Below are 335,308 nucleotides of genomic sequence, written 5' to 3' on the forward strand. Positions count from 1 at the left end.
TTAAAGAGCATCGCGCTAACTTGACAAACCAGCTATACTTAATCTGGCTTGCTTCGTTTGCTGCGTCGCTGCATCAGCAGCAGAGAAACGAGATTATGAAGCAGTCTTCTTCGTTCGTCAACAGGTTTTTTTCGCTTACCGTTTCGTTCAACCACCCAACGAAACGCGCACTACAAAACCCGCTCACTCACCGGAAGCTCGTCACTCACTCTCCCGTCCCTGCCGCTTGCACTCGTTGAAGTCCGTGCAGCAGAGGAACGAGATATTAGGACGAGAACCGCGTCTTGGCAAGTCCTTTCGACGAATTAATTCATCCCCCCTCGTTAATCGGACTCAGGCATTCCGTTCAAGCCCACGGACTTTCAATGGCGGCGTTTACGAGTCGCCGCACTGCTCGGGCCGACAGGCGACGCCCAGGCGGCGGGCACCGCGGCGGCCATCGCCGCGTAGCCGGCGTCGCTGGGGTGGATGTGGTCGCCGCTGTCATAGCGCGGTAGCAGACGCGCGACCTGCGTGGGATCGGCCAGCGCGTGATCGAAGTCCGCGATTCCGTCAAATCCGATGCCTGCTCGCAGCGCCGTGTTCACAGCGGTTCGAATTGCCTCGCGCGCCGGCGGCAGTGAGGCTGGCGTGAGCGTAGCGCCATAGATCTTCAAGCCCTTCGCGTGCGCTGCCGCAATCAGACGGCGATAGCCGTCCAGCAATGCATTGGCGTCAACTTGCGTGTGAGGCTCGTCGCAGTCCACGCCGGCACGCTTTGGCATCGCGGCAAAGTTGATGTCGTTAATGCCGATCAACACCAGCACCGCCTTCACGTTCGGTAGATCCAATGCGTCGTGCCCGAACCGATTGAGCAGCGGCTCGCCATAGCACGCCGAATCGCTGAGCAGACGATTGCCGCTGATGCCGGTGTTGATGACCGCCACCCGCCCGTCCATAGCCCCGCCGATGCGCTCGGCGAATACGTCCGGCCAGCGTCGATTTGCATCCTGCGTGGAACGCATGCCGTCCGTGATCGAATCGCCGATTGCCACCCACGCGGTCCGGCCCGACGGTCCGGCGACATCCAGGCCGCTCAACCAGAAGTAGGAGCTCGCCAGTGGACGATACGGCGTTGCCGAGCTATCCGCGCTGTGGTCGCCTACCGCCGAGACATAAGCGGTTTGGCTGGCGAGCTTATGCCACGTGGTCGGATGCACCGCATGCTTGATATAGAAGCTGACTGCCAGGCGTTCGCCCGCGCTGACTGGCATCTCGACCGCATCCGTCACGACCTCCCGTCCGGCCGGCACCACGATCTGTGCCGCGCCGGCCAGCCGCAGCGGACGGTCGGTCCCCGCTTGCAGCCCCGCGCCTTGCGGCGCGACGCCGATGCGAACGGCATCAAGTACTAGCGGTTCGCGACCGTACCGGTTCGAGATGGAGATCCGCACTGCTCGACCCGCGAGCCGCGAGTAGACGATCTGCCGCACGGTACGGCCGGCAATGGTCGGCGTCTTCAGATATGACGGGGCGGCCGAGGCGAGCACCACTGCCTGCGGCGCGGCGCGCCAGCTGGCGGTCCAGTCGCCGGCAGCCGGCTCCGTCGCCGCAATGCCGACGCCCGGCAATAGCACCGCGCTCGCCAGCATCGTCCGGAGCGTCCGTTTTCGGCCAATCGCACTGCCGATCAGGCGGACAGCGAGACCGCCAACGCCTTTGAAACGCCAGTCGAATCGTGCGCCGTCACCAAGCGCGGCGGGGCGCCGTTGGCTCCGCCACGTCCGTCCAGCGGCCAACGAGACGGAAGGGAAGCAAGGCCGCAATAGCGCGCTTGACGTGGCTGGAGCGACTGACGTGGAGGGCGCGGCCGACGACCATGCCGCTAGTGCGCGGCCCAGCCGCAAAACTGAGACAGAGGACACGGGAAATCCAGCGAAGTAAATGGCTGATTATCGCTCCACTGCGCCGTGCGTGCGGGCGCGGTCCAACACGCCGCATAACTGCGAGGCCCCCTCGGCGATACGCGGTCCTGGCCGGCTGAGCAGGTCCGCATCGATCGTGAACAACTGCCTGCTGGCCACCGCGCGCAATTGCGGCCAACGCTGCCAGACGGCTAGCGGGTCGGCCTGGGTCTTTCCGCGCGTCGCGACAATCACGGCTGGGTCGGCGCCGATCACCGCTTCGGTGGCAACAGCTGGCGCGACACCAGGCAAGCGACCGAAGACGTTGCGCCCACCGCAAAGCGTCAACAGTTCAGCGTAGAGCGGCGCCTGCGCGCCGAAGGTGATCAACGGATCGTCCCAGACCTGCATAAATACACTGACTGGCGGTGCGCCGGCGTGCGAACGCCGTAAGGCGGCGATCCGCTGGCGAAACGCATCGGCAGCCTGAGACGCTTGCTTGTCGCTGCCCGTCAAGCGGCCAAGGAGGACCAGCGTGTCAGCAATCCTCGCGGTGTCGGGCGGATCACTGTAGAAGACTGGAATGCCGAGGTCGGCCAGCCGTTCGAGCTGCCGACGCGCACTGCCGTGCAGCCATGCGACTACCAGATCGGGCCGCAGCGCGGCGATGCGTTCGAGATCCAGGGCGCTGCTGTTCCCGACCTGTGGCAGAAGCCGCGCCTCGGCCGGAAAGTCGCTGTATGCGACGACGCCAACGACCCGGCTGCCGGCTCCTGCGGCGAACAACATTTCAGTTGTATGGGGAGACAGGCTGACGATACGCTGGGCCGGCCGCTCCAGCGTCACCGCGTGTCCGAGATCGTCGGTGACCGTCAGAGCAGCCGCCTTCGCCTGCCCCGCAAAAGAAAGCGCAGAGAGCGCGACGGCCACGAGCCAGTACGCGATCGGATACACAGTGCGGCGTTCGAACAGGGCGGGCATTGAATCGTTGGACGGATGGTTGGTCGGGTGGGCGGGAGGTCATTCGCAACGTGTCGGGGCCAGGCCAGGCGCCGATCTCGGAGGACGGCAAACGACCGCGCGAGCCTATCCGCGACGACGACCTGCTGCGCGGCGTACGGCGCAGCGTCAGTGCTACGTCAGGGCTACATGTGCCACCGTCAGTCGGTACCGCACAGTCTGACGCCTGCCGGGTGCCGCGCGCCAGCCGACCAACCGGCCAGGCGACGCACCCTTCGCCCATCCCGCGCGGTCGGCGCACCAGCGTCTCGCTTGCTTGCTGCCCCGGCCCCACGCGCGGCGCGCCGGTCTCTGCCGTGCCGGCGCACGTCGCTGACACGCGCCGGATAGAAGCGCCACTCTAACCGACGGCCGACTGGTGGCCGACGCTGCGGCGGCGCAACATTGGGGTTGCCGACTCACTCTCGCCACTGAATTCCACGCACAATGACGAGCCAAGACTAATTACAAGGTTCGCGAACGGGAAGGCCAACGTGCATGGCCGAAGCCGTTACCTGCCTGGATCGCGCGTTCAATTTCTGTCGGAGATGCAGAATGGATTTTCTGATTGTATTGGCGGCACTGCTATTCCTGATGTTCGCCGCCTACCGGGGCTACAGCGTAATCCTGTTCGCGCCCATCGCTGCGCTGGGCGCCGTCCTGCTGACCAACCCGGCTGCGGTCGCGCCCATCTTCAACACGGTGTTCATGCCGAAGATGGTGTCGTTCGTCGAACTCTACCTGCCGGTCTTCCTGTTGGGCGCAGTGTTCGGCAAGCTGATCGAACTGTCGGGCTACTCGAAGGCTATCGTCCGCTCGGTCATCAACCTGATCGGGCCCGGCAAGGCGATCGCGACAATCGTGATCGTCTGTGCGCTGCTGACCTATGGCGGCGTATCGCTGTTCGTCGTCGTGTTCACGGTCTATCCGTTCGCCGCGGAGCTGTTCCGGCAAAGCGGCATCCCAAAGCGCCTGATGGGGGGCACGATCGCACTCGGTGCGTTCTCGTTCACGATGGATTCGGTGCCCGGCACGCCGCAGATCCAAAACATCATTCCGTCGGCCTTTTTCAAGACCACCACCTGGGCAGCGCCGTGGCTCGGTCTTGCCGGCTCCGCGTTCATCATCGTGCTTGGCCTGACCTATCTTAACTGGCGGCGCCGTCAGGCGATGGCGGCCGGCGAAGGCTACGGCACCGCGCTGGTCAACGAGCCAGCGCCGTTTGAGGCCGAACGCCTGCCCAACCCGGTGCTCGCGTTTGCGCCGCTGGTGCTGGTGGGCGCGCTGAACTTCGCCTTCACCCGTCTGATCCCGCTTTGGTATGGTGCGACCTATTCGGCTGAACTGCCGGGCCTGCCGAAACCTCTCGTCGTCGACATCAAGAAGATGACGGCGATCTGGTCGGTAGAGGCAGCACTGCTGGTCGGCATCATCTTCGTGCTGATCTTCGCATTCCGCACCATCGCCCGGCGCTTCGCCGAGGGCAGCCGCCAGGCCGTCTCGGGGGCCTTGCTGGCATCGATCAACACGGCATCGGAGTACGGCTTCGGGGGCGTCATCGCCGCGCTGCCCGGCTTTGCAGTCGTCAGCGGCGCCCTGCAAGGCATCCCTAACCCGCTCGTCAAGGAAGCCGTGTCTGTCACCGCGCTCGCCGGCATCACCGGCTCGGCGTCCGGCGGACTGAGCATCGCGCTTGCCGCCATGTCGCAAACCTTCATCGACGGTGCGCAGGCCGCCGGGATTCCGATGGAAGTGCTGCACCGGGTGGCGGCGATGGCCAGCGGCGGCATGGACACCTTGCCGCACAACGGTGCAGTGATCACGCTGCTGGCCGTCACTGGACTGACGCACCGGCAGGCCTACAAGGACATCTTTGCGATCACGCTGCTCAAGACGCTGGCGGTGTTCTTCGTGATCGGCCTTTACTACACGACCGGCATCGTGTGAGCCGCCGCCGGCGAACCGTCATTCGAACCGGCGTCGGTGACGGCGGCCGGGGTGGTGACCGGGGTGGTGACCGGGGTGGTGACCGGGGTGGTGACCGGGGTGGTGACCGGGGTGGTGACCGGGGTGGTGACTGAGGTGGCGGTGGCGGTAATGGCTGGGGTGGCGACCGCGGTAGTGGCCGGGGTAGCAGTTCAGGGAGCGGCCAGAGTGGTCACGGTCGCCGCAATGGACGCTGCGCCCGCATGCGGCGCCTCCCACAGGCGACCCGGCCTGCCGAGCGGCGCCCCAGGCCGCGCGGCGCGGGCCTGCTGCAGGCGCTCCACCGTGATGCGGCTCGCGGTGGCATGACTGTCGTCGATGTGCTCGTCAAGCAGCGTCAGCGCCGCCTCGCAATCGCAGTCCTGCAACGCGTCGAGCAGCCGGATGTGCTCGTCGTAGGTCAGCGCGATCCGCTCTGGAAAATCAAAATCGATGCGCCGGATCAGTCGTATCCGGTCGGTCACCTGTTCCAGCACGGCGGCACTTTCGCGATTGCCTGCGGCACGCGCCAAGGCGATATGGAATGCCTCGTCGAGCGCGGCGACTTGCGCGCCGTCGGCTGCGCGCAGCGCCGGCTCGACGCGCCAGATCCCGCCGAGCCGCGTCAACACCGTTCGGTCGACGCGCGGCGCGCCGGGCACGCACAGCGCAGTGACAACCTGCCGCTCTATCAGTAGACGCAGCTCGTAGAGTTCGGCGAAACGCGTGAAGTCGAGCGGCACGACCTCCCACCCATTGCGGAAATGGACCTGCACCAGCCCGTCGGCCTGTAGACGCAACAGCGCTTCACGAACGGGCGTGCGAGAGGTACCCAGCCGCGCGGCCACTTCGTTTTCGGTGAAGCGATCGCCCGGCATCAAGCGGAATTCGAAAATCGCCTCGCGCAGGCGCGTATAGACGGTTTCGGCCCGCGAGGCCTGGCGCTTCCGGGGTCGCCCTGAATCCAGTTCTTCCATCGTCATGAGTGTTGCGACGGTGCGCCGACGGTCGGCCCAGGAGCCGTCCTGCGTGCCCGCCGTTCTGTTGCGTGGCGCAGCGTCAGGACGGCCGGGCACGGTCTTTCCGTCTTTCCGTCTTTCCGTCTTTCCGTCTTTCCGTCTTTCCGTCTTTCCGTCTTTCCGACTATAGGTCTTTCGGTCTTTCAGACCTGCGGTCTCGCGGTCAGGACCGCGCCGCCATGAAACGCTTGCGCCACGGCTTGAGCACCGCGATGGCCAGCAAGGCGGTGGCAAGGTCGAGCGCGATCGCGGTTGCGAAGACCGGGTGCCAACTGCCGGTGTGCTGGTGCATCAGTGCCGCCAGCGGGCCGCCGAAGATCGAGCCGATGCCTTGCGAGATGTACAGCCAACCGTAGTTGGCCGTGGCGTGACGGCTGCCGAAGGTATCGGTCAACGTGGATGGGAACAGCGAGAAGATCTCGCCCCAGCCGAAGAACACGACGCCCGAAAGCAACACGAACAACACGGCGTTGTCACGGGTCGCCAGCCAGAGAGCCATCGCCACCCCTTCGAGGGCGAAGGCGAAACACATGGTGTGCTCCCGTCCGAAACGATCGGAGACCCATCCGAACAGGGGCCGCGTAAGGCCGTTGGTGAAGCGATCGATCGTCAACGCCAGCGGCAATGCCGCCAGGCCGAACACGACGACTTCGGTGATGCCGAAATCGCGCGCGAAGGTGGCCATCTGCGACGTCACCATCAGCCCGGACGTCGACATCATCGTCATCATCGCGAACATCAGCCAGAACAGCGGTTCCTTGAGCATTTGCGACGGGCGGTACTGCGCCCGCGAGGCCCCTTCCCCACTGGCCGAGGCGCCCGCCGGACGATCCTCCGCCAGCGGCGGCGTGCGCAGACCCTGGCTGGCCAGGAAGCCGATCACCGCAAAGCCGATGCCGAACATCCACAGCGTGCTGTCCAGACCACGGCTGGCCAACGAGGCAGAGATCGGAAAAGTCGTCAGGATTGCACCCATGCCGTAGCCGGCCGCCACCATGCCGGCAGCAAAGCCGCGGCGGTCCGGGAACCAGCGCACCATCAGGCCGACCACGCCGACATAGACGATCCCGGTGCCGAGGCCGCCGACGCAGCCGTAGGTCAGATATAGCATCGCGGCGCTGCCGGCCTGCGCCGCCAGCACCCAACTGAGACCGGACAGTAACGTGCCGATCGCAATCAGACGACGTGGGCCGAAGCGATCGATCAGGCTGCCCTGGAATGGCGAGAAGAATGTCTGCAGGATGATCAGCAAGGAAAAGGTGACTTGCAGTTCCGGCAGCGGCACGCCCAGCTTGGCTGCGAGCGGCCGGGTCAACAGCGTCCAGACATACTGCGGGCTGGAGATGGCTGCCATGCACACCAGCCCGAGCGACAGTTGCAACCAGCGGGTGCGCGAGGACGCGGGCGCGAGCGGGGACGCGCCGGTGGTCAAACCGGTACTGGCCATGAGATTCTCCAAGGTGAATGCGGGTTACGAGCTGCGGTTAGAGCTGCGGTTACGAGCTGCGGTTACGAGCTGCAGTCAACAAGCTGCAGTCGACAAGCTGCAGTCGACAAACTGAAGTCGACAAGCACACCTGCGCTGCTTCAATCAGTACTGCATATCTTTTTCACGTCTGGCCTGGCGGCGGATCGCTGCCTGTAGCGGATGCGCGGCGCCATCCCGCGCCATCCGCGCCGTCTTGCGAACGCACGGTCCGTCGGCACCGTTCGTCGACGCGCCCGGCCGGACGCGTCGTGTCAGCGGCCGGGCCGCATCGTTAGTTGGACAGGCAGGGGGCTGTACGGCAGCCCGGCCAAGCCGCGCCTACCACCCTGCCGCCGCGCCGTCGCTGCGAGGATCAAAGCCGGCTTCGAGGCTGCCGTCGGCGTGGCGCACGATGGCGCCCGCATGGCCCATCGCCTCATCGTACGCAGCGACGTACTCGACCTCATGGCCACGCGCGGCAAGTGCGTCGCCGACCGCCTGGCCGAACCGGCGTTCCAGCTTCAGACTGTCGCTCGTCTGTCCCCAGGTCCGCCCGAGCAGCCAGCGCGGCGCATCGATCGCGGCCTGCGGATTCATGCCGAAGCGGACGATGCGCGAGAACACGGCTGCCTGCGATTGCGGCTGGCCGTCGCCGCCCATGTTGCCGTAGCTCAGGGTCCGTCCGTCCTTGAGGCGTGCCAGCGCCGGATTGAGCGTGTGGAACGGGCGTCGGTACGGCATGAGCGGGTTGCGGGACGCAGGATCGAGTGAGAAGCTGCAACCGCGGTTTTGCCAATTGATGCCGGTGTCGGCCAGCACGATACCGCTGCCGAACTCGTGATAGATGCTCTGGATGAAACTGACCGCCACGCCTTGCGCGTCGACCACGCCCATCCAGACCGTATCGCCCGGACCGCGTCCCGTGCCCCACGGCGCGGCGACGTCCATCGCGATGCGAGCGGCGGCGGCGTCCAGGGCGGAGGGCGACAACAGGTCGGCGGGCGCGACATCCATGTGGTCGGGATCGGTGATGTGCGCGTCGCGCACTGCGAAGGCCTGCTTGGTGGCCTCCACGCACGCATGCACGAAATCGGCGCTGTCGCTGCCCGCGGCGTCGAGCGGCAACCGGTCCATCAGTCCCAGAATCATCAACGACACCAGTCCCTGGGTCGGCGGTGGCATGTTGTACAGCGTGCCCTGTGAATGCTCGATCGCCAGCGGCGTCACCTCGCGCGCCCGATGCCGCGCCAGGTCCGACAGCGCCAGCGGACTGCCGACGCTCGCCAGATCGGCCGCAATGCGTTGTGCCAGTTCGCCACGATAGAAGTCGTCAAGGCCGGCCTCGGCGAGTCTCGCGAGCGTGGCCGCCAGACGGGGTTGACGCATCACGGTGCCGGTTTGCGGCACCTCGCCGTCTGGCAGGAAGGCCGCCGCGAAGCCGGGTATCGACGTCAGTTCGGCGCGCTTGGCGGCAGTGCCGCGCATCTGGCTGGCCGTGACGGGCATGCCGTCGCGGGCATAGCCGATCGCATCGCCGAGCAGGCGGTCGAGCGGCAAGCGTCCGCGAAGGTGGGCCTGCGACCATTCGAGCGCCGCCTGCCATCCCGATACCGTCCCGGCAACGGTGTTCGCTGCCAGTGGCCCCCGGGTCGGGATCGCGGACAAGCCGTGCTCACGATACAGCGCGCCGGTCGCCAGCCCGGCGGCCGCGCCGCAGGCTTCGATCCCGACCGGTGCCTTGCCAGGCGCGGCGATCAGCCAGAAGCCGTCACCGCCGATGCTGTTCATGTGCGGGTAGACCACTGCAATGGTGGCAGCAGCCGCGACCATGGCTTCCACGGCATTGCCGCCATCGCGCAGCACCGCGAGCGCACTTTGCGAAGCGAGCGCGTGCGGCGCGACCGCCATGCCATGCATTGCCCTGACTGGATTGAGATGAGACTGCACGATTCGGTTCCTTGCGCACACGCTTGCATACATGACGGTGGACATAATGCAGCCCTCATGCCAACGCAAATATTTGTAGCAAAATCATCGGCCTGGAAGATTTTCGCAGCCACTCACGCCATGCCGGCGGAACAACACAGTGCTGCCGCGCACCATCTTGGGCGGCGGCTACGCTCGGGTGCCCCGAAGCAGTGCGGGAAAACCCTGAGTCCTCGTCCGCCAATTAATTTACCGACCGGTCGGTTGGGATATATAATGGACAACATTGTCCATGCGTCCCGGAGACGTTGCCATGTACACCCAATCGCTTGATGTTCCCGGCCAGAGCATTGCCCCGGTCCTCGACATGTCCGAGGAACAGCGCCAATTCGACGAGAAGATCAGCGCCGACCAGAAGGTCGAGCCGCAGGACTGGATGCCGGAGGCATACCGCAAGACGCTGGTGCGCCAGATTTCCCAGCATGCGCACTCCGAGATCATCGGCATGTTGCCAGAGGGCAATTGGATCACGCGCGCGCCGAGCCTGAAGCGCAAGTCGATCCTGCTGGCCAAGGTGCAGGACGAGGGCGGTCATGGCCTCTATCTGTATAGCGCGGCGGAGACGCTCGGGGTCTCGCGCGATCAGTTGGTCGATGCGTTGCATGCCGGCAAGGCGAAGTACTCCAGCATCTTCAATTATCCGACCCCGACCTGGGCAGACATCGGCGTGATCGGCTGGCTCGTCGACGGCGCGGCGATCATGAACCAGATCCCGCTGTGCCGTTGCACTTACGGGCCGTACGCACGGGCGATGATCCGTATCTGCAAGGAGGAAAGCTTCCACCAGCGGCAGGGGTTCGATGCGCTGCTCGCGATGATGGCAGGCAGCGACGAACAACGCCGGATGGTGCAGGAAGCGGTGAATCGTTGGTGGTGGCCGGTGTTGATGATGTTCGGCCCGAGCGACGCGGACTCGGTGAACAGCGCGCAGACCATGAAGTGGGGCATCAAGCGGATCTCGAACGACGATCTGCGCCAGCGCTTCGTGGACGCAGCCGTCGAGCAGGGCAAGGTGCTGGGCGTCACGTTCCCGGACCCGGACCTGAAGTGGAACGAGGCACGCGGCCACCACGACTACGGCACCATCAACTGGGACGAGTTCTGGAGCGTGCTGGCCGGCGACGGCCCGTGCAACGCGGAGCGTCTCGGCACGCGCGTGAAGGCGCACGAAGACGGCGCGTGGGTACGCGATGCCGCGCTGGCCTACGCGAACAAGGACCGGACGCGCCGCGCAGCGGCCTGACTGCCCCGGCGCCCTACCTCACATACGAAAGCAAGACCGGGACGGAGAACGAAATGAACAAGGAATGGCCGCTGTGGGAAGTTTTCATCCGCAGCAAGCAGGGTCTGGATCACAAGCATTGCGGCAGCCTGCACGCGAGTGACGCGCAGATGGCGCTGAAGATGGCGCGTGACGTCTACACGCGCCGCCTGGAAGGCGTGAGCATCTGGGTGGTGCCGTCGGCGTCGATCACTGCCTCCGTGCCGGACGAGAAGGAAGCGATGTTCGAACCGGCGGCCGACAAGATCTATCGCCACCCGACGTTCTATCAGCTGCCTGACGAAGTCAACCACATGTAAGGCTGACGCGATGACGACCCAGTCCCACCTGACCTACGTCCTGCGCCTCGCCGACACGGCGCTGATCCTCGGACAGCGCAACAGCGAGTGGTGCGGCCATGGCCCCGCGCTGGAAGAGGACATTGCGCTTGCCAACGTCAGTCTCGATCTGATCGGACAGGCACGCATGCTGTACGGCCACGCCGCGAAGCTCGAACACGCCCTCACCGGTGTCGCGAAGTCGGAGGACGACTACGCATACTGGCGCGACGAGATGGCCTTCCTCAACTACACGATGGTTGAGTTGCCGCATCACGCCTCGCTGTCGGGCACCGCCGCGGCGAACCGCGATTATGCCGTGACGATCGTGCGCAACTTCCTCTATGCGGCACTGATGGCCGAAATCTGGCCGGCGCTCGAAACCTCCACCGATACCGAGTTGGCGGGCATCGCGGCCAAGGCGAGCAAGGAAACGCGTTACCACTTTGCGCACTCGCGCGACTGGCTGGTCCGTCTCGGCGATGGCACCGAAGAATCGCACCGCCGTACGCAGGCAGCGCTCGACCAGCTGATGCCGTACACCAACGAGTTCTTCGCGGGCGACGCGGTGGACGACGAAATGGCCGCCGAAGGCATCGCACCGGCGCTGGCGCCCATCAAGGAAGCCTGGCAGCGCGTCGTCGCGCTGGCCGCCGAGGAAGCCACGCTGACGCTGCCGGCGGCGGGCGCGCGCCTGACGACCGGCAAGCGCGGCCTGCATTCCGAGCACATGGGCTTCCTGCTTGCCGAAATGCAATCGCTGGCGCGCCAGCACCCCGGCGCGAGCTGGTAAGCGCGCCGATTCGCCAGGAGAAACGCGATGACGACGAGCATGCCCGCTGTGCTCGAGCGTGCCCGTGCCGCGCTCGATGCCGTGCCCGATCCCGAGATTCCCGTGGTCTCGATCGCCGAGCTCGGCATTTTGCGCGACGTCACGCTGGCCGATGACGGCGTGGTGGAAGTCGTCATCACGCCGACCTACTCCGGTTGTCCGGCGATGAGCCAGATTGCCGAGGACATCGATGCCGCCCTGGACGCGGCGCAGATCCAACCGCACCGCATCCGGACAGTGCTGTCGCCGGCGTGGAGCACCGACTGGATCGACGAGGCGGCCCGCGCGAAATTGCGCGCCTATGGCATCGCGCCGCCAAGCGGCGCGTGCGCCGCGCGCGAGACGCCGATTCATCTCACGCGCCGCACCGTCGAGACGGTGCCCTGCCCGCGTTGCGGCTCGACGCATACCGCCGTGCTGGCCCAGTTCGGCTCGACCGCTTGCAAGGCGCTGTATCGGTGCCTGGATTGCAAAGAGCCTTTCGATTACTTCAAACCGTACTGAACCGTCTATGGCCACGCCGCAATTCCATCCCCTACGTATCCGTCAGGTACGGCCGGAGACGGCCGATGCGTTGACCCTCTCGTTCGATGTGCCGCCCGAACTGCGCGACACGTTCCGTTTCACGCAAGGTCAGTTCGTGACCCTGCGCGCGGAAATCGACGGCGAGGAGGCGCGCCGCTCCTACTCGATCTGCGCCGGCGTGGACGACTACGCAAACCGTGGCGAACTGCGCGTGGGCATCAAGCGCGTGCCGGGCGGGCGTTTCTCGAACTTCGTGCACGATGCGCTGCAGCCGGGGCATACGATAGACGTGATGCCGCCGGATGGACGCTTCTACACGCCGCTCGATCCGTCGAACGACAAGCACTACGTCGGTTTCTGCGCCGGCTCCGGCATCACGCCGATGATCGCGCTGATCAAGTCGGCGCTTGCCGTCGAACCGTACAGCCGCTTCACGCTGGTGTACGGCAACCGCAGCGTCGATACGATCATGTTCGCCGAAGAGCTCGAGGACCTGAAGAACCGCTATCTCGAACGCTTCACGCTGTACAACGTGCTGTCCGGCGAGACGCAGGACGTCGGCCTGTTCAACGGCCGCATCGATGCGGACAAGTGCCGTGAATTCCTCGCCACGCTGTTGCCGGCGCAAAGCATCGACGAAGCATTCATCTGTGGACCGGGCTCGATGATGGATGCGGTCGAGGCAACCTTGCGCGAAGCGGGCGTGCCGGCCGGCCAGGTGCACGCGGAACGTTTCGGCGTGCCCGGCGAGGGCGCGGCGCGGCGTCAGATCGTCATCGACGACTCGGCGCCGACCGCGGAGCTGGTCGTGATCCTGGACGGCAGTTCGCGCACGCTGCGCACGCCGTATGAGGGCCAGAGCGTACTGGATACCGGGTTGAAGGCCGGCCTCGCCCTGCCCTACGCCTGCAAGGGCGGCGTCTGCTGCACCTGTCGGGCGAAGGTGGTCGAGGGCAAGGTCGCGATGGACAAGAACTACACGCTCGAGGAACAGGAAGTGGCCGATGGCTTCGTGCTGACCTGCCAGGCGCGGCCGCTCACCGAGCGTGTCGTCGTCAGCTACGACGAGCGCTAGCAGAACCCGGTCGCGCGCGCGCCGGTGCCGCCGCCGCTCTGCCCGGAGCGTGCGGTACGCACAACGGTGGCGCTCGGCGCAGGGTGGCGTCAGGCGAAACACGTATAGACTACGCGCTGTTGCCGACCTTCAGTCGCCGTCCGACTGGCGAGTCCCCAACGGCTCAATGCGCGTTTGTCTATGAACATGATTCACATCGTCAACGGCGACGCCGCCGCCGGTGCGTTGCACGCCGCGCTCGACGTGGCTGCACGCAACGACCGGATCGTCGTCTCACGCGACGATCTGGCGGTAGGTCCCCTGCGCACGATCGACGACTCGGTCGCGCCACGCGCTGCGTTCTGGCAACGCGTGCGCGGCGAGCGCTTCGACACTGTCGCGCAGGACCTCAGCGCCGCGACCGACTCGCTACGGCAGCTGGTGGGCGAGGAAGGCGAGATCGTCGTGTGGCACGGCCCGAACGTCAGCGACCAACTGCTGCTACGCCGCGTGGCCTTTCATCTTCGCGGGGTACCGCATCGCCTGAACGAGGTGGTCGTGCCAGCCGCCGAACCCGGCGCCGACGCCTGCCTCGCCACTTGCTCGCTGGCCACCATCGCGGCGCTGTTCGCCAGCGTGTCGCCCGTGTCGCTGCTGCGCGGCGGCAGGCTGGCCCTGGAGTGGCAGGCACTCAAGCAAGTGGACTGCGACGTGCGACGTCTGCGCGACAACCACTTCGAGGCCGAAAACTTTGGCGAACTCGATTCGTTGATCGTGCAGAAGCTGACCGACGACTGGCGCAGTTGCACCGACATCGCCGGCGCGGTCGATGGCGCGCACGCGGATTTGCCGGCGTGGGATCTGCTCGTTGCGTGGCGCTGCCGCGCGCTGGCGCAGAACGGCCAGGCCAGCGTTGCGCCGGACGGCAGCGCCGTGCGGCTGCCACCGGGCTGATCCGCCGCGCGTGCCGCGCACGTCGGCGCTGCGCTCTACCCCGACCCTGACCGAATGGCACGCAAGAAAGCACCCGATCACGACCTCCAGCGCGAGCAGATTCTCGACCTCGCGGCGGCGAAGTTCGCCGAACGCAGCTATGCGAGCACGTCGATGTCCGACCTCGCGGCCGCCAGCGGCACCTCGAAGGCCCGGCTCTACCATTACTACGCAAGCAAGGACGCGATCCTGTTCGACCTGCTCGACCGCTACACGCTGCGACTGATGCTGATCATCGCGGAAGTGGAAGCCCTCGGTCAGCGGCGCAACCTGGGCGAGCGCGAGGTGTTCGCGGAACTGGTCCGCGCCTTCCTGCGAGAATATGAGACGTCGCAGTCGCGCCACGTGTCATTGCTGAACGACGTCAAGTACCTGCTCGACGAACAGCGCGACAAGATCCTGAACCGCCAGCGCGATGTCGTTGCGGCGTTTTCGCGGCAACTGGCGCGGGCCTACCCGAACCACGTTACCGCGGCCAACCGCACGCCGCTGACCATGATGGTGTTCGGCATGATCAACTGGACGTTCACCTGGCTGAAGCCGGACGGCCCGTTGGGGTACGGCGACTTCGCGGATCATGTGGTGGCGCTGCTCGACCACGGCCTGGTGTCGCAAGCACGCGACAGTCTGGACGCCAGTACACCGACGACCCCGGCGCAGCCCTAGGGTTTTCCCTAGCGGCGAAAACCGTTTTCCGTTAAAATTCAACGGTGTTGCCGATCCTTGCGTCAAGCGGGACCGGCATTCCCCTGGAGACGGACCATGACGCTCGACGACCGCAAACTGATGACGGCACACGGCCATGCCGATGGCCAGGTATTGGTGCGCGAGCTGTCGTCGGCGGACCGCGATGCACTGCGGACCCATTTCCTGGCGCTCGCCAACGACGACCGCCTGTTGCGCTTCGGTCAGACGGCATCGGATGCGGTGATCGAAGCCTACGTGGCAGGTATCGACTTCGAACGCGACACCGTCTTTGGCGTGTACGGCGACGCACTACAGCTGATCGGGGTCGGCCACCTTGGCTACCTGAACACGGACGGCGAAAAGCGCACCGCTGAATTTGGCGTGTCGGTGCTGGCCGAAGGCCGTGGCAAGGGGATCGGTTCGGCGCTGTTCGAACGCGCCGCGATGCGCGGGCGCAATACCGGCGTGACCACGCTGTACATGCACTGCCTGTCGCGCAACGCGACGATGATGCATATCGCGACCAAGGCCGGCATGAAGATCCATCGCGAATACGGCGAGGCCGATGCCTACCTGACGCTGCCGCCGGCCGATTCGGTCAGCTTCCTGACCGAAATGCGGCAGGAGCAGGCCGCACTGTTCGACTATTTCATCAAGCGCCATGCGCGCCAGGCCGGCAATCTGCTCGGCTCGATCCTGCCGCGTCCGGCCGCTGCCTGAGCGGTCAGCGGCAATCACGCACAATCCGCGCAGCGGGCGGCGTTGCGGCACGCGACGACGGCGCAGTTTGTCCCCGGGAAGCCTTGCCCCAGGCCCGACGGCGTTAATGCTCGGCGCCGATCCTCAGCGCAAGTAACTGACGGCGCAGCGCGCACGTTCGCCGGCCCGATCGCGTCACCTCGCGTCAAACGAAGCTAGTGTCCGCCGTCGTCGTGATAGACGAAGCGCGGCACCTTCCAATCGAAACGAATCGCCGCCGCCCGCAGCAGAAAGCCGCCGATCAGGCAGATGACGACCTGCGCGCCGTGCGCGAGCGGACTGGCCTGCAAGGCGACGTAGGCAACGCCGACCAGCGCCGAAACGCTGGCGTACAGCTCGCGGCGGAAGACCAGCGGGATGTCCCCGCAGAAAATGTCCCGCAGGATGCCGCCGCACACACCGGTGATCACGCCGGCCACGACGACGATGGTCGGCGCGTGTCCCAACCGCAACGCCACATCGCAGCCGATCAAGGTGAAGGCGACCAGGCCCAGCGCATCGACCATCAGAAAGACAAGCCGCAAGTAGCGCAGCGCGCGGGCAATCAGCGTGGTGACCAGCGCGGCCGCGGCCGTGTACCAAAGGTATTCAGGATGGGCCACCCAGGACAGCGGATAGTGGCCGAGCAGGACGTCCCGCACCGAGCCGCCCCCGAGCGCCGTCACGGTCGCGACGAAGCACACCCCGAAGAGATCCATCTGGCGCCGCCCGGCCGACATTGCACCGGTCATCGCCTCGGCGGTAATCGCGACAAGGTAGACGATGTGCAGCAGATCGGGCATCGAGCGTGGATCCGATTAGGGCAAGGTCGAATAAGCGGCGCGCCGCGCCGCACAAGCGCGTTGAACGCTGTGGCAGGTCACGCTGCGGCGCGATGCCGCGCCGAGGCGGGCCGTGGCCGACGCTGGCGCGCCATCTTTCGCGGTCGTTCGCGGACGTTGAATGTCGGCGCAATGCGCGACCAAGCCGGGGAGACGCGCGGGCGCACCGAAGGCAAGTGCCCGCGGGCTGCGGGCATGGGCGATCCTAACCGCGTCCGCGGCGTCATCGGCACCGCCGTGTCATCGGCACCAGGCGCGCCAATGACGGTCGGTGCCGATGACACCGCGCGTCTTAGACGATGCCCGCGCCGTGCGCCTGCAGATCGGCGTGATAGCTGGAACGCACCATCGGGCCGACCGCCGCATGCGTGAAGCCCATTTCGTAGGCGGCCTTCTCGTACCGCGCATACGTTTCCGGCGTCACGTACTCGCGCACCGGCAAGTGATGCTCCGACGGCTGCAGGTACTGGCCGATGGTCAGCATGTCGACATCATGGTCGCGCAGGTCCTGCATCACCTGCAGGATCTCCTCGGGCGTCTCGCCGAGCCCCACCATCAACCCCGATTTGGTCGCGACGTCCGGGTGGAGGGCCTTGAAGTCCTTCAACAAGCGCAGCGAATGCGCGTAGTCCGAACCCGGGCGCGCTTCGCGATACAAGCGCGGCACCGTTTCCAGATTGTGATTCATCACGTCCGGTGGCGCGGCGGTCAGGATGCCGATCGCACGATCCAGCCGGCCGCGGAAGTCCGGCGTCAGGATCTCGATGCGCGTCTGCGGCGACAGCGCGCGCACGCGCTCGATGCAGGCGACAAAGTGCGCGGCGCCGCCATCCTTCAGATCGTCGCGGTCGACGCTGGTGATCACCACGTACTTCAGTTTCAGCGCGGCAATCGTACGGGCCAGATTCTCGGGCTCGTTGACGTCGAGCGGGTCCGGACGGCCGTGTCCGACATCGCAGAACGGGCAGCGGCGGGTGCACTTGTCACCCATGATCATGAACGTCGCGGTGCCCTTGCCGAAGCACTCGCCGATGTTCGGGCAGCTGGCTTCCTCGCACACCGTATGCAACTGGTGCTCGCGCAGGATCTGCTTGATCTCGGTGAAGCGCGAGCTGTTGCTCGCCGCCTTGACGCGGATCCAGTCCGGCTTCTTCAGGCGTTCGATCGGTACGATCTTGATCGGAATCCGGGCAGTCTTGGCCTGTGCCTTCTGCTTCAGCGTCGGATCGTAGGTCGCGGCGTCGGACTTGACGCCGGTTTCGACAATGCTCATTGGCTTGTATCCAGTGGCGCGGCAGCGTCGGTCGAAGCCGGCGCCGGAGAGGGAGTCACGGTGGCGCGCTGGCGGACATGCGCGTCGAGCGCGCCGCGCAGCCGGGCGATCAGCGTGTCGGCCACCGCCTGCCAGTCGGCCCGCACGCCCAGCGTCGCCATGTCGATCGTCTGCAAGCCCTGATAACCGCAGGGATTGATGTCGTCGAACGGCCGGAGGTCCATGTCCACGTTCAGGCTCACGCCGTGATAGCTGCAACCGTTGCGGATTTTCAGGCCCAGGGCGGCAATCTTGGCGCCCGCGCCTGCATGGCCATCCGCGATGTAAATGCCGGGCGCGCCGGCCTTTCTCACACCCGGCAGATTATACGCCGCGAGCGTCTCGATCGCCGCCGCCTCGATCAGCGTCACGAGTTCGCGCACCATCAATCCGCGCCGCCGCAGGTCCAGCAGCAGATAGCAGACGATCTGGCCCGGGCCGTGGTAGGTGATCTGCCCGCCGCGATCGACGCGCACCAGTTCGATGCCGCGGCCCGCGGAAAGCAGGTGCGCCGGATTGCCGGCTTGGCCCAGCGTGAACACCGGCGGATGCTCGACCAGCCACAGCGCGTCCGGCGTGTCATGGTTGCGCGCATCGGTGAACGCACGCATCGCGTCGAACGTTTCGAGATACGGTCGGCGGCCGAGCGTCTTCACCGTGAGCGGCGGCGCCTTGTCGGCATGCGGCGGGGCCGCCACGCTGGCGGGCAGCGGAACGGGAGAGGGAGAGGCGGGAAGCGCAGGCATGCGCGGCAGTGTAGCAAATGCGCGCGCGGGCTGGTCCGCCTCATCGGCGCCGCGTCATCGCTCGAAGTCACCGGCCGATTGTTCAGCGCGCCTCACCCGGTAGCGGGCGGGCCGCCCGGACGCTCAGCAATTGCCGCGCTGCGCGCCCCCCAGCGCAGGCATCCAGCGGGCGAGCAGGCGTGCGCCCTCCCTGTGCCAGGCTGGACGCGCATCGGCCCAGGGCAAGGCCGCCGTGTGGCTGGTCCGGACCGCCACTGCAAGCGCCCTGGTCGACTCGTTGCCGAGCCACACCCGTTCGCCGCGCCGTAGCGTAACGGTTTCGCCGGCACCCAGCCAATAGTCGCGGGGGTCGCCGTCTCGCGTCAACCAGAGCCTGGCGTCAGCTGGGCCGTCGAGCCGCAGCGAGCCGCCCCAACGCAACCGCCAGCCACACTGCTCGCCTGCTTCCAACGTCAGATCCGTTCTTGTAACCTGTGCTCTCATGATGCCTTCCCCTGTCAGCCATGGCTCCATGATAGGTACGGCATCGACGCCTGAAAAACGATACTTTTTCACGGTTCTTGATAGACCGGCTAACAATGAAAATTCGCGACCTGCCGCCGATGGCAACACTGCGCGCGTTCGAGGCGGCCAGCCGCCTGCAGAGCTTCACCGGCGCGGCGGAGGAACTGTTCGTCACGCATGGGGCGGTCAGCCAACAGGTTCGGGCACTCGAGGCGCAACTCGGCGTCAGCCTTTTCGTGCGCAAAGGCAAGCGCGTGACCAATACGGAGGCGGGCCAGCGTTACGCGCGGAAAATCGCAGCCGCGCTGCAACAGTTGGCCGACGCGAGCGATGAAGTCGCCGAGCAAGGACGCGAACGACGGCTGGTGATCAGTACCCTGCCCTCCTTCGCGGCACGCTGGTTGATGCCGCGCATCGGCAGCTTCATCGAGGCACATCCGGACATCGATCTCGAACTGCGCGCGTCGACGGAACTGGTCGACCTGCAGCGCGAAGGCGTCGACGTCGCGATTCGGCATGGCTCGGGGCACTACCCCGGCTTGCACGTCGAGAAGCTGATGGACGAGTACTACTTCGCTGCGTGCAGCCCTAACTTCAACGACGGCATCCTGCCCGCCACCCCACGTGAATTGATCGAATCGCCATTGCTGCATTCGTCGCGCGACGAGAGCTGGCGCGCATGGCTGGACCGCGCCGGACTGCACGAGGTCGCCGAGCCGACGCGTGGCTCGCGCTACTTCGATTCGACCTATCTGCTCGATGCCGCGATTGCCGGCCACGGCGTCGCGCTGGTGCGGCACACCATTGCGCTGGCCGACATTGCCGAGGGCCGGTTGGTCAAGCTGTTCGACATCGAAGTACCGGCTTCCTTTGCGCTGTTCTTCGTCTGCACGCCTTCGCGGCTCGCACTGCCGCGTGTGCAGTTGTTCCGCGCGTGGTTGCTCGAGACCATGGCGGCCTTCCAGGCGGAACAGCAGAGGATTCGCTTGTCGGCGGCGCAAGCGGGCGGGGACCGACGGGCCGCGCCTTAGGCCGCAACACCGACGGCGGCGTTGCGTATCGGCGTGGAGCGAACCGGTCCGCCCGGGTTCAGCCCGGTCCGACGGCGGCACCGCCAGCGACTCGCGAGGCGCGACGCGGCCACGGGTCGCGCGACGATGCGGGCGTCGGGGCTGCCAGGACAGTCAAGGCCCCGGGCGGCCGCGGCAGCCGCCCTGTCGAAGGCGGTGCCCTTCGGTCAGATAAACGGCCCTGGACCGGTCATGTCGCCGGCCAAGTCCAGCGCTTGTTTTCGGACGCCGGCAAGCGAATCGCCTGCGTCATTGGCCCGACACCGCATGCTGTCGCAGCCGCCCTGGAATCCGCTACGGGGCCGGCTGCGACGGCGTATCGGGCCGCCGCTCAGAGCACGTATTTCGCGTCCGGATGCGCGGTCAGCGCGCGGTAGATGTCGTCGAGGTGGGCACGGCTTTGCGCGTGCACGACGACGGTCAGGCCCGTGTAGTTGCCGCTGCTCGAGGCACGCACCTCGATGGTTTCCGGCTTGAAGGCCGGATCGCGTTCGGCGACGAGCGCGCCGATTTCCCGGGTGAATTCGGGCGTGCTGCGGCCCATCACCTTGATCGGGAAGTCGCAGGGAAACGCGAAGATTTCGTCTTTGTCGTTGGCAGTCGTCATCACAGTCTCCAGCGAGGGCCGGCGCGGACGCCGGCCAGGCATCTCCAGATGCTTACTTCTTCTTCTGGAACATCAGCATCAGCGAATCCCACAGCCGGCCGACGATGCCGGCTTCCGGCACCTCTTCCAGCGCGACCACCGGGAACTGCGCCAACTCCTTGTCGTCGCCCATCACCTTCACGACGCCGACCTGCTGGCCCTTCTTCAGCGGCGCGATCAACGGGTCGGTGCGCACCAGGACCGGCTTGACCTTCTCGCCCATGCCCTTCGGCACGGTCAGGTACTGGTCGCTCAGCACACCGATCTTGACCGTATCTGCCTTGCCCTTGTAGACCTTCGGCGTCTCGATCGCCTGATTCGCCTGATACAGACGCAGCGAATCGAAGGCCTGATAGCCGTAATTCAACATCTTCAGGCTGTCCTGCACGCGAGCCGACTCCTTCGGCTCGCCCATCATGACCACCACCAGGCGCCGGCTTGCGCCGGGCACGTTGAGCAACGGCCGCTTCGCAGTCGCGATCAGGCAATAGCCGGCCGCGCGCGTGTGGCCGGTCTTCAGGCCATCGACGGTCGGATCCAGCCACAGCAGCCGGTTGCGGTTTGGCTGGCGGATGTTGTTGTACTTGAACTCCCGCTCCGAGAAGATCGGGTAGTAGTCCGGGAAGTCACGGATCAGGTGCGTCGACAGCGTCGCGAGATCGCCCGCCGTCGTGTAGTGATTCGGGTCGGGCATGCCGTTGACGTCGGCGAACTGGGTACGCGTCATGCCCAGTTGCTTGGCCTTGGCATTCATCATCGTCACGAAGCCGGATTCGCTGCCGCCCAGCAGCTCGGCCAGCGCGATCGCCGCGTCGTTGCCGGACTGGGTGACCATGCCGTGCAACAGATCATGCACCGAGACCGGCTTGTTGGGTTCGATGAACATGCGCGACTCGTCGCGCCCCACCCGCCGGACCGATTCCGTCGGCGTGATGATCTGGTCGAGCGTGATCTTCTTGGCCCGCAGCGCGTCGAAGACCAGATAGGTCGTCATCAGCTTCGTCAGCGAAGCCGGTTCGACCCGCTGGTCAGCGTTGTAGGAGGCGAGCACCTGGTTCGCGGAAGCATCGACCAGGAGCCAGGCCTGCGCGGTGACCGGAGGCGGCGGCACCTGGGCGCGCGCGGCGGGCACGACGAACAAAGACGAGGCCAGCGTCGCTGCGGCGGCGACGCGCTGAACGGAGACGGGAAAAGGCATAGATGGAATCGGCTGAACAGCGGAAAGAGCGACGAAGCGGGCGGCGGTCCGAACGGCGGGCCAGAGCCGGGTGACAGCGGCGAACAACGATCACGCCAAACGATCACGACACGCGATCACAGCGCAACCGCAGCACTGCCGCGGCATGAGCACGAACGAACACGGCGCAGCGCAACGTCATTGCAAAGCGTCGAGCGGCGCCGGATCAGCGCACGCCCTGGCAACGCGGTAGCCCGCCCAGGGGTACACGGACCCTGGACCGGCCTGGCAGAACGGACGCGCAACGCACGCCGGCGTTCTCCCGACCGCACGATCGAGACGATTATACGCGCCAGTCCTCGACGATCACCTGTTTCAGTATGTGTAGCTTGCCATGGAAGAAATGCTCGCCGCCCGGGATCACCACGACCGGGAGTTCCTGCGGGCGCGCCCAGTCGAACACATCGGTGAGCGGAATCGTCTCGTCTTGCTCGCCGTGGATCACAAGCGTGTCGGCGGGCACGTCAGGCACCTGCCAGCGTCCGGCCGGCGTGCCGACCAGCACCATGCGCTGCGCCGCGTCGTCGCGTGCGCGGAGCGTCGCACCGACGCTGCTCGCCACGAACGCCCCGAACGAGAAGCCGGCCAGTGCGAACGGCAGGTCACGATGGCCGGGCATCGCGCGCACATGCTCGATCAGGGCAAGCAGATCGTCCTGCTCGCCATGTCCCCGGTCGTGCTCGCCCTCGCTTTCGCCGACGCCGCGAAAATTGAGCCGCGCGGCGACATAACCCAGTTGCGCGAAGGTGCGCGCCAGCGTCTGCGCGACCTTGTTGTCCATCGTGCCGTGGAACAACGGGTGCGGATGGGCGACGAAAGCCAGGCCGACCGGCCCTGCCGGCGACGCTTCGGCCGACTCGCCCGCGCCGCGGCGACTCGGGTCCGGCATTTCGAGGGCAATCTCGAGCTTGCCGGCCGGGCCGTCGATCGTATAACGCTGCGCGCGGGCATTCATCAGACCGGCGCTCCCGGGCGATCCACCAGCAGGCGCTCGACGATGCGGCCGTGTTGCAGATGGGAGTCGACAATCTCGTCGATGTCGGTCTCGTCGAGGTAGGTGTACCAGGTGCCTTCCGGATAGACCACCAGCACTGGCCCCTGTTCGCAGCGGTCGAGGCAGCCGGCCTGGTTGATCCGGACCTTGCCCTCGCCGGCCAGACCCAGCGCCTTGACGCGCTTCTTCGCATGCTTCTGCATGCGCTGCGCATCGCAATTGCCGCAGCTCGGGCGGGAGGCGTCCGGATCGCGCTGATTCAGGCAGAAGAAGACGTGGTGCTTGTAGAAGGAGGCCATGACGGTCCCGGTGGCGGTCGAACGGAAATTATAGCGAGCGCCTCGAAACGACGCGGCGGCCGGCGCCGCGCGACGTCGGTCGGCAAAACCACCGGGGTGCGGTCGCCCGGCGGCCTAGGAGTAGGTGCCGGCACGGCGGCGCGCGCGACGCGCCAGCCAGCCCTGCTCCGCCGAGACGAGCAGCCAGGCCAGCGCGCAGAACGGCCAGACACGCGCCAGGCACTGCGCCAGAAAATTCAGGTGCCGATATTGTCCGGCGCGCCAGCCGGCGAGGATCACGTCGAAGTAAGGGTTGAGCGGCAGCACATTGACCAGGACCACCGCGACGAGCAGCAGCACGAACGCGAGCATCGCGCGGCCGCCGAACGGCAGGCGCAGTGCCAATGGCAGCAACAGCACGGCGGCCAGCAGGCCGAGCCGGGCGCCCGGCGTCAGCCAGTCCAGTGCGCCGCCCAGCGAGTGCACGTCGTCCAGCGCCGCCTTGACCACCAGCGTCAGCAGCAGGAGCCCATAGATCAGGCGCAGCCGCGGCGCGCCCGGGCGCAGTGTCAGCGATGCGAACAGGCCGAACGCCAGCACGTTGCTGGCCGCGATCACGGCCTCCCAAGTCGGCGAATCGAGCAGGCCGGCCAGCCGCGCCGGCGCTTCGGCCAGCCAGGGCGACAGACCCAGCACGCGATCCGTGATGGCCGCGTCGGCGCTGCGCCACAGCGCGCGCGGCCAGTCCCCGGTGCCGAACAGGAACGGCTGCGGGAACGTCTGCGCAATCGGCCACAGGCCGAGCAGCGTCAGCGCCGAGCTGGTATGCCGTTCGAACCAGTGAAAGCGCAGGCGGCGCAGGTAGCCGCGGTCCAGCAAGGGCCCGCACAGCGGCACCCCGACGGCGCCGCCGAGCAGCGCCCCGAGCGCATTGCTGGCGAGGTCGAGGTTCGATGCGACCCGGGTCGGCAAATAGGTCTGCACCGCCTCGATGCAGAACGACAGGGCCCCGCCGGCGAGCGCGGCCAGCAGCACGGCCCGGACGTTGCGCAGGCGCGGATAGAACGACCAGACCAGCAGTGCGCCGAGCGGCATGTAGCCGAGGACGTTGATGACGACGTCGAAGGTCGTCCAGTAATGGGGCAGCGGCGCGGCGAGGTAGTCAAACGGGCCGAAACCGACCGAGCGCCAGCCCCGGAACGGATACAGGCTGCCGTACAGCACGAGCGCCGCATAGACGGCGAGCGCCTGCCGCGCCAGCGGCGAAGCACGCCGCTGCCAGTCCGGCAACGCGGACCGGAGCCTCACGATGCCGGCCGCACTTGGCCAAGCCAGGCCGCGATGTCCTGGCAGGAGGCGTCGGTGGCGCGCGCAAGCGCGTCAACGCCGCCTGCCGCGTCGGCGCTGCGCGACGGTTCGCTACGCTGGAACGTGCGCTGTGCCCTCACCTGACCATCGCTGATCAGCGACACGCGCAGCACGACGACGCCACGGCTTTCGCGGGGTGCGTCGAACCATTGCGCGAATTCCACCAGTTGCACCGCGAGCAGGGGCGCCTTCACCGGTTCGCCGCCGCCCAGCACCGTGTAGCGAGTCGCCAGCGAATCGCGCAGCCGCTGCGTCAGCATCTGGGCCGGCGTCATGGTCCAGCGGCTGGTGGTGTACAGGTTGGCCTCGCGCTCGCCTGCGTAGCGGAGCCGATAGCGGATCTGGTCCGAGGACAGGTCCGCCGGCGCATCGACCGTCGCGATCTTGAGCACCGGCAGCGGGGCGGCCGACGGCGTACCGGCGGCCGGGGCGAGCGCCGCCGACGGCAACGGGCCGAGGTCGAACCGCTGCGCCCGAATCACCGCTTTCTGTGCCGGCGCCGCGCAGGCGCCCAACAGCGTACAGGCGCCCAATACGGTCGCCAGCGCGGCGGCGAAGCGGCGCGTTACGGATGGGGTCATGCGTTTTTCTCCTGCACTGCGGGCGATCGGGGCGGCACGGACGGGACGCGTGCCGCGGCCGCCCCGGCAGCGTCCGCGCGATTGCCGGGACCGAATGAATGGAAGCGTCCGAAGCTACGGCGCTCGACCGCTAGCCCCGAACGCGCGTTCGAACCGACATGAGGGCCGGCAGAGGCGGCAGAGGCGGCAGAGGCGGCAAAGGCGGCAAAGGCGGCGAAGGCGGCAGAGGCGGCATGGGCGGCGACACGCGACACCGCGCTGAGTCTGCTTGCCTGCCATGTTGCCCGCCATGTCGCCTGCTTCGTCATCAGCCTCGTCACCTGCCGCGCTGTCATTGGCCCGCCTCGGCCGGCCAATGGAAACCAGGCTCGCCCGGTCCCGGCGACGCCGGCGGCGCGCCGAACAACAAGGTGCGCGGGTTGCCGCCGACCAGGTCAGCCGCGCGCGTGACACTGCGGGTGGCGGCGCGCACGTCGTCGGACAGGCTGTTCAATCTCGGCAGCGTGTCATAACCGACGCGCCCGGACAACTCGGCCACCGTCCGATCGAGATTCTGCAACGAAACGCTTGCGCGTTCAGCGGCCAGCCCCGCACGGTTCAGGTTGGTGAACAGGGGGCCGTCCGAGCGGTTCAGCGTCGCGGTCAGCGCGCGGGTCGAGGCGAGCGTCTGGTTCAATTGCGACACCGTTTCCGGCAACTGGCCCACGACCGGACGCAACTGTTCGGCGAGCGCGCCGAAACGGTCGGCCGCATGCTGGATGCTGGCCGCGGTATCGAGCATGCGCTGACGCGTTTCCTGGTCGGACAGCGCCTGCAGGTTGGTCAGCAGCTTTTCCGACTGCGCCAGCAATGCCTCGCCACGCTTCTGCAGATCGCCGAGCAGGCTCGGCCGCATCGGCAGCCGCGCGATCTGCCCGGGCGGCGCAACCAGCGGCCGGCTGTCATGTCCGTTGTCGTCGAGTTGCATGTAGGCGAGGCCGGTCACGCCCTGATAGCCGAGACTCGCCACGGTCGATGCCGTCACCGGCGCACGGCGATCGACGGCGATGCGAATCACGATCTGCCCCGGCACCCGCGGGTCGAAGTCGATCTTCTCGACCCGGCCGACCGGCAGGCCGCGCAGCCGCACCAGCGCGTTCGGCGACAAACCGGTGACGCTGCCCCGGGTGACGACTTCGTACGGCACCCGCTCCACCGTGTCGCGCTTCAGCCAGACGATGGTGAGAATGATCGCTGCGCCGAGCAGCAAGGTGAACAATCCGGCGACGAAAGCATGCGACTTGTTTTCCATGTGTTTCAGTTCTCGCTCCGGAAAGCCCCGGCGTGGCTGCCAGCCAGCGCGGCACGCACGCGCTCCGGCGCCGCGGCAAGCCGCTCTGGCGGCAGGCCGCCGAGCGCACGCAGGCCGCGCTCGCCGAGGAAGTATTCGTTGACGAAGGGGTCGTCGAGCGCGGCGACCGTTTCGACGCTGCCGACGCCCAGCACGCGCTTGTTGGCCAGCACCGCGACGCGGTTCGCCAACGCGACAAGCGTGTCGAGATCGTGGGTCACCATCACCACCGTCAGGCCGAGCGCGCGATGCAGCGTGCCGATCAGGTCGACGAACGCCTCGGAGGCGGCCGGGTCCAGCCCCGCCGTGGGCTCGTCGAGGAACAGCAGTTCAGGTTCGAGCACGATGGCGCGCGCAATACCGACGCGCTTCACCATCCCGCCCGACAGGTCGGCGGGCATCTTCGCCGCGTCGGCCATCGTCAGACCGACCATCTCCAGCTTGAGCCGCACGATGTCGGTCATCAGGTCGTCCGGCACCCGGCCGAACTCGCGCACCGGCTGCGCGATGTTGTCGTACACCGACAGCGACGAAAACAGCGCGCCGTGCTGGAACAGCATGCCGATGCGGTTGCGCAGGCGGCGCTCCAGGCGGGCCGAGCGATGACCAAGGGCCTCGCCGAACACGCGGATCGTGCCAGCGGTGGGCGCCTCCAGCGCAAGGATCTGGCGCACCAGCGTGGTCTTGCCCGATCCGGAGCCACCGACCAGGCCCAATACCTCGCCGCGCCGCACGGTCAGATCGAGATTGTCGTGGATCACCGTGTCGCCGTACTGCTTGCGCAGGCCCTGGATTTCGATCACCGGCGCGCCCACCACTGGCGCAGCGTGCCGCCGCACCGCCGCGGTGAAATCGCCGTACTCGCCGCTGTACGCTTTCATCGCAAGCCCACCTTGGAGAACAGGATCGCGAACACCGCATCGGCAATGATCACCGTGGTGATCGACGTCACCACCGATACCGTCGTGCCGTCGCCGAGGCTTTGCGAATTCGGCTTGATGCGCAGACCGAAGTGGCAGCCGACCAGCGCGATCAACACGCCGAACACCAGCCCCTTGCCCAGGCCGATGTAGAGATTGGCGATTGGCACCGCCCGCTGCAACGCGGACACGAAGAAATGGAAATCGATGCCGAGCACCAGTTGCGATGCGACCATGCCACCGATCAGCGCAACGATGTCGGTCCACATCACCAGCAGCGGCATCGCGATGGCAAGTGCCAGCACGCGCGGCAGGATCAGCCGACGTCCGGTCGAGATGCCCATCACGCGCATTGCGTCCAGCTCCTCGGTGAGCCGCATCACGCCGAGTTGCGCGGTAATTGCCGACCCGGAGCGGCCCGCGACCAGGATCGCCGCGATCACCGGGCCGAGCTCGCGCACGATCGACAGACCCAGGATGTTGACGATGAAGGCACTCGCGCCGAAGGTCTGCAACTGCTGCGCGGACAGGTAGCCGAGCACGATGCCGAGCAGGAAGCCGACCAGCGCGGTGATGCCGAGCGCGCGCGCGCCGGCCGCATAGACATAGGCGGACAGCTCGCGCCAGGGCATCTGCCGGGGACGCCGGATCACCGCGGCGACATCGATCACGAAACCGCCAAGCAGCACGATGCCGTCGCGCAGATTGGCGACGAACACGAACAACGCCAGCCCGAGCGCGGTGATCGGATCCGGGCGGCGCGGCGGCGTCCAGGGCGCCGACTGGTGATCGAGCGCCGCGATTCGTTCGAAAATCTCCCGCTGCGTGTCGCTCATCACGATCGCCGTCGGCAGGCTGCGCCCCCATGCACGCCACAGTGCCTGCGCGCCGACATGGTCCAGGCCGGTCAGCGAATCGAGCCGCCAGTCGGCGATGCCGCTGGCGCGGATCTGGCGCAGCAGCCGGCGCGCGTCGCGTGGATCGCGCGCCAGGCCCAGCGCGGTCCACGAACCAAGCAGGCGTGCCACGCCTTGCGCCTCGCCCTCGAGCACCACATCGGGAAAATCCGCCTGCTGGTCTGCGCTAGCTGTCACTCCTCAACCCATCCGGCCGCTGTCGAATGGTCATTGTAGCGATCCCCAGCCCGCCGCACCTAGCCGCGACGCCGGCTTGGGCGCACGGCTTGCCGCTACAATGCCGCCATGCTGCCCTCCGCCCCCACTGCCAGCGCCGCACCGGACGACGTGCCGGGCGATGCGCACTTCGATCTGGCGCGCGCGCGCGCCCGTCTGGCCGCCGACGCGCTGACCGCCGACTGGCAGTTGTCGTTCGTGTCGGAAACCGGTTCGACCAACGCCGACCTGCTGGCGCGGCTCGGCGCCCTCACCCGCGTGGCGGCGGACGCCGACCCGCTGAGCCGGCCGGCGCAGGCGCCGCGGCCGGAATGCCTCGTCGCCGGCACGCAGCGCGCGGGCCGTGGCCGCCAGGGACGCCCTTGGCAAAGTCCTCCGGGCAATGGCCTGCTTTGTTCCACCGCGATGGTCGTCGAGGCACCGGTCGGCAGCCTCAGCAGTCTCAGCCTGGTGGCGGGCGCCGCGCTGGTGACCGCACTGCGCTCGCTGCCGCTGACGGCACCGGAGCGCATTGCGCTGAAGTGGCCCAACGACGTCCTGCTGGACGGCCGCAAGCTGGCCGGCATCCTGATCGAACTGGCAGCGGCGCGCCACGGCCGGGCGGCGTTGGTGATCGGCGTGGGCATCAACCTGCGCGCGACGCCCGTCGCTACCCCGCCCGCCGTGGCGGACCGCGCGGCGGGCGCGGCCACCGATGCGCAGCACGCGACCGCGCCGACTGCCCCGTCGGCCCTATCGGCCCTAACGGCCCGGTCGGCCCTGTCGCGCGCCAGCCTGGATGAATTGATCGCGGCCACGCCGGACTTTGCCGGCGACGTGCTGGTGGCCTGGCTCGTCGAACTGGCAAGATCGATCGCGCTGTTCGAACGCGCCGGTTTCGCACCGTTCCGGGACGTGTGGTGGCGCAATCACGCCTACGCGGGTCAGGCGGTGACGCTGTTCGACCAAGGGCAGCCCACGCTCGGCGGCATCGCGGCCGGCATCGACGAGACTGGACGCCTGTTGATCGACGATGGCACCAGCGTGCGGCCGGTGAGCAGCGGCGACCTCTCGCTGCGCCTGAGTACGCAGCCATGAACGCGCGCGAGGCAAGTCCACGCTCACCGCACTCGCCGCAATCTGGTTTTCCTGCGCTCCTGATCGACGCCGGCAACAGCCGCATCAAGTGGCTGCTGGCCGCGGCGGACGGTACACGGCTGGCAGCCGGCCACCTGTCCCATGCGTGCGCGCCGGCGGAAACGGCGGCGTTCGATGCGCTGCCGCCACCCGCGACGGCCTGGCTGTCGAATGTGGCCGGCGACGCCGTTGGTGCGCGGCTACAGGCCGTGATCGCCGCCCGCTGGCTTGCTGTGCCGGTCCAGCGCGTACGCGCGTGCGCGCAGCAAGGCGGCGTGCGGAACGGCTATCGCGAACCTGGCCGTCTGGGCAGCGATCGCTGGGCCTCGCTGCTGGGCGCGCGCGCCGCCTTCCCGGGCGAAACGCTGCTGATCGCCACCTTCGGCACCGCCACCACGCTGGAGTTGCTGGAAGCCGACGGCCGCTTCACTGGCGGGCTGATCGCGCCGGGCTGGTCGCTGATGCTGCGCTCGCTCGGCGAACACACCGCGCAGTTGCCGGCACTGACGCCTGCCGCGGCCGAAGCGCTGGGCGCCGACCCCAGCCAGGCGTTCGCAAACGAGACCGCCCGTGCGATGGTGGAAGGATGTCGGGCCGCGCAGGCCGGTTTGATCGAACGCGCATGGCGGGCGCGCCGCGAAGCCGATCCGGCGACGACGCTGCGCTGCGTGCTGGCCGGTGGCGCCGCCGACGAGATTGCACCCGTGCTGACCATTCCGCACACCCGGCATGACGATCTGGTGCTGGCTGGCCTGTACGAGATCGCGCGCGAAGCGATCGGTGCTTCGCCCGACTGAGGGGCGCAGCCGGAGCGGCCGGATACCGGCCGCGCAGATCGTAAGGCTGAATGGGCGGCTGTAGGGACCGCTGTTGGGGCGGCTGTGGGCGGCGTGCGGCAGGGCCGTGCCTGAGCGCTTAGTTCAAAAGTGAGCAGGAACGATGGCTGGCTGACGCCGGCGCTCAGCCCTGACGGACGCGCGTCAGCAGCGCGGTGGTCGAGCGCTGATGCTCGAACGGGATGGCCAGCGCGGTGCCGCCGGTCGCCCGCACCAGCGCGGACTCGGGCAGGCTGTCCATGTCGTAGTCGCCGCCCTTGACCAGGATGTCCGGCCGCAGCGCGCGGATCATCTCGATCGGCGTCGCCTCGTCGAACATCACCACGGCGTCGACCGATTGCAGCGCGGCGAGCAACGCCATGCGGTCGGATTCGGTATTGATCGGGCGGTCGTCGCCCTTGCCAAGCTGCCGTACCGAGGCGTCGCTGTTGACGCCGACGATCAGGCAGCCGCCCAAGGCCCGCGCGCGCGCCAGATAGGTGACATGGCCACGGTGCAGGATGTCGAACACGCCGTTGGTGAAGACCACCGGGCCGGGCAACGAGTCGCGGCCGTGGACCAGATGTTCGAGCGACAGAAGCTTGCGCTCGAACTCCGGTGGCGTGGTCGGCGTGGAAGACGTCGGCTGACTCATGGCAATGCCTCGGTTGATGACGCGACGTGGCGACGTGGCGCGAAGTGTCGCGGCGTGGCCAAGCCTGGCCTGGCTCAGGCGTTCGCCGCAGCGTCCTGCTCGCTGGCCAGACGCGCCGTCACGGTCTTGCGGTAGCGGTTCAGTTCCTGTGCGGTGGCGAACTTCTGCTCGAACAGGATGGACATATTGTGGAGGATGCGATCGACCACCTTGTTTTCCCAGCTCCCATCGAAGCGGATCTGCTCGTCGAGCCAGCGCTCCAGCCATTCCGGATCGGGCAGGCGCGACTGCACGGTGTCGTTCGGGAACAGGTCCTTGTTGACGTGCAGATTGGTCGGGTGCAGCGGCTTTTCGGTACGGCGCGCCGACGCCATCAACACGCCGATCTTCGCGAACGCGGCCCGCGCGGCATCGCCGTGCCGGCTCAGCGCGCGCTTCATGTAGCGCAGGTAGGCGCCGCCATGGCGCGCCTCGTCACGCGAGATCGTGTCGTAGATGTGCTTGATGACCGGTTCGGTGTGCCAGTCGCCGGCGCAGCGATACCAATGGTTCAGCCGGATCTCGCCACAGAAGTGCAGCATCAGCGTTTCCAGCGGCGGCGCCGGGTCGAACGGGAAGCGCACCGCGTGCAGTTCTTCCTCGGTCGGCACGTGCTGCGGGGCGAAACGGCGCAGGTACTCCATCAGCACCAGCGCGTGTTTCTGTTCCTCGAAGAACCACACGCTCATGAACGCCGAGAAATCGCTGTCGTCGCGGTTGTCGCGCAGGAACATCTCCGTGGCGGGCAGTGCGGCCCACTCGGTGATCGCGTTCATCTTGACGGTGATCGCCTGCTCATCGGACAGCTTGGACGCGTCGAACTTGTCCCAGGGGATGTCGCGCTCCATATCCCAACGAACCGATTCGAGCGACTTGTAGAGCTCGGGAAAAAGCATGCCGTTCATGTTTCAAATCCGAAATATCGTGCCCCACGGGAGCCGTGCAAGGGCGCTGCTTGTCGTCCTACCCGTTTTGTCCTTGGCCAGGGCTGGCAGGAACGGCAGGGCTGATGCGGGACGGGGCATCCCGGCCGTCGGCGCAGATGCCGCGCCGACTACCGCCCAGCGCTCGACATGGCGCGTGGTACGGCTTTTTATGGCAAAGCGTTGCATATTAGCATGAGGGTCGTCCACCATGACCCGGGGCCCGGCGTCAAGTAAGCCGAACGTCAGGTAAACCCAACGCTTGCACGCGCCGATGCGGCTAGGGTTAGCGCCGATGCCGGTTCGCGCACGCGCCGCTATGCTGCGGCGACGACCTTTCGAGCGGAAACCCTGCCCATGCACAGCGACGCGCCAGACTATTCCTCCTACCGCAGCCTAGCCTTCGAACGCCCGGCCGAAGGCGTGATCGAGATCGTGATGCAGCCGGGGCGCAACCGCAGCGGCCTGCCGACCACCGATCGCGACGGACACCGCGAACTCGCGCACGTGTGGCGCGACATCGATGCCGATCCGAGCGTGCGCGCCGCAGTGCTGCGCGGCACGGGTCCGGGCTTTTCCGGCGGTGGCGACCTCGCGCTGGTGGAGGAGATGATCGACACCTTCGAGGCGCGCGCCCGCGTCTGGCGCGAGGCGAGCGAACTGGTCTACAACCTGATCAATTGCTCGAAGCCCGTCGTGTCCGCGATCCACGGCCCAGCCGTCGGCGCGGGCCTGGTCGCCGGTTTGCTCGCCGACATCTCGGTGGCTGGACGCGGCGCGAAGATCGTCGACGGACACACCCGCCTGGGCGTCGCGGCCGGCGATCACGCCGCCATCGTCTGGCCGCTGCTGTGTGGCATGGCGAAGGCCAAATACCATCTGCTGTTGTGCGAGCCGATCGACGGCGCGGAGGCGGAACGCATCGGCCTCGTATCCGTCGCGGTCGAAGACGGCACCGAGCGCGAACGCGCGCTGGCGATCGCCGAGCGGCTGGCGGAAGGCTCGCAGACTGCGTTACGCTGGACCAAACACACGCTGAACAACTGGCTGAGGCTGGCCGGTCCCAGCTTCGACGCGTCGCTGGCGCTGGAAATGCTTGGCTTCACGGGCCCGGACGCGCGTGAAGGCGTCGCATCGCTGCGAGAACGGCGCGAGCCGCGCTTCACGCGCGACGAGCCGTTCGGGGCGGCACCCGCCTCGGCGCGGCCGGCCGCGCGCGATGGCGAGACTTGAGACGAGACGCGCACGCGCGTCGGATGCCCGGTGGTAAGAGGCTACGACGCTAATCGGCCAGGAGGCGCGCGGCAGCGAGGCAGTGCAGCGGCCGTAGCGCGGCCCCCGCACCGGCCATCAAGGCTTGAGAACACCGGCTTCAGAACACCTATAGGGAGGACAGACCATGAGCGCCAATGACACGAGCGGTATCCCGGGCTGGGATTTCTTCACCCGCGCCGCGGAGACGATGCGACAGACGCCGTTCGGCGCGGCCATGGGCACCGGCATGGGGACGGGCATGGGCATGCCGGGCGCCGGGGCACCCTGGTCGATGATGACCGACATGCTCGCGCCGCTGACCAACATCGACGATCTGGACCGGCGGATCAACGAGGTCCGTGCCGTCGAGCAGTGGCTGAAACTGAACCTCGGCATGGTGCAGTCGACCGCCCAGGCCCTGGAGGTGCAACGCGCCACGCTTGCCACCTTGAAGGCCTTCGGCTCGATGGCCGGCAGCGGCGCCGGCTTCGCGCAGGCCGGCTTCCCATTCGGGGCAGCGGCGACCGGCGCCGCTGGCGAGGCCAAGGCGCCACCGTCCGGACAGGCCAGTTCGGCGGGACAGGCCGGCGCGGGCACGACCAATCCGTTCACCGGTGCCGCGAGCGCCCATGGCATGCCGGACATGAGCGCGGCCACCGAAGGCGCGGCAACTTGGTGGCGCATGCTGAACGACCAGTTCTCGCAGATCGCCAGCATGGCCAGCGCCGGGCTGACGCCGGCCGGAGGTGGCGGGGGCAGTGGCGCGGGACCGGATGCGGCTGCCGCGCCGGCTGGTGGAAGCGGCGGGGCCGGGGCGGGCGGGCCAGCCACCGAAGGCGTGCCGCCGGAGGCCGCGGAGCGCGACGATCCCGCCGCGGCGGCGCGCCGTCGCCGCAAGCCCTGACGCGCAGACCGGGCGGTAGCGGCAGTGCCTGGCGATCACCGTGCCAGGGGTGCCAGGGGTGCTCAAGGGACGATCGCGCGAAGCGGCCGTTCAGGCCGTTCGCTCAGTCGATCGACTCGGCCTCGACGATCGTATGCTCGATGAGGCCGCAGACGTGCTGGCGGGCGGTCGCGGCATCCGGCTCGCCGCGCGCCGCGCGGGCATCGGCACCAACCGCGTCCGACATGCTCCGTTCGGGCGGGGCGAACGCAAGGGCCACGCGATCGCCCGGCACCAGGAACGGCGTCGTCGCCGCGCCGGCCGTGATGGTTTCGACCGCGCGCCGGCCTGCGATCGAACCGAGCGCATGGCTGCGCCCGATGGCGGCGACCGGCCCCATCGCGTACACCGTGCCGGGCGTGAGCGGTCGCTGGCGGGCCTGCGCCGCAAGCAGCGTCCCGGCGCCGACCGTCAGTCCGGCGGCACAGTCCGGCGAGCCCAGCGCGCGGCCATTGATCGACATCGACAGCGTGCGATGCAGCCGTCCGTCAAGCCAGGCCGCGCCGAACTCGTCCGGCGACACAAAGACCGGCGAGAAGCCGATCTTCACGTCCCGTTGCCCGGCCGGGCCTTCGCGATAGGCGTAGCGGCAGGCCAAGCCGAGCAAGCGAACGGCGGCCAGCGCGCGGGCAGCGGACGCGCCGCGCGGCACGGCGTCGCACACTGCCGTCAGGTAGGCGCTGCAGTCGAGCGACGCGTCCGGACGATCGCAGACGATTTCGGCACGGGCGCCGGCTAGCCAATCGCCACTCAACGTCTCGTCATGGCCGGGCAGATCGTCGCTCGTGCCTGGCACCGTCGCGGCGCGCCGCCGGCCGGCCGGCGCGCGCGCTTCGGCGCCCCCGCTCGGTTCGCCGGCTTCCGCCAGGACCCGCGCGTGATCGGCATAGCAGTCGGCGGCAAGCACGCGATACGCGCGCGGCAGCGGCGCGTGGCAGTCGCGCGCATCGAATTCAAACGCGCGCCGGACCCGCCCCTGGTTCAACGCTTCGTACAATGTCTGGAGCTGCGGACCGAAGAAATGCCAGTCTTCGAGCGCGCGCTGCAGCGTTGGCGCGACGGCATCCGCGAACGCAGCCGTGTGAAGGTCGTCTGAGACGACGACCAGCTGGCCGTCGAGCGAACCGTCTTTCAGGGAGGCAAGTTTCATGTCGTGCAGCGGGGTACGGCGACGCATGCGTGGCGTCGGGAAGGCGGATTCTATCGCGGCGCCACTGCGCGCGACCGCGCGCCAGCGCGTGACACGAATTGCCTGAGGAATTGCCCGAGGCATTGCCTGGGCGTGCGCGGTCCAAGCCACGGCCGCCGCGCGAGGCGGCCGACGTCAGCGCCCGTTTCGGGAGCCGCGCTACGGGCCGGCTGATCCTGCTGGCGGTGCTGGTGGCTGCGCTGCTCGCGCTACATCTGCTGCTTGCCTGGCGGATGTCCTGGACCCGCGTCCCGCCGGTGCGCACGCCGCCGCCGTTGATCGTGCACGTGCTGCCCCCGCCCCGGCAGGTCGCAGCCGCGCCGACCGTGGCGGCCCCGTCGGCGCCGCGGCCGCCGGGCCACGGCAGGCAGGCCGCGCCCGGCCCCCGCGCAAGACCGCCCACGCCGCCCACGCCATCGCGCGAACACCGGTCGGCGTCGCCAGCGCGTCCAGACATCGCGCCGTCGCCGACGACTGCGGCACCTTCGTTGCCGCCGGCCGCCGACGCGTCCGCCAACGCGCCGGCGGCCAGCGTGTCCGGCAGTCCCGCCGTCGACGGCAACAACAGCAACGACGGGTACAAGCGGGGCAATGGCAGCGATGCAAACGGCGGCGACGGACAGGCCGGTGCCTCGGCGCCGGCGGCCGAAGCCGACCCGTTCCGCCCCCCGGCGTCGGCGACACTGCACTACGACACGTTCTACAACGGCATGCCGAACCAGACCGGCACCATCGTCTGGTCCAACCTCGACGGCCAACGCTACCGCCTGAGCGTGGCCTTCGCATTGCCGTTCGTCGGCCGCTTCGCCTACGCCAGCGAGGGGCGCATCGGTACCGACGGCTTGGCGCCCGACCGCTATACCGAGGAACGCTCGCGGCGCGACCCGGTCCTGACGCAGTTCGACCGTCTGGCGACACCGCCACAAGCGCGCTTCAGCCGAGGCGCGGCGCCGCTTGCGTTACCCGCTGGCGCGCAGGATCGCTTCAGCGTGCTGATCCAACTTGCCGCGCTGATCAACGGCGCGCCGGCCCGCTACCGGCCGGGTGTGGCACACCGCTTCTTCGTGCTGGACAGCAACAGCGGCGAACCGTGGACCATGGTGGTGGCCGGCGAAGAGACCGTGATGTCGCATGGCCAGGCCATTCCGGCGCTGCATCTGGTCCGTGCGCCGCGGCGGGAGGGCGACACGCGCCGGATCGACGTCTGGCTGGCCGGATCGATGCAATGGCTGCCAGTGCGGCTGGTGCAAACGGAGCCGGACGGCACGCAGATCGAGCTGCGTTGGCGCCCGCCCAATGCGGTTTTGGCGCCGGCTGGCGACGACGAACCGATGCGGGGCAGCTGAACGGGCGCGTATCTTGCGTGTTTTCCCGTACAGCGGGGCTCGACGGCACGGCATGAGGCCGCCGACGGGCCGGGCACGCGCGGCGGGGTACCGCCAGGCCCTTGAATCTTCAACGAGCCGCCCAACATACTGTCCATCCGCACCCGACGCTTGAGCGGGACAGTCCGAAAGGAGCATCGAGATGCAAATGATCTATAACAGCCCGAACTACTGCGTCGTCGAATTCCCGGCTCAGGACGATCATGCTGCCTTGAAGGCAGGCGGTTATGAGATTGTGGACAAGCACTACCAGCGCGAAATCTACATCGACGGCGCGCTGGCCGAGCAATTTCGCGAACACGTGCAGCGCCTGATCGAACAGGAGCCGTCGGTCGACGAAATCGACGATTTTCTCGGGCAATTCGACAGCCTGATGGTGCACCCGGTGATCCTCCACTGACGCGATCGAAAGCGGCGGCCGGCGCGTGCCGGCTGCCTTGAAGGCCGACGGGCGCGAGTCCGTCGGCCTTTTTTCTGCGCGGTGTCCGGCCGTCGGCGGCGCAGCGCCGGTAAACTGCCGCCTCGCGCATGGGCCGGCTCGACGACGGCCGCGCCTCGCGCGTTACACTTTCGTCTCCGCCGCCGTCGCCCGTCCGAATCCGTCATGACTGCAACGCTCGCCGTTCCGAGTGCCCCGTCCCGTCCCCGCCCCGGTCTGCGTCCATACACGCGCGCCGCGGCCCTGCCCGACCTGATGCGGGAGCGCATCCTGATCCTCGACGGCGCGATGGGCACCATGATTCAGCGCTACAAGCTGGACGAGGCCGCCTACCGGGGCGAGCGTTTCGCCACGTTTGCGCACGACGTGAAGGGCAACAACGAACTGCTGTCGCTGACGCAACCGCAAATCATCCGCGAGATCCACGACCAGTATCTCGCGGCCGGCGCCGACCTGATCGAGACCAACACCTTCGGTGCGACGACGGTGGCCCAGGCGGACTACCACATGGAAGACCTGGTCGACGACATGAACCGCGCGTCGGCCCGCCTGGCGCGCGAGGCGTGCGACGCCGCCAGCACCCCCGACAAACCGCGCTTCGTCGCGGGCGCCATCGGCCCGACGCCGAAGACGGCGAGCATTTCGCCGGACGTCAACGACCCGGCGGCGCGCAACGTCGATTTCGACACGCTGCGCGACGCCTACTACGACCAGGCCAAGGCCCTGCTCGACGGCGGCGTGGACGTGTTCCTGGTCGAGACGATCTTCGACACGCTGAATGCGAAGGCGGCGCTGTTCGCGCTCGACGCGCTGTTCGAGGACACCGGCGAGCGCCTGCCGATCATGATCTCGGGCACGGTCACCGATGCCTCGGGCCGCATCCTGTCGGGCCAGACGGTCGAGGCTTTCTGGAATTCGCTGCGGCACGCCCGCCCGTTCACCTTCGGGCTGAACTGCGCGCTTGGCGCGGCGCTGATGCGCCCCTACATTGCCGAACTCGCCAAGCTGTGCGATTGCGGCGTGTCCTGCTATCCGAACGCGGGTCTGCCGAATCCGATGAGCGAGACCGGCTTCGACGAGACGCCGGACGTCACGTCCGGACTCGTCGGGGAGTTCGCCGACTCCGGGCTGGTCAACCTCGCCGGCGGTTGCTGCGGAACGACGCCCGAGCACATCGCGGCGATCGCCGCGCGGCTTGCGCAGGCCCGACCGCGCGCGTGGCCGGGTCAGTACCGCGAAGAATGAACGGCGGCCGGCCCGATGCGCCGGCCGCGTCCCCGTGCACCCCTGCCTCACCCTGACAAGCGACATGAGCGACCACCTGCTGCGGCTCTCCGGGCTCGAACCCTTCAACGTCGGCGAAGACACGCTGTTCATCAACGTCGGCGAGCGCACCAACGTGACGGGCTCGCGGGCGTTCGCGCGCATGATCCTGAACAACCAGTTCGACGAAGCGCTGGCGGTCGCCCGCCAGCAGGTCGAGAACGGCGCGCAGGTGATCGACATCAACATGGACGAGGCGATGCTCGATTCAAAGGCGGCGATGGTCCGCTTCCTGAATCTGATCGCCTCTGAGCCCGACATCTCGCGCGTGCCGTTGATGATCGACTCGTCGAAGTGGGAGGTGATCGAGGCGGGGCTGAAGTGCGTGCAGGGCAAGCCGATCGTCAACTCGATCTCGCTGAAGGAAGGCGAGGACGCCTTCCTGCATCATGCGCGGCTGATCCAGCGCTACGGCGCGGCGACGGTCGTGATGGCCTTCGACGAACAGGGCCAGGCCGACACCTTCGAGCGCAAGACGCAGATCTGCAAGCGCAGCTACGACCTGCTGGTCGCCAAGCTCGGCTTTCCGCCCGAGGACATCATCTTCGACCCGAACATCTTCGCGGTGGCAACCGGCATCGAGGAACACAACAACTACGCCGTCGACTTCATCGAGGCGACCCGCTGGATCAAGACGAACCTGCCGTACGCGAAGGTCAGCGGCGGGGTCTCCAACGTGTCGTTTTCGTTCCGCGGCAACGACGTGGTGCGCGAGGCCATCCACACCGTGTTCCTGTATCACGCGATCCAGGCCGGCATGGACATGGGCATCGTGAATGCCGGCCAGCTCGGGGTCTATGCCGACCTGGACGCGGCGCTGCGCGAGCGCGTCGAGGACGTCGTGCTGAATCGCCGCAGCGACGGCACCGAGCGCCTGCTGGAGATCGCCGACCGCTTCAAGGGCGGCGCGGCGAAAAAGGAGGACAACCTGGCGTGGCGCGAACAGGCGGTGGCGGCGCGCCTGGCGCATGCGCTGGTCAATGGCATCACGCAGTTCATCGTCGAAGACACGGAGGAAGCTCGCGCGGAGATCGCCGCGGCGGGCGGCCGGCCGATCCAGGTCATCGAGGGACCGTTGATGGACGGGATGAACGTGGTCGGCGACCTGTTCGGCGCGGGCAAGATGTTCCTGCCGCAGGTGGTGAAATCGGCACGCGTGATGAAGCAGGCGGTCGCGCACCTGATCCCGTTCATCGAGGAAGAGAAAGCGCGCATGGCGGCCGCCGGCAGCGACGTGCGGGCCAAGGGCAAGATCGTGATCGCGACCGTGAAGGGCGACGTGCACGACATCGGCAAGAACATCGTCACCGTGGTCCTCCAGTGCAACAACTTCGAGGTGGTCAACATGGGGGTGATGGTGCCGGCCGCCGAAATCCTCGCCAAGGCGAAGGAGGAAGGTGCCGACATCATCGGCCTGTCCGGACTGATTACGCCCAGCCTCGAGGAGATGGCGTATGTGGCTTCGGAGATGCAACGCGACCCGTACTTCCGCGAGCGCCAGACGCCGCTGCTGATCGGCGGCGCCACCACCTCGCGCGTGCACACGGCAGTGAAGATCGCCCCGCACTACGAAGGCCCGGTGGTGTACGTGCCGGACGCGTCGCGTTCGGTATCGGTGGCATCGAGCCTGCTGTCGGACGAGGGCGCGTCGCGCTTCCTGGACGAGCTGAAGCGCGACTACGCACGCGTGCGCGAGCAGCACGCGAACAAGAAGAGCCAGCCGATGGTGACGCTGGCGGCGGCGCGCGAGAACCGGCACCGGATCGACTGGGCGCGCGTGACGCCGCCCAAGCCGCGCTTCATCGGCCGCCGCGTGTTCAAGAATTACGATCTCGCGGAACTGGCGCGCTACATCGACTGGGGCCCGTTCTTCCAGACCTGGGACCTCGCCGGCCCCTACCCGAAGATCCTCGACGACGAGATCGTTGGCGAGTCGGCGCGCCGTGTGTTCGAGGACGGGCAGGAGATGCTGCGGAAGCTGATACGCGGCCGCTGGCTGCAGGCGAACGGCGTGATCGCGCTGCTGCCGGCCAACACCGTGAACGACGACGACATCGAGATCTATAGCGACGAGACGCGCGAAACGGTCTTGCTGACCTGGCGCGGCCTGCGCCAGCAGAGCGAGCGTCCGGTGGTCGACGGCGTGCGCCGGCCGAACCGTTCGCTGGCGGACTTCATCGCGCCGAAGGCGTCGGGCGTGGCCGATTACATTGGCTTGTTCGCGGTGACGGCTGGCCTCGGCGTCGAAACGCGCGAGCGGCAATTCGAGCGCGAACACGACGACTACGGCTCGATCATGTTCAAGGCGCTGGCCGATCGGCTGGCCGAAGCCTTCGCGGAATGCCTGCATGCGCGCGTGCGGCGCGAACTGTGGGGCTATGCGTCCGACGAAACGCTGGGCAACGCCGATCTGATCGCTGAACGCTATCAGGGCATTCGGCCCGCGCCCGGCTACCCGGCCTGTCCGGACCACCTGGTCAAGGCACCGATGTTCGAAGTGCTGGACTGTCAGGAGATCGGCATGTCGGTCACCGAGTCGCTGGCCATGTTGCCGGCGGCGAGCGTCTCCGGCTTCTACCTCGCGCACCCGGACAGTACGTACTTCTCCGTCGGCAAGATCGGCGAAGATCAGTTGCGCGACTATGCGGCGCGCAGCGGACTGAGTCCCGACGACGCGCGCCGCGCGCTGGCGCCGCTGCTGTAGCCGCGCGCCAGCCCGTAGCTTGCCAAGCGCGGCGGTGTCTGCCACCGGCGCCCCGCCATTCTGAGCCGATGCGCCCGGTGCGTCGGCTCAGGGACAGTTCAGGGGCGGCTCAGGATCGGTCAAGTGGCAGCGCGTCAGACGCCCCAGAGAATGTCGGCATCCTGGGCCTTCGCCGCACGCATCATGTCGAGCAGCGGATAGGCGCGCTGCGCGAGTCCGATTTCGATATCGTGCGTGGCCGGGTCCTCCGGCGCATGACCGTGCGGGTGGAGTGCGTCGTGATCGTCATGCGCGGCCTTGTCCACGCTGATCGCGGCTTCCAGTTTCTGGAGCGCCGCGGCCATTTCAGTGCGATGAATGGTGCCGCGCTCGTCGAGATGCTTGCCGAGGATGCCCAGCAGGTATTTCGCCAGATCGTCGAGCATCCGGATTTCGGCCGCAGCCGTCGACTTGAAGGTAATCCACATTCCGGGTTTCTCCTGTTTCCACTGTTCTTATGCGCACGCGCTGGCGTCGACGAGGATCGTCCACCCCGGCCAGCACGCGCGCGACGCCGCTTTCATGCAGACGCCGTGCCAGACGCCCTTACCGATACCGGCTCGCGGCCAGCCGAAGATTCCTCGGCAACATTCCTCGACAAGTTTCCCGGTTTGCAGCGTGGCGGGACCACGGGCGTCGAACCATCATACACGCCAGCCGGCGCGCCTCCACGCGCGCCCTGGCACGGCTGGCCGCGTGCGGCAAGGCCCGCGCCGCCCGGCACGACGGTGCGGCCGGCGACGATTTGCCGGCCGGCGCACCTGATAGAATCTCGCATTCGCCACACGTGGCGCGGCAGCCGTCCGCGGCGGCCGCTCGCTGCCACATTCGCCGGCGCGCCGTCCCCTGTCGGGGGCTCCGCTGATGCCCTGCTGGTGCCCCGCTGGTGCCTTAACCCATCGCCATGCTGTTCGAAGACAAGAAAACCATCGAGGCGATCTTCGCCGATTCGCTCGCGCACGTCGTCACCTCGCTCGAAGGCGTTGATCCCGCCGCCTTCGTCGCGCCGACCATCGTCCTGGAACGCCCGAAGTCGGCGGCCCACGGCGATTTCGCCTGTAACGTCGCGATGCAGGCCGGCAAGGCATTGCGCCAGAACCCGCGCGCGCTCGCCGAACGGCTGGTCGCGGCGGTGCTGGCGCATCCGTCCGCAGCCGGCCTGATCGATTCGGCCGAAGTGGCCGGGCCCGGCTTCATCAACCTCCGCCTGTCGCCGCTCGTACTGCGATCGGTGGTGCGCGGCGTGCTGGAGGCGGGTGCCGCGTTCGGCCGCGCGCCCGTGCCGAATGGCCGGCAGGTGCTGATCGAATTCGTGTCGGCCAACCCGACCGGCCCGCTGCACGTCGGCCACGGCCGGCAGGCCGCGCTCGGCGATGCGTTCGCCAGCCTGTTCGAAAGCCAGGGCTGGAAGGTGTGGCGCGAGTTCTACTACAACGACGCGGGCGTGCAGATCGCCAACCTCGCCCACTCGGTGCAGGCGCGCGCGCGCGGCCTGAAGCCGGGCGACGCGGACTGGCCCGAGGCGGCATACAACGGCGAATACATCGCCGACATCGCGCGCGACTTCATCGCGCGCGCCACGGTTGCCGCGAAGGACGGCCAGCCGGTCACCGCGACCGGCGAGGTCGACGACCTCGATGCCATCCGCCGCTTCGCGGTCGCCTACCTGCGGCACGAGCAGGACATCGACCTGCAGGCGTTCGGCGTGCGCTTCGACCACTACTTCCTCGAGTCCTCGCTGTACGCCGACGGCCGCGTCGCGAACACCGTGCAGGCGCTGATCGAAGCCGGCCATACCTACGAAAGCGAAGGCGCACTCTGGCTCAAGTCGACCGACTACGGTGACGACAAGGACCGCGTGATGCGCAAATCGGACGGCACCTATACGTACTTCGTGCCTGACGTGGCCTACCATGTGAGCAAGTGGGACCGGGGCTACGCGAAGGTCGTCAACGTGCAGGGCACCGATCACCACGGCACGATCGCGCGGGTCCGCGCCGGCTTGCAGGCGCTTGGCGTCGGCATCCCGGTCGGTTATCCCGACTATGTGCTGCACAGCATGGTGCGGGTGCAGCGCGACGGGCGCGAAGTGAAGATCTCGAAGCGAGCGGGCAGCTACGTGACGGTGCGCGACCTGATCGAGTGGAGCGGCGGCGCCTTCGAAGGCAACCCGACCCCCGACCAGGTGCAGCGCGGCCGGGACGCGGTCCGCTTCTTCCTGATCTCGCGCAAGGCCGATACCGAGTTCACGTTCGACGTCGACCTCGCGATCAAGCGCAACGACGAAAACCCGGTCTATTACGTGCAGTACGCCCATGCGCGGATCTGCTCGGTGCTCAGTGCCTGGGGTGGCGACGTCGCGGCGCTGCCGGGCGTCGATCTCGCCGCGCTGGACGGCAGCGCGCCGGCCACGCAACTGATCAAGCGGCTCGCCGAGTTCCCGGAGATGCTCGCCCGTGCCGCCGACGAGCTGGCGCCGCATGCGGTGGCGTTCTACCTGCGCGACCTCGCTGGCGACTTTCACTCGTTCTACAATGCCGAGCGAGTGCTGGTCGACGAGGAAGCCGTCCGGCTCGCGCGACTTGCACTGCTCGCGGCCACCCGCCAGGTACTGGCGAACGGTCTGGCGGTGCTCGGTGTGTCCGCTCCACAACGGATGTAACGCCGGCAGTCGCGTCTGCAACAACCCCGCAACAACCCGGCAACAATCCGTTACACGCTAGGGACTTTCTGATGGCAACGAAGCAAAGACGAAACGCGAAGCAAGCCGGCGGCACCATCCTCGGCGTGATCCTGGGCCTGATCGTGGGCCTGGCCATCGCGGTGGTGGTGGCGCTGTACATCACGCGCTCGCCGACGCCTTTCGTCTCGCACACCACGCCGGCAGGCGGCGACGGAGCGTCGCAGCCTGCCACCACCACCGACCCGAATCGCGCGCTCGCCGGCCAGACGCCGGGCCGGCCGGTCGAGAGCCAGCCGACGCCGCCGAACACTGCGCCGGGCCAGCCCTCCAATCCGTCGACCGGCCTGCTCGATGAGCCGGAAATCGTCGAGGTGCCGGGCGCAAACAACCGTCCGCGCACGGATAATACGGCGCCGGTCGTGGTGCCGCCGTCGGCCGCACCGGACACCGCGACGCCGTCGCGCCCTGCCTCGCAGCCGCGCCCGACCCGTCCGGCCACGCCGCCGGCGGCCTCGGCAACGCCCGCGACCCCGACGACGCCAGCGCATCAGCAGACGTCTCCGGCAACGACCCCGGCCAAGCCGGGTGACAGCAATACCGGCTACTATCTGCAGGCAGGTGCGTACCGGACCGAAGCGGATGCGCAGCAGCAGCGGGCTAATCTCGCACTGCAAGGTTTCTCGGCGCGAGTGACGAAGGGCGAAAGCGGCTCGGTGACGTATTACCGCGTGCGGCTCGGACCGTTCTCGAATCTCGACGATCTGAACAAGGTGCGCCGTCCGCTGACCAACGCCGGCGTCGACACCGCGGTGATCCGGTTTACCAAGCAGTGACGCGTCCAGCGGTCCGGGCGCGCCGATGATCCGGAGCGTCCGGTTCCGCACCGACGGACGCGCCCTTCTTACTCTTATCCCGACCGTCCTATGATCAAGAAATTCCTCGGCGTCCTGGCCCTGTCCGCCGGCCTCGCTTTGACCGTGCCGGCCCATGCCGCCGGCGTGAAAGGCAAGGACTACTCGGTACTGAGCACGCCGCAGCCGGTGTCCGTGCCCGCCGACAAAGTCGAGATCACCGAGTTTTTCTGGTACGGCTGCCCGCACTGTTTCGAGTTCGAGCCGAAGCTCGAGGCATGGCTGAAGAAGCAGGGTGGCAACGTCGTGTTCAAGCGCATCCCGGTCGCCTTCCGTCCGGACTTCGTGCCGCACAGCAAGATGTATCACGCGCTCGTCGCGATGGGCATCGAGCCGACGCTGACGCTGAAGATCTTTAACGAGATTCACGTCAAGAAGAACTACCTGCTGACGCCGGAAGCACAGGCCGACTTCCTGTCGCGCAACGGCGTGGACCGCAAGAAGTATCTCGAAGCGTACAACTCGTTCAGCGTGCAGTCGGACGTGCAGCGCGACGCCAAGCAGATGCAGGACTACCACGTTGACGGCGTGCCGACCCTGTTCGTACAGGGCAAGTACGAGACGTCGCCGGCGATGACCAACAGCCTCGACGGCACGCTGCAGACCCTCGATTTCCTGATCGAGCAGGTACGCGCGAAGAAGATGTAAGACGCCGCGGCCCCGGCCTCGCCACATGAAAGTCTTCCTGACCGGTGCGTCGAGCGGCCTGGGGCTCGCGCTGGCAACACGCTACGCCCGCGCCGGCGCCACCCTCGGCCTGGTCGCGCGGCGCGGCGACCTGCTCGATGCATTCGCCGCCGCCCACCCCGACTGCACGGTGGCGCGCTACACGCTCGACGTGTGCGACCACGCGGCGTTGGCGCGGGCCGCGGACGATTTCGTGGCCCGCTTCGGGCTGCCAGACGTCGTCATCGCCAATGCCGGCATCAGCGCCGGTTCGGTCACTGGCGAGGCCGACCTGACCGTGTTCGAGCGAGTCATGGCGGTCAATTACCTGGCCATGGTCGCCACCTTCGAACCGTTTCTGCCGCGCCTGCGGCGGGCCGGCCAGGCGTCCACGCTGGTGGGCATTGCCAGCGTCGCGGGGGTGCGCGGCCTGCCCGGCGCCGGCGCCTACAGCGCGTCGAAGGCCGCCGCAATGCGCTATCTCGAAAGCCTGCGCGTCGAACTGCACGACAGTCCGATCGCGGTGGTGACGATTGCCCCTGGCTACATCCGCACGCCGATGACCGCGCACAACCCCTATCGGATGCCGTTCCTGACCGACCCGGACGTGTTCGCAGCGCGCGCGGTGCGCGCCATCGAACGGCGGCGCCGCTTCACCGTCATTCCCTGGCCGATGCGCATCGTGGCAGCCGTACTGCACGTGCTGCCGCGCTGGCTCTACGATCGTCTGTTCGCCCGCGCACCCCGCAAGCCGCGCGAGGCCGCCACGTCGTCCGGGCGCGACGCCTGACTCACCCCTGCTGCACGTCTGCTGCACGTCTGCTGCACGTCTGCTGCACGTCTGCTGCACGTCTGCTGCACGTCTGCTGCACGCCGGCGGTCCAGCCCCGTTGGTGAAGGCTGGCGAGCGCTAGCGCGCGTTGCTGCGTGTCGCTGCGTGCCGGGGGCGCATTTGTGGCCATGCCTGGCCTGCCGCGCATGCGTCCAGCACATTTCCCGCGAAATTCGTCGAGAATGAGGTTTGTCCGCCGCTGGCGGCGCGCCGGCACGCCTTGCCGCGGCCGGCGCAATCGATAAGAAACGAATCAACAACGGGAGAATCCGATGCGCTCGACCCTTCGCGCCGCCGCACTGGTGCTGGCCATGCCGACCGCGGTATTCGCCGCACCGCTGACGGTCTGCACCGAGGCCAGTCCGGACGGCTTCGACGTGGTGCAGTACAACTCGCTGACCACGACCAACGCGTCCGCCGACGTCATCTACGACGGCCTGGTCGCGTACGATGAAGCGGCCGCCAAGGTGGTGCCGGCGCTGGCGGAGAAATGGGACGTGAGCGCCGACGGCCTGACCTACACCTTCCATTTGCGCCCGAACGTCGCGTTCCAGACGACCGACTACTTCAAGCCAAGCCGCCCGTTGAACGCCGACGACGTGATCTTCACGTTCAAGCGGATGATCGACGACGCGTCGCCGTGGCACAAGGTGGCCGGCGCAAGCGGCTTCCCGCACGCGCAGTCGATGCAACTGCCCAAGCGCATCAAGTCGATCGACCGGGTCGACGACCGCACGGTACGCTTCGTCCTGAACGAACCCGATGCGACGTTCCTGCCGGTGCTGACGATGGGTTTCGCATCGATCTATTCGGCCGAATACGCCGATCAGTTGCTCAAGGCCAACAAGGCCGGCGACTATAACAGCCAGCCGGTTGGCACCGGCCCGTTCATCCTGAAGCGCTATACCCGCGACGCGGTGATCCGCTACGACGCGAACCCGACCTACTGGGGCGGCAAGCCGAAGGCCGACCGCCTGATCTATACGATCACGCCCGACGCGTCGGTGCGGGCGCAGAAGGTCAAGGCCGGCGAATGCCAGATCGCCCTTTCGCCGAAGCCGCAGGATGTGCGCGCCGCCAAGGCCGGCGGCGCGGTGAAGGCCGTCGAGACACCCGCCTTCATGACCGCCTTCGTGGCGATCAATTCGCAGAAGAAACCGCTCGATAATCCGCTGGTGCGGCGCGCGCTGAACCTGGCCTTCGACCGGACCGCCTATCTGAAGGCCGTGTTCGAGGACACCGCCACGCCGGCAGTCAATCCCTACCCGCCCAACACCTGGAGCTACGCGAAGTCGATCGCCGCCTATCCGCACGACATCGCGCAAGCGAAGAAGCTGCTCGCGCAGGCCGGCTTGCCGAATGGCTTCTCGACGACCATCTGGACCCGGCCGACCGGCAGTACGCTGAATCCGAATCCCAAGGTTGGCGCCGAACTGCTGCAGGCGGACCTGGCCAAGATCGGCGTCAAGGCCGAGATCCGGGTGATCGAATGGGGCGAACTGATTCGCCAGGCCAAGCAGGGCCAGCACGACCTGCTGTTCATGGGCTGGGCCGGTGACAACGGCGACCCGGACAATTACCTGACGCCGCAATTCAGTTGCGCCGCGGTGAAATCCGGCACCAACTTCGCGCGCTTCTGCGACGCCAAGCTCGACCAGGCCATCACCGACGGCCGCCACACCACCGACCGCGCAAAGCGCACGCAGTCTTACCAGGCCGCTCAGCAGATCATCCACGACCAGGCACTGTGGGTCCCGCTGGCGTATCCGACCGCCAGCGCGCTGGTCACCGACAAGGTCAGCGGCTACAAGGTCAGCCCATTCGGGCGGCAGCACTTCGCCACCGTGTCGGTCCGCTGACGGCGCGCCGGTCCCTCGGGCACCGGTGCGTCGGGCGCAGCGGTCGCCTGCGGTGCGCCCGCAGGCAATGCCCGCGGTCCGGCGGGTCGGTCAGAACCAGTGTGCGACGCCCGCGTAGGCACCTTGCTGGGTGCCGCCGGGCAGCGGATTGTCGGCGGCCGTGCCGCCGGCCTCGACCGCAAAGTTGGCATTGCCTCGGTTGAACACGCTGCCGACCGAGGCATACACGATGGTGCGCTTCGACAGTGCATAGTTGGCGCCCACCATGGCCAGCGTGGCACTGCCGCCGCCATGGTCCAGCCGGGTGTGATAGACAGCGCCCAACAGTCCGAGCGTCGCGCTCGCCTGCCAGTTCATCCCTGCCCACACGGTGTCGCTGCGCCGTGCGGCGTACGCGTTGTCGGCGCTCGCGCGTGCCGCCGGCGCGCGCAGACCGGCGTACGCGAGATAGAACTTGGCGCGACGCCATGCGTACGTGGCGCCGAACATGTACTGCCGCGAGTGCCGGAACAACGCGTCGTAGGCATCGCCCGATGGCGCGTCGCTGCGCACCGTGTCGTAGAGCGCGGTCATCATCAACGGACCGCGTTGATAGCGGACATCGGCCGACCACTCGGTTCCGCGCGCGAACGTACCGGCATGCCCGCCCGGTGCGAATTGCAGACCGGCGGTCCAGCCGGCCCATTCAGGCGAGCGATAGCCGATTGCATTGGCGCGCGAACCCCACGCCCGTCCGCGCAACAGCGTCGCCGCGCCCAGGAACTGCAAGCCGCCGGGGTCCAGCGCCCATAGCGCGCCGTCCGATCGTTTCATGTCGCGACCCAGGCTCAGTTCGCCGTAGCGCGGCGACACCAGCGCGACGCGCGCAATGCGATTGAACAGCGCGTCGTCGGCGCCGTTGTTCACGTCGAAGCCGCTTTCGAGCTGGAACACCGCGTGGTTGCCGCCGCCAAGCGTCGCCTCGCCACGCATGCCCCACAGGCTGGTCCCCCATTGGCTGTTGGCGCTCCGCCAGCGCGTCGACGATGTTGCACCGAGGCGGTTGGTCCAATCCACGCCGCTGACCAGCCGGCCGTAGAAGACCGGTCCGTCGGCGGCGCACGCCGATGACGTCGCGAGGCCAGTGACGCAGAAGAGTAGTGCGGTGTATTTCATTGCGACTTCCAATCGATGACGAACAGCCGTCCATGTCGCACGCGACGCGGACGCGAGGCATCGCCGGCAGCACGCCAAGACCCGTGGACGGTGCAATCGAGACGATCGCACCGTCCATCGGCACGCCGGAAGGAACGCAGAGAGATACGTACTGCCAAGCAATTGGGCGATGCTAGCAGCCGTCGAGAAAGGCTTGAATCGGTGTTGCTACCGGTTGGGCGGCATCGCGCCGCGCCACCGCGCCTGTCGGGCCGACAGCCTGTCAGCCCGGCAGGCGCCGACGGCACCGCCGTCACGCGCGTCGTTCAGCGTGCAGGTACGAAACGGAACACGCCATCATCACCCGTCTCGCGTCGCAGGCGACCGTCCAGCCAGAGCAGATGCAAGTGGGCCAGCGCCTCGCCCAATGCAAACGTCATCTGGTGTGTATCGAGCTTGCGGCGGAACATCAGCGGGACGATGTCGCCCGCGCTGCGCGGTGCCGTGGCGCACGCTTCCATCACCTCGGCAAGCCGGGCGGCATGGTGGTCGCGCAGCTGGCGTACACGGGTGTGCAGTCCGACGAACGGTTTGCCATGCGACGGCAGCACCAGCGTATCGGCCGGCAGCGACTCGTAACGGCCGAGCGAACGCAGATAGAGGTCGAGCGGATTGCCCTCCGGCTCCATGTCGAATACGGAGACGTTGGTCGAGATGCGTGGCAGTACCATGTCGCCCGAGATCAACACCCGTTTCGCGTCGCAGTAGAGCGCGCAGTGTTCCGGCGAATGGCCGAAACCGGTGATCACACGCCAGCGCGCGTCGCCGATGACGATCTCGTCGCCCTCGCTCAGCCGCCGGAACTGCGCCGGCACGCTCGGCACCAGCGTCGGGAAGTAGGCGGTGCGATGCGCGACTTGCTCCAGCGTCGTCTCTTCGGTAACGCCGTTGCGGGCCAGATGCGCGGCAGTGGCCTGGCCGCCGGCATTCGATTCGAGACTGCCGTGCGACAGCACCGCGCCCAGCGCATATTCGCCGAGCGTCATCCAGAGCCGCGCCTGCCAGCGGGCATCGTCGCCGCCGTCGCACAGCCATCGCGCCAGCCCGAGGTGGTCCGGGTGACAGTGCGTGACCAGCACCCGCGACGCGCGCCGGTTCTCGAACGCGCTATCGAACAGCGTGCGCCAATGGCCGCGGATCGTCTCGTCGGCGATGCCGCAGTCGACGACGGTCAGCGAGGGCGCCGCGGCCTCGTCCTGATCGTCGAGCAGCCAGACGTTCACATGGTCGAGCACGAAGGGCAGCGGCATGCGGGCCCAGCGCACGCCGGGCGCGACGGTCAAAGCCTGTCCCGGCTCCGGCAATGTGTCACCGAAACGATATTCCAGTTCCTTTTCCAGCTCGTTCATGGGGAGTCGCGCGCGAATGGTCGATGCCGCATTGTCGCATCGCGTCGGCGACCGCGCTGAGGCATGCTTGCCTGGGCAGGCGCCGCATCGTGTCGAGAACGGCCACCGCGCCGTCCCAGCCGCGTGGCGCGCCGTGCAGGCCGGGCGTGCCACAGCAAGGCCAACATCGCGCCGATCCGCCCGGCCCGTCGGTCCGCGCGATCCTGGCGCCAAGCCGGACCCGCGTACCACGGCAGCGGCGGCCGCTGCGGGCCGCGCAACGCCGTCGCGTTGCTACCCCCGGCCCCGCATGCCGGCCCCACATGCCGGCCCCGCATGCCCGTCGTCCTCGCCGTCGTGCTGGCCATCTGCCCCGACCGGCCATCTGGACAGCGCCCCGCAGCGGTCGATTCCGGGTAGGCTAGACACGTTGCGACAGCCTGCCGACATCCTGCCGTGCGCGCGGCGACGCGTGAGTCGCGTCGGCTGCAACAGCGGCGCGGCGTCGGTTGCCTGCCCTCTTTGCAGGCGATGCATGCCGCCGACGCGCTTCGCCGGCTGCCCGCCGCTTTCCGAACCGAACCATGCCCTTCCCGTCCGCCACGCACCGTTTTCCGCGCGTTCTCGCCGATGCCGCCGGCTTCGAGCTGGCCATCGCGATCCGCCAGGGTTTCGATCGCCACTACGCGATCTTCCGACAGGCTGCCGTGGATGCCCGTGCGCTGTTCGAACAGGGCGACTGGCAGGCGCTGCAGCGTCTGAACCGGGACCGGATCGCGTTCTACGACGCCCGCGTGCAGGAATGCGTCGCGACGCTGGCCCGCGAACATCACGCCACAGCGGTCGACGACGCGCTCTGGCAGCAGGTGAAGCTGCATTACATCGGTCTGTTGACCGGCCATCCGCAGCCGGAATGCGCGGAAACGTTCTTCAATTCGGTGTGCTGCCGCATCCTGCACCGCGCATACTTCAACAACGATTTCATCTTCGTGCGCCCGGCGCTCGCCACCGAATACCTGGAAAACGACGAACCCGCCGAAGCACCGACCTATCGCGTCTACTATCCACGCGACGAAGGACTGGACACGACGCTCTGGCGCATCCTGAGCCACTTCCACTTCGAAGCGCCGTTCGAGGACATGTCCCGCGACGTGGCGTTGATGCGTGCGGTCATCGAGGCACGGCTGGGTCTGGTCGCCGACAATTTCCAGATCCATGTGCTCTCGTCGCCGTTCTTCCGCAATACCGCCTGCTTCGCCGTAGCGCGGATCATCAACGCCGACACGGTCCTGCCCGCCGTGCTGGCGATCCGACGCCGGCCTGCAAGCGACGTCGCGCCCGCCAGCCTGTATGTCGACGCGCTGCTGCTCGAACCGCGCGCGCTGGCCACCCTATTCAGCTTCGCGCACTCCTATTTCCTGGTGGACATGGGCGTGCCGTCCGCCTATGTCGCGTTCCTGCAATCGCTGCTGCCGGGCAAGCCGAAGGCGGAGTGGTACGCGTCGCTGGGCTTGCAGAAACATGGCAAGGCGTTGTTCTATCGCGACCTGCTCCATCACCTGCGCCATTCGAGCGACGCCTTCGTCAGCGCGCCTGGCATCAAGGGGCTGGTGATGATCGTCTTCACGTTGCCATCGTTCCCGTATGTGTTCAAGGTGATCCGCGACCGCTTCGGCTGGCCGAAGGAAACCACGCGCGAGGCGGTGATGGCTCGCTACCGTCTGGTCAAGACGCACGATCGCCTGGGGCGCATGGCCGATACGCTCGAGTTCTCGAAAGCGGCCTTTCCCCGGGCTCGCTTCGACGAGGCATTGCTTGCCGAGTTGAAGGACGGCGCACCGTCGATGATCGAGTTCGACGGCGACGACGTCGTCATCCAGCATTTGTACATCGAGCGCCGGATGACGCCGCTCAACCTTTACCTGCGCGACGGCGACGATGCTGCGGTCGATCATGGCATTGCGGAATACGGCCATGCAATCAAGGAAATGCTGGCCGCGGGCATTTTCCCGGGCGACATGCTCTACAAGAACTTCGGCATGACGCGGCATGGCCGGGTCGTCTTCTACGACTACGACGAGGTCGAATATCTGGCCGATTGCACGGTCAAGACAGTGCCGGCGCCACCGGACGAGGAAGCGGAACTGGGGGCCGAGCCGTGGTATCCGGTTGCGCCGGGCGACATCTTTCCCGAGACCTACCCGCCTTTCCTGCTCGGCGATGCCCGGGTCGCCGCCGCGTTCAAACGTCACCACCCCGACTTCTTCGACCCGGCGATGTGGCGTGCCCATCAGAACGCGGTGCGGCAGGGCCGCGTCGCCGATGTCATGCCCTATCCCGCCCACCTGCGGTTGGCGGCGACCGGGGCAGGCGCCCCGGCGGCGGGCAATGCAGGTTTGGCGCCGGATGCCGAGCGTGACCGGAGGTCTGTCTGAGGTGCCAGGACTGCTCAAGACCGCGGCCGCCCGCTTGCCTGTCCAACGCGCGCCCGACGCGACCTGTGTTGCCAGCGAAGCGAGGCAGCCGCGGTGATCCGTGCGAAGCCGCCCCGCATGCCGGCGCTGCCCGCGCCGCGACGTCCGTTGCCCGGGGTTGACGGCATTGGCTGCCTTGCCCTCCTTGGGCTCAATGGGCTCAATGGGCTCATTGGCCGCAAGGGCCGCGAGGACCGCGAGGGCCGCGAGGGCCGCATCGGTCCCATCGGTGCCGCGTTGGTCTGCGCGAGCCTGCTCGTGCAACTCGCCTGGGGCGGCGCCGGGTCGGCGCATGCCGCAACGGGCGCCGTCCCGACGCCGCTGGCGGCGCGTGCCGCTCCCGAGGCAGCCTGGCGCGTTGCGCCGCCTGCCGGCGACGCCGGTCGAACCGCGCTGCGGCGCGTCGACGCCGGCATGAACGAGGAAGTCGTGATGCTGCCGACGCCAGGCGGCGGCATGCTGGAGACCACCTTGTTCCGCCCGGACGGTCCTGGCCCCTTTCCAATCCTGATCTATAACCACGGCAAGGAGCGCGGCCTGCCGGCGCACCAGGCGCGGGCACGACCGCTGCCGGTGGCCCGCGAGTTCGTCTCGCGCGGCTATCTGGTCGCGGTGCCGATGCGGCGCGGCTTTGCGCAGTCGAGCGGCAGCTATGACGAGATGCCATGCGATGCGGCCGAAAACGGCCGACGGCAGGCCGACGACATTGCCGACGCGGTGGCGGCCCTGTCGCGCCTTCCCTATGCCGACGCAGGCCGTATCGTACTGCTCGGCGCATCGTACGGCGGTCTGGCGACGATCGCCTACGCCGACCGCCCGAATTCCGGCGTGCGCGGCGTAATCAACTTCTCGGGCGGCTTGCGCCAGACGGGTTGCGCCGACTGGGAAGCCGACCTGATCGAGGCTTTCAGCCTCTACGGCCGTGCCGCGCGCCTGCCCAGCCTCTGGCTATATGGCGCGAACGATCAACTCTGGCCGCATGGATTGGGCTTCGACATGTTCGCCGCCTATGCGGCCGGCGGCAGCCGGGCGACGCTGGTCGACTTCGGTCCGTACAAGGACGATTCGCATCGTCTGCTCGGCGATCGGGACGGCGTGTCGACCTGGTGGCCGCCGGTGGCGGCATTCCTGACGCGCGTCGGCATGCCGACCGCGCCGCGCTATGCCGTCGACACGCGCCACTCGCCCGCGCCTTCCGGCTATGCGGACGTGCACGATGTCACCGCGCCACCGTTCCTCGATCCTGCCGGACGCTCGGCCTATCTCGACTTCCTGCGCCAGTACCCGTCGCGCGCGTTCGCCTTGTCGGCGAGCGGCGCCTGGGCCTGGGCAGAGGGCGGCGACGACCCGATGTCGGTGGCCCTCGATACCTGCCAGCAACGCAGTCGCGCGCCCTGCCGGCTCTATGCGGTCGACAACGCCGTCGTATGGAACCGCTATGCGGATCCCGGCCGTTGAGTATTTCAGAAGCGGCGGTGCGCCGGGCGGGCGGAATACCATCAACCGCAGGCGCGTGAAACGCCGATGCGCGAATCCCGATGCGGGCGGCCTCTCGCGCCTGTGACCGCGTCCGCCTGGGGCATGGCCCCCGCGCCCGACTGGCGAGGCGAGACGGCGGGCCACGCCGCCTCGGGCGGCAAGCGCGTGCAAGTGTGCCCCTGGGCCGATGAGACTGCCTGGACCGGCTGAGCCGATCGAGCCGGCCCGACGGTCGCACCGCCGCGACGGAGCGCATGCGCCCACAAACCCGCCGGGCAGCCGGCAAGTCGCACTGGTCGACAACGTGCTGCTCGACTAGGCACTGGTCGACGAGGCACTGGTCGACAAGGCATTACCGGCAACATGAGTTTTTGTCCGCCAGACCAGTGTGGCGGCAAGCTGGGCCATACTGTGCCGATGTCACGTTCGTCGCTGCTGCTTTCCCGCCGCCGGTCGACCGCTGCCTGCCAGCGCGAGGCCGAGCGCGACATCGCGTGCATCGTCCCAGCGGTGCTGCCCACCTGCCGGCCATGCGCCCGGCATCCGTGCTGCCCCGCATCCCCGTGCACGCAATATGCGACGGATCACATGGCGGCCCGACAGCGTACCGCGCTGCGCCGGTTGCATCGCACCGGTAATCGAGCGATGCGCGTCCTTTCCGACTGTTCAAAGAGGCTTTCCGCGATATGTCACGCATTGTCACGATTGGCGATACCTTCTCCCATGAACTGCGTTTCACCGCCGATCAGATCCAACGTTTTGCCGAACTGACCGGTGACAGCTTGCCGCTGCACCGCGATCCGTCATATGCCCGCGATCACCGCTTCCCCGGCTTGGTGGTATCGGCTGCCCATCTGAGCGCGCATCTGCTGAGCGCGATCGGCAATCACTTCAACGCATTCGCTCATTCCCTGAATACTCAGCTCGATATCAGATTCGAGCGCGCCATCCTGGCCAACGACACGCTGGTACTGGACTGGCGCGTGACTGACGCGTTCTGGAAGGACAAGCCCGGCGGCGATGTCACCACGCTGGCCCTCGCCGTGCATAATCAGCGCGAGCTGTCCGTTGCGTCGGGAACGGCGACCCTGCTGGTGATGCCGAAGAGCGCGGACCTGAGCAGCGCGGCGGGTGCGCCCTGACGTCTGCGAGCGCGCGAACGCATTGGCGCTGGGCGCGTAGCGGCGTCGGGCCGAGCGCTTCGGTGGGCTACGACGCGCCGATCGGCGAGCCCGCGGACCGTCTACAATAGAACGATCGTTCTTTTATGCCGCGTCCTGGCCGCCTGGGCCGCGACCCGCCCGGAGTTCGCCGATGTCATTGCTAACCGTGTTCGATTCGCTGGTGCTGCCGGTCATCGCCTCGCCGATGTTCATCGTCAGCGGGCCCAAGCTGGTGCTGGCGCAGTGCCGTGCCGGCATCGTCGGCAGCATGCCCGCGCTGAATGCGCGACCGCAGGCGCAGTTGCGCGACTGGCTGGCGGAACTGATCGAATCCCTGGCAGAGGCGCAGCGTGCCCATCCCGATGCGCCGCCGGCACCATTCGCCATCAACCAGATCGTCCACGCCAGCAATGCACGGTTGGAAGCCGACATCAAGACATGTGTCGACTGCCGCGTGCCGATCTGGATCACCAGCCTGCAGGCGCCGCCGCGCGAATTGATCGATGCGGTGCATGCCTATGGCGGCGTGGTCATGCATGACGTGGTCAACCTGCGCCACGCGGAGAAAGCGTTGGCCGCCGGCGTCGACGGCCTGATCGCGGTGGCCGCCGGTGCTGGCGGTCATGCCGGCCGTCTATCGCCGTTCGCGTTGATCGGCGAAATCAGGCGGATTTTTTCTGGCCCGCTTGCCCTGTCGGGCGCCATCGCCAGCGGCGACGCGATTCTAGCGGCGCAGGCGATGGGCGCCGACCTTGCCTATATCGGCACACGTTTCATCGCCAGCGCGGAGGCCACCGCGAGCGATGCCTATCGGCATGGCTTGGTCGATGCGAGCGCGGCCGACATCGTCTATACCGACGCGATCACGGGCGTGCATGGCAACTACCTGAGGGCCAGCCTGCTGGCCAACGGCCTGGACCCGGAGGCCCTGCCTGCCGGCGCCGGCCGCCTGTTGCTGGAGGGAAAGGATGCGAAGGCGTGGCGAGACATCTGGGGCGCGGGCCAGGGGGTCGGCCTGATCGACGATGCGCCGGCCGTGGCCGATATCGTGCAACGGCTTCGCCGCGAGTACGACGCCGCGCGGCGGCGCTTGCTGGGCGCCTGACCTCGATGCCGCTCGAACGACGTGCGCTGCCCGCAGGGATTCGCTGACGGACGTGGCGGATGCGCCGAATGCACCCGACCAGCACCTAGTCAGCGCCTAGTCAGCACCTAAGCAGCACCTAAGCAGCAATTGAGGCGCACCTGTCGGGCGTCGGCTGCGGACGGACCGGTAGCTGCGCCAGGCGCGGCGGGTGAAAGGGAGGCATCGAACCGCTTTGGTGGCGTGCGTGAGCGGAAGCGTCGGCAGTCAGGCTTGCGCCGGATCGTCACGCCAGGGCTGCTAGACCGGTCGCCAGACGGCTTCAGTTGCGATAAATGCTGTCGTAAGACTGCGGATTGTTGACCCACGACGACTCGGCGCCCGCCCCGGCAGACCACCGCCGGGTCTCCGGCGCTTCACCGCGCTCGGCGTTGTAACGGGCGATGTCGGCCCGCAGCGAGCCAACGCGGCCGGTCTCCACACGGGCAGCCGGCGCTGTCGCCGGACGCGTTGCCGCGGCGCGCTGCCTGACCGCCTGCCGCACGGGGGGCTGGACGGCAGGGGCCGGCGCCGACGAGGTTGCGGCTGTATTCGCGCCGACGTCGCGCCGGCGCGCATTCGGCGCGATCGCAGCCGGTGCTGACGCATGGCCGGCACTCGCCGCAAGCGTCGCGGCGGCGCCTGACGCGACCGTCGCACCGCTTGCGGCGGGCGCGACGGCTGGGCCTGCGCGGGATACATCGCTGGCCGACACCGCGTCACGGCTCGGGCCACGCTCGGTCGAGCGAGCATGCGGGGCAATGGCCTGGCTGCGTGTGTTGGCGTCGCCAGCCTCCGGCTCCGTGCCGCTCCGGCTCGCACCATACCAAACGGCGAACGCAATGCCGCCCACTAGCGCGGCAAGGCCGAGCCAATTGACGAGACGGGATTCGCTGGGGCGCAAGGCGACTGACATGATCGACGACAGGCGGCGAGGAGGAGGCGCGGCATCCACCCATGCCGCTGGCTCGAATGTACGGGCGCAGGCAGCCAATGTCGAGCAACAATATGTTGCCATGGTCGGCGCGCTGTAACGTTATGTAACGTCATTGCGCGCCGGCTCCGGCGTTTGCCGAGCGTCTTTGCATTGGCTGGCCTGCGGACTTGAAACCGATATTTGCAAACTCCGTTCCATCCAGAACCGGTTACGAATTCAATTAAATCATCAAAAGAGGAAAATAATGAATTTGTCTTTTCAATTGCGTCGCGCTTAAATACGCTCCTTTCGACGCTCCGCCCTCCCATCATGGCCCGGCCCAAATTTCTTCCTGATAACTTCACCTTGTTGCTGGTCGCGACTGTCGTCATCGCGAGCTTCCTGCCATGTCGAGGCGAAGTGGCAGTGGGTGTGCAGTGGGTTACCAATGTCGCGATCGGGCTGCTGTTCTTTCTGCACGGCGCGAAGCTCTCGCGTGAAGCGCTGTTTGCCGCGGTAACGCACTGGCGCCTGCATTCGCTGATTCTGCTCAGCACCTTCGTGATGTTCCCGCTGCTCGGGCTGGCGCTGCGCCCGTTGCTCGAACCGGTACTGACGCCGGCCCTGTACGCCGGCATCCTGTTCACCTGCACGCTGCCGTCGACGGTCCAGTCGTCCATCGCGTTGACGTCGCTTGCAAAGGGAAACGTGCCGGCCGCCATTTGCAGCGCGTCGGCCTCGACGATGCTCGGCATTTTCATTACGCCGTTCGTTGCCGGCCTGATCCTGTCGACTGGCAACATGATGGCCGGCAGCTCACCGCTGAAAATGCTGGGCGACATCATGATGCAGTTGCTGCTGCCGTTCGTGGCCGGCCAGATTGCGCGCCGCTGGATTGGCGGTTGGGTGGCGCGTCACCGCACCCTGCTGCGCTTCGTCGACCAGGGCTCGATCATCCTGGTGGTGTACGGCGCGTTCAGCGAAGCGGTCATCGAAGGCATCTGGCAACGCGTTTCCGTCACCACGATCATCCTGTTGATCGTCGTGAATCTGGTTTTTCTCGGTATCGCACTGGTCGCGGTCAACCTGGTGACGCGCAAGCTCGGCTTTTCGCGCGCCGACCGTATCACCGCGATGTTCTGCGGCTCGAAAAAGAGTCTGGCGTCGGGCGTCCCGATTGCTCGCGTGCTGTTTTCGCCGCAAGCCGCGGGCATGATCGTGCTGCCGCTGATGCTGTTCCACCAAGTTCAGTTGATGGTCTGTTCGGTGCTCGCGCAACGCTGGGGAGAGCGCGATATGAGCCAGGAGGCCGGCGAGCCGAGCGGCGAACCGATGCCGCACCGGCACTGAAACGTCGGGCCGGCCATAATGGGTCGTGAGGCGCGCTACGCACACCGCTGCGCACACGATATGGAGACCCGGCACCATGGCAGCACCCATCGACGCGGCCAACGCCGCGCCGCAGCAGTCCTCGTCCGCCTCCTCGACTTCCTCCCCGGTTGCCACGACGCACCCGGCCGGGGACAACGTGCGCGTCGCCCCTTCGACGCCCGCGACGACGCGTGCGCCGGGCCACGCGAGAAACGAAGCGCAGACCGCGCCGCCGAGTGAATCGCCAACGGCGGCGCCGGCCGGCACGCCATCCGGCACCTCGGCGGGACGCGCGTTCGCAGTGGACCCGCACACGGTGCAGGACTCGACCGCCGAGGACCGGCACATCGCGGGAGAAGGCACCAGCGAGGCCACGTGGCAGGCATGGGGCGGTCTGGCCACGCTGCCGTCGATCGATCTGTCGTCGTTGCTCGGCGACGCCCGCCGCCTGGTCATCGCCGCCCCCCATCCCGATGACGAAATCCTCGGTGCAGGCGGGCTGATCGCGATGACCCTGGCCCACACCGCGTTACCGATCCGATTGCTTGCCGTCACCGACGGCGGCGGCAGTCATCCTGGCTCTGCGTTGTGGCCGGTGCCGAAACTGTGTGCGACCCGCGCAGGAGAGACCGCCGCCGCCCTGGAGACGATCGCGTCGCGGCTCGGGTGTGCGTCGCGTATCGAAGTCTGCCGGCTCGGCTTTGCGGATGGTAGCGTGACACCCGAAGAAGACGCGCTGACCGAACGCCTTCTCGACACGCTGCGCGAAGGCGACCTGCTGGTCGCGACCTGGGAGCACGACGGCCACCCCGATCACGAGGCACTGGGTCGTGCCGCCCGCGCGGCCGCCCAGGCGAGCAAGGTACGCATGCTCGCCATGCCGGTATGGACGTGGCACTGGGCCGCGGCAGGCGACAGACGCGTGCCGTGGCAACGCGCGATGCGTCTCGATTTGACCGGGCCGGCCGAGTCCGCAAAGCGCGCGGCGGCCCAGTGCTTCGCCTCGCAGCTCGATGAAGACATCAGCACCGGGGCTGCGCCGATCCTGCCGCCGTTCGTGCTGGCCCGGACCCTTCGCTCATTCGAGGTGTATTTCGAATAGCGGCATGCGCGTACAGTTCGACGATTGCTGCACTGCCGACAAGAATCCTTTGCGATAGACGTTATTGGTGGAAGTCGATATGACGATTAAGATTCTCTATATCGAAACGGACAGTCCGTTCCGAATATCAGGAGAACACCATGAAGTCGATCAAGTTCGCAGCCGCCCTCAGCCTGGTCCTTGGCACCCTGTTCAGCGCCTCGTATGCGCAAGCCGCGCCGAAGGCGCAATCGTGCAATGGCGCTCCGAGCCAGTGCCAAACGTTCTTCGGTCAGTAAGCCACATCGTGAGACTGGCTGGCAGCTGATGCCGGCACCGCGCCCCGCCGCAGCCCGCCCATCGCAATGATGACGGCGTCGCGCTGGCGAATGGCACGGCAGTAGTTTGCAAGTTTGCGGGTATGGCGAGCTGTCGGTAGTAGTGGCACGCGGTACTTCGCTAAGCAGTACATATCGAGCAAAGCAGCAAAGCAGCAAAGCAGCAAAGCAGCAAAGCAGCAAAGCAGCAAAGCAGCAAAGTGTAGGTCGACGATTCGCCGTCTTGTCTGTCGCACGCGATGCGACGCAGGCGGCGATCGCCCTTTTCCAGCCGACGCGTTGCCGTTGAAGATGCACGGCACGGCATCCACGCTGTGCGAGACGTGACTCGGCCTCCTCCTCCCTTGACAGTGATCGGCACCGGCTCCGCGCCGGCGTGCAGACGCATATGGCTCGACGCGCCTGCGAACATCGCACACAGGTCCAAGCGCGCCTCCCGTACGCGCGATGCAAGCTGCCCGCAGACAACGTCGCTCAGCTTGCCGTTGGTGGCGTGCGAAACGCGTCCAACACATGCTCGACAAAGCTGCGCACCTTCGGACTGACGAAGCGACGGCTCGGATACACCACAGCCATCGTCACGTCGGCGCCGACCACGGTCCACGGCACCACCAACTGCACCAGGTTGCCTGCGGCCAGATCCGCTTCCACCAACGACGAGGGCAGAATGGCGAACCCCATTCCAACCTGCGCACTTTGATGCAGCATCAGGATGCTGTTGACGGACATGCACGGCGTCAGCGTCACGCGCCTGACTTCTTCGCCATTCTCGAACGACAGCACGCGTCCCTGGACGTCGGTGGCAATGTAGGCGTGCGCGCCGAGGTCCTCGGGGCTGACCGGTGCGCCAGCTTCGCGCAGGTAGTCGCGCGACGCGACAACGATGCTGCCGGTGCGCCGCAGATGTCGGATTACGAGCGTTTCGGAACTGATCAGGTCGGTCGGCACGATGCCGACGTCGAACCCTTCCTCGACCAGGTCAAAAGGCCGGTCGATGAGGGTCAGGCTGATCTCGACATGCGGGAAGCGCTTGCGATACGAAGCGAGCACCGGGCCAAGCCGCAGCAGCGCGAAGGAATTGGACGCCGCCACGCGCAGCACACCGGCCATAGCCTGCGAGGCACGCGCGACATTGGCCTCGATCTCGTCGAGCTGTTCGAGCAGCGCCCGGCAGCCGCCGAGATACTGATCGCCGGCTTCGGTCAGCGAGACCCGGCGCGTGGTGCGATTCAGCAGCCTGACGTTCAGGTGCGACTCGAGCGCCGCGACGCTGCGCGTCACTACGGGCACCGATAGCCCAAGCTGTTCACCGGCACGGGTGAAATTGCCGGTCTCGGCCACGCGGGCGAAGATCCGCATCGCCTGTATCAAGTCCACCTTGCTTCCACCAGTCGTTTGCGAGACAGACAATCTAACAGTATCCGGCTGCGGCCGAAGGCGACCTCGTCTGCTGTCCGGCGACTCGGGACACCGGGCCGTCGCGTCCCCCTGCCCTCAGTGCCCTGTCCGGCCAGGACACCCCGGCGGCGTAACGCGCGCCACCCAATGCGCCGAGCGGCGCGGGGTCGGATCCGCTCTTGCCGATGACCCACGCCGCCAACGCACCGGAACAGAAATAGCGCTGGCAAGTGACGACGCGTCGGCGTCGCGGCTCGAGGCCTCGTGCATTCGCTTCGCGCATTCGGGTTTGCGTCTGCTGGCCGACTGCTGGCCTAACTGCCGGCGTGCGAGTCATGCCTCATGCGTCGGCGCGTCGGCGCGCCGGGGCGCCGGTCCTGATGGCGGAACGTGCTCAGACGATGCCATCAGCGACGCAGCCCCCTACCCCGCCGGTGCCCCAGTCGCGCATCGATACCGCATCAATGCTCCATCAATACCGCATCAATATGTATCCCGGGCGGTTTCGCCCTGCAGGCTGTAGGACATGCCGTTGGCCCGCTCGCCCTGCGCAACCGGATTGACCACGGCGCGGCGCTGATACGCGCCCTGGCTCGGATAGGTGTTGTAGTCGTCGGCGGGTACCCAGCCAGCCGCTTCGGCTGCGACCAGTTCCGCACGCACTTCTGCGCGCGTCTTCGGGGCGTTGCCGGCCGTCTGCGCGACACCCTGTTGCGTGGACCTGGCCGCGGCTGCGGCTACCGCGCGCTGCGTGGCGACAGGATAGGTTGCATATTCGTTGCCGGGGAGACCGGCTGCCTCCGCGCGCGCCAGGTCCGCCTGGACATCGGCACGGCTGAGACCTTGTGCAAAACCGGGCACAGCATAGGCAGCGCCGACCAGAGTGAGCAAGGCAATCGAGCGCTTGTTCATTGAAACCTCCTGAGTGTTATCGGGACGACGGAAGATGCCGCGTCCGTGTAAACCACTATAGAGGATGAACTATCAACAATTGAAACCGATTGCCTTAATTGATTATTGCCGCGTTTGAACAGAGTTGGCCGGCGCCATTCCATGGCTCTCTGCACCATATCTCATGCAAATGGCGCAAGCCCGTACGCCGCCTCACCGCTCGCTACAGTCCGGAATGACGCTCACCCCAAGCGACGCGACCGACTGCCGCGCATCATGCAAGACGTCAGGCAGGCACTGCACAGCAGCCTGCACCGCGCCGAGCGCGCGCGGCAGCATCTCACAGGCGCCCTTCAGCCTCGCTCGCAGGGCGTGATCGCTGGCGATGTCACCGCTCTGGCAGCGTGGCGTCTGAGGCGCCTCAGGCCCTCAGACGCCGCCGGACACCGCCGAACGCTCGCCAAAACGCGGGTCGATCGACGTCGCGACCACCCGGCCTTTCCGAACACCGCAATAAGTGCGAACCGTGCGCCATTCCCAACTGCCGCGCAGTCGCACCTTGCCGCGCATCGTAATGCGCTTGGTGATCGCGACAGGCCGGCCGGCACTGAAAATGTAGTCGTCGGTGCTGATTTGAGCACGCAGGATGCTGCGGTCCATGTTCACCAGGCGATCGTACCGTTTGCTGCGTGCGGCGGCCTTGTTGAGCGCCACCGCGCATTCGGCCACATCCGGCTGCACCTTCAGCGTTTTCAGCAGGTAGTGGCGGTAAGCCTGGCTGTTTTGCTCGGCGGCCGTCGACGATGCCGCTGCGGCAAGCAGCAGCGGAACAAGGACAAGGGTGGCAACGACGTGTTTCGCAGTCATCGGATACGGCAATTGGAAAGCGCCCGGGCGCCGGCAAGGGACTCGCCAGCAAGGGGGCAGTTAAACAACGTGCGGCTCATCGCATCCGCAACGCTGCGGGCACGGTGGGCACACTTGCTGCTCCAGTGTCGTGCGAGCGCCGGTCGCGGCGCCGCGACCTCGGAGACACACGATGAAACGCACGTATTCCGCCAGCCGCTCGACGCTTACGCTGCTCGTCGCCGTCCTGGCGAGTCTCGGCAGCACCTTCGCCACGTCCGCGAACGCGCAGGACAGCAAGCAGAACAAGATGGCCGAGTGCAATCATGCCTCGGCTGGCAAGACCGGCGCCGATCGGCAAGCCTTCATGAGCGCCTGCCTGTCGAAGCCCACTTCGCCGCAGGCGCGGATGAAGGTCTGCAACCAGCGCGCAACCGGCAAGAAAGGCGACGACCGTCGCGAGTTCATGAGCGCGTGCCTGCGCAACGACGGCTGACGTCAGCGAGGCGCCGGTGCGTCGCGCTCACCACGCGCCGGCGCAGGCTTGCCAAAGCCGGGACGCGAGGTCAGCGTCGGCACGCGACGTAAAGATCGCGGCCCGCGCTGTCGTCTCGCTGCAAGACGTCGTAGCCGGTGCTGCCGCATGCCACCTGGGCCTGACGGTCACAGTCCGCCCAACCGCCGCTGTTACAGCTCAGATGCGTGGTCGGACGTCCGTCCGACGTGAACAACGGCGGCGCCGAGCCACAGCCGGCCAATGCCAGCACAGGCAGCGCTGCCAGCAACAAGGTCTTCTTCAACGTCTGTTCTCCGTGTCACGGCGGTCCGCGACCGCCACGCGGGCTTCATCCTAATCGAGACCAGGCGTGACGGTCCAGCATCCTGGGCCGTGATGGCGCCGTGGGCACGCAGCGAAACCGCGCGTCGTGCCGGCCTTGCATCCGCGCAGCAGGGCGACAGCGGAATGCCAGCGCAATCATGCGGCGCAATCGGGCGTCGCAATCAGGCGTCGCGAGCCGCTACCGGCGCGGCCGCGCTTGCTGGGTCGCCGTACCCTGCGCGCGCCCTTTCCACTGCCCGCCGCGGCCGAGCCAATGCCGCCGCGCCGAATCCAGTGTCGCGCCCAGATAGAACAGCGCCACGCCCGGTAACAGCCAGGCCAGCAGACCGGCTTGCCCGTAGTAGCGCAGCGTCGGCCGATAGGCACACACCATCAGGATCCACGCGAGCGCCGCCGGCCACGTCCATATCGCGCCCGACAGCGCGCCGGTCACCGTCAATACCGGCGGCACCAGATAGGTGAGCGTCATGGCCAGCACCGTCCCGGCCAACGCCCACCGGGAATAATGCAGCTGTGTGTACGCAGTGCGGGCGATCATGTCCCAGATCGGTCGCCATCCGTCGTATGGGCGCAACGAAACCGCGGCACGGCTAAGGTCCAGCCGGATCGGGCCGTGCCGCTTGAGCGCCGCGGCCAATGCGCAGTCGTCGATCAACGCATCATGGATCGCACGCATCTGCCCGATACGATCGAGCGCCGCGCGGCGCACCAGCAGGCAGCCACCGGCCGCTCCGGCAGTCCGTTTGCGTGCGTCGGCCACCCATTGGAACGGGTAGAGCTTCGCGAAGAAAAACACGAAGGCGGGGATCAGCAGCCGTTCCGCCGGCGATGCGGTGCGCAGGCGGACCATCTCCGAAACCAGGTCGCGCCCTTCGGCGCGGGCAAGCGCAACCAGTCCTGCCAGGGCTGCCGGCGGATGACCGATATCCGCATCGGTCAGCCACACGTACTCGGCGTCTGGCAGGAGCGCGGCGACGGCCTCGACACCCTGCTGCTGCGCCCAGACCTTGCCGCTCCAGCCGGGCGGCAGCGGTTGCGCGGAGACGATGTGCAACCGATCCTCACGTCCGCACGCTGCCGCGGCGGCGCGCGCGAGCGCCGCCGTGCCGTCATCGCTGTGGTCATCGACCAGGATCACCCGAAATTCGCCCGAATACGCTTGAGTCAGAAGCGAGGTCACCGCCTCGGCCACCACTTCGGCTTCATTGCGCGCCGGCACCACCGCCACCACGGCTGGCCAGTCGGTCGGCGGCGCCGCGGCCGCCGGCAATCGGACGCGCCAGAAGCCGCCGCGCAGGCAGAGCAGGCCGAGCCAGATCGACAGGGACAGCAGGGAAACGACGAAAGGCCAGGACATGGTGGGGGCGAGCGACGGAACCGTCCGCATGCTCGCACAGATGACCGATTCGCGCAGTGCCGGACGGCTTGCGACGCAGTGCGCACCGAGGTCGACGGCAGTTGGGTATCGACGGTCGGTGGCGCGACGGTCGGTGGCGCGGCGGTCAGTGGCGCAGGGGCCGGTGAGCAGGAGCGCCGTGCGTCGCGATCTGGATGGATGCACGATGCATGGGCATCTCTGCCGCGGACGGATACCGCGCACCCGCCCTTGCGCCTCGCATGGCGCCCGCTGCCCGCTATCGGCAAATGCAAAACGGGCGCGCCAGCGGAAGTCCGCCAGCGCGCCCGTCATATGGCGCACCCTGTCAGTGCCGGCTTACCAGCGGCCGGGGCCGCCACCGCCGGGGCCGCCACCAGGACCACCACCGCCGCCGCCAGGGCCGCCGCCGTGATAGCCACCACCGCCGCCACCGCCCGGGGGCGGTCCCCACCACCAGCAGCCACCAAGACCCGCCGTGGCGGCGACCATCGCCAATACGATCAGCTTCTTCATAACGTCCTCCAACTAACGAATGTCCAACCGACGCGGCCCGTCAAGGCCGCAGGCCGGCCCGCTCATGCAGGCGCGGCACGCATACAGCACGGGTGCGACGGACGCACCGCCGGTACCCGGCTGCTGTTTACCGGCCCATCGGCGGCGGCGGCGGCGCGTAATGCACCGGGCGCGGCGCCATACGGTGGCGCGGCACCCAGCAGTGGCGCTCGGCGTGACCATGGACATGCACGATCCGGCACTGGCGACGCGGTGCCGCCTCGGCGGCAACCGGCGCCAGGGCGCCAGCAAGGGTCGTGGCCGAAGCTGCGAGCAGGATGAATTTCTTGAGTGACATGGTGTTCTCCTTCTTGTCCCGTTGTGAGATGAAGCGTAGCAAGCGCCTTGGTAAGACGACGTTTCGAAGATGTAACAAGATCGCCGTTTTGATTGCACAGGCAAGTGCCGTACCGGGCTTTGGCGAACCGCGGCATTGCCCGGAAACGGCAACCGGTCGAGACGGAGCGTCGAAGGCGGGAACAACTCGCGCGGCAGCACGGAGCGGGCGCCAGAAGCGTCCCGCGGCGACCCGCGGCGACCCCGCGACAAATTCGTCGCAGGCTGCCTCCGCCCCGCCGCGCAGAAGATTCACGGCTGTCTTGCGACCGCTCCGGCCCGAAATCCGCACTGATTGGCGGTTGGCAACGGCGGGTGCCGCGCGTGCCGCGGGAAGGGCTGCCCGCGCATGCCGCGGCGAGCCCGGCCGGGCATGGTGGAAAGCAGACATGCGCCCCGGCACCAAGGGCCACGCCGGCCAAGGGGGCGACGCTGACGGCGTCAGTGCCATGTTCGCCGGCACGACATGCGCGACGGTGTTCGATCTCCGCGTGTGCGCAAGTCGGTGGGATCGGCGCGACTCGGTCAGTCGATGGCCGGCGGGCGCGCCGCGACATAGATGGCGGCGGTGCGAACTGCGACTCGTTGGCCACCGTACCCGTCGCCTGTCGGACCAAGCAGCGCAGGTGTCAGGTGGCAGGTGGCAGGTAGCGGGGTGCCGGCAACAGCCGCTTTTCAGCCGAGCAGTTCGACCCGTCCGTCGTCCAGATGGTAGTACGCACCGACCACCCTCACCTTGCCCTCGGCCACCGGATCGCTTAGCACGTCGTCGGTCTCGCGCAGCCGTCGCGCCACCCGCCGCACATTCTCCTTCACGGCGTTGGCGACCAGGTCGCCGGGCATGCGTTGGGCGGCCAGCACGGCCGGAATGATCGGCGCCACCATCTCGCCGATGGCGCCGGGAAAATGAGCATCCTCTGTCACCACCTTCACCGCCGCCTGCACCGCGCCGCAGCGCTCGTGGCCCAGCACCATCACCAGCGGGCAACCCAATTCAGCCACGCCGTATTCGACGGAGCCAAGACCGCTGCGGTCGAGCGTGTTACCGGCCACCCGGACGATGAACAGATCGCCGAGGCCGCGGCCGAACAGCAGTTCCGGCGGCACACGGCTGTCCGAGCAGCCGATCAGGACCGCGAACGGCGCCTGGCCCTGCGCAAGCGCCAGTCGGCGCGCCCGGTCGATCAACGGCGTGCCGCGATTGCCCTCGACGAAATTGGCGTTGCCCTCCATCAACGCCGCTAGCGCATGGTCCGCGTCGAGGGTTGTATGCGGACCGCCGGCGGCACGTGCCCGCGGCGCAACGCCAAAGCCGGCGAACATCGCCGTGCAACCGCAGGCCGCGAGGAACCGGCGCCGCGGCGCGACCGCGCCGGCATCGACATTTCGTTTAGCGACTTCGCTGACCATGCCGCACTCCGTGCATCAAATTTTGTTGTCGTGGCAGCCTCCACGCCGTTACCGAAAGCGCGGCCGCGCCCAAGCATACCCGCGTTATGTGACATTTCGACCATCTTCGTCCGATCGCTTCGGGTTTGCTCTAGAATCATTTGCTTGCTGCCGCTTCGGGCCCCGATGCCGCCCGGCAAATCATTTCGTGCTCCGTGTCGTTGCCCGCTGCGATGGACCTGAATCAACACCTGTTTCTGCTGATCAATTCGTGTCACGTCAATGGATTCACCGTTGGCCTTGCACGCTTTTTCGCCGAAGTACCGATCTATCTGTCCGCAGCGCTGCTGGTGGGTAACTGGTTGCTTGCCCGGCCGCAGGAACGCGGGCCTGCGCTGGCGATTCCGTGCGCGGCGGTCATCCTGATCGTGATGCACACCCTGATACGCCATCACTGGTATCACCCGCGCCCGTTCGCGATCGGCATGGGCTGCGCGTTCCTGACCCACGACCCGAACAGCTCGTTCCCAAGCAATCACCTCGGCATCATCTTCGCGTGTGCAACGGCTGCCGTGCTCCTGCCGCGGTTCCGCCAGGTGGCCATTGCGGTGTTCGTGTTGTGTCTCCCGATTGCCTGGTCGCGCATCTTCGCTGGCGTGCATTGGCCGTACGATATGTTCGGCGCCATCGTCACCGGGGGGATTTCGGGACTGCTCGGCCACGCGGTGGTACGTGCCGTCATCGCGCGTCGCCAGCAGGCGCCACGACAGGCAGCGCGCGTCGCCGCCCGGGTTCGCCAGCGCGGTCCGCACTGACGCAATCCGTATAAGGCGGTCCGTGCGGCTCAGTCCGCTGCGGCCTGCCGAAAGGGGCGGCTTAGATAGCGCGAGCCCGCTACCCCGAAACGCCAGCGGACGTCGACCGCCTTCGACAAGCCGATCCGCGGACCGCTGACCACCGTCGGGCGGCAGCCATCGTCGAGCAACTCGAACGGTGGCGCGTCGACCGGCAGGCCATCGTGCTCACGCGTGACGCCCAGGGCCTGCGCCACTCGCCCCGGACCGGCGCACAGCAGCAACGGGCTGTCGAGCCCCCGCCGCGTCCGCATCCGGTCGATTCCGTCGGTCGGCTCCAACGCACGAATCAAGACCCCAGCGCCCTGTCCGGCCGGACGGCAGACGATGTTCAGGCACCAGTGGATGCCGTAAGAGCGATACACGTAGACGTGCCCGGACGGCCCAAACATCGACGCATTGCGCGGCGTCTGACCGCCGAAACAGTGCGACGCCGGATCGTCGCCGTCGTACGCTTCCGTCTCGACAATGCGGCCGCCGACGCCATCGACCCGCAGGATCAGACCGAGCAGCGCCTGTGCCGCCTCGACCGGCGCGCCATCCAGGTCGAGCCGCGCAGGCAATCCGGCCTCCGCTACCGGTGTCGACCGTGCCATCGCGTGCTCCGGCTTGATGTTCTCGCGCATCGTCGCGGTTCCTTTCCTCAAGATCTGTAGCGCAAACCGCCGCGCATCAGTGGCGACGGTTTGCCCATCGTTTGCAAATGGGCGCCACTGTATTGCCGTTCACTGGCTGCCAAATTTTTCACTGCCTTGTCGAAATCGCTTTCAAACAGGCGATCCTGCGCAATTCTGTACTTCTCGAATTCACTTTCCGCATGCGTCTGGGCAAGTTTTGCAGAAATCTTGCCGCTGTTCTGGAGCATTTCCCGTTCATCAAATTCGAGGAAGGCGTCCAGCCGCTTGGACCAGTCTTCCATGCTCATGGGGATTTTGCGGCGGGCACGATCCTCGGCCAGTTCCAGGTAGGCGTTGACGATACGGCCCAATGAATCCAACTCGTCCTTGGCCAAGTAAGTCTTGGCCACGGCCACGTCGGTTTTCAGGATCGTGCCTTCGGGCGCGCTCGCCCAGGGAGTCAGCCCCATACGCGGCTTGCTGCTATCAGCCCGCTTACGGATCAACTCTGCAGCAGTATGGCCGTGGATCGCAGAGTGAAGTGTGTTCTGTACTTGGGCGAAGACGGCCTTGGTTGTCGGTGCGTCCTTGTTGTAATCCACGCTGGTGGCGTAGATGTCGGTGATCTTCTGGTAGAAGCGTCGCTCGCTGAGGCGGATCTCGCGAATTTCTTCCAGCAGACGCTCGAAGTAATCCTCGCCCAGGAAGCTGCCGTTTTCCATACGCTTGCGATCCAGCACATAGCCCTTGATGGCGAACTCACGCAGCACGCCGGTCGCCCACTGGCGGAACTGCGTTGCGCGTAGGGAATTGACCCGGTAGCCGACGGAAATGATGGCGTCGAGATTGTAGAAGTCCACCGCCCGGGACACCTCCCGCTGGCCCTCCTGCTGAACTATCCGGAATTTCCGGATAGTTGCCTGGGGCGTGAGCTCATGACTGGCAAAGATGTTCTTCAAGTGCTCGCTGACGGTGCGCACATCCACCCCGAACAACTCGGCCATCAGCTTCTGCGAGAGCCACAAGGTTTCGTCCTCATAGCGAGCTTCGATGCTCTGTTCGCCGGCCTGGCCAGTGAAGATCAGAGACTCGGCTGTGCTGTTGCGGATCAATTTTTTGCTAGTCATACCAAGTCTCTCCACGTGGTCTGTACGTCGACCAAGCACGCTTCAACGCCCGTGCGATAACTCTGGCCGGTTACACCCGCCCACCCACCCCTTTGAAGTTTTCGACGAACGCGGCGATCTGCTGGAAGACGCTTTGCTTTTTTGTCGGGTACTCCGGATTGAGCGGGCTCATCTTAGGCACGAGGGCATTGCGTTCGGTGCCGTTCTCGCTGGCAAAGTTACGTCTAAGTGAGGCGCTGATGTACGTCTGGTGCGCAAATCGGAGCTGATGCTGGCGCAGTGGAAGGATGTGCATGTGGACGAAGGCGAATGGCACATCCCAATCGAGATTTCCAAGACCGGCAAGCCGGACATCGTCTACCTGTCCATCCAGGCGCCAACCCTGTTCAAGGAGCTCAAGCCGCTCGCCGGCAGCAGCGACTGGGTGTTACAGGCACATCGGCAGACTTCAGTGCACGTCCACAGACCCCATCTCACTTCCCGATACAAAACCGGCTGAAAATCACGCCGAGCAAATCGTCGCTGGTGAAGGCGCCGGTGATTTCGCCGAGCCGTTGCTGGGCGAGTCGCAGTTCCTCGGCGAACAGGTCCAGCGCTCCGGCGCGCAGGGCGGCGTGCTCGGCGGCGAGATCGAGGTGGGTGGCGGCCGCCGCGAGGGCCTGCAGGTGTCGTTCGCGGGCAATGAACACGCCTTGGGTGTCGCCGCGTGAGCCGGTCGCGTCGAGCAGCGCGGCGCGCAGCAGCGCTATGCCGTCGCCGGTACGGGCCGACAGGCTGATCTCCTCGATGGCGCCGTCGCGTGCTGGATCGAGTGGGCGACGCGCTGGCAGGCTGCCGGTCAGGTCGATCTTGTTGACAACGCGCAGTACCGGCGTGGCGTCCGGCAGGCGCGCCGCGATCTCGCGGTCCGCGGCCGATCCGGCCGCGGACCCGGGCGCAGCGGCCGGCGGCATCCGCTGGGCATCGACCGGCGCACTCAGCATGCCGCTTACCGGACTGTCTGCGGCGCGGTCGAGCAGATGCAGTACGACGTCGGCCTTCTCGATCGCCTGCCATGAACGGGCAATGCCGATCTTCTCGACCTCGTCGTTCGTCTCGCGCAGACCGGCCGTGTCGACGATGTGCAGCGGAATGCCATCGATCTGGATGGTCTGTTCGACGCGATCGCGCGTGGTGCCCGCGATCGGGGTGACGATGGCAAGCTCGGCGCCGGCCAGTGCGTTGAGCAGCGACGACTTGCCCACATTGGGCTGGCCGGCCAGCACGACGGTCAGGCCGTCGCGCAGCAATGCGCCCTGCCGGGCTTCGCCGCGCACCTCGTGCAACGCGGCGATCACGCGGGCGAGCCGGCCGCGCGCGTCCGCTGCCTCCAGGAAATCGATCTCCTCCTCGGGAAAATCCAGCGTCGCCTCGACCAGCATGCGCAGGTCGATCAATTCGTCGACCAACGCTTCGATGCGGGCCGAGAAAGCGCCGGCCAGCGAGCGGCTCGCCGAGCGCGCGGCGGCTTCGGTACTGGCCTCGATCAGGTCGGCGACCGCTTCGGCCTGCGCGAGATCCAGCTTGTCGTTCAGGAACGCGCGTCGCGTGAATTCTCCCGGGTCGGCCAGGCGCAGGCCCAGCTCGCGGCCTGCCGCAAGGCAGCTGCGCAGCAGCAACTGCATGACCACGGGTCCGCCGTGTCCCTGGAATTCCAGCACCGTCTCCCCGGTGTACGAGTGCGGCGCCGGAAAATGGAGCGCAATGCCCCGGTCGAGCACGTCGCCGCTCTCGACGTCATGGAACGGAACGTAGCTGGCCTGGCGCGGCGTCAGTTGCCGGCCGGCGATGGCCTGCATCAGTCCGGCCGCGGCGGCGCCCGCGCGCCCCAGGGAAATGCGCACGACGCCGATGCCGCCTTGGCCGGTGGCCGTGGCGATTGCAACGATCGGGTCGTACTCCAGCGAAATCTCGTTCATGTGATACGCGTCTGGCCGCGCGGCGCCGGGACGTCGCAGGCATTGCGGATGCCGCCGTCACGAATGTTTGCAAGCTATTCGTAGCGATGACTTCGGCGGCGTCGGCTTGCATCGGCTAGCGTCAGGCAATGCCGATTCCGGTGCGCCAAAAAAAAGCCGTTGCCAGGGGAAAGAGGCAACGGCGCAAATTGTAGCGCCAGCCGATCGCCCTCGTTGCCAGCACCACAGCAGGAAGTGTAGCGAGGCCACCGACTCATGTAAACCGTTTGAGATACATTTATCTTTTCAAGATAAATCCCGCGTTGGCGCCCGTGCAGAATCCGGCCCATGTCCAAGTCAGACGAAAGAGCGGCGTTCTCCAAACGGCTGGAGCACGAGCTGGCGCGCCTGCCCGAAAAGGTACGCGGCCCGACGCAGCTCGCCAACCAATTCAATCTGCGCCATCAAGGCGAGCGGCAGATCACCGCGCAGACCGCCGACAAATGGCTGAAGGCACGGGCGATCCCGAATGAGGAAAACCTGGCGACGCTCTGCACGTGGTTCGGGGTCCGCTACGAATGGATGCGGCACGGCGTCCTGCCGCGCGAGGTGCCAGTCGACCCATTGGCCTATCCGCTCTCGTATGAGAGTCTGCTGATCGCGCGCCAGTTCGAAACGCTGGACCCTGAACAGCGCTTTCTGGTCGGCGAAATGATCAAGCAGCTCTACACCAAGAAGCCGCCGACCCCGGACGGCGGCTGAGGCCCCGCCCCTCGTCCAAAAACAAAACGCCGCCCGGTTCCTCACCGGGCGGCGTTTTTCATCTCGGACGCCCGTGCACGGGCGCCGCGGACTCAGGCAGCCTTCTTCTTGCGCTCGCCGTGCATCACGCGCGTGATGTACCACTGCTGCGCAATCGACAGCACGTTGTTCACGACGTAGTACAGCACCAGGCCGGCCGGGAAGAAGAAGAACATCACCGAGAAGGCCAGCGGCATGAACAGCATCATCTTGGCCTGGACGGGGTCCGGCGGCGTCGGATTGAGCTTGGTCTGCACGAACATCGAGATCGTCATCAGGATCGGCAGGATGAAATACGGATCCTGCTGCGACAGATCATGGATCCACAGCACCCACGGCGCCGCGCGCATTTCAACCGACGACAGCAGCACCCAGTACAGCGAGATGAAGACGGGGATCTGCACGACCACGGGCAGACACCCGCCAAGCGGGTTGACCTTGTGCGTCTTGTACAGCTCCATCATTGCCGGGTTCAGCTTGGTCGGCTCGTCCTTGTAGCGCTCGCGCAGCGCCTGCAGGCGGGGCGTCAGTTCCTTCATCCGCGCCATCGACTTGTAGCTGGCGGCGGAGAGCGGGAAGAACACCGCCTTGATCAGCAGCGTCAGCACGACGATCGACCAGCCCCAGTTGCCCAGGTAGCTGTGGATCTTTTCGAGCAGCCAGAACAGCGGCTTGGCGATGATCGTCACCCAGCCGTAGTCCTTGACCAGCTCCAGGCCCGGGGCGACGCCTTCGAGCATGCGCTCTTCCTCGGGGCCCGCGAACAGCCGTGCCTTCACGTCCGCGCTGGCGCCCGGCTGGATCGCCGTGACCGGCAGCTTGTAGCCGACGCGGTACAGCGACGCATCGGTTTTGCCGACGTAGACATCGCGCGCGGCGCCCTGCGTGGGGATCCACGCCGATGCGAAGTAATGCTGCACCATCGCGATCCAGCCGTTGTCCGCCTGGCGCGCGTAGTCGGCCTTGCCCTTGTCGACGTCGCTGAACGAGATCTTCTGGAAGTGGTCCTGCGAGGTGTAGACCGCCGGTCCGATGAAGGTATGCGAGAAGCGCGGCGTTTCCACCGGCGTATCGTCGCGCACCAGTTCCATGTAGACGGTCGGCTGCACCGGCTGGGTGCCGACGTTCTCGATGCGCTGGTCGACGCCGATCACGTAGCTGCCGCGCGTGAACGTGTAGGTCTTCACCAGCTTGACGCCGCCGACGTCCGGCGATTCAAGCCTGACCTGCAGGGTCTGCTGTCCCGGTTCGAGCGTGCGCGGGCCCGGCGCCACCGAGAACAACGTCGTATGGTTCGGGAAGTTGCCGCCGATCAGGCCGGTACGCGCCAGATACGTGTGGTTGGGCGTCTGGTCGAACAGCGTGATGTACAGGTCGGGCTGCTTGCCTTCGTTCTGCTTGACCAGCGAAAGCCGCGTCACGGTGCCGCCGAGCGTGTCGATGTCGCCATCGAAGACGTCGGTCTTGATGTGGATCTTCTCGCCGCGCGAAGCGGTCTGCTCGCCGGCGGTCGGCGCGGGCACGCTGCCCGGCGCGCCGCTCGGCACGTCGCCGGCGTGCGGCGCGGCAGCGCCATTGGCCGGCTTGCCGTTCCCCGCGACGGCCTTGGTCGGCACGGCGCTCGGGAAGAACATCGAGCCATGGCCGTTGAAGCGCTGCCAGTTATCGTATAGGAGCGCGAGCGAAACGACGAAGATCACCCAAAGAAAGGTGCGTTTGATTTCCATGCGTTGCCTCGAAGCCGAGCTTATCGGGGACCGACTCGATCGGGGGGCGGAACCGGGTCGACCCCGCCTGACGAAAAGGGATGGCAGCGACAAAGTCGCTTGACGGCCAGATACGTGCCGCGCGCGGCGCCATGATACTGGATTGCCTCGCGCGCGTAATCGGAGCAGGACGGATAAAAGCGGCAGCGCTCGCCGAGCAGGGGACTGACGGTGAGCTTGTAGACGCGCAGCAGCGCGATCATCACGCCGGACATCGATGGTCCTGGACCCATGGCGTCACTCCGCACGTGGCTCGCGCCGCGGCGGCGCGGTGCCCTGGCGGCGCCGGAGCTGCGCAAGCGACTGCTCGAACAGCGTCTCGATCTCCGCCCGGCAAGCCGCGCGCAACGGCGCCGCGGCGGCACTACCGAACTGCGCCGCGTCGAAGCGCCGCTGCATTCTCAGCAGCACGTCGAAGCCGGCGAGCTCGGCGCGCCGCATCCGGAACGCCTCGCGCGTCAGGCGCCGGATCAGATTGCGCGTGGCGGCGTGTGGCGCGGCCTTCTTGCCGGCCACCAGCCCGAGACGCGCCGCCTGCCCGGTCGGGCGCAGGTACAGCACGAAGTGGTCGGAACGCCGCCAGGGCCGCAAACGAAAAACGGATGAGAACTCATCCGTTTTCAGAAGGCGTGCGCTGCGCGGAAAGGCGTGCTCACCCCGCTGCGGCACCGCCGGCGGGTTGCTCTCCGAGCGGTGCGGGGACAGGCCCATTCCCGCCTCGTGCATCGTGTCCGGCATCGATTCGCTCGCGGACCGCGCGTGCCCGGCATCCTGCGTCACCGCGGTGCCTGCCGCGTCGGCGGCGAACGCCGCGACGTTCAGACGGCCAGGCGCTTGCGGCCCTTCGCGCGACGGGCGTTGATTACCTTGCGGCCGCCGACGGTCTTCATGCGGACGCGGAAACCGTGGGTACGCTTACGGCGCGTGACGGAAGGCTGGTAAGTACGTTTCATGTTGTGCTCGCTGAGAAATTCGTGGCGCCGGCTCAAGGTCCACCGCGCCTGCCGTCGGGAGTGACGGGCAGACGCCAGGCGGTTGCGACCGTGCCGCTGGCCCGCAGGCGCGAAGCCCGGACGGCCCATCGGCATGCCCTCCGGTCCGGCACAGCCGGCCGCACCGGGCACGATCGAAAGTCGCTTACAGGAGTCGGTTTTGCGGAACCTGCTATTAGAGCCGGTTTACGCGGGGGTGTCAATTATCTGGCACCGATCCAGTCGCGGCGCGCGCGTCTGGCGCCGCTGCGGCCGAACGCAACGGTGCACCGGGCATGCACGCGTCGCCAACCGGCGCACTGCCTGCCGGGTACCGGTCGAATCGCCCGACGGGCTGTGGATAACTGTCCTCGCGGGCCGATTAGCGATAAACTTCCGGTTTGCCTTCCGCGACTTCTCCACCCCCGCGGCCGCCTGTCGGCAGCCCCGGACGTGGCCAGCCGCGCCAACCGGACGGCGCCCCAGCGGGCGCGCGTCGCGCCCGCTGCCGATCTGCTGCGCGGCCGCGTGGACGCATGCCCGTTCCGACCGTCGCCTTTCCTCGATGAATGAATTTTGGCAACACTGCAAGGCATTGCTTGAGCACGAGTTGACGCCTCAGCAGTACCAGACCTGGATCAGACCGCTGGCCCCGGTGTCCTTCGACGCCGAGAACAACCGGCTCAGCATCGCCGCACCGAACCGTTTCAAACTGGACTGGGTCAAGAACCAGTTCGCCGGCCGCATTACCGATCTGGCGCGCGAATTCTGGCAAATGCCGGTGGACGTGCTGTTCGTGCTGGACCCGGCCGGCGGCGTGCGCGCGCCGGTCAGCACGCCGCGCCCGCTCGCGCCTGCCCCGGCGGGCGGCGCCGGCACGCCCGTCGCGTCGGCTGGCCCGGTGGGCGGCGGCATGGCGGGTGCGGCCAGCGCGGCCGCCACTGAGAAGGTCGCGTTCGGCGACGAACAGAACATCGACGTGCCGAGCATCGACGCGACCGAAGCCGCAGCGGGCCGCCGCACCTGGCGCAACTCATCCGCGCAGGCCGACGCACCGGGCGCGCTGGAGCGCTCGAAGCTGAACCTGGTCCTGACCTTCGACAACTTCGTCACCGGTAAGGCCAACCAGCTCGCCCGCGCCGCGGCGATTCAGGTCGCCGCCAACCCGGGCACCTCGTACAACCCGCTGTTCCTGTACGGCGGCGTCGGTCTGGGCAAGACCCACTTGATCCATGCGATCGGCAACCAGATGCTGGTCGACAATCCGAACGCCCGGATCCGCTACATCCACGCCGAGCAATACGTGTCGGACGTGGTGAAGGCCTATCAGCGCAAGGCGTTCGATGAGTTCAAGCGCTACTACCACTCGCTCGACCTGCTGCTGATCGACGACATCCAGTTCTTCTCGGGCAAGTCGCGTACGCAGGAAGAATTCTTCTACGCGTTCGAGGCGCTGGTCGCCAACAAGGCGCAGGTGATCATCACCAGCGACACCTACCCGAAGGAAATCTCCGGCATCGACGACCGGCTGATCTCGCGCTTCGACTCTGGCCTGACCGTGGCCATCGAGCCGCCCGAGCTCGAGATGCGCGTCGCGATCCTGATGCGCAAGGCGCAGTCGGAGCAGCAGGCGCTCTCGGAAGACGTCGCGTTCTTCGTGGCCAAGCACCTGCGCTCGAACGTGCGCGAGCTGGAAGGGGCGCTGCGCAAGATCCTCGCGTACTCCCGCTTCCATGGCCGCGAGATCACCATCGAGCTGACCAAGGAAGCGTTGAAGGACCTGCTGACCGTGCAGAACCGCCAGATCTCCGTGGAGAACATCCAGAAGACGGTGGCAGACTTCTACAGCATCAAGGTCGCGGACATGTATTCGAAGAAGCGGCCGGCCAACATTGCGCGGCCGCGCCAGATCGCGATGTATCTCGCCAAGGAACTGACGCAGAAGAGCCTGCCCGAGATCGGCGATCTGTTCGGCGGCCGCGACCACACGACCGTGCTGCACGCGGTTCGCAAGATTGCCGACGAGCGCGGCAAGGATGCCCAGCTGAACCACGAACTGCACGTGCTGGAGCAGACGCTGAAGGGATGACGGGACCGGCGCGGGGTGGGGCGCCGTATGTGGCGCGCGCCGGGCGGCGGCAGCCGCGCGCAGGCGACGGCCGGGATCGGCGGGATCGGCAACAGCCGCCCGGCCGCGAGGATTGGTCCGGAAACCGCGGCGTAGCCGGGTGGAAGTGGCCGAAATCGGCGGAGAAACCGCCTGAAAGTGGCTTGCGCGCGGCGGCAGGTGCCGTTGCGTTATGCCTTTGAGGCACAATATACGTTTTTCGTCCGTCATCACGCCGACGGTCCGGAAAGCATTGAAAAAACGGCATCACACCCGGTCGGACGGGCGGCTCGTCACCGCCTGCGCCGACCACGGATCATCGAGGAATTCACATGCAACTGGCCAAGACCGAACGGGACCTCTTGCTGCGTCCGCTGCAGACGGTGGCAGGCATCGTCGAGCGTCGTCACACGCTGCCGATCCTCGCCAACCTGCTGATCCGGAAGCAGGGCGAGGAATTGTCTTTCGTGTCGACCGACCTCGAGCTGCAGATCACCACGCGCGCCCCGATCGCCTCCGGCGGCGAGGACGCGTCGACCACGGTCGCGGCGCGCAAGCTGCTCGACATCGTCCGCACGCTTCCGTTCGGCGATACCGCCCTGTCGCTCAACGACAAGAAGCTGACCGTGCAGTGCGGCCGCAGCCGCTTCGCGCTGCAGACGCTGGCTGCCGACGATTTCCCGACGCTGGCGCTGGCGCCGAACTATGGCCCGCAACTGACGATCCAGCAGCGTGAGTTCAAGCACTTGCTAGGCCTGGTGCATTTCGCGATGGCGCAGCAGGACGTGCGCTACTACCTGAACGGCATGCTGCTGGTGATCGAGGGTGCCTCGCTCACCGCGGTGGCGACGGACGGGCACCGGCTGGCGATGGCGGCGATCACGCTGGACGCCGGCGAGCACCCGCGCCAGGAAGTGATCGTGCCCCGCAAGGCCATTCTCGAACTGCAGCGCCTGCTGGAAGAAAGCGTCGACCCGCTGACGATCGAGCTGGCGCCGTCGCAGGCCCGCTTCACGTTCGGCGACACCGAGGTGATCTCCAAGCTGGTCGAGGGCAAGTTCCCGGACTACCAGCGCGTGATCCCGAAGGGCTACAAGAACACGTTCTCGGTTGGCCGCGAGGAACTGCAACGCGCATTGCAACGTGCCGCGATCCTGACCTCGGACAAGTTCAAGGGCGTACACCTGCTGGTGTCGCCGGGCCAGATCAGCATCCGCTCGAACAACAGCGAGCAGGAAGAAGCGCAGGACGAGATCGAGATCGCCTACGACGGCGACACGATCGACATCGGCTTCAACGTCAGCTATCTGCTCGACATCCTGGCCAACGTGAAGAACGACATGTTCGAGATCAGCCTGGGCGACGCGAACAGCAGCGCATTGCTGTCGCTGCCCGAGGACGACAAGCAATTCAAGTATGTCGTGATGCCAATGCGCATCTGAGCGCCGCACGGCCAGCGCCCAAGCGGCGCGGGCGCGCGGCCGGCGGACGCCGGGCCGCTTGCCTCGCGCCGGACGGTCGCCGATGCCCCGGCCCGGGCACGCGACCCCAGAAAACAAGCTTCATACGGAATCCGTCATGACCGAACAGCACAAAGCCCAGACCGACAGCTACGGCGCGTCGTCGATCCAGATCCTCGAAGGGCTGGAGGCGGTACGCAAGCGTCCCGGCATGTACATCGGCGACACGTCCGACGGAACCGGTCTGCACCATCTGGTGTTCGAGGTGCTGGACAACTCGATCGACGAAGCGCTCGCCGGCTACTGCGACACCATCGTCGTCACGATCCACGCCGACAACTCGATCTCGGTGGTCGACAACGGGCGTGGCATCCCGACGGGCTTGAAGATGGACGACAAGCACGATCCGAAGCGCAGCGCCGCCGAGATCGTGATGACCGAACTGCACGCGGGCGGCAAGTTCGACCAGAACAGCTACAAGGTGTCGGGCGGTCTGCACGGCGTGGGCGTGTCGTGCGTAAACGCGCTGTCGAGCTGGCTGCGCCTGACGGTGCGCCGCGACGGCAAGAAGCACTTCATGGAATTCAACCGTGGCGTGCCGGTGAACCGCGAGATCGAGGAAATCGACGGGGTGCGCGTCTCGCCTATCCCGGTGATCGGCGACGCCGAGCACAACGGCACCGAGGTGCACTTCCTTGCCGACGAGTCGATCTTCACGACCGTCGATTTCCACTACGACATCCTCGCCAAGCGAATCCGGGAACTGTCCTTCCTGAACAACGGCGTGCGCATCAAACTCGTCGATCAACGCAACGGCAAGGAAGACGACTTCGCGTTTGCCGGCGGCGTGCGCGGTTTCGTCGAGTACATCAACAAGGCGAAGACGGTCCTGCACCCGAACGTCTTCTACGTCAGCACCGAGAAGGACGGCATCGGCGTCGAAGTGGCGATGCAGTGGAACGACAGTTTCAACGAGAACGTGCTGTGCTTCACGAACAACATCCCGCAACGCGACGGCGGCACGCACCTGACCGGCTTGCGCGCGGCGATGACCCGCGTGATCAACAAGTACATCGCCGATCATGAGATCGCGAAGAAGGCGAAGATCGAGACCAGCGGCGACGACATGCGCGAAGGCCTGTCCTGCGTGCTGTCCGTGAAGGTGCCGGAGCCGAAGTTCAGCTCGCAGACCAAGGACAAGCTGGTGTCGTCCGAAGTGCGCGCGCCGGTCGAGGAAAGCGTCGCGAAGGCGCTGGAAGAATACCTGCTCGAGACGCCCAACGACGCGAAGATCATCTGCGGCAAGATCGTCGACGCGGCGCGCGCGCGCGATGCGGCGCGGCGCGCACGCGACATGACGCGACGCAAGGGCGTACTCGACGGCGGCGGCCTGCCCGGCAAGCTGGCCGACTGCCAGGAGAAGGATCCGAGCAAGTGCGAAATCTATCTGGTCGAGGGTGATTCGGCCGGCGGCTCGGCCAAGCAAGGACGCGACCGCAAGTTCCAGGCGATCCTGCCGCTGCGCGGCAAGGTGCTGAACGTGGAAAAGGCCCGCTTCGACAAGCTGCTGTCGTCGGAGCAGATCGTCACGCTGATCACCGCGCTGGGCTGCGGCATCGGCAAGGACGACTACAACGTCGGCAAACTCCGCTATCACCGCATCATCATCATGACCGATGCGGACGTCGACGGCGCACACATCCGTACCCTGCTGCTGACGTTCTTCTATCGGCAGTTGCCCGAGCTGGTCGAGCGCGGCTACATCTACATCGCGCAGCCGCCGCTGCTCAAGGTGAAGCACGGCAAGGACGAGCGCTACCTGAAGGACGAGAGCGAGCTGCGTCTGTACAAGCTGCGTCTGGCGCTGAACGGCGCGGCGCTGGTGCCGGCGGAAGGCGCCGAGCCGATCGTCGGCGATGCGCTCGGCGAACTCGCGCGCAGCTATCTGCTGTCCGGCGCGGTGATCGAACGGGTCCGCCGCGTGGTCGACGGCAATGCGCTGGAAGCGATCATGGACGGCGTGGTGATCGACCTCGCCTCGTCCGACGCGGCGGCGGCGAGCGCCACCGCGATGTCGGCGCGCCTGTCGTCCAATCCGCTGGAACCGCGCGTCGAAGTCGAAGTGGTCAAGGATGACCTGCGCGACGCCTGGGCACTGCACATCAAGCGCTATCACCACGGCAACCTGAAGGTCAGCGTGATCGACGACGCGTTCATGGCGACCGCCGATTACCGGCAACTGCGTGCCACCGCCGAGACCTTCGAAGGCCTGATTCGCGAAGGCGCGACCATCTCGCGCGGCGAACGCGCGCAGGCCGTGAGCGACTTCAAGGGCGCGATGAAGTGGCTGATGGACGACGCCGAGCGCAATTTCTCGACGCAGCGCTACAAGGGGCTGGGCGAGATGAATCCCGAGCAACTGTGGGAGACGACGATGGATCCGACCGTGCGCCGGCTGCTGAAGGTGCAGATCGACGATGCGATCGCCGCCGACGGCATCTTCACGACGCTGATGGGCGACGATGTCGAGCCGCGTCGCGCCTTCATCGAGGGCAACGCGCTGCAGGCCGGCAACATCGACGTTTGATGTGACGCGGGCGCGAACGCCGCCCGCTGCCTCTCACGAACGCCCAGCCTGTCCGGGCGTTTTGCTTGATGGTAGGTAACGCGGCGCGACCGTCCTATACTGCGCGCATCCCATCGCCAACGGAGCGCGCGCATGTCCTGGTCGGCCCGCTTGTACTCGACTTTCGAAACGGAACGCACCCGCCCGGTGCGCGATCTGGTCGCGGCGCTGCCCGAGCGGCCGGTGACGCACGGGACCGATCTCGGATGCGGTCCGGGCAACTCCACCGCAGTGCTGGCCGCGCGCTTTCCGGACGCCGCGTTGACCGGCCTCGACAGTTCGCCCGACATGATCGCCGCCGCCCGCGAGCGGATGCCTTCGACGCGCTTCGAATTGGCGGATATTGCGACATGGCAGGCAGCGCTGCCGCAGGACGTGATTCTCGCGAACGCCTCGCTGCAATGGCTGCCGGATCACGCAACGCTCTACCCACGCCTGCTCGCGCAGTTGTCGGCGGGCGGCAGCCTGGCGATCCAGACGCCCGACAACATCGACGAACCCGCGCATCGCGTCGCGCGCGAGGTGGCCAGCGCGGGACCGTGGGCCGCTCGGCTGGAAAATGTGCGACACCTGCCACGGCACACGGCGGATTGGTATTACGCGTTGCTTCGTCCGCACTGCGCGCGCGTCGATGTGTGGCGCACGACCTATTACCATCCGCTTGCCGACGCGGCGGCGATTGTCGAGTGGTTCAAGGCGTCGGTGCTACGGCCCTATCTGGGCGCACTGCAAGCAGCCGAACGGGATGCGTTCCTGCACCGTTATCACGCAGGCATCGCGCAGGCGTATCCGGCGTTGCCGGATGGTTCGGTACTCCTGCCTTTTCCGCGTCTGTTTATCGTGGCGTCACGGGCGCAATGAACGTCACGGGCGGCACGAGCGGTGCGCGTCCGTGCTCGACGAGCCGCAGCAGGCTGAGGGACCCGAGGAAGCCGGAAACGGCGCGTCGCCGCTGCGCCGCGATCGCCCGCGTAATAATTACCGTCACATAGTGCGGAGACGGGCGGCGAGATTGGATGAATGGGCTTTTTTGCCCGCCAATCCAGCCATCCGAGCCGTTCCCGGCGCGCCTGCCTGCCTTTCTTCGCGGCGTGATACGCTGGTTACACGATGCTGCCGGTGCGCTCTTGCTCGCGATTAGACGCGACGCGAGTGCCTGGCCGACGCGCCGTCTCCACTAATCAAGAATCGAGAAGCGCTGCCGCACGCTGGCCGGCTAAAGCCGACCGGGCGCAGGCCGGCCTTTGCTACGAGCAAGGATGACAGATGTACCCCGGCAGCTACGATAGCCTGCTTGTTCTGCTTTCATTCATGGTCGCCGTCATGGCGGCCTATACGACCCTCGACATGGCTCGCCGCCTGGCGACCATGCGCGGTCGCGCGGTGCGTTGGTGGCTCGCCGGCGGCGCGGTGGCCATGGGACTGGGCACCTGGTCGATGCATTTCGTCGGCATGCTCGCGTTCAGCCTGCCGGTGCCGCTCGGCTACGACCCGCTGGTCACCTTGTTGGCGCTTGCGATCGGCATCGGCGCGGCCGGGTTGGCGCTGTGGGTGGTCGCGCAGCCCGTGGTGCCGCCGCTGCGGCTGGCGCTTGGCGCGCTGGCAATGGGGGCCAGCATCGCCGGCACGCACTACATGGGCATGGCTGCGATGCGCATGGACCCGGCGATCGAATACGGTCGTTGGCAGGTGGTGTTGTCGGTTGCGATCGCGATCGTCGCATCGGGCATTGCGTTATGGATGACCTTCCACCTGGTGCAGCGCGTCCTCTATCCGCGCCTGGTCAAGTTCGCCGCCTCGTTGCTGATGGCGGCTGCCATCGCCGGCATGCACTACACCGGCATGAGCGCCGCGCATTTCCGCGTCGGCAGCGTGTGCGGCGCGGTCAGCAGCGTGACCAGCAACTGGCTGGCGCTGTCGATCATCGTCGTGACGGTCGCGGTGCTGGCGATCTCGCTGGTCGCCTCGATCTTCGACGTGCGCCTGGAAACACGCACCGCCGCGCTGGCGGCTTCGCTGGCCGAGGCCAACCGCGAACTGACCTACCTGGCGCTGCACGACAACCTGACCAAGCTGCCGAACCGGCGCCTGCTGGAGGACCGGCTCGACCAGGCGATCAGCAGCGCACGCCGCGGCGGGCGGCGTTTCTCGCTGATGTTCCTCGACCTGGACGGCTTCAAGGCGATCAACGACGCGTTCGGCCACCATGTCGGCGACATGCTGCTGGTCGGCGTGGCGGACCGTCTCAAGCGCATCGTGCGCGACCAGGACACGGTGGCGCGTCTCGGCGGCGACGAATTCATTCTGCTGTTCGACATCACCGAGCCGACCGACGCCGCCACGGTGGCCGAACGCATCGTCGTCGCGGTGCGGGAAGCGTTCGAGATTGCCAACCATCGCCTGCGGGTGTCGGCGAGCGTCGGCATCGTGGTCTATCCGGAAAACGGCGATCAGGCCCGCACGCTGTTGGCGAACGCGGACGCCGCGATGTATCACTCGAAGGCGCTCGGCCGCAACTGCTACTGCTTCTTCGAAGACTCGATGAACGCCAACGTGCGCGAGCAACTGGAGCTGATCCAGGACTTGCGCGAGTCGGTCGACCGGCAGGAGCTGGTGCTGCATTACCAGCCGAAGGTGGTGGCGCCGGCGGGTCCGGTGATCGGAGCCGAGGCGCTGTTGCGCTGGCAGCATCCGACCCGGGGCTTGTTGCTGCCGGACAAGTTCATCCATCTCGCCGAGAAAAGTGGTTTGATCGTGCCGATCGGCGAATGGGTCCTGAACGAGGCGTGCCGCCAGGCGCGTGTCTGGCGTGATGCGGGCTGGCGCGACTGGACGATGGCGGTGAACGTGTCGTCGCTGCAGTTCTCGAATGCCGGGCTGATTCCGTCGGTACGCACCGCGCTTGCCCGTCACGAACTGCCGCCCGATGCGCTGGTGCTCGAGATCACCGAGATGACGGCGATGCGCAACGTGGACGACAGCCGCACGGTGCTCGAGGAACTGACCGCGATGGGCGTGCGCATCTCGATCGACGACTTCGGCACCGGCTATTCGAGCCTGTTGCACCTGAAGCGGCTGCCCGCCACCGAGCTGAAGATCGACCGCGGCTTCGTGCGCGACCTGGAACACGATTCGGAGGACGCCGCGATCGTCTCCGCGATCGTCGCGCTGGGCCGCACGCTGAATCTGACGATCGTCGCCGAAGGCGTCGAGACGAACGCGCAGCAGACCTTGCTGACACGGCTCGGCTGTTCGTTCCTGCAAGGCTTCCTGCTCGGGCACCCGGTGCCGGCCGAAGACTTCGCGCACGGCACGCCGACGCAGGGCGCGTAGGCAGCCAGGCCCACGAACCGCGACCGTAGGCAGTGCGGCGGCCCACCCGCCGCTGCCTCGCCGGCGACGTCGCGCGCTTCCCCGCTTCCGGCAACGCCGTTACTGGAGTTGGCCCACCGCCTTGGAGACGGCGGCCGGACTGTCGAAGTTCTGGTCGTCGGGCAGCCTGTCTAGCAGTTCGATCACAGCGCCGTCGGCATGGTTGTGACGGGCGGTCTCGAGCAGGGTTCGCTTGCGCGTCGGATAGTCGGCGCCCTGCAGGGCTTTCTGGACATCGATCGGACTGGGTTGATCCGGATGGCGGTGGCTTTGGGCATGCGACGGATGCTGGGACATGAGCGTTCTCCTGTGGGTTGAACGAATGGCTGACGGCAGCGCCGCCCTGGCCGGCCGCGCCGCTTGAAACGGGTCGCATCGCTCGTTCCACCCCGCAAAGCGCTTGCGCTCGCGACAGTGCGCGATCGCCCTTCCTGATCGACCCGCGCCGGACAGGGCACGAGAGTCGCCCCGGTACCCGCCGGCATCACGCAGCGGCGCTGTCGGCAACGCGCCGTGCAGGCATACTGACGTGAGCTACCCAAGGAGGCATGCGATGAATCTCATCCATCCCAGCGCCAGCGCGGGCTTCTCGGCCGGCGCCGCGACCTACGCACGCGGTCGGCCGGACTACCCGCCGGAAATCGAAGCCTGGCTGCGCGGCGCCCTCGGCTTGCACAGCGGCCGCACCGTCGTCGAAGTGGGCGCCGGGACCGGTAAATTCACCGCACATTTGTCAAAGACTGGCGCACAGGTCATCGCCGTGGAACCGGTTGCCGCGATGCGCGCGCAGCTTGCCGCCACCCTGCCTGATGCCGATGTGCGGGCGGGTACGGCCGAGGCGCTTGCCCTCGACGACGGCGTGGCTGACGTGGTGGTCTGCGCGCAAGCGTTCCACTGGTTCGCGAGTGCGGCGGCGCTGCGGTCTTTTCATCGCGTGCTTCGTCCCGGCGGGGCACTGGGACTGGTCTGGAACGTACGCGACGAGTCGGTCGACTGGGTTGCCGAGCTGAGCCGGATCATCGCGCCTTACGAAGCCGGTACGCCGCGCTTCCACTCCGGCGCCTGGCGGCAGGCATTCGACGGCGCGCCGTTCGGCGAGGCGGAGATCACCACGCTGACCTATGCGCATCGCGGCCCGCCACGCCAGGTGATCGTGGATCGCACGCTGTCGATCAGCTTCATCGCCGCGCTGCCTGACGCCGAACGCGCCAGGGTCGAGCAGCGCCTGCTGGCGCTGATCGCCGGCCATCCCGCACTGCGTACCGCAGCCGAGGTCGCGTTCCCCTATGAAACGCGTGCCTACCGCTTCGCTGCGCTTGCCGGCGGTCTTCCCTAGAAGTCATTTCTAGCAGTCATTCCCAGCAGTCATCGCTCGCGGGCATCGTTGACGGCAGTCGCCAGCGCCGCCGTTCGCGCGGCAGCTCATGCGCGGCATGCGACGTGCATGAGGAAAGCGCATAGCGTTGCAAATCGAAAGAGGCACGGCATGGCGAACGACCTGCAAGACGATCTCCTGACATCGGCACCCGTCACACCGCTGGCTGCCGCGCTCGCTGGCCAAGCGAGGACCACAGCCGAGAGGGAAGCCGCGGTCGCTGCGCCCGAGAAGACGCGCTCGACAGCGCACGCAGCGCCGCGTTGCCCGCCACCGCTATCCGAGGCCCTGCTGGCCGCCTACCGCGCCAGCGATTTCCAGGTGTCGGCCGCGCCGCGCCTGCATCTGCGAATTGGAGCGCGCAGCCCGGCCGCCGCCGCGCTGCTGGCCGAATATCAGGCAGACCGTGCGATTCTGCTCACCGCCTGGAATCCATTCAGCGAGCCGCGCGAATTCGCCGAGAACGAGCAGCGCCAGCGCGCGCTGCACGCCTGCCTGCTGGACGTCGGCCTGACCATGTTGCCCGCGCTCGGCGTCGATCCAAGCGGCGAATGGCCGGCCGAGGAGAGCGTGTTCGCATTCGGCGCGAGCGCGGCATGCACCGACCGCCTGCTGGAACGCTTCGAGCAGAACGCCGCCGTGGTGGTCGAGGCGGACGGCTCCGTGCACTTGCAGCTCCATCCGCGGCTCAGGCTGACCGACGCGTCATCGCTGCTTGATCGGCGCTCGATCGAGACGCTGAATCGCTACGCCTGATTGCGACGCCCGATAACCCCGGAAGAGGCAAGCGCGCAACTTGCGACTTGCGACTTGCGACTTGCGACCGCCGCGCTGCGCCGCACACGCCTTGCGTGGCGGTGGGCGCGCGCCGGTTGCCGACGTCAGGCCAGCGGTTGCCAACGCGTGACGTCGGCCTGCGCCAGACTCGGCAGGCGCCCGACGAACGTCTTGTAGTGCGCGGTCTGGTTGTGTTGCGCCACGGCGGCCGCGTCGCGCCAGCGCTCGACGAGCAGGTAGCGCCCGGACTGCGTCGGGTCGCGGTGCGCCTCGTAGCGTTCGCAGCCGGCTTCCGCCACGGAACCGGCAACGACGGCATCCAGCGCCTCGCGGAAGGCCGCGTCGTGCTCGGGCGCGACGGTGAAGACGACGATGATGGCAACGGCTTCCGACATGGTATCTCCTTGACTCGGACTGTGAGTGGGCTGCGGCAGGGATTGCAGGACGGACTGCGACCGCGCCTGCGGTGCGGGCCAGACCGGCACCGCAGGCGCGGCACGCCTCGGGCGCGTGGCCACGCGGCCCTCAACGATCGGTGCGATCGGTGCAATCGGTGCAATCGGTGCGATCGGTGCGATCGGTGCGATCGGTGCAATCGGTGCGATCGGTGCGATCGGTGCGATCGGTGCGAGCGACCAGCATGGCCTGGATGCGGTCGGAAAACGCGGCAATCGAGAAAGGCTTGGAGATCACGTCCATGCCCTGCTCAAGCGTACCGCGCAGCAGCCCGGCGTTCTCCGCATAACCGGTCATGAACAACACGGCCAGCTGCGGCCGCCGCTGGCGTGCGAGTTCGGCCAGTTGCCGGCCGTTCATGCCGGGAAGGCCGACGTCGCTGACCAGCAGGTCGATGTCGCACGGCGAATCCAGGTAGGCCAACGCCCGGTCCGGATGGTCCGCTTCCAGCACCGTATAGCGGAGCTCGTCGAGCACCGTGCGCACCAGCAGGCGTACCGACGGGTCGTCCTCGACCAACAGCACCGTCTCGCCTTGACGGGCGTGCGCGAGCGACGGCTCGGGCAGCGCCTGCGCGTCTTCGTCGTGGCGCGCCTCGCGCGGCAGCCAGACGGAGACCGTCGTGCCTTCGCCGGGCTGGCTGTCGATTGTTGCAAGGCCGCCCGACTGGCGCGCGAAACCGTACACCATCGACAGGCCCAGACCGGTACCCTTGCCAGTCGGCTTGGTCGTGAAGAACGGGTCGAATGCGCGCTGCCGCACCGACGCCGGCATGCCGACGCCAGTATCGGTGACCGACAGCACGACATACTCGCCGGCCGGCAACGGATCGACGCCGCCCGCGTGGGCGTCGCGCACTCGCAACTCGGTACGGATCGTCAACCGTCCGCCGTCCGGCATGGCGTCGCGCGCGTTGATCGCCAGGTTGAGCAAGACGCTCTCGAGCTGCGGCAGGTCGGTCCGCGCGCAACAGGCGTGCGGCTGCAGCGCCAGTGCGATGGCAATCGTCTCGCCCATTGTGCGGCGCAGCAGTTCCTCCAGGCCGCGGACCAGATCGTTGACGTCGACGTGCTGCAGTTCCAGCGCCTGCCGCCGCGAGAACGCCAGCATCCGTTGCACCAGCGCGGCGGCGCGCTGTACCGACGTGAGCGCATTGTCGGCGAAGCGGCCGATCTCGGCGACACGCCCCAGGCCCGCCAGCCGGCTGATGAGTTCGAGGCTGCCGCTGATGCCGGCCAGAATGTTGTTGAAGTCGTGCGCGATGCCGCCGGTCAGCTGGCCGATCGCCTCCATCTTCTGCGCCTGGCGCAGGGCTTCCTCGATCTTTTCGCGCTCGGCGACCTGACGCTGCAACTCGAAGGTGCGGGCTTCGACGCGCCGCTCCAGCGACTCGTTCAGCTCATGAAGCGTCGCCGCGGCGGCCGTTTCGGCGGTAACGTCGCGCACCGTGCCGAGCAGCTGCAGACTGCCGTCGGGCTTGCGCACGGCGCGGCCGCTCTCCGCGATCCAGCGCACCCGGCGGTCGTCCGGCAGCACGATGCGGTAGCGGCTTTCGTACGCGCCCTCGGCAGCGACGTCCAGCAAGGCGTCGACGATCCGTCGATGCGAGGCCTGGTCGTCGGGATGCAGACGCGACAGGAACAGCGCCCGGTCGATCGGGGCCTGGGCGGCAACGCCGAACAGGTCGCGGCAGCGCGCGTCCCAGACCAGCCGCCCATCGCCGGAAGAGAATTCGAAGATACCCAATTGCGCGACATCGAGCGCGAGCGTCAGGCGTCGCTCGCTCTCGCGCAGCGCCGCCTCGACGCGGATCTGCTCGGTCCGGTCGTAGACCATCACGTACAGTCCGTCGACCTGCCCGTCGGCGCGTCGCCTTGGCAGATATTCCAGATGCGCGATGCGATCGCGGCCGTCGCGGTGCGGGGTGCGCGCATCCATCGAACACCGCTCGCCGGCATAGGCGCGCACAAACGCGTCGCCGCGCGCCCCATAGGCCTGCTCGCCGAGCAGTTCGCGCGCGGTCATGCCGATCACTGAGTGCGGGTCGAGGCCGAACCACTCTGCGTAGTAGGCATTGACGAATTCGTAACGCTCGTCGCGGTCCAGGATGCCGATCAGCATGGGCATCGAGTCGGCCAACTGCCGCATCTGGCGCTGGCTGCGCCGCAACGCCGCCTCGGCCGCCTTGCGCTCGGTGATGTCGATCGAGACGCCATCGAAAAACGCCGCGCGGCCGGCCTCGGCATCTGCCGTGCAATGGCCAACCGCCTGCACCCACAGCAGCCGCCCGTCGGCCTGCCGCAACCGGTACTCCTCGCGGAACTCGCCGCAGGACGCGACGCTGGCGGCGATCGCCCGCGTGACGCGGTCGCGATCCCGCGCATCGATGCCGGCCAGGAAAGCCGCCAGCGGCGGAAACGGCGGGAGATCGGACGACACCGAATACAGCCGGCCGAAGCGGCCGCTGGCGGTGACCCGGTCGTTCGCCACGTCCCAACGCCAAAAGCCCAGCAGTTGACTGCCGCGATGCGCGGCTTCGTGCTGTTCCATCCACGGCGGCAACGCACCCTCGTCGGCCGCGCCGGCCCGGCCGGACTCACCAGTCCGCACCGCGGCCGACGACCCGGGGGATGCCTCGGCCGCCACGTCAGCCGCCAGGTCAGCCGCCAGGTCAGCCGCCGCCTCGGCCGGGGTGCGCCAGAGCGCCAGCAGGCCCGCGCACCCGCCGGTCTCAAGGTCATGAACCGGCAGGAAGTCGACGCCGCTCAGCTGCGCCGGCGCGCCCGCCCAGACGGCTTTCAGGGCCTGCCGGATGGCCGGATCGTCGCACGGATGGCCGGCGGGCCAGCGCTGGTCGCCGCCCGGCGACCGGTCGCTTTGCGCGGCATGCGCCGCATTGCGGAACTGCCAGGCGGACTCGCCCCAGTACAGGACGGCCGGCATCGGCGAGCGCAGCGTCAGCAACAACGCGTGCCGCAAGCTGGTCGACCACTTGCCGGGCGCGCCCAATGGATGCGCATCCCAGTCGGTGGTGGCAATCAGTTCGCCCGCCAGATCGGCGAAAACCGTGTCGTAGGTGTCAGCAGTCACCGGGCATCAGCATGGATTCGACCGGTGCGGCGCGACAGCCGGCACCGGTCGAATCCCTATCTCGAAAGACAACTACTGTACTTGAGATTCGCCGATGCCGCGCTCGGGGTGCTCAGAAGCTTTCCCAGTCGCCGGCCGCGGCCAGCGCCGGCTGGGCCACCCGCTTCGGGGCGGGCGCCGCTGGTTTGCGCTCGGGGCGTTGTGTGACAGGCGCCGCCGCCACGCTCCGGGTGCTCGCGACGGCCGTTGCCGCGCCCACGGCCCGCGTCGTTTCGCCGACCTTGAAGACCTCGACCGCGTCGCGCAGGCTGCGGGCCTGCTCGTCGAGCGAGTGCGCGGCCGCGGCGGACTGTTCCACCAGTGCCGCGTTCTGCTGCGTCACCTGGTCGATCTGGCCGATCGCCAGGTTCACCTGTTCGATGCCGCGGCTCTGCTCTTCGCTGGCGGCCGCGATCTCGCCGATCACGTCCGTGACGCGAGCGACCGCCTGCTTCAGCTCGGCCATCGCCTGGCCGGTGTCGTTGGCATGCGCGGCGCCCGTTTCGACCGCCTGCACCGAGGTTTCGACCAGCGCCTTGATTTCCTTGGCCGCACTGGCCGAGCGCTGCGCCAGCGAGCGCACCTCGCCGGCGACCACCGAAAAGCCGCGGCCGCTGTCGCCGGCGCGCGCCGCTTCGACTGCCGCGTTCAGGGCCAGGATGTTGGTCTGGAACGCGATGCCGTCGATCAGCGTGGTGATATCGGCGATGCGGGCCGAGTGCGAGCGGATCTCCGACATCGTGCCGACCATGCTGTCCACCACGCTCGAACCCCGCACCGCCACGTCGGTCGCGTTGGAGGCAAGGCCCGCCGCCTGCCGGGCGTTGTCGGCGTTGTGACGCACGGTGGCACTGAATTCGTCGATGCTCGACGCGGTCTCCTCCAACGACGCGGCCTGCTCCTCGGTACGGCTCGACAGATCCTGATTGCCGGCGGCGATTTCGCGCGCGGCGACCTGCACCGATCCGACGGTATGTCGTACCGAGGCGACCACTTCCTCCAGTTTGCCGAGCAGGCCGTTGAATGCGACGGCCGTCTGCCCGAGTTCGTCGTTCTTGTCGGCGGGCGCGCGGCGGCGCAGGTCGAGGGTTTGGGCGAGCGATTGCATCAGGTCGCGCATGCCGTGCAGGCCCTGGCGGATGTCGCGGTACAGACGTCCGCCCAGCACGCCGGAGACGAGCAGCGTCAGGCCGATCACGATCGCCAACGCGGCCACGGCAAAGTGATACGAGGCGCGGTTCTCCGCACGCAAGCGGTCGCCAAGCGTCTTGTTGTACGCGTACTGCTCGTCCAGCGCCGCGTTCACCGCCCGCGCGGCCTTGGTGCCGTCGCCGCGCGCGATCATCTCGTTCATGCCGGCCGTGTCGTTGGCCGTGGACAGCGCGAGCACCTGGGTACGGCTACGGCGATAGGCCTCCATCGCGGCCTGCTCGGCCTCGACCAGCTGCCGATCTTGGTCGTCGGCCACCAGTTGTTGCCGGTAATGGTTCAGCGAGCGGTCGAAGTCCGCATCGCTCTCGGCGATCAATTTCTCCATCGCGCTTTTGCCGGCGGCATCGGACGCCAGCATGTGCTTGTAGACGGCGACGTTGCCGGTCGTGAGCGCCGTGCGGGCGCGGTTCAACTCCACGATGCTCGGCATGATGTTTTCCTGCACGCTCTCGAAGCGGTCCTGGCTGCGTTGCAACTGATACAGCCCGAGCCCGCCGACGAAAAGCAGGGCGACCGCGGAGCCGAGCAGCGCGGTCATCAAACGGTTGGTCAAATTCATTATGGTGGCAAGCGACTGCGGGGATCGAAGACGCCGGACGACCATTGGCCGTTCGACGTGGCGAACCGGCGCGCACGCCGGACGTACGCGTGTTAACGGCCGTCGCCGCGCTTTCTTGCCCGCACTCGCCATTGTCTTTTTCTATTTCCCACAAATCCCTTATAGCGATTGTGGGAATATCTCGTGGTCCGAAACAACGGCACTTGTTGGCGCGGCAAGCTTCCCGCGGATCCGCCGAGGCCGACGCAACGGGCAACGCGGCAGCGAACCTTGCCGCCCGCCGGGGTGCGCACGCCGAGCCGCATGAGCAGCGCCAGACGCCGCGTATCATGACTCGCATTCACAACGCCGCGCACCGTGTCCGCGCATGATGGATTGGGAGAAAACGATGAAAGCCGTTGGATATCACGACAGCCTGCCGATCAGCGACCCGCATAGCCTGCTCGACCTCGACGTGCCCGAACCGACACCGGGCGAGCACGATCTGCTGGTCGAGGTGAAGGCGGTTTCGGTCAACCCGGTGGATACCAAGGTGCGCCGGCGCGCGGCGGGAACCGCGGACCAACCGAAAATCCTGGGCTTCGACGCCAGTGGTGTCGTGCGGGCGGTGGGCGCCAAGACATCGCGCTTCCGGCCGGGCGACGAAGTCTGGTACGCCGGTTCGCTGCAAAGGCCCGGTACCAACAGTGCGCTGCACGTCGTCGACGAACGCATCGTCGGTCCCAAGCCCGCAACGCTCGGCTTCGCCGATGCCGCCGCGTTGCCGCTCACGGCAATCACCGCGTGGGAACTGCTGTTCGACCGCCTGCGCGTGCTCGATAATGCGGCGCCGTCGGGCCAGTCGCTGCTGGTGGTCGGCGCGGCCGGCGGCGTGGGCTCGATCCTGGTGCAATTGGCCCGTCAGTTGACCGGCCTGACCGTGATTGGCACGGCATCGCGTCCGGAAACGCAGGCGTGGGTACGCGAATTGGGCGCCCACCATGTGGTCGACCACAGCCGCCCGCTTGCCGCCGGCCTGCGCGAAGCCGGCCTGGGACCGGTCGACTTCGTGGCCAGCCTCACGCACACCGACAGTCATTTCGAGCAGCTCGCGGAAGCGATCGCGCCGCAAGGCCGTTTCGCGCTGATCGACGATCCGGGCCCGATCGACATCGGCAAGCTGAAGCAGAAGAGCGTCTCGGTGCATTGGGAATTCATGTTCACGCGCGCGATGTTCGGCACGCACGACATGATCCGCCAGCAAACGCTGCTCGCCGAAGTCTCTCGCCTGGTCGATACCGGCATACTCCGCACGACTGCCGGCCAGCATTTCGGCGCCATCAATGCGGCCAACCTGCGCCGTGCGCACGAACATGTCGAAAGCGGGCGGGCACAGGGCAAGGTGGTGCTGGAGGGGTTCGCACCGTGACCGTGGACCAAGCGCACTTACCCGGCCCGTCGAGCGCACCATCACCGGCACCGACGATCCGTGAGGCGCAGGACGCGGACATGCCGTCGGTCCAGGCGATCTACGCACATTACGTCGAGCGCAGTCCGTTCACGTTCGAGGAACAGGTGCCGGACCTGGTGGAGATGCGACGCCGCCGCGCCGAGGTCGGCGCGGCAGGCCTGCCGTATCTGGTCGCGGAGCGCGACGGCATGGTCGTCGGCTATGCGTACGCCACCCGCTACCGCCAACGCTCGGCGTACCGCTTCACGGCCGAACACTCGGTCTACGTGGCGCCGGAGCGGCGCGCCGGCGGCGCCGGCCGCGCGCTGCTCGTCGCGCTGTTACGCGCTTGCCGGGAACGCGGCGTGGCCCAGTTGATCGCGGTGGTGGGCGGCGGCATGCGCAATCCCGCCTCGCTGGCCGTGCACCGCGCCCTCGGTTTCGAGATGGTCGGCACGCTCAGCCGTGTCGGCTACAAGTTCGGCGAGTGGCTCGACACGACGCTGATGCAGCGCAGCCTCGACGACCTCGGCTGAGGCGAAGGTGTGGGCTGGGGGCTGGGGGCTGGGGACAACGGCTCGGCGCCGCCCCGCACGCGGCTCGGACAGTTCAGGCGGTGACGGCGGCGCGCAATGCGGCCGCGGCCCGATGCAACGCGGCCGCGATGCCCGGTTCGAAGGTCGCGTGCGCGGCATCCTCGGCGATCTCCAGCTTTGCGCCCGGCCACCGGCGCTGCAACGCGAAGGCCTGTTCGGGCAGACACACCATGTCGTAGCGGCCGTGCACGATGTGGCACGGCAAGTGGGCAATCCGCTCGATGCTGTCGAGCAGCGGCTCCGGCGGCAGCACCTCGGCCATGTAGTGCCGTTCGAGCAAGGCCATGGCGACCGCGCGTTTCTCGCTCGCGGCGATCTCGGCCTGGCTCGGCTCGGAGGACGGCTCGGATTCCTGTGCGGATTGCTGCGCGGCTTCCGGCCTCTTCGCCGCCGACGCGTCGGTGGGCGCGCGACGCACCATCGACAGCGTGGCCTCGAAGCGGTTCCACGCCACGGCGAGTGCAACGCCGGCCCGGTCGCGTGCGGCCAACGGCGCACCGGTCAGTGCGATCGCCTCTGCCGCGCTCTGCGGACGGCGACCGGCGGCTTTTTCGATCGCATCCAGAAAGGCGGCGTGTGCGTCCGGGAACACGCGGCGCACATCCCAGAGGAACCAGTCCAGATCCTCGCGCCGTGCCAGGAACACGCCGCGCAACAGGAAGCCGGTGCACCGCTCCGGATGGGCCAGGCCGTAGGCCAGCGCCAGCGTCGTGCCCCATGAGCCGCCGAACAAGGCCCAGCGGTCGATGCCAAGATGCGCGCGCAGGCGTTCGATGTCGTCGACCAGATGCGCGGTCGTGTTGTAGGCGGTGCTGCCAAACGGTTCGGAGCGACCGCAGCCGCGCTGATCGAAATAGATCTTGCGCCAGTCGGGCAGGAATTCGCCCCAGCGCAGGTTCAGCGCGCCGCCAGGACCGCCGTGCACGATCAGCACGGCCGGCGCGGCGGGGTCGCCTTCGGCGCGCCAGTAGATGGCATGACCATCACCGACGTCGAGCATGCCGTCGCTGTAGGCGACGGTTTCGGGAGAAGCGGACATAAGGGCTCAGGAAAAAGCGGCGCGGGGCGAGCGCCTCGAACCGGCATTATCGCCGAGGCCGCTTCAGCCGGCGCGCCCGGCAGGCACCGCCGGTGGGCGCAGCGCGGCCTTCGGCGCCGGAGCGGGTGCCGGCGCCGGTGTCGCCGACGCGCTCGCCGCGAGCGGCTGCACGTGGAGATCGGGAGCCACGCCCAACAGATGCAGTGCGCCCGCGGCAATGTCCGAGAACACCGGCGCGGCGACGGCTCCGCCGTAGTAGCCGCCCTTGGTCGGATCGTCGATGGTGACCGCCACGACGATGCGCGGATTGCTCAGCGGCGCGATGCCGATGAAGTTGGACAGATACCGCGCGGCGCCGTAACGGCCACCGACCAGCTTGCGGGTGGTGCCGGACTTGCCGCCGACGCGATAACCCTCGACCGCGCTGGCCTTCGCGGCGGCCAGTTCCAGCATGTCGCGCACCGCGCGCGCCGTCTCGGGACGCACGACGTGCTGAGGCACGCCGGGTTGTCCGCTCAGCAGCGAGACCGGCCGCATCGCGCCGTCCCCCGCGAACACCGTGTAGGCCTGCGCCATCTGCAGCAGCGACACCGACAGCCCGTAGCCGTAGGACATCGTCGCGTGTTCGATCGGCTTCCAGCGCGCGGCCGGACGCACCCACCCGGCGGCCGTGCCAGGGAACGCCACGCTGGGCGCATGGCCCAGCCCGAAGCGCTGGAACGACAGCCACATCTCTTGCGACGGCACGCGGTGCATGATCTGCACCATGCCGACGTTGCTCGACTTCTTCAACACGTCCGCGACGCTCAGGCTGGTGGAGCGCGACACGTCCTTGACCGTGTAGCCGCCGCCGAGCTTCATGCTGCCGCCGAGCGTGTCGACCACCGTGCCGGGCCTGACCATGCCCCGGTCCAGCGCCAGCGCGACGTTGAGCGGCTTGATCGTCGAACCCGGTTCGAACAGGTCGGTGACCACGCGGTTGCGCAGCTGCTCGCCGCGCAGCTTGCTGCGCTGGTTCGGTTCGTACGAAGGCCAGTTGGCCAGCGCAAGGATTTCGCCGGTGCGCGCGTCGAGGACCACCGCGCCGCCCGCCTTCGCGCCATGCCGTTCGACCGCCGCGCGTAACTCGCTGTATGCCAGATGCTGCAGCCGGCTGTCGATGGTCAGCTGCACCGCTGCGCCATCGCGCGGACTGCGCAGCAGCCCACGGTCCTCCACGACGCGGCCGAGACGATCGCGGATCACCAGGCGCTGGCCGTTCTGCGCCAGCAACTGCTGGTTCAGCGCTAGCTCGATGCCTTCCTGCCCCTGCCCTTCCAGCCCGGTGAAGCCGACGACATGCGCCGCCGATTCGCCCATCGGATAGACACGCTGCCACTCCGGCTGGCGGTAGATGCCCGGAATCTTCAGCGCCGCGATCTCTTCGCCACGCTCGTATGGGAGCTGCCGGGCGAGGAATACGAAGGAACGGGCCGGATCCAGCCGCGCGGCCAGATCCGCTGGCGACATGCCCAGCAACCCGGCAAGACGCGCGCGCGTCTCGGCGGGCAGATCGGACGGCACCTCGGTCGGATCGGCAAAGATGCCGGCCGCCCGCTGGCTCATCGCCAGCAAGCGGTTGTCACGGTCGACGATGCGGCCGCGTGCCGCCGGCACCTCGATCGTGCGCTGCACGCGCTTGCGGCCCTGCTCGCTGTAGAACTGGTTGTTGCCGACCTGCACCCAGAAGGCGCGCGCGCCCAGCGACGCGAACAGTACAGTCACCACGAAGACGACCACGCGGGACCGCCACGGCGGCAGGCCGCCGCGATCGATGGCGCTCGACGAGAAGGAAATGCCGCGCTGCCCGTGAAGGCCGAATTTCATGATCGAAGGAGTCCTTTTCATGGGGCCAGCGCCCGACCACTCGTGACGGTCGGCGATGCCCCGCACCATGCGCCGGATGACGGCGATGCGACGTCTGCCACGGCCGTGTCCTCGCCGGCGCTGCCTTGCCGGTCGACCGTGGTTCATCGCGATCCATTGCGAACCATCGTGATCGAGCGCAGCGGCGGCGCGGCACCTATTAGGCATCACGACGTCACTGCCGTACCGGCACGATCCGCCTTCCGAGGCGTCGCTGCCGCCGGATGGCGGCGATGACGCCGGGTGCGATGCCAAGGCAAACGTGGTTCGCGTCCGCGCAGCATCTCACATTATAACGATTACTTTCAGAAAGCTTTCACAAACATTCACATTGGCTGGGCGCCACCACCACGTGGAAACGCCCGATGGGACCGCCTCGCGCCGCTCCGATTCCCAGCGCGCTCGCAATCCAGCGACACCGCTTCGCCGCATGACGCTCGTCACCGCCCGCCGACGTCGCATGGCTCGTCCCACGCGAAGCGCCAGCCGTTCGCGGCCCGGATCGGGCCGGCAGGCGATCGTTGCATGACAGCTGTGCGACGGTTGCGTGACGGGTGCGCCACGGTTGCGCGCGCCGGTTCGGCTCCGACGGCGCACGGCACGATACCTGCTGCACCGCCAGTCTTAGGTCCGGTTGAGCGGGCCGTTACTGAAAGAGGACAGCATGGCGAAGAAACTGGACGGCCAGGTTGCGCTGGTCACCGGCGCCAGTTCGGGCATCGGCGCCGCGGTCGCCGAAGCGCTCGGCGCGGCCGGTGCCGCAGTGGCGGTCAACTATCATTCCGACGAAGCGGGCGCCGACCGCACCGTGGCGGCAATCGCCGCGGCGGGCGGACGTGCGTTCGCCTGCCAGGCGGACGTTGGCGACCCCGAGGCCGTACAGAACCTGTTTGCGAAGACGATCGAGCATTTCGAAGCGGTCGACATCGTGGTTGCCAATTCCGGCATACAGAAAGATGCCGCCTTCGTCGAGATGCGCCTCGACGACTGGCGCAAGGTGCTGGAAACCAACCTCACGGGCCAGTTCCTCACCGCACAGGCGGCGGCACGCACGTTTCTGCGGCAGGGACAGCGCGATGTGTCGCGCGCGCTGGGCAAGATCATCTGCATGAGTTCGGTGCACGAAGTGATTCCGTGGGCCGGTCATGCGAACTACGCGGCGAGCAAGGGCGGCCTCGGCATGCTGATGCGCACGCTGGCGCAGGAACTGTCCGAGCAGCGCATCCGGATCAACTCCATCGCGCCGGGCGCAATCCGCACGCCGATCAACCGCGACGCCTGGGAGACGGAGGAAGCACGCGAGCGCCTGCTGCGCTTGATCCCGTATGGCCGCATCGGCGAGCCCAGCGACATCGGCAATGCCGCGGTATGGCTGGCGTCCGACGACAGCGACTACGTGGTGGGCACGACGCTGTTCGTCGACGGCGGCATGTGCCTTTACCCGGGATTCCGAGACAATGGCTGAAGACAAACGGGGCGGCGCGGGCCGCTCGCCCGCGGCGCACGGCATCATCGGCAACCTGCGCACCTGTGCGCTGGTGACCCATGAAGCCACGCTCGACTTCCTGTGCTTTCCGCGCTTCGACTCCCCGACCGTGCTCGCCGGCCTGCTCGACGCGCAGCACGGCGGTCAATGGACGTTGGCGCCGGTTGGCTACGAAACGATGCAGGTCAAGCAGTTGTATTTGCCGGACACCAATGTGCTCGTCACCCGCTTTCTGAGCGAGGACCGGGTCGGCGAGGTGACCGACCTGATGCCGCTGACCAGCAGTGCCGAGGACGACCGCAACCGCGTGGTACGAACCGTCAAGACCGTGCGCGGCCGGATCGAGTGGCAGTGCGAATGCGCGCCACGCTTCGACTACGCGCGCCAGGCGCACGTGGCGGAACAGGTGGACGACAACGAAGTCCAGCTGCGTCCCGAAGGGGACGCGTTGCCGATGCGTCTGCGCGCCACCGTACCGTTGACTGTCAGCACCGATGGCACGGTCGGCGCGCGCTTCACGCTCGACAAGGAGCAACTCGCCAGCTTCGTGTTCGCCGCCGCCGACGAGGAGATCGAATCGCTCGATGGCGGGGTGTGCCAGGCCTGTGTCGACGACACCGTCGCCTATTGGCAGCGCTGGCTCGAGAAATCCGCTTACCGCGGCCGCTATCGCGAGATCGTCTCGCGCTCCGCGCTCGTGCTCAAACTGCTGACCTCGCGGGATCACGGTGCGATCATCGCGTCCCCGACCTTCGGTCTGCCGGAAACGCTGGAGGGTGAGCGCCGCTGGGACTATCGCTTTGTGTGGGTCCGCGATGCCGCCTTCACGCTGTACGCATTGCTGCGGCTTGGCTATACCGACGAGGCCGCCCACTTCATGCAGTGGATGGGCGACCGCACACGGCACTGCGACTACGACGGTCAGCTCAACCTGGTGTACACGCTGGACGGCGAGACGCCTCCCGGCGAAACGGAACTGGCTTCGCTGAGCGACCAGCACGCGGCGTCGCCGGTGCTGGTCGGCAACGAGGCGTCGAAGCAGTTGCAACTGGACATCTACGGCGCACTGCTCGATGCGGTGTATCTGTACAACAAGTACGGCACCGCGTCGTCCTACGACAGTTGGCAGCACATCGTGCGAACTGTCGACTATGTCGTCGCGCACTGGAACGAGCCGGACCACGGCATCTGGGAGTCGCGCGACGGCAAGGCGCACTTGCTGCATTCACGCGTGATGTGCTGGGTGACCATCGACCGCGCGCTGCGCCTGGCCGGCAAGCGCTCGCTGCCGGCGCCGATCGCCGATTGGGAAGCGGCGCGCGGCGCGATTCAGCGCGACGTGTTCGACAACTTCTGGAACGAGGAACTGGGCGCCTTCACGCAGACGCGTGGCGGCGACACACTCGATGCGTCGGCACTGCAAATGCCGCTGGTGCGCTTCGTCGCGCCGAAGGATCCGCGCTGGCTGTCGACGCTCGACGCGATCGGACGCGAGTTGTTCGACGATCCACTGGTTTACCGCTATCAGTCGAACGACGGGCTGGACGGCCATGAAGGCAGCTTCATGGCCTGCGGCTTCTGGTATGTCGAGGCGCTGGCGCGCGCCGGCCAGATCGAGAAGGCCCGCCTCACGTTCGAGAAGCTGCTCGGCTACGCGAATCACCTCCACCTGTTTTCCGAGGAGATTTCGCCGGGAGGCATTCCGCTCGGCAACTTCCCGCAAGCGCTCACTCACCTGGCGCTGATCAGCGCGGCCTACCGGCTGGACCGTATCCTGGATGGCGCGCAGCGGCCCTGGGAGGACTGAGCCGCATCGCGCGGTTCTACGCGTCAGGCAGTGTCGGCGGCTCGAGTGGCCCCGGGCGGCGCGGCGGCCCGACGGCGCTCGCCGCGTCGGTCGGTCCCCCCGTAGGTCGGCCGCCGCCGTTCAGGCCACCGGCGGAGCGCGGCGGGGCCAGCGCAGGCGGCCGCTGGTCAGGGCGGTGCCCAGCAGGATCACCGCGCAGGCGGCCAGCATGGCCACCGTGATCGGTTCGTCAAGGAACAGGCGGCCCCAGATCATGCCGAAGATCGGGACCACGAACGTCACCGACGCGGCGAACGGCGCGCCGGCCTGCGCGAGCAGTCGGAAATAGAGGATGTAGCCGAAGCCGGTGCACAGCGCGCCCAGCAGCAGCGCGGCGCCCCATGCCGGCAGCGACGGTGTGGCGGCAGGCCACGCGAACGGCAGCAGGGGCAGCAGCATCACGGTCGCGAAGAACATGCAGCCGAACGTCACCACCTTGGCGTCGACGCCGCGCAGGCGACGGGCCGCCACGTTGGCGGCCACCCCGTAGCAGAGCGTCGCGCCGAGCGGCAGTAGATAGGCCCACGGACTCGCTGCCGCCTGTCCCTCGGGGCGTCCGGCGACGAGGGCCGCGACGCCGACCAGTCCGATCGCCATCCCCGCTCCCTGCGCGCGCGTGACCGGTGCCTTCAGCCAGAGCCACGCGACCAGGGCGGTGAACATCGGCGTGGTGGCGTTCAGGATCGATTCGGTGCCGGCGCCAAGCTGCAACGCGCCGTAGGCGAACAGCAGGAACGGCAGCGCGGAGTTGGTCAGGCCGACCAGCGCGAGCGGTCCGAGATGCCGGATGAACTGCTGGCGCAGCGCGGGGCGCGCCATGACCGGCAACAACAGCGCCGCGGCAACGCCGACCCGCAGGCAAATCAGGGCGATCGGACCGAATGCGGACGCGCCGACTTTCAGAAACAGGAAGGACGCGCCCCAAATGGACGCGAGGAACAACAGTTCGAGCAGAGGCATGATGAAGGACGCCGGTCGGGCCGAACGCCCGTGTGCCGCATCCTAACAGGCCGATCCGTCAGCAGCCAGCCGCGCCGGCGCCCGCCTGCTCCGCTCAGACCGCCTCAGCAAGACGATAGCCGGCCGCTCGGGACGCCTGGCGCTGGCCAGCCTGGGCCGGCAACCAATCCCGCGGCGGCAGGAAGTCGGTGAGCAGCGCGGCTTCGGGCGTGCCCGGCTCCGGCGCCCAGTCGTAGCGCCAGGTGCACGTCGGCGGCAGCGACATCAGGATCGATTCGGTTCGTCCGCCGCTGCGCAGGCCGAACGCGGTGCCGCGGTCGATCACCAGGTTGAATTCCGCGTAGCGGCCGCGCCGATAGCTTTGGAAATCGCGTTCCCGCTCGCCATACGGCGTGTCGCGCCGGCGCTCGATGACCGGCATGTATGCCGCGAGGAAGGCGTCGCCGACCGCGCGCAGCATCGCGAAACTGCCTTCGAAGCCGAGTTCCGAGAAATCGTCGAAGAACACCCCGCCCACACCCCGTGCCTCGTTGCGGTGCGGCAGGAAGAAGTATTCGTCGCACCAGAGCTTGAACGCCGGATACAGCGTGTCGCCGAACGGCGCGAGCGCGTCGTGGCACACCTGATGGAAGTGCCGCGCATCCTCTTCGAAGCCGTAGTAGGGCGTCAGGTCCATGCCGCCGCCGAACCAGAACACCGGCGCATCGTCGGTGCCCGGCTGCGGCCAGGCCACGAACAGGCGCACGTTCATGTGCGTGGTCGGGCAATACGGATTGCGCGGGTGCAGGACCATCGACACGCCCAGCGCGTCGAACGGCCGGCCCGCCAGGTTCGCGCGTCCGGCGGTGCCGGCCAGCGGCATCGCGTCGCCGCGCACATGCGAGAAATTGCAGCCGCCGCGCTCGAAGAAGCCGCCTTCCTCGATCACGCAGCTCAGTCCCGCGCCGTTGACCGCGCCTTCCGGCTTGCGCCAGGCATCGCGCAGAAACGGCTTGCCGTCGAAAGCGCCGAGCGCGTCGACGATGCGCCGTTGCAGGTCGGTCAGATAGGTTTCGACCGCGGAGAGATCGAGCGCGTCGCGGGACATGATGGTTCCTGTGTCTTCGTGGGTGACGAGACATAGGCTAATGCCGGCCCGCTTGCGCGAGTTTGATCCAGATCAGCGGCCCGCGCGATCGCCCGCGCCGCTCACGCGTCGAACAGGCGGTTCGCGATCGCGTAGCGGATCAGCGCCGCGTCGTTCTCGACGCCGAGTTTCTCGGCCAACCGGGTCTTGTACGTGCTGACCGTCTTCGGGCTGAGGAACAGCGTGCCGGCGATGGACGACACCGTCTCGCCAGCCACCAGGCGACGGTAGACCTCCATCTCGCGGTCCGACAACGCCTCGTGCGGGGCGGCGTCGCCGGCGCGCTGCAGCGCCTCGGCCAGCGCCGAGGCGATCGTCTGACTGACGAAAGTCTGGCCGCCGGCCACGCGCCGCACCGCGTCGACCAGCTCGGCGGCCGCGCTCTCCTTGGTCAGGTAACCGGCCGCGCCGGCCTTGAACGCCCGGACCGCGTACTGCTGCTCCGCATGCATGGTCAGCACGAGAATGCGCAGCGCCGGCCGCTCGCGCCGCACCTGCTTGATCAGTTCGATGCCACTCTTGCCCGGCATCGACAGGTCGAGCAGCAGGATGTCGGCGGCCGCGCCGCTGTCGCTGCGCACCAGCCGGATCACCGCGTCGCCGTCGGCGGCCTCGCCGATCAACTCGAAATCCTGGCCGCGCCGGAGGATGTGGGCGAGCCCTTCGCGCACCAGCGCGTGATCGTCGGCAATCAGGATGCGGATCATCGCTGCACCTCCGCCTGCGGCAGGCGCGCCAGGATCTGGAAGCCACCGTCCGCCGGATGGCTGAAGGCCACCTCGCCGCCCAGCAGCCGCACCCGTTCGCGAATGCCGAGCAGCCCGAAATGCGCGATGCGGCCCTCCTGGTTCATGCCATTCTCCAGCGCGCGCAGGGCCTCGGGCGCGACGCCGTGTCCGTCGTCGCGCAGGCACAGCTGCCATTGCCCGTCCACGGCGGCCAGGGCGATCGCCACGCGGCTCGCACCGGCATGGCGGGCGATGTTGTTCAGGCCTTCCTGCACGATCCGGAACACCGCCGTCGCGGTGGCCGGCGGGCAATCCAGGTCTTCGTCGGCATCGAGCGTCACGTCGAGCGCGTAGCGGCGCTCGAAGTCGTGCACCAACCATTCGAGCGCGGCGCTCAGGCCGAGGTCGTCGAGCATGATCGGCCGCAGATCTGCGGAAATGCGCCGCAGCGACGCGACGGTGGCGTCGATCAGGCGTTGCATCGCAGCGGTCTGTTCGAGCAGCGTGGCGCGGTCCGCATTGGCCTGGATGTCGGCCTCGTGCAGCGACAGGTCCATCTTCAGCGCGGTGAGGCGCTGGCCGAGGTCGTCGTGAAGCTCGCGGGCGATCCGTTGCTTCTCTTCCTCGCGCGCGGACTGCAGGCTGCCCGAAAGCTGCTGCAGCGCGTTGCGCGAGGCGCGCAGTTCGGCCTCGCCACGCATCCGCTCGGTAATGTCGCGCAGCATCACGGTGTACAGCTTCGCGTCGCCCTCGCCCAGTTGCGAGATCGACGCCTCGATCGGGAATTCCTCGCCGTCGGCGCGCAGCGCGCGCAGCGGCAACTGCTTGCCCATCGAACGCTCGGTGACGCCGGTCTGGCCGAAGCCCGCCACCTGCCCGCGGTGCGCCGCGCGATAGCGCGCCGGGATGAAGCGGTCCAGCGGCTCGCCCACCGCCTCGGCGGCGGTGCAGCGGAACAGTTTCTCCGCCATCGGATTGAAGATCACGATGGTCTGCGTCGCGTCGATGGTGATGATCGCTTCCATCGCGGAACGGATGATGCCGGCCAGCCTGGCCTGGTCCAGATGCAGTCGTTGCGGCTCGCTGCCCGCGCCCATGTGTCGGTTCCCTTGTTGAGCCGCGGCCGAAGGCGCGGCCGCGACGAAAGCAGTAAGTGCTGAAACGGGGAAGGATACCAGCCACCGGTTTGACCGTTATCAAGATGCACAGGACAGGCAGCGACTATCTTGGCCCGACATGGAGAACGAGATGGATATCGATCGCACGCTGCTGGCCCGTGGTCAGGGCGCCGGCCCGGGCGGCGGGCGACCGGTGCAACCGGCTTACCCGCTGTATCCGCGCACCGAATGGTTCGTCGAGGCGTTCGACGCTGCCACGCTGGACGCGGTCCTGGCCGCGCGCGCCGTCACGGGCCTCGCGCACCTTGCGCTGGCCGTGACGGTTCCCGCCGAGGCCGGACGACGCGGCTGGGGCGACTGGCCGGACTGGCTGGGCCGCGAGGCGGCGCTGGTGCGTGCCCGCGTGGGCGCGGTGCGGATCGAAGCGCTGCATCTCGACATTGCCGGCGCGGTCGACGGCGCTGGCCTGGCGGCGCTGCTCCAGGCCCTGCGCGCGCAGTTCGGGCTGTCTGGACAGCAGCTGGAGCAAAGCGGGCGCGGCATTTCGGTGAGCCTGCCCGCGCGGCACGCGACGCCCCGAGCCCTGGCCGCGCTCGCCGACCAGCACGCGACGCGTCTCGACCTGGACGGCGGCGCCGGCGGCGAGCTGGCGAGCGAGCTGGCCCGCAATACGCCGGGCGCGGCCAGCGCCGAACACCAGACGCGACTGGCGCGCGTGATCGGCGGGGCGCGCCGCAACGGTATCACGTCGATCGGCGCGCGCCACCGTTTTGCGATCGCCGGCGAGACCTTCGGCGCGGCCAGTGCCCGCCTGAGCGCGCTGCTCGAGGCCCGTCCGACCCGCATCGCGCTCGACGCGTCGGTGGACGACACCCTGCCGGTCGACGGCGTGTACGCCGAGGCGCTGGCCCGCGCGGTCGAAATGCTGGCCGACGCCGGCTACGAGGCGCTGACCTGCGGCGTCTTCGCCAACGCGGACGAGCCGCTGGCGCGCGCGCGGCTGCGCGGCCGGCTCAGCCAACGTCCGTTCGGACTGACGGCGCTGCCGCCCGGCGACACGCTGGCGCTCGGGCCGGGCGCAACGGCGGCGACGGGCATCGCGTGCTGGCGCAATCACCGTTCTCCCACCCGCTACCGCACGGCGTTGGCCGCCGGCCGTCTGCCGGTCTCGCGTGGCGTGCTGTGCACGCCCGAAGATGCACTGCGCCGTACCGCCATCCAAAGCCTGTGCACGCACTTCCTGCTCGACCTCGAGGACCTGGAAACAGTGCACGGCGTCGATGCCCAGGCGGCACTGCAGGCCGAACTGGCCGAATGCGAGATTCTGGTCGCGGCGGGGCTGATGCATCGGGACGGCAAGCTGTACGAATTGACCCAGACCGGACGTTTGCTGGCCAGCGCGGTCGCAGCGGTGTTCGACGCCTACCGCCGGCGAGCGCTGGCGCGCGCGCCACGCGTCGCGCGGCTCTGACGCGGCCGGTGCCGGCCAGCCGCCGGTGCCATGTAGGAATTCCCTGACGCGAGCGGCGTCGCGCCTACACGCGTCCGTCGTAGGCGCCGATGGCGGCGGCTGGCCGGCAGGCGCAGACTTCGTTTCGTCGCATCGCACACCGGCAACGGAGCGATGCGGGACGAAACGAACCCGAACTGCCGCGGCGACCGCGGTCCGAGCCGGCCCCATGCCCAATACGACCCTGCGACTGTTCGTCGCCGAAGACTCGCCGCTGATCCGTCAGCGGTTGCGCGCCCTGCTGGGCTCGGTCGAGGGGCTGACCTTCGTCGGCGAAGCCGATACCAGCGCCGGTGCGGTGGCAGGCATTGCCGAAAGCCGCGCCGACGTCGCGATCGTCGACCTGGGCCTGCGCGAGGGCAACGGGCTGGCCGTGCTGCGCGGCATGCAGGGCGGACCGGCGGTGGCGATCGTGCTGAGCAATCACGTCAGCGCGCCGATTCGCCGCCAGTGCCTGGCCGCGGGGGCGGCCTACGTGTTCGACAAGTCCAACGAATTCACGCTGCTGCCCGCGACGCTGCGGGCACTCGCCGATGCACGCGGCACCGCCGCACACTGACCGTAACAGCGACCATGCGCCAAGCCACCTCCTCCCACGCTCCGTCCCAGATCCGTGTCATCTCGCCTGCCACGGCGACCGACACCGCCTGCCGCCCGGCACGATCGGGCGTCGGCTGCTCGAAGTGCGCCATGCGTGCGGTCTGCATGCCGGACGGCCTGAGCGCGGAGGAATTGAGCCGGCTCGACGAGATCATCTGCCTGTCGCGCCGCGTGAGCCGCGGCGAGGCGCTGTATCGCAGCGGCGACACGTTTTCGAACCTGTACGCGGTGCGCGCCGGGTCGTTCAAGACCGTGGTCACCCACGACGATGGCCGCGAACAGGTCACCGGCTTCGCGATCGCGGGCGAGCCGCTGGGCCTCGACGGGATCAGCGACGAAAGTCACGGCTGCGACGCGATCGCGTTGGAGGACAGCATCGTCTGCGTGATCCCGTTCCACCTGCTAGAGATGCTGTGCCGCGAGAGCCGTGCGGTGCAACGCCACGTGCATCGCATGATGAGCAGCGAGATCGTGCGCGAGTCCGCGCTGATGATGCTGCTCGGCAACATGCGCGCCGACGAGCGCGTCGCGACTTTCCTGCTCGGCCTGTCGAAGCGGCTGGAAGCACGTGGCTATTCGGCAAGCGAGTTCAACCTGCGCATGACGCGCGACGAACTCGGCAGCTATCTCGGCATGAAGCTCGAGACGGTCAGCCGCACGTTCTCGAAATTGCAGCGGCAGGCACTGATCAGCACCCAGGGCAAGAGCGTGCGCCTGCTCGACACCGACGGCCTGCGTCGCGTCTGAGTCGATCATGACGGCAGTGCGCGCGCGCGCCGCCGGGCTCCTGCTCCGCCGGGGCCGGCGCGAACTTGCCGCACCCATCGCGCAGCACTCGCACGGCGGCGGCGCCAAGTACACCTCAGCATTCGGCCAGCAGACGCACGCCGGCGGGTCCTCGCCCGGTCGCGCTCGGCGCCTCGGCCTTCACGCCAGCCGCTTCGACGGCCGGCCTCTCCTTCCGGACATCATTCGATGCACACCCCCTCGCCTCTTTCGTCCCCGTTCAAGCCGCTGACGATTCGCGGTCGCATGCTTCTGCCCGTCGTCCAGGGCGGCATGGGCATCGGCATCTCGGCGCACCGACTGGCCGGTACCGTGGCGCGCGAAGGCGCGATGGGCACCATCGCCAGCATCGACCTGCGGCACCATCACCCGGACCTGCTCGCGCAGAGCAAGGGGGTCCACGACCAGGCCACGCTCGATGCGCTGAACCTGGTTGCCCTCGACCGCGAGATCCGCGCGGCGCGCACGCTGGCCGAAGGCCGCGGCATGATCGCGGTCAACGTGATGAAGGCGGTGACCTCGCACGCGGCCTATGTGCGGCAGGCCTGCGAGAGCGGCGCCGACGCCATTGTGATGGGCGCCGGCCTGCCGCTCGATCTGCCGGAGCTGACCGCCGGACACGACATCGCGTTGATCCCGATCCTGTCCGACGCACGCGGCATCGCGATCGTGCTCAAACGCTGGCTGCGCAAGAACCGTCTTCCCGACGCGATCGTCATCGAGCACCCGGGCCATGCCGGCGGCCACCTCGGCGCGGCCGACACCGAAGCCTGCCATGACGCGCGCTTCGACTTTCCGCGCGTGCTGGCCGACACGCGCGCGCTGTTCGCCGACCTCGGCATCGCGGACGGCGCAATCCCGCTGATCGTCGCGGGCGGCGTGAACAGCCACGACCAGGTGCGCGCCTGCATGGTGGCGGGCGCGGACGGCGTGCAGCTCGGCACGCCCTTCGCGGTGACCGCCGAAGGCGACGCGCATCCCGAATTCAAGCGCATCCTCGCCGATGCGGCGCCGGAAGACATCACCACCTTCGTCAGCGTCACCGGTCTGCCGGCCCGCGCGGTCAAGACGCCGTGGCTGGAGAAATACCTGCGCAACGAGAATCGTCTGCGCAGCAAGCTGGCGGGCCGCACACGCGCCTGCTCGACCGGGCTGAACTGCATCAGCACCTGCGGCCTTCGCGACGGCGTCGAACGCTTCGGCCAGTTCTGCATCGATCTGCATCTTGCCGCGGCGCTGCACGGCGATCGGGCCAAGGGCCTGTTCTTCCGCGGCGCCGAAGCGCTGCCGTTCGGCAACACGATTCGTTCGGTGCGCGAACTACTCGATCTGCTGCTCAACGATCGCCGCCCGGCGGTGCTGCCCGCCGCTGGCTGAGTGCCAGCCAAGGACGGCCGGTAGCAGCGCCGTGCGCGCGCTGATGACATGTCATATTGCATGGCGGACGAGCGGTTGCGGGCGTCGCAGCGACGCGACGCCCGGTCACAAAGCGGTCAGACATTGATTCGCATCAAGACCGCGATTCGCACGATGCCTAGACTTTCCCTGTCGTCACACGAAACAAGGAAAACGTCATGAAACCGCACCGCATCGCCCTCGCCCTCTTCTCGACCTTTCTCATCGCCGCGGGGCAGCCGGCGATGGCCGCGCAGGGCGACATCCTGGTGCGGGCACGTGCGATCAGCATCCAGCCGGACGTCTCGACGAGCGGCACGCTCTCGACGCTCGGCGTCGACGTCAACCCGTCGACCGTGCCCGAGCTCGACTTCACGTACATGGTGCGCGACAACATCGGCGTCGAGCTGATCCTCGGCACCGCACGCCACAAGGTGACGTCGAACATCGGCAGCCTGGGCCGGATCAGCCACCTGCCGCCGACGCTCACGCTGCAATGGCATTTCAACCCGGCCGGCACCTTCCGTCCGTACGTCGGCGCCGGTTTCAACTACACGATGTTCTACGACAACGACCTGAGCGCCGGCGGCCAGGGCGTCTCGGTGAAGACGGGTCGTTTCGGCGGCGCCTTGCAGGCCGGCTTCGACTACAAGCTGACCGACCGTTGGTTCCTGAACGCCGACGTGAAGAAGCTTTGGATCAAGACCGACGCGAGCCTCGGTGGTCAGCCGATCGGCACGTTGAAGATCAATCCGTGGGTGGTGGGCGTCGGCGTCGGCATGCGCTTCTGAGCGGAGCGCTCTCCTGTCACGCGGCCGACGCACGATCGGCGCGTGCGAGAACGGCCGGCGCGATGCCGGCCGCGTCGTTTCTCAGATCGGTGTGCCACGTTGGTGTGCGCCCTCGCTGTTCGTCCCGCTGTTCGTCCCGCTGTTCGTCCCGCCGTTCGTCCCGCTGTTCCCTCCTTTCTCTCTACCGTGCCTGCCACCGCGCGAGCGCAACGCGCCGCCCGCGGCCGCTCGATCCGCCGCGCGCCGGCACCGCTGCCCAGACCACTGCCTGCGTTGCTGCCTGCGTTGCTGCCTGCGTTGCTGTCTGCGTTGCTGTCTGCGTTGCTAGCTGCGTTGCCTGCGCAAGGGCGGCATGAAGGGTCGCATGAAGCGCGGCGCTGAACGGCGTGGTCGCCAGCCTTCGCTTGGTAGGCGCGCGGCCTGCGGGTGACCCACCCCGCCCGGCGCGTCACGCTGTCGCCGTCTGCCCCTGTCCGTTCGGGTCCGCACCCTCGCCTGCGGTCTGTTGTCGCGTGCTGCTGCCGGCTCCGTGCCCGCTTGATTTAGGTCATCGAAAAGCGCGCGCAAACGATCGAACATGGCGACGCCGGCAGGATTCTGCCCCCGCCCGCTCAGCCACGACGCGATCATGTCCGCCTCCCCTTCCGAGCCCCTCGCCTCGCCCACCGTAGCGCCGCCGCGCCGTAGCACCGCGTGGTGGCGCAAACCGCTGGCACGCGAGATCGGGCTGCTGCTCGTCTGCAAGCTGATCCTGCTGCTGGTGATGCGCGCCTTGTTTTTCTCTCATCCCGCCGCACCGCATATGCGCTTGCCCAGCGACACCGTCGCGCGTGCATTGCTTGGCCCATCCAGCACCGCCGCCGTGCCCGGCACCCGCGCCGCTGGCCACCTCGACGCGGTGGCTGCCGGCGCCGTGACAAATGTGGCGGACGCGACCGACGCCCCCGCGACGCCGCGCATGCCGCATTGAGTTCGACCTGACGATGTCCATTCCGATCACCCGCCGTACCGAAGGAGCCTCTCATGATTAGCAGCGAGGTCGTAGACCTCTCACGGCTACAGTTTGCCGTCACGGCCCTGTACCATTTTCTGTTCGTACCCCTGACGCTCGGCATGACGTGGATGCTGGTGATCATGGAATCTGCTTACGTGCTCACCGGGCGCGTCATCTACAAGGAGATGACGCAGTTCTGGGGCAAGCTGTTCGGCATCAACTTCGTGATGGGAGTTGCCACCGGCCTCACCCTCGAGTTCCAGTTCGGCACCAACTGGTCGTATTACTCGCACTACGTCGGTGACATCTTCGGCGTGCCGCTGGCGATCGAAGGGCTGATGGCGTTCTTCCTCGAATCGACCTTCGTCGGCCTGTTCTTCTTCGGCTGGCAACGGCTGAGCCGGGTACAGCACCTGTTCGTGACCTTCCTGGTCGCGCTCGGCTCGAACCTGTCCGCGATGTGGATCCTGGTCGCCAACGGCTGGATGAACAACCCGGTCGGCGCGCACTTCAACTACGAGACGATGCGGATGGAATTGAGCAGCCTGTCGGCGCTGCTGTTCAATCCGGTCGCGCAGGTCAAGTTCGTGCACACCGTGTCCGCCGGCTATGCGACCGCGGCGATGTTCGTGCTCGGCATCTCCGCGTTCTACCTCGCGCGGCGCCGGCACGTGCCGTTCGCGGTGCGCTCGTTCGTGATTGCCGCGGGTTTCGGCCTGGCGTCGACGCTGTCGGTGATCGTGCTCGGCGACGAGTCCGGCTATACCACTGGCGAAGTACAGAAGGTCAAGCTGGCGGCGATCGAAGCGGAGTGGGAAACCGCGCAGGCGCCCGCCGCCTTTACGCTGTTCGGCCTGCCGAACCAGGCCGAGGAACGGACCGACTACGCGATTCGCATTCCCTGGGTGCTGGGGCTGATCGCGACGCGTTCGATCGACGAGCCGGTGATCGGCCTGAAGGATCTGAAGATCGAGAATGCGGCGCGCATCGAGCGCGGCATGAAGGCGTTCGCCGCGCTGCAGAAGCTGCGCGCCGGCGACACCTCGCCCGACGTGCGGCACGCGTTCGACACCTATCAGCAGGACCTGGGCTACGGCCTGCTGCTCAAGCGGTACACCGACAAGGTGGTCGACGCGACGCCCGAGCAGATCCGCATGGCGGCCAACGACACGGTGCCGAAGGTCGCGCCCGTGTTCTTCTCCTTCCGCCTGATGGTGGCCTTCGGTCTGATCCTGCTGGGCAGCTTCGGTTTCGCGTTCTACCTGTATGCCCGCCGCACGCTGCTGCTGCCGCGCCACCGCTGGTTCCTGCGGCTGTTGCCGTGGCTGATCCCGGTGCCGTGGCTCGCCGCCGAACTGGGCTGGGTGGTGGCTGAGTACGGCCGTCAGCCGTGGACCATCGCGGGCGTGCTGCCAACGCACCTGTCGGCCTCGACGCTGAGCGTCGGCGATCTGTACTTCAGTCTGGCCGGCTTCGTGTTCTTCTACACCTTCCTGTTCATCGTCGAGATGTTCCTGATGTTCAAATATGCGCGCCGCGGCCCGGTCGCGACGCCCTCGCATGCGGCGGCGGACGCCGCGCTCGAAAGGAGCCCGGCATGATCGACCTCACGACACTGCAAGTAATCTGGTGGCTGCTGATCGGCGTGCTGCTGATCGGCTTTGCCCTCACCGACGGCTTCGACATGGGCGTGGGTATCCTGCTGCCGTTCGTGGGCCGGCGCGACGGCGAGCGCCGGGTGGTCGTCAACACCGTCGGCGCCACCTGGGAAGGCAACCAGGTCTGGTTCATCACGGCCGGCGGCGCGACGTTCGCGGCCTGGCCGGTGGTCTACGCGACCGCCTTCTCGGGCTTCTATGTCGCATTGCTGCTCGTGCTGTTCTCGCTGTTCTTCCGGCCGGTCGGCTTCGACTACCGGAACAAGCTGAACGACCGCCGCTGGCGTTCATTCTGGGACTGGGGCATCTTCGCGGGCAGCTTCGTACCGGCGCTGGTGTTCGGCGTCGCTTTCGGCAACCTACTGCAGGGCGTGCCGTTCGCGATCGATATCGATCACCGGGCGAGCTACCACGGCACCTTCTGGCAGCTGCTGAACCCGTTCGCGCTGCTCGCCGGCGTCCTGTCGGTAACGATGCTGGTCGCGCATGGCGGCGCCTTTCTGGCAGTGAAGGCCGAAGGCAAGGTGGCGGAGCGCGGACGGCGCGTGCAGATCGTTGCCTCGCTGCTGACCGCCGTGCTCTTCGTCGCGGCCGGCGTATGGGTTGCGCTGGCACTGCCGGGGCTGCGCATGACCGCGAGCGGCGCGCCGGAACGCGGCGTCGGCTACTGGATGACGAACTACGGCCTCAACGCATGGGCCTGGGCGGCGCCGGCGGTCGGCACCGCTGGCGCGCTGCTCGCCGCGTGCGCGGCATGGGGCAGGCGCGAGCGCAGCGCCTTCGTGGCCTGCGGCCTGTCGATCACCGGCATCATCTTCACCGCCGGCGTCTCGATGTTTCCATTCATCATGCCGTCATCGCTCGATCTCGCGCACAGCCTGACGATCTGGAACGCGACGTCCAGCCAGCGCACGCTGCAGATCATGCTGTTCGCGGTGATCGTGTTCCTGCCGCTCATCCTGATCTATACGACATGGGTGTACCGCGTGATGCGCGGCCGGGTGTCCGAGCAGCACATCGAACAGAACAGCGCGTCGATGTACTGACGCTTACGGAAAAGGAGCACGCCATGTGGTACTTCACTTGGATCCTGGGCGTCGGCGTTGCGCTGGCGTTCGGTCTGGTCAGCGCGCTGTGGTTCGAAGCGCGCGGCGATTTCGCGGAAATCGTTGCGGAGAATCGGATCGACAAACCCTGACGGCGACCGGCTTCTTGCCGGGGCCGCGGCAGTCATGAACAAGGCCGCACGATCCGTCGTGCGGCCTTGTTCATTGGGACGCGGACAGGTTGCGGATCGATCATCCACGCCCGCCGACGCCGCCGCGCGCGCCGTCGGTGCGAACCGCGCGGGGCAGGGCGCCGACGCCTGGTCAGGTCATGCGCCGAGGCCAACCGCCGCGCGGGCGCCGGCCGCGCCTGGCCCCCTGGTACTGCGCGACATGCGGCCGAAGACGCTGGCGATCAGCGCGCTCGCCAGCCGCGCGGTACGATCGTCGACGTCCAGCGCAGGATTGTATTCAACCAGTTCGAAGCCGCGCAGGCGGACATCGCGGTAGAGACCGGCAAGCGCGTCGATCGTGGCGCGAACCGGCAGGCCCCCCGGCGCCGGCGAGCCGACGCCGGGCGCATCGAGCGGATCGAATGCGTCGAGGTCGAGGCTGATGCCATAGCCGCCCGGCGCGGCCCGGGCGATGCCGCGCGCCTCGGCCAGACAGGCGGATACGCCGCGTGCCGCGACCTCCACGGCGTCGATGACCCTAACGCCGAGGCGGGCGAGCAGGGCCGCTTCGCCGGCCTCGAAACTGCGCGCGCCCACGACCACTGCGTGCGTCGCCGACACCTTGCCGCGCCACCCGCCCAGTGCCGCAAGACGCGGATCGCCTTCGCCCAGCAGCGCGGCGAGCGGCATGCCGTGCGGCGCGCCGCTCTCGGACGTGGCCGGCGTATGACTGTCGAGATGCGCATCGATCCACACCAGGCCAAGCGGCAACCGCGCGCCATGCGCCGACGCGACGGCGTGGGCCATGCCGCTCCATGTGCCGACGGCGCACGAGTGATCGCCGCCGATCACGAGCGGAAACGCACCGGCTTCAGCGGCGGGCGCCGCAGCGCACGACGACGCGGATGACGCGGATGACGCGGCCGATGCCGGCGGGCGCGACGCAGCGCACGGCGCACCCGCGGCCTGTGCGACGACCGCTGCCAGGCGCGGCACGAAGTCCGCGACGGTCGTCAGCTTGTCGTCGGCCGGCGCCGGTCGCGAGGCGATCAGACGCATCGGCGCGAGGCCGTGTCCCGCTTCGCGCAACGCCGCAGCCAGCAACGGCAACAGGGCCCTTGGGCCCGCCTTGCAGCCGGTGCGCTGCGCGCCTTCACCGAGTTCGGCTGCGATCAGTTGCAGTTGGCGTGGAGTGCGGCTGGCGAATTCGCGTTCACTGATCATGGCGGGTCCTGGCTGCGGGATCGATGCGGCGGGCCGCGACGGCCGTGCGGAACGGGTAACGGCGCACCGGTAACGGCGCACGGCTGATGGCGCACGGCTGATGGCGCACGGATAACGGCGGCCGGCCATCGGCGGCACGCATGCAGCATGCCGGCGGCGCGCGCACCCGGCGACATGATTGTCTCGGGCCGGCGCATTCTAGGCAGCGTGGCAGTGACGGAAAAGCGAAATGTTTCGTCGCGAGCCTTCGAATTTTTCGATCGCTGGCGCAATGCCGGGGTGCGGGGCGTAAGATCCGCGCAAGGCAGCGGACGCATGGAGGCGCGGCGGCGATGCGGGTCCAGACCAAGTATCTCGATACATTCGTGGCTGCGTTCGAAACGGGCAGCTTTGCGCGCGCCGCCGAGGCGCTGCATGTGACGCCCTCGACGGTCAGCTACCAGATGCGCCAGCTCGAGGCGTGGTTCGGCGCACCGCTGTTCGAGCGCGGCGCGCGTCGGCTGTTGCCGACCGCGCTCGGCGAGCGCCTGTTCGCTCACGTTACCGGTTTCATCGGCGAACTGAATGCGCTGCGTCAGGCGGTGGACGAGCGCGGCACTGCGCGGCCGGTACTGCGCATCGCGACCGGCTCGTCATTCGGCCGCTATGTGCTGACGCCGCTGCTGGCGCAACCGGCATTCGAAGACACCGTGATCGAACTGCGCTTCGGCAGCGACACCGAAGTAGTGCAGGCCGTCGGGGACGGCCGCGCGGATGTGGGCTTTGGCTACACGGTGGCCGCGTCGAACACGCTGTCGTTTGCGCTCGTCTACCGGTATGCGTTGGTACTGATTGCGCCAGCCGGGCTGGAGGTGCCCGGGGAACGCGCGGATACGGCCGCAATCGCGCAGTGGCTGGCGCACTGCGCGTTCGTTTCCTACGACGACTGCGAGTCGACCTTCGGGCGCTGGTTCGAGAACACCCTGGGCGCCATGCCGCAGCGGCTGCGCTCGGCGGCGCGGTGCAGCGAAATCGAAGAGGCGATTGCCCTGGTCGCGGCGGGTCGCGGCCTGTCGGTCGTACCCGAATACATGTTGCGGACGGTCGGGAAGGAGGTAGTCGCGGTGCGTTTCGTCACGCGTCCTACGACGCAGGACACGGTCTATCGGATCGCACGCGTCGGCGCGCAGGACGAAGTACGCAGCGCGATGCTGCTGCGCGCGATTGCCGCGCTAGAAAGCGGCTGAGCGCCGATCGCGCGGCCCCGCGCTGGCGAGGCGCTTGCCGCATCATCGCCGCGTCGCCGCGTCGCCGCGACGGCGCGGTCGCGACGACGCAGGGACGACGCTGGAATGACGACGCGGTGGCGATCAGTCGGCCTTCACGCCCTCGACCTGGATCTGCAGCTTGGTCAGCATGTTGAAGCCGTACTTCTTGCCGTAGTCGATGCCGAAGTCGTCGCGGTTGAACTCGGCCTTCGCATCCGCGCCGCACACTTCACGCTTGAGCATCGGATTCGTGAAGCACTTGAAGCTGTCCAGCTTCAGCGTGATCGGCCGCGTCACGCCGTGCATCGTCAACGTGCCGGCAACTTCGGTCGGACGGTCGCCGTCGAACTTGAACTGGTCGCCCTTGAACACGGCTTGCGGATACTGCGCAACGTTGAAGAACTCCGCGCCCTGCAGATGCTTGTCGAGCGGCGCATTGCCCGTGTCCACCGACGCCATGTCGATCGTCACCTCGACGCTGCCGGTCTTCGCTGCGCGATCCAGTACCACCTTGCCGGCGCTCTTGCGGAACTTGCCGCGCCATACCGACACGCCGCCGAAGTGATCGGCCTCGAAGCTCGGGTAGGTGTGGCTCGGATCCAGGTTGTAGGTGACGCTCTGGGCAAAGGCGGGGCTGGCGATCAGGCCTGCCAGGGCGGCGACGATGAGTCGGTTCTTCAAGATAGATGCCTCGCTGGGTGTTGCGGAAAAAGGATCGGTGCCGGCGGCGGACGCCCACGACGCGCGCTGCGTCGGCAGCGATCGATGCCACGGTGAGCCACGCTCGCACGACGTAGCAGTCGCACGTTAGCCGCATCTCAGCATCCATGCAATCGCCTAGAATAGATTCTCACAATCGAAATATTGGATATGGACGACGTACGCGGACCTACCATCGAGCAGCTGCGCACGTTCGCCGCCGTCGCCGACGCAGGCAGTTTCACGATCGCCGCCGAGCGCCTCGGGCGGGCCCAGTCGGTGGTCAGCTACAGTGTCGCCGCCCTCGAAGCGGCGCTTGGCGTGAGCCTGTTCGAACGGGCGCGGCGCCGGCCGGTGCTGACCGAAGCCGGTCACGCGCTGCTCAGCGATGCCCGCCGTGTCGAGACCATGATGCGGGACATGCAGGCGAGGGCGGCCGGCATCCGGCAAGGACTGGAGGCCGAGGTGTCGCTGGCCGTCGACGTGATGTATCCGATCGACGCGCTCACCACGACGCTGGAGGATTTCGCCGAGGCCTTTCCCACCGTCGCCCTGAGCCTGCGCATCGAGGCACTCGGCGGCGTGCGCCAACTGGTTGGCGAAGGCTCGTGCACGTTCGGCATCAGCGGACCCAGCCTCGGTTGGGCCGACACGTTCGTGCCGCGCGGCATCGGCTCGTTCCTGATGATCGCGGTCTGCGCGCGCAAGCACCCGCTGGCCACGCTGGGCGGACCGATCCCGACCGCCGTGCTGCGCGAGCACACGCAGCTGGTCCTCACCGACCGCAGCCGGCTGACCGAGGGTCAGAACTTCGGCGTGTACGCGGCGCGCAGCTGGCGCATCGGCGACCTCGGCGCCAAGCACCGGCTGCTGCTGGCCGGCCTGGGGTGGGGCAACATGCCGCCGCACATGGTCGAGGACGACCTCGCGGCGGGACGGCTGGTGCGCCTGCTGCCCGCCGACCGGCCCGCCTTCCGATACAACTTCACGCTGATCCACCGCGCCGACTCGCCGCTCGGGCCGGCCTCGCGCTGGCTGGCCGAGCGCATCACGGCCGCTTCGGCCGCCTTGCCCGGCAGCACGGGCAGCGAGTGAGTCCGGGCAGGGTACCCGCTCAGCGGACTTTCTGTATTATCTTCAGGCTGTCCCGCTTCGGCAGACCGCGTCTTCATCCAGTCATCGACGGACCCTCATGCCGCAGACCTCTACTCACAAAAACCTGCTTGCCTTCAGCGTCCTGCTTGCGCTCGTGCTGGCGGTCTACGCCGGCGACATCCTGACGCCGCCGGGGCTTTCGGCATGGATCCTGTACATCATCCCGGCCGGCCTCTGCCTGTTCGTCGAGGCGGTCTGGATTCCGCTGGCCATCGCGCTGGCCAGCACCGTGATGATCGCCCTCGGCTTCACGTTCACGCCGGGCATCGCGCCGTGGATGCCGGTCTCGAACCGGATCATCGGCCTGGTGACATTGTGGACGGCCTCGCTGTTCGCGGTGCGCTACATCCGCGCGCGGGCCAGCACGCAGCATTTGAACTGGCTGCAGCGCGGCCAGATGCAGGTGACCGCGGCGATTCGCGGCCTGACGCAGCCGGAGGAAATCGCCAACAACGCATTGCGCTCCCTGGTCACCTTCGTCGGCGCCCGCGTCGCCACTGCCTACATGCTCGACGGCGGCGAACTGCGCCGCATCGCGGCCTGGGCGCTGCCGAACGACGGCGCGCCCACGCGCCTGTCGATCGGCGAGGGATTGGCCGGGCAGGCGATCGTCGACCGGCAGACGCTGACCAGCCGCGGGCTGGCCGCCGATTACCTGCGCGTCGGCTCGTCGCTGGGCGAGGGCGTGACCAGCCATGTCTTCGCCTCGCCGCTCAGCGCCGACGGAGACGTCGTCGGCGTCATCGAGATGGGCTTCGTCGGCGACGCGCCGCACTTCGACGACGCGATCGAGCTGCTGCAGTTGTCGGCCGAGAACATCGGCATGTCGATGCGCGCGGCGATCACCCGGGCCCGGGTCGAGAATCTGCTGGTCGAGACGCAGCATCAGGCCGAGGAGTTGCAGGTGCAGCAGGAAGAACTGCGCGTCTCGAACGAGGAACTGGAGGAGCGCGGCCGGGCACTGATGGATTCGCAGGCGCGCCTCGAAACGCAGCAGGCCGAACTCGAACAGACGAACGTGCAGCTCGAAGAGCACGCGCAACGCCTGGATCGCCAGAAGCAGGAACTGCTCACCGCGCAGCAGTCGCTGCTGGAAAATACCCGCGCGCTCGAACGGGCAAGCCAGTACAAGTCCGAGTTCCTGGCGAACATGTCGCACGAGCTGCGCACGCCGTTGAACAGCTCGCTGATCCTGGCCAAGCTGCTACAGGACAACAAGGACGGCAACCTGAGCGCCGAGCAGGTGCGTTACGCGAGCACCATCTACTCGTCGAACACCGACCTGCTGTCGCTGATCAACGACATTCTGGACCTGGCCAAGGTCGAAGCCGGCCACATGGAAGTGGAGGCGGAGCCGTTCACCGTCGAATCGCTGGTGCAGACGCTGTCGACCACCTTCGAGCCGGTCGCCAGCGAGAAGCGGCTCGGCTGGCGCGTGGAGATTGCCAGCGACGCGCCGCAGCAGTTGATCACCGACAACCAGCGCCTGCGGCAGATTCTGAAGAACCTGCTGTCCAACGCGTTCAAATTCACCTCGAACGGCGAGGTCACCCTGGCCGTCGCGGGCGCGCCCGGCGAGCGCGTGCGGCTGACCGTGCGCGACACCGGCATCGGCATCGACGCCGAGCACCAGGCCGTCATCTTCGAAGCCTTCCGCCAGGCCGACGGCACCACCAGCCGGAAGTACGGCGGCAGTGGACTGGGCCTGTCGATCTCGCGGGAACTGGCGCACCTGCTCGGCGGTGAAATCACCGTGACGAGCCAGCCGGGCCAGGGCAGCACGTTCGAGCTGACGATCCCGGTGCAGCACAGCCACAAGCCGTCCGCCGCCAGCCCGGCGCAAGTGCCGGCGCCGGCGCCGAAGCCGGCCCAGCCGCTGCCCGCGACGCCGGCGCGTACCGCCAGTTCCGTGATCGTGACGCCGACGCTGTCGCGCGCGGAGCCGGTTCGCGACACCGGCGCGTCGGCGCGCGGCGCCGCCCGGCCGACCGCCGCCGAAGCGCCGGCGCGCGCCACCCTGCCGCCCGCCGCGGGCATCCCGGACGATCGGGACAAGCTCAGCCAGGATCGTCGCGTGATTCTCGTGATCGAGGACGACCCGGCCTTCGCGCGCATCCTGTACGACCTCGCGCATGAACTCGACTTCGACTGCGTGCATGCCACCACCGGCGCGGAAGGCATGCGTCTGGCCGAGGAACTGCAGCCCAGCGGCATCCTGCTCGACGTCGGCCTGCCCGACGACTCGGGACTGACCGTGCTCGAACGCCTGAAGCGCGACCCGAAGACGCGCCACCTGCCGATCCACATGGCGTCGGTGGCGGATCACGTCGAGGCGGCGCTGCATCTGGGCGCGATCGGCTATTCGCTCAAGCCGACCGCGCGCGATGAACTCAGCCAGGCCATCCGGCGGCTGGAAGAACGTCTCGCGCAGCAGGTCCGCCGCATCCTGATCGTCGAGGACGATCCGCAGCTGCGCGAGAACATCGGCCTGCTGTTGAAGGCCAACGACGTCGAGATCGACGGCGTCGGCACGATCGCCGATGCGCTGGCCAAGCTCGACGAAAAGCGCTTCGACTGCGTGGTGATGGACCTGACGCTGCCGGACGGCTCCGGCTACGACCTGCTGCGCGACATGGCCAACGGCGCGCCGCACAGCTATCCGCCAGTGATCGTGTATACGGGCCGGTCGCTGACGCCCGACGAGGAGCGCCGACTGCGGCAGTACTCGAAGTCGATCATCATCAAGGGCGCGAAGTCGCCGGAACGCCTGCTGGACGAGGTAACGCTGTTCCTGCACAGCGTGGAATCGGACCTGCCGGCCGACCAGCAGCGCATGCTGCGGCAGGCGCGGCAGCGCGACTCCGTGTTCGAAGGGCGGCGCATCCTGCTGGCCGAGGACGACGTGCGCAACATCTTCGCGCTCTCGCATGTGATCGAACCGCTCGGCGCGAAGCTGGAAATTGCCCGCAACGGACGCGAGGCGGTCGAGTTCCTGAAGCGCGAGCCAGCAGTCGACCTGGTGCTGATGGACATCATGATGCCGGAGATGGACGGCCTCACCGCGATGCGGATGATCCGTGCCCAACCGAAGCTGGAACGGCTGCCAATCATCGCGCTGACCGCCAAGGCAATGGCCTCGGACCGCCAGCGGTGCCTGGACGCCGGCGCCAACGATTACATCTCCAAGCCGATCGAGGTAGAGAAATTGCTTTCACTCTGCCGCGTGTGGCTGTCTCACTGAGGAGCCGCTCCGGCCGGTCGGGCCGGATCGTCGTGTCGTCGCCGCCTTCGCGACAGCGCGACACCGTCCCGGCCAGCCGGTTCCCATCCCGCGCGGCGGTGCCCCGGCAGCACCGCGCGGTTGTCCGGCTCCAAGGTTGACTGTCATGGTTTCATCGCTGCAATCGTTCGATATCGAACTGAAGCTGCTGCTCGAAGGCATCTATCTCAAATACCAGTACGATTTCCGCGATTATTCGCTGGCGTCGCTGCGTCGGCGGCTGACCCAGGCCACCGCCGACTTCGGTTGCGAGACGCTGTCCGAGCTGCAGGGGCGCATCCTCCGCCGCCAGGAAGATTTCGCACGGCTGCTGCAATATCTGACGGTGCAGGTCAGCGAGATGTTTCGCGACCCGTCGTATTTCCGCATGCTGCGCGAAAAGGTCATGCCGATGCTGCAGACCTATCCGTCGGTGAAGGTCTGGGTGGCCGGTTGCAGCAGCGGCGAGGAAGTCTGGTCGCTGGCCATCCTGCTGCACGAGGAAGGGCTGCTGGACCGCACCATCCTGTACGCCACCGACGTCAATCCGCAGGCCCTGCGCGCCGCCGCCGAAGGCGTCTATCCGCTCGACCGGATCGCTTCGTTCTCGCGCAACTACCTCGCCTCGGGAGGCCGGGCCTCGCTGTCCGACTACTATCACGCGAACTACGGCGCGGCGAGCTTCAGCCGCTGGCTCAAGCGGCAGGTGGTGTTCGCCGACCACAGCCTGGCGACCGACAGCGTGTTTTCGGAGGTGCACCTGGTGTCCTGCCGCAACGTGCTGATCTACTTCAATCAGCCGCTGCAGGACCGCGCCGTCGGACTGTTCGCGGATTCACTGGTGCGGCGCGGCTTCCTTGGCCTCGGTTCGAAGGAAAGCCTGCGCTTCTCGAAGCACAACGACGCCTTCTCCGAATTCGACGCGCCGGCGCGGATCTATCAGAAGCGATGAGCACCGAGCACAAGACATGGTTGCCCACCGCGAAGCGCGTCGACGCGGTCGTGATCGGCGCGTCGGCCGGCGGCGTCGAGGCGCTGGGCGTACTGCTGCCCCGTCTGCCAGCGGTGCTGCCGGTCGCCATCATCGTGGTGGTACACGTGCCGCCGGACGGCCGCGGCGAGCTGGCGCGGCTGTTCGACGAGCGCTGCGGGGCGCGCGTGCTGGAACCGGGCGACAAGGAACCGGCACTGCCGGGCGCGATCTATTTCGCGCCGGCAGGCTATCATCTGTTGCTTGAGCAAGATAAAGTATTTTCCCTCTCGGTCGACGAGCCGGTGAACTACTCGCGCCCGTCGATCGATGTCCTGTTCGAATCGGCCAGTTGGACCTACGGCGCACGGTTGCTGGGCGTGCTGCTGACCGGCGCCAGCGCCGACGGCGCCTCGGGCCTGCGGACCATCCGCCAGGGCGGCGGCCACGCTTGGGTGCAGTCGCCCGAGACTGCGCGCGCGGCGGTGATGCCGCAGGCCGCGATCGACCAGGACGCAGCCGACGAAATACTTACCCTGCCACAGATGGCCGAACGCTTGATCGAAGCGTTCGGCCGCGGGCGCGCTTGATGGACAACAACAACATGGTTGGCTTGGAATCCGGCCTGATCCAGCGATCGGCCGACACGACGGCGGCGGTACCGCAAACCAAACTGCTGATCGTCGACGACGTCGAACAGAACATCGTTGCGCTCGAGGCGTTGCTGCAGCGTCCCGACGTGGAAATCCTGCGTGCCTCGTCGGGTTCCGAGGCGCTCGAACTGCTGCTCGGCAACGACGTGGCGCTGTCGCTGATCGACGTGCAGATGCCCGACATGGACGGCTTCGAACTGGCCGAACTGATGCGCGGCAGCCCGCGCACGCGCCACGTGCCGATCATCTTCCTGACGGCGACCGACCGCAATGCGATGCGCACGTTCCGCGGTTACGAGGCGGGCGCGGTCGACTTCCTGTACAAGCCGTTCGATCCGCACATCCTGCGCAGCAAGGTCGACGTGTTCGTGCAGTTGCAGGCGCAGAAGCTGCAGCTGGCGCAGCAGCTCGACGCCTGGCAGCAGATCGTCCGCACCAACGAAATCTTCACCGCGGTTCTCGGCCACGACCTGCGCAATCCGCTGGCCGCCGTGTTGGCCTCGGCCGAGCTGCTGTCGCATCTGGCCGGCGACGACAAGCGGCTCCTCACGGCCGCCCAGCGCATCCACGCCAGCGGCACGCGCATGGCGCGCATGATCGACCAGGTGCTCGACGTGGCGCGGGTTCGATCCGGCCAATTGACACTGGCACCGACGCCGACCGACGCACAGCTGCTGTGCCGCGGCATCATCACCGAGTTCGAGGCGGTCGGCGGCCAGGCCGCGCTACGGCTCACGGCAAGCGGCGACACGATGTTGGTGGCGGACGGCGACCGGCTCGCCCAGGTGTTGTCGAATCTGGTGGGCAATGCGATCCGCCACGGCGACCGCAACGAGCCGATCACGGTCGAGATCGACGGCACGCATCGTCACGCGGTGCAGATCGCGGTGAGCAACGGCGGCATGGTCGACCCGGCCATCCGCGACACGCTGTTCCGTCCGTTCTCCGGTCTCTCGCAAAACGAGGTGGCGCGCGGCAGCGATCGGGGCCTGGGACTGGGCCTGTACATCGCCCAGGAACTGGTCAACGCGCACGGTGGACGCATCGAGCTTTACTCGAGCATTACCGAGGGCACGACGTTCATGATCACGCTGCCGCGACGGCCGCCGCCCGCCTGACAGCGCGGCAGGCTGTCCGGCTCGATCGGCTTGCTCGGCTCGACGACTGCCGCGAGAACCGCTGCAATAACCGCCGCGCTGGCCGCTGGCAGGCCGGCGCGCGTCGGCAAGCGTCGGCGGCGCAGAAGGGGTGCCGGGAAGACGGACCCGACATCCGTATTCCCGGCAGGCGGCAGGGATGCCACCGTTGTACCGGCACGCGGCCGGCGACGGTGCGGCGCGAGCCGCCCGTTCAGTGATGCCTGCGCCCGGTCATCGCGCACCGGCGCAGCGCACATCCGATGTCCTGTCGCACAACAGGACGCCGTCATCGACTTGCTGGCGTCGCCGCGGCCTGCTGCCGCAAGGCGACCTCAGATCAAAGCCGGCAACGCCTCCAACACGATCAACGCGAGCAGGGCGCCGGCCACGGCGCCGACTGCGCGGATCGCACTGCAGCCGACTCGTGAAGCAAGCGGCACGGCGCCGAGCAGGATGGCGCCGGCCAGCGCCATCGGAATCAACAGCAGCAGATTGCCCGTGGACAGCACGTGCAGCAGCGGTGGGAATGTCATGGCTTCCTCCCGGCGGACGACGTCATGCGTCTGCCGATGCTTGCCAGTATAGGAACGCGACGGGGCCATCATGCACCGGGGAAAACACCAGTCCGGCCCCACGTCATGCCTGTCCACGAGCCCGTCCACGAGCGGAATGCCGCGTCGGCGGCGCCGCGCCGCGCGCCGTCCCGGCAGCGTCCGGACCCTGGCGCCGCGCTGCACGATCGCCTCGACCGCCGTAGAATGCGTCTCCAGCCGTCCCCGCAGCGGACGGCGTCAGGAACGGACACGATGGCGGCGCAGACACAGAAAGAACAGATCGGCACCTTGCTCAGCCAGGGTTTCGTCGTCGTCCCCGGGCTGCTGGACCGCGCTGCCGTCGGCAGGCTGCGCGAGGTCGCGGCGGCGCAGCTGGCGCGCCGCGCGGCGCCGCTCGAACTGGAAGCCGACCTTCGCTATCCGGGGGCGCCGGCGTCGCGCGATGAACTGGGCGGTGACACGGTGCGGCGGCTGCTCGATGCCTACGGACGCTCGCCCGCGTTCGCCGAGATCGCGACACTCGCCGATATTCGTGGCTGGATGCGGACCTTCTTCGGCGAGCCCGCGGTCCTGTCACGCGCCCATCACAACTGCCTGATGACGAAGCATCCGCGTCACGGCAGCCTGACCGGCTGGCATCGCGACGCGCGTTACTGGTCGTTCACTCGCGACGAACTGGTTTCGGCGTGGGTCGCGCTCGGCGACGAGACGGCAAGCAATGGCGGCCTGTGGTTCATTCCGGGCTCGCACCGCATCGACTTCCCGCGCGAACGCTTCGACGACGCCAAGTTCTTTCGCAACGACCACGCCGAAAACGCCACTTTGATCCAGCATGCGGTCTGCCCGACCCTGGCGGCCGGCGACGTGGTGTTCTTCCACTGCAACACGCTGCATTCAGCCGGGCAGAACCTGTCCGACGCGGTGAAGTATTCGCTGGTGTTTACCTACCACGGCGTGAGCAATACGCCAGTGCCCGGCACCCGCTCGGCGGCCAAACCCGAAGTGCCCCTCGACTGAGTGCGCTCAGCGGCGCGGCCCGAACAGCAGGCCGCCCAGCCCCGCGGCAAGCATCACCACGCCACCGGTGAGCAGCCAGATAGTGGTGTCGGTCGATGAGCCGGTGAAGAGCCGTGTCAGACCGTCCTCGAAGGAGTGATACGACTGCACGCCCGAGTAGCAGAGCATCGCGCCGATCAGCAGCACAACGACGGAAAAGAGGGTACTGAGGACACGTAGCATCGCTTGAGCGGGAGTGCCGCGACAGCGGCGGAGCGGGCGCCGGCCTGGCGCAAGACGGGCACAACTGCGGCGGACCCGGGCTAGATGATGCCAGCTTCGCCGGCGCCGGGTCCGTATGGTGTGCCACGCCCGTGTGGTGCGCCGGGTCCGTATGGTGTGCCACGTACGGCTGGGTGCCGGCGCGGCAGGCGGCGTCTGCGCGCCGCGCAGACGGTCACAGTCGCCAGTCGACCGGCTCGTCGGCGGCGGCCACCTGTTCCCGCAATTCGAGAATCCGCTCCTCCCAATACCGCGACGTGCCGAACCATGGGAAGGCGGCGGGGAAGGCCGGATCGTCCCAGCGTTGCGCCAGCCACGCGCTGTGATGGATCAGCCGCAGGGTGCGGAGCGCTTCGATCAGATGCAGCTCGCGCACGTCGAAATCGGCGAAATCGCGGTAACCGGCCAGGACTTCGGCCAGCGCCGGGCGCGGGTCGTCGGTGCCGCTCGGCAGCAGCATCCAGAGGTCCTGGATTGCCGGACCGGTGCGGCTGTCGTCGAAATCGACGAAGTGCGCGCCGGCATCGGTCCACATCACGTTACCGCCGTGGCAATCGCCATGCAGGCGCAGCAGGGCGACATCGCCGGCACGCTGATAGGCGCGCGCCGCACTCGCCAACGCCTGCTCGGAGACGGCCGACCATGCCGCACGAAGATCGTCCGGAATGAAGCCGCCATCCAGCAGGAAGCGGCGCGGCTGATGCCCGAACGTATCGAGATCGAGCGCTGGCCGATGCACATAGGCGGCGCGCGCGCCGTGCGCATGGATGCGGCCGATGAAGCGGCCCAGCTGCCGGCGCACGCCCGGTGCGTCGAGCTCGGGGGCGCGACCGCCACGCCGCGGGAACAGCGCGAAGCGATACCCTTCGGCGTGGTGCAGTGTGGCATCCGCGATCCGCTGCGGCGGCACGACCGGCACTTCGGCCTCGGCCAGTTCGGCCGTGAACGCATGCTCTTCGGCGATCTGCGCATCGCTCCAGCGATGTGGGCGGTAAAACTTCGCCACGCAGGCACCATCTTCGAGGCCGACCTGGTACACGCGATTTTCGAAGCTGTTCAACGCCAGCAGGCGACCGTCGGCGCGCTGCCCGACCGCCTCCACCGCATCGAGCACACGCTCGGGCGTCAGATCGGCAAAAGGTGTCACATCGTCGACGCGGGTGAATTCGGACATTGACCAACTCCGTGCAACCACACTTTGCCAAAAAAAAACCCGCCTCGAAAGGCGGGTTGAATCCATATCAGGAGGAGACATGGAGGAGACGGTTCCTACTATAGCCAAGCCGATGGTGCGACGCAACAAGTAATCGCGACGGCGCAGTGGTTTTTGGCACAACGTGGTTTGCGCGCATCACTGCACGGCCCGCCGTCGTCGATGTCGGCTTTCCAGAGAGGGACGGTGGCGGGGGCCAGGCCGGGCATGCAGATGGCGCGACGCCGACACATGCGTTGCGTGAGCACCGTCGTGCGGGGCTGGCCCGCGTCGAACGCGGTGGCGCGGCACGCACCCACCGCGATCAATTCGGGTCCGCAGCCGTAGCGCGAGCGCGCACTTTCGGCACCGACACCGTGCGCCGCGGACCACCGTCTTCGGCATCCGCACAGCCGATTCCGGCCATCCCGAAAGGTGCTGCGAGGCCCGTGCGCCGGGCGTCGTGGCGCCGAAAGCGCCGCGACAGGCAAGATGATAAAGTGCCCCATGCCCGGCGTGGGGTCGCCCGGCAGGGCGCGCGGCGCCCAAGGTCTTTACCGGATTCGCTTCAACACAATGCAAAAAACGATTTTCGATGACGCAGACGCCGGGGAATTCGCGCGTCGCCTGACGCTGCTCGACGAAGCGGCGCCGCTGCCCGCGCTCGGCCTGCGCGGCGTGGAGCGAGAGGGGCTGCGCATCGACGGCCATGGTCGGCTGGCCAACACGCCTCATCCGCCTGCGCTTGGCGCGGCCTTGACGCATCCTGAGCTGACCACCGACTACTCCGAAGCCCTGCTCGAATTCATCACGCCGCCGCTGGCGCGCCTGCCGCAGGTGTTCGACCGCCTGCGCGAATTGCACCGCTTCGTGGCCGAAAACCTCGAGCATGAACTGGTCTGGCCGTTGTCGATGCCGTCGCGTCTGCCACCCGACAATCAGATTCCGATTGCCGAATACGGCGCTTCGAACCAGGGCCGCTACAAGCACGTTTATCGCCTTGGGCTGGCGACCCGTTATGGCCGCACGATGCAGTGCATTGCGGGCATCCATTTCAACTATTCGATCGACGACGGCTTGTGGGAGCGCTTGCGCGCCGACGCGGGCGCCGCCGGTCAGGACATGCCGCTCGCAACCTTCCGCTCCAACGGCTATCTGGCGTTGATGCGCAATTTCGAGCACTTCGGCTGGCTGCTTCTGTATCTGTTCGGCGCTTCGCCGGCCCTGCATCCCAGCTTCCTGCAGGGCCGCCATCACGAGCGGTTCGACCTGATCGAGCGCGATCCCGACACCCTGGTCGCGCCTCACGCGACCAGCTTGCGGATGAGCGACCTGGGCTACCAGAACCGTGCGGTGCAGGGACGCTACCGGCCGCGGCATGACGCGCTGGATGCCTACCTGGAAGCGATCGCCGCGGCAGTGAGCGAGCCCTATCCGCCGTACCAGCAAGCTGGCGTACGCGATGCGGCCGGCGGCTGGCTGCAACTCAACGGCAACCTGCTGCAGATCGAGAATGAGCTGTATGCAACGATCCGGCCGAAGCGCACCACGCAGCCGGGCGAACGACCGCTGACCGCGCTGTCGCGGCGCGGCATCGAGTACGTCGAGGCGCGCACGCTCGATCTGGACCCGTTCGAGGCGGTGGGCATCGCGCCGGCCACCGGTCGCTTCATGGAAGCGTTCCTCACGATGTGCGCGTTGATGCCGCCGCTGCTCGGCGACAGCCGACCGGCCGACGACCGCAACTTCGCGCGCGTCGCGAAGTTGGGACGACGCCCTGGCCTGACGCTGGAACGCGACGGAGACGACGTGGCGCTGCGCGACTGGGGCCTGACCGTGCTCGACCAGGTCGCCGCGGTAGCGGACCGGTTGGACTTGCGCACCGGCGGCGACGCTTACCGGCAGGCGGTCGCCCGGCAGCGCGCCAAGCTCGACGACGTCAGCCTGACGCCTTCGGCGCAGGTGCTGGCCGCCCTCGAGGACGGACATCGCAGCTTCATCGAGTTCGGCGTGTCCCAGGCGCTCAAGTTCGCCACCACGCTGAAGAACGAAGGGTCCAGCGTCGACACGCACCGTCGCCTGAGCGAGCTCGCGGAGCAGTCGATTGCCGCGCAACGCGCACTGGAAACGGATCCGGCGGCAATGCCGTTCGACGACTACGTGGCCGCCCTGTCCGGACCCGCCGCCTGATCGAACGGGCATGCCGGTTGCGCCCCGTCACGGACAGCTACGCAAGCGGAGGCGAGATGGCATACACCTTGTACTATTGGCCGATGTTGCAGGGGCGCGGCGAGTTCGTGCGCCTCGCCCTTGAAGACGCCGGCGCGGCCTACCGGGACATCGCCCGCGAAGGCGACGACGGCATGGGCGCATTGACGGACTGGCTCGATCCGTCGCAAGACGCGCAGCATCCGCCGGCGTTGCCGTTTGCGCCGCCGTTCCTGGTGGACGGCGAGATCGTCGTTGCGCAGACCGCGAACATTCTGGCCTACCTGGGCCCGCTCCTCGGTCTCGTGCCAGAGGCCCCGGCCGAGCGCCTGTTCGTGCAGACCCTGCAGCTGACCATCGCCGACGCGGTAGCCGAAGCGCACGACACCCACCACCCGATCGCCAGCGGCCTCTACTACGAGGACCAGAAGGACGCGGCGCGCGCGCGCGCAGGCGACTTCATCGACAGCCGGATGCCGAAGTTCCTCGCTTACTTCGAACGCGTGCTGTCACGCAATCCGGCCGGCGACAAGTGGCTGGTCGGCAAGACCATCAGCTATGCCGATCTCTCGCTGTTCCAACTGGTCGAGGGCCTGAGCTATGCCTTCCCGCGCGGCATGACCGATGCGGCAAGCCGCTTCCCGCGCGTGGCGGCCTTGCGCACCCGGGTTGCGGCTCGGCAGCGGCTGCGCGACTACCTCGCTTCGCCGCGGCGGTTGGCCTTCAACGAGGAAGGCATTTTTCGCCGTTATCCCGAACTCGATCGGGAGCCTCGCGCCGACGCAGGCGCCTGAGTCGAGCCGCTGCCGACGGCTCAGCCCGCGCGACCGGCCACCGGCGCCGCGCTCGCCGCCGGAGCAGTGACCGATTCGGTGACCGATTCAGTGACCGGTTCAGCAACCGGTCCGGTGGCGGCATCGGCGGCCGGCGCGCCGGCCGCCGATGCTGACGACGCAGGCGATGCAGGCGACGTAACGTGGCTGACATCGCCGTCCCACCCGCCGCCCAGCGCCTTCACCAGACCGGCGCTGGCGACCATGCGCCGGCCCATGGTCTCGACCAGACTCTGCCGCGATGAGAACAGGGTGTTTTGCGCGGTCAGCACGTCGAGGAAGGTGACGGTGCCCGCCTTGTAGCTGTTGTTGACGATGGCCAGCGCCTGCGTTGCCGATTCGACCGCCGCACGACGGATCGTCGCCTCGCGCGCCAGCACGCGCAGTGTCGCCAACTGGTCCTCGACGTCCTGGAACGCTTCGAGCACCGCCTGCTTGTAGAGCGCGACCTGGTTGTCGTAATCGGCGCGGTTGGCCTCCACCTGCGCCCGGCGCGCGCCCGCATCGAACAGGGTCGCGGCCAGCGACGGCCCGAGCGACCAGAAACGGGCCGGCGCGGTCAGCCAGTTTGAGAACGTGCTGCTCTGGAAGCCACCTTGCGCGTCAAGCGTCAACGTCGGGAAAAAGGCGGCCTGCGCCACGCCGATCTGCTCGTTGGCGGCGGCGGCACGCCGCTCCGCCACCGCGACGTCCGGCCGGCGCTCGAGCAGCGTCGACGGCAGCACCGCGGGGATGCTCGGCGGCTCCGCATCCAACGGCGCGGCGGCCAGCGAGAAAGTCGACGGGTTGGTGCCCACCAGCACCGCGATCGCGTGTTCATAGGTGGCGCGCGTGCTCTGGTTGTCGAGCGCGGCAGCCTCCGCCGATTGCAACTGGGTCTGCGCCTGGATCACGTCGGCGCGGCCGACCACGCCCTGCGCATACCGGTTCTGCGTCAGCGTCAGGCTCTGACGATAGGCCGCGACGGTGTCGTCCAGCAGGGCCTGCAGCGCATCCGCGGCGCGCAACTGGAAATACGTCTGGGCCAGCGTGGTCTGCGCCGACAGGCGGGCATTGGCGACCTGCGCGGCGGCCGACTCCGCGCTGGCTCGCTGTGCGGCGGTGCCGCGCCGGACGCTGCCCCATACGTCCAGTTCCCAGGACGCGGCGAGATTGGCCGTGTAGGAGTTGCGCACGCTGCTCGACGATCCGCCGTAATAGCTGCTCGCGGCGGTACTGCCGCCGCCGTTGCTGCTGCGGGTCCGGCTGGCGTTTGCGCTGACAGTCGGAAACAGTCCGGCGCGCGCGTAGTCCACCAGCGCGCGGGCCTGGCGCCACGATGCTTCGGCCGCCGCCAGATTCTGATTCGACACGTCGACCCGCTCGATCAGCGCAGCGAGGGTCGGATCGTCGAACACCCGCCACCAGTCGCCGCGTGGCAGCGCGTCGGCCGGCTGTGCGACCTTCCAGCCGTTATCGGCTTCCTTGAAACTGGCCGGCACCGAAGTCTCGGGCCGCACGTAGTCAGGCCCGACCATGCAACCGGCCAGCGCGGTCAGCGCCACGCAACAGACACTCGCTGTCGCCATGCCACGCGGCATGAACCGGGAAGGCGGGACGAAGGCCTGCAACTGGGACAGTGGCGGAACGCGGAACCGAATGGACATGTTGGCAAGAAAGGCGACGGCGAGACGGGCGGGGGTTGGGCTGCTGGGCTGCCAGGTGGCTCGGTTGTGGCGGGAACGGTATCGGCTGCGCGCCGACGAGGCGTCATGGCCGCGATGGACGCAACCGCACCGCGAAGTGCCGCGCGGTCCGTGATTGCCGCGCTCCGCGCAGCACGGAGACCGCAAGCGTAGACCAAATCGCCCGCCGATGTGTGCCGTCCAGATTACGCGATTTTGCGGCGCACTGTCCCGTCGGATCGCTCGCGCCGCCTGGCGCCGGCGCGCGGCTGGATTGCCGGCCGGCGCGGCTCAGCGCCGGAAGGTCAGGCGCGCCTCACCGTCGCGTTGCAGCGGCCCGAGCAGGCCGATCAGCCCGCGCAACGCCGGCAGCCGGTCGGCCTCCGCCCGCGCGGTCCCGTCGAAGCGGAAGCCGGCGCCATCGCCGCGGCCGCTACCGTCGAGCAGCAGCGGCCCCTTCAACGTGCTCAGCGCCAGATCGAAGGTGCCGGCCGCGGCCTCGATGCGCACGCGATAGTCGCCCAGCGGCGCGACACGCGACACGGCCGAACGGGTGTCGCGCAGCGTCAACGTCGCCTGGCCCGCGCTCCGCCCTGCCGTCACGCGCCAGGGCGTCCAGTCGGCGCGCAATTCACCGTTCAATGCCAGCGTGTTGAACGGCGCCCCAAGTCCCTCGAACAGGCTGACCGGCAAACGCATGCTGCCCGCGGACAAGGTGGCGCCGGCGGGGCGTGCGTCGAGACGCACCGGCTCGCTCATGGCCTCGTCATGCGACAGGTCGATTCGCAACGTGCCCAACAGCAGGGGCAGGACGTGCGTGCGCCATTGCAGCCGCCCTGGCAGCAGCGTTGCGGTACGGGCGTCGGGACCCGCGCTGAGCTGCAAGGTGGCCGCGCCGCGCCACACCGTGCCGCTCGCGCCGACCAAAGCGATGCGTGCGCCGGTCAGCCGCGCAACCTGCGGCGTCAGCCACGCCGCAGGCAGGATGGCCAGCGTGGTGAGCCCGCAGCTGAGCAGGGCGACGACGCACCATGGCCAGGCCTGCCGTAGCCGCGTGGCGCGCGGGCGCGCCGCTGCGCGACGCTTCATGGCGCGCCCGCCGGCCGCAGCGTCGCATTCACGTCGACACGGCCAGGCCGGTCCGGGTCGTCGAACGTGGTGAACTGCGCCTCGGCCAGCCGTACCCGGTACTGCAGGCGCACGTCGTCGAGCCAGCCGACGAACTGCCCGAACGCCACGTTCTTCAGTTGAACCCGTACGCCGTCACTGCCGCTCGACACTTCTCCGCCTGCAATGGCCCGCGCCACCAGCGCGGCCTGCAGCGCGTCGCGCAGCCCGTCGCCGGACGGCACCGAGCGGCTTGCGCGCGGCCGCAAGCGTTGTGCGTCCTGGGCCTGCGCCTGCATCACCGCGAGCTGGCGCGCCTTGCCGGGCAACGCCGCCGCGGCCGCCGCGCGGCCGTTGACGGCCGGCGCCAGCAGTACCGCGTAGAAGAAGTAGGCGGCCAGACAGGAGGCCAGCACCGCCAGCAGGATGCGCTCGCGCGGCGAGCGCGCGGCGAGCCAATCGTCGAATCGATCCTTCATTGAGCGGCTCCCGGTGTCGCCTGCCGCACGTTCCAGCGCTGGCCGGCACCCGTACCGCGCAGGCCGTTGCGCGCCAGCCGCTCGCCGAAGCCGGCGTCGATCTGGCTGCCGGGCCGGAACACGACCTCCAGCGCGCGGTCGCGGTAGGTCATCGAAGCGATGGCCGTCGCCGGGATCGCGCCGAGCGAGCGGGCCAGGCCATCGGCGAGCGGCAGGAAGTCGTCGGGCGACAACTCGCCGACCGCCGTGCGCAGCGTCGCCAGTTCGCGGCTCATCTGCTGCGGTGGATCGAGCACGACGGTCAGTTTCGGAAACGCGTCGAGCAGCGTCTGCGTCATGCGTTCATCGAGCCGCTGGTTCTCGCGGCGCAGACGCCACCAGTCTAGGTTCACACCGACCGTCGCAACCAGCAGCGCGGCGGCCAGGAAGCCGATTGCCCAACGCATCCGCCGCGCCAGTGCGGCGGGGCCGCGCCCGTCGCCGACGAACTCGAACTGGCGCAGGTCGTGCGGACAGGCCAACGCGCCGGCAGCCTGCTGGGCGCTGGACAGCATCCGTGCCGCCAGTGCATTGGCGATCGGCGCATCGGGCGTATCGAGCCAGATCGCCTCGGACGGATCGACGCCAAGCGCGCCGGCGGTCGCGGCGAAGTCCTGCGGCGCCACGTGCAGCCCCTCGGCCAAGGCCGGCTCGTGCCGCACGATCAGCTCGAGGCCGGACAGGCCGTCCTCCGCGACGAATAGTTGAGCCGGACTGGCAGGCACACCGCTCGGCAGGCTGACGGGTTCGCCCGGCTCGCCGGACTCTCGGCGCGCCGGCGTGGCCAGTTGCGGCTCGCTGCGCGCCGCTGCGGATACCGGCGCGGTCGACGGCGCCAGCATCGGCTCCGCCAGCGCGGCGGTCCCGTAGCCGGGCAAGGTCAGCGCCTGGGCGACGAAACGCACCGCACCGCGCGCTGCGAAGGAATCGACCAGGAACGCGAACCAGGCCCGGTCGATCACCGCCACCACGTCCGGGTGGACGTCGTCGCGATCCGCGCGCAGGCCTCGCCACAGCGCAAAGTGGCAGCGCTGGGGATCCTGCAGCAATGCATCCTCGACCAGGTTCGGGAGCGCCAGACGCAGGCGGCTGGCCGGCAGCGGCGGCACCTTCGCCGGCAGCAGCAGGGTATCGGCGGCCGCGACCACCGCGACGGTGCGCCGCGCCGGCGGCAGCAGCTCGCGCGGTGCACGGCCCTGGTTGACCAGCGCGCCCTGGCTGTCGCACAGCACGAAGCCCAGCGCCGGCAGCCGCCAGCCGTCCGGGACGGGCAGGGGCACGGACGCGGCAGGCAGGCTGCCCGGCTCGTCACCCAGCGCGTCGAGCGGCACACAGGCCCGCGCGGGTGGGAGGAAAACGATCAAGGTGCTCAATTCAGAATCCGGTCAGGGACGGGTTCGGGCCGACGGTAGAACGGGGCGGATGCGGTCCATGCAGGCACGCGGTCGCAACAATGCCATCCTCTTTTGCTCCTGTCATGACTCGTCGACGCTGACGATGCGCGTTGCATGCGTGCGTGGATCGCGGAAGATCAACGCCACGCGCGTCAGTTCCGCCCGCTCGTGACGAATCGTGCCGCGCACGAAGAAAAAGCGCGTGGTGACGTCGAACCGGTCCGACGACAGTTGCACGTCCTTCACGAAGCGCTGCAGACGCAGTTGCGCGTCGCCGATATTCAGGAAAAACGCCTGCTCGCGATTCGCCACGAGCGCCTGCGCCGCCTCCAGTGGCAACTCGATCACCGACGCGGCGATGACTTCGGCGCTGGCGGTGTTCAGGTTGATCGGCGTGGGCATCGGCAACACGGTGACGAACGGTGACAGACGTGCGATCACCTCGGCACTCACGCCGGGTGTACCGATCAGGTTGGCCAACGACGTGATCGGCAGCGGTCGGTCGGCATCCTGTGCGCCCGCGAGGCCGACGCCGTCACCGCCCGGTCCGCCCGTGCCATCGCCGAAGCCGCGCGCGGGGCCGCCCATCGGGATCGATTCGAGCACGCGCTGGGCGATCAGCGGCGCGAGCTTGCCATCGACGCCGAGCAGTGCAAGCAGCTTGGCGAACTGTCCGAGGGACGCGTCGTTCAGCGTGCGGCCTTCCAAGGACACCGCAACAAGGTTGCGCAGGTTGAAGCGCGCCTGCGCGTCCTCGATGGCGCCGGTGAGGAAGGTCGCGTCGCCGTTGTTGCCCCGGCCACGCTCGAAGCGGCCGATGAAATCCGACAGGCGGGTTTCGGCGATCGGCACGTCCCAGACGCCTCCCAGATACGTGACTGCCGCGCTGTCGGCCTGCGCGCGCAGGATCAGACGGGTCCAGTCGAAGGCGCCGCGCGAGACCCACACCGCCTGCTGGCCGAGGCGCTGGTTTTCGACGCGGCGGATCTGCACTTGTTGCCGCCACAGCAGGCCGCTCACCAACACCGCGGCCAGCGCTACGACCACCAGCGCGGTGATGATCGCGGCGCCGCGCTGCGGGCGGCGGCGCGCGGCGCGACGATGCTGGCAATGCCGGTCGCGGCGTTGGTCGCGCCGCTGGTCACGGCGTTGTACGTCGCAGCGTTGCAGGTCGCGTCTCATTGCCCGACCATCATCAGCCGCGTCACGACGCGCGGCGTGTCGCCCACCTGCAACTGCACTTGCAGGCCATCCAGTTGGCGCGCGGCGACGACCGGAACGACGTCGGCCTGCGCCCGCGCCGGCGGCGTCGCGGGAATGCCGTCAACCAGACCGCGTCCGTCGATCCACACACGTACGCCGAAGCCCCGCACGTCGTCGACCAGCGCCACCTCGGTGCCGCCACTCACGCCCGCCAGCGCGCCGCGCATCTGGCCGACGGTCGCCAGCGCGGGCGACGTCTGCCGCAGCAAACGGCCGTCGACGACCCGGTAGCGAATCACCTGCAGGCGGCGCGCGCCGTCCGGCAGGTCGACGCGCCGCACGATCATCAGCGCACCGCCGCGCAGTGCCACCGCCGCGCCCAGAGATTCCTCGTCGGTGGCGGCATGGCGTGCATCGGTGCCGATCTGGTCCAGCGCGGCGCCAAGCGCGCGCAGCGCCGTTATCTGGGCTTCGAGCGCGCGGTTGGCGCGTGCGATCTGGTCCAGCCCGCGCCACGACAGCACGGCGACCACCGCCAGCAGCGCGATCGCGACGAGCAGTTCGAGCAGCGTGAAGCCGCGCACTGGCCGGCGCGCCGGCGCTGCACGGCGCCGCGCAGCGGCGCGTTCAGAGCGGGCGCGTGACTTCATTCGGCAGCACCATGATGAGGTCGGCCAGCAGGGTGGCGCCGGTCTGCGCGCTGGTGACGCTCACTTCGACCTTGCGAAACAGCGGATTGGCCGTCTCGCTCACCGTCTGATGGCAGACCAACTCCAGCGGCCCCTGCGGACAGTCGAACTGGGTGCGGCCGACCGGCAGCCAGGCGCGGGCCAGACGCAGCTCGGTCAAGCGATTGTCCGCGCTGTAGCTGGCCAGCAGCCGCGCGCGCAGCGCGGCCTCGTTGGCGGAAACGGCGCCGGCCGCACGCAGTGCGGCGCCGAGCGCAATCGCAATGATCGCTAACGCAACGAGCACCTCGACCAGCGTGAAGCCGCGCGCGGCCGGCCGCGCGCGCCGCCCTGCACGCGTGATCGGACTCCTGGGACTCATGGGGCTGGCGGGATTCATGGCCGCACCTCGTAACGGCCGTTGCCGGTGGTCCATACGACGACCTGGCCGGCATCCGACCCCAGCGTGACCGCGGCGGGCTGGCCGACGCTCTCGGTCCCGAACACGAGCCGCTTGGCGTCGTGCTCGCCCGCGTAATCGATGCGCGCCTGAGCGACCCCGCCGCGCCAGGTGCGCGGCCGCAAGAGATCGTCGCCGATCACCCGCCACTGGTCGGCGTCGCGGACCATGAAGCGGTAGCCGCCCGGCACCGGCTGCCAGACGACCGGCCGCGAGCGCAGTTGCGCCTCGTCCGACGCCGACTCGAACAGCAAGGCCAGCCGTCTGGCCTCGTCGACCAGCTCGGTGCGCGGATTGCGCGTGAGCGAGAGCGATGCGAGCGAGACCAGGATCGCGCCGATCACGATCACCACCAGCATCTCGATCAGCGTGAACCCGCCCTGTGCCCGGCTGGCCGCTCGCATTGCCGCGCGCACCGTGCCGCCTTACATCCAGGAGCCGATATCCGCGTCGTTGCCTTCGCCGCCCGGCTTGCCGTCGGCGCCGTAGCTGAAGATGTCGACCTCGCCGTGCACGCCCGGATTCAGGTACTGGTACGGATTGCCCCACGGATCATTGGGCAGACGTTCGATGTAGCCGCCCGCCTTCCAGTTGTTCGGCACCGGGTCGGTGCTCGGCTTTTCGACCAGCGCGCGCAGGCCCTGCTCGGTGCTCGGATAGCGGCCATTGTCGAGCCGGTACAGGCTCAGCGCCTGCTTCAAACTGGCGATGTCGGTCTTCGCCGCGGTGATGCGCGCCTGATTCGGACGATCCATGATCTTCGGCACGATCAGGGCGCCGAGGATGCCGATGATCGCGATCACCACCATCACTTCGATCAGGGTAAAACCGCGTTGCCGGCGGCGTTCGCCGATGCGTTTTGCTTGTTGCGACTTCAGCATGGTTTCTCTCTTCGTAAAAACGGTCGAAACGGCGCCGCATCGCGCGGCGCGCGCGCTGCAGGGCCTGGCGCGACGATACACCAGCGGCTCGCGCCAGCGCCGCAGATCGGGTAAAACTCGGTGCCGCAGTGGCCATTCGACGCGCGTCCCGGGGTGCATCCCGAGGTGCATTCCGAGGTGCATTCCGTCACGCGGCGGACGTAGAATGCGCGCATGAACGCCTCTTCCTTCTCCGCACGTCTGCCCCGTTTCGGCGCCAGCCGCGTCGCGCCGCCGGCTGGCTGGCCCGAACGCGTGGCCGCGCTGGGCGCCTTCGCCGTATTCTGCGCGACGCTCACGTACTGGACCATCACCCTGGCCACGCCGCTCCGCCAGCCGGATGCGGCCGTCGCCGCCACGCCGGAGCCGACGCACAGCGAAGCGGCCGGGCTGCTCGGCGGCAACCAGGCGCCGCAGCGCCCCCTCAAGCTGGTCGGCGTGCTGTCGCTGGACCGTGGACGCGCGGCGGCCATCATCGACGTCGGCGGCACCACCCGCGTCATCACCGCCGGCCGGGCAATCGACAACGACAACCGCCTGGTGGAGGTGCGCGGCACCTCGATCGTCGTCGAGGCCAACGGCGCGCGCAGCGAAATCCCGCTCAACACGCGGCCGGCCGGCGGCGCCGCTGAGACCACCGTCTACGTGCGCTGAGCGCAGCGGGCGCGCCGCGCCGGTTCGGATCGCCCGCCTGCTCATTGCACCATTTGGTTCAGCTCGATGATCGGCAGCATCACCGAGAGCACGATGACCAGCACGATGCCGCCCATCGCGACGATCAACAGCGGTTCGAGCAGGCTGGTCAGGAACATCGTGCGCCGCTCCAGTTCGCTCGACTCGCCGGCCACCGCGCGGTCGAGCATCGCGGTGACGTCGCCAGTGGCCTCGCCCGAGCGGATCAGGTGCACGAGGACCGGCGGAAACACGTGCGTGCCGCCGAGCGCGCGCGACAGCGCAACGCCTTCACGCACCCGCACGATGGCTTCGTCGACGTGCCGCTTCATCACTTCGTTGTTCAACGTGTCGCCGGCCGCCTGCAGCGCGCGCAGGATCGGTACGCCGGCCGCCGACAGGATGGCCAGCGTGCTGGCGAAACGCACCGTGTTGTAGCCACGCACCAGGCGCCCGGCGAGCGGCAGGCGCAATAGACGGGCATGCCACGCATGGCGGATCGACGGCACGCGCAGCGCACGCCGCACCAGGAATACCAGCAGTGCGGTGCCGCCGAGCAGCGCCCACCACGCCGAGCGGACGAAGCCGGACAGCGCCAGCATGATCACCGTGAGCAGCGGCAACGCCTGCTTGGTATTGACGAAGACGTTGACGACCTGCGGCACGACATAGCTCAGCAGGAAGGTCACGATGCCGAAGGCGATCACCGTGACGATGCCGGGATACAGAAAGGCGAGCTGGATCTTCTGCTTGAGCGCGTTGCGCTGTTCGAGGTAGTCGGCCAGTCGCGCGAGCACCAGGCCGAGCCGGCCGGTGTGCTCGCCAGCCGAGACGATGGCCCGGTAGATGTCCGGAAAATCGCGGGCGTGCCATTGCAGCGCGCCGGCGAGCGACTGGCCGCCGACCACTTCCGCGCGGATCGCCGCGACCAGTTCCCGCACGTAGTCGCGTTCCGATTGTTCGGCCAGCACGCTCAGCGCTTCGTCGAGCGGCAGGCCCGCCGTCAACAGGCTGGCCAGTTGGCGCGTCAGCAGCGCTTGTTCGCGCGCCGCCAGGCGTCGGCCAAAGCCGCCACGCCGCGCGGTGCCGGGCGCCTCGCTGCCGACGGCCGCCTCGACGGACAGCGGCGTCTGGCCCTGGCCGCGCAGAATGCCGCGCGCGGCGCGCGCGCTGTCGGCTTCCAGCACGCCGCGTCGCGTCTTGCCGTCGGCGCCGACCGATTCGTAGCGAAACGCCGGCATCGTCAGGTTCCGCCGGTCACGCGCAGGACTTCCTCGCGCGACGTCGCACCGCTGGCCAGCCAGCGATCGGCATCCTCCCGCAGGGTGCGCATGCCGCGCGTGCGCGCCGCGGCGAGCAGCTCGGCGTCGCTGCGCTGTTCGTGCACGAGCGTGCGCAGGGCATCGTCGAGCACCAGCAGTTCGTAGACGCCGCGCCGTCCCTGGTAGCCGGTATCGCGGCACTGCGCGCAGCCGACCGGGTGCCAACTGCCGTCGCGTTCGACCTTGCAGGCCGGACAGAGCTGGCGGACCAGACGCTGCGCGAGCACGCCGAGCAGGCTCGAGGCCAGCAGGTAGGGCTCGACGCCCATGTCGGTCAGCCGCGTCACCGCCGAGGCGGCGTCGTTGGTGTGCAGCGTCGCCAGCACCAGGTGGCCGGTCAACGACGCCTGCACGGCGATCTGCGCGGTTTCGAGGTCGCGGATTTCGCCGATCATGATGATGTCGGGATCCTGCCGCAGGATCGAACGCAGCGCGCGCGCGAAGTTCATGCCGATGCGGTCGTTCACCTGGGTCTGGCCGACGCCCGGGAGGTCGTATTCGATCGGATCCTCGACCGTCATGATGTTCGAGGCAGCGGTTTCGAGCCGCGACAGCGCCGCGTACAGCGTGGTCGTCTTGCCGGAACCGGTCGGCCCGGTGACCAGCACGATGCCGTGCGGGCGCGCGATCAACTGGTCGAAGCGCGCCAGCGTGGCCTCGCCCATGCCGAGCGCCTCGAGGTTGAGCCGCGCGGCATCCTTTTCGAGCATCCGCAGCACCGCGCGCTCGCCGTGCCCGGTCGGCAGGGTCGAGACCCGCACATCGAGCGCACGTCCGCCGACGCGCAGCGTGATGCGGCCGTCCTGCGGCAGCCGCTTCTCGGCGATGTCGAGTTGCGCCATGATCTTGATGCGCGAAATCAGCGCGCCGTGCAGCGCCTTGTTCGGCCGGACCACGTCGCGCAGCGTGCCGTCGACCCGGAAGCGCACGACCGACGCGTGCTCGAACGGTTCGACGTGAATGTCCGAGGCGCCTTCCTTCGCGGCCTGCGTGAGCAGCGCGTTGATCATCCGGATGATCGGCGCGTCGTCCTCCGATTCGAGCAGGTCCTCGACCTCCGGAATGTCCTGCATCAGGCGCGACAGATCGACTTCGCCCTCGACCTCGCCAACCACCTGTGCCGCGCTGCCGTCGAGCGCCGCATAGGCACGGTTCAACGCGGTCGCCAACGCGTCGGCCTCGTGCCGCACCAGACGCAGCTTGCCGAAGCGCCGGCCGATTTCGGCCAGCGCCGAGGGCCGCGTGCGTTCGCTGATCCACACTTCCAGCCCGTCGGCATCCTGTGCGGCGATCAGCACCTGGCCCTGGCGTGCGAACGAGTAGGGCACCAGGCGCGTGGCCAGCGGAGACGGCCCGGCGGCAGTCACGGCCGCGAACCCGTCAGGTCGGGCCCGATCACCGGTGCCGAGCCGGGCGCGAGCGGCGCCGTAGCAACCGGCGGCGCCTGCACGGGCGCGCTCTGCACCGGGGCGGTCAACGGCGACGGCACCGCGGGGTTGAACGAGCCGAACGGCACGGTCTGCGGCGATACCGAGGCGGCGGGCGACGGCACCGGCACCGTGCCATCCTTGATCAGCCGGTTGTCCGACTGGTAGTTCTCCGCGCGCATCCGCATGTAGTCATAGCGGCTCAGGGAGACCTGCTCGCTGATCTGCGCGTCGCGCAGAATGACCGGGCGCAGGAACACCATCAGGTTGCGCTTGTTGCGCGACTTCGTTTCTGAGCGGAACAGCGAGCCGATCAGCGGCAGATCGCCGAGCAGCGGCACCTTGCTGTTCGCGTTGCGGTAGTCGTCGCCGATCAGGCCGCCCAGCGCGATGATCGCGCCGTCGTCGCACAACACCGTCGACTGCAGCGCGCGCTTGTTGATCGTGTAGCCGCCAGCCTGACTGGCGGTGCTCGCGTCGACGCTCGAATCTTCCTGGTAGATCGCCAGCTTGATCGTGCCGTTCTGGCTGACCTGCGGCTTCACGTGCAGCATCACGCCCACATCGGTGCGCGAATAGGTGTTGAAGGTGGTCGGGTTGGTCGCGCTGGTCGTCGCCGTCGCATAGGAGCCGCTCGGGATCGGGATGTTCTGACCGACCAGGATCCGCGCTTCCTGATTGTCGAGCGTGATCAGGTTCGGCGTGGAGAGCACGTTGACGTCGCTGTTCGTCGACACCGCCTGGAGCAGGCCGCCGACGCCCAGGATGCTGCCGAAACGGTGCAGCAGACCGATGTTCAGGCCGTTGGCCAGGGTCGGAATCGTCGCGCCGGTCGCGCCGGTGCTGTACGCAACGCCTGCCGTAGTCAGGTCGACGATGCTGTTCAGGCTGCCGGCGGTGACGTTGCTGTTGCCATAGAGAATGTTGTTGCCGCTCGACGACGTCACGCCGCCCTGCCACTGCACGCCCAGCGCGCCGGTGCGGGTAGTGGACACCTCCATGATCAGCGACTCGATATAGATCTGAACCCGCCGCGCGTCCAACTGCTCGATGACGTTGCGCAGGTTGCGATAGACCGGCTCCGGCGCGGTGATGACCAGCGAATTGGTTGCCGCGTCGGCGGTGATCATGCCGCCGCTCTGATCGCCGCCGGACGCGTCGTTGCCCTGCGAACCATTCGTGCCGCTGCCCGTCAGCCCGCTCGACGCGTTGCTCATGCCGTTGCCGCCGAAGCCGCTGTTGCTGCCGCCGATGCCGCCGGACGGCAGCGGCGTGCTCGAACCGCCCAGGCTGCCATTGCTGCTACTGCTGCCGTTGCTGCCGGTGCCGAGTCCATTGCTGGTCGAGGACTGATTACCACCCGGCAAGGCACCGCCCTGCGTGCCCGAGGTGCCGCTGCCCTGGCCCATCATGCTGCGCAGCGTGCGGGCGAGGGTCGTCGCGTCGGCATTGCGCAGCGGTACCACATGGATGTTGCCGGGTTCCCGCGTCGGCGCGTCGAGCTTGGCGACGAGCGCCTTGGCCATTTTCAGGCGCTGCGGATTGCTGGCCCGCAGGATCACCGCGTTGATGCGGCTGTCGGCATTGACGTTGACCTTGAGCGTGGCGTCGGTGTTGCCGATCATGCCCGGATCGAGCAGCTTCGCCGCGACCGCGGCGACGTCCACCGCGTTGGCGTTGGCCAGCGGCACCACCTCCACGTCCATGCCCGCGGCGCTGTCGACGCCGGCGATGATGCTGGCGATACGCCGTACATTGTCGGCGTAGTCGGTCACGACCAGCGTGTTGTTGCCGGGATAGGCCGCGACCGAATTGTTCGGCGAGACCAGCGGCCGCAGCACGGGCAGCAGGTTGTTCGCCGATTCGTTGCGCAGTTGGAAGACCTGCGTGACGATCTGGTCGCCGCGCGCCTGCGGCGCGTTGCCGACGAAAGTCGGCACGCCCTGCAGCTTCGCGTCCGCCTCCGGCACCACCTTCAGGACGCCATGATCGTTGAGCAGCGCGAAACCCTGCATGCGCAACGACGCCTCAAGGGTCTTCAGTGCCTGCTCCGACGACACCGGCCGTTCCGAGACCAGATTCAACTGGCCCTTGACGCGGGGGTCGACGATGATCGTCTTGTTCGCCGCCGCGCCGATGGCGCGCGCAACCTGATCGATGTCCGCATTGACGAAATTGAGCACCACGTCCGCATGGGCGGTCTGGCTCAGCACGACGAAAGACAGTAGAACAGCGGCGCGCCCCAGACGCACTGCCGTCGATTTCTTGATGTCCATACCCGGTTTCAGCCTACGGCTGGCGATCACAAGCTGAAGGCTGGATAGCGCCGCTTGCAAACATATGAGTTGTCAGGTCCGCGCGCAAAGATACACCGGCTTTGTGAAATGAAACACTATTTCCGTGACGCACCGGAAAACGTTGCTTTCCGCTCGTTTCCGGATTGCCTCGTCCCCCTGCGTTGGTAAGATAGCGGCGCATGCGCCCGCCGGCGTTCCGTGACATCCATGTCCCGTCTTTCCAATTCCTTTCTTGCTCGCAGTGCCCGCCTGGGCAGTGCGTTGCGTCTGCTTTGCGCCGCGGCCGTCGCGCTCGGGGCCGCGCCGACGCACGCGCAGGACTGTTTCCAGGCCGCAGCGGAATATCAGGGCGTCAATCCGCTGATCCTGCGCGCGATTGCCTGGCAGGAATCGCGCGCCGATGCGGCGGCGATGAATCGCAATGCGAACGGTACGGTCGACTACGGGCTGATGCAGATCAACTCGGTACACCTCCGGCGGCTCCAGACCTACGGCATCTCGAAAGACAAGCTGATGGAGCCCTGCGCCAATATCTATATTGCCGCCTGGCACCTGCGCAGCAAGATGAACCGCTACGGCAACACGTGGGAAGCGGTTGGCGCCTATCACTCGGAGACACCGAGCCTGCGCGACAGCTACGCGCGGCAGATCATCGCGATCCTCCAGCGCTGGCAGGTGATGCCGCGCTAGGCGCCCATCGGGGTCCGAACCATGCGGGCATGGTCAGGCGGGGGCGCACAGCCGTCGGCATGAGCCGGCACGATTGGGCCGCGGCCCGGGAATCGCGAATCGCGGGCCGATCGAAGCATCGCGGCGGCTGGTTGTCCCGCTCGGCGCGCGTCGAGGGCAGGACGGTACGAAAGCGACGGCTGCTATCAAGCAGGCCGGGCCAAGCCGGCCGCCCTCCGAGCCGATCGCGGAGCGGGATCACGCGGTGACGCGGCCAGCGTCTGAATGCAGGAGGACGGGCAAGGGTCCGCGCGCCCCGGTCTGCGCCGCGCCGACACGGCTTGCTGGCCCGTCAGGGGCGCGCAGGCCGTCCTTGAACGAGCCACGAGCGGTGCGCCGGTGTTGCAGATGAGCGGCCGTCGGGCGGCCGCCCGGTAAAGGGGGATGGAAACGGAAACGCAAACGGAGACGGCCCCCGGGCGCAATGCGCCACGGGGGCCGTCTCGACGCTGGAAAGCGGTTACTTGCTGTTGACCGCGTCCTTGAAACTCTTGCCGGCCGTGAACTTGGCCGTCTTCGCCGCCGCGATCTTGATGGTCTCGCCGGTCTTCGGATTCCGGCCTTCCCGTTCGCTGCGTTCGCCGAGCGAGAACGTGCCGAAGCCAACCAGCTGAACGCTGTCGTTAGCGGCGACACTGGTCTTCACGACCTCGACAAAGGCGTCGATCGTCTGTCCGACCTGGCCCTTGTTCTGACCGGTCTTCTCGGCCACGGCGTCGATGAGTTCCTGTTTGTTCATAAGGCTCCTTCCGAAAGGTTATTGTTTGACTGCTTGCCGGGCGATACCGACCTTGGTCGATCGCTCCTGCCAGGCAAGGCAGACGAGTGCAAAGGCGAACCCTGTGGCCGCCGTCCGATCCGGCCGCACGGTCGTGCGATTCACCACACCGCCGTGCCACCTGGCTTGCAACGATCTCAACTCGTCTGTTAGCGGCTCACATGATACACGTGCCAACGGCGTCTCAACCGGGCGGCGCCGGAGGCCGGTTCGACAAGGCGCACCGGGCTATCTTAGCCTACTGGCGTGCGCCATTGCCGCGCGCCGGATCGAGCGCGGTGTCGCACACCGTCCGCGACGGTTCGCGACGGTTGCCGGTAGCGACTGTCTCACCGAGGTACCGCAGCTTGGCGTCTTGTTCACCCCTCCGATCGGCACCGTGACGAACAGCGAATTCTCTCCATCCCCGCCGGCGCCGCATGCGCTCGACGGCATTGCCAGCCGCGGCGCCGATTGCTTCCTGTCGGCGTTGCGGGCCTGGCGGCAGCAGGCGCGCAGGGCGATCACGATCCTCGACGTCAGCGTGGACGGGCCGCCCGGCAATGGCCTCGATGGCGCGCTCGCATGGCTTGCGGCCGAACACGCCCGGCCGGCATGGACCACTGTTGCGCCGGACGGTGGATCGGTCCCACCCCCGCCCGTGCTCCATTACGTGGTCGCGGTATCGGACGATTTACCGGCATCGGCGTGGCAAGCGCTTGATGTGCGCATCCGGACGACGTTCGCGCGGCCGGACGCAGATGCAGCCAGACGCGCGCCGCCACGCCGTGGCGATGCAAGCGCCCACCACAACCAAGCCGCGGCGCTGCGGCTGGCCTTGCCCGGGCTGCACCGCTTTGCCTCGGACAGCGGCCACCTGACGTTAACGATCGCCACCGGCAAGCAACCGGAGATGACAGGCGCACTGCGGCTGCGGGCCGACCTGATCCTGCTTACCGGTCGCGCACCCGTCAGCCCGGCGCTCGCACGCGCGCTTGCCCGTCTTGCCGATGAGGACGCTGTATTGAGCGCGGCGACGCTGGACGCCGCCAGCCACGATGCGTTGCAGGCCGCCGGCTTTGCATTTGCCCGGCAGCACGGCGCAGCCACGGTCGGCCCCGCAGGGAAATCCGCAGTCACGCCGGCGCTTACCTCCGAGGTTACCCCCGAGCTTATGCCCGTGGTTATGCCACTCCTGGCGCGTTTCGCGCCACGCTGGCGGGTGCGACGTCATCCGCCACCACGGCCAGTCGCGACGGCGCCCGCGGCGACAGACCGTGGTCCGACGGAACCGGACCGCGAGCAAGGCGTCGACGAATCCGCCTCGGCACGCGACAGGCCGGACCGTCCCTGGCGAACCGTGCGGCGCGGCCGCGCAATCGTCATTGGTGCGGGCGTGGCAGGCACGGCGCTCACTGAGCGACTGGCGGCGACCGGCTGGGACGTGCAACTGTTCGAGCGCGATCGCAGCGTCGGGCAAGGTGCGTCGGGCAATCCAGCCGGGGTTTTCCATCCCGCCCTGGCCCTGGCGGAGACGCCGCTCACGCGTCTGAGCCGTGCCGCTTTCGCGCTGGCGCTGCAACGCTGGCCAGCGCTGGTCCGCCACGGGCTCGAATGGCATCCCGACGGGCTGATACAACTGGATCCAGACGGGACCCTCCTCGCTGCCTGCCAGCGCCTCGGCTGGGATCCTGCCTTGGTCGCATCGCTCGATGCGCAAGCCGCCTCGTCGCTGCTTGGCGTGCCCGTCGCCGGCTCGAGCATCTACCTGCGCGAAGCCGGCTGGCTGGCGCCCGCGTCGCTCTGCCAGGCCAATGTGGCTGCGGCAGGACTGCGCGCGCAGTTGCAGCTGGGCGTACAGGTGGCCGCGCTGCGGCAGAGCCCGTTCGGCAGTTGGCAAGCCTTCGACCCGGCCGGCCAGTGTCTGGCAACCGCCGACGTCGCGTTGATTGCCAATGCCGGCGATGCAGCACGCCTGCTCGAACCGCCGAACGCGCCCGTGGAAGCCTTCCGCGGCCAGATCAGCCGGTTCGAAGTCGGTCCGGCACCGCGCCTGCCGCTGATTGGCGAAGGCTACGTCTCGGCATGCGAGGGCGGCTTCATCGCCGGCGCGAGTTACGCGCGCGGGGACGATACGTCGATCACGCTGGCCGATCACCTCGGCAACCTGTCACGGGCTGCCGGACTGTCGCCGGCCTTCGGCGCGCTTGCCGCGGACGACATCGCTGGCGGCCGGGCCGGCGTACGGAGCACGGTCTCCGATCACTTGCCGATGATCGGCCAGATCGCGGACCTGCATGCGGCGCGACGTGCGGCGGAACGCTTGCAGGGCGCCCGTCTTGCCGACATACCGCGCTGTCCAGGACTGTACGGCGCCTACGCCTTCGGTTCCCGCGGTCTCCTCTGGTCGGTACTGGCCGCCGAAGCGATCGTTGCACTGCTCGATGGCAGTCCGGCGCCCGTCGAGGCGCCATTGCTCGATGCAATCGACCCGGCGCGCTTTGCGGTACGTGCGCTTCGCAACCGTTCACTTTGACGCTTTGGCAGGTTGCGAAGGGTCGTCGCGCCTGTGGGTAACTATGTTCGTAACCTCGTTACCCACTGTGTGCGAAAAGTGCATAAGCAGCTTCTTCGCTGTTCCCTTTCGGATCTTGTCCACCCTTCCCAGCGCGCCCCCCACACCTTCCCCCTCTGGTTTTGAATTCTCCAAGTCGTTGAAGCAAAAGAACTAATAAGCCTTATCCACAGGAAGGCAGCGACATTGTTAACTACTATTCTGTTTACCAGTAAGAAAAGTGATAACAGCGTGCTCGACACCTGCCGAAGTGTTGACAACCCTTCAAGCCCGGTCCGTAGCTCGCCCAAACCGAAAAGACCTGGCGGTAAACACAGGTAGACAGCGTTGTCACCCCAAGCCGCTTCGCGCACCCCTCATGCTGTGGAAAACTGCCTTGTCGAGGTGGGAAAAACGGTGGAGGTAAACTGGGTAACCACGCCAGGGGAACACTTCACAAAAAGTTGTTCTTTTTCATCCCCAACGGTCACACCGTTTTTCGGCCTGTTTACCCGTCTGGTAAGTGTTTGTCCGCGATCGGCTTTTGTGTGTTATCCACAGAACCGACGGTCTCTTGTTAACTACTATTCTGTATATACAAGGTAAACAGTGAAAGACGAAACGTCGCCGTTTACCCGTCCGGGAAGTGAGGAACGCTGTGGCACAATGCGTGTCACCCAAGGCCCGGAACATGATTGATCGGTGACAGACATTGACGTCAACGGCGACTCGATGGCCGTGTACCCGGAAGATCCCACCGGGCCCCTCGAGGAGTCAGGGCATGACGTCTGCGTTTTCCTTCCTGCCAAGCTGGCCGGCGAGCTTTGGCCTGGTGTTCTGGTGTGGTTGCGCCTTCCTGGCGGCAGGCGCGCTTGGGGAAATAGGCTGGCAGCGCTGGCGTTTACCGCGTGTGACCGTCTACGGGCTGATCGGCCTGCTGGCCGGCGGCGCGGGCTTCGGCCTCGATACGCCGGGCTTGCAAGGCGGCGCGCGTCTCGCGATCGATCTGGCGCTTGGCCTCTTGCTGTTCGAACTCGGATCCCGCGTCTCGCTGCGCTGGATCCGGCACAACCCTTGGTTGATCGCCACCAGCATCGCCGAGTCGGCCCTTACGTTCGGTGCGGTGCTGGCCGCACTGCTGCTGCTCCGCTATCCATTGCTGGTGTCGCTGGTGGCCGCGGGCATTGCCATCTCGACGTCGCCGTCGCTGGTCGTGCAATTGCGCGCGGAGTTGCGTAGCGAGGGGCAGGTGACCGAGCGCGTGCTGACGCTGGCCGCGCTCAACAGCGCCTACGCCGTCGTTGTGGTGAAGCTGATCTCGGCAGGTCTTCACCAAACGTTCTATGGGAACGTTTTCGCGACGTTGCTGCAACCTGTGTATCTGCTGCTCGGCTCGTTGCTGCTGGCGTACGTGATGGCGCGCTGTTGTCACCTGTTGCTGCGCCGGCTGCCGCCGCAGGACGGTCATGCCTCGGTGGCGCTGTTGGGATTGGTGATGGTGACCATTGCCCTGGCGCAACTGCTGCAGCTATCGACCGTGCTGACGCTGCTGGCCGCCGGGATCTGCTGCAAGAATTTCGTCGAACGGCCCCAGCTGTGGCCGCAGCGCTTCGGCTCGGTTGGCTGGCTGCTGACCGTCGGCATGTTCATGCTGACGATGCTGCCTTTCACCTGGCGCGATGCGGCGCTGGGCGGCGTCGGCGCACTGGCTCTGCTGCTGGTGCGCTTCGTCGCCAAGGGGGCCGCCTGCGCCGCGTTTGCGCGTCCATCGGGCATTTCGCTGCGTCAGGGCCTGGCGCTCGGTGCTTCTCTTGCGCCGATGTCCGCGCTGGCGCTGGTGCTGGTCGACGACAGCTATCGGCTATACCCCCATCTCGATCCGTCATTGCGCGGGATCGTGATCACCGCGTTGGTGATTGCGCAGTTGCTGACGCCGTTCCTGCTGTACCGTTGCCTGTCCCTGGTCGGCGAGCGCGCCGCACCGACCGAGTACTGATCCTCGTTTCACGCCGCTCGCGCGCCACGGAAAAACGCTTATGTCCCTGGAAGCCTTCGTTCCGTCCGAACCCTTCACGCTGGGCGTGGAGCTGGAAGTGCAGGTCGTCAATACGCACGACTTCGACCTGACCCGCGCGGCGTCCGACCTGATGCGGCTGGTCAAGGACGTGCCGGTGCCGGGCGTGATCACGCCGGAGATCACCGAAAGCATGATCGAGCTGTCCACCGGCATCTGCCGCGACTACGAGCAGGTGCTGGCGGAGCTCGCCGCGACGCGCGACGTGCTGGTGGCCGCGGCCGACCGGCTCAACGTCGGGCTCTGCGGCGGGGGCACGCACCCATTCCAGCGCTGGCACGAGCGGCAAATCTACGATGCGCCGCGCTTTCAATACATCTCGGAGGTGTATGGCTATCTGGCGAAACAGTTCACGATTTTCGGTCAACACGTGCATGTCGGCTGCACCGATCCGAACAGTGCGCTTTATTTGCTTCACGCCATGTCGCGCTTTATTCCGCATTTCATCGCGCTTTCGGCTTCCTCACCGTTCGTTCAGGGTATCGATACCGGCTTCGAATCCGCACGCCTGAATTCGGTGTTTGCATTCCCTTTAAGCGGACGCGCGCCATTCGTGCTGGACTGGCACGACTTTGAGATTTATTTCGACAAAATGGTCGGCACGGGCGTGGTCCAGAGCATGAAGGATTTTTATTGGGATATTCGTCCGAAACCCGGCTTTGGCACTATCGAGGTAAGGGTAATGGATACGCCGTGTTCGATCGAACGCGCGGCCCAGACCGCCTGCTACATCCAGATGCTGGCGCGCTGGCTGTTGACGGAGCGCCCGTTCGAGCCGTGCGAGGACGATTATCTGGTGTACAGCTTCAACCGCTTCGAAGCGTGTCGCTACGGCCTGCAGGGCACGCTCGTCGATCCGGCCAATGGCCACCGCCGCACGGTCGCCGAGGCGATCGGCGCGACGCTGGAGGCGCTGCGGCCTCATGCGCAGGCGCTCGGCGCGGAAGGCGCGTGGCAGGCGATCGCCGACGCCGCAGCCAGTGGCGACAACGACGCCGGACGCTTGCGCAGCCTGCATCGGACCGAGCGCTCGCTGCCCGAAGCGGTGCGGCAGCAATGCCTGCGCTGGCGCGGCACGGCGCACTGAAGCCGGGCGATGGACGGTGCAGTGCGATGTCATGCGCAGTGTGAAGCGCCGGCCGCGCCTGAGTGCGCCAGACCGCTTTGCGACGCGCGGCAGTGCCCGTCCGTGTCGCTTATTCGAGCGCATCGACGGTTAATCGGCTCGTACGAGTCGTAAAAAAGCTGTTGTAGTCCTGAATCTTTTTCGTGACTCGCTTAAAATAGCGCCCGACGCTTGCCACAGGGCGCTGCCGCTCTTTGCCGGACCCGCGGCTCCGCACTGATGATTTTGCGATGGACAACTGTCTCGGCCCGGCGGTATCGGGCTTGTGGGCGGCGCTTGTGTTCGATAATCCACGCTGAGTAAATACGAATGAGTGAAGGGGTCTACGGCGACGAAATAACCGGTCGCATTACCCACGGCCTGCTGCGCCTGAGTACCGCAATGCGGAGCCAGGCCTGGAGCTGGGCCGAAGGTGCTGGGCTGACTCCGACTCAAGGCGAGATCCTCGTCCTGCTCATGCAGAGCAAGACGCCGCTGCGGCTGGGTGAGATCGCACGGCAGACGGCGCTGACCGCGGCCACCGCCAGCGATGCGGTGACGACGCTGGAAAGCAAGGGTCTGGTCGAGAAGCGCAGGGCCGTCGACGACGGACGCGCGCTGGCGGTTCGGCTGACTGCCCGTGGCCGCACGGCGGCCAAGAAGGCCGCGACCTGGCCAAAGTTCGTCAGTTCCGCGGCCGGCACGCTGGCAACGGAGGAGCAGGCATCGCTGTACCGCTCGCTACTGAAGCTGATTTTCGAGATGGAAGAGCGGACGCACATCCCGAAGCACCGGATGTGTCTGACCTGCGAGCATTTCGAACCGTTGGCCGAGGCGCCGAAGGGCGGACGTGCCAGCGCTCGGCGTCAGGCGCGCGCGGTGTCCGCTGTCCATCACTGCGACTATTTCGTGATCGATTACTCGGACAACGGCATCCGCCTCGATTGCCCCGGCTACGAGCCGGCCGACGTGGCCAAGGTCAAGAAGATCTGGAAGATCTTCAACCGCGCGGCCTGACCGCGCCGTTACCGGCAGCACGGGCAGGTGGAGGGGCAGGGCAGTCGGGCGGGGCCGCGCCCGGCGCGTGTCAGACGGTCCGGGTGCTGTCAGCGGCGCCCTGGCGGCCTGCCGCCGCCTTCGCCTGGGTACCCCCTGCCCATGTACCCAGCGGCCGTTCCTGGGCCTTCAGAAGCGGCCAGGGGCGGACACGCGGCAGTGACAGGAGCTAGTCGCCATGCCACGGCGGCACCGGCGCCGTCGGCAGCGGTCGCATCGGCGTGGTAACGTCCTGCGATGAATTCTGGAGTCGCACGATGAGCCTGCTGTTCCAAGCCGCCGCCTGGCGCAACCTGACCCTTCCCAATCGCATTGTCATCGCACCGATGTGCCAGTATTCGGCGCTCGATGGCTGCACCACGGATTGGCATACGATCCATCTCGGCAACCTGGCCATGTCCAGCGCCGGCCTGCTCCTCGTGGAGGCCACCGCGGTCGAGCCGATCGGGCGCATCACGCCGCAGGACGTCGGACTCTGGGACGACGTGACCGAGGCGGCCCTCAAGCGCACGCTCGACGCCATCCGGCCGTCGGCCACCACGCCGATCGGCATCCAACTGGCCCACGCGGGCCGCAAGGCGTCCACCCGCCGACCCTGGGAAGGGGGCGACGCAATTCCAGTGGCCGAGGGCGGCTGGCAGACCGTCAGCGCGTCCGACGTGGCGTTCGGCCAATGGCCGGCGCCGATGGCGCTCGACGCGGGCGGACTGGCGCGCGTGCGTGACGCCTTCGCCGCGTCGGCCCGGCGCGCCGTGCGGCTGGGCTTCGAGGCCATCGAGCTGCACATGGCGCATGGCTACCTGTTGCATCAGTTCCTGTCGCCGCTGGCCAATCGCCGCAGCGACGAATACGGCGGCTCGCTCGAGAACCGCCTGCGTTTCCCGTTGGAAGTCTTCGCAGCGGTACGCGAGGTCGTGCCGGCGGGCGTGCCGGTCGGCGTACGCGTATCTGCGACCGACTGGGTAGCCGGCGGGTGGGACATCGAAGGCACGGTCGCATTGGCCGCCCAACTGCGCGAACGAAACGTCGATTTCTTCCACGTCTCGAGCGGCGGCCTTTCCCCTGAACAGACAATCCCGGTCGGTCCCGGCTATCAGGTTGCCCTTGCGGCGGAGGTCAAGCGGCGCACCGGCGTGAACACGGTGGCGGTCGGTCTGATCACCGAGCCGCACCAAGCCGAGACCATTCTGGCGACCGGCCAGGCCGACGCAATTGCGATCGCCCGCGCCGCGCTGTACGATCCCCGGTGGCCGTGGCATGCGGCCGCGGAACTGGGCGCGCAGATCAGTGCGCCACCGCAATATCTCCGCTCGCAGCCACACCAGCTCAAGCGGCTGTTCGGCTAGTCCGGCCGCCGACGATACCCGGCCGGGCGTGGCGCAAGCGGCGTCTGCATTGGCCGCTGGCGCAGCCCGGGCCGGCCACCGCCGCTTCCACGCTGCCCGCATCGATCACACGACACCATGAGCGCTCGCCGCACCATCGTCCGCCGTTCCGGCATCCACGGTCGCGGCGTGTTCGCGCTCAAACCGATCGCCGCGGGCAGCCGTCTGTTCGAATACGAAGGCGAGCGCATCGGCTGGCCTGAAGCGCTCCGGCGCCATCCCCACGATCCCGACAATCCTCACCACACGTTCTACTTCTCGCTGGAGGACGGACGGGTCATCGACGGCAAGTACGGCGGCAACAGCTCGCGCTACATCAACCATTCGTGTGCGCCGAACTGTGCGGCCGAGGAACGCGATGGACGTGTGTTCATCCATGCGCTGCGCGACATTGCCGCCGGACAGGAGCTGTTCTACGACTACGGGCTGGTGCTCGACGGCCGGCACACCGCCAAGGTCAAGCGAGACTACGCCTGCCTGTGCGGCGCCGCGACGTGCCGCGGCACGATGCTGGCCAGCAAGCGCTGAGCGGGCGGGGCGTCGATCGCCCGGTGTGACCGCGACGGTGAGGGTGACGGGCGCCGCGCGCGCATCGCCCCCATCGCCGAGTGCGGCGTTGCAGCCGGCGCTAGTGCGGCGCCTCGCGCCGGACCAGCGGCAGGCGGATCACAAAGCGCGATCCGCCGCCCGCGGCGTTTTCGAAGTGCACGGTGCCGCCGTGCAGCACGACGATGTCACGCACGATCGCCAGGCCGAGACCCGAGCCCACGCCCGAGGTTGCATCGCCGCGGAAAAAGCGCTCGAACAGCGCTTCCGGCGGCTCGCTGCCGATGCCGGGCCCGTTGTCTTCGATATCGATCTGAGCGAATCCGAGCGCCGTGTCCGGATGGACCGGGTCACGCGCGATGCGCACCGTGATATGACCATCCCGCGGGCGGTGCGGCGGCACGTATTTGATCGCGTTGTCGATCAGATTGGCGATCGCCTCGGCCAGCAGCACCGCATCGCCGCGAACCGGCAGAGCCTCGTCGGCCTCCCGGCTGTCGTGGAAACCGAGATCCAGGCCGGCATTCAGCGCGCGCGGCACCCATTCGGCACCGGTCTCGAAGGCCAGCGCGGCGACGTCCAGCACCACGAAGCGGGCCACCTGTTCGCTCGGTTCGGCGCGCGCCAGCGACAACAGCTGATTCGATAGCCGCACCGCCCGGTCGGCCGATTCCCGCAGCTCGGTCAGCGCACGCTGCACGCGGCCGGCGTCGCCGCCGTGCACGGCCTGATCGGCGTGCAGCTTGATCGCCGTGAGGGGCGTGCGCAACTGGTGGGCGGCGTCGGCCACGAATTTGCGTTGCGCGTCGAGCGCCTGCGCCAGACGGCCGAGCAGCGCGTTCAGCGCGCCGGTCAACGGCCGGATTTCCAGCGGCACGTCCGTTTCGTCGACCGGTTCGAGCGAGCGATGGGTCTGCCGGTTGAGGGAGTCGGCCAGCCGCGTCAACGGGCTGAGCTGCTGCGTGACGACCCGCCATACGATCAGCCAGCCGGCCAGCAGCAGGACCAGCAGCGGCACCGCGATGGCGGCCAGAAACTCGGCCGCGAGCTGATAACGGCGTGCATTCCGTTGGGCGACTTCGACCACCGCCTCGCTGCCATCCGCGAGGCTCACGCGGGCGAGCGCGATGCGCATGCGGTCGTCATGCAGCAGACCGTCGAACACGGACTGGTCGCGGCATTGGCGTGCCGCGGAGTCGCACAGCGGCAGCGCGGCGTCGCCGGCCAGTTCGACCCCGTCGGCGATGACACGATAGCTGAGCGGTTCGTCCGGGTCCGAGAACATCGCCTGGGCGAGCGGCGGCACCGCGTGCTTGGCGTCCGGCCCCGCCAGCCGGATCTGCGCCGCGACGCCGTTGGCAAGGTCGAGCAGCGCACGGTCGACGACGCGACCGGTGTACTGCCAGGCCAGCCCGAAGGCCAGCAGACCGCTGGCAAGCGCGAGGAACGACAAGGGCAGCGCCAGGCGCCGCAGCATCGAACGACGCAGGCTCGGGATGTTCGTGTGCTCCGTCGCGTGGCCGCGCCGCGCCATGGTCACGAGGCTGCCGACGGCGCGTCCTGGGCGATGGCCTGCAGCAGGTAGCCGAAGCCGCGCACCGTGATGATCTCGACGCGGCAATTCTCGAGCTTCTTGCGTACCCGGTGAACATAGACCTCAATGGCCGTGTCACCGAGATCGCCACCGAAATAGGTCAGGTGATCCTGCAGTTGCGCCTTGCTGACCACGCGTCCGTGACGCAGCATCAGCAGTTCCAGCACCGCGAATTCTCGGGGCGACACTTCGAGCGCCCGTTCGCCGTTGAAGATGCGGCGGTCGACACCTGACAGGCGCAGGCCGCCGACGCTCACCTCGGGGCGTGGCAGGTCGCCGTGGGCGCCGGCGCGGCGGCTGACGGCACGGATGCGCGCCTCCAGTTCCGCCGGCTCGAACGGCTTGACGATGTAGTCGTCGGCGCCGCTGGTCAGGCCCTGCACCCGATCGTCCAACTCGTCGCGCGCGGTCAGGATGATGACCGGCGTGTGGCGGTTGGTCTGGCGGAAGCGGTTGAGCAGTGTCATGCCGTCGATGCCGGGCAGGCCCAGATCGAGGATCACCAGGTCGTGCTTGTTCTGCGCCAGCAGTTTCTCGGCCGGCTGACCGTCGTGCACCATGTCAACCACGAATCCGCTCTCTTCGAGGCGGCTCTGGATGCCGCGGGCAATGCCGCGGTCGTCTTCAATCAGGAGAAGTCGCATCTGTTCGCTCAAGTACAATGACAAGCCGTTCGGGGCTCATGCAGCCGATCACATGCCGACCATCACGATCACCGACATCGAGGCAGCAATCAATTTCTGGCGTCAACGTTCGCCTTCGGTCGGCGACGAGATGCGCCTGTGCGCACCGGCCGGTGATCTGGCCCGATGCTATGCGCTGATGATCGTTAACGGATGGGAAGCCGTTTCGGCCGACCAGCTGGAACCGGCCGCGCATCAAGCGTGGCAGGGTTATCTGTCGGCCACGCAAGGGAAAAGTAAGGACGGCCCTGCGGCCGGATGACGCAGCTGTGGGAGCGGCTCCATAGCCGCCGGGAATCAGCCTGAGCCGGTCCAACGCACTAGCCGGCCGCGGCGTCGATGAAGCGCGCCAGCGCGACATCCAGTTCGGTCACGCCGCCGGCGTCATGCGTGCTGAGTACAATCTCGACGGTATTCCAGACGTTGCGCCACTCCGGGTGGTGGTCCATCTTCTCGGCCTGTAGCGCAACGCGCGTCATGAACGCGAACGCAGCGTTGAAGTCGTCGAAACGAAACTGCCTTTCGAGCGCGTCCCGGTCGCCGCCGCTGCGCCGCCAGCCTGGCAAATCAGCCAGTGCCGCCTGTACCGCTGCATCATCCAAAGCCTTTGGTCTGGCTGTCGACATCATCGCCTCTCCACGCGTGCCACGCGCTGCTCGGTTCCCGCACGTCAGGCGGTACCGCGCAATGCGGCGCCCGCGGAACGATCGGCGCGATGGGTGCTGCTCTTGAAGGCGCTATTTTTTCACAAACGCGTGTCCGGCGTCTGCGGGTCTACGCGATCGCGCGAGGGCGCGCTTGCGGCGTGCTTACGGCATGCTTGCGGCGCGCTTTCGCTGTGCTTTCGACCTGCTCTCGGCCCGTTCCCACGCAACGTGCCGCCACGTTCAGGCGGCAAGGCGATCCACGTTGGCGGCCGGCATGCGATTCGCGCGCAGCGACTCGACCGCGTCGAACAGCGCGTTGAAGCTGTCGATGACGAAGTAGCGCATCTGCAGCGTATCCGTGCGATAGGCGGTGGAGACGATGGTCGCGGTGTCGAATCGGTCGTGCTGTACGCCCGCGCCTGTCAGGCTGTGCAAGGTCTCCGCCGGGCTCGACGCGATCCCGGCGCCGTATACGGCGAGACCGCCTTCGTGTTCGGGCGAGCGCATCAGCCCGAATTCGACCGTGAACCAGTAGAGGCGCGCCAGGCGCGTCAACTCGTCGGCGTCCCGCGCTTCCAGACCAAGCATCGCATAGCGTTGAATGAAGTCGCCGAAGGTCGGATCGGCGAGCAGCGGCACATGGCCGAACAGGTCGTGGAAAAGGTCCGGCTCTTCGAGATAATCGAGCTGGTCCTCACGCCGTAGCCACCAGGTGACCGGGAACTTGCGTTGCGCCAGCAGGCTGAAGAAAACGCTCTCGTCGATCAATCCGTCGACAGCCACCACTTGCCAGCCGCTTGCCTGGGTCAACGCACGGTTGAGCGCGGCGAAATCGGGCACCCGGTCTGCCGGAAGCTGCAGTACGTCGAGGCCCGCCAGGAAGGCCGTGCAGCCATGCTTGGCCAGCAACCGGCACTGCCGTTCATAAAGCGTCGCCCATACCCGGTGATCCGCGGCTTCGTAGCGTGCGTACGGCTGCTCGAACGTCGCCTGCAGGTTGACGGACGGGGAAACGGAAGCGCACATGTTGGTAACTCGAAGACGGGTTGGCAAGGCATTCAGATTACCGCGCGTGACGCGCGAATAATGCGCAATCGGAACCGCTTATGGCGCTTCTTATGCGGTAATATCGCGTCAAACGACAAACAGGTGCGTAATTGATGAATCTCGATCAGTATGACATCGCGCTGCTGTCATTTCTGCAGAGCCACGGCCGCGCGACGCACCATCAAATTGCCGAGCACGTCAGCCTGTCGCCTTCGCAGATCGGACGACGTCTGCAGCGTTTGGAATCGATCGGCGTGATCGCAGGCTATCGCGTCGTACTGCGGGAAGACCGGATCGGTTTGAATGTGATGGCATTTACCGGACTCAAGTTGAAGCATCACGGCGATTCGATCATCGAGCGCTTCCAGCGCGAGATTGCCGTGCTGCCCGAAGTGCTGGAGTGCCATGCGGTGGTCGGCGACACCGATTACATGCTGCGCATCGTGGCCGGCAGTCTGCAGGACCTGTCCGAATTCGTCATGAAGAAACTGATGCGTGTGCCCGGCGTAGACAGCATACAGTCCAATATCGTGCTGACGACTTTCAAACGCGATGGTGCAATGCCTCTGGATCGTGCACCGACGCGTGTCAACTGAATCGCGTGCACCGCTTTGGAACGATATTTGCACCACCTAGGGTAAATGCTAGCTTGTGGGGCAGAGGGGGCTTGTTAAACTTGCGTCACGTTCGAAGCACCGTATAAAGCAGGTGGAGGACGAGGAGACGAAAAAGCACAGCGTGGCGCACTTATTTATAAAGAAAGCGCATCACACGCCAAGTGCATAGGCCAAGCTGCCGGGAAAAACGCTGCCGGGTTACACCGGTGGCGTTTTTTTTCGCCCGTCGCTTGAGCATTCGGGGAGACTTTTCAAATGGCATGGCGCCGCGAGTGCACCGAGCCCATTCTTTCACGTTTCTCCGCTTTGGACGTTTCCTAGGTGTTTTCCCTGGAAGCGTCGCTTTTGATGCGGAAAATCCGCAAAACTGCTGCCGCGACAGTTGATTTTGTAAATTAACTCGCTAATGATTGGTCCATGCCGCAGTGCCATGGGGCCTCGGTCGATATAAAAAGCACGATAAGTCAGGAGACACGATGGACAAGCTGAAAGTCTTGCGCACGGGTGTGGCGCTGGCTCTGATCGGCGCCGCCAGCGCGGCGTTCGGTCAGATCAAGGTTGGCGTGACGCTGTCGACCACCGGCCCGGCCGCCTCGCTCGGTATCCCCGAAAAGAACTCGATCACGTTGTTGCCGAAGGAAGTGGACGGCAAGTCGATCCAGTACATCGTTCTCGACGATGGCTCCGACACGTCGCGCGCCGTACAGAACACGCGCAAGCTGATCAGCGAAGATCACGTCGACGCCATCATCGGCTCGACAGTGACGCCGAACGCGCTGGCAATGCTCGACGTGGCGGCGGAGGGTTCGACCCCGGTGATCTCGCTCGCTGCCTCCCGCTCGATCATCGAGCCGATGGATGCGAAGCGCGCGTGGAGCTTCAAGCCGCCGCAGAACGACAAGCTGATGGCCGACGCGATCGCCCAGCACATGAAGAAGCAGGGCGTGAAGTCGGTGGCCTTCATCGGCTTCGCGGACGCCTACGGCGACAGCTGGTTCAAGGAATTCTCGCAATCGGCCCAGGAAAACGGCATCAAGATCGTCGCGAACGAGCGCTATAACCGTGGCGACACGTCGGTGACGGGCCAGGTACTGAAGGCCATCGGTTCGACGCCGGATGCGGTGCTCATCGCCGGTGCCGGCACGCCGGCGGCGCTGCCGCAGCGCGCCCTCAAGGAGCGTGGCTACAAGGGCAAGATCTATCAGACGCACGGCGTCGCGAACAACGACTTCCTGCGTGTGTGCGGCAAGGACTGCGAAGGCACCTACCTGCCGGCCGGCCCGTTGCTGGTGGCCGAGCAGCTGCCGGACTCGAGCCCGGTCAAGAAGTCGGCGATGACGTACAAGAATGCGTACGAGAAGCTGATGGGCCCGGGCACGGTTGCCACGTTCGGCGGCCATGCATGGGATGCGGGCCAGATGCTCGTGCGCGCGTTGCCGGTGGCGCTGAAGAAGGCACAACCGGGCACCAAGGAGTTCCGGGATGCGCTGCGCGCCGCGCTGGAGAACATCAAGGACCTGCCGGCTTCGCACGGTATCTTCAACACCACGCCGACCAATCACAATGGCCTGGACGACCGCGCACGCGTGATGGTGCAGATCGTCAACGGCAAGTGGAAGTTGCAGGATTGATGGATGATCGCCGGGGAGCGCAGGCTCCCCGGCGACGGCCCGATGTCGCCGTCGGGTGAGGGAAGGGACGAACGGCACCCCCGGTGCCGAAAAGATCGCCAGCGTTTTTCGCAGCGATTTTTTTTTGCCCCACGCAGCGAAAATGCACCGTTATAAGATTCGTTTTTTTCGGAAATTCTGAACGATGGACCTATCCATAGCCGCGATCCTTGCCCAGGACGGGATCACGTCAGGGGCGATCTATGCGCTGCTGGCGCTGGCCCTCGTCCTGGTCTTTTCTGTCACGCGCATCATCTTTATTTCGCAGGGCGAATTCGTCTCGTACGGGGCGCTGACGCTGGCCGCATTGGAGACACAGCGGTTTCCGGCCACGTGCTGGCTGCTGGTCGCGATGGGCGTCGCCTGCTTCATTTTCGAGACTGCCAAGGTGCTGCGCGACCACGCGCGGCGACGCACGGCCGGCAAGGCCATCGCCGTCTATGCAGGCAAGTACCTGCTGTTCCCGATTGCGATCCTGCTGGTGGTGCAGCGCGTCGCGGGGCTGCCGCTGCCGATGGCTGCGCATATCGCATTGACGTTGCTGATCGTGGTACCGATGGGACCGATGCTTTATCGTCTCGCGTTCGAACCGATCGCCGAGGCCAGCACGCTGCTGCTGCTGATCGTGTCGGTCGCCGTGCACTTCGCGCTGGTTGGCATCGGCCTGCTGATGTTCGGCGCGGAAGGTTCGCGCACGACCCCGTTCACGACGGCGAGCTTCGATCTCGGCACCGTTTCCATCTCGGGCCAGAGCCTGTGGGTGGTGGTCACCTCGCTGGTGCTGATCATCGCGCTGTACGTCTTCTTCGACCGTTCGCTGACTGGCAAGGCGCTGCGCGCAACCGCCGTCAATCGCCTGGGTGCGCGCCTGGTCGGTATCGCAACCACCCGCGCGGGCCGGCTGTCGTTCGTGTTCGCGGCGGGCATGGGCGCGCTTGGCGGCGTGCTGATCGGCCCGGTGACGACCGTCTATTACGACTCGGGCTTCCTGATCGGTCTGAAGGGCTTCGTCGCCGCGATCATCGGTGCGTTGGCCAGCTATCCGGCCGCCGCGCTGGGTGCCTTGCTCGTCGGTCTTCTCGAATCCTATTCGTCGTTCTGGGCGAGTGCATACAAGGAAGTGATCGTCTTTACGCTGATCATCCCGGTGCTGGTGTGGCGTTCGCTGGCGAACCCGCACTCCGAGGAAGACGAAGCGTAAGGAACGAGGAAAGTCGCCATGAGAAACAAACTATTCTGGGTTTTCCTGCTGATCGTCGTGCTGCTGCCCGTCCTGCCGTTGCCTGTCCGGGTGCCGGAGTACTGGATCACGCTGCTGAACTACATCGGCCTGTATGCAATCGTTGCGGTCGGTCTGGTGCTGCTGACCGGCATCGGCGGGATGACGTCGTTCGGGCAGGCCGCGTTCGTCGGTCTGGGCGCCTACACGACCGGCTTCCTCAGCACGCGCTATGGCGTGTCGCCGTGGCTGGCACTGTTCGTCGGCATCGCGATCACCGCCTTGGCCGCGCTGGTGCTGGGCGCGATCACGATGCGGCTGTCGGGGCACTTCCTGCCGCTGGGGACGATCGCCTGGGGCCTGTCGCTGTTCTTTCTGTTCGGTAATCTCGAATTCCTCGGCAAGTACGACGGCATCAACTCGATCCCCGCGTTGGAGGTATTCAACTGGCGGTTCGATACCGGTCGCCAGATGTTCTATCTGATCTGGGTGGTGGTGATCGGCTCGGTGCTGTCGGTGCAGAACCTGCTCGATTCCCGTCCCGGCCGCGCGATCCGCGCGCTGCGTGGCGGCGGCGTGATGGCCGAGGCGATGGGCGTGAACACTGCCTGGATGCGGGTTGTGATCTTCGTCTACGCGGCCATCCTTGCCGCGATCTCCGGCTTCCTGTTCGCGCATCTGCAGCGTGCCGTGAATCCGACGCCGTTCGGACTGGAGCATGGCATCCAGTTCCTGTTCATGGCGGTGGTGGGCGGCGCGGGACACGTCTGGGGCGCAGTGCTGGGCGCGGGCATCGTCACCCTGCTGCAGGACTGGCTGCAATCCTTCCTGCCAAGGATCATCGGCCAGAACGGCAACTTCGAGATGGTGGTGTTCGGGATCCTGATGGTCCTGCTGCTGCAGTACGCGCGTGATGGCGTGTGGCCGTACCTGCAGAAGCTGTTCCCGAAACGTCGCGGCGTGACGGCCCCGGAGAAGGCGGAGGCGCTGGTGCAGCGCGCCAAGCCGAGCGCCGGCGAGCCGCTGCTGCAAGTCAACGCCGCACGCAAGGAATTCGGCGGTCTGGTTGCGGTAAACGACGTGAGCTTCGAGGTCAATGCAGGCGAGATCATCGGCCTGATCGGACCGAACGGCGCCGGCAAGTCGACCACCTTCAACCTGGTAACCGGCGTGCTGCATGTGACGCGCGGCGAGATCATGTTCCGCGGCGAACGGATCGAGAAGCTCGCCTCGCGGGAGATCGTCAAGCGCGGCATCGGTCGGACCTTCCAGCACGTACGGCTGATGCCGACGATGACGGTGCTCGAAAACGTCGCGATCGGCGCGCACCTGCGCGGTCACACCGGCGTCTGGCGCAGCGTCGCACGCCTGAACAAGGCCGAGGAAGAACGCCTGATGTTCGAGGCGGCTCGTCAGATCGAGCGCGTCGGCCTTGGCGCACACATGTATGACGAAGCGGGCAGCCTCGCGCTGGGTCAGCAACGCATCCTGGAGATCGCGCGAGCGCTGGCATCGGATCCGACACTGCTGCTGCTCGACGAGCCGGCGGCAGGCCTGCGGTACAAGGAGAAGCAGGCGTTGGCCGATCTGTTGCGCAAGCTCAAGGGGGAAGGACTCAGCGTTCTGCTGGTCGAGCACGACATGGATTTTGTAATGAACTTGACGGATCGCCTGGTGGTGATGGAATTCGGTACGCGCATCGCACATGGTTTGCCGCATGAGGTGCAGAACGATCCGGCGGTTCTCGAAGCCTATCTGGGCGGGGTGGAGTGATGAGCGCGCCGATTCTGGAAGTCAAGGATCTGAATGTCTCGTACGGCAAGATCGAGGCACTGCATGGGGCCCATCTGCGCGTGGAGCCGGGTCAGATCGTCACCGTCATTGGCCCCAACGGAGCAGGCAAATCGACGCTGCTGAATTCGGTGATGGGGGCGCTGCCGCTGAGCGGTCGGGCACTTGGCGGGGTGTTCTTCGAGGGCGACGAAGTGGGCGGCCTGTCGATCGAGCAACGCGTCGCGCGTGGCATGTGCCTGGTGCCGGAAAAGCGCGAATTGTTCTCAACGATGTCGGTCGAGGACAACCTGCTGTTGGGGAGCTACCGTCGAGCGCGCGCGCGTGACCGCAATTATCTGGATCAGCTGGACCATGTGTACCAGTTGTTTGGTCGTTTGAAAGAGCGGCGCAAACAGCAGGCGGGCACGCTGTCCGGTGGTGAGCGGCAGATGCTTGCACTGGGCCGTGCGTTGATGGGCAAACCGAGCCTGCTGATGCTGGACGAGCCCAGTCTCGGGCTGGCGCCGCTGATCGTGAAGGAAATATTCCATATTATCAACGACTTACGAAAAACCGGCGTTGCCACGTTGCTGATTGAGCAGAATGCTCGCGCAGCGCTCCAGGTCGCGGATTATGGTTACGTGATCGAGACTGGGGATCTTGTGCTGGAGGGTCCAGCGTCGGACTTGGCCAACAATCCGCGCGTGATCGAAACCTATCTTGGTTTGGCGAAGAAATCGGAAGTCGCGTGATCGGTTGTTTCACGTGAAACAATAGGCTAGCCCCGGCTTTGCCGGGCGACGCCGACGGAGCGACAGGTTATAATTCTGCGTTGCTCCTTCCAAAGCGCTCTCGCGCGTCTGTCATGCTTTTCCCGAAAGAGTTCGACGTCATCGTCGTCGGTGGCGGCCATGCCGGAACCGAAGCCGCGCTGGCAGCGGCGCGCTCCGGTGCGAAAACGCTGTTGCTTACGCACAACATCGAGACGCTTGGTCAGATGAGCTGTAACCCTTCCATTGGCGGAATCGGTAAAGGGCATCTGGTCAAGGAAGTCGATGCGTTAGGCGGTGCGATGGCAATCGCCACCGACGAAGCTGGCATACAGTTTCGGATTCTCAATTCCTCCAAAGGTCCGGCAGTCCGCGCGACACGGGCGCAGGCCGATCGTCTTTTGTACAAGCAGGCAATCCGGTCGCGCCTTGAGAATCAGGAGCGTCTCTGGCTTTTCCAGCAGGCGGCCGACGACTTGGTGGTCGAGGGCGAGCGCGTCGCAGGCGTCGTCACTCAGGCTGGCATTGTCTTCAAGAGCAGGGCAGTGGTTCTGACGGCCGGGACGTTCCTCGACGGCAAGATCCACGTGGGCCTGAGTAATTACGTCGGCGGCCGCGCGGGAGACCCTGCTTCAGTGTCGCTGTCAGCCAGACTGAAAGAATTGGCATTGCCGCAGGGGCGTCTGAAGACAGGCACCCCGCCGCGAATCGACGGTCGGTCCATCGACTTCAGTCGACTCGAAGTGCAGCCGGGCGATGAGAATCCGGTGCCGGTCTTCTCATTTCTCGGCCGCGCCGAGATGCATCCGCGGCAGATGCCGTGTTGGATCACGCACACCAACACACGGACGCACGACATCATTCGCAGCGGGTTGGATCGGTCGCCCATGTACACCGGCGTGATCGAAGGAGTTGGCCCGCGGTATTGCCCGTCGATCGAAGACAAGATCCATCGCTTTGCGTCGAAAGAGAGCCACCAGATTTACCTCGAACCGGAGGGGCTCACAACGAACGAGTTTTATCCGAATGGAATTTCGACCAGCTTGCCGTTCGACGTGCAAATCGCACTCGTTCAGTCGATGCCGGGCCTGGAAGACGCGCATATCCTGCGTCCCGGGTACGCGATCGAATACGACTACTTCGATCCGCGCGGCCTGAAGGCATCGCTGGAAACCAAGGCCATCGGCGGACTGTTTTTCGCCGGGCAGATCAATGGCACCACCGGTTATGAAGAGGCCGCGGCGCAGGGGTTGCTTGCGGGCCTGAACGCGTCGCGTCAGGCGAGGGAACTGCCGACCTGGTCGCCACGGCGGGACGAAGCCTATCTGGGCGTCCTGGTCGACGACTTGGTCACGCGGGGCGTGAATGAGCCGTACCGAATGTTTACCAGTCGTGCCGAGTATCGGCTCAGCCTGCGAGAAGACAATGCCGATTTTCGCCTGACTGAAATGGGTCGCGAATTGGGCTTGGTCGATGACATTCGCTGGGAACAATTCAATCGAAAGCGGGACGCTGTTTCACGTGAAACATCGCGCTTGTCCAGTACCTGGGTCAACCCTAAGAGCTTGCCGGCCGCGGAGGCGACAGATCTGCTGGGAAAAGGTATCGAGCGGGAATATAGCTTGGCAGACCTGCTTAGACGACCCAACGTCAGCTATCGACAATTGGTCGACTTCGACGGCGGTCGTTTCAAAACCGAAACGTTTTCCGACGACCCGGTGCTGGAAGCGCAAATTCACGAGCAGGTGGAAATCGCGATCAAGTACCAGGGTTATATCGACCGCCAGGCGAATGAGGTTGCGCGTAACGACGCGCACGAAACCACGCGACTGCCGGAAGATCTCGACTACGCGGATATTCGTGGTCTGTCCTTTGAGGTCAAGCAGAAGCTCAGCGTCCAGCGTCCAGAAACCATCGGTCAGGCCATGCGGATATCTGGTGTCACGCCTGCGGCCGTCTCGCTACTGATGGTGCACCTGAAAAAGCATCGAAAAGCCCGTGCTGATCTGGCGACGATAAGCAAGTGAGCATGAGAAACACCACGGTCGACGATCTGCGAGGCAGAATTGCGCCGCTTGGCCTTGATCTATCCATCGACGTTCTGTCGAAGCTGCTCGACTATCTGTCGCTGCTTGCGAAATGGAACGCTGTGTTCAATCTGACGGCAATCCGCGATGTGCAGCAAATGCTTGTGCAGCATCTGTTCGATTGCCTGTCGATTCTGCCTACTCTGGACCGTCTGGAGCCTGCCCGCGTGCTCGACGTCGGTAGCGGTGGCGGCCTGCCTGGGCTGGTCATTGCCATTGCGCGGCCGTACTGGGCCGTCACGCTCAACGATATCGTCAGCAAAAAAACCGCGTTCCTTCTGCAGGTCAAGGCGGCGCTTTCCCTGGATAACGTTGAAGTGGTCAACGCACGGGTCGAGACGATCGATGCGACTGCACCTTTTGATGTTATTACGTGCCGCGCCTTCGCGGACCTGTCGGACTTTTATCGTTTGAGCCAGCACCTGCTCGCGCAGAAAGGGCATTTTGTTGCGATGAAAGGTGTGGCGCGCGCCGATGAGTTGGCAAGGCTGACCGAGCAGGGGCTCGCCATCGAGGTCATACCACTTCGGGTACCCGAGCTGGACGCCCAGCGCCACCTCATTGTTGCTCATCGGCCGCACCCGTAACACCGAAGCCGCTTTCGTCAGTACCAGTCTTCCAGGAATCAGCATGCCCCACATCTTCTGCGTCGCGAATCAGAAAGGCGGTGTCGGCAAGACCACGACGACGGTCAATCTCGCCGCCAGCCTGGCCGCGCGTCAGCAACGCGTCCTGCTCATCGACCTCGATCCGCAGGGCAATGCCACGATGGGAAGCGGCGTCGACAAGCAGTCCGCCGAGCAGACCGTCTATGAAGTGTTGGTGGGCACGGTTCCGATCCGCGACGCTATCGTGCGCTGCGAGGCGGCAGGCTATGACGTACTGCCGGCGAACCGTGAGCTCGCCGGCGCCGAGGTCGAGCTCGTCACCTTCGACAAACGAGAGCGGAGGCTTCGCGACGCATTGGCGAAAATAGCAAACGACTACGACTTCATCCTGATCGACTGCCCTCCCGCATTGTCATTGCTGACCCTGAACGGACTGTGCGCAGCGAATGGCGTCATCATTCCGATGCAATGCGAATATTTCGCGCTGGAAGGGCTGTCCGATCTGGTCAACACGATCAAGCGGGTCAACGGTAATCTAAATCGCGACCTGAGAGAGATTGCGTTGTTGCGGGTCATGTTCGACCCGCGCATCACATTGCAGCAGCAGGTGGCCGAGCAGATCAAGCAACACTTTGGCAGCAAGGTCTTCGATGCGGTCATCCCTCGCAACGTCCGTCTGGCGGAAGCGCCCAGCTACGGCCTGCCGGGCGTCGTGTTCGACAAGAGTTCACGTGGCGCGCGGGCGTACAACGACTTCAGCGCAGAGATCCTCAAACGCTACGGTGCAAGCAAGGCGCCGGCACTCTCGGAAATGCAATGAAAACCGTCGCGAAAAAGAAAGGGCTGGGGCGTGGACTCGAAGCGCTGCTTGGCGAGGCAATCACGATCGACGCCCCGGCCCTATCGGCGAACGATCAGCCCAGCGTGCTTCCAGTGGCGGCGCTCCGCCCGGGAAAATATCAGCCGCGCACACGGATGGACGAGGGTGCGCTGCAGGAACTCGCCGCCAGCATTCGAGCGCAGGGCTTGATGCAGCCTATCCTGGTGCGCCCCGTAGACGGCGAGGGGTACGAGATCATCGCTGGCGAACGGCGGTACCGTGCGGCTCGCCTGGCGGGGCTCACGGAGCTGCCGGTTCTCGTCCGTGATGTGCCGGACAAGGCCGCCGCGGCGATGGCACTTATCGAGAACATCCAGCGCGAAGACCTGAACCCGCTGGAAGAAGCGCAGGGCATGCAACGCCTGCTCGACGACTTCAAGTTCACGCACGAACAGGCAGCCGAGGCGGTGGGACGCTCGCGCAGTGCAGTGACCAACTCGTTGCGATTGCTCAATCTTGCTCAGCCAGTCCAGACCATGCTGCTCGCCGGCGACCTCGACATGGGCCACGCCCGCGCGCTGTTGAGTCTGGACGCCGCGATGCAGATCGCGCTGGCAACCGAAGTGGTGAACCGCCGTCTGTCCGTACGCGAGACGGAAAAACTGGTTGCGCAGTCACAGAAGCCTGCCGTAGATGCACCGTCGCGAAAAGTCAAGCCGCGTGACCTCAGCGGCTTGGAAGACGAACTGTCCGATGTATTTGCCGCGGCAGTTAAAATAAAGACGACTCAGAAGGGAGGCGGGCAAATCTCTATTCAATTCGGCAGCATGGACGCCCTCGAGGGCGTGATCGAGCGGCTACGCAACGCCGCTGCGCGACGGGGCTGACGGCCCCATCGCTGGTCGGCCGGCGCTGTCCCACGCCCAGCCTGTCTGAGCCGACCGAGATCAAACGCCGCACGCGTCCTTGAAGAACGCGTAAAGGGCGCCGAAAGGGTAGCCCGGACGGCCCGACTAACCCCCGCATGGCGCAGCGGACGGTCATACCGAACAGGCATCTCACACCTGACCGCCATGTCGCCACTCAGCGAAGCCATGCCGCTACGGCGGCACGCTTGCTGACCAAGATCATTGTCTGCACAGGCCAAATGCCGTCGTCGAACAAGGTCGACTTCCGTCAGCCGCGCGGGCGGGCGCGAGAAGGCCCCGGCACACGTTATTCGCAACGCCTATGCAGAAGCGGGCCGAACAGGCATCGCTCTACCTCCCGGTGCCTTTGCTTGGCTCGACCGCTTTTGGCCAACCGTTCAAAGCCCGGACGCCTAATCTTCGCGGCGACATTCCCAGGATTCTCCAGTCGGGCCAGCGCCTCGAAACGGTCTAGCACTACGTTGCTGCGCCCAACCCGACATACCAACAGTCCGGGTGCTGATCAAGCACGCATTCCTCATGCATGCCGCGCCGCGTCGCGTCGCGCCGCGACGGCGAGCAGCGGTTCGTCGATAGGGCAATCTGTCGGGTCGTTTGCACCGCGAAACGCAACGTAACTTCGCAAGCCTAGCCGAGTTCGCCATCGAGCCCAAGCAAGCCGTGCACCGACGTTCCGCTGCCGCGCCCAAGCACCGTTATCCCAGTCGTGCAAAGCGTCGAAGGTCCATGTAGCCAAGTGCCCCGTAGTGACCTACTGACGACCCTGAGCAGGTTGTTGTCGGAAACGTCGACCAGTGAATGGTTCCGTCAGCATTCCGCTATCTCTCCGACTTGCACGTGTAGGGTTTGTCGACCTTTCGGTCGACTGGTGGGACAACAGTGCTTCGTATCTAATTCCAACACCCTCGGCGTCGTAGCCCTGCGGGGCAGCGCCGTGAGGATACGAGGCATGCAGAGGCGACACACATGAGCCCTACGATTGCGTAGAGCGAATTTCCACGGCGTTTGCAAGGAATAGGTCGGACCGATACCACCTACGAAAACCCGTGAAGTAATTTCGACTGAATCCCATGAGTTCTGAGTAATTATTACTTGTTTAGTCAACTGTGTGTTTTTTGTGAAGAGATTGACGCGGCCGTAATGTCCGTCTCTTAAATGCTTGAATGCCCTACAACTATCGCTTACAATCGCCCGGATTTGTCGGCTCGACCTGTCCGAAAGCGGGCTGAAAGCGCGTTGAGCGCGGAGAAGAGTGGGTTTCGATGGCTCAGAACGTACCGGCTCCGAAAGGCCCGAACGGACCGACGGCGGATGCGTCTGAGGCGGAAATCCGACGCGATACCGGTGATTGGCGCAGCGAGCTGGATGTCGAGCGAGAGCCAGAAATCGTCCCGCTGACGCGTGCCGAAGCCGAGTCCTTGTTCGGTCCGTCGGTCAGCCAAGCCTCGCGCGTGACGCCGTTTAAGGTTGTCGCCGCGCAAGTGGTCATCACCCTCTGCTCAATGTGCGTCGCCGGCCTGTTGTCGGCGCGGCCGGGCATTGCGGCACTGTCGGCGCTGTGTGGCGGCGCAATCGGTTTCGTTCCTGGCGCCTGGTTCGCATGGCGACTCGGACGTGCCGGGTCGCCATCGGCATTGCGCTGGGCGGTGGCGGAGGGCGTGAAAGTGGCGGCGACCGTTGCATTGTTCGCCGCGGTGGCGATCGGGTTTCGCGACGTGAGGTGGCTGCCGTTGCTGCTGACGTTCGTGCTGGTCTTGAAGACGTACTGGATAGCGCTGTTCTGGCGCTGAGCGTGAGCGGCCTGCGGGTCGCGCCTCGGCCGGAATCGCCTGAAGCATTCAATTTTGGGTTCTTGGAAATGGCAGCAGAGATCGAATCGGAAACCCCTTCACAGTACATTTCGCACCACCTCCAAAATTTCTCGACCAAGCATCAGACGTCGCTGTTCGACCTTTCGGTCCTGAACCTCGACACGCTGTTCTGGTCGGTGGCGATGGGCCTGGTGACGATTTTCGTACTGTGGCTGGCCGCGCGGCGCTCGACGCCGGGCGTACCGTCGCGCTTCCAGTGTCTCGTCGAGATGCTGGTCGAGATGGTCGAAGACCAGTCCAAGTCCATCGTGCACGGTAACCGCGCGTTCATCGCTCCGCTGGCGCTGACGGTGTTCGTCTGGGTCGCGCTGATGAACTCGCTCGACCTGCTGCCCGTCGACCTGCCGGGCCGCGTGATCGGCTGGCTGGGCCTGTCGAACGTCATCACGCACCATCGCATCGTGCCGACCGCAGACCTGAACGGTACGCTCGGCATCGCCGTGGGCGTCCTGGTCCTGATGCTGTACTACAGCGTCAAGATCAAGGGAGCCGGCGGCTTCATCCATGAATTGGTTTCCGCTCCGTTCGGTGCTCATCCGCTGCTGTGGATTCCGAACCTGGCGCTGAACATCGTTGAATTCCTTGCCAAGACCGTCTCGCTCGGCATGCGGCTGTTCGGCAATATGTACGCCGGCGAACTGCTGTTCCTGCTGATCGCGCTGCTCGGTAGCATCTGGCATTTCAGTGCGGACACCTCCGTGCTCGGCTTTGTCGGGCATGTGATTGCGGGCAGTGCGTGGGCGATCTTCCACATCCTGATCGTGCTGCTGCAAGCGTTCATCTTCATGATGCTGACGTTGGTGTATATCGGCCAGGCGCACGACAAGCACTGATCCAGCTCTCGCGTTTCAATCTCGTTTCAACAAGTTTTAAGACTTTTCAAAGAGGAGTAAACATGCAAGCCTACATCGCCAACATCCAAGGCCTGACCGCCATCTGCATCGGCATCATCATCGGCCTGGGTGCTATCGGCGCCTGTATCGGTATCGCACTGATGGGTGGCAAGTACATCGAAGCGTGCGCTCGCCAGCCTGAATTGATGAACCCGCTGCAAACGAAGATGTTCCTGCTGGCCGGTCTGATCGACGCGGCGTTCCTGATCGGTGTTGGTGTCGCGATGCTGTTCGCGTTCGCGAACCCGCTGACGGCCGCACTCGCCGGCGCCTAAGGCATGCGGCAACGCCGCGGGCTCCAACGGGCTCGCGGAACATTGCACCACGCCCGGCGCCTGAGTCCAGGTGTCGGGTGTTGTCGCATTCATGTCGCGACCGTTCTCGCTGGCGCCGTCTCCGCGGCGAACGGTCCATGAAGCTCTGACGCAAGGAAACACCGTGAATCTGAACGCAACGCTGTTTGCGCAAATGGTCGTGTTCCTGATCCTCGCGTGGTTCACGATGAAGTTCGTGTGGCCGCCGCTGATCAAGGCCCTCGACGAACGCGCGAAGAAGATCGCCGACGGCCTGGCCGCCGCCGAACAAGGCAAGGCTGAACTCGAAGCCGCCAATCGCCGCATCGACCAGTCGCTCGCCGAAGCGCGTGACCAGGGCCAGCAGCGCATTGCCGACGCCGAGAAGCGCGCCGTACTCGTCGCGGACGAACTGAAGGCCAACGCGCAAGCCGAAGCCGCACGCATCATCGCGACCGCGAAGGCGGATGCCGACCAGCAGCTGATCCAGGCGCGCGAAACGCTGCGTCGTGAAGTCGCCACGCTGGCCGTCAAGGGTGCCGAGCAGATCCTGAAGCGCGAGATCGACGCCAAGGCCCACGCCGACCTGTTGAACCAACTCCAAGCCGAGCTCTGACCATGGCCGAACTAGCTACCGTCGCGCGCCCGTATGCCGAGGCAGCGTTCAGCGTGGCCGAGAAGGGTGACCTGAACGTGTGGTCGGACGGGCTCCGGCAACTGGCGGAACTGGTGCGCCTGCCCGAGGTAGCGGAGGCGTCGTCGAACCCGCGCATCAGCCGTCGGCAGATCGCCGATCTGTTGCTGACAGCGGTGAAGCCGGCGCCCGGCGCCGAGCTGAAGAACTTTGTCGAGATGCTGGTGGACAACCATCGCCTGGCGCTGTTGCCGGAAATCTCGGTCCAGTTCGACGCGTTGAAGAACAGCAGCGAAGGCGTGGCCGACGCGGAAATCCGCAGTGCCTTCCCGCTCGAAGGCGCGGCGCTGACCAGCCTCGTCGCGGCGCTCGAGCGCAAGTTCGCGCGCAAGCTGCGTCCGACGGTGGTCGTCGATCCGTCGCTGATCGGCGGCGTCAGCGTCAAGGTCGGGGACGAATTGCTGGATACGTCGGTGCGTGCCCGTTTGGCACAAATGGAAAGTGCGCTGACCGCTTGAACACGGCCGCGAAGCCGGCCGCGCTCGGCGCGGCGCCGCGGCGCCAGGGACCGCCGGGTGACCGTCGGCTCGATGGACCACCCGCCAGCGGTCGCCCGACAGGACGGCCTGGCATAAAGAATTGACTATCAGGAGCAACCATGCAACTCAACCCTTCTGAAATCAGCGAGCTGATCAAAAGCCGGATTCAGGGGCTCGAAGCAGGCGCCGATCTTCGCACGCAGGGCACCGTCATCTCCGTGAGCGACGGCATCGTCCGCATTCACGGCCTGTCGGACGTGCAACAGGGCGAAATGCTCGACTTCGGCAACGACACCTTCGGTCTGGCGCTGAATCTGGAGCGCGACTCGGTCGGCGCCGTGATTCTGGGCGACTACGAAGGTATCAGCGAAGGCGGGATCGTCAAGTGCACCGGCCGCCAGCTGGAAGTGCCGGTCGGTCCGGAAATGCTCGGCCGTGTGGTCGACGCCCTCGGCAACCCGATCGACGGCAAGGGCCCGATCAACGCGAAGCTCACCGATGCGGTCGAAAAGATCGCCCCGGGCGTGATCTGGCGTAAGTCGGTGGACCAGCCGCTGCAGACCGGCGTGAAGTCGATCGACGCAATGGTGCCGATCGGCCGTGGCCAGCGCGAGCTGATCATCGGCGACCGCCAGACCGGCAAGAGCGCCGTGGCGCTCGACGCGATCATCAACCAGAAGGGCAAGGGCGTTAAGTGCATTTACGTCGCGATCGGCCAGAAGGCTTCGTCGATCATGAACGTGCTGCGCAAGCTCGAAGAGTTCGGCGCGCTCGAATACACGACGATCGTCGCGGCCAGCGCCGCCGATCCGGCCGCGATGCAGTACCTGGCGCCGTACGCCGGCTGCACGATGGGCGAGTACTTCCGCGATCGCGGCCAGGATGCGCTGATCGTCTATGACGACTTGACCAAGCAAGCCTGGGCCTATCGCCAGATCTCGCTGTTGCTGCGCCGTCCGCCGGGCCGCGAAGCCTACCCGGGCGACGTGTTCTATCTGCACTCGCGCCTGCTGGAGCGTGCGTCGCGCGTCTCGGAAGACTACGTCGAGAAGTTCACCAACGGCGAAGTCACGGGTCAAAGCGGTTCGCTGACCGCCCTGCCGATCATCGAGACGCAGGCGGGCGACGTCACGGCGTTCGTGCCGACCAACGTGATCTCGATCACCGACGGCCAGATCTTCCTGGAAACCGACCTGTTCAACGCTGGCGTGCGCCCCGCGATCAACGCCGGTATCTCGGTGTCGCGGGTCGGTGGCGCGGCACAGACGAAGGCGGTCAAGAAGCTCTCCGGCGGTATCCGTACCGACCTGGCGCAGTACCGCGAATTGGCGGCCTTCGCGCAGTTTGCCTCGGATCTCGACGAAGCGACCCGTCGCCAGCTCGAGCGCGGCCGCCGCGTCACGGAACTGCTCAAGCAGCCGCAGTACCAGCCGCTGCAGGTGTGGGAACTGGCCGTGTCGCTGTTCGCCGCCAACAATGGCTATCTCGACGATCTGGACGTGTCGAAGGTGCTGCCGTTCGAGCGTGGCCTGCGCGATGCGCTGAAGACGAGCCATGCCGACCTGATCGGCCGCATCGAAGACAAGAAGGAACTGACGAAGGACGACGAGCCGCTGTTGCATGCCGCGGTCGCCGACTTCAAGAAGTCGGGCGCCTACTGATCGAACCGCTGGGACCGCGCAGTCGGGCGTTCCAGCAGCGGCCCGCGCCGCCCGGAAACGGGCCGGTCCGGGCTGGACGAGGAGTTGAACAATGGCGGGAATGAAGGAAATCCGCGGCAAGATCAAGAGCGTGCAGAACACGCGCAAGATCACCAAGGCAATGGAGATGGTCGCCGCCTCGAAGATGCGCCGCGCGCAGGAACGCATGCGCGCCGCGCGCCCGTACGCGGAGAAGGTCAGGGACATCGCCGCGCACATGAGCGAGGCGAATCCCGAATACCGTCATCCGTTCATGGTGCGTACCACCGGCGCGAAGCGGGCGGGCATCATCCTGGTGACGACCGACAAGGGATTGTGCGGCGGGATGAACACCAACATCCTCCGCGCGGTGCTGGCCAAGTATCGTGAACTCGAACAGCGCGGCATCGCGCTGGAAGCAACCACGATCGGTGGCAAGGGCGCGGCGTTCCTGCACCGCTTCGGTGCGAAGATCGTCTCGCAGGTCGCCCAGCTCGGCGATACGCCGCATCTGGAAAAGCTGATCGGCGTGATCAAGACGCAACTCGACGCGTTCGCGGCGGGCGAGCTGGACGCGGTGTATCTCGCGTACACGCGTTTCGTGAACACGATGAAGCAGGAGCCGGTGATCGAGCAACTGCTGCCATTGCCGGACGCCGCGCTGCAGCGCGAAGCCGGAGCGACGGGTCACAGCTGGGACTATATCTACGAGCCGGATGCGCAGGCCGTCATCGACGATCTGCTCGTGCGCTACGTCGAGGCGCTGGTCTACCAGGGCGTTGCCGAGAACATGGCGTCGGAGCAGTCGGCCCGGATGGTGGCGATGAAGGCCGCTTCGGACAACGCGAAGACGGTCATCAGCGAGATGCAGCTCGTGTACAACAAGAGCCGGCAGGCCGCGATCACGAAGGAACTGTCCGAAATCGTGAGCGGCGCGGCAGCCGTTTGACGCCACGGACATGACGCGCGGCGAACGACGGCGCGACGGACAATTGAACAGTTAAAGGAATAAGCGATGAGTGCTGTGATGACGGAAGGCAAGATCGTACAGTGCATCGGTGCGGTGGTCGACGTCGAGTTCCCGCGCAACCAGATGCCCAACATCTTCGATGCGCTGGTTTTGGACGGCTCCGAGCTGACGCTCGAAGTGCAACAGCAGTTGGGTGACGGCGTCGTCCGTACCATCTGCCTCGGTTCGTCGGAAGGCCTGAAGCGCGGCCTGACGATCCGCAACACGGGCAACCCGATCACGGTGCCGGTCGGTACGCCGACGCTGGGCCGGATCATGGACGTGCTTGGCCGTCCGATCGACGAAGCCGGCGTGATCGAGAGCGAGAACCACCGCTCGATCCACCAGAAGGCGCCGAACTTCGACCAGCTCGCGCCGTCGACCGAACTGCTCGAAACCGGCATCAAGGTCATCGACCTGGTCTGCCCGTTCGCGAAGGGCGGCAAGGTCGGCCTGTTCGGCGGTGCCGGCGTCGGCAAGACCGTCAACATGATGGAACTGATCAACAACATCGCGAAGGAGCACGGTGGTTACTCCGTGTTCGCCGGTGTGGGCGAGCGTACCCGCGAAGGGAACGACTTCTATCATGAAATGAAGGACTCGAACGTCCTGGACAAGGTCGCGCTGGTCTACGGTCAGATGAACGAGCCGCCGGGCAACCGTCTGCGCGTGGCGCTGACCGGTCTGACGATGGCCGAGCACTTCCGCGACGAAGGCCGCGACGTGCTGTTCTTCGTCGACAACATCTATCGTTACACCCTGGCCGGTACCGAAGTCTCGGCGCTGCTGGGCCGGATGCCGTCGGCGGTGGGCTATCAGCCGACGCTGGCCGAGGAAATGGGTCGTCTGCAGGAACGGATCACGTCGACCAAGACCGGCTCGATCACCTCGGTGCAGGCCGTGTACGTGCCTGCCGACGACTTGACCGATCCGTCGCCGGCCACCACCTTCGGCCACTTGGACGCGACCGTGGTGCTGTCGCGGGACATCGCGTCGCTGGGTATCTACCCGGCCGTCGACCCGCTGGACTCGACCTCGCGCCAGATCGACCCGAACGTGATCGGCGAAGAGCACTACACGGTCACGCGCCGGGTGCAGCAGACCCTGCAGCGCTACAAGGAACTGCGCGACATCATCGCAATTCTGGGCATGGACGAGCTGTCGCCGGATGACAAGCAAGCCGTGGCCCGCGCGCGTAAGATCCAGCGCTTCCTGTCGCAGCCGTTCCACGTCGCCGAGGTCTTCACGGGCTCGCCGGGCAAGTACGTGCCGCTGAAGGAAACGATCCGTGGCTTCAAGATGATCGTCGACGGCGAGTGCGATCACCTGCCGGAGCAGGCGTTCTACATGGTCGGCACGATCGACGAAGCGTTCGAAAAGGCGAAGAAGATGCAGTAAGCCGGCTGACGCCGGTTGGCGGGACCCGGCGGCGGCAACATGTGCCGCCAGCGGTTCCCGTTCTCCGAAGTCAGCGGCCGCGGCGACCGCTCGCGGTCCGTTCGCGCCGCATTTTCACTTCCGGACCGAGCCGCCTGGCGAACCGGTCCGGTGTGCCGAACAGGAATCGATATGGCAACCATCAAAGTAGACGTCGTCAGCGCCGAAGAGCAGATCTTCTCCGGCGAGGCGAAGTTCGTCGCGCTGCCGGGTGAAGCCGGTGAGCTCGGCATCCTGCCGGGACACACGCCGCTGATCACGCGCATCCGTCCGGGTGCGGTGCGCATCGAGACGGAGTCGGGCGAAGAGTTCGTTTTCGTCGCGGGCGGCATTCTCGAAGTGCAACCGGACGCCGTCACCGTGCTGGCCGACACCGCGATCCGTGGTCAGGATCTCGACGAAGCGAAGGCCGAGCAGGCGCGCCGCGCGGCCGAAGAAGCACTGTCGAACACGAGTTCGAACATCGAATATGCGGCGGCACAGGCCGAACTGGCGTACGCTGCCGCACAGATCGCCGCAATCCAGCAACTGCGTCGCCGCCGCGGCACGCATTGAGACGGCGCGGCCGCCGGGTACTGCCCGGTCGCCTGGACCGAGCCCCTTGCGCGTGAGCGGAGGGGCTTTTTTGCGTCGCGCTCGGAAGACAGCCCAAATCGTCGGCACAGCCGTGCCGGTCGGTTCTGGGCGGGTCGTACGGCCGACGTCCGCCATCGCGCGCGGCGAGCACGGCGAGCACGGCGAGCGTCGTACGGCCAGCGGGCCGCTACGCGGCCACGGTAGTACCGCAGAGCGCAATGCACCACCGGCCGCATCGAGCCTACCGCCAGTGTCGGGTGCGTATCGCGCTCCGCTGCGGTTTTCGATGGTTTGCGGCTGCCCCGGCGGTTCCCCGCCTTTCTGACCGAGCCGAGGGTGGCGTACAGTCCCAGGTCCCTATCGTTCGCCAAGCGTGAAGGTTGAAGCCGACGCACCGCAGCGCGCATCTCGCACGTCGCCGGCTGGGCGAACGCATGCCCCGGCGCACTCCGTCCCGACCTTGCCGCCCTCGGGTTACACACCATTCTCCCGGTGCGCCTTCCGTGCAAGACTCGACGGAACGAGCCGCGCGCCCGCCTTGCGGCTCGAAGCCGACCAGGAGAATGCGATGCCCCATACCGCCGCCCAACGCGTGCCGCGTGACGGTCTGTCCTATGTCCGCGGCGAGTTCGCCCCGCCGCTCTCGAACCTGACGGTCGACGGCCTGCTGAAGGAAACCGTCGCGCGTTGGCCCGAGCGCGAGGCGGTCGTGTTCCGGGAGCAGGGCGTCCGTTGGACGTGGGCGCAATTCGATGCAGAAGTGGAAGCGTTGGCGGCGGGTCTCGCCAATCTAGGTTTGAGCAAGGGCGACCGCGTCGGCATCTGGTCGCCCAATCGCGTCGAATGGCTGCTCACGCAGTTCGCGACGGCGCGGCTTGGCGTGATTCTCGTCAACATCAATCCGGCGTACCGGCTTGCCGAGGTCGAATACGCGTTGAACAAGGTCGCTTGTCAGGCCTTGGTCACCGCGGAACGCTTCAAGTCGTCCGACTATCTCGGCATGTTGCAGGCACTGGCGCCCGAGTTGTCGGAGGCGGCGCCCGCGCGGCTGCGCAGCGGCCGCTTGCCGGCGCTGACGACCGTGATCCGGATGGGTGACGCCGAAACGCCCGGCATGCTGGGCTTCGCAGCCGTGATGGCCCTCGGCCGGCAACGCATCGCAGACGGTTGGCGCGCGGCCGCGGTCGCCGCCGAACTACGCGACGGCGAACCGATCAATATCCAGTTCACCAGCGGCACCACCGGCCAACCCAAGGGGGCTACCCTCAGTCACCGCAACATCGTCAACAACGGGCGCTACATCGCGCGTGCAATGCGTTTCTCGGAGCAGGACCGGCTTTGCATTCCGGTACCTTTCTATCACTGCTTCGGGATGGTGCTGGCGGTGCTCGCCTGCGTCTCGACCGGCGCGGCCATGATCTTCCCGGGTGAGGCTTTCGAGCCGGGCGCCACCTTGCGTGCGGTCAGCGAGGAGCGTTGCACGGCCCTGCATGGCGTGCCGACCATGTTCATCGCGGAGCTGGACCATCCCGACTTCGCCAGCTTCGATTTCAGTACCTTGCGCACCGGCATCATGGCCGGCTCGCCCTGTCCGATCGAGACGATGAAGCGCGTCGTGTCGGCGATGCACCTCGACGAGATCACGATCGCTTACGGGATGACCGAAACCAGCCCCGTTTCCTTCCAGTCGTCGACCGACGATCCGCTCGACAAGCGGGTTTCGACGGTCGGCCAGATCCAGCCGCATCTCGAAGCGAAGATAGTCGACGGCGCCGGGCAGATCGTGCCGGTGGGCGAGACGGGAGAACTGTGCGTGCGCGGCTATTCGGTGATGCATGGCTATTGGGGCGACCCCGCGCGTACCGAGGAAGCGATCGTCGACGGCTGGATGCATACCGGCGACCTTGCGACACTCGACGCGGATGGCTACTGCAATATCGTCGGACGCGCGAAGGACATGCTGATTCGTGGCGGCGAGAATGTCTACCCGCGCGAAATCGAGGAATTCCTGTTCCGTCACCCGAAGATTGCATCGGTTCAGGTGTTCGGCGTGCCGGACGAGAAATACGGCGAGGAAGTCTGCGCGTGGATCGTGTTGAAGACGGGGGCCGAGGCCGACGCGGAAGAGATCCGCGCATTCTGCGACGGACAGATCGCGCACTTCAAGATTCCCCGTCACATCAGGTTCGTCACCGAAATGCCGATGACCGTCACCGGCAAGGTGCAGAAGTTCATGATGCGCGAGGCGATGATGCGTGAGCTGGAGCGGCGCGCGGTAGCCACCGCCTGAGCAGGCGAGCGGCGATCGGCAATGATTCGCAGCCGATGGCTCGCCACGCGGCGGGCTTTGGCGCCGCCGCTTGATACGGCAGCCGACTGGCGAGCATGGATTGCATCGGGGCGGCATGTGTCACAGCGCAGAGCGACGCGCTAGCCGTGCGGGCCAAGGGCCGGCATGCACCGACGATGCAAAATGAAAAGGCAAAAAAAAGGCGGGCACGAAGCCCGCTGAAGCCACACGCTACGGGGTTAGCGCGAGGAGACCTGAGCCGCACCGGCGACGGGCAACTTTCGCTGCGCCGTCGTCTTCGCGACGATGGAATGATTCTCTTAAAAAAGAATCGAGTCGGGGGTAACAAAGTGTTGCATTCTGTAAATCAAACACTTAACGCCGGTTGTTCACCGCGAGCGTAAGAGCGTTACCGCACCGACGCGGCACGGCCGTCCTATTTCAGCCAGCTGTCAGTGATCGCGCTGAAGCCGCCCGTCTCCTTCAGCAAGTGCAGCCACTGATCGACATATTGCTGATAGATGACGTCGCCCTGCGGCAGCATGAAGGCCTTCTCGCTGAACTCGAACGGCTTTTCCGGATGGACCGAGCACAGCCGCGGGTCGAGCTTGTGCTGGTAGAGCGTTTCGGAGGCGTCGGTAACCATCACATCCGCCTTGCCTTCGGCAATTTGCCGGAAGATCGTCACGTTATCCGGGTAGACGGTCAGGTTCGATTGTCCGAAGTAGCGTCGCGCGAATCGCTCATTGGTGCCGCCCGGATTGACGATGGTTCGCACGGCGGGGCGGTTGATGTCGGCAACAGTTTGATACTTGTCCACGTCCCCGCAACGCACGACAGGCGTCTTGCCGTCGACCATGTATGCCTGGGTGAAAAACGCGCGCCGTTGCCGGTCAAGCGTCACTGACACGCCGCCCACCGCGATGTCGCACTTGGCGATGAAATCGTCGGTCAGCGCCTTCCACGACGTCTTCACGAACTCCGGTTTCACCTGGAGCGACTGCGCCAGCGATTCCGCCAGGGCGATGTCGATGCCTTCGAAGCGTCCGTCGCTGCGCAGGTAGGTGTAGGGCTTGTAATCGCCCGTGGTGCAGATGCGCAGCGTACCGCGCTGCACGATATCGTTGAGTCGCGACGCGGGAGCGCCGGGCGTCGGCCCCGCACCTTGTGCAACGGCTGGTGCAGCGATCGCCGCGCCAAGCAGGCCGACGACGACCGCCGCCGCGCCTGGCCGCGCAGCGCGCTGCAACCGTTTGCTGCCTCGTTGAAGCCATTTCAACATCGCCTTGCTCCTTTTTCTTGTCGTCTACTGGGGGTGCGTCGTACCACGGGCCGGCAGCCTCGCATCGCGTTTCCACCATCGCGCCGGCTCCTGCCGAACCGGCTGTACGGCGACAGCAAGCCTAACGGAACTTGCCCGAGTCCAGTATCGAGGCTCACCCGAGGACGGTGCGCGCAAGCGTCCGGTGCCGGGGCAAGGTGGCCCGGGGCGTTAGAATGGTGGATTCGTGCTTCGTGCACCGCGCCGTGCATGCCTCGCGCGCAGCCCAATTTCTTGCCGAGCTTCTTCCCGATGCCGTCCGACTCCGCCGTCCAGGCTCTTGCCAACGATACTTTTCTGCGCGCGCTGATGCGCGAGCCGACCGACTACACGCCGGTGTGGCTGATGCGGCAGGCGGGACGCTATCTGCCGGAATACAACGCCACGCGCGCGCGCGCCGGCAGTTTCCTGAAGCTGGCGCAGAACCCGGCGCTGGCCACGGAAGTCACCCTGCAGCCGCTGGCACGCTTCCCGTTGGATGCCGCCATCCTGTTTTCCGACATCCTCACGGTGCCGGACGCGATGGGGCTCGGCCTGGAGTTCACCGCCGGCGAAGGCCCGAGCTTCGCGCGCCCGGTTCGGACGGAAGCCGATGTTGCGCGCCTCGCGGTACCGGACATCGACGCAACCCTGGGCTACGTGACCGATGCCGTGCGTGAAATCCGCAAGGCGTTGACGGTCGGTGGCGTCCAGCGGGTGCCGCTGATCGGCTTCTCCGGTAGCCCGTTCACGCTGGCCTGCTACATGGTCGAAGGCCGGGGCTCGTCGGATTTCCGCACGATCAAGACGATGCTGTACAGCCAGCCGGAGTGGCTGCACCAGATCCTGAAGGTCAATGCCGACGCCGTGATCGCCTATCTCAATGCGCAGATCGAGGCTGGCGCGCAGGCGGTGATGATCTTCGACACCTGGGGCGGCGTGCTGGCGGATGGCGCGTACCAGGCCTTCTCGCTGGCCTATATCGAACGCATTGTCGCGGGCCTGATTCGCGAGCGGGAAGGGCGCCGCGTGCCCTGCATCGCATTCACCAAAGGGGGCGGGCTGTGGCTGGAGGCGCTCGCAGCGAGCGGCGTCGATGCGCTCGGCCTGGACTGGACGGTCGACCCGGCAGCCGCGCGTCAACGCGTCGGCGACAAGGTGGCGCTACAGGGCAGCCTTGATCCAAACGTCCTGTTCGCGCCGCCCGAAACGATCCGGGCGCAGGCGCGTGCGCTGCTCGATCGCTACGGCGCGGCGCCGGGTCACGTGTTCAATCTTGGCCATGGCATTTCGCAGTTCACGCCCCCCGAACATGCCGGTGCGCTGGTGACCGAAGTTCATGAGTACAGCCGGCAACAACGCGCGGGGCGTTGACCGCGAGAACGGAGCGCTGGCCTGCCCGCTTGACTTATGCACAATTTCGGCAAAGCTTCGCGTCGTCGCAGGACAAGCCGGAGGGGTTGCTTCGGATGTAAGAAATTCTCGGTAAGCATCTGATAAAAAAGGACTAATGCGTCGAGTCGAGCAGTTTTGAGGAAATTTTTCGCTGCCTCTTGACAAAGCTTGCAACGTGGCGAAAGCACTTTTCAACAAAGTTATCCACAGGCGCTTCCACAATGGCTGCGACGTGAGCGGTAAACCCTTTCGGCACATGTGTTTACCTCCCATTGCGTGCAAATCGCGTGAGGCTTGGCGAACAGTTGCGAGCGCGTCGCTCGAGCAGGCGCCTGTCGGCGTTGCGTTGCCGGAGCGGGTTCCAGGCGGCACCATGCGGGAAATCACCGGTCCGCATCTACGTCTAGACGTCGCATCGTGACCAAGCCAGCGATAGCGCGAGTTGCACTCGACCACTTGCATGCCGGCACCTTCGACTATCTCGTCGCCCCCGGCGTACATGCGCGCCCCGGACAACTCGTTTCGGTGCCGTTTGGCAGGCGCCAATGCATCGGCATTGTCTGCGACGTCGGCGAGGACAGCGCGCTGCCGCTCGAGCGGCTCAAACCGCTGACCACGCTCTGCGAAGCATGGCCGCCGTTGCGCCCGGAGTGGCTGGCACTGGTGGGTTTCGCGGCCGGCTACTACCAGCGTGGGATCGGCGAGGTTGCGCTGCCCGCGGTACCGGCGGGTTTGCGCGATCCAAAGCGCTGGGCACGACAGCAGCGGTCACAGCGACGTTATGTGGCGACCGCAGCGGGACGGGCCGCGCTTCCCGGGGCATTGCCAGCGCGGGCCAGCGCACAGCGACGCCTCGCCGAAGCCCTGCTGGCGGCGCCGCTGGCTGCCGATGCGCTGTCCAGCCTGCATCCGCGTGCCGCCGCGCTTCTGGACGACTGGCAGGCAGCCGGCTGGGTCGGCATGGTCACCGAAGCGGCGTCGAGCGATGCGGTGGACCAGCGCCTTGTCGCCAACTTAGTTAGCGAGCCAGTTGCCGAGCCAGTCGCCGACGCAGTCACCAGCGCAAGTGTCGCCCGTGCGTTGGCCTCGGAAGCGCCGGCCGCGTCCATAGACCGGCTGCCGACGTTGACCGACGAGCAACGCGCGGCCGTCGACGCGATCGCCGGCGCCAGCGGTTTCGACGCCTTCCTGCTGCACGGCATCACCGGCAGCGGCAAGACCGAGGTCTATCTGCGGGCCGTCGCCCATTGTCTGGCACAGGATGCCGACGCGCAGGCACTGCTGCTGGTGCCCGAGATCAACCTGACGCCGCAATTCATGGGACGGCTGCGCGCCCGCTTCGCGGCGCTGGGCGAGCACGGCGTTGTGGCATTGCACAGCGGTCTCTCCGAAGGCGAGCGCGCGGCCAACTGGCTCGCCGCGCACCAGGGCCGCGCCCGCATCGTGATCGGCACGCGCCTTGCAGCGCTTGCGTCCTTTCGCAAGCTGTCGTTGCTGATCGTCGACGAGGAGCACGAGGCCGCTTACAAGCAACAGGAAGGGCTGCGGTATTCGGCACGCGATCTCTGCGTGTGGCGCGCCAAGCACCTGGGCGTGCCAGTCGTGCTCGGCTCGGCCACGCCGTCCCTGGAGAGCTGGTGTCACGCCGAGCAAGGCCGTTATCGCCGTCTGGTGCTGAGCCGCCGGCCGGCGGCCGACACGGCGGCCCTGCCCACCGTGCGGACGGTCGACCTGGACGCGCACAAGCGCCAGGGGCGGCTGTCCGGCGACGGCCTTTCGTCGACCTTGCTGGACGCCATGCGCGAGCGCCTGGCGCGCGGCGAACAGAGCCTCCTGTTCCTGAACCGGCGCGGTTATGCCCCGGTTCTGTCCTGTGATGCCTGCGGTTGGGTCTCGGAATGTACTCATTGCAGTGCCTATCTCGTGCTGCACCGGGGCGACGGGATGCTGCGCTGCCACCACTGCAGCTGGCAGGAAGCCATACCGCACGCCTGCCCGTCCTGCGGCAACATCGACCTGCGCCCGCTCGGTCGCGGCACGCAGCGCATCGAGGCCGCGCTGGCGGAGGTCATGCCGGACGCGCGCGTGTTGCGTATCGATGCGGACAGCACTCGCCGGCGTGGCAGCGCCGAAGCGCTGTTTGCGGATGTGCATGCCGGTCGTGTCGACGTGTTGATCGGTACCAACATGGTGGCCAAGGGGCACGACTTCCAGCGTGTCACGCTCGTCGGCGTGCTGAATGCGGATTCGGCGCTGTTTTCACACGACTTCCGCGCCAGCGAGCGGCTGTTCGGCCAGCTGATGCAGGTTGCCGGCCGGGCGGGCCGCGCCGATCTGCCCGGCGAAGTGCTGATACAGACACGCTATCCGCACCACCCGCTCTACGCCGCGCTCGCGCGCCACGACTATGCGGGCTATGCGCGAATGCTGACGAACGAGCGCCGCGACGCGCATCTGCCGCCATTCATCCACCAGGCTCTGCTGAAGGCCGAGGCTCGCACGCTGGAGGGCGCGCTCGCTTTCCTTGAGGACGCCGCCGCGCGGTTCGACACGCTCGACGTCGCCGCCGACGGCCGCGTGGTGCGCTACGCCCCGGTGCCATTGGCGATGGTGAAGATCAACGACACCTATCGCGCGCAGTTGCTGCTGGAAAGTGCATCGCGCCAGGCATTGCACCTGGCGCTGAGCGCCTGGCGCGACACGCTCGGCGGCCATGGCGTGCTGCGGTGGGCCATCGAGGTCGATCCGCTCGAGATTTGATCGCCGGGCGGGACCGCCAGTCGCATGATCCGCTGCACGGCCGCGCGTCGGCCGCCAGGCGTGCGTATCGGTGTCCATACAGGCGTCCAATGGTGTTCAATGCAAGGTGCAACCCTAATGCGCGCCGGGTTGCACCTTTGTTTTCTGTCGAGTACGATCCACCCACCCCGAACCCCCGCTGCGAAAAAACATGGTAACGACGACCCTCGGCGTCAAGGTGGACGAGCCTCTGCGCGCGCGTCTGAAGAATGCTGCCCAACATATCGACCGTACGCCGCACTGGCTGATCAAGCAGGCGATCTTCGCCTACCTCGAGCGCATCGAGGGCGGTGCGCTGCCACCCGAACTCGCCGGCGGCGACGGCGGCGAAGTTGTCGAGACGCCGACCGAAAGCGGCGAACAGCCGGTCCCGTTCATGGACTTCGCGCAGGGCGTGCAGCCGCAGTCGGTGCTGCGCGCGGCGATCACCTCCGCCTATCGCCGCCCGGAAACCGAGTGCGTGCCTTTTCTGCTGGGACACGCCAAGCTGCCGGACGCGCTGGTGCAGCCCGTCGACGCGCTCGCGCGCCGTCTGGTCGAGGCGCTGCGCGGCAAGAACAAGGGCGGTGGCGTCGAAGGCCTGATCCACGAGTTTTCGCTGTCGAGTCAGGAAGGCGTGGCCCTGATGTGCCTTGCCGAGGCACTGCTGCGCATTCCGGACCGCGCCACGCGCGACGCGCTGATCCGCGACAAGATCAGCAAGGGCGACTGGCGCGCCCACCTTGGACAAGCCCCGTCGCTGTTCGTCAACGCGGCGACCTGGGGTCTGATGCTCACCGGCCGGCTGGTCGCGACGAACAGCGAAGCCGGCTTGTCGTCGGCCCTGACGCGTTTGATCGGACGCGGCGGCGAGCCGCTGATCCGCAAGGGCGTCGACATGGCGATGCGCCTGATGGGCGAGCAATTCGTCACCGGCGAAACCATTTCCGAGGCGCTCGCCAACAGCCGGAAGTTCGAGGCGAAGGGCTTCCGCTATTCGTACGACATGCTCGGCGAGGCGGCCACCACCGAGGAAGACGCGAAGCGCTACTACGCTTCCTACGAACAGGCGATCCACGCGATCGGCAAGGCCGCCAACGGGCGCGGCATCTACGAAGGTCCGGGCATCTCGATCAAGCTGTCGGCGCTGCATCCGCGCTACTCGCGGGCGCAGTACGACCGGGTGATGGCGGAACTGCTGCCGCGGGTGCGTGAACTCGCGCTGCTGGCGCGCCACTACGACATCGGCCTGAACATCGATGCCGAAGAAGCCGACCGACTCGAAATCTCGCTCGACCTGCTCGAAGCACTCTGCTTCGACGAAGCGCTGGCTGGCTGGAACGGCATCGGCTTCGTGATCCAGGCGTACCAGAAGCGTTGTCCGTACGTGATCGATTTCGTGATCGACCTGGCGCGCCGCAGCCGGCATCGGCTGATGATCCGTCTGGTCAAGGGCGCCTATTGGGACGCCGAGATCAAGCGCGCCCAGGTGGACGGTCTGGAAGGTTATCCGGTGTACACCCGCAAGGTGTACACCGACGTGTCCTACCTGGCCTGCGCGAAGCGTCTGCTGGCCGCGCCGGATGCGGTGTTCCCGCAGTTCGCGACGCACAACGCCCAGACGCTCGCGGCGATCTATCACCTGGCCGGCCGCAACTACTACCCGGGCCAGTACGAATTCCAGTGCCTGCACGGCATGGGCGAGCCGCTTTACGAGGAAGTGACCGCGCGCGACAAGCTGAACCGGCCTTGCCGCGTCTACGCGCCGGTCGGGACGCACGAAACGCTGCTGGCCTACCTGGTGCGCCGCCTGCTGGAGAACGGCGCGAACACCTCGTTCGTGAACCGCATCGCCGACACGTCGATCCCGGTCGAGGCGCTGATTGCCAGCCCGATCGACGAAGCCGCGCGCATCACGCCGCCGGGCGCGCCGCATCCGAAGATCCCGCTGCCGCGCCAGCTGTATGGCGAGGGGCGACTTAACTCGATGGGCCTGGACCTGTCCAACGAACATCGTCTCGCTTCGCTGTCGTCCGCACTGCTCGCCAGCGCCAGCACGCCATGGCGTGCCGCGCCGATGCTCGGCGAAGGCGAGGGCAGTGGCGTCGAGCAGCCGGTGCGCAATCCATCCGACTTGAGGGATGTGGTCGGTACCGTCGTCGAGGCACAGACTGCCGACGTGGAAGCCGCCCTCGGCTATGCGCTCGGCGCGTTGCCGATCTGGGCGTCGACGCCGCCGGCCGAGCGCGCCGATTGCCTGGCGCGCGCCGCCGATGCGCTGGAAGCGCAGATGCCGCAACTGCTCGGCCTGATCGTGCGCGAGGCCGGCAAGTCGTTCGCCAACGCGATCGCGGAAGTGCGCGAAGCGGTCGACTTCCTGCGCTACTACGGCGCGCAGGCCCGGCAGGAGTTCTCCAACGACACCCATCGTCCGCTTGGACCGGTGGTGTGCATCAGTCCGTGGAACTTCCCGCTCGCCATCTTTGTCGGGCAGGTCGCGGCCGCGCTGGCCGCCGGCAACACGGTGTTGGCCAAGCCGGCCGAGCAGACCCCGCTGATCGCCGCCCAGGCGGTACGCATCCTGCGCGAGGCGGGCGTGCCGGCAGGCGCCGTGCAGTTGCTGCCGGGCGACGGCGAGCAAGTCGGTGCCGTGCTGGTGGCGGACACGCGCACGCGCGGCGTGATGTTCACCGGCTCGACCGAGGTCGCTCGCCATATCGCAAAGACGCTGGCCACGCGCCTGGACCCGCAGGGTCGTCCGATTCCGTTCATCGCGGAGACCGGTGGCCAGAACGCGATGATCGTCGATTCGTCCGCGCTGGCCGAGCAGGTCGTGGCGGACGTGTTGCAGTCGGCGTTCGACTCGGCCGGACAGCGCTGTTCGGCGCTGCGCGTGCTGTGCCTGCAGGAAGACGTCGCCGACCGGACCCTGGCGATGCTGCGCGGCGCGATGGCGGAACTGCAGATCGGCAATCCGGATCGCCTGTCCACCGACGTCGGTCCGGTGATCGACGCGGACGCGAAGCGCGGCATCGATGCGCACATCGCGGCGATGCGCAACAAGGGCTGCCGCGTGACCGAAATGCCGCTGCCGGCAGCGGCGCAGAACGGCACGTTCGTGGCGCCGACGCTGATCGAGATCGACGACCTCGCCATCCTGCAGCGGGAAGTGTTCGGCCCGGTCCTGCACGTGCTGCGCTATCGCCGTGAAAACCTCGACGCGCTGCTGGCCGCGATCCGCGCGACCGGCTATGGCCTGACGCTCGGCATCCATACCCGCATCGACGAGACGATCGCGCGCGTGGTCGAGCAGGCCGAGGTCGGCAATATCTATGTGAACCGCAACGTCATCGGCGCGGTGGTCGGCGTGCAGCCGTTCGGTGGCGAAGGCCTGTCGGGCACGGGCCCGAAGGCTGGCGGCGCGCTCTATCTGTATCGCCTGCTGTCGACCCGTCCGCAGGACCTGCCGAGCACGCTGAGCGCGGTGCTCACGCCGCAGCCGACGACCGGCAGCGCATCGCCGCTCGGCCAGTTCGCCGACTTCCTGCGGCAAGCCGGCGACGACGCGGCCCGCAAGCGCTGCGAAGCCTATCTGTCCCGTGGCCTGGTCGGTGCGACCGCGACGATGCCTGGCCCGACGGGGGAGCGCAATACCTATTCGCTCCACGGCCGCGGCACGGTACTATGCGTGCCAGCGACCGAGCATGGTGCGCGTCTGCAGTTCGCGGCAGTGCTTGCGACCGGCAACCGCGCGGTATTCCAGGGCGCGATCGGCCAGCAGTTCGTGCAGACACTGCCGGCCACGCTGCGCGCCCATGCGTCGGCGACGGACGATTTCGCCGGGGCGGATTTCGCGGCCGTGCTGTTCGAGGGCGACGGCGACGCGCTTAGCGCATTGGCCCGGCAGGTGGCCGCGCGGCCGGGTCCGATCGCGACCGTGCAGGGTCTGCCAGCAACGGCGCTCGCGGATGGCGAGGACTACGTACTTGAGCGGCTGCTTACCGAGCGGTCGGTCAGCGTGAACACGGCCGCAGCGGGGGGTAATGCAAGCCTGATGACCATCGGGTAAGCATGCGCTGCGGCGCGTTGTGAAGCGGTCCGGCCAATCGGCCGGACTGGATATGAGCAGGGAACAAAGGAGATCACGATGCAGTTCAAGTTGAAGCAGTTGGCGCGCATCTCGGTGCTGGGCGCGCTTTCCTTCGCGGCCGTCGCGCACGCTGAAGACGTGCGCATCGGCGTTGCCGCGCCGATGACCGGCCCGCAGGCGCACTATGGCGCCGACTTCGCCAATGGCGTGACGCTCGCGGTCGAAGACTTCAATGCGACCAAGCCGGTCATTGGCGGCCAGCCGGTTCGCATCGTGCTCGACTCGCAGGACGATCAGGCCGATCCGCGCACCGCCACCACCGTCGCTCAGAAGCTGGTCGACAACGGCATCAAGGGCATGCTCGGCCACTTCAATTCGGGTACGACGATCCCGGCATCGCGCATCTACGCGCAGGCTGGCATCCCGGAAGTCGCGATGGCGACCGCGCCGGAGTACACGCAGCAGGGCTTCAAGACGACGTTCCGGATGATGACCTCCGACACGCAGCAAGGCGCGGTGCTCGGCCAGTACACGGCCAAGAACCTCAACCTGAAGCGCATCGCGATCATCGATGACCGCACCGCGTATGGCCAGGGGCTCGCCGACCAGTTCGAGAAGGCCGCGAAGGCCGCCGGCGGCACCGTCGTCGGGCGCGAATTCACCAACGACCGCGCGGTCGACTTCAAGGCGATCCTGACCAAGATCAAGTCGAGCACGCCGGACGCCGTCTTCTACGGCGGCGCCGACGCGCAGGCCGGCCCGCTCGCCAAGCAGATGCGCACGCTCGGCATGAAGGCGACGCTGATCGGCGGCGAGATGGTCAAGACGGACACGTTCTTGAAGATCGCCGGCAACGCCGCGGAAGGTAACATCGCCTCGCTGGCCGGTCTGCCGCTCGAAAAGATGCCGGGTGGCAACGCCTACATCGCGAAGTACAAGAAGCGTTTCGGCAGCGACGTGCAGACGTACTCGCCGTATGCCTACGACGGTGCGATGGCGCTGTTCACGGCAATGAAGAAGGCCAACTCGACCGATCCGAAGAAGTACCTGCCGGAATTGGCCAAGCTCAACCTGTCCGGCGTGACGAGCACCGATATCGCCTATGACAGCAAGGGCGACCTGAAGCACGGCGGCATCACCGTGTACAAGGTCGTCGGCGGCAAGTGGCAGCCGCTGGAAAGCCTGGGCGGCGGCTCGAACTGAGCCTGCGCCGCGGGCAGTGCACGGGGCGGCGCTGCCGCCCCGCTGCGGATTGCCCCGTTGTTGCCCCGTTGTTGCCCCATTGTTGCCCCATTGTTGCCCCGTTGTTGCAGGTCTACGCGCCGATGACCCCGCTCATCGGCCGTTCTCGTCTTGAAGGGACCGATCCGTCAGCGATCGCGCGTCCCGCCAATGCCGCTAGCCGGCCCATCGCCAGCAGCGCAATCGCAAGCACTGGTGCCTGACAGCCAGCGCAGTGTCGCGTCAATTACCGATTCATCGCCTTTTCGAGCAAGACCGCGCCGGACACGGTCATGATGCTGCCGGCGACGGCGTTGAACCACTTTCCGACGGGGCTGCCGACCAAGGAGCGGGCGGCGACAACGGCCGCGCGCGACAAGGCCTGATGGAACGTCAGGTCGATGAGGACGATGCCGCCGAGCATGACGACCGGCACAAGCAGAGGGGCGGATCGGCCCGCCACCCGGGCGAACAAGCCGAAGCAGAATGCGGCCATCTTCGGATTGCCGATGAGCTTGCATCGGGGCTGGCCGAACAATGAAGCCCTTGAGAAATGCGTCCCGAGGCAAAGGACGTGATGCGCCCGCGTCGCCCAGACGGCTTGCCATCTGGGCGCTCCAGTTGCGATTCCTCATATCGGCGCGCCTCAGGCCCAGTCCAAGGTAGATGAGATAGGCTCCGTCCGCCGCCTGGATGAACGTCAACAGCCAGGGCAGGGCGTTGCGTAGCGTGCTGAGACCCAGCAAGGTCGCAGCCGCATAGAGCGGGGTGCCAAGGGTGGTGCCGCGCAGCAGCGGCGCTCGCGCGGGCCGCTGACGATGCTGATCCGGGCGATGTTGACCATGCATGGACCAGGAATCGGCACGGCCAGCGCATAGATCGACAGGGCGAGCAGGATCGGGCTCGCGTTGGCGATTTGCATCGGTGCCATCGACCCTAAGTCATCCTGATCTACGGAAGCGGCGTATCGGTAGCGCGTCGGCTCCGTCCAGGCGGGCCGTCGTCTGTGCCGCGTCAGGCCCGGACCGATCGATCCGGTCAAAGCGCCGCAAGAGGCCGCTTTCCGAGCCGGCCTCGAATCGCTTGCGAATGCTCTCCGGTCTTCCGGCGCAACGGTGACGGCGCAATGCCGATTGGTCAGCGTTATACCGACTGCCGTTGTAAGCGGGAAGCTGGGCGCGGCAGTCTTTCACAAAGTCGCCGTGGCAGAAGCAGGCTATTTGCTCCGGTCTGGCAGAACCGACCACGCCGTCGACGTGATCCCACGGCGTGAGCCCATTGCGTGAGCCCATTGCGTGAGCCCCGGCGCAGGCACTTGGCATGAGATCTTGGCGTGAACCGTTCACGAGAGCCGTTGGCGCCGGCGTCTGCCGTCCGGCCGTCAATCCCGGGTCTTTACCGCGTCACGGCGCAATCTGTTGCCACCGGGCAGGGGACCATGCGTCGCCACCGGTCAGCACTCGATGATGTTGACCGCCAGTCCGCCGCGCGACGTTTCCTTGTATTTGGTTCGCATGTCGGCGCCGGTCTCGCGCATTGTCTTGATGACGGAGTCGAGCGAAACGTAGTGATTGCCGTTGCCGTTCAGCGCAAGCCGTGCCGCGTTCACAGCCTTCACCGCGCCCATCGCATTGCGCTCGATGCAGGGTATCTGGACGCGTCCGCCCACCGGATCGCAGGTCAGGCCGAGGTTGTGCTCCATGCCGATCTCGGCCGCGTTGGCCACCTGCTGCGGCGTCGCGCCCAACACCGCGGCCAGCCCCGCAGCGGCCATCGAACATGCCACGCCCACCTCGCCCTGGCAGCCCACCTCGGCGCCGGAAATCGATGCGTTCAGCTTGTACAGCGTGCCGATCGCGGCGGCGGTAAGCAGGAAATCCTCGACGCCCGCTTCGTTTGCGTCGCTGATGAACCGTTTGTAGTAATGCAGCACTGCGGGGATCACGCCCGCTGCGCCGTTGGTCGGCGCGGTGACGACGCGACCGCCACTGGCGTTTTCCTCGTTGACGGCCATCGCGTAGAGGTTGATCCAGTCGATCGCGGCCAGCGGATCGTTGTTATGGCCGAGCGGCCGCGCCGCCAGCGCCGCGGCCAGTTCGGGCGCACGCCGCCGAATCTGCAACGGCCCAGGCAGCGTGGCGGGCGCATCCGGGCGGCAACCGCGCACGACGCAAGCCTGCATGACCGCCCAGATGTGCGCGAGCGCGTCGCGCGTGGCCGCATCGTCTCGCCACGCGCGTTCGTTCTCGCGCATCAGCGCCGCGATGCTCAAGCCGGTCGCGTCGCAGCGCGCCAGCAGCGCTTCGCCGCTCTCGAACGGATGCGGCAGACGCAGCCCGGCCAGCGCGACCTGCTCGTTGCTGGCACCCGCCGTGATCACGAAGCCGCCGCCCACCGACAGATAACGCGTCTCGCGCAAACACTCGCCGTCTTCGCCGAACGCGCGCAGCAGCAGTCCGTTCGGATGTTCGACCAGCGCCTTGCGGTAGAACGCCACGTCCTGCCGCGGGTCGAAAGAAATCCGGTGCACGCCCAGCAACGGCAGCGTGCGCGCCTGGGCAACGGTTGCGAGCGTCGCGTCGATCGCATCCGCATCGACGCCCTCGGGCGTTTCCCCCAGCAGGCCGAGCAGCACGCCGCGGTCGCTGCCGTGTCCCTTGCCGGTCGCGCCGAGCGAGCCATACAGGCCGGCGTGAATTCGCCGCACTGCGGGCAGCAGGCCGTCCCTGTGCAAGCCGCGCACGAACAGGCCGGCCGCCCGCATCGGACCGACCGTGTGGGAACTGGACGGGCCAATGCCAATCTTGAACAAATCGAGAACGCTGACGGCCATGACGGCTCCTGGAACGTGCGGGCGTGCCGCTCAGGCGTAGCTGTCGACAGGCGGACAGCTGCACACAAGATTGCGATCGCCGTACACGTTGTCGATGCGACCGACCGGCGGCCAATACGCGCGCGCCGCGGTGCCGAGCGGCCAGCCGGCGGACCGGCGCGTATAGGCGTGCGGCCAGTCGTCGGCGGCGAGCACTTCGGCCGTATGCGGGGCATGCTTCAGAACGTTGTCCTCGCGATCCGCCGCGCCGCTTTCAATCGCGGCGATCTCGGCGCGAATCGACACCATCGCATCGACGAAGCGGTCCAGCTCCGTCAAGGATTCGGATTCCGTCGGCTCGATCATCAACGTTCCCGGCACCGGAAAACTCATTGTCGGCGCGTGGAAGCCATAGTCGATCAACCGCTTTGCGACGTCGTCGACGGTCACGCCACAACGGTCCTTGATGTCGCGAAGGTCGACGATGCATTCGTGCGCCACCAGTCCATTCGGACCCGTGTACAGGATCGGGTAGTGTTCGCCGAGCCGCTTGGCCAGATAATTGGCCGACAGGATCGCCGTCTCGCTTGCCGCGCGCAGCCCTGGCGCGCCCATCATCGCGATATACATCCACGAGATCGGCAGGATGCCGGCCGAGCCATAGGGCGCGCCGCTGACCGCGCCGATGCCTTGCGCGCCGCGCGTATAGCCGACTGCCTGCGCATTCGGCAGGAACGGCGCGAGGTGCGCGGCCACCGCCACCGGCCCAACGCCCGGTCCGCCGCCGCCATGGGGAATGCAAAAAGTCTTGTGCAGGTTCAGATGCGACACGTCCCCGCCGAAGGCACCCGGCGCGGCCAGACCGACCATCGCGTTCATGTTGGCGCCGTCGACGTACACCTGGCCGCCGTGCGCGTGGACGATCGCGCAGATCTCGCGAACCTCGGACTCGAACACCCCGTGCGTCGACGGGTAGGTGATCATGATCGCGGCCAGACGCGATGCATGCGTCTCGGCCTTCGCGCGCAGATCGGCCAAGTCGACATTGCCGCTCGCGTCGCACCTGACGACGACCACGCGCATGCCGGCCATCTGCGCTGACGCGGGATTGGTGCCGTGCGCCGATGCCGGAATCAGGCACACGTCGCGCTGCGCCTCGCCGCGCGACGCGTGATACGCCCGGATGATCAGCAGGCCGGCATATTCGCCTTGCGAGCCGGCGTTCGGTTGCAGCGAGACCGCGGCGTAACCGGTGCATGCCACCAGCATCGCTTCCAGTTCGTTGATCATGCGGCGATAGCCGGCGGTTTGGTCCACCGGCGCGAACGGGTGGAGTGCCGCGAACTCGGGCCACGTCACCGGAATCATCTCGGCGGTGGCGTTGAGCTTCATCGTGCAGGACCCGAGCGGGATCATCGTCCGGTCAAGCGCGAGATCGCGGTCGGCCAGACGGCGCAGGTAGCGCAGCATCTCGGTCTCGCTGTGATGCGTGTTGAAGACCGGATGCGTCAGGTAATCCACCTCGCGGCGCACAGCAGGCGGTACGCCGTCGGCACCCTTGCCATCGGCGAGCAACCGCGCGTCGATGGCATCGATATCGGTCGGCGCCGGCACGCCATAGGCCTCGGCGAACGCCGCGAGCAGCGCCACTACGTCGGCGCGGCCCACCGTCTCGTCGAGCGAAAGGCCGACATGCGACGCATCCACCGCACGCAGATTCAGCTGACGCGACTGTGCCGCGGCATGGACGGCGGCGGTGCGTGCGCCGGTGCGGACAGTCAGCGTGTCGAAAAAGGTCTCGTTGGTCGGCGCCGCGCCGATCGTGCGCAGCTCCGCTGCAACGACGGCGGTGAGCCGGTTCACGCGCGCCGCGATCGCGCGCAGCCCGTGTGGACCATGATAGACCGCATACATGCTGGCCATGATTGCCAACAGGGCCTGCGCGGTGCAGATGTTGGACGTCGCCTTCTCACGTCGGATGTGCTGTTCGCGGGTCTGCAGCGCAAGCCGGTACGCGATGCGACCCTGCGCATCGCGGCTGACCCCGACCAGCCGTCCGGGCAGGTGCCGTTTCAGTTCGTCGCGCACCGCGAGGAAAGCGGCGTGCGGGCCACCGAAAGCCATCGGCACGCCGAAGCGCTGCGCGCTGCCGAGAGCGATGTCGGCGCCCCACGTGCCCGGTGCCGCAAGCAGCGTCAGCGCCAACAGGTCCGCAGCGACCACCACCGTGCAGTCGGCCGCGCGCAGGCGGTCGGCCAGATCCCGGTAATCGGCAACCACGCCATCGACGCCTGGGTATTGCAGCAGTGCGGCGAATGCACCAGCCGTGGCCGCATCGTCCGGCGGTCCGACCAGCACCTCGATGCCGAGTGGCGCCGCACGGGTGCGGATCACGTCGAGCGTCTGCGGCAGCACATCGTCGGCGACGAAGAAGCGCATCGACGTACTGCGCGACGCCCGCTTCGCCAGCGTCATGGCTTCCGCGGCGGCGCTGGCTTCGTCGAGCATCGACGCATTCGCGATGGCCAACCCCGTGAGGTCGCACACCATCTGCTGGAAGTTGAGCAACGCTTCCAAGCGGCCTTGCGAGATCTCCGGCTGGTAAGGCGTGTAGGCCGTGTACCACGCCGGGTTTTCGAGCACGTTGCGCAGGATCACCGGCGGCGTCGACGTGCCGTAGTAGCCCTGCCCGATGAACGACCGGAACACGGCGTTCTCTGCCGCTCGTGCCTGCAGGGCCGCCAGCGCGTCGGCTTCCGACAGGGGCTGCGCAAAACCGCCGAGCGGCAAGTCATCGCGCCGGCGGATGTCGGCCGGCACCACCGCGTCGATCAGTGCCGCCCGGCTCGGGTAGCCGAGCACCGCCAACATCCGGGTCTCGTCCGCGCCATCGGGGCCGAGATGCCGCGCGGCGAACGGAAGGGCGCCTTCGAGCGCCGCGAGGGAGTCGCGGTTTGCGGAGCAGGCAGTGCGGGCGGCAGGGCGCGTGTCGAGCTGGGCGGACATGGTATGCGTTCGAGCGAACTCAGGTAGCAGGCGTTGAAGGGAACGACAGGCGCAGTTGCGCAACAGGCGCTATCGGGGCGTTGACGAACGGCCAGACAGCGCGACAACAAACAAAACGTTCAGTTGGCTTCACGCCGCGGCAACGCGGCCCGGCGCCATCGGACAAGCGGTGGATGCCCGACCTGCAACGCAGGTGGCGGGATCCGACGGCCGGCTTGGGCCGTGCGATCGCTGCGGCGCATTGCCGACGGCGCCAACCGCCGCCGTCTACGGCCAGCGGCGCCGATCCTCGCCAACCCTCGCCAATCGACGTACGACCCGGGCACGACCGCGCCAACGCACGGATGACTGCGCTTAGGCGTCCGGCATCCGCTGCAATAACGAAGTCGGTCAGTCGCCCGCCGCCTCGCGATAGGCGGCCGCATCGAGCAGGCTGGCCACTGCGCCGGCGTCGTCCGGCTTTATCTTGAACAACCAGGCGTTGTACGGCTCGCCGTTGACGGTTTCCGGTGCGCCCGCCAGGTCGCCATTGCTGGCCAGGATCTCGCCCGACACCGGCGCGTAGATATCCGAGGCGGCCTTCACCGACTCGACGACCGCAATGGCATCGCCTGCACTGACCTTGCGGCCCGCTTCCGGTAGATCCAGATAGACGATGTCGCCGAGCGCTTCCTGCGCATGATCGGTAATGCCAACCGTGAGGGAGCCGTCCGCCTCGGTGCGAATCCATTCATGCGAGGCGGTGTATTTCAGATCGTCCGGCAGATTCATGCGAAAACTCCTTGATGGGGGCGATGGACAACACGCATGCGCTCGCGGTGCGGTGTCCGAGGTGTGGCTGCGTGCGGCCCGACCGTGATGGTTCAGGCAGTTCCGGCCGACCCTGCGGCGGCCGGTTGCTCGACCAGTATCTTTCCGTGCCGCACGAAAGGCAGTTTAACCACCTCGGCAGCGAGTCGTTTGTCGCGCACTGCGACTTCCACCGTCTCGCCGGGAGCGATGCCGGCAGGCAGCCGCGCCAGCCCGATCGAGCGCTGCATCGTCGGCGAGAACGTACCGCTCGTCACCTCGCCGGCGCCGAGGCGAGTATGAATCTGCTGATGTGCCCGGAGAATGCCGCCGCCTTGCAGGATCAGGCCCAGGAACGCCCGTGGCGCCTCGCTGGCCAGCGCGTCACGGCCGATGAACGGGCGCTCGGCGCGCGTGTCTACGGTCCACGCAAGACCCGCGTCGAGCGGCGACGTGGTCGCGTCCATATCCTGTCCGTACAGGTTCATGCCCGCTTCCAGCCGCAGCGTGTCGCGAGCGCCGAGGCCGCACGGGCGAACGTCGGCCGCGGCAAGCGCCTGCCATAGCGCCGGCGCATGGTCTGCCGGTACGACGATCTCGAAACCATCTTCGCCGGTGTACCCGGTCCGTCCGACCATCAACTGGCCGAACCCGGTCGTCTCGACGTCAGCAGCGGAGAACGGCTTCAGCGATTCTGTGGCGGGCCGCGTCTCTGCAACCGCCTGCCACACGCGCGCGCGCGCCTGCGGGCCTTGCACGGCGATGATTGCCAGATCGCGCCGCGGCGTGATGATCACGCCGAATTCGCCCTGCGCTGCCGCGCTGCCCAGCCACGCAATGTCCTGTTCCGCCGTGGCGGCATTGACGATCAAGCGATAATGACGCGCGTCGAAGTGATAGACGATCAGGTCGTCGATCACGCCGCCGGATGGGTTGAGCATGCAGGAATAGAGCGCGCGGCCCGGTGTCGTCAGCTTCGCGACGTCGTTGGCCAGTACCTTCTGCAGGAACGTTCGCGCCGCGTCGCCTTCGACATCGACGACACGCATGTGCGAAACGTCGAACATGCCCGCCGCCGTCCGCACCGCATGGTGCTCGTCGATCTGCGAGCCGTAGTTGACCGGCATGTGCCAGCCGCCGAAATCGACCATGCGAGCGCCGCTCGCAACATGAGTGTCATGCAGGACAGTGTGCTGGAGATCGGTCATCGGCGCGTCGTCGGATCGGGAATAGGGGTGGCGACGCACGCAACCGCGCGAGCGTCGTTACCCCTCTGTCCTCGATACCTGAGAGATTGCGTCCCCAGCCGATCGTCGGAAACGATCGAGGCAAACGCGCGCCCCTTCGGTGGGCAGCGCTGGCTGTGCCGGCTGCCGCTCTCCAGAGTTGCCAGGCCATTGCCCGGCGCGACCGGTCCTTCTGCCTGAGAGTTTGCGGGTGATACCCCTTCGGCGGCGCCGTGCGGCGCGCTCTCCCGGTACGCCCGCGCAATGTAAGCCACCCAAATGTGTCTGTCAAACCGAACGTATGGACAGGCGCAGGGCGCAGAGCCGGTGTGTTAACATCGGCGCTCGCGTGTTTGCAGCGTAGGTGCGGTTCCCTGGCGTCTTCCAAGCGCGGCAACCGCATCGCCATGCCGTTCGCGGTCGTCGCCCGCTTGCCATCGTTGCTTTACTCGCCGTTTTTCGCGGTCTTTTGCACTCCGTTCACGGCTGTTTCGAGTTTCTTTCTGGCTTTTCCCGTTTTCCTTCTCCGCGTTCCTCCTGCGAGATCCCCAGCATGTCCGGAATGAACGCCGCTCAGGCAGAAGCGGTGCGCTACCTCGATGGCCCCTGCCTTGTGCTGGCGGGCGCCGGCAGCGGCAAGACGCGCGTGATTACCCAAAAGATCGCGCACTTGATCCAGGCCAAGGGCTTCGAGCCGAAGCACATCGCAGCCGTCACCTTCACGAACAAGGCGGCCACCGAAATGCGCGAGCGGGTGGGCAAGCTACTCGAAGGCAAAACGCTGACCACGCCGGGCAAGGAGGGACGCAAGGTTCCGGTGAACCAGCTGACCGTCTGTACGTTTCACTCGCTGGGCGTGCAGATCCTCCGGCAGGAAGCCGAACATGTCGGGCTGAAGCCGCAATTCTCGATCATCGACGCCGACGACTGCTTCTCGCTGATCCAGGAACAGATCGGCAGCACCGACAAGGGCCAGGTCCGCCGCATCCAGAACGAAATCTCGCTGTGGAAAAACGCGATGAAGACGCCTGAGCAGGCTGCCGCCGATGCGCTCGATGCGGACCAGCATCAGGCGGCCATCGTCTACCGCAACTACGTCGCGACGCTCAATGCCTATCAGGCAGTCGACTTCGACGATCTGATCCGGATGCCCGCGCTGCTTTTCGCGTCGAACGAGCAGGTGCGCGACAAATGGCAGAATCGTCTGCGCTACCTGCTGATCGACGAATACCAGGATACGAACGCCTGCCAGTACCAATTGGTCAAGCTGCTGGCTGGACGGCGCGCGGCCTTCACCGCGGTCGGCGACGATGACCAGGCGATCTACGGGTGGCGCGGCGCGACGCTCGAAAACCTTGCCCAGTTGCAAGTGGACTTTCCGCAACTGCACGTCATCAAGCTGGAGCAGAACTACCGTTCGACGGTACGCATCCTGACCGCCGCGAACAGCGTGATCGCCAACAACCCGAAGCTTTTCGAGAAAAAGCTGTGGAGCGAACACGGCATGGGCGACTCGATTACGGTTACCTCCTGCAACGACGAGGAACACGAGGCCGAGTCGACCATATTTCGCATGTCAGCGCACCGTTTCGAGCGCAGGGCGCAATGGCGCGACTACGCCGTGCTGTATCGCGGCAACTTCCAGGCGCGCATCTTCGAACAGATCTTGCGCCGCGAACGCATTCCGTACGTGCTGTCGGGCGGGCAGTCGTTCTTTGACAAGGCCGAAATCAAGGACCTGTGCGCCTACCTGCGCCTCATCGGCAACGCCGACGACGATCCCGCGTTCATCCGCGCCGTCACCACACCGCGCCGTGGCGTGGGCAGCGCCACGCTCGAAACCCTTGGCGCCTTTGCCGGTCAGGCCAAGGTGTCGCTGTTCGAAGCCGTCTACATGGGCGCGATCGAGGCGAAACTGTCGGATCGGCAACTGGAGCCGCTGCGCGCGTTCTGCGATTTCATCCAGCGGCTGACAGATCGGGCCCAGAAGGAAGTGGCCAGCGTCCTGCTCGACGAATTGATGGAAGGCATTCACTACGAGGCTTATCTATACGACGCCTTCGACGAACGCGCGGCACGCTCGAAGTGGGGCAACGTGCTCGAATTCTTCGACTGGCTCAAGCGTAAGGGCACCAAAGTCGCTGATGAAGGGGAGGAGGCCACTGGCTACGACACCGCCGATGGCTTGGCCGACGAAGGCAAGAACCTCCTGCAACTGGTGCAGACCGTCGCGTTGATGTCCATGCTCGAAGGCAAGGAAGAAGATCCCGACGCCGTCCGCCTGTCGACCGTTCATGCCTCGAAGGGCCTCGAATACCCGCACGTCTTCCTCGTCGGTTGCGAAGAAGGCATCATGCCGCACAAGGGCTCGAGCGACGACGAACCGCCCGACGACGCACGCATCGAGGAAGAACGTCGACTGATGTACGTGGCCATCACCCGCGCCCAGCGCAGCCTGCATCTCTCGTGGTGCAAGAAACGCAAACGCGCGCGTGAAACGGTTGTCTGCGAGCCTTCGCGCTTCATCAAGGAGATGCACCTGGATGAAGCGCCACCGCCGACCGCAGAAGAAGCGCCAATGACGCCTAAAGACCGCCTGGCGTCACTGAAGGCACTGCTGACCCCCTAGGTCACCGCGCAGACTGGACGCGCCGGCGAAAGCAGGTTATGCTTTCATGCTTCTCTGGAAGCTCGTTCGAGCATTCCAATCTGCGCCCGTAGCTCAATGGATAGAGTACTGCCCTCCGAAGGCAGGGGTTGCTGGTTCGATCCCAGCCGGGCGCACCAATAGAATCAATCGCTTAGCTCAATTTCGCGCTTCAGGACGAGCGCTGCCTTCGTTGTACAACCTTGTACAACGCTGTACTCCATTGTGTTTCGACGGGTTCGGGGTGTCGGCCTTCCTACTTTCTCACTTCCCTTGCTTGGTGTCTGCTAGGCCGAATGGCTGGTCGCTCTGTGATAGGGCGTGGTGCGGTCTGTGAGCGCAGGCGTTTCGACGTGCAAGAAGTGGCTCGCTAGAATCCCGGCGGCAACTAACCCTAGACTCCTCAGGGCGCCTTCATCTGGAGCTACGGAAAAAAGCCGGCGCGAGCCGGTTTTTTCGTTTGGGGCTGACTAGCGAGACTGGCAACGGAGAACCGACGAATGAGAAGTGGAGCTCATGACGATCCAAGGGCCGAGGTGTATGGCAACGATCCGGCGCTGGCACTCGACTTGATCAACGGCATGTTGGAAGACGGCGACCGGGCTGAACCGCTTAGCGCGTTGCGCCGACTCGCGCAGGCGTTCGGCGGCATGCAGGCAGTGGCCGAGTAGGCGCATCTGAACCGACTCAGCTCAGGCGTGGCCGTTGCCGGGCAACTGCGGCGCGCTGCCACCTAGCCCGCCCAAGGTTTTTGTCATATCCTTTGTGATATGACAAGCCAGCGATCGGATACTACTATGAACCCTGCCGCCCCAAGTCGCCACGTCCGCTTGTTCCGAAACGGGCGCAGTCAGGCGATCCGCATCCCCCGCGAATTCGAGTTTTCGGGTGCCGAAGTTGTTGTCCGGAAAGAGGGGACAGCCTTGATCATTGAACCTGTTCAAGCCGTCCCCCTGGCGGCTTTGTTGGCCGGATGGGCGCCGCTCGGCGAGGATTTTCCCGCCATCGATGATTTGCCGCCGGAACCCGTGGAACTGTAATGCCGCTTCACCTGCTCGATACCAACATCATCTCCGACGCGATCCGAAACCCGCAGGGTATATGCGCGCAACGGATCGGCGAGCTGTCTCCTGACGACCTTTGCACGTCGATCGTCGTCGCCGCAGAGCTGCGCTTCGGGGTGGAGAAACGCGGTTCTCAGGAACTCAGACGCCGGGTTGACCAAGCGCTTGCGAGTCTGCCCGTTCTGCCCTTGAGCGGCGACGCCGACCGGTGCTACGGCCGCTTGCGCACCGACTTGGAACGGCAGGGCCGTTTGATTGGCGCGAACGACATGCTGATCGCGGCGCATGCGCTTGCGCTCGAAGCGGTACTTGTCACCGACAACATCGCCGAATTCACTCGCGTATCCGGACTTCTAGTCGACAACTGGATCGACAGAAGTGGTGCGCGACGATAGCGTCCCGCCGCGCGCGCTGAGCACGAATCGACAAGCTTTTGCGCCGCGTGTATTTCGCGAAGACCGGCTCGATCGGCGTATCGATGCTCAGACGCGGTCGGGGTTGGAGAGCGCGATCGAGCGTTTCGGACGCTTCAGAAGCCGGTGTTTTCGTTGTGGTACGAAAGCGTGTTAGCGCGTAGCCCACACGCGAAGTCCTGAAATCAGGCAGGCAGGTTAGACGCCCCGTCGGTCGGCTCGGGCTGTCCGACCGAGAATTGTCCGAGGATTAAACTGCGGCGACGCCCCCATCGACGAAGAGTTCATGGCCAGCGACAAAGCTGCTCTCGCTTGATGCCAGGAAGAGGACTGCTCGTGCTACCTCGTCCGGTTTCCCCAACCGCCCAAGCGGAACGCTTTCATTCAGCGCCTCTTCGACTCCCGGTTGCGAGTCGAAGTAGTTCCGTATCAGACGTGTTTCTGTACCACCGGGCGAGACTACGTTCACGCGGATGCCTCGCTCCTTTAGGTCATTTGTCCAGCTTCGGGCGAACGAGCGCACCGCTGCCTTGCTGGCGTTATAAAGAGACTGGTTTGGCAGGCCTTTACTGCCAGCGATCGAGCCGTTGAGGACGACAGCACTTCCCGCTGTCATGAGCGGGAGTGCTTTCTGCACTGTGAAGACCATGCCTTTCACATTGACGTTGAAGGTCGAGTCGAAATGCGTATCGTCGATCGCATCAAGTGGTACGGGCTCGTAAATGCCCGCATTGGCGAACACGACATCGACCTTTTGGTGGTCACGTTGGATCCGTTCGTAAAGCCGAGCGATGTCGGCAGACTTCGTGACGTCACCTTGCACGCCGACCGCTCCGCAGCCGATCTCCTTTACGGCCTTGGCGAGCAGTTCTTGCCGGCGCCCTGTGATGTACACGTGCGCACCTTCAACGGCGAAAAGTTTCGCCGTCGCGAGGCCGATGCCGTCGCTACCACCCGTTATCACCACGACTTTGCCTTCGAAGCGTTTCATCATTTCCTAATACCTGTCACACAAATGGAGGGTTGCTCCATTTATAATATGGAGGTAACCTCCGCTTGACAAGAGGAAGGGGAAGAAACTTGAGTGATCAACCTGCCCTCCGGGCTGACGCGCAGAAAAACCGCGAACTCATCCTTTCCGCTGCAGAGGAGCTTTTCCTGGAAAAAGGAGCCGGTGTTCCGCTGGAGGAAGTTGCCAAGCGTGCTGGCGTCGGTATCGGCACACTTTATCGTCGCTTTCCCACGCGCGAGGCACTTTTGGCCGCTACCAGCGATGAGCGCTTCTTGTCGATGGCCGAAAACAGCCGTGCTCGTGACTTAAATCTCACGCCAGGCGATGCGGTACGCGCTTATCTCGAAGAGCTTGCTATGAATACGAGCACTTATCGTAGCCTCGCCGCCTCGATTGGGACTGTTATTCAATGCGGAACACCCGGATGTAATGCGATCACCGCAGAGGGGCACCGACTGCTTCAGCGTGGACACGAGACAGGCACCATTCGCCGCGATGTCACTTACGAGGATTTCATTTATGTGGTGACTGCCATTTCCATCGCAATCGAAAATGACGGCTTATCGAAATCGCGTATTGGGCATCTGGTGGACTTGTTCCTGAACGGCATAAGCGAGAAACGTTCGGACTAGCGACCAACATACTTTCGACGTCTCCGTCGGCCAGTGTGTGGGACGCCACCTAAGACACGACCGTGGCAGCCGAAAACATGACCCTACGCTCCGCGCTGATGATGGCGCTCGAGCGGCGCATCAAAGAGCAGCATTGGACCAGGCACAAGCCGAGCCGCAGCTCGGCGTCACGCAGCCCGCGTCTCAGATCTGTTGCGCGGCAAAATCGACCTGTTCGGCCTCGACACCTTGGTGAACATGGTCTCGGCCGCCGGTTTGCACCTCGAACTGCGAATCGCCGCTTGACCGTGGCCCGGCAGTGACCGGGGACAGCGTCTAAGCACAGCGCGTACGGCACTGCGTCGCCGGTTCGTCGCAAGTGGCTGTGCCCTTCCGGTAGCGTCGGTCACTTCCACCGTAGCAACGCTTGTGCAGAGTACGGCGGCCAAGACAGCTCGGCTCCATTCGTCTTCCGAGGGTAGCTTGACCGGATGCGAGGCTGGCATCGGCAATGAGATTCCAAGACGCAGCCCGTCGTAGTACCGCATCCTCTGCTCGTCAATGAGGCCGCTGCGGAAAAGGTCCCTGGCCGTTTCGTGCACTGCGGCGAGGATAGGGCTGGTAGGTTCGGCTTTGCCAGTCATGCTTTATTGCTTCTTTCTGCGGACGTCGGATTCCACGCCCGCACGCTCACGCAGCTTCTGGGCGAATGGAGTCTGCGACAGGCCGGCGACGCAATGCGCCTGCCTTGCCGCGCAAACCTTCACTTCGGTAATGCGGGCTGCTTTGCCAGCCTTCATTTGCTTCACTGCCGCTAGTAATTCCGCCCCGATATCACCGTTCGCGTCACGGACGATGAGCTTCTTTTTGGTCATAGGCATCTTCAACAGCCTTTCCGATTACCTTGAGCGTCAGGGTAGGCCGTTTCGCGGCGACCGCCCCGACGAGGTGACTCACTCGAAGGAGACGGGGGCGGTGACCGTCTTGTCGCGAAGCTGGTTGAAGCGTTCCGCTTCCGTCTCGGTCAGCGGGCCGGCGTCGCGGGCAATCGACCTCAGCAGCGAGCCAAGTTTCAAGCGTTCTTTGGACTTGGCGTGCAACGAGTCCCGGCCCGGTCGGTGCCTTCATAGACTGGCGATCCGGCACGGAGAGCGCGATCGAGCAGGTCGGCGGTGTCGGACACCGCTGGACGCGTCATTGCCTGTTCGTCAGAGCCTGCGGGTATGTCTTGGGCATTCATCAGGCCATCAGCCCGTGCGTCGTCGCCCACTCGCGCAACGCATCGTTCATTCGCGTCTGCCAGCCAGCGCCTTGCGCCTTGTAGGCATCGACGACGTCCATATCGATGCGAAGGTTCATTTGCAGCTTGTTCGAGCCCACCGGTCGGCCACGGCCGCGCTTGACCAATACGCCGGCTTGATGCTGATCGGCTTGCTCGAAGAAATCCTCGACCAGTTCAGGAATCTCGGTGTAGTCCGTGGGCTCGACGCCGCGCGCGTCAACCTTCGCCAAGTCGCTGTGCAAAGCGTCTTTTTTCGCGTTTATTTGCTTTCCTCATCGAGATGATGTGTCGAGCGCCGTTACGCTCGGTCCAGACGACGATCACCATGCGCCGAGCGAGCCATCCTACGGTGATGACCCGTTGCTCGCCGTAAGCCAAGCGGTCGTCTATCAGGTCCAGGGTGATGCCTTCGAAGCCCGGCTGTCGGTACGTGTGCCGCTGTCTTTCGAGTACTTGCAATGCGGTATCGGAGAGCGGCACGGCGATCGGGCGACGCGCTTTCGCCTTGTCGGCGTGAATCCATGCCATGCGACGCGGCAGGTCGACGTGTGTCCAGTCGAGGCCGGTCACGTTGCCGCGCCGTAAGCCGGTTTCCAGGCTGAATTAGGCCATGTCCGCCAAGTGTGGCGGCAGGACCGCGAGCAGCCGCTTCGCTTCCCCTGGTTGGAGCCAGCGAATGCGCTCGGTTGGCGTGCGCAACTTGCTGATCTTCGGCACATGGTCGAGCCACTGCCAGTCCTGCGCCGCGCGCAAGACGGCACTCAGTGCGCCGGGGACTTTGTTGACGGTTGCCGGTGCGACGGTCCGTCCGGTCGGTCTTCGTCCGTCACCGGCCTTGACGGTCATCACTTCGCGACGCTTCAGCCGGATCAGCCCATCGACGCATTGCCGGTCGATCTGCGCCAGTTCGACGCCATTGAGCTAGCGGTCGAGCCAGCGTAGATGCACCTTGGTGGTTTCGATGTCGGTACGGTCTGAGCGCCCTTCGAGGTAGCGGAGTACGGCGCCATTCCAGGTCGGCTGATCTGGCCGCACGATAGCCGATATCGGCGCGATGGAGTGTGTCAACGGCGCGCGCGGTATTTGCGACGCGTTGACCCGCGGCTGATGGCTAATGCATGACGATTTCGGCTCTGAGACAGCGCGTTGGTCGTGTGCGGCTGGCCTCTGACGGCAAGATTGCTGATTGCATTCCAGCCGAGCGCACCAATGGAGTCAATCGCTTCGCTTCAATTTCGCGCATCAGAACAAGCACTGCCTTCATTAACTGACCTTTTACAACGCTGGAGTCCATTGAGTTTCGCCGGATTCGAAGCGTCGGTCTGGACACTTTCCCACCTTCGGCGCCTTGTGTCTGCTCGGCCGTTTGGCTGGTCATTCTGCGATGACGAACGTTCTCCTGTGGAAGGAGGCGCGCGGCACTGTGAAGGTGGCTCGATATGACGGGACTGGCTTGCTGGCGCGCCATTGACCAAACTTTCCCGAAAGTGGGGGGAGTGCGGCTGTCGGGAAGGGGCGCAAAAGGGAAGGATTGAGGCCGCTTCCTCAGTTCATGGTCGGGCTACGCAGATCGCCCGGCGGATGCCGAACGCGAGGCATCAGAAGGCGAAGAAAAGTACAAGAGCGCTTCGCCTGTTTATGCCGCACCATTGCGGGAGAAAGATCAGGAAAGACCGCAATGTCACAGTATGGAACTAGTAACGGCGCTTGCGCAGTTCACAAATAAAACGTAACGGACACATATGCCGAGCACGCGGCGACTCGATGCCGCGAGTCTGGTGCCGCTGACCGGCTGCAGGACAAATCGATGCATCGGCTGCCGCCTGGCAACATTTCTGCGGTTCCAGGGCGCGCTTCGCTGGAGCGTGAATGAGCCTTCGAAGTGCTCCCCAAGTCGGCGTCGCTGATCTTTGTTTCCGTCAGCCAGGGTTCGGCACAACGATCTTCAGCACGGTATTCAGCCCCGTATCCTGCGAAAACACACCGGTGCTTTCCAACGGAAACCAGAGCTGGTTGTCCTGCGATGCGGGTTCGATGGCTGGCGGGAATTTGAGTGCGATTGCGTATTCGCCGGGCGCCAACTGCGTCGGCAATTGCGTTGTTGTCGCCAGCGTTGCGCTGGCGCCCGCCGCGATGGTCGAGAGATCGACATTGGCGAGAGGCAATTCGGTCGCTACGCCTTGCGAATCGGTGATCACGACAAAGCCGGGTCGGCTGCGCGCGATATGCGACATGCCACGGTTTTGCAGCGTGAACGCGAGATCAAGCGAGGGACCGGTGGTGTTGTGAAGCGTTGCCTTGATGGTCTGGAGCACAATGTGCGGGCCGACTTGATTGAAAATTCTGTTCTCGCAGTCTGACCACAGCGTCCAGAGGGCAGGCGCATGGTTCCGTGCCGCGTTGATCGTGCTCGTCTCTACTGCGCTGAAAAATGGCAGAACGCTGTCGCAACTCTGGGTTTTGTCGTTCGGTTTGGTCGAGCCGCCCGGTGGGCCGGCGACGGCACTGAAGGTGAACATCCGCGATGCAGATTGCACGAGCGTCAAAAGCGCATTTGGGTCGTATCCCTCTTTCCGTCCGAAAGTGCTGCCATCGCAGAAAAGCATGTTGCTGCCACTGTCGCCGTAGCTCCCGCAGCTTTGGCCGTCGACGAATGCATCGTCATGGATGCCTGCCTTGACGGTTGAGTCGCCGCTGAAGGCCGCGTAGTCGAGCAGGTTGCGGGGATAGCGGACCTCGAGGTTGACCACATTCGAATACAGCGGGAAAAACGTCGACAAGAAAAGGTTATGGGCGGCGACGGTATCGTTGCCGTTGGTGGAGTTATGCCATTCGCCCCATCTACCAATGAATCCGGCTTGCATCGAGTAGATGACGTCCCGATTCTTCTTGATGATCGGCGCCAATTGGGCCATATGTGACAGGATCGTCTCCATTGGCGCGTCGTTGCCGGGCTCTGCCGAGGAAGCGTTATAGAAGTTGTAGGTGAAGCGCACGATCGTTTGAAGGTGCGCCTTGCGCAGTGCGTCGAAGCCGGCGTCGAGTTGATCAAGGAACGCCTGTGACAGATTGATAGGGATATCCGTCGGCGCTACGTCGTTCGGACAGGATGCGTATGCCGTGCCCGGCTGACTCAAGCAAATGTACGAGTGAACGAGCCGAATCGGCGGCAGGTTGTAATTCGACGTGCCGGAAAAGAGTTTCCTGTACAGCGCAGTGTCCGGATTGACCAAGTCGACGTGAACCCATAATCCGCCCTCGGCGTTTGCGATGGCATCGGCTGTCGCTTGGAAGGTCGCGGACGCTGAAACGTCCGTGCTGGACGCCGGCGTGACAGGGGGCGTGACCGGTGTGGAACCGTTATGAGTATCCGAGTCGACACCGCCGCCGCATGCGGCAAGGACGCCGGCAAGCACGATGACCGGCACAAGTCGCGATACAAACGCCGCCGCTGCTTTGAGAGAAAAAGGTGTCATTTTGGAGGCCTGATTTACAGGATCGCAGCGGGTTGGAGAGGCGGTTCGGTTCGGGGGCTATAGTCGCACACGCCGCCGGAATACGATATGTCGCCCTATCGCTTTTTAGATACACGCGGTGCCGCCTTGCGCTGCGTTGCAAACGGGGAGCGCGAGTTTCGGGGTGTTGCTCATCCGTGTAGGCCATAGTTGATGCGCTTAAGGTGTGCAGTTGGAAGCAGTCGCAAGAAACGCGAGAGGGCCATGACGCGGATTGCCACATGCGGATGGCGCGTCTCCACGAACTGGCGCGGCAGGTGCACGAGCCGCGTAGACGCGTGAGTGACCTTTCGCTTGTTTTGGCTCAGACGCAGCGATTTGCATCCAGCAAAGCGACACCGCCTCAATCCGCGATTGGGCAGAGGCCGGTGTACCGATGACGTTGGCGCTCCATCGACTTTTGCGCAAGCGGCAACGCACGGCCCGGCCTGCTCGCCGAGCTGAGCGCACGGTTACGGAAATAACGACACGTCAGTCGTTATTCGGGCACGTGGGTACGAGCCGGCTTATGGACGCTGGACGGGGAAAGAAGACCGGCCGCACTCAGCGGATTCGGTTTCAAGATATGAAGGGGACGCCAGCGTTTCGAATGATTGATCGCCGGGCGACTGCCGGGGTAGGCGCTTGATTCGACCGGCCCATTAATGATGTCCTGTCGCAACAGGCGTAGCGCACGGCGCTTGGCGGTCCAAGCGGCGCATTGTTGAGTGCGTTCGACAAGACATAACGCCTCACCGAAAAATCAGAGGCGCCAATTATCTGGGCCCCACGTAATTGTGCGATCGGCGTCAAACGCCCGCGAGCGCGGAATCACACTGTAGGGGCGAAGAGTCAGCGCGTATGGTGTCGAAACAGAAACCATTCAGGCCGCAACGCGGGTCGCCGCATTTTCAGCCACCTCGTCCTGCTCGATGTCATTGCGCTCGTCATGACGGAAGCGACGGAAAAAGCTCGACAATTGCCGCTTGAGAGGAGAATGCTTCGTTTTCGCCGCACCACCGTCGAGGACGCGTTGGCTCGTTGGGCAGTCCAATTGCAGCGGACTGAAGTGTTGCAAACCGTAAGTGCTTCCGCCCCACGCGGGCACCCCACTGGTACCCACGCCAAAGACGAAGTGGTCGTATTGGCGGCTGTCAGTGCCGATTTGGGCGTCGTCGAAATTCGTGTGTCGCGTGCTGGCCATGATGCATCCTCGTACAAATACTTACAAATTCACACGACTTGTTGCGCAATCGCCGTGCCTGCACGAAATGGCGCGATTTGACTGTGCCTTGGCTCGCTGCGAGCGTGCAAATGAGCACGCATTGAAAAAATTACGCGTAAAAAGGTGAATAATGAAGGTTGTAAGTCCTCGCCGAAACACACCGTCGTTCCTCCTCGGTGTTGACGGCGGCGGCACGGGAACCCGGGCGAAGCTTGCGCGTGTTGAATCGGCTCATCTCGTCATCGGCACCGGCGCAGCGGGTCCTTCTGGTCTGGCACTAGGCGTCGACAGCGCATGGCAGGCGGTCATTGCGGCCTGCGAAGCCGCATTCGCCGCAACAGGCCACTCTCCGGTCTGGGAGCAATGCGCACTTGTTTGCGGGTTGGCTGGTGTCAATCACCCCGAATGGCGCGCGCAGTTTCTCGCCGCTGCGCCGGTGTTCGCACAGTTGGACGTGGTCAGCGATGCCTATTCGACGGTCGTGGGCGCGCACGATGGCGCGCCGGGTATCGCGATCGCGCTGGGAACCGGCAGCGTCGGACTACGGCTCTTATCCGATGGCGGGATGCGGATGGTAGGTGGCTGGGGCTTCCCGTCAGCTGACGAAGCCAGCGGCGCCTGGCTGGGCTTGCGCGCGATCGTTCACGCGCAGCAAGCGCTCGATGGACGAGTACCGCGCGATGATTTCGCACAAGCGCTGTTGCGAGCAACCGGGACGGGCGATCGCGATGCGCTGCAAGTCTGGCTGTCGGACGCAGACCAGACCCGCTACGCATCGCTCGCACCGTTGGTACTTACGCATGCACAGCATCCGGTGTGTGCCGGCTTGTTGGCTGAAGCTGCTCGCCAGGTAGAGCGCATGGTTGACGCACTGGATGGCGGCGAGCGGCCGGCGCTGGCATTTTGCGGCAGTCTGGCCGAGGCGTTGCTGCCTTATCTTCCAGCAACGCTGCGCGCGCGCGCGGTCGGGCCGCGCGGTGATTCGGCGAGCGGCGCATTGACGTTGGCAGCCCGGCTGATTGACCGCCACGCCACCTAGGCAGGCGGCAAGGCATGGGCTGTCAGCAACCATTGCAAGCCCGTTCGGACACCACCGTGTGATGTCGAGACCGGGTAGCTGGGTCAGCGAAGCGGCTGTGTCGCAGGCGTTCTTGGCGCAGACGGCGACGGCGGCGCGCTGATCCCTCGTGCCGGAGGACGAGGATGCGGGTGAGGACGAGGACGAGCGCGATGGCGCCCATCCTCTGGCACTACATAGATCGTTTGCGGCACGGCGGCGGGTGCGGCATTCGTCGTCGGCTGGGCGGTAAGCGGCGCAGGCCGGTATACAGGCGCGGTGACGACATCCGTTGGGACCGGGTTCTGTGTCCCCAGTGTCACGGCGCGCCTGGCTTCCTGTGCCTGCACCTCGGCATGCGACAGCATCGCGGCACTACCCACGATGGCGGCGGCGATGAAGCCGGCGGATCGACGCTGTTCCCGCGGACGAGAAGGGCTGAGGCTCACTTTGATTCCAATTGAGTAACGACGGATAAACAGTCTGTCGCGGCCCACTGCGGCATGCCGCGAGCCTATATTGCGCGGCCCGCAGCACGTTGTGACGCCTGCAACCGCCTGAGGTCAGGCATAACGCTTGCCGGGACAAGCCGTTCGAAATGAACGGATCCTCCATCATGTCTTCGATCATGCCCGCCTTTCGGCCCGCGTGCAGCAACGCCAAGCAGTTTCCGGCCTCCGCGCTCCGCCACCGGCCTGAACGGCAATCGAACTTGCAATCGGACCTGCAATCGGTTCCGACACACGCTCGCCGCCGGCGCACCGGCTTGCGAATACTGATGTCGCTGCTTGCGACCGTATTCGTCGCGACAGGCGCAGTGGCCGAGACGGTGAGCGGCAACGATGCGATCAGCGCGATGCATCGCGCGGCGCCCCGGTCACCGCAGCATGCAGGCCCGCAAGACCGACCGCAAGACGGAGCGAATGCAGCGCTGGTCAAAACCATCGACTTCGTCGGCCTGGCCGAGGGCATGACCGTCGTCACCGTTGGCCGCGGCGACAGCGACCTCACGCGCGCGCTGGCCGCCTCGCTATCCAACACCGGCACCCTGTTTCTGGCCGACGTCGCCACCGACGGCACCGGCGGCGCCATTCGCGCAAGTGACGAATTCTCGTCTCGCGCCTTGCAGCTCAGTCGGAAAATGGCTGACGAACGGTCCCTCTTCGGCAAAGTCGTTGTCGTGCCTTTCGCCCCACCAGTGTTTGCAGACGTCAGGCCGCCCGGCGGAGCCGATCTCGCTGTCGTCGACGCACCGGTCGCGAATTGGCGTCGCAGCGGAACTGCGCACGCGGCATTCAAAGCCTTGCACGCGGCGTTGAAGCCGGGCGCCAGGCTGATCTTGTTGTCGCCAAGCGATGGCGGACATCCAGGCTGGCTGGTCCAGCAAGCCGAGGCCGCCGGGCTGCGCCGTGCCGGTGAAATGGAAGCGCTGGCGGACGGCCGCATCGGACTAGGATTTGTCCGACCGGGCGCGTGAGCGGGGGCAGTGCGCACCTAAACGCGGTAGAGTGCCTGTCGATACGAATCGGCTGCTTGGCGGGCATCGGAATGACCAAACCTGTTCCAGCAGTGGCTACATCGACCGTATCGCGCGCGGTGCCAAAGAATCCGCGCTGTAATCCCGTTTCCAGACAGGCTGAGGCCTTGTCCAGTCAACCGGACGCCACCGCAGACCATGCCCGATATCTATACCAGCGAAAACTTCACGCCCCAGTCCTCCATCGGTCGGCAACTGACCCGGGCGCGACATCTGTTGCTCGAGATCGTCTCCGAGGAACTTGCGCCCTTGCAGTTGACTGCGGCGCAATGGGGCGTGGTGGTGCTGCTTGCCGAAGAAACAGCCAATACGCCGGCGGAACTGTCGCGTCTTCTCGACTATGATCCGGGCGCGATGACTCGCCTGATCGACCGTTTGGCGGAAAAAGGCATTGTCGAACGGATCGATTCGCCGGACGACCGGCGTTCAAAGATGATCGTGCTTACGGAGCAGGGGAAGCAACTGTATCCGTCGATCCGACCGCGTATCATTCGGGCGCACAACACCCTGCTGCGGGGCTTCAGCGAAGATGAAGCCCGTCAGCTCAGCACCTTGCTCGGCAAGCTGATGGAAAACGCCCGCTGAGCCGCGAGCAGGCGTTCTGAAACAAAGCCAGGGAATAGCAGGCTTTCATCCTGACAGGTGCCGCGGCGCATTGTCGCGGATGCGGCGCAACCGCGCTCCGGCAAATACCGGAACGCGGGCGTCTATGGTCGTGCGCGGGAGCTGTCGCTCCCGTGCATCGGATCAGCCGTTGACCTGACGCAGCGCCGGGCGACCAGCCGCCTTCAGCAAGGCTTGGTAATTCTCGACGTAGCGCGACGCCATCTTGTCGGCGGTAAAGCGCTTTTCGAACTGAGCGCGCACGGCGTCACGCGACAGATCACCAAGCCGCGACAATGCGGCGACAGCGCCGTAGACGTCTTCGACGACGAAACCGGTCAGGCCGTGATCGACTACTTCCGGGACGGACCCACGATTGAAGGCAATGACGGGCGTGCCGCACGCCATCGCCTCGATCATCACCAAGCCGAAGGGCTCCGGCCAGTCGATCGGCAGCAGCAGGGCCTTTGCGTTCGACAGGAATTCAGCCTTCTGGGCTTCGGTGATTTCGCCGATGAATTCGACGTTTGCATCGTTGAGCAGCGGAACGATTTCGCGGTCGTAGTATTCCTGGTCGACCTTGTCAACCTTGGCTGCGATCTTCAACGGCAGACCGCTCTGCTTGGCGATCTTGATCGCCGTGTCGACCCGCTTCTCCGGGCAGATGCGCCCCAGGAAGGCCAGATACTCAGGCTTTGCTCCCGGGTGCGGGCGCAGCAGATCTTCCGGCAGCCCGTGATACACGGTATCGCGCCACTTGGCACGCAGCGGAGCGCGCTGCGCATCCGAGATCGAAACCACTTCCGCTTGCGGGAAGATGTCGAACACCGGCTGCAATTCGGGCAGGTCCAGTCGTCCGTGCAGGGTGGTGACGAAAGGCACGTCCATCTGGCCGAAGACGCCGAACGGCATGTAGTCCAGGTGGAAGTGCAGTACATCGAATTCGCTGGCGCGCTGCCGGACCGTTTCCGTGAGAAGGGCATGCGGCGCAAGCGCATCGCGCACCGAAGGGTCGAGTCGCAAGGCGCGCGGCCAAACCGCCTCGAGGGTCGCACTGGTCACCGAGTCACCGCTCGCGAACAGGGTTACGTCGTGTCCTTGGGCGACCAGCGCCTCCGTGAGATAGGACACCACGCGTTCGGTGCCCCCGTAGAACTTCGGCGGAACCGCTTCGTAGAGCGGTGCAATCTGAGCAATGCGCATCAAGGCCTCCGAAAACGATGCGTAAGACACATCGCGCTTGGTCGCCCACCGCGGCAATTGACTGACGGCGACCGAATTTATAGAGCAGAAAGTGGCGTGAAACAGCGCCCTGGTTCCCATTATCGACAACAGCGAGGCGACTGCGAGCCCCCTTTCAAACACTTAACTGTTGTTACAGCGCGATACAAAGGCGTCAAGATACGGGAACGGCAGACCGGCTGGCGTTGTCGGGCCGACACAATCTCCGCCCTTGGGCCGGCCGAATGAAAGCATGCATTGTTCCTGGCCGGTGAACATGGCAATCTAGCAACGGAAAAACGACTTCTCGAGCGCAATATGGAAGTGCGAGACCCCGCTCCACAGATTTCCCGACCCCTGCGAGCGATGGCCCGTCTTGCGGTGCGCGCCGTCCCTCTGCTGATCCTCGGCATGACGGCGAGCGTGCGGCCGGCGCATGCGTCGCTGGGCGGCGACGCGGCATCGATCGAGCAGGACCGGGCGGCACTTGGTGCAAGTCAGACGGCCAGCACGCCGGCAACAACCGTCAAGCGTGCCGCCGCCAACGGCAGCGCGTTCGCTTACACCGTGCATAAGCTGACGACGCCGGCAGGCGTGACGGTATCCGAATATCTGGACGCCAGCGGCGCGGTCTTCGCGATTGCCTGGAGCGGTCCGGTGTTGCCTGATTTGCGTCAATTGCTTGGCGACTACTTCCCGACGTATTCGGATGCACTGGCCAATCTGGTTGCAACACGGCGCACGCGTGGGCCGGTGACCGTGGACATGGACGGGCTTGTCGTGCAGTCGAGCGGACGGATGCGCTTTTTCAGCGGCATCGCCTATTTGAAGGACAAACTGCCGGCCGGCATCAGCGCGGCCGATATCCGCTAGGGGACAGACGTGCGCTTCGCGAAATGGCTGGTGCCGGCGCTGCTGGCATTGACGCTCGCTGCCTGTGGCGGTGGCGGCTCGGACGACAATTCGGGCGGCAGTAATGGTGGGAACGGCAACAACGGCGGCAATCCGAACGGCGGCAGTGCGAACAACGTCGCAGCCGTCACCGTCGGGCAATCGATCGTCGGACAGATTCCCAATCTGCCTTATGTCAGCGTGACGGTCTGCGCGCCAGGCGGCGGCACGTGCCAGACGATCGACAACATCCTGGTCGACACGGGTTCGGTCGGGCTGCGCCTGATGGCATCGACGTTGAACGTCGCCTTGCCGAGTGCGACCGGGCAAGGCCAGACGCTGGCGGAATGCGGGCAGTTCGTCGATGGCTATACCTGGGGCACGATCCGCAGTGCCGACATCCGGATCGCGGGCGAGTCGGCCAGCGCGGCGCGTGTGCACGTCATCGGCGACACCGCATTCCCGACCGTGCCAGCCGACTGTTCGGCAAGCGGTGGCCCGGCCCTGAATACGCCAGCCGCGTTCGGTGCCAATGGCGTGTTGGGTATCGGTCTTTTCGCGCAGGACTGCGGCCCGGCTTGCGCCAACGCGGCGATTGGTCCGGTTTATTACAACTGCGTGTCGGACGGCAATTGCACCGCTGCCGCGGTACCGCTGAATCAGCAGTTGCAGCAGCCGGTCAGTCTGTTCGCCAACGACAACAACGGCACGCTCCTTTCGCTGCCGGCTGTCGCCCCGGGCGGGGCCGCCGGCGCAACCGGGCAGTTGATCTTCGGGATCGGCACGCAGTCGAACAATGCGCTCGGGGGCGCGACGGCGCTGACCACATCCGCGGCGGGCATGATCACCGCCGCCTACAACGGGATGACCTATCCGTCCGCGTTCCTGGACAGTGGCTCCAATGGCCTGTACTTCGACGACTCGAGCCTGTCGCAGTGCTCGGGCTCGCTGAGCGGCTACTACTGCCCGTCGTCGCAGCTGAATCTCAGCGCCACGTTGACCGGCACCAATAGTGCCTCGACGCAGGCTTCGTTCAGTCTCGTCTCGGCCAACACGCTGTTCAACGCGAACAACGGCAACAACTTCGCATTGCCGACCCTCGGCGCCACCTACGGCGACTCTACCGCCTTCGACTTCGGCCTGCCGTTCTTCTACGGCCGCCAGGTGTTTACCGCGATCGAAGGTCAGTCGACCCCCGTAGGCAACGGTCCGTACGTCGCGTTCTGAGCGGACGCGAAGCGCGGCGGCGCGGCGGTAACAAAAAAGGCCATCGTCAGGGACGATGGCCTTTTTGCTGACGGTGGCGGCGGCGACGCGGTCGCCTGCTTCGGCGGCTTCAGCCGACGAACGCGCGCTCGATCACGAAATGACCCGGTTCCGAGTGGTTGCCCTCGGTCAAGCCGACCTGTTCGAGCAGCACCCGCGTGTCCTTCAACATGTGCGGGCTGCCGCACAGCATCAGACGATCGTTCTCAAGCGACAGCGGGGGCAGATCCAGGTCGTCGAACAGCTTGCCCGACGAGATCAGATCGGTGATGCGGCCAGTGTTGCGGTATGGCTCGCGCGTCACCGTCGGGTGATAGATGAGCTTTTCGGCAACCAGTTCGCCCAGATGCTCGTCCTTCGGCAGGTGCTCGGTGATGTACTGCTGGTACGCGAGTTCCGATTGGAAGCGGCAGGTATGGGTGAGCACGACGCGCTCATAGCGCTCGTACACTTCCGGATCCTTGATCAAGCTCATGAATGGCGCGAGGCCCGTGCCGGTCGACAGCAGCCACAGCGTCTTGCCCGGCAGCAGGTTGTCCACGATCAGCGTACCGGTCGGCTTGCGGCCAATCAGCACGTCGTCGCCCACCTTCAGGTGCTGGAGACGCGAGGTCAGCGGGCCGTCCTGCACCTTGATCGACAGGAACTCGAGGTTTTCCTCGTAGTTGGCGCTGGCCAGGCTGTAGGCGCGCAGCAGCGGCTTGCCGTTCACCGGCAGACCGACCATCGTGAACTGCCCATTCAGGAAGCGGAACGACGCGTCACGCGTGCAGGTGAAACTGAACAGCGTGTCGGTCCAATGGTGCACGCTCAGCACCTTTTCGGTATTCAGGTTGCTCATGACTGGACGTAGGACGGAAAGGCGATAGCCGCCGTCGGCGCCGAGCGGCGTGGCAGCCGCTGCGGCACGTGCCGACGATGGGAAAGCGACGCTCGATGGCTAGATGGACGGCACGGCTGGCGCCAAGACCGCATCCTGGCGAAAAGGTCGCAAGGCGGTAAAACCCGGATTCTAGCCGATTGCCGCAGAGCGTGCGGTTTTGTCAGTCGACGCCCAGCCGGGCGATGTACGGGCGATGATCCGACAGCCAGGCGACTTTGGCGTCCGAACTGGTCCATTCGCGCGGGCTCAGGCCGCGCACGAACATCTTGTCCAGGCCGAGCGCGGGCGAAAACGCCGGAAAGGTACGGCCCGATGCGCCCAGCGCCGCCGCGACCTCGTGCATGCCGATCGCACCGAAGATCGGCAGGGAGTCGTTCTTCCAGTCGTTGAAGTCGCCCGCAAGAATCAGCGGCCCGTCAGGCGCATCGCGTTCGATCCACCGCGCGATCCATTCCATCTGTCGCACGCGAGCGGCGCGCGTCAGTGCAAGGTGGGCGCAGAGCAGGCTGATCGACCGGCCGCGCGCGGTCATGCGCGCCGCCAGCAAGCCGCGACGCTCGAAACGATGGGCTGAGATATCCCAGCGTCCACCGAGGTCGAGCGGATGGGGCGAGAGGATGGCATTACCGTGGCGCCAGGAGGGCTTGAATACGTTCTGGCCTAGCGCCAGCTGCAACTGCAGCGACGCGGCGATCTCTGTCGCCTGACAATGCCACGCGTCGCCCGGCGGCTCGGCCGACGGTTCACCGAACGTGGCGGCGGCCAGCGGCATCGGCATGCGCCGCGCCATTGCCTCCTGCAGAAAGAAAACGTCGGCCGGCATGGCGGCCAACCAACTGCGCATGGCCTTCCAGGCCTGCAGGCCGAGCGGGGAACGGCCCTTGTGGAGATTCCAGCTGACGACCAGCAACTCGTCGTCGCCGCTTTCGATCGGGTTCCTCATGCGGATAGCTTACCCCTGGTGTTACGAACGTGCTGTGCCGCGGCGTCAGTTGCGGCCCGCTGCGCGTTGCGCCTGGACACGGTACACGAGCGTCGGTGTCTTCTTGACGAGGGTCCATTGCGCGTCGCCGCCGTTCGGCACGCGCAGGCCGTCGTGCCGGGCGTTCACCGAATGCGATCGCACCACTTGGCTGTCGCTGGGCAACTGCTCCTCGGTACTGATCTGGAAATCGACGGAGCCGTCCTCGCTCTCGCTGACCGGAGAAACCGTGACGAGACGTTCGAGACCGCGGTCGTCGCCCTGCGCACAGTCCGACAGACGGCCCGCGCTCTTGCATCGCCGCACTGTCTCGGCCTGCCCGACCGCCGTGGTCGCGCCGAAGCGGTCGATCTCTACCCCGTCGCGCAGGACGCTCAACTGCCAGCGGACCGAGGTGGGCGCGCGTACGTCAACCGCCCAAGCCGGCGAGGCGAGCCCGAGCGCGCTGCACGCGAGTATGCCTAGCGCCGCGGTCCGTGCGGCGGAAGTGGTGACGCGCGCGCGCCACCCGGCAGGCCGAGCGAGACGGGTGGCGGACGGCAAACGCGCTTGTGATGACATTCCTGACTCCATGCGACTGAACAAGGCGACTAGTAAAGCCGCACGCGCGGTGACGCGCGGTGCGGCGTGCCGCGCGCCATCAACTTCCTGGCACGCGTCGGGCCCGGCAGGCCGGTTGCATGTCCGCCGGCCGCGCGCGCATCTCGATTCACTGCAGTGCCTCGTCCAGGAAAACCAGCGTGCGTCCGTGGGCGAGCGCGGCCGCGCGCTGCTGGTACGAGCTGCGCGCAGATGCATTGAACCCGTGTTCGGCATCCGGGTAGATATGGACAGCGGCGTTGCCGCGGCCGGCGAAGCGCTCCTTGATCGCGCCGACGGCCGACAAGGGGATGTGACTGTCCTGCTCGCCAAAGTGAAACAGGATCGGCTTGTCGAGTTGCGCGGCGTCCGCCAGGTGGTTCTGTATGCCGCCGCCGTAATACGCGACTGCCGCATCCGCCGACGTATGCGCGGCGGCCTTGTAGGCCAGCAGGCCACCGTAGCAGTAGCCGATCACCGCCACCTTGCCCGTCACCTCCGGGCGCCGGCGCAGCGTGTCGACGGCTTTGCCGACGTCGCCCGTGGCCTGTTGCAGGTCAGTCTTCTGCATCAGTTCGATGCCGCGCTGGCGCGCCGCATCGTCGTAACCCAGCTCGACGCGGGGTTCGGCGCGCCAGAAGACGTCGGGGGCCAGCACCGTGAAGCCGTCGGCCGCGTAGGCGCGTGCGATGGACTGGATCGACGCATTGACGCCGAAAATCTCCTGCAGCAGGACGATGCCCGGGCCCGGTCCGGCTTCGGGCAATGCCAGGAAGCCTTGAAAGCCATTGTCGATGTCAATCCATTCGGTGTGGATAGCCACTGGGGTCCTCCGGTTCGGTTTCGTGAAAACGTCGTCAGCGATCAGTGTGCCACCGTTGCGCCGACGCCGCGTCGCCCGGTCATCGCACAGCCGAGCGGGCGCGCCACGCGGTGCCGGTGCGGTCGGTCGCCGCGCGTGCGAGAACCGATTCCAATCAGCCAGTCAATGAGGAAAACAACAGGGAAAATGATGCACGCAACGGATTTTTTAAGACGTACACTTGCGTCGTGGCAAACGGCGGTCCAGAAGACGGCCGTCAAGCCATCAATCAACAACAACTGCGAGGCGCGCCGTACGAACGGACGCACCCGCTTTTTCGACCCAGTCGAACCGTGGAGATCTGTTGCATGAAAACCAGGATTTTCCAACTCCTGCCGATCAGCGCTGCAGTAGCATGCCTTGGCTTCGCCGGGCAGGCCAACGCTGACCAGACCGTTCGGATCGGTCACGTTGCGCCGCTGACGGGCGGCATCGCCCACCTCGGCAAGGACAACGAAAACGGCGCCCGGCTGGCGGTCGAGGAGATCAACAAGAAGGGTCTGACGATCAACGGCCAGAAGGTCACGCTGGTGCTCGACGCGCAGGACGACGCAGCTGACCCGCGGCAGGCGACGCAGGTTGCCCAGAAGTTGGTCGACGACAAGGTCGTCGCCGTGGTGGGTCACTTGAACTCCGGTACGACGATCCCGGCCTCGAAGATTTACAGCGACGCCGGCATCCTGCAGATCTCGCCGTCGGCGACCAACCCCGCCTACACCGAGCAGGGTTTCAAGACTGCCTACCGCGTCGTTGCAACCGACGCGCAACAAGGGCCGGCGCTGGCGCTGTACGCGGCCAACACGGTAAAGGCCAAGTCGGTGGCGATCGTCGACGACGCGACCGCCTACGGCAAGGGTCTGGCTGACGAATTCGAGAAGAAGGCGAAGAGCCTGGGCTTGAAGGTGTTATCGCACGACGCCACCAACGACAAGGCGGTCGACTTCCGCGCCATTCTGACCAAGATCAAGAACGAGCGTCCGGACGTGATCATGTACGGCGGCATGGACGCCACCGGCGGTCCGTTCGCCAAGCAGGCGCGCCAGTTGGCCCTGCGCGCGAAGATCCTGTCCGGCGACGGCGTGTGCACGGAAAAGCTGTCGGATCTGGCTGGCGATGCCACCGACAACGTGGTGTGCTCGCAAGCCGGCCAGGCGCTCGAGAAGATGCCGGGCGGCGCGGACTTCCAGAAGCGCTACACCGCGCGTTTCAACCAGCCGATCCAGATCTACTCGCCGTTCACCTATGACGCCGTGTACATCATCGTCGACGCGATGAAGCGGGCAAACTCGACCGATCCGAAGAAGGTCGTGGCTGCAATGCCGGCTACCGATTACAAGGGCGTGATCGGCGAGACGACTTTCGATTCGAAGGGCGACCTGAAGAAGCCGGTGATCTCGCTATACAACTACAAGTCGGGCAAGAAGGCGCTGCTCGACGTGGTGACGATGTAAGCGTCGCGATTGTCGTTGAACGAACGGCCGCTCGAGAGCGGCCGACAAGAAAAAACCCGCGGACAGCCGCGGGTTTTTTCATTCTGGCTGGACCACAGTCCCGCTCAGCTGCGTCCGACGATCACGCCAAGCAGGAAGGCGATGCCGGCTGCGGCCGCAACCGTCTCCCACGGACGGTCACGCACGATGCCGTCCGTCGTCGTCAGTGCCGCGCCAACCTTCTCCTTCACGGTCGACTGCGTTTCGTCAAACGTGTCCTTGACGTCGTCCAGGCGCCCCTTGATGCGGGACTTCAGATCGTCAAGATCGGTCGAGTCGCTCAGCGACGATTCGATGTCGCTCAGAACCGACTTGATGTCGTTCGCCGTATCCTTGCCGGCACGCTTGGCCTTATTGGCCAGCTTCTTGCCGCCCGAAACAGCTTCGTCGATGCCGTCATCGACCGATTCACCAGCAGCTTTGAATTCACCCATGCTCGATCCCCTTGCGTTGATTTTCGTCCGTTGTCGAGAATTGTTTGCGACGCAGCATCCGTGCCAGCAACGCCTCGCTTGGACGGCGCGTGGCTAGCGGACTGCCCAACAACGCCGAAATATACGCTGACATCGTCCGTTTCGTCGCTCGCAAGGCCGCCGCGAGCCGCGCGAAGCGTAAGTGATCAGATATCGCGTGACTGTCAGAAGATGCGTTGGATAGCCAGCAACTTAGACACGGTTTGCACTTTCCGGTCATGAACGCGTAAGGTTTGCACGGCTCGGCATAGCTTGCCACGGCGCTCCGCGTCCCGGACGTCAGGCATCGGGCCGGGCTGCCCGCACCGTACGCCTCGCGAGGGCCCACGCCAGCACGGCGCCGCACAGGGAAGCAGCAAGTCCGATCGCGAACACGATCGGATAACCCGCCCGGGCAGCGGCGAAACCGGTGATCGGACCGGTCAGGCCGTAGGAGATGTCCTGAAACGCAGCGTAGGCGCCAAGTGCCGTGCCGCGGTTTTGCGGCGGCACGCGACTCACCACCAGCGTGCCCAATGCGGGAAACACCAGCGAGCAGCCGAGTCCGGTTATGGCCGCACCGGCGACGGCCCATGCGAACGAGGGCGCGAGCCACAGCATGGCTTGGCCAACCGCCTCGACCAGCATCGATACAGTGGCGACCTGGGCGCCGCCGAACCGGTCCGGCAGCCGGCCGAACAGCAGGCGCACCGCAACGAATGCCGCACCGAAGGCGCTCAGCGTGAGTCCCGCGCCGCTCCAACCGCGCGCATGGAAATACAGCGAGACGAACGCGCCAATCGCGGCGAAGCCGACCCCTTGCAGGCATAGCGCGAAGCCGGCGGGCGCGATGCGGCCCAATACGCTGCCCAGGCCAATGCGCTTACCGCCAGGTGCGGCGACACCACGCAGGGCCGCGGCCAGGGCGAGGCCGCATACCGCGGAGGCGACGATGCACGCTGCCACCGCAACGAATCCAAGCGATTGGCCGATCCACAGGCCGAGCGGCGCGCCCACCGCCAAGGCGCCGTACAACGCCGCGCCCGTCCAGGACATCACCCGCGATGCCTGATGCGCGCCGAGGCTGCCGATCGCCCACGCGAGCATGCCGGTCACGGTGAGGCTTTCGCCGCATCCCATCGCGAGGCGTCCGACGATCAGCAGCGCAAAGCGCAGGGCGTTCGGCAACGGCAGCAGCGCTACCGCGCCGTAGATCAGACCGGACACGCCGGTCATGCTCAGCCCGGCGACCATGGCGACCTTGGGCCCACGCTGGTCGGCGATCTTCCCCGTCACACCGCGCGTTAGAACGGTCGCCAGGAACTGGATGCCGACCGCGACTCCCACCATGACATCCCCGTAGCCGAGCACTTCATGCACGAACAATGGGATGACGGGAAGCGGCAGGCAGATTGTCAGATAGCCGAGCGCCACGGCGGCGCACAGGGCGGCGAGTTTGCCAGTGCCGTCATGGTGCGGCGTGCCGCGCGAAGCGGCCGGGGTCGAATCAGTCATCGGTGTGGGTGTGGAAGGGCAGAACGGCTGGACGACGTTCGCCTTGCAAGGAAAGGTCGGTTGTCCCGTCGGGGAGGGTGGAGCGCGTAGGCTCGCTGCGGCACGGCCCTCATGTCCGCGTACCGAGCGTTGCGCCGGCATCGCGTGGCAAGCGGACATAGGCGGGCAGCGACGTCAGCGCGAGCAAGGCGACAAGCACGAAGGCGACACGGAAGTCCCCGACGGGGTGCCCGACCCCGCTGTCGGAAGCGAGGCTGCCTTCGCGCAGCCAGGCGGCCCCGTTCAGCGCCAGCGCGCCGAACGCGACCCCCAATCCCATCGACAGTTGCTGGGCGGTGCTGAACAGCGTATTGGCGCCTGCCATCTCGGACTTCGGCACGTCGGCAAAGGCGAGCGTATTGAGACAGGTGAATTGCATCGAACGCGTCAGGCCACAGGCCAGCATGACGAGCAGGATGAACGGCAGCGGCGTCGCGGGAGAGAGCAGAGCGCACGCACACGCGCTCAGCGCGACGCCCACCGTATTCACGATCAAGACACGTCGAAAGCCGAAGCGCCGCAGGATCGGCGTGACGAAAGTCTTCATGCCGAGATTGCCAGCCGTCAGCGCGAAGAACAGCAAGCCGGAGCGGAACGCGCTCATGCCAAAACCGACCTGGAACAGCAGCGGCACCAGAAACGGCGCGACGCCGATGGCAGTACGCGTCAGCGAGCCCGCGACCACGCTGACCGAGAAGGAAGGCAGACGCAGCGCCGACAGTTGAAGAATCGGCTGCGGACTGCGTCTGGCATGTCGCACCGTGGCCCAAAGCGCCGTCGCACCCACTCCGATGCACGCGCTTCCGGCCGCCAACAACGGTTTCGGCTGGCCAAGCGCTTCGACCCCGGCCATCACGCCGAACAGCCCGATACCTGAGAGGAGCAGCCCGGCAGCGTCGAGACGCGGCGGTGCGTTGGCGCGGTCGTTCGCGATGAGGCGCCACGCGAGTACGCCACCCACCGCGCCGAGCGGGAGATTGAGCAGAAACACCCAGCGCCACGATGCGTAGGTGGTAATCAGGCCACCGAGCGGCGGCGCCACGACTGGCGCGACCAGGGCGGGCCAGGTGATCAACGCGATCACCCGCATCAGGTCCGCCTTGGGCGCGGATCGAATCACCGCCAGCCTGCCCACAGGCGTCATCAACGCGCCGCCGAAGCCTTGCACGACGCGGCACGTCACGAACATCGCCAGGTCGTCGCTGAGCGCGCAGCCCAGCGACGCGACGGTGAATACCGCGATGGCGGCAACGAAAACGTCGCGCGTGCCGAAGCGGTCGGCTGCCCAGCCACTGGCCGGGATGAATACCGCGAGGGTCAGCAGGTAGGCGCTCATGCCGAGGCCTGCCGTGCTCGACGGCACGCCAAAGGTCGATGCAATTGCCGGCAGCGCCGTCGAGATGACGGTGCCGTCCAGATTTTCCATGAACAGGGCGGCAGCAACCAGGAGCGGAACGAGACGAGCCGGGGCGGGCATGGGTGTATCGGAAAGCGGGAGCGCACTCGCCGCGCATGCGACGACGGCGTGCATCAGGCGCGACATAATCGCGCACGTGTCGCATCGTACTCTCGATCGTGGCTGGCCGTCAGTGGCGGGGCGGGCCTGAGGCGCGCAGTCACCGGCGCCTTGAAACGACCGCGGTACCCCGCGCGCCGATCGCCGAGCGCCGCGCCCCGCGCCTGGTCTCGCCTGCTTCGTCGATGCAGGCCCGTCTTGTGCGTCTACGCGCCGGCCCTCGGTCGTAATTGCCAGTCTCATGGTCCGGCGCTCACCGCTTTACGATCGTGTCGCCGTCCATGCCCTATTGTCGTTGCGATATACGACACATGCGGGCTGTTTCGCCTGCCCGCTCTTCAAAGGAACCCATGCGTCGCGCCTTCCTGTACCGCATCGTGCTGATTGGCACTGTTCTTCATTTCTATGTGGGTATCCGGCTGATACCGGCGTTGTTCGATAGCGGGCCGGTGCGCACGCTGGCGTGGCTGTATCTGCTGATATCCCTGGTCACCATTCCGTTGGGCGCGCGCGGGCGCAGCTTTGCCCGCACGCCAGCGCGATTGGGCGTGGTCATCACCGGACTGGTCGCAATGGGATGTTTCTCGACGCTGCTGCTCCTCACATTCGCCCGTGATCTGTTCCTGTTGCTTGCCGCCGGTTGGGACTTCCTGACCGGAGCCGACTGGTTGTCGCGCGTTGAGACGAGTAGTGCCACCGCCGTTCTGCTGCTGACTGCCGCGCTTTCGATGTGGGCACTGTACTGCGCTCGGCGAGCGCCGCCGATACGACGCGTGCGGATACCGATCGAGGGGTTGCCGCCAGGATTCGAGGGCTTTTCAATCGCGCAGATCAGCGACCTGCACGTCGGGCCGACGATCCGCCGTCCCTACGTCGAGCGTGTCGTGAAGGCCGTCAACGCGCTGGGCGCCGACGTTGTCGCATTCACCGGTGACGCGATTGACGGCAGCGTTGCGCAATTGGCCAGTGATACGGCGCCGCTTTCCAAACTTCACGCGCGCGAAGGCGTTTTCTTCGTGACCGGCAATCACGAATACTATTCAGGCGCCGCTCCATGGATCGCGCGTTTTCGCGAATTGGGAATGCGGGTCCTGCTCAATGAACATGTGGTCCTGAGCCGTGGTACCGACGAACTGATCCTCGCGGGTATCACCGATTACTCGGCGGGCCATTTCAACCCGGTGGACGCGAGTGACCCTGTAAAGGCGCTGTCCGGCGGACCCGACACCACGGCCATTCTGCTCGCGCATCAGCCATTAAGTGCGCCAGCAGCCGCACGAGCCGGCTTTTCTCTGCAAATATCAGGACATACCCACGGCGGTCAACTTTTTCCGTGGAACTTCGTTGTTAAGGTGCAGCAGCCATTTGTCGCCGGTTTGGACCGGGTGGATGGAATGCTGGTGTACATAAGCCGAGGGACCGGCTATTGGGGACCGCCGATGCGCTTGTTTGCGCCGTCGGAGATCACCCTGCTAATCCTCTCGCGCGCGTGAGCGGGCGGGCGGACTTAAGCGAGCCTCCTAGCGCCTGGACGAGCGATGATTTCGGGCCCCATCCCGCAGATATCAACTGCTACACCTAAGTGACACAGTTATTGCCTTCTTTATCACCTACGATATAGAACTATCTTGGGGAGTTTAGCCTAGGCAATAAATGACAATCTGCAAGGAATGCGCCGCTTCAGCATTGTGAGTAATTAATTCATCCGATGAATTAGCGGTGGTAACACTTTTTTTATAAGCCACCGGCGATGGTTGTCGATTTAATGTAACATTGCCGGACATTTAATTGAGAAGTGATGATCGCGTGATCATCTTTGAAAACGAGGACCGTAAAAACCATGCCTTCTTACAAGGAGCTGCTGGCGCAGCGCGAAGAATTGGAAAAGCAGATCGAAGCCGCGCGTAGCAAGGAATTCGATACCGTCGTTGCTGACATCAAACAGAAGATCGAGTTCTACGGCATCACTGCGGCCGATCTTGGCATGGGCGCTAAATCGAAAACGGCTGAAAAGCGGCCGCGTAACAGCGTCGCCCCGAAATACCGCGATCCGAAGAGCGGAGCAACCTGGTCCGGCCGCGGCAAGCCGCCGCGTTGGATTGCCGGCAAAAATCGGGACGAGTACACGATCTAACGGCAACGCGACAGTCATCGCGGGGGGCCGCTACAACGAGCGCGTCACGGGGAGGCGCCAACGATGTGACGGATGCGAATTGACACCGGCCATGCACGGATGAGGGGCGGATGACCGCCTGGTCAGCTGGACAGTAGGGTCGAAGCCGTTGAAAGGCCGCAGGCGAGCATTCGTCTGCGGCCTTTTTGCATGGTCGCGACCTTCCGCTGGAGGCGGCGGTGCTCCCTTGTTGCGTCCGGCCGCTTGAATCGCATCAGAAATGGATGCGGACCGACTGCACGTGTCGGCGCAAAAGTTGCCAGGAGACGGTTATGGGATTCGAACGGAGCGAGGGCATGCGCGAGTGCACTGCACCCAATGGCGTCGGGCAGCGCGAGAAGCAGGCCGTCGCCGTGACCACCACCGTGGTCAGCATCGTCGTCAATGCCCTGCTGGTAGCACTGCAGATTGGCGTTGGCATGGTCGCGCAGTCGCAAGCGCTGATTGCCGACGGCATCCATTCGCTGACCGATATCGTGTCCGATGGCATCGTCCTGCTCGCCAGCCGTCACAGTGGCGCGGCACCAGACAGGGATCATCAATACGGTCACAACCGCTACGAAACGATCGCATCACTGTTTGTCGGCCTGCTGTTGCTTGCGGTGGCGGTCGGCATGCTGATTCGCGCCGCGACCCGCTTCGCGCACCCAGGCGGGATTCCCACGGTTCATTACAGCGCCTTTGCCGTCGCGTTGGCGGTCATTGCGGCCAAGGAGGGGCTGTTCCGGTACATGCTGCATCGCGCGCGGCAGGTCGGCTCGAGCCTGTTGATCGCCAACGCGTGGCACGCCCGCTCGGATGCGGCATCCTCCTTGATCGTCGCGCTTGGGGTGGGCGGCAGCCTGCTCGGCCTGCCGATCTTCGATCCGCTGGCGGCCGCCGTCGTCGGCGTCCTGGTCGGGCGGATCGGTGCGCGGTTCGCGTGGGCGGCAGCGCAAGACCTGGCCGATCGCGCGGTCGATCCCGAGGAAAGCGGGCGCATCGAGAACCTGATTGCGACGAGTCCTGGCGTGCGAGACGTCCATGCGCTGCGTACGCGTCGCATGGGCGACTTCTCGATCGTGGATGCGCACGTACTGGTCGACCCGATGATCAGCGTGTCTGAAGGCCACTACGTTGCCGAACAAGTGCGGACACGATTGCTGGCCTCGCCCGGGATCCTCGACGCACTGATCCACATCGACCCGGAAACGGACGGTGCTGGCGAGCCGAACAACACCGTGCCACGTGCCGTCCTGCGGGCCTACGCACAGGAAGCGCTGGTGCCGCTCGGTCATCGTCTGAGCGATCTGACCGTGCATTACCTGCGCTCGGGGACTGTGGTGGATTTATTCCTCGACCACCCACGGGGGCATGCCGCCGTGTCCACAGCATGCGCTGCAGCATGGGCACGAGCATGGAACGTCAAGACGGTCAGGGTGTTCGCGGTCTGGGCAACTGACGACGGCAAATAAACAACGATTTCGGAAAAAAATGCGTCAACTTCTTGTTGGTGACACCGTTAACAGCATCATGCGGTAATGTTGACTCTGCCGCATGAGGTGCGGGTAAAAAATACCGAGTTCCGTTCCGATCGGAGGGCGTCATGCCTGGGGTGATGCAAGTCGCGTTGTACTGGCTGGGGGCAAATGGTGTAGTCGTGGCAGTGGCGTGCCTGCGTGCGGGCACGCGGGCCTTCATCGCGCATAGAGCTGTACCGACCGGGGGAATGAGTCAGGCGCAGGCCTGACGCCACAGCCGAACGCAGCTGCCGTTCTCTAAAGCGGCAGCTGCGTATCGAACTTCACCTCGCGCAGCACGACGCTCGTGCGCACTTGCGCGACGGCGGGCAGATTGAATAACCGGGCGTGCAAGAACGCGTCATACGCCTTGATGTCAGCGGCAACGATCTTCAGGATGTAATCCGCTTCGCCGGTCGTGCTGTAGCACTCGGTCACCTCGGGGCAGGCGGCAATCTCGCGTTCGAATGATTCGACGCCCCCTTCGTGATGACGGGTCAAGTGGATGTGCGCCAGCGCACAGATATGGAGGCCCAGCTTTTCCCGGTCAAGCAGAGCCGTGTAGCGCTGTATGACGCCGCTTTGCTCCATTTCCTTGATTCGACGCCAACACGGCGTGCTGGATAAACCGACGCTGTCGGATATCTCCTGCACCGACTGACGCGCATCGCGCTGCAGCAGACGCAAAATCTTCTTCGAAAAGGAATCGAGGTTCATCCCGGCGTCCTGAGTCAATGTCTCTCATTGGCAGCTTATACAATGAGAAAACATCCTCAAAGCGAAACACCTCGCTTGTACGGCAAGAACCTCTTCAAAAGATCGCGTCGGACCCGCTGGCGCCGGTCGCCGGATGCTCCGGTCAGGGTAGCCAGGGGCGCCAAAGCCAACGGCTGACTCACAAAGTCATATTGCAAGACCGCAGCCGATCCGCGCGTTTGGCATCATTTCCGACCGTAGGTATCGTCGAAGCGCACGATATCGTCCTCGCCGAGATAGGAGCCGGACTGCACCTCGATGATTTCGAGCGGCGTCTTGCCTGGATTCGCCAGCCGATGCGTGACGCCCAGTGGGATGTAGGTCGACTGATTTTCCGCCAGCAGTAGTACCTTGTCGCCGCACGTTACCTCTGCTGTGCCCCTCACCACGATCCAGTGCTCCGCCCGGTGATAGTGCATCTGCAACGACAGCTTCGCCCCGGGATTGACGACGATACGTTTCACCTGGAAACGGTCGCCGAAATCCACCGAGTCGTAGAAACCCCACGGACGGTGAACCTTGCGGTGATTCTCGGCTTCCGCGCCACCTTCGGCCTTGATGCGACCGACGATCTTCTTGATATCCTGGACGTGCGATTTGTTCGCTACCAAAACGGCGTCCGGTGTTTCGATCACCACCGTATCCTGCAGGCCGACGCATGCGATCAAACGACTGCTCGAATGCGCATAGGACGAGTTGGAGCCTTCGAACATGACCCGTCCTCGCGACACATTGCCGTCCGCGTCTTTCGGCAGGATGTCCCATACGGCGTCCCAGGATCCGACGTCGGACCAGCCCGCGTCGAGTGGCACGACCACCGCGGGGATATCGGTGCCGTTGCTCAGCTTCTCCATCACTGCGTAGTCGATCGAATCGGCAGGGCACGCTTCAAAGGCCGTTTTGTCGACGCGGCAGAAATCGCCGTCCGCATGACGCGCCTCGAAAGCGGCGCGGCAGGCTGCTTCCATTTCCGGCTGGAATTGTGCGATTGCCTTCAGCCAGATGGTGGCACGCACGATGAAAATGCCGCTGTTCCACCAGTATTCGCCCGAGGCCAAATACGCTTCGGCCGTTTCGCGCTTCGGTTTTTCGACGAAATGCTCGAGGACTCGGGCTCCCGAATCGCCGATTGGCGTGCCGGCCTTGATATAGCCGTACCCGGTCTCCGGGCGGCTTGGCACAATTCCCATGGTCACGATTGCACCGGCTTCGGCCTGTTCGGCTGCACGCGACACCGCGTCGCGAAACGCAGCGAGGTCAGCGACGGCATGATCGGCCGGCATGACCACAAGAATTGCATCCTGACCGTCGGCGACGGCGGCCAATGCGGCAAGCGTAAGGGCGGGCGCGGTGTTGCGACCGACTGGTTCCAGCACGATGTGCGCACGCCTGCGCAAGCGCCGCATCTGTTCGGCTGTCATGAAACGGTGATCTTCACCGCAGACGATGATCACTTCTGCCTGGCCGGATGCGCAAGGCGCCCAGCCGTCAAGACGCAGCGCGGTGGCCTCCAGCAGCGACGCATCGCCCAATAGGCCGATCAGTTGTTTTGGATAGTGCTCCCGGGATACAGGCCAGAGGCGACTCCCCGCGCCGCCGGCCAGAATGAGGGGCTGGATCCTGTGCGTGAGCGGACGAACGACTTGGGTAGCGACGTTCGCCCATGGCACATTCGAATCGTTAGGCATGGCATGTCGGCGCAGGGATGCGCGGCAAGGCTGGAAGGGCAGTCCAGCGTGCGCCGACAGTCTCCACGCGCCTGTGCGAAGGGCCGCACAGTCATTCGCCCGTCACCGAAACTTGCGGTTTTTACAACACTGCATCGCGATGAACGGGAAAATCGTGTATTTTTAATCAGCTTCGATCAATGATGGATCGACCGGCGGATTTCGCTCGGCCATAACCGATGCGTATTTCCGTTTGTCTTTAGAATGGTCGCTCAGGTCCTGTGCGGACAAGTTCTTGAATGTAGGCGCTTGTTCGTCTGTCCTGGATCCCATCCTCCACTTCAATAGGAGTTTCTATGAAAGCAACTAAGTTCCTGGTGGCGCTCAGCGTCGCCGGCGCGCTGGCTGCGCCGAGCGTCAGCTTCGCGCAGGAAGGTGCGACGGGCGCGCCTGGCATCTCCGGCAACACGGCTGCCATCGCTGGCGGCGTGATCGTCGTCGGCGCCGCAATCGCTGGCTTCTGCAGCAGCGGCGGTAGCAACAACGTGACCGGCACGTCGGGCACGACCGGTACGACTGGCACGCTGTAAGCGCCAGGCCAAGCCGGGAAAGGGGCTCTTCATCGAGCCCCTTCTTATTTTTAATCGCTTGTCAGAGCGAGTGAACGCTTTTGCCGTCGACTATGTATCGTCTGTTCACATTGCTCGCCCTCGTGCTGTTGACTGCTTGCACGACGCCGATCCAGGCGATCCAGGACGCGTACACATTCAAGCAGCAGAGCAAGCCGGCCGTGGTCAGCCAGCGTGCGATCGATCCGCACTACCAGTATCTGTTAATGACGATCAAGGGCCGCGCTCTGCTGTTGGCCCGCGGTCATATCGATCCGGGCATGCAGGGCAGCGTGGAGGTCTTTTTCACTGCGGGCGGCGAGGTGCTGCGGCTGCTGGACGGGCGTGTTGCCGGGACAGCCGGTATGCCGGTCGAATGGTCCAGCGTGGTGTACTCGCCGTTGCCGGACTGGCGCCAGGTTGAGGAGCCGGTGACACTGGAACGCAGCCGGGATGTGATGCCCGGCTATCAGTTTGGCCTGCACGATCAGTTGCACTTGCAGCCGATTGCGCCGCCACGAAGCACCGAATTCATCGGCCAGATCCCTTCCGACACGCGCTGGTTCGAGGAGACGGCTACCGGTTCCGATGCATTGCCCACTGCCCGCTATGCGGTGGTTGTCGCGCCGGGCCGTCCCGCTGTCGCGATTTATGGCGAACAATGCCTTTCGCGCGACTTCTGTTTCACGTGGCAGCGCTGGCCGAATAAAGTGCAGGAATAAGCAAGATGGATAAGACGCGCGAGCGCGGCGTAGGCGCCGGCTATGTACTGGCCTGCCTGCTGATTTGTGGCGTGCCGATGAGCGCCTGGGGCCAGGTTTCCGCGACGATCGATCGGCGCGGCTATCTCGGCGACTGGCTTGTCGGAAGCCCGGCCGCGCTTCGCGGTGTGACGCCGACGGCGGACGGTGGAGCGCAGCCGCTTTACCGACCTGGCACGATGTGGACCACGCCGGACGAGCGTGCCGCACAGACCGCACGCCGGCAGACGCTGCTCAATTACATTCGATACCTGCCGCTTTCGAAGACGCTCGATGCAGCAGCACGTGAGCGCCTGTATCAGTTGGTCGCGTCGCGTCCCGTCACTGGTCGTGTGCCACTGCAAGGCGCGGATCCGCGGTGGTTGAAGGCCAACGATGCCTCCGATCCGATGCTCAGTCCGGGCGACACGGTTTCGATACCGGTCCGGCCCGGCCGAGTCGCGGTGATCCGGCCTGATGGCAAGTTGTGCCTGGTCCCGCATCGCCCGGGCGCGCAGGCGCTGCAGTATGTCCGCGCCTGCGACGCGGAGGCCGCCCCGGATTACGCATGGGTTGTCCAACCGGACGGCCAGGTCTCGAAGTACGCGGTTGCCGCCTGGAATCGTACAGCTCAAAACGTACCGGCACCCGGTGCCTGGATCTGGGCGCCAGATCGTCGCGGCAAGTGGTCGGAGGGCTTTTCCGAGCGCCTGGCTGCCTTCTTCGCGACACAGGGCGCGGCTGACGTGCCCGTCGATCCGCTGCTGCTGTCGGCCAAGGACGTCAACGGCGAGGCGCCGAACACTGCACTGAAGGAACAAGGAGGCACTGCCGCCGGTATCGCCGAGGTCGAGGCATCACGGATTCCTGACCAGCGCCCCGCGCGTGACCTGCAAGTGACGTCGAGCGACTGGGGCACGATGGGGGTGCTGCAAACGCCCAGCGCGCGTTTCGGCGAGGCCGGCAACGTGTCGTTTACGGCCAGCTACATTAGCCCCTATACCCGCCTGAGCGTCATGCTGCAACCGCTCGATTGGTTCGAATTCGGTTTCCGTTACACCGACGTTCGCAACCACCTCTACGGTCCGACATCGTTGAGCGGCACGCAAACCTATAAAGACAAGAGCATCGATTTCCGGGTGCGCTTGCTCAAGGAATCCGCTTATCTGCCCCAAATCGCCGCGGGTATGCGAGACGTGGGTGGAACAGGGCTGTTCTCCAGCGAGTATTTCGTCGCGAGCAAACGCACCGGTGATTTCGATTGGAGTCTCGGCTTGGCGTGGGGCAATATGGGCGCGCGCGGCGATTTCGGTAATCCGCTATCCATATTCAGCAATAAGTTCAATACTCGGCCGTCGGGAGGTAATTCGGCCGGTGAGGTGAATGGAAAATCGCTGTTCAGAGGCCGGACCGCGCTTTTCGGCGGCGTCCAGTATCAGACCCCGTGGTCGCCGCTTATTCTCAAGCTTGAATACGACGGTAATGACTACAAGCATGAACCGTTCAATACCAATCTCGATGCCAAGTCGCCGATCAACGTCGGTTTCGTCTATCGGTTGAATAAATCGGTCGACATCAGCGCGGCGTTTGAGCGCGGTAATCGCGCGATGATCGGCCTTACGGTCCACGAAAACTTTAGCGCCCTCAGCGCGACGAAGACCGCCGATCCGGCGCCCTTGCCGATCGTCGCGGCCCGGCCGCAAATCAAGGAAGCCGACTGGTCGGCTCTGACCGCGACCTTGCAGACGCAAAGCGGTTGGCACGTACAGAGTATTCGTCGCAGCGGTGCGAGACTGGACGTCGTATTCGACAATCCTGCAGCCGTCTATCGGAAGGATCGCGTCGAGCGGATCGCCACTGTATTGCACAAGGGCGCGCCGGCGGACATTGACCAGTTCCGTATTGTCCAGATGGTTCGGGGCACGCCGACCGCATCGTATGTCATTCGTCGGGACGCGTGGGCCATCGCACACACGCAAGCGGTACCGCCGCTGCGTCGGGAGCCGACCGTCGTGCCCGCTGCGCCGCCGACCGCGGCAGCGGTAGCTGCTACACCGGCCGAGCTGATACAGCCGATGAAGCGATGGGACTTCAGCGTGGGGCCGGGCCTTTCGCAGTCGTTCGGCGGGCCAAACGGGTTCTGGCTCTATCGCGTTACAGCCAACGCCGACGCTTCGTTCCAATTGACGCAAAGCAGTTGGCTTGCTGGCGGACTGAGCTATCGTCTGCTCGACAACTACAACAAGTTCACCTACGACGCGCCGAGCAAGCTGCCGCGGGTGCGGACCTATATCCGGCAATACGTGACGACATCGCGTCTGACAATCCCGTATCTGCAGGCAACCCACGTCGGACGCCTTGGGAACGACCAGTTCTACGAGGTGTACGGCGGTCTGCTCGAGGAAATGTACGCTGGCGTCGGTGGCGAGTGGCTCTATCGGCCATGGCACAGCCCACTGGCGGTGGGTGTCGACATCAACCGGGTACGCCAACGTGGCTTCCGGCAAGACTTTTCGTTGCGGGATTACCAAGCCACTACCGGTCACATCACCGCTTACTGGGATACCGGCTGGAATGGCGTGCACGTGAATTTCAGCGTCGGCCAGTATCTCGCCAAGGACAAGGGCGCCACGCTCGACGTGTCGCGTATCTTCGACAATGGCGTGACGATCGGCGCCTACGCGACCAAGACCAACGTTTCCGCCAAGCAATTCGGCGAGGGCAGCTTCGACAAGGGCATCTATTTGTCAATCCCGTTCGACGCGCTGATGGCCAGATCCAGTCCGAAACGTGCGAATCTGGTGTGGGCGCCGTTGATTCGGGACGGCGGTGCAAAGCTGTTCCGTCAGTTTCCGCTATATGATTTGACCAGCGAGCGCAATCCGCGCAGTTTCTCGTTCGGACCGCCGCCGACCTCGCCGTGAGGAATGTGCGGTAAATGGATTATTATCGTCAGCAAAGCGGTCGAAAGACCAGTGCAGGAAGGATGAAGCAAATTTTGAGACGGGTCTCGCCCGACCGCCAGGGGGGATTCCGGTAATGCAAGCAGTGGACGAATGGCCGGAAGCGGGTAGCCGGCGCTTGCAGCATCTGTACGATGCTGCCGTTTCTGCATGGCCGGTTCGGGCGGCATATGAGGCTGGCCATCGATGACTAGTTTTGTGGCCCGCGGCGCGGACGTGTTGCTTATCATCCTGGGTGGGTTGCTCGCGCAGTGGATCCGCACAGGTGGCATCGCGAGCTGGCGGGACCCGCAGGTCTTTCTGGTTGCGTTCGACTGCGTCCTCGCGCTGCTGATCTTCACAGCGGTAGGCGTGTATCAGTCCTGGCGCGGCAAGCGGATGGCGAGCCTGAATCTCCGCGTACTAAGCGCCTGGGGCCTGGTGCTCGGGATCAGCGTGGTATTTGCCTACGCGCTTCACAGCGCAGAGCGCATTCCACGCGGATGGTTCGGCAGCTGGGCGATCATTACCGCCCTCCTGTTTCTCGCTTTCAAAAGCCTCGTTCACTTCGTGCTGGGACGGCTGCGGCGCGAAGGCTTGAATCAGAAACCGGTGGTCATCGTCGGCTCAGGCAGTTATTGCAGTGCGCTAGTCGCACGAGTCCGAAACGCCCCGGAGAGCGGCTTTCATCCGGTTGCGATCTATGACGAAGCGTGTCTGAGCGGCAAGCAGATCGCCGGCATTCCGGTAATCTCGGAGTTTGAAAAACTCACCGCAGTGATCAAGGATCAGACCGTTGCGGAGCTGTGGCTGGCGCTGCCGCTGTCGGAAGAGCGGTACATCCTCCGCCTGGTGCGCGAGTTCCGGCACGACTTCATCAATATCCGTCTGGTCCCGGACGTGCGCAGCCTGTCGTTGTTCAACCACTCGATCATGGACCTGCTGGGTTTTCCGACGATCAATCTCGCGGCAACCCAGTCAGACAACCCGGAGATGGTCTCGAAGTTGGTCTTCGATCGCGTTTTCGCGTTCATGGTGCTGTTGCTGCTGTCCCCGCTGCTTCTGGCCATCGCAATCGCGGTCAAGCTCGATTCACCGGGCCCGGTCTTCTTCAAGCAGAAGCGGATGGGCGTCGACGGGAAAGAGTTTTCCATTTACAAGTTCCGGTCGATGCGCGTTCACAAGGAGCACACGGGTGCCGTGACGCAGGCAACCAAGGGCGATTCCCGCATCACCCGCACCGGCCGCTTCCTGCGGAGAACGAGCCTCGACGAGTTGCCGCAGTTCATCAATGTGCTGCTCGGCGACATGTCGGTGGTCGGACCGAGGCCTCACGCGCTCGCGCACGACGACCAGTACAAGGATCTCGTCGAAGGCTATATGTACCGGTATCGGATCAAGCCCGGCATCACCGGCTGGGCTCAGATCAATGGTTTCCGCGGTGAGACTGACAAGATTTCGAAGATGGCGAGCCGGGTGAAGTACGACCTGTATTACATCCAAAACTGGAATTTCTGGTTCGACATCAAGATCGTATTTTTGACGATTGCGAAGGGATTCATTTCGCCGAATGCCTACTAGGCTGCGGCTTGGCGACTGCTTGGGTGCCTGGTGGTCGCTTGGGTAAGGCCGCTGATATTGCACTGAACGGAAGATTATGAAAATCACTATCATCGGCACCGGTTATGTCGGTCTCGTTACTGGCGCATGTCTCGCTGAGATTGGCAATGACGTATTCTGCTTCGACGTCGACGAACGCAAGATCGCCATACTGAACGATGGCGGGGTTCCCATTCACGAACCCGGACTGGCAGAAGTCATTGCGCGAAATCGCGCCGCGGGTCGTATTCGTTTCTCGACTGACGTCGATGCCAGCGTGATGCACGGGGACGTCCAGTTCATCGCAGTTGGAACGCCGCCGGACGAGGATGGGTCAGCTGACCTTCAATATGTGCTCGCGGCAGCGCGTGCCATTGGCGCCCGGATGAATGGCTTCAAGGTCATCGTCGACAAGTCGACCGTACCCGTAGGCACGGCGAAGCGCGTTTCGGAGGCCCTCGCAGGGGAATTGGCTCGACGTAACGAAGCACACGGTTTCTCCGTGGTGTCGAATCCGGAATTCCTGAAAGAGGGTGCGGCCGTCGAGGACTTCATGCGTCCGGATCGTATCGTTCTCGGCTGCGACGACGACGAAAATGGCCAACGGGCGCGCGCGATGATGAAGCAGCTTTACTCGCCGTTCAATCGCAATCACGAACGTACGATGTACATGGATGTGCGTTCCGCCGAGTTCACCAAGTATGCTGCCAACGCCATGCTTGCGACGCGCATTTCGTTCATGAACGAACTTGCTAATCTCGCGGACGAGGTGGGAGCAGATATTGAATATGTTCGTCGAGGAATCGGCTCAGACCCGCGCATTGGATACAGCTTCCTGTATGCTGGTTGCGGCTACGGTGGCTCGTGCTTCCCGAAAGACGTTCAGGCTCTGATTCGGACCGCGTCCGAACATGGGCATGACCTCAAAGTGCTCAATGCCGTCGAGGCCGTCAACGAACGACAGAAAAATGTCTTGGTCGACAAGATTCTGAACGAATTGGGAAGCGATTTGACGGGCAAGACCTTCGCAGTGTGGGGACTTGCTTTCAAGCCCAATACCGACGATATGCGCGAGGCACCGAGTCGGCCGCTCATCGCGGCCCTTCTGAGGAAGGGCGCTTCCGTACGCGCCTACGATCCGGTAGCGCTGGACGAAGCCAAGCGCGTGTTTGGTTTGGATCTGAGCGGTACCGCCGAATTCGAGCGATTGTCCTTCCAGCATGATCCATACGAGGCGACCGAAGGAGCCGATGCGCTTTTGATCGTGACCGAATGGAAAGAATTCAAAAGCCCCGACTTTGGACGTCTGAAGGCACAATTGAGTGCGCCTTTGGTTTTCGACGGCCGGAATCTGTATGAGCCATCCGAGATGCGGAAACAAGGCATCAAGTACACAGCCATCGGGCGAGGACGCGTCCTTTGACACGCGTTGGACCAATGTGCAGGCTTCTTCGCCCCCGAGGCTGACGAAGCCAAGACTGCCGTGGCAGCTCATGTCAGGACTTCAGCCCAAGCGAGCGCGCAGCAGTCCAACGAATCAACCAATTTTGTTTCTTAACGCGATGACATTGACCCTCCACCGACGTCTTGCTCTTGGTCTTCTGAGCAGCCAGGCGTTGCTGCTTTCGGCGTGCGCCCTGGCCCCAGGGATGTATATGGGAAAACAGGTGAACGAGGCAGAGCGCGCATCGGACGGCACACCTGGACGATCTGCGCTGGCCATGCCCGACGGCACGGTCGTAAATTTCATACCGTTGGATACAGCGGTACTTGCCACGCTGCCACGTTACAGCGCACCTCCAGCGGACACGCTCGCACCGAACTCAGGCCCATATGTTTATAAAGTCGGGCGTGGCGATGTGCTACGTATCACGATCTGGGACCATCCGGAACTCAATAATCCGGGGATCGGCAGCGCGCCGAGCACGGGTACGACTGCGGCCGATATCGCGGTGGCGACCGGAAGCAACGATCCGCTCGGACGGATTGTCGCATCGGATGGCACTATATATTTCCCGTTTGTCGGCACGGTGAAAGTAGCCGGCATGTCAGCGACGCAAATACGGTCCTTGCTGACACGCAGGTTGAGTACCTATATTCGCAACCCGCAGTTGGACGTCTCGATCTCCTCGTACCGCAGCCAACGCCTGTACGCGTCAGGCGAAGTAGTACACCCGGGTGTGGCAACGCTCGGCGAAGTTCCGATTACGATTACCGATCTGATCAGCTCAGCTGGAGGCGTGACTACCAACGCCGATTTATATCGCGCAACCTTGACGCGCGACGGAAAACAGATCCCGATTGATCTTTATGCGCTGCTGCATTATGGCGACATGCGTCAGAATTACGAATTGCGCGCCGACGATCGAATTAATATTCCCGATAATCGTTACAACAAGGTTTTCGTGCTCGGCGAGGTTGCCAAGCCCACGTCGATCGTAATTCCGAAGGGCGACTATAGCCTGGCCGAAGCGCTTTCCGATTCGGGGGGGCTCAATCAGGTGACATCGAACGCTTCCCAAGTCTATGTGGTTCGACGAGCGGAAGACGGTCTTACCAATGCCTATATTCTGAACGCAAAAGCGCCGACCGCCCTAGCGCTGGCTGATCAGTTCGAATTACAACCGCGTGACGTGGTATTTGTCGACCCATCGGGTATTACGCGTTTCGCGCGTGTTATCACGCAGGTGGCACCGTTCCTCTCTGGGACTAATAGCGCTGTCAATACGGTCAATGCGACCCGGTGAACGGGCCGCTGTTGAAAAGGCCGTTCGTTCCAATTCTCCGGGCGAACGCGGTCAGTCGGTGGGCCCAAGACTTGACCAGGTGGCCCGCGGCGACAGCAGGAAAGCAAAATGTTCAAGAATGTGTTGATGGTATGTGTAGGAAACATCTGTAGGAGCCCGACGGCGGAATATCTTCTTCGACATCGGTTCCCGGATAAATCTTTAACCGTGACATCTGCCGGTCTTGGGGCACTTGTGGGACGGGGAGTGGATGAGACGGCGCATACATTGATGCATGAGCATGGTATCGACGCCAGCGCGCACCGCGCGCGTCAGATCGATGCGGACATGATTAGGGAAGCGGATCTCATTCTAACGATGGAAAAACGGCACCTCGCTTCGGTAAATGAGTTAGTGCCCTCCGCGCGCGGTAAGACCTTTTTGCTCGGGAAATGGGAAGACGAGCGAGAAATTCCGGATCCGTACCGCCAGCAGCGTCCTGCTTTCGATCACGTCTACGAGCTGATCGAAAATTCGGTGTCGCACTGGGCCAAATATCTGTGAGTGGTTACTGAGGAAACAATGGTTAAGAAGAATGCGATAGAGCCGGTGGGCGAAGACGAGTTTGATCTCGCTTCGCTCGTCGGTGTCCTGCGTGACCACAAGTGGATGATTGGGGGAGTAACTGGCGCTTTCTTGGCGCTAAGCGCGGCATACGCAATTATCGCGACCCCGATTTATCAGGCTGACGCGCTGATTCAAGTGACCAATGATGCGCCAATGGTGCCGGGCATTACCGACGTATCACAAATGCTGGCCGGCAATGGCGTGGCGCCACGGTCGGTCACCGAGATCGCTCTGATCGGTTCGCGATCGGTCATGCAGCAGACGGTAGACGATCTTGGCTTAGCCATTCGGGTCACGCCTCATTATTTTCCAGTATTTGGGCATTTCATAGCCCGGCGCTACGATGGCAAGGGATCGGCGCCGGTAGCTCGCCCTCTTTTCGGGCTACGAGGGTACGCGTGGGGCGGAGAAGCGCTGCGGATCACCTCGCTCGATGTGCCTGATCAATACCTCAATGCCGAACTTACGTTGACTGCGTCCGGTAATGGCGGGTTCACATTAGAGGATTCGTCTGGCAACGTCCTTGCTAAAGGCGTCGCTGGGCAATCGGTTTCTAATGGCGGCGTGACCGTCAACATCGCGACCCTGCGGGCCAACGCCGGGATGAAGTGGACGGTGGTCAAAACTCCGCCGCTCCGCGTGGTCGCGGACCTTCAGCGACGCGTCGACGCGGCGGAGAATGCGAAGGGTTCGGGCGTAATTAGCCTCACTTACCAATCCGAAGATCCCAATCTCGCTCGGCAGGTGCTGAGCAAGGTTTGTGACGTATATCTCAAGCAAAATGTCTCACGAAATTCGGCGGAGGCAGCAAGCAGTCTTCAATTCGTCCGCTCGCAGTTGCCGATTATTAGAAAGCAACTGGAGAAGGCTGAGTCGGCGCTGAACGCGTTCCAGATCCGCTCGCACTCAGTCAACGTAGAACTGCAAACCAAAGGCTTCCTGGATCAGTTTGTTGCGATCGATACGAATTTATCGCAGCTTCGTCTGAAACAGGCCGAGGTCGAGCGGCGGTTTACCAGCAACCACCCAGCCTACCAGGCGTTGCAACAGCAAATTGCGGAGATTCAAGCGCAAAAAGATGCACTGTCTGGTCAGCTCAATAAGCTTCCTGATACGCAAAAGGAACTGCTGAGGCTAAACCGCGATGTGCAGGTAACAAACCAGATTTATACGGGGCTGCTTAACCAAGAGCAACAGCTCGACATTGCCCGGGCTGGCAATGTGGGGAACGCTCGGCTTATCGACCCCGCCGTGGTTGACGAGACCGCGCCGGTCAGCCCTAAGCGCACCATCATCGTTGTGGTGGGCACCCTTTTAGGTCTTTTCCTGTCTGTCGCCTTCGTTTTCGTTCGCAGAGTGCTCAACCGTGGGCTGGAAGATCCCGAGCTGATCGAGCAACTGGGCTTGCCGGTCTATTCGTCGATACCTGTCAGCCCCGCGCAAAGCGCTCCGATGCCGTCGTCCGGTGGCAAGTCGGTACGCGGAAAACCGAGCTTGCTTGCGCTTGATGCGCCTGCTGATCTGGCGATCGAATCATTGCGTAGCCTCCGCACGAGTCTTCATTTTGCGTTGATGGAGGCGAGCAATAACATTCTGATGATTTCGGGCTCAAGCCCAGGAGCAGGTAAGACATTCGTTTCTAGTAATCTTGCAGTCGTCATTGCTCAAGCCGGGCAACGCGTCCTGCTGATTGACGGCGACCTGCGAAAAGGCGTTCTCCACCGCGTCATGAGCGATAGCAACAAGCTCGGTCTCGCGGATGTGCTTATGGGACAGGCGAGAACCTCCGAGGCGATCCGCAAGGGCCCGATAGAGGGACTCGACTATGTCACGCGCGGCCGTGTGCCCCCAAATCCTGCTGAATTGCTGGCGCATGCGAATCTGCGTGGCTTCCTTGATGCAGTGAAGGGTGAGTACGACCTGGTGATCGTCGACACGCCGCCGATTCTGGCGGTGACCGATGCAGGAATCGTCGGAAGTCACGCTGGTACCAGCCTGATGGTGGTGCGCTTTGGCCTGAATAGCGCGCGCGAAATCGCGCTTGCAAAGAGCCGCTTCGAGCAGAACGCAGTGCAACTCAAGGGCGCGATTTTCAATGCTGTACAGCCGCGCAGCAACGGCTACCACAGCTACGGCTACTACGAGTACGGCTCGGAGAAGGAATGACAGATCGACAAATGTGGACCGCCGCGTGATTTGATCGTATCAAGTCACCGAGGGAAACCAGAGGCACGGCCGTCGAAGCGGCACGGCCTCGTCGATTGATGTCGGAACGTCCTGCAGCAACAGTTATTGGAAGCTCAAATTGCGAATCGCCCTTGTCAGTGAGGCTGCGTCGGGCGGGGTGGCATCTCATCTCGCCGAGTTGATCCGCGGACTCGCTGATTTTCCTGACGTGCAGGTTTATCTCGTCCTTCCGGAAGCAGGGCGCTTAGACCTAGATATTTTGTCTCCCGAAGTGCTGGCACTTACGAGCGGGACATTTTACGTTCCAATGGTTAGAGCCGTGGGATTGCATGATGCTGTGCACATGTTGCACTTGCGTCGACTGCTGCGAAGGCTGAAACCGGACATCGTCCACAGCCACAGTTCTAAGGCTGGTGCTCTGACGAGGGTTTGTCGAGGGCCGTGGAAGCAGTTGTACACACCCCATGCTATATACACATTGCGGCCTGACTTAAGTCGAAAGGCACGGGCCTTCTATACAGCAGTGGAAAGGTGGCTAGGAGCGTGGTTCTCAGACGGCATCGTCGCCGTTTCTGACGAAGAGGCGGCGCACATCGTATCGAGTATCAAGCCGGGTACGACGCCTGTCGTGACAATTTATAATGGGATCAGTCAAAGTCGGCATCTCACCCGTCAGGCAGCGCGTCAGGAGCTGGGCATCGTCGGCAACGAGCGAATCGTTGGCTTTGTAGGGCGATTAGAACCGCAAAAGGGTATCGACAGACTGATCGCCGCGGCAGCCGAAATCGATCGGCGGCCAGAGCTTGCCGACGTCCGAATACTCGTTATCGGGCCGGGTTCGATCGAAGCGTATCTACCGCCAGGTATGGCCATTCCCCGATGCGTCACGATCACCGGTCCCGTCGCGAATGCGGCCCGTCTTTTTGCCGGGCTTGATCTTTTTGTACTGCCAAGCCGCTACGAAGGCTTCCCTTACGTTTATCTCGAGGCGGACGCAGCCGACGTGCCAATTGTTTCTGCGCCAGTCGCCGGCGCAGCGGCGTTCGTCGAACGCGGGAAGCGCGGCTTCATTGTCTCCTATCCCGATGATCCAGTGGTATTCGCTGACGCGATAAGCCGCGGGTTGCGCGAAGGAAAAGGACAACGTTCGACGCGTCCGCAATCGGACGCCAATCGCTTTACAGCCCGACGGATGTGCCTCGACACACTGTCGCTCTACCGGTCCCTGATGGGACACGCCGCCGGCTCGCCTACACGGGATGCTTTCCATGGCTAGACGCAAGATCCTTGCCGCCGACCTGGTCGGTTTGATGCTTTTTTTAGGCTGCGCTGCACTATTCTTTCTAGTCGTGGTGTCGCGTAACTACGTCCCTGCCAAGTTCCTGTATGACGAAAATACCCTGCGCGGCTTCTGGAACACCACGCAAACATGCGGCCTCTGGGATAAAGCCAACGGATATGTCTGTACGGCGATCGTTTACCGCACGTTCAACGTCACACTCGAAGTCGCTATCGGTATTGCCGCAGTAACCATACCGGCGGTCTTTCTTTTGATGCCATTCGGCAGAGCGGCACGACTACGTGTACCAGCTTATGCATTCTCAATGGTGCTGGCGATTGCCGTGGCGTGGGGGGGCGCAGCAGCCATCTTTAATTCAGGCCTGAACAAAGAACTCCTCGCGAATATAGCAATCGTATTTGCACTACTTTTCGTCCGACGAAAACGGTTGATCCTGGCTAGCGTTGTAATGTTGTTCTACGGCGTGTATATCAGACCTTATTGGGTCATTGTTGTCGCCTTCGCCTGGGCCGCACACATCGTCAGCCGCAAGCTAGGACCGCGCTGGGGACTGGCCGCTCTTGCGGTATCGCTGGTCTCGCTAACGTTGATCGCCGCAGTAGTACTGCACGCACCATTATCGATGATCCGGGCTGCTACTAACGATTATCGTGTAGGCAGCGAAGATGCGCGCTCGATGATCACGCCTTTCTTCAATGTTTCCAATCCGCTGTTGGAAGCGGCAAACATGTTTGTGACGTGGATCAGCCTTTTGCTGCCATGGCCGTTGGTCATGCTCGGCGGAGTACAGCAGCTCATCGTTGTGGTGTTAATGCCGGTCACAGTGTATCTGATCATAAAAAACTGGCGCAGGGCGTGGCAGAGCGCTGACGTGCGCTGCAACTTCAGCTGCAGCCTTTTCTTCGCATTCGTAACCGTGCAGGCTGTATTTGAGCCCGACTACGGCTCATTCGTTCGCCATGTCTGCGGCTTCGTCCCGTTCGGGTTACTTGCAATTGGCTTCAAACAGTTCGGTTCTGAACGAGTGCGATCCATGGCAAATCGCCAGTCGTCCCCTACACATTTGGTACGCGGAGGAAGCGAAACCGCCGATGCATAAAGGTCTTGCTGCCGTCGATGACCGACATCTTGCAACTCTCGGAGGGCTTCGCACCTGTTTAGTCTTCCATCACGATTCCGTGCAAGACCACCCTAGGCTCTTTCACTGATCCGGGACCGATGATGTTAAAGGTTGTGCATGTTGTGCCGAAGGATGTTATCGGGGGAGTCGAGACAGCCGCTCGCACCGCCGCGTCGGCGGTAGCACCGCCCGATTGCTTCTTCACGCTCCTTTTCATTGCGGGCGACGTCAGATCGCCGCGCCCTGTGAACGCGGTCCCGGGCCCGAGATGGTCACTTGTTAACCCTTTCTCGCATGCGCTCGCGCTTTGGCGTCTATTTAAGCTGTCACCCGATGTCCTGATTTGTTCTATATGGTGGACCGTGCCCCTCGGCATTACCTTTAAGCTATTTCGCCGTAAAACAGTAGTAATATCGTTTCTACATAACGAGTCATTCGTGCACCGCGTAGATCGATTTTTCACGAAAGCGATGAACGCCATCGCTGACGAGGTTTGGGCGGATTCTAGGGCGACGCTTGACGCGATTTTGGGCAAAAATTCGGACAAAGCGTGCCGTGTGATTTCGTTTCTCACCGCGCGCCTGCAGCCGGCGTCTGGACAATTGCGAGCACCCGTTCACTTCGTCTTCTGGGGCCGCCTCGCGCCGCAAAAGGCGATTGACCGTGCGATCGCGTTTTTTGCAAAAATACGAGCCCGTTACGATGACGCTAGCTTTACGATAATTGGTCCGGATGGTGGGGAGAAAGCGAAGCTGGTTGCACTTGTCGAACAGCTAGCAGTCGCTGATGCGGTGCGTTTCGCGGGACCGGCCGGACATGACGAATTACCCGAAAAGGCCGAGGGATGCGCTTTCTTCCTGCAGCTAAGTCGTCATGAGGGAATGGCTATGTCTGTGATCGAAGCCATGCAGCTTGGTTTGGTGCCGATCGTCACGCCCGTTGGCGAAATACCTTCTTACTGCAAGGACGGCTGGAACTCGCTATTAATGCGCGATGATGAAGCCCTCGGGCGGGTTTTCAGGTTGATCGACGAGCCTGCGCTTTATAACGAAATTCGTCGCAACGCTCTCTCGACGTGGACTGGTCAGCCCCTTTATACCGACGAAATTTTCCAGTCGGCCAGAGAGGCGTTTCGACGTAATTCGACGTGTCGTCCGAACACTTAAAAGCAGTCGGCAGCAGCCTTAGGTTGCCCCGTCCTTACTTCGCGCAATTCACGCGGCCGGTTGTATATCGAAACGGCTCCGAATCATCGTCATGATATGACCGAAGCAGTCACATTTGTAATACCCACATATAATAGTTCGCTGTTCATAAGGCGCACTATTGACGCCTGCATTGTTGCGGCAGACCACGCCGGGGCATCCGCTGAATTCGTCTTGGTAGATGACGTTTCGCCGGATCTTCCCCGCCTACGTTTGATTGTCGATAGATATGTCGAGCGGCAGATACGGGTCCGGCTGATCGAAAAAGCGGCGAAAACCAACGCGGCACACAGTCGAAACATGGGGATTGATGCGGCGTTAGGCAACTATATATTCATGGTCGACTCAGACGACCTTCTGCTTCCGGATTATGTCGGTAGACGCATCTCAATGATGCGGGAGAGTCGTCACGCGGCCGTGATATTTGGTGATTTTTGTAATGTTAGAGAAGGTGGCGAGCCGGAAAGGTCAAGCGTTACGGATTATTTGGAGGACATGAGTCCCGTGAATTATCTGTTCGGGAAAGGCGGTGACATAAGATCGTCAACCATTTCGTTTCCGAAATCGCTGGCCCCGCTCGCTCGATTCGATGAGAATCAGAAGAAACATCAGGACTGGGGATTTCTGATTAACAACAGGAAGCGCGGCATCAAGTTCAAATTCGATAAGGTGCCTGGAGTGCTTATCGAAATTGGCCGTCCCGGACAGATGTCCGCCCAGATGAATCTAGAGGCGAGCCAGTATTTCATGGATCACTGTCTTTCCGGGGAGTCAAGAGCCGGTCGCAGGATATTTTTCATACTCCATGTGCGAAAAGCCCTCGCGCAAGGAGATCTACCGGCCCTTCGCTTCTTTGTTAACGAGTTGAGAAACGACCGGCCCACCCTTTTTCTGAATGCCTGTGTCCGCGCTTTGTCGATCGCGCCTTCAAGGCCGCAGTGGGCGTGGAGGGCCTCAGGACAAGCGGCCAAGGGACTATATGTGATCGCCAAGCGAATCCTTCGGCGTACGCGCAATCCCTAATTCGAAGCCAAATCTGCTGGCTTGACAACTCGTGACTTAATAGCACGGGCGGAACGCGCCGCCTGTTGGAGTGGCCTGCGTGGCGGTTCGCTTGGATTGGGTCAAGCCCGTTATCAGTGTTATTCAGGAGGGCAATTGCGAATATTTGGAATTTGTCTGATAAGAAACGAAATCGACATCATCGAGAGAACCTTACTGGATGCGTTGCGTTGGATCGACTGTGTCTGGGTGCTCGACCATGAAAGCGACGATGGCACCTGGCAGTTGCTCCAGGATAGATTTGGCCGCAATCCAAAGGTCGTGCTTGTGGGACGGGCTACCGGACCATTCCGCGACGGACTGCGAGCGATTGCGTATGACGCCGCGCGTGCCTACGCGAAGAAAGGCGATTGGTGGTGCCGCCTTGATTCTGACGAATTCTACATCGATGATCCGCGGGAGTTCCTTGCCGGAGTACCATCGGCCTATGACGTCGTTAAGGCGGCCAGTTTCCAATACTACTTTACTGAGAAGGATGCGATTGAATACAGCTTAAACCCTTCTGCATATAGAGAGGGCAGGTCGGTCGAGGCACTGAAACACTACGCGTGCAATAGTTCTGAAGCTCGTTTCGTACGGCATCGCGACAAGGACTGGGGCGCGGACAATCTGTGGCCGGATAGCGCGTTTCCGAGCTGGATTTGGAGGAAGCATATTCGTCTGAAACATTTTCAGTATCGCTATCCGGAGCAGATTCAAAGTCGTCTCGACCTGCGGGCAGCGACAATTTCGGGAAATCAGTTCAAGCACGAACTGCGCTCAGATTGGGGTAGTCATATTGGCGGCAACGTAAGGATAAAGAGACAAGAGGGGGAGCAACGGCCGAATCAGACTTGGGAAGAGCGAGTGGTGCAATCGACAAATCTCGAGTTGGACCGTGGCGACGGCGATTACCGGATCAGACCGGAAATGCTAGACCGTATTCCGGGCGCCCTGGAGCAGACTGCTCGCCGAGTGGCGAAGTGGTTGTTGCGGCGGTGACATCGTAGTCCGGCAATGCTTGTGAAAACCTATGCTCAGTCGGGAATGATCCAAGGCGTTGTAATTTCAGCGCCTCGCATGAGCGCAGTCGGCTATAGAATTTATATAGACCGGCAATAACACAATCGGGATGGGTCGTTACAGTCGACGGGCGTCGATATGACGGTAGATTCCAGGTGCGCGCTTGGACCGATCCATCATGGCAAGGCGGAATCACTTTAAGCTGTTGTCGCTAGCTGGCGCCGTCCTCCGGCGACCAAGCTATGATCGCCTGCCCATCTTTTCAAGATGAGGCCTACGGCGAGACGATGCTGGCGTCACGTGTCGGAAAGAACGCAGTCCCTGCTATGCGAGGACAAGAAGTGATCCGAACGATTGCCAGGTACTGGTGGCCGACGGCGGTAGCTTCTCGCTTGCCAAGCGGTGCCACCAGCTTGGCATGCCGCGCCGCACGGTGTATGACAGGGTGGTTGAGTCCGCTCGGAAGGTTAATGCGCCGTTCGCCGGGCAATCAAGGCGATGATCGAGAAGTCGCTGTTGTCCGGTACCGGACGGCAGGCTACTTAGGGCTCGGTGAGAATGCGGTGCCGCGCGCGTTCTGAGTGGGGGGCCGGCAGAGGTTCGCAGGCGGCCAGTCAGCCTCGGGTTATGCATCCAGGTCCGGCTATCGGTGGCAACGATGCCGGACGAGCGTCCGTCCTCGGGCCAGGCCTCGATTAGGCGTCCAGGCAACGATCGCACCGGTGATTAGCAGCGACATGCGCGAACCCTTGGCCAGTCCCTGCCGCGGAGCGGTAAGGCCTGCAGCGCCAGCAGCTCGCGGGAAAGTGCCCTCATCGTCCGCATCGGACCGCTGCGATCCGTGCCGACGCTGTTCCTGCCGCGCCCGGGAAACGGCTCGGTTTTCTCCTCGCGCCGCCATACCTCACCTGTGCGCGGCCACGGCCTGCGCCAGAAATCCGTCACGCTGCTTTGCCCTCAGCGAGCGCAAGGTCGAACGCATGATCCACTCGCGCGAAGAACGATGCGCGCCCCGGCATCGCTCTCAGACTATGCCCATGCTAGCCGTGCGACCAGCGACCGGATATGCTTTTACAACGACCGACGTTTACATCACGCGCTTGGCATGCCGATTTCGGCTGATGCATCTCCCTTAGCCGATTAACCTAGGCAGGCATAGCCGGTCAACGCAACCTTGCTGACGGTTGACGCCGACCGCGTGCGCCCGGTCGGCACAGGCAACGACGCATTTTTAACCCCAACCGGCCAGCGCGCCAATCTTCGTCCGACTCGCGAGAGGCATAGTTCACGCCGCACGGCCCAGCGCGAATTCATCCGGCAATCATATCGAGGCAACTGGCGCAGCGCTTCTCGGCAGAGCGCCGTGAACGCGTCTTCACAGCGATTTCACCGCTGCAATCGGATTTCAGGAACCCGCGGGGCTACAAGAGGATAACGCCGCTTCCAGCTCCTCGTCACTGCCATGCTGGAAGTAATAAAACGGCTGGGAAAAATCGATCGGCCTCGATCTGCCGTAGCCGTAGGGAAGATAATCGTAACCCCGCAGTGTTCGGAAGAAAACCCTGATCAAGCGGGCGTGCAGCCGCCCCGCCCATTCGATGCGCGAAGGCGCACGAAAAATGAACTCTGGAAGAAAACGGGTAAGTGGTGTAGCCGCCATCGCGAACTTTACCTCGGGCGAGATCTCAGCGTCGCGCGCGCGTATGCCTGTAAGTGCGTTGATGAATCGTGCGATATGGTCCTTACGCACAATCATTACCGATTGTTGGATCGGTTGGGGCGTCCCTATGCCGTTACCAAATGCAATGCCGCGAGAAAGATTTCCGAGGGCGTACTCGATGATGCCCTCTCCCTTCAGGATGGCATCCTGTTCTACGTAGACCCAGTAATCCACTTCGCAAGCCAAAGCGTATGCCAAACCCGCAACAACGGCCCGGGTGAACCCAGATAAATGACCAACGTGGCTTGTTGCATGACCGCCGTTTTCATTCAGTCGAAGAAGCTCGAGGCGGGCATCCGGCGGCAGGTCTGGGAGAGTGGGCGAGGCCGAATCTACGATAAGAATCTTTTCCGGGCTAGAGTTTCTGTTTATCGAATCGTACCAAGTGGAAAAGAACTGCTTCTCCCTGATCGTGGGAGAGCCGTACTCCACGCGCTTTTCGTTTCGTTCTGATTTCTCTCCGCACCACCAGCCCGACGTTATGACGTAAGAATTTCTCATGCCCAATTCGAAAATTTCCTGTTGATTTTAACGCGGAGTGCTGCGCCCAGAAGTTCTATGCGCCCGAATGGCTGTGCCGCCGAGCCACTTGACGAAACGGATTCCAACAACGCCGCCCAACTTTTTGCCACCACCCGGTAATCGTATTTGGCCATGGCAGCCATCGCAGCATCTCCCATGCATTTTCGCTTATCTGAGGAACCACGGGAAAATTTTCGGAGTTCGGAAACCGCACGACCGTTACTGCGTGTGAGTAACCCGGTTATCCCTGATTGTACGAAGTCAGTTTGACCACCCACGACCGACGAAAGGACTGGAACTCCGAGCGTTTGCGCTTCTGCTAACGATACACAGAATGTTTCACTGCCTGTGAGCCCGCCGACGATGATGTCATGCTTTATCATTTCCTGATACAAAGCGTGCCGACCTAAGGTGCCACGCCAAATCAGTCGGCTTGCAGCCTCTTCATCGGCGCATCCGACAGACGAATCGCCCCGACCGTCGGCTGAGTAAAGCGAGGCATCCCCGAACACGCTGAGAGTCGCGTTTATACCGTCGGAGGCTAACGAATTAACGACTTCGCAAGCTTGCGGGAAGCCTTTGTTTGCCGAGGGATATCCGCAGAATGCGACTCTTAGCGTGTCGCTCGCTTCTAGCGCGTAGTTTATCTTGCGTTCGGCGCCTGCTGTGTGAACGGGATTTGCGATAGCCTGACTGCGTTCCACGAGGAATCTTGGCATCCCCACGTCAGCCAGGCTGCGGATCAAATGATATTTGCTGACGAATAACAACTCTTCAAAATGGCCTTTCTGCATTGCATCACCGAAAAGACGCAGATCGACCCAGTTGTGAACCCAATAGATTGTCGGCCGTTGGCTGATGCGGCCTTTCTGCAGATATCGCCCGCTATGCCCGACTACCACTAGTACATCATGAGGAATCCGCGAGACGGCGGCAGCGATGTCATGGCTTCCTATTCCGTGGAAAGCGATTCCGCAGTCAATATGCGAACTGTCGGCGTTGTGAAGAACGGCGGCGGAATATCCGAGTTCGGTGATTCCCTTGGCCACCCACAACAATGACGAAACTGTCCCCGAGGCTCCCGTGCTTTGAAGGGTCGACAAGTCGACCGGCTTGTCCCCAGCGTTAAGAAAGAGTATGCGGACGGTCAAAAGAAAGGCTCCTCGAAATGATCATTAGCTTACTTGCAACCACGATGACAACTTGCGCGGCGAGCGATAACATGACCGCTTGCAATTGCCATCGCTGGATAGTGGCCGCAAGTAACGCTAGATAGGCTGAGCTGGCCAAAATCATGATGAAAGTGTCCTTTTTGATATAACCCATAGACATAAAAAGGACATTTACAAAAATGAAGGAGTTAGATGATAGGCTGATAAAGACGTAGGAGCACAAGACTGCGATGGAAAGATGTGATCCTTTGATCGAAATTTCTTGCACGTTGAAAAGGTGCGTCACGATGAGCAAGACGCCGGTTGCCCCAACTGTTGCAAAGAGTCCCAGCCTTGCAAAGCGGATCGCGGACCTGAACGCAGTCTTGCCTTCGCCGCTGCTGACTCGTTTGGCCAGGACCGGAAAAGAGACCTGCGACAACGCTTGTGCGACCATCGAAAATATTTGACCGAGTTTTTTCAGAAGCTCATAGAGTGCGGTCGCTTCAACTCCGAGATAGCGACTTATAATTATCTTGTCAAGCTGATTTATTGGTAGGTCAAGGATTGTCTTGAAATTAATCCACGCGCTATAAGAGAAAAACGCTCTGTCGATGGATTTGTTACTGAAATTTATGGAGTGTTTTCCTTCCCGCAAGCAAAGTAGTGCCGCCAGCCACAACACCAAGTTTTGCACAATGGCGGGAAGCATTAGCAGAAAGATGTCGATAAGAAACGATGGCGACAGGAAGTGAATGATTAGGCACGAGGTTAAGCGTACGCCAGCGCTTACATATTGTGCCGTCGCTTGCGCTCCGAACTTATCGGATATCCGCAAATATGCTACAGGGAATCCGGCCTGACTGAGGAAGATCGAAAGTGCTTGAATCTTCAGTGCTGAGTCGTATTCTTTCGGAAGTCCTACCAGTGTGAGGAAGTAATCCGAAGTAAATGCGAATATGACGCTTCCCAAAGTGCACGTGAAAAAATCAAGTATAATCGCTTGTCGAAGCAAATCGTTCTGTCTAGCTTCGTCGGCACTATACCAGTATCGTATGACAGTCTGCCACGGTTGTAGGCTGAAGATCGCCGTGGCCGTCGCCGCGACCGCGAAGAGGGTAACGTACACGCCATAGCCGTTCATTCCCCAATGGGAAATGAGGAGCGGAATAGTTAGCAGGTTGATCAAGGCTGCGCTTCCACTGCCAACCAGTAATGTGAATGATCGTTTTAGTATTGCTGAGAACATAGGGAGGCAGACGTCGGCTTCGGCGTTTGGGGATCGTAAATCTCACTGTTCCGCATTGGCGATCAGTGCGCGGATATCTGGAAATTCTTTTAAGCATGCTTCGAGCTGGCGATTGTTTCCCCCATTTTTGACGTTGGTCGTTACCAGACCTTCGAAATCATCGTTGGGAATGCCAGTGAAATGAACATTGTTTTTTCCAACACGGACCGATTTCTTTCCGGCCGCGACGGAGCTAATCTTTAGCCAGATATCGTCCGCCGTAGGCGCGAGCCTCATGAAGTTGGCGGCATCCAGGGCGATATTGCGGTTTAGGGATCCAGGCGGATATAGCACTCCGCTAACACCAGTGGGCATCAGCGACCACGCAGGAATTTGGAAAGTTTCATGCGTTGAGTGTCCATCGAGGCTGTAAGGCGCAAGCTCGCCATCTATAGTGATGCCCAAGGCATGACCGCGATAGCAGACGACAGTGTCCGGATGACGCTTGTGAGTTTCGACTAGTTTTCGAAGCCAGTCCCTCGGGTAAAATATGTCGTCGTCAGCGGTGACCAGCGTGGCTTCTGGGTGCGACGATAACGTGTAGTAATATTTTTTATAGCTTCTCAGATTTTCCGGGTGGATGAAAATTCGTAATCCGCGGGCTTCCAGGCGTTTCAGATGCCTAGGAAGTTGGTCGTGGCTTGAAATGTCGGAGTCACTCAAATGTAGCTCGATTTCGAAATTTCTGTAATTTTGATGAAAGATCGATTCGATGGCGAGGTGGACTCGTTGAAGTCGCCGGTTATAGGTTGTAAGCGATATAATTAGGGGCTGAGAAGAACCGTCGCGGTATGGGCGCCGTTTTGAAATCCGATTGGCGGTCGCATAGGCGAAGACCTTCGAATTCGCCGAAAGGGACCGGGCAAGCTTCTTTAACGGCCTCATAATCCGTTTTATCGACCGAACGTGTTTTTCAATCATGGAACTGGCAAGGCAGCAGCATAGGTTAATAGAATTATAAAAGCGTTCTCAAGATGCATCGATGAGAACGTGGTGGGTTCTTCACGAGACTGCGTGCATGAGCTTGAATACCGCGAGACGTGAAGTCTTGCCGGCGCTCCACGGCTGCGGCTCGTTGCGCCGGCAGCCGTTCTTGGGTGCCAATGGCGCTGGGCTGCGGGCGCTGAGAGAACAGTAGCGGGCGAAGATGTAGACGGGCCCGTCAAGGGGAGAAATTGCTTTTATTATCCGCCGAAGTTGCGTCACTGGGGGATGTAGGCCTCGTGCTGCCTGTGGCAGTCGTCCTTGCGCTATGGTTTTTCGATGCTGAGCGTGGGCCAGCGGTCCAATGGGTAGTCGCCCTTGGAGCGGGGTTGGTTACGGTCGGCATCTCGAAACTGGTCTGGGCACTGGTGGCGTGGCATCACCCGCCACTCGGATATCGGGTGATCAGTGGACACGCGATGCTGGCCTTCTCCGTCTGGCCGACTGTGCTGGCCTGCTGTACAACGCGCTTGTTGCGGCGCTTCGGTAACGGAGCCGCGGCCTTCGCCTACGCTGCCTGCGGCTTGCTGAGCATTTCCCGGTTGGCAGGTGCGCACACGCTGATCGAGGTCGTGATAGGCGCCTGCATCGGCATTGCGATCGACCTGCGCTGGCGGCCGCGTCTCATCACTCTGGCGACTCGTCTGCGCGCGCCTCTATTGGTCATCGCGCTCATGATCGCGGTGACCTTCGTCCAGTTTGGCTCGAACGTCTGGACGCCGCGCTGGTTCAATTGGCTAGCGCGCTGGCTGGGCGGCGGCTGAACCCACCGCGTTGGCGTCCGTCTGCAATCGACGGACGTCGTACCCCTGGCCGGCAAGATCTCTCTCGATACGTCGGTAAGTGTCGGCGCTGAGATTCGGGTGGCGGGCCAAGATCCACAGATACCTCTGTCGCGGTTCGCTGACCACCGCCCATTCATAGTCCGCGTCGAGCATGACGACCCAATATCGGCCCCATGCGACTGGTAGCCACCCTAGCCAGCGGGGGGCGAACAACACTTCGAGTTTCGCATTCGAGAACGGCTGCGCGGCGCGCGATCGATCCTGACGGGCAATACCGCTGACTTCGTCGAACGAGCCGTCGGCAGTGCGGCACCGGTTCGTCACGTCGATGCGGCCATCGTCGCGTTGCCGGTATGTCGCGGTGACGTCGCTCACGCATTTCTTTTGGAAGCGATTCGGGAAGCGTGCGATCTCGTGCCATTGCCCGCTGTAACGCCGCAGGTCGATGTCCGGAACGGTTGTAACGGGGGGGCGGTTACCGTGCGCTTGCTTGGCCAGCAGGACGCCTGCTGCCAGCGCAGCGAGGCCGCCCGCCCAGATCAGGGTGTTGCGTTTCAAAGTCAATTCTCCGCTCGATGTCGTCGACTGCGCTCGCCGCGTTGCGTCACGTTGGCCGCTGTCACGGTCATCTGCCGTTTCCGATTTCTTGGAAGCGTGTTCATTAGTTCGTACTGTGCACGTATGGCGCGGCAAGCCAACCAAGCCTGTGACCAGATCAGCATACCGCAGCCGCTCACCGGCTTCCTGTGACCGATGCTGCGAGGGTTTTCGGCTGAAAAATCTCATGCGGGGAAACCCTTATATGAGAATAAAGTTTCGATTTTCGCGCTAGTGGAGATTTTTATTCTCGGCTAGCTGCCGGCGCGGCCATGTTTAGGGGCTTTTTACTTTTCTGCCTTGGCTAAGCTCGAATGCATCTGCGTCCGGCCATGTTCACCACGCGTCAAGCGGTGTCTGGGCCGATATCGCCACCTTCAAGAGTGAACATGACCCGTCCCCAAGACTTCCAGCCGAGCCCTTCCACGTCCGGCGTCGACAAGACAAGCGCGTCTGCCTATCCATCGCCCGCTGGAGGCACGGCGACGCCAGCGCCGTCGCCGTTTGAGGCGATGCGCGCGCCCGCGACCGAGGCACCGCTCTCGGTCCAGCCCACGATCGCCGATACGGATGGTGCCGAGGACTTTACCGCCGATCTTGCCCATCCTGGCCAGGGGCCGGTGCCAGCATTGGCCGATTACGCATTGACTGACAATCTGACCGCCGAACGCGGCCAGATCTTTCTGACCGGTACTCAGGCATTGGTGCGGCTCGTACTGTCGCAAGGCCGGCTCGATCGTCAGCGCGGCATGAATACCGCCGGTTTTGTGAGTGGCTATCGTGGCTCGCCGCTGGGCATGGTCGATCAGCAGATGTGGCGTGCCCGCAAGCTGCTCGACGAACATGAGGTGCGCTTCCTGCCGGCCATCAACGAGGAACTGGGCGGCACGGCGGTGCTGGGTACGCAGCGCGTCGAGTCCGATCCTGAAAAGACCGTCGATGGCGTCTTTGCGATGTGGTACGGCAAGGGGCCCGGCGTGGATCGGGCGGCCGATGCGTTGAAGCACGGCAACGCCTATGGGTCGTCGCTGCATGGCGGCGTGCTGGTGGTGGCCGGTGACGATCACGGCTGCGTATCGTCGTCGATGCCGCACCAGAGCGATTACTCGATGATCGGCTGGTCGATGCCGATCGTGAATCCGGCGAACATTGCCGAAATGCTGGAATTCGGCCTGTATGGCTGGGCCCTGTCTCGTTTCTCCGGTGCGTGGGTCGGCTACAAGGCGATTTCCGAAACGGTGGAATCCGGTTCGACGGTGGATCTGGACGCAATCCGCACGGACTGGGTATGGCCGGTCGACTTCCACGCACCGGCCGACGGTCTGCACAACCGCTGGCCCGATCTGCCGAGCCTCGCGCTGGAGTCGCGTCTGGCGGCCAAGCTCGACGCGGTGCGCCACTTCGCCCGTGCGAACAGCATCGACAAGTGGATCGTGAAGGCGCCGGCCGCCACGGTCGGGCTCGTGACCTGCGGCAAGGCGCATCTGGATCTGCTCGAATCGCTGCGTCGTCTCGATATCTCGTTGGACGATCTCGAAGCGGCGGGCGTGCGCGTGTACAAGGTTGGGCAGTCGTTCCCGCTGGAGTTGTCGCGGCTCGACGCGTTCGTCGCTGGCCTGAAGGAGGTGCTGGTCGTCGAGGAGAAGGGTCCTGTCGTCGAACAGCAGATCAAGGAATATCTGTTCAATCGCGAGGACGGCGCCCGCCCGCGAGTGATCGGCAAGTTGGACGTCGACGGCACGCCGTTACTGTCATCGTTGGGCGAGCTGCGTCCGTCGCGCATTCTGCCGGTGCTTGCCGGCTGGATGGCGCGCCACTTCCCTGCGATGGACCGTCGCGACCGCGTTACCGAACTGGTCGCCGCCCCGATCCTGTCAAACAAGGCCGACGACGTGCGCCGTGTGCCGTACTTCTGCTCGGGCTGCCCGCACAACACGTCGACCAAGGTGCCGGAGGGGTCGATCGCGCATGCGGGCATCGGCTGCCACTTCATGGCCTCCTGGATGGAGCGCGGCACGACCGGCCTGATCCAGATGGGCGGTGAGGGCGTCGACTGGGCATCGCATTCGATGTTCACGAAGACACCGCACATCTTCCAGAATCTTGGCGATGGAACGTACTTCCATTCCGGAATTCTCGCGATACGCCAGGCGATCGCGGCGAAAACCAACATCACGTACAAGATCCTCTACAACGACGCGGTTGCGATGACCGGCGGACAGCCGGTCGACGGTTCGATCTCGGTGCCGCAGATCGCGCGACAAGTGGAGGCGGAGGGCGTCAAGCGGCTGATGGTGGTGAGCGACGAGCCGGAGAAATACGAGGGGCACGAAAATCAATTCCCGGCGGGCACGACGTTCCATCCGCGCATCGAACTGGACGCCGTGCAGCGGGAGCTGCGCGACACGCCGGGCGTGACGGTGCTGATCTACGATCAGACCTGTGCGGCCGAGAAGCGTCGTCGTCGCAAGAAGAACGCGTTCCCCGATCCGAATAAGCGGCTGTTCATCAATGCCGAGGTCTGCGAGGGTTGTGGGGATTGCGGCGTGCAGTCGAATTGCCTATCCGTCGAGCCTTTCGAGACACCGCTGGGACGCAAGCGTCGCATCGATCAATCGTCCTGCAACAAGGACTTCTCGTGCGTGAACGGCTTCTGCCCGAGTTTCGTGATGGTCGAGGGCGGCAAATTGAAGAAGGCGGCGGGCGCAGCGTTGGAGGCGGGCGCGTTCGAGGCGGCCTTGGCCGCATTGCCAACGCCGGCGACAGGGCTGGCCGAGGCGCCGTACGACATTCTCGTCACCGGTGTCGGTGGTACCGGCGTCGTGACGGTGGGAGCGCTGATCAGCATGGCCGCGCACCTCGAAGGCAAGAGTGCCTCGGTGCTGGATTTCATGGGCTTTGCGCAAAAGGGCGGGGCGGTGTTGTCGTTCGTGCGTTTCGCCGCGCGCGAGTCGCTGTTGAACCAGGTTCGCATCGATACGCAGCAGGCCGACGTGTTGCTGGCCTGCGACATGGTCGTGGGTGCCTCCGCCGAGGCCTTGCAGACAGTGCGCCGCGGCCGCACGCGCATTGTGGCCAACACACATCCAATTCCCAATGCGTCGTTCGTGCAAAACCCGGACGCCAGCCTGCACGTTGATGCCTTGCTGGCGAAAATGCGAGATGCGGCAGGCGGTGACCTGGTCAGTTGCGACGCGCAGGCGCTCGCGCAGCGTTACCTCGGCGACACGATCACGGCGAACATCCTGATGTTGGGTTTCGCCTGGCAGCAGGGGCTCGTGCCCGTCTCGCTGCCGGCGCTGATGCGAGCGATCGAACTGAACGGCGTGGCTGTGCCGATGAACAAGCTGGCCTTCAACATCGGCCGCCTGGTGGCGGGCGATGCCTCGTCCCTGGCGGCGTTGGCAGGTCGTTCGGCAACGGCCGACACGCCTGTGGCGAAGGAGGCGGCCAACAATGCGCCCGCTACGCCGGAAGCGCTGGTGGCCTTGATCGACGATCGTCGTGCGCGGTTGCTCGCTTATGGCGGCAGCGCCTACGTCCGCCGTTTCGATGCGTTGGTGGACCGTGTGCGCGCAGCCGGGGCGGCATTGCCCGGCGATGGGGCGGCGCGCTTGACGCAGGGCGTGGCGCACACCTTCCATCGCCTGCTGGCGGTCAAGGACGAGTACGAGGTTGCGCGTCTCTACACGGACGGCACGTTCCGACGCGAACTCGAGAACCAGTTCGAGGGCAAGGCGGGGCAGGATTTCAAGCTGCGCTTCCATATGGCGCCGCCGACGCTGGTCGGCGCCGAAGGCAAGGACGGGCAGGTGCCGCGCAAGGTTGCGTTCGGGCAATGGCTGTGGCCCGTGCTGGGGGCGATGGCGCGGTTCCGCTCACTGCGCGGCACCGTGATCGATCCGTTCAGCCGGACGGTGGAACGGCGCATGGAACGGCAGTTGGCCGACGATTTCGAGATCACGGTCGGACGCCTGCTCGACGGGCTGGCAACGCCGCGTTCGGCCGCCGCCGGTTGGCTTGACGATGCGTTGCGCCTGATCGAGATGCCGGCGCGCGTGCGCGGCTATGGCCATGTGAAGCTGAACAATCTGGCTGCCTTCAAGCGCGGCGAAGCGGCAGTGGCGCAGCGTCTCGGTATCGACGCCGCCACCGGTGCAGCGGTGACGGCTGCGCTGGCCGAGGCGGGCCGACACGGTGGCAGCCTGAAGGGCATTCCAGTGGTTGCCTCGCGCTGAGGCGTCGAGCCGGCAGCGCGCTGCCGCGGGCGTGCTTTATGCTCGTCCTGCGATGGTGCGAGAGCGGGCGCCGCATGCGCGGCGTCCGCTCGATTCGTTCCCTGCTCAGGTTCCAACTGGAGAAGTCATGGTCACCATCTATCACAACCCAGCTTGCTCGAAGTCGCGCGAAGCGCTCGACGCGCTGCAACAGCGCGCGCAGTCATCGGGCGAGCAAGTGGAAGTCGTCGAATATCTGAAAACGCCGCTCAGTGCGGACGATCTGCGTGCGCTGCAACAGAAGCTGGGCGTACCCGCGCAGGAAATGCTGCGCCCGAATGAAGACGCGTACAAATCGCTCGGTCTGGCCGATGCGAATTCCGACGACCGCGCGCTGCTGGCGATCGTCGCCACCAACCCGGCGCTGTTGCAGCGGCCAATCATCGTACGCGGCGACAAGGCCGTGATTGGCCGTCCCGCGGAACGCATCAACGAGTTGTACTGAAGTCGAACAGCACGCGGGCGGCAGCATGCACGGCAGCGTGCCCGGACCGGCGCAACGGCGTCTGCGTATGGACTGCCAGACGCAGCCCGGCAGCCGCACAGGCAATTGCGGCACCGCACGGTGAGGACGCCGTTCGTTGCACTTCTTCAGCGGCACGGGCCGCCGATGCAGTCGCGGTTGTCAGCTGCCGGCGGCAGTGCCGGGCGTGGCATCTTGCGCCGCGATGCGAGCCTGCGTTTGGCGCAGTTCAGCGAGCATGTTGCAGAACAGCGCGCCCTGCTCGATCGCGTCGTCCAACGCGATGTGAGTATGGGGCAGGTCATCGAACCAATGCTGCGGGAAGCGCGGCTTGATGTTTTTGCGATAGGGCAGGCCGGTCATCGCAAAGGCGAGCGTTTTCATGTCGAGGGCCGACCATGAGAACGGACAGCGGCCGACGAACCGCATCATGTACCAAAACATGTACGTGAAGTCGAAGCCGGCGGGGAACGCTACGAAGACCGGCTTGCCGGGCAGCTTTTCGACCCACTCGACGTATTCGGTAAGCGCCTGCGCCGGATCGCGAAGGTTTTCGCGACATGCCGCCCAGGCGACGGGTTCCGTTTTCCACCAGGCTGCCTGCACCGGATGTGCCTGGGCCCCCGGCAAGGTTTCGAGGTTGGCGGAGAACGTGCCGATCAATTGCTTGTCCGCCGTGTAGACGGCCGAGGCAAAGCTGAGCATCGAATGCGGACCGGGTATGGGGCCGTCCGCTTCGACGTCCGTGCTCACGTATACCTCTTCTGCCATAACCTTTCCTTGTTTGTCGATGCGCGGTGTGCCATCTGTGTCGTGTGCTTCGCCCGCCTCGATGTGTCGGCCGGATACGTGCACCGCATACGTCCATGCACATGCTCTGGCAGATCTATCTGGCAGATGCTCCGAATCGATGTGCCGAGACGATGTGTCGTACTTAGGGGCGAATTCGTTTCGTCTGGCAGGTCCGGTCAAACGCGCGCCACGCCGCCGTAGCCGGTGACGTCGTCTCCCACATAGGGATTACCGCGCCGTTCGTCACCGAAGGTCGAGACGGGTCCGTGTCCCGGCACGAATGTCACGTCTTCTCCAAGCGGCCAGAGTTTCTCGACGATCGAGCGAATCAAATCCGTCTGGTTGCCACGCGGGAGGTCAGTTCTTCCAATCGAGCCCGCGAACAGCACGTCACCCACCAACGCCAGGCGGTTCTCCGGCTGGAAGAAGATCACATGCCCCGGCGTGTGACCTGGACAGTGTCGCACGCGCAGGGTGATCTCGCCGACCGAGACGGCGTCTCCTTCGGCCAGCCAACGTGCCGGCTCGAACGCGCGCCCATCGCCAAAGCCAAGGCGCGCCGCCTGCGCGGGGAGACTTTCCAGCAGGAACAGATCGTCGGTGTGCGGTCCTTCGATGGGCACATCGTGCCGACGTGCCAATTCGTCCGCGCCGCCGCAGTGGTCAAGATGGCCGTGCGTCAGCAGCACCTTTTCCAGGCGTACACCATGCCGTGATATCTCGTGCTCGATGCGGTCCAGATCGCCGCCCGGATCGACGGCCGCGGCGCGTTGGGTCCGTTCGCAAATCAGTAAGGAGCTGTTCTGCTGAAAAGGGGTAACGGGGATCAATATGACTTTCACATGTTTCTCGCAAGAAGCCACAAACGTCGCGAAATTTCGCGGTAGATGTTACCGGAAGCGCACATTTCGTCTGACGGGGCGGAAGGCGGCTTCCCCTGACTGCAAGGCTTTCCGGCTTTTTTTCACCCAGACTAGCAAAAATTCCTTTTTCGGTATAATTCGTTCACGCGCTGCGAGCGCGTTCAATTCGATTCGGCCGATTCGCGAGTGAGCGTGAACCGGTTGGAGTCGGTCAAAAATAGTCGTCGTCAAAGAGCGACGACAGCCTTTGCGTCGAACGGATTCGATGTAACACGTTCTGCTCGAGATGGTGCCGCGAGTGCCCGTCCGCTTTCTCAGGAAAGACTAGTCGAGCGGAGCCATACGCTGTTGTGTTGAGGCTGCGGGGTGTGCAGCTTCGGATTGAAAGATCCGGCAACAGCGCTTGGAGTCTGGTGCGCCGACCAACTAGGGTTGCGCCAGACGTGGACTAACCGGGTGTAGCGGTCATGATGGACCGCCACCACGCGTGTGAACGATCGTTGGGATCGGACTGCGTGCAATATCGCACGTGCGTCCGTGTGCCTTCGCACACGTTGTGGGTGTCACCCTGAGCAATGCCGCTCGTGAATCGGACGGCAAGCTCAGCAATAGGTGAATGAGCATCTATGAACGCAAGACTGACACGCCGTGTCGCAGTCATCGGCGCAGCCGCCTTCCTGGGCGGCTGCGCCCAGGTGTCGACCGGCGATCTCGTCAGCCAGTCTGACAGTCGCACGGATCGTGCCTGGCTGCAGACCGTGCAGGCGCCGACGCCGTTGGCTACCGCATTGAAGAATGTGGAGGGCGCGACGATGCTGAGCGGCGTCGCCTCTTTCGACATCAACTGCCCGTCGATGTCGTACTCCCACGTCGGTGCACTGTCGCGTGCTTGCCGGGCGACGACTGACGGCAAGGGTCTGCTCGCTGGCCGCGCGACCGACCGTCTGAAGGCCGAGGCGCACGATTTCACGCTGCGCGACTCCTCCGAAGAGGACAGCAGTGTCGCCGAGAACGACGACGTGCCCAATCTCGCGAATTTCGAGCAAACGGGCAAGGCGTCCTGGTACGGCCGCGGTTTCCACGGCCGCATGACGGCAAACGGCGAGCGTTTCGACATGTATGCGCTGACGGCAGCACATCGATCGCTGCCGATGTCGAGCTATGTTCGCGTCACCAATGAGTCGAACCAGAAGTCGATCATTGTGAAGATCAACGATCGCGGTCCGTTCCATGGCTCGCGGATCATCGATCTGTCCTACGGCGCCGCTCGTGCGCTGAATTTGCGGGGCGTGCAGCGCGTGTCGATTCACGGTTTGTCGCGTGAAGAAGCCCAAGTCGCCATGCGCGAGAACGAAGCGCGCAGCAGCACGTTGGCTTCGCGCTAAATCTCCCCGACCGTTGCCATCCACGGATGGCAAGCGGTCCTGTCGTCTTTCTCGCGATGGCGAAAGACCGTTCGGTGCGGCGGCAAACGAGGTCGAGCGACGTCGCGGATGACCGCTTCTCGCCTCGTACTGGCCGCTTCGTGCGCACGGCGTCACATCACACAATGCGCGACGTCCGCTGCGCGATGCTGAAAACCGGCGTCGTGGCGCCGGCGAGGGCGCCAGTCATTCCGTCATGCGGCCGGTCGAGTCAGTACGGTCTTCGCTGCTGCCGCGCCTCGGTTTCCCTCAGTCCTCCTCCACTGCGTCATCTCCGCTTTCATCGTCCGTCGCTCCCGCTCGGCCGAGCTTGAGCGCGCGCGGGTAGAGCACGTCCCGCGGCACACCTGTCAGCCGCGCCGCGAGCCGCGCGGCCGCACTCACCGACGTTTCCTCCAGCAGCATGCTCAGCAGTCGATCGTGCTGCGCTTCGTCGTCGTGCGTCACGGGTGGCGCCCCTTCGACCACTATCACGTATTCGCCGCGCGGCGTCTCTTCAACCACACGGTCATGCACTTCGGCTAGGGTGCCGGTGAGCAGCGTCTCGTGTAATTTCGTCAGTTCGCGGGCTACCAATATCCGGCGTGCGCCGCCAAACGCGGTAAGCAGGGCCGACACGGTGGCGTGCAGCCGATGTGGCGCCTCGTAGAGGACCAGCGCTTCGCGGCTTGTCGCGAGCCGGGTCAGCTCGCCTGCGCGCTGTTTGGTTTTGGTCGGGAGAAATCCGATGAACGTGAATGGACTGGCCCATGGCCCCGCGACGCTGACCGCCGCGAGCAATGCGCTGGCGCCGGGCAGGGGGACAACGGGCAATCCGGCCGCACGCACCGCGTCGGCGACGCGTGCGCCGGGATCGGAGATACCGGGGGTGCCGGCGTCCGATACATAGGCGATGCGCTCCCCCGCGCGCAGATGGCTGACGACGCGCTCGGCAGCTTCGCGTTCGTTGTGCTCGTGCGCCGGCAGCATTGGCTTGCTGATGCCGTAGCGGGCCAGCAGCGGCGCGGTCGTGCGCGTGTCCTCGGCTGCCACGCGGTCGCACAGCGCCAGCAGATGCAGCGCACGGAGACTGATGTCGGCCAGATTGCCGATCGGGGTGGCCACCACATACAACGTGCCGGACGGATAGCTTTGCCGGCTGGCGAGTTCGAAGAGGTCGGAAGACAATGTCAGGTCAACGGAGTGGAGCGCGAAAAAAGCGCGCGTTTCGAAGCGCGGTCAATGCGTCGGCGGCGCAACCGGCAAGCGTGACGGACGCAGCATGCGCCGGCATCAGCAAGGATGTCGTTGCGCCGGCGACACTTGAGACGTTGCCGGGAGAGCGTCGCGTCGACTGTCGGTGGTCGCTGCGTCACGCACTGTTCCTGCGCCGATCTCGCGCCGTGTCCGGGCAAACCGCTGTGCCGCAGGCGGACGCGCCGGGCGTAACGACTTCGAGTGCGCGTTCAAGTACGCATTCTGACATGGGCGTGGCCGGCGGTTGCGCGCAGCGAGCAGCGCCGGCTATACCTTCCGCGCGTCCAGTGACGACAGCCAGGATCAGCGGCGCATGCGCTGCGGCCAAACTTCGGCCCGCGGACGCTCACGGGGCCGCATGGCGGCGGTCTCCGGTTGCGCTCGGCAGTGACTTCGAAAGCCGTGCGTGCCGCTACCTGCGATGGCGCGGCTTGCGCGTCGAAGCACGTAACGTCCGGGTACGCGGCGGAGAACTCGATCTGGTGATGTGGGACGGAGACACGCTGGTGTTCGTCGAGGTGCGCGCGCGACGTGGCCCTTCGCATGGCGGCGCGCTGGCCAGTATCGATGCGGTCAAGCGTCACCGCCTGCGTTGCGCGGCCGCGCGTTACCTGCTGCGTTGGCGCGGGCACGCACCGCCCTGCCGGTTCGACGTGGTCGCTTTCGAGGACGGTCGCACGTGCTGGCTACGCGATGCATTCCGTGACGAGTGACGTGGCCGGCGTGCCGGGCGCGCCGGCGTTCCGCACTGCGTGCCGCCGGCCCGATGGCGCGGACCGGGTGTCGACTGAGGTACACTGCTGGCTCGTCCCCCAAAGGCAGGACCGCCGTTCCCGTGGGCGCAGTCATGCCGTGAGCGTCACCCATGAGCATCGAACGGATCACCAAACACTTCCGCGACAGCGCGCAGACCAAGCTCGACTCGATCGATCATCTGGCCGTGCCGATCGCCGCCGCGGTCGACGTGATCGTTGGCGCACTGACGAGCGGAAACAAGATCCTATGCTGCGGCAATGGCGGCTCTGCCGCGGACGCGCAGCATTTTGCCGCGGAGCTGATCGGTCGTTTCGAAAGGGAGCGACCGTCGCTGCCAGCCATTGCTTTGACGACCGACTCGTCGATCCTGACCGCGGTGGCCAACGACTACCAGTTCGATCAGGTGTTCGCGCGCCAGGTGCGAGGACTCGGTCAGCCCGGTGATGTTCTGCTGGCCATCACGACGTCGGGCAATTCGGCGAACGTGCTCGAGGCGATCAAGGCGGCCCACGAACGCGAAATGATCGTGATCGCGCTGACCGGCAAGGGAGGCGGCAAGATGAACGAGGCACTCGGCGACAACGATATGCACTTGTGCGTGCCGAGCGAGCGCACCGCGCGCATCCAGGAAGTGCATCTGTTGTCGATTCACTGCCTGTGTGATGGCATCGATGCACTGCTGTGCGGTGACGAATAGCGCGTGCAGGGTGAGGCGCCGGGCGTTGCACTTTGATACGCGTTTCATGATGCGCGTTCGCTAAGATGCGTTCGAGACCTTCTTGCGGCCCGTCCATTCCGGCCGCATTGAACGACAGATTGAGGAGAGGCAATCGATGACGATGAGTGGTGTGGCAAAAGTGGCGCGCTGGTCGGTGCTTGCAGTGGCGATGTCCGCTTCGCTGCAAGGCTGCCCGCTGATCTTGCTGGGCGGCGCCGTGGGCGGCGCGGCGATGGTGGCCGATGATCGCAGGACGATCGGCACCCAGGCCGACGACCGCGACATTCAGATCCGCGCTTACAGCCAACTGCAGGGCGATCTGCCGAACACCGCTCACGTCGACATCGCGGTCTACAACCGGCGCGTGCTGATCGTCGGTGAAGTGCCGGACGAAGCGGCAAAGATCTTTGCGACGAAGATTGCGCGCAATGTGTCGAACGTGCGCGGCATCGTCAACGAGTTGTCGGTTGGCGAAGCCAGTTCGATGACCACGCGCTCCAGCGACACCTACATCACCAGCAAGGTCAAGGCTTCGCTCGTCGCGGAGAAGGGCGTACCTGCGAACTTCTTCAAGGTGGTGACCGAACGTGGCATCGTGTATCTGATGGGGCTGGTCACCGTCGACGAAGGCAATCGCGCGGCCGACATCGCCAGTCGCGTCCCGGGTGTGATGCAGGTCGTGAAGGTCTTCGAGTACATCCGTGCCGAGGACGCCAAGCCGCTGGCTTCGAACAGCAGCGCAGCGAGCACTCCGACGACGGTTGCCGCCGCGCCGGCTCAGGCAGACACGGGCGCGACGGTGGGCGCGGTGCCGGATGCGAGCGTCAGCGCGCAGCCCCTGGCCCAGCAGGCGCCCGCGCCGATCCAGAACGCGGCACCGGTCGAACCGGGCAATCCGAAGGCCCGCAAATAAGCAGTCGGCGCATCGTTGCTTTGATGGCTGCAACTGCTGTCAGTCCCCACTTGATTCCAGAACTCATCATGTCGTTCCCCAACCGCGGTGCGCTTCGCGCCGCTCTGAGCGTCGTACGGCGGGTCTCGATCGCGTCGATGTTCGCTGCGCCGCTGTTCGTTTCGTTCGCCGCCAATGCCGCGCCGGCAGCAAAGCCGGCGCCCCCGGCCGCCGCAACAAAGCCCCCGGCGATCGACGTCGCGCGTGCCGAGAATCTCGCGCGCGCCAACGCTTGCGTGAGCTGCCATGCCGCCTCGCGGCGGCTCGTCGGCCCGTCCTATGAGGACGTGGCGGCGCGCTACAAGACCGATCCGGCAGCGGAGACCAAGCTGATGGACAAGATCAAGAAGGGCGGCTCCGGCGTATGGGGCGTAATCCCGATGCCGGCCCATCCGCGCATGGCCGACGCGGATAGCCGCCTGCTCGCGCAATGGGTGCTGCAAGGCGCGCCCGCATCGCACTGAATGGTAGCCGCTGCGCCAGCCGAAAGCGCTTGCGCTCCGGCGGCGCTGTGTTAGAATTTCGGCTCGTTGGGGGGGTAGCTCAGCTGGGAGAGCGTCGCGTTCGCAATGCGAAGGTCGGGAGTTCGATCCTCCTCCTCTCCACCAATGAATAGAAAGGGCTTGGCCGGTGGCCAAGCCCTTTTTCTTTTGTCGCTCGAAAAAGCGGTTCCGCGTTGGTCGCGCCTGACGCCTGACCGCCGCTGTTTTTGCCCGACGCGTCAGTTGTTCGTCGTGCCCGCTGCCAGGGTTTTCGCCGCGCGCGGTGGCCCGTATGCGCTGCGGCCAGTGCGGCCGACGCGACCATGCGGTCGGCGTGGGTGGTTTGGGCGGGGATCGAACGGCGGGCGTTCCGCTGCTGCGCCGGTGGCTGCCTAAATCGAGACTCAGCCTCCCCAGCACCTCGCGCGTCGGGCCGGCGCAGCATCACCGTGGCATTGCGCACAGCGAAGCGAGCCACTGCCGCCGACCACGTCGCACCGCCGGCGGCAACCGCAGGATCCTGCCTGCGGCACAGCGGCACAGCGGCACAGCGGCACAGCGGCACAGCGGCACAGCGGCACAGCGGCACAGCGGTTAGGGCCGTCTCGCAAGCGCGGTAGGTACCGATATGCCGAAGCGCCCGCTGCGGCACTAGCCCTTATCGCGAAATGCTCGCGCGTAAAACGATAAGAATCGCTGAATAAGTGCGTCGCCGCGCGCGTCGCGCCGCGTCTCTCCTTATAATCGCGGTCCCCTCATCGTACGTCCGACGCCGGACAGCGGTTGTTGCGCGGTCAAACCGCAGTCAAACCGCAGTCAAACATCTCGCGTCGGCCAGGCCTCACATGTCCGCTGTCAAGTTAAGCAGGTTCGACGTCTGTGCGCTCGGGTTCATGACCTTTGCGCTGTTTGTCGGGGCTGGCAACATCATCTTCCCGCCGAACATCGGCCTTCACGCCGGCGCCTCGTTGTGGGCGGCGGCGGCCGGCTTCCTTGTCACCGCGGTTGGACTGCCGGTCGTCACGCTGGTGGCGCTGGCGCGTGTCGGCGGGGCGCTCGATGAGCTGAGCCGGCCGCTGGGCCGGGTGGGAAGCGTCGCGCTGGCAGTGGTCTGCTATCTCGCGGTGGGCCCCTTGTTCGCCACGCCGCGTACCGCGACGGTTTCCTTCGAGGTCGGCATTGCGCCGCTGACGGGAGGCACGCCGCTGGCGCTCGGCATTTACAGCGTCGTCTACTTCGCTGGCGTCCTCGCGCTTTCGCTTTATCCGGGACGCTTGCTGGATTGGGTCGGCAAGGTGTTGGCGCCGATGAAGATGGTCGCGATCGGCGCCTTGTGTCTGTCGGCGGTGGTGGCGTCGCGTAATGGCGTCGGTCCGATCGCGGCAGCCTATCGCGATGCGCCATTTCGCCAGGGCTTCAACGAAGGCTATCTGACGATGGACGCGCTGGGCGCGCTCGTGTTCGGCATTGTCGTGGTCAACGCGGTCCGTTCGCGGGGCGTGACCCGCGGCGTCGACCTGACGCGATATACCTGCATCGCGGCCTTGATCGCGGGCACCGGGCTGGCCGCCATCTACCTGGGGTTGTTCCGGCTTGGCTCGATCAGTCACGCGTTCGCTGGCGAGGCCAGCAATGGCGCGGCCATTCTTCATGCATATGTCGATCGCGCATTTGGCCCGCTGGGCGATCTGATGCTGGCCGGCTTGATCGTGCTGGCCTGCGTCGTCACGGCAGTTGGTCTCACCTGCGCCTGTGCGGAGTTTTTCAGCGAGTTGCTCGGTCTGCCGTACCGTCCCTTGGCGGTTGGCTTGGCCGTGTTCTCGCTTGTCGTCTCGAATCTCGGGCTCGACGCGCTGGTCGCGTTTTCGGTGCCGGTGCTGACAACCATCTACCCGCCGTGCATTGCGCTGGTTCTCGTCAGCTTTGGCAACCGGATCTGGCGCTCGCCGCGTTGGGTCGCGGTGTCGTCGGTCTTGATCGCGCTGGCCGTCGGCGGCGTCGACGGCCTCCGGGCGGCGCACCTGATCGATGCCCGGCCCGCCTGGATGGACGGTTTGCCTTTTGCGGCGAGCGGCCTGGCGTGGCTGCCGCCCGTCGTGCTGATCGTCTTGCTTGGCTTTGCGGACGCCGCCTGGCGGCGCCGTCCGGCGAACTGAGGCAGCGGGATCCGACGCGGGCATGCCGCGCTCTTGTACGTGTTCGCCGATTGGGTCCGTCGCTTGCTCGCCCTCCTGCATGGCAACGCAACCATCCAGGAGGAAGCATGAACGATCAAGCCAAGACACCACCGGCTCAAAAACAGTCGACCGTGCCGGGCCGTACGGCGCCGATGCACCCGCAGCCGGACCACGGTGAGCAGAGTTATCACGGTTCGGGGCGTTTGACTGGCAAGGTGGCGGTGATCACCGGCGGCGACAGTGGCATCGGCCGCGCGGTGGCGATCGCGTTTGCGCGTGAGGGCGCGGACGTATTGATCGCCTATCTCGATGAGCACGAGGATGCCCGCGAGACCGCGAAATGGGTCGAAGAAGCAGGGCGCAAGGCCGTGCTGCTGGCTGGCGAAATAGCCGATCCGGCGCATTGTCGTGAAATCGTCGCGAAGGCGGTCGAGGCATTCGGCCGGATCGACGTCCTGGTCAATAATGCCGCCTACCAGATGACGCATACATCGCTGGACGAGATCAGCGACGAAGAATGGGACTACACCTTCGACGTCAACATCGGCGGCATGTTCCGGATCACCAAGGCGGCGGTGCCTCACATGCCGGAAGGGTCGGCGATCATCAACACTGCGTCCGTCAATGCGGATACGCCGAAGCCGACCTTGCTGCCTTACGCTACGACCAAGGGCGCGATCCAGAATTTTACTGGCGGCCTTGCGCAACTGCTTGCGGAGAAGGGTATCCGGGCAAATTGCGTCGCGCCGGGGCCGATTTGGACGCCATTGATCCCGGCCACGTTGCCGGCGGAGCAGGTCGGCCAATTCGGCGCCGAAGTACCGATGAAACGACCAGGCCAGCCGGCTGAGCTTGCGGCAGCCTATGTGTTGCTGGCGAGCGATGGGGCCAGCTACATTTCCGGCGCGACGATCGCCGTGACCGGGGGCAAGCCCATCCTCTGAGCAGCGTGACGGGGTCAGGCATGCGCTCGCGAGTGCGAGCGCATGCCCCTGCCCCTCTTTCATTCGACCCACTGCCCCGGTGCGTCCTCTGCTAGGTGAATGCGGGCAATGCGCCGGGCGTCGCGATCATTCTGTGATGGCGTCGATAGGCGTGCCGGGAAGCGTAATTGCATTGCAGAGGGCGGCTTTGACCGTGCCACGTCCACGCGCTGCGGCGTGACTCAATCGGCATCCGCGCATGCTTGGAAGGGGCGGCTGAAAGGCGATGGTGGTGCGGTGCGCAACTTACGCGATGGCTCCAGCGAGGGACGACGAGTCCATGGCGTTGCAAGCAGCCACTCTGCTGTCTGCCTGAGCGTGTCTCCCTATTCGTTGTGTCTCCTGGTATCGGAAATCCCGCGCGGCGATGCCTTGTCGCGTCCGGCCCTTGAGTCGATCTGGTCGACGGCACCTGCTTCGGCGCGGGTGACGCTCGCATCGAAGCCAGGCCCATCGGCATTGCGAACAGTGTGCAAGGCATTCCGTGCGATTGCGTGGCATTGCGTAAGGGGCAGCAGCGTCGTCTGGCGCTTACATGCCCAGCATCAAGTCAGCATTCAGGATCGCGCCACGGCTGACGCGCTTCGATTCCGAGATAACCAACGCTTCCGGACACCTGTTGGTGTCATGCGAAGCATGGCGTAAGGCGGCCTGCCGCGTTGCTGGACGGCCGTCGTTGAAGCGCATCTTCAACGGCGTTGCGCGAGCCTCGCCCCTCGGGGGCGTCTCTTGTCCACACTTCAATGCGACCCGAGCGGAACGCGAAAGCACTGTCGCGTATTTGCATCATCTCGTAATAAATCCGTGGGCCGATTTTTGGCACCTATTGCGCACTTTTATACTTTCCATAGGCGCACATGTTGTCCATATATGGAACAAGACGCCTTTCCCGACCTGTTTGAGCCGGCAAGCCGCCGCCACGATGCGGCCCCCGGCTTGGAGACCGCTAATGAAACGTGTGATAGCAGGCAGCCTTCTCGCAATCGGCTGTACCGCCAGCGCCTACGCGCAAAGCAATGTGACCCTGTTCGGTAGCCTGGACGCGGGTCTCGGCTATGTGAACAATGCCGGCGCCGGCGCCGGCGCCAAGTATTTCCAGGTCCAGGGCAATATGCAGCCTGACCGCTGGGGCCTGCGCGGCAATGAAGATCTCGGCGGCGGCCTGAAGGCAACCTTCTGGCTCGAAAACGGTTTCTACACGAACACGGGCACCTTTGCATCGTCCGGCACGATGTGGAACCGCCAGGCATTCGTGGGCCTGTCGTCGACGAAATTCGGCTCGATGACGCTTGGCCATCAGACGCCGTTCAACTTCGACTGGTTGGGTCCGCTGTCGACCGCGTATCTGGCGCAAAGCTTCTACATGTTCCACCCGGGCAATCTCGACGAGCTTGCCGATACCGCCGCGGTGCCTTACGACAACTCGGTGAAGTATGTCTCGCCGTCGTTCGGCGGGCTGTCGTTCGGCGCGATGCTGGGCATGGGCAACACGGCCAATTTCGCGACCGGCAAGAAGATGAGCTTCGGCGCGAACTACCTGAATGGCGGCCTGCGCGCTGCGGCGGTCTATTCGGTCGAACGCAATCGTACGACGCTGGTCGGCCAGCTCGGCGGTGTCGACACCTTCCAGGGCCGCTCCACCACCGGTTTCACGGCTGAGAAGCTGGAGAACATGGGCGCCGGCGCATCGTACAAATTTGCGGGCTGGCTGGTCCACGCACTGTACACCCGCGTGAAGATCCAGAACCCCGGTTATTCCGACACGATGCAGAGCTGGGACGGCGGCGCCTCGTACCAATTCACGCAGGCGAACTCGGTGGCGGGCGGCGTCTCGACCTCGACCATCGGCGGACGCCGTTACTCGCAATTCGAGATCGGCGATATCTACGCGCTGTCCAAGCGCACGCAGCTGTACGCCAACATCCTGTACCAGCGCGCGGCTGGCAACAGCGCACGGGCGAATTTCTTCAGCATCGGCACGTCCAGTACCGGCAACCAGGTGATGGTGCTGACGGGTATCCATCACTCGTTCTGAGACCGCAGCGCGCTTGCTGCACATGGCTACCGACGGCTCCGCAAGGAGCCGTCGCGCTTTGTGGGCGGCGCGTCTCGCATCGACGTGTCCGGGATGGCGGCAAACCCGTAGGTCTGAAAAATTTTATTTTGACGCCGCTCGCCTTTGCCTATAATGACCAACAATAAAACGCTGGTTCATATTTGGAACGAACGCGTGGGCAAGGCAGGATGCCCATTCGCCGGTTCGCTGGCTGTCGCCGCCGGATCGCTCCCTCGGTAACGAACACAGGTTGGTCTCCATGTCTCAAGCGAATAGCCTCGAACGGCGCGCCGATGCCGCGTCGATCACCACGCCGGCGAGTGGTCCGGCGAGTCTGCATTACGCGATCGACTTCCGTAACGTGACGCGCCGTTTCCCGGAACGCAACGGGAAGGGCGAGATGACCGCGGTCAAGGATGTTTCCCTCTCGATTCGCAAGGGCGAGGTGGTCTCGCTGATCGGCCCGAGCGGCTGCGGCAAGAGCACGTTGTTGAACATGGGCGCTGGACTGTACGCGCCGTCCGAGGGCGAAGTCATCGTCGAGGGCAAGCGCGTGACCGGCCCGTCCGCCAACGTCGCGTTCATGTTGCAGAAAGACCTGCTGATGCCGTGGCGTTCGATTCGCGAGAACGTCGAGATCGGCATGCAGATCCGCAAGGTGCCGAAGTCGGAACGGGAGCAACGCGCACTGGCACTGCTCGAGCGCTGCCACCTGAAGGGCTTTGGCAACCACTATCCGCACCAGCTGTCAGGCGGCATGCGCCAACGCGCCGCCCTTGCACGCACGCTGGCGATCGATCCGCATGTGCTGCTGATGGACGAGCCGTTCTCGGCACTGGATGCGCAGACCAAGATGGTCTTGCAACAGGATCTGGCGCGGATGCTGGCAGACCAGGGCAAGACCGCGCTGCTGATCACGCACGATCTCGCCGAGGCCATTGCGCTGTCCGATCGGGTTTTCGTGATGAGCGAACGGCCGGGCACGATCATCGAGATCATCGACGTCGATCTGCCGCTGCGCGACAACCCGCTCGAGCGTCGCACGCTGCCGAAGATGAACGAGTACATCTCGCATTTGATGTCTCTGCTGAAGGTCGGCCGCGAAGACCTGCACTGAACGCCGCGGCACTGTCCGCAACGGAACCACGGAGCTTTACGACATGAAACGCGCTTCCACCGCCATCGGCAGCCTGCTGGTGTTGATCATCTTCCTCGCTGCGTGGCAATGGGGACCGGGCCTGTTCCACGTGCCCGAATTTGTCCTGCCGACCCTGTCATCGACGGTCGCCGAGGCCGGGCGGATGTTCCGCGTCGAGAACCTGATGATGCATGCCGGCGTGACGGCGCTCGAGGTCATCGCCGGTTTCGCGATCGGTTCGCTGCTGGGCGTCGTGATCGGCGTGGTGCTTGGCCTGTCGCCGCGTACGGAGACGATGCTCTCGCCGTACATCCTCGCGCTGCAGATCGCACCGAAGGTCGCGTTCGCGCCGCTGTTCGTCATGTGGATGGGTTACACCGTCTATCCGAAGATCCTGGTCGCGGTGCTGATCGTGTTCTTCCCGGTGATGGTCAACGTGCTTGGCGCGGTGCGCGCGGTCGATCCGGACCAGGTGAATCTTGTGCGCGCGTTGTGCGGCAGCCGTCTGCAGATCTTCCGTTTCGTCGAATTCCCGTCGGCAATGCAGGCACTGTTCGCGGGGCTGCGCATCGCCTCGACGCTGGCCGTGATCGGCGTGACGGTGGGCGAGCTGGTCGGTGGCGACCGCGGCCTGGGCTATCTGCTCGTCTACGGCGAAGGGCAGGGCAACACCGCGATGGTTTTCGTGTCGATCGCGGGGCTCACCTTGATCGGCATCGTCGCATATGCCTTCGTTGTCTGGCTTGAGCGCCGCATGCTGCACTACGTGCCGCGCGCCAATATGCGGATGGCTTGAGTGCGGTGCGAATCGCATGCAAACGATGGGCGAGAGCAAGGACGAAGCGATGAACCTGAACGCAAACGAGCAGGGTGAAACGGTTGGCGCAACCGTTTCGTTGGCCGGGCGGCGCTTGCTGATCACCGGCGGCGCGCGTGGACTCGGCGAGGCATTCGTGCGCGAGGCGCTTGCCGCCGGCGCCCGCGTCGTGTTCGCCGACCTGCTGGCGGAGCGCGGCGACGCGCTTGCCTCCGAGCTGCGCGACACCGGCGCCGCCGTCGACTTCGTGCCGTTGGATCTGCGCGATGCGGAGAGCGTCAAGGCGTGCGCGGCACGTGCGGCGGAACTGATGGGCGGCATCGACGGCCTGATCAACAACGGCGCGATCACCAATTCGGGCGGCAAGTTCGCAACCGAGCTGAGCATCGAGACCTTCGACGCCGTGCTCGACGTGAACGTGCGCGGCACGTGGTTGATGACCATCGCGGCATTGCCGTTCCTGCGTGCATCGGGACGCGGCCGCATCGTCAATATCGCCTCGGACACCGCGTTGTGGGGCGCGCCCAAGCTGCTCGCTTACGCCGCAAGCAAGGGCGCCGTGATCGCGATGACGCGCTCGCTGGCGCGCGAGCTGGGCGGTGACCAGATCACTGTCAACGCTGTCGCGCCCGGCCTGGTGGAAGTCGAGGCGACGGCCTACGTGCCGGCCGAGCGGCACGACACCTATCTCAATGGACGCGCCATCCAGCGCGCCCAGCTTCCCGCCGACGTGACCGGCCCAGTGCTGTTTCTGCTGTCCGACGCAGCCGGCTTCGTCACCGGACAATTGCTGCCGGTCAACGGCGGTTTCGTTCTGAACTGATGTGTTGTTTCATTTAGGAGAATCAGCATGGCTGACATGGATCAAGCGCCAGTAAGCGTGAGCAAGACCTGGGAGCGTCCGGAAGGCGCGAGCTTCGACGAATGGATGACGTCGCGTGTCGCGCGCTTCGCCACGCGTCGCTATGACTGGGATGCCCTGGCGTTCCAGTGCGAAGTGGATCCGCGCTATCGCCGTGCACAGATGCGCTACGTCGGCACCGGCGGCACGGGCGTTTCCACCGACAACAACACCGTGCCGTCGGGCAGCTTCACGTTCTCGACCATGGTGATTCCGGCCGGCAACATCGGCCCGTCGCACATCCATAACGACGTCGAGGAAATTTTCTTCATCATCCGCGGCAAGATGAAGATCGTCTGCGAGAAGGACGGCGAGCGCTGGGAAACGATCTGCACCGACCGCGACCTGATCTCGGTGCCGCCGGGCGTGTATCGCAGCGAGATCAACATCGGCGACGAAGACGCGTTGATGTGCGTGATGCTCGGCGCGGCCAAGCCGGTCACGCCTACGTATCCGCCGGATTCGGAACTGGCGAAGATCAAGCGCGAAAAGCGCTGAGCGCGACGGCGGACGCGTACCGGCGATGACGCCGGCTCGCGCCCGCTGCATGAAACACGGTTTTGCCTCGCGGCGAAGCCGATTCCTTTTGTCGGACACGGTCACGTCCGGCCAGCTGGCGGGATGCGGCTGTGTGGCAATACGGCGGATGACATGGCGCAGGCGAACGATCTCGAAGTGACACAGTGGCAGCAGCGGCTTGCACGCTTTCCGCTTGCCAGTGCGTCCGCGGGCGCGGGCCGGATCGTTTATCGGGACGCGGGCGCCGGCACGACCGCAGCGGTGCCCCTCGTCCTGCTGCACGGGATCGGCTCCGGCTCGCCGTCGTGGGTCGCACAACTCGAAGGGTTGAGCGAGCGCCGCCGCGTGCTGGCCTGGGACGCACCGGGTTACGCGGAATCGACGCCGGTCCAGCCGGCATCGCCTCATGCCGAAGATTACGCGGCCGTGCTCGAGGCCTGGCTCGATGCGCTCGGCATCGCGCGTGTTCATCTTGTCGGGCATTCGCTCGGCGCGTTGATGGCAGGCGCGTTCGCGCGCCGCGCTCCCGAGCGGCTCGCCAGCCTGCTGCTGCTTGCGCCGGCCGGCGGCTACGGTGCCGCGGAGCCGGCCATTCGTGACGAAAAGCGCCGCGCGCGTCTGGCCCTGCTCGACCAATACGGTCCGGCTGGCTTGGCGGAGCGGCGCAGCGGCAATCTGAACGCGCCGGGTGCCAGTGAGGCGGCGCGTGCCTGGGTGCGCTGGAACATGGCACGGATTCGTCCCGACGGCTATCGTCAGGCAACCGAACTGCTGGCGAACGGCGATCTGGCGGGCGATCTGTCAGCCTGGCGCGCCATCCCGTCGACGCGCGGTCCCGTGCGCGTGGCGGTCGGCAGCGACGACGCGATCACCACGCCGCAGGCCTGTGCCCGCATTGCCGCCGCTGCCGACGTCGCGCTCGACGTGCTGCCAGGACTGGGCCACGCCTGCTATATCGAGGATGGCGCGGGCCTCACCACCCTCATCGAAGGATTTGTCGAAAATGCCGAACACCAAGCCTGAAGCGGACGACGCCGAGGACGCCTCGAACGGGAAGGACACGCCGTACCTGGTTCCGGGCCTCGAGCGGGGTCTGCGCATCCTTGGCGAATTCACGCCGCGCCAACCGGTGTTGGGCGCGCCGGAGCTTGCAAAGCGCCTCGGCATTCCGCGCACGACCGTGTTTCGTCTGCTGCAGACGCTGGAATCGCTCGGCTTCCTGGAGCGTGCCGACAACGACCGCAACTACCGTCTCGGTGTTGCCGTGTTGCGGCTTGGCTTCGAATATCTCGCATCGCTGGAGCTGACGGACTTCGGCCTGCCGATTCTGGAACGGCTGCGCGACGACACCGGACTGACCAGCCATATCGTGGTTCGCGACGGCCGCGACGTCGTGTTCGTCGCCAAGGCACAGAGTCAGGAGCCGATCTTCAGTTCGGTGCGAGTCAATGTCGGCACCCGTCTCCCTGCGCACGCGACCATTCACGGCCATGTGCTGATGGGCGATCTCTCGCTTGACGCGCTGCGCGAACTTTATCCCGAAGGCAAGCTCGAGCAGTTCACGCCGGTCACGCCGGCCAGCGTCGACGCGCTTTACGAACGTATCCGCGAAGACGTCGAGCGTGGCTACGCGATCAGCCAGTCGTCGTTCGAGCGCGGCATCTCGGTGGTCAGCGCCCCGGTGCGCGACGCGAGCACGCGCATCGTAGCCGTCGTCACCGTGACGATTCCGCGGGCGCAGATCGACGGCGCCAACGAGCTGATCGGACGCGTGCGGGCCGCCGCCGACGAACTGTCGGCGCGCATGAACTATCGCGGCAAGCACCTGCAGGCCGAAGGCGGCAGCGCCGACAAGTATCTCAAATCCCTGGGAATCAAATGATCACGATCGACTTGAGCGACCGCGTGGCGGTCGTCACCGGCGGCTCCTCGGGCATCGGCCTCGCGTGTGTCGAACGCTTCCTGGAGGCAGGCGCGGCCGTGGCCTTCTGCGGCCGCGACCAGGCACGCCTCGATGCCGCCCGCGACAAACTCCAGCAGAAGTATCCGCAGGCCCGCCTGCTCGCGCATGCCTGCAACGTGCTGGACGCGGAAGAAGTTGGCGCCTTTGCCGATGCGGTCCGGTCCCACTTCGGGCGGACCGACATGCTGATCAACAACGCTGGCCAGGGCCGTGTCTCGACGTTCGCAACGACGACCGACGACGCATGGCGCGAAGAGCTGGAACTGAAGTATTTCAGCCTGCTGCGGCCGACGCGGGCCTTCCTGCCGATGTTGCGCGAGGCGCGCGGCAGCATTGTCTGCACGAATTCGCTGCTGGCGCTGCAGCCTGAACCGCACATGGTTGCCACCTCTTCGGCGCGCGCCGGCGTGGTGTCGCTGACCAAGTCGCTGGCGACGGAACTCGCACCCGACGGCGTCCGCGTCAATTCGATCCTCGTCGGCCTGATCGAGTCCGGGCAATGGCGCCGTCGCCATGCGGAGCAGGCTCGCGAAGGCCAGTCGTGGGAGGACTACACCGGCGAGCTGGCGCGCAAGAAAGGCATCCCGCTCGGCCGTCTCGGCCTGCCCGACGAAGCCGCGCAGGCGATCTTTTTCTTGGCGACCCCGATGTCCTCCTACACGACGGGCAGCCACATCGATGTCTCTGGAGGCTTGGCAAAACATGTCTGAAAAAACCACGGTCGGCGAGGTCATTGCCGCGTTCCTGGAAAGCTGCGGCGTCACGACGTCGTTCGGCGTCATCTCGATTCACAACATGCCGATCCTCGATGCGATCGGCCGGCGCGGCAACATGCGCTACGTCGGCGCGCGCGGCGAAGCCGGTGCGCTGAACATGGCCGATGCGTTTGCGCGCGTGAAGGGCCACCTGGGCGTCGCCTTCACCAGCACGGGCACGGCAGCCGGCAACGCGGCCGGCGCGATGGTCGAAGCCTTGACCGCCGGTTCGCCGGTGCTGCACATCACCGGACAAATCGAGACGCCGTATCTCGACCGCGACCTGGCCTACATCCACGAAGCGCCCGACCAGCTGTCGATGCTCAAGTCGATTTCGAAGGCCGCGTTCCGCGTCCGCTGCGTCGACACCGCACTTTCGACGGTGCGCGAAGCGGTTCGTGTCGCGCTGACCGCGCCGACCGGTCCGGTCTCGGTCGAGATCCCGATCGACATTCAGGCCGCGGAGATCGATTGGCCGGTGGACCTGGCGCCGCCGGCGATCACCGCCGCGCCGGCCGACGATGCGCGTGTCAGCGCGCTGGCCGATCAACTCGCGAAGGCGCATCGGCCGCTGCTGTGGCTGGGCGGCGGTGCCCGCGGCGCGTCCGCGGCGGCGCAGCGGCTGGTCGATTTGGGATTCGGCGTGGTCAGCAGCGTGCAAGGTCGTGGTGTGGTGCCGGAAGATCATCCGGCCACGCTCGGCGCCTACAACGTGCACGGCGTTGTCGAGGCGTTCTACAAGACCTGCGACGCAATGCTGGTAGTGGGCTCGCGCCTGCGTGGCAACGAGACGCTGAAGTACAAGCTGGCGCTGCCGCAGCCGCTGTACCGGATCGACGCGGATGGCCGGGCCGACAATCGCGGCTACAAGAACGCGATGTTTGTGCAGGGTGACGCAGAAGCGTTGCTCAATGCGCTCGCCGACAAGCTGGCGGGACGCATGGCCATCGATCCGGCGTTCCACGCCGACCTGTCCGCAACGCGCGAGAAAGTGGTCGCGCAGGTGCTCGACGGCCTCGGTCCGTACGCGTCGGTGGTGACCGCGCTGCAGCGCACGGTGGGCCGCGATTTCAACTGGGTGCGGGACGTGACGATCTCGAACAGCACCTGGGGCAACCGTTCGCTGCAGATCTTCGGGCCGCGCGCCGGGGTCCACGCACTCGGCGGCGGCATCGGACAGGGCATGCAGATGGCCATCGGTGCCGCGCTTGCCAACGTCGCGAAGAAGACGGTGTGTCTGGTCGGCGACGGTGGCCTGATGGTCAACGTCGGCGAACTGGCGACGGCAGTGCAGGAGAAGGCCAACGCACTGATCATTCTGATGAACGATCAGTGCTACGGCGTGATCCGCAACATCCAGGACGTGCAGTACGGGGGCCGTCGCTACTATGTCGATCTGCATCAGCCGGAGTTTGCGCAGTTCTGCGCCAGCCTGCAGTTGCCGCACCGCCGCGTCGCGAGCGCCGCTGAGGTCCAGGAGGCGATCGAATGGGGCGTCGGTGTCGAAGGTCCGGCGATGATCGAGATCGACATGAAGTCGTTCGGTCAGTTCTCGTCGAATTTCGCGGGCCCGCCGGTCAAGGAGAAGCAGAATGGCTGAAGCCTTGCCATTCAAGACGGTCACGATGATCGGTTTCGGGGCGATCGGGACGGTCGTGTTTCGCGCGATCGCGGCCGATCCGCAACTGCGTGTGACGCAGATCATCGTGCCTGAGCGCGACGTGCAGCGCGTGAGCGACGCGGTCGGTCCGTCGGTTTCGGTGGTGTCGTCGGTCGCGGCGCTGGCCGAGCGTCCTGACTTCGTGCTTGAGTGCGCGGGACACCAGGCGCTCGCGGACCACGTTCTGCCGCTGCTGGAGCGCGGCATCAATTGCGTGGTTGCGTCCGTCGGCGCGCTGTCCGACTCGGCCTTGCTCGAATCGCTGGAGCAGGGCGCGACTGTCGGGGGCGCGACACTGACGCTGCTCGCGGGCGCGATTGGCGGCATGGACGCGCTGTCGTCGGCACGCGAGGGCGGTCTGGAAGCGGTCGAGTATACGGGGCGCAAGCCGCCGCTCGGCTGGCTGGGCACGCCGGCGGAAGCGCGCGTGGACCTGGCCACGTTGTCCGAGCCGACGGTGATCTTCGAGGGTACGGCGCGCGATGCCGCTCGGCTCTACCCGAAAAACGCCAACGTGGCAGCGACCGTTGCGCTGGCGGGCGTCGGGCTGGACAACACGCGGGTCACGCTGATCGCCGATCCAGGCGTGACGCGAAACGTGCATCGCGTGCGGGCAACCGGCGCGTTCGGCGAGATGGCGCTCGAGATGTCCGGCAATCCGTTGCCGGACAACCCGAAGACCTCCGCGCTCACCGCCTACAGCGCGATCCGTGCACTGAAGAATCGCGTCGCCCACTGCGTGTTCTGACACTGCGCACCGGCTGCCGCCGGTGCTCCATGCTGTTTCCCCTCCCGCCCGTGCAGCGCACAGACGGGACTGCAACTCGTTGCAACCGCACCGGCCAGTTGGCCGGTGCCACCGCTCCAAGCCATCGTCTCCGCCAGCGGCGGAGGTTTTCCGAGACACGATCATGACCGCTCCCCATCTCGATTTCCCGGCAGACATTCTCGTCGGCGGCGTCTGGCGCCCGGGCCGCGGGCACCGCTACGCCAGCATCTATCCCGCGGACCAGAGCGTGAACGCGGAAATCGTCGCCGCCAACGTCGAGGACGTCGAAGAAGCCGTAGCCGCCGCGGACGCGGCGTGGCGCAAGGCGAACTGGGCCGGTCTCAAGCCGCATCAACGCGCGGCCGTTCTCTATCGCATCTCGGACCTGATCACGCAGCGCCATGAGGCGTTGGCGCAGATGCAGCGACGCGACAACGGCAAGCCGATCTCGGAGACGCGCGCACTGGTGACGAGCGCGGCGAATACCTTCCGTTATTTCGCGGCATGTCTTGAAACGTTGGAGGAGCAGGTCACGCCGTCGCGCGGCGACTACCTGACGATGAGCGTGCACGAGCCGCTCGGCGTCGTCGCGGCGATCACGCCGTGGAACTCGCCGATCGCGTCGGACGCGCAGAAGCTTGCGCCGGCACTGGCGGCGGGCAACGCGGTGATCCTCAAGCCGGCGGAGGTCACGCCGCTGTGCTCGCTGGCGCTGGGCCGTATCTGTGAGGAGGCTGGCGTGCCGAAGGGCGTGCTGAGCGTACTGCCCGGCAAGGGCTCGGTCATCGGCGACGCGCTCGTCAAGCATCCGCGCGTGAAGAAGATTGCGTTCACCGGGGGAACCGAGGTCGGTCGCGGCATCGCCCGCCTCGCGGCTGAAAAGTTGATGCCTGTGTCGCTCGAACTGGGCGGCAAGTCGCCGACGATCGTGTTCGCCGATGCCGATCTCGATCACGCGGTCAACGGCGTGCTGTACGGCATCTTCAGTTCGTCCGGCGAATCCTGCATTGCCGGTTCGCGGCTGTTCGTCGAGCGGTCGATCTACGACAGCTTCGTCGCGCGGCTGGTGGCGGCCACCGAGAAGCTGCGCGTCGGCGACCCGACGCGCGAGGACACCCAGATGGGACCGCTCGTCACGGGCCAGCATCGCGCGACCATCGAGCGCTACGTCGCGCTCGGCCTCGAAGAAGGTGGGCGTCTGCTGACCGGCGGACAACGTCCGGCCGGCGAGGGACGCGATGACGGCTTCTTCTTCCTGCCGACCATCATCGACGGTCTGCGCAACGACGCGAAGATCTGCCAGGAGGAGATCTTCGGGCCGGTGCTGGTAGTGCTGCCGTTCGACAACGAGGCGGATCTGCTGCGCGAAGCGAACGACAGCGTGTTCGGCCTGGCGGCCGGCATCTGGACCAGCGACTACAAGCGCGCCTATCGCGTCGCGCGTGCGCTCGAGACCGGTACGGTCTGGATCAATACCTACAAGCAGTTCTCGATCTCGACGCCGTTCGGCGGCTGGAAGGAGAGTGGTACGGGACGCGAGAAGGGCCGCCTCGGCATTCTCGAATACATGCAACAGAAGAGCCTGTACTGGGGACTGAACGACGCACCGCTGCCCTGGGCAAACTGAGGAAGCAGAGACGGCCACGCTGCCAAGTGTCACCGCATGACGGCGTGACGGCGTGAAGCGTGTGCGCCCTTTCGTGGCGCCCATGTCGTCGCTCGTCGTCATATGTAGCCGCCTGTCGCCGCCTGTCGGCGTAGGCGTCTGTGTGCTCTGGCGGCGTGGCCGTCGCCTCGTGCCGCCTGACCAGGCGCCAAGCCGGCCGTGTCAGAACGCCTCGCACCGTTGGCAGGAACCGAAGCGAAGTGGTCTGCATCGGCATCCGGATTTTCCCTGACGACAGTCGTTGGAAAAGCACCGCGCGTCGACCGGGCGGCGCGCGCTGACGTCGCGACACGTCCGGCGCAGATGGCTGATCTCGTTTTACTGCGCATTCACGGTCGGCTCCGACGTGGCTTGCGTGCGTACGAGCAGGACCGCTTCGGGACGTATCAATTAATTTTGACTTCTTGACACCTGGAAACCTGCCGAGAATAATCTTTTAACCACATATAAACAGACGTTCCTTATGTGGAACAAAACGCGGCGGATTTCGGAGAATTGTTGATGACGTTCCAGGCGAAGTTGGGCAGCATGTGGTCGCTCGGTCGCAGTGCGCTTCTCATGGGGGGCGTGGCAGCTGCGCTCGGTACTGCCAGCACCGGCGCGTATGCGCAAAATCAGGCGATTACCTACCTGCTGCCGGCGCCGGCGAGCGCCGTCGCCTTCGCGCCGCTGATGCTTGCGCAGAAGAAGGGTTATTTCGAACAGGCCGGCCTGACCGTGCGTTTCGTCAGCGTGCAGGGCGGTGCGGATGTCGGCAAGCAGCTCGCTGCCGGCAACGGCGACCTGGGCGGTGCGCTGGGCGATACGCCGATCGTGCTGCGTCCGAACGGCGTCAAGGTGAAGGGTGTCGCGCTGCTGGGCGGACGTACGCTGCACCAGCTGATGATTCGCAGCGACCGCAACGTCAAGAATCTGACCGATCTCAAGGGCAAGACGCTGACCGTCATTGCCTATCAGGACACGTCGTTCTACGCGGCGCAGGCCGTGCTCGCGCGCGCCGGCCTGACGCGCCAGGACGTCGCGATCCAGGCGGCCGGCCCGACGGGCGTCTGGCAGCAGGTTGCCGAAGGCAAGGCCGACGGCCTGGTCGGCGCGCCGGAGTGGGGCATCCAGATCGAGCAGCAGGGTGTGAAGGTGGACTGGAAATCGACCGACACCTTCTTCCCGGGCATGGCGCAGGCGATCATGGCCTCGGACGAGACGATCGCGAAGCGTCCGGACATGGTCAAGAAGTTCGTCGGTGCGGTCGTGCGTTCGCTCAACGAGATCAAGGCCGACCCGAAGGCGGCTGCCGTGGCGTACACCGAAGCGGTGCCGAGCTACAAGGGGCAGGAAGCTTTCGTCGAGAAGGTGCTCACGTACTACGTGAAGACCGTCTATCCGAACCAGAGCAAGACCGGCGCATTCGATCCTGATCGGGTTTCCAAGCTGCAGGACTATTACGCCAGCAAGGACATCATCCGTTCGAAATCGCCGGTCAACGATCTGTTCACCAATCAGTTCGTCCAGTAAGCCACGGCGGCACTGGCTCGCGAGCCAGTGCCGCTGTTTTTCACGTTCACGCCGCCATGAGCGATACGCAGCAAAACGTCCTGCTGACGATCTTTCTGAAGCACGACCAATCGCATAATCTGGATACGTTCCAGAGTCGTCTGAAGGCGAGCGACTGGTGGGAGCGCTTCCCGCCGGCCGGATGCGAAATCGTTTCGTGGACCGTTGCGATGGGCTTCGGCCAGATCGTCACGCTGTCCCTCCCGCCGGCGTTGCTGCCGGTGGTGAATGTCGAGCTGGAGCGCTCGGCGTGGGGCGTGTTCCGAACCGAATGCTTCCCCACCTATGATTTCGTTCCGGTCCGCGAGCGCATCCGCGAGCGCGTGAGGAATGGAGGACAATGACCATGGATCGCTATCTCGACCCCCATCAGGCGCGCACGCGCGCGCAGACGCCGTACGAAAACCTGCTCGGCGATTCGATCGAGCGCGCGTACGCGCAGGGCATCCACGAACTCGGACCGCTGGTGAACTACCTGAATCAGTTCGGACCGGGACCGCAGGAGGGCGACGCCTGGACCGAGGAGGCGTTCGCCGCGCTGATGGCCCGCCTCGGCAACTGATCCCGACGCGCTCGCAAGCGAGCGCCGCCGCGGGGCATGCCCTGTCCCCACGGACGGGCACGAGCCGCGCGACGCGATTGCCGGATCCGCAAGAACGATCCGCCGCGTCCCCACCCTACACCGTTGACTGGAGTCGACCATGACTACCCAACCCGACAACGTCGATACCGTTCTCGCGAACGGCCTGTTGAACCTCTGGTACCCGATCTGCCCGTCGGGCTTCGTCGGCCGCGTGCCGGTCTCGCTGCGTCGGCTCGGGAAGAAGCTCGCCGTCTGGCGCGACATGGAAGGCAAGCTGCACGCGCTCGAAGACCATTGCCCGCACCGCGGCGCGCCGCTCTCGCGCGGCATCGTGCTCGGCGACAAACTCGCCTGCGGCTATCACGGTGTCGAAGTGAACTGCAAGGGCGTGGTGGTCAGCGTGCCGGGCAGCCCGGGCTGCAAGCTGGAAGGCTCGACGGCGGTGCGCGCGTTCCATGTCACCGAACGCAATGGCGCGATCTGGCTGTACAACTCGGCGGAAAACGTCGACGAACCGCCGCCGCTGACCCTGCCCGAAGAATTGATCTCGGACGAATATTCGTCGTTCCTGTGTTACACGGAATGGCGCGGCGACTACCGCTACGTGCTCGACAACGTGATGGATCCGATGCACGGCACGTATCTGCACAAGCAGTCGCACTCGATGGCCCTCGGCGAAACGACCGCGAAGTTCCGTGTGCGGGATACCGAGACCGGCTTCGTTTTCGAGAAGGAAGGCCAGCGCGACGTCAACTTCGACTGGACCGAGTGGGCGGACACCGGGGTGCACTGGATGCGTCTGGAAATTCCGTATCCGAAGACCGGCGGCCCGGGCGGCAACTTCATCATCGTCGGCAGCTACACGCCGATCACGCCTGAACTCTCGGCGGTGTTCCACTGGCGCTGCCGCCGCCTGACCGGCTGGCAGCGCGACACCTGGCGCTTCCTGTACAAGAATCGCCTTGAAGCGCGTCATTGGGCGGTGCTCGAGCAGGATCGCGAGATGATGGAAGAGATGGAGCCCGACGCGAACCAGCGCGAGCACCTCTACCAGCACGACATGGGCATCGTGAAACTGCGGCGTCACATGCGCAACCTGGCCGGGCAGCAGATCGAGTCCGGCGTGTCGAAGCGGGGCGTGTGATGGCGGACAGCGCGCCGGCGGTCCGGCTGGTTTCCACCGAGGCCCCGGATCTGCCGACGTCGACCTGGACCAACGGTATCCGGATCGGCAACGAACTGGTATTGTCCGGGATGACCGCCTACCCAGCCGCGCGCGACGCGGCACTCGACACCTACGGGCAGACACTCGTTGTGCTGGGCAAGATCAAGTCGCTCGTCGAGGCGGCAGGCGGGAGCATCAACAATATCTGTAGACTCGTTGTCTACGTCACCGACATCGCCGACAAGGAAGCCGTAGGGCGCGCCCGACGCGAATTCTTCGCATCGGTGGGCGCCTTTCCGTGCTCGACGTTGGTCGAAGTCAGCAAGCTGGTCTTCCCGGAATTGACCGTCGAAATCGACGGTTTCGCTCGTCTCGATTTCGATCTCGGCGCCCTGGGCGCCTGAACGAGCGGGCCGGCTGGCCGGCGCGTTGGCGACGACTTCCACTGACACCGCCAGATACGTCCCGAACCTTTATGAGCCAAGCAGCCTTGCAAGCGCGTGTGCGCACCATGCGGTATGAAGCCGACGGCATCGTCAGCGTCGAGCTGACCCCGCTGCAGGCCGGTACCTTTCCGCCTTTCGATGCCGGTGCGCATATCGACCTGCATCTGCCGAGCGGCGTGACGCGCAGCTACTCGCTGCTCAACTCGACCGACGAGCGCGATCGCTACGTGCTCGGCATCCTGTCCGACGTGAAGAGCCGGGGCGGCTCGCGTTACGTGCACGAACAGCTCCGCGTCGGCTCGGTGCTGGGCATCTCCGCGCCGCGCAACAACTTCGCGCTCGACGAGAGCGCCGCCCATTCGGTGCTGATCGCGGGCGGCATCGGCATCACGCCGATTCTGTGCATGTACCGCCGGCTGCGTGCGCTCGGGCACTCGGTGCAGGTGCTGTATTGCGGCCGGAAACGGTCACAGGCGGCGTTCCTCGCGGAACTCGACGCGCTGGGCGGCGTGGATACGCATTTCGACGACGAGGCGGGCGGCCCGCCGAATCTCAAGGCGTATCTTGAAAAGCAGCCGCGCGATGCGCACGTCTACTGCTGCGGCCCGGCACCGATGCTTGGCGCATTCGAGGACGCATGCCGCGAACTCGGCATCGAGCACGTGCATCTAGAGCGGTTCTCGGCGGATACGACGGTGGCGCGCGCGGACGACGCGGGTTACATCGTCGAACTGGCCCAGAGCGGCAAGACGGTCGAAGTGCCGGCCGGCAAGACGCTACTCGAAACGCTGCTCGAGGCCGGTATCGACGCCGAATACAGCTGTATGGAAGGCATCTGTGGCGCGTGCGAGACGCGCGTGCTGGAAGGCGAACCCGACCATCGCGATTCCGTATTGAGCACGGCCGAGAAGGCCAGCAACAAGGTCATGATGATCTGCATTTCGGGATGCAAGAGCGGCAAGCTCGTCCTCGATCTGTAGGTTGGCACGGCGCGCCCGGACGGCGCGTCACGATGAGAAAAGAGATGACGATTCTCGGTATTGAACAGATCACCTACGGCGTCACCGCGCTCGACACCTGCCGGCGTTTCATGAGCGACTGGGGCCTGACCGAGGTCTCGGCGAACGAAGGCCGCGCCGATTTCGAGACGCTGAACGGCGGCCGCGTCGCGCTCGTCCTGCACGACGATCCGTCGCTGCCGGCGGCGATCGAAGAGGGACCGACGATCCGGGAAGTCGTCTGGGGCGTCGCGACGGCGGCGGAACTCGCGCCGATCGCCGAACGGATGCGCGGGCGGCCGGGCTTTTTCCAGGACGACACGGCAGTCGGCTGCGTCGACCCGAATGGTCTGGCGATCCGCATTGAAGTGACGCGCAAGCGGGAAATCGACGTGGTCGGTTCACCGTCGAACGCGTGGGGCCGTGAGCCGGCCCGCGTCGACACGCCGAGTCCGATCTACGAGCGCGCCCAGCCGATCGAGGTTGGTCACGTCGTGTTCTTCACGAACGCGCTGGCCGAGAGCGAAGCCTTCTATCACGAGGTGCTGGGTTTCGAGACGTCCGACCGCTACCCGCAGCGCGGTGCCTTCATGCGGTGCGCGCCGCACGGCGGGCACCATGACCTGTTCCTGCTGCAGCTGCCGAACGGCAAGCGTGGCCTGAACCACGTCGCCTTTACGGTTCGCGACATCCATGAGGTGTTCGGCGGCGGGCTGCACATCAGCCGTTGCGGCTGGCAAACGCAGCTCGGGCCGGGCCGTCACCCGGTCTCGTCGGCGTATTTCTGGTATTTCGCGAATCCGGCCGGCGCGCTGATCGAGTACTACGCGGACGAAGACCATCTGACGCCCGAGTGGCAACCGCGCGAATTCGAGCCGGGTCCCACGGTCTTTGCCGAGTGGGCGATTGATGGCGGCATCGACGGTTTCACCCGCCGCCAGGCCACTGGCGCGAAGCCGCCCGAAGGCAAGTTCCTGACCGACCGCAAGCCCTGATCGTCTGCCGGGTTCGCCGACCGGTCCCGGTCGGTGAGCGGGCTGCCTGAGCGGGCTGCTTGAGCGAGGACCCGGCTCAGTGCTCGCCTGATTCTGCGTGTCCCTGCCTGTCCCTGCCTGTCTCCCCCCGCCTCATCTCCCGCGGCCGACGCACGCCGGCGTCCGTGGCCATGCGGCGCGGTGCACCCAGACCGGTTGCGCCGACCTGGCCATTCCTTCGTCCCCTTCTGTTCCGCATCCCTGACAATTGCTGACGCCACGGCGGACGGCGGTCGACGCACGCGGTCTTCGCCGCCCGTTTGCGCAGTCGTTGGCTCGCGAGCCGCGAGAGCGACGGCGCGACTGTCACCTCGTCTCTCGTCGAGCGCGTCAGCCGATGTCGATGCCGCTGCTGTGCACCGGCGCACAGCAAGCGGCGGCCTCCCGGCCTAACATGCCCCGGTGGCGGTGGCGGTGGCGGTGGCGGTGGCGGTGGCGGCGCTCGCGGCGACCTGCGTGACGATCCGTCGCGGGTCGCGCCGGTCATGCTGGCCGTGCGACAATCCCGCTTTTGCGACAGCGCTGTCTTTTCCGCGAGGACCTCCGATGTTCGGCGATATCGCCCTTTTTCTGCTCAATATCGTCTTCACGCTGTTCGGGGCCGCGTTGGTCCTGCGCACATGGATACAGGCGGCGCGGGTACCGCCGCGCAACCCGATCTCTCAGGGACTGTTCCAGATCAGCGACTGGCTGGTGTTGCCATTGCGGCGCGTGATTCCCGGCTGGCGCGGTATCGATTGGGCGTCGCTGGTCGGCGCCTGGCTGACCGCGCTGGTCTACCTGCTGCTGATGTTCGCGTTGATCGGCGTGGATCTGGCGGCACTGTTCCCGGCGATATTGCTCAACGCGCTGCTGGTCGCGTTCAAGTGGGCGGTCAATCTGGTGCTGTGGGCCACGATCCTCTATGCGCTGATGTCGTGGATCAACCCGACCGCGCCGGCGATGATGATGCTCGACATGCTGCTTGCGCCGCTGCTCAATCCGCTGCGGCGCATCCTGCCGAACCTGGGTGGCTTCGATCTGTCGCCGCTGGCCTTGGTCGTGCTCACGCAGTTGCTGTTGATCGTCGTTGCCCGGTTGAGCGCGCCGGTCATCGCATCGCTGGTCTGAAGCCTTCGCCGGCGTCGACGCGAGCGTCGAGCGTCGGCACCGGACAGGCAGGGCGGTTCGCCTGTCCGGTGCCATGCGGTTCCGCCGCGGCCGTCGGCGTCGGCATGCGGCGCGACGGGTGGCTGGATGGAGGAACGGCGATCGTTGCCCCGTCCGCGCATTTGGCGCATTTGGCGCATTCGGCAAACCCGGCCCTTCCCGTCGGCCCGAATCTGCGGCCGTTCAGCTTTGCATCAGGGTACGGGACGCAATCGCGGTCTCGGCCAAGTCGGCCTCGTGCAGCAATTTTTCCAGCGTTTCGTCGTTGATCTCATTGCTGCTGCGCAGCTTGAACAGCAGCATGCGCTCCGCATGCAGGGCCGCAATGTGCATCTGCGTACTGAAATGCGCGGCCGCCAGCGCGCGCTCGCGCAACTCCTCGGTTTCGCTGTGCGCCTGCAAGGGGCGCCGATAGACCGTGGCAACCTGGGCCGCGACGTCGGCCAGCAGCGAGGTGTCGCCTTCCTCGCTTTCGATCTGCTTCGCCAGCGACTTGTGTTCGCGCTCGATCGCTTCGACGGCCGCTTGCGCGAGCCGCGTCCGCGTGTCGCGTTCCTCGCGCGTTTGCCGGTCTTCGCCGCGGGGCCGTTCGTGGCGCAGCAGCAGCGGTAGGGCGATTGCGGCCGACACCAGCGACAACAGGATCACGCCGGAGGCCAGGAAGATGACCGTGTCGCGAGCGGGGAGCGGACTTCCGTCCGGCATCATGAACGGCAGTGACAGCACACCGGCCAGCGTGATGGCACCGCGCACACCCGCGAACGAGGTGATCGCCGCGGTGCGCATGCCGGGGATCGCGCTCTTGAAGCCGGCGCGCAGCAGGGTCTTGCTCGACAGCCAACGCAGCAGCCAGACCCAGACGAAACGCAGCACGAAGAGCGCGGCGAAGACTGCCACGACCTCGCCGACCAGCGCCCACTCCTGCGCCGGATCGGTGCGATGCGCGTCGACCAGTGCGCGTCCGATGATGGCCGGGAACTGCTGGCCGAGCATGATGAAGATGATGCCGTTGAAGGTCAGTTCGATCATCGCCCAGACGCTGGAGCCTCGCATCCGGGTGGCGACGCTGTAGTTCTCCGGGTCGACCGAATAATTCATCATCATGCCCGCCGCGACCGCCGACAGGATGCCCGACAGGCCGAGGTGCTCGGCGAGCAGATAGGCGGCGAACGGCATCAGCAGGATCAGCAGCACCTGGGTGCCCGCGTCGTCGCCACCGGTCAGCCGGCCGATGCGTTGCCGCACGCGGTTGAACAGCCACGCGAAGGCGGCGCCGACGGCCAGTCCGCCGCAGGCGATCAGCACGAAGCTGCCTGCAGCGGCCCAGATCGAGAACACGCCGGTGAGCGCCGCCTTGATGGCGAAGCGCAGCGCGACCAGGCCGGATGCGTCGTTGAGTAGCGCTTCTCCTTCAAGCACGTGCATCAGCTGCGCGGGCAGGCGTTTCTTGCCGACGATGCCCGACAATGCGACGGCATCGGTGGGCGAGAGCACCGCCGCCAGTGCGAACGCGATCGGCAATGGGATCGCCGGCACGAGCCAGTGCACGAAGTAGCCGGCACCGGCGATCGTGAAGAAGACCAGGCCCAGTGCCAGCATCAGCACCGCGCGTCGGTGTGCGAACAGCTCGCGCTTCGGGATCCGCCACGCGTCCGCGAACAGCAGCGGCGGAATGAAGAGCAGCATGAACAGGTCGGGATCGAACGTCAGACGGACGTCGAACCCGGGCCAGGCGAGCAGCGCACCGATGAAGATCTGCACGAGCGGCAGCGGAATCGTGAACGGTACGAGCCTGAACAGCACGCCGGAAAGGGCCACGCTGAGCAGCAGAATGAGGACGGTGTAGACGATCTCCATGCGGTACGGGTCTGGGCTCCAGTATGGGGACGGGAGGGCCGGCTCGATCGGCGCGGACCTGTTGGCTGCGCCGTTGCGGCGCGGGCGTTGCCGACATACTACCGCTTACCGCGGCCGGCCTCGATGTCGGGCGCCGGCCAACGGGTTGGCGCGCGTGGTTGCGCGCGCGTCGGCTGCCGGCCGCATGCCGTTCTGCATGCGCGCCACGCACGGTCTGCATTGCGACCGATGCGCCACGCGACGTTCGTCGGCGAGCGCGGGCGAATTTTGGTAAAGCACAGCGGCGGAGCGGCCGAACGGCCAGGCGGGAAAGCGCGGTGGAGCATGGTCGGCCCGTGCCCAATGCGGCCAGGCCCATCGCCCGGCTGCGGGCACGCCGCCGGCAAGGGCGAACTCACTGAGAAAGCCAGAGGCCGTCGGACGCCATCGGATACTGACCAACACAGTCGAACAGCGATGCACGGCGCGCGGTCGCCGTCGTGGTGGCTCAGAAGAAATTGCGGCTGGCGGCAGGCAGATCGCCGAGCAGGTGCGACAGATCCTCGACCCGGCTGGCGACCAGGTGGCGAACTTCACCCTCGCACTGCCAGACGCCGTGCACGGCCATCAGCGAGGCCCCCAGCACTGCGCGGCGGAAGCGTTCCTGGGTCGAGGGCCAGACGATCACGTTGACCTGTCCGCTCTCGTCCTCGATCGTCACGAACATCACGCCCTTGGCGGTGCCGGGACGCTGTCGCACCGTGACCAGGCCGCAACCGCGCGCCAGCTGGCCGTTGCGATAACGCGCCAGCACCTTGGACGACTGCAGACGGCGGCGCAGCAGCAGTGGGCGCAGCAAGGCCACCGGATGGCGACCCAGCGTGAAGCCCATCGTCTTGTAATCGCCGACGATCTGCTCGCCTTCGCTCGGCGCCGCGAACTGCGCGTCCGCCATGTCGTCGCCACCCGCCTCGCGCAGCAGGTCCCGCGTCGGCACCGCGTCCACGGCCTGCCAAAGCGCCTGCCGACGGTGGCCGGCCAGTGTGCGCAGCGCGTCCGCGGCCGCCAGCACCTGCAGGTCGTGGCGATTCAACTGGGCACGCCGCGCCAGATCGTGAACGTCGCCGAACGGACGGACCGCACGCGCTGCTTCGATGCGCCAGCTGCTTTCCTCGCGCATGCCGCGCACGCGCGACAGGCCCAGCCGCACGGCCGGCGTCGTGCACTCGCCTTCCAGCGTCGAATCCCATTCGCTGATCGTCACGTCGACGGGAAGCACCTGCACGCCATGCCGGCGCGCATCCTGGATCAACTGAGATGGCGAGTAGAAGCCCATCGGCTGGCTGTTCAGCATGGCGCATAGAAAGGCGGCGGGTTCATGGCATTTCAACCAACTGCTGGTATAGACCAGCAGCGCGAAACTCGCCGCGTGGCTTTCGGGAAAGCCGTATTCGCCGAAGCCCTGGATTTGCGCGAAGATCGACTCGGCGAATTCGCGTTCATAGCCACGCGCGAGCATGCCTTCGACGATGCGCTCGTGATAGACGTGCAGGCCGCCCTTGCGCCGCCACGCCGCCATCGCCCGGCGCAACGCATCGGCTTCGCCGGCGCTGAAGCCGGCGGCGAGCATGGCGATCTGCATCACCTGCTCCTGGAAGATCGGCACGCCCAGCGTGCGCTCCAGCGCGACCTTCACTTCATCGCTCGGGTAGGTGACCGGTTCCAGTTTCTGCCGGCGGCGCAGATAAGGATGGACCATGCCGCCCTGGATCGGACCAGGTCTCACGATCGCCACCTCGATCACCAGATCGTAGAAAGTGCGAGGCCGCATGCGCGGCAGCATGCTCATCTGCGCGCGCGATTCGATCTGGAACACGCCCACCGTGTCGGCGCGGCAGATCATGTCATAGGTGGCCAAGTCCTCCGACGGTATGTCCTGCATCTCGAAATCGTCGCCGCGGCGCTGGCTGACCAGCGCGAGCGCGCGGCGAATGGCCGACAGCATGCCCAGCGCCAGCACGTCCACCTTGAGCAGACCGATCGCATCGAGGTCGTCCTTGTCCCATTCGATCACGCTGCGCTCGGGCATCGCGGCGTTTTCGATCGGCACGATGCGCGACAGCTTGCCGGCGCTGATCACGAAACCGCCGGAATGTTGTGACAGATGGCGCGGAAAGCCCAGCAGTTGTGCGGCCAGATGGGCCCACTGCCGGATCATCGGAGCTTCGATGTCGAGGCCAGCCTCGGTGAAGCGGGCCAGCAGGTCCTGGCTGGAATCGAACCAGTGATGGGTTTTCACGACACGCTCGACGAGCAGTGCGTCGACCCCCAGCGCCTTGCCCGCATCGCGCAGTGCGCTGCGCGGCCGGTAGGTCGCGACGGCGGCGGCGAGTGCCGCGCGGTCGCGGCCATATTTGCGATAGATGTACTGGACGACCTCTTCGCGCCGCTGGTGCTCGAAGTCGATGTCGATGTCCGGCGGCTCGTTGCGTTCGCGGCTGATGAAGCGCTCGAACAGCATGCTGCTGCGCGCCGGGTCGACTTCGGTAACGCCGAGGCAATAGCAGACGGCGGAATTCGCCGCCGAGCCGCGCCCCTGGCACAGGATGCCTTCGCGCCGCGCGAAACGCACCAGGTCGTAGACGGTCAGGAAGTATGGTTCGTAACCCAGCTCGGTAATCAACGCCAGTTCCTTGTCGACCTGTGCCTGGATCGCGGCCGGAATACCCTGCCTGAAACGATGTTGCGCACCGATCAGCGTCTCCTGGCGCAGATAGGCGCTGGGCGTATAGCCAGGCGGCGTCAGCTCTTGCGGATACTCGTAACGCAGTTCGTCGAGCGAGAACGTGCAGCGCCGTACCAGTTCGAGCGTCTGGGCCAGGGCAGCCGGCGCATACAGATTGGCCAGCCGCAGACGCGAGCGCAGATGTTGTTCGCCGTTCGCAGCCAGGTCGTAGCCGCAGTCGCTGACTGGCCGGCGCAGCCGCACGGCGGACAGTGTGTCCTGCAAGGGCTTGCGCGAGCGCACATGCATGCAGGCGCCGCCGAGGGCGACGATCGGCAGGCCATAGCGTTGAGCGGCGCGCTCGATGCGCTCGCGCAGGGCATCGTCGTGAACCTGCCCATGCAGGGTCAGGCCGATCCAGGCGCATTGGAAGAAAGTGCGCGCCAGCCAGCGTACCTGCCGCTCCAGCTGTATTTCATCGATATCGTGCATGACCGACAACACCGCCAAGCAATCGGGCAACCAGCGCAGGTGACGGTAGGGTTCGTCGGGCGCCTCGATGTCGCGCGTCGTCAGTTGGTAGCTGCCCTTGACGGCACGGGTGCGGCCCAGCGTGATCAGCTCGGACAGATTGCCGTAGCCGTTCCGGTTGCAGGCAAGGATCGTCAACGCGGGGCCGGCCGCGGCATCGGGATCGCTCAACTGGATGTAAGAGCCGATCAGCAGCGGCAGCTCCTCGCCCTCGCGCTTGGCCTGAGCATGGGCACGCACGACGCCGGCCAGCGAGCATTCATCGGTGATCGCGAGTGCGGTGTAACCGAGTTCGCGGGCGCGCATCACCATCTCCTCGGGATGCGAGGCGCCGCGCAGGAACGAGAAATTCGTGAAGCACTGCAGTTCCGCGTAGGCGGGCAGGCCAACGGCGCGTCGGATCGACATCGTGCACCCCGTCTCAGCCGAACAGGCCGTGCAGGAACCAGCGCGGTTCCGCTTCGTCCAGCGCGCTTGGGCGTTCGCGATAGATCCAGTAGTGGATCTGGTCGCTACCAACGGCGACGAAGTAATCGCGGCTCATCGTCTGGCCACTCCACCAGCCGGTTTCGATGCGTTCGCCGGTCGAGACGAGACGCAAAGGACTGCCGTAGAACGGACGATGCTGGCGCACCAACAATGGCACCGGCTGCAGCAGCAGCCAGATCGGACGTGTCAGATGCGCGGCGGGTTGGGGCGGCTTTGCGATCGGATGCGGTGACCAGCAGTTGGCCACGTCGGGGCGGTGGTCGGCAAGCGGTGTCGGACGTCGGATGCCGTTCGCGCCCACGCGCGCGATGACCAGTTCCAGCAGGCGCAGATGATCGGCGGGACTGCCGCCTGGCGCCGGAAACAGGGTTTCGCTGGGCGGAGCGGCGGGTTCGAGGGTCAGCACCCGCAGCCGCACGCCCAATACAGCGGCAGGCAGGACTGTCCGTGCGATTCGTTCCCGCAGCAGACGGGACAGGTGGGCCGTCTCGCGGGTCGGCTGACCCAGCGCAATCTCGATAAGCGTCGGCGCCAGTGCCTGACGGCCGCGTTCGTGCACCAGTTCGAGCGCAAGCCGCGTCACGGCGTAATGCTTCACGTTGAGCCAGCCGACCAACTGCATGACCATGCCTTCGGCACAGGCGGCGATCGGTTCGGCATGCTCAGTCCGGTCGGGCAGTTCCTGACGCACGTCGAAGACCGGTGGCACGTCGAACCATTCGTGCAACTCGGCTTCGTTGCCGAGCGCGCGGTCGAGCGCATCCACCAGCGTGGCGCCCGCCCGTCGCTTCAAGCCTGCGCGCGGCAGACGCAACAGATCTCCGCAGGTCCGGCAGCCCAGGCCATCGAGCCAATCGGCAAGCGGACGCGCTTCCGGCAGCAGACTGAAGGGCAGGGCGTCGATCCGGCGCCGCAGGCTGTCGAGTTGCAAGATGCGGCGACCGATGCGCGCCATCAGCCAGGCGCCGGCGCTGGTCGGCGCAAGACCCAGCCGGCAAGTCAGGGCGAGGGCTCGCAGTGTCTCGCGCAGCATGCGCAGTAGGCGGCGGATGCCGCCGAACAGGCGCAGGCTGGCTGCCACTTCGACCAGAACCGTGGCCTCGCTGCTCAGGACCACGAGGGGTGAAAAACGCAGCAGCGCGGTTGCCGTCGCATGCAGGCGCTGGCGTTCGCACTCGTCGTCACGCTCGCGGATCGCGGCGCCCGGGGCCAGGCTCAGCACGCTGCTGCGCCGCATGCCAGGCCGCACGCCGGCCGCCAGCGCAGCCGCACTGGCGGCCAGCACCCTGTCCCGCTCGATCACCACCAGGCCGCCCTCGTCCTGTGTCCAGAGCGGGCGCAAGGAGTCGAGCGCCAGATGGGGCAGATGGATGCCGATCCATACACGCATGGCGCTACCACCGGCGACATCAACGCCCGTCGGCGAGCGGCGCCGCTTCGGGCTGCGGCACGGCTGGCTGTTCGGCTGGCAATTTGCGATGCACCGGCAGCGGCGCCAACGGCAGGACCAGGGGCGCGTCGTGTGCCGGGCCGCGGCGTTTGACGAAGCGGATCGCCACGCCGTCCTCCGCCGGCGTCAGGGATAGCCGCAGCGGCGCGGGCGAGGCCTGTTGCACGGCGGCGAGCGGACGAATCATCAGAAACAGCGTGTCACCCGCCTGTGCGGCCAGATGCAGGCGGCGCAGCGCCTCGGTACGAATCTGCTGCTGCCAGAACAGCAGGACAGCGCAACTTCCCGCACGCAGGATCTGTTCGGCGGTCCAGAGCGCATCGGCGGTGGTCGTCGTTTCGATCAGATACAGATGCTCTGTCGGCACCTGCCAGTTCGCGAACGCCAGGCTGTTGGGCTGATGCGGCGGCTGCAACAGCATCAGTGGTTTGTGACCAAGCGCGCGCAGCGCGGGGCGCAACAGACGCATTTCGCCGATCCCTGGCTGTTGCACGAGCAGTTCGACGAGCGTCCCGACCGGCCAGCCGCCGCCCGGCAACTCCGCGGAAAGGGCCGCATAGCCGGTATCGACGCAGCGTTCCCGGGCGCCGGCAAGCTGGGACGCCCGCCAAAGCGAGGGATGAATCGTGTGTGGGTCGGAAAGGGCTGCGTGCATGACAGATAAAATGCTGTGTATTTGTACAGTATCTTACCTGAAGCCAATACTGGACTAGCGTGCCGAAACGCGTGTCGGGGCCTTTTCCAGCGGGTCAAACCGCTTCCGGAAGTAGCGATACCCCGGAAATAAAGGCGAAACGCCGGAAAATTTTTTTTTGAGAAATTTTCGCCAAGACAATGCGGATTCCTGGCCTGGCAGCCTGTGCGATGGCGCGACAGACATCGATCGAAAGCCGACACATATTCGTTTCGCCAGCAGCCGTACGCAGATCCTGCCTTGTTTGCGGGCGTAATCGTCCAGACTTGGGCCAGGAATACGTTTCGCCGGCGCGCCGGGTGGCTGCTTCAATCGGGCGCTTGAATCCGTTGCTTGACTACGTTGCTTGAGTCGCTTGCCGGTTCAACGGCGCGCACCATGAATGATCGCTTCCCCAGAGCGGCGCGAGTCGAAGTGCAAAGGTGTGAAGCGAAGCGTAAAAGCACAGGCGTGCAGAAGGTATCCGCGCGGTCTTTGCACGATGACGTCATGCAAGCGACATCCTGGCAAGCAAGCGACTGCCTGCCTGGGCTCTTGTATGAGCCGAAGAAGCGGCTTGCGAGCGAGCGGACGATGATTTGCTGTCGATAGCCGCAGGCTCGGTGACTGCATTGTGGTGCCATCGAGTGCAGGGGATTTGTGTGCACGAAAGCAGCTGCGCGCAGCGCCGCGACCTCTGCCGACGGCTGCACATGATCGGCCGTACCTGGTTGAATATTTGCTAGTATATTCACGCGAATCCCGATCGCACTGCCTCGCATCATCAAGCGTATCGATCGACCCTGCCTGGAGCATGTATGCCTCTCAATTCCGATGAAGCGTATCGGGAAATCAAGAACTGGATTCAGACTGGGCGCTTGTCGCCGGGCGGCCTGATCGACGAGGTCGAGGTTTGCAATGAACTGAAAATGAGCCGCACGCCTGTGCGCGAGGCGTTGCTTCGCCTGCAGTCCGAAAGCTATCTTGAAATCAAGCGGCACAAGGGCATTCGCGTGTTGCCGTTGTCGGCAGCCGAGATGCGCGAGATCTATCAGGTCATCTCAGCACTCGAAGGCGCCGCCGTTGGACTGATCGCAAGGCGGCAACCCGAGAGCAGCGAGTTCGACACGATCAAAAGCGCGGTCGAACAACTGAAGCAGTTCCAGGCGTCGAAGGAAATCGAGAAGTGGGGCGATGCCGACGAAAGCTTCCATCGCGAATTGATGCGTCTCTCGGGCAACAAGAAACTCTTTGCGACGGGCTGCCAGATGCGCGACTTCGCGAAGCGCGCCCACTCGGTCGCGCTTCGCATGCAGACCGATGCATACCGTGCGAGGTCGACGCGTGCGCATGCAAGCCTGCTCGATGCACTGATGAGCCGCGATCCGCAGCGGGCCGTCACGATGCACCAGGAGCAGCGTGAACGCGGCGAAGACGCGCTGGTCGGCGTCGTCGAGAAATTCCATCTGACTTCGCTTTGAGTCGCGCCGTCTGCATGACAGGCGCGGGGCTCAGCTCATCCCGTATACCGCTTCCGCGGTTCCGCCGAACAGTCGCGCGCGCGCGCGGTCCGGCAGGTGCGCCGTCAGTTTCTTGAAGGCGTTCCACAGCACGGTGTACGAGTAGCTGGCCTTGTCGACGGGGAAATTGCTTTCGAACATGCAGCGGTCCGCGCCGAACAGATCGATGCAGCGCGTCACGTAGGGGGCAATGGTACGGGCCAGTTCGTCGGATGTCGGTGGCAGGCTGCCGCCCGGGAAACCGGCGCCCATCACCGGCATCCCGAAACCACCGATCTTGATCGATACGTTCTGACACCGCGCCACGTCCTGCAAGCCAGCTTCCCACGCGGAAAAGACCGTGGCGTCCGATGTCGACAGGCCCATCGGGCCGCCTGTGTGATCGATGACGATGGACGCGTGCGGGAACGCCAGCGCCAGGTCGCGGACATCGCCGAGTTGTCCGTACAGAACATACGTGTCGAACGTCAGTCCACGCTCCGCCAGCGCCTGAAAGCCCGCACGAAACGTAGCGTCGTACAGCAGCTTCTCGGGCGGCCGCGCAATGGACGACGGTTTAATCCGTGCATCCGGATGCCACGCGGCAATGTTCCTGATGCCGCGAAAAGCCTCGCCCGCAACGCGCATGTGTTCGTCCAGCACGTCACCCGCCGCGCTGCCACGCATCAGGTCCGCATAGCCGATAATGGCCGCCGCAACGCGTGTCGCATGTCCGGTGCGAGCGTGTGACGACTGTTCGAGAACGAATGCGGTCTCGCCGAGCGGTGCGAATTCCTCGGGTCCATCGCTTCGGTAGCAGGTCCTGCATTCGGCGAACACACTGGACACGACGTTGTGTCGGGCCACATCCGACACGTAATCCTGCGACAGGTACAGCGCATCGGGCTTGCGCCACAGGTGGTGATGCGAGTCCACGATCCGCAGGTCGGGCTCGACCGCTTCTTCGTGGACCCGATCGAGCCAGTCCGGACGAACCGGCGGATGTGCCGGCATTTCGTTAGGGGCGCTGGCGACTGACATCTTCATCGTGTTTCGAGAAAACCGGTGGAGATCCACGGTATCGACGCGACGATCACGATGCCGATCAGCAGCGCCAGCATGTAGCCGGCGATCGGACGGATGCCTTCGTTGGGATTGATCTTGCTGACCGCGCACGCGCCGTAATAGCCGACGCCGAACGGCGGGGAGAACAGTCCGAGTCCCATCGAAAGAATCACCACCATCGCGTATTGAACATCCGGAATGCCGAGTTCACGTGCGATCGGGAACATCAGGGGGCCGAACAGTACGATCGCGGGAATGCCTTCGAGTACGCTGCCCAGCACGATGAACAGCACGATCGACATGGCCATGAAGCCGATCGACTTGCCTGGCAGACCGGCCATGAACTGGGCGAGCGTGTGCGAAAAACCCGACTGGGTCAGCGACCATGCCATCGCGGTGGCCGTCCCGATGATCAGCAGGATCGCGCCGGACAGTGTAGCCGACTCGACCAGCATCGGCCCGACGCGTTTCCAGTCGAATTGGCGATACAACAGGCAGCCGACGACGACCGAGTAGACGATGCCCACCGTCGATACTTCAGTTGCCGTCGCGATGCCTTCCGTGACCGCCACGCGAATGACCAGCGGCAGTGCCATCGCAGGGAGAGCCACGACGAGCGCCTTCATCACCTGCGCGCGCGGTGCGCGCCCGGCCGACGGCGATGTCTTGCGCGCACGCCACCAGACCACCGAGCACAGCGTGAATGCGAGTACCAGGCCTGGCAGCAGGCCGCCGGTGAAGAGCGCGGAAATCGATACGCCGGTTACCGAGCCGATGGTGAGCAGAACAATGCTCGGCGGCACGGTCTCCGTTTGCGCGCCTGTCGCGGAAAGCAATGCGACCAGCTCTCCCTTCTTCTCGCCGCGCTTCGTCATTTCAGGAAACAACACCGGTGCGACGGCGGCCATGTCGGCCGCTTTCGAGCCGGAAATGCCGGACACGAGATACATGGCGCCGACCAGCACATAGGACAGGCCGCCGCGCCGATGCCCGACCAGCGACGCGAGGAAGCCAATCATCGTGCGCGCCATGCCCGTCATCTCGATCAGCAGTCCAAGGAACACGAACATCGGCACGGCCAGCAGAAGCAATTGCGACATGCCTTCGTCCATCCGCCCGACGACGATCTCCATCGGCACGGACGTGCATAGCGAGAGATAGGAGAACGTCGCCAGCCCGAACGAAAATGCGATCGGCATGCCGCTGAGCACGGTGAAGCCGACCACGCCGACGAAGAAAATCGTGAGGTTCGTATTGCCCAGCGGTGCCAGCACCGGTCCGCTGAACGTCAGCGCGGTGACGATCGCCGCCACCAGCGCGATGCCGAGCGTGGCCTGCTTCCAGCCCAACGCAAGCATCCGCACGATGCACATCAGGAACATGCATACCATGCCGTACAGGATGCCAGCCACGCGCCAGACATCGCTGATCTCCAACGCCGGCGTCTGCAGGTCGAACTGCTGGTTGACGTGATGCCAGGTGGGCACCATCACGAGGCTGAGAAACAGCAGGCTCGCCAGCAGCGAGACCGTATCCCAGAAGGTCGACCAACGTGCGCCCGAGCGGCTTACCACGGCGGTCATCCGCATGTGCGCGCTGCGATGCAGCGCCGCCGCCGCGCCGGTCATCGACAACCAGAGGAACAGGATGCCGGCGAGTTCGTCACCCCACACCAGAGGCGCGTGGAACAGGTAACGCATGACCACGCTGGAAAACAGCAAGACGATTTCCGCCAGAAGCAGAAATGCGGCCGGCACCGACGCGAGCAGGCCGAGCAGCCGGTCGGCGTGGCGAAGGCCGGGATGCACTGCGCGCAGCGGTGCGTCGTGGCCGTTCTCGGTGAATTTCTCCAGCGTGGTCGACTTCATGCAAGCCTCCCGGTGACTTTCTCCAGCAGCCCCCACTCCTCCGCGCCGAAGGTCTTCTGCATTTCGCCGTAGTAGCCGCTCTTGCGCAGCATTTCGCGGAACGGTTGAATGTCCGGCGCGTTGAAGACCATGCCCTTGGCTTCGAGACTCTTTTGCAGCGATGCGTTGAGCGCCGCCACGTCTTGACGCTCCTTGAGGGCCTGGGCGTTCAGGTGCTTCGATGCGATGTCGCGCAGGTTGGACGGCAACCGCTGCCAAGTCTGGCGGTTGGAGACGAGCCAGAAGCCGTCCCATGCGTGACTCGTCAGCGAACAGTATTTCTGCACTTCGTACAGCTTGGCCGAGTCGATGATGGCCAGCGCGTTTTCCTGGCCCTCGACGAGCTTCGACTGCAGCGCCAGGTAGACCTCGTTGAAGCTGATCGTCGCAGGTGACGCGCCCAGCGCCGAGAAAAGCGAAATCCACAGGCGGCCCGGCGGCACGCGGAATTTCATCCCTTTCAGGTCCGCCGGCGACAGGATCGGCTTTGCGCCCGAGGTAATCTGGCGGAAGCCGTTGTCCCACACGTTCTGCTGGACTTCGAGCCCTGCCTTGTTGATCAGGCCGCGCAGATAGGCGCCCAATTCGCCATCGAGCGCCCCAAAGACCTGGCTGTAGTCCTTGAACGCAAAACCGACGGTCCAGATGGCGGTTTTGGGCACCAGCGACGACAAGGTGTTCGCGCCCGACGACGCAAAGATTTCAAGCGCCCCGGAACGCATCTGCGCGAACATGTCGGGATCGCCGCCGAGCTGATTGTTCGGAAAGAGCCGGATCTCCAGCCGGCCGTCCGAATCGCGCTTGATCATTTCGGCTGCTTCCAGCAGCCGCTTGTTGAACGGATGGGACGCGGGTAGATCGTGGCCGAGCTTGTAGACGAATTCGGCCGCCTGCGCGCGCCGGATCCACGGGGCACCCAGCACGCCCGTGGCGGCAACCGCCGCAGTTGCCGTGCCCTGTAACAGGAACTGCCTGCGCTTCTGATGCATGTTGTGTCTCCTTGAAGAATTCACCCGTGAGTTCTTTGCCCACGTCGGGTTTCCGATCGATACTTCAGGCCGCTGCCTGCCTCATGCCTCCTGCGCAGCGTGTTCGTACGCTTCGACACGCAGCGTCTGCGTGCCGAGTCCGTCGATGCCGAGGGTCATCGTGTCGCCGGCCGCGAGGAACTGCGGTGGCGTCATGCCCATTCCGACGCCTGGCGGCGTGCCGGTGATCACCACATCGCCGGGATGCAACGTCATGAACCGGCTGCAATACGAGACGATCGTCTCGCAGTCGAAGATCATCGTGCGCGTGTTGCCGCTTTGCTTCAGCTCGCCGTTCACGCGTAGCCACATCGCAAGGTTCTGCGGGTCGGGGATGTCGTCGGCCGTCACCAGCCATGGGCCGAGCGGGCAGAACGTATCGCTGGCCTTGCCCTTGTCCCATGTGCCGCCGCGTTCCATCTGCCACTCGCGCTCGGAGACGTCGTTGACCAGGACATAGCCCGCGATGTGCTGCCTGGCCGTTTCGCGAGACACGTGACGCGCGGTCTTGCCAATGACGATGCCGAGTTCGACTTCCCAATCGCATTTGCGCGCGTCGGGGGGAATCCGAACCGGATCGTTCGGTCCCGACAGCGAGCTGGTCGCCTTCATGAAGACGATCGGTTCCTGCGGCACCGGCAAGCCGGCTTCCGCGGCGTGGTCGGAGTAGTTCAGGCCAATCGCGACGATCTTGCCGATCCCCGCGAGCGGTACGCCGAGCCGCACGCCGGCCTCGACCGGCGCGAGCGTTTCGGGATCGATCGCACGCAGCGCTTCCAGCGCGGCGTGCGTCAGTTGCGCCGCGTCGAGCGATTCGATGTGCGAGGACAGGTCGCGCAATTGGCCGCTGGCGTCGATCAGGCCGGGGCGCTCACTGCCCGCGGCGCCATAACGAACGAGTTTCATGCAGTGTCCTTGGTTCAGCCGCGGCCCAACAGGGGCATGGCGGTTGCCATTACGGTGAGGTCGAGTACATTGGCGTCGAGCGGCAGGTTCGCGATATAGCGCACCGCATCGGCCACGTGGCGTGCGTCGATGGTCGGTTCCGGCGCAGTCGAGCCGTCGGCCTGCATGACGCCCTCTGCCATGCGTCGGGTCATGTCGGTGCTGGCATTGCCGACGTCGATCTGCGAGCAGGCGATGCCCCAGCGACGGCCGTCCAGCGCGAGACTGCGCGTCAAGCCGCGGATGCCGAACTTGGCGACCGTATAGGCCACCGAACGCGGCCGTGGCACCTGGCTCGACACGGATCCGTTGTTGATGATTCGGCCGCCTGGGGGCACCTGCGTGCGCATGGCGGCGAATGCGGCGCGCGCACAGAGGAACGCACCATCCAGGTTGATCGCCATCGCGTCGCGCCATGCGTCGGGCGACATCTCGTCGATCAGCGAGGCGGGTGGGCTGACGCCTGCATTGTTGAACAGCAGATCGACGCGTTCCCACGTCTGCCGCACCCGAGAGAACAATGCATCGACGGCCTCCGGCGAGCGGATGTCGGTGGGTATGCACAGTGTCTGCGCGTCCGCGCGAGCCGAGCGGCAACGCGCGGCGGTCGCTTCGAGGGCATCGGCCCGACGGCCGGCCAGCGCCACGCAGAATCCCGACTCCGCGAGCGCCACGGCCACTTCGCGTCCAATGCCGGAGCCGGCGCCGGTAACGACGGCAACTTTGAGTGTTGTCATGGGTCTGGATCAGTGATTGTCGCGCGGCAAGCCCTTGGCCGCGATGCGCTGGAATGGAACGGCGGGTTCCAACACCATGCCCTGATCGAGTTGCGAGACGAGGCCGCGCTGGATTGCCTGCCACGGCGTCTGGCTCGCCGGCATCGGATAACCGCCCGCCGCGTCGAGCGCCTGGCGGCGCGCGTCCAGTTCGTCGGTCCCGATCAGCATGTCGACGCGGCACTGTTTCAGGTCCACGCGAAGGCGGTCTCCGGTCTTCAGCAATGCGAGGTTGCCGCCCACGGCTGCCTCGGGCGCGGCGTTCAGGATCGACGGCGATCCTGACGTACCGGACTGCCGTCCGTCGCCGATGCATGGCAGCGCGTCGATACCGCGCCGTATCAACGCCGCGGGCGGCTGCATGTTCACCACTTCGGCGGCACCGGGATAGCCTTGCGGCCCGGTGCCGCGCATCACGAGTACGCAGTGCTCGTCGATGTCCAGTTCGGGATCGTCGATGCGGGCGTGATAGTCCTCCGGCCCCTCGAACACGATTGCGCGTCCCTCGAACGCCATCACATCGTTCGGATCGCTCAGGTAGCGTCGACGGAAGTCCGCCGAGATGACGCTCGTCTTCATGATCGCGGTGTCGAACAGGTTGCCGCGCATCACCAGGAAACCGGCATTGGCGACCAGCGGATTGTCGAGGCTGCGAATCACGTCCGGATCGGCAATGGTGGCGGTCTGGACGTTCTCGCGGACGCTGCGGCCGCTGGCCGTCGGGATGTCGCCGTGGATCAGGGCGGCGTCGAGCAGCGTCCTCATCACCGCCGGCAGGCCGCCCGCCCGGTAATACTCTTCGCCGAGATATTCGCCAGCCGGCTGCATGTTCACCAGCAGCGGTATCTCATAGCCGATTCGTTGCCACTCGGCGAGTGGCAGATCGACACCCGCATGCCTGGCGAGTGCGGTCAGATGAATCGGCGCGTTGGTCGACCCGCCGATCGCGGAATTGACCACGATCGCGTTCTCGAATGCTTGGCGCGTGAGAATCGTCGACGGTCGCAGATCCTCCCAGACCATGTCGACGATGCGCGCACCGGTCGCGTAAGCCATCTGTGCACGCTGGCGGTAAGGCGCCGGGATTGCCGCACAGCCCGGCAGGCTCATGCCAAGCGCCTCGGCCAGCGCGTTCATCGTCGATGCCGTTCCCATGCTGTTGCAGTGGCCGATCGACGGCGCCGCGTCGGTCACGATGTCGATGAACTCTTCGTAGCCGATGTTGCCCGCCGCCTGCTGCTTTCGCGCTTCCCAGATCACCACGCCCGAACCGGCCCGCACGCGATTCCACCAGCCGTTCAGCATCGGTCCGCCGCTCAGCACGATGGCCGGAATGTCCACCGTCGCAGCGCCCATCAACAACGCTGGCGTGGTCTTGTCGCATCCGGTCAGCAGCACGACGCCATCGATCGGATAACCGTGCAGCACTTCGACCAACGACAGATATTGCAGGTTGCGATCGATCGACGCGGTCGGCCGCTTGAGTGTCTCCTGCACCGGGTGAACGGGAAACTCGAACGGCACGCCACCCGACGCGATGATGCCGTCGCGCACCCGCTTGGCCAGCTCCAGGTGATGACGATTGCACGGCGCGATGTCCGATCCGGTCTGCGCGATGCCGATCACCGGGCGGCCGGATTGCAGCTCGTCGCGCGTCAACCCGAAGTTCAGCTGTCTTTCGAGATACAGCGCCGTCATGCCCGGGTTGTGCGGGTTGTCGAACCACGCGCGCGAACGAAGGCGTCTCGAATCACGATCACGCTTTGCCATCGTTACCTCCGGATTCGCGAATCAACGAAGAAACGAAATCACGCGCTGCGTGACATCGGTCGTACTGGCCTGACCGCCAATGTCGCGCGTGAGGCCGGATGGGTCGCGCAGCGCCTGATCGACGGCGGCCTCGATCGCACGTGCGCCGGCGGACAGACGTTCGTCGTTGTGTCGCTTGCCGAGCCATTCGAGCATCGTCGCCGCCGACAGGATGCTGCCGTACGGGTTGGCGATGTTCTGGCCGGCAATGGTCGGCGCCGAGCCGTGCGCTGCCTGGAAAAAACCGTGTTCGTCGCCGACTTCGCCGGACGGCGACATGCCCATGCTGCCCACCGTGCAGGCGGCGAGGTCGGAGATGATGTCGCCGAACATGTTTTCGGTGACGATCACGTCGAAGTGTTCCGGGCGCTCGACCATGTAGCAGGTCATCGCGTCCGCGTACGCGTAATCCACTTCGATGTCCGGATACTGTTCGGCAACTTCATCGAACACACGCCGGAAAAACGCATAACTACGCAGCACGTTCGCCTTGTCGCAACAGGTCACGCGTTTCTTGCCATCGCCGGGCGCGCCGTTGCGGCTGCGCGCGAGTTCGAATGCGAAGCGGCAGACCCGCTCGATGCCTTTGCGGGTCATCACGAGTGTGTCGGTCGCGGTCTCGTCGCGCAGGATGATGCCGGTGCCGCGCGCCGCATACAGGCCCTCCGTGTTTTCGCGAACGATCACGTAATCGATGTCGCCGGCCTGGCGGCCCGCGAGACGCGAGCGCACACCCTCGCGCAGCCGGATCGGCCGCACATTCGCGAACAGGTCGAGAGCGAAGCGCAGCTGCAGGCCAAATTCAATGCCCGTCTCGGTTCCGTCCGCGTAGGTCACACCCGGAATGCCGGTAGCGCCATGCAGAACCGCATGTGCCTTGCGGCACCCCTCGAGCGTCTGCGTCGGAAGGGCACTGCCCGAGCGCAGGTATTCGTTGGCGCCGCCGGGATATTCGACGTAGTTCAGGCCGGTGAGCCCGGGAACCGCTTCCACCACGCTCTTGGCCGCCGCGCACACTTCGGGACCAATGCCGTCGCCGTGCACGACGGCAATCTCGTATTCGCTCATGTTTTCAGACGCTCAGGGTTGGTTGGAAAGTTTTTGCCCGGGACCGGACCAGATGCGTATGACCAAGTTAGCAGCGATTTTTGGATATATCAATAAATATATTAAACTCGTCGGCAGGCAATCGACTCTCTAGGAGCGCGACGATGACGGCAGCAATGGACTTATTCCGGCTGGATGACAAGGTGGTGCTGATTACCGGCGCCGCACAAGGGATCGGCCTCGCGGCCGCAAAGCTATGCCGGCAGGCGGGCGCGCGTGTCGTGTTGCTCGACCAGAACCACGAGGCACTGCAAGCGATCGACTTCGAAGCGAGTGGCGAGGGCGGGACATGGAGCCGTCACGTGCTAGATGTCACACGTGAAGACCAGGTATGCGAGGTGTTCGAGCGCGCCGTTGTATCGCACGGTCGCATCGACGTGTTGATCAACAACGCAGGCATTGCGCTGCGCGATGCCGCGGTCGACTTGAGCCGCGAGGCATGGGAACGAGTGATGGACGTCAACGTCACCGGCATGTTCCTGTGTGCGCGGGAAGCGGCGCGTCGCATGATCGGAGCAGGCCACGGCGGCGCGGTGGTGAACACCGCGTCGATCATGGGTTTGTCCGGCGGCGGGGTTTATCCGAATATTTCCTACCAGACCAGCAAGGGCGCCGTCGTCAACATGACACGGGCGCTGGCCGTCGAGTGGGCGCCCCATGCGATTCGCGTCAATGCCGTCGCGCCCACCTACGTCGATACGCAGTTCGTCGCCGCACTTACGCGCCAGCCCGAGTTGATGGCGCGTATCGCGGCGGTGACACCGCTTCGCCGGCTGGCGACCGCGCAGGAGGTGGCGGCTGCGATGGTATTCCTTGCATCACCCGCTGCAGCGATGACGACCGGGCATATCCTCGCGGTGGACGGCGGTTTCCTTGCGCAGTGACATGGCTGCCCGTCGGCGCCGCGCGCCACCAGATGGTGGCGAGATCGTTGGCGAGCTTGCTGGTGCGATCGATGGCGCGATCGATGGCGCCTTACGTTCGCCATGGTGGCTGCGCGGAACGACGTCGCGCTCGCGGCGTTCGCTTCCGGAGCCGTCGCGCAATGGACGCGCAGTGGCGGTGGCGACGCACTCGCTACGCGCGCATCCATGCGTCGCGAGCCAGGTTGGTGCGCGCTGTCACGCGAGGCGATAGACGCGCGCGAAGCGTGCCTGCTGCACCAGGCCGTAGTCACCGGGCGCGTACTGCACCAACCAGTCGCCCGGTACGCCTTCAAGCACGTCCGAGCCGGCGCTGCGACGTACCGAGAACGCTACGTCGATGCGCTTGGCCAGTATTTGCGACGGACGATTGCGATAGCGTCCCGGTGCACCCTCGACTGTCTCGGAATCCGCCGGAAAGTATTTCGCGTCGAAGCGGTCGCGCGAGACCACCCAGCACTCACCGCTTGCGCTGCGCAACAGTGCGTCACCCGGTGCGTAGCGGTTTGCACCCTCAAGGCTGTCGAGTGCGCCATCGCCTGTTGCGAACGACACCTCGACGACTTCGTCCTTCACATAAGGGCGTGCGGCCGGATCGGCGCGCAGATCGATATCTTCAAAATGCATGAGGGGTGGCAATCCGAGTCAGAAAGAGAGCCGCGCCGCGTGCGAGCCGAGCGCGCGCTTCACACTGCGAGCGGTCGACTGCTCGCGGGCGCGTGACCGAATTATCCGCCGACGACCCGGTCGCGGCCAGTTTCCTTGGCCCGATACAGTGCGGCATCTGCGCGCCGGAGCAGGGCGGTCGGCGTGTCCGACGCCCGCAGCGTCGCGGTGCCGATGCTGATCGTCAAGGGGCGCAGCGGCCAGGGCGTCAACGCGATCGCCTGCCGGCAGTGCTCACCCACCACCAACGCCGTCGCCGCGTCGGCATCGGGCAGGATCAGCGCGAATTCCTCGCCGCCATAGCGAAACACGCCTATGCCATCGCCGCAACTGGTCCTCAGCTTCGCGGCAACCGCGCTCAGTGCTTCATCGCCAGCCTGGTGCCCGAAGGTATCGTTGAACGATTTGAAGTGGTCGACATCGAGCACCAGCAACGAGAGCGGGCGTCCAAGGTGTCCGGCCTGCTCGACATGCTTCGTCAACTGCGCGTCGAAGGCGCGCCGATTGCCGGTGCGCGTCAATGAATCGGTCAGGCTGCTCAGCCGCAGTTCCTCTACCGCTTCCTCCAGCCTGGATTGGTAGTCTTCCAGCTGCTTGCGCTGCCGCTGCGTTTCGGTGATATCCACCGAGACGCCGCCCAGATAGAAATGTTCCTCGATCGAGAGTGGGAACTTGTACGAGCGCCAGTACAGTTTGTCTTCCGGATGCGCGTCGAGCACCTCGACAAAATTCTGGCTTTGCGTGCTGTCCCGGATGGCTTCGTCGCTGCGTCGGAAGGCCGGGGCCGATTCCGGCCACAGGTCGAAGTCGCTGGAGCCGATGACCTGATCCGCGTGCAGGCCGAAACGCTGGAGGAACGGTCGGTTCACATAGACGAAACGCCAGTCGCTGTCCTTGATGTACGCCAGAAAGGGGCCGGCGTTCATGAACGATTCGAAGCGCAGGCGCAAGCTTTCGAGCCGGCTCATGCCGCGCCGCAGGTCGAGCAGCGCGACTACCTGGCTGGCCAGTTTGCGCAATGCGTCGATCTGCTTGGCACTGAAGGCGCGTGGCTCTGTATCCAGGACGCAAAGCGTGCCGAGCGCCAGGCCGCCATCGGTCACCAGCGGAACGCCGGCATAGGCGCGCACATGGCGCGGACCGGTAACCAGCGGATTGTTCGCGAAACGCGGATCGTGCGAGGCGTCGGCGATCACCATCGGCTCGTCCGGCTGGGCGATCGCGTACGCGCAAAACGAGATATTGCGCGGGGTCTCGCAGACGTCCAGCCCGACCTTTGCCTTGAACCATTGCCGATCGGCGGCGACCAGGCTGACCAGCGCGATCGGCGCGCCACTCAATGCCACTGCCAGATCGACGATGTTCTCGTAGCGCTCTTCCGGCGGTGTGTCGAGGATGCCGTACTGTTCCAGCACCTCGATTCGCTGCGGCTCATTCGGTGGCACGGGGGGCTGCATCGCTTACGGCCTCGGACACGGATGATCCATTCTACGAAAACCCAGGGCTGGCCGCTCGCGGACCGACCCTAAGCCGCCCGGCCGGCGGCCATGAAGCGACGGCCATGAAGCGACGGCCATGAAGCGACGGCCATGAAGCGACGGACATGAGTCGGCCTGTCGCCGGCTCAGGCGGCCGGGCTGAACAGATGCACGCAGAGCGACACAGTCGCAATCGAGATGAGCGTCGATACCAGTACGACGCGAGACACGACCGCCGCCTCGCGACGATACAGCTCGGCCAGCATGAAAGGACCGGTGCCAGTCGGCAATGCGCTGAGCAGCACCGCGGACGCGGCCCACAGCGTTGGCAGATGGAATACCGAAAAGGCCAGTGCGGCGGTAGCGAGCGGCTGGACCACCAGTTTCGCGAAGACGATCCAGCTTGCACCCTTACCAGTGCCAGCCTGTTTCTGCGCGAGAAACGCACCGAGGGATATCAATGCACATGGACTGGCCGCGTCGGCCAGCAGGCCGATCAGGCGCTGCGGCGCGGTGGGCAGCGTGATGCCGGTGGCTGCCCACAAGCCGCCGACGACCGGCGCAATCACCAGCGGATTGGTCGCCAACGCACGTCCGACCTTGCGCATCGCCTGCCCCAGATTGCCTTCGCCTTGCAACGCAACCTCGATCAGCACGATGGTGCCCGCGAACATCACGCACGCGGTAAGCAGCGTGGCGATCATCGCGGGCTGCAACGCATCGCGGCCGAGTACCAGCACGCAGAGCGGAATGCCGATGAAGCCGGCATTGGGATAGGAAGCGCTCAACCCGTCGATGCTGGCATCGGCGAGGTGGCTGGTGCGCAATCGCAGCAGCAGTGTCAGAACGAACACCAGCAAGGCCCCGCCGGTAAATGCGATCAGGAAGCCGGGCTGCCAGATGTCGGACCAGTGCGACGCGGCGGTGACCTGGAAGAGCAGGGCGGGCAATGCCAGCCAGACGACGAAGCGGTTGATCTCGCTTGCTGCTGCGGCGCCCAGCCTGCCGGTACGGCGGCAGAGGAAGCCCAGGAGTATCAGCCCGAAGATCGGAAAGACGGTGTTGAGAATGGCGGACATGGATGACGGGCAAACGGCGGCTGACCGATTATCCGTCATTTACCCGATGACGGCCCGATCGCAGCAGGGTAATCCACACTGGACGGCTTGCCGCGATCCGTGAACCGACGGCAAGGACTTGTGGTGAGCCAAGCGGCCCGCCCGCCTGCCGGAGACGATGAAGCGCATCGTGCTGGTCTCGCACACGGCGATGATCGCATCGAAGCGAGCAGAGGAGCGCCCGGCCGCATGGAGGGGCTTGCCCTTGCCGCGGTCGCCTGACCGCCGCTTCGGCTGCCAGGCGCGAGCGGGCCAAAGCTCGGCGTCAGGCTGGCTGCAGACCCGACATGCCGCCATCGTGTGCCGGCGCGGCCGCTGTCGCCTCGCCAGACAGGGCTTGCGGCCTGTCCAGCAGCTTGAAATGGTCGACGACGTCGCGCATCGTGCTCGCGTGCCGACCGAGGGCATCGGCCGCGGCCGCCGCTTCTTCGACGAGGGCGGCATTGCGCTGCGTGACCTGATCCATTTGCGAGATTGCGATGTTGACCTGCTCGATGCCTTCGCTCTGCTCGCGCGACGCGCCGGCGATCTCCGCCATGATGGCGGCTACCCGCTCGACCGCGCCAATGATGCCGTGCATCGTTTCGCCAGCTCGTTCAACTGCCGCCGAACCGGCCCCGACGCGGTCCACCGAGTCGTCGATCAATGTCTTGATTTCCTTCGCCGAAGCCGCCGAGCGCTGCGCGAGATTGCGCACCTCGCTGGCGACCACCGCGAAACCGCGGCCGTGTTCGCCAGCGCGTGCCGCCTCGACCGCGGCATTCAGCGCCAGGATGTTGGTCTGGAAGGCAATGCCTTCGATCACGCCGATGATCTCGGCGATACGCGACGAGCTTTCATTGATGCCGCGCATCGAATCGACCACGTTCGAGACAGCCGTGTTGCTTTCCTTCGCGATGCCGTTGGCCTCGTTCGCCAGCGCCGTGGCGTGCAGTGCGTTGTCCGCGTTCTGCTTCACGATTGCCGTCAACTGCTCCATGCTGGCCGCCGTTTCTTCCAGCGACGCGGCCTGCTGTTCGGTGCGGGCCGATAGATCGGCGTTGCCGCTGGCGATCTGCTGCGCGCCGGCGGCAATCGCCGAGCTGCCGTTGCGCACGCTGACGACCGTTGCAGCGAGGTTGTCACGCATACGGCTCAGGCCTTCGAGCAGACGACCCATCTCGTCCCGCGAGCGGATCGCGATGCGCGTGGTCAGATCGCCGGCGCCAATCGCATCGAAATGATGCAGAGCCGCTTCGAGCGGAGCCGCGATCGCGCGGCTGAGAGAGCGGAAAGCCAGCGCGGCGGCGATGAAGACCACGGCCAGGCCCGCAACGGTCGTCGTCACGAAGAACTGGAAAACGCGTTGCGATTCCTCATAGTCCGCCTGCGCCTGCTGCATCAGATAGGCGTTCAGCGCGTCGGTAGCCGTCCTCGCGTCGCCGGCAAGCGGCTTCACCGTTTCACCGACCAGCGCGGCGAGCTGTTCCTTGCGTCCCTCCTGATAAGCGGTCAGCACCGCATCGTAGCCCTGGCGCACCAGCGCTTCACGCTTTGCCCCCAGTACTTCGGCCAGCCGCTTTTCCTCGGCGTCGGCCGGCAGGGCGCGGAAGGCCTGCCACTGTTTGTCCGACGCGGCCAGGGCCTCGCGCACCTGCTTCGGCAACGCCGCTGCTTCGTCGGCCTCGGGCGCCAGCGCCAGACGGTTCAGGGCGAGGTAGGCCTCCGCGTTCAGCGCGGCAACGCGGCCCAGTGCGACTGCCGAAGCCAACTGATTCTTGTAGAGATTTTCCTGTGCCTTGTTGCCACGATAGACCCCCAGACTGCCCATTGCACCGCCGGCGATCAGCAGCAGCGACAGTGACGTGACAACAAGCGCGATGCGCGCCTTGATCGAGATTTGTACTGGCATAGGTGTTCGAACAACTCGGAAAGGGCGCGTCTTCGTTGCGGTCGCGCTGTCCCGGCGGCGCTGCGTCTCGGCAGCGGTGATGAAGGGCGCGTGGCGCTGGCGCGCGAGCACCTTTCAACACGCTGACGTTAACGGCGCGGCAGGCCCAGACTTGAGCGTAATTGCCAGTCCGGCAGGCGGGCCACGTCCCGCATCATAAGGAGATGCGAGCCAGGGCCGGCTTGATTCAGATCAAGCAAGGTACGCAGGGCGGTGGCGGCAGCGCCTGAATTAGCGCAGGCGGCCGGCCGATCTTGGCGCAGGCAGTCGCGCGCGCCGGCAGGGGCCGGGAGAGGAGCAGATGCGGAAAGCGCGCCGCACGCGGCTTTCGGCATGCCGTCACGACACGGCGCGCGGCGCACAGCGTATGTTTCGCATGCCCCGCCTCTCTCGCCTGTCAACGGGGGCAGCGGACCGCGCCGCCAGCCTTCATCGGCAACAACGCCGTACGCCCGATGGCACGGCGTCCGCACGTCACAGGAACAGCCGGCTCAGAAATGGCGCGACCACGATGGACAGCGCGCCAGTGAAGATCATCGTCAGGCTGGCCATCACGCCGCGCGCCGGGCTTTGTTCGTGCGCGCGTGCTGCGCCCACCACTTGCGCGATTGCGCCGAGCGACGCGCCGCGTGCCTGCTCGCTGCGCAACGGTAGCAGCGCCAGCGCGAAATCGCCGATCACGATGCCGACGATGCCGCTCACCACCACGAACAGCGTGGTCAGGTCACGCGTGCCGGCCAGCGCATCGCTGACCGCGAACGCAAAAGGCAGCGATATCGAGCGGGCCACCAGACTGTGCGACACCGTTTCCGGTAGATGGAAGCAGCGGGCGAGCCAGGCCGCACTTGCTACCGCCGTGACCGTCGCGGTGATCGTGCCGCACAGCAGCGCAGGCCACCATTGACGGATGTACCCACGATGCTGGTACACCGGTATCGCCATGGCCAGCGTTGCCGGTCCGATCATCCAGACCAGCGGACGGGTCGCGTTCAGGTAGTTCTCGTAGGACAGGCCCAACGCGGCTATCGCCACAATCAGCACGCCCGGCGTGACGAGCATCGGCGACAGCCACAGCCGCTGCCATCGCCGATAGAGCTTCATGTTGGCAAGGTAGAGCGCCCAAGTCACGCCGATCCAGCCGGCCAGCGCAGTCATGCTCGCCTCCGCGTCAGGATTCGGCACGCCGTTTCCACCGACAGTGCCGTCATCACTGCCGTCAGCACGGTGCCACCAACAACGACGATTAGCAGCGGCAGCCAGTCGGCCTGAAGGACATCGCGCTGGCGCGCGATCGAAACGACCGGCGGAATGAAGAACAGCGCGCTTTGCGCCAGCAACCAGCGCGCGCCACGCTCGAACACCGACAACGGCACGATGCGACAGACCAGTGCCAATAACATCAACAGGAAGCCGAACGGCGCAGCGCCGGCCCCGACCCCTGACCACTGCAGGATTTGGCTGACACCGACGAAGACCAGCACGAGCAGCAGACTTTGCCACAGCGCGCGCAGATCGAAAGCCAGCGGGTTTTTCAAGAGCGAGCGCATTTGTCAATCCGGGATTCCATGGGAGAGAATCTTACGCGCGTACCTCTGCGAGCATTATTCGTCTTTCGGAAAAACACGCGGCAATCCCGAAAATTTCTTTCTCGATTCTTTCCTCAAAGGGAATAGCTATGCAGCTCGATGCAGTCGATCGGAAGATCCTCGCTGCCCTCCAGCGCGATGCCAGTGTGTCGGTCGGCGAACTTGGCGAGCGGGTAGGGCTCTCGCAGTCACAGTGCTGGCGGCGCGTGGAACGCCTGCAACGCGCGGGCATCATCGTGCGCAGAGTCGCGCAACTGGATCGCAAGAAGCTCGGACTGAACATGCAGTTGTTTGCCCAGATCCGTTTGAGCCGGCAAGCCTCGGACGCGGCGCGGGCGTTCCGTGCGGCGGTGGACACCTTCCCCGAGGTGATCGAGTTGCACAGCGTCCTTGGCAACATCGACTTTCTACTCAAAATCGTGACCACCGACCTGGAGGCCTACGAGCGTTTTCTCTCCGACCGCCTCTCAAGCCTGCCGATGGTGCAGGAGGTCCATACGATCATCAGCCTCTCAGAACACAAGGGCGGCGGCGAGCTGCCGGTCGCATTGGCGCCATGACCGTGTTGTCACGCTGGCAGTCCGAAGCAAGAGGCGCCGGCGATGCCTACAGCCGGCGCCGGATCGCACGTTGTCGTGGGTGAGACGCATTGACCCTGATGCCGCATCGCGCGTTGCCGCGGGGGTACGGGACTAATGGAAGACGCCTCGATCCGTTTCCCTGCCGCTGGACGGAGACCGAACGCATTACACAATGACGCACTCAAGTACGGGTACTGTTCTTCGCGCCTCGATTCACCGTGCGATGAGCATGTGCTCCGAGCGTCGCACAATGGAAGCGACGCAGCGCCGTCACGAGCGGGATCGCCGTGTGCTGGAGACCGTGTCGAATTCGTAATGAGCAATAACACACACGGTGCCCGGAGCCGTAGAACAAGCCCGCGTGTGAAATACAGGACAGACAGAGGAAGGGATGAGTCCGCCGAACCGCCGTACCGTCTATCGTGGGTTTTCCGTCGAAACCACGGCGCTAGCCGCCGATGCCGCTTTCAGCTTCGAGTGCGTGATCCCCTACCGGGATCGCACCGATGCGGAGCATGCAGTGCATCGTTTCCGTCATGTCGAGGAAAGTCGTTTTGCCACCGCCGAGCAGGCATGGGACATAGGCGACGCGCGCGCAAGAACCTTGATCGATCGATGGATCGAAACCGGTGCCCGCGTGCCGGCCTGACCCTTCGGCGCGCTTTCCGCTCGGGTTGACGACGGCTGACCGACGCGACTCACGCCTGTTCGCCTGCTTTCAACGCACATCTTGGCATCGCTGCTGGCGTGCGATACCCGGCGGCCGAATTGGGACGACTGCCTTGAGGCGCCGCGAACGATGAGCCCGGTTCTGTAGGCAGGCAATCATGACCGCTTCGAACCACTGGCCACTGCCAAGAAGGGAACCAGCGCGCGCTGCGCTGACCGCTCATGGCTACACGTAGTGTTCACCCCTGCGCTTCAAGCCGACGGGCATCACCGATCGCCAACGTGCTGCCGCGAGGTCGAGCGATATCGCTGAAATGGGGCTGCACGGTAGCGTGCCGTCGGCGCGGGCCGCGTTCTGTTGGAAGCGCCGAGGGCACGCGGATCGTCGCTGTCTGCAAACATCAGTTGCAGTGGCTGAGCCTATTGCTTCACGCAGCGTCGAACAGCGCTCGACTCGCCATTGCTCGCGTTGCGCCGAATCCAGGCATCGGAACACCTTATTCCGCAGGGTCGGCGAGCGCTCGCACCACGGCCGGCTGCGACGCGTACCGCCCGCGCAAGCGCTGTATTTCATTGTCCACCCGCTCGCAACGCAACTGTTGCATGGCGGCCGTGATCTGCCTCGCGCGAGCACGATCATAGGGCTCCTCGCCAGCCCAGTGCTCACACTGATCGCGCCGCGACACAAGGGATTGCACATCCCGTGGCAACGGCTCCGCCGCCTGGGCCGCGGCGACGAGCATCAAGCCGAACAACGGCAAGACGCATCGAATCCGTCTGGTCGACGTGTCGGGCTGCAAGCGGCCTCCTGTTTTCTTAGAATTGGGGTGGGCGCATGTTCGCCCACGAATTCGTATCGGTCGCCACTGGCATAGGGAGGAAAGCGGACCGGCCGCCCAGCATCACGGTTGACGACATCGAAATGACGATCGGGCATGCCTTGATCTGCATGATGGATACAAATAGGGGCGCTGTCGCACAGGCAGTCCCGCTGGGCCAAGCTGTACGACCGACCAACAATCCGACGGTAGTAGACGTCGCGGATTTCAAGGGACCGCATCCAGACCGATCCACCGCGGCAAGCGCTTACCCTCGTTCCGCTAGTTTCCATCACCAGCCATCGTCGTCTTACCAATGTTGCATGCAATCCTCGTCTACTTTGACAAGTCGCGCGCCTCAACAGGCAGCGGATGTACGCGTCGATGCGCGTTCTTAACAAACGGAATTGCGAAGCGCAAGGTGTGGATGATAGGCCTCTCGACGTATTTGTAGAGGAAGAAGCTGGCCCCCAAGACCGCGATTATAGTGGCTATCCAGTAACCAATTTCTACGGCCATACCCTGATTTTTCAGGTGCATCATTCTGAAAAGCGTTCCCGCGATCGCCAATAGAAAAGGATGCAGAAGATACATCGAGTATGAGGAATCACCAAGCTTTTCCAATAGTCGCGAAGGCATCTTTCTAAGCCAGTGCTCCTGAGAGGTCACGCCAAACACGATAAGGGCGGCAGGTAGTCCAACAGTCAACCACGATCGTCCGGGCAAGTGGGCATGCATCAATGGGACTGCGCAGATGCCAGCAATGCCCAAGGGCAGTGCTAGCAGACCGAATCCTCGAACGTATGGATAGTCCTTGCGAGTAAACAAAACATAGACAGCTATCCCAAACAGAAACTCCATCAGGAGAGGGCTGGCGAGGAATGGAGCGTTAAAGGTTCCTGTGATTCCAACGCTAACGATCGCCAGAATCAGCGCTGCCACCGTCTGCAGTCCGCGTGCTTTCGAGGGAATCAGAAAGGCGAGGGAGAACAGTACGTAGAAGTAGATCTCATAGCTCAGTGTCCAGCCGTTCTCTATCAGGAACTTGTCCTCGCCCGGTACGAGCAGGAAAGATTTCCAAATGCTGGTCGTTCCCCCGCTCGAGTTAACCTTTTCCGGCGCGACCAAAAAAATAGCAAGTGCGGCGAATGTCAAAAGCCAATAAAGCGGCAGAATTCGCACAAATCGCCGCCCCCAAAATGGAAGCAGGTTGCTGGCACCCGGTTTCGTCCGTGCATAGATAAAGGCCATGACGAATCCGGAGATCACAAAAAATATATCTACGCCGGCAAGACCGAACTTGAAGTCAGAGAAAAGATCTCCGCCGACCTGGGCGCTTTTTGTCTTGACATGCCATAGAAGAACCAGTGCGGCGGCAAAAGCGCGGAGGTACTGGACGGAGTAAATCATTTGGGCTTAAGACGTCGCAGGATAGGTGAGCGAACCAAAGTGCCTCAAGTTCGCATCGCAGTCTGTAACAAGGATGCCATGTAACGCAAAGCCACGGGAAATTCTAGTGAGACAGAACCGCTTTGTTGTGCGACTGCTTCGTTAAAAGTGCTGTCTGCGGCGCCTGACCAGAAGGGGAGTAAGTGATTTTGAGATAAGTTCAGAATAGCTTGCCGGGTCAAACGCTTAAGAAGCCGTAATTTCATTAATTCTTAGTGTAGGGTCTTGGTGCTTTCCCTAGCCAGACGAGGCTTCGGTAGGAAACATCCGTTTCCGGAGCATGACGGGACGCTGGCAGAGGCGACGGCATTGCCAGATGGAGTTGCTCAGCCGACCCTAGCAGACGATCGGGAGTGATTGGAGCACTGCGGCGTCTCCCCGTAAGTCATCCTATGGCATCGTTGATCCGTTACGTATTTAACGTTAATTTTTCCAAAAATTACAGCACCCCAGTTTTTTGTCAGTACGGCTTGCAACATAGGCGCAGAAAAGTGCTTTCGTTTTTCGATTGTAGATTTTGGCAATTGGCTAAGAAGCAGCGCATTGCAATTATTTTCGACCGCACCGCCTTCAGCGCAGGAAAGAAAGATTTTGAAGCCGGGACTATCGATAACCCGCATCCGAAAGGGTCGCATCGTTGGGCTTTGTATCGAGCCGGCGTTGACGCCGCGCTTACAGAAGAGATGCGCATCTGGTAGATCCCGCACAGGCAGGTAGCTTGCAAATGGAGCACAGTGGTTGGCGCGCATGGCTCGTGCTTGTAGCTTGCACCAGCGTTACACGATAGAAGCCGCCATGTGCGGCCGCTTCTTCCGCGTCCGGATAGGCGTCGACTACCTTGAGCCGCTGATGAACAGCGCCCGCGACCCGCGTGGCAGCGCTTCTCTCGACCTGTTCCAGTCGAACCGGGACATCTCGCCGGAAACGGAGCAGCCCGTGCTCAAGGTTGACGGCCCCTCCTGGAAGGGTGGGGCTTCCACCCTTTCTGGGCGGCGGCGCGCAAAGTGCCGATGATGATCAATGCAAGTCTCGACAAGGCGCAAACCAGCACGTGGAAGGCGCTCTTTTGATCAGACCGGTGCATCGTTCCTGCCGACGGCATTACCATCTCGATTGCCAAGTTGTGCTGCTGTTTCGGTGCGCGGCGCCGCACGGTGTATGGGAAGCCAGTGGACCCCGCGCCGAAGGTTGACCCGAAGTTCCCGGCGCCGATCAAGGCGATGATCGAAGAGTTGCCATTATTTGGATATCGCACGGTCGCGCATTTGTTGGGCTTTAACAAGAACACGGTGCACCACGTGTTCCAGTTGATGAGCTGGCAGGTCCGCAAGCGGCCCGTCGGGCTCAGCCTCGGATCCAGGCATTACCGTCGGTGACTACCAGGCCCAACGAGCGTTGGTCGACCTTTTTATCCCAGTGAGGTTGGCTGGATGGATGTGCAGGTGGCGATGCGTTCGACCAGTGCGTTATTAATGCACCGTGGGAAGTCCGATCAACGCTGGCGTGGGCAGGAATGGCCGAACGCAAGTAAGGATGCCTGCTGCGCGGGTGCCGGCCCCACTGACGACTTCGTGCGGAAGTGTCACACAGGTGACGCTTCTGGCCTCGTTTCTGCCGACGCGAAACCGTCTCGCGACACGAGGACGCAAAAAAGCCCGCGCGGTGGCGGGCTACTTTGCGGAAAAGACTATCGATTGTGGAAAACCTAACGACAGCTAACCCTTGATTCTTTTGGTGGGGCGTGAGTGACTCGAACACTCGACCTACGGATTAAGAGTCCGGCAGAAAGTCATTGTAAATCAATGCCTCGGATCGTGCGAGCGTTCCGCAAAAACGGCGGCACGGTCCGAAAAAAAGCCTTTTGTCTCAAGATGTTGCGAACCGTTGCGGAACGGTCTTTAGCGAGTCGGGCCGACCTTATCGCCCTTCCTGCGGCGAACATAGTGCTCTGTCATCCCTACTGACTTATGGCCGAGCTGTAGCTGCGCTTTGCGGATATCGCCGGCACTCTCGGCCTTGTCTGTCCCCGCTTTGGCGCGAAGGTCGCGAAATTGGAACCCCGCCTTGTCGACGCCAGCAGTCTTTCGGGCCTTGTCGAAGCGGGCGCGGAAAGCGTAAGCCGTCAGGCGCTCACCGCTCTCATTGACGATCAGGCTCGTACTGACGACCTCGTAGGTTCGCTTGCGCGCCCTGATACGTTCGATAACCTGCGCCAATTCACCCGTAATCTCGATCCGCAGCTTGTGGTCGGTCTTCCCTTGCGAGAGCCATAGTTCCCCGTCCTTTATGTCCCTTTCGTCGAAGGCCAGAGTATCGGCCGGCCGCTGTCCGGTGAGGTACGCTAAGTCCAGCGCATCCCGAACCGCGGCATCCGCCGCTTCGTAGACGCGTTTGTAGATGTCGTCCTCGACATACACGTTTCGACCTGTCTCTTTGTGTTTGTTCACTCCGACACACGGGTTTGGAGCGTCAGTCAGCCCATGCTGTCGAGCGAAGTTGAAGATGTGGCTGAATAAGGCAATCTCACGGTTTGCCCTGATTGCGCCGGCGTTTGCGGGCGCATCGCGACCTAGCTCGGTGAGGCGGGCGCGCGATTTTTCGATTCGCCACGACAGGTACTGGCGGACGTGGACCGGCCGTATTTCGTCTAGCGGCGCCGGGGGATCGCCAAAAAACTGCCGAAGGTAGGGCAGTTCCTTCAAATTGTCAGCCTGCGTGCGAGACCTCTTTGTCGGCAGCACTTCTTTCATATATCGAGTGGCTGCATAGTCAAAGGTCACCACGGCCGCACGCGGAATTTTTGCTTGTTCCAGCTCTGACCACTTACGGACGGCAGCCACGAAGTCAGTGCCAAGTGATACTTCCTTGCGTGGTCTGCCCCCAAGGTCGAAAAAGTAGTAGGTGGTCGCGCCACGATGTCGCGCCCGCATGCCGGGCGGCAGGCTGAGGTTACGGGTTGGCTTACGTCCCACGGCTATCTCGCATTAACAACGCGGGGCTGCCAGGCGCGCGTCGGCGGCTCTGTCGCCGCGCCGCGCCCCTCGATCGAAACACGGGCGACTATAGGCTTCCCTCGGGCATTCGTCCAAAACGGTATGCCGCTCGTTCGTAGCCATTCGGCCTGCAACTGTTCGCGAGTGCGCCCTTTCTTTCCGGTCTTGATGCCGCTCAGCTCAGTCATTTCTTCTTGGGTCAGGAACGTTTCGCTCATTCCATCCTCCACTCGTTTATCGTTCTTGGCAGCGGTCGGTTCGGCAGTTGCTGTGAGACAGTCACTACCCGATGCCGGATTCTTCGAACACGCCAATATGTCTCTTTGAGCCACGCGCCGCGCGGCGCCGTTCGCGGTGGAATATCATTCCTACTCCGTCCGACCACACACTTCCGCATATGCGACTTACCGACTGGAGAAGTTGGCCGTGGGCCCAGCCCGCCTTTTGGCTGTCGATCGGGATTTTTGCCACCGCATGCATCGTCTGGCTCTTCGTGCGCCTTTGGGGGAATGAAGGATCGACCGCTGCCAGTTGGACGCAGGGCATAGGCACTCTCCTGGCTGTAGTGACAGCTCTCTTTGCCGCATTTTGGGAAACGCATCAACGCAGAAAAGAGGAGCGGCTTCGAGCGTATGTAACGTGTGCTTCGCTTTACCCTCATTTGGTAAACATCGTGGCCAATCTCGATCAAGAGCTCCGCACGGTGCAGACGTTCGCCGAAGAACACTCCGAGATCGCTGTTGGACACGTTGTTCATGCGGTCAGACGGTTGAACTACCGGCCAACAAACGATGATGTCAGAGCCCTCTATCCAGCCGGCGCGCAGGGTTCGGCTGCGGCAGCGTATGGTTTCTCCGTGCTTGAAACCCTCTCCGACAGTTGCAACATCTACAACCCGGAAACAATCCGATGGGCGCCGGAAATTGCAACCTCGGAGAACCGGCGTGTCGCGTGGATGGGAATACGTGAGCAGTTGGTAAGCCTTATGCGAACGGCGCATTCCGAGCTTTCGCTTGCTATGCGAGTTTGCGCGGTCGGTGTGCAAGAGCTGCGGGTGCCATCGCCTTGAGGAGAAAAACCGGCAGATCGAACAGAAATAAGTCGCAGACCGCTCTGCGCGTTGGACCGATGGCCATGCATTTCCGGTTGTCATGAGGCTGTATCACTCGCACTTCGCACGAATCGCGCGTGTAACGCCAGTACCGCGTACCGAGCGCTCGCCGGAACGGCTGTCACTTCGTTACGGGCTGCGAAGTCGGCCACGTGGTCCAACAGCTCCAGCTCGTGACGTGGGACGAATTCGCGGTGCTCGCGGAGTTCGCGAATCAGGTCGGCCAACGGTCGGCCGTCGTCGGGCGGTGTGTTGTGATTCATTGCGCGTTTGTCTCCAGGAATCGCGCGATGCGTTGACGCAGTGGCGCGGCAAGCGATGCGAATGATGGGTCGGTGGCCACGGACTGAAGCAGTGCCACGGCAGGCGCCGGCTTGGCGGCGGGGTTTTGCTGTTTCGCGTCTTGCGTCTGGATGGACGGCAGGTGCTTCGCTGACGCGCGAGCCTTGCCGGCGCTTCTCGCTTTGCGCACAGCTGCTTCCAGGTGCGCAACTGCCGCGTCCGAGCCGTGTTGGCGAATTTGCTCGATTGCGAGCGTCGCGGAAACCTCGCCACGCGCAACCATTTCGAGCACGCATGCCGGCGCTGCGCGCAACACTTCCAAGTCGCGCAGCGTTTGGTCGGTAACGCAAAGTTGCTTTGCGATCGCGCTTGAGCTAAGCCCCTCGCGTTGCAGGTCTGCGACTGCGGCGGCAAGTTGAAGCGGCGTGAGTGATGCGCCCTTGTTGCCGTTCACGCCGGCAATGATTAGCGACGAGCGGCTTACGAATTTGGCGGCATCGATTACGACTGGAATGGCCCGAATGTCGGCGCCTTCCGCAATGGCGAGCTTGGCGGCATGGTATCGGTGCTGGCCGGCATAAACGCAAATGATGTCCCGGCCGTCGCGCTTGCGCACAAAGCAGCCGATGGGGTGCTTTCTGTCGTAGCCGTTCGCAAGCATCAAATCCGCAAGGTGGCGGACGTGCTCCTGGTCCAACGCTCGGATGTTGTCGAGTGGGTCGTAGTGGATCTGGTCAGGTGGAACCATCCAAAGATCGGCGGACTTTCCGCCGGCCTGCGCGATGGCCTCTTTCATTCGCCCCGGCACGATCGGCGGCAGTAGTTCCAGGGCAAGGGATGGCGGGCGGTTGCTCATGATTTCGTGCGGAGTTGTGCAAGGTGCCGTGCAAACAGTCCACGAAACGGGGCTGTCGCGCGCAGCGTCTCGTAATCGGCGCTCCTGGGGAATACGTCGGCAAGGGCACCCGGTGGCCCTAAGCGGTTCTTGCAGACGTAGCCCTGATAAACCACTATGTCGACGGTCAAGGTAGCGTCAGAAACCGTAGGTTTGAGGCGGTTCATGACCGGTCCGTCGTTCTGCCGAAGGGCCGGGATAAAATCGTCGTCGTCTAAAACCATGAAGGTGCCAGTGAGCATGTCCGACTCCATAGGTAACTTGTTTGCGGTGTTGATTGAGAACTACGCCGCGCCTCATACCTTCACTGTGTCTGTTGCAACCCTGCACGACGTGATTCGCATAACGGGCGATATCGTCAACAAGGGGCGCCCGGCTGCTTCTGTCATGGTCGCGGGCGTTTTCGCGACCGAGGAAGAGGCGCGTGCCTGTGCTTCTGCATTGCAAGAGCGCCGAAACAAAGCCACAGCGGCGTGGCTGCAGAATTCACCGGGTGCGCTCTGACTTCCGACATTTTTCCGGCCGCTGTTGAACGGTTCGGGCTACGCCAAAGCCACTGCAAGCACCGGTCTGCAGTGCCCGATCGCAATCGGTGACAGTCGGCACCGAGAGAAACGAGCGAACGAGTTGGGCGCCGCGCATTAGCCGGTATTCGTGCAGTGGTGTGCCTCGAACGCTGGCGCATTCGAGGACGTGCGGGCCTACGGTAATCGTCGTTTGGACGTGCGCCGGCCTGCGGCCGCTATGCGGGGCCGCTGTGCGAAGGTAGAGAGTCATCAGTTATTCCGTGTCGCCGGCCTGCCGGCGTTTCGTATCAGGGAAACGACGCATCCGTTCCTCTCGCCGTTTGCGTCGACGCGCGAGCGCGACGAGCATGGCGCGAATGTGGGGAAGCTGCGCCGATTCGGCGAAGTCGCCTCGAAACCTGCCCGCGATCCACTCGAACCTCAGGTCGGCGTCGGAGACATGGGGCGGCGTTCGAGGCATAAGGACTCCTATACGCTGTGCGAGCGAGTAGAAATCGTGATGCCTTCGGCTCGGTCGTCAAGCTCTTGCATGAGACCGACAAGCGCCAGCAGACCGAAGATGCTGGCCCATATCAGCAGGAGCGATAGCGGTCGCTTCATGACCGCACCGGCGCGGCTGTGACGCGCAAGGCGGCGTCGTGAAGCAGCAGGGCATGCACGCAGGCGTCGCACGACGAGCGCGCGAGCGCGTGATACGGCGCGAGGCGCCCGGTGGCCAAAGTGACTTTGACGAGAAAGGTTTTCATTGCGCCACCCGCTCGACTTCGAGGACGCAGTCGCAGCCCGTAATGGCGCGTGTCAGCAGCGCAGCAGCGAGAGCATTAGCCGCCTGCAGGCGTATGGTGGGATTCAGCAAATCGGCCGGGACTCGGCCTGCGGGGACGTAGGTGCATTGATAAGGAAACATTGCTCACCGCTCCAAGAGAGTGTGAGCAAAGAATAAGACATATATGTCCTATAGGCAAGCAGGCGTGTCTAGAAATTTTTGCTTTTCTTTGGATTTCCCGTATTCAAGCGCCCGTCCCGTGCGGCGTCTGCTTCCTGTAGCCGGACAGTTAGGAGGGAATTCGCGACAGCGGTCATGCGCGCTGCGATTCCGACGGCCTCGATCGGTCGCCTGCGGAACCCGCCTAATAGACCTATGCGATAGTCACTTTCGCTTGTCTCGATGCCGAAGGCTAGGCTTCTAAGTTCCCCGCGCCTAGCCATAACCGCTAAAGCCTCAAGCGCGGAGGCCATTTCACCGCCGGTTATTTCGCGTATCTCCCTTACCTTTCGACCCTGCACCGTCTTCCTCCGCACTTAGATCCACGTCCTCTAGATGTCGCGGGACTGTATGTTTGTACAGTATAGCGGGTTCGGACGCAGCCGGAGAGATATTGCGCTTTACGTCATCTCGGGCCAGCGCCTCAAGCACGGCCGCTGCTCTGGCCTGTGCTTCGGCGCTCATTTGACGCAGTAGCTGAATCGAATAACCGATTTCGGGTGAAAAGACCGGCGACGAAACACCTCCGATCGGTCCAATCAGTGCCGCTGGCTCGACGCCAAGTGCTTGTGCGATTTGATCTACGGCCGCCAGGGTTGGGACGACTTCAAGGTTTATATAGCGGTTAATCGCCCGCTGGTGCTGGCCTAATGCCTTTGCGAGCTGATTACCGCTTTTGAACGGGCGCCCCGGCCCGATGAGATCGGCCAAGCGGAGTGCAAGATTTTCGTGACTGGTAGCCATCCGGTCATCGTAGCAACCGCTGTAGGACATAAATGTCGCAAAAAAGGATTGTTAGCAAGACATAAATGTCCTATTCTTTGCCCCATGAGATCGCTCTATGACATCCGAACGTGGCTTTGCGCCCATAGGGGCCAGCGTCTACGGCTTGCGCGGCAGGCTGCGGTCAGTTACCGCACGGTACAGCGCATCGTCAACGACGCTAGCTATTTCCCGCGGGCTGACACGCTAGCAAAGCTAGATGACGCGATAACCGCCGACGCGCTTTTCCCTTGCGACGCACGACGGGGACGCGATAAGTCCCGCTCGGACATACTCGGCGCCGACGATGGTCGTCATCAATTTTTCGAAGCTTAGCTGCGTTCGTCGAGCGTCCACATGAGCGCGTATCTCCAGCCGAGCGCGGAATCGAAAGGAGGCTGCTTTTGTACGTCTCATGTGGGTCGACCATTTGTTGGTGTGCTTCCAGTGCATCTTACGAAGCGTCCAGCAAAGGTGCCACGTCAACAGGAAACTGCGTTTACCGTGACCTACCTCTATCACGACATCAATCAACACGACGCGCTGTACAACTTGGCGCGAGCGTACCCCGGCGGCGTCGAAGCGCTTGCGTTGCGCATGGGCCGCTCTGCTCACGTGCTCTACAACAAGCTGCGACCAGGCATCGCGTCGCACCATGTGACGTTCGAGGAAGCGACCGAGATAGCCGAGTTGTGCGCCGAGGCGGGCGTCGAGGGCGCTGCCCGACATATCGACGCGATGGAAGCCCGGATTGGCCGCGTCGCAGTCGCCTTGCCGTCGATCGACGGATTGAGCGACAAAGAGTTGACGAGCTGCCTGTACGAAGTGCTCGCGCATCTTGCCGCCGCCGCTCGCAGCATTGAAGCCTCTATCGCTGACGACCAAGTTATCGACGATGCTGAAATGTCTGCCATCGAGAAAGACTTCTCACGCTTGCGCGCGGGAACGCAGGAGTGGCAAGCCAGGGTACGCGCTCGCCATGCGGCCGACAAAAAAGCGCGCGTGCGCGCCGAACAATAAAGCGGCTCGTCGTAGCTCGGGGGAATGATGGCGCAGAAAGGCCCGACAGAGGCCCGCTTGTTGACGCAAGCGATTGAGCTTGAGCAGAGCCTACTAGGCGCGCTGCTGATCGATAACGAAGCCTATGCAGACGTTGCCGAGTTGGTGCGCGAAAGTGACTTTGCGACCGCCGACACTAAGCGAGTCTTCGCCGCCATCTCGCACCTGATCGACAACGGAATCATCGCCGATCCGGTAACGGTGTCGGACTACATCGCCTCGCGCGGTGACGTCGTCGAACAGTGCTTGGCGTATGTCAATAGCCTGGTGCAAGCCACCGGGAGCGCGGCAGCCGCGACGCGGTACGCCGAAGGTGTCAGGAACCGGTCACTGCTGCGGGAGGCATCACGCCTTTGTCGTGCGAGCGCTGACGCGGCGATGAACCCGGCCGGACGCACGGCGAACGACGTCATCGATTCAATTCTCGCCAGCGTTTCCGAGCTTGCGGATAAAGCGTGCCCCGCGACAAGCAAAGACTCTGCGTTCAATGCTGTCATGTGCCGCGTCGTCGAACACGTCGACGCGGCCGCGCAGCGGGAAAACAAGAACGAGCCGCTGGGCACGTCGACCGGATACTGCGATCTAGATCGAAAGCTGGACGGCCTGCATGGTGGCGAGCTGGTTATCGTCGCTGGACGCCCGTCAATGGGAAAAACTTCGTTCGCCATGAACGTGGCCGAATTCATCGCGATTGAGCGTCGTAAGAATGTCGCAATCTTCTCGATCGAGATGCCGGCGGAGCAATTGGCTACTCGTACTCTCGCGTCGTACAGCCGTGTCCCATTGCAGCGGCTGCGGACTGGCGCCCGCGACGACGATTGGCCGCACATCACCCATGCCGTCCAGCGTGTGAACGGTGCGCCTCTGCACATCTTCGACGAGCCGGGCGTCACGCCGTCCAAAGTTCGCGCCCGAGTGCGCAAGCTCCAGCGTGACCACGGAAAGCTCGGGCTGATCGTGATCGACTACCTGCAGATCATGGACCCCGACAAGCCCCATGACATACGGGCGATTGAGATATCCGAAATGTCGAAGGCCCTCAAGCGTATCGCGCGGGACTTCGACGTCCCTGTGATCGCTCTGAGTCAGCTGAATCGCGACCTGGAGAAGCGGCCCAACAAGCGGCCAGTTATGGCCGATATCCGAGAGTCCGGCGCTATCGAGCAGGACGCGGACGTAATCCTCTTTGTCTACCGGGACGAAGTCTATAACCCGGACTCGCAGGACGCGGGAACGGCTGAAATCATCATCGGCAAGCAGCGCAACGGTCCAATCGGCACGGTTCGGCTCGCCTTCAACGGTCCATTGACCAAGTTCGAGAATTTCACCGATCCGTCGGTGCATTGACCTATGACCACACATGACATTCCTTTGAGCCGGTTCGCGGACGCGGTCGCGATCAGCGACCTGCCGGCGTTGGCGCGGCTGGTGGTGCTTGCCATTCGGAAATACGCCAACCGGTGGGAGGACAGTTGTTTCCCTTCCGAGCAGCAGCTGTGCGCCGACACGGGTCTTTGCGACAAAACGGTGCGCAAGTACCTGGCGCACGCAGTGCGCGCTGGATGGATCACGCGCCAGCGCAAGCGCAACTATCGGCAGCAGTGGGCGCAGACGTTCTACTACCTGCACATTCCAGCTGTCGTCGCGGCGAGGCTAATGGGCGTGGCGCGCGCGCGGGCGGCAAAGCGCGTGCAAGAGGTCCGCGTCGACCACGCCGTTTTTTCGACACTGGCCGACGGTTCGCATTCTTTGGCGCTGCCACCGGAACATGAGGGATGCGAGGCCGCTTCCGTCAGCGAATGCTGTCAATCGGCAACTGTGACATTCGCCGCAGAAAGCGGAAAGTTCGATGACGATGCGGTGGGCCAGTTCGTGGAAGATAGCCACCGGAACGAGCTACCGACTAATACCCCAAGAATCAGAGAAACAAAAAACCCGTCTCTCTTAGAACCAATAAACGTAAACGAAGGGAAGGGGGGCGAGAGAGAAAGGCTTGATGTTGACGGAACGAACGCCCTGGCGGAAGCCATGACCCGCTACATGGTCACGCATCGCCCTGAGGCGCCGGAGCCGTCCGTGCAACGCTGGGCGTGGGAGCTGGCCCGAGGTCTGACCGAGGAGCGCACACCGCAACGCGCTGCGGTTCTGTTCCGCTGGGCCATCAACGACAGGTTCTGGCGAAACATCGTTCTGAGTCCCAGGAAGCTGTTCCAGCACTGGGACAACATCCGACTGCGCCGGCTCGCGTATCTCGAAACGAAAGCTAAACCCGGTTCAGCAACAAGCCAGAGCAGCGCAGCCGCGGGCGGATCGCCGGTGGTAGACGATCGCGTGTGCGCCCACGTTGGGCAGGACGGCGTGCGCTGCGGCTGCCGCGCAACGGTCGTCATCGGGGCAGGTGCGAAGCGCCGCGGGTATTGCAGCACACACTCACGCCTCTACGAAGACTGAGCGGAAACCAACTTTGGGCGGCGCCGCTCTACCGGTGTCGGTGCTGGCGCGCCGCTCTCGAATTGCAACGAGGCCCCTTGCAGGGCAGAGAAAATGAGCGAAATCGAATTAGTCGAGCAGGTGGCCGTCGCGATGAACCCCGTTGGTCAGTTGGCCGACGGCGTCGGAGATGCCGCCATGAAGTTGGCCGCGCTGGCACGCGTTGACGAAGTCGCTGCGCTTCTCGTGCGACTGAAGCACGGGCAGCAGCGTAGTCGAGCGTCGTTGAGCAGGGCCGTGTTCCTGCTCGCACGAGCGGAGCGGAGCGCGGCGCGATTCAAACGCGGAAAGTACCGCTCATTCAAGCAGCAGTTCCGCGACCCACGAGTGGCGACAGTCGACGCGCCAATGGCCGACATAGTCGAACGTTTCGTCGCGGCTGCCTTGAGCGAGTGGATCGACGATGTTTGCGACCATTGCCAGGGGCGCGGGCTGATTCACCTCGGCAAGCGCGAACGTGAAGACGGCGAAGGCGCAAGGCTCACGCGCGTTTGCCCGGCGTGTAACGGTTCCAAGCGACGCCGGCACACTTCAGCTGAGCGCGCGAAGGCTATGGGCATAGATCGTGGTCTCTTCGAGGCTCATTGGCAGGAGCGTTTCGATCGGCTGCTGCGCTGGTTGTATGCACTGGATGCGGCGACGGAATGGCAGATCGCCGCAAAGCTGGGAACGAAAGTAGTTGCGTCGTCGCGTTAGCATCCGCTATATTCCGTTTCATTCGCTGGCACCGCGCGTTAGTCGTGCAGCCCGTTCGAGACAAAACAACCATATATGGCGCTCGATCGGTACGGTGGATAAGGTCGTCCAGACGAAACAGATTAAGCCCTGAGTGCGAAAAGCTCTCGGGGCTTTTGCTTTTGGGGATGGAGATGGCGCATTTCGGTATCAGCATCGATGCGTCCGGTCTTAATGATCGGCTGCGAGAAGTCGTCGACCGCAAACTGCCATACGCGCAACGGGCTGCTCTCAACGATCTAGCGACCGAAGTGCGCGGCGAGTTGGTGCGCAAGATGCGCGAGGTCTTCGATCGTCCTACGCCGTACACGCTCAACGCGCTGTATCTGCGACGAGCAACCACGCAGCAACTGACGGCCGAAGTCGGCATCAAGGATGAGGCGTACAAGGGAACGCCTGCGGCGAAGTACCTGGCGCCGCAGATCGAGGGCGGCAGGCGAAACACGAAAGGGGTTGAGAACGCGCTCGCCCGTCGCAGTGCTCGGGCGGGCGAGCTGCTGGCTCGGTTGGGTTTGTCCGGGCAGTTTGTCCCGGCCGCTGCTGCATCGCTCGATGCCTATGGCAACGTGCAGCGCGGCCAGTATTCAAAGTTGCTTTCGCAGTTGGGTGCGCAGGGTGACGCGTACACGAACGAGACGCCAATCTCGCGCGGGCGACGCGAAGGGAAAGCCGGTGCGAAGGGGCGGCGCAAGCGTGCCGGCCCGCGTTTCTTCATCGCCGGCCTGTACCGTGCTCGCCACCTGGCGCCGGGCATCTGGGTTCGGTACCCGTTCGCGCATGGCTGGGCCATTCGGCCGGTGTTGCTCGCGGCTCGTTCAACGCCGCAGTATTCGCAGCGCTTCCCGTTCTACGAGACGGCGGACGAGGTGGTCGATACGTTCGGCGACGAGCTGCTGCGCCAAGCAATCGAGCGCGAATTCGGCAGTTGATGCCGTCGCCCGCGGCCAATGGGTCCTTCCCAGGGGCGGGGTATCTCACGGGTAATTCGAGCCCTGTTCGAAAACTACTTACGAGCCGTGTGTAAGGGGGTTATACGATGGGGCAAGAAGCCATTGAGACGAAAACGCCAATCACGCAAGCGCAGTTCGGCGCAATGGTCGGCATTTCACAGCCGGCCGTCAGCGACCTGATCATGCGCGGCATTCTTACCCGCGACGGCACAGCACACGAATGGCTGCTGTGCTACTGCGGGCATCTGCGCGAGCAAGCCGCTGGCCGATACTCGGAGGGCGAGCTGGACTTGGCGCAAGAGCGGGCCGCCCTGGCTCGCGAACAGCGTATCCGAATCGAGATGGCCAACGCGGTGCAACGCCGCGAGCTGGCCCCGATTGCGTTACTCGAAGCGACCTGCGCGCGCATTGGCCGGCGGGTGAGTGCAATTCTTGAGGCGATACCGCCGCAGGTCAAGCGTCGCCTGCCTCACTTGCCGGCCTCGGACGTGGAAGCGATCGAGGCCGAAATCAGTAGAGCGCGCAACGTAGCTGCCGCGATGAAATTGGATGAGGCGCTGGATGGACCAGGCGACGATACAGAGGACGGAGATACAGAAAGCGGTGACGAGGGGGCTTAAGTCCCTCGCGACGGCGCCGCCGATGACATTGTCGGAGTGGGCCTCGGATCACTTCTACTTGTCGGCAGAGTCCAGCTACGTTGAGCAGCGGTGGAGCGCGTATCCGTATCAGCGGGCGATTCTCGATGCGATGTCGAACGACGACATACGCGAGGTCGTGTTCAAGAAGTCGGCCCGCGTGGGCTATACCAAGATGATCATGGCGGCGATGGGCTATTTCGCGCACCACCGCCGGCGCAATCAGTGCGTGTGGCAGCCGACCGACGACGACGCGGCGGAATTCGTCAAAACCGAGATCGAGCCGATGCTGCGCGACGTCGAGGTGATGCGCGAGGTGTTTCCGTCGTATATGCAGCGGAGCAAGCACAACACGCTGCGACAGAAAGTGTTCCTCGGCTCGACGCTGCACATTCGCGGTGGCAAGGCCGCCAAGAATTATCGGCGCCTTTCCGTTGACGTTGGCTATCTCGACGAGGCCGACGGCTTCGACCGAGACATTGAAAAGGAAGGGTCGCCGGGCCTGCTCGCCGCTAAGCGTGTCGAGGGCGCGACGTTCCCGAAGATGATCTTCGGCAGCACGCCAAAGCTCAAAGGTTTCTCGCTGATTGAGTCGCGGCATAACGAGACGGCCAAGCAGTTCGAGTTCTATGTGCCATGTCCCAACTGCCAAGTCGAACACGTCATCCGGTGGGGCGGAAAGAGTGTGCCGCATGGCTTCAAGTTCGACCTGGATGATCCGGCGGGCGTTGTGCATCACTGCCCGACCTGCGGTGTGGGTTACACCCAGGCGGAATACCTGAACGTCTGGGAGCTGGGACGCTGGAAGTCGAAGGACGGAACCTGGATCGACCACGCCGGGCGCTTCCGGGCACCCGATGGCACGCGCATCGCAGCGCCGCCATCCGTCGGCTTCTCGATCTGGACGGCCTACAGCCCGCAGGTCGGCTGGGACAAGCTGGTTGGGGAGTTCAAGGGGGCGAAAGAGAAAGCCAAGACGGGCGACACCTCAGAGCTAAAGACGTTCGTCAACACGACGCTGGGCGAAACGTGGGAAGAGGACGTCGAGGAAACAGACGTCGACTTGCTCAAGAAGCGTGCGGAACCCTACGCGCTGCGCACCGTGCCGATGGGCGGCCTGATTCTCGGGGCTGGCGTCGACACGCAAGACGACCGGTTCGAAATCACTGTGTGGGCCTTCGGTCGCGGCGAGGAAATGTGGATCGTCGATTACACGGTGCTGTCGGCGAATCCCGCGCAGCGCGAGTCGTGGGACAAGCTCGATGCTTATTTGCAGACGCGCTATTTGCATGCCGCTGGTCAGATGCTTTCTATCGAAGCCGTCGCGATCGACTCGCAGGGACACCATACGCACTCGGTGTACGCGTTTTGCCGTGATCGAGCTTATCGGCGCATTTATGCGATACGCGGCGACCCAGCGGCTGGCAAGCCGATCAAGGGCAAACCGTCAAAACAGGACGTCAACGAAAACGGGAAGGTCCAGAAACGCGGCGTGAAGCTCTGGCACGTAGGCACCGATACGGCCAAGGACTTGATACACAACCGGCTCGCGCTCACCCAGCCGGGGCCAGGCTACATGCACTTTAGCGACCAGCTGGAAGACGCGTTCTACGACCAGCTAACCGCCGAAGTGCGGATCGTGCAGCGCACGAAAAGCGGCGAGGAATCGCGCTGGATCAAGCGCAAGCCTGGCGCTCGTAACGAGGTGCTGGACTGCACCGTGTATTCGCTCTTCGCGGCGCACGCATTGGACCTGCATCGATTCACCGATGCCATGTGGCAAGTGCTCGCCGACCGCGTCGCCCCGCTGCAAAGTGACTTTTTCAGCGCTGGCGCCATGCCTACTGAGCGAGTCGAAGACGACGCGGCCGACGACGGGGCACCGGTCCAGCCCCAGGCGGCGGCAGCTGCACCGAGCAAGCCGGCGCCGCGTAACTATGACAACGGCGGTTCGGACTGGATACCGGACCGCGAAAACTGGCTGTGAGGGCCGCTATGGCACTAACGCAAACGGATCTCGACGCGCTCGATCAGGCGATCGCCTCGGGCGTGTTGACCTGCGAGCTGGACGGGCAACGCGTGACGTATCAATCGACGGACCAACTGATGCGAGCAAGGGCATTCGTGGAAAAGCGCGTGCTCGG

At 65.1% G+C, this 335,308-nt stretch carries 295 protein-coding genes, 3 tRNA genes, 5 pseudogenes and 2 riboswitches; of the genes and pseudogenes, 171 read left to right on the top strand and 132 right to left on the bottom strand.

Annotated features, from left to right (window positions below; translation table 11 throughout):
• On the top strand, positions 1 to 239 hold a 239-nt coding region (locus tag BLU54_RS23970; protein WP_211435325.1), incomplete at its 5' end, for a hypothetical protein.
• A 123-nt stretch (positions 240 to 362) separates the two neighbouring features.
• On the opposite strand, the gene BLU54_RS09455 is transcribed toward BLU54_RS23970, so the two are convergent.
• The gene (locus BLU54_RS09455; RefSeq protein WP_091907452.1) at positions 363 to 1,631 is read right to left on the bottom strand and encodes a GDSL-type esterase/lipase family protein; all 1,269 of its coding nucleotides are present in this window, start codon (positions 1,629 to 1,631) and stop codon (positions 363 to 365) included.
• A 300-nt stretch (positions 1,632 to 1,931) separates the two neighbouring features.
• Positions 1,932 to 2,864, bottom strand: coding sequence for a cobalamin-binding protein (locus BLU54_RS09460; RefSeq protein ID WP_091907454.1), 933 nt, complete (start codon positions 2,862 to 2,864; stop codon positions 1,932 to 1,934).
• A 573-nt stretch (positions 2,865 to 3,437) separates the two neighbouring features.
• Between BLU54_RS09460 and BLU54_RS09465 the strand changes: the two genes are divergently transcribed.
• Positions 3,438 to 4,829, top strand: a complete 1,392-nt coding sequence (locus tag BLU54_RS09465) for a GntP family permease (protein ID WP_091907456.1) — start codon at positions 3,438 to 3,440, stop codon at positions 4,827 to 4,829.
• 191 nt (positions 4,830 to 5,020) lie between these two features.
• Here the strand turns inward: BLU54_RS09465 and BLU54_RS09475 are convergent, their stop codons facing one another.
• From BLU54_RS09475 to BLU54_RS09485, 3 genes are all read right to left on the bottom strand, one after another.
• Positions 5,021 to 5,824, bottom strand: a complete 804-nt coding sequence (locus tag BLU54_RS09475; RefSeq protein ID WP_091907987.1) for a GntR family transcriptional regulator — start codon at positions 5,822 to 5,824, stop codon at positions 5,021 to 5,023.
• A 205-nt stretch (positions 5,825 to 6,029) separates the two neighbouring features.
• Positions 6,030 to 7,313: an oxalate/formate MFS antiporter gene (oxlT, locus tag BLU54_RS09480; RefSeq protein ID WP_091907458.1), complete on the bottom strand. Its 1,284-nt coding sequence runs from the start codon at positions 7,311 to 7,313 to the stop codon at positions 6,030 to 6,032.
• Positions 7,314 to 7,673: 360 nt separating this feature from the next.
• Entirely contained in the window at positions 7,674 to 9,242 is a 1,569-nt protein-coding gene (locus tag BLU54_RS09485) for a gamma-glutamyltransferase family protein (RefSeq protein ID WP_091907989.1), read from the bottom strand.
• A 331-nt stretch (positions 9,243 to 9,573) separates the two neighbouring features.
• Here BLU54_RS09485 and paaA point away from each other — a divergent pair, with 331 nt between their 5' ends.
• From paaA to BLU54_RS09525, 8 genes are all read left to right on the top strand, one after another.
• Positions 9,574 to 10,563 carry a 1,2-phenylacetyl-CoA epoxidase subunit PaaA gene (paaA, locus tag BLU54_RS09490; protein ID WP_091907460.1) on the top strand — a complete coding sequence of 330 codons (990 nt, stop codon included), beginning with the start codon at positions 9,574 to 9,576 and terminating at the stop codon, positions 10,561 to 10,563.
• A gap of 53 nt (positions 10,564 to 10,616) precedes the next feature.
• Entirely contained in the window at positions 10,617 to 10,901 is a 285-nt protein-coding gene (paaB, locus tag BLU54_RS09495; protein WP_091907462.1) for a 1,2-phenylacetyl-CoA epoxidase subunit PaaB, read from the top strand.
• A 10-nt stretch (positions 10,902 to 10,911) separates the two neighbouring features.
• Positions 10,912 to 11,712 carry a 1,2-phenylacetyl-CoA epoxidase subunit PaaC gene (gene paaC / locus BLU54_RS09500; RefSeq protein WP_091907463.1) on the top strand — a complete coding sequence of 267 codons (801 nt, stop codon included), beginning with the start codon at positions 10,912 to 10,914 and terminating at the stop codon, positions 11,710 to 11,712.
• A 27-nt stretch (positions 11,713 to 11,739) separates the two neighbouring features.
• On the top strand, positions 11,740 to 12,255 hold the full coding sequence (gene paaD, locus BLU54_RS09505; protein ID WP_091907465.1) for a 1,2-phenylacetyl-CoA epoxidase subunit PaaD: 516 nt from the start codon (positions 11,740 to 11,742) through the stop codon (positions 12,253 to 12,255).
• Between the two features lie 7 nt (positions 12,256 to 12,262).
• Positions 12,263 to 13,351 (top strand): 1,2-phenylacetyl-CoA epoxidase subunit PaaE, encoded by a 1,089-nt coding sequence (paaE, locus tag BLU54_RS09510; RefSeq protein WP_091907467.1) that lies wholly within the window; start codon positions 12,263 to 12,265, stop codon positions 13,349 to 13,351.
• Between the two features lie 180 nt (positions 13,352 to 13,531).
• Positions 13,532 to 14,284: a DUF1835 domain-containing protein gene (locus BLU54_RS09515; protein ID WP_091907469.1), complete on the top strand. Its 753-nt coding sequence runs from the start codon at positions 13,532 to 13,534 to the stop codon at positions 14,282 to 14,284.
• 54 nt (positions 14,285 to 14,338) lie between these two features.
• Positions 14,339 to 14,989 carry a TetR/AcrR family transcriptional regulator gene (locus BLU54_RS09520; protein ID WP_091907471.1) on the top strand — a complete coding sequence of 217 codons (651 nt, stop codon included), beginning with the start codon at positions 14,339 to 14,341 and terminating at the stop codon, positions 14,987 to 14,989.
• 96 nt (positions 14,990 to 15,085) lie between these two features.
• Positions 15,086 to 15,730, top strand: a complete 645-nt coding sequence (locus BLU54_RS09525) for a GNAT family N-acetyltransferase (RefSeq protein ID WP_091907472.1) — start codon at positions 15,086 to 15,088, stop codon at positions 15,728 to 15,730.
• A gap of 194 nt (positions 15,731 to 15,924) precedes the next feature.
• Here the strand turns inward: BLU54_RS09525 and BLU54_RS09530 are convergent, their stop codons facing one another.
• The 4 genes from BLU54_RS09530 to BLU54_RS09545 form a co-directional block, all read right to left on the bottom strand.
• Positions 15,925 to 16,551 carry a trimeric intracellular cation channel family protein gene (locus BLU54_RS09530; protein ID WP_091907474.1) on the bottom strand — a complete coding sequence of 209 codons (627 nt, stop codon included), beginning with the start codon at positions 16,549 to 16,551 and terminating at the stop codon, positions 15,925 to 15,927.
• A gap of 331 nt (positions 16,552 to 16,882) precedes the next feature.
• Positions 16,883 to 17,863, bottom strand: a complete 981-nt coding sequence (gene lipA / locus BLU54_RS09535) for a lipoyl synthase (RefSeq protein ID WP_091907476.1) — start codon at positions 17,861 to 17,863, stop codon at positions 16,883 to 16,885.
• Positions 17,860 to 18,648, bottom strand: a complete 789-nt coding sequence (lipB, locus tag BLU54_RS09540) for a lipoyl(octanoyl) transferase LipB (protein ID WP_091907478.1) — start codon at positions 18,646 to 18,648, stop codon at positions 17,860 to 17,862. The genes lipA and lipB overlap by 4 nt, the downstream gene beginning before the upstream one ends.
• A 123-nt stretch (positions 18,649 to 18,771) precedes the next feature.
• The gene (locus tag BLU54_RS09545; protein WP_091907991.1) at positions 18,772 to 19,131 is read right to left on the bottom strand and encodes a DUF2917 domain-containing protein; all 360 of its coding nucleotides are present in this window, start codon (positions 19,129 to 19,131) and stop codon (positions 18,772 to 18,774) included.
• 95 nt (positions 19,132 to 19,226) lie between these two features.
• Here BLU54_RS09545 and gcvA point away from each other — a divergent pair, with 95 nt between their 5' ends.
• Positions 19,227 to 20,183, top strand: coding sequence for a transcriptional regulator GcvA (gcvA, locus tag BLU54_RS09550; RefSeq protein ID WP_091907480.1), 957 nt, complete (start codon positions 19,227 to 19,229; stop codon positions 20,181 to 20,183).
• A 370-nt stretch (positions 20,184 to 20,553) separates the two neighbouring features.
• On the opposite strand, the gene BLU54_RS09555 is transcribed toward gcvA, so the two are convergent.
• From BLU54_RS09555 to BLU54_RS09595, 9 genes are all read right to left on the bottom strand, one after another.
• Complete coding sequence (locus BLU54_RS09555; protein ID WP_091907482.1) at positions 20,554 to 20,829, bottom strand: YbeD family protein; 276 nt, start codon at positions 20,827 to 20,829, stop codon at positions 20,554 to 20,556.
• Positions 20,830 to 20,881: 52 nt separating this feature from the next.
• Positions 20,882 to 22,066 (bottom strand): D-alanyl-D-alanine carboxypeptidase family protein, encoded by a 1,185-nt coding sequence (locus tag BLU54_RS09560; RefSeq protein WP_091907484.1) that lies wholly within the window; start codon positions 22,064 to 22,066, stop codon positions 20,882 to 20,884.
• A gap of 322 nt (positions 22,067 to 22,388) precedes the next feature.
• The gene (locus BLU54_RS09565; RefSeq protein WP_091907486.1) at positions 22,389 to 23,060 is read right to left on the bottom strand and encodes an alpha/beta hydrolase; all 672 of its coding nucleotides are present in this window, start codon (positions 23,058 to 23,060) and stop codon (positions 22,389 to 22,391) included.
• Positions 23,060 to 23,398: a (2Fe-2S) ferredoxin domain-containing protein gene (locus BLU54_RS09570; RefSeq protein ID WP_091907488.1), complete on the bottom strand. Its 339-nt coding sequence runs from the start codon at positions 23,396 to 23,398 to the stop codon at positions 23,060 to 23,062. Before BLU54_RS09570 ends, BLU54_RS09565 begins: the two co-directional genes overlap by 1 nt.
• A gap of 114 nt (positions 23,399 to 23,512) precedes the next feature.
• Positions 23,513 to 24,685: a VanZ family protein gene (locus tag BLU54_RS09575; RefSeq protein WP_235837877.1), complete on the bottom strand. Its 1,173-nt coding sequence runs from the start codon at positions 24,683 to 24,685 to the stop codon at positions 23,513 to 23,515.
• Complete coding sequence (locus BLU54_RS09580) at positions 24,682 to 25,326, bottom strand: ABC-type transport auxiliary lipoprotein family protein (RefSeq protein WP_091907492.1); 645 nt, start codon at positions 25,324 to 25,326, stop codon at positions 24,682 to 24,684. The genes BLU54_RS09575 and BLU54_RS09580 overlap by 4 nt, the downstream gene beginning before the upstream one ends.
• Positions 25,327 to 25,657: 331 nt before the next feature.
• Positions 25,658 to 26,617: an MlaD family protein gene (locus tag BLU54_RS09585; protein ID WP_091907494.1), complete on the bottom strand. Its 960-nt coding sequence runs from the start codon at positions 26,615 to 26,617 to the stop codon at positions 25,658 to 25,660.
• A gap of 5 nt (positions 26,618 to 26,622) precedes the next feature.
• Entirely contained in the window at positions 26,623 to 27,537 is a 915-nt protein-coding gene (locus BLU54_RS09590; protein WP_091907496.1) for an ABC transporter ATP-binding protein, read from the bottom strand.
• The gene (locus BLU54_RS09595) at positions 27,534 to 28,670 is read right to left on the bottom strand and encodes an MlaE family ABC transporter permease (protein WP_407919409.1); all 1,137 of its coding nucleotides are present in this window, start codon (positions 28,668 to 28,670) and stop codon (positions 27,534 to 27,536) included. Before BLU54_RS09595 ends, BLU54_RS09590 begins: the two co-directional genes overlap by 4 nt.
• A 108-nt stretch (positions 28,671 to 28,778) precedes the next feature.
• Here BLU54_RS09595 and BLU54_RS09600 point away from each other — a divergent pair, with 108 nt between their 5' ends.
• Both BLU54_RS09600 and BLU54_RS09605 read left to right on the top strand, forming a co-directional pair.
• Positions 28,779 to 29,786, top strand: a complete 1,008-nt coding sequence (locus BLU54_RS09600) for a biotin--[acetyl-CoA-carboxylase] ligase (RefSeq protein ID WP_091907498.1) — start codon at positions 28,779 to 28,781, stop codon at positions 29,784 to 29,786.
• Positions 29,783 to 30,622 (top strand): type III pantothenate kinase, encoded by an 840-nt coding sequence (locus BLU54_RS09605; protein ID WP_091907500.1) that lies wholly within the window; start codon positions 29,783 to 29,785, stop codon positions 30,620 to 30,622. The genes BLU54_RS09600 and BLU54_RS09605 overlap by 4 nt, the downstream gene beginning before the upstream one ends.
• Before the next feature lie 163 nt (positions 30,623 to 30,785).
• Here BLU54_RS09605 and rfaE2 read toward each other — a convergent pair whose 3' ends face one another.
• Together rfaE2 and BLU54_RS09615 are read right to left on the bottom strand one after the other, a co-directional pair.
• Complete coding sequence (rfaE2, locus tag BLU54_RS09610) at positions 30,786 to 31,295, bottom strand: D-glycero-beta-D-manno-heptose 1-phosphate adenylyltransferase (RefSeq protein ID WP_091907502.1); 510 nt, start codon at positions 31,293 to 31,295, stop codon at positions 30,786 to 30,788.
• Between the two features lie 74 nt (positions 31,296 to 31,369).
• Positions 31,370 to 32,239 (bottom strand): ferritin family protein, encoded by an 870-nt coding sequence (locus BLU54_RS09615; protein ID WP_091907504.1) that lies wholly within the window; start codon positions 32,237 to 32,239, stop codon positions 31,370 to 31,372.
• 375 nt (positions 32,240 to 32,614) lie between these two features.
• On the opposite strand from BLU54_RS09615, the gene BLU54_RS09620 reads away from it, so the two are divergent.
• Complete coding sequence (locus BLU54_RS09620; RefSeq protein ID WP_091907506.1) at positions 32,615 to 33,490, top strand: enoyl-CoA hydratase/isomerase family protein; 876 nt, start codon at positions 32,615 to 32,617, stop codon at positions 33,488 to 33,490.
• Between the two features lie 166 nt (positions 33,491 to 33,656).
• Positions 33,657 to 34,415 (top strand): PhaM family polyhydroxyalkanoate granule multifunctional regulatory protein, encoded by a 759-nt coding sequence (locus tag BLU54_RS23975; RefSeq protein ID WP_211435326.1) that lies wholly within the window; start codon positions 33,657 to 33,659, stop codon positions 34,413 to 34,415.
• Between the two features lie 895 nt (positions 34,416 to 35,310).
• On the opposite strand, the pseudogene BLU54_RS24610 reads toward BLU54_RS23975, so the two are convergent.
• Positions 35,311 to 35,604 (bottom strand): annotated as a pseudogene (locus BLU54_RS24610) (fumarylacetoacetate hydrolase family protein); the annotation flags it as partial.
• Between the two features lie 98 nt (positions 35,605 to 35,702).
• Between BLU54_RS24610 and BLU54_RS09635 the strand changes: the two are divergent.
• From BLU54_RS09635 to metH, 4 genes are all read left to right on the top strand, one after another.
• Positions 35,703 to 36,989, top strand: coding sequence for a DUF3108 domain-containing protein (locus BLU54_RS09635; protein ID WP_139169598.1), 1,287 nt, complete (start codon positions 35,703 to 35,705; stop codon positions 36,987 to 36,989).
• A gap of 181 nt (positions 36,990 to 37,170) precedes the next feature.
• A complete protein-coding gene (locus BLU54_RS09640) occupies positions 37,171 to 37,428 on the top strand; it encodes a BTH_I0359 family protein (RefSeq protein ID WP_091907511.1) in 258 nt (85 codons plus the stop codon).
• A 204-nt stretch (positions 37,429 to 37,632) separates the two neighbouring features.
• Positions 37,633 to 38,712, top strand: coding sequence for a homocysteine S-methyltransferase family protein (locus tag BLU54_RS09645; protein ID WP_091907513.1), 1,080 nt, complete (start codon positions 37,633 to 37,635; stop codon positions 38,710 to 38,712).
• 64 nt (positions 38,713 to 38,776) lie between these two features.
• Complete coding sequence (gene metH / locus BLU54_RS09650; protein WP_170845094.1) at positions 38,777 to 41,494, top strand: methionine synthase; 2,718 nt, start codon at positions 38,777 to 38,779, stop codon at positions 41,492 to 41,494.
• A gap of 134 nt (positions 41,495 to 41,628) precedes the next feature.
• On the opposite strand, the gene BLU54_RS09655 is transcribed toward metH, so the two are convergent.
• Positions 41,629 to 41,961 carry a DUF1840 domain-containing protein gene (locus BLU54_RS09655; protein ID WP_091907515.1) on the bottom strand — a complete coding sequence of 111 codons (333 nt, stop codon included), beginning with the start codon at positions 41,959 to 41,961 and terminating at the stop codon, positions 41,629 to 41,631.
• A gap of 476 nt (positions 41,962 to 42,437) precedes the next feature.
• Here BLU54_RS09655 and argS point away from each other — a divergent pair, with 476 nt between their 5' ends.
• The 5 genes from argS (at position 42,438) to BLU54_RS09680 (ending at position 48,484) form a co-directional block, all read left to right on the top strand.
• Positions 42,438 to 44,195: an arginine--tRNA ligase gene (gene argS / locus BLU54_RS09660; RefSeq protein ID WP_091907517.1), complete on the top strand. Its 1,758-nt coding sequence runs from the start codon at positions 42,438 to 42,440 to the stop codon at positions 44,193 to 44,195.
• A gap of 71 nt (positions 44,196 to 44,266) precedes the next feature.
• Positions 44,267 to 45,049, top strand: coding sequence for an SPOR domain-containing protein (locus BLU54_RS09665; RefSeq protein ID WP_091907519.1), 783 nt, complete (start codon positions 44,267 to 44,269; stop codon positions 45,047 to 45,049).
• Positions 45,050 to 45,142: 93 nt separating this feature from the next.
• Positions 45,143 to 45,775 carry a thiol:disulfide interchange protein DsbA/DsbL gene (locus BLU54_RS09670; RefSeq protein WP_170845114.1) on the top strand — a complete coding sequence of 211 codons (633 nt, stop codon included), beginning with the start codon at positions 45,143 to 45,145 and terminating at the stop codon, positions 45,773 to 45,775.
• A gap of 25 nt (positions 45,776 to 45,800) precedes the next feature.
• A complete protein-coding gene (locus tag BLU54_RS09675) occupies positions 45,801 to 46,583 on the top strand; it encodes an SDR family oxidoreductase (RefSeq protein ID WP_091907523.1) in 783 nt (260 codons plus the stop codon).
• A 314-nt stretch (positions 46,584 to 46,897) separates the two neighbouring features.
• Entirely contained in the window at positions 46,898 to 48,484 is a 1,587-nt protein-coding gene (locus BLU54_RS09680) for an ABC transporter substrate-binding protein (protein WP_091907525.1), read from the top strand.
• Positions 48,485 to 48,574: 90 nt separating this feature from the next.
• Here the strand turns inward: BLU54_RS09680 and BLU54_RS09685 are convergent, their stop codons facing one another.
• On the bottom strand, positions 48,575 to 49,639 hold the full coding sequence (locus tag BLU54_RS09685) for a porin (RefSeq protein ID WP_091907527.1): 1,065 nt from the start codon (positions 49,637 to 49,639) through the stop codon (positions 48,575 to 48,577).
• A 305-nt stretch (positions 49,640 to 49,944) separates the two neighbouring features.
• Complete coding sequence (locus BLU54_RS09690; RefSeq protein ID WP_091907529.1) at positions 49,945 to 51,027, bottom strand: MBL fold metallo-hydrolase; 1,083 nt, start codon at positions 51,025 to 51,027, stop codon at positions 49,945 to 49,947.
• A 563-nt stretch (positions 51,028 to 51,590) separates the two neighbouring features.
• Between BLU54_RS09690 and aceK the strand changes: the two genes are divergently transcribed.
• From aceK to BLU54_RS09710, 4 genes are all read left to right on the top strand, one after another.
• Positions 51,591 to 53,441 carry a bifunctional isocitrate dehydrogenase kinase/phosphatase gene (aceK, locus tag BLU54_RS09695; protein WP_091907531.1) on the top strand — a complete coding sequence of 617 codons (1,851 nt, stop codon included), beginning with the start codon at positions 51,591 to 51,593 and terminating at the stop codon, positions 53,439 to 53,441.
• A gap of 147 nt (positions 53,442 to 53,588) precedes the next feature.
• On the top strand, positions 53,589 to 54,938 hold the full coding sequence (locus BLU54_RS09700) for a dienelactone hydrolase family protein (RefSeq protein ID WP_170845095.1): 1,350 nt from the start codon (positions 53,589 to 53,591) through the stop codon (positions 54,936 to 54,938).
• 707 nt (positions 54,939 to 55,645) lie between these two features.
• Positions 55,646 to 56,101: a MaoC family dehydratase gene (locus BLU54_RS09705; RefSeq protein ID WP_091907536.1), complete on the top strand. Its 456-nt coding sequence runs from the start codon at positions 55,646 to 55,648 to the stop codon at positions 56,099 to 56,101.
• Positions 56,102 to 56,273: 172 nt separating this feature from the next.
• Positions 56,274 to 57,227 (top strand): NAD(P)H-dependent flavin oxidoreductase, encoded by a 954-nt coding sequence (locus tag BLU54_RS09710; RefSeq protein ID WP_091907539.1) that lies wholly within the window; start codon positions 56,274 to 56,276, stop codon positions 57,225 to 57,227.
• Positions 57,228 to 57,528: 301 nt separating this feature from the next.
• Here BLU54_RS09710 and BLU54_RS09715 read toward each other — a convergent pair whose 3' ends face one another.
• Entirely contained in the window at positions 57,529 to 58,161 is a 633-nt protein-coding gene (locus tag BLU54_RS09715) for a hypothetical protein (protein ID WP_091907541.1), read from the bottom strand.
• A 330-nt stretch (positions 58,162 to 58,491) separates the two neighbouring features.
• Here BLU54_RS09715 and BLU54_RS09720 point away from each other — a divergent pair, with 330 nt between their 5' ends.
• From BLU54_RS09720 to BLU54_RS23685, 3 genes are all read left to right on the top strand, one after another.
• Positions 58,492 to 59,511: a bile acid:sodium symporter family protein gene (locus tag BLU54_RS09720; protein WP_091907543.1), complete on the top strand. Its 1,020-nt coding sequence runs from the start codon at positions 58,492 to 58,494 to the stop codon at positions 59,509 to 59,511.
• 76 nt (positions 59,512 to 59,587) lie between these two features.
• Positions 59,588 to 60,634 carry a PIG-L deacetylase family protein gene (locus BLU54_RS09725; protein WP_211435327.1) on the top strand — a complete coding sequence of 349 codons (1,047 nt, stop codon included), beginning with the start codon at positions 59,588 to 59,590 and terminating at the stop codon, positions 60,632 to 60,634.
• Between the two features lie 140 nt (positions 60,635 to 60,774).
• Positions 60,775 to 60,912 carry a hypothetical protein gene (locus BLU54_RS23685; RefSeq protein WP_170845096.1) on the top strand — a complete coding sequence of 46 codons (138 nt, stop codon included), beginning with the start codon at positions 60,775 to 60,777 and terminating at the stop codon, positions 60,910 to 60,912.
• A 513-nt stretch (positions 60,913 to 61,425) separates the two neighbouring features.
• Here the strand turns inward: BLU54_RS23685 and BLU54_RS09730 are convergent.
• From BLU54_RS09730 to BLU54_RS09740, 3 genes are all read right to left on the bottom strand, one after another.
• On the bottom strand, positions 61,426 to 62,328 hold the full coding sequence (locus BLU54_RS09730; protein WP_139169604.1) for a LysR family transcriptional regulator: 903 nt from the start codon (positions 62,326 to 62,328) through the stop codon (positions 61,426 to 61,428).
• 504 nt (positions 62,329 to 62,832) lie between these two features.
• A complete protein-coding gene (locus tag BLU54_RS09735; RefSeq protein WP_139169607.1) occupies positions 62,833 to 63,261 on the bottom strand; it encodes a DUF4148 domain-containing protein in 429 nt (142 codons plus the stop codon).
• A gap of 408 nt (positions 63,262 to 63,669) precedes the next feature.
• Positions 63,670 to 64,107, bottom strand: coding sequence for a BspC domain-containing protein (locus BLU54_RS09740; protein WP_091907547.1), 438 nt, complete (start codon positions 64,105 to 64,107; stop codon positions 63,670 to 63,672).
• 172 nt (positions 64,108 to 64,279) lie between these two features.
• On the opposite strand from BLU54_RS09740, the gene BLU54_RS09745 reads away from it, so the two are divergent.
• Entirely contained in the window at positions 64,280 to 64,582 is a 303-nt protein-coding gene (locus BLU54_RS09745) for a PsiF family protein (RefSeq protein ID WP_091907549.1), read from the top strand.
• Between the two features lie 70 nt (positions 64,583 to 64,652).
• On the opposite strand, the gene BLU54_RS09750 is transcribed toward BLU54_RS09745, so the two are convergent.
• The 4 genes from BLU54_RS09750 to BLU54_RS09765 all read right to left on the bottom strand — a co-directional run bounded on the left by BLU54_RS09750 (position 64,653) and on the right by BLU54_RS09765 (position 68,603).
• Positions 64,653 to 64,886, bottom strand: coding sequence for a hypothetical protein (locus BLU54_RS09750; RefSeq protein WP_235837878.1), 234 nt, complete (start codon positions 64,884 to 64,886; stop codon positions 64,653 to 64,655).
• A 219-nt stretch (positions 64,887 to 65,105) separates the two neighbouring features.
• Complete coding sequence (locus BLU54_RS09755; RefSeq protein WP_091908003.1) at positions 65,106 to 66,284, bottom strand: glycosyltransferase; 1,179 nt, start codon at positions 66,282 to 66,284, stop codon at positions 65,106 to 65,108.
• Between the two features lie 661 nt (positions 66,285 to 66,945).
• The gene (locus BLU54_RS09760; protein ID WP_139169610.1) at positions 66,946 to 67,155 is read right to left on the bottom strand and encodes a hypothetical protein; all 210 of its coding nucleotides are present in this window, start codon (positions 67,153 to 67,155) and stop codon (positions 66,946 to 66,948) included.
• Between the two features lie 713 nt (positions 67,156 to 67,868).
• Complete coding sequence (locus BLU54_RS09765) at positions 67,869 to 68,603, bottom strand: carbonic anhydrase (RefSeq protein WP_091907552.1); 735 nt, start codon at positions 68,601 to 68,603, stop codon at positions 67,869 to 67,871.
• Between the two features lie 212 nt (positions 68,604 to 68,815).
• Here BLU54_RS09765 and BLU54_RS09770 point away from each other — a divergent pair, with 212 nt between their 5' ends.
• The gene (locus BLU54_RS09770; protein WP_091907554.1) at positions 68,816 to 69,397 is read left to right on the top strand and encodes a phosphatase PAP2 family protein; all 582 of its coding nucleotides are present in this window, start codon (positions 68,816 to 68,818) and stop codon (positions 69,395 to 69,397) included.
• 29 nt (positions 69,398 to 69,426) lie between these two features.
• On the opposite strand, the gene BLU54_RS09775 is transcribed toward BLU54_RS09770, so the two are convergent.
• The 3 genes from BLU54_RS09775 to BLU54_RS23980 all read right to left on the bottom strand — a co-directional run bounded on the left by BLU54_RS09775 (position 69,427) and on the right by BLU54_RS23980 (position 71,475).
• Positions 69,427 to 70,032, bottom strand: coding sequence for a DNA-3-methyladenine glycosylase (locus BLU54_RS09775; RefSeq protein ID WP_091908005.1), 606 nt, complete (start codon positions 70,030 to 70,032; stop codon positions 69,427 to 69,429).
• A 47-nt stretch (positions 70,033 to 70,079) separates the two neighbouring features.
• On the bottom strand, positions 70,080 to 71,180 hold the full coding sequence (locus BLU54_RS09780; RefSeq protein ID WP_211435328.1) for a virulence RhuM family protein: 1,101 nt from the start codon (positions 71,178 to 71,180) through the stop codon (positions 70,080 to 70,082).
• Between the two features lie 70 nt (positions 71,181 to 71,250).
• Positions 71,251 to 71,475 (bottom strand): type I restriction endonuclease subunit R, EcoR124 family, encoded by a 225-nt coding sequence (locus BLU54_RS23980; RefSeq protein ID WP_235837880.1) that lies wholly within the window; start codon positions 71,473 to 71,475, stop codon positions 71,251 to 71,253.
• On the opposite strand from BLU54_RS23980, the gene BLU54_RS09790 reads away from it, so the two are divergent.
• Positions 71,476 to 71,679 (top strand): hypothetical protein, encoded by a 204-nt coding sequence (locus BLU54_RS09790; RefSeq protein WP_235837881.1) that lies wholly within the window; start codon positions 71,476 to 71,478, stop codon positions 71,677 to 71,679. It abuts the gene before it with no gap.
• On the opposite strand, the gene mnmE is transcribed toward BLU54_RS09790, so the two are convergent.
• Positions 71,654 to 73,138: a tRNA uridine-5-carboxymethylaminomethyl(34) synthesis GTPase MnmE gene (gene mnmE, locus BLU54_RS09795; RefSeq protein ID WP_091907555.1), complete on the bottom strand. Its 1,485-nt coding sequence runs from the start codon at positions 73,136 to 73,138 to the stop codon at positions 71,654 to 71,656. The two genes, BLU54_RS09790 and mnmE, sit on opposite strands and share 26 nt — an antisense overlap.
• Positions 73,139 to 73,465: 327 nt before the next feature.
• On the opposite strand from mnmE, the gene BLU54_RS09800 reads away from it, so the two are divergent.
• Entirely contained in the window at positions 73,466 to 73,879 is a 414-nt protein-coding gene (locus tag BLU54_RS09800; RefSeq protein WP_091907557.1) for a hypothetical protein, read from the top strand.
• A 92-nt stretch (positions 73,880 to 73,971) separates the two neighbouring features.
• Here the strand turns inward: BLU54_RS09800 and yidC are convergent, their stop codons facing one another.
• The 4 genes from yidC to rpmH all read right to left on the bottom strand — a co-directional run bounded on the left by yidC (position 73,972) and on the right by rpmH (position 76,637).
• Positions 73,972 to 75,645, bottom strand: coding sequence for a membrane protein insertase YidC (gene yidC / locus BLU54_RS09805; RefSeq protein WP_091907559.1), 1,674 nt, complete (start codon positions 75,643 to 75,645; stop codon positions 73,972 to 73,974).
• A gap of 20 nt (positions 75,646 to 75,665) precedes the next feature.
• Positions 75,666 to 75,899 (bottom strand): membrane protein insertion efficiency factor YidD, encoded by a 234-nt coding sequence (gene yidD, locus BLU54_RS09810; protein ID WP_091907561.1) that lies wholly within the window; start codon positions 75,897 to 75,899, stop codon positions 75,666 to 75,668.
• Positions 75,900 to 75,921: 22 nt separating this feature from the next.
• Complete coding sequence (gene rnpA, locus BLU54_RS09815) at positions 75,922 to 76,422, bottom strand: ribonuclease P protein component (protein WP_091908007.1); 501 nt, start codon at positions 76,420 to 76,422, stop codon at positions 75,922 to 75,924.
• Between the two features lie 80 nt (positions 76,423 to 76,502).
• Positions 76,503 to 76,637 carry a 50S ribosomal protein L34 gene (rpmH, locus tag BLU54_RS09820; RefSeq protein WP_091908010.1) on the bottom strand — a complete coding sequence of 45 codons (135 nt, stop codon included), beginning with the start codon at positions 76,635 to 76,637 and terminating at the stop codon, positions 76,503 to 76,505.
• A 583-nt stretch (positions 76,638 to 77,220) separates the two neighbouring features.
• Here rpmH and dnaA point away from each other — a divergent pair.
• The 5 genes from dnaA to BLU54_RS09845 all read left to right on the top strand — a co-directional run bounded on the left by dnaA (position 77,221) and on the right by BLU54_RS09845 (position 86,181).
• Positions 77,221 to 78,744: a chromosomal replication initiator protein DnaA gene (gene dnaA / locus BLU54_RS09825; protein ID WP_091907563.1), complete on the top strand. Its 1,524-nt coding sequence runs from the start codon at positions 77,221 to 77,223 to the stop codon at positions 78,742 to 78,744.
• A gap of 350 nt (positions 78,745 to 79,094) precedes the next feature.
• Positions 79,095 to 80,204, top strand: coding sequence for a DNA polymerase III subunit beta (dnaN, locus tag BLU54_RS09830; RefSeq protein ID WP_091907565.1), 1,110 nt, complete (start codon positions 79,095 to 79,097; stop codon positions 80,202 to 80,204).
• 136 nt (positions 80,205 to 80,340) lie between these two features.
• Complete coding sequence (gene gyrB / locus BLU54_RS09835) at positions 80,341 to 82,809, top strand: DNA topoisomerase (ATP-hydrolyzing) subunit B (protein ID WP_091907567.1); 2,469 nt, start codon at positions 80,341 to 80,343, stop codon at positions 82,807 to 82,809.
• Between the two features lie 132 nt (positions 82,810 to 82,941).
• Positions 82,942 to 83,709 (top strand): trans-aconitate 2-methyltransferase, encoded by a 768-nt coding sequence (tam, locus tag BLU54_RS09840; protein ID WP_091907569.1) that lies wholly within the window; start codon positions 82,942 to 82,944, stop codon positions 83,707 to 83,709.
• Positions 83,710 to 84,114: 405 nt separating this feature from the next.
• Positions 84,115 to 86,181 carry a putative bifunctional diguanylate cyclase/phosphodiesterase gene (locus BLU54_RS09845; RefSeq protein ID WP_091907571.1) on the top strand — a complete coding sequence of 689 codons (2,067 nt, stop codon included), beginning with the start codon at positions 84,115 to 84,117 and terminating at the stop codon, positions 86,179 to 86,181.
• A 99-nt stretch (positions 86,182 to 86,280) separates the two neighbouring features.
• Here the strand turns inward: BLU54_RS09845 and BLU54_RS09850 are convergent, their stop codons facing one another.
• Entirely contained in the window at positions 86,281 to 86,517 is a 237-nt protein-coding gene (locus BLU54_RS09850) for a DUF2795 domain-containing protein (protein WP_091907573.1), read from the bottom strand.
• Between the two features lie 256 nt (positions 86,518 to 86,773).
• Here BLU54_RS09850 and BLU54_RS09855 point away from each other — a divergent pair, with 256 nt between their 5' ends.
• Positions 86,774 to 87,556 carry a class I SAM-dependent methyltransferase gene (locus BLU54_RS09855; RefSeq protein ID WP_091907575.1) on the top strand — a complete coding sequence of 261 codons (783 nt, stop codon included), beginning with the start codon at positions 86,774 to 86,776 and terminating at the stop codon, positions 87,554 to 87,556.
• A 150-nt stretch (positions 87,557 to 87,706) separates the two neighbouring features.
• A complete protein-coding gene (locus BLU54_RS09860) occupies positions 87,707 to 88,351 on the top strand; it encodes a DUF3293 domain-containing protein (protein WP_170845098.1) in 645 nt (214 codons plus the stop codon).
• Positions 88,352 to 88,476: 125 nt separating this feature from the next.
• On the opposite strand, the gene BLU54_RS09865 is transcribed toward BLU54_RS09860, so the two are convergent.
• From BLU54_RS09865 to BLU54_RS24455, 3 genes are all read right to left on the bottom strand, one after another.
• On the bottom strand, positions 88,477 to 88,767 hold the full coding sequence (locus BLU54_RS09865) for a putative quinol monooxygenase (protein ID WP_091907579.1): 291 nt from the start codon (positions 88,765 to 88,767) through the stop codon (positions 88,477 to 88,479).
• Between the two features lie 130 nt (positions 88,768 to 88,897).
• Positions 88,898 to 91,918 carry a PAS domain-containing protein gene (locus BLU54_RS09870; protein ID WP_091907580.1) on the bottom strand — a complete coding sequence of 1,007 codons (3,021 nt, stop codon included), beginning with the start codon at positions 91,916 to 91,918 and terminating at the stop codon, positions 88,898 to 88,900.
• A gap of 112 nt (positions 91,919 to 92,030) precedes the next feature.
• Positions 92,031 to 93,728, bottom strand: coding sequence for a methyl-accepting chemotaxis protein (locus tag BLU54_RS24455; protein ID WP_091907582.1), 1,698 nt, complete (start codon positions 93,726 to 93,728; stop codon positions 92,031 to 92,033).
• Positions 93,729 to 94,116: 388 nt separating this feature from the next.
• Here BLU54_RS24455 and BLU54_RS09880 point away from each other — a divergent pair, with 388 nt between their 5' ends.
• Complete coding sequence (locus BLU54_RS09880) at positions 94,117 to 95,136, top strand: zinc-binding alcohol dehydrogenase family protein (protein WP_091908012.1); 1,020 nt, start codon at positions 94,117 to 94,119, stop codon at positions 95,134 to 95,136.
• The gene (locus BLU54_RS09885; protein WP_235837882.1) at positions 95,133 to 95,693 is read left to right on the top strand and encodes a GNAT family N-acetyltransferase; all 561 of its coding nucleotides are present in this window, start codon (positions 95,133 to 95,135) and stop codon (positions 95,691 to 95,693) included. The genes BLU54_RS09880 and BLU54_RS09885 overlap by 4 nt, the downstream gene beginning before the upstream one ends.
• Before the next feature lie 73 nt (positions 95,694 to 95,766).
• On the opposite strand, the gene BLU54_RS09890 is transcribed toward BLU54_RS09885, so the two are convergent.
• Positions 95,767 to 96,792, bottom strand: a complete 1,026-nt coding sequence (locus BLU54_RS09890) for an alpha/beta fold hydrolase (RefSeq protein WP_091907586.1) — start codon at positions 96,790 to 96,792, stop codon at positions 95,767 to 95,769.
• Between the two features lie 63 nt (positions 96,793 to 96,855).
• On the bottom strand, positions 96,856 to 98,658 hold the full coding sequence (locus tag BLU54_RS09895) for a peptidoglycan D,D-transpeptidase FtsI family protein (RefSeq protein WP_091907588.1): 1,803 nt from the start codon (positions 98,656 to 98,658) through the stop codon (positions 96,856 to 96,858).
• 703 nt (positions 98,659 to 99,361) lie between these two features.
• Between BLU54_RS09895 and BLU54_RS09900 the strand changes: the two genes are divergently transcribed.
• Together BLU54_RS09900 and BLU54_RS09905 are read left to right on the top strand one after the other, a co-directional pair.
• Complete coding sequence (locus BLU54_RS09900; protein ID WP_091907590.1) at positions 99,362 to 100,162, top strand: glucose 1-dehydrogenase; 801 nt, start codon at positions 99,362 to 99,364, stop codon at positions 100,160 to 100,162.
• Entirely contained in the window at positions 100,155 to 101,990 is a 1,836-nt protein-coding gene (locus BLU54_RS09905) for a glycoside hydrolase family 15 protein (protein ID WP_091907592.1), read from the top strand. Before BLU54_RS09900 ends, BLU54_RS09905 begins: the two co-directional genes overlap by 8 nt.
• 120 nt (positions 101,991 to 102,110) lie before the next feature.
• Here BLU54_RS09905 and BLU54_RS09910 read toward each other — a convergent pair whose 3' ends face one another.
• From BLU54_RS09910 to BLU54_RS09925, 4 genes and pseudogenes are all read right to left on the bottom strand, one after another.
• Positions 102,111 to 102,989, bottom strand: coding sequence for a DMT family transporter (locus BLU54_RS09910; RefSeq protein WP_091907594.1), 879 nt, complete (start codon positions 102,987 to 102,989; stop codon positions 102,111 to 102,113).
• A 163-nt stretch (positions 102,990 to 103,152) separates the two neighbouring features.
• Positions 103,153 to 104,076 (bottom strand): annotated as a pseudogene (hemF, locus tag BLU54_RS09915) (oxygen-dependent coproporphyrinogen oxidase); the annotation flags it as partial.
• Positions 104,077 to 104,177: 101 nt separating this feature from the next.
• Positions 104,178 to 104,822 carry a response regulator gene (locus BLU54_RS09920; RefSeq protein WP_091907598.1) on the bottom strand — a complete coding sequence of 215 codons (645 nt, stop codon included), beginning with the start codon at positions 104,820 to 104,822 and terminating at the stop codon, positions 104,178 to 104,180.
• Positions 104,819 to 105,940 carry a PAS domain-containing sensor histidine kinase gene (locus BLU54_RS09925; RefSeq protein WP_091907600.1) on the bottom strand — a complete coding sequence of 374 codons (1,122 nt, stop codon included), beginning with the start codon at positions 105,938 to 105,940 and terminating at the stop codon, positions 104,819 to 104,821. Before BLU54_RS09925 ends, BLU54_RS09920 begins: the two co-directional genes overlap by 4 nt.
• A gap of 151 nt (positions 105,941 to 106,091) precedes the next feature.
• Here BLU54_RS09925 and BLU54_RS09930 point away from each other — a divergent pair, with 151 nt between their 5' ends.
• The 9 genes from BLU54_RS09930 to cydX all read left to right on the top strand — a co-directional run bounded on the left by BLU54_RS09930 (position 106,092) and on the right by cydX (position 114,893).
• Positions 106,092 to 107,432: an oxygen-independent coproporphyrinogen III oxidase gene (locus tag BLU54_RS09930; RefSeq protein ID WP_139169616.1), complete on the top strand. Its 1,341-nt coding sequence runs from the start codon at positions 106,092 to 106,094 to the stop codon at positions 107,430 to 107,432.
• 208 nt (positions 107,433 to 107,640) lie between these two features.
• A complete protein-coding gene (locus BLU54_RS09935; protein WP_091907604.1) occupies positions 107,641 to 108,030 on the top strand; it encodes a response regulator in 390 nt (129 codons plus the stop codon).
• A gap of 14 nt (positions 108,031 to 108,044) precedes the next feature.
• Positions 108,045 to 108,818 carry a helix-turn-helix domain-containing protein gene (locus BLU54_RS09940; RefSeq protein WP_091907606.1) on the top strand — a complete coding sequence of 258 codons (774 nt, stop codon included), beginning with the start codon at positions 108,045 to 108,047 and terminating at the stop codon, positions 108,816 to 108,818.
• A 228-nt stretch (positions 108,819 to 109,046) separates the two neighbouring features.
• A complete protein-coding gene (locus tag BLU54_RS09945) occupies positions 109,047 to 110,234 on the top strand; it encodes an NAD(P)H-dependent flavin oxidoreductase (RefSeq protein ID WP_091907608.1) in 1,188 nt (395 codons plus the stop codon).
• A gap of 197 nt (positions 110,235 to 110,431) precedes the next feature.
• Complete coding sequence (locus BLU54_RS09950; protein WP_091907610.1) at positions 110,432 to 111,043, top strand: OmpW/AlkL family protein; 612 nt, start codon at positions 110,432 to 110,434, stop codon at positions 111,041 to 111,043.
• Positions 111,044 to 111,671: 628 nt separating this feature from the next.
• Positions 111,672 to 112,013 carry a cytochrome oxidase putative small subunit CydP gene (gene cydP, locus BLU54_RS09955; RefSeq protein ID WP_139169619.1) on the top strand — a complete coding sequence of 114 codons (342 nt, stop codon included), beginning with the start codon at positions 111,672 to 111,674 and terminating at the stop codon, positions 112,011 to 112,013.
• 53 nt (positions 112,014 to 112,066) lie between these two features.
• Positions 112,067 to 113,638, top strand: coding sequence for a cytochrome ubiquinol oxidase subunit I (locus BLU54_RS09960; RefSeq protein WP_091907614.1), 1,572 nt, complete (start codon positions 112,067 to 112,069; stop codon positions 113,636 to 113,638).
• The gene (cydB, locus tag BLU54_RS09965) at positions 113,638 to 114,741 is read left to right on the top strand and encodes a cytochrome d ubiquinol oxidase subunit II (RefSeq protein WP_091908014.1); all 1,104 of its coding nucleotides are present in this window, start codon (positions 113,638 to 113,640) and stop codon (positions 114,739 to 114,741) included. The genes BLU54_RS09960 and cydB overlap by 1 nt, the downstream gene beginning before the upstream one ends.
• Positions 114,742 to 114,764: 23 nt before the next feature.
• Positions 114,765 to 114,893, top strand: a complete 129-nt coding sequence (gene cydX, locus BLU54_RS09970) for a cytochrome bd-I oxidase subunit CydX (RefSeq protein ID WP_091907616.1) — start codon at positions 114,765 to 114,767, stop codon at positions 114,891 to 114,893.
• Positions 114,894 to 115,070: 177 nt separating this feature from the next.
• On the opposite strand, the gene BLU54_RS09975 is transcribed toward cydX, so the two are convergent.
• Positions 115,071 to 116,138: an arginase gene (locus BLU54_RS09975; protein ID WP_091907618.1), complete on the bottom strand. Its 1,068-nt coding sequence runs from the start codon at positions 116,136 to 116,138 to the stop codon at positions 115,071 to 115,073.
• Positions 116,139 to 116,470: 332 nt separating this feature from the next.
• Between BLU54_RS09975 and BLU54_RS09980 the strand changes: the two genes are divergently transcribed.
• Complete coding sequence (locus BLU54_RS09980; RefSeq protein WP_170845099.1) at positions 116,471 to 117,364, top strand: LysR family transcriptional regulator; 894 nt, start codon at positions 116,471 to 116,473, stop codon at positions 117,362 to 117,364.
• Positions 117,365 to 117,487: 123 nt separating this feature from the next.
• Here the strand turns inward: BLU54_RS09980 and BLU54_RS09985 are convergent, their stop codons facing one another.
• Positions 117,488 to 118,066 carry a YceI family protein gene (locus BLU54_RS09985; protein WP_091907622.1) on the bottom strand — a complete coding sequence of 193 codons (579 nt, stop codon included), beginning with the start codon at positions 118,064 to 118,066 and terminating at the stop codon, positions 117,488 to 117,490.
• Positions 118,067 to 118,255: 189 nt separating this feature from the next.
• Between BLU54_RS09985 and BLU54_RS09990 the strand changes: the two genes are divergently transcribed.
• The 5 genes from BLU54_RS09990 (at position 118,256) to BLU54_RS10010 (ending at position 125,239) form a co-directional block, all read left to right on the top strand.
• Positions 118,256 to 119,179, top strand: coding sequence for a LysR family transcriptional regulator (locus BLU54_RS09990; RefSeq protein WP_091907624.1), 924 nt, complete (start codon positions 118,256 to 118,258; stop codon positions 119,177 to 119,179).
• 97 nt (positions 119,180 to 119,276) lie between these two features.
• Complete coding sequence (locus BLU54_RS09995) at positions 119,277 to 122,480, top strand: response regulator (protein WP_091907626.1); 3,204 nt, start codon at positions 119,277 to 119,279, stop codon at positions 122,478 to 122,480.
• Between the two features lie 145 nt (positions 122,481 to 122,625).
• A complete protein-coding gene (locus BLU54_RS10000; RefSeq protein ID WP_091907628.1) occupies positions 122,626 to 123,450 on the top strand; it encodes a CheR family methyltransferase in 825 nt (274 codons plus the stop codon).
• Positions 123,447 to 124,058, top strand: coding sequence for a chemotaxis protein CheB (locus tag BLU54_RS10005; protein WP_091907630.1), 612 nt, complete (start codon positions 123,447 to 123,449; stop codon positions 124,056 to 124,058). Before BLU54_RS10000 ends, BLU54_RS10005 begins: the two co-directional genes overlap by 4 nt.
• On the top strand, positions 124,058 to 125,239 hold the full coding sequence (locus BLU54_RS10010; RefSeq protein WP_235837883.1) for a hybrid sensor histidine kinase/response regulator: 1,182 nt from the start codon (positions 124,058 to 124,060) through the stop codon (positions 125,237 to 125,239). Before BLU54_RS10005 ends, BLU54_RS10010 begins: the two co-directional genes overlap by 1 nt.
• 353 nt (positions 125,240 to 125,592) lie before the next feature.
• On the opposite strand, the gene BLU54_RS10020 is transcribed toward BLU54_RS10010, so the two are convergent.
• The gene (locus tag BLU54_RS10020; RefSeq protein WP_091908019.1) at positions 125,593 to 125,793 is read right to left on the bottom strand and encodes a hypothetical protein; all 201 of its coding nucleotides are present in this window, start codon (positions 125,791 to 125,793) and stop codon (positions 125,593 to 125,595) included.
• 273 nt (positions 125,794 to 126,066) lie between these two features.
• On the opposite strand from BLU54_RS10020, the gene BLU54_RS10025 reads away from it, so the two are divergent.
• The gene (locus BLU54_RS10025) at positions 126,067 to 126,831 is read left to right on the top strand and encodes a phytanoyl-CoA dioxygenase family protein (protein ID WP_091907634.1); all 765 of its coding nucleotides are present in this window, start codon (positions 126,067 to 126,069) and stop codon (positions 126,829 to 126,831) included.
• 6 nt (positions 126,832 to 126,837) lie between these two features.
• Here BLU54_RS10025 and BLU54_RS10030 read toward each other — a convergent pair whose 3' ends face one another.
• Entirely contained in the window at positions 126,838 to 127,053 is a 216-nt protein-coding gene (locus tag BLU54_RS10030) for a DUF3185 family protein (protein ID WP_091907636.1), read from the bottom strand.
• A gap of 214 nt (positions 127,054 to 127,267) precedes the next feature.
• Entirely contained in the window at positions 127,268 to 128,266 is a 999-nt protein-coding gene (locus BLU54_RS10035; RefSeq protein WP_091907637.1) for a serine/threonine protein kinase, read from the bottom strand.
• 594 nt (positions 128,267 to 128,860) lie between these two features.
• Between BLU54_RS10035 and gshA the strand changes: the two genes are divergently transcribed.
• Together gshA and BLU54_RS10045 are read left to right on the top strand one after the other, a co-directional pair.
• Positions 128,861 to 130,474 (top strand): glutamate--cysteine ligase, encoded by a 1,614-nt coding sequence (gene gshA / locus BLU54_RS10040; RefSeq protein ID WP_091907639.1) that lies wholly within the window; start codon positions 128,861 to 128,863, stop codon positions 130,472 to 130,474.
• A 56-nt stretch (positions 130,475 to 130,530) separates the two neighbouring features.
• Complete coding sequence (locus BLU54_RS10045; RefSeq protein ID WP_091908021.1) at positions 130,531 to 131,286, top strand: glutathione S-transferase; 756 nt, start codon at positions 130,531 to 130,533, stop codon at positions 131,284 to 131,286.
• Between the two features lie 20 nt (positions 131,287 to 131,306).
• Here BLU54_RS10045 and BLU54_RS10050 read toward each other — a convergent pair whose 3' ends face one another.
• The 9 genes from BLU54_RS10050 to gspG form a co-directional block, all read right to left on the bottom strand.
• The gene (locus BLU54_RS10050; protein ID WP_091907641.1) at positions 131,307 to 132,905 is read right to left on the bottom strand and encodes an efflux transporter outer membrane subunit; all 1,599 of its coding nucleotides are present in this window, start codon (positions 132,903 to 132,905) and stop codon (positions 131,307 to 131,309) included.
• Positions 132,906 to 133,280: 375 nt separating this feature from the next.
• The gene (locus BLU54_RS10055; RefSeq protein ID WP_091907643.1) at positions 133,281 to 134,078 is read right to left on the bottom strand and encodes a type II secretion system protein N; all 798 of its coding nucleotides are present in this window, start codon (positions 134,076 to 134,078) and stop codon (positions 133,281 to 133,283) included.
• On the bottom strand, positions 134,075 to 134,575 hold the full coding sequence (gene gspM / locus BLU54_RS10060; protein WP_091907645.1) for a type II secretion system protein GspM: 501 nt from the start codon (positions 134,573 to 134,575) through the stop codon (positions 134,075 to 134,077). Before gspM ends, BLU54_RS10055 begins: the two co-directional genes overlap by 4 nt.
• On the bottom strand, positions 134,572 to 135,987 hold the full coding sequence (gene gspL, locus BLU54_RS10065) for a type II secretion system protein GspL (RefSeq protein WP_091907647.1): 1,416 nt from the start codon (positions 135,985 to 135,987) through the stop codon (positions 134,572 to 134,574). Before gspL ends, gspM begins: the two co-directional genes overlap by 4 nt.
• 102 nt (positions 135,988 to 136,089) lie before the next feature.
• Positions 136,090 to 137,190, bottom strand: coding sequence for a type II secretion system minor pseudopilin GspK (gene gspK / locus BLU54_RS10070; RefSeq protein ID WP_091907649.1), 1,101 nt, complete (start codon positions 137,188 to 137,190; stop codon positions 136,090 to 136,092).
• Positions 137,187 to 137,861 (bottom strand): PulJ/GspJ family protein, encoded by a 675-nt coding sequence (locus tag BLU54_RS10075; protein WP_091907652.1) that lies wholly within the window; start codon positions 137,859 to 137,861, stop codon positions 137,187 to 137,189. The genes gspK and BLU54_RS10075 overlap by 4 nt, the downstream gene beginning before the upstream one ends.
• Entirely contained in the window at positions 137,839 to 138,279 is a 441-nt protein-coding gene (gene gspI, locus BLU54_RS10080) for a type II secretion system minor pseudopilin GspI (RefSeq protein WP_091907654.1), read from the bottom strand. Before gspI ends, BLU54_RS10075 begins: the two co-directional genes overlap by 23 nt.
• The gene (locus BLU54_RS10085) at positions 138,276 to 138,743 is read right to left on the bottom strand and encodes a GspH/FimT family pseudopilin (protein WP_091907656.1); all 468 of its coding nucleotides are present in this window, start codon (positions 138,741 to 138,743) and stop codon (positions 138,276 to 138,278) included. The genes gspI and BLU54_RS10085 overlap by 4 nt, the downstream gene beginning before the upstream one ends.
• Before the next feature lie 21 nt (positions 138,744 to 138,764).
• The gene (gene gspG / locus BLU54_RS10090; protein WP_091907658.1) at positions 138,765 to 139,220 is read right to left on the bottom strand and encodes a type II secretion system major pseudopilin GspG; all 456 of its coding nucleotides are present in this window, start codon (positions 139,218 to 139,220) and stop codon (positions 138,765 to 138,767) included.
• Positions 139,221 to 139,433: 213 nt separating this feature from the next.
• Between gspG and BLU54_RS10095 the strand changes: the two genes are divergently transcribed.
• Positions 139,434 to 139,913 carry a hypothetical protein gene (locus BLU54_RS10095; protein ID WP_091907660.1) on the top strand — a complete coding sequence of 160 codons (480 nt, stop codon included), beginning with the start codon at positions 139,434 to 139,436 and terminating at the stop codon, positions 139,911 to 139,913.
• Between the two features lie 41 nt (positions 139,914 to 139,954).
• On the opposite strand, the gene gspF is transcribed toward BLU54_RS10095, so the two are convergent.
• The 3 genes from gspF to gspD are packed head-to-tail and all read right to left on the bottom strand — an operon-like array spanning position 139,955 to position 144,956.
• On the bottom strand, positions 139,955 to 141,172 hold the full coding sequence (gspF, locus tag BLU54_RS10100) for a type II secretion system inner membrane protein GspF (RefSeq protein WP_091907662.1): 1,218 nt from the start codon (positions 141,170 to 141,172) through the stop codon (positions 139,955 to 139,957).
• Positions 141,173 to 141,174: 2 nt separating this feature from the next.
• On the bottom strand, positions 141,175 to 142,620 hold the full coding sequence (gspE, locus tag BLU54_RS10105) for a type II secretion system ATPase GspE (RefSeq protein WP_091907664.1): 1,446 nt from the start codon (positions 142,618 to 142,620) through the stop codon (positions 141,175 to 141,177).
• Positions 142,617 to 144,956: a type II secretion system secretin GspD gene (gspD, locus tag BLU54_RS10110; protein WP_091907666.1), complete on the bottom strand. Its 2,340-nt coding sequence runs from the start codon at positions 144,954 to 144,956 to the stop codon at positions 142,617 to 142,619. The genes gspE and gspD overlap by 4 nt, the downstream gene beginning before the upstream one ends.
• Positions 144,957 to 145,184: 228 nt before the next feature.
• Here gspD and BLU54_RS10115 point away from each other — a divergent pair, with 228 nt between their 5' ends.
• Entirely contained in the window at positions 145,185 to 145,667 is a 483-nt protein-coding gene (locus tag BLU54_RS10115) for a lytic transglycosylase domain-containing protein (RefSeq protein WP_091907669.1), read from the top strand.
• Between the two features lie 499 nt (positions 145,668 to 146,166).
• Here the strand turns inward: BLU54_RS10115 and BLU54_RS10120 are convergent, their stop codons facing one another.
• Complete coding sequence (locus BLU54_RS10120) at positions 146,167 to 146,445, bottom strand: HU family DNA-binding protein (RefSeq protein ID WP_091907671.1); 279 nt, start codon at positions 146,443 to 146,445, stop codon at positions 146,167 to 146,169.
• Positions 146,446 to 146,863: 418 nt separating this feature from the next.
• Between BLU54_RS10120 and mnmC the strand changes: the two genes are divergently transcribed.
• The 6 genes from mnmC (at position 146,864) to BLU54_RS10150 (ending at position 155,165) form a co-directional block, all read left to right on the top strand.
• Complete coding sequence (mnmC, locus tag BLU54_RS10125; protein WP_211435329.1) at positions 146,864 to 148,999, top strand: FAD-dependent 5-carboxymethylaminomethyl-2-thiouridine(34) oxidoreductase MnmC1; 2,136 nt, start codon at positions 146,864 to 146,866, stop codon at positions 148,997 to 148,999.
• Positions 149,000 to 149,798: 799 nt separating this feature from the next.
• Positions 149,799 to 151,013: a cation:proton antiporter gene (locus BLU54_RS10130; protein ID WP_091907674.1), complete on the top strand. Its 1,215-nt coding sequence runs from the start codon at positions 149,799 to 149,801 to the stop codon at positions 151,011 to 151,013.
• 40 nt (positions 151,014 to 151,053) lie between these two features.
• The gene (locus BLU54_RS10135) at positions 151,054 to 152,178 is read left to right on the top strand and encodes a YbdK family carboxylate-amine ligase (RefSeq protein ID WP_091907676.1); all 1,125 of its coding nucleotides are present in this window, start codon (positions 151,054 to 151,056) and stop codon (positions 152,176 to 152,178) included.
• A 348-nt stretch (positions 152,179 to 152,526) separates the two neighbouring features.
• Entirely contained in the window at positions 152,527 to 153,213 is a 687-nt protein-coding gene (locus tag BLU54_RS10140; RefSeq protein WP_091907678.1) for a MarR family winged helix-turn-helix transcriptional regulator, read from the top strand.
• Positions 153,214 to 153,509: 296 nt separating this feature from the next.
• On the top strand, positions 153,510 to 154,598 hold the full coding sequence (locus BLU54_RS10145; RefSeq protein WP_091907680.1) for an NADH:flavin oxidoreductase/NADH oxidase: 1,089 nt from the start codon (positions 153,510 to 153,512) through the stop codon (positions 154,596 to 154,598).
• A 117-nt stretch (positions 154,599 to 154,715) separates the two neighbouring features.
• On the top strand, positions 154,716 to 155,165 hold the full coding sequence (locus BLU54_RS10150; protein WP_091907682.1) for an SET domain-containing protein: 450 nt from the start codon (positions 154,716 to 154,718) through the stop codon (positions 155,163 to 155,165).
• A 100-nt stretch (positions 155,166 to 155,265) separates the two neighbouring features.
• On the opposite strand, the gene BLU54_RS10155 is transcribed toward BLU54_RS10150, so the two are convergent.
• Complete coding sequence (locus BLU54_RS10155) at positions 155,266 to 156,717, bottom strand: sensor histidine kinase (RefSeq protein WP_091907684.1); 1,452 nt, start codon at positions 156,715 to 156,717, stop codon at positions 155,266 to 155,268.
• A gap of 2 nt (positions 156,718 to 156,719) precedes the next feature.
• Complete coding sequence (locus tag BLU54_RS10160; RefSeq protein ID WP_091907686.1) at positions 156,720 to 157,421, bottom strand: response regulator transcription factor; 702 nt, start codon at positions 157,419 to 157,421, stop codon at positions 156,720 to 156,722.
• A gap of 52 nt (positions 157,422 to 157,473) precedes the next feature.
• Between BLU54_RS10160 and BLU54_RS10165 the strand changes: the two genes are divergently transcribed.
• Entirely contained in the window at positions 157,474 to 157,722 is a 249-nt protein-coding gene (locus BLU54_RS10165) for a DUF3717 domain-containing protein (RefSeq protein ID WP_091907689.1), read from the top strand.
• Between the two features lie 58 nt (positions 157,723 to 157,780).
• Here BLU54_RS10165 and BLU54_RS10170 read toward each other — a convergent pair whose 3' ends face one another.
• Positions 157,781 to 158,086, bottom strand: coding sequence for a 4a-hydroxytetrahydrobiopterin dehydratase (locus tag BLU54_RS10170; protein WP_091908023.1), 306 nt, complete (start codon positions 158,084 to 158,086; stop codon positions 157,781 to 157,783).
• 261 nt (positions 158,087 to 158,347) lie between these two features.
• Positions 158,348 to 159,133 carry a phenylalanine 4-monooxygenase gene (phhA, locus tag BLU54_RS10175; protein WP_091907690.1) on the bottom strand — a complete coding sequence of 262 codons (786 nt, stop codon included), beginning with the start codon at positions 159,131 to 159,133 and terminating at the stop codon, positions 158,348 to 158,350.
• 134 nt (positions 159,134 to 159,267) lie between these two features.
• Here phhA and BLU54_RS10180 point away from each other — a divergent pair, with 134 nt between their 5' ends.
• The 19 genes from BLU54_RS10180 to BLU54_RS10270 all read left to right on the top strand — a co-directional run bounded on the left by BLU54_RS10180 (position 159,268) and on the right by BLU54_RS10270 (position 180,868).
• Positions 159,268 to 159,750, top strand: a complete 483-nt coding sequence (locus tag BLU54_RS10180; protein ID WP_407919410.1) for an Lrp/AsnC family transcriptional regulator — start codon at positions 159,268 to 159,270, stop codon at positions 159,748 to 159,750.
• 497 nt (positions 159,751 to 160,247) lie between these two features.
• Positions 160,248 to 161,402, top strand: coding sequence for an ABC transporter substrate-binding protein (locus tag BLU54_RS10185; RefSeq protein WP_091907694.1), 1,155 nt, complete (start codon positions 160,248 to 160,250; stop codon positions 161,400 to 161,402).
• Positions 161,403 to 161,586: 184 nt separating this feature from the next.
• A complete protein-coding gene (locus BLU54_RS10190; RefSeq protein WP_091907696.1) occupies positions 161,587 to 162,642 on the top strand; it encodes a branched-chain amino acid ABC transporter permease in 1,056 nt (351 codons plus the stop codon).
• 18 nt (positions 162,643 to 162,660) lie between these two features.
• The gene (locus tag BLU54_RS10195) at positions 162,661 to 164,433 is read left to right on the top strand and encodes a branched-chain amino acid ABC transporter ATP-binding protein/permease (protein WP_091907698.1); all 1,773 of its coding nucleotides are present in this window, start codon (positions 162,661 to 162,663) and stop codon (positions 164,431 to 164,433) included.
• Positions 164,433 to 165,185, top strand: coding sequence for an ABC transporter ATP-binding protein (locus tag BLU54_RS10200; RefSeq protein ID WP_091907699.1), 753 nt, complete (start codon positions 164,433 to 164,435; stop codon positions 165,183 to 165,185). Before BLU54_RS10195 ends, BLU54_RS10200 begins: the two co-directional genes overlap by 1 nt.
• A 113-nt stretch (positions 165,186 to 165,298) precedes the next feature.
• On the top strand, positions 165,299 to 167,230 hold the full coding sequence (gene mnmG / locus BLU54_RS10205; RefSeq protein WP_091907701.1) for a tRNA uridine-5-carboxymethylaminomethyl(34) synthesis enzyme MnmG: 1,932 nt from the start codon (positions 165,299 to 165,301) through the stop codon (positions 167,228 to 167,230).
• Positions 167,231 to 167,232: 2 nt separating this feature from the next.
• Positions 167,233 to 167,877, top strand: coding sequence for a 16S rRNA (guanine(527)-N(7))-methyltransferase RsmG (gene rsmG / locus BLU54_RS10210; protein WP_091907702.1), 645 nt, complete (start codon positions 167,233 to 167,235; stop codon positions 167,875 to 167,877).
• Positions 167,878 to 167,920: 43 nt separating this feature from the next.
• Positions 167,921 to 168,718 carry a ParA family protein gene (locus BLU54_RS10215; protein ID WP_091907704.1) on the top strand — a complete coding sequence of 266 codons (798 nt, stop codon included), beginning with the start codon at positions 167,921 to 167,923 and terminating at the stop codon, positions 168,716 to 168,718.
• Positions 168,715 to 169,605 (top strand): ParB/RepB/Spo0J family partition protein, encoded by an 891-nt coding sequence (locus tag BLU54_RS10220; RefSeq protein ID WP_091907706.1) that lies wholly within the window; start codon positions 168,715 to 168,717, stop codon positions 169,603 to 169,605. The genes BLU54_RS10215 and BLU54_RS10220 overlap by 4 nt, the downstream gene beginning before the upstream one ends.
• Before the next feature lie 1,304 nt (positions 169,606 to 170,909).
• The gene (locus tag BLU54_RS10225; RefSeq protein WP_091907708.1) at positions 170,910 to 171,437 is read left to right on the top strand and encodes an ATP synthase subunit I; all 528 of its coding nucleotides are present in this window, start codon (positions 170,910 to 170,912) and stop codon (positions 171,435 to 171,437) included.
• Between the two features lie 68 nt (positions 171,438 to 171,505).
• The gene (gene atpB, locus BLU54_RS10230) at positions 171,506 to 172,351 is read left to right on the top strand and encodes a F0F1 ATP synthase subunit A (protein ID WP_091907710.1); all 846 of its coding nucleotides are present in this window, start codon (positions 171,506 to 171,508) and stop codon (positions 172,349 to 172,351) included.
• Positions 172,352 to 172,413: 62 nt separating this feature from the next.
• Positions 172,414 to 172,686 carry a F0F1 ATP synthase subunit C gene (gene atpE / locus BLU54_RS10235; protein ID WP_091907712.1) on the top strand — a complete coding sequence of 91 codons (273 nt, stop codon included), beginning with the start codon at positions 172,414 to 172,416 and terminating at the stop codon, positions 172,684 to 172,686.
• Between the two features lie 163 nt (positions 172,687 to 172,849).
• Positions 172,850 to 173,320 carry a F0F1 ATP synthase subunit B gene (locus BLU54_RS10240; RefSeq protein WP_091908025.1) on the top strand — a complete coding sequence of 157 codons (471 nt, stop codon included), beginning with the start codon at positions 172,850 to 172,852 and terminating at the stop codon, positions 173,318 to 173,320.
• Positions 173,321 to 173,322: 2 nt separating this feature from the next.
• Positions 173,323 to 173,856, top strand: a complete 534-nt coding sequence (locus BLU54_RS10245) for a F0F1 ATP synthase subunit delta (RefSeq protein ID WP_091907714.1) — start codon at positions 173,323 to 173,325, stop codon at positions 173,854 to 173,856.
• A 140-nt stretch (positions 173,857 to 173,996) separates the two neighbouring features.
• Positions 173,997 to 175,538 (top strand): F0F1 ATP synthase subunit alpha, encoded by a 1,542-nt coding sequence (gene atpA, locus BLU54_RS10250; protein ID WP_091907716.1) that lies wholly within the window; start codon positions 173,997 to 173,999, stop codon positions 175,536 to 175,538.
• A 91-nt stretch (positions 175,539 to 175,629) separates the two neighbouring features.
• Positions 175,630 to 176,505: a F0F1 ATP synthase subunit gamma gene (atpG, locus tag BLU54_RS10255; protein WP_091907718.1), complete on the top strand. Its 876-nt coding sequence runs from the start codon at positions 175,630 to 175,632 to the stop codon at positions 176,503 to 176,505.
• A gap of 78 nt (positions 176,506 to 176,583) precedes the next feature.
• The gene (gene atpD, locus BLU54_RS10260; protein WP_091907720.1) at positions 176,584 to 177,963 is read left to right on the top strand and encodes a F0F1 ATP synthase subunit beta; all 1,380 of its coding nucleotides are present in this window, start codon (positions 176,584 to 176,586) and stop codon (positions 177,961 to 177,963) included.
• A gap of 171 nt (positions 177,964 to 178,134) precedes the next feature.
• Positions 178,135 to 178,557, top strand: coding sequence for a F0F1 ATP synthase subunit epsilon (locus BLU54_RS10265; RefSeq protein ID WP_091907723.1), 423 nt, complete (start codon positions 178,135 to 178,137; stop codon positions 178,555 to 178,557).
• 589 nt (positions 178,558 to 179,146) lie between these two features.
• Positions 179,147 to 180,868, top strand: coding sequence for an AMP-binding protein (locus tag BLU54_RS10270; protein ID WP_091908026.1), 1,722 nt, complete (start codon positions 179,147 to 179,149; stop codon positions 180,866 to 180,868).
• Between the two features lie 436 nt (positions 180,869 to 181,304).
• On the opposite strand, the gene BLU54_RS10275 is transcribed toward BLU54_RS10270, so the two are convergent.
• Entirely contained in the window at positions 181,305 to 182,150 is an 846-nt protein-coding gene (locus tag BLU54_RS10275; protein ID WP_091907725.1) for a transporter substrate-binding domain-containing protein, read from the bottom strand.
• Between the two features lie 291 nt (positions 182,151 to 182,441).
• Here BLU54_RS10275 and hemE point away from each other — a divergent pair, with 291 nt between their 5' ends.
• The 4 genes from hemE (at position 182,442) to BLU54_RS10295 (ending at position 191,634) form a co-directional block, all read left to right on the top strand.
• A complete protein-coding gene (gene hemE, locus BLU54_RS10280; RefSeq protein ID WP_091908028.1) occupies positions 182,442 to 183,542 on the top strand; it encodes a uroporphyrinogen decarboxylase in 1,101 nt (366 codons plus the stop codon).
• Positions 183,543 to 183,980: 438 nt separating this feature from the next.
• Positions 183,981 to 186,323 carry a primosomal protein N' gene (locus tag BLU54_RS10285; protein WP_407919411.1) on the top strand — a complete coding sequence of 781 codons (2,343 nt, stop codon included), beginning with the start codon at positions 183,981 to 183,983 and terminating at the stop codon, positions 186,321 to 186,323.
• Between the two features lie 190 nt (positions 186,324 to 186,513).
• Positions 186,514 to 190,410 (top strand): trifunctional transcriptional regulator/proline dehydrogenase/L-glutamate gamma-semialdehyde dehydrogenase, encoded by a 3,897-nt coding sequence (gene putA, locus BLU54_RS10290; RefSeq protein ID WP_091907728.1) that lies wholly within the window; start codon positions 186,514 to 186,516, stop codon positions 190,408 to 190,410.
• A 78-nt stretch (positions 190,411 to 190,488) separates the two neighbouring features.
• On the top strand, positions 190,489 to 191,634 hold the full coding sequence (locus tag BLU54_RS10295) for a branched-chain amino acid ABC transporter substrate-binding protein (RefSeq protein WP_091907730.1): 1,146 nt from the start codon (positions 190,489 to 190,491) through the stop codon (positions 191,632 to 191,634).
• A gap of 265 nt (positions 191,635 to 191,899) precedes the next feature.
• On the opposite strand, the gene BLU54_RS24170 is transcribed toward BLU54_RS10295, so the two are convergent.
• The 6 genes and pseudogenes from BLU54_RS24170 to gcvT form a co-directional block, all read right to left on the bottom strand.
• Complete coding sequence (locus BLU54_RS24170) at positions 191,900 to 192,076, bottom strand: hypothetical protein (RefSeq protein WP_235837884.1); 177 nt, start codon at positions 192,074 to 192,076, stop codon at positions 191,900 to 191,902.
• Positions 192,077 to 192,263: 187 nt separating this feature from the next.
• A pseudogene (locus tag BLU54_RS24545) lies at positions 192,264 to 192,500 on the bottom strand (LysE family transporter); the annotation flags it as partial.
• 605 nt (positions 192,501 to 193,105) lie between these two features.
• On the bottom strand, positions 193,106 to 194,485 hold the full coding sequence (locus tag BLU54_RS10305) for an L-serine ammonia-lyase (RefSeq protein ID WP_091907734.1): 1,380 nt from the start codon (positions 194,483 to 194,485) through the stop codon (positions 193,106 to 193,108).
• A 30-nt stretch (positions 194,486 to 194,515) separates the two neighbouring features.
• Entirely contained in the window at positions 194,516 to 197,470 is a 2,955-nt protein-coding gene (gcvP, locus tag BLU54_RS10310; protein ID WP_091907736.1) for an aminomethyl-transferring glycine dehydrogenase, read from the bottom strand.
• A gap of 390 nt (positions 197,471 to 197,860) precedes the next feature.
• The gene (gcvH, locus tag BLU54_RS10315; RefSeq protein WP_091907738.1) at positions 197,861 to 198,241 is read right to left on the bottom strand and encodes a glycine cleavage system protein GcvH; all 381 of its coding nucleotides are present in this window, start codon (positions 198,239 to 198,241) and stop codon (positions 197,861 to 197,863) included.
• A gap of 92 nt (positions 198,242 to 198,333) precedes the next feature.
• Complete coding sequence (gene gcvT, locus BLU54_RS10320; protein ID WP_091907740.1) at positions 198,334 to 199,467, bottom strand: glycine cleavage system aminomethyltransferase GcvT; 1,134 nt, start codon at positions 199,465 to 199,467, stop codon at positions 198,334 to 198,336.
• Between the two features lie 55 nt (positions 199,468 to 199,522).
• Positions 199,523 to 199,653: riboswitch (glycine riboswitch) on the bottom strand.
• A 15-nt stretch (positions 199,654 to 199,668) separates the two neighbouring features.
• Positions 199,669 to 199,738, bottom strand: a riboswitch (glycine riboswitch).
• A 300-nt stretch (positions 199,739 to 200,038) separates the two neighbouring features.
• Between gcvT and BLU54_RS10325 the strand changes: the two genes are divergently transcribed.
• The 5 genes and pseudogenes from BLU54_RS10325 (at position 200,039) to BLU54_RS10345 (ending at position 203,591) form a co-directional block, all read left to right on the top strand.
• Positions 200,039 to 202,114 (top strand): UvrD-helicase domain-containing protein, encoded by a 2,076-nt coding sequence (locus tag BLU54_RS10325; RefSeq protein ID WP_091907742.1) that lies wholly within the window; start codon positions 200,039 to 200,041, stop codon positions 202,112 to 202,114.
• An 82-nt stretch (positions 202,115 to 202,196) separates the two neighbouring features.
• Positions 202,197 to 202,272, top strand: a tRNA-Arg gene (locus BLU54_RS10330).
• A 360-nt stretch (positions 202,273 to 202,632) separates the two neighbouring features.
• Positions 202,633 to 202,800 (top strand): annotated as a pseudogene (locus BLU54_RS10335) (addiction module antidote protein); the annotation flags it as partial.
• Positions 202,801 to 202,929: 129 nt separating this feature from the next.
• The gene (locus BLU54_RS10340) at positions 202,930 to 203,172 is read left to right on the top strand and encodes an antitoxin (protein ID WP_091907744.1); all 243 of its coding nucleotides are present in this window, start codon (positions 202,930 to 202,932) and stop codon (positions 203,170 to 203,172) included.
• Positions 203,172 to 203,591: a type II toxin-antitoxin system VapC family toxin gene (locus BLU54_RS10345; protein ID WP_091907746.1), complete on the top strand. Its 420-nt coding sequence runs from the start codon at positions 203,172 to 203,174 to the stop codon at positions 203,589 to 203,591. Before BLU54_RS10340 ends, BLU54_RS10345 begins: the two co-directional genes overlap by 1 nt.
• Positions 203,592 to 203,859: 268 nt before the next feature.
• On the opposite strand, the gene BLU54_RS10350 is transcribed toward BLU54_RS10345, so the two are convergent.
• On the bottom strand, positions 203,860 to 204,603 hold the full coding sequence (locus BLU54_RS10350; RefSeq protein ID WP_091907748.1) for an SDR family NAD(P)-dependent oxidoreductase: 744 nt from the start codon (positions 204,601 to 204,603) through the stop codon (positions 203,860 to 203,862).
• A gap of 86 nt (positions 204,604 to 204,689) precedes the next feature.
• On the opposite strand from BLU54_RS10350, the gene BLU54_RS10355 reads away from it, so the two are divergent.
• Entirely contained in the window at positions 204,690 to 205,253 is a 564-nt protein-coding gene (locus BLU54_RS10355; RefSeq protein WP_091907750.1) for a TetR/AcrR family transcriptional regulator, read from the top strand.
• Positions 205,254 to 205,315: 62 nt separating this feature from the next.
• Positions 205,316 to 205,538: pseudogene (locus tag BLU54_RS10360) on the top strand (helix-turn-helix domain-containing protein).
• Positions 205,539 to 205,879: 341 nt separating this feature from the next.
• On the opposite strand, the gene BLU54_RS10365 reads toward BLU54_RS10360, so the two are convergent.
• From BLU54_RS10365 to BLU54_RS10395, 7 genes are all read right to left on the bottom strand, one after another.
• On the bottom strand, positions 205,880 to 206,107 hold the full coding sequence (locus BLU54_RS10365; RefSeq protein ID WP_139169622.1) for a hypothetical protein: 228 nt from the start codon (positions 206,105 to 206,107) through the stop codon (positions 205,880 to 205,882).
• 78 nt (positions 206,108 to 206,185) lie between these two features.
• Entirely contained in the window at positions 206,186 to 206,308 is a 123-nt protein-coding gene (locus BLU54_RS24370; RefSeq protein WP_268874518.1) for a hypothetical protein, read from the bottom strand.
• A gap of 163 nt (positions 206,309 to 206,471) precedes the next feature.
• Positions 206,472 to 206,744 carry a BrnA antitoxin family protein gene (locus BLU54_RS10375; RefSeq protein ID WP_091907756.1) on the bottom strand — a complete coding sequence of 91 codons (273 nt, stop codon included), beginning with the start codon at positions 206,742 to 206,744 and terminating at the stop codon, positions 206,472 to 206,474.
• Positions 206,731 to 207,111 carry a BrnT family toxin gene (locus tag BLU54_RS10380; RefSeq protein WP_268874519.1) on the bottom strand — a complete coding sequence of 127 codons (381 nt, stop codon included), beginning with the start codon at positions 207,109 to 207,111 and terminating at the stop codon, positions 206,731 to 206,733. The genes BLU54_RS10375 and BLU54_RS10380 overlap by 14 nt, the downstream gene beginning before the upstream one ends.
• A 6-nt stretch (positions 207,112 to 207,117) precedes the next feature.
• Positions 207,118 to 207,360, bottom strand: a complete 243-nt coding sequence (locus BLU54_RS10385) for a hypothetical protein (RefSeq protein WP_091907758.1) — start codon at positions 207,358 to 207,360, stop codon at positions 207,118 to 207,120.
• A 1,073-nt stretch (positions 207,361 to 208,433) separates the two neighbouring features.
• Entirely contained in the window at positions 208,434 to 209,990 is a 1,557-nt protein-coding gene (locus tag BLU54_RS10390; RefSeq protein ID WP_091907760.1) for a DUF4874 domain-containing protein, read from the bottom strand.
• A gap of 901 nt (positions 209,991 to 210,891) precedes the next feature.
• A complete protein-coding gene (locus BLU54_RS10395; protein WP_091907763.1) occupies positions 210,892 to 211,212 on the bottom strand; it encodes a hypothetical protein in 321 nt (106 codons plus the stop codon).
• 151 nt (positions 211,213 to 211,363) lie between these two features.
• Here BLU54_RS10395 and BLU54_RS10400 point away from each other — a divergent pair, with 151 nt between their 5' ends.
• The 3 genes from BLU54_RS10400 to BLU54_RS10410 all read left to right on the top strand — a co-directional run bounded on the left by BLU54_RS10400 (position 211,364) and on the right by BLU54_RS10410 (position 214,412).
• The gene (locus tag BLU54_RS10400; protein ID WP_091907765.1) at positions 211,364 to 212,272 is read left to right on the top strand and encodes a glucosamine kinase nucleotide-binding domain-containing protein; all 909 of its coding nucleotides are present in this window, start codon (positions 211,364 to 211,366) and stop codon (positions 212,270 to 212,272) included.
• A gap of 796 nt (positions 212,273 to 213,068) precedes the next feature.
• A complete protein-coding gene (locus BLU54_RS10405; protein WP_139169625.1) occupies positions 213,069 to 213,767 on the top strand; it encodes a hypothetical protein in 699 nt (232 codons plus the stop codon).
• 198 nt (positions 213,768 to 213,965) lie between these two features.
• Complete coding sequence (locus BLU54_RS10410) at positions 213,966 to 214,412, top strand: MarR family winged helix-turn-helix transcriptional regulator (protein WP_091907770.1); 447 nt, start codon at positions 213,966 to 213,968, stop codon at positions 214,410 to 214,412.
• A gap of 162 nt (positions 214,413 to 214,574) precedes the next feature.
• On the opposite strand, the gene BLU54_RS10415 is transcribed toward BLU54_RS10410, so the two are convergent.
• Positions 214,575 to 215,633: a glycosyltransferase family 4 protein gene (locus BLU54_RS10415; RefSeq protein ID WP_091907772.1), complete on the bottom strand. Its 1,059-nt coding sequence runs from the start codon at positions 215,631 to 215,633 to the stop codon at positions 214,575 to 214,577.
• A 384-nt stretch (positions 215,634 to 216,017) separates the two neighbouring features.
• Between BLU54_RS10415 and BLU54_RS10420 the strand changes: the two genes are divergently transcribed.
• Both BLU54_RS10420 and BLU54_RS10425 read left to right on the top strand, forming a co-directional pair.
• Positions 216,018 to 216,524, top strand: a complete 507-nt coding sequence (locus tag BLU54_RS10420) for a DUF2844 domain-containing protein (RefSeq protein ID WP_170845101.1) — start codon at positions 216,018 to 216,020, stop codon at positions 216,522 to 216,524.
• Between the two features lie 9 nt (positions 216,525 to 216,533).
• On the top strand, positions 216,534 to 217,769 hold the full coding sequence (locus tag BLU54_RS10425; RefSeq protein WP_091907776.1) for a DUF3443 domain-containing protein: 1,236 nt from the start codon (positions 216,534 to 216,536) through the stop codon (positions 217,767 to 217,769).
• Between the two features lie 109 nt (positions 217,770 to 217,878).
• Here the strand turns inward: BLU54_RS10425 and BLU54_RS10430 are convergent, their stop codons facing one another.
• The 4 genes from BLU54_RS10430 to BLU54_RS10445 all read right to left on the bottom strand — a co-directional run bounded on the left by BLU54_RS10430 (position 217,879) and on the right by BLU54_RS10445 (position 221,069).
• Positions 217,879 to 218,649 carry a ferredoxin--NADP reductase gene (locus tag BLU54_RS10430; RefSeq protein ID WP_091907778.1) on the bottom strand — a complete coding sequence of 257 codons (771 nt, stop codon included), beginning with the start codon at positions 218,647 to 218,649 and terminating at the stop codon, positions 217,879 to 217,881.
• 202 nt (positions 218,650 to 218,851) lie between these two features.
• Positions 218,852 to 219,634: an endonuclease/exonuclease/phosphatase family protein gene (locus BLU54_RS10435; protein WP_091907780.1), complete on the bottom strand. Its 783-nt coding sequence runs from the start codon at positions 219,632 to 219,634 to the stop codon at positions 218,852 to 218,854.
• Between the two features lie 45 nt (positions 219,635 to 219,679).
• Positions 219,680 to 220,234, bottom strand: a complete 555-nt coding sequence (locus BLU54_RS10440; RefSeq protein ID WP_139169627.1) for a hypothetical protein — start codon at positions 220,232 to 220,234, stop codon at positions 219,680 to 219,682.
• A gap of 148 nt (positions 220,235 to 220,382) precedes the next feature.
• Positions 220,383 to 221,069 carry a dienelactone hydrolase family protein gene (locus BLU54_RS10445; RefSeq protein ID WP_091908032.1) on the bottom strand — a complete coding sequence of 229 codons (687 nt, stop codon included), beginning with the start codon at positions 221,067 to 221,069 and terminating at the stop codon, positions 220,383 to 220,385.
• Positions 221,070 to 221,422: 353 nt separating this feature from the next.
• On the opposite strand from BLU54_RS10445, the gene BLU54_RS10455 reads away from it, so the two are divergent.
• The gene (locus BLU54_RS10455; protein ID WP_091907786.1) at positions 221,423 to 222,565 is read left to right on the top strand and encodes a branched-chain amino acid ABC transporter substrate-binding protein; all 1,143 of its coding nucleotides are present in this window, start codon (positions 221,423 to 221,425) and stop codon (positions 222,563 to 222,565) included.
• A gap of 104 nt (positions 222,566 to 222,669) precedes the next feature.
• On the opposite strand, the gene BLU54_RS10460 is transcribed toward BLU54_RS10455, so the two are convergent.
• The 4 genes from BLU54_RS10460 to BLU54_RS10470 form a co-directional block, all read right to left on the bottom strand.
• The gene (locus tag BLU54_RS10460; protein WP_091907788.1) at positions 222,670 to 223,038 is read right to left on the bottom strand and encodes an ElaB/YgaM/YqjD family protein; all 369 of its coding nucleotides are present in this window, start codon (positions 223,036 to 223,038) and stop codon (positions 222,670 to 222,672) included.
• Complete coding sequence (locus BLU54_RS23695; protein ID WP_170845102.1) at positions 223,031 to 223,171, bottom strand: hypothetical protein; 141 nt, start codon at positions 223,169 to 223,171, stop codon at positions 223,031 to 223,033. Before BLU54_RS23695 ends, BLU54_RS10460 begins: the two co-directional genes overlap by 8 nt.
• Before the next feature lie 185 nt (positions 223,172 to 223,356).
• On the bottom strand, positions 223,357 to 224,571 hold the full coding sequence (locus BLU54_RS10465; RefSeq protein ID WP_170845103.1) for an arabinose transporter: 1,215 nt from the start codon (positions 224,569 to 224,571) through the stop codon (positions 223,357 to 223,359).
• A gap of 109 nt (positions 224,572 to 224,680) precedes the next feature.
• Positions 224,681 to 226,087: an MFS transporter gene (locus BLU54_RS10470; RefSeq protein WP_170845104.1), complete on the bottom strand. Its 1,407-nt coding sequence runs from the start codon at positions 226,085 to 226,087 to the stop codon at positions 224,681 to 224,683.
• A 389-nt stretch (positions 226,088 to 226,476) separates the two neighbouring features.
• Between BLU54_RS10470 and BLU54_RS10475 the strand changes: the two genes are divergently transcribed.
• The 3 genes from BLU54_RS10475 (at position 226,477) to BLU54_RS10485 (ending at position 229,753) form a co-directional block, all read left to right on the top strand.
• The gene (locus BLU54_RS10475) at positions 226,477 to 227,619 is read left to right on the top strand and encodes a metallophosphoesterase (protein WP_091907792.1); all 1,143 of its coding nucleotides are present in this window, start codon (positions 226,477 to 226,479) and stop codon (positions 227,617 to 227,619) included.
• A 347-nt stretch (positions 227,620 to 227,966) separates the two neighbouring features.
• Positions 227,967 to 228,260 (top strand): H-NS histone family protein, encoded by a 294-nt coding sequence (locus BLU54_RS10480; protein ID WP_091907794.1) that lies wholly within the window; start codon positions 227,967 to 227,969, stop codon positions 228,258 to 228,260.
• Positions 228,261 to 228,571: 311 nt separating this feature from the next.
• Positions 228,572 to 229,753, top strand: coding sequence for a cation diffusion facilitator family transporter (locus BLU54_RS10485; RefSeq protein WP_170845105.1), 1,182 nt, complete (start codon positions 228,572 to 228,574; stop codon positions 229,751 to 229,753).
• 303 nt (positions 229,754 to 230,056) lie between these two features.
• Here BLU54_RS10485 and BLU54_RS10490 read toward each other — a convergent pair whose 3' ends face one another.
• Both BLU54_RS10490 and BLU54_RS10495 read right to left on the bottom strand, forming a co-directional pair.
• Positions 230,057 to 230,515, bottom strand: coding sequence for an Lrp/AsnC family transcriptional regulator (locus tag BLU54_RS10490; RefSeq protein ID WP_091907798.1), 459 nt, complete (start codon positions 230,513 to 230,515; stop codon positions 230,057 to 230,059).
• Positions 230,516 to 230,739: 224 nt separating this feature from the next.
• Complete coding sequence (locus BLU54_RS10495; RefSeq protein ID WP_091907800.1) at positions 230,740 to 232,242, bottom strand: mannose-1-phosphate guanylyltransferase/mannose-6-phosphate isomerase; 1,503 nt, start codon at positions 232,240 to 232,242, stop codon at positions 230,740 to 230,742.
• A gap of 335 nt (positions 232,243 to 232,577) precedes the next feature.
• Here BLU54_RS10495 and BLU54_RS10500 point away from each other — a divergent pair, with 335 nt between their 5' ends.
• The 13 genes from BLU54_RS10500 to BLU54_RS10560 all read left to right on the top strand — a co-directional run bounded on the left by BLU54_RS10500 (position 232,578) and on the right by BLU54_RS10560 (position 249,318).
• Entirely contained in the window at positions 232,578 to 232,811 is a 234-nt protein-coding gene (locus BLU54_RS10500; protein WP_091907802.1) for a hypothetical protein, read from the top strand.
• A gap of 92 nt (positions 232,812 to 232,903) precedes the next feature.
• On the top strand, positions 232,904 to 233,551 hold the full coding sequence (locus BLU54_RS10505; RefSeq protein WP_091907803.1) for a hypothetical protein: 648 nt from the start codon (positions 232,904 to 232,906) through the stop codon (positions 233,549 to 233,551).
• 5 nt (positions 233,552 to 233,556) lie between these two features.
• Positions 233,557 to 236,493, top strand: coding sequence for a YjbH domain-containing protein (locus BLU54_RS10510; RefSeq protein ID WP_091907805.1), 2,937 nt, complete (start codon positions 233,557 to 233,559; stop codon positions 236,491 to 236,493).
• Positions 236,494 to 236,718: 225 nt separating this feature from the next.
• A complete protein-coding gene (locus BLU54_RS10515; protein ID WP_091907807.1) occupies positions 236,719 to 238,092 on the top strand; it encodes an undecaprenyl-phosphate glucose phosphotransferase in 1,374 nt (457 codons plus the stop codon).
• A 76-nt stretch (positions 238,093 to 238,168) separates the two neighbouring features.
• Entirely contained in the window at positions 238,169 to 239,533 is a 1,365-nt protein-coding gene (locus BLU54_RS10520) for a UDP-glucose dehydrogenase family protein (protein WP_091907809.1), read from the top strand.
• 139 nt (positions 239,534 to 239,672) lie between these two features.
• The gene (locus BLU54_RS10525) at positions 239,673 to 240,857 is read left to right on the top strand and encodes a polysaccharide biosynthesis/export family protein (RefSeq protein ID WP_170845106.1); all 1,185 of its coding nucleotides are present in this window, start codon (positions 239,673 to 239,675) and stop codon (positions 240,855 to 240,857) included.
• 108 nt (positions 240,858 to 240,965) lie between these two features.
• Positions 240,966 to 241,400 carry an arsenate reductase/protein-tyrosine-phosphatase family protein gene (locus BLU54_RS10530; RefSeq protein WP_091907813.1) on the top strand — a complete coding sequence of 145 codons (435 nt, stop codon included), beginning with the start codon at positions 240,966 to 240,968 and terminating at the stop codon, positions 241,398 to 241,400.
• An 18-nt stretch (positions 241,401 to 241,418) separates the two neighbouring features.
• Entirely contained in the window at positions 241,419 to 243,629 is a 2,211-nt protein-coding gene (locus BLU54_RS10535) for a polysaccharide biosynthesis tyrosine autokinase (RefSeq protein WP_091908034.1), read from the top strand.
• Between the two features lie 139 nt (positions 243,630 to 243,768).
• Positions 243,769 to 244,926 (top strand): glycosyltransferase family 4 protein, encoded by a 1,158-nt coding sequence (locus BLU54_RS10540; protein ID WP_091907815.1) that lies wholly within the window; start codon positions 243,769 to 243,771, stop codon positions 244,924 to 244,926.
• Positions 244,919 to 246,049: a hypothetical protein gene (locus BLU54_RS10545; RefSeq protein WP_091907817.1), complete on the top strand. Its 1,131-nt coding sequence runs from the start codon at positions 244,919 to 244,921 to the stop codon at positions 246,047 to 246,049. Before BLU54_RS10540 ends, BLU54_RS10545 begins: the two co-directional genes overlap by 8 nt.
• 491 nt (positions 246,050 to 246,540) lie before the next feature.
• Complete coding sequence (locus tag BLU54_RS10550; protein ID WP_170845107.1) at positions 246,541 to 247,236, top strand: glycosyltransferase family 4 protein; 696 nt, start codon at positions 246,541 to 246,543, stop codon at positions 247,234 to 247,236.
• Between the two features lie 96 nt (positions 247,237 to 247,332).
• On the top strand, positions 247,333 to 248,298 hold the full coding sequence (locus BLU54_RS10555) for a glycosyltransferase family 2 protein (protein ID WP_091907821.1): 966 nt from the start codon (positions 247,333 to 247,335) through the stop codon (positions 248,296 to 248,298).
• Positions 248,299 to 248,433: 135 nt separating this feature from the next.
• The gene (locus BLU54_RS10560; RefSeq protein ID WP_170845108.1) at positions 248,434 to 249,318 is read left to right on the top strand and encodes a glycosyltransferase family 2 protein; all 885 of its coding nucleotides are present in this window, start codon (positions 248,434 to 248,436) and stop codon (positions 249,316 to 249,318) included.
• 1,426 nt (positions 249,319 to 250,744) lie between these two features.
• Here the strand turns inward: BLU54_RS10560 and BLU54_RS23235 are convergent.
• From BLU54_RS23235 to BLU54_RS10580, 4 genes are read right to left on the bottom strand one after another with little or no spacing between them, the layout of a single operon-like run.
• Positions 250,745 to 251,560, bottom strand: coding sequence for a hypothetical protein (locus BLU54_RS23235; protein WP_139169631.1), 816 nt, complete (start codon positions 251,558 to 251,560; stop codon positions 250,745 to 250,747).
• On the bottom strand, positions 251,557 to 252,732 hold the full coding sequence (locus BLU54_RS10570; protein ID WP_139169633.1) for a glycosyltransferase: 1,176 nt from the start codon (positions 252,730 to 252,732) through the stop codon (positions 251,557 to 251,559). Before BLU54_RS10570 ends, BLU54_RS23235 begins: the two co-directional genes overlap by 4 nt.
• On the bottom strand, positions 252,707 to 253,981 hold the full coding sequence (locus BLU54_RS10575; RefSeq protein ID WP_091907829.1) for a lipopolysaccharide biosynthesis protein: 1,275 nt from the start codon (positions 253,979 to 253,981) through the stop codon (positions 252,707 to 252,709). Before BLU54_RS10575 ends, BLU54_RS10570 begins: the two co-directional genes overlap by 26 nt.
• 42 nt (positions 253,982 to 254,023) lie before the next feature.
• Positions 254,024 to 254,941 (bottom strand): glycosyltransferase family A protein, encoded by a 918-nt coding sequence (locus BLU54_RS10580; protein WP_091907832.1) that lies wholly within the window; start codon positions 254,939 to 254,941, stop codon positions 254,024 to 254,026.
• A gap of 392 nt (positions 254,942 to 255,333) precedes the next feature.
• Between BLU54_RS10580 and BLU54_RS10585 the strand changes: the two genes are divergently transcribed.
• Entirely contained in the window at positions 255,334 to 255,768 is a 435-nt protein-coding gene (locus BLU54_RS10585; RefSeq protein ID WP_091907834.1) for a hypothetical protein, read from the top strand.
• Here the strand turns inward: BLU54_RS10585 and BLU54_RS10590 are convergent.
• The gene (locus tag BLU54_RS10590) at positions 255,742 to 256,575 is read right to left on the bottom strand and encodes a lipocalin family protein (protein ID WP_091907836.1); all 834 of its coding nucleotides are present in this window, start codon (positions 256,573 to 256,575) and stop codon (positions 255,742 to 255,744) included. The genes BLU54_RS10585 and BLU54_RS10590 overlap by 27 nt on opposite strands.
• Positions 256,576 to 256,775: 200 nt before the next feature.
• Between BLU54_RS10590 and BLU54_RS10595 the strand changes: the two genes are divergently transcribed.
• Positions 256,776 to 260,624 (top strand): indolepyruvate ferredoxin oxidoreductase family protein, encoded by a 3,849-nt coding sequence (locus BLU54_RS10595; RefSeq protein ID WP_235837887.1) that lies wholly within the window; start codon positions 256,776 to 256,778, stop codon positions 260,622 to 260,624.
• 127 nt (positions 260,625 to 260,751) lie between these two features.
• Positions 260,752 to 261,108 (top strand): arsenate reductase (glutaredoxin), encoded by a 357-nt coding sequence (gene arsC / locus BLU54_RS10600; RefSeq protein WP_091907840.1) that lies wholly within the window; start codon positions 260,752 to 260,754, stop codon positions 261,106 to 261,108.
• A gap of 180 nt (positions 261,109 to 261,288) precedes the next feature.
• Here arsC and BLU54_RS10605 read toward each other — a convergent pair whose 3' ends face one another.
• Together BLU54_RS10605 and BLU54_RS10610 are read right to left on the bottom strand one after the other, a co-directional pair.
• The gene (locus BLU54_RS10605) at positions 261,289 to 261,897 is read right to left on the bottom strand and encodes a 3'-5' exonuclease family protein (RefSeq protein ID WP_091907842.1); all 609 of its coding nucleotides are present in this window, start codon (positions 261,895 to 261,897) and stop codon (positions 261,289 to 261,291) included.
• A 197-nt stretch (positions 261,898 to 262,094) separates the two neighbouring features.
• On the bottom strand, positions 262,095 to 262,760 hold the full coding sequence (locus BLU54_RS10610) for an MBL fold metallo-hydrolase (RefSeq protein WP_091907844.1): 666 nt from the start codon (positions 262,758 to 262,760) through the stop codon (positions 262,095 to 262,097).
• A 647-nt stretch (positions 262,761 to 263,407) separates the two neighbouring features.
• Between BLU54_RS10610 and BLU54_RS10615 the strand changes: the two genes are divergently transcribed.
• On the top strand, positions 263,408 to 264,166 hold the full coding sequence (locus BLU54_RS10615) for a septal ring lytic transglycosylase RlpA family protein (RefSeq protein ID WP_235837888.1): 759 nt from the start codon (positions 263,408 to 263,410) through the stop codon (positions 264,164 to 264,166).
• Positions 264,167 to 264,454: 288 nt separating this feature from the next.
• Here the strand turns inward: BLU54_RS10615 and rsmI are convergent, their stop codons facing one another.
• Positions 264,455 to 265,372, bottom strand: a complete 918-nt coding sequence (gene rsmI / locus BLU54_RS10620; RefSeq protein ID WP_091907846.1) for a 16S rRNA (cytidine(1402)-2'-O)-methyltransferase — start codon at positions 265,370 to 265,372, stop codon at positions 264,455 to 264,457.
• 302 nt (positions 265,373 to 265,674) lie between these two features.
• Here rsmI and BLU54_RS10625 point away from each other — a divergent pair, with 302 nt between their 5' ends.
• From BLU54_RS10625 to BLU54_RS10750, 26 genes are all read left to right on the top strand, one after another.
• Positions 265,675 to 266,154, top strand: coding sequence for a YraN family protein (locus BLU54_RS10625; RefSeq protein ID WP_407919413.1), 480 nt, complete (start codon positions 265,675 to 265,677; stop codon positions 266,152 to 266,154).
• Positions 266,155 to 266,306: 152 nt separating this feature from the next.
• Positions 266,307 to 266,894: a phosphoheptose isomerase gene (locus BLU54_RS10630; RefSeq protein WP_091907850.1), complete on the top strand. Its 588-nt coding sequence runs from the start codon at positions 266,307 to 266,309 to the stop codon at positions 266,892 to 266,894.
• A gap of 136 nt (positions 266,895 to 267,030) precedes the next feature.
• Positions 267,031 to 267,828, top strand: a complete 798-nt coding sequence (locus BLU54_RS10635) for a BON domain-containing protein (RefSeq protein ID WP_091907852.1) — start codon at positions 267,031 to 267,033, stop codon at positions 267,826 to 267,828.
• 104 nt (positions 267,829 to 267,932) lie between these two features.
• The gene (locus BLU54_RS10640; protein ID WP_170845117.1) at positions 267,933 to 268,331 is read left to right on the top strand and encodes a c-type cytochrome; all 399 of its coding nucleotides are present in this window, start codon (positions 267,933 to 267,935) and stop codon (positions 268,329 to 268,331) included.
• Positions 268,332 to 268,399: 68 nt separating this feature from the next.
• Positions 268,400 to 268,475: transfer RNA gene (locus tag BLU54_RS10645), tRNA-Ala, on the top strand.
• 719 nt (positions 268,476 to 269,194) lie between these two features.
• Positions 269,195 to 270,505 carry a branched-chain amino acid transport system II carrier protein gene (gene brnQ, locus BLU54_RS10650; RefSeq protein ID WP_091907855.1) on the top strand — a complete coding sequence of 437 codons (1,311 nt, stop codon included), beginning with the start codon at positions 269,195 to 269,197 and terminating at the stop codon, positions 270,503 to 270,505.
• 107 nt (positions 270,506 to 270,612) lie between these two features.
• Positions 270,613 to 271,470: a glucose 1-dehydrogenase gene (locus tag BLU54_RS10655; RefSeq protein ID WP_091907857.1), complete on the top strand. Its 858-nt coding sequence runs from the start codon at positions 270,613 to 270,615 to the stop codon at positions 271,468 to 271,470.
• Positions 271,471 to 272,458: 988 nt separating this feature from the next.
• Positions 272,459 to 273,544, top strand: coding sequence for a porin (locus tag BLU54_RS10660; RefSeq protein WP_091907859.1), 1,086 nt, complete (start codon positions 272,459 to 272,461; stop codon positions 273,542 to 273,544).
• Positions 273,545 to 273,824: 280 nt separating this feature from the next.
• Positions 273,825 to 274,682 (top strand): ABC transporter ATP-binding protein, encoded by an 858-nt coding sequence (locus BLU54_RS10665; protein ID WP_091907862.1) that lies wholly within the window; start codon positions 273,825 to 273,827, stop codon positions 274,680 to 274,682.
• A gap of 43 nt (positions 274,683 to 274,725) precedes the next feature.
• The gene (locus BLU54_RS10670) at positions 274,726 to 275,499 is read left to right on the top strand and encodes an ABC transporter permease (protein ID WP_091907864.1); all 774 of its coding nucleotides are present in this window, start codon (positions 274,726 to 274,728) and stop codon (positions 275,497 to 275,499) included.
• A 49-nt stretch (positions 275,500 to 275,548) separates the two neighbouring features.
• Positions 275,549 to 276,343, top strand: coding sequence for an SDR family oxidoreductase (locus BLU54_RS10675; RefSeq protein ID WP_091908040.1), 795 nt, complete (start codon positions 275,549 to 275,551; stop codon positions 276,341 to 276,343).
• A 27-nt stretch (positions 276,344 to 276,370) separates the two neighbouring features.
• The gene (locus tag BLU54_RS10680; RefSeq protein WP_091907866.1) at positions 276,371 to 276,919 is read left to right on the top strand and encodes a cupin domain-containing protein; all 549 of its coding nucleotides are present in this window, start codon (positions 276,371 to 276,373) and stop codon (positions 276,917 to 276,919) included.
• A gap of 153 nt (positions 276,920 to 277,072) precedes the next feature.
• Positions 277,073 to 277,963: an alpha/beta fold hydrolase gene (locus BLU54_RS10685; RefSeq protein WP_091908042.1), complete on the top strand. Its 891-nt coding sequence runs from the start codon at positions 277,073 to 277,075 to the stop codon at positions 277,961 to 277,963.
• Positions 277,944 to 278,822, top strand: coding sequence for an IclR family transcriptional regulator (locus tag BLU54_RS10690; RefSeq protein WP_091907868.1), 879 nt, complete (start codon positions 277,944 to 277,946; stop codon positions 278,820 to 278,822). The genes BLU54_RS10685 and BLU54_RS10690 overlap by 20 nt, the downstream gene beginning before the upstream one ends.
• The gene (locus tag BLU54_RS10695; RefSeq protein WP_091907870.1) at positions 278,819 to 279,613 is read left to right on the top strand and encodes an SDR family oxidoreductase; all 795 of its coding nucleotides are present in this window, start codon (positions 278,819 to 278,821) and stop codon (positions 279,611 to 279,613) included. The genes BLU54_RS10690 and BLU54_RS10695 overlap by 4 nt, the downstream gene beginning before the upstream one ends.
• Positions 279,606 to 281,258, top strand: coding sequence for a thiamine pyrophosphate-binding protein (locus BLU54_RS10700; RefSeq protein ID WP_091907872.1), 1,653 nt, complete (start codon positions 279,606 to 279,608; stop codon positions 281,256 to 281,258). The genes BLU54_RS10695 and BLU54_RS10700 overlap by 8 nt, the downstream gene beginning before the upstream one ends.
• On the top strand, positions 281,251 to 282,066 hold the full coding sequence (locus BLU54_RS10705; protein WP_235837889.1) for an aspartate dehydrogenase: 816 nt from the start codon (positions 281,251 to 281,253) through the stop codon (positions 282,064 to 282,066). The genes BLU54_RS10700 and BLU54_RS10705 overlap by 8 nt, the downstream gene beginning before the upstream one ends.
• Before the next feature lie 163 nt (positions 282,067 to 282,229).
• A complete protein-coding gene (locus BLU54_RS10710; protein WP_091907874.1) occupies positions 282,230 to 283,714 on the top strand; it encodes an aldehyde dehydrogenase in 1,485 nt (494 codons plus the stop codon).
• A gap of 504 nt (positions 283,715 to 284,218) precedes the next feature.
• Complete coding sequence (locus BLU54_RS10715; RefSeq protein ID WP_235837890.1) at positions 284,219 to 285,265, top strand: ABC transporter substrate-binding protein; 1,047 nt, start codon at positions 284,219 to 284,221, stop codon at positions 285,263 to 285,265.
• Between the two features lie 56 nt (positions 285,266 to 285,321).
• Complete coding sequence (locus tag BLU54_RS10720; RefSeq protein WP_091907876.1) at positions 285,322 to 285,648, top strand: hypothetical protein; 327 nt, start codon at positions 285,322 to 285,324, stop codon at positions 285,646 to 285,648.
• The gene (locus tag BLU54_RS10725) at positions 285,645 to 285,866 is read left to right on the top strand and encodes a recombinase-like helix-turn-helix domain-containing protein (protein WP_091907878.1); all 222 of its coding nucleotides are present in this window, start codon (positions 285,645 to 285,647) and stop codon (positions 285,864 to 285,866) included. The genes BLU54_RS10720 and BLU54_RS10725 overlap by 4 nt, the downstream gene beginning before the upstream one ends.
• 139 nt (positions 285,867 to 286,005) lie before the next feature.
• Positions 286,006 to 287,031, top strand: coding sequence for an aromatic ring-hydroxylating oxygenase subunit alpha (locus BLU54_RS10730; RefSeq protein ID WP_091907880.1), 1,026 nt, complete (start codon positions 286,006 to 286,008; stop codon positions 287,029 to 287,031).
• Positions 287,031 to 287,456 (top strand): RidA family protein, encoded by a 426-nt coding sequence (locus BLU54_RS10735; RefSeq protein WP_091907883.1) that lies wholly within the window; start codon positions 287,031 to 287,033, stop codon positions 287,454 to 287,456. The genes BLU54_RS10730 and BLU54_RS10735 overlap by 1 nt, the downstream gene beginning before the upstream one ends.
• 71 nt (positions 287,457 to 287,527) lie before the next feature.
• On the top strand, positions 287,528 to 288,478 hold the full coding sequence (locus BLU54_RS10740; protein ID WP_091907885.1) for a PDR/VanB family oxidoreductase: 951 nt from the start codon (positions 287,528 to 287,530) through the stop codon (positions 288,476 to 288,478).
• A 44-nt stretch (positions 288,479 to 288,522) separates the two neighbouring features.
• A complete protein-coding gene (locus BLU54_RS10745; RefSeq protein WP_091907887.1) occupies positions 288,523 to 289,491 on the top strand; it encodes a VOC family protein in 969 nt (322 codons plus the stop codon).
• A gap of 585 nt (positions 289,492 to 290,076) precedes the next feature.
• The gene (locus BLU54_RS10750; RefSeq protein WP_091907889.1) at positions 290,077 to 290,640 is read left to right on the top strand and encodes a YggT family protein; all 564 of its coding nucleotides are present in this window, start codon (positions 290,077 to 290,079) and stop codon (positions 290,638 to 290,640) included.
• 222 nt (positions 290,641 to 290,862) lie between these two features.
• Here the strand turns inward: BLU54_RS10750 and BLU54_RS10755 are convergent, their stop codons facing one another.
• From BLU54_RS10755 to imuA, 4 genes are all read right to left on the bottom strand, one after another.
• On the bottom strand, positions 290,863 to 292,536 hold the full coding sequence (locus BLU54_RS10755; RefSeq protein ID WP_091907891.1) for a Na+/H+ antiporter: 1,674 nt from the start codon (positions 292,534 to 292,536) through the stop codon (positions 290,863 to 290,865).
• A 487-nt stretch (positions 292,537 to 293,023) separates the two neighbouring features.
• Positions 293,024 to 296,179, bottom strand: coding sequence for an error-prone DNA polymerase (locus BLU54_RS10765; RefSeq protein WP_091907895.1), 3,156 nt, complete (start codon positions 296,177 to 296,179; stop codon positions 293,024 to 293,026).
• 13 nt (positions 296,180 to 296,192) lie between these two features.
• Complete coding sequence (locus BLU54_RS10770; RefSeq protein WP_091907897.1) at positions 296,193 to 297,650, bottom strand: Y-family DNA polymerase; 1,458 nt, start codon at positions 297,648 to 297,650, stop codon at positions 296,193 to 296,195.
• A gap of 19 nt (positions 297,651 to 297,669) precedes the next feature.
• Positions 297,670 to 298,365, bottom strand: a complete 696-nt coding sequence (imuA, locus tag BLU54_RS10775; protein ID WP_139169635.1) for a translesion DNA synthesis-associated protein ImuA — start codon at positions 298,363 to 298,365, stop codon at positions 297,670 to 297,672.
• Positions 298,366 to 299,201: 836 nt separating this feature from the next.
• On the opposite strand from imuA, the gene BLU54_RS10780 reads away from it, so the two are divergent.
• Positions 299,202 to 299,864, top strand: a complete 663-nt coding sequence (locus BLU54_RS10780) for a GntR family transcriptional regulator (protein ID WP_091907901.1) — start codon at positions 299,202 to 299,204, stop codon at positions 299,862 to 299,864.
• Between the two features lie 30 nt (positions 299,865 to 299,894).
• Here BLU54_RS10780 and BLU54_RS10785 read toward each other — a convergent pair whose 3' ends face one another.
• The 7 genes from BLU54_RS10785 to BLU54_RS10815 form a co-directional block, all read right to left on the bottom strand.
• On the bottom strand, positions 299,895 to 300,929 hold the full coding sequence (locus tag BLU54_RS10785) for an amidohydrolase family protein (protein ID WP_091907903.1): 1,035 nt from the start codon (positions 300,927 to 300,929) through the stop codon (positions 299,895 to 299,897).
• Positions 300,926 to 302,815 (bottom strand): TRAP transporter large permease, encoded by a 1,890-nt coding sequence (locus tag BLU54_RS10790; RefSeq protein ID WP_091907905.1) that lies wholly within the window; start codon positions 302,813 to 302,815, stop codon positions 300,926 to 300,928. Before BLU54_RS10790 ends, BLU54_RS10785 begins: the two co-directional genes overlap by 4 nt.
• Positions 302,812 to 303,843 carry a TRAP transporter substrate-binding protein gene (locus BLU54_RS10795; protein ID WP_091907907.1) on the bottom strand — a complete coding sequence of 344 codons (1,032 nt, stop codon included), beginning with the start codon at positions 303,841 to 303,843 and terminating at the stop codon, positions 302,812 to 302,814. The genes BLU54_RS10790 and BLU54_RS10795 overlap by 4 nt, the downstream gene beginning before the upstream one ends.
• Before the next feature lie 81 nt (positions 303,844 to 303,924).
• Positions 303,925 to 304,788 (bottom strand): fumarylacetoacetate hydrolase family protein, encoded by an 864-nt coding sequence (locus BLU54_RS10800; RefSeq protein WP_091907909.1) that lies wholly within the window; start codon positions 304,786 to 304,788, stop codon positions 303,925 to 303,927.
• Positions 304,789 to 304,802: 14 nt separating this feature from the next.
• Positions 304,803 to 305,564, bottom strand: coding sequence for an SDR family oxidoreductase (locus tag BLU54_RS10805; protein ID WP_091907911.1), 762 nt, complete (start codon positions 305,562 to 305,564; stop codon positions 304,803 to 304,805).
• Between the two features lie 9 nt (positions 305,565 to 305,573).
• Positions 305,574 to 307,373, bottom strand: coding sequence for an IlvD/Edd family dehydratase (locus tag BLU54_RS10810; protein WP_091907914.1), 1,800 nt, complete (start codon positions 307,371 to 307,373; stop codon positions 305,574 to 305,576).
• A 21-nt stretch (positions 307,374 to 307,394) separates the two neighbouring features.
• Positions 307,395 to 308,480: an isocitrate/isopropylmalate dehydrogenase family protein gene (locus BLU54_RS10815; protein WP_091907916.1), complete on the bottom strand. Its 1,086-nt coding sequence runs from the start codon at positions 308,478 to 308,480 to the stop codon at positions 307,395 to 307,397.
• Positions 308,481 to 308,623: 143 nt separating this feature from the next.
• Here BLU54_RS10815 and BLU54_RS10820 point away from each other — a divergent pair, with 143 nt between their 5' ends.
• Positions 308,624 to 309,403 carry an SDR family NAD(P)-dependent oxidoreductase gene (locus BLU54_RS10820; protein ID WP_091907918.1) on the top strand — a complete coding sequence of 260 codons (780 nt, stop codon included), beginning with the start codon at positions 308,624 to 308,626 and terminating at the stop codon, positions 309,401 to 309,403.
• A 237-nt stretch (positions 309,404 to 309,640) separates the two neighbouring features.
• On the opposite strand, the gene BLU54_RS10830 is transcribed toward BLU54_RS10820, so the two are convergent.
• From BLU54_RS10830 to BLU54_RS10855, 6 genes are all read right to left on the bottom strand, one after another.
• Positions 309,641 to 310,069: a PGDYG domain-containing protein gene (locus BLU54_RS10830; protein WP_091907923.1), complete on the bottom strand. Its 429-nt coding sequence runs from the start codon at positions 310,067 to 310,069 to the stop codon at positions 309,641 to 309,643.
• Between the two features lie 101 nt (positions 310,070 to 310,170).
• Positions 310,171 to 311,565: a sensor domain-containing diguanylate cyclase gene (locus BLU54_RS10835; RefSeq protein ID WP_091907925.1), complete on the bottom strand. Its 1,395-nt coding sequence runs from the start codon at positions 311,563 to 311,565 to the stop codon at positions 310,171 to 310,173.
• A 167-nt stretch (positions 311,566 to 311,732) separates the two neighbouring features.
• The gene (locus tag BLU54_RS10840; protein WP_091907927.1) at positions 311,733 to 312,665 is read right to left on the bottom strand and encodes an AEC family transporter; all 933 of its coding nucleotides are present in this window, start codon (positions 312,663 to 312,665) and stop codon (positions 311,733 to 311,735) included.
• A 304-nt stretch (positions 312,666 to 312,969) separates the two neighbouring features.
• Positions 312,970 to 314,595, bottom strand: coding sequence for a methyl-accepting chemotaxis protein (locus BLU54_RS24460; protein ID WP_091907929.1), 1,626 nt, complete (start codon positions 314,593 to 314,595; stop codon positions 312,970 to 312,972).
• A 513-nt stretch (positions 314,596 to 315,108) separates the two neighbouring features.
• Entirely contained in the window at positions 315,109 to 315,789 is a 681-nt protein-coding gene (locus BLU54_RS10850) for an LrgB family protein (RefSeq protein ID WP_091907931.1), read from the bottom strand.
• Positions 315,786 to 316,181 (bottom strand): CidA/LrgA family protein, encoded by a 396-nt coding sequence (locus BLU54_RS10855; RefSeq protein WP_091907934.1) that lies wholly within the window; start codon positions 316,179 to 316,181, stop codon positions 315,786 to 315,788. Before BLU54_RS10855 ends, BLU54_RS10850 begins: the two co-directional genes overlap by 4 nt.
• Before the next feature lie 128 nt (positions 316,182 to 316,309).
• On the opposite strand from BLU54_RS10855, the gene BLU54_RS10860 reads away from it, so the two are divergent.
• Positions 316,310 to 316,780 carry an Lrp/AsnC family transcriptional regulator gene (locus BLU54_RS10860; RefSeq protein WP_211435332.1) on the top strand — a complete coding sequence of 157 codons (471 nt, stop codon included), beginning with the start codon at positions 316,310 to 316,312 and terminating at the stop codon, positions 316,778 to 316,780.
• Between the two features lie 412 nt (positions 316,781 to 317,192).
• A complete protein-coding gene (locus BLU54_RS10865) occupies positions 317,193 to 317,450 on the top strand; it encodes a hypothetical protein (protein WP_091907938.1) in 258 nt (85 codons plus the stop codon).
• A 517-nt stretch (positions 317,451 to 317,967) separates the two neighbouring features.
• On the opposite strand, the gene BLU54_RS10870 is transcribed toward BLU54_RS10865, so the two are convergent.
• Together BLU54_RS10870 and BLU54_RS10875 are read right to left on the bottom strand one after the other, a co-directional pair.
• A complete protein-coding gene (locus BLU54_RS10870; RefSeq protein WP_139169638.1) occupies positions 317,968 to 318,270 on the bottom strand; it encodes a hypothetical protein in 303 nt (100 codons plus the stop codon).
• A 354-nt stretch (positions 318,271 to 318,624) separates the two neighbouring features.
• Entirely contained in the window at positions 318,625 to 319,698 is a 1,074-nt protein-coding gene (locus BLU54_RS10875; RefSeq protein WP_091907943.1) for an acyltransferase family protein, read from the bottom strand.
• A gap of 431 nt (positions 319,699 to 320,129) precedes the next feature.
• Here BLU54_RS10875 and BLU54_RS23240 point away from each other — a divergent pair, with 431 nt between their 5' ends.
• Positions 320,130 to 320,435 carry a hypothetical protein gene (locus BLU54_RS23240; protein ID WP_139169639.1) on the top strand — a complete coding sequence of 102 codons (306 nt, stop codon included), beginning with the start codon at positions 320,130 to 320,132 and terminating at the stop codon, positions 320,433 to 320,435.
• Positions 320,436 to 320,906: 471 nt separating this feature from the next.
• A complete protein-coding gene (locus tag BLU54_RS23700) occupies positions 320,907 to 321,113 on the top strand; it encodes a hypothetical protein (protein WP_170845109.1) in 207 nt (68 codons plus the stop codon).
• 356 nt (positions 321,114 to 321,469) lie between these two features.
• Here the strand turns inward: BLU54_RS23700 and BLU54_RS23705 are convergent.
• The 3 genes from BLU54_RS23705 to BLU54_RS10895 all read right to left on the bottom strand — a co-directional run bounded on the left by BLU54_RS23705 (position 321,470) and on the right by BLU54_RS10895 (position 322,948).
• Positions 321,470 to 321,546: transfer RNA gene (locus tag BLU54_RS23705), tRNA-Lys, on the bottom strand.
• Between the two features lie 89 nt (positions 321,547 to 321,635).
• Entirely contained in the window at positions 321,636 to 322,709 is a 1,074-nt protein-coding gene (locus tag BLU54_RS10890; RefSeq protein ID WP_091907947.1) for a tyrosine-type recombinase/integrase, read from the bottom strand.
• Positions 322,710 to 322,711: 2 nt separating this feature from the next.
• The gene (locus tag BLU54_RS10895; RefSeq protein WP_091907949.1) at positions 322,712 to 322,948 is read right to left on the bottom strand and encodes a DUF4224 domain-containing protein; all 237 of its coding nucleotides are present in this window, start codon (positions 322,946 to 322,948) and stop codon (positions 322,712 to 322,714) included.
• 455 nt (positions 322,949 to 323,403) lie between these two features.
• On the opposite strand from BLU54_RS10895, the gene BLU54_RS23245 reads away from it, so the two are divergent.
• Entirely contained in the window at positions 323,404 to 323,799 is a 396-nt protein-coding gene (locus tag BLU54_RS23245) for a hypothetical protein (protein WP_139169641.1), read from the top strand.
• A gap of 301 nt (positions 323,800 to 324,100) precedes the next feature.
• On the opposite strand, the gene BLU54_RS10905 is transcribed toward BLU54_RS23245, so the two are convergent.
• Both BLU54_RS10905 and BLU54_RS10910 read right to left on the bottom strand, forming a co-directional pair.
• Positions 324,101 to 324,979 carry a ParB/RepB/Spo0J family partition protein gene (locus BLU54_RS10905; RefSeq protein WP_091907953.1) on the bottom strand — a complete coding sequence of 293 codons (879 nt, stop codon included), beginning with the start codon at positions 324,977 to 324,979 and terminating at the stop codon, positions 324,101 to 324,103.
• Entirely contained in the window at positions 324,976 to 325,260 is a 285-nt protein-coding gene (locus tag BLU54_RS10910; RefSeq protein WP_139169643.1) for a hypothetical protein, read from the bottom strand. Before BLU54_RS10910 ends, BLU54_RS10905 begins: the two co-directional genes overlap by 4 nt.
• Between BLU54_RS10910 and BLU54_RS10915 the strand changes: the two genes are divergently transcribed.
• On the top strand, positions 325,259 to 325,522 hold the full coding sequence (locus BLU54_RS10915; protein ID WP_091907957.1) for a hypothetical protein: 264 nt from the start codon (positions 325,259 to 325,261) through the stop codon (positions 325,520 to 325,522). The genes BLU54_RS10910 and BLU54_RS10915 overlap by 2 nt on opposite strands.
• A gap of 619 nt (positions 325,523 to 326,141) precedes the next feature.
• Here the strand turns inward: BLU54_RS10915 and BLU54_RS23710 are convergent.
• On the bottom strand, positions 326,142 to 326,291 hold the full coding sequence (locus tag BLU54_RS23710; RefSeq protein WP_170845110.1) for a hypothetical protein: 150 nt from the start codon (positions 326,289 to 326,291) through the stop codon (positions 326,142 to 326,144).
• A 494-nt stretch (positions 326,292 to 326,785) separates the two neighbouring features.
• Positions 326,786 to 327,304, bottom strand: coding sequence for a helix-turn-helix domain-containing protein (locus BLU54_RS10920; RefSeq protein WP_091907959.1), 519 nt, complete (start codon positions 327,302 to 327,304; stop codon positions 326,786 to 326,788).
• Positions 327,305 to 327,649: 345 nt separating this feature from the next.
• Between BLU54_RS10920 and BLU54_RS10925 the strand changes: the two genes are divergently transcribed.
• The 8 genes from BLU54_RS10925 to BLU54_RS24550 form a co-directional block, all read left to right on the top strand.
• On the top strand, positions 327,650 to 328,312 hold the full coding sequence (locus BLU54_RS10925; protein WP_139169646.1) for a phage regulatory CII family protein: 663 nt from the start codon (positions 327,650 to 327,652) through the stop codon (positions 328,310 to 328,312).
• Between the two features lie 27 nt (positions 328,313 to 328,339).
• The gene (gene dnaB / locus BLU54_RS10930) at positions 328,340 to 329,698 is read left to right on the top strand and encodes a replicative DNA helicase (protein WP_091908048.1); all 1,359 of its coding nucleotides are present in this window, start codon (positions 328,340 to 328,342) and stop codon (positions 329,696 to 329,698) included.
• A gap of 3 nt (positions 329,699 to 329,701) precedes the next feature.
• The gene (locus tag BLU54_RS10935; protein WP_091907963.1) at positions 329,702 to 330,802 is read left to right on the top strand and encodes a helix-turn-helix domain-containing protein; all 1,101 of its coding nucleotides are present in this window, start codon (positions 329,702 to 329,704) and stop codon (positions 330,800 to 330,802) included.
• Positions 330,803 to 330,895: 93 nt separating this feature from the next.
• The gene (locus BLU54_RS23250) at positions 330,896 to 331,537 is read left to right on the top strand and encodes a DnaJ-like cysteine-rich domain-containing protein (RefSeq protein WP_139169649.1); all 642 of its coding nucleotides are present in this window, start codon (positions 330,896 to 330,898) and stop codon (positions 331,535 to 331,537) included.
• A 44-nt stretch (positions 331,538 to 331,581) separates the two neighbouring features.
• Positions 331,582 to 332,505 carry a hypothetical protein gene (locus BLU54_RS10945; RefSeq protein ID WP_139169651.1) on the top strand — a complete coding sequence of 308 codons (924 nt, stop codon included), beginning with the start codon at positions 331,582 to 331,584 and terminating at the stop codon, positions 332,503 to 332,505.
• Between the two features lie 107 nt (positions 332,506 to 332,612).
• Positions 332,613 to 333,146 carry a terminase small subunit gene (locus tag BLU54_RS10950; protein ID WP_091907970.1) on the top strand — a complete coding sequence of 178 codons (534 nt, stop codon included), beginning with the start codon at positions 332,613 to 332,615 and terminating at the stop codon, positions 333,144 to 333,146.
• A complete protein-coding gene (locus BLU54_RS10955) occupies positions 333,088 to 335,151 on the top strand; it encodes a phage terminase large subunit family protein (protein WP_170845113.1) in 2,064 nt (687 codons plus the stop codon). Before BLU54_RS10950 ends, BLU54_RS10955 begins: the two co-directional genes overlap by 59 nt.
• Positions 335,152 to 335,159: 8 nt before the next feature.
• Positions 335,160 to 335,308: phage head-tail joining protein (locus tag BLU54_RS24550; protein ID WP_170845069.1), on the top strand; the 149-nt coding region annotated here is incomplete at its 3' end.

Origin of the sequence: Chitinasiproducens palmae (assembly GCF_900095735.1) — a bacterium.
Classification (GTDB): domain Bacteria; phylum Pseudomonadota; class Gammaproteobacteria; order Burkholderiales; family Burkholderiaceae; genus Chitinasiproducens; species Chitinasiproducens palmae.

Coding starts and splice junctions, on each gene's coding strand:
- BLU54_RS10165 (WP_091907689.1), top strand. CDS start 157,474: ATGCCGACCATCACGATCACCGACATCGAGGCAGCAATCAATTTCTGG.
- BLU54_RS10835 (WP_091907925.1), bottom strand. CDS start 311,565: ATGCAGCCCCCCGTGCCACCGAATGAGCCGCAGCGAATCGAGGTGCTG.
- BLU54_RS10470 (WP_170845104.1), bottom strand. CDS start 226,087: ATGCCCGCCCCGGCTCGTCTCGTTCCGCTCCTGGTTGCTGCCGCCCTG.
- BLU54_RS09645 (WP_091907513.1), top strand. CDS start 37,633: ATGACTGCAACGCTCGCCGTTCCGAGTGCCCCGTCCCGTCCCCGCCCC.
- BLU54_RS10075 (WP_091907652.1), bottom strand. CDS start 137,861: ATGAAGTCACGCGCCCGCTCTGAACGCGCCGCTGCGCGGCGCCGTGCA.
- BLU54_RS10950 (WP_091907970.1), top strand. CDS start 332,613: ATGGGGCAAGAAGCCATTGAGACGAAAACGCCAATCACGCAAGCGCAG.
- BLU54_RS09860 (WP_170845098.1), top strand. CDS start 87,707: ATGGCGAACGACCTGCAAGACGATCTCCTGACATCGGCACCCGTCACA.
- BLU54_RS10035 (WP_091907637.1), bottom strand. CDS start 128,266: ATGTCCGAATTCACCCGCGTCGACGATGTGACACCTTTTGCCGATCTG.
- BLU54_RS10295 (WP_091907730.1), top strand. CDS start 190,489: ATGCAGTTCAAGTTGAAGCAGTTGGCGCGCATCTCGGTGCTGGGCGCG.
- BLU54_RS10200 (WP_091907699.1), top strand. CDS start 164,433: ATGAGCGCGCCGATTCTGGAAGTCAAGGATCTGAATGTCTCGTACGGC.
- BLU54_RS10085 (WP_091907656.1), bottom strand. CDS start 138,743: ATGCGAGCGGCCAGCCGGGCACAGGGCGGGTTCACGCTGATCGAGATG.
- BLU54_RS10455 (WP_091907786.1), top strand. CDS start 221,423: ATGAAAACCAGGATTTTCCAACTCCTGCCGATCAGCGCTGCAGTAGCA.
- BLU54_RS10925 (WP_139169646.1), top strand. CDS start 327,650: ATGAGCGCGTATCTCCAGCCGAGCGCGGAATCGAAAGGAGGCTGCTTT.
- BLU54_RS09570 (WP_091907488.1), bottom strand. CDS start 23,398: ATGGCCTCCTTCTACAAGCACCACGTCTTCTTCTGCCTGAATCAGCGC.
- BLU54_RS10225 (WP_091907708.1), top strand. CDS start 170,910: ATGGCTCAGAACGTACCGGCTCCGAAAGGCCCGAACGGACCGACGGCG.
- BLU54_RS10440 (WP_139169627.1), bottom strand. CDS start 220,234: ATGTCATCACAAGCGCGTTTGCCGTCCGCCACCCGTCTCGCTCGGCCT.
- putA (WP_091907728.1), top strand. CDS start 186,514: ATGGTAACGACGACCCTCGGCGTCAAGGTGGACGAGCCTCTGCGCGCG.
- BLU54_RS10830 (WP_091907923.1), bottom strand. CDS start 310,069: ATGCATTTTGAAGATATCGATCTGCGCGCCGATCCGGCCGCACGCCCT.
- BLU54_RS10905 (WP_091907953.1), bottom strand. CDS start 324,979: ATGAGCAACCGCCCGCCATCCCTTGCCCTGGAACTACTGCCGCCGATC.
- BLU54_RS23980 (WP_235837880.1), bottom strand. CDS start 71,475: ATGCACATCCTTCCACTGCGCCAGCATCAGCTCCGATTTGCGCACCAG.
- BLU54_RS10535 (WP_091908034.1), top strand. CDS start 241,419: ATGGTTAAGAAGAATGCGATAGAGCCGGTGGGCGAAGACGAGTTTGAT.
- imuA (WP_139169635.1), bottom strand. CDS start 298,365: ATGCACGCAGCCCTTTCCGACCCACACACGATTCATCCCTCGCTTTGG.
- BLU54_RS09720 (WP_091907543.1), top strand. CDS start 58,492: ATGGCCCGGCCCAAATTTCTTCCTGATAACTTCACCTTGTTGCTGGTC.
- BLU54_RS09455 (WP_091907452.1), bottom strand. CDS start 1,631: ATGCTGGCGAGCGCGGTGCTATTGCCGGGCGTCGGCATTGCGGCGACG.
- BLU54_RS09800 (WP_091907557.1), top strand. CDS start 73,466: ATGTCCAAGTCAGACGAAAGAGCGGCGTTCTCCAAACGGCTGGAGCAC.
- BLU54_RS09890 (WP_091907586.1), bottom strand. CDS start 96,792: ATGTCCGCTTCTCCCGAAACCGTCGCCTACAGCGACGGCATGCTCGAC.
- BLU54_RS10695 (WP_091907870.1), top strand. CDS start 278,819: ATGATCACGATCGACTTGAGCGACCGCGTGGCGGTCGTCACCGGCGGC.
- BLU54_RS10480 (WP_091907794.1), top strand. CDS start 227,967: ATGCCTTCTTACAAGGAGCTGCTGGCGCAGCGCGAAGAATTGGAAAAG.
- BLU54_RS10400 (WP_091907765.1), top strand. CDS start 211,364: ATGAAGGTTGTAAGTCCTCGCCGAAACACACCGTCGTTCCTCCTCGGT.
- BLU54_RS10630 (WP_091907850.1), top strand. CDS start 266,307: ATGAGCATCGAACGGATCACCAAACACTTCCGCGACAGCGCGCAGACC.
- BLU54_RS09555 (WP_091907482.1), bottom strand. CDS start 20,829: ATGACGACTGCCAACGACAAAGACGAAATCTTCGCGTTTCCCTGCGAC.
- dnaB (WP_091908048.1), top strand. CDS start 328,340: ATGGCGCAGAAAGGCCCGACAGAGGCCCGCTTGTTGACGCAAGCGATT.
- BLU54_RS10575 (WP_091907829.1), bottom strand. CDS start 253,981: ATGTTCTCAGCAATACTAAAACGATCATTCACATTACTGGTTGGCAGT.
- atpG (WP_091907718.1), top strand. CDS start 175,630: ATGGCGGGAATGAAGGAAATCCGCGGCAAGATCAAGAGCGTGCAGAAC.
- gspI (WP_091907654.1), bottom strand. CDS start 138,279: ATGAATCCCGCCAGCCCCATGAGTCCCAGGAGTCCGATCACGCGTGCA.
- BLU54_RS09745 (WP_091907549.1), top strand. CDS start 64,280: ATGAAACGCACGTATTCCGCCAGCCGCTCGACGCTTACGCTGCTCGTC.
- BLU54_RS10095 (WP_091907660.1), top strand. CDS start 139,434: ATGAACGCCTCTTCCTTCTCCGCACGTCTGCCCCGTTTCGGCGCCAGC.
- BLU54_RS10595 (WP_235837887.1), top strand. CDS start 256,776: ATGACCCGTCCCCAAGACTTCCAGCCGAGCCCTTCCACGTCCGGCGTC.
- BLU54_RS10800 (WP_091907909.1), bottom strand. CDS start 304,788: ATGAAACTCGTTCGTTATGGCGCCGCGGGCAGTGAGCGCCCCGGCCTG.
- gcvT (WP_091907740.1), bottom strand. CDS start 199,467: ATGACCGATCTCCAGCACACTGTCCTGCATGACACTCATGTTGCGAGC.
- brnQ (WP_091907855.1), top strand. CDS start 269,195: ATGTCCGCTGTCAAGTTAAGCAGGTTCGACGTCTGTGCGCTCGGGTTC.
- BLU54_RS10005 (WP_091907630.1), top strand. CDS start 123,447: ATGAGCACCGAGCACAAGACATGGTTGCCCACCGCGAAGCGCGTCGAC.
- BLU54_RS09780 (WP_211435328.1), bottom strand. CDS start 71,180: ATGACTAGCAAAAAATTGATCCGCAACAGCACAGCCGAGTCTCTGATC.
- BLU54_RS10820 (WP_091907918.1), top strand. CDS start 308,624: ATGACGGCAGCAATGGACTTATTCCGGCTGGATGACAAGGTGGTGCTG.
- argS (WP_091907517.1), top strand. CDS start 42,438: ATGCTGTTCGAAGACAAGAAAACCATCGAGGCGATCTTCGCCGATTCG.
- BLU54_RS10460 (WP_091907788.1), bottom strand. CDS start 223,038: ATGGGTGAATTCAAAGCTGCTGGTGAATCGGTCGATGACGGCATCGAC.
- BLU54_RS10705 (WP_235837889.1), top strand. CDS start 281,251: ATGGCTGAAGCCTTGCCATTCAAGACGGTCACGATGATCGGTTTCGGG.
- BLU54_RS10710 (WP_091907874.1), top strand. CDS start 282,230: ATGACCGCTCCCCATCTCGATTTCCCGGCAGACATTCTCGTCGGCGGC.
- BLU54_RS09620 (WP_091907506.1), top strand. CDS start 32,615: ATGCACAGCGACGCGCCAGACTATTCCTCCTACCGCAGCCTAGCCTTC.
- BLU54_RS09515 (WP_091907469.1), top strand. CDS start 13,532: ATGAACATGATTCACATCGTCAACGGCGACGCCGCCGCCGGTGCGTTG.
- BLU54_RS10135 (WP_091907676.1), top strand. CDS start 151,054: ATGTCCCTGGAAGCCTTCGTTCCGTCCGAACCCTTCACGCTGGGCGTG.
- paaD (WP_091907465.1), top strand. CDS start 11,740: ATGACGACGAGCATGCCCGCTGTGCTCGAGCGTGCCCGTGCCGCGCTC.
- gspD (WP_091907666.1), bottom strand. CDS start 144,956: ATGGACATCAAGAAATCGACGGCAGTGCGTCTGGGGCGCGCCGCTGTT.
- BLU54_RS10435 (WP_091907780.1), bottom strand. CDS start 219,634: ATGAGGAACCCGATCGAAAGCGGCGACGACGAGTTGCTGGTCGTCAGC.
- arsC (WP_091907840.1), top strand. CDS start 260,752: ATGGTCACCATCTATCACAACCCAGCTTGCTCGAAGTCGCGCGAAGCG.
- BLU54_RS10920 (WP_091907959.1), bottom strand. CDS start 327,304: ATGTCCTACAGCGGTTGCTACGATGACCGGATGGCTACCAGTCACGAA.
- yidC (WP_091907559.1), bottom strand. CDS start 75,645: ATGGAAATCAAACGCACCTTTCTTTGGGTGATCTTCGTCGTTTCGCTC.
- BLU54_RS10140 (WP_091907678.1), top strand. CDS start 152,527: ATGAGTGAAGGGGTCTACGGCGACGAAATAACCGGTCGCATTACCCAC.
- BLU54_RS09760 (WP_139169610.1), bottom strand. CDS start 67,155: ATGTCACTCAAGAAATTCATCCTGCTCGCAGCTTCGGCCACGACCCTT.
- BLU54_RS10500 (WP_091907802.1), top strand. CDS start 232,578: ATGAAAGCAACTAAGTTCCTGGTGGCGCTCAGCGTCGCCGGCGCGCTG.
- BLU54_RS09545 (WP_091907991.1), bottom strand. CDS start 19,131: ATGAGAGCACAGGTTACAAGAACGGATCTGACGTTGGAAGCAGGCGAG.
- BLU54_RS10195 (WP_091907698.1), top strand. CDS start 162,661: ATGAGAAACAAACTATTCTGGGTTTTCCTGCTGATCGTCGTGCTGCTG.
- BLU54_RS09680 (WP_091907525.1), top strand. CDS start 46,898: ATGCGCTCGACCCTTCGCGCCGCCGCACTGGTGCTGGCCATGCCGACC.
- BLU54_RS10350 (WP_091907748.1), bottom strand. CDS start 204,603: ATGATGAAACGCTTCGAAGGCAAAGTCGTGGTGATAACGGGTGGTAGC.
- metH (WP_170845094.1), top strand. CDS start 38,777: ATGAGCGACCACCTGCTGCGGCTCTCCGGGCTCGAACCCTTCAACGTC.
- gspF (WP_091907662.1), bottom strand. CDS start 141,172: ATGCCGGCGTTTCGCTACGAATCGGTCGGCGCCGACGGCAAGACGCGA.
- BLU54_RS09855 (WP_091907575.1), top strand. CDS start 86,774: ATGAATCTCATCCATCCCAGCGCCAGCGCGGGCTTCTCGGCCGGCGCC.
- BLU54_RS09770 (WP_091907554.1), top strand. CDS start 68,816: ATGGACCTGAATCAACACCTGTTTCTGCTGATCAATTCGTGTCACGTC.
- BLU54_RS09945 (WP_091907608.1), top strand. CDS start 109,047: ATGCACACCCCCTCGCCTCTTTCGTCCCCGTTCAAGCCGCTGACGATT.
- tam (WP_091907569.1), top strand. CDS start 82,942: ATGTCCTGGTCGGCCCGCTTGTACTCGACTTTCGAAACGGAACGCACC.
- BLU54_RS10935 (WP_091907963.1), top strand. CDS start 329,702: ATGACCACACATGACATTCCTTTGAGCCGGTTCGCGGACGCGGTCGCG.
- BLU54_RS09850 (WP_091907573.1), bottom strand. CDS start 86,517: ATGTCCCAGCATCCGTCGCATGCCCAAAGCCACCGCCATCCGGATCAA.
- BLU54_RS10725 (WP_091907878.1), top strand. CDS start 285,645: ATGACCATGGATCGCTATCTCGACCCCCATCAGGCGCGCACGCGCGCG.
- BLU54_RS09905 (WP_091907592.1), top strand. CDS start 100,155: ATGGCTGAAGACAAACGGGGCGGCGCGGGCCGCTCGCCCGCGGCGCAC.
- BLU54_RS09715 (WP_091907541.1), bottom strand. CDS start 58,161: ATGTCAGTCGCCTTGCGCCCCAGCGAATCCCGTCTCGTCAATTGGCTC.
- BLU54_RS10680 (WP_091907866.1), top strand. CDS start 276,371: ATGGCTGACATGGATCAAGCGCCAGTAAGCGTGAGCAAGACCTGGGAG.
- BLU54_RS09920 (WP_091907598.1), bottom strand. CDS start 104,822: ATGATCCGCATCCTGATTGCCGACGATCACGCGCTGGTGCGCGAAGGG.
- BLU54_RS10875 (WP_091907943.1), bottom strand. CDS start 319,698: ATGATTTACTCCGTCCAGTACCTCCGCGCTTTTGCCGCCGCACTGGTT.
- BLU54_RS10220 (WP_091907706.1), top strand. CDS start 168,715: ATGAAAACCGTCGCGAAAAAGAAAGGGCTGGGGCGTGGACTCGAAGCG.
- BLU54_RS10580 (WP_091907832.1), bottom strand. CDS start 254,941: ATGATTGAAAAACACGTTCGGTCGATAAAACGGATTATGAGGCCGTTA.
- BLU54_RS24170 (WP_235837884.1), bottom strand. CDS start 192,076: ATGCTCGGCGGCATCGTCCTCATCGACCTGACGTTCCATCAGGCCTTG.
- BLU54_RS09995 (WP_091907626.1), top strand. CDS start 119,277: ATGCCGCAGACCTCTACTCACAAAAACCTGCTTGCCTTCAGCGTCCTG.
- lipB (WP_091907478.1), bottom strand. CDS start 18,648: ATGCCTGCGCTTCCCGCCTCTCCCTCTCCCGTTCCGCTGCCCGCCAGC.
- BLU54_RS23250 (WP_139169649.1), top strand. CDS start 330,896: ATGAGCGAAATCGAATTAGTCGAGCAGGTGGCCGTCGCGATGAACCCC.
- BLU54_RS09960 (WP_091907614.1), top strand. CDS start 112,067: ATGATTAGCAGCGAGGTCGTAGACCTCTCACGGCTACAGTTTGCCGTC.
- BLU54_RS10690 (WP_091907868.1), top strand. CDS start 277,944: ATGCCGAACACCAAGCCTGAAGCGGACGACGCCGAGGACGCCTCGAAC.
- BLU54_RS10405 (WP_139169625.1), top strand. CDS start 213,069: ATGTCGCTGCTTGCGACCGTATTCGTCGCGACAGGCGCAGTGGCCGAG.
- BLU54_RS10385 (WP_091907758.1), bottom strand. CDS start 207,360: ATGACCGTCAAGGCCGGTGACGGACGAAGACCGACCGGACGGACCGTC.
- paaC (WP_091907463.1), top strand. CDS start 10,912: ATGACGACCCAGTCCCACCTGACCTACGTCCTGCGCCTCGCCGACACG.
- BLU54_RS10615 (WP_235837888.1), top strand. CDS start 263,408: ATGAACGCAAGACTGACACGCCGTGTCGCAGTCATCGGCGCAGCCGCC.
- BLU54_RS09930 (WP_139169616.1), top strand. CDS start 106,092: ATGGATATCGATCGCACGCTGCTGGCCCGTGGTCAGGGCGCCGGCCCG.
- BLU54_RS09950 (WP_091907610.1), top strand. CDS start 110,432: ATGAAACCGCACCGCATCGCCCTCGCCCTCTTCTCGACCTTTCTCATC.
- BLU54_RS10505 (WP_091907803.1), top strand. CDS start 232,904: ATGTATCGTCTGTTCACATTGCTCGCCCTCGTGCTGTTGACTGCTTGC.
- BLU54_RS10605 (WP_091907842.1), bottom strand. CDS start 261,897: ATGGCAGAAGAGGTATACGTGAGCACGGACGTCGAAGCGGACGGCCCC.
- gcvH (WP_091907738.1), bottom strand. CDS start 198,241: ATGAATCTGCCGGACGATCTGAAATACACCGCCTCGCATGAATGGATT.
- BLU54_RS10155 (WP_091907684.1), bottom strand. CDS start 156,717: ATGGCGCGGCGCGGCCACGCGACGGAGCACACGAACATCCCGAGCCTG.
- BLU54_RS09615 (WP_091907504.1), bottom strand. CDS start 32,239: ATGAACGGCATGCTTTTTCCCGAGCTCTACAAGTCGCTCGAATCGGTT.
- BLU54_RS10955 (WP_170845113.1), top strand. CDS start 333,088: ATGGACCAGGCGACGATACAGAGGACGGAGATACAGAAAGCGGTGACG.
- rnpA (WP_091908007.1), bottom strand. CDS start 76,422: ATGCCGGACACGATGCACGAGGCGGGAATGGGCCTGTCCCCGCACCGC.
- atpA (WP_091907716.1), top strand. CDS start 173,997: ATGCAACTCAACCCTTCTGAAATCAGCGAGCTGATCAAAAGCCGGATT.
- BLU54_RS10850 (WP_091907931.1), bottom strand. CDS start 315,789: ATGACTGCGCTGGCCGGCTGGATCGGCGTGACTTGGGCGCTCTACCTT.
- atpE (WP_091907712.1), top strand. CDS start 172,414: ATGCAAGCCTACATCGCCAACATCCAAGGCCTGACCGCCATCTGCATC.
- BLU54_RS10755 (WP_091907891.1), bottom strand. CDS start 292,536: ATGGAGATCGTCTACACCGTCCTCATTCTGCTGCTCAGCGTGGCCCTT.
- BLU54_RS10750 (WP_091907889.1), top strand. CDS start 290,077: ATGTTCGGCGATATCGCCCTTTTTCTGCTCAATATCGTCTTCACGCTG.
- BLU54_RS09675 (WP_091907523.1), top strand. CDS start 45,801: ATGAAAGTCTTCCTGACCGGTGCGTCGAGCGGCCTGGGGCTCGCGCTG.
- BLU54_RS09735 (WP_139169607.1), bottom strand. CDS start 63,261: ATGAACAAGCGCTCGATTGCCTTGCTCACTCTGGTCGGCGCTGCCTAT.
- BLU54_RS10345 (WP_091907746.1), top strand. CDS start 203,172: ATGCCGCTTCACCTGCTCGATACCAACATCATCTCCGACGCGATCCGA.
- BLU54_RS09710 (WP_091907539.1), top strand. CDS start 56,274: ATGTCATTGCTAACCGTGTTCGATTCGCTGGTGCTGCCGGTCATCGCC.
- BLU54_RS09475 (WP_091907987.1), bottom strand. CDS start 5,824: ATGGAAGAACTGGATTCAGGGCGACCCCGGAAGCGCCAGGCCTCGCGG.
- BLU54_RS09900 (WP_091907590.1), top strand. CDS start 99,362: ATGGCGAAGAAACTGGACGGCCAGGTTGCGCTGGTCACCGGCGCCAGT.
- BLU54_RS09565 (WP_091907486.1), bottom strand. CDS start 23,060: ATGAATGCCCGCGCGCAGCGTTATACGATCGACGGCCCGGCCGGCAAG.
- BLU54_RS24460 (WP_091907929.1), bottom strand. CDS start 314,595: ATGCCAGTACAAATCTCGATCAAGGCGCGCATCGCGCTTGTTGTCACG.
- BLU54_RS10660 (WP_091907859.1), top strand. CDS start 272,459: ATGAAACGTGTGATAGCAGGCAGCCTTCTCGCAATCGGCTGTACCGCC.
- BLU54_RS09755 (WP_091908003.1), bottom strand. CDS start 66,284: ATGTCCTGGCCTTTCGTCGTTTCCCTGCTGTCCCTGTCGATCTGGCTC.
- BLU54_RS09605 (WP_091907500.1), top strand. CDS start 29,783: ATGAACGCGCGCGAGGCAAGTCCACGCTCACCGCACTCGCCGCAATCT.
- BLU54_RS10420 (WP_170845101.1), top strand. CDS start 216,018: ATGGCCCGTCTTGCGGTGCGCGCCGTCCCTCTGCTGATCCTCGGCATG.
- BLU54_RS10045 (WP_091908021.1), top strand. CDS start 130,531: ATGGCATACACCTTGTACTATTGGCCGATGTTGCAGGGGCGCGGCGAG.
- BLU54_RS09525 (WP_091907472.1), top strand. CDS start 15,086: ATGACGCTCGACGACCGCAAACTGATGACGGCACACGGCCATGCCGAT.
- BLU54_RS10840 (WP_091907927.1), bottom strand. CDS start 312,665: ATGTCCGCCATTCTCAACACCGTCTTTCCGATCTTCGGGCTGATACTC.
- BLU54_RS09880 (WP_091908012.1), top strand. CDS start 94,117: ATGAAAGCCGTTGGATATCACGACAGCCTGCCGATCAGCGACCCGCAT.
- BLU54_RS10635 (WP_091907852.1), top strand. CDS start 267,031: ATGACGATGAGTGGTGTGGCAAAAGTGGCGCGCTGGTCGGTGCTTGCA.
- BLU54_RS10025 (WP_091907634.1), top strand. CDS start 126,067: ATGGCGGCGCAGACACAGAAAGAACAGATCGGCACCTTGCTCAGCCAG.
- BLU54_RS10815 (WP_091907916.1), bottom strand. CDS start 308,480: ATGAGCGAATACGAGATTGCCGTCGTGCACGGCGACGGCATTGGTCCC.
- mnmG (WP_091907701.1), top strand. CDS start 165,299: ATGCTTTTCCCGAAAGAGTTCGACGTCATCGTCGTCGGTGGCGGCCAT.
- BLU54_RS23695 (WP_170845102.1), bottom strand. CDS start 223,171: ATGTCAGCGTATATTTCGGCGTTGTTGGGCAGTCCGCTAGCCACGCGC.
- BLU54_RS10895 (WP_091907949.1), bottom strand. CDS start 322,948: ATGAGCGAAACGTTCCTGACCCAAGAAGAAATGACTGAGCTGAGCGGC.
- BLU54_RS10765 (WP_091907895.1), bottom strand. CDS start 296,179: ATGTCGATCCGACGCGCCGTTGGCCTGCCCGCCTACGCGGAACTGCAG.
- BLU54_RS10145 (WP_091907680.1), top strand. CDS start 153,510: ATGAGCCTGCTGTTCCAAGCCGCCGCCTGGCGCAACCTGACCCTTCCC.
- BLU54_RS09990 (WP_091907624.1), top strand. CDS start 118,256: ATGGACGACGTACGCGGACCTACCATCGAGCAGCTGCGCACGTTCGCC.
- BLU54_RS10550 (WP_170845107.1), top strand. CDS start 246,541: ATGAACGCCATCGCTGACGAGGTTTGGGCGGATTCTAGGGCGACGCTT.
- mnmE (WP_091907555.1), bottom strand. CDS start 73,138: ATGAACGAGATTTCGCTGGAGTACGACCCGATCGTTGCAATCGCCACG.
- BLU54_RS09600 (WP_091907498.1), top strand. CDS start 28,779: ATGCTGCCCTCCGCCCCCACTGCCAGCGCCGCACCGGACGACGTGCCG.
- cydX (WP_091907616.1), top strand. CDS start 114,765: ATGTGGTACTTCACTTGGATCCTGGGCGTCGGCGTTGCGCTGGCGTTC.
- BLU54_RS10390 (WP_091907760.1), bottom strand. CDS start 209,990: ATGACACCTTTTTCTCTCAAAGCAGCGGCGGCGTTTGTATCGCGACTT.
- BLU54_RS09655 (WP_091907515.1), bottom strand. CDS start 41,961: ATGTGGATTACCTTCAAGTCGACGGCTGCGGCCGAAATCCGGATGCTC.
- BLU54_RS09975 (WP_091907618.1), bottom strand. CDS start 116,138: ATGATCAGTGAACGCGAATTCGCCAGCCGCACTCCACGCCAACTGCAA.
- BLU54_RS10000 (WP_091907628.1), top strand. CDS start 122,626: ATGGTTTCATCGCTGCAATCGTTCGATATCGAACTGAAGCTGCTGCTC.
- BLU54_RS23710 (WP_170845110.1), bottom strand. CDS start 326,291: ATGAAAACCTTTCTCGTCAAAGTCACTTTGGCCACCGGGCGCCTCGCG.
- BLU54_RS09935 (WP_091907604.1), top strand. CDS start 107,641: ATGCCCAATACGACCCTGCGACTGTTCGTCGCCGAAGACTCGCCGCTG.
- BLU54_RS10430 (WP_091907778.1), bottom strand. CDS start 218,649: ATGAGCAACCTGAATACCGAAAAGGTGCTGAGCGTGCACCATTGGACC.
- BLU54_RS10515 (WP_091907807.1), top strand. CDS start 236,719: ATGACTAGTTTTGTGGCCCGCGGCGCGGACGTGTTGCTTATCATCCTG.
- BLU54_RS10810 (WP_091907914.1), bottom strand. CDS start 307,373: ATGGCAAAGCGTGATCGTGATTCGAGACGCCTTCGTTCGCGCGCGTGG.
- BLU54_RS10245 (WP_091907714.1), top strand. CDS start 173,323: ATGGCCGAACTAGCTACCGTCGCGCGCCCGTATGCCGAGGCAGCGTTC.
- BLU54_RS10020 (WP_091908019.1), bottom strand. CDS start 125,793: ATGACATTCCCACCGCTGCTGCACGTGCTGTCCACGGGCAATCTGCTG.
- aceK (WP_091907531.1), top strand. CDS start 51,591: ATGCCCTTCCCGTCCGCCACGCACCGTTTTCCGCGCGTTCTCGCCGAT.
- lipA (WP_091907476.1), bottom strand. CDS start 17,863: ATGAGCATTGTCGAAACCGGCGTCAAGTCCGACGCCGCGACCTACGAT.
- BLU54_RS10485 (WP_170845105.1), top strand. CDS start 228,572: ATGGGATTCGAACGGAGCGAGGGCATGCGCGAGTGCACTGCACCCAAT.
- BLU54_RS10270 (WP_091908026.1), top strand. CDS start 179,147: ATGCCCCATACCGCCGCCCAACGCGTGCCGCGTGACGGTCTGTCCTAT.
- BLU54_RS10265 (WP_091907723.1), top strand. CDS start 178,135: ATGGCAACCATCAAAGTAGACGTCGTCAGCGCCGAAGAGCAGATCTTC.
- atpB (WP_091907710.1), top strand. CDS start 171,506: ATGGCAGCAGAGATCGAATCGGAAACCCCTTCACAGTACATTTCGCAC.
- BLU54_RS10340 (WP_091907744.1), top strand. CDS start 202,930: ATGAACCCTGCCGCCCCAAGTCGCCACGTCCGCTTGTTCCGAAACGGG.
- BLU54_RS10365 (WP_139169622.1), bottom strand. CDS start 206,107: ATGACCAAAAAGAAGCTCATCGTCCGTGACGCGAACGGTGATATCGGG.
- paaE (WP_091907467.1), top strand. CDS start 12,263: ATGGCCACGCCGCAATTCCATCCCCTACGTATCCGTCAGGTACGGCCG.
- BLU54_RS10520 (WP_091907809.1), top strand. CDS start 238,169: ATGAAAATCACTATCATCGGCACCGGTTATGTCGGTCTCGTTACTGGC.
- BLU54_RS09520 (WP_091907471.1), top strand. CDS start 14,339: ATGGCACGCAAGAAAGCACCCGATCACGACCTCCAGCGCGAGCAGATT.
- BLU54_RS23235 (WP_139169631.1), bottom strand. CDS start 251,560: ATGAGAAATTCTTACGTCATAACGTCGGGCTGGTGGTGCGGAGAGAAA.
- BLU54_RS10190 (WP_091907696.1), top strand. CDS start 161,587: ATGGACCTATCCATAGCCGCGATCCTTGCCCAGGACGGGATCACGTCA.
- BLU54_RS09775 (WP_091908005.1), bottom strand. CDS start 70,032: ATGGCACGGTCGACACCGGTAGCGGAGGCCGGATTGCCTGCGCGGCTC.
- BLU54_RS09940 (WP_091907606.1), top strand. CDS start 108,045: ATGCGCCAAGCCACCTCCTCCCACGCTCCGTCCCAGATCCGTGTCATC.
- BLU54_RS10130 (WP_091907674.1), top strand. CDS start 149,799: ATGACGTCTGCGTTTTCCTTCCTGCCAAGCTGGCCGGCGAGCTTTGGC.
- gyrB (WP_091907567.1), top strand. CDS start 80,341: ATGACCGAACAGCACAAAGCCCAGACCGACAGCTACGGCGCGTCGTCG.
- BLU54_RS10465 (WP_170845103.1), bottom strand. CDS start 224,571: ATGACTGATTCGACCCCGGCCGCTTCGCGCGGCACGCCGCACCATGAC.
- BLU54_RS10115 (WP_091907669.1), top strand. CDS start 145,185: ATGTCCCGTCTTTCCAATTCCTTTCTTGCTCGCAGTGCCCGCCTGGGC.
- BLU54_RS09725 (WP_211435327.1), top strand. CDS start 59,588: ATGGCAGCACCCATCGACGCGGCCAACGCCGCGCCGCAGCAGTCCTCG.
- BLU54_RS10185 (WP_091907694.1), top strand. CDS start 160,248: ATGGACAAGCTGAAAGTCTTGCGCACGGGTGTGGCGCTGGCTCTGATC.
- BLU54_RS23240 (WP_139169639.1), top strand. CDS start 320,130: ATGGCATCGTTGATCCGTTACGTATTTAACGTTAATTTTTCCAAAAAT.
- BLU54_RS10275 (WP_091907725.1), bottom strand. CDS start 182,150: ATGTTGAAATGGCTTCAACGAGGCAGCAAACGGTTGCAGCGCGCTGCG.
- BLU54_RS10790 (WP_091907905.1), bottom strand. CDS start 302,815: ATGAAGTCGACCACGCTGGAGAAATTCACCGAGAACGGCCACGACGCA.
- BLU54_RS09485 (WP_091907989.1), bottom strand. CDS start 9,242: ATGGCGGTCGCGCCGCACGCGCTCGCTTCGCAAAGTGCGCTCGCGGTG.
- BLU54_RS09685 (WP_091907527.1), bottom strand. CDS start 49,639: ATGAAATACACCGCACTACTCTTCTGCGTCACTGGCCTCGCGACGTCA.
- paaA (WP_091907460.1), top strand. CDS start 9,574: ATGTACACCCAATCGCTTGATGTTCCCGGCCAGAGCATTGCCCCGGTC.
- dnaA (WP_091907563.1), top strand. CDS start 77,221: ATGAATGAATTTTGGCAACACTGCAAGGCATTGCTTGAGCACGAGTTG.
- BLU54_RS10700 (WP_091907872.1), top strand. CDS start 279,606: ATGTCTGAAAAAACCACGGTCGGCGAGGTCATTGCCGCGTTCCTGGAA.
- gcvA (WP_091907480.1), top strand. CDS start 19,227: ATGAAAATTCGCGACCTGCCGCCGATGGCAACACTGCGCGCGTTCGAG.
- hemE (WP_091908028.1), top strand. CDS start 182,442: ATGCCGTCCGACTCCGCCGTCCAGGCTCTTGCCAACGATACTTTTCTG.
- BLU54_RS10730 (WP_091907880.1), top strand. CDS start 286,006: ATGACTACCCAACCCGACAACGTCGATACCGTTCTCGCGAACGGCCTG.
- paaB (WP_091907462.1), top strand. CDS start 10,617: ATGAACAAGGAATGGCCGCTGTGGGAAGTTTTCATCCGCAGCAAGCAG.
- BLU54_RS09590 (WP_091907496.1), bottom strand. CDS start 27,537: ATGAAAGCGTACAGCGGCGAGTACGGCGATTTCACCGCGGCGGTGCGG.
- BLU54_RS23685 (WP_170845096.1), top strand. CDS start 60,775: ATGAAGTCGATCAAGTTCGCAGCCGCCCTCAGCCTGGTCCTTGGCACC.
- BLU54_RS10675 (WP_091908040.1), top strand. CDS start 275,549: ATGAACCTGAACGCAAACGAGCAGGGTGAAACGGTTGGCGCAACCGTT.
- dnaN (WP_091907565.1), top strand. CDS start 79,095: ATGCAACTGGCCAAGACCGAACGGGACCTCTTGCTGCGTCCGCTGCAG.
- BLU54_RS10785 (WP_091907903.1), bottom strand. CDS start 300,929: ATGAAGATGTCAGTCGCCAGCGCCCCTAACGAAATGCCGGCACATCCG.
- BLU54_RS09910 (WP_091907594.1), bottom strand. CDS start 102,989: ATGCCTCTGCTCGAACTGTTGTTCCTCGCGTCCATTTGGGGCGCGTCC.
- BLU54_RS10910 (WP_139169643.1), bottom strand. CDS start 325,260: ATGCTCACTGGCACCTTCATGGTTTTAGACGACGACGATTTTATCCCG.
- BLU54_RS10745 (WP_091907887.1), top strand. CDS start 288,523: ATGACGATTCTCGGTATTGAACAGATCACCTACGGCGTCACCGCGCTC.
- BLU54_RS10415 (WP_091907772.1), bottom strand. CDS start 215,633: ATGCGCATTGCTCAGATTGCACCGCTCTACGAAGCGGTTCCGCCGAAG.
- BLU54_RS09530 (WP_091907474.1), bottom strand. CDS start 16,551: ATGCCCGATCTGCTGCACATCGTCTACCTTGTCGCGATTACCGCCGAG.
- gspK (WP_091907649.1), bottom strand. CDS start 137,190: ATGAGACGCGACCTGCAACGCTGCGACGTACAACGCCGTGACCAGCGG.
- BLU54_RS10795 (WP_091907907.1), bottom strand. CDS start 303,843: ATGCATCAGAAGCGCAGGCAGTTCCTGTTACAGGGCACGGCAACTGCG.
- rfaE2 (WP_091907502.1), bottom strand. CDS start 31,295: ATGAGTCAGCCGACGTCTTCCACGCCGACCACGCCACCGGAGTTCGAG.
- BLU54_RS10805 (WP_091907911.1), bottom strand. CDS start 305,564: ATGACAACACTCAAAGTTGCCGTCGTTACCGGCGCCGGCTCCGGCATT.
- BLU54_RS10590 (WP_091907836.1), bottom strand. CDS start 256,575: ATGAGATTTTTCAGCCGAAAACCCTCGCAGCATCGGTCACAGGAAGCC.
- BLU54_RS10325 (WP_091907742.1), top strand. CDS start 200,039: ATGTCCGGAATGAACGCCGCTCAGGCAGAAGCGGTGCGCTACCTCGAT.
- BLU54_RS10475 (WP_091907792.1), top strand. CDS start 226,477: ATGCGTCGCGCCTTCCTGTACCGCATCGTGCTGATTGGCACTGTTCTT.
- BLU54_RS09865 (WP_091907579.1), bottom strand. CDS start 88,767: ATGTCGGAAGCCGTTGCCATCATCGTCGTCTTCACCGTCGCGCCCGAG.
- BLU54_RS10655 (WP_091907857.1), top strand. CDS start 270,613: ATGAACGATCAAGCCAAGACACCACCGGCTCAAAAACAGTCGACCGTG.
- BLU54_RS10735 (WP_091907883.1), top strand. CDS start 287,031: ATGGCGGACAGCGCGCCGGCGGTCCGGCTGGTTTCCACCGAGGCCCCG.
- gspM (WP_091907645.1), bottom strand. CDS start 134,575: ATGAAGGATCGATTCGACGATTGGCTCGCCGCGCGCTCGCCGCGCGAG.
- BLU54_RS10685 (WP_091908042.1), top strand. CDS start 277,073: ATGGCGCAGGCGAACGATCTCGAAGTGACACAGTGGCAGCAGCGGCTT.
- BLU54_RS10865 (WP_091907938.1), top strand. CDS start 317,193: ATGAGTCCGCCGAACCGCCGTACCGTCTATCGTGGGTTTTCCGTCGAA.
- BLU54_RS09765 (WP_091907552.1), bottom strand. CDS start 68,603: ATGGTCAGCGAAGTCGCTAAACGAAATGTCGATGCCGGCGCGGTCGCG.
- BLU54_RS10050 (WP_091907641.1), bottom strand. CDS start 132,905: ATGCCGCGTGGCATGGCGACAGCGAGTGTCTGTTGCGTGGCGCTGACC.
- BLU54_RS10860 (WP_211435332.1), top strand. CDS start 316,310: ATGCAGCTCGATGCAGTCGATCGGAAGATCCTCGCTGCCCTCCAGCGC.
- BLU54_RS09585 (WP_091907494.1), bottom strand. CDS start 26,617: ATGGAAAACAAGTCGCATGCTTTCGTCGCCGGATTGTTCACCTTGCTG.
- BLU54_RS10770 (WP_091907897.1), bottom strand. CDS start 297,650: ATGCGTGTATGGATCGGCATCCATCTGCCCCATCTGGCGCTCGACTCC.
- BLU54_RS10490 (WP_091907798.1), bottom strand. CDS start 230,515: ATGAACCTCGATTCCTTTTCGAAGAAGATTTTGCGTCTGCTGCAGCGC.
- phhA (WP_091907690.1), bottom strand. CDS start 159,133: ATGTGCGCTTCCGTTTCCCCGTCCGTCAACCTGCAGGCGACGTTCGAG.
- BLU54_RS10780 (WP_091907901.1), top strand. CDS start 299,202: ATGCCTCTCAATTCCGATGAAGCGTATCGGGAAATCAAGAACTGGATT.
- BLU54_RS10170 (WP_091908023.1), bottom strand. CDS start 158,086: ATGTCGACAGCCAGACCAAAGGCTTTGGATGATGCAGCGGTACAGGCG.
- BLU54_RS09560 (WP_091907484.1), bottom strand. CDS start 22,066: ATGCCTTTTCCCGTCTCCGTTCAGCGCGTCGCCGCCGCAGCGACGCTG.
- gshA (WP_091907639.1), top strand. CDS start 128,861: ATGCAAAAAACGATTTTCGATGACGCAGACGCCGGGGAATTCGCGCGT.
- BLU54_RS09640 (WP_091907511.1), top strand. CDS start 37,171: ATGCAAATGATCTATAACAGCCCGAACTACTGCGTCGTCGAATTCCCG.
- BLU54_RS10030 (WP_091907636.1), bottom strand. CDS start 127,053: ATGCTACGTGTCCTCAGTACCCTCTTTTCCGTCGTTGTGCTGCTGATC.
- cydP (WP_139169619.1), top strand. CDS start 111,672: ATGTCCGCCTCCCCTTCCGAGCCCCTCGCCTCGCCCACCGTAGCGCCG.
- oxlT (WP_091907458.1), bottom strand. CDS start 7,313: ATGGCCAGTACCGGTTTGACCACCGGCGCGTCCCCGCTCGCGCCCGCG.
- BLU54_RS09460 (WP_091907454.1), bottom strand. CDS start 2,864: ATGCCCGCCCTGTTCGAACGCCGCACTGTGTATCCGATCGCGTACTGG.
- BLU54_RS10150 (WP_091907682.1), top strand. CDS start 154,716: ATGAGCGCTCGCCGCACCATCGTCCGCCGTTCCGGCATCCACGGTCGC.
- BLU54_RS09705 (WP_091907536.1), top strand. CDS start 55,646: ATGTCACGCATTGTCACGATTGGCGATACCTTCTCCCATGAACTGCGT.
- BLU54_RS09465 (WP_091907456.1), top strand. CDS start 3,438: ATGGATTTTCTGATTGTATTGGCGGCACTGCTATTCCTGATGTTCGCC.
- BLU54_RS09690 (WP_091907529.1), bottom strand. CDS start 51,027: ATGAACGAGCTGGAAAAGGAACTGGAATATCGTTTCGGTGACACATTG.
- BLU54_RS23975 (WP_211435326.1), top strand. CDS start 33,657: ATGAGCGCCAATGACACGAGCGGTATCCCGGGCTGGGATTTCTTCACC.
- BLU54_RS10530 (WP_091907813.1), top strand. CDS start 240,966: ATGTTCAAGAATGTGTTGATGGTATGTGTAGGAAACATCTGTAGGAGC.
- yidD (WP_091907561.1), bottom strand. CDS start 75,899: ATGTCCGGCGTGATGATCGCGCTGCTGCGCGTCTACAAGCTCACCGTC.
- rpmH (WP_091908010.1), bottom strand. CDS start 76,637: ATGAAACGTACTTACCAGCCTTCCGTCACGCGCCGTAAGCGTACCCAC.
- BLU54_RS10915 (WP_091907957.1), top strand. CDS start 325,259: ATGTCCGACTCCATAGGTAACTTGTTTGCGGTGTTGATTGAGAACTAC.
- BLU54_RS10510 (WP_091907805.1), top strand. CDS start 233,557: ATGGATAAGACGCGCGAGCGCGGCGTAGGCGCCGGCTATGTACTGGCC.
- BLU54_RS10555 (WP_091907821.1), top strand. CDS start 247,333: ATGACCGAAGCAGTCACATTTGTAATACCCACATATAATAGTTCGCTG.
- BLU54_RS09740 (WP_091907547.1), bottom strand. CDS start 64,107: ATGACTGCGAAACACGTCGTTGCCACCCTTGTCCTTGTTCCGCTGCTG.
- BLU54_RS10215 (WP_091907704.1), top strand. CDS start 167,921: ATGCCCCACATCTTCTGCGTCGCGAATCAGAAAGGCGGTGTCGGCAAG.
- BLU54_RS09925 (WP_091907600.1), bottom strand. CDS start 105,940: ATGGGCGCGGGCAGCGAGCCGCAACGACTGCATCTGGACCAGGCCAGG.
- BLU54_RS10545 (WP_091907817.1), top strand. CDS start 244,919: ATGGCTAGACGCAAGATCCTTGCCGCCGACCTGGTCGGTTTGATGCTT.
- atpD (WP_091907720.1), top strand. CDS start 176,584: ATGACGGAAGGCAAGATCGTACAGTGCATCGGTGCGGTGGTCGACGTC.
- BLU54_RS09845 (WP_091907571.1), top strand. CDS start 84,115: ATGTACCCCGGCAGCTACGATAGCCTGCTTGTTCTGCTTTCATTCATG.
- BLU54_RS10010 (WP_235837883.1), top strand. CDS start 124,058: ATGGACAACAACAACATGGTTGGCTTGGAATCCGGCCTGATCCAGCGA.
- BLU54_RS10055 (WP_091907643.1), bottom strand. CDS start 134,078: ATGAAGCGTCGCGCAGCGGCGCGCCCGCGCGCCACGCGGCTACGGCAG.
- BLU54_RS10410 (WP_091907770.1), top strand. CDS start 213,966: ATGCCCGATATCTATACCAGCGAAAACTTCACGCCCCAGTCCTCCATC.
- BLU54_RS10120 (WP_091907671.1), bottom strand. CDS start 146,445: ATGAACAAACAGGAACTCATCGACGCCGTGGCCGAGAAGACCGGTCAG.
- gcvP (WP_091907736.1), bottom strand. CDS start 197,470: ATGTCCGCCCAGCTCGACACGCGCCCTGCCGCCCGCACTGCCTGCTCC.
- BLU54_RS10495 (WP_091907800.1), bottom strand. CDS start 232,242: ATGCCTAACGATTCGAATGTGCCATGGGCGAACGTCGCTACCCAAGTC.
- rsmG (WP_091907702.1), top strand. CDS start 167,233: ATGAGAAACACCACGGTCGACGATCTGCGAGGCAGAATTGCGCCGCTT.
- BLU54_RS10720 (WP_091907876.1), top strand. CDS start 285,322: ATGAGCGATACGCAGCAAAACGTCCTGCTGACGATCTTTCTGAAGCAC.
- BLU54_RS09665 (WP_091907519.1), top strand. CDS start 44,267: ATGGCAACGAAGCAAAGACGAAACGCGAAGCAAGCCGGCGGCACCATC.
- gspG (WP_091907658.1), bottom strand. CDS start 139,220: ATGCTGAAGTCGCAACAAGCAAAACGCATCGGCGAACGCCGCCGGCAA.
- BLU54_RS10855 (WP_091907934.1), bottom strand. CDS start 316,181: ATGCGCTCGCTCTTGAAAAACCCGCTGGCTTTCGATCTGCGCGCGCTG.
- BLU54_RS10665 (WP_091907862.1), top strand. CDS start 273,825: ATGTCTCAAGCGAATAGCCTCGAACGGCGCGCCGATGCCGCGTCGATC.
- BLU54_RS10740 (WP_091907885.1), top strand. CDS start 287,528: ATGAGCCAAGCAGCCTTGCAAGCGCGTGTGCGCACCATGCGGTATGAA.
- BLU54_RS10395 (WP_091907763.1), bottom strand. CDS start 211,212: ATGGCCAGCACGCGACACACGAATTTCGACGACGCCCAAATCGGCACT.
- BLU54_RS10180 (WP_407919410.1), top strand. CDS start 159,268: ATGAATCTCGATCAGTATGACATCGCGCTGCTGTCATTTCTGCAGAGC.
- BLU54_RS10670 (WP_091907864.1), top strand. CDS start 274,726: ATGAAACGCGCTTCCACCGCCATCGGCAGCCTGCTGGTGTTGATCATC.
- BLU54_RS24455 (WP_091907582.1), bottom strand. CDS start 93,728: ATGAATTTGACCAACCGTTTGATGACCGCGCTGCTCGGCTCCGCGGTC.
- BLU54_RS09580 (WP_091907492.1), bottom strand. CDS start 25,326: ATGACCCCATCCGTAACGCGCCGCTTCGCCGCCGCGCTGGCGACCGTA.
- BLU54_RS09980 (WP_170845099.1), top strand. CDS start 116,471: ATGCGGGTCCAGACCAAGTATCTCGATACATTCGTGGCTGCGTTCGAA.
- BLU54_RS09895 (WP_091907588.1), bottom strand. CDS start 98,658: ATGAAATTCGGCCTTCACGGGCAGCGCGGCATTTCCTTCTCGTCGAGC.
- BLU54_RS10525 (WP_170845106.1), top strand. CDS start 239,673: ATGACATTGACCCTCCACCGACGTCTTGCTCTTGGTCTTCTGAGCAGC.
- BLU54_RS10160 (WP_091907686.1), bottom strand. CDS start 157,421: ATGCGACTTCTCCTGATTGAAGACGACCGCGGCATTGCCCGCGGCATC.
- BLU54_RS10305 (WP_091907734.1), bottom strand. CDS start 194,485: ATGGCCGTCAGCGTTCTCGATTTGTTCAAGATTGGCATTGGCCCGTCC.